Source organism: Rhizobium sp. CB2179, assembly GCF_057653455.1.
This window is the reverse complement of record NZ_CM172781.1, coordinates 4,143,388-4,575,000: the sequence shown is the minus strand read 5'-3', so window position 1 is coordinate 4,575,000 and position 431,613 is coordinate 4,143,388. Positions and strand designations below refer to the sequence as shown.

The window sequence follows — 431,613 nt, the reverse complement described above, 5'->3', positions numbered from 1 at the left end:
GTCGGTTACCGCATGCGCCTCGACAACAGGATATCGGCCGCGACACGCATCGAGGTGGTGACCGAAGGGGTTTTTGCCCGGATGATCCTCGACGATCCGGAACTGACCGGTGTCTCGGTGGTGATCTTCGACGAGTTCCACGAGCGTTCGCTGGACGCAGACTTCGGACTCGCTTTGGCACTCGACGTCCAGTCGGCGCTGCGCGAGGATCTGCGTATCCTCGTGATGTCTGCGACCCTCGACGTCGAACGCGTGGCCGCGCTGCTCGACCACCCACCTGTCATCGAAAGCCTGGGGCGCAGCTTTCCGATCGATATCCGTTACCAGGATCGGCCGGGCGGCGAACGCATCGAGGATGCGGTCACGCGGACGATACTCGATGCCCATGCCAATGAGACCGGCTCGATCCTCGCCTTCCTGCCCGGCCAGGCGGAAATCACCCGGACCGTGGAACGCTTGCAGGGGCGATTCGGAGCCGAGACGCTGATTGCGCCGCTCTACGGCAATCTCAGCCAGAAGGAGCAGGATGCGGCGATCCGGCCGGCATCCCAGGGGACGCGAAAAATTGTGCTTGCGACGTCGATCGCCGAAACGTCGATCACCATCGATGGCGTCAGGATCGTGATCGACAGCGGGCTGCAGCGTCTGCCGGTGTTCGAGGCGTCGACCGGCATCACACGGCTGGAGACGGTGCGCGTGTCGCGGGCTTCCGCCGATCAGCGGGCGGGCCGCGCCGCACGAACGGAGCCGGGCATCGCCGTCAGGCTGTGGCACCAGGGACAGACGGCGGCATTGCCGGCCTTCACACCGCCGCAGATCCTTTCCAGCGATCTCTCCGGGCTGGTGCTCGACCTCGCGCATTGGGGCGTTCAAGATCCGGCATCGCTTGCCTTCGTCGATCAACCACCGGAAACGACGCTGAAGGAGGCGCGGGTTCTGCTTGGCCAGCTCGGCGCCCTCGACAAGGACGGAGCGCTGACAGCCCGCGGCAAGGTGATGCGCGATCTCGCCTTGCCGCCGCGGCTTGCCGCCATGGTCGTCTCGGCGGGAGAAGCGGGACACGCTCGGGATGCGGCGATGATCGCCGTGCTTCTCACCGAACAGGGGCTTGGCGGAACGAGTGTCGATATCGAGGAGCGGCTGCGACGCTTCAAGGCCGAGCGGGCCGAGAGAGCGCAGGCCTCGCGGCGGCTGGCGGGACGGCTGGCGAGCGGCCTCGACAACGTTGCCTCAGCGGCGCCGGCGCTTGCCGGCCAACTGCTGCTGCATGCGTTCCCGGATCGAATCGCGCTTCAGCGTGGCGGGCGCGGTCGATTCGTGATGGCGAACGGCCGCGGAGCGGAGCTGCCGGAAACCGAGAGGCTGGCCGGCAGCCAGATGTTGGTGATTGCCGACCTGACCGGACGGGCGGCGCAGGCGCGGGTTCTGGCGGCAGCAGAGGTGACGCGCGGCGACATCGAAGCTGAGTTGCCCGGTGAGATCAAAACCGGCGACCAGATATTCTTCGACCGGCAGAGCCGACAAATCCGGGCGCGGCGGGCAACCCGGCTCGGTGCGATTGTCTTCGAAGAGACGCCTTTGCCGCGCCCGTCCGGGGCAGCAGTCACCCAGGCGCTGGTGGACGGGGTACGCGAACTCGGGCTCGATCAGCTTGCCTTCTCGAAGGAGGCCATGCAGCTTCGCGAGCGGATTGGATTCCTTCACCGGACGATCGGCGAGCCCTGGCCCGATGTCGGCGATGATGCCCTGCTTTCCCGGTTGGACGAGTGGTTCGCACCCTTTCAGACCGAGGCCCGCGGCCTTTCCGAGATTTCCGCAGCCGGGCTTTCGAACGGGCTGATGTCTCTGGTGCCGCATGAGCTGCAACGCGACCTTAGCCGGCTTGCGCCAACCCATTTCGAAGCGCCGACCGGCCAAAGGCATCCGATCCAGTATGAGGGCGAGGAGCCGGTGCTGACGATCCGCGTACAGGAGCTGTTTGGACTGAGGCAGCATCCTGCCATTGCCGGTGGCCGCCTGCCGCTGCTGCTCGAGCTCACCTCGCCGGCGCACCGGCCGATCCAGACGACACGCGACCTGCCGGGCTTCTGGGCCGGCTCGTGGAGGGATGTGCGTGCTGATATGCGCGGGCGCTATCCCCGGCATCCCTGGCCGGAGCGGCCGGAGGATGCGTTGCCGACGACACGGGCAAAACCGCGTGGTACATGAGGGCCGTTCAAGGAGCCCTCGGCATGATCGACAAGCCTGGCATGATCGACAACACGGAAGGCTATACACTGGAGGACCGGCACAACAGCCGCAGGCTGCGCCTGCAGACATTGGTGCGGCTGCGCTGGCTTGCCGTCGGCGGACAGGCGCTGACGGTTTTCATCGTTGCCTTCTGGCTGAACTTTCCCCTGCCGCTGATTGCCAGCTCTTCGCTGATCGCCGCCCTTGCCTGGGTGAATTTTTACCTGACGATCCGCTATCCACCGACGCATCGGCTGGAACCGCCAGCCGCCTTTGCCCTGCTCGGCTTCGACCTTTTGCAGCTCTGCGCGCTGCTGTTCATCACCGGCGGCCTTGCCAATCCTTTCGCAGCGCTCGTCTGCGTGCCCGTTATCATTTCCTTTGCCTCGCAGCCGATCCGCTACAGCACCGCGCTGATCGGCTTTGCGATGGTCTGCATCACGGTGCTTGCCTTTTCGCCCTTCCCGCTGCCCTGGTTCGACGGGGTCGAAATCAATGTCCACAACGTCATGCAGTTCGGTGTCTGGTGCTCGATCGCCTCGACCATGGCATTCGCCGCCTTCTATGCCTATCGGGTCTCGATGGAAGCGAGCCAGCTTGCCGATGCGCTGGCTGCGACCGAACTGGTGCTGCAGCGGGAAAAACATCTGTCGCAACTCGATGGGCTGGCGGCCGCGGCCGCCCATGAGCTCGGTACGCCGCTTGCGACGATCAGCGTCGTCGCCAAGGAAATGGAGCGGGAACTCAAGGATGACGATCGTTTCCGCGAGGACGTCATGCTGTTGCGCAGCCAGAGCGAACGCTGCCGCGACATCCTGCGGCGGCTGACGACGCTTTCCTCCGAAGGCGAGGCACATATGCGCCGGCTGCCGCTTTCGTCGATGATCGAGGAGATCGTCGCCCCGCACCGAGAATTCGGTATCGCTCTCGAGCTCATCGAAAAGAGCCCGCGCAAGGGTGAGCCGGTCACCGACCGCAATGCCGGCATCATGTACGGGCTCGGCAACCTGATCGAAAACGCCGTCGATTATGCGCGGGAGAAAGTGATCGTGACTGTCGAGCACGATCACGACAAAGTCCTGATCGTCATCGAGGACGATGGCAACGGTTATGCGCCTGACATTCTGACGCGGATCGGCGAGCCCTATGTGACGAAGCGGCAGAAAGAGGATACGGCCGGCGGCCTCGGGCTCGGGCTGTTCATCGCCAAGACGCTGCTGGAGCGCTCCGGCGCATCGCTGATTTTCGAGAACCGCGATCCGGAAAGTGCGGGCGCGCGCATCCGAATCGAATGGCCACGCATGCTGATCGACGCAAATTCGACAAAATGACTTTGTCGGCATAAACAGGATATAGCGGTTGACGCAGATCGGGCGTTCAACCGCCGGGGCCGAGACGATGACAGAACAGAATCATGACAATTTCACCGCGTCGGACGAGGATCATATCGGTCCCGACGCCAGCCTGCTGATCGTCGATGACGACGGGCCGTTCCTGCGCCGCCTGGCACGGGCGATGGAGACGCGCGGCTTCCAAGTGGAGACGGCCGAATCAGTAGCGGAGGGCGTTGCGAAATCGAGAGGCAGGCCGCCGAAATATGCGGTGGTCGACCTTCGGCTCGGCGACGGCAATGGGCTCGACGTCATCGAGGCGATCCGCCAGCGGCGCGACGACACCAGGATCATCGTGCTGACCGGCTACGGCAATATCGCAACGGCGGTCACGGCCGTGAAGCTCGGCGCCGTCGATTATCTTGCAAAACCTGCGGATGCCGACGATGTGTTTTCGGCGCTGACACAGCGGCCGGGTGAAAAGGCTGAGCTTCCCGAAAATCCGATGTCGGCCGACCGGGTGCGCTGGGAGCACATCCAGCGAGTCTATGAAATGTGCGAGCGCAATGTTTCCGAAACGGCGCGCCGGCTCAATATGCACCGGCGGACGCTGCAGCGTATCCTTGCCAAACGCGCGCCGAAATAGACGCGCACCTCGCGCGCTTATAATTAGACGTCGTCCACAGTGAACGGTTTTCCGTTCGCCCATTCGGCCATCATCAGCCTTTGCGCGGCAGCACGCGAGAAGTTGAGCGTGACGGATTTGCGCGTGGCCGGCGCCATGCGGTGTTCCGGCGCCTCGCGAATCATATGGGCGCCATAACCATCCGACAGGAACAGTCCGCATTCCTCGGGAAAGATCTCCAGCGGCACATCCTGGTGAGTCGCAAAGAACAGGCGGTCGCAATGCAGCCTGTATTCCGGCCATTTGCGATCCACCCTGAAATCCTCGATCGAGGTCTTGATTTCGATGATCCAGACCTCGCCTTTTTCCGAAAGAGTGATCAGATCGGCGCGGCGGCCGCTGGCCAGCGGCAGTTCGGGCAGCACGGCGTGGCGCATTTCATGCAGCAATATCTGCGTTCCACGCCGCACCATCATGGCCCTGTCCGATTGCCGGCCATCGATTAACGGATTGTTATTGTAAACGCTCAAAATCGTCATGGATAACCATCAGAGGGGCTGGCGTGTTGTTGCAAAAAAACCATGCGCTTCTAATTTGCGCGGCAGACGGATTTGTCGCGCTGCAGTAGCCTTGCAAAGCGCAAGTTAATCGAAAATAAACCATAATCAACGATGGTCGAAAGACCGTTCTCCTTGCCCCAAAACTTCAAGAGTCATCCATGCGCATCTGCAATGCATTCCCTGTATTTGGCCTGCTGGCGACGCTCGCTCTGGCCGGTTGCTCTACGACATCAGACAGCGCATCCGTCGACGACAAGGGCGCAGGCCCGACGGTACAGACAGCACAGATCTTCAATGACGCCTACGGCGTGACGAAGGATGCCGGATACTCCCTGCCGGCGATCCCGATCGACAGGGTCAAGCCGCAGTTCCGCCGTCAGGTCGTCAGCTACCAGACCACCGAGCGCCCCGGTACGATCATCGTCAACACGCGCGAGCGCTTCCTCTATTACATCCTGGCCAACGGCAAGGCGATGCGCTACGGCATCGGCGTCGGCAAGCAGGGCTTCGCATGGGCCGGCACCGCCTACGTCGCCTGGAAGCAGGAATGGCCGAACTGGCACCCGCCGAAGGAAATGGCCGTCCGCCGTCCTGATCTCGCCAAGTACGTCGAGGACGGCATGGGTCCGGGGCTGACCAATCCGCTCGGCGCGCGCGCCATGTATCTCTTCAACGAGGACGGTAAAGACACGCTCTTCCGCCTGCACGGCACGCCGGAATGGGCCTCCATCGGCACCGCCGCTTCCTCGGGCTGCATTCGCCTGATGAACCAGGACGTCATCGATCTCTACAGCCGCGTTCGTCCCGGCAAGGGCACGTCCAAGGTCGTCGTCATTCAATAAGCTAATTGCCGAATTCGGTATAAAAAAGGCCGCCGGAACTGTCGTTCCGGCGGCCTTTTCGCATTCTCCGGCAAGCGTCACGCGGCCTGTTTCGCCTTGAGCTCGCGGCGGCGGCGGTGAAGCACCGGCTCGGTGTAGCCGTTCGGCTGTTCCCTACCCTTGAGGACGAGATCGAGGGCAGCCTGGAAGGCGATCGAGTCGTCGAAATTGTCGGCCATCGGCTGATAGGCGGTATCCGACGCATTCTGACCGTCGACGACGGCGGCCATGCGTTTCATCGTCTCGACGATCTGAGCTTCGGTGACGACCTTGTGATGCAACCAGTTCGCCATATGCTGGGCCGAAATGCGCAGCGTCGCGCGATCTTCCATCAGGCCGACATTGTTGATGTCGGGCACCTTCGAGCAGCCGACGCCCTGATCAACCCAGCGCACGACGTAGCCGAGGATGCCTTGAGCATTGTTGTCGAGTTCGCGCTGGATTTCCTCCGGCGTCCAGTTCGGCCGCACCGCAACCGGCACGGAGAGAATGTCGGAGAGCTTGGCGCGAGCGCGATCCTTCAGCCCCTGCTGGACACGGGCGACATTGACGCGGTGGTAATGGGTGGCATGCAGGGTTGCGGCCGTCGGCGACGGCACCCAGGCGGTGTTGGCGCCGGCCTTCGGGTGGGTGATCTTCTGTTCGAGCATCGCCGCCATCAGATCCGGCATCGCCCACATGCCCTTGCCGATCTGGGCGTGGCCGGCAAGGCCGCATTCGAGGCCGATGTCGACGTTCCAGTTTTCATAGGCGGAAATCCACGCCGCCTGGCGCATGTCGCCCTTGCGAATCATCGGGCCGGCTTCCATCGACGTGTGGATCTCGTCGCCGGTGCGATCAAGGAAGCCGGTATTGATGAAGACGACGCGCTCACGGGCGGCACGGATGCATTCCTTGAGGTTGACGGTCGTGCGGCGCTCCTCGTCCATGATGCCCATCATGATGGCATTGCGCGGCAGGCCAAGCGCATCTTCGACCCGCGAGAAGATTTCGACGGCGAAGGCCACCTCTTCCGGCCCATGCATCTTCGGTTTGACCACATACATGGAGCCGGTGCGGGAATTCTTCCGCCGGCCGGAGGGGCCGATATCGTAAAGCGCGATCAGGCCGGTGATCACAGCATCCATGATGCCTTCAGGCACTTCGTTACCGTCGCGGTCGAGGATCGCCGGGTTGGTCATGAGGTGGCCGACATTGCGCACCAGCATCAGCGAGCGGCGGTGCACCTCGAAGGCGGCACCATCCGGGCCGGCATATTGCAGATCCGGGTTGAGCCTGCGGATGAAGCTCGTTCCGCCTTTTGCCACCTCTTCCTGCAGGTCGCCCTTCATCAGGCCGAGCCAGTTGCGATAGACCACGACCTTGTCCTCGGCATCGACAGCGGCAATCGAATCCTCGCAGTCCATGATCGTCGTAATTGCCGATTCCAGCCAGACATCGGAAATATCGGCCGGATCGGCTTTCCCGATCGTCGTCGTCGCATCGATGACGATTTCGATGTGAATGCCGTTGTTCTTCAGGAGAATATGCGTCGGGGCGGCGGGATCTCCGCGATAGCCGGCAAAATGCTTGCCATCCGTCAGCATGGCCTGCTCGCCATCGATCGATCTGACAGAGAGCGCTCCATCCCTGACGGCGAAGCCGCCAACGTCCTTCCACCGGCAGTCCTGCAGCGGCGCTGATGTATCGAGGAAATCGCGCACCCAGGCGATGACCTTCTCGCCGCGTTTCGGATTGTAGCCCTTGCCTTTTTCGGCGCCGTCGCTCTCGGGAATGGCGTCCGTGCCGTAGAGCGCATCATAGAGCGAACCCCAGCGGGCATTGGCGGCATTCAGGGCATAGCGAGCATTCATGACGGGAACGACGAGCTGCGGGCCGGCGATCGATGCGATCTCCGGATCGACATTTTCGGTCGAGACCTGGAAGTCCGATCCTTCCGGCAGGAGATAGCCGATGTCGCGGAGGAAGGACTGGTAATCGTCCATATCTGCCGGGGCGCCGTGCCGGCGGTACCAGTCGTCGATCTTTACTTGCAGCTCATCGCGTTTTGCCAGCAGCGCACGATTCTTCGGGGCGAGATCGTGGACTACAGCCGAAAAATCGGCAAAGAACTTGTCCGCATCGACCGCCAGGCCCGGCAGCACCTCCTTGACGAGGAAATCATGAAGGACGGTTTCGATGGCAAGACCGTTCTTATCAACGCGGCTCATGCGACATTCTCCCTGGCAACGACTTTTGAATGCTGCCACTTTGCCCGGCTTTCATTCATAGTCAATTCTGCAATAATTCGAAAGATTTATGCCTTCGTGGAAATTATGCGCGGGGTCACGCGCATCGGCAATCCGTTCTGTGGCTGCGTCGTCAGCTTCTGCACCGGCCAGGGGTTGGTCTGATCGGTGGAATCGAAGCGATAACGATGCATCAGGACAGCAAGCGCGATCACTGCCTCCTGAAGTGCAAAGGTTGCGCCGATGCAGACACGCGGGCCAGCGCCGAAAGGCAGGAACTGAAAGCGGCCGATAGAGCCGCGATTTTCCGGCAGGAAGCGTTCGGGCATATAGGCGCGCGGCCTGTCCCAGTGAAGTTCGTGGCGATGCAGCGTCCAGGGCATGACGAGCACCGTGACACCGGCCTCAAGCTCGACCCGCTCGCCCTTGGGGCTTGTCCAGGAATCATCCGATATAGCGGCGCGATTGATCGATGGCGCCGGCGGATAGAGGCGTAAAGCCTCTTCGAAGGCGGCGCGCGTCTGCGGCATCATATCCAGCCATTCCACAGGTTTGGCCCCAGTGGCGAGCACCGCGTCGATTTCTTCTTCCATCGCCTCGCGGATATGCGGGCTGTTCGAGACGCAATACAGCGTCCAGGCCAATGCCCGGGCTGTGGTCTCATGTCCCGCGCCGATGAAGGTCAGGATATTGTCTTCTATCTCTTCCCTGGTCAGCCCGTCGGGGCCGGCCTGCTCCAGGAGCAGGGTCAGGAAATCCTCGGGCGCGCTGCTGCGGTCTGCCTTCATCTTTGCAAGCCGCATATCCATCGTGTTGCGCACGATGGCTCGGAACTTCTCCAGCACTTTCTGACCGCCGATGCGTGTCACACGTGGAACCCAGGAGGGTGCGCGCATCAGATCCATCGGATCGACGCGGCCCATGCGATGCAGGAGTTCATTGACGTCGTCGGCGAAATGGCCGCTCGATGTGACGATTTCGCCGGAGAACAATGTGTCAGCCAGAATCGCGAAGGTCAGCTCGGTCATATCGGTGCTGATATCGAAAATTGCGCCTGCCTCGCCGGAGCCCTCATATTTGCGGGCATAGTCTTCGGACTGGCGCAGCATCTGCCCGGCGAAGCCTTGGGCATGGCGGGGCGTGAAAATAGGCGCCACCGCCTTGCGCGATCTTTTCCAGACGGGACCTTCGGCGGTCAGAAGGCCGTCGCGGAGGATCGGACGCAGGACGAGCTGGCGCACATCCGACATGCGGTAATTATTGGCATTATCAACAAGCACGTGCTTGATCAGGCCGGGATCATTGACGATCAGCGTCCTTTGGCCGAAGAAATTGGTGCGGATCCAGGGCAGCGTATAGGACGGCTCGCCCCATAGCTCGAGCGGATTGCGCAGGATGATGCGAATGATTTCCAGCCGGCTCGGCGGCACGGTACGCGGCAGCGGTGCTGGCGGGACGAAGGGGTCCGGACGCATGTCCATCGTAAAAGCCTTTCGGGGAAGATCTAGGCCTTCCCGGCAAGCTTGAAGCTAGAGCAGGCCCTTAAGTTCGTCCAGCTTGTCGTTGATCAGCCAGCCGTAATAATTCTCTTCCGGCCAGATGGTCGTACCGGCGCCGCGGTTCTTCGCAGCAAGGGCTGCGGCGCGCTGGCGCGAATTGCCGACATTATAAAGCGTTGCCGTCAGGCCGGGATTGCCCGAGATATCCATGCTGGCGATCTCCTTGTAATCGTCGATCGACCTGCGGACCGAGGCCGCGACGAAGGCGAGCGAGATATCGGGATCCATGATGGCCTTGTAGACGGCGCCGGCATTCTTCTCATTCAGCTTCGGATAACCCGACACGCGGGTCACGAGATCGGAGAGCATCAGCGCCGTCAGCGGATTGACCTGGCCGAGGCCGAAGGTCTGACCGGCATAGAAGGGCTGGAAGAAGACTGCGCTGAAGCGGTTGTTGGGGAAGCTCGTACCACCCACCGTCTTGCCGCGGAAATCGGTTTCCCAGACATCTTCGCGGCAGGACCAGAGCAAGTAGGAATCGCTCTTGCCTTTGCATTCGGCAAATTGCGGCCGCGCCACGAATTCGTCGACGTTTTCGCCGTCATAGGCGAAGCGGAAGCTTTCTCCGGCGTAGGAGGCAGCCTTGACATAATAGGCCTGCAGCCGGTCGTAGGCGTCGACATTATAGGTGTGTTCGCCGACGATCGCGCCGACGACATGGATGGGATTGATGCCGTAGGCGCTGGAGATCTTGCGGATCTTACTCATCAGCTCGCGATCGGTTGCCAGAAGCTCATGAACCTTTTCGTATTTCAGATCGAAGCTGCTCTTGGTGCCCTTGGTGCGCCTGATGGAAGCACCCGGAATATCGGGCTGCTCGGCGTGACGATTGCCGGCCGGCACCGTCTGCATTGCGAAGGCAGGCGCCGAATTCACCAGGGCAACGGCAATCATAAGGCTTGTCAAAAGGCGTCGCACGATCCGTTATCCCGTCCGTTCCATCGTCTTGTTTGTGATGCGGCTGCCTGGACCAGAATCTTGGCCGAATAAAGCCGAGCAGAAAACAAAACGGGCCTTCACTAGAAAGTAAAAGGCCCGTTGTCGAGAGTCGCGTTCGTTACAATCCGTCATTCATGCCGGGAAAGACATGAAGCGGTGCACCGATATCACAGAATGAAGCGCGAGAGATCGGTATTCTGCGCGAGATCTCCGACATGTTCGCGCACATAGGCGGCATCGATCGTTACGGCCGTCCCGCCCCGATCCGGTGCGTTGTAGGAAATTTCGTCGAGCACTCGCTCCATGACCGTCTGCAGACGGCGTGCGCCGATGTTTTCGACGGAGGAGTTCAAGTGCACGGCGACATCGGCAAGCGCGTCGATTGCGTCGTCGGTGAATTCGAGGCTCAGGCTTTCCGTCTCCATCAGAGCGCGATACTGGCGGATGAGGCTCGCTTCCGTCTCGGTCAGAATCCGGCGGAAATCATCCTTGTTCAGCGCACGCAATTCGACACGGATCGGCAGGCGGCCCTGCAGTTCCGGCAGAAGATCCGAGGGCTTGGAGACATGGAAGGCGCCGGAGGCGATGAACAGGATATGGTCCGTCTTGACCGGCCCGTATTTGGTCGAAACCGTCGTGCCTTCGACGAGCGGCAAGAGGTCGCGCTGGACGCCTTCGCGTGAAACCCCGGCGCCCATGCCACCGTCGCGGGCGGCGATCTTGTCGATTTCGTCGAGGAAGACGATACCGTCATTCTCGGTGGAGCGAACGGCTTCGCGCTGGATCACTTCGTTGTCGATCAGCTTGTCGGATTCGTCGAGGATCAAGTCGCCATAGGAGGCCTTGACTGTGGTGCGGACCTTCTTGGTGCGGCCGCCCATCGCCTTGCCGAACATTTCCGACAGGTTCAGCACGCCGATATTGGCGCCCGGCATGCCGGGAATTTCGAAGCCACCCATGCCGGAACCGGCATCGGCGACCTCGATATCGATTTCCTTGTCGTCGAGCTCGCCGTCCCGGAGCTTCTTTCGGAAGTTTTCGCGCGTGGCAGGCGATGCCGTGGTGCCGACCAGCGCATCGAGAACACGCTCCTCGGCGCTCACATGCGCCTTGGCCTGCACCTCGGCCCGCTTCTTCTCGCGCACCAGGCCGATGCCGACCTCGACCAGGTCACGGATGATCTGCTCGACATCGCGGCCGACATAGCCGACTTCGGTGAATTTGGTGGCTTCCACCTTGATGAAGGGCGCACCGGCGAGTTTTGCCAGGCGGCGGGAGATTTCCGTCTTGCCGACGCCGGTCGGGCCAATCATCAGGATGTTCTTCGGCATGACCTCGTCGCGCAGGCTCGGATCGAGCTGCTGGCGGCGCCAGCGATTGCGCAGCGCAATCGCAACGGCGCGCTTGGCATCATGCTGGCCGATGATGTAGCGATCGAGCTCGGAAACAATCTCGCGGGGGGAAAAAGTGGTCATTGTGTATCATTCTCCTGGCGGTCCAGGGCCATCAACAGCGCCCGGCCGTATTTCGTCGTTGTTTCGCCAAGTCCTTGAAAGCCCGCCTTGGTATAGGCTCTGATTGCGAATGCATTGTCAGGATGCGGATCGACCAGGATCCGCTGCGCGCCCTTTGCAAAGAGCATATCGCAGAACCCTATCACAAAGGCCGGTCCATGACCCTTGCCCGCGAGTTCCTCGATGCCGATGAACTGGTCGATGCCGTAGGTGCCCTTCGGCTGACCGGCGAGCGCTTCATCGTCCTCGTCGTCGAGATCGGCCGCCTGGATAAAGGCGAAGTCCTTTCCATTCAGCGTGACGATGAAACACGAGACGGAGACCGCATCGATATGCTTTTCCATCGAAGCCAGCGCCTTGGCCGGATCGCTCCACCAGCGCCTGACATGCCGGCTTTCCAGCCATTTGGCGAGGAGCGGCAGGTCAACCGCGGCAAGCGGCCGGAAGGCATAGGGTTCAGCCTTCAGCATCCAGCGATTCCACCACGACGTTGTGGTTCGTGTAGACGCAGATGTCGGCGGCGATATCGAGGGCGCGGCGGGCGATCTCCTCGGCTGATTTGTCGGTATCCATGAGTGCGAGGGCGGCCGCGAGGGCAAAATTGCCGCCGGAACCGATCGCCGTCGTGCCATGCTCCGGCTCCAGAACGTCACCATTGCCGGTGATCGCCAGCGTGATCGACTTGTCGGCGACGAGCATCATGGCTTCGAGACTGCGCAGGTATTTGTCGGTGCGCCAGTCCTTGGCGAGCTCGACGGCGGCGCGCATCAGCTGACCAGGATATTGCTCCAGCTTCTTTTCGAGCCTTTCGAGCAAGGTGAAGGCATCGGCGGTGGCGCCGGCAAAACCGGCGATGACTTCGCCCTTGCCGATGCGGCGCACCTTGCGGGCATTGCCCTTCATGACGGTCTGGCCGAGGCTCACTTGGCCGTCGCCCGCCATCACCACCTTGCCGCCTTTTCGAACTGTAATGATTGTTGTCATAAAACACCTGTCTGCCGGGCCGCATGCCGGCCCTGTTGAGCCCTATGTAAGTGGGCCGGAGCGGATTGCAAATGGGCCGGCTTTTCTCTTGCCCGGCTTCTGGATATTTCCCGATGCGCCTGATAAGGAACGGCCTTATTCCCGATGGAGGGCCATATGGCCGAGACCGCAGCAAGCCGCACGGGCAGCGTTTCCCGCAAGACCAACGAAACCTCGATTTCCGTTTCCGTCAATCTCGACGGCACCGGCAAATCGACGATCTCGACGGGCGTCGGCTTCTTCGACCACATGCTCGACCAGCTTTCGCGACATTCCCTCATCGACATGGAGATCGATGCCAAGGGCGACCTGCATATCGACGACCATCATACGGTCGAAGATACCGGCATCGCCATCGGCCAGGCGATCTCCAAGGCACTCGGCGACCGGCGTGGCATCACCCGCTACGCTTCGATCGATCTCGCCATGGACGAGACGATGACCAAGGCTGCGGTCGATCTTTCCGGCCGGCCGTTCCTCGTCTGGAATGTCGCCTTCAGCGCTCCGAAGATCGGCACTTTCGATACCGAGCTCGTTCGCGAGTTCTTCCATGCGCTCGCCCAGAATGCCGGCATAACCTTGCATATTCTCAACCATTATGGCGCCAACAATCACCATATTGCCGAGACATGCTTCAAGGCCGTTGCGCGTGCACTGCGCACGGCGACAGAGATCGATCCGAGACAGGCGGGCCGTGTTCCCTCGACCAAGGGCACGCTCGTCTGAGCCCTTCAAGGGAGCGGCGGCAATGACATCCAGCTATATCTTTCTGACAGCGCCCGGCAGCGCGAACGCGACGGCCGATGAGACGCGAACCATCCGTGATGGCTTCACGTTGCTCGGCTTCTTGTTTCCATGGGTCTGGCTGCTGGCGCATCGGCTTTGGCTGCATGCGGCCGCCGCCTTTCTGCTACAGGGGATTGGCGGTGCGCTGATGGACGAACCGGGCCTCGGGCCGGCGGGAACGGCAATCCTGCTGGGCGTGAATATTCTGGTCGGTCTCGAGGGCCAGAATTTCCGTGTCCGCAACCTTGCTGCCAAGGGCTGGAACGAAGACTCGCTCATTGCCGCGGATACGATCGGCGTTGCCGAGCAGATCTATTTTTCGGACCGGGCAGTCATCGCCGCTAGTGACGACGCCGCGGCACCGGACTGGCAGAACAAGGCCCGTCCGATGGGCCCGCACGGCGATGCAACATCGCTTGGTCTCTTTGGTTTTGATGGAGGACGCTGACGATGCGTGTCGCGATTATCGACTATGGCTCCGGTAACCTGCGCTCGGCGACCAAGGCTTTCGAGCGTGCCGCCCACGAAGCTGGCATCGATGCCCATATCGATCTTACCGACAGGGCGGAGGATGTTGCCGCGGCCGATCGTATCGTGCTTCCCGGTGTCGGCGCCTATGCCGATTGCCGGCGCGGCCTCGATACCGTGCCTGGGATGGCCGAGGTGTTGATCGAGGCTGTCGAGAAGAAGGCGCGGCCGTTCCTCGGCATCTGCGTCGGCATGCAGCTCATGTCCTCGCGCGGCCTCGAGAAGGCCGTGACGCACGGTTTCGGCTGGATTCCCGGCAACGTCGTCGAGATGACGCCGGATGATCCGACACTCAAGATCCCGCAGATCGGCTGGAACACGCTCGACCTGGAGCGCCAACATCCGCTCTTCGAAGGAATTCCAACGGGGTCGCACGGGCTGCATGCCTATTTCGTGCATTCCTACCATCTTGCCGCCGAAAACGCCGAGGATGTTATTGCGACGGCCGACTATGGCGGTCCGATGACCGCTTTCGTCGGGCGCGACAACATGGTCGGAGCACAGTTTCACCCGGAAAAGAGCCAGAAGCTCGGCCTGGCCTTGATCGCCAATTTCCTGCGCTGGAACCCGTAGAGCATTGTTCACCCAATTCCGGAGACAAAACCGCTACACAGTTTTGCTGGAATTGCTCCAAGGGCTGGCTTTTAATACAGCCGCCTTATTTCCCTTGTATGGAAATGGCGGAACAGGAGTGCGCTCGATGCCGGCTTCACGGAAATCAGCCAAGGTGTTCTACACGTTGCGGCCCTCCAGGGAAGGCTTGCCCCCCTTTACCGATATCAAGCTTCCCGGCGGCACGATCATCCGCCGCGTCGACGAAGCCATCCATAGGAAAGCGCTTTCCAACGCAGCCAAGGCGCTGAAAGAAAGGCTGGACCGATGATCCATGAATCTTTCCCCGCAAACGACGGTCCGAGCCGGCGGCAAAACGGCGTCAGCGCCGGCGACATCGCCGAGGCCGTGCTGGAATTCTATATCGAAGGTGAGGACGATCTGATCGGCCTGCTCGCCTACGCACTCTACGAGCGGCAAAAGCGCGATTTCGTTCTCAGCCATCGCAAGCGGAACGCCGGCCGTTCGCCCGATGAGGCCGAGCTTGCTGCCGTCAACAGCAATTATCTCTCGACCGACCTGCGCAATACGCTGCGCGACCGCGCCTCGCAGATCCTTTCGAGTTATGCCGAAACCTATGTCGAGGCGATGGAGCCGCAGATCCGGCTGAGCGCCGTCAACAGCGATGCGTTGCGCCAGGTGCGAAACATCGAGAAATCGATCAAGAGGCGCCTGGGCTTCTGGCGTCAGGTCCGGGCCGGCTTTGCCGTCACCCTGCTGCTGCTTCTACTCTTCGGCGCGGCTACCATTGCCGCTGTCTTTTTCCGCTCGGATATCGTAGATGCGTGGAATGCGCTGATGGTACCGACCAGTTTACGGACGTAAGACGACATGATCCTTTTTCCCGCGATCGACCTGAAAGGCGGCCAATGCGTCCGCCTGAAGCTCGGCGACATGCAGCAGGCGACGGTCTACAACACCGACCCGGCCGCCCAGGCGAGATCCTTCGAAGATCAGGGTTTCGAATGGCTGCATGTGGTCGATCTCGACGGCGCCTTTGCGGGACATTCGGCCAATGGCGATGCCGTCGAAGCGATCTTGAAGGCAACGGACAATCCGGTGCAGCTCGGTGGCGGCATTCGCACGCTCGATCATATCGAGGCCTGGCTGTCGCGCGGGCTGCGGCGCGTCATCCTCGGCACCGTCGCGGTCAGAAATCCGGCGCTGGTCATCGAGGCCTGCCGGAAATTTCCTGGTCATGTCGCCGTCGGCATCGATGCCAAGGGCGGCAAGGTGGCCGTCGAGGGTTGGGCGGAGGCCTCCGAACTCGGTATCATTGAACTCGCCAGGAAATTCGAGGGCGCCGGCGTCGCCGCGATCATCTACACCGATATCGACCGTGACGGCATCCTGGCCGGCATCAACTGGACGTCGACGCTGGAACTTGCCGACGCGGTTTCCATTCCCGTCATCGCCTCGGGCGGCCTTGCCTCTCTCGACGATATCCGCCGCATGCTGGAGCCCGTTGCCCGGAAGCTGGAAGGGGCGATTTCAGGCCGTGCGCTTTATGACGGCCGTATCGATCCCAAGGAAGCGCTGGCGCTGATCAAGGCGGCCCGGACCAAGGAGACCGCATAAATGACCCTCAAGGCCCGTGTCATTCCCTGCCTCGATGTCAAGGACGGCCGTGTCGTCAAGGGCGTCAACTTTCTCAATCTCGTCGATGCCGGCGATCCCGTCGAAGCCGCGAAGGCTTATGACGCGGCTGGCGCCGACGAACTCTGCTTCCTCGACATCACCGCTTCCTCGGACAATCGCGAGACGATCTTCGATGTCGTGTCGCGCACGGCAGACCAATGCTTCATGCCGCTGACGGTCGGCGGCGGGGTGCGCGCCATCGCCGATATCCGCAAGCTGTTGCTGTGCGGTGCCGACAAGGTCTCGATCAATTCGGCGGCGGTCAGCAATCCCGACTTTGTCACTGAGGCAGCCGACAAGTTCGGCGACCAGTGCATCGTTGTTTCGATCGATGCCAAACGCCGGCGCACGCAGGCAGTGGGCGGCGACAATCTCAGCGCCTGGGAGATCTATACCCATGGCGGCCGCAACGCGACCGGCATCGATGCCGTCGAATTCGCCCAGAAAATGGTGGCGCGCGGCGCCGGCGAGCTCTTGGTCACCTCGATGGACCGCGATGGCACCAAGGTCGGCTACGATCTGGAGCTGACGCGGGCGATCGCCGATGCGGTGCGTGTGCCGGTCATCGCGTCCGGCGGCGTCGGCGATCTCGACGATCTCGTCGCCGGGGTGAAGGAGGGGCATGCCAATGCCGTCCTCGCCGCATCGATCTTCCACTTCGGAACCTATTCCGTCGGCGAGGCGAAGCACTATATGTCGAAGTGCGGCATCAACATGCGTCTCGACTGAACCTTGAAAGCAGACCTATGAGCGGATTTTCCCTTTCCGATCTCGAGAGCATCGTCGAAGAACGATCGAAAGCCTCGCCGGAGCAATCCTGGACAGCCAAGCTCGTGGCTGCCGGCCAGCCGAAAGCGGCAAAGAAGCTCGGCGAAGAGGCGATCGAAGCCGTGATGGCGGCGGTGATCGGCGACCGCGACAACCTGACCTACGAGGCCGCCGATGTGCTCTATCACCTATTGGTCGTATTGAAGATTGCTGAAATACCGTTAGAGAATGTCATGGCCGAGCTCGAGCGCAGAACCGCGCAGTCCGGCCTCAAGGAAAAGGCCAGCCGGCAGAGTTCATGAGTATCGCGACTGAGATTATCGGGGTGCCGGAAACATTGGATCACTTCCAGTCGGAATCCTATTCGCCCTACCACTTCTTCTCTTCCGAACAATGGGCGAAATTCCGCGCCGATACGCCGTTGACGCTGACGAGCGACGAGGTCAAACGGCTGCGTTCGATGGGCGATCCGATTGATCTCGACGAGGTCCGGCGCATCTATCTTTCGCTGTCGCGGCTGCTCTCGGCACATGTCGAATCCTCGCAGATGCTGTTTGAACAGCGCAACCGCTTCCTCAGCCTGTCTGATGTGACGAAGACACCCTTCGTCATCGGCATCGCCGGCTCGGTCGCTGTGGGCAAATCGACCACCGCCCGTATCCTCAAGGAGCTCTTGGGGCGCTGGCCTTCCAGCCCGAAGGTCGATCTCGTCACCACCGACGGTTTCCTCCACCCCAACGCCGTGCTGCAGCGGGAAAAGCTGATGCAGCGCAAGGGTTTTCCGGAAAGCTACGACACGGCTGCGATCCTGCGTTTCCTCTCGGCGATCAAGGCCGGGCGGCCGGATGTGAAGGCGCCCAGCTATTCTCACCTCGTCTACGACGTGCTGCCGGACGAATACAAGATCGTCGACCGGCCCGACATCCTGATCTTCGAAGGCATCAACGTGCTGCAGTCGCGCGACTTGCCGGCCGGCGGCAGGATCGTGCCGATGGTCTCCGACTTCTTCGACTTCTCGATCTATATCGATGCCGCCGAAGACGAGATCCATAACTGGTATGTCACGCGCTTCATGCGGCTGCGCGAGACCGCCTTCCGCGATCCGAATTCCTATTTCCATCGCTATGCCTCGATCAGCGACGCGGAAGCGCTTGATATCGCCGAGGATCTTTGGGCAAACATCAACCTGAAGAACTTGCGCCAGAACATTCTGCCGACGCGTCCGCGCGCCGATCTCATCCTGAAAAAGGGCAAGGATCACCTGATCGAACAGGTTGCGCTGCGAAAACTATAGCAGGCTCTAGAGCCTTTCCTGGTTAGATTGAAGCATTCTGTTGGCTCAAACGGAGTCGGATGGTCGACCGGCCGGCGCGTGTCGTAGCCCGGCTCTACGGCCAAGCCGGCCGATCGATCAGCCGGCCCGTTTCAGCCAACCCGAAGGGCCGGGCATCTTTACGCCAGGACAAAGGCGATCGGCTCGGACGTACCAAGGGGTATGCCCCGTCGCCGATCGCCTTTGCCCTGACGAAAACCTGCTCCGGCAGAATGCTTCAATCTAACCCGGAAAGGCTCTAGGGATTGACGCGGCGGAGCGTCAGATTGATGCGGCCGCCATTTTTCAGCAGCGTCGAAGTCGCCGGATGGATACGGTCGACGCCGTGGAAACACAGCCTCCCCTCGCCGCCCAGCACGACCAGGTCACCGCTCGAAAGCTTGAAAGATAGCGTGCGATCATTGCGGCTGACACCGCCGACGCGAAAGAGGCAGCTGTTGCCCAGCGAGATCGAGACGACCGGGGCTTTGAGATCCTGTTCGTCCTTGTCCTGATGCAAGCCCATGCGCGCTTCGTCGGAGTAGAAATTGACGAGGCAGGCTTCCGGCGGCTTGTCATAACCCGAAACGTCATTCCAGATATCGAGCAATTGCTGCGGCATATCAGGCCAGGGTCTGCCGGTTGCCGGGGGTGTCGGCTGGTAGCGATAGCCGCGCTCTTTGTCCGTCACCCAGCCGAGCGGCCCGCAATTGGTCATGCGCACGGACATCGGCTTACCGGTGCCGGGCATGGCGGGCACATAAAGCGGCGCTTCGGCGACGACGGTACGGATCACCTCGACCAATGCTTCCTGACGCGCTCGGTCGAGGTAACCGGGGAGATGGCGGATGCCGCTCAAGAGCTCCTGCATATCACTCACCGCTGCCGCCGCCGGGGCGGCCGCGCATTTTCTTGACTTCCGAGCGACCGGACTTTTCCTTCAGGCGGCGTTCGACCGAACCCTTGGTCGGCCTGGTCTTCTTGCGTGGCGGCGGCGGCGGCTTGGCGGCCTCGAGGATCAATTCCTTCAGCCGGTCGCGCGCATCCTCGCGGTTGCGGTCCTGGCTGCGAAACCGGCTCGCCTCGATCATCAGCACGCCATCCTTCGACAACCGCCGACCGGCGAGCTTGATCGCATTGGTTTTGACACGATCATTGAGGGACGGCGAATTCGCGATGTTGAAGAACAGCTGGACAGCGGTCGAGACCTTGTTGACATTCTGCCCGCCGGGACCGCCCGCCAGAACGAACTGTTCCGTCAGTTCCCATCCGGCGATGGTGATCCTGTCATCGATATAGAGTGCGTCGCTGGCCATGCGGCGTTCTATCTCACATCGGGGGCGAATTGAAAATATCGGCTGTGACATGGAAAACCCGGCGATCTTGCGATGCCGGGTTTCACGTGAGTCAGAGGTTTGATCTACTTATTCGGCAGCGAGCTTTATGCCGGGGGCCGCATCACGGACGCCGCCGTCGACGTGGTCCTCGAACTTGGCGAAGTTCGCAATGAACATCGAGACCAGCTTTTCGGCCTGCGCGTCGTAGGCTGCCTTGTCGGCCCAGGTCGAGCGCGGATCGAGAATGCTGCCGTCGACGCCGTCGACGGAGACCGGCACGGCGAAGCCGAAGTTCGTGTCAGCACGGAATTCCGCCTGTCCAAGTTCACCGCTAAGGGCAGCAGCGAGAAGCGCACGCGTCGCCTTGATCGGCATGCGCTTGCCGGTGCCATAGGCGCCGCCGGTCCAGCCGGTATTGACAAGCCAGCATTGGACGTCATGACGACCAATCAGCTCCTTGAGCAGATTGCCATATTCGGCCGGGTGCCGCGGCATGAAAGGAGCGCCGAAGCAGGTGGAGAAGGTCGCTTCCGGCTCGACGACACCCTTTTCGGTGCCAGCCACCTTGGCGGTGTAGCCGGAGAGGAAGTGATACATCGCCTGATCCGGCGTCAATCGGGCGATCGGCGGCATGACGCCAAACGCATCGGCAGTCAGCATGATGATCGTTTTCGGATGCCCGGCGCGGCCTGTTTCCGAAGCGTTCGGGATGAAATCCATCGGATAGGCGCAACGGGTGTTCTCGGTCAGCGACCCGTCGTCGAAATCCGGCTCGCGGCTTTCGTTCAGCACGACGTTTTCCAGCACGGTGCCGAAACGCTGTGTCGTCGCATAGATTTCCGGCTCGGCTTCGGCCGAGAGGCGGATGGTCTTGGCGTAGCAGCCGCCTTCGAAGTTGAAGATGCCGTTTTCGCTCCAGCCGTGTTCGTCATCGCCGATCAGCGTCCGGGCCGGATCGGCCGAAAGCGTCGTCTTGCCGGTGCCGGAAAGGCCGAAGAAGACCGCCACGTCACCGTCCGGGCCGACATTGGCCGAGCAGTGCATCGGCATCACGCCCTTGGCCGGCAGCAGGTAGTTGAGCACGGTGAAGACCGATTTCTTCATTTCGCCGGCATAGGAGGTGCCGCCGATGAGGACGAGACCGTTGGTGAGATCGCAGGCGATCACCGTTTCCGAACGGCAGCCGTGGCGGGCCGGATCGGCCTTGAAGCTCGGCAGATCGATGATCGTCAGCTTCGGCACGAAGCTGGACAGCGCTGCGGTATCAGGGCGGATCAGCAGATTGCGGATGAACAGCGAATGCCAGGCGAATTCGGTCACGACGCGGGTCGGCAAGGCATGGCCTTCCTCGGCGCCGCCGACGAGATCCTGGACAAAAAGCTCCTTGCCCGCGGCATGCGCCAGCATATCGTCGCGCAGCACGGCGAAATGCTCCGGCGAGATCGGCTTGTTGTTGTCCCACCAGATTTCGCCATCGGTATTGATATCGCGAACGACGAACTTGTCGCGCGGCGAACGGCCAGTGTGCTGGCCGGTGAGAGCCCGCAGTGCGCCCTGAGCGGTCAGTTCGGCTTCGCCCCGGCGGATCGCTTCTTCATAGAGCGCGGCGGCGGAAAAGTTGTAGCGAACGCTGGATGCGCCGCCCAATCCAACCGTTGCCAGCTCTATTGCCGGGTTATGAACTCCGAACATTTCCATGGCTAGTTCCCTTCACTCAGGCTCGTTGCCGTTAAAACTAATCGCGAAAATACGGGCAGAAATTTTAAAACACAAGATGGAAAATCTGAGAAAATGCAGTGATATCAAACAATTAATCGATTTAAATTTATCGTTCCAATTTTAAATCGTTTGAATAGGTCGCGTTTAGACCATCGGAAGCACCACCTAAGATTGCCAGCGAATTTTACGGCAATCCTCCCCTTTATCTTTGCCACAATTTGTTCCACCTTTATCCTCCATAAGCGCATCCGGTCACTGAGACCGCCTGGGGAGAGCAAATCCGGGAGATTGCGCACTGATGACGGAGACCAACACCATGCCGACAATCGCGCTCGTTGATGACGACCGCAACATCCTCACCTCGGTGTCGATCGCACTGGAGGCTGAAGGATATAAGGTCGAGACGTATACGGACGGTGCTTCGGCGCTCGACGGCCTGCTGGCGCGACCGCCGCAGCTGGCGATCTTCGACATCAAGATGCCGCGCATGGACGGCATGGAACTGCTGCGCCGCCTGCGGCAGAAGTCGGACATTCCCGTCATCTTCCTCACCTCCAAGGATGAGGAGATCGATGAACTCTTCGGCCTGAAGATGGGCGCCGACGATTTCATCACCAAACCGTTTTCGCAGCGTCTGCTGGTGGAGCGCGTGCGCGCCGTCCTGCGCCGCGCGTCAAGCCGCGAAGCCGCTGCTGCCGGCACCAGCCCCACCGGCGCCCCGAAGACCGGCGCGGTCCAGCAGGCCCGCTCGCTGGAGCGCGGGCAGCTGGTCATGGACCAGGAACGCCACACCTGCACCTGGAAGGGTGAGGCAGTGACGCTGACGGTGACCGAATTCCTGATCCTGCATTCGCTGGCGCAGCGCCCCGGCGTCGTCAAAAGCCGCGACGCGCTGATGGACGCAGCCTATGACGAACAGGTCTATGTCGACGACCGGACCATCGACAGCCACATCAAGCGGCTGCGCAAGAAATTCAAGATGGTCGACAACGACTTTGATATGATTGAAACACTCTACGGAGTGGGATACCGCTTCCGCGAAGCAGCCTGAGCCCCGAGCGGCGCAGCGCGCTCCTGCATAATTTCCTAAATCGGCATCGATTTAAGGATTAAATTATGCAGCAGTTCAAAATGTCACAGCGTCCTTTGCGCGTCTGAAAAGACGCGCGGCGCTGTCGGAAATGTTGAGGGCTGCGGGCCGGTCCATCCGGCCCCGCCCTTCGAAAGGGCCTGTCATTGGCACAGTTGGTGCAGGAAAGGGATCTGGACGATGCGGAGGGCGTGAGCACCCGTCGCGTCCGAGGCCGCCGTTGGTCGCATCCCTTCACCCTGATCCGCCGGATCTTCGGCAATGCCGTCTTTTCGAGCCTGACACGGCGCATCCTGTTCTTCAATCTCGTTGCGCTGGTGGTGCTCGTCGGCGGCATCCTCTACCTTAACCAGTTCCGCGAGGGATTGATCGACGCCCGCGCCGAAAGCCTGTTGACGCAGGGTGAAATCATCGCCGGCGCCGTTTCGGCCTCCGCGTCGGTCGATACGAACTCGATTACCATCGATCCGCAGAAGCTGCTCGAGCTGCAGGCCGGCCAGAGCATCACCCCGGTGCCGAACGATGAGGACCTTGAATTCCCGATCGATCCCGAAAAGGTCGCGCCGGTCCTGCGCCGGCTGATCTCTCCGACGCGCACGCGCGCCCGTATCTTCGATGCCGATGCCAACCTGCTGCTCGATTCGCGCCATCTCTATTCGCGCGGCCAGGTGCTGCGCTTCGACCTGCCGCCGGTGGAGGAAGAGAAACAGACCTGGAGCGAGTGGTTCGCCACCCTGTTCAACAAGGCGCTGCAGCCCGGCAATCTGCCGCTCTATAAGGAAGCGCCGGGTGGCGACGGCTCGATCTATCCCGAAGTGATGAACGCGCTCACCGGCGTGCGCGGCGCGGTCGTGCGCACCACCGAAAAAGGTGAACTCATCGTTTCCGTCGCCGTGCCGATCCAGCGCTTCCGCGCCGTGCTCGGCGTTTTGCTACTATCGACGCAGGCGGGCGACATCGACAATATCGTCCATGCCGAACGGCTTGCCATCATGCGCGTCTTCGGCGTGGCGACACTCGTCAACGTGCTGCTTTCACTGGTGCTGTCATCGACCATCGCCAATCCGCTGCGCCGTCTTTCGGCAGCGGCCATCCGCGTCCGCCGCGGCGCCAAGACGCGCGAAGAGATCCCCGACTTCTCTGCCCGCCAGGATGAAATCGGCAACCTTTCCATCGCATTGCGCGAGATGACGACGGCGCTCTACGACCGCATCGATTCGATCGAGAGTTTCGCGGCCGATGTCAGCCACGAGCTGAAGAACCCGCTCACCTCGCTGCGCAGCGCCGTCGAAACGCTGCCGCTTGCCAAATCCGACGATTCCAAGAAGCGGCTGATGGACGTCATCCAGCACGATGTCCGCCGCCTCGACCGGCTGATCAGCGATATCTCCGACGCCTCCCGTCTCGACGCCGAACTCGCACGCGTCGATGCCGGCTCCGTCGACATGGAGGTGCTGCTGCGCGACCTCATCGAGGTTTCGCGCCAGGTCAGGAGCACCAAGAAGCAGGTGGAAATCGAATATGCGATCGAACGCAAGCCGAACGTCAAGACGCGCTTCGTCATCAACGGCCACGATCTACGCATCGGCCAGATCATCGCCAACCTGATCGAGAATGCCCGCTCTTTCGTGCCGGAAAAGGGCGGCAAGATTATCGTGCGGCTGGTGCGGACGCGTTCGCGCTGCGTCACCACGATCGAAGACAACGGCCCCGGCATCCAGGCGGAAAATATCGACCGCATCTTCGAGCGCTTCTATACGGACCGACCGGAGGCGGAAGGCTTCGGCCAAAATTCGGGGCTCGGCCTTTCGATCAGCCGGCAGATCGCCGAAGCGCATGGCGGGTCGCTGAGAGCCGAAAACATCACCAATGCCGAGAGCGGGCATGTGCTCGGCGCGCGCTTCATCCTCTCTTTGCCAGTCGGCGCCGCAGCATGACCGCGGCAGCCTTCAACATCCATGCGACGGCGATCGTCGTCGGCAAGACGGGACTGTTGTTCAGCGGCCCCTCCGGCTGGGGAAAATCGATGCTGGCCTTCACCTGCATGACCGAGGCGCGCCACCTCGGACTGTTCACGGCGCTGGTCGCCGACGACCAAGTTCTTCTCTCAGCGGAGGCCGGCGCGGTGATCGCCACGTGCCCGCCGTCGATCACCGGGCTGATCGAGCTTCGCGGCACCGGCATCGTTCATCAGGACCATATCCCCAAGGCGACCATGCATTATGCCGTGCTTCCAGGCAGCGCTACCGGTGAAAACCGGGTGCCTCCCGAGGGCGAAATGGTGAGCCTTGCCGCCGATTTTTCGCTTCCCGCATTGCGGTTGCTCACAGGCGTCTGCTCACCCCTTGCGATCCTGATGGCAAAAGTGCCGGATATCGGTCGCTGAGGCCTTCCGGATTGGTCAATCTGCCTTATATATTCGCATTTTTATCTTGCACTTCGGCTTTTCATAGCCAAGATGTGCCCCCACCGGTGGACGTAATTGCTGCATTGCGATATTGGGTCCACCGTTTGCGTCTATGGGAGCAGTAATATCATGATCGGACTTGTGCTTGTCACGCATGGCAAGCTGGCTGAAGAGTTTCGTCATGCTGTCGAGCACGTCGTCGGTCCTCAGAAATTCATCGAGACGGTCTGTATCGGCCCCGAAGACGACATGGACCAGAGACGGCAGGACATTCTGGAAGCGGTTTCCGGTGCCGATGACGGCCATGGCGTCGTCATCCTGACCGACATGTTCGGTGGCACGCCGTCCAATCTCGCCATATCAGTCATGAGCAGCGGCCATACCGAAGTCATTGCCGGCGTCAACCTGCCGATGTTGATCAAACTTGCCGGGGTGCGCGGCGAGAACAACATGGAGAAGGCGCTGGTGGAGGCCTCCGAAGCTGGGCGGAAATATATCAATGTCGCGAGCCGTGTGCTCAGCGGAAAATAACGGGCCTTCATGACATCGCTCTCCCGGGAACTCCTTATCATCAACAAGCGCGGTCTCCACGCGCGCGCTTCCGCCAAATTCGTGCAGATGGTCGAGACCTTCGATGCCGCCATCACCGTTTCCAAGGATGGAATGACGGTCGGCGGAACCTCCATCATGGGCTTGATGATGCTTGCGGCAAGCCCCGGCTCGAGCGTCGTCGTCTCGGCGAGCGGCAGCCAGGCCGAGGAAGCGCTGGAGGCCCTGGACCGGCTGATCCAGAATAGGTTTGGCGAAGAGATGTGAGCTCCGATCGAGCTCATATAAACATATAAAGACTTCTTTATATCCTTATTGCCATCACCGGGGAAGCCTGCTAAACGGCCAACATGCCGTGCGCTTGCACGCGGTTTATTTTCGCGCCTGCGCCAATTTTGAGACGTTTTCAGCCTGGAGGCCTCTATGAGCACTGAAAAAGATTATGTCGTCGCCGATATCGGGCTTGCGGATTTCGGCCGCAAGGAAATTACGATCGCCGAAACCGAAATGCCGGGCCTGATGTCCTGCCGCACCGAATTCGGCCAGACAAAGCCGTTGAAGGGCGCGCGCATCACCGGCTCGCTGCACATGACCATCCAGACGGCCGTGCTCATCGAAACGCTGGTCGCGCTCGGTGCCGAAGTCCGCTGGGCCTCGTGCAACATCTTCTCGACGCAGGATCATGCCGCTGCCGCGATCGCCGCTTCCGGTGTGCCTGTCTTCGCCATCAAGGGCGAATCGCTCGAGGATTATTGGGTCTACACCGACAAGATCTTCCAGTGGGCCGATGGCGGCCTTTCCAACATGATCCTCGATGACGGCGGCGACGCCACCATGTACATCCTGCTCGGCGCCCGCGCCGAAGCCGGCGAGGACGTGCTGTCTCATCCGCATTCCGAAGAAGAGGAAATCCTCTTCGCACAGATCAAGAAGCGCCTTGCCGCTTCGCCTGGCTGGTTCACCAAGCAGCGCGACGCGATCAAGGGCGTCACCGAGGAAACGACGACTGGCGTCAACCGCCTTTACCAGCTCAGCCAGAAGGGCCTGCTGCCCTTCCCGGCGATCAACGTCAACGACTCGGTGACCAAGTCGAAGTTCGACAACAAGTACGGCTGCAAGGAATCGCTGGTCGACGGCATTCGCCGCGGCACCGACGTCATGATGGCCGGCAAGGTTGCCGTCGTCTGCGGATACGGCGACGTCGGCAAGGGTTCTGCCGCTTCGCTCTCCGGCGCCGGCGCCCGCGTCAAGGTGACCGAAGCCGATCCGATCTGCGCATTGCAGGCTGCGATGGACGGTTATGAAGTCGTTCTGCTCGAGGACGTCGTTTCCTCGGCCGATATCTTCATCACCACCACCGGCAACAAGGACGTCATCCGCATCGACCATATGCGGGCGATGAAGGATATGGCGATTGTCGGCAATATCGGTCACTTCGACAACGAAATCGAAGTCGCCGCACTGCGCAATCTCAAGTGGACCAACGTCAAGCCGCAGGTCGACCTGATCGAATTCCCCAAGGGCAACCGCATCATCCTCCTTTCCGAAGGCCGTCTGCTCAACCTCGGCAACGCCACCGGCCATCCATCCTTCGTGATGTCGGCTTCGTTCACCAACCAGACGCTGGCGCAGATCGAACTCTTCACCAAGCCCGACCAGTATTCCAACCAGGTCTATATCCTGCCGAAGCATCTCGATGAAAAGGTCGCACGCCTGCATCTCGACAAGCTCGGCGTGAAGCTGACTGAGCTTTCTGCGGAACAGGCTGCCTATATCGGCGTCTCGCCGAAGGGCCCGTTCAAGTCCGACCACTACAGATATTGATCTGATCATTAATATCCACAAGATGTAGAAGCCGCGGCATTGACAAATGCCGCGGCTTATTTTTTGGACGCTCCCTTCCCGCCGATTCCCTTCCGAAGTATTGTTTTAAGACTTGATTCGTGGCGCCGGACCCTGTCCGGCCGCTGCGAAAATGGGATGTCTTGTCGTAATGCGGCACATTGAAGGACGGAGACATACCGCGGATGTCGGAAATAAAAAGCAGCCTGCCCGGTCAGGCGGATGATGGCGCACGCGCCCATCGCCGTCCGCTGATGGCAGGTCAAGGATATAAATCTGCAACGGCACACGAGGCCGCAAAGCAAGAACACGGACCATTGGCGCGCTTCCTGAAAAGCTGCGCGGCCGGCACGGCGCTCGCCGCGCTGGCGCGGCCGGCCCTGGCACAGGCGGAGCAGCAGGCAGCGGCCACGGCTCACCTCTTCACGTCCTCGCAAGTGATCGGTGTTTCCGTCGTCATCGGCGTCATATCGGCAGCACTGCTGTCGACGCTGTGGCTCGTGCGTCAGCGCGGCAACCTGGAAAACGAGAGCCGGGAAATCCGCTCGGCGCTCTCCGATGCCCAGCAGCGCATTTCGCAATACCAGGCTCTGATCGCCGACAAGAACCGGCGGATCGTCATCTGGGACGGCAATGCGCGCCCCGAGCTGCTCGGCCAGCTTCCGCCCGAGACCGGCGCGCCGCAGGACGGCGAATTCCTGGCCTTCGGCCTGTGGCTGAAATCACGTTCGGCTTCCGAGCTGGAAAAGGCGATCGACCGGCTGCGCGACGAGGCACAGAGCTTCGACATGGTGGTCGAAACCATCCGCGACGAAATCCTCGAGGCGCAGGGCCGGGTTTCCGGCGGGCGTGCCTTCGTGCGTTTCGTGGCGCTCAACAATCTGCGCGCCGAGCTCGCAGAACTCAGGATCGAGCGCGACCGGCTGATGACCTCGATCTCTGCCTTCCAGACCATGCTCGACGCGATCGATATGCCGGCCTGGCAGCGCGATCCGGTGGGCCGCCTCACCTGGGTCAACCAGGCTTATGGCGAGGCGGTGGAAGCGCGGTCGCCGCAGCAGGCGATCAATGAAGGCCGCGAGATGCTGACGACCGTGGCGCGCGAACGCATTCGCGCCACGACGACGCCGGAGTCGCCCTTCCACGACAAGATCTCGACGGTCGTGCACGGAAACCGCACATTCTTCGACGTCGTCGACGTCAGGGTTCCCGGCGGCTCGGCCGGCATCGCGATCGATGTGTCCGACATAGAGGCCGTGCGCGCCGAGCTGGAACGGACGCTGAAGAGCCATGCCGAAACGCTCGACCATCTCGCCACGCCCGTTGCCATCTTCGACGGCGAGCGCCGGCTGCAATTCTACAACCAGGCCTTCGTCGCGCTCTGGGAGCTGGATATCGCCTTCCTCGAGGGCCGGCCTGACAATAGTGAGCTGCTCGAGCGGCTGCGGGCGGCCAAGAAACTACCGGACCAGCTCAATTGGAAAAGCTGGAAGGAAGCCGCACTTTCCGTCTATCGCGCGCTCGACACGCAAACCGATCTCTGGCATCTGCCGAACGGGCAAACGTTGCGCGTCTTTGCGACCGCCCATCCGCAGGGCGGCGCCACCTGGGTGTTCGAAAACCTGACCGAACAGGTCGATCTTGAAACGCGCTACAACACGCTGGTCAAGGTGCAGGGCGAAACGATCGACCATCTTTCCGAAGGTGTGGCGGTGTTCGGTCCTGATGGACGCATCCGCCTTTCGAACCCGGCCTTCCGCGCGCTCTGGGGGATCACCGAAACCGAAGCCAAGCCCGGCACCCATATTCGTGCGCTGGGCGAGGCCTGCGCCCCGTCCTATGACCAGCCGGACGGCTGGAAGACCTTCGCCGAGCTGATCACCAGCTTCGACGACGAACGCCGCTCGGGCCAGGGAACGCTGGAACTCTTCTCCGGCCTGGTGCTCGACTACGCCGTCATCCCGCTGCCGAACGCGCAGACCATGCTGACCTTCGTCAACATGACGGACAGCGTGCGTGCCGAGCGCGCGCTGACCGAGAAAAACGAAGCGTTGCGCAAGGCCGACGAGCTGAAGAACGACTTCGTCCAGCACGTTTCCTATGAACTGCGTTCGCCACTGACCAACATCATCGGCTTCACCGATCTCCTGCGCACCCCGGGCGTCGGGCCGCTTACCGAACGGCAGGCCGAATATATCGACCACATTTCGACCTCGTCCTCGGTTCTGTTGACGCTCGTCAACGATATTCTCGACCTTGCGACCGTCGACGCCGGCATCATGCGCCTCAATTATGCGGATATCGATCTCAACGACCTGCTCGACGACGTCTCGATGCAGATCGCAGATCGCCTGCACGAAAGCGGTGTCGCGCTTGAAATCACCGCACCCGCCTATCTCGGCTCGATCGTGGCCGATCCGCAGCGGCTGAAGCAGATCCTTCTGAAGCTTCTGTCCAATGCGGCGAATTTCTCGCCCGAAGGTACCTCGATCTCGCTGGAATGCCATCGCGAAGGAACGGATTTCGTCTTCGCCGTCAGCGATCGCGGCCCCGGCATCTCACCTGACATGATCGCGACCGTCTTCGACCGGTTTGCCACGGGGGCGAAAAGCGGCAAACGCGGCGGCGCCGGCCTCGGCCTCTCGATCGTCGACAGCTTCGTCAGTCTGCATCATGGCGATGTGACGATCGACAGCGAGCCGGGCAAGGGCACGACCGTCGTCTGCCGTATCCCCTCGGTCGATGTCCCGCATTCCGCCGCCGCCGAATGACGACCAGCGATGCGATCTCGCTTTTCCTGAAAGACGAGGCGGCTACCATCCGCCTCGGTGAAGACCTGGCGCTGGCGCTGAAGGCCGGCGATTGCCTTGCCCTTTCAGGCGATCTCGGCGCCGGGAAATCCTCGCTCGCCCGGGCGATCCTGCGCGCCATGGCCGATGACGAGGGGCTCGAGGTCCCGAGCCCGACCTTCACGCTGGTGCAATCCTACGATCTGCGCATCGCCGTTTCGCATTTCGATCTCTACCGGCTCGGCGATCCTGCCGAACTGACGGAGCTTGGCTTCGACGAGGCCCTGCAGAACGGTATCTGCCTCGTCGAATGGCCTGAGATGGCGGAGAGCGAACTGCCCGCGGAGCGCATCACCCTGACGCTGGCGCATGAAGGCAGCGGCCGCCGGGCAACGATCGAAGCCGCTGGCGCGCAAAATACACGCATCCGCCGCGTCCTGGCGATCCGCGAGTTCCTTGATACCGCCGGTTACCCCACTGCGAAACGCCGATTTCTGACCGGTGATGCCTCGCTGCGCGCCTATGAGGCGATCTATCCGAAGGCCGGGAACCAGCGCATCATCCTGATGGACTGGCCGCCGCTTGCTGAAGGCCCGCCGGTTCTCGACGGCAAACCCTATCCCAAAGTCGCGCATCTTGCCGAAAACGCTTATCCGTTCGTTGCGATCGCCGATACGCTGCGCAAGGACGGTTTTGCGGCGCCCGAAGTCTACAAGGTGGATTATGATCAAGGTATCCTGCTGATCGAGGATCTCGGCAGCGACGGCGTGCTGGATGCCCACGGACAGCCGGTTATAGAACGCTATCGCGAAAGCGTTGCCTGCCTGGCCAGACTGCACGCCCTGAAATTTCCGCAGGACATCTCCGTTGGAAAGGGCCATGTCCACCATATTCCTGATTTCGGCCGCACGGCGATGAAGATGGAGGTGCGGCTGGTGCTCGACTGGCACCTGCCCTGGAAGCGCCAGGGTGCACCTGCAACGGACGCCGAACGCGCGGATTATCTAGCGATCTGGGATGCGCTCATCGACGAGCTCGCAACGGCCGAGAAGAACCTACTGCTGCGCGACTTCCACTCGCCAAATATCATCTGGAGACCGCATGCGAAGGGCGTCGAACGGATCGGCCTCATCGATTTCCAGGACGCGATGATCGGCCCGACGGCTTATGACCTCGCCTCGATCGTCCAGGATGCGCGCGTAACGATCGAGCCGGACCTCTTCCGGCAGCTGATGGATGATTATCTGGGGCTTCGCCGCGCGCAGGGCGGTTTCGACGAAGCCGGATTTATGAAGGCCTGGGCGATCATGTCGGCGCAGCGCAACTGCAAGCTTGCGGGTCTTTGGGTGCGCTTGTTGCAGCGCGACGGCAAGCCGGGCTATCTGAAACACATGCCGCGCACGCTCGCCTATCTGAACGTCGCGCTCGAGCATGAAACGCTTGCCCCCTTGCGCGATTGGTGCGCAAGGGCTGGAATAGGCCAGAGCGAATCATAAGTTCCGGATCAGAATGACCATCAGACAAGCCATGGTACTGGCCGCGGGTCTCGGAACCCGCATGCGCCCGATCACCGATACGATCCCGAAGCCGCTGGTGAAGATCGACGGCAAGCCGATGATCGACTACACGCTGGATTGCCTGGTCGCGGCCGGCATCGAACGCGCCGTCGTCAACGTTCACCACCACGCCGACCAGATGCTCGACCATCTCGGGAATTATCACGGCCTCGACATCGTCATATCGGACGAGCGGGACGCACTGATGAATTCCGGCGGCGGCCTGGCGAAGGGGCTGAGGCTGCTTAGCCGCGACAATATCTTCGTCATGAACGCCGATCTTTTCTGGATCGGCGAACAGCAGGGGAGGCCGACGAACCTAGAACGCTTAGCCGGATTCTTTGACGCCGAACGCATGGATATGGCGCTGCTTTGCGTTGGGATCGAGGATACGACGGGTCACAACGGCAAGAACGACTTCAGTCTCGCGGTCGATGGCCGGCTGACGCGTTATCGCGATGATCCCTCCAATCCCGTCGTCTATGCCGGGGCGATCGTCATGAACCCGTCGCTGCTCGACGATGCACCGAAGGATGCCTTCAACCTCAATATCTATTTCGACAAGGCGATCGCGCGCGGACGGCTTTTCGGCATGGTGCTCGAAGGCCATTGGCTAACGGTCGGCACGCCCGACGCGATCGGCGAGGCGGAGGAAACGATCCGGCGACTGCGGACGTTTGCGTAAGCCATGGCGGAGCGGCACCAGCCACGCATCGTGACGATCCCCGCAGGCCTCTCCTTCCTGAAAACGCTGGCGACGACACTTTGCGACGGCCGATTGACGCCGATTTTCCGGCACGACGCCGATGATCCGCTATCGCTTGCCAAAGTCACGATCTACCTGCCGACCCGGCGCGCCGTGCGTGTGCTGCGTTCCGAATTCGTCGACCTGCTCGGCGGCCGCTCGGCGATCCTCCCCATGATCCGCCCGCTCGGCGAAACCGATGACGATAGCGGCTATTTCGACGAGGCGCTGCCGGCAACGATCGATCTCGCCCAGCCACTGTCGAATACCGCCCGTCTGCTGGAGCTTGCGCGCCTGATCCTCGCCTGGCGAAACAAGCTGCCGGAGATCGTCCGCCACATCCACTCGGACTCGCCGCTCGTCGCGCCGGCAAGCCCGGCGGATGCGATCTGGCTCGCCCGCAATCTTGCGGAATTGATCGATTCCATCGAGACCGAGGATCTTGACTGGTCGGAGCTGTCGAAACTCGATACCGGCGATTATGCCGCCTGGTGGCAGTTGACGGCGGAGTTCCTGCAGATCGCCAGCGCCTTCTGGCCCGAGCGGCTGGCCGAACTCGGCAAATCCTCGCCGGCGCGGCACAGAAACGCCATTCTCCGGGCCGAAGCAAGCCGGCTTTCGGCGACGAAACCCGCCGGGCCGATCATCATCGCCGGTTCGACGGGTTCCGTTCCCGCCACCGCCGATCTCATTGCCGCCGTCGCCCATCTGCCGGAAGGCGTGATCGTGCTTCCAGGTCTCGATCTCTCCATGCCCGAAAGGCACTGGCAGATGGTCGCGCCGGAACCGGCGCCCGGCCAACATGCCAATCCGGCAAGCCGGAGCCATCCGCAGTATGGTCTGTCTTCGCTGCTCAAGCGGCTGAAGCTGACGCGGGCCGACCTCACGCTCCTCGACAGACCGGAGGCCGATCTTGAGCGGCGTGCCGAAATCCTGTCGCAGGCCCTTGCTCCGGCGGAGGCGACCAGTGACTGGGGAGCTTGGAAAAACGACCTGCCGGCAGGCGCGCTGTCTTCGGCCTTCTCTGATGTCTCGCTGATTGAAGCCGCCAATGAGCGCGAGGAAGCAACCGCGATTGCCATCGCGCTCCGGCTGGCGCTGGAAAGACCGGGACAGGACAGCGAGAGCCGGGCAGCACTCATAACCCCGGATCGCAATCTTGCGCGGCGGGTGATGGCCGAGCTTTCCCGCTTCGGCATCCTCGCCGACGATTCGGCCGGTACGCCGCTGTCGGCCATGCCGCAGGGCACCTTGCTGCAATTGCTGCTGGAGGCAGCGCTGCGGCCGGGCGATCCGGTGGCGATCATCTCGCTGCTCAAACATCCGCTTGCCCGCTTCGGCCTGGAACGCGGCGCATTGATTTCCGCTACCGAGGCGCTCGAGCTGCTGGCACTGCGCGGTGGCGTGGCAGAGGTGGATATCAGCACGCTGGAACCGCTGCTCGCTCACCAACTTGCCGAACAGGCCCTGGACAGGCACGCGCCGCAATGGCGAAAAGCGCTTTCGCCCGAGGCCGCCGACGCCGCATACGACCTTGCCCGGCGGGTGACACAAGCGACCGAGCCTCTGGCTTCGGCGCTGATGCGGGAGCGGCCGGAAGATCGTGGAAGAACAGCGCGCTTCACATTGTCGGAATGGGCGAAGCGCACCGGCCGTTCGCTTGAAGCGGTCGCGGTTGATCCGCACGGCAATCTCGCCGATCTCTGGTCGAACGAAGCGGGAGACGCCCTCGCCGCCCTGCTTGGTGAAGTGATCGACACGGACGGCCAGATGGAGGCCGACGGACCGCAATGGATCGACATCATGGCAGCCCTTGCCGCCGGTCATGCGGTGAAGCCACGGGCGCTCAGCCATCCGAGGCTCTTCATCTTCGGCACGCTGGAAGCCCGCCTGCAGAGCGTCGATACGTTGATCCTCGGCGGCCTGAACGAAGGCACGTGGCCGGGACAGACCGCCAATAATCCCTTCATTCCGCGCATGATGAAGACGGAGATCGGCCTCGAGCCGCCGGAGCGGCGCATCGGCCAGCTGGCGCATGATTTCGAGATGGCAAACGGTACGCGCCATCTGATCTATTCGCGCGCGCTGCGCCAGGGCTCAACGCCAACCGTCACCTCGCGTTGGCTGCAGCGGCTGCTGGCGCTCGGCGGAGAGGCGTTCGAAGCGGAATTGAAGGGACGCGGTAACCGGTTCCTCCAATGGGCCGCTCTCATCGATCGAGGAGATGCTCAGGCGCCGGCGCAGCGCCCCTCGCCGAAACCGCCGCTGGCGCTGCAGCCGAAATCCTATTCCTTCAGTGAAGTCGGCCGGCTGCGCCGAGATCCCTATGCCATCTATGCCCGCCGTGTGTTGCGGCTCGACCCGGTCGACCCGTTCAATCGCGATCCAGGGGCGGCCGAACGCGGAACGCTCTACCACAAGATCATCGACCGTTTCATCCGCGAAGCCCATATCGCCGGCACGCCGGATGCGGCAGCGGCGATGGAGCACGTCCTTTCCGAGCTTTTCGACATGGAAAAGCTGCCGCCGCATATCGATGCCGTGTGGCGGCCGCGCTTTCGCGCGGTGGCCCGCGCCTTCCTCGAATGGGAGGCTGGACGCCGGCATGGCATCCTGAAAACGCTGACGGAGGTGCGGGGCGGCATGGAGCTGGAGCCGATCAATATCCGGCTCACCGGCGTCGCAGACCGGATCGACGTCACGGGGCCACACTCGGCCGATATCATCGACTACAAGACCGGCTTCAATCCCTCGCCGGCGCAGGCACGCGTGCTTCTCGATCCACAGCTTGCGCTTGAAGCGGCGGCCTTGAGCGCCGGTGCTTTTCGCGATGCCGGCAGCCTCGTGCCGCAGGACCTTCTCTATGTGCGTCTGCGTCCGGGAAGCCGCTTTCAGGTCGATACCGTCAACAATGAGAGTTCTGCCCGCAGCGACAAGGCGAAATCGGCGATGGATCTCGCCGCCGAATCGATCGACCAGCTGGTCAAATTCGTGGGGTTGCTGCAATCCAGCGAAAGAGGCTTTACCTCGCGGCTGATCCCGGCCCAGCAATTCGATTTCGGCGGCGACTACGATCATCTCGCCCGCGTTTCCGAATGGTCGACGGCCGAAACCGAAGAGGGCGGCGGCGATGAGTGATGTGACCGCCATTCCCAACGACGACGATCCGGGCGCCTGGATCGGCTGGACGACGATCCAGCAGGCGATTGCCTCCGATCCGCTGCGTTCGGCATGGGTCTCGGCCAATGCCGGTTCCGGCAAGACGCATGTGCTGACACAGCGCGTCATCCGGCTGCTGCTATCAGGGGCGCGGCCTTCCGCCATTTTATGCCTGACCTACACCAAGGCCGCAGCGTCGGAAATGTCGAACCGCGTCTTCGAACGGCTGGCGGAATGGGTGGTGCTTGACGATGAAGACCTCGGACGGCGGATCACACAGATCGAAGGCATGGCTCCTGACGGACTGAAGCTTGCCGAGGCCCGCCGCCTGTTTGCCAAGGCGCTGGAGACACCCGGCGGACTGAAGATCCAGACGATCCATGCCTTTTGCGAGGCACTGCTGCATCAGTTCCCGTTGGAGGCCAACGTTGCCGGGCATTTCTCGGTTCTCGACGATCGCGCGGCGGTGGCGCTGCTTTCCGATGCGCGCCGGGCGCTGCTGACGGCAACGGCGCCTGACGAAGACAGCGCCCTTTCCGAGGCATTCGCCTACGTGCTCAATCTCGGCGATGAATCCGGACTGGAGAACCTGCTCGGCGACATCGTCGCCAACCGCAATGCCATTCGTCGTTTCACCGCGACGGCGGAACAGCAGGGCGGCGTCGAAGTGGTTCTGCGCAAAAGGCTCGGCCTTGCCGCCGGCGACACGGAAGACCGGATCGCGGCGCAATATTGGCCATTGCCCGCGCTTTCGGGCGGCACGCTGGAGCTTTATCTCTCGCTCGCCGACCAGAAGGGCGGTGCGAAGGCGCAAGAGGTTGCCTATGGCCTCAGGCTCACCGGGCGGGAGCGCGACGACGCAAGGCGCGCTGAGATCCTCGAAAAAATCTTTCTGACCGTGAAGGGCGAGCCCAAGGCGGACTCGCAATTCTTCGTCAAGGCCATGCTTGCCGAGGCACCGCAACTGGCGGAGGCTATCGCCATCGCCCGCGCGCATGTCGCAGCAAGCCGCGACCGGCTGAAGCTGATGCGGATGTACGGCGCCACGCATGCGGCGCTCGTGCTCGCCGATCGGCTGAATCACGACTATGAGGAGTTGAAGAAGCAGCGCAGCCAGCTCGATTTCGAGGACCTGATCACCCGCACCGCCGACCTCCTGACGAAAAGTGGCGTCGGCCCCTGGATCCACTACAAGCTCGATCGCGGCATCGATCATATCCTCGTCGACGAGGCCCAGGATACCAGCCCGATCCAGTGGAGCGTCATCCAGTCGCTCGCCGAAGATTTCTTCTCCGGCGAAAGCGCCCGGCCGATCGTGCGCACGCTATTTGCCGTCGGCGACGAAAAGCAGTCGATCTATTCCTTCCAGGGGGCGAGACCCGAGCGTTTTTCCGAGGAGAGCGACCGGACGCGGCGGCGCGTTTCCGACAGCGGGCAGAGTTTTTCCTCCGTGCGGCTGCCGCTGTCGTTCCGCTCGACCGCCGACGTGCTTGAGGCCGTCGACCACATTTTCAAGGCACCCGAGAACGCGCGCGGCCTCAGCGCGCTCGGCGAACCGGTCGTGCATCGCTCCAGCCGCATCGGCCATCCCGGCGCCGTCGACCTCTGGGAGATGGTCGCGCCGGAAGCGGTGATGAAGGAGGAGGACTGGACGGCGCCCTTCGACGCGACGCCGGAAAGCGCGCCGGCCGCGATCCTCGCACGGCGGATCGCCCATTCGATCGGCAGTCTCGTCGGCCGCGAAACGATCGTCGACAAAGGCAAGGAGCGCCCGATCGAGGCTGGCGACATCCTGGTGCTGGTGCGTAAGCGCGACGCCTTCGTCAATGCATTGACGCGCGCGTTGAAGCGGCGCGGCGATATTCCCGTCGCCGGTGCGGACAGGCTCGTGCTGACCAGCCATATCGCCGTGCAAGATCTGCTGGCGCTCGGCCGTTTCCTGCTTCTGCCGGAAGACGATCTTTCGCTCGCCGCCGTGCTCAAGAGCCCGCTTTTCGACCTTTCGGAGGACGACATCTTTGCGGTCGCCGCGTTGCGTGGCGACAATCAGAGCGTCTGGAGCCATCTCAAAAGCTTCGCCGCCGACGGCACCGAGCGTTTCCGCGCCGCCGTCGAGAGGCTGGAGCTGTTTCTCCGGCAGTCCAGGAGCCTTTCGGTTCACGATTTCTATGCGCGCGTGCTGGGCAGCTACGGCGGGCGGCGGCAATTCCTTGCCCGTCTCGGCACCGAGGTCAGCGATATCCTCGACGAATTCCTGACCTTCACGCTCGACCACGAGACCTCCGGCCTTCCCGGGCTGCAATCCTTCATCTCGACGCTGGAACTCGAAGCACCGGTGATGAAGCGCGAGCAGGACAAGGGGCGCAACGAGGTGCGGATCATGACGGTGCATGCCTCCAAGGGTCTTGAAGCACCGATCGTTTTCCTCGTCGACGGCGGTTCGAAGGCCTTCACCCATACCCATCTGCCGAAGCTTCGTCTGATCGAGACCGGCCCCGACGAACCGCCGATGCCCGTCTGGGTTCCTGTCTCCGATCTCGCCAATTCGCTGACCCAGGATGATGCCGCGCGTATCCAGATGCTGGCCGAAGAAGAATATCGTCGGTTGCTCTATGTCGCCATGACGCGTGCCGCCGACCGGCTGGTCGTCTGCGGCTATCGTGGCGTGCGTGTGAACAACGACACCTGGCACATGATGATTTCGACGGCACTGCGCGACGACCATCCGCATGTGGAGGCGACCACATTCTCCGGTCCCGATGGCGAATGGCCGGGCATCAAATGGCGCGTGCCGCGGGTGGAACGAAGCTTCGAGCGTATCGGCCGCAGCGAAGAGCGCGGCAGCGAGGAGACCTTGCCGGACGGCCTGTTGCGGCCGTTGCCGCCGCAGGCTGAGCTGCCCCGGCCGCTCAGTCCTTCCGGCGCCGGGACGATTATCGATGAAGACGCGGGTAACCTGCTGGTCGTTTCGCCGCTGTTCGGCGAGAAGGAGCGAAGCGATCGTTCACTGGAGAAAGGCAGGCTGATCCATCGCATGCTGCAGGCGCTTCCCGAAATTCCACTTGCGGAGCGACCTGATGCGGCCAGCCGTTATGCTGAACGGGCAGCTCGATTCTGGCCGGAAGCCGAACGGCGCAAGCTTGTCGATTCGGTTCTGAAACTATTGGACGAGGAAGGTCTGCAGGCCGTCCTCGGTGCGCAGGCCCAGCCAGAAGTTTCGATCATGGGAACATTGACGCTCGAAGATCGGCGCTATGCCGTCTCCGGCCGCATCGACCGTCTTGCCGTCCTTGCCGATCGCGTCGTCATTCTCGACTACAAGACCAATCGGGTGCCGCCGGCAACAGAGGAGGCTATCCCCTTCGCGCACCGGGCGCAGCTGGCGATCTATCGCGAGATCCTGACGCCACTCTATGCTGATAGGCGTATCGATTGCATGCTTGTCTATACCGAGAACGCCTCACTCTTCACGCTGAGCGAAAAAGCGCTCGGTTTGGCGCTTGCAGCGGTCAAGACAAAGTGAAATACCGGACATTGAAAATTCGGCACCGCACCATCACATGTGGTTCAACACCCAATTCCGTTAAAGGAGCAGCGCATGGCTACCGTGAAAGTCGATATCAATAACTTCCAGTCGGAAGTTCTGGAATCCGCAGAACCCGTCGTCGTCGATTTCTGGGCCGAATGGTGTGGCCCGTGCAAGATGATTGCTCCGAGTCTCGAAGAAATCGCCGTCGAGATGGAAGGCAAGGTCAAGGTCGCCAAGCTGAACATCGATGAGAACCCGGAACTCGCTGCACAGTTCGGTGTGCGCTCCATTCCGACCCTTGCAATCTTCAAGGGCGGCGAAGTTGCCGATATCTCTGTCGGCGCAAAGCCGAAGACGGCTCTGTCGAACTGGATTTCGAGCGCCGCCTGATTGATATCGGCCAACTTATATTACTTGACGAAAAAGCCCGGTTCGACCGGGCTTTTTCATTTCGCGGCCTTCATTTCGGGGGCGTGCCGTTGTCGGCAAGCACATCGCCAACAAGATAGAGAGAGCCGCCGACCAGGATGCGCGGCGGCAATGCCTCCGGATCGACGACGGCTTTTATCGCTTCCAGCGCATCCCCGACCGTCGACATCGGTTCGGCAACCAAGCCGGCATCATAGGCGGCATTCGACAAGATCACCGGGTCGATCATCGCTTCACTGCCGCGGATCGGCACGCAGAATATCTTCTCGACCAAGCCGGCAAAGGCCTTGAAATAGCCGACCGGATCCTTGGTGTTGATCATGCCGATAATCAGAAAAAGTGGCCGAGACTGGCGCTCCTCGAAATTGGCCATGGCTTCGGCGATCACTTCGCCGGCACCCGGATTATGCCCGCCATCGATCCAGATCTCGGCGCCGGCGGGCGCATGCGACAGCAGCCGGCCCTCGCTCAGACGCTGCAGCCGGCCCGGCCATTCGACCGAACCCATCGCCTTTTCCATCATCGTCTCGGTGACGGTAAAACCCGCCGCCTTGACGGCCCGAATGGCGGCAGCGGCATTGGCATATTGATGCCGGCCGGGAAGGCGCGGCAGCGGCAGGTCGGCAAGACCGAACTCGTCCTGGTAGACGAGCCGGCCATATTCCTCATGCGCCATGAAATCCTGCCCGAAGACGGCGCTCGGGCAATGCAGCCGTTCGGCCGTCGACATCAGCACGTCGAGAGCTGCGTCATATTCCTGATGACCGATGACAACGGGAAATCCCGGCTTCATGATGCCGGCCTTTTCGGCCGCGATCAGCTCGACCCTGTCGCCGAGATAGGGCTGGTGATCCAGCGAAATCGGCATGATCACTGAGACGGCCGGATCGGAAATGACATTGGTGGCGTCGAACCGGCCGCCGAGACCGACTTCGAGGATCGCGGCATCGGCCGGATGTTCGGAAAACAGGATGAAGGTGACCGCCGTCAGGATTTCGAAGACGGTGATGTGCTGTCCTGCATTGGCAGCGGCCACGCGACGCACGGCCTCGGCAAAGACGGCGTCATCGACAAGCTGCCCGCGTCCACCCTTGACACCAATGCGATAACGCTCGTGCCAATTGACCAGATGCGGTGAAGTGTGGACATGAGCGCTGTAGCCGCCGGCTTCGAGCAAAGCGCGGCAGAAGGCGGTGACGGACCCCTTGCCATTGGTGCCGGCGACATGGATCACCGGCGGCAGTTTCCTGTGCGGATTGCCGAGCACATCGAGAAGACGGGTGATGCGATCGAGAGACAGATCAAAACCCTTGGGATGCAATCCCATGAGCTTGTCGATCTCCTGTGCTGCCTCACTCACCGCGGTTTGGCCTCTGGGTATCAATTCGGCACCCCGCCTGCTTGTCGGTTATCAGGCGCTTGCCGCCAGAGCAATCGCGCCGCTATTCATATCGTTCGCCGCAGAAACCGGCTTCTTGGTCAGGATCTTCAAGAGGCGCGCCAGCGTTTCCGGAATATCGTGACGTTTGACGACCATATCGACCATACCATGCTCCAGCAGGTATTCGGAGGTCTGGAAGCCTTCGGGCAGTTTTTCACGCAGAGTCTGCTCGATCACGCGCTTGCCGGCAAAGCCGATTTCGGCGCCGGGTTCTGCCAGATGAATATCGCCAAGCATGGCATAGGAGGCCGTGACGCCACCCGTTGTCGGATTGGTCAGCACGACGATATAGGGCTGGCCGGATTCCTTCAGCATGTCGACGGCAACCGTCGTGCGCGGCAACTGCATCAACGACAGGATGCCTTCCTGCATGCGCGCGCCGCCGGAAGCGGGGAACATCACCAGCGGGCACTTTTCAGCCGTCGCACGCTCGAAAGCCTTGACGATCGCCTCGCCGGCGGCCATGCCGAGCGAACCGCCGATAAAGTTGAATTCGTGCACGACGGCCACGAGTTTCAGTCCCTGCACCTTTCCGACACCAGCGAGAATCGTATCCTCCTGTTCGGTCTTCAGGCGGCTGTCGCGCAGGCGATCGCTATATTTCTTCGAATCGCGGAACTTCAGCGGATCCTGCGCGACCTTCGGCTGCGGCAGCGATTCGAACTCGCCATTGTCGAAAAGATCGGCCAGGCGGGCCTTGGCCGGCATCTTCATGTGATAACCGGACGCCGGAATGACCCATTTGTTGCCTTCCAGGTCCTTGTGGAAGACCATCTCGCCCGTTTCCGGGCACTTGATCCAGAGGTTCTCCGGCACTTCGCGACGGCCCAGCATGGAATTGATCCGCGGGCGAACGTAGTTGGTGATCCAGTTCAACTCGAATACTCCTGATAGTCTAAAGCGCGTCGCGATCTGCCACGCTTTAGGTCCTAGTTTTCCGCATGTCGTTGCCGCAAAACGGCTGCACACTTTTGCGCGACATGCTTTTTTCCAATGTGGGCAAACTATTCGGCAGCAACAAGGCGCGCCGAACGTGTTCCCGTGGAAAGGCCACGCACCAGCGTGGAAACGGCCTGAACGGTGTCCGCCGTTGCCTTTCCGTCATGCGTCAAGCTGGTCGCGACCTGATTGACGATCGCGGTGCCGACGACGACGCCGTCGGCCGAACCGCCGATGACCTTTGCATGTTCCGCCGTCTTGACGCCGAAGCCGACGCAGACGGGCAGGCTGGTATGCTGCTTGATGCGCTCGACCGCGCCCGAAACCAGCGACGGATCGGGCAGCGCCGAACCGGTGATGCCGTTCATCGAGACGTAGTAGACGAAGCCGGAGGTGTTCTTCAATACCTTCGGCAGGCGCTTCTCATCGGTCGTCGGCGTCGCCAGGCGAATGAAATTAATGCCCTTGCGGATCGCCGGAATGCAGAGTTCGTCATCCATCTCGGGCGGCAGGTCGACGACGATCAGGCCGTCGATGCCGGCGGCGAGTGCGTCGTCGAGGAATTTCTCGACGCCGTAAATATAGATCGGGTTGTAGTAACCCATCATCACGATCGGCGTCGCATCGTTGGTCTTGCGGAAATCGGCCGCCAGCTGCAGCGTCTTCTTCAGCGTCTGGCCGCCTTTCAGCGCGCGCTGGCCGGCCAGCTGGATCGCCGGGCCGTCGGCCATCGGATCGGAAAAGGGCATGCCGAGCTCGATAATGTCTGAGCCCGCCTCCGGCAGCGCCTTCATGATGCCAAGCGAGGTGTCGTAGTCAGGATCGCCGCCCATGAAATAGGTCACAAGCGCCGGACGGCCCTCGGCCTTCAGCTCGGCAAAGCGTTTGTCCATGCGTGCGGTCATGTCTTATAGTCCCATTCCCAGAAGCTTGCCGACGGTGAAGATATCCTTGTCGCCGCGGCCGGAGAGGTTCATTAGGATGATCTCGTCCTTGCCCATCGTCGGTGCCCGCTTGATGACCTCGGCAATCGCATGCGAGGGCTCGAGCGCCGGGATGATGCCTTCGAGGCGGGTCAGGGTCTGGAAAGCCTCGAGCGCTTCGTGGTCCATGATCGGCACATAGTCGACGCGGCCGGTATCGTTCAGCCAGGAATGTTCGGGGCCGATGCCGGGATAATCGAGGCCGGCCGAAATCGAATGGCCTTCCTTGATCTGACCGTCACCATCCTGCAGCAGGTAGGTGCGGTTGCCGTGCAGCACGCCCGGCGAACCGGCGGTGATCGAGGCGCAATGTTCGTCGCCCTGCAGACCCTTGCCGCCGGCTTCGACGCCGACGATCTTGACAGAGGGATCATCCAGAAAAGGATGGAAAATGCCGATGGCGTTCGAGCCGCCGCCGACGGCAGCGATGACCAGATCCGGAAGACGGCCTTCGGCCGCCAGCATCTGCTCCTTCGCTTCGATACCGATCACCGACTGGAAATCGCGGACCATCTCCGGATAGGGATGCGGACCGGCGGCCGTTCCGATCAGGTAATAGGTATCTTCGACATTGGTGACCCAGTCGCGAAGCGCCTCGTTCATGGCGTCCTTGAGCGTGCCACTGCCTGCGGTGACCGGTTTGACTTCCGCGCCGAGCAGTTTCATGCGGAAAACGTTCGGCGCCTGACGCTCGACGTCGGTGGCGCCCATATAGACGACGCAGGGAAGGCCAAAGCGGGCGGCCACGGTCGCGGAGGCGACGCCGTGCTGGCCGGCCCCGGTTTCGGCGATGATGCGGGTCTTGCCCATGCGCTTGGCGAGCAGGATCTGGCCGATGCAGTTGTTGATCTTGTGCGAGCCGGTATGGTTCAGCTCCTCGCGCTTGAAATAGATCTTCGCGCCGCCGAGTTCGGCCGTCAGCCGCTCGGCGAAATAGAGCGGGCTCGGGCGGCCGATATAATGCGCGCCGAGATGCTTCAATTCGGCCTGGAATGCCGGATCGTTCTTCGCCCTGTTCCACTCGTCCTGCAGATCCAGGATCAGCGGCATGAGTGTTTCGGCGACGAAACGACCGCCATATATGCCGAAACGGCCATCTTCATCGGGGCCGGAACGGAAGGAATTCGGTTTAGGCGTCTCGTTCACTCTCAACTCCCTGAGGCCATCATCGGCGCATTCGCCTTTTCGACCGCGTCAAAAAATTCATCGATCTTCGCGACGCTCTTCACGCCAGGCGCAGTTTCGACACCCGAGGAGACGTCGATACCCGGTGCCTTGGTGACGAAAAGCGCCTCGGCGACATTGTCCTTGTTCAGCCCGCCGGAAAGCATGTAGTCGACGCTGCCGTCAAGCCAGCTGAGAAGGCTCCAATCGAAGGAAATACCGTTGCCGCCAGGCAGTTCCGAACCCTTCGGCGCTTTGGCGTCGAAGAGGAAACGGTCGGCGATGCCGATATAGGCCTCGACGCGCTTCAGGTCGTCTGCCGTGCGGACCGAAAAGACCTTCATCACAGGCAGACCATAGACCGCCTTTATGGTCAGCACATGTTCGGGGCTCTCGTTGCCGTGAAGCTGGAGCATATCCGGCTTCAATATCGACACGATCTCGTCGAGTTCGTCATTGGTCGGATCGACGACGACGGCGACGATTTTCGCCTTGCCACGCGCAGGTTCGGCCAGTTTTGCCGCCAGGTCCGGCTCGATATAGCGCGGGCTCTTTTCGAAGAAGATAAAACCGATATGGGTCGCGCCGCGTTTCAGCGCGCGATCGACAGCGTCGGGCGTCTTCAAGCCACAGATCTTGATATCCGGTCTCATGGCAGCGAAGTGACACGAAATGCAGAAAGAGTCGAGCCAATTTGCGACGGACGCTGAATTTAGCGCGGCTCTCGGCCAGAGCGCCGCGCGTCCAAAGGACGCCCTAGAGAAGCTCTATCACTTTAAATCTGCGCGTAATCCTTTCCGAAAAATCGATTCCGATATTCGAGTTTATGCGCTAGTCGAAATCGATCGCGTGCAACTGGCTGCCATGCCGCTTGAGCCAGGATTTCGCCTCGTCCATGCCGGGGCAAAGTTTGCCACAGAGGGCCCAGAAGTGCGGGCCGTGGTTCATTTCCTTGAGATGGGCGACCTCGTGGGCGGCGAGATAATCGATCACCGACGGCGGCGCCATGACGATGCGCCATGAAAAGCTCAGATTTCCCTCCGACGAACACGAGCCCCAGCGGCTGCGAGTATCCTTCATCGAGATCGAGCGGATCGGCGCCCGGATCGCTGCGGCGTGCATCGTCGCCAGTCTTGCGAGATCGGCACGCGCCTCTTTCTTGAGAAAGGCCGCAATGCGCCGTCCGACATGTTCCGGCATGCCGCTGACGCGCAGCACCGGCCTGCCGTCTATTGAAACCGCCTCCGTCAGCCCGCGCAAGCTGCCGCTATGCTGGATGCGATGGGAAACGCCGCGAAGGAGGATTTCGCCGCCGTCACGCAGGCCGGTATCGGTCGAAAACTTGGCAAGCTTGGTGAGCAGCCACCCCTGATGACGGTCGAGGAAGGCATTGACCTCGCGCGCGGCAAGGCCTTTCGGCACCGTCATCTTCAAGGCGCGGCCACCCGGCTCGATGCGCAGCGTGATTCGTGTCGCCCGGTCGTGCTGCTTGATCGTCAGCGGCATGAGCCGGCCGGCGACATCGAGCGTCCGCATTTCGGGCGGAGCCGGCTTTCGCGCCTTCGACATTGTTTTCAGAAGCGAGAACATGCGTGTTTTCTATACGATTCGCCGGCAAATCTAAATGATCGGCGGAAGGGCAGACATGGAAAAACCGGCATCGACAGATGCCGGTCATCATTTCATCGTTCAGGCGTTTACGGCGTCTGATATTCGGCGACCGGGCCGTTGTCATCGCGCTTGGCGTTCCTGCGGTCGCGCATGAAGCGGTCGAACTCTTCCTGATCCTTGGCCCGGCGGAGCTCGCGCAGATACGAGTCGAATTCCTCGCGCATTTCGTCAAGCTTGCGGCGCTCTTCCTCCATCCGGTCGAGTTCGGCCTTACGCCAGTCGTCGAAGGCGCCGTTGCCGGTCGAGAAGTGTGGGCGGTGACGGCCATGCGGGCGGCGGCAGGAGGCGAAGAAGCCATCGGTCGCCTGGTTGACGTCACGCTTGAAGCCGCGCAGACGGTCGCCGAAGATGATGTAGGCAAGCATGGCAAGACCCAGAGGCCAGAAAACCATGAAGCCGAGAATCATCAGGGCAATGGTAGCCGGAGTCCAATCCGGTCGAAGCAATGCTGACTGGTTCATCGTGCGGGTATCCCTCGCTTTCCGCGCCCGGCAGAATACCGAACGCTGAAATCGATGTGGTAACCGCAATAAGCGCCTTCAAGACGATTGCCCGCGAAATCGGACAAAGCCTTGAATTCGTTTTGCTAATTCAGCTGCCCCTGATTCAGCCCGTCCGGCCGCCCTTGATGACACGCGGGATCGGAGGCTTGACGGCGGAACGGGAATGCTTTCGGACGAAATCGATGATGCGCGGCGCGATCTCGCGGCGGAAACGCGAGCCGTTGAAAACACCATAATGGCCGACATCCGGCTGGAGATAGTGCATGCGCATATCTTCGGGAATGTTCACGCAGATAGTCTGCGCCGCCTTTGTCTGGCCGACACCTGAGATATCGTCATTCTCACCTTCGACGGTCAGCAGCGCCACGTTACGAATTGCCGCCGGATCGACGCGTTTGCCGCGATGCATCAGTTCGCCCTTCGGCAGCGAATGCTTGATGAAGACTTCCTCCACCGTCTGCAGATAGAATTCGGCGGTCAGATCCATGACAGCGAGATATTCATCGTAGAAATCGCGATGTCTTTCCGGCTCGCCGTCGTTCTTCACGAGATGCATGAAGAATTCCTTGTGCGCCACGAGGTGGCGATCAAGATTCATCGACATGAAGCCCGAAAGCTGCAGGAATCCCGGATAGACCGGGCGCATGAAGCCCGGCTGCGGCCAGGGCACGTTCATGATGACGTTGTCGGAGAACCACTGCAGCGACCGCTCCTGGGCGAGCTTATTGACCGCCGTCGGGTTGATGCGCGTGTCGATCGGGCCGCCCATCAGCGTCATCGACGCCGGCGAAAGCGGATCCCTGGCTTCCTCCATCACGGCAGCGGCTGCCAGCACCGGAACGGAAGGCTGACAGACGGCGATGACATGCGTGTCCTGACCGAGGAAATGCAGCATCTCGATGACGTAGTCGACGTAATCGTCGAAATCGAACGTGCCTTCCGTCATCGGCACCATGCGAGCGTCGATCCAGTCGGTGATGTAGATATCGGCACTCGGCAGCAGCGCCTCGACCGTGCCGCGCAGCAGCGTGGCATAGTGGCCGGACATCGGCGCGACGATCAGGATGCGTGGGTCATTGCCGCGGGCGGCTGGAATACCGCGGGCGAAATGCAGAAGATTGCAGAAGGGTCGCGACCAGACAACCTCTTCGCGGACGGAAACCGTCTTTTCACCGATCGTCGTCTGCTTCAATCCGAATTCCGGCTTGCCATAGCGGCGCGTCGTGCGTTCGAACATTTCGAGACTTGCCGCCATCGTCCGGCCGAACGGCGTATGGGAGAACGGATTCAGCGGATTGGCATAGGCAAATCGCATGATATCTGCCGCGGCGCGAAACGGCGCCATGGCGGCATGGTTCAATTCATAAAGCTGATAAAACATGGAAGGCGCCACCTTTCTCTATCGAAAAGATAACACCGATTGAAAGGCATCGACTCTTTTCGTAACGCGGGCACGTAGCGCAGACTAACAGTTTTTTGTTGCACAGCAACATTGACGAACCAGACCCACACAAAAAATGCCGGAGAATTGATCTCCGGCATCATAATCGACCTGAAAACTTAAGTTTCTCAGCAGGAAGCGTTATTAACGATCCGCTACGAAAGTCTGCTTCTGCGTGCCGAGACCTTCGATGCCGAGTTCGACCACGTCGCCGGCCTTGAGATAACGCGGCGGCTTGAGGCCCATGCCGACGCCCGGAGGCGTGCCGGTGGAGATCACGTCACCGGGATGCAGCGACATGAACTGGCTGAGGTAGGAGACGAGAAACGCAACCCCGTAAACCATCGTTTTCGACGAGCCGTTCTGCATCTTCTGGCCGTTGACCGTCAGCCACATGCCGAGGTTCTGCGGTTCGGCAATTTCGTCCTTGGTCACGAGCCAGGGGCCGATCGGGCCAAAGGTGTCGCAGGATTTGCCCTTGGTCCACTGACCAGACCGCTCGGTCTGGAAAGCGCGCTCGGAAACGTCATTGGAGACGCAATAACCGGCGACATAATCCAGCGCTTCGGCTTCCGTCACATATTTGGCGGTTTTGCCGATGACGACGCCGAGCTCAACTTCCCAATCGGTCTTTTCCGAACCGCGGGGAATGACGACATTGTCGTTCGGTCCAACGATTGCGGATGTCGCTTTCATGAAGATGATCGGCTCGGGCGGCACGGTCGCACCGGTTTCGGCAGCATGATCCGAATAATTCAAGCCGATGCAGATGAACTTGCCAGTGCCCGCGACGCAGGCGCCGATGCGGCCGGGTGCGATTTCCGGAAGGCTCTTCGGATCGATCGCCGCTATCTTTGCAAGGCCTGCCGGTCCGATCGCTTCACCGCCGATATCGGCGACATGACCGGAGAGATCGCGGATCTTGCCATCGGCATCGAGAAGTGCTGGTTTTTCACTGCCTGCTTCGCCAACACGCATCAGCTTCATGGAATTTCCTCCTCATCGAAAACGGATTTGCAGCCACCTATGAACGAATTATTCATCGGTGTCATTACGGCTTTGCCGGGAAGCGGTACGGCTTTGCCGCGATTCGGATGATTTTCTGCCGAAAACCGCCCGTATCTTTCGGCATCATGCTCTAAAAATTTCCGTCAGATCCGGGCCGGAGGGAATGATCTTCGTCGGATTGAGGCTTTCGATCGAATAGTAGCCGCGCTTGATATGATCGAGGTTCACCGTTTCACCGATGCCCGGCCAATCCAGCATGCGGCGGCAGAAAGCGCGCAGCTTGGCATAGTCGGAAAGCCGGCGCAGATTGCATTTGAAGATGCCGTGATAGGCGACGTCGAAGCGCACCAGCGTTACGAAAAGCCGGATATCGCTCTCGGTGGGATGATCGGCGAACAGAAAAGACCGGCCCTCGAATTGCCGCTCGACCCAGTCGAGGCAGGAAAAAACATCGGCAAAAGCCTCTTCATAGGCGATCTGCGTGGTGGCGAAACCGGCGCGGTAGACGCCGTTGTTGAGATCGGGATAGATGCGATCGTTGAAAGCATCGATCTCGGTGCGTCTCTCCGCCGGGTAAAGATCGATCGGATTTTTTGCCAGACCACCGAAGCCGCTGTTCAGCATACGCAGGATATCGGCGGATTCATTGTTGACGATGGCCTTTCTCTCTCTGTCCCAGAGAACCGGCACGGTCGCCCGGCCGGTGAAATCGGGTGCTGCCCCGGTATAGATTTCATGCATATAGGTTACGCCGTTGACGTGATCCTTCGTCGCGCCGGGATAATCGCCGAAGCGCCAGCCCTGCTTGCCCAGCAGCGGTTCAACGACCGAGACGGAGATGACGTCGTCCAGGCCCTTGAGCTTGCGGCCGATCAGGGTACGTGAGGCCCAGGGGCAGATATAGGCGACATAAAGATGGTAACGGCCGGCCCTGGCTGCAAAGCCGCCCTCGCCAGTCGGCCCGGCGCTGCCATCCGGGGTCACCCAATTGCGGAAACTTGAGGTCTGGCGGACGAAGCCGCCCTTTTCGTCCTTTGCCTGAACGGGCTGCCAGTCTTCCGTCCATTTTCCGTTCACCAGCATGCGCAACTCCCCCAATCGATTGACTAAACGGTTTATTATCCTGCTTCGGGGCCGGCGTGAGGCCGCTTTTATGGAGACAGTCTGTACACCCCAACTGCGACGATGCTGTGCTTGCCAAGCCGGTGAAGCAGGAAATATGTCTCTGCTATACAAAATGACGTGGAGTTCGAAATGCATCTCTCGAAGGCCGTCGTGCGGACCGAACATGCAAGCCGCTACCTGCAGCAGCTCTGCAAACACTGGAGCCACAAGTTCAGCGTCGATTTTGATCCTCTGAAGGGCCGGGTGCCGTTCAGCGATACGGCCGAGGTAACGTTTGCGGCCGACGATGCGGCGCTGACCTTGACACTTTCCGTCGTCGATTCCTCGCAACAGGAAAGGATGCAGCACGTCATCGGCGATCATCTAAAGCGCTTCGCCTTCCGCGAAGAACTCGACATCGTCTGGACGGACTAAGCCCAGCCCCCGATCCAAATTTTCTGCAAACCCTGGAACAAGCATGACGAAGAGCAATAGTCGCGAATCCGAATATCCGGTCGATCCGATGTTTCTTGACCGCTGGTCGCCGCGCGCCTTCACCGGCGAAATCATCGAGGAGGCGCAGCTACTCGGTCTGCTCGACGCCGCCCATTGGGCGCCGTCCTCGGCCAACCACCAGCCCTGGCGCTTCATCTATGGCCTCAAGGGTTCGGAGCATTGGGAGAAATTCGTCGCTTTGCTCAACGATTCCAACCAGGAATGGGCCAGGAATGCATCAGCGCTGATCTTCGTCGTGTCGCGCACCTTCACCGGGGCTGCCGGCTCGGCTGAGGAAAAGCCGAGCTACACCCATTCCTTCGATGCCGGTGCGGCATGGGGGCATCTGGCGATCCAGGCGCGCCTCTCCGGCCTTTATGCCCATGGCATGGGCGGCATCAAACATGAGGAGATCAGCCAGGCTTTCGCCATTCCCGAGGGATACCGGGTCGAAGCAGGTGTCGCCGTCGGCCGGCTGGCCGATAAGAGCGTTCTTTCCGAACGCAATCAGGCACGCGAATTCCCCAGCCAGCGCAAGCCGCTCTCCGAGGTCGCCTTCAACGGCCGCTTCGTCGCGAATTGAGCGAAGCCAAAGGCCAAGCAGATATCGGGCAAACGAAAGCCCCGCCATCCTAAAGATAGCGGGGCCATTTATTTTGAAATATCAATTAGATATCGAGGTTTGCAACGCTCAGCGCATTCTCCTGGATGAATTCGCGCCGCGGCTCGACTTCGTCACCCATCAGGCGGGCGAAGAGACCATCGGCGTCGGTGGCGTCGTTGACCCTGACCTGCAGCAGCGAGCGAACGTTCGGATCGAGCGTCGTTTCCCAGAGCTGCTCGGCATTCATCTCGCCAAGACCCTTGTAGCGCTGCATGGTGAGACCCTTGCGCCCGCTTGCGAAGATCGCGTCGAGCAGGGCACGCGGGCCGGAGATTTCGACGTCGCCTTCGCGGCGATGCAGCGACGGCGGCGTCTGATAGATTTCCTTGAGGCGTGCCGTCAGCTGGTCGATGTGACGGGCATCCGAGGAACCGATCAGCGCCATATCGAGCACGACGAGTTCCCTGACGCCGCGGACCATGCGCTCGAGGCGCAGACCGCCATCGGTTGTCACATCGCCCCGCCAGCCGCGCTCGGTTTCCTCGGCGATGATGTCGAGGCGCCCAGCCACTTCGTTTGCCAGCGCCAGCGCTCTGGCCGGGTCGCTGGCGAGCTCGGCATTGAGGGCGCCGGCAATCGCCGCTTGTTCGACGGCGGAACGATTGTAGCGCGAATGGAGATTGTCGAGCAGCGCGCGCATACGCAGAGCATCGAGGATGACCTCGCGCAGATCCTGGCCGGCGCGAACTTCGCCGCTACCGAGCCTCAGCGAAGCATCTTCCAGGCCCTGGCTGATGAGATATTCTTCCAGCGCCTTCTCGTCCTTCAGATACTGCACCGACTTGCCGCGCGAGACCTTATAGAGCGGCGGCTGGGCGATATAGAGATGACCGCGCTCGATCAGTTGCGGCATCTGGCGGAAGAAGAAGGTCAGCAGCAGGGTGCGGATATGGGCGCCGTCGACATCGGCGTCGGTCATGATGATGATCTTGTGGTAGCGCAGCTTTTCGACATTGAACTCGTCCTTGCCGATGCCGGTACCAAGCGCGGTGATCAATGTGCCGATTTCCTGGCTCGACAGCATCTTGTCGAAACGGGCGCGTTCGACGTTCAGGATCTTGCCGCGCAGCGGCAGGATCGCCTGGTTCTCGCGCGAGCGGCCCTGCTTGGCCGAGCCGCCGGCAGAATCGCCCTCGACGAGGAAGACTTCGGATTTTGTCGGATCACGCTCGGAGCAGTCAGCAAGCTTGCCCGGCAGCGAAGCGATATCGAGTGCGCCCTTGCGGCGGGTCAACTCGCGGGCCTTGCGGGCCGCTTCGCGTGCGGCGGCGGCCTCGACGACCTTGCCGACGAGGATTTTGGCTTCGCTCGGATGTTCTTCGAACCAGGTGCTCAGCGCCTCGTTGACGAGACTTTCGACAACAGGACGGACTTCCGAGGAAACGAGCTTATCCTTGGTCTGCGAGGAGAATTTTGGATCCGGCACCTTGACCGACAGAACCGCAGTCAGGCCTTCGCGGCAATCTTCGCCCTGCAGCGTTACCTTTTCCCTTTTGGTGATGCCGGAACTGTCGGCATAGGAAACGACCTGGCGCGTCAGCGCCGCGCGGAAGCCGGCCATATGCGTGCCGCCGTCGCGTTGAGGGATGTTGTTGGTGAAGCAGAGCACGTTCTCATGATAGCTGTCGTTCCACCACATCGCGACTTCAACGGTGATGCCGTCCTTTTCGCCGTGGATGGCAACCGGCTTGTCGACGAGCGACTTCTTGGCGCGGTCCAAATAGGCGACGAAAGCCTCGAGGCCACCGTCATAACGCAGCTCTTCCTGCTTGATGTCGGAATGGCGCTTGTCGGTCAGCAGGATGCGGACGCCTGAATTCAGGAAGGCGAGCTCGCGAAGGCGATGCTCCAGCGTGCCGTAGTCGAACTCCGTCATGGTGAAGGTGCCGGTGCTCGGCATGAAGCTCACTTCCGTGCCGGTCTCATTCGGCGCGTCGCCCGTAACCTTCAGTGGAGCATCGGCCACGCCATGGGTGAAGCTCATTTCATGGATCTTGTCGTGACGGCGGATCTTCAGCTTCAACCAGACGGACAGCGCGTTGACGACGGAGACGCCGACGCCGTGCAGGCCGCCGGAAACCTTGTAGGAATTCTGGTCGAACTTACCGCCGGCATGAAGCTGCGTCATGATGACTTCGGCAGCCGACACGCCTTCGCCGGTGTGGATGTCCGTCGGGATGCCGCGACCATTGTCGGTGACGGTTACCGAGCCATCCGGATTGAGGGTCACCGTGACGATGTCGGCATGGCCGGCAAGCGCTTCGTCGATCGCGTTGTCGACGACTTCATAGACCATGTGATGCAGGCCGGAGCCGTCGTCGGTATCGCCGATATACATGCCGGGGCGTTTGCGCACGGCATCGAGGCCCTTCAGAACCTTGATGGAATCTGCGCCATATTCGGTGCTTACGCCGTTTTCCGTCGCGGATGTATCGCTCATTCTGTCGAGATTTTCCCTGTTGTCGTAAAGCTGCGGCGCGCCTTGCGAATCACCGGCTTTCTTCACTCTCGTATATAGGTTTTTTGAACCCACTTCCCAATGGCAAGCCCCTAAAACAAGGCATAAAACAGGGGATTATGACGCTTTTCCGTCGCCTTTGCCGCCATTTTCGAGAAGAGCCGATAGCCGGCCTATCTCTGCACTGTCAAGGTTGCGAATCCGCCGGGCCAGCCGGTTGGCAAATTCGGTATATTCGGGGGGCAGTCCGGAGGTGTCGATCACGACGCGCGGGTCGGACGAGCGGGCGAGCAGGAACAGTTCCTCAGCCTCATCCCAGATGATGTTGAAATAGCCGGCGATGCGCTGCAGCAGATCGAATGTCGGCAAACCACGCTTTCCATGTTCGAGCGCCGAGAGATAGGCGGGGGAGACATTCAGTGCCTCCGCCATCTCCTTCTGCGAGACGCCCTTGCGCGCTCTCAGCCTGCGAACCGCCTCTCCGAAGGGTGTCATGGCCTTTCCCCATGCCGCCGCGACAGGCGAATGTAGAGCGCGCCCTCACCGCCATGATGCTGTGCGGCCGACTCATAGGAGGAGATCAGGTAACGGAATTCCGGCTTCGAGAACCAGAGAGGCACCGCCCGCTTCAGCGCACCCTCGCTGCCCATGGAGCTGCCCTTGCCCGTAATGACCAGCACATGGCGCATGCCGCGCTCATGGGCGCGGATCAGGAAATCGAGAAGGATGGCATGAGCCTGGCTCTGCACCAACCCGTGCAGGTCGATCCGCGCTTCGAGCGCCAGCCGGCCCTTGGCGATCTTCCGCTTGACCGGCTTTTCCAGCGGATGATGCACCCCGGCCGATGGCTTCGCCGTTGACGGTGCTGTCGCCTGCAGCGGCGTGGGTGTGGCTGGCGTCTGCTTTTCCTGTTCCCGTTCGGCCGCCGCCTCGGCCTCGGCAAGAAAGGCGTCGAGTTCGGTCAACGCCCCCGCCTTGCCGGGCATCGGCCGGGTGCTGCGGGCAACCTTGCCCCAGAGGATCCTCTCATCCGCGCTCAGCTTGCGATCCCTGGCCATCAGTCGAATCTTCCGGCGGCGGCATTGGGAATGAGGATGGTGAAATCGGCCTCGTTGCGGACGGTGCCGGCACTTTCCCCGGCCATGTCCCCCGAGCCGGTGAAGATATCACCCCGCGCCGGCCCGATAATCGCCGAGCCGGTATCGAGCGCCAGCATCAGCCGGTGGAACGGGCGGCCTTGGTCGAGATGGGTGAGACTTTCGGCGCGAAGGAAAAAAGGAAAGCCGAAGGTATGGATCATCCGGTCGACCGCAAGCGCGCGCCCGGCGAGAAGCGGCACCTTGGCGGCCGCGATCGGGCCTGCCTGTGGATCGGCAACCGGCGCTTCGCGGAAAAAAATATAAGAGCGGTTATGCCATAATACTTCGTCGACGCTCTCGGGATTGCGCGCCAGCCAGGCACGGATCGCCTGCATCGAAATCTCCGTCCGATTGATCTCCCCGCGCCCGATGAGCAGCTTGCCGATCGCCGAGAAAGCATGGCCGGCCTTCGCCGCATAGGTGATGCGGCCGATACGACCATCCGTATAACGCAGACGGGCAGCACCCTGCACATGCACGAAGAAGACATCGACCTTCGACTTCGCCCAGGCAATTTCGAGGCCGCGGCCTTCGAGAAAACCCTGATCGATGGCGCGGCGGTCCGGATAGGCAGCGACGCGGCCCTCATGCAGACGGCCGAAAACATAGGCCTTGTCGAGCTCGGCGGGGCGATTGGCGTCGTCGAGATCGATCAGATCGCCCGGACGCCGGTAGAAAGGAAAACGGAAAATTTCGTCCGGCCGCTCGGCCACGTCGATATCGGGTTCGTAGAAGGCGGTGACGAAGCCGGAATTGCCATCCTTGCGGCGAATCAGAAAGGGCCGACAGTGCGTCTCGAAAAAAGCGCGCGCCGACGCCGGAGATGGCGGAGTGAAATCTTCGGCAGCGGCGAGAAGCGGAAGCAGGTCTTCCGAGCTCAGGCCCAGCGATCCGGTACGGTACGATTTGACATCGGTGATTTGCCGGCGGCAGCTTCGCATCACTTCAAAAAGGCCGGAGGGATCATCATCCTTCCAGCCTTCCAGAGAGTCGAAGCTTATGGCCTGCAGGACGAAGTCCGATGCGTGGTCACTCATGTTCCGATTCGGTCGCCACGAGTTTCCAGTTCGGATCGCGCGAGCGGGTGTCGCGGGCGAAGGTCCAGACGTCGTTGACCTCGGCGACGTTTTCGGCGTCGCCTTCAATCAGCACATCCGCCTTGTCGTAGGTGGCCGATATCAGCTGGCTGGCGATGCGCACGGTGATCTGCGCTTCGCTGCCCTTTGTTTCCGCATGGGTGATTTCGGCCTTGTCGATGCCGACGAAGGTGGACTTCACCTTCTCGCCCCGGGCTTCGCGCTCGCCGATCGCCGCATCGAACCCGTCATAGACTTCGCGGGACAGCAAGTTCTTCAGCGTTTTCCGGTCGCCATCGGCGTAGGCCATGACGATCATCTCGTAAGCCATGCGGGCGCCGTTCAGAAACTCCTTCGGGGTGAAGGCGGGATCGGCCTTGTTCAGCGCGCGCAGCGATTCGTTGAGCGGCGTTCCGGGTGCCGCGAAAGCATCGATGGCGGCGAAGCGATCCTCGTCCTCCGTCGTCGCATCACGCCGCGGCAGCGTCACTACCTTGCCGGCATCGGCGGCTTCGGCCGGAGCCGCATCCCGCGGCGTATAGAGATCGCGCGGCGGCTTCTCATTTCCTGTACGGCGCCCGAGCACGGAGCGGAGCTGAAAGAAAATCAGCACAGCCGCCACCAGGAAAAATAATGTGATGAAGTCGTTCGAACTCATATCGTATCGCAGCCGCCCGTTAACATCTCTGATTTGTACTCCCATATAGTCTGCCTATACAGATGATTCAAATGATGGCTGGCATCTTCGCCGGCGCCAAGAGGAGACCGGCGAGCCCGGGACATGACCGACATGCGTTTTTCGATCCTGCCAGCCTTCATTCTGCTGCTGCCGCTCGCCGAAATTGCCGGTTTCGTCGTCGTCGGCCGGGCTATCGGATTGTGGCTGACGCTGGCGCTCGTCATGCTCGGTTTCGTCCTCGGCGTGATTCTGCTGCGCCGGCAGGGCATCGGTATTTTGCGCCGCATGTCGAGCGAAGGACGAAACGGGGTGATGCCGGGCCGCGACCTGCTGCGGCCGGCGATGAACGTCATCGCCTCGCTGCTGCTGATCATTCCCGGCTTCCTGTCCGATATCATCGCGATCCTCATTCTTATTCCGCCGGTGCGCGATCTCGTCTGGCGGGCGATCGCCAAACGCTTCGTCGTCGTCAATGCTAAGGGCGCCTCTTCCTCGGGCCCGCAAGCCGATTTCCGCGACCGCAAGCCGAACTCGAAGGTGGTCGATCTCGACGAAGAGGACTATCATAGAGAGCCGGATCGCAACTCACCGTGGTCCGGCAAACATCTCGGCGATTGAGGCACTGCGGCTGATCAACCGCGCCAAGCGCCCAGGGTTGTAAGCCCTTCCCTGAAATGTTAGATGGCGGCACCATTCCCATGCCCCTCGAGGAAAAGCCAATGGCAGACGATAACAACAGCAACGGTGCGGCCAACCCCACCCTTTCGATCCTTGCGCAATATACCAAGGATCTGTCCTTCGAAAATCCGGGTGCGCCGCGTTCGCTGCAGGCCCGCGACAAGGCGCCGACGATCAACATCAATGTGAACGTCAACGCCAACCCGCTTTCCGATACGGATTTCGATGTCGTGCTGTCGCTGAATGCCGAGGCCAAGGACGGCGACAAGACGGTTTTCCATACCGAACTCACCTATGGCGGCGTCTTCCGCGTTGCCGGTTTCCCGCAGGAACACATGCTGCCGGTTCTCTTCATCGAGTGCCCGCGCATGCTCTTCCCCTTCGCCCGTCAGATCATCGCCGACGTCACCCGCAACGGTGGTTTCCCGCCGCTGATGATCGACCCGATCGACTTCACGCAGATGTTCGCTCAGCGTGTTGCCGAGGAACAGGCCCGCGCCAAGGTTCAGGCCGTTCCGAACTGACCGGCTCTTTCTTGTCTGAAATGCGGATGCCCCGGCTGGTCCCGGGCATTTTCAATTGAGGACCGGTTCAATCGAGGTTTGCGTATTTCGCCCAGACGCTTTTTTCACCGAGCTTGGCGACGAGCGCCTCATGTGCCTGCTCCTCGATATCGCTGACGCGCGGGGCTAGCGGCCGGGGCCGCTCGAGCACTGCGGCAATCACCACGTCGTCTTCCATCCCCATGTCACCGCGGGCTGCCTGGTTGGACCTGCCGACCATGCCGAGCCCGAGCGCTGCCTGTCTGCCACCGATCATCTCGATATAGACTTCGGCGAGCAATTCGGAGTCGAGCAGCGCGCCGTGTTTGGTGCGGTGCGAATTGTCGATGCCGTAGCGCCGGCAGAGCGCATCGAGCGAATTCGGTCCCATCGGGTGTTTGCGACGCGCCATCGACAGGGTATCGAGCACCCTTTCCGGCAGGATTGGCGGCAAACCGATCCGTGCTAATTCCGCGTTGATGAAGCCCATATCGAAGGTGGCGTTATGGGCAATCCACTTCGCATCGCCGAAGAAGGTAAGGATTTGTTCGGCAACCTCCCCAAAAGGCTGCTTGTCCTTCAGGAATTCATCGGTGATGCCGTGCACGGCGAGCGCATCCGGATGAACCTTCTGATCTCCAGGATTGATGAAGATATGGATCGTATTGCCCGTGGGGAAATGATTGAAGAGCTCGATGCCGCCGATTTCGATGATGCGGTCGGCGCGGTTGTCGAGGCCGGTTGTTTCCGTATCGAAGATGATCTCACGCATTCCGGAAATCTCCCTTGGCAATCCGCGTTTTCAGGTCGGCGACGATCTCGAGTACACGTTCTCTCGTCGTCGCGATACTGTGACTGGTGTCGATTACATAATCGGCCCGCCGCCGTTTTTCCGTGTCCGGCGTCTGGCGTGAGAGAATCATGTCGAATTTTTCCTCGGTCATGCCTTCGCGCGCAAGCACCCTTTGGCGCTGAAGCTGTGGATCAGTGCTGACCACGACGATGACGTCCACTCTTGCCTCGGCGCTGGTTTCGAAAAGTAGTGGGATATCGAGCAATACCATGTCGGCGCCGGCGGCGCGCTGTCGCTCCAGAAATTCCGTCTCGCGTTTGCGAACCAGCGGATGGACTATCGCTTCCAGGCGTTTGAAGCCACCGGGATGAAAAGCGAGCTGGCGGCCGAGTTCATGCCGGTCGACGGCCCCATCCTTCATCGTACCGGGGAAGGCGGCATTCACCAGTGATGCAGCCTCGCCGGCATAGAGATCGTGGACCACGGCATCCGAATCGTTCACCGGGATTCCGGCATCGGCGAAGAGCTTTGCCGCCGTCGATTTTCCCATTCCGATGGAGCCGGTGAGACCGATCTTCAGCATCAGTGTGCTTCCATATCCGCGATGACGAGCGCGCGCAGCGCCGCGTCGACGATGGGACGCCGGCCGAACCATTGCTCAAATCCAGGCACGGCCTGGTGCAAGAGCATGCCGAGACCATCGACGATGGGAAATCCTTGCTCTTCCGCCTGTGCCAGGATCGGCGTCTTCAAGGGCACATAAACGATATCGGTGACGACCGCATCGGCTGCAAGTGGCGAGAAATCGAGTTGCGGCGCCGCCTCGCCGTCCATGCCGAGCGAGGTGGTGTTGATGAAGAGGCCAGCACCCTTCATCACTTCGGCAAGCGCTCCGGCCGGATGGGCCTGGACACGCGGGCCAAAACGATCCGCGAGTTCACGCGCGCGTTCGACGGTACGGTTGACGACATGGATCTCCTTGAAACCGCGATCACGGACCGCCTGGATGATCGCCCGGCTGGCGCCGCCGGCGCCAAAGACGACGGCCGTGCCATGCCGGTCCCAGCCCGGATGACGTTCGTCGAGATTGGCAATGAAGCCTCGACCGTCGGTATTCGTCGCATGCAGAGCGCCATCCTCCAGCCAGAGCGTGTTCGCGGCGCCGAGCTCGCGCGACAGCGCGTCCGGTTCGTCGGCGAGCCGGAACGCCAATTCCTTATGGGGAATGGTGACATTGCCTCCGGTAAAGCCGGAACTGCCGTCCTTCAACGAGTGAATGAAATCGGCAAAGGCCTCGGGTGCCACTTCATGAGCGCGGTAGCTGCCTGGCAGGCCAAGCGTCTTGAGCCAATATCCGTGGATCAGCGGCGAGCGCGAATGCTTGATGGGAAAGCCCGTGACAAACGCTTTCGGCCCCAATGTTTCACGTGAATCACCCATCGACTGCTCCGAGTTCTCGCAATTTTTTTAGAAGCGGCAGCATCGGCAGGCCGAGAATGGTGAAATAATCACCCACGATCTTTTCGAAGAGCTGGATGCCCTCCCCCTCCAATTGATAGGCGCCGACGCTGAAAAGCGCCCGTTCGCCAACCCGCGCCAGATGTCTGGCGATGAACTCCACCGTTAGCGGCCGCATCGTCAGTTCGGCATGCGCGAGATGTTCCCATAAGACCACGCCATTGCTGACGATCGCAACGGCGCTGTTCAATCGATGGGTGACCCCCGAAAGGGCTTGAAGATGGCTAGCCGCGTCGGTCATGTCCTTCGGCTTGTGGAAGACGCTGTCGCCGAGCGACATCGTTTGATCCGAACCGATGACCAGGCTATCCGGAAAACGGCTGCTGACTTCTTCGGCCTTGGCCCTGGCCAGGACGAGGGCCACGGCATCAGGCTTGGTGCCGGCTTTTTCCAGCGGCGCTTCGACGGCCCGTTCATCGATCCTTGCGGCATGCGCCTCGAAGGACAGACCGGCATTTTCCATCAGCATCCGGCGATAGGGGCTCGACGATGCAAGGATGAGTTTCGGCGTCATGGGTTCCTCGGCGTGCCAGCTTTTCGCCAGCGCTTAGCGCAGCTTCGGCCGCAGGGCAACGATCGCCGCTGCTGTTTCCTCGATTGAGCGGCGGGTGACGTCGATCAGCGGCCAGTTATGACGGGCGCAAAGCGAGCGGGCATATTTCAGTTCCTCCGAAATCGCGGCGCGATCGGTGTAGTGTTCGCGATCGAATCCCTGCGTCACCCCGAGCACACGATTTTCCCGCACCTGGGAAATGCGGTCGGTGGTGGCGATCAAGCAGACGATCAGCGGTTTACTCGCGACGAAGAGGCTCTCCGGCAATGGCACGCCATAGACGATCGGAATGTTCGCCGTCTTGATACCTCGGTTGGCGAGGTAGATGCTGGTGGGTGTTTTCGATGTACGACTGATACCGATGATGACGACATCGGCGTCGTTGTAATCGTCGGGCATCTGGCCGTCATCGTGATCCATGGTGAAATTCAGCGCTTCGATGCGGGCGAAGTAGCCGGCATTCATCACATGCTGAGCTCCGACCCGACGGCGCGATGGAGCGCCGAGATAGATCTGGAAGGCATTCATCACTGGCTCCAGCACATTCACCGAGGCGACACCCATCTCGATGCAGCGCTCATCGATCAGGCTCGCAAGCTCCCGGTCGACAATGGTGTAGAGTACGATGCCGGGGGCGTCATCGATCGCCTGCAGAACCGGCAGCAGCTGCTTGCGATTGCGGATCAGCGGATAGACATGTTCAATCGGCTGCGCTGATCTGAACTGCGCCGACGCGGCGCGCCCGGCGGAGATCAGAGTCTCTCCCGTTGAGTCAGAAATCAGATGCAGATGAAAGAAGTTCGTTCTGTTCTCCACGCTATTTTCCGCTGCCTGTTGAAAACACTGGATGAAACAGAGCTACGGCGGCGAGGCAGTCTCCGGCAAGGGAAAACATGCCTGCTTATCCACATTTCGGATTTTGCCGAACGGTTTCGGTTGGCCCTGTGGACGATGGGGAAGGGGTGGGCTTCTTGAAAGCTCGTCCACAGCCTGTCCACAGCTATGAGAAAAATTGCCGATCCGGAAGGATTTGGAATCATTTCCGGATTCGGCTTCTCCCCGAAATTTGGACGAGATCGACAAATCTTTCCGATGTTGTTTTGCGGGCGCGCGACAAATGGCATCGGCGGTGGATGGATTTTAATCCTTGATAGTCACCGACTCTAAGAAATAGAAACCTTTTAAAATATCTTTGTTTTATTATAGGGAAGAAGCGCTTGAGCGATACGCGCCGAAAGATCATGAGGGTTTTGAGTGGCGAAAGTCTCTCCCCTCCTCCTCTCTGGCTGATGAGACAGGCAGGACGTTATCTCCCGGAATATCGGGAGACGCGGGCAAAGGCAGGGAGTTTTCTCGATCTCTGCTACACGCCTGACCATGCCGTCGAAGTGACATTGCAGCCGATCCGCCGCTATGGCTTCGATGCGGCCATTCTGTTTTCCGATATTCTGGTCATTCCCGATGCAATGAAGCGGAACGTCCGGTTCACCGAGGGTCATGGTCCGGAGATGGATCCGATCGATGAAGCTGGTATCGGCAGATTGAATGGCGAAGAGGTTGTCGATTATCTCAGGCCGGTTCTGGAAACGGTGCGGCGGCTGCGCGAGGAGTTGCCAGTCGAGACGACGCTGCTCGGCTTCTGCGGCGCGCCATGGACGGTTGCGACCTACATGATCGCCGGTCACGGCACGCCGGATCAGGCCCCTGCCCGTCTCTTCGCCTACAGGCATCCCCGCGCTTTCGAGCATCTGCTGATGCTGCTTGCCGACGTATCGGCCGATTATCTCGTCGCCCAGATCGATGCCGGCGCCGATGCCGTGCAGATCTTCGATTCCTGGGCTGGTGTTCTTGGCGAGAAGGAGTTTGAAGCGTTTGCGGTCAGGCCGGTTGCGCGGATGATCGCTTCCGTCAAGTCGCAACGGCCACATGCTCGCATCATCGCTTTTGCCAAGGGCGCCGGCTACCAGCTGAAAACCTATCGCCAGAAGACGGGCGCAGATGCAATCGGCCTCGACTGGTCGGTCCCGCTGGCTTTTGCCGCCGAACTTCAAAAGGATGGACCGGTTCAGGGCAACCTCGATCCGATGCGCGTCGTTGCCGGCGGTCGGGCGCTGGAAGACGGCATCGACGATATTCTGCAGCATCTCGGCAATGGACCGCTGATCTTCAATCTCGGTCACGGCATTACACCGCAGGCCGACCCCGAGCATGTGCGTCTGCTGGTGGATCGTGTACGAGGCGGTGCGTGACGATGGAAAAACAGACCGATCGGAGATCTGGCGCTTACGCCCGGCGCCGGGCTCATTTTGCGCTGGCCTCCTTTTCGCTGATGGCGATCGGGCTTTTTGCTTGGAACCCCGATAATCTCTACCTCTGGATCAAGGCGCTGCACATCATCGCGGTCATTTCGTGGATGGCCGGGCTGTTCTATATGCCGCGGCTGTTCATCTATCACACCGATGCGGAGCCGGGTTCGGTGCAGTCGGAAACCTTCAAAGCGATGGAGCGCCGGCTGCTTCGAATCATCATGACGCCGGCGATGATGTTGACGTGGATTTTCGGCCTCTATCTCGCCTGGTCGGTTTATGGATTCCAGGGCGGCTGGCTGCATGCCAAGATCGGTCTCGTCATATTGCTGACCGCTGTTCATATGTTCTTCAGCCGCGCCGTCGGAGCGTTCGAGCGGGATGAAAATCGCCGCTCGGCGCGTTACTGGCGGTTCATGAACGAGGCCCCGACAGTGCTGATGATCCTGATCGTCATCCTCGTCGTGGTGAAGCCGTTCTGAGGAAAATCGTCCTCAGGTTAAATTTGCTTCATTTTAAGCAGCCCTCTTGCGGCAGCGATTGCGAGTCGCTATTTTCCGCGCATCTCATCTACGTGGCATGTGTGTAGAGTTCAGTCGTCTGCGAGCCCTTTCGCGGTACCGAATACGACCCAACATCGCCTTTCCCCTTTGAAATTAAAAAGAGTATTGGTCACTTCATGGCTGAAATGAAGCTTCAGGAACTTAAGAGTAAATCCCCGACGGATCTGCTGGCATTTGCCGAATCGCTCGAGGTCGAGAACGCAAGCACGATGCGCAAGCAGGAGCTGATGTTTGCGATCCTCAAGATGCTTGCCAGCCAGGATGTCGAAATCATCGGCGAAGGCGTCGTCGAAGTGCTGCAGGACGGTTTCGGCTTCCTGCGGTCGCCCAATGCGAACTACCTGCCGGGCCCGGATGATATTTATATCTCCCCGTCGCAGATCCGCCGTTTCTCGCTGAAAACCGGCGATACGGTCGAAGGCCCGATCCGTGGACCGAAGGAGGGTGAGCGCTATTTCGCGCTGCTCAAGGTCAACACCATCAATTTCGACGATCCGGAACAGATCCGGCACAAGGTCCATTTCGACAATCTGACGCCGCTCTATCCGAACGAGCGCTTCAAGATGGAACTCGATATTCCGACCACCAAGGATCTGTCGCCACGTGTAATCGACCTGGTGGCGCCGCTTGGCAAGGGCCAGCGTGGATTGATCGTCGCGCCGCCGCGTACCGGCAAAACCGTGTTGTTGCAGAACATCGCGCATTCGATCACCGCCAACCATCCGGAGTGCTATCTGATCGTCCTGCTGATCGATGAACGCCCCGAAGAAGTGACCGACATGCAGCGCTCGGTTCGCGGCGAGGTTATCTCCTCGACCTTCGACGAACCAGCCGTCCGTCACGTGCAGGTGGCCGAGATGGTCATCGAGAAAGCCAAGCGCCTTGTCGAACACGGACGCGACGTTGTCATCCTGCTCGATTCGATCACGCGCTTGGGCCGTGCCTATAACACGGTCGTTCCCTCTTCAGGCAAGGTCCTTACCGGCGGTGTGGACGCCAACGCTCTGCAGCGGCCGAAGCGCTTCTTCGGCGCGGCCCGTAACATCGAGGAAGGCGGCTCTTTGACGATCATCGCGACCGCGCTGATCGATACCGGCAGCCGCATGGACGAAGTGATCTTCGAAGAATTCAAGGGCACGGGCAACTCGGAAATCGTCCTCGATCGCAAGGTCGCCGATAAGCGTATCTTCCCGGCAATGGACATCCTGAAGTCCGGAACGCGCAAGGAGGACCTTCTGGTTCCGCGCCAGGATCTGCAGAAGATCTTCGTGCTCCGCCGCATCCTTGCTCCGATGGGCACGACCGATGCGGTCGAGTTCCTGATCGACAAGCTCAAGCAGACAAAGAACAATTCCGACTTCTTCGAATCGATGAACACATAATCCTTAGCCGGATTCAACCCCTGAAGCTGGAGGCATTGTCACGATGCCTCCAGCTTTTCTATTTGATAGGAATCGATTTCGATTCCAACCGATGAACCAGGCGATATGGCCATGTTGAATGATACCATATATGCGCTATCGAGCGGTGCCCTGCCGTCGGGTGTTTCGGTCGTTCGAATCAGCGGGCCGCTGACCAGAGACATATTGGTAAGCCTCGCCGGATCCGTCTCGGCAGCCCGGCATGCATCTCACCGAACGATTCGGAGTCGTAACAATCAGCCGATCGATAGCGGCTTGGTGCTGTTTTTCCCTGCTCCGAATTCGTTTACCGGCGAGGATGTTGCCGAGCTGCAGATCCACGGCAGCAAAGCCGTACTTGCGGCGCTGTTTCACGCACTTGGCGATATTCCGGGTGTTCGGATGGCGGTCGAGGGCGAATTCTCCCGCCGAGCTTTCGAGAACGGCAAACTTGATCTTGTAGAGGTTGAGGGCCTGGCCGACCTTATCGGCGCCGAGACCGAGATGCAGAGACGCCTTGCGGTCGAACATAGCGCAGGCGGACTCTCCAGAATTTACGATTCGTGGGCGGAACGATTAACGCGCGCCCGGGCGCTGATCGAGGCGGAGCTTGATTTCCCCGATGAGGATGATGTTCCAGGCTCGGTATCGGATATGGTCTGGGCCGATATGGCGAAGCTTCGCAGTGATATCGAGAATCACCTGGCGACAGCTTCTGCCGGGGAGATTATCAGAGACGGCTTCAAGGTGGTCATCGCCGGCGCTCCGAATGCTGGAAAATCGAGCCTGTTGAACACTTTGGCGCGTCGAGACGTGGCAATCGTGACAGAGATCGCCGGAACCACCCGTGATGTCCTGCAGGTTGATCTCGATATTGATGGTTACCTGATCAAGCTCTATGACACCGCGGGCCTTCGCGAGGCGGACGACAGGGTCGAGATGGAAGGAGTGCGGCGCGCGCGCGCGGCGCTTCGTGATGCCGATCTTGTCCTGCTGCTGGTTGACATGACTAATCCTCTGGTTCCCGACGAGTTGGAGCAAGCCTCGCCACATGTTATTGTCGGGACGAAGAAGGATCTCATCGGCATTGCCGAGGATCGGTACGACTTGCAGATTTCGACAACGACCGGTGACGGCCTGCCGGAATTGCGCCGATTGATCGGCGACATCATCGACAAACGTTTTGCTGGTCTGTCTATGGCAATTCCCAGCCGACAACGGCATAAGGATTCTCTGGCGAAATGTTTAGCGGCACTCGATGCGGCGATATCGCAGACAGATGTGAATCTCGAACTGCGGACTGAGCAGCTGCGAATTGCCGCTGAGTATTTGGGCAGAATTACTGGACGAGTCGATGTTGAGCAGCTGCTCGGCGTGATCTTCTCAGAATTTTGTATCGGCAAATGATTCACGTGAAACCTTGGCGCCAAAACGCCCTAAATGGTTTCACGTGAAACGTCCGCCGCATGTGGAGTGCCTGAATGACGGATAATGTTTTCGATGTAATTGTGATCGGTGGCGGCCATGCGGGCTCGGAGGCTGCCAGCGCAGCTGCGCGCCTCGGGGCAAAAACCGCCCTCATTACGCATAGGCGGGACACGATCGGGGTCATGTCCTGTAATCCGGCGATTGGCGGCCTAGGCAAGGGCCATCTTGTTCGGGAGATCGATGCGATGGATGGCCTGATGGGTCGCGTCGCCGATGTTGCAGGCATTCAATTCAGGATACTCAACAAGAAGAAAGGTGCGGCTGTCCGAGGACCGCGGACGCAAGCCGATCGAAAGCTTTATCGCCTAGCAATGTTGGCGGCGATCGAAGCGACGCCGGACCTGGATATCATCGAGGGCGACGCGTTTGATCTGGAGGTCGTCGATGGCTGTGTCGCCGGCGTGATTATGAAGGACGGTCGAACCCTGAAAGCGCCGGCCGTGGTTTTGACCACTGGGACCTTTCTGCGCGGTCTTATTCATATAGGGTCGGAAAAGACGCCGGCCGGGCGCGTCGGCGAAGCGCCGTCAATCGGATTGTCCGCCACCCTTGCCCGGCTGGGACTGCGGCTGGGACGTCTGAAGACCGGCACTCCCGCCCGGCTGGACGGAAAAACAATCGACTGGCAATCCGTCGGTCGACAGGGGGCTGACGAGGAGCTTGTCCCCTTCTCCTTCATGACAGACACGATTACCACGCCACAGATTGAATGCGGGGTCACCAGGACGACCGAAGCGACCCACCGTATCATTGTTGACAACATTATGCGCTCGGCCATGTATTCCGGGCAGATCGAAGGGGTCGGGCCTCGTTATTGCCCGTCGATCGAAGACAAGCTGGTGAAATTCGGAGAGCGGGATGGACATCAGGTCTTTCTCGAGCCTGAGGGACTGGACGACGACACGGTTTATCCGAACGGGATTTCCACCTCCCTGCCGGCGGAGGTGCAGGCAGCCTTCATCAAAACGATTCCCGGCCTGGAAACGGCAAGAATACTGCAACCGGGCTATGCGATCGAATATGATCATGTCGATCCGAGAGAGCTGACTCTATCACTGGAGGTCAAACGGCTAAGAGGGCTATTTCTCGCAGGCCAAATCAATGGCACCACCGGCTACGAAGAGGCGGCCGCGCAGGGGCTGGCAGCCGGGTTGAATGCTGCATTGCGAAGCAGCGACTCGCATCCGTTCCATTTTAGCCGGACGAATTCTTATATTGGCGTCATGATCGACGATCTCACGTCACGCGGCGTTACGGAACCGTATCGAATGTTTACATCGCGTGCGGAGTATCGGCTGACGTTGCGGGCTGATAACGCCGATATGCGCTTGACGCCGCTGGCCATGCGGCTCGGGTGCGTCAGTGACGCGCGAGTGCAGCGATTCACATCCTATCGGGCGGAGATCGACACCAGTCGGGCGCTGTTGCAGTCGCTGGCGCTTACACCGAATGAGGCGCGCCGCGCTGGCTTGAATATCAATCTCGATGGCCAGCGCCGAACCGCGTATGATTTGCTGTCCTATCCGAATTATGATTTCGTCGCGCTCCGGCATGTTTGGCCGGAGAAGCTCGGCGTGATTGGACCGAAGATCGCCGAAGCGTTGGAAATTGAGGCCGGTTATTCGGTTTATCTGGATCGACAAGCCGCGGCGATTGTCGACCAGCAACGCGACGAGCAGCGGCAGATTCCGCCTGATTTCAACTATGACGCACTGTCCGGTCTCTCAAACGAGCTAAAGCTAAAACTTAGCGCTGCTCGCCCTTTCAGCATTGCTCAGGCCGCTATCGTTGAAGGAATGACGCCGGCAGCGGTGGCATTGCTGCTTGTGCATTTGCGTCGCCTATCCTCTGCCGAGCGTCATAGCGCTTGATTGCAAGATTTGAGAGTCTTTCAGAATGGAATTAAACGGTTTGCGTGTTTCACGTGAAACACAGGAACGGCTGCAACACTTTGCAGTGCTGTTTCAGAAGTGGGCAAAAGCAATTAATCTGGTGGCGCCGTCGACACTCGATGATCTATGGCATCGACACATCGCCGATAGCAGCCAAGTTTTCCAGATTAATCCTCAAGCGATAAGCTGGGTCGACCTCGGCAGTGGCGGCGGTTTTCCCGGTGTTATCACGGCGATTTTTCTGGCCGAGCTGAAGGACGGATGGGTCCATCTGGTTGAAAGCAACCATAAAAAGGCGGCGTTTCTGCGGACAGCGTTGCGGGAGACAAATGCGCGCGGCAGCGTTCATATCCTGCGAATCGAAGACGCTTATGCGGAGGTTGGCGAATGTGATGCGATTTCAGCGCGCGCCCTTGCCGATCTTGATGGGCTTATCGAGTATTCAGCCCCCTGGATGCTTGGCAAGGAAAATTGTCGAGGCTTTTTTCACAAAGGCCGGGATTACCTGAGAGAAGTCAACAAAGCACGTGGTCGGTGGGAATTCGATCTGTTAGAACATAAGAGCGCCGTCGAGCAGGAATCTGTTATTTTGGAAGTATCAAATCTCCGGCGCTTGGTTTAACAGATCGGATATTGCGGCAATGGCTGGCGAACGACATCGGATTATCACCATCGCAAATCAGAAGGGTGGCGTTGGCAAGACGACCACAGCAATCAACCTGGCAACGGCGCTTGCTGCAATCGGCGAGCGCGTCTTGATTGTCGATCTCGACCCGCAAGGCAATGCCAGCACCGGCCTGGGTATTGATCGTCGTGATCGCAAGCTGTCCTCCTACGATCTGATGATTGGTGATCGTGGAATCCCCGAGGTGACTCTCGAAACAGCGGTTCCTAATCTGTTTATTGTCCCGTCGACAATGGATCTTCTTGGCATCGAGATGGAAATCTCGCAGCAGAGCGATCGGGTGTTCAAGTTGCGGAAAGCGCTGTCTTCGCCCGAAGCGATGGCGTTTTCTTATATTCTTCTGGATTGCCCGCCATCGTTCAATCTGCTGACGATGAATGCCATGGCAGCGGCCCATTCGGTCCTCGTTCCGCTGCAATGCGAATTCTTTGCGCTTGAGGGATTGAGTCAGTTGCTTGAGACCGTCAGCCAGGTTCGGCGGACTGTTAACCCGCGTCTGGATATTCAGGGTATCGTCTTGACGATGTTCGATGCGCGCAACAATCTTGCCCAACAGGTTGTCAATGACGTGCGCACGCATCTCGGCGACAAGGTTTATCACACGTTAATTCCGCGCAACGTCCGGGTTTCCGAGGCTCCGTCCTACGGTAAGCCGGCTATTCTCTATGACTTGAAGTGCGCGGGCAGCCAGGCCTATCTGCAGCTGGCCTCTGAGGTCATCCAGCGAGAGCGCCAAAGATTGGCCGCGTGATATCATTTTAGGGGTGTAGGTGAGTGTAGATCATGAATGACGATGTATCAAAGAGGCGATTGGGCCGCGGCCTTGCGGCGCTGATTGGTGAAATGGATCAGCCCGTCCCGGTCGAAGCCGAGCGGGTTATCAGCGCCGACAGAATGATCCCGATCGAGTTCGTCAGCCGCAATCCCCGCAATCCTCGTCGGTTCTTCGATGACTCGGAACTGCACGATCTCGCAAGTTCCATTCGTCAACACGGCATCGTTCAGCCCATCGTTGTGCGGACGATGTCGCGGGATCGATATGAGATCATCGCCGGCGAACGACGTTGGCGCGCGGCTCAGCTTGCCGGGTTGATCGAGATTGCTGTCATTGTCCGTGATGTGGATGACAAGACGGCGCTGGAAATCGCCATTGTCGAGAACGTGCAACGCGCGGATCTCAATGCCCTCGAAGAGGCGTTGGGCTACGAGCAGCTTATCGCTGAATATGGTTACACCCAGAACGACCTCGGCGAAATCATCGGCAAAAGCCGCAGCCACGTTGCCAACTCGTTGCGCCTGTTGAAGCTGCCTGATCCGGTTCGCGATCTGCTTGCCTCCGGCAGCCTATCAGCTGGGCACGCACGCGCCCTGGTTTCGACATCCGACCCGGCAAGTCTTGCCCGCACGATCGTTGCCAAGGGCATGTCGGTGCGTGATGCCGAGAAGCTGGCGCAAAACAATATCAAGGCCCAATCGGAGCCACTGCAGGCGACGTTGCAGCGAGATCAGAAAGATTCCGACACGCTGGCGCTGGAACGGACACTTTCCGATGCACTCGGCCTTGATGTTGCGATCAATCACAAGGCAAGCGGCGGCCAGATCAAAATTTCCTATAAGTCGTTAGAGCAGCTCGAGGAAATCTGCCGTTTGCTTGAGAGGCGCTAGAGCGTTTTCGTTTTTCTCCGAATCACGGAAATATTCTATCTCTTTGTTTTCACGCAATTCCGGATGAAAAACCGCTCCGCACTTTTGCCGGAATTGCTCTAGAACGCCGTAGGACGTCTAATCCCTTGCATCTTTGCTTTCCGAAGATCGGTTCTGATTTTGGACCGATGCGCTGATCAGCCGGATTTCCGGCCGGATTGAAGGGTGGTGGAGAGAAGCGTTTGCATCGCAACGCTGTCCTCCAGCACCTGTCGCCGTCGGCTTTGCAGAATAGCGGCCTGCAGCCGATTGCATTCACGGGCGATGCTTTCCGCGGTCCATTGGCGTAGCGCCTGTTCGATGATCGGCTTGCGCCGGAAATGCAGATGCCGCCCCATCGTCTGCATAATCTGAGGTGTCTGCAGCCGCTTTTCATCCATTTCGGCGCGCATCGAATCGAGAAGCTGGAATTGTTTCAGGCATGCCTGCAGAACGAGAAAGATCGCGGTTTTCGAGCTGCTGATTTTTTGCATGGCGTGCAGAAAGGCGTTTAGATCGCCCCCGAGGATAGCGTCGACCGCGTCGTCAACCGAGATGGCGCTGGCGTCACCGATTATTTCGGTAACGTGATGTTCTTCGACGGTATCGAAACCCCGGCAGTAAAGAGCGAGCTTGCGCACCTCGTTGCGGGAAGCGATCCTGTCACCGCCGATCAAGGCGATCAGTGCTTGGCGCGCGGCCGGCGTAATGCCGAGCTTCTCTGCACCGAGCTCCGTATCGATCAAGCCATTCAGGGCGCGGCTGTCATCGGCGTAGGACGGGATCGTCATGACAGAACGGGCGGATTCCGCAGTCTTGCGCAGCAGGGAACCCTTCTTCAGGTCGCCGGCCTCGACGATCAGATAGGCTGCTTCGAGTGGTTTTTCGGCCAGCAGCGCCAGGGAATCAACGAGGTATTTCTCGTTGGCGGCGCCGCGGATCCAAATCAGTTTCTCACCGCCGAACAGCCCGATGGATTGGACCTCGTCGACCAATCGACCCGGGTCTTTCTGGAGGTCGCCAATATCGAGTTTCGTCAGCGAGAAGGGATCATCGAGAGCAACACCGCTCTTACCGGCAAGCTGGCTTGCCCGTTCGGAAACAAGGCCGCGATCCGGCCCGTAGATGACGAAAATCCGATAGTTCCGCGTCGATTTCTGCAGAAAACTCTCGAATTCGTGGGATTTTATCTCTGCCACATCTCCGCCCTCAGCGGCTGAGGGCGGCGGCGATATCGGCTCCCACGAATTCCGCCGTCTGATCGGCCGCGCGGTTCTGAGCATCGCGGATCGCCCGCTGCTTGGCAAATTCCTGCTCGGAGAAATCCACCAGCGCCGTGGCCTGGCGGCTGCCGGCCTTGATGACATGATTGTCGGCCGTGGCACGCAGCGTGTAACTGACGTTGACGGTCACACGGCCGGCTTTCGACGTGTCAGAGGATTCGGCCAGCAGCGTATCGGCTACAGCCGACGTGGCGTGTATTTCGACCAGATATTGCGGGTTTACCGCTTCGCCTGCACCGCGTGACGCAAGGAAGATCAGGCGATTGCGAACCTGCTGCTCGACCCGGCTGCCTGCCTCGGAAAAGCCGACCGAAGAAAGTTTTTCAACCACACCTGAACTCTCTGAATAGAGCGGACGGACCTGGCAGGCCGAGAGAAAAGCCGCGGAGGCAAGGATCATGGCGATGCCGGCATTGCGGGCCAGCTTGCAAGCGATATCAGACGACAATGTTTACAATCCTTTGGGGAACCACGATGATCTTCTTCGGTGCCTGTCCGTTCAACGCGTTCTTCACCGCATCCAGATTCAGCACGGCGTCGGTGACGGCATTCTGATCTGCATCGCGAGAAATTGTCAATTCAGCGCGTTTCTTGCCGTTGATCTGTACCGGCAGGACCACATCGTTTTCGATGACGAGTGTTTCGTCGTACCGCGGCCAGTTTGTCCGGGCAAGCAGGCCTTCATTGCCGAGCGCAGCCCAGCATTCCTCAGCCAGATGCGGTGTCATCGGAGAGACGAGTTGGATCAGGATCTCGGCGGCATCGCGCACCGCCGCGCGATAGGTGGCATTACCCTCGCCTGCGGCAACCCTCGTCATCGGTGCGGCCAGCGCGTTCACGAGTTCATAAATTCGGGCAACGGCCTTGTTGAACCAGAGTTTGTCATAGTCGTTCTCGACAGCCTTCAGCGTCTTGTGGGCGGCCTGCGAGATTGGCAACGCTTCCCCATCGGCAGCCGGCGCAGGTGCGACGGCGGAGAGCGCGTCCGCGGCTTCGGAAATCAGGCGCCACAGCCGCTGGGTAAAGCGATGGGCGCCCTCGACGCCTGCCTCGGACCAGATGACGTCACGCTCGGGCGGAGAGTCGGACAGAACGAAGAAACGGGCGGTATCTGCGCCGTAGGAGGCGATGATATCGTCGGGATCGACGACATTCTTTTTCGATTTCGACATCTTCTCGATCGAGCCGATCGCGACTTCCTCGCCCGACGTCAGCAGGAAAGCCCGTCGTTTGCCGTCGAGTTCGTCGATGCGGATATCGGCGGGTGCCACCCATTCGCGGCTGGCGCCGGCGCTGCGGCTATAGGTTTCGTGGACCACCATGCCCTGGGTGAAGAGACCCTTGAAAGGTTCGGTGGCCGCGACGTGACCGGTCTCGCGCATGGCGCGGGTAAAGAAGCGCGAATAGAGCAGGTGTAGGATCGCGTGCTCGATGCCGCCGATATACTGGTCGACCGGCAGCCAGCGGTTCGCCGCCTCCGGATCGGTCGGCCTTTCTTCCCAGGGCGCGGTAAAGCGGGTGAAATACCAGCTCGAATCGACGAAGGTGTCCATCGTATCCGTCTCGCGGCGAGCATCCTTGCCGCAATTCGGGCAGGAGACATGACGCCATGTCGGATGGCGGTCGAGCGGATTGCCGGGCTGGTCGAAGGTGACGTCGTCGGGCAGCTTGACCGGCAGGTCCGCCTTCGGCACCGGCACGACACCGCAATCATCGCAATGGATGACCGGGATCGGGCAGCCCCAATAACGCTGGCGGGAAATGCCCCAGTCGCGCAGGCGGAAATTGACCTTGCGCTCGCCCTGCGGCGCATTGCCGAGCGAAGCGGCAGATAGCCGATCGGCAACGATGTTGAAGGCTTCGTCGGTGGTCTTGCCGTCGAGGAAGCGTGAGTTGATCATCACGCCATCACCGTCATAGGCGGTGTCGCCGACGGAGAAGCTTGCGGCATCGCCATCCCTGGGCATGACGACGGCCACGACCGGAAGGCCATATTTGCGAGCAAAATCAAGGTCACGCTGGTCACCCGAGGGGCAGCCGAAGATCGCGCCCGTGCCATAATCCATCAGGACGAAATTGGCGATATAAACCGGCAGCTCCCAGGAAGGATCGAGCGGGTGCCTGACGCGGATACCGGTATCCATGCCCTTCTTTTCAGCGGTCTCGAGTGCTGCGAGCGAGGTCCCGGCGCGGCGGCATTCGTCGCAGAAGGCCTCGATATCAGGGTTCTTTGCAGCGGCATCCTTCGCCAGCGGATGATCGGCGGCGATTGCCAGGAAGGAAGCGCCGAACAGCGTGTCCGGCCGGGTAGTATAGACCGTCACTTCGCTCTCACCGGCAGGCGCCGATTCCGGTACGATCTCCCAGCGGATCGTCAGGCCTTCCGAACGGCCGATCCAGTTCTTCTGCATCAGCCGCACTTTTTCCGGCCACTGGTCGAGCGTATCCAGCGCGTCCAGCAGATCCTGGCTGAAGTCGGTGATCTTGAAGAACCATTGCGTCAGTTCGCGCTGTTCGACGAGCGCACCGGAACGCCAGCCGCGGCCATCGATCACCTGCTCGTTGGCCAGCACAGTGTTATCGACAGGATCCCAGTTGACCTTCGACTGCTTGCGATAGACCAGGCCCTTCTCCAGGAAATCCACGAAGAGATGCTGCTGGTGCTGGTAATATTCGACGTCGCAGGTGGCGAATTCGCGGCTCCAGTCCAACGAAAGCCCCATGGCCTTCAGCTGCGCCTTCATCGAGCCGATATTCTGATAGGTCCAGGAGGCGGGATGCACGCCGCGCTCCATCGCGGCATTCTCCGCCGGCATGCCGAAAGCATCCCAACCCATCGGATGCAGGACGTTGTAGCCGCGGGCGCGTTTGTAGCGAGCCACGACATCGCCCATGGCGTAATTGCGGACATGACCCATATGGATGCGCCCCGACGGATAGGGGAACATTTCGAGGACGTAATATTTTTCGCGCGGATCGGCATTGTCGGTCTCGAAGACCTTGTCTTCATTCCATTTCTGCTGCCAGCGGGGCTCGGCATCGCGCGGATTATAACGTTCGGTGGCCATGGTATTCGTATTTCCGGAACATCAGGGGAGGTTGGTCGAGACCTTCACCATGAAACCACCGTAGCGTCAAGTTTTGCAGGCGCTGCAAGCGTCCGATCTTGATCGTGACAAGGCGATTTCGCCAAGGCGGGACTTGGCAAGCACAGATTGGCTCGTTAGGCATTGCCGATCCTTTCATGCGGATATGCCGAGGCAGATAGATGGAACTTCAAGAGCGCTTAGACGACGTGCGGTCGCGGATCGCCGCTGCGGAACGCGAAGCAGGTCGTCCGGCGGGTTCCGTTCAGCTCGTCGCGGTGTCGAAGACCTTCGAGGCGGACGCGATCCGCCCGGCCATCGAAGCCGGACAGCGTGTCTTCGGTGAGAACCGGGTGCAGGAAAGCCAGGGCAAGTGGCCGGCGCTGAAGGCCGAGCATCAGGATATCGCGCTGCATCTGATCGGACCGCTGCAATCAAACAAGGCGGCGGATGCGGTGGTGCTTTTCGACGTCATCGAGACGGTGGATCGGGAAAAGATCGCCCGCGCACTTGCCGAGGAGATGAGGCGGCAAGGCAAGGCGCTGCGGCTCTATGTCCAGGTCAATACCGGGCTCGAACCGCAGAAGGCCGGCATCGCTCCTGACGACACGCCAGCCTTCGTCGCTCTCTGCCGCGACGAACTCGGCCTTTCCATCGAAGGGTTGATGTGCATTCCGCCGGCCGAGGAAAATCCTGGGCCGCATTTCGCCCTGCTGGCAAAGCTTGCGCTCAAATGCGGCGTCGAAAAACTTTCCATGGGCATGTCGGGCGACTACGGGACGGCGATCGCCTTTGGCGCCACCAGCGTGCGTGTAGGGTCAGCGATTTTCGGCACGCGCTGAAACGCTGCTTTGGTCGGGCTTCCTGTTCCCCTTAATGCCGCCTAGATTGATATCGAGGTTTGCATGTCCTGGGGAGGAGCAGATGCGGAACGGCTATCATCAGGTCTATGCGGCCTGGAAACGCGATCCCGAAGCCTTCTGGCGCGAAGCGGCCAGTGACATCGACTGGTTCAAGCCGCCAGAGCGGATTTTTTCACCCAATGAGGGCGTCTATGGCCGTTGGTTCTCAGACGCGGAAACCAATACATGCCACAATTGCCTGGACCGGCATGTGGCTGCCGGCCGCGGCGGCGAGACGGCGGTCATCTTCGACAGCGCAATGAACGGCGAGAAGCGCCGTTTCACCTATGATGAGGTACTTCGGGAGGTGATGGCCATTGCAGCAGCGCTGGTCGAGCGCGGCATCGGCAAAGGCGATCGCGTGATCCTTTATATGCCGATGGTGCCGCAGGCGGTCTTTTCGATGCTCGCCTGCGCTCGCATCGGTGCGGTTCACTCCGTCGTTTTCGGCGGATTTGCCGCCAGCGAACTTGCAGCGCGCATCGACGATTGCGGTGCGAAGCTGGTGATCGCCGCGAGCTGCGGGCTCGAGCCTAGTCGCATCGTCGTCTACAAGCCCCTGGTCGACCAAGCGATTGCGATCGCGCGTTCGAAGCCGGAGCGCTGTCTGGTGTTGCAGCGGCCCGAGCTTCAGGCAGATCTCGTCAGCGGCCGCGATCAGGATTTCGAGATCGCGGTGGCGCAGCATCGTGGCGCTGAGATCGCCTGTGTCTCCGTCAAGGCGACCGATCCGCTCTATATCCTCTACACCTCGGGCACGACGGGCCAACCAAAGGGCGTCGTGCGCGACAATGGCGGCCATATGGTCGCGCTCAACTGGTCGATGCGGAATATCTACGGCTTGAGGCCCGGCGAGGTCTTCTGGACGGCTTCGGATATCGGCTGGGTCGTCGGACACTCCTATATCGTCTATGCCCCGCTGCTATCAGGCGTAACCACGCTGATCTTCGAGGGAAAACCGATCGGCACTCCGGATGCCGGCACATTCTGGCGCATCGTTTCAGAGTATCAGGTGCGGGCACTGTTCACGGCGCCGACAGCATTCCGCGCCATCCGGCGGGAGGACGGTGACGGTGAACTGATGCGCCAATATCCCATGCCGGATCTGCGGGCGCTGTTTCTGGCCGGCGAAAGAGCGGATCCGGAGACGTTGAAATGGGCCGAGCGCATGCTTGGCATACCCGTCATCGATCACTGGTGGCAGACGGAGACCGGCTGGCCGATCGCCGCAAATCCGCTCGGTCTCGGCGCCCTGCCCATCAAGCACGGTTCGCCGACACTGCCGATGCCCGGCTATGATATTGCGGTGCTTGACGATGCCGGTCATCCGATCGAGGCGGGAACGCTCGGCAATATCGTCGTCAAGCTGCCCTTGCCGCCCGGCTGCCTGCCGACCCTCTGGAATGCGGACGACCGTTTTCGCTCGGCCTATCTCGATGAGTTTCCCGGTTACTATAAGACGGCCGATGCCGGCTATGTCGACGAAGACGGCTATCTCTTCATCATGTCGCGCACCGACGACATCATCAATTGCGCCGGGCATCGGCTCTCGACCGGGGCGATGGAGGAGGTCTGTGCGCGTCATCCCGATGTCGCCGAATGTGCTGTTATCGGCGTGATCGATGTGCTGAAGGGTCAGGCTCCCTGCGGTTTCCTGGTGCTGAAACGACATGTTTCCCGTGACGCGACGGTGATCGAATCAGAGGTCGTGGCGATGATTCGTGATTCGATTGGACCTGTCGCCGCCTTCAAGACCGCCATCACCGTTAACCGGTTGCCGAAGACACGCTCCGGCAAAATCCTGCGCGGTACGATGCAGAAAATCGCCGACGGCATACCCTGGAAAATGCCTGCAACCATTGATGATCCAACGATTTTAGAGGAAATTGCCGAGGTGCTGCGTGGGCGCGGTTTAGGCTCCTTGCCGATGTGAATTAAACTTTCGGTAAGCCTAATTGAGGAATTGTTAACCATGTTGATGCAAGCATTTGTTAACGGCAATGGCTTGCATAGCAGGCTTTGCATGACGCGGTCGCCGTTACCGGCCTACTGCATAATTCCTTAAATCGGAATCGATTTAAGGGGCAAAATTATGCAGCAGTAGAAGTGCTACAGCGTCCTTTGCGCGTCTGAAAGACGCGCGGCGCTGTAGTCCGGATTGCCCCTTTCTCAACGATTGTGGAACGGATCATGACAAGCATCCTTACCAACAACGCTGCGATGGCAGCGCTGCAGACTTTGCGCGGCGTAAACGATAGCCTCAAGGACACCCAGGGTCGCGTTTCATCGGGTTATCGTGTCGAAAAGGCGGCTGACAATGCCGCTTACTGGTCGATTGCTACGACCATGCGTTCTGACAACAAGGCGCTTTCGGCCGTCTCCGACGCGCTCGGTCTCGGCGCGGCCAAGGTCGACACGGCCTATTCGGCTATGGACAGCGCGCTCGATGTCGTCAGCGACATCAAGGCCAAGATTGTCGCCGCCACCGAAAAGGGCGTCGACAAGACGAAGATCCAGCAAGAACTCGACCAGCTGCAGGAGCAGCTGCTCAGCATCGCTCAATCGGCGTCCTTCTCCGGCGAAAACTGGGTTGCCGGCGCCTCCGGCACGAAGAGCGTCGTCTCGTCTTTCGTCCGCGACGGCAGCAATGCCGTCTCCGTCAAGATGACGGATTATGTGCTCGATTCGGGCTCGCTTGGAAACGTGCTTTTCGGCATGACGAGCACCGGTGCGATCGAGACATCAAGCGGTATCATCGGCACGGCCTTCAACGGAACCTATGGCAGCACCGTCATCGTCATGGCGTCAATATATGATCTCGACATCACCGGTTTCACCCAGGGTCAGCTTGACGCAGCCCTGACAGGCGTCGAACTGGTTCTCGGCGCTATGACCGCCGCCGGCTCGGCATTGGGCTCGATCTCGACCCGTATCCAGTTGCAGGAAACTTTCGTCAGCGGTCTTCACGATTCGATCGACTCCGGCGTCGGACGCCTGGTCGATGCCGATATGGAAGAGGAATCGAGCAGGCTCTCTGCGTTGCAGACGCAGCAGCAGCTCGCCATCCAGTCGCTCTCGATCGCCAATAGCTCGGCGCAGAACATCCTCACCCTGTTCCGCAGCTAATCGGAAACAGGCCATCTGCAACAAAAAACCCCGCCGGTCAGCTCATACCGGCGGGGTTTTTCATGAGATCGCTGATATCTCAGTACTGATCGTCGTCCTCGTCCTTCGGGGCCGAGCGCAGCGAGCTCAACTTGCGGAAGACGGCATCGGCGTCGATTTCCTTTTCCTTTTCCTCCTCGCGCTCGTAGCTCGGGGTCAGGCGTTCGGTTTCCTGTGCCGATTGCAGCGTCGCGCCAAGCTCGGCAGCGGTCGGCAGCGGACGGCCCTTGGAGGCCTTTTCCACTTCCATGTCGAGATCGATCTGGCTGCAGAGGCCGAGCGTGACCGGATCCATCGGCGCCAGGTTGGCGGAGTTCCAGTGGGTGCGCTCGCGGATCTGCTCGATGGTCGATTTCGTCGTGCCGACGAGGCGGGAAATCTGCGCGTCCTTCAGTTCCGGATGGTTGCGAACGAGCCAGAGAATGGCGTTCGGGCGGTCCTGACGCTTGGAAACCGGCGTATAACGCGGACCGCGGCGCTTGGATTCCGGCACCCGCACCTTCGGTTCGGAAAGCTTCAGCTTGTGGTTCGGATTGGCCTCGGCGCGGGCAATCTCGTCGCGGGAAAGCTGTCCTGTCGAGATCGGGTCGAGGCCCTTGATGCCCTGCGCCGCTTCGCCGTCGGCGATCGCCTTGACTTCGAGCGGATGCAGTTTGCAGAACTGCGCGATCTGATCGAAAGACAGTGCCGTATTGTCGACGAGCCAAATGGCTGTCGCCTTCGGCATGAGCAGTGTTTGAGCCATGGATATAGTCCTTCTATCGTCCGCGCCGGTCGCGGTCCGTGGATTGTCACCACAATGTCCGGGAAATATGGCGCTATATAACCGCACTGTCGCAGAATTGCAATTCTTCCGAAATGAAATGACCTTTGTCTAATTGCCGTGGCGATGCGAACTGCTATGAATTGCCGTGATTTCAAGTCCGGGCCCTTCCTAGCTCACGCGGCCCGTCGCATGTCCCATGAGGAGGAGTTGCATGTCGGAGAAGATCTATCCGGTCACGAAGCCGGTGAAGGCGCGCGCCCTGATCGATAAGGAAAAGTACCTGAAATGGTATGAGGAAAGCGTCGAGAACCCGGACAAGTTCTGGGGCAAGCACGGCAAGCGGATCGACTGGTTCAAGCCCTATACCAAGGTCAAGAACACATCCTTTACCGGCAAGGTTTCGATCAAGTGGTTCGAGGACGGTCAGACAAACGTCTCCTACAACTGCATCGACCGTCATCTGAAAACGAATGGCGACCAAGTGGCGATCATTTGGGAAGGCGACAACCCCTATATCGACAAGAAGGTCACCTATAACGAACTCTACGAGCACGTCTGCCGGATGGCGAATGTGTTGAAGAAGCACGGCGTCAAGAAGGGCGATCGCGTCACCATCTATATGCCGATGATCCCGGAAGCGGCTTATGCGATGCTCGCCTGCGCCCGCATCGGCGCGGTGCATTCGGTCGTCTTCGGCGGTTTCTCGCCCGAGGCGCTGGCCGGGCGCATCGTCGACTGCGAATCCACCTTCGTCATCACCTGCGACGAAGGCCTGCGCGGTGGCAAGCCGGTGCCGTTGAAGGACAATACCGATACCGCAATTGATATTGCGGCACGCCAGCACGTGATCGTGGAGAAGGTTCTGGTCGTTCGCCGCACCGGTGGCAAGACCGGCTGGGCGCCGGGTCGCGATCTCTGGCATCACCAGGAGATCGCCACCGTGAAGGCGGAATGCCCGCCGGTGAAGATGAAGGCGGAAGATCCGCTCTTCATTCTTTATACGTCCGGCTCGACCGGCAAGCCAAAGGGCGTGCTGCACACGACGGGGGGTTATCTCGTCTATGCAGCGATGACGCATGAGTATGTCTTCGATTATCACCACGGCGACGTCTACTGGTGTACAGCCGATGTCGGCTGGGTGACCGGCCATTCCTATATCCTCTATGGGCCGCTTGCGAACTGCGCAACGACGCTGATGTTCGAGGGCGTGCCGAACTTCCCGGATCAGGGTCGTTTCTGGGAAGTCATCGACAAGCACAAGGTCAACATCTTCTATACGGCGCCGACGGCGATCCGCTCGTTGATGGGTGCCGGCGACGACTTCGTCACGCGCTCCTCGCGTTCTTCGCTGCGCCTGCTCGGCACGGTCGGCGAGCCGATCAATCCCGAGGCCTGGGAGTGGTATTACAATGTCGTCGGCGACAAGCGATGCCCTGTCATCGATACGTGGTGGCAGACGGAAACCGGCGGTCACATGATCACGCCGCTGCCCGGCGCCACCGACCTGAAGCCCGGCTCGGCGACGACGCCGTTCTTCGGCGTCAAGCCGCAGCTGGTCGACAATGAGGGCAAGGTGCTGGAAGGTCCGGCCGACGGCAATCTTTGCATCACCGACAGCTGGCCGGGCCAGATGCGCACGGTCTATGGCGATCACGAGCGCTTCATCCAGACCTATTTTTCTACCTACAAGGGCAAGTATTTCACCGGCGATGGCTGCCGGCGCGATGCGGACGGTTATTACTGGATCACCGGCCGGGTCGACGACGTGCTGAACGTCTCCGGCCACCGGCTCGGTACAGCGGAGGTGGAATCCGCTCTCGTCTCGCATAATCTGGTTTCGGAAGCCGCGGTCGTCGGTTATCCGCATCCGATCAAGGGCCAGGGCATCTATTGCTACGTGACGCTGATGGCCGGTCATGAGGGATCGGATACGCTTCGCCAGGAACTGGTAAAACATGTGCGGGGTGAAATCGGCCCGATTGCTGCGCCTGACAAGATCCAGTTTGCGCCCGGCCTGCCGAAGACACGCTCCGGCAAGATCATGCGCCGCATCCTGCGCAAGATTGCCGAAGACGATTTCGGCGCTCTCGGCGACACTTCGACGCTTGCCGATCCGGCAGTCGTCGACGATCTGATCGCCAACCGGCAGAACAAGGCGACCGCTTGATTTATCGAGCCGCTCCGGCCCGCGTCCGAGGGCGGCTCACTTCACTTCTACGCATTGATGCGTGGCTTGCGGCCCCCGTTCACGGTCGAAGCCACGAGAAAGATCACGTCCGTCTGTCAGAGTAACATTCGCCGGATGCGGCCAAATATTTGTCGCCAGAAATGTTCATTAGCCGGATTCTCGGCGAGCGGGCTGTTATATCCTCCAGCGCATGGCGCACATCCGGGTTCCGACCAGAGAAAATTGCTTAGAAATCAATCGCCCTGCCATTGATCTCGTAGTCGCCGAAGCGCGCCGGCTCGGCTCCGCCGCGGCCGCCGATCTCCGGCGGCAGCTCCAGCGGCTTCTGCTTCTGTCGCCGCTCCTCGGCTTCGGCAAGGGCGCGTCTGGCAGCCGGGGACAGCATCTTGCGCGGCGGCTCCGTTCCCTCGGCCATCGGCGTTTCGCTATTGTCGTTATCGGCGTCCTGCATGGCCGTCTCCTGCCGGAAATATTGAAAATGGCTGGTTAATAACCAAATCATAATGCGCCGGTGTCGGGATTGAAAGCTTGTGACGCCGAAATCGGAGATGGAGATCCGCCATGAACCTCGTTCGCACTGCCATGTTGCTTGCCTTCATGACGGCGCTTTTCATGTTTGTCGGCTTCCTGATCGGCGGCCGGGCCGGCATGATGATCGCATTCGTCATTGCCGCCGGCATGAATTTCTTCTCCTACTGGAATTCCGACCGCATGGTGCTTTCGGCCTATCGCGCGCAGGAGGTCGACGAGCGCAACGCGCCGGAATTCTTCCGGATCGTGCGCGATCTCGCCCGCAATGCCGGCCTGCCGATGCCGAAGGTCTATCTCTACGACAGCCCTCAGCCGAATGCCTTCGCCACCGGCCGCAATCCCGACAATGCCGCCGTCGCTGCCTCGACCGGCCTGCTCAGCGCCTTGTCTGCCGAGGAGGTCGCAGGCGTGATGGCGCATGAACTGGCCCACATTCAGAACCGCGACACGCTGACGATGACGATTACGGCAACGCTTGCCGGTGCGATCTCTATGCTCGGCAACTTCGCCTTCTTCTTCGGCGGCAACCGTGAGAACAACAGCAATCCCCTTGGCTTCGTCGGCGTCATCGTCGCGATGATCGTGGCGCCGCTTGCCGCCATGCTGGTGCAGATGGCGATCAGCCGCACGCGCGAATATTCGGCCGACCGCCGCGGCGCCGAGATCTGCGGCAATCCGCTCTGGCTCGCTTCGGCGCTCGGCAAGATCGCGCGCGGCGCTGCCCACGTGCCGAACGAAGACGCCGAGCGCAATCCGGCAACGGCGCATATGTTCATCATCAATCCGCTCTCCGGCGAGCGCATGGACAATCTGTTTTCCACACATCCGAATACGGAAAACCGCATCGCGGCGCTGCACGACATGGCGCAACGCGGCATGAATGTCTCGACGTCGCCGGCTGGTGCTGCTAATCCGTCGCGCAAATCGCGCTCTGTTCCGGATACGGGTCTTGGTCGCGGTGGTTCGCAACCGCCAAAAGGTCCGTGGTCTTGAATTCAAACGGCACGAAGAAGCCATTCCGCAAGCATAAGCCCTCTACTGAGCGACCTGCGCCTGATAAGCCTGGCCTGCAGGCCCGGGCCGCGGCGGCAAAAATTCTTGCTGCCGTCGTCGACCGCAAGCTGCCGCTCGATGGCGCTCTCGATCATGAACACGGCAATCCGGCCTATAGGGCGCTCGGCGAAAGCGACAGGGCGCTCGTTCGCGCCATCCTGAACACGACGCTGCGCCACCTGCCGCGCATCGATGCCGCGATTGCAGGGCTGCTGGATTCGCCGCTGCCGGAGGGCGCAAGGGCGCTGCATCACGTGCTCGCAATCGGGGCGGCGCAGATCCTCTATCTCGACGTGCCGGATCATTCGGCTGTCGATCTTGCCGTCGAGCAGGCCAATCTGGATCCACGCAACCGCCGTTTCGCCAAGCTGGTCAATGCCATACTCCGCCGGCTCGGCCGCGAGAAGGAGCAGGTGCTTGATCAAATCGGCAAGGTCGCGCCGATGCCGGCCTGGTTCATCGCCAGGCTGGAAAAGGCCTATGGCCGGGACGCGGCGCTGGCGATTTCGGAATCCCAGCTCGAACCGGCGGCAATCGATCTGACCGTCAAGTCCGACCCTGAAGATTGGGCGAAGCGGCTGAATGGTGTCGTCCTGCCCACGGGCAGTGTGCGGCTCGCCGCCTTCGACGGCAGCATTCCTTCGGTCGAAGGCTTCGATGAGGGCGCGTGGTGGGTGCAGGATGCAGCGGCAAGCATCCCGGCGAAGCTTTTTGGCGATCTCTTGGGCAAACGTACCGCCGATCTCTGTGCTGCGCCCGGCGGCAAGACGGCGCAGCTCATCCTTGCCGGCGGCGCAGTCACCGCACTCGACCAGTCGGAAAGCCGGCTGAGACGGCTGCGCTCGAATCTCGACCGGCTCGGCCTCAAGGCGGAGACGATTGCCGCAGATCTGACGACATTCGAGCCGGCGGAACGTTTCGATGCGATCCTGCTCGATGCTCCCTGCTCTTCCACCGGCACGACACGCCGGCACCCTGACGTGTTGTGGACCAAGGGACCTGAGGATATCGCCAGGCTGGCGGCGCTGCAGGAACGGCTGCTGCGTCATGCGCTGACATTGCTGAAGCCGGGTGGTACACTGGTTTTTTCGAATTGTTCGCTCGATCCTGTCGAGGGTGAGGACGTCGTCGCCCGCGTTCTTTCCGATACGGATGCGGTCGAGCGCGTTCCGATCGGCGCCAGTGACTGGCCCGGCCTTGAGGCGGCGATCACGCCGCTCGGCGAATTCCGCACGCTTCCCACTATGCTGAAAATGCCCGAAGGCATTGCCTCCGGCCTCGACGGCTTCTATGCGGCTGTGCTGCGGCGCGTGGCCTGATTGCAAGGTTTTAGCGCTCGCGGCGATCTGGCCTATACGAGGTGCTGCATAGCCTCGTATCACGCATGCCGTTCTCTCCAAAACCGCCCGCATGACTTCAGGTAAAACACGCTAATTTGCGTATATTCGAACCTTGTCACGAATTAATTCATTGCGGGCGATGAAATCGGCCGCTTTTCACCTATTCTTAACCACGAGGGTCAATAGACAATAGAATATGCAGTCCGGTCGGCGTTTTGCGAGCATGTATGTTCGGGAGGCTTGGCGGCGCGCCTTGCGCCGCGTCGCGTTGCTGCGCCTGAAGCTCTTTCGCCATTCGATCAAGGTGCCCGAGCGTCTGATCGTGGCGCCGACCGATCTCCGTAGCATCGATCCGCATGTGGCCGACGAAATCCTCAACGGACGGTTTCTCCTGGCCGGGCGCATGCTGGAAACGAACGGAAAGTCGCCCTTCACCTTCACCCTGCCCTCACGGCCCTTTGCGACCCGTCTTCACAGCTTCGGCTGGCTGCGTCACATGCGGGCGAACAAGACGGAGCGTAGTTCGGCTGCCGCCCGCGCGATCGTCGACAGCTGGCTTTCCATCCATGCCGGTCGCATGGAGGGGATTGCCTGGGAGACCGACGTCACCGCGCAACGCGTTATCGCCTGGCTGTCGCATTCGCCGGTGGTGCTGCAGAATGCCGACCGCGGCTTCTATCGTCGCTTCATGAAGTCGCTGGCGTTCCAGGTGAGGTTCCTGCGCCGCATGGCGCCGTTTACCCTCGGCGGCTTGGAGCTGTTTCGGTTGCGTATCGCGCTCGCCATGGCTTCCGTCGCCATGCCGACCCGCGCCTCTACGCTCAGAAGGGCGGCGCAGGCGCTCGACCGCGAATTCGATAGCCAGATTCTGCCGGATGGCGGCCATGTGTCGCGCAATCCGCGCGTCGGGCTGGAATTGCTGCTCGATCTGCTGCCGCTCCGGCAGACCTATGTCAATCTCGGCCATGACCTGCCGCAGAAGCTGATCTCCGGCATAGACCGCATCTATCCGGCATTGCGGTTCTTTCGCCATCAGGACGGGGACCTGGCGCTCTTCAACGGGGCGACCTCGACGCTCGCAAACGAGCTGATGTCGGTGCTGCGATATGACGAGACCGCCGGCCAGCCGTTCAAGGCTTTGCCGCATTCGCGCTATCAGCGGCTTTCCGGGGGAAAGACGGTGATCATTGCCGATACCGGCACGCCGCCTTCTGGAGGCGCGCTTCGGACCGTCCATGCCGGCAGCCTCTCCTTCGAGATGTCGTCCGGACGCCATCGCTTCATCGTCAATTCCGGTTCGCCGAAATTTGCCGGGCACCGTTATGTCCAGATGGCGCGCACGACGGCGGCGCATTCGACCGTTATCCTCAATGACACGTCGTCCAGCCGTTTTTCGCCCTCGCCCTTCCTTAACCACGCAATCACCGAACCGGTGAGGACAATCACCGTTGAGCGTGCCGAAACGGAGGACGGACGCGACGGCATCAAGCTCAGCCATGACGGTTATGTCAGGGTGTTCGGGGTGCTGCACGAGCGTGAGCTGACACTCAATGCCGCAGGCTCGATCGTGACCGGCCGCGACCGGCTTGTCGTCCGCGAAGGATATGAGCATGACGAACTGTTGAAGGCGGTCGCCCGTTTTCATATCCATCCTTCGATCGTCCTGCATCAGAGTGATGGCGAGTCCGTGCTGCTGACGGCGCCTGATGGCGAAAGCTGGCTGTTTTCCGCCCCTGGCAATGAAGTGCTGATCGCCGAGGACATCTTTTTTGCCGACAGCTCCGGCATCTGCGGTTCGGACCAGATCGAGATCGATTTCGATCTTGCCGAGAAGACGGAAATCCGCTGGTTTTTGTCCCGCAAAACCTAAAGGCGAATGGTTTTGGGCGAGTGGCCCGAGAATGGGATCGCATCCACATCAAGGGAGTAGAGTACGATGCCGTCCAAAAAAGGCTCGTGCTTTCGACATCTGCTCTGAGGCCTGTTTGCGCGGCGGCAAACCTGTGCTAACGCGACGCCAGCATGCGAACATCCCTTGCGGATGTCCTCCCGAAGCCCGAACGGAGAAGGTTTCATGGCCGTCATTTCCAAGAAGATCCCCGCCCCCGACAAGGTCGAAATCAAGACCGCGCTCATCTCCGTCTTCAACAAGACCGGGATCGTCGACCTCGCCCACGCCTTGTCTGCCAGAGGTGTGCGCCTGCTCTCGACCGGCGGCACCTATAAAGCGATCGCTGCGGCCGGTCTTGCCGTCACCGATGTCTCCGAAATCACCGGTTTTCCGGAGATCATGGACGGGCGTGTGAAGACGTTGCATCCGACGGTGCATGGCGGCCTGCTGGCGATCCGTGACGACAGCGAACACCAGGAAGCGATGAAAACGCATGGCATCGAGGGCATCGACCTCGCAGTCATCAACCTCTATCCCTTCGAGCAGGTGCGCGCAGCCGGCGGCGATTATCCGACGACCGTCGAGAATATCGACATTGGCGGCCCGGCGATGATCCGCGCATCGGCCAAGAACCATGCCTATGTGACAACCTTGACCGATCCGGCCGATTATGCCGAGCTGCTGGAGCAGCTTTCCGCAGATGACGGCAAGACCGCCTATGCCTTCCGCCAGCGTATGGCTGCCAAAGCCTATGCCCGCACCGCCGCCTATGATGCAATGATCTCCAATTGGTTTGCTGAGGCGCTGTCGATCGACACGCCGCGCCACCGGGTCATCGGCGGCGCGCTGAAGGAAGAGATGCGCTACGGCGAAAACCCGCACCAGAAGGCCGCCTTCTACGTAACCGGCGAGAAGCGTCCGGGTGTTTCGACGGCCGCTCTTCTCCAGGGCAAGCAGCTCTCCTACAACAATATCAACGATACGGATGCGGCCTACGAGCTGGTCGCCGAGTTCCTGCCTGAGAGGGCGCCGGCCTGCGCGATCATCAAGCATGCCAATCCCTGCGGCGTCGCCACCGGATCGAGCCTGGTCGAGGCCTATCGGCGGGCGCTCGCCTGCGATTCCGTTTCCGCCTTCGGCGGTATCATCGCGCTCAACCAAACGCTGGATGCCGAAACGGCCGAAGAGATCGTCAAGCTGTTCACCGAAGTGATCATCGCGCCGGATGTCACGGAGGAGGCGAAGGCGATCGTCGCCCGCAAACCGAACCTGCGACTATTGTCTGCCGGTGGCCTGCCCGATCCGCGTGCCGCGGGCCTGACGGCAAAGACCGTTTCCGGGGGCCTGCTCGTCCAGAGCCGCGACAACGGCATGGTCGAGGATCTGGAACTCAAGGTCGTCACCAGGCGTGCGCCGACGGCGCAGGAACTTGATGACATGAAGTTCGCCTTCAAGGTCGGCAAACATGTGAAGTCGAACGCCGTGGTCTATGCCAAGGACGGCCAGACCGCTGGCATCGGCGCCGGCCAGATGAGCCGGGTCGATTCCGCCCGCATTGCCGCGCTGAAGGCCGAAGAGGCTGCCAAGGCGCTCGGCCTCGCAGTGCCGATGACGCATGGCTCGGCGGTCGCCTCCGAAGCCTTCCTGCCTTTTGCCGACGGTCTTCTGTCGATGATCGCCGCGGGGGCGACGGCGGTTATCCAGCCGGGCGGTTCGATGCGCGACCAGGAGGTCATCGATGCAGCCAATGAACACGGCGTTGCGATGGTCTTTACCGGCATGCGCCATTTCCGGCACTGAATGAGGGTTGGGCGCGGTCACGCGCTCATCTCCGGCTTGATCGGGCTCGTTCCTATGCCCGGTCGGCTGGATAGGGTGTACGGAACAGGAGCACCAGTCCGCCGGCAAGAAAGAGGATCAGCGTTGCCATCCCGAGCCGCGGTGATCCGCTCATATAGGTCACCAGAGAGAAGAGCAGCGTCGCCATGAAACTGGTGGCGCGGCCCGAAAGCGCGTAGATGCCGAAGTAGCGGCCGGCTTCCTCCGGGCTGACGCTGCGGGCGAGATAGGAGCGCGACGAGGCCTGCACCGGCCCGAAGGCGAGCCCGATCAGCAAACCATAGAGGATATAGGCCTTTTCCGCGGCAGTACCGAAAAGGCCGCCGGAATCGGCCGTCGGCAGTGGCATCAGTCCGAATAGGGTGTAACCCGGTCCTGTCGAGATGATGCCGATGGTGGCGAGAAGCAGCATGGTGAGGCTGATGACGACGGTCACCTTCGAACCGACGCTCTTGTCGACGCGGCCGGCGATCAGGCAGCCGAAGATCGCGACAACATTCAGGATGATGCCGTAGATACCGATCTCGATCGTCGCCCAGCCGAACATGCCGGCCGCGAAGATACCGCCAAGGATCAGCAGGCCGTTGACGCCGTCCTGATAAATCATGCGGGCGATGAGGAATGTCAGGATGCCGCGGCGTTCTCTGAGTTCGCCAAGCGTGTTTCTGAGTTCCCGCAAGCCGGAGCGGACGGCGGTGCCGAAGGGAAGACCCCTGCCGACATCCGGCGTAAAGAAGAACATCGGCAGGATGAAGATCAGATACCAGACGGCCGAGATCGGCCCGGTGATGCGTGCATCCTGACCGGTCTGAGGATCGAGGCCGAATAGCGGATCGAGACCGAGGATGGTCTTGCCGGTCTCGGGGCTCGCCGCCAAAAGCGTCACGACGGCAATGAGCACAATGATGCCGCCGAGGTAACCGAGCCCCCAGGCGGTGTTGGAAAGCTTGCCGACTTCGTGCTTGCTGACCAGGCGCGGCATCATCGAATCATTGAAGACGATCGAAAACTCGGCCGAGATCGAGGCGAGGATCATGAAAATGACGGGATAGACAATAGGCGAACCGGGTGCGGCAAACCACAGGCAGGAGAGGCTGGCGATCTTGATGATCGCGAAGAAGCCGATCCAAGGTTTGCGTGCGCCGGACTGGTCGGCGATCGAACCGAGAACGGGTGAGAGCAGGGCGATGATCACAGAGGAGATCGTCGCCATGTTGCTCCACGTCGTCTGCGCGGAAACCGGGTCATCGGTCAGGCGGGAAACGAAATAGGGGCCGAAGATAAAGGTTGTGACCACGGTAAAGAAGGGCTGTGCTGCCCAGTCGAAGAACATCCACCCCCAGATGCCCTTCTCCGTGGCCTTCGGCGGTTGCGTTCCTGTCCAGTCAATGCGATTCAACATCCGCTCCTTGTTTTGACGCGGACTGTCTCACCTCGCCCGGTCGCGCGCAAGATCGGTCAGGATACCTGCAGCAACGGTAATACGCGCGAGATTGGGATCGCCGCCGTCGCTGAGGCTTGAAAGCTCCTCGAGGATGCGGTTGATGCGGATGCGATCCTGCGCATGCCAGGCTTGAACGGGAAGCTTCTCCTTGCCGTGATCGGAAAGGGCCGAGATGACGATGTCGCGCCTTGCGCTGGCGATTTGGTCGATGCTGCGGGCAAGCGCCAGATTCTCGTAATGGTCTGAGGTGAGGATCCGCCCGCCCGCCGCCAGCAGCCTGCCGATACGGAAGGTCTGCGACACGGCGATGTAGTTCTCGGCGGCGCGCACCAGCGGTTCACCAGTGCGTTCTGCGATCTGCATGATCTCCGGCACCAGTGCGAAGATCGGGAGGCTGGCGATCTCGGCCGCAAGTTTTTCGGGCAGGCCCGCCTGGCTGTACTCCGCCTGGCGCACGGCGACCTCGCCGGCCACCTGTCCGGCGAAGGCGGTTTTCAGCTTCTTCAGGGCCGCCTGCAGCCGGCTAATCACTTCCGCCATATCGGCCTTGGTCATGCCCGTCTTCAGCAGCAGGCGCGTCAGCACGACAAAGCTGTGGCCGATCTCCTCGTAGATGCGGTTCTGCATCTCGCCTGCTATCTTGCCGTCCAGGGCGTCCGTCTCGGCCCAGAGGCGGGTCAGGTCGAAACCGTCGCGGGCAACGATTGCGGCGCGCACCACTTCCGGTGCCGAAGCTGCCGTCGCGTCCATCATGGCGACGGTGAAGCTTGGTCCGCCACGGTTGATCGCTTCGTTGGCAAGCACGGTCGCGACGATTTCGCGCTTCAGGCGGTGGCTGGTGATATCGCCGGCATTCGACTTCTGCATCTTCACAGGGAAATAATTCAAAAGCGTGGCGATGAAGTAGGGATCGTCCGGCAGATCGCTTGCGGCCAGCGCGTCGAAGAGTACGATCTTGGCATAGGATACCAGCACGCCGATTTCCGGCCGCGTCAGCGGCTTGCCGGCTGTATAGCGTTCGGCCAGGGTCTGGTCGTCCGGCAGCGTCTCGACTTTGCGGTTCAGCTGGCCGGCGCCCTCAAGCACAGTCATGAAGCGGCCAAGCTGCAGACCGTTTGCTGTGCCCTTGCGTTCTGTCAGTGAGATCGCCAGCGACTGCAGGTAGTTGTTGCGCAGCACCAAGGTCGCCACTTCGCCGGTCATCGAAGAAAGAAGCTGGTCGCGCTTCGCACGCGTCAGGCGTCCGTCATGCATGGCGGCTGCCAACGCGATCTTGATATTGACCTCGACGTCCGAGGTGTTGACGCCGGCCGAGTTGTCGATGGCGTCGGAATTGCAGCGCCCGCCCTTGAGACCATAGGCGATGCGGCCCTTCTGGGTGACGCCGAGGTTTGCGCCCTCGCCGATCACCTTGGCGCGCACCTCTGTCGCCGCGACGCGAATCGGGTCGTTGGCGCGGTCGCCGACTTCGGCATCGGTTTCGGACGGCGCTTTCACATAGGTGCCGATGCCGCCGAACCAGAGCAGATCGACCGGGCTCTTCAGGATCGCCGTCATGATCTCGAAGGGGGTGGCCACGGCCTTGTCGATGCCGATCGCGGCAACCGCTTCCGGCGTCAGCGTCACCGATTTCGCTGCGCGCGAAATGATCATTGCACCCTTCGACAGTACGCTCTTGTCGAAATCCTGCCAGCTTGAACGCGGCAGGTCGAAGAGCCGCTGGCGCTCAGTCAGTGTCTTTTCCATATCGGGGTCGGGATCGATGATAATGTCGCGGTGATCGAAGGCGGCAATGAGCCGGATCTTCGGAGAGAGCAGCATGCCGTTGCCGAAGACGTCGCCGGACATGTCGCCGACGCCGGCGACAGTGAAGGGCGTCGTCTGGATATCGATGTCCATCTCGCGGAAATGGCGTTTTGCGGTTTCCCAGGCGCCGCGGGCAGTGATGCCCATCTTCTTGTGGTCGTAACCGGCCGAGCCGCCGGAGGCAAAGGCGTCGTCCAGCCAGAAGCCGGCTTCCTGCGCCAGTGCATTGGCGGTGTCGGAGAAGGTCGCAGTGCCCTTGTCGGCCGCGACGACGAAATAAGGGTCATCACCGTCGAGCCTGACCGTATCCTTCGGCGGCACGATATCGGCGCCTGATATATTGTCGGTGATCGAAAGCAGCGTGCGGATGTAGGTCTTGTAGGCCTCGCGGCCGGCGTTGAAGATCTCGTCACGGCTGCCGCCGACAGGGAGCTTCTTCGGATAGAAACCGCCCTTGGCGCCGACCGGCACGATGACAGCGTTCTTGACCTGCTGCGCCTTGACGAGGCCGAGCACCTCGGTGCGGTAATCCTCGGCGCGATCCGACCAGCGCAGGCCGCCGCGCGCCACTTTGCCGAAGCGCAGGTGCACGCCTTCCACCTCGACGCCGTAGACGAACATCTCGCGGAAGGGTTTCGGCTGCGGCAGCCCGTCGACCAGATGCGGATCAAGCTTGAAGGCCAGCATCGGTTTCGGCGAACCATCCGGGTGCTTCTGGAAATAATTGGTGCGCAGCGTCGCATCGACGATGTTGACGTAGCGGCGCAGGATACGGTCGTCGTCGAGGCTCGGCACGTTGGCAAGCTCGGCCTCGATCGCCTGGTGCAGTTCGGCAAGCTTCTTGACGCGGATCTTCTCCGAAAGCCTGGTGTCGAGCGTGTCATGGAAGAGACGAAAGATAGCGGCGGCGACACCGGGATATTTGTCGAGCGTCGTCGCGATATAATCCTGCGAATAGGCGATGCCGGCCTGGCGGAGATAACGCGCGTAGGCGCGCAGCACGTTCGTCTCGCGCGCCGAGAGCCCGGCCGAAAGGATCAGCCGGTTGAAGCTGTCATTGTCGATCGTGCCGGCGAAGGCGGCGACGAAGCCTTCCTCGAGGGCGGCGCCGTAACGCTGCAGATCGATCTCACCGCCATTGCGGGCCTCGAGCTCCATGTCGTGCAGCACGACGAGTTTCTTTTCTCCATCGGCGGCCGGCACCCCGATGTCGAAAGTGCGTTCACTGACGACGTTGAAGCCGAGATTCTCGAGAAGCGGCACGCGGCGCGACAGCGCCAGCTGGCCGCCGGCGTGGAAGATCTTCAAGGAAAGGGTGCGGCCCTGTTCTTCCTGACGATGGTAGAACTGGATGCGCAGTGGTTCGCCGGCGGCGCAGGCACCGATATCGGCGAGGTCAGCCACGGTTTCCTCCGGAGTGAAGGAATCCTGGAAGGCTTGGTCGACGGATATCTTCGGCGCCTTGGCGCCTGCCAGCGCCTCGAAACGGTCGTCCCAGCGGGCGGTGATTTCGCGGATCACCTGCTCGAGCTTTGCCTGCGGAATGCGTGGCGTCTTGCCGCCCGAGCGGCCGATAATGAAATGCACGCGGGCCACGCCGCCTTCCGGGAAAGCCGGATAATAGGCCGAGACACGGCCGTCATAGACAGTCTTCAGATAGGTGCCGATCCGTTCGCGGACGATCGAGTCATACTCCTCGCGCGGCACGTAGGTGATCACCGAGACGAAGCGGTCGAAATGGTCGATGCGCGGCAGGACGCGGACGCGCGGCCGATCGGCCAAGTCGTTGATCTGTTCAGCAAAACTTGCAAGCAGCGTCTTGTCGATCTGGAAAAGATCGTCGCGCGGATAGGATTCCAGCGTGTTGTCGAGCATGCGGCCGGAATGGCTCATCGGGTCGAAGCCGAAATGTTCCTTCACCTTCTCGATCTTGGAACGCAGCAGCGGGATTTCCGAGGCGAGCGAGGTATAGGCGGTCGAGGTGAAAAGGCCGACGATGCGCAGTTCGCCGGTGACGTTGCCCTCCGCGTCGAAGCGCTTGACGCCGACATAATCCATATAGGCCCGGCGATGGACGATCGATTTCACGTTCGCCTTGGTGACGATCAGGAAGTCCGGGCCGTCGAGGAAGGCAAGGATTTCAGGTGTCGTCGTCACGGCGTCCTTGCCGGTGCGCAGCACCAGTACATCGGGATTGGAAAGGATGCCGAGGCCAGCACCCTTGTCGCGTTCGACCCTGGCATCGGTCCCCTTGCCGGAATAGACGTATTCTCGCATGCCGAGGAACGTGAAATTCTCATCGCGCAGCCAGGTCAGGAAAGCGACGGCCTCGTCCCGATCGGCCTTCTTCCGGCTGGCGCCATTGGCCGCAAGCTCGGCGATCACGCCGTCGATCTTGGAAAGCATCGGCTTCCAGTCGGAAACCGACAGGCGGACCTGTTCGAGGACTTTTTCGATGCGTTTGGCGAGATCAGCGGCCTGGGTGGAATTGAGGGGAGCAATGTGAAGCTGGATATGGCTGACGCGGTTGGCCGGATCGCTCGAGTGATCGGCGGAATAAGTCGCCGGCGCCTTGCCCTTTTCCATGACCAGGATGGGATGCACGGCCATGAACAGGTCACGATAGGTGCTCGTCACTTCGCCCATGACCGATTCAAACAGAAAAGGCATGTTCCGGTCGGTGACTGAAAGCACCGAGACGGCGATGCCACCGGGCGTCACATCGGCAATGGTGTCGATGCTGACGCGGGGCGCCTTGCCGTTCCATGCGTCGAGTTCCTTTGCCGAATGCACCGCGGAGAGCGCCAGCATTTCCGGCGTATAGAGTTCGAGATCGTCATTGCTTGCCCGGCCGAAGAGAATTTCCGGATCGAGATGCGCCTCGCCTGTCGCTTTGGCGATCTTGCGCGCGCTTTCGATCTGCTTTTCCCGTTTCGGATTGTTTCTGGCAGCCATGGATCGCCTCCCTCAATGGTCTGATTTTCCGCAAGCTAGCAGAAGATTCTTCGAAAAAATCTCTAAAAGAGCGGTCCGAAGGATTGCTTTGACGCTTTTTGGCGCTGGAAACGAGAAATTGTAAGAGATTTTCCGCTTTCTTCGCCAAACGAAAGCGAAAGTCCCGTCTTCCAGTTTTTCGTTCCGGCGAACATTTCCACGCTCAGATGAAGAATGGTTGACAGCGTGGCGTCAAAAAGATCATCAAACCCGGTCATCATTCGGATTTTGTATATCATGTCGGAAAATGCAGCGGGCGCAGTCATCGTCATCTCCAGCCATGTGGTGCGTGGCTCGGTCGGAAACCGGGCAGCCGTCTTTGCGCTGGAGACGCTCGGTCATCCGGTCTGGGCCCTGCCGACCATAGTGCTGCCCTGGCATCCCGGCCACGGCCGCTCGACGCGGCTGACTTTTGCGGAAACGGATTTCGACGCGGCGATCGACGATCTGATCCGCGCACCCTGGATCGGCGAAGTCAAGGCGGTGCTTTCGGGCTATTTCGGCAATGCTGCCCAGGCGCGCTCCGTCGCCCGGTTGATCGCTGCGCTAAGGCAAAACAATCCCGATCTGCTCTATGTCTGCGATCCCGTGATGGGCGATCTCGGCGGCCTTTACGTGCCGGAAGCGACCGCAGAGGCCATTCGTGATCATCTCATTCCGCTCGCCTCGCTCGCGACGCCGAACCGCTACGAGCTCGCATGGCTTTCGGGGGCAGCCCTTGAAGACAACAGCGCGATCATGGAGGCGGCGCTCGCGCTCGGACCAGCGCGCATGCTCGTCACTTCGGCGGTGCCGATGATGGCGGGCGGTACCGGCAATCTCTATCTTTCCGGCCGTCACGCCCTTCTTGCCGAGCATCGCGTCGTCGAAAACCCGCCGAATGGTCTCGGCGACCTCATCGCCGCCGTTTTCCTGTCGCGCCTGCTTTCCGGGATCGAGGACGAAAAGGCGCTGCAGCTTGCCACCGCCAGCGTCTTCGAGGTGCTTGCGCGTGCCGTTAAGCGCGGCAGCAACGAGTTGATGCTGGCCAGCGATGCTTCCAGCCTTTCGACGCCGATGGCCATGGTGCAGATGCGCCGCCTCGTGCACCCGGCGCAGCGGCGGAAAAAATGATGCATCTGCCAATATGTTCATTTTGCGGTGCAGCAGTTGATCTTGTCTTCGGCGCGCGCTAATCCAGAAGCATGCAGCGTTTTCCAAATCCCCTTCTGGACGGCTATCGCAACTTTATGAACGGGCGTTATGCCGACGCCCGCGACAGGTATCGGCAGCTGGCCGAAAACGGTCAGAGTCCCCATACGCTTGTCATTGCCTGTTCGGATTCTCGCGCGGCACCGGAGCTGATCTTCGATGCCGGCCCGGGTGAGCTCTTCGTCATCCGCAACGTCGCCAACATGGTGCCGCCCTACGAGCCGGACGGTCATTTTCATTCGACCTCGGCCGCACTCGAATTTGCCGTGCAGGTGCTGAAGGTCTCGGATATCGTCGTGATGGGCCATGGCCGCTGCGGCGGCATCCGCTCTGCACTCGATCCGAATGCCGAGCCATTGTCGCCCGGCGATTTCATCGGCCGCTGGATGTCGCTGGTCAAACCCGCGGCCGAGCAGATCCAGAGCAACGACGTGATGACGGCCGCCGAGCGGCAGACGGCGCTGGAGCGTGTCTCCATCCGCAATTCAATCAACAATCTCAGAAGCTTCCCAGACATCAAGGCGCTCGAGGAAGCGGGAAAACTTCATCTCCACGGCGCCTGGTTCGACATTTCGACCGGCGAACTCTGGGTCATGGACGCCGAGACACGCGACTTCATTCGTCCCGAAATCTAGGGGCATGCCGGTTTATCAATTTTTTAAGGATTGTTGTTAAGCTCGCCGTCAATTGGTCGCGCACGACCGACGTTTTGATCACCGTGGCGATTGGCGATGAAGTTCGAAACCATCAAGAAGGTTATTCTGGCCGCCATTCTGCTGCCCTTCGTCTTCATGCTCATTGAAGGCGTCGTCGTCATACGTTCTTCGGTCAATCAATACTGGAACCTCGAAAAGGACCGGCAGTTCGCCGATGTGCTTGCCCGTGGCGGGTCGATCGCCGCCACGGAGATTCTGACTGAAATTGGCGCCACCCGCCGCTACCTCGCAGATCCCAGCAGCAGGACTGCCATCGATATGCAGCAAAGCCGGGTGACGCTCGATCGCGAACGCCGCGCTTTTTATGCCAGCCTGCCCTCCCGCGATGCGCTCGACGAGGGGCTCGTCGGCGAATTATCGATTCTCAGCCTTGCCTACAGCCGCATCGTCGCGGCGCGCAGCGCCGTCGACCAGGGCCGTTATGCCGGCAGCGATCCCGGTTCCATCTACTGGTATGCGGCTCTCAAGCAGCTTGCCGTCGTCGATACGCTTTCACCGCTGATCAGCGATCCGGTGCTGCTTGAGAAATCCAACCAGCTGATGGGCATCCTGCTGACCTATTACGGCGAAAGGCTGATCACCGGGATCGGCACCCGTTATCTCAACCAAGGGGTTTCCGCCAGATTGCCGGTGGAGCTCTTCGTGCAGGGCAAGGTCATGCTCGGCGAGGGCATGGATCACATGGTTTTCCATTCCTCCGCGCCGGTCGTGCGCAACATCGTTGCTTATCTCGGCCGCAGCAGCCAGGTAAAGGCGAATGCGATCACCGATGCCATTCTCGCCGGATCGCGGCCGACACGCGCCGTGCATGACGTCTGGGCCGCCGCGCAGAGCGAGCGCATGAGCTTCCTGCAGCAGAAGATGATCGAGGCCGCACAGGATATTCACGAGACCGGCGAAAACCTTTCGACGCGCTCGCACATACACCTGACGCGGATTCTGGCGCTGTGTGCCGGCCTGCTGATACTCGCCACATTGGTGCTGCTGCTGGCGGCAAGGGGCCTGCGCCTGATCGACCGGCTGACCCAGGATCGGGAGACGCTGGTCGGCGAGTTGCGCAGCGCCGCCCAGACCGATCTTCTGACCGGTCTTTACAACAGGCGCGGCTTCGAGGTCGCCGCATCCGCACTTCTCACACAGGCCGAGCACGGATCGCGCTGGATTTCCGTCGTGCTGTTCGACCTCGATCATTTCAAGAAGATCAACGACGTTCACGGGCATGATGCCGGCGATGCCGTGCTCCGGCATGTCGCGGGCGTCGCGCGTGAGAATTTTCGTTCCTTCGATCTCTTGGTGCGCCATGGCGGCGAGGAGTTCCTGGCGCTTCTGCCGGATTCGACGCCTGACGATGCTGCAATCGTTGCCGAGCGTGTGCGGCTGGCGATCGAGGCGGCGGAAATCCCCCTGCCGAGCGGCGATGTTCTCAAGGTGACGGCAAGTTTCGGATGCGCCGGCCGGACAAATGAAGCCACCAACCGGAACTTCGAGGATCTGGTCAAACGCGCCGACCTGGCGCTTTACGCCGCCAAGGCCTCCGGCCGCAACTGCGTCGTCTCGGGACCGACCCTGCCGGCCCCGGCCCAGGAGGAGCGACGCAAGGCGGTGTCGGGCGGCGGCTTTGATTTCCGCAAATGAAAAACGCCGCATATCGCAGCGGCGTTTCGGGATTGGTCGATGATGGCTTATCTGCCGTGAAGGCCTATCTGCCGTCGATCTGTTGGCCGATATAGGCGATCGCCTGCTGGTAGACGCTGGCGGCGTTCCAGCCCTGAATGGCGACGAAATTCGGCTCTCCCGGCTGATAGCCGGCGCCGGCGCGCCAGCCGTGGCCCTTGAGGAAATTCGCCGTCGAGGCCAGTGCATCGGCGCGGGAACCGACCATGTCGACGCGGCCGTCGCCGTCGCCGTCGGCGCCGAAGCGCACGACATTGCGCGGCAGAAACTGCGTCTGGCCGATTTCCCCATGGGCAGCGCCCTTGGCCTGTGGGCTCAGATAACCCTCCGAGACGAGCTGGAGTGCTGCATAGAGCTGGTCGGTGAAATAGTCCGAACGACGGCAGTCATAGGCAAGGGTCGAAACGGCCGACAGCGTATGCTGGTTGCCCATATAGCTGCCGAAACCGGTCTCCATGCCCCAGATGGCAACCAGCGGGCCGGCCGGAACGCCGAAACGGCGCTCGATCGAGGCAAAAAGCGCCTTATTGGCTGCCTTCATGCTGCGGCCGCGGGAGATGACCGTGGCACCGCCGCGCTTCTGCATGAAAGCGTCGAAGGAGAGCTTGAAGCTCTTCTGGCCTCGGTCGGCGGCGATCGTCGGTTTGTTGTAATTGACGTTGGCGAAGGCGCGGTCGAGGACCGAGCGGCTGACGCCGTTTGCCACCGCTTCCTGCTTGAAGTCGGCGACCCATGCACCGAAACCGCTACTATTATTGCCGCATTGAGCGCCCTGGGCCGCTGCCGGCAACGCGTGGAGGACGCCCGCCGCCGTAAACGCCGCCAGAAAAAATGTTGTCATGCGCATGAGAAACCCCGCTCCGGTCTGCTGAAGCGCGCCGCGGCCGATCGGGCCATGCGACGCGCTCAAAGTCTTCATTCTGTTCATGTCGCTGTCCCGAACCGCTGCACGGTTTTGGACGGCATGCTTTGGCTTGATGCCGGGCAGAATGCCAGCCGAAGGCGATCTTGTCACGGTCACCTTTTTCAGCAAGCGCTTATGGACAAGAAGCGTCCATAATTCGGCAAAAGCCCTGCCTTCATCATCAGCAGGGCTTTAGCATATTATGGTTTACAAATGGTATCAGGCAGCCTGCTTGCGCGGCTTGACGAGACCACGATTGACGAGCAGCTCGGCGATCTGGATGGCGTTCAACGCAGCGCCCTTGCGCAGATTGTCGGAGACCACCCAGATGTTGAGGCCGTTTTCGACCGTCGCATCCTCGCGGATGCGCGAGATGTAGGTCGCATCCTCGCCGGCGGATTCATATGGCGTGATGTAGCCGCCATCCTCGCGCTTGTCGATGACGAGGCAGCCCGGTGCATCGCGCAGGATGTCGCGGGCCTGGTCGGCGGTGATCTCGTTTTCGAATTCGATGTTGACCGATTCCGAATGACCGATGAAAACCGGCACGCGCACCGCGGTGCAGGTCACCTTGATCTTCGGGTCGAGCATCTTCTTCGTCTCGGCCAGCACCTTCCACTCTTCCTTGGTGTAGCCGTCCTCCATGAAGACGTCGATGTGCGGGATGACATTAAAGGCAATACGCTTGGTGAACTTCTTGTTCTCGATCGGATCGGCGACGAAGACGGCGCGCGTCTGATTGAAGAGCTCGTCCATACCGTCCTTGCCGGCGCCGGAGACCGACTGGTAGGTCGAGATGACGACGCGCTTGATCTTGGCAAAGTCGTGCAGCGGCTTCAACGCCACCACCAGCTGGGCGGTCGAGCAATTCGGATTGGCGATGATGTTGCGCTTGGTGAACTGGCTGATAGCATCCGGGTTCACTTCCGGCACGATCAGCGGCACGTCGGCGTCGTAGCGCCAGGCCGAGGAATTGTCGATGACGATGCAGCCCTGCTGGCCGATCTTCGGCGAGAACTTCTTGGAGACCTCGCCGCCGGCCGACATCAGGCAGATGTCGGTATCGGAGAAATCGTAATTCTCCAGATTGGAAACCTTCAGCGTCCGGTCACCGTAGGAAACCTCGGTGCCCTGCGAACGCGAGGAGGCGAGTGCCACGACCTCATCGGCGGGGAAGCCTCGCTCGGAGAGGATATTGAGCATCTCCCGGCCAACATTTCCGGTCGCTCCCGCAACTGCTACTTTGAAACCCATTTCTCAAGCTCTCTTTCTCTTCTCTCCTCTTGTCCGGTGAGGGGAAAGGCGCGATTAATCGCGTCTTCCTGTCCCCAGCCGAGCCGGGGAGAGAGCGGCAGGCCAGAGACGTCAGACGGTTTTCGTCGTCGTTTTGGCCTTGGTTTTGGCAGAAACCGGAACGGCAATGTCCACCCCGGCAACCGGTGCCCGGTCATTGCATTCGGCAATGGCGTGTTCGTCGCGAACCATGGAGATTCCTTTTCCGAAGTTGCTCTTAGAAGGTTTTCCACAGGAGTCAAGGTTTTTGCGCTCAGAGCCGGCAGGCGAAAGCGGCGGCCGCAATGCTGCGACGTTTTGTCATGCCGCTGTCATCCTCGGGGGGTATCCCGGCGCGGTTGTTAATGTCTGCAACGAAAACGGGGGTTTTCCATGCGTACGCTTCTTGCCGTCTTTGCGGCCACCATCATCCTTGCGGGCGCCGCTCAGGCGACGACGGTCTATCCGCTTGATCGCGCGACGATCCTTGCCGGTTCGCCGTTCGATTTCAAGGTCGAGCTCAACAAGCAGGTCAAGCCCGAAGACGTGAAGATCACGGTCAATGGCCAGGACTACAAGACCGTGCTTGGGGGCGAGGCGCAGTTCGTCGAACTGGAAAAGGGCAAGGACGACAAGGCTCTCGGCTCCGCTATCCTGCTGCGCGGCCTGAAGATTTCGGCTCCGGGCGACTACAAGATCGAAGTCGCTGCCGGCGACGAAACGAAGTCCGTCACCTGGAAAGTTTACGAAACAGCCGCCCAGCCGAAGGCCAAGAACATCATCTTCCTGCTGGGTGACGGGCTTTCCGTTGCGCATCGCACCGCTGCCCGCATCATGTCCAAGGGCATGACCGAAGGTAAGGCGAATGGCCGCCTGAATATGGACGATCTCGAGCGTATGGCTTTTATCGGCACGTCGGCGACGAATGCCGTCGATACGGACTCAGCCAACACCATGTCGGCCTACATGACGGGTCACAAGACGGCCGTCAACGCGATCGGCGTTTACGCGGACCGTACGCCGGCCTCCCTCGATGATCCGCGTGTTGAAACCTTCGCAGAAGCCGTTCGCCGCCTGACCAAGAAGTCGATCGGTATCGTTGCAACGGCCGAGGTCGAAGACGCCACGCCGGCTGCGGTCGTTGCTCACACCCGCAACCGCAACGACAAGGCCGACGTCGTCGGCATGCTGCTCGACGTCAAGCCGGAAGTCCTCCTTGGCGGCGGCTCGGCCTATTTCCTCGGCAAGGAAGTCGCCGGTTCCAAGCGCAAGGACAATCAGGACTACATCAAGCAGTTTCAGGATGCCGGCTATAAGCTTGCCACCGACAAGAACGAGCTCGCAGCCGATGCATCGGCTGAAGGCAATCTCCTCGGTCTCTTCCACACCGGCAATATGGACGTCACGCTTGATCGCGAGTTCCTGAAGAAGGGCACCGTCGACAAGTTCCCGAACCAGCCGGGCCTCGTCGCCATGACCAAGGTTGCGCTCGACCGCCTCTCGAAGAATCCTGATGGCTTCTTCTTGATGGTCGAAGGCTCCTCGATCGACAAAATGTCCCATCCGCTCGATTGGGATCGTGCCGTCTACGAAACCATCGAATTCGACCAGGCCATCGGCGTTGCCCGCGAATTCCAGAAGGCCCATCCGGAGACGCTGATCGTCGTCACCGGCGACCATACGCACGGCGTATCCATCATCGGTACTGTCGATGATGAAAAGCCGGGCACGGACATGCGCGAAAAGGTCGGGACCTATGCCGAAGCCGGCTTCCCGAACTACAAGGACGAAAACGGCGACGGCTATCCCGATAAGGTCGACGTCAGCCGCCGCCTGTTCCTGAGTGCCAACAATGGCCCCGATCACTACGAGACCTTCCGTCCGAAGCTCGATGGTCCGTTCGTTCCGGCTGTCCAGAACGAAAAGAAGGAATATGTCGCCAACGAGCAGTATAAGGATGTTCCCGGCGCGGTCTTCGTTCAGGGCAATATTCCGAAGAGCGGCGATAGTGGCGTCCACGCCGTCGATGACGTCGTTCTGCAATCGGCTGGGCCGGGCGCCGAAGGCTTCCATGGTTACATGGAACAGAGCGACGTCTATCGCGTGCTCGCCGACACCTTCGCTCTCGGCGCCGAGCAGACGAACTGATCTGCGGATCCGGCCAGGCCTGTTGCCGGCCTGGCCTCTTTTATCGATCAAGTCCCGGCCGTTCAGCGGCCGGGATTTCATTCTTGGAGATCGCCATGGAAAAGCTCCCTTCGCTGTATCTCAGCCGCCGCGGCCTGATCGGCACCATCGGCACGCTGGCCTTGGCCGCTGTTGCGCGCCCGAGTTCTGCTGCGGATTCCTTGATCAGCTTCGATGAACTTTACGGCAAGTTCGGCGTGCTCGGCCTCGAATTCTCCGACAAGGTGAAGCGCCTTGCCGGCGAAGGGATCAGCATGGAAGGTTTCATGGCGCCGCCATTGAAAGCCGAGGCCCAGTTCTTCGTGCTCACCGAGGTGCCGATGTCGCTCTGCCCCTTCTGTTCCTCGGATGCGGACTGGCCGGACAATATCGTCGTCGTCTATCTCGGCGAGAAGCAGACCTTCGTGCAGTCGCGCCAGACGATCGAAGTGCGTGGGACGCTTGAATACGGTTCGTGGACGGATCCGGAGACAGGCTTCGTCAGCCTGCTGCGGATCCGCCAGGCCGAATATTCCGTCGTCTGAACCGATATGCTCGCTCTCGATATCGAAAACCTGACCGTTGCCTTCCCGGGCCTGTCCTCGCCGGCACTGGCGATCGGCCGCCTGTCGATCGATGCCGGCAGCAGGGTCGCCATTACAGGCGCTTCCGGCTCCGGAAAGAGCACCTTCGTCAATATTGTTGCCGGGCTGGAGCGGACACGGCAAGGCCGCATCCGCTGGAACGGCGAGGATATCGCGGGTTTTTCAGAAAGCCGGCGCGACCGGTTCCGTGCCGCCAATATCGGCCTGGTCATGCAGGAGTTTCATCTCTTTGCCGGCCTGTCGGCGCTGGAGAACGTACTCCTGCCGGCGCGGCTTGCCGGCGCTGCCACGGCTGATGTCATCGAGCGGGCGCATGCGCTTTTGAGCACGGTCGGTCTTTCCCGCCCCGGCCAGAAAATCGAAACCATGTCGCGCGGCGAGATGCAGCGCGTGGCGATCGGCCGAGCACTGCTGCGCAAGCCCGGCGTCATCATCGCCGACGAGCCGACCGCAAGCCTCGATGCCCAAAGCGGCGAGGCGGTCGGCGATCTCATCCTCGATCTGGCCATTGCCGAAGGCAGCACGCTGATCGTCATTTCACACGACCACCGCTTGGCCAGCCGCCTCGACCGGCGCATCACCTTCGGTTCCGGCCGGATCCGCGAAGATTCCGCGGCAACGGCGGGAGAAGCTGCATGATCTGCTTCATCCTTTCCGATCTTCGTCGCCTCTGGGTGGGATCGCTGGTGGTCGTGCTGCTGGTGGCGCTTGCGACCGCGCTTGGCGTTTCTGTCGTCCTGCAGGAGCGGGCGCTTCGTCTCGGCAGCGCACGCGCTGCCGACAAGTTCGATCTTGTCATCGGCGCCGGCGGCAGCGAGACGCAGCTCGTGCTGTCCTCCGTCTTCCTGCAGCCCTCGCCTTTGCCGCTGATGCCAGGCGAAGTGCTGGGCAAGCTTGCCGCGGATCCACGGGTCGATTGGGCAGCTCCGATCGGCTTTGGCGATTCCTTCTCCGGCTATCCGATCGTCGGCACGACGACCATGCTGGCGCAGAACCTGTCCGGCGGCTTGGCCGAAGGCGAGATTTTCTCACACGAGGGCGAAGCCGTGATCGGCGCGGCCGTCAAGCTGTCGCTCGGCGGCGAGATCAAGCCGATGCACGGGTCGCTGGAAGAGGGCGGAGAGACCCATACAGAGCTTGTCTATCATATCGCCGGCCGCTTGCGGCCGACCGGCACCGCCTGGGACCGGGCGATTCTCGTTCCCATCCAGGCCGTCTGGCACATCCATGGCATGGAGGCGGAGGAACATGCGGAAGACGGTGAGCACGAGCATGAAGCGGCGTCCGGAACGGATAACGCTGAACCTGCTCATGCGCCTGAGAAAGCCGGCGCTGACCACGATGGGCATGAGCATCACGGCGAGGCCGATCCGGATGCCGCGCTTGATGAGAGCTGGACTGCGGGCGCTCCAGGCCTTCCCGCCATTCTGGTCAAGCCGAAGACGATTGCCGATGCCTACAAGCTGCGGCAGGACTATCGTAGCGGCAATACCGTCGCCGTTTTTCCCGGCGAGGTGCTGACCAATCTCTACGCCACGCTCGGCGACGCCAAACAGATCCTCGTCGCGGTCGCCTCCGGCGCGCAGGCTCTCGTCGCAGCCTCGCTGGTGCTGGTCACGGTCATCCATATCGGCCAGCGCCGTCGGCAGATCGGCGCGCTGAGGGCCTTCGGCGCCCCGCGCGGGGCGATTTTCGGCATCGTCTGGCTGGAATTCTTCTTCCTGATGGCGGTCGGCATCGCCCTCGGATTCGTACTCGGTTATGCCGCGGCTCTCATCTTGTCCGGCATGTTTTCGCAAACGAGCGGGGTCGCGATGCCGGTCGGCTTCGCCCGTGAAGACGCCTGGCTTGCGGCAGTGCTGCTTGCCTTTGCCACAATTCTCGCTGCGCTGCCGGCAGTGCTCGCCTATCGGCAATCGCCGGCGCAGGCGCTGAGAGCGTAACGGGTCCACATCACAAACCGCGTGAAACCTGCTTCGAAAGCTCCGGCAGCGCAATCCTCGCGGGCGGCGGCGGGCCTGATACGCATGAGAACCGCGCGTCATTCTTAGACTAAAGTCATAATCCGAAAGCCTCTCTCTTTTTGATCTGTCGTTTCTGGCACACTCCCGTCAGGCGTGTCGCGGCCAGGGGTATGCTTTGAGGAGAGTAGGTCGCGCGCGTGATCATCACTCTGTGGAGGACAGACAATGGCAAATGTCGCAAGCATCGACGGCGCAAAGGCCGGTCCGATGACCGGTGAGGAGAAGAAGGTCATCTTCGCCTCTTCGCTCGGCACCGTTTTCGAATGGTACGATTTCTATCTCTATGGTTCGCTCGCCACCTATATCGGCGCGACCTATTTCACCCAATATCCCGAGGCAACGCGTAACATCTTCACGTTGCTCGCCTTTGCCGCCGGCTTCCTGGTGCGCCCCTTCGGCGCGCTGGTGTTCGGCCGTCTCGGCGATCTCGTCGGCCGTAAATACACCTTCCTGATGACGATCATGATCATGGGTCTGTCGACCTTCCTCGTCGGCATCCTGCCGGGTGCCGCCACGATCGGTATCGCAGCCCCGATCATCCTGATCGCGCTCCGTCTGCTCCAGGGTCTGGCGCTGGGCGGTGAATATGGCGGCGCGGCCACCTATGTCGCCGAACATGCGCCGAACGGGCGCCGCGGCTACTTCACCTCGTGGATCCAGACGACGGCAACGCTCGGCCTGTTCCTGTCGCTGATCGTCATCGTCCTGGTTCAATATCTGATGGGTGCGGCTCAGTTTGCCGCCTGGGGCTGGCGCATTCCGTTCCTGGTCTCGGTCGTCCTGCTCGGCATTTCCGTCTGGATCCGCCTGAGGATGAACGAATCGCCGGCGTTCCAGCGGATGAAGGCAGAAGGCAAAGGCTCCAAGGCGCCGCTGACCGAGGCCTTCGGGACGTGGAAAAATGCCAAGATCGCGATCATCGCGCTGCTCGGCGCCACCATGGGCCAGGCGGTCGTCTGGTACGGCGGCCAGTTCTATGCGCTGTTCTTCCTGCAGAACGTGCTGAAGGTGGACCTGTTTTCGGCCAATGTCATGGTGGCCATCGCACTTCTCCTCGGCACGCCCTTCTTCGTCATCTTCGGCGGTCTCTCCGACAAGATTGGCCGCAAGCCGATCATCATGGCAGGCCTTTTCATTGCGGCGGTGACCTATAATCCGCTGTTCAAGGCGATGACCTGGACGGCGAACCCGGCGCTTGCCGAAGCGCAGGCTTCGATTCGGGCAACGGTGACGGCCGATCCGGCTGATTGCAGGTTCCAGTTCAACCCGACCGGGACGACGAAGTTCACCAGTTCCTGCGACGTGGCAACGGCGTTCCTGACCAGGAACTCGGTGCCTTACGACGTTGTGCCCGGTACCGCCGGACAGCCGGCAACGGTGAAGGTCGGCAACGCGACGATCCCAAGCTTCGACGTCGTCGCTGCCGGCGACAAGGCGAAGGGGATGACCGCCGCCTTCGAAAAGAGCGTCAACATCGCGCTCCACGATGCCGGCTATCCGCTGAACCGCGGCGCCGTCAAGGTGCCGGATGCCAAGCTCGACGCCTTCATCGCAGCCAATCCCGAGCTGTCGCTCAACGCCGATGCCGTGCGCGCCGGCGAGAAGGAAACCGTGCCTGCGGCCAAGCTGGTCGAGACCAAGCTGCTGACCGCGGATGAGGCCAATGGCGTCACCGACATGACGGTCTACAATATCGCCAATGGCGGCACCTTCGCCATGGTCGCCGATCCGGCTCGCGTTAACTGGATCGGCACGATCGCCGTGCTGTTCGTCCTTGTCTTCTATGTGACGATGGTCTACGGCCCGATCGCCGCTCTGCTGGTCGAGCTTTTCCCGACCCGCATCCGCTATACCGGCATGTCGCTGCCCTATCACATTGGCAACGGCTGGTTCGGTGGCCTGCTTCCGGCGACGGCCTTCGCGATGAGCGCTGCCGCGGGCGATATCTACTACGGTCTCTGGTACCCGATCGTCTTTGCGACGATCACGCTGGTGATCGGCTTGATCTTCCTGCCGGAAACGAAGAACAGGGATATCCACGCCATGGATTGAGCGGCGGATTGAGCCAATCCTTGCTTAGAAAAAGCCCGGCGCACAAGGCGCCGGGCTTTTGCATATTACAGCGCCGCGCGTCTTTTCGGACGCAAAGGACGCTGTAACATTTTGAATCATGCAGTGCGAAACAGCCGCTTCGAGAGCGGCCAGCCATCCGGCGCCAGCTTGAAGAGCAAGCCGCAGCGGGCAAAGACGATCGCCGTCAGCAGCGAGAACCAGGCGCCGAAGGCAAGGCCGGCGATGACGTCGCTCGGATAATGGGCGCCGACCATGACACGCGTCATGGCGAGCCAGATGGCGCAGGCTATGAAGGCAACACGGTAGCGTGGAAACAGCAGGGCGAAGGCGGCGAAGAAGGCGCCGACCGTGGTGGAATGGCCGGACGGGAAACTTTCGAAAGCGGAATGGCCCGAAAAGGGCGTGAAGGAAAACATACCGTAGTCATGGAAATGATCGGGACGTGCCCTGCCGATCGCCCGCTTCAGCAGATTGGCGAGAAGCCCGGAGAAGACGACTGTGATGAAGAGATAAGCGCCGATCCAGCTGACATAGAGCGCCTGCGCCTTGGAGCGCGCTGTCTTCACAAGCTTGTAGCCTGCCCGGCCCTGAAAGAACAGCAGGATGCTGGTGTAGATCAGCCAGGCGGAATCGCCGAAACCGGTCAGCATTTCGCCGAGGTGCTTCACCGGTGCAGGAGCCTTGCTGGCGCCGATCGGTGCATCGAAGAGCAGCATGGAAAGGATCACGGCATTCAGCGTGATGAAAAGGCAGGTCTGCCAGCGCAAAGGCGGCATGCCGGCATTGCTCCGGTGCCAGCGCCTGTTTAGGGAAGCCCAAAATGCCCGCATTCCGTCGTCCGTTCGAATTTTGCTCTAGAGCGCCGCGCGTCCAACAGGATGCACTAAGGACGCTCTATCACTTTGAATTGGCGCACAATGCTTTCCGAACATCGATTCCGATTTCGAGGTTATGCACTGGTTAAAATCCGGCGCAAAAATACACGAGATTGTGGCCGAGGATAGTCTGCTTGGGATAATTCGACCGAGCCGATAGGGCTCGCGGTCTTGAGAAAAAAGCCCTCCGCAAGAATCCTGCGAAGGGCCGGAACTGTTTCACGTGAAATATCAGGCGGAAAGCGTCTTGAACTCGGCGAGGATCGCGTCGCCCATCTCGATGGTGCCGACCTGCCTTGCACCATCGGCCATGATGTCACCGGTGCGGATGCCCTTGTCGAGCACGTTGGCGATCGCCTTTTCCAGATCGTCGGCTTCCTTCACCAGATTGAAGGAGTAGCGCAGGCACATGGCGAAGGAGGCGATCATGGCGATCGGATTGGCGATACCCTTGCCGGCGATGTCAGGGGCCGAGCCGTGCACCGGCTCGTAAAGCGCCTTGCGCTTGCCGGTCTTGCCGTCAGGCGCGCCGAGCGAGGCCGATGGCAACATGCCGAGCGAACCGGTCAGCATGGCGGCGACGTCGGAGAGCATGTCGCCGAAGAGATTGTCGGTGACGATCACGTCGAACTGTTTGGGCTGGCGCACCAGTTGCATGCCGCCGGCATCGGCCAGCATGTGTTCGAGCTGGACGTCGGAATATTTCGCCTTATGCGTTTCGGTCACCACCTGGTTCCAGAGCACGCCCGACTTCATGACGTTGCGCTTTTCCATGGAGCAGACGCGATTCTGCCGCGTGCGGGCCATTTCGAAGGCGACGCCGGCGATGCGCTCGATCTCGTAGGTATCGTAGACTTGCGTGTCGATGCCGCGCTTCTGGCCGTTGCCGAGGTCGATGATCTCCTTCGGCTCGCCGAAATAGACGCCGCCCGTCAGCTCGCGGATGATGAGGATATCGAGGCCTTCGACCAGCTCCGGCTTCAGCGACGATGCCGCAGCAAGGGCCGGATAGCAAATGGCGGGGCGCAGGTTTGCGAAGAGCTGCAGATCCTTGCGCAGGCGCAGCAGGCCGGCTTCCGGGCGCACTTCATAAGGCACGCTATCCCATTTCGGGCCGCCGACGGCGCCGAACAGAACGGCATCGGCGGCAATCGCCTTCTGCATGTCGGCTTCCGAGATCGCAGCGCCATGCGCATCATAGGCGCAACCGCCGACAAGGCCTTCGTCGGTGACAAAACCGGCATTCATCGCCTCGTTCATATAGGCGATGATCTTGCGGACCTCGCCCATGGCCTCGGGACCGATGCCGTCACCCGGCAGCAGGAAAAGATTGCGCGCTGTCATGAAACCCTCCTGGGAAAAACAAGTTGCGGTTTCTTAGACCCCGGAATTGGGCATTTCAAGCGACAGAAGCGGTGAATCGGTACGCTTCGCTCTGAGCAGTGACGGTTGCTCCTGCGTCCGCAAACGGATTAAACGGTTACCCTATCTTTATCCTGGATGGTTCCCATGCCTTTCGTACCTCTCCATCTCGACACGCCCTTGGTTCAGACGGCACCTGGCTATAGCGCCAGCGGCAAACCTCTCTGGCTGAAGCTCGATGCTCTGCAGCCTTCCGGCAGCTTCAAGCTGCGCGGCGTCGGCCGGCTTTGCCAGCACGAGGTGGAAAATGGGGCGCGCGAGATCTTCTGCGCTTCCGGCGGCAATGCCGGCATTGCCGCGGCTTATGCCGGCCGGGCGCTCGGTGTGCCGGTCACGATCGTCGTGCCGGAGACGACGGCGGCCGATGTCCGGCAGACGATTGCCGCAACGGGTGCGAATGTCCTCGTTCATGGTTCGGTTTTCGATGAGGCCAATGCTCATGCAGTCGAACTCGCCCGGAGCCGCAAGGCAACCTATGTTCACCCCTTCGACCATCCGCTTCTGTGGGATGGCCATGCCACGCTGATCGACGAGGTGGTGGCGAAGGGGGCAAAATTCGATTGCGTCATCACCAGCGTCGGTGGCGGCGGGCTGCTTGCCGGCATTGTCGAGGGATTGAAGCGCAACGGGCTTTCCGATGTGCCTGTTATCGCCGTCGAAACGGAGGGGGCGGCCTCGCTGAACGCCAGCCTCAAGGCGAATGAGCGTATCACCCTTCCCGCCATTACTTCGATTGCCAATTCGCTCGGGGCGCGGCAGGTGGCGCAGCATGTCTTCGACTTGCCGAAGCAGCATCCGATCGAAAGTGTTGTCGTCAGCGACGCCGATGCCGTTGCCGCCTGCCTGAAATTTGCCGATGCGCAGCGCATTCTGGTCGAGCCGGCTTGCGGTGCGGCCCTTGCGGTTGCCGATGTACATGCCGGGCTGCTTCAGCGCTTCGATAATCCGCTTATCGAAGTCTGCGGCGGCATCGGCGTGTCGCTCGAAAAACTCAGGGGCTGGAAAGAAAAATTTCTTTGACCCAACCAAAGAAAAAGCCGGGCGAAAGGCCCGGCTTGATCGGTAACCGATTGGATAGGTTCAGGCTGCCCAGGGGTGCGAAGCAGCGTTCTTCTTTTCGAAGCTGTCGATCGCCTTGCCCTTTTCCAGCGTCAGGCCGATGTCATCGAGGCCGTTCAGCAGGCAGTGACGCTTGAACTCGTCGAGATCGAACTTGATCAAACCACCATCGGGGCCGGTGATCTCAAGATTCTCAAGATCGACGGTCAGGACGGCGTTGGAGCCGCGCGAGGCGTCGTCCATCAGCTTGTCGAGATCTTCCTGGCTGACCTTGATCGGCAGGATGCCGTTCTTGAAACAGTTGTTGTAGAAAATATCGGCAAAGCTGGTCGAGATGACGCAGCGGATGCCGAAATCGAGAAGCGCCCAGGGCGCGTGCTCGCGCGAGGAGCCGCAGCCGAAATTGTCGCCGGCAACGAGGATCTTGGCATCACGATAGGCCGGCTTGTTCAGCACGAAATCCGGGTTTTCTGAGCCGTCTTCGTTATAACGAGCCTCCGCGAAGAGGCCGGTGCCGAGGCCGGTGCGCTTGATCGTCTTCAGATAATCCTTCGGAATGATCATGTCGGTGTCGACGTTGACAACCGGCAGCGGCGCTGCAACGCCCGTGAGCTTCACGAATTTATCCATGACCTATGCTCCATTTCAGCAAATCTACTCTCTGAATTTGCATCTAGTCCAGTTTTTCGCCGAAATGAAGGAGAATCTTTCACAGATGGCGGCCACGCGACGTTTCGCGCGGTCCGCCGATTGCGGCCTGTCCCTTATTTGGACGGTGCGTTCAACCCCCAGAGGACGCCGAACGGATCACGAAGCTGGCCATAGCGATCGCCCCAGAACATCAGTTCGACCGGCATGACGACTTCGGCGCCGGCGGCAACCGCGCGATCCCACCAGAAATCGATATCATCGATCACCAGTTGGATGGCGAAGCCTTCATGGCCTTTGAAGGCATGGCCGTATTCGGGATAGGCGTCCGACAACATCAGGGAACTGCCGTTGATGTAGAGATGCACATGCATCGTTCTGCCGCTCTCGTCGACCGGCACAAGATATGCCTCTTCGGCGCCGAAAGCCTTCTTGTAGAATTCCGCAGCTTTCACCGCGCCATCGACCGTCAGATAGGGCAGCAGGCCATTCTTGACCGGCGGCATCTTGGTCGAGTTGCTCTCTGTCGTCGTATCCATGCTCGTCCTCCATACGTTTTTCACGAGCCGGCGGAATGCCTGGCTGTTTCAAGGACGCATGATGGAATCTGGAGCCGACAGTGTCGGTCAAAATTTTTGGAAAATCCGGTGATCAGAGATCGATGATCGTGCCGCGGCCGTCGTTCCACACGCGCATCTCACGCTTACCGTTGTTTGCCTTGGCGCGGACCGGAACGGGCTTCATCTTCATCGAAAGCGCACGTCCGACCATGAGCACGGTCAGGATGCCGCCGACGGCGAGCGTCACCGAAAAGGTGAAAAGCAGCATGGCCACGAAAACGGTGGCGCCGGCAAGCATGAGGAAGATGGAGCGAATGTTCTGCATGGTTAGAGACCTTTCTTCGGAAAGGAATGTGGTCCTTCTCCTTCCTCTCTGCAAGGCAAGCATGGCTTTTTGTTGTTCTGCTAGATGTTCTGGGGTGGGCTGCTTGCTTCGGCTTTCAAAGCTTGGCACTAATTCGCCATGAGCCGAAACCCCACGACCCGCTCCATGCGCCTGCGCCGTTCGGTGCTGAGCGTGCCTGCCATCAATCCCCGCGCCCTCAAAAAAACCCATGCGGTCGATTGCGATGCGGTGATCTTCGATCTCGAGGATTCCGTGGCGCCGGAAAAGAAGGCGGAAGCGCGGGAAAACCTGAGGAATTTCTTTTCGGCTCGACCGCTCGAAGGCAAGGAGCGGATCATCCGTATCAACAGCCTGTCCACCGATTTCGGCCTGGCGGACATGGAGCTGGTGACGGCGCTTGCTCCTGATGCCGTGCTGCTGCCGAAGGTCGACGAACCGCAGGATGTCATGGCGCTCAGTGACTTTCTCTCCGAGGCGGATGCGCCGGAAGATCTGCGCATCTGGGCGATGATCGAGACGCCGCGCGGCATCCTCAATGCGGCTGTTATCACCGAAGCCGGGCGCACGCCGGGCTCGCGGCTCGATTGCCTGGTCGTCGGGCTCAACGACCTGCGCAAGGAAACCGGCGTGCTTCCACAGCCAGGGAGGAACTATCTCGTGCCGTGGCTGATGCAGGTCGTCCTTGCTGTCAGCGCCTACGGGCTCGATGCGATCGACAGCGTCTTCAACGATTTCAGGGACGAACAGGGTTTTGATGCCGAATGTCTGCAGGGCCGGGCCATGGGCTTTGCCGGCAAGATGCTGATCCATCCGGCGCAGATCGAGCCCGCCAACCGCCATTTCGGTCCGGATCCGGCAGCGATTGCGGAAGCGGAGGCGATCATGTCAGCCTTTGCCGACCCCGCTTCCGATGGGCTGAACGTCATCAATGCAGGCGGGCGGATGGTCGAGCGGCTGCATCTTGTCCAGGCGGAAAGTCTGGTCCATAAAGCCCGCCTGATCGCAGCCCGCCAGGCTGCAGCACGAAAGACGATGTGATGAAACTCTACCGCTTCCTGACCGGTCCTGACGATGCTTCCTTCTGCCATAAGGTCACCGCCGCCCTCAACAAGGGCTGGTCGCTGGAGGGCTCCCCGACCTATGCCTTCAATGCCGCAATCGGCGCGATGCAGTGCGGCCAGGCCGTCGTCAAACATGTCGAAGGCAAGGATTACGATCCTGAGATGAAACTCTCCGAGCAGTGAGGTTTTAGCGCATAACCCCGAAAATCGTAATCGATTTTCGGAAAGGATTATGCGTGATTGAAAGTGATAGAGCGTCCTTAGCGCGTCCTTGGACGCGCGGCGCTCTATCGCTCGGCTGCTTCCTCGGCGCTTGCCTCGATCCGCTCCATGTCATCGTCGCTCAGCCCGAAATGGTGGCCGATTTCGTGGATCAGGACGTGGGTGATGATATCGCCGAGCGTCTCGTCGTTCTCAGCCCAGTAATCGAGGATGGGGCGGCGGTAGAGGCGGATGCGGTTCGGCATCTCGCCGGTTTCCACCGTGAAACGTTCGGAAATGCCCCTGCCCTCGAAAAGGCCAAGCAGATCGAAAGGGGTTTCCAGCGCCATGTCCTCGAAAACGTCGTCATCGGGGAAATCTTCGATCTCGATCGTGAGGTTGGTCGTCAGCTGGCGGAATTCATCCGGCAGATGGCTATAGGCCTCCATCGCCAGCGACTCGAAGGCGCTGATCGTCGGCGCATGGCGGTCCCGCCAATCATCGCTCTGGTCTATGCGGGCCATGAATATTCCTTCCTTTGCGGGCCCATATAGAACCTTTATCGCCGATTTTCGAGTGCGGAATCAAAGGCAGGAATATTTTCATAGAAAATGGCCGTTGACTCTTCATTAGCTCTCTGGAATCTATAAGAACATAACAGGAACAAGACGGATCGGAGAACGCCATGGCGCAGCACGCCCTGGCGCGCGAGCGGCTTTTTGCGCTCCGCGAAACCATCGCCAGACTGGAGGGAAGACTCGCGCCGGCACTTGCCGCAGCGGAGCGGGAAGCCCTGGCAGAAGGACGTAAGACCCGCCAGGAGCGCATTCTGCCGCCCCTGGCGTTTGGGGTGGAGTTTCTCGACGGCGCCCTGGAAGGCGGCTTGCCGCTCGATGCGATCACCGAATTCCGTTCCGCTCTGTCTCGCGATGCCGGTGCTGCAAGCGGGCTGGCGATGGCTGTTGCCGCGCGGCTGCAAAAACAGGAGGCGGATGCCGGCCGCCTTCTGCCGTTGCTCTGGATCGGCGATGCCGTCGGCACGCTGGAGGCCGGCCGTCCCTATGCTCCCGGGCTTCGGGATTTCGGGCTGAGCCCGGAGCGGTTTCTCCATGCCGCGCCGCGCAAGCTGGACGAGGCGCTCTGGCTGGCGGAGGTGGCGGTGGAAAGTGCTGCCTTCTCGGCCGTCATCTTTGAAGTCCGGGGCAATCCCGCCCATTTCGGCCTGACCGAAAGCCGCAGGCTCAGTCTCAGGGCGCATGCTGCCCGCCGTCCGCTCTTTCTTGTCCGTCAGGCCGGGGCGGAGGAGGCAAGCAGTGCGGCCTTCCGTCTGCATGTCGAACCGGCCCCGTCCGCTCTGCGGTCGTTGCCGGATGGATCGACACTTTCCGGCAGCATCGGCAATCCGATTTTCCGTCTGACGCTGGAGAAGAGCCGAAATCCGGCCCCGCTCTCCTTTCTTCTGGAGTGGAATCCCCATGAACGCGAATTTCTCCCTGTCGCCGAACCAAACCTCGTTCGTCCTCCAGGCGAACAGTCAGCGCATTCTGGCGCTCAGCTTCCCGCATCTGCCAACGGACCGCATCGCCCGCAAGCGATGGGGGCTCTCCTGGCGTTCGAAAGGGCGTCCTGAGACGCCGCCTATCGTCTGTTCCGGCAAGCTCAACAATGCCATGCGGCTAACGGCACTGGACGAGTTGGCCGAGAGGCTGGGGTTGAGGAAGGAGCTCGGCGTTGCCGAAGCGCGCGCCATGTACCCCATGCTCGAGGTCGCGGAAGAGGATCCGGCGGCCGACCGCCGGTTGCTGGAGGCAATTGCCGACTGGTGCGACCGTTATACGCCGCTGGTGGCGTTCGACGGCAAGGACGGCCTGTTTCTCGACATTAGCGGCTGCGCCCATCTTTTCGGCGGTGAAAAGGCGCTTCTTCGGGATGTGCTGTCGCGGCTTTTTCATATGGGGTTCGATGCCCGCGGCGCGATCTCATCGTCACCCGGCCTTTCCTGGGCCGCGTCCCGCTTCGGGCAAGGCGGCGTGATCGAGGACGAAGAGACGGAACATGTGCTGGTGTCCTTGCCGGTTGCAGCCTTGCGGCTGGAAGGACGGACCGTCGATGCTCTGAAGAAGCTCGGTCTGAAATATATCGGCGACGTCATCGATGCGCCGCGAGCGCCATTGACCCGCCGGTTCGGCCCGGAGCTGCTTCTGCGTCTCGACCAGGCGCTGGGACGTGAAGAGGAGCCGGTCTCGCCCCGGCGTCCTGTTGCCAGCCTCTCGGCCGAAAGCCGGCTGATCGAGCCCATCGGGACGGAAGAACAGATCCTTGCCGTCACCAGGCAGGTCGCCTTATCGCTGCAGCCGTCGCTGGAGGCGCGGGGTGCTGGCGGGCGGGTGTTCGAACTGGTCTTGTTCCGCGTCGACGGCAGGGTCTTTCGTATCTCCGTCGGCGCTTCGCAGCCGCTTCGCGAACCAAAGTTCATCGCCGGACTTTTTTCCGAGCGATTGCAGGCGGTCTATGACGATCTCGATGCCGGCTATGGTTTCGAGATCCTGCGGTTGAATGTGTTGCGGCACGATCCCTTCAACGAGGCGCAGGGTGATTTCGAGGGCGACCGTCAGGGAGAGGTCTCGCTTTCGGCCTTCGTCGACCGGGTCTCGGCCCGACTTGGTGCGGATTGCCTGCAAAGCTTCCAGCTCCGCGAGAGCCATGTTCCGGAACGCGCCGTCATCACGGTTCCTGTGATGGAGAGCCTTCCCAGGCGGAAGGCAGAGCAGGACATCCAGCTTCCTTTCCGCGAAGAGCGCCCGCTGCGGCTCTTTGCAACGCCAGAGCCCGTCGAGCCCATCCTTGCCGAAGTGCCCGATGGTCCGCCGCAGATCTTCCGCTGGCGGCGCATGCAGCATCAGGTGGCAAGAAGTGAAGGGCCGGAACGGATTGCCATGGAGTGGTGGATCGATGGGGATGACGCCGAGGCGCGTGATTATTTTCGCATCGAGGACGAGACCGGGCATCGTTTCTGGATCTATCGTCGCGGTTTCTATGGTCAGGAATTCCATCCTCGCTGGTTCATGCACGGTGTGTTTGCATGAAGAGCGAGCCCGTATTTTTCGAGATCGGTGCGCGAACGAATTTCTCGTTTCTCGAAGGAGCCTCCGGCCCGGAAGAGATGGTCGTACAGGCCGCTCATCTCAGGCTCGGCGGCCTCGGGATTGCGGACCGGAATTCGGTTGCTGGCGTGGTGCGGGCGCATGCACAGGCGGAGCAGCTTGAGGAGAGATACAGGAACAAGGATGCGATTTTAGCCGAGGCGAAGAAGAAAGGAAAAACGGAGGTCATTCTCGATCCTATCCGGATTCAGCCGGGTGCCCGTCTCGTTTTCTCCGACGGAACTCCCGATATCCTCGCTTATCCCAGCAACAGGCGGGGCTGGGCGAACCTTTGCCGTCTTCTCACCGCCGGCAATCTGAAGAAAGAAGCGGTCAAGGGAAGCTGCATTCTCACGGAAGCGGAGCTTATGGAATGGGGGGACGAGATGATGCTTGCCCTCGTTCCGGATCGCACCCTTGTCGATCATCAGGCAGCTCAGTCGACGCTGGAAGATTATCTGGAACGGTTTCGCAGACGCTTCCGCAAGGCTTTTTTTATGGCGCTGGCGCCAGCCTATGACGGTCGCGACAGGCAGGTCTTTGCGGTGTTTTCCATGCTCGCCGCCCGAAACCGCGTGCCGCTGATTGCAACCAACCAGCCGCTTTATCATCATCCCGAACGTCGGCCGCTTTCGGATGTCGTGATCGCGATCCGGGAGCATGTACAGATAGCGCAAGCCGGATTCCTGCTGGCGCCGAATGCCGAACGCTATCTCAAGGATTCACGTGAAATGGCCCGGATCTTCCGGGACTATCCTAATGCGATCGAGAATACGCAGGTATTTTTCGACAGGCTGACCTTTTCGCTGAAGGAGCTGGAGCATAATTATCCGCCTGAAAACGATCCTGGTGAAACGCCGCAGGAGACACTCGAAAGGCTGACGAGAGCGGGAGCAGCAAGACGCTATCCCCAGGGTATTCCGCCGAAGGTGGCGCCGCAGATCGAGTATGAACTCGATCTGATTGGAAGGAAGAAATATGCTTCCTATTTCCTGACGGTTCACAGGATTATCCAGCACGCCCGCTATGAACTTAAGGTCTTGTGCCAGGGGCGCGGATCGGCGGCAAATTCGGTCATCTGCTATTGCCTCGAGATAACGGAAGTCAATCCTGAAAAGAGTACGCTTCTCTTCGATCGCTTCATTTCGATGGACCGGGACGAGCCGCCGGATATCGATGTCGATTTCGAGCATGACCGGCGTGAAGAGGTCATCCAGTTCATCTATAAAAGATACGGCATAGAACATGCTGGGCTGACGGCGGGGGTGACCACCTACCGTACGCGCTCGGCGGGCCGCGAGGTCTCCAAGGCCTTTGGGCTGTCGGAGGATGTCCAGTCGGCGATCAGCAGCCTCGTCTGGGGCTGGTCGGAGGATAATCTCTCGGAGCGGGACGCGAAGGCGGCGGGTCTCGACATCAAGGATCCGGTGACCCGAAACGTTCTTCAGTATGCGTCCGAACTTCTCGGCTTCCCGCGCCACCTCACCCAGCATGTCGGCGGCTTCGTCATCACGCGCGATAGGCTCGACGAGGTGGTACCGATCATGAAGACGGCGATGCCGGATCGCTACATGATTGAGTGGGACAAGGACGACCTCGATAACGTCAAGATCCTCAAGGTGGATGTGCTGGCGCTCGGCATGCTGACCTGCCTGCGGAAGGCCTTCTCGCTGCTTGAATTGCATTACGACGTGAAGAAGACGCTCGCAGACCTTGGTAACAAGGAGCATGGGGATGAAGGCGAGCCGGTTTACGAGATGATGGGCCGGGCCGATACGCTCGGCGTCTTCCAGATCGAAAGCCGGGCGCAGATGAGCATGCTGCCGCGTCTTAAGCCGAAGGTGTTCTACGATCTCGTCATCGAGGTGGCGATCGTGCGGCCAGGACCGATCCAGGGCGACATGGTGCATCCCTATCTGAAGCGCCGGGAGCAGCGGGCCAAGAACATTCCGATCAAATATCCGAGCAAGGAGCTGGAAACGGTTCTGGAAAGAACCCTCGGCGTGCCCTTGTTCCAGGAACAGGCCATGCAGATCGCCATTACCGCCGCAGGCTTCAAACCGGCGGAAGCCGACAAGCTTCGCAGAGCGATGGCGACATTCAAGAGAACGGGTACGATCGGCAACTTCGAAAAGCGGTTTATCGAAGGAATGGTCTCAAAGGACTATGATCCGGAGTTCGCGAAGCAATGTTTCAACCAGATCAAAGGCTTCGGCGAATACGGTTTCCCGGAAAGCCATGCCGCCTCCTTCGCACTGCTCGTCTATGCCTCCTCATGGCTCAAGGCCTATTATCCCGACGTCTTCTGCACGGCGATGCTGAATTCCCAGCCGATGGGCTTTTATGCGCCGGCGCAGCTGGTGCGGGATGCACGCGAGCACGGGGTAGCGATCCTGCCGGTCGATATCAATGACTCGAACTGGGATTGCGGTCTGGAAGAGGCCGCTTTCGATCGGAATGCTATCGATTTTCGGCATCATGAGATGCGCGAGATCATCAAGACCCGGCATGCGGTGCGGCTCGGCTTCCGGCAGATCAAGGGCCTTTCGACAGACGATATGGAACGGCTCGTCAGCCATCGCGGCGAAGGCTACAGCTCGGTGCGTGATCTCTGGCTGCGGTCCGGTCTGCAGAAATCGGTCATCGAGCGACTGGCGGATGCCGATGCGTTCCGATCCCTCAAACTGTCACGACGCGACGCGCTCTGGGCAGTGCGGGCGCTGGATGTGAGGAGTGCGACCGAGGAGCTGCCGCTTTTCGAGCAGGTTCGTCATGTCGACCTCCAGGCCGAGCCTGCGGCAAAGTTGCCGGAAATGCTGCCCGGAGAGCAGGTTATCGAGGACTATCGTTATCTCTCACTGTCGCTGAAGGCGCACCCCGTCTCCTTCCTGCGTGAGGAATTGCGCAAGGCCGGCATCACACGCAATGTCGATCTGTTGAAGGTCGCGAACGGAAAGAGGGTGACGATCGCGGGCCTCGTGCTGGTGCGCCAACGGCCTGGTTCGGCCAAAGGCGTGATCTTCATGACGCTGGAAGACGAGACCGGCGTGGCCAATGCGATCGTCTGGTCGAAAATGTTCGACAAATACCGCTCGGTCGTGATGGGCGCTCGGCTGGTGAAAATCCGCGGCAGGCTGCAATGCCAGAGCGGGGTGATCCATACCGTCGTCGAGCATATCGAGGACATGACGCCGGCACTCGGTATCCTGCAACGCGAGGCCCGGCGTTTCGGCGTCTGCGAGCGAGCAGACGAGGTGCTGAGGCCGGGTGCCGATCAGCGGCAGAAAAAGCTTGTAAATGCGCAGGAAACGGCGGACCCGGAAAAACGCATGGTTGCCACAGGCCGCCATGCGGGCGCGGCGGAAACCGCTGAGGTGATGCCGCGCGGACGCAACTTTCATTAAAAATGCATCGCACCGATCGAGACCATGCGGCGCACCTTCATTTGGCTTATGGCGTCATCATCCTGAAACCGCTGCATAATCCCGAACGACATGCATGGAGGCCTCACCGTACATCGCTGTTTGACGCTGTGGGACTCGAATTTTTTCTTGACAGCCACCATCTTCTTTAGCAGAAAACACGATAGTCAGTGTCATGTTTGGAATGAAGACGTGCTTGTCTGCAGCTGCAATTATATAACCGATAAGGAAATCCGGGAGGTTATCACCAACCTTCTCGATGAAGACTGTTGGCAGCTCATCGTGCCTGCGAAAGTCTACCACGCCATGGAAAAACGCGGCCGCTGCTGCGGCTGTTTCCCCAACGTCGTCGACATCATTATCCAGACAACCGAGGAATATCACGCCCGTCGCCACTCGACGGAGACCGAAATATTTGATTTCATGTCCCGCTTGAAACAATTCCATGAGGAAAACAGGAGAGCGGACATTGAAAGGCGACAAAAAGGTCATCGAGCGGCTTAACGAGGCATTGTTCCTCGAACTCGGTGCGGTCAACCAATACTGGGTTCATTATCGTCTTCTTGAGGACTGGGGCTATACCAAGCTCGCCAAGAAGGAGCGCGCCGAATCCATCGAAGAGATGCACCATGCCGACCGGCTTGTTGCACGCATCATCTTCCTCGAAGGCCATCCCAATCTGCAGACCCTTGCACCTCTGCGCATCGGCCAGAACGTCAAGGAAGTTCTGGAAGCCGATCTTGCCGGCGAGTACGACGCTCGCGCGGCCTACAAAAAGTCGCGCGATATCTGTCATGACGCCGGCGACTACGTTTCCATGAAACTTTTCGAGGAGCTGCTGGCGGACGAGGAAGGTCATATCGACTTCCTCGAAACACAGATCGACCTGCTCGGGAAAATCGGCGAGAGCAAATACGGCCAGCTCAACGCCGATTCCGCCAACGAAGCCGAATAATATTCGAACGAGATGCCGGCCGCCGATGGCGGCCGGTGTTAGCTATCGAATTATCAGCTGCCGTCCACCGCGATCGGCTGCATCAAACCGGATCGAAACCGGTGTCCCTCATTTCCATCTGCTGAAATCAAAACGGACCTGATCAATCGCGATCATACAGTATCGATCAGTCTTCCGATTGTAGTGCTGCCAGATGCTGGAACTCGGCCACCACCTGGTCATAGACGGCGCGCTTGAAGGGCACGATCAGCCCCGGCAGTTGCTGCATCGGCTTCCATTCCCAGGCATCGAATTCCGGCTCATGGCCGCCAGGGGGCGGATTGATGGCGATCTCGCTGTCGTCGCCGTCGAAGCGGAAGGCGAACCAGCGTTGCGTCTGGCCGCGAAATTTCCCCCTGAGCCCGATGCCGATCAGTGCCGGCGGCAAATCATAGTTGATCCAGTCTCTCGCTTCGGCAAGCAGGGTCACCGTCTTCATACCGGTCTCCTCGTAAAGCTCGCGGTAGGCAGCGTCCAATGGATCCTCGCCCTTGTCGATGCCCCCCTGCGGCATCTGCCAGAGCTGCGGCGAGCCGTCATATTCGGAATTGCCGACGGAGATGCGCCGTCCTGCCCAGACGAGGCCATCGCGGTTCAGGATCATCACGCCAACGCAGGGGCGGTAGGGCAGATCCTCGGCTTTCACAGTCGCCTGGCTCATCATCTTCTCCGTTCAGGAATTCTTCTCAGGGATATCTCTCAAGGATCCATCTCAAGGATACTTTCAAGGATTCCGGGGGTCGTTGGAAAGGGCGGCAACGCCGACGATCTCGATGCCGCGCATCGCGGCCTCCTCGCTCCATTTGGCGATGGCGTCAACGCTCTCATCGAAAGCCGAGGCGACGCCGATTGCCTGGCCGTTCTTGCGGGCGATGCGCTCAAGCTCGTCGAGCTTCTTCAGGACAGCATTGACATCAAGCTGGCCGTCGAGCTGCAGGTCGGCGAAGGCATAGGGCAGTTCGGTTCCCTTGGCGATCGCCGCCGTCTTCGACTGCGCCGAAGTGCCGTCGTCGAGAAACAGCAACCCGCGTTTGCCGATGTCGCGCATGACAGGTTCCATGGCGGCGGGATCGGACAGGAAACGGCCGCCGAGATAATTCATGACGCCGGTATAGTTGGTGATCTCGCCCATCGCCTTGTGCAGGTTCTCGATGTTGCGGGCGGCGGGTTTCGTGGTCAGTAGCGTTTCGGGGCCTGGATCGTTCGCCGGGTAATCAAAGGGTTCGAGCGGCACCTGGAGAAGGATCTCGTGACCGCCGCGGCGGGCTTCCTGCATCCAGCGCTGCAGGCTGTTGCCGCTTGCGGCAAAAGCGAAGGTGATCTCTTCCGGAAGCTCCGCGATGGCGCGCTGCGTTCCGGTCTGGCTGAGCCCGAGGCCGCTGACGACGATGGCGATGCGGACGCCGCGCGCGCCGGATGAGGGACGCGCATATTGATCCATCGGCCGTCGGCCATCCGGGCCGACGATCGGTAGCCTGCCAAAAGGCGTCTCTTCGAGCAGCGCATCATTGGGTTGGGCTGCCATGCGCGGATCCTGGCCGATCTGCATGGCGTCGACCAGCACCGGCCCGCCGCCGTCACGCGGGCGGGGACTGTATTTGGTGACGACCGAGCCGTCGCCGGTGACCATCTGCTCGACATTGGCGCCCGAGCGCGGGTCGGCGCGGGGCATGCCGTCAGCAGCTTGGCCGGTGGTGGCCGTCGGCTGAGGCGTATTGGCAGGGGGGGTTGCGGCTTGTTCGGCCGCCGGCGGTTTGGTGCGTTCGAGCCCATCACCGCGAAACGCCGTATAGAGGGAAAAGCCGCCTATGGCGAAAAGGCAAAGACTGGCGGCGATGCGGCCAAGGCGCAGAAAACCCGGACGCTTGCGGCCGGTTTTGCGGTTGCGGCCCAGAGGCGTATGCAGGTCCGTTCCCAATTTTTCGCCCGCTCCAAAACCGGGAAACAGCAGAAGGGTCAAGGCCGGGCGAGGTGCCCGGCCTTGACGTGATCGATTACTTGGCGACGACGGCCTTGTCAGGATTCGGCGGGAAGGCCGGATCGGTCTTCTTGCCGCGCAGAAGGTCGAGCGCGTAATTCAGCTGAACGTCGTCCTTCGGGTCCGGCGGGACGTAGGCAACGGAGCCCGAACCTTCGTCCGTCTCGCTCTGGCCCTTGATGTGACCGCGCAGGCTGGATTCGCCTTCGGTCACCATCTTGCCCTGCAGTTCCTGCGGCAGCGGCTCCTCGACCTTGATGTCGGGGGTGATGCCGGTGCCCTGGATCGAGCGGCCCGACGGCGTGTAGTAGAGCGCTGTGGTCAGGCGCAGCGCGCCGTTTTCGCCGAGCGGGATGATCGTCTGGACGGAGCCCTTGCCGAAGGAGCGCGTACCGAGGACGGTGGCACGGCGCAGATCCTGAAGAGCGCCGGCGACGATTTCCGATGCGGAAGCCGAACCGCCGTTGATCAGCACGATCACCGGCTTGCCATCCGTCAGGTCGCCCGGGCCGGCATTGAAGCGGCGGGTTTCATCCGGATTGCGGCCGCGGGTCGAAACGACTTCGCCACGCTGCAGCAGGGCATCGGAGACGTTGATCGCCTGGTCGAGCAGACCGCCCGGATTGAGGCGCAGATCGAGCACGTAACCCTTCAGCTTGTCGGCCGGAACGGTGTCCTTGATCTTCTTGATCGCCTTTTCCATGTCAGGATAGGTCTTCTCGGTGAAGGAGATGATGCGGAGATAACCGACATCGTCCTCGACACGTGACTTGACTGCCTGGACGGCGACGACGTCACGGACGATCGTCAGCTCGATCGGCTTGTCGGCACCCTTGCGGATCAGCGTCAGTTTGATCGGCGTGTTGACGGCGCCACGCATCTTCTCGACTGCGTCTTCCAGCTTCAGGCCGCGCACGGATTGGCCGTCGATCTCGGAGATGTAGTCGCCGGCGAGAACACCGGCCTTGGCGGCGGGCGTATCGTCGATCGGGGTGATGACCTTGACGAGTTCGTCTTCCATCGTGACTTCGATGCCGAGGCCGCCGAATTCACCCTTGGTCTGGGTGCGCATGTCCTCGGCGTCCTTCGCATTCATGTAGCTCGAATGCGGATCGAGCGAGGAGAGCATACCGTTGATGGCGTTCTCGATCAGCTTGTCTTCCGCAGGCGGTGTCACATATTGCGCACGCACACGCTCGAAGACATCTCCGAAAACCGAAAGTTCCTTGTAGGTCGAGGATCCGGCCGCTTCTGCCGGCACACCCGCCGAGTAAATGACGCTCATTGCGGTCGCACCCATCAATGCGCCGACCAGAACAAGAGAAGCCCTACGAATCATTGCGTGCCTTTCCAGTGTCTTTGGCGGTCCACCACGGCCGGGAATCGACCGGTTTACCGTCCTTTCGAAATTCAATGTAAAGCGTTGGCCGGTTCGTTTCCAGCGCCAATGCAGTTGCGCTTGCCACTCTTTTCGCGCCCATCACGGCAAGCGGCTCGCCGGAGAAAACGAATTTTCCCTGACGGGTATTGATCGTATCCATTCCCGAGAGAACCAGGTGGTATCCATCACCCGTGTCGAGGATGATCATCTGGCCGTAACTGCGGAATGCGCCGGCGAAAACCACCAGACCATCCGCAGGCGCCGTCACCACTGTCTCTGGATTGGTGGCGACCGTCATTCCCATGGCCTCGTGCCCGGTGCCGTCGGCATCGCCGAACTGGCGCAGGATATCACCCGTAACGGGCACCTCCAATTTCGCCTTCAATTCTCCGAAGGGATATGCGGGCGCAATGCGGTTTTTATCGGGCACGCCGCTGTCGGCAAGCGCCTTGGCCTGGGCGCGCTGCTCGTCCGTCATAAGCTTGCGGTTCTCCTCCGCCAGGCGGGCGGCAGCGGCGGCATCCCGCACCGAAGCGATCTCGGATTCCATTGAGGCGACCAGACCTTCAAGGCTGGTCGCCTTGCCTGCCAGTTCCTCGGAACGTTTCCTTTCGGCCCCGAGTTCGGTGGCGTTGCTGCGGCTGAGCTTGTCGTTTTCGGCAAGCAGCAGGTCCATGCGCCGCTCTTCCTCGAAACCGTTGGTCATCGTCCCGGTCAGCGAGGCCTTCTCGGCAGCACTTGCGGTCTGCAATGCGGCAAGGCTTGCGAGGTCTGCGGCAAGCTTATCGGTCTCCTTGCGGATACCGGGCACGACGGCGCCGAGCAGAATGGCGCTGCGCACGGAGCCGAGCGCGTCATCGGGGGTGACGAGCAAAGCGGGTGGCGGGTTGCGGCCCATCCGCTGGAGTGCTGCCAGCACCTCGGCCAGCAGGCCGCGGCGCTCGTGCAGGGAACGGCGGATGCCATCCTCCTTGACGCCGAGATCGGCAAGCTTCTTCTCGCTTTCGAGGATCTGCTTTTCGAGCGCCTTGCGGCGGGCAGCGGAATCGATCAGTGCCTGGCGGACGCTTTCCGTGCTCTTTTCCAGATCGGCGATGCTCTGCTGAAGCGCGCTCACCTTGTCGGTGGAGAGGCTGATCGTCTTCGACAGGGTTTCGAGTTCGGCACGGGTCTGATCACGCTTGGCGGCAAGTTCGGCCGCCGGATCGGGCGGCGGCGGCGGCTCGGCTGCCGGCTGCGGTGCGGATTGTGCCGCCTCGGGCGCGGCATCCTGCGCCCGGACGATGAACGGATTTGCCGACACGACAATCACCGCCACACCGACGCCGGCCGCGATAGCCGGCAGGATCATGCGGTGTCGCCTGGTGGATGCTCTCGACATGCGTGTTGGGGCACTTTCTCAAATCGCGCGGAGACTAAGCTGATTTGGTGCACTTTGCCATAAGGTTTGCAGGAGAACGGGTGGCCAAGCAAACACGGCTGCGTGACATTGCGACGCATTGCCGGGGTATCGGGCCGACGCATCAGGCCGATGCGGCATCAGACGCGGTGATAGGGGTGACCGGACAGGATGGTGACGGCACGATAGAGCTGCTCGGCGATCAGCGTGCGCACGAGTTGGTGCGGCCAAGTCATCTTACCCAGGCACAGCGTCGCGTCGGCACGGTCGTAAAGCGAGGGATCGAGGCCGTCGGCGCCGCCGATCGCGATGGTCAGCTCGCGTTTGCCCTGGTCGCGATAGGAGCCGAGCAGGTTTGCAAAGGATTCGCTGTCGAGCGCCTTGCCGCGTTCATCGAGAAGAATGAGGATGCTGCCATCGGCAAGCGATTTCAGAAGCATCGCCGCCTCTTCGCGCTTGCGGGTCTCCGCATTGGAGGCCCGGCTTTCGGCAACTTCGGCAACGCGGGTCAATTCGAGGCCGACGGCAGGGCCGGCCTTGGCGAAACGGTCGAAATAACGGGCGGCAAGATTCTTTTCTGGGCCGGACTTCAGCCGTCCCACCGCAAAAAGACCTATTCGCATTCATCCGCTCCCGCTCATGCAGCACATCGGGCGCACGTTACGCCACCGGCCGGCTTGTGATGTTTGCCGGCCAGCCAATGCCACGTCTCAGGCGCCGGACAAAATGCCGGCCCGCCTGTCAGTGCCGTGTTTCTTCATCCATATCCGGAGCCGCCCACATCTTTTCGATGTTGTAGAACTCGCGGATTTCGGGACGGAACACATGCACGATAATGTCACCGGTGTCGATCAGGACCCAATCGCCGCCTTCCTGACCTTCGACGCGGGCCGTACCGAGGCCGTCGTCCTTGAGGTCGGTGAGCAGGTGATCCGAGATCGCCATGACATGCCTGTTCGAGCGGCCGGAGACGACGATCATGTAGTCTCCCAGCGCCGATTTTCCGGCAATGTCGATGGTGACGATATCTTCAGCTTTGGAGTCCTCGAGGCTGGCGAGGACGGTTTCTAGGGCACGGGCGGCGGCATCGGCGCCACGTTCCGCACTCTTCGGGATAACGGCGAACGTTTTTCCCTTGGCGTGTACTGTTGTCAGTGCTTTCCCTTTCCTGGAATGACAAACTATGCACAACACAGATCCGATCGCGACCGGATCATGGTTAAGATAGGCATCAAACCATTAATGTTTCAAGACATGCTAAGGTACAGAACGGCCGAAAATCCGATCTGCCGTTCGAATTGAAGTATTTGACTGCTCGGGGCGGCCTCGTGCGGGCGGTGTACAGTTTCCATGCCGCAGCGTAAAGTGCGGCAAATTCCACGATCTCCAGATTCAATGACCGACTCAGCTGCAAAAACACTCGTGCCCGTCCTGCGAATCAGCTTCCCGGACGAGGATCGTCTCGGCCATGGCAAAATGGAACTGCTGGAGCATATCCGCCAGACCGGATCGATCTCGGCGGCCGGGCGGGCGATGGACATGTCCTATCGGCGGGCATGGCTGCTGGTCAGCGAGATGAACCGGATGTTCAACGAACAGGTGGTGGAATCGCAGCGCGGCGGGCAGAAGGGCGGCGGCGCGGCGCTGACGCCGTTCGGCGAGGAATTGCTCGAGCGTTTCCGCCGGATGGAAAGGACGATGCGCACGAGCCTTGCTGAAGATCTCGCCTGGCTCGAGGGCAAGCGCAACCTGCAGCAGGGCGAGCGCGGCTGATCAGGCCTCCAGGGCAACTGTCTTGATGACGGCGAAGACCGCCCTTCCCGGTCGAAGATCGAGACGCTCGCAGGACAATGTGGTGATCCGGGAAAGAATGATATCGCCGCCGCAATCGAGCCGGATTTCCACCGTTCCGTCCTCGGTCGAGGACATCCCGTCTATCCTTGCTTCCAGGATATTCAGCGCGCTCAGCCCCTCGGGCCTTGCGGTCGCCAGCATGACATCGCGGGAGGGAATGCGGATGCGGACCGATTTGCCGGGCGCAAGGGTCGCGCCCGGAATATGGAGCTGGCACGATTTCAGCGCGACCGTCGATAGACGGTGTCGCGCATCGAAGCTTTCCACCGTGCCTTCCAGCAGTGCGCCTGCCTCGCGCCGGTCGGAGGCGGTGGAGGGGCGGCTCAATATGTCGACGGCGGGGCCTGTCGCTTCCACCTTGCCGTCACGCATGACGACGACCTGGTTTGCCAGCCGCGCCACCTCGGCGATCGAGTGGCTGACATAGACGATCGGTATGTCGGTTTCGTCGCGCAATCGCTCGAGATAAGGCAGAATCTCGGCCTTACGCGCCTCATCGAGGGCGGCGAGCGGCTCGTCCATCAACAGCAGGCGGGGGGAGGAGAGAAGCGCGCGGCCGATGGCGACGCGCTGCTTCTCGCCGCCGGAAAGTTTCGAGGGGCTGCGCTCCAGCAGCGTCTCGATGCCGAGCAGGTCGACGATGCGGTCGAAGCTCTCGCCGTGTGCCGGTCTTGCTGCGAACCAGCGGCCATAGGAGAGATTGGCGCGAATGCTCAGATGCGGGAAAAGCCGGGCCTCCTGGAAGACGTAACCGAAGCGGCGGCGATGTTTCGGGACGAAGATACCGGTTGCGGTTTCGGTCAGGGGCTCGCCGTCGAGGACGACGCGGCCTTCGTCCGGGCGGGCGAGGCCGGCGATGATGCGGATCATCGAGGTCTTGCCGGAGCCGGAGCGGCCGAACAGCGCGGTGACGCCACGCTCGGAGATGAAGGCGGCATCGAGCGAAAAGGCGCCGAGCCTCTGTTTTGCCTCGACGATCAGCGTCATTCGGGATCGATCCTCCGGCCGGCGAGACGGGCGAGGAATTCGGAGGCAAGCAGGGCGGCCATCGAAATGACGACGGCGACAAGCGTCAGGCGGAGCGCGCCGGCATCGCCGCCCGGCACCTGGGTGAAGGTGTAGATCGCCGCCGACAGCGTCTGGGTTTCGCCGGGAATGTTGGAGACGAAGGTGATCGTCGCGCCGAATTCGCCCATCGCCTTGGCAAAAGAAAGGATCATGCCGGCGATGATGCCGGGCAGGGTCAGCGGCAGGGTGATCGTCAGGAAAACCCAGGCAGGGCCGGCGCCCAGCGTTCCGGCCGCCTCTTCCAGCTTGCGGTCGACCGCCTCGATCGACAGGCGGATGCTGCGCACCATCAGCGGAAAGGCCATGATGGCGCAGGCCAGTGCAGCACCCGTCCAGCGGAAAGACAAGACGATGCCAAAATACTGGTCGAGCAGGCTACCGATCGGACCGCGGCGGCCAAACAGGATGAGGAGAAGGAAACCGGTGACGACCGGAGGCAGGATCAACGGCAGATGAACGACGCCATTCAGCACCGACTTGCCCCAGAAGCGGCCGCGGGCTAGCAGGAGGGCGACGAGGATGCCGAAGGGCAGGCTCGCCAACATGGCGACAATCGAGACGCGCAGGCTGAGCAGGATCGCCGTCCATTCCTCATTGCTCAAGCCCAGAGCGTCCAACAAGCGCTTCTATTCCTCTCAAAATGAAGGCTCGCACATGCAAGCCGTTTGTTGCCAAATCTCGCTCTTTACTCGGCGTCATCCTCGGCCTTGTGCCGAGGATCTGCTGCCTATCCAAAATCGACCGGATGCAGATGCTCGGGACAAGCCCGAGCATGACGATAGAGTAGTTAGCGGTCTTCGTCAGCAGACTGAAGCATCGTGATGTGAGCCTCAAGTGAGGCCCTCATGTGCAAATCCGTAGTCATTTCAGGATGGTGAAACCCTGCGCCGTGAAGAAAGCGGCGCCCTTGTCGGACTTCAGGAAGTCGAGATAGGCTGATGCATCCGGGTTCTTGCTCTCGGCGAGGATTGCAATTGGATAGATGATCGGGGGATGGGACTCGGCGGGGAAAGTGCCGACGATGGCGACACCCTTATCGGCTGCGGCATCCGTCTGGTAGACGATACCAAAGGGCGCTTCGCCGCGGGAGACGAGGGCCAGGGCGGCGCGCACGCTTTCGGCGCCGGCGACCTTGGTTTCGACCGATTTCCAGACGCCGAGCTTTTCGAGCGCCGCCATGCCGTATTTGCCGGCCGGAACGGATTTCGGCTCGCCCATGGCAAGCTTGCCGTCACCGAGGAGTCCGGCAAGATCGAAGCCCTGTTTGATCTCAACCGGCTTTGCCTTGTCCTTTTCGGCAACGAGCACAATCTTGTTGCCGAGCAGGTTGGAGCGGGTATCGGCCTTGATCAGGTTCTTCTTGGCGACATAGTCCATCCAGTCGAGGTCGGCCGAGATGAAGACATCGGCGGGTGCGGCACTTTCGATCTGCTTGGCCAGCGCGCCGCTCGCCGCATAGGAGGCGACGGCTTCCTTGCCGCTTTCCTTTGCCCAGGCGGCATTGGCGGCGTCGAGCGCATTCTTGAGGCTCGCCGCCGCAAAGACGGTGAGCTTTTCGGCTGCGGCGGCAGGCGCCGGCAGCGCTGTCGCGCCAAGCCAGAGGCCGGCGATCGCAGCGGTTGCCAGTTTCATCCATTGGCGGCGGTTTTGCATGACTTATTCCCCAGGGTTCGAAATATTGCGACGAATATAACGGGCGAGGCATCTTGGCTAGGGATATATCCAGGAAAATATAACCGTATCGGGTGCTCGCGTTCGCAGCGGCGCAATGTTCACGCATTCGTGAGGTGCATGGCTTCCGGCGAAAGTCAGATCAGCATGGCGAAAATACCCAGAGTCAGTTTGCCAACCGCAAGGACTCCGGGCAGCGGGGGATGTTTCCTTAATTTTTGCTAATAAAAGCGGCAATGATGAAGCCAAATCCGCCTCAAGATTTGCGCACAATGCATTGCTGCAATGCACCAATCGATGTTCATCTTCCTGCGAAATATGGTACAACATACTCATCGAACGGCTTCTCCTCCTCCCATAGCCGTTCGATAGGGTCGACAACACTCCTCCTCCCAGTTGTCGATCGAGTTTATAAGCCCGACGGATCCTCCCCCGTCGGGCTTTCTCGTTTTCGGGATCTTCTGAAATCAGGCCGGCGCATGCGTCTTGCTGGGCGGCGGCGCTCTATTCGACGTCGCCGTGCGACGAGCCGTTGCGGATTGCCGTCGAGCTCAGGCCGGAGCGTGGTCCGTGGATGAAGGTCCAGGCCGGTGCACGTTTCTTCCAGAGAACACGGGCATCATCCTCGTCGACACGGGCGAAATCGAAGGTCCTGGCCATTTTCGAGGACAGGAAGGACAGCGTCGCGCCCGGCCGATCGATCACTGCGATCGGGAAGGTGCGGGCAATTTCCTGCCATTTCTGCCATTTGTGAAAGGTCTGCAGGCTGTCTGCGCCCATGATCCAGATGAAATGCACATGTGGATTACGCGCCTTGACGCGGGCAAGCGTGTTGGCGGTGTAGCTGGTGCCGAACGCCTGTTCGAAGGCGGTGACCTTGATGCGGGGATCGGCGGCAACACGTTCGCTTTCGGCGAGGCGCTCGGCGAGTGGTGCGAGCTGGTTGCGGCTCTTTAGCGGATTGCCCGGGGTGACCATCCACCAGAGCTGGTCGAGGCCGAGCCGCTTGAGAGCGATTTCGGCGACGAGCGCGTGGCCCTGATGCGGCGGATTGAACGAGCCGCCGAACAGACCGACGACCATGCCGCGCTCGCTGTGCGGCATGCGGAGATAGTGCCGGTCCACATTCTCGATCGCTACGTCAGGCTCGGTCGTCACGTCAGGGCCGCGTCTGTCCGGCACCGTGCACCCGATATTTGAAAGAGGTGAGCTGTTCGACGCCGACGGGGCCACGGGCATGCATCTTGCCGGTGGCGATGCCGATTTCCGCACCCATGCCGAACTCGCCGCCATCGGCAAACTGTGTCGAGGCATTGTGGAGCAGGATCGCCGAATCGACTTCGGTGAAGAAACGCGCCACGACGTCGGGGTCCTCGGCGATGACGGCCTCGGTGTGGTTCGAGGAATATGTCTGGATATGGGCGATAGCGCCCGATATGCCGTCGACGACGGCAACTGAAATGATCGCGTCGAGATATTCGGTCGACCAGTCCTCCTCGGTCGCGGGCTTCAAACCCGGTGCGACCTTCAGCACTGTTGGCGAAGCGCGGATCTCGCAGCCGGCCTCCGTCAGAACCTCGAGCAGCGGCGTCAAATGCGTACCGATCGCGGCGCCATCGACAAGCAGGGTTTCGGCTGCGCCGCAGATGCCGGTGCGGCGCATCTTGGCATTGACGATGATCCTCTTCGCCATCTCGATATCGGCCGAGGCATCGACATAGATATGGCAAAGGCCTTCGAGATGGGCGAATACAGGCACGCGGGCCTCGCTCTGCACGCGGGCAACCAGGCTTTTGCCGCCGCGGGGCACGATGACGTCGATCGCCCCGTCGAGGCCGCGCAGCATAGCGCCGACGGCAGCGCGGTCGGTGACCGGCACAAGCTGGATAGCATGCTCTGGAAGTTCCGCCGCCTTCAATCCTTCGACAAGGCAGGCATGGATAGCCTGCGATGAACGGCGCGAGTCCGAGCCGCAGCGTAGGATGACGGCATTGCCCGCCTTGAGGCAGAGGGCGCCGGCATCCGCGGTGACGTTCGGGCGGCTTTCGAAGATCACGCCGATGACGCCGAGCGGGGTGCGGACGCGCTCGATTTTCAGCCCGTTCGGCCGGTCCCAGGCAGCGATGACTTCGCCGACCGGATCTGCAAGGGCGGCGATGGCGCGGATTCCCTCGGCCATCTCGGCGACGCGCTTGTCGTTCAGCGTCAGCCGGTCGACGAAGGAAGCGAGCGTCTCGGTGCCTTCGATATCCTTCAGGTCCCTGGCGTTCTCGGCAAGAATATGCGCCTTGTTCGCTAGGATCGCATCGGCCATGGAATTCAGCGCGCTGTTCTTCGCCTCAGTGGACGCAAAGCTCAGCGGTCGCGCGGCAGCCTTTGCCTTGCGGCCGATGTCGTTCATCAGCACATCAATGTCAGGGCTTGGCGCAACGGTATCAAGCATAGCTCGCGTCCTTCTTCTGCCTTTCCGATTTCGAACCGATCTGCGCGGTCATCACCATGTCGTCGCGATGGACCATGGCGGCGCGCCCGGCATAACCGAGGATGGCCTCGATCTCCGCCGACTTGCGGCCGGCAATCCGACGGGCGTCGTCGGCATCGTAGCTAACAAGGCCGCGGGCGATCTCGCGGCCGGCCGGGCCGATGACCGCCACCGTATCGCCGCGGCTGAAGAGGCCGGAAACGCTGCGCACGCCGGCGGGAAGCAGGCTCTTGCCGGCGCCGAGGGCTGTGACGGCGCCGTCATCGACATGCAGTTCGCCGGCCGGCTGCAACTGGCCGGCAATCCAGGTCTTGCGGGCGGTAACGGGTGTGCCCGACGGCGCGAACCACGAGGAACGCGCGCCGTTTTCGATTGCCGACAGAGGATTGTCGGTCTTGCCGGAGGCGATGATCATGGCGCAGCCTGATGCCGTCGCAATCTTGCCGGCATCGATCTTGGTGCGCATGCCGCCGCGCGAAAGCTCGGAGGCCGCACCGCCGGCCATCGCCTCGATCTCGGGGGTGATTTCGGCAATCGTTTCCAGGAACGTCGCGTTCGGATCGAGATGCGGCGGCGCGGTGTAGAGGCCGTCGATGTCGGAGAGAAGGATGAGCAGATCGGCGCCGGTCATCGTCGCGACGCGGGCGGCGAGGCGATCATTGTCACCATAGCGGATCTCGCTGGTGGCGACGGTGTCGTTTTCATTGATGATCGGCACGGCGCCGATCTTCAAAAGCTGATTGATGGTGGCGCGCGCATTGAGATAGCGGCGGCGCTCCTCGGTATCGCCGAGCGTCAGCAGGATCTGACCGGCGACGATCTCGTCGCGTGACAGGCTCTCCGACCAGGCACGAGCCAGCGCGATCTGGCCGACGGCGGCGGCCGCCTGGCTTTCCTCCAGCTTCAGCGCGCCCGAGGGCAGGTCGAGCACCGAGCGGCCGAGCGCGATTGCCCCCGAGGAGACGACGAGCACATCGATGCCTTTAGCCTTCAGGCCTGAGATATCGGCGCACATGGCATCGAGCCAGGCTTTCTTCAGCCCGGCCTTGCGGTCGACCAGAAGCGCAGAGCCGATCTTGATGACGATGCGGCGGTAGCGGCCAAGCGGCTTACGGCTGGTCATCGTCCTCGTCCTTGTCCTCGCCCTCATCGGTGACGACCATGTCGCGATGGCGCAGCTTCGGCACCTTGGCCGGCTTCTCCTCGGTATTGGCTTCGACGATGATGTCGCGGAGTGCGCGCAGCACCTCGGTCATGCCCTTGCCGGTGACGGCCGAAATCTGGAACGGCGTCTTGCCGCAGGCTTTAGCCAATTCCTTGGTCTTCTTCTTCAATTCGGCATCATCGAGCACGTCGATCTGTGACAGTGCCACGATTTCAGCCTTGTCGGTCAGATCGTTTCCATAGGCTTCGAGCTCGTGCTTGACCGTCTTATACGCCTTGCCGACCTTTTCCTCTTGGGCGGAGATGAGGTGGAGCAGCACGCGGGTGCGCTCGACATGGCCGAGGAAACGGTCGCCGATGCCGACACCTTCATGGGCGCCTTCAATCAGGCCCGGAATGTCGGCAAGGATGAATTCGCGCTCGTCGATGGTGGCGACGCCGAGATTGGGATGCAGCGTCGTGAAGGGATAGTTGGCGATCTTCGGCCGGGCCCGGGTGACTGATGCCAGGAAGGTCGACTTGCCGGCATTCGGCATGCCGACGAGGCCGGCATCGGCGATCAGCTTCAGGCGCAGCCAGATGGTCTTTTCCTCGCCAGGCAGACCGGGATTGGCCCAATCCGGCGCCTGGTTGGTCGAGGTTTTGAAATGGGCGTTGCCGAAGCCGCCATTGCCGCCATGGGCAAGACAGTAACGCTGGCCTTCGACAGTCAGGTCGCAGATCAGCGTTTCCTGGTCTTCCTCGAAGATCTGGGTGCCGACCGGAACCTTCAGCGTCACGTCGCTTCCGTTGGCGCCTGTGCGGTTCCGGCCCATGCCATGGGTGCCGATCGTCGCCTTGAAATGCTGCTGAAAGCGAAAATCGATCAGCGTGTTGAGGCCGTTGACGGCCTCGACCCAGACGTCGCCGCCGCGTCCGCCGTCGCCTCCGTCAGGGCCGCCGAACTCGATGAATTTCTCGCGTCGGAAGGAAACGCTGCCGCCGCCGCCGTCCCCGGACTTGATATAGACCTTTGCTTCGTCGAGAAATTTCATTTTACTTCCAATATTCAGTGGCAGTTGGACGGCCGTCTTGGCCCATTCGATATAGGCGGTTCCGACGGAGGTCAAAGATTATCGTGAATTTTGCGAGCTATAACATACAGTACGGCTTCGGTCTCGACGGCAGATACGATCTGGCGCGCATTGCCCGAAGTCTCGAGGGAGCCGATGTCATCGCGCTGCAGGAGGTGACTCGCGGCTTCTCGCGCAACGGTTTTGCCGACATGGCAGCCGATGTTGCAGCCTTCTTTCCCGACTATTTCTGGGTGTATGGGCCGGCCTGCGACATGCATGTCGACGCGGCCGAAGGCAGGTTCCAGCCGGTGCGCGGGACCCGTTTCCAGTTCGGTAACATGGTGCTGTCGCACTGGCCGATACTCTCGACCCGGACTTTGCTTCTGCCGCGCAGCCGGACGATCGGCAAGATCAACCTGCAGCGTGGCGCAACCGAGGCGGTGATCGCCGCACCCGGCGGCGCGATCCGCGTCTACTCCGTGCATCTCGACCATGTCTCCGCCGACGAGCGCATCCGCCAGCTGCAATTTTTGAACGCGCATATCAATGCCTTCGTCCAGGAGGGTGGGTCGCTGACCGGGGGTGGTGAATTTGATCTGCCGGAGCCGCCGCTGCCGGAGGATTATGTCATCATGGGTGATTTCAACATGGAGCCGGAATCGCCGGAATATTGCGCGTTTGCCGGTGCTGGCGGCGGATATTATGGCCGTGTCGCCAGGATCGGCACGCCGATGGACGCCTTTGCGGCGCTCGAAGCCTATCGCCCGGGGAGCTACAGCTGGATGGATCCTGAGGATCGCGGCAAACGCATGCATCTCGATTATTGCTTCGTCAGTTGCGGCCTGCAGAGCCGGTTGAAATCCGCCCGGATCGATACGCAATCCGTCGGTTCCGATCACTTCCCTCTATGGGTCGAGATCGGCGTTTGATGGAGACGCCGCCAGTACGGCGAAGTCTCCTTTCTAGTTCTGGAGCATGATGTTGTCCGAAAACCGCGTACACTTTTCGGCACCATGCTCTATCAGGCGACCTTTCGCGGCTGCAGCATGCCCGGCTGCAGCACGGTTTCGATGTGCGACACCATGGTGTTGCGGGCGAAACAATAGATTTCGCCGCAGCCCGTCATGCGGAAACCGAGCTTCTCCTGCAGTCGCAGCGAAGCCGGGTTGTCGGCGAAAACGCCGGAATGAACCGGCGTCTCCGGCATGCGGCGCGAGAAGCGCTCGATGATCGCCGCCACCGCCTCGCTCATATAGCCGCGCCGCCAGTAATAGCGGTTGAGCCAGTAGCCGAGGTGCCAGCGACCGTGGCGCAGCTCGATCGAGACGTTGCCGATATGGACGTCGTCCTTATCGGTGATCGCCAGCGGCCAGTCGGGCAGGGTGCCCGAGGTGACCGGGATCAGCCAGTCCAGCGCATCCTGCCGGTCGAACGGCGCGGGTACGCGGGACAACATGCGCGTGACCGCGAAATCCGAGAGCGATTCCGCGATCGCAGGCGCATCGCTCAGCCTGTGGGGGCGGAGCGTCAGCCGGGCGGTCGAGATAACCGGCGCGGGGCCGGGCATCATCGGCCTGGCCTCCGGCCTTTGCAGCGCAGTCGTGCTCATGCGATGTTCCCCCAGCTTCGGAGGGACATCCAGGTCTTGCGGTCGAGCCTGTACCATTCGACCGGCACGTTGCTGCCGAGCGCCAGCGAGGCTGCGAGCCCCGAACCCTGGAACTGAAAGCCGCACTTCTGGATGACGCGGCGCGAGGCGACGTTCATGACCCGGCAACGGGCATCGATCTGATCGACGTCCTGACGGGTTCTGAACACCATATCGACCAGGGCATGGCAGGCCTCGGTCGTATAACCCTTGTTCCAATAGGGCTCGCCCAGCCAGTAGCCGATCTCGACGGTCTTGCAGTCTGTCTGCGGCTCCACACCGCAGCAGCCGATAAAGGCGCCGTTTTCGGCCTTGGTGATCGCATAGACGCACTTGCCAATCTCGCCATTTTTCGTGCGACGCACGAAGTCAGCAGCATCATCGGCGGTATAAGGGTGCGGCATACGCGATACCATGGTGGCGACTTTGGCGTTATTGGCGAGATGGGCAAGGGCGTCGATGTCTTCTTCGTGGGGCGCGCGCATGACGAGCCTTTCCGATAACAAGACAGGGCAATCGGTCCTTAACCGTTCCGGCCTCAGCCGCTCCGTGGAAGACCGCTGGTCTTCCTGGGGAGACCGTGATTGGTCTACCCTTAACAATTCGCCTTGCATGGTTCAGTCCTCCTTGAGGGGTAAAGAAAAAGGGGAGATGGCGCCCCATCTCCCCTGTTTTCTAGACTGAACCTGATACGGCCAGCCGGGTCGATGAGACGCCGGCTGTTTTTGAGCGCTACCGGCTTATTCCGCTGCTTCCGCTTTCGGCATGACAGACACGTAGACGCGACCGTTGGCCTTGGTTCGGTAGTTCACATTGCCGGCGGTAAGCGCAAAAATCGTGTGATCCTTGCCGAGGCCGACGTTGGAACCCGGATGCCACTCAGTACCGCGCTGACGCACGATGATGTTGCCTGCGATGACGGCTTCGCCGCCGAACTTCTTCACGCCAAGGCGCTTGGACTGAGAATCGCGACCGTTGCGCGATGAACCGCCAGCTTTTTTGTGTGCCATTGGAGTTCTCCTTTAAAACCTTGTCTCGTTGATCTTACTTGGCAGCCACGATGTCCGTGATACGGACGACCGTGTGATGCTGACGATGGCCGCGCGTACGCTTCGAATTCTGACGGCGGCGCTTCTTGAAGGCGATGACCTTCTTGCCGCGGTTCTGTTCGACGACTTCTGCCTTGACAGAGGCGCCGGTAACGAAGGGCGCACCGATCGCAGCGTCGGCGCCTTCGCCGATCACGAGCACTTCGGTGAATTCAATGGAGTCGCCAGCGGTGGCTTCCAGCTTTTCGATGGTCAGCACGTCGTTGGCTGCCACACGGTACTGTTTACCGCCGGTCTTGATGACTGCGAACATTTTTTATCCTTTCATGTTCGTTCCAGCGCTCCCCGCTAACCAGCAGGTGGCTGTCTTTTTATCAGTCGAAGTTAAGCAGGGATTTCAGAGGTCTAATCCTCGAACTCCTCCTGCCGGTGAAGCCCTGCGCGAGCGCGGGACTGCCAAGGCGCGGATTTCTCCAAACCTATTGCGCAGCCGAGATACGCGAGTGACAAAAAGGTGTCAAGGCAAAAGGATGGAATGCTTCGACTTTTCGGCTTGCCAGCCTGTCATTTGCCCGTTATGAGAACGCCCGCGCCGAACAAGCGCCGACCAGACCGCGGAGAGGTGGCAGAGTGGTCGAATGCACCGCACTCGAAATGCGGCATACCTGCAAGGGTATCGTGGGTTCAAATCCCACCCTCTCCGCCATTGGATCCTTTCAGACCTAGGGCTTTCCAGCAAAACGCTGGCCTCTCTGAGAATTTCCGTCACTGCTGAAATCGTGCGGGGGCACACTGCCGGCACGAGCACTCAAATTGCCGTGTTGATCGTTTACAACCGAGGGCGCTCTGTGCCACAGATTGGCAACTTCTTGGAGCAACCTCAAATGCCGCATCTCGACCGCGAGGCACTGCTTTGGAGCCTCGAACACATTACAGCGCACGGTGATACAGACATTTTTCCCTATCCCTTCGAATTCGACTTTCTGCGAGAGAGGAAGGAGGAAATTGCCGACGCTCTCGCTGCGGAGAACACTGCGACCTTTAGACCTCTCAGTTCGCTAGACTCGCTTGTTCCGAAAAGCCGTCACGGATTTCGTGTGGCCCATCAGCTTTACCCAACCGACGCAATATTCTTGCTGGCCGCGACTTTTTCTATCGGACCGCAGATCGAAGCAGCGCGGGGCGGACTGGATAGGCCGGGCTTTTCCTATAAATTTGAACCTAGCGACGAATTTGCAATGTTTGCGCCGAACTGCAGGTTTGGGAACTGGCTGATGAATCAATATGGCCATGCCATGTTCGGCGAAGGCCAGTATACGCATGTGGTCGAAGCCGACATCGCCGATTTCTATAGCGAATTTATCACCATCGCCTCGAGAATAGTTTGCTGGATGCTGCTGGCGACATCACCGAGACCCGGCTTATCCGCTCTTTTCTGAGGGATATTCGAGTTAGGCAGTCTTTCGGTATTCCTGTCGGAGGCAACGCGACGAGACTTTTGGCTGAACTCTCTCTCGTAGATATCGATCGTGCGCTGCTGGGGGAAGGCTATGAATTCACGCGCTATGTGGACGATTTCAGGATATTTATTAAGCCAAATCAGGACCCCTATAACGCGTTAGCTTTTCTTGCAGATAACTTGTGGTCCAGCGAAGGGCTTTCGTTATCTTCGGCTAAAACGCGAGTAATGCCATTCGAGCAATATCGCGAGCAGCTAGAGCTTTCTAGCGGTGAAGACGCCAGCCAAGCGGACGCATCAGCGGCCGAGCGTTTGTTATATGCACTCTACGATGCAGAAGAAGGGGATTCCCCCCCAGAAGACTTAGTGAATCTCGACTTGGTTGGGGAGATACATACAGAAATAGAAAAGGAGTTTTGGGATCTCGGTAAGATAAGGGTTCTCCTGCGGTGTATGAAGTTGACCAGAGATGCTAACGCAGCAAATTTCCTCAGAGAGAACTACGCCATTCTGATGCCGTTTGCGAAGGAGCTTGTGCTTTTGATGGAGGAACTAGCGTCAGGAGGCGATATCTCCTTCCAGGATATGCAAGCGCCCATTGTTGACCTCATTTTGACTCCGGCGATCCGGCATTTGCATGTCACGCGCGCGTGGTTGCTGGAGTTATTCGTTCGTGGCGTGATATCCATCAGCGCCGCTCAAGCTAGAAGGCTTGATACATTGAGCGATACTCTGGATCAAAGAGCACTTTTTCAGATTCGGGCTCGGTTGGGAGAGGTCCACTATTTTCGTCAGCGAAAAGCCCGAATTCACGAACTAACACCGTGGCTACAGCCTGCGTTCATATTTTCCGCAGCCTGCTTGCCAGCGGAAGAATATCGAACCTGGCTTGGAAACATCCGATTGAACTTAAATTTTCCATTGTCTCCATTATTTGCCGATTGGGCTCGTGCACGCCGTTAAGTGGTCGGGTGCAACTTGCAACCTTCTGTCTAGGGCGACTGCGCGCGATTCTGTCAGCGGTCAAGCGGACTCGATATTATCATCTGCTTTGTTGTATTATCGCGCAGCATCGATTCCATTGTTGAAATATGCCCATCGAACTTAGCGATCTCATGGATTTAGCCATGCGAAGACGACCCCATCTTTATGTGGGAGAGCTTCCGCGTCCAGTCGCGACTTATCTAGGCGTCAATCCCGGGCTCGTATACCTGGGTCGAGAAGAATTTCATCATATCGCCAACAAGCACACTGAGGTCAGGCAGGAGGAAATTCAGCACCTATTTCTGATGATCAGGCACGGATTCTATTACAAGGATCCAAACCGCAGAAACTGCACCACGGTCTTCTGGACGATGCCCGAAACCGAAAAGCCGTTTTTTGTTGGGCTGAAAGCCGCCAATTCTGGAGAAGCGTGGGTTCAGACGATGTATCGGACCACCGCTAGAAAAGCTCAACGAAAAACCCGTCCAGAGCTGTCTCTTCCAAAAGACGAGCACCCCCTGGCAAGGGGGTGCTAATCATTTCCCGAAGTGGTGAGGCCTGCCTGGAACCTCACATTGCACACTCTTCCGCCAAGAAGAGGTTACGGCTAGCAGATTTACACCGTGTCGCACTTAGAGCAACCAATGCTTACTCGACGTTGGCAACGCGAATCATAGCAAATTTGGATTCTGCTGTGAATCCTCCTTCCTACTGTGGTTAAGCATGTATAACCTGTGAATATCCTGGGGATTGCGATCGAAAAGTTTGCGGCTATCCTCTTTCCGCAAAGCCCTGTTCCGCGGTGGGACGGTCTGCCGGGCGCGTCAACTACCCCTCACCTTGCTCACCCAGACTCCAACCTCATCGCCGCTGCTCATGTCGGCCTGCACCAGCCCGTCGATCATGAAGGTTGGCGAGACGTGGATGCCGTTCTGCCGGGCATATTTGCAGTGCCACTTGATCTCCCGGTCGAGATCCGGGGTGGCGAAGGCCTCTTTCAGCTTGACGCCGCTGTAGCCTTCCAGGCGCTCGATGGTCTGGTTCGGCGTCGCATCCATATTTGGGCCGCCGGCATGGCGTTCAAACTCGAACTCCTCGCGATGGGCGGCGATGGCTGATATCACCTTCTTTGCTGTCTGCTTGCCGCCTTCCAACGTTGAGGCTGCGATGATGCAGCGGACGAGGACGCCCGAATACATGTGCCAAGGTTGCGACTGCAGGCGGATCTTCACGGTGATCTTGTCTTCGCCGGCCTGGCTCAGCAGGTCATCGAGCTTGTTGAACGTTTTGACCGAATAGGGGCAAGTCGGCTCCAGAAAGGCTTCGAAGATGCGGGGTCCAGTGCCCCATGTCAGCGGATCTGCATGCCAGGAAGTGGTCGTCATGGAATTCCTCCGAAGGTGAGATATCTGAAGCGACTTAGGTCACCAGGCTCCAGAAGCCATGCTTCTTGCCGTGCCGACGCACAAGTTCCGCGACATAGATGTCATGGGGTCTTGTGTCGCCGAAGTCATTGATATGAGGCGCAAGCGATGCGCAGTCCGCAAGATGCCTCGCAGCATGCTTATAGCGGCTGGACCGGCCGCTATCGAGCGCGAAATCTATCATGGAGCGCAAGAGGATGGTTGCCGCAAGCGGATGTTTCTCCGCCAGAGCTTCGGCCGCCGGCGGCATCAGCTCATAGAGATTGCCATCCAGCTCCGCCTTCCGCCTCATCACGAGTTTCGCTGCCTCGGCGGGTGCCGGCCAATTCAGGAAAAATGTGAGCGCCTGGTGGACCTCCGGGAAAGCCTGGGCATAAGCGAATGCCTTCTCCTCGGCCTCAAGATCGTCGAAGTCCGGCAGTCGCTTGAGGAAGGCGCGGAGATGCTGATCGTGCAGCGACTGCTCGAAGCACGTCCATCTATAGGTCTGCGCCTCCTCTCGTCGCCCCAGGGCCTCGAGCGTCTCGACGCGGGCGCGCTGCCATTCGAATGGCATGCCGGCCCGGCCTGTCGCATCGACCTCATTCAGCACCTCAAGGGCTTCCTTCGCCCGGCCGGCCGAGACCAGGCGATTGGCGATGTCGGCCGCAATCATCGGCATCTTGCGCGTTTTCTCGGGTTGCTGAGCGATGTAGGCATCAACATCGCCCTGGGCGTCGGCAATTTCCTGCAAGGCTATGCGCACCGTCAGATCTCGCTGAGTGCCGTAGATCTCATCTCCGTAAAGGGGCCTCGCGCTGCCCCAGCCGATGATCTCGCGCTTGTCATTAGCCGGCTTGTCTTTCGGCTCCTTTGACCATTGGACGAAGAGGGTTTTCAGGCAATCGAGACCATCCTTGCCGAGGGCCGGCACCATCGCCGCAATCAGGTTGCCGTACTGGCCGTAACCATCGTCTTGCACGGCTTTGAACACCTTGTCGGCCAGGACATAGGTGTCGATCCTGGCGGAGGCGGCGATCGCGGCAGCATCCTCGCAAGCCTGATGAAAACATTGGATGAGAGAATCGCTGCTGTCACTGGATCTTTCAAAGATCGGATTCGCCAATGCGAGGAACTGCCATATCAGTTCGAAAGCTTCCTGGGGATCATCGGCGGCAACCGTCTCTGCGATCGTCTTGCGCTGCGTTTCCAGATCGCTCTTCAGCGCTTTTACTTTACGCCAGTTTATGACGGTGCGGGCGCGGGCAATGCTGGCAAGCCGCTTTCGCACCTCACGCGCCACCTCGGCGCCGCCGTGATTGCCGGCAAGCTCCATTCTAAGCCGCCGCTTGTGGGCGGCACTGCCCATGCTGACCTCGATCAGCAGTTCGGCAAGGCGCTGCGCACCAAGGGATTCGAGATTCTTCGCATTGAGTGTCGTCTTGGCTGTCATCGGTCATCGCTGTCGTTTCTACGGGTGACCCTACCCTGCAGGCGGTACGAGGCCAAGGTCCCGGAATGTGTGCACGGGATAATCCCTCGGGCACATTGGATTAGCTAAAAACTAACGCTGCCTCGTAACGACTCCTAAAGCCGGTTTTGGCACCTTGTTGCTTGTCAAATATTGCTTCCAAATTTCTCGCTGGGGTTGATTATGAGTCATAATAAAGACGCCTGGGTCAGCCAGCGCGCTTATTCACTATGGGAATCGGAAGGCAGGCCGGATGGGCGTGGGGAAAGCCATTGGGCGCAGGCGATGAGGGAGTTCGTGCAGCTGGAGTTGACGAAGGCCTCGCCCGATGGAAACGATCTCATCGAGAAGCTGAAGGCAGCCGGGCGGCTGATGCGGGTCTATGACGAGGCGGCTCCCACCTTGGAGAACGACCGGCAGATCAAGGCGGCCCGCTAAGCCATATTATCAATCACTGGGTTGCCGAAATATTCAGCGGCATTCCAGGCGAACGACCGGTCTTGCCGGCAGGCGTCTTGCCACTTCGGTGAAACCGGCATCCAGAAACATCGAGAGCGTTCCCGGATAAAGCTCGGCTCCGTTCGAAGCGCGGGCTGCTTGGTCGACGGGATAGGCCTCGAGACATTCGGCGCCGTTTGCCGTCGCAAATTCGACGGCATTTTTCAGCAATAGTTGCGATAATCCCTGCCGCCGGAACGGCTTGCGGACGATGAAGCAATTGATCGACCAGACCGGCCTGTCATCGACCGGCGCAAAGGGTTTTGAACGGCGCAGCCGGTCGAAAACGATGCGCGGCGCGACACCGCACCATCCGGCCGGCTCGTTCTCATGATAGCCGAGAATGCCGGGCGGGCGCGGTCCGGCGACAAGGCTTAGGAACCAGTTGCGATTTCCTTCGCCCCATCCTGCCTTGTAGTCGGCATTCGGAAGATACCAATAGGCGCAGCGACAATTCCGGCCGTCGGCGCAATCGTCGAAGACCGCTTCTATGTCGGTCAGGCGGGCGGCGGTGGCGGGAAAGAAAGTGAAGCGATCCGGCATCCGGGCAAATTATGGCTCGGGCGGACGATCGGCAAGCGGTCGCCCGCGTGCGGCTCGTCCCGACGTTACTGGCGCGCGGCCCAGCTCAGGCCACGGCGCAGGATGAGGGGCATGTAGGGATGGTGGAATTCGGCCGCGACATGGCCGAGGGCGGAATAGAAGATGCGGCCGGCGCCGAAATGGCGCTTGAAGACGACGGGCATCACCACATTGCGGGCCGCCGGATCGTAGGCGCCGGTGAAGGTGGTGGTCGCGAGGATTTCAACCGTCGGATCGTGATGGAGATAATATTGCTCCGAACGATAGTCGAAATCGGGAATGCCCTCCATGACGGGATCGTCCTGGCGGGTGACGGCAACGCGGAAGTCGATGATGTTGCCGGGATGGGCGACCCAGGTGACGCCGGAGACATAGCGGAAAGGCGCGCTTTCCTTGAAGGACGTGGCGAGCGCGCCGTGATGGCCGGCAAGCCCGAGCCCGCCGCGCACGGCTTCGACGAGGCCAGCGGCATGCTCTTTCTCAAGTTTTTCGCCGGTGATGATCGGCACCAGCAGATCGGCTTTCGCCAGCGTCGAAGATCCGAACACGCCGAGATCGCCGGTCACCTCGACGGTAAAATCGTCCTCGCGCAGGAGATCGGCGACGATACCGGCGCATTGCTCCGGTTCATGACCTTGCCAGCCGCCCCAAACGACCAATGCCTTCCTCATTCGCGCGCTCCCTGCCTGATGGCTACAGACCGTTGATCATCACATGGTGATGCAAGGGCCTTAGATCGGGCCGCTATGCAAATCACGCGAATAATTCATGTTTCTTCCTGATCCGGCACATATTGCGCAGGCGGCGGATCGCACCCGGTCGAGGGTGGCTTCGGCATTTGACGTATTGCCCGTTGACGCCGATCGCAGTTCCTTCTTTTTATTGACGTCTATCTCGTCTAGGTTTCTCCCATCTCTCAATTAAAAATAAGGGTGGTGCATGGCAGGTGAAACGGTTCTTGTCGTCGGCGGCGCCGGCTATATCGGCTCGCATACGTGCCTCGACCTGGCGAACAAGGGCTATACGCCTGTCGTCTTCGACAATTTTTCGAACGGCCATCGCGAGTTCGTCAGATGGGGGCCGGCCGAGGAAGGCGATATTCGCGATCGCGCCCGGCTGGACGAGGTGCTGGCCAAACACAAGCCGGCGGCGATCCTGCATTTCGCGGCGCTGATCGAGGTCGGCGAATCGGTCAAGGATCCGGTTTCGTTCTACGAAAACAATGTGATCGGCACCTTGACGCTGCTTTCGGCGGCACAGGCGGCCGGCATCAATGCCTTCGTCTTCTCCTCCACCTGCGCCACCTATGGCCTGCCGCAGAGCGTGCCGCTCGACGAGACGCACCGGCAGGTGCCGATCAATCCCTATGGGCGGACGAAATATATCGTCGAACAGGCGCTTGCCGATTACGACCAGTACAGGAGCCTGCGCTCGGTGGTACTGCGCTATTTCAATGCGGCCGGCGCCGATTTCGAGGGCCGGATCGGCGAATGGCATCAACCGGAAACGCATGCAATACCGTTGGCGATCGACGCGGCACTCGGCCGCCGTCAGGGTTTCAAGGTGTTCGGCAGCGATTACGAAACACGCGACGGCACCTGTGTGCGCGACTATATCCATGTGCTGGATCTTGCCGATGCGCATGTGCGCGCCGTCGAATATCTGTTGAAGGGCGGCGATTCCGTTGCGCTCAACCTTGGCACCGGCACCGGCACGACAGTCAAGGAATTGCTCGGCGCCATCGAGGATGTGTCGAACCGGCCTTTCCCGGTCGAATATATCGGCCGTCGCGAAGGCGATTCGCATACGCTGGTCGCCAATAACGACAAGGCGCGCGACGTGCTCGGCTGGGTGCCGCAATATGATCTGTCCGAGATCATCCGCTCCGCCTGGGACTGGCATGCAAAATCCAACCAGCATTGAGCCAACCAGCATCAAGAAAGCGCGCCGGCCGAACATCCTGCTGATCACGGCGGATCAGTGGCGCGGCGATTGCCTGTCGGCTGTCGGTCATGCTTGCGTAAAGACGCCGGGTGTCGATGCGCTGGCGCGGGAAGGCACGCTGTTCCGGCGGCATTATGCCGGCGCGGCACCCTGCTCGCCGGCGCGGGCCACACTCTATACCGGCCTTTACCAGATGAACCACCGGGTCTGCCGCAACGGTTCGCCGCTCGATGCTCGCTTCGACAATCTGGCGCTGGCCGCCCGGCGGGCGGGATACGACCCGACGCTGTTCGGCTACACGGATACGGCGCCCGATCCGCGCGGGATGGATGGCGGCGATCCGCATCTAACGAGTTATGAAGGCGTGCTGCCGGGCTTTACGGCCCGCCAGCTTCTGCCCGAGCACGAAAGACAGTGGCTCTCCTGGCTGAGGTCCCGTGGCCATGCCGATGCCGTCAGCCGCGATATCCATATTCCTGTTGGTGCTGGAGCCGGAGAAATTTCAAATGCGGCGCCGGCCTATTCGCGCGACGAGACCCAAACGGCTTTCCTGGCCGGCGAGTTCATCCGCTGGATGGGCGAACAGGACAGGCCGTGGTTTGCGCATGTCTCTTTCTTACGTCCGCATCCGCCGTTCTCCGTGCCGGAGCCGTTCAACCGCATGTTCAAGCCGGGCGACGGACCGGTTTTTGCACGCGCGGCAAACCGCGAAGCCGAACAGGACAGTCATCCCTATCTCGCCTATGCCATGCCACGCTCTGACAAGGGCAACTTTATCCACGGTGCAACAGGGCCGCTCAGCGGCTGGAACGGTGAGGACTTCGCCGCGATCCGGGCGATCTATTACGGCATGATATCAGAGGTCGATGCGCAGCTTGGCCGTATCTGGCAGGCCCTCAAGGATGCGGGCGCCTGGGACGATACGCTTGTTGTCTTCACCTCTGATCACGCCGAGATGGCGGGCGATCACTGGATGCTCGGCAAGGGCGGTTTCTTCGACGGCAGCTATCATATTCCTCTGGTGATCCGCGATCCCGCAAGCGGTGCTGCGGGTGGGGTCGTCGACAAATTCACCAGCGCTGCGGATATTTTTCCGACACTTTGCCAAAGGCTCGGCATCGACGCGAAGAACGGGCTTGATGGCCGGTCGCTCATGCCGTTTGTTAGGGGTGGGAGCGGACACGGCTGGCGGGATGCGGCATTCTGGGAATTCGATTTCCGCGACATTGCGCATGGCGAGGCCGAGCGGCATTTCCGGCTGCGGCCCAACGAATGCAATCTCGCGGTCATCCGCGACGCGCGGTTCAAATATGTGCATTTTACCGCCTTGCCGCCGCTGCTCTTCAATCTTGCCGACGATCCGATGGAGCTCGACAATGTCGCGGCGGATCCGGCCTATGCGGCGATACGGCTCGACTATGCCGAGAAGCTGCTGTCGCTCCGAGCACGCCATCTCGATCAGACTCTCGCCTATACTGAGCTGACGGAAAGAGGGCCGGTGACGCACCGGCCCTGATATTATAGCGCCGCGTGTCTTTTTAAGATCCACAAAGGACGCTGTAACACTTTGAATTGCTGCATAATTTTATCCTTAAATCGATTCCGATTTAAGGAATTATGCAGTGGTCTAGCCGAGCCGAACTAGCGTTCAGCCGAGATAATCGCGCTTGCCGATTGGCGCACCCTGGTTGCGCAGGATGGCGTGGGCGGTCGCGACGTGGAAGTAGAAATTCGGCAGGGCGAAGGTGGCGATATAGTCGTCACCCGGCAGCACGATACCACTCTTTCCCGGCAGGGTGATCTGGCGGCTTTGCGTGCCTTCCAAGGCTTCCGCCGAGAAGCCGGCGAGATAGGCTTCGGTCTTTGCCAGGCGCTCGCGCAAGTCGTCGAACGTCTTTTCGTTGTCCTCGAACTTCGGGGCGTCGGTTGCCGTCAGGCGGGCGAGCGCAAATTTGGCGCTGTCGCTGGCGCGCTGATACTGGCCGGAGAGCGGCAGCATGTCGGGCGCCAGGCGAGCGGCGACCAATATGGCAGGATCGATATTCTTTTCCTTCGCATAGGCTTCGGTCTTGTCGAGGTAGGTTTTCAGGCTGGCGAGGCCGCGCTGGAACATCGGAACGGTGAGGCGATACATCGAAATGGACATTTGTCCTGTCTCCAAAATCTTCAAATGATTGGGTCGCGGCGAGAGGTCGAAGGCGCCTGCGGCCGTGAGCCTGCCTTCGATCCTCCCATAGATGGATGCTCGCTTGGTCTTTCACAACACGAGGAATGTGGGCGTCGGTCGTGAGGCCCCGCGGCATTTCGCTCTCATCTATATCTCGTCGCCGCTAAAGATACTTGACGCCGTTCCCAGAAAATGGAATGAATATTCCGCAGAACAGATTTAACGGTTTGTTTGTTCCGTTTTGCGGAGCGCCGCGGGAGAGGTGGCGCAGGGGAATTGCGGCTTCAGAGCAAATGCCTGGAGCTCCGGCGTGAGGAGGGTGCAGCCGGGCACCGCTTTGTGGAGGAAGTAAAATGAAAAAGTTTATCCTGGGCACTGCGTTGGCGCTCGTCATGTCGACGGCCGCTCACGCAGAAACTGTCGGCGTCTCGATGGCGAAATTCGACGACAATTTCCTGACGGTTCTGCGCAACGGCATGACCGATTATGCAAAGACACTGAGCGGTGTGACGCTGCAGGTCGAAGACGCACAGAACGACGTTTCCAAGCAGCAGAGCCAGATCCAGAATTTCATCGCCTCCAAGGTCGATGCAATCATCGTCAACCCTGTCGATACCGATGCGACTACGGCAATGTCGAAGCTCGCGGCCGATGCCGGCATCCCGCTGGTTTACGTCAACCGTCAGCCGGTCAACGTCGACACGCTGCCGGACAAGCAGGCCTTCGTCGCATCCAACGAACAGGAATCCGGCACGCTGGAAACCAAGGAAATCTGCCGCATTCTCGGCGGCAAGGGCAAGGCCGTCGTCATCATGGGCGAGCTCTCCAACCAGGCTGCGCGCATGCGCACCCAGGACATCCACGACGTCATCAAGACGGATGAATGCAAGGGCCTGGAGATCGTCGAAGAGCAGACGGCTAACTGGGACCGCACCCAGGGCGCCGACCTGATGACCAACTGGCTCTCCAGCGGCATCGAATTCGACGCCGTGATCGCCAACAACGACGAAATGGCGATCGGCGCCATTCAGGCGCTGAAGGCGGCCGGCAAGGATATGACCAAGGTCGTCGTCGGCGGCGTCGACGCCACGCAGGATGCGCTTGCCGCCATGCAGGCGGGCGATCTCGACGTCACGGTGTTCCAGGATGCCGCCGGCCAGGGCAAGGGCTCGCTCGATGCAGCGCTCAAGCTCGCCAAGGGCGAAAAGATCGAGAAGAAGGTCTACATTCCCTTCCAGCTCGTCACACCTGCCAACGTCAAGGACTTCGTCACCAAGAACTGAGGCGAACGCTAAGAGGATGCGGGCTTTGTCCGCATCCTTTTCGCCTACCCGTATCCGGAGGAGATGATATGGCCGTCAGCCCGACAACCATGGCCGCCGTGCGCGCGAGCGGCGCGGTCCCGAATGCGGAATATCTCTTGAGCGCTGAGGGTGTCCGCAAGGAATTTCCTGGGGTCGTCGCACTCGACGACGTGCAGTTCCGGCTGAAGCGTGCCTCCGTGCATGCGCTGATGGGCGAAAACGGCGCCGGCAAATCGACGTTGATGAAGATCCTCGCCGGCATCTACACGCCCGATAAGGGCGATATTCGGCTGAAAGGGATCGAGATCCAGCTGAAATCTCCGCTCGACGCGTTGGAGAACGGCATTGCCATGATCCATCAGGAACTGAACCTGATGCCGTTCATGACGGTTGCCGAAAATATCTGGATTCGCCGCGAACCGAAGAACCGCCTCGGCTTCATCGATCACGGCGTGATGCATCGCATGACCGAGGAACTGTTTACTCGGCTCAATATCGCCATCGATCCCGATATCGAGGTCCGCCACCTCTCGGTCGCCAATCGGCAGATGGTCGAAATCGCCAAGGCGGTTTCCTATAATTCCGACGTGTTGATCATGGACGAGCCAACTTCGGCGCTGACGGAGCGCGAGGTCGAGCATCTTTTCCGTATTATCCGCGACCTCAGGGCCCAAGGCATCGGCATCGTCTACATCACCCACAAGATGAACGAGCTTTTCGAGATCGCCGACGAATTCTCCGTCTTCCGCGACGGCCGATATATCGGCACGCATGCCTCGACCGACGTCACCCGCGACGACATCATCCGCATGATGGTCGGGCGCGAGATCACCCAGATGTTTCCCAAGGAAGAGGTGCCGATCGGCGAGGTCGTGCTCTCCGTCAAGGATCTTTGTCTCAAGGGCGTCTTCAACAATGTCTCCTTCGAGGTCAGGGCCGGCGAAATCCTCGGCGTGGCCGGCCTGGTCGGCTCCGGCCGGTCGAATGTTGCCGAAACGCTGTTTGGGGTGACGCCGGCAAGCTCCGGCTCGATCGAGCTCTACGGCAAGCCGGTGACCATTTCTTCGCCCACACAGGCCATCCGCAATCGGATGGCGTTCCTGACCGAAGACCGGAAAGATACCGGCTGTCTGCTGATCCTCGATATTCTCGAGAACATGCAGATCGCCGTTCTGCAGGACAGATACGTCAAGGGCGGCTTCGTGCAGCAGGGCGCAGTCGAGGCAACCTGCGAAGACATGGCAAAAAAGCTGCGGGTGAAAACGCCCAACCTCTACGAGCGGGTAGAAAATCTTTCGGGCGGCAATCAGCAGAAGGTGCTGATCGGGCGCTGGCTGCTCACCAATCCGCGCATCCTCATCCTCGACGAGCCGACGCGCGGCATCGATGTCGGCGCCAAGGCGGAAATCCACCGGCTGGTCACGGAGATGGCGCGAGATGGCGTGGCGGTGGTGATGATCTCGTCCGAGATGCCCGAAGTTCTCGGGATGAGCGATCGCATCATGGTCATGCACGAAGGACGCGTGACCGGTTTCCTCAATCGCGACGAAGCAACGCAGATCAAGGTGATGGAGCTGGCTGCGCAGTGATGCGTTGACGGCGATTGCCCAAGGGAGGTTTGACATGACTACCAAGGCAGCAGAGGGCGCGGCTCCGCTCGCAACCCGGCAAAGGCGGCGGCGCATACCGACGGAGCTCAGCATTTTCCTCGTGCTCGTCGGCATCGCGCTCATCTACGAAGTTCTCGGCTGGATGTTCATCGGCCAAAGCTTCCTGATGAATTCGCAGCGTCTGACGATCATGATCCTGCAGGTCTCCGTCATCGGCATCATCGCCGTCGGCGTCACGCAGGTCATTATCACTGGCGGCATCGACCTTTCGTCGGGTTCGGTCGTCGGCATGACGGCGATGATCGCAACAAGCTTCGCTCAGTCCTCGACCTGGGGACGGGCCGTCTTTCCCTCGCTGACCGACCTGCCGGCTTTCGTGCCTATCGTCGTTGGTCTGCTGATCGGGGCGGCCGCCGGCTTCGCGAACGGCGCGCTCATCGCCTACACGAAGATCCCGCCGTTCATTGCCACGCTTGGTATGTTCGTTTCGGCCAGAGGTGTGGCGAAGTGGTATACGAAGGGACAGCCGGTTTCCGGTATCACCGAGCAGTTTCATTTCATCGGAACCAAAGCCTGGCCCGTTGTCGTCTTCCTGGTCGTCGCGCTGATCTTTCATATTGCGCTGCGCTATACCCGTTACGGAAAATTCACCTATGCTATCGGCGCGAATCCGCAGGCTGCGCGTGTTTCCGGCATCAACATCGAGGCCCATCTCGTCAAGGTCTATGTGATTGCGGGATTGCTTGCCGGCCTTGCCGGTATCGTCACGGCGGCACGTGCTGAAACCGCACAGGCCAGCATGGGCGTCGGATATGAACTCGACGCGATCGCCGCGACCGTCATCGGCGGCACCTCGCTCACCGGCGGTGTCGGGCGCATCACCGGCACCGTCATCGGCACGATCATTCTCGGCGTCATGACCTCGGGCTTCACGTTCCTCAGGATCGACGCCTATTACCAGGAGATCGTCAAGGGCCTCATTATCATCGCGGCTGTCGTCATCGACGTCTACAGACAGAAGAAACGCCGCAAGCACTGATTTCTGGCATGCAATGATTTTTTACGGGAGCTTCGGCTCCCGTTTCATTTCAGCATCGACGGATTTCTGAAAAAAGAGGTGGCGAATTCCGTCAGCTTTTCTATTCTGCCGCTTCATTCGCCCGCCCGGGCAGCGCAGGAAGACAGATGCAATTCGTATTTGACGGTCACAACGACGTTCTCCTTCGACTCTGGACACATTCAAAAGACGGCAGCGACCCGATCGCGGAATTCGCAGACGGCACGACGGTCGGCCATATCGATGCGCATAGGGCTAGAGAGGGCGGTCTTTCAGGCGGTCTCTGCGCCATCTACATTCCCTCAGGCGATCTCGTTTTCGCCGATCCGGATGCCGATGGCCGCTATATGACGCCGATGGCGGCCCCTCTCGATCCGCTGCCTTCGCTTGCCATCGCCAATGAAATGGCGGCGATTGCGCTGCGGCTCGACCAGGCCGGCGCCTGGCGGCTCTGCCGGACGGTGAAGGATATCCGCGGCGCCATGGCGGACGACATTTTCGCCGCCGTCATGCATATGGAAGGCTGCGAGGCGATCGGCGCCGATCTCTCGGCGCTCGAGGTGTTCTACGCGGCAGGGCTGCGGTCGCTCGGGCCGGTCTGGAGCCGGCACAATGTCTTCGGTCACGGCGTGCCCTTCGCCTTCCCGATGTCGCCGGACACGGCGCCGGGCCTTACCGATGCCGGCTTCGCGCTGGTCAGGGAATGCAATCGCCTCGGCATCCTGATCGACCTTGCCCATATCACCGAGAAGGGTTTCTGGGACGTGGCGAAGAAGACGGACCAGCCGCTGGTCGCCAGCCATTCCAATGCCCACGCCCTGACGCCGGTCGCGCGCAACCTGACGGACAGGCAGCTCGATGCGATCCGCGAAAGCCGCGGGCTCGTCGGCATCAACTATGCCACCGCCATGTTGCGTGCCGACGGCCGCTCAGACAGCGACACGCCGCTTGCCGACATGATCCGCCATATCGACTATCTTGTGAATCGCATCGGCATCGACTGCGTGGCGCTCGGATCGGACTTCGACGGGGCCACCATTCCGGAGGAAATCGGTGATGCAGCCGGTAATCAGAAGCTGATTGCCGCTCTCAGAGAGGTTGGCTATGCTGACGCCGACCTGGCAAAACTTGCCCGTGAAAACTGGCTTCGCATTCTGGCCCAGGCTTGGCGGGAGGACCACGCCTAAGCCTTTCGTATTCAATCAAAAAACAGGGGAACAGACCATGATGATGACCAAACTCAGCCGCAATTTTCGCCTGCTTTCCGCGGGAGCCGCTCTTTCGCTCCTGATGATGGCGGCACCCTCGGCCTTTGCCGAGACACCGAAGGATACGCTGGTCGAAGGTTTCGCCATCGACGATATCATCACGATGGATCCGGGTGAGGCTTTCGAGCTTTCGACCGCCGAAATCACCACCAACAGCTACAGCCTGCTCGTCCGTCTCGACATGGACGACACGTCCAAGGTGAAGGGCGATCTGGCCGAGAGCTGGAGCGTTTCCGATGACGGCCTTACCTATACGTTCAAGCTGAAGTCAGGCCTGAAATTCGCCTCCGGCAACCCGATCACCGCCGAAGACGTCGCCTGGTCGTTCGAGCGCGCCGTCAAGCTCGACAAGAGCCCGGCCTTCATCCTCACCCAATTCGGCCTGACCGGCGACAACGTCACGGAAAAGGCCAAGGCGGCCGATGCCGGCACCTTCGTCTTCACGGTCGACAAGGCCTATGCGCCGAGCTTCGTGCTCAACTGCCTGACGGCAACGGTCGCTTCCGTCGTCGACAAGAAGCTGGTGCTGGAGCATGTGAAGGCGGTGACGCCCGATGCCGAGCACAAATACGACAGCGACTTCGGCAATGAGTGGCTGAAGACCGGCTATGCCGGCTCCGGCGCCTATAAGATGCGCGAATGGCGCGCCAACGAAGTCGTCGTGCTGGAGCGCAACGACAATTATTATGGCGACAAGGCAAAGCTCAACCGCGTCATCTATCGCTATATGAAGGAAAGCGCTGCCCAGCGGCTGGCGCTCGAAGCCGGCGACATCGATATTGCCCGCAACCTCGAGCCGGGCGACATCGACGCCGTGTCGAAGAATGCGGATCTGGCGACAACCAGTGCGCCGAAGGGCACGATCTATTATGTCAGCCTGAACAACAAGAACGAAAATCTGAAGAAGCCGGAAGTCCAGGAAGCCTTCAAATATCTGGTCGATTACGATGCGATCGGCGCAACGCTGATCAAGGGAATCGGCGAGATCCATCAGACCTTCCTGCCGAAGGGTCAGCTCGGCGCACTCGATGAGAACCCCTACAAGCTCGATGTCGCCAAGGCCAAGGAACTGCTGGCCAAGGCCGGCGTACCCGACGGTTTCTCGATCACCATGGACGTGCGCAACAGCCAGCCGGTGACCGGTATCGCTGAATCGATGCAGCAGACGCTGGCGCAGGCCGGCGTGAAGATGGAAATCATCCCCGGCGACGGCAAGCAGACGCTGACCAAGTACCGTGCCCGTACGCACGACATGTATATCGGCCAGTGGGGTTCGGACTATTTCGACCCGAATTCCAATGCCGACACCTTTACCGGCAATCCTGACAATTCTGATGCCGGCACGGTGAAGACGCTCGCATGGCGCAACACCTGGGAAGCGCCGGAGCTCGACAAGCAAGCCAAGGCAGCACTTCTGGAACGCGACGCCGCCAAGCGCGCTGCCATATATCAGGACATCCAGAAGAAGTACCTGGCAAACAGCCCCTTCGTCTTCATCTTCCAGCAGACCGAGGTGGCCGGCTACCGCAAGAGCGTGACGGACTTCAAGCTGGGTCCGAGCTTTGACACTAATTTCGTCGGTCCGATCGCCAAGGAATAGTCCAGCAGGATTAATCGCTTGAGCACCGTCGAAACAACACAGGCGGCGCGGCCCCGAAAGGGCCGTGCTAGGGTCTTTGCAAAGGCGCTAGGGCGGTTTCTGTTTGCCGCCGTCACCACCTATCTCGGCCTTCTGGCCGTGACCTTCTTCATCGGCCGCGTCGTGCCGATCGATCCCGTGCTCGCCATCCTCGGCGACCGCGCGCCCAACCATGTCGTCGAGCGTGTACGCCAGGAAATGGGCTTCAACCTGCCGCTCTATCAGCAGTTTTTCATCTATATCAAAGGCATCCTGTCCGGCGATTTCGGCAATTCGGTGCTGACAACCAATCCTGTCATGGTCGACATCCGCCGGGTGCTGCCGGCGACAATCGAGCTCGCAACCTTCGGAACGCTCATCGGCGCCTTCGTCGGCGTACCGCTCGGCGTTCTCGCCGCAGTGCGCCGCGGCAGCATCGCCGACCAGGTGGTGCGCGTCGTCGGCCTCGTCGGCTATTCGGTGCCGATCTTCTGGCTGGCGCTGATCTCGCTCGTCATCTTCTATGCGCGGCTGCGCTGGGTGGCCTTTCCCGGCCGCATCGACATCGTCTTCGAATATACGTTCACGCCGATCACCGGCCTCTACCTGCTCGACAGCGCCTGGCAGGGGCAATGGGACGTCTTCTATGATGTCTTCCGCCACATCATCCTGCCTGCCTCGCTACTCGGCTATTTCTCGCTCGCCTATATCAGCCGCATGACGCGCAGCTTCATGCTGAACGAGCTTTCCCAGGAATATATCGTTGCCGCGCGCGCCAAGGGGCTTTCGGAAACGCGGGTGATCTGGGGCCATGCGCTGCGCAATGCCGCCGTGCCGCTCGTCACCGTGATTGCGCTCTCCTATGCCGGCCTGCTCGAAGGATCGGTGCTGACGGAGACCGTCTTTTCCTGGCCGGGCATCGGGCTCTACATCACCAATTCGCTGCAGAACGCCGACATGAACGCCGTGCTCGGCGGCACGATCGTCATCGGTACGGTCTTTATCGGCATCAACCTTCTGTCCGATCTTCTCTACCGGACGCTCGATCCGAGGACGCGAAACCGATGACGGTTCCCGCCAGCCTATCCCAACCAATGAGCCGCCGCGAATGGCTGCTTTCCGACCGGCCTCAATCGCGCCTGCAGGCCCGCCTCGGCCGCACCTACGTCACCTGGCGTCAGTTCACGGCCAACAGGCTCGCCGTTGTCGGCCTGCTGATCATCGTGGCGCTGCTTTTTATCGCTGCCTTTGCCGATGTGCTCGCCACGCATAACCCCGTCGTCGGCGATCTTCGCAATGCCCGCCTGCTGCCGCCCGGCACGGGCGAATTCTGGCTCGGTTCGGACGATCAGGGCCGCGATATCTATTCGCGGCTGATCTACGGATCGCGGTTGACGCTGCTCGTCGTCGTGCTCGTCGCCGTCATCTCGACGCCGGTCGGACTGATCGTCGGTACCGTCTCCGGTTATGCCGGAGGCTGGGTGGATGCGACGCTGATGCGCATCACCGATATCTTCCTCGCCTTTCCGAAGCTGGTGCTGGCGCTCGCATTCGTCGCAGCCCTCGGTCCTGGCATCCAGAACGCGATCATCGCCATCGCCATCACCTCCTGGCCGCCCTATGCCCGCATCGCGCGCGCCGAGACGCTGACGGTTCGGCGTTCCGACTATATTTCGGCGGTGAGGCTGATGGGCGCCTCGCCGCTTCGCATTATTGTGCGTCATGTCATGCCGCTCTGCATTTCCTCGCTGATCGTGCGGGTGACGCTTGACATGGCGGGCATCATCCTGACGGCAGCCGGTCTCGGTTTCCTCGGTCTGGGGGCGCAGCCGCCGCTGCCGGAATGGGGTGCGATGATCGCCTCGGGACGGCGCTTCATCCTCGATCAATGGTGGGTCGCAGCGATGCCCGGCATCGCCATCCTCATCGTCAGCCTCGGTTTCAATCTCCTCGGCGACGGCTTGCGCGACGCGCTCGATCCAAAGGAGAGCGGCCAATGACGACGCTTCTGACGGTCGATAACCTCAAAGTCAGCTACCCCACGCGCACCGGCGTGATCGAGGCCGTGCGCGGCGTCTCCTTCACGCTCGGCAAGGAAAGGCTCGGAATCGTCGGCGAATCCGGTTCCGGCAAGTCTCAAACCGGACGGGCAATCATGGGCCTGACGCCGAAACACGGTATCGTCACGGCCGACAGGCTTAATTTCAACGGCATCGATCTCATCAATGCGTCTGCCGGCGAAAGGCGCAGGCTGCGCGGCAAGCGCATCGCCATGATCCTGCAGGATCCGAAATATTCGCTCGATCCCGTCATGTCGATCGGACGGCAGATCTGCGAAACGCTGCGCACGCATGAGAAGGTCGGCAAGGCGGAGGCGCGCGAGCGCGCGCTCGCCATGCTGGAAGCAGTGCAGATCCGCGATCCGAAACGTGTCTTCGACCTGCATCCGCACGAGGTCTCGGGCGGCATGGGGCAGCGGGCGATGATCGCCATGATGCTGATTGCCGGGCCTGAACTGCTGATTGCCGACGAGCCGACCTCGGCGCTTGACGTGACGGTGCAACTCGACGTGCTGCGGATCATGGACAGGCTGGTGTCCGAGCGCGGCATGGGGCTGATTTTCGTCTCCCATGATCTGAGGCTGGTCTCGTCCTTCTGCGACCGCGTCATCGTCATGTATGCCGGCAAGGTCGTCGAGGAGCTGGCGGCGGCCGATCTCAAACATGCGCAGCATCCCTATACGCAGGGGCTCCTGAACTGCATGCCCGAGATCGGTGCAAACCGCCATCCGCTGCCGGTGCTCGACCGCAAGCCGGAGTGGGCGGCATGAGCGCAGCTCTCGATATCGACGATCTCAGCGTCGTCTACGACCATTTTCATGCGCTGAAGGATGTCAGTATCGCCATCGAAAGCGGCGAATCCTTTGGTCTTGTCGGCGAGTCCGGCTCGGGAAAATCGACCTTGCTGCGAGCCGTTGCCGGACTTGCACCGATCAGCGGCGGGGCGATCAACATCGATGGTGAGCCGCTGAAAGGTTCGAAGCGCAGCAAGGCCTTCTACCGGCGCGTGCAAATGGTCTTTCAGGATCCTTACGGGTCGCTACATCCGCGCCAGACGATCGATCGGCTTCTGCTCGAACCGCTTGCAATCCACGGCATCGCCGACAGCGAGAAGCGCATCGCCCGAGCGCTCGACGAGGTCGGCCTCGGCAATGGTTTCCGTTTCCGCTACCCGCACCAGCTCTCCGGCGGCCAGCGCCAGCGCGTGGCGATCGCCCGGGCGCTGATCGTGGAACCGTCGATCCTGCTGCTCGACGAGCCGACATCGGCGCTCGACGCCTCGGTGCAGGCCGAGGTGCTGAACCTGCTGGAAGAGATCCGACGCGACCGCAAGCTTACCTTTGTGATGGTGAGCCATGATCTCGGTGTCGTCACCCATATGTGTGAAAGGCTCGCCGTGATGCGCAACGGCGCCGTCGTCGAGCGGCTGAGCTCGCAGGCACTGGCAGAAGGCGCGGTTCACGAGGACTATACGAGAAATTTGATGATCGCGAGCAAGGGTTTCGTCAAAGCGTGAAAGCCAATCTTTTCAAACCTTTGAAAAGAAAAGACCGGCGGCGGTGTTAAGGATAATGTTTTCCTAAAAGACGACCATTCAACTAGACTATTGACAGCTGCCTTGCTTCTGTCATGATCTTGTTAACGTTTGTTAGCTTTCGTGATCGATGGAGGTTGATTGCATGTTCTTTCTCGGTGGGATGACCATGGGTTACCTCGATCCTCCTGTTAAAGCCGATTGCCGGGAACAGATTTCGGCATCCATTCCTGCGGAAAAGGACCGTCGGCTGATCGAGACTTCCTCCAACTCGCCCCAGACCGAGAACGCTGTCGAGCGCTCGTTGATCTGGGCGTGGCGCACGCTCTGCTAAAAGGTCTGGTTGAATTTTCTCTTTCGTTCGCCCTGGACGGAAATTTATCTCTACCTACTTGATAGACAAAATACGAATATAAGCGCGAGCCGCACAACCGGCCGAACGAGAACAACGGAGGCGACATATGGCAGATCTGGGTATTTCGCATGCTCACGTGAACCAATATGGTTCCGTACCGACCAAGAAGCCGCTCACCACGCGCCACAGGCTTCAGACGATGCTCCATGGCGCGATCTTCACCGCAGCATTCCTGTTCGTCGTAGCCATGGTTTGCGGCGTCGTCGGGTAATCCGGCGGATGACTAGCGTCGGCAGGTGCCGGCGCTGCGTCGGTTTCCGCCTTTATTGAATTCCGGAACATTAATTTGTCTCGGCTTTCCGAGACTCTTCATCATCATTCTTCTGTACTTTTTCACGCCATCCAAAGCGCGCCACGGCGAACTTGCTCATGCGTGGCGCGCAAGCCGGCCCAATTCGCCGGCAGGCGCATGATCCGGCGATTCTTCTTTCCTTTTTCTGAAATCGAAGCCGTTGATCGCCGGGACCAGGTGCCGGCACTTTCGTCATTCCGACCGCCCACACTAGCCCGCCGGACGAGTGGCGAACGCCTCTTGACTTGAATTATCCCGATAGTGTCCAAATTTCCGACATAGCTTTCGCGGAGAGGGTATCGATGGTCTCGATCCCCTCGGGCCACGTCCTGAACCAGGGCTTGGCCCGTTTGCATCGCTTGGCCCGAGTGTCGTTCACCCCGGCTTCATCGATCTTTGAAGAATAGGGCTCCGTTCATGTAGCAGTCATGATAAGCAGTGCAAAAGGCTGAGCAAAACAGCCATAACTTCGTTTGGATCCAGAACCGAACCCATGTCTATTTCTCATCTTTCTCCGAGCCTTCCGCGCGAACCCGATATGAAGCAGATCGATCACAATGGTTCGATCCGTTCGACCTATCTGTCGATCGAAGACATCAAGGCGATGGGCGATGCGGTCGCCCGCAACGGCGTCGACCAGCTGCCGGCTTTCGCCCCCTTCGATTTCTTCGCGCGCCATAAGGAAAACGAGAAGGAAATCCTGCGCGTCTACCGGACAACGGCGACCGACGTCGAGGCCGGCGAGACGATCACGCCGGCGGCAGAATGGCTGCTGGACAATCACTATATCGTCGAAGAGGCGATCCAGGAGGTGCGGCGCGACTTCCCCCGCCGCTTCTACCGCGAATTGCCGACCATGGTCGTCGGTGGCGTCGAGGTACCGCGCACCCTCGTGCTTGCCTGGCTCTATGTCGCCCATACCCACAGCACGATCTCGCAGGAAAGTTTGACGGCGCTGGTCGATGGCTTCCAGGCCAGCGAGACGCTCAGGATCGGCGAACTCTGGGCGTTGCCCTCTCTGGTGCGCTACGTGCTCGTCGAAAACCTTCGCCGCATTTCGAGCCGTGTCGAAGCCAGCCGCCGGCTGCGCCGCCGCGCCAACGAGGCAGCCGACGAATTGGTGCGCCTGACCGACCCGGCCGGGGCGGCCGCCTATCTAAAGACGCTGGAACCGCTTGCCGAGGACAATACCTTCTCGACGCAGTTCCTCTATCGCCTGCGCGACGGCTCGCAGACGTCGAGCCTGGCGATCACCTGGCTCGACGAGCGGCTGGAAGAGCTCGGCCGCAACACCGAAGAGGCGACGACGGCCGAACACAGCCGGCTCTCGTCCGGCAATGTGACGATGGGCAACATCATCCGCAGCCTTCGCGAGATCGATGATGCCGAATGGTCGGTCTGGGTCGAGCAGGTCAGCCATGTCGACAAGCTGCTCTGGGAGCATTCGGATTACGGCATCCTCGATTCCGGCTCGCGCAACAAATATCGCAAGCAGATCGAGAAGCTGGCCAAGCGCTCGCCGCTGTCGGAAATGGAAATCGCCCAGCTGGCGCTCGACATGACCGATGCCGCCAAGGCCTCCGACGAGCCGCAGCCGCATGAACCGAATGTCGGCGGCTTCCTGTCGGGCGCGCAGCGGCCGAAGCTCGAGGCGCGGGCGAACTATCGTCCGACGGTCACCCAGCATTTCGTGCGCGCCGTTCGCCGGTTCAACTGGCTGGCGATTGCCGTGCCCGTCATGCTGCTGACGGTCATCGCCATGGCAATCGTCGGCAAGTTCATGGCGAATGCCGGCATGGGGGCGGTCGAAATCGCCCTGCTGCTGATCATGTTCTCGGTGCCGGCGTCGGAGGGGGCGACAGGTCTCTTCAACACCTTGCTTTCCTTCTTCGTGACACCGGCGCGCCTCGTCGGCTACGAGTTCAAGGACGGCATTCCGGAAGATGCGCGCACGCTGCTCGTCGTGCCCTGCCTGATCTCGAACCGCGACAGCGTCGACGACCACGTGCGCAATCTCGAGGTCCATTATCTCGCCAATCCGCGCGGCGAGATCTATTTCGCGATGCTCAGCGACTGGCCGGACAGCGAGGTCGAGGAAACGCCTGCCGATCTCGAGGTTCTCGATTATGCCAGGCGCGAGATCGCCAATCTCTCCGCCCGTTATGCCTATGACGGCAAGACGCGTTTCTATCTGCTGCATCGCCGCCGCCTCTATAATCCCTCGGAAGGCGTCTGGATGGGCTGGGAGCGCAAGCGCGGCAAGCTGCACGAGCTGAACATGCTTCTGCGTGGCGACCGCGACACGACCTATCTGCCGGGTGCCAATACCGTGCCGGCCAATTTACAATATGTCATGACGCTCGATGCCGATACACGCCTGATGCGCGATGCCGTCACCAAGCTCGTCGGCAAGCTCTATCATCCGATCAACCGCCCGGTGATCAATCCGAAAACCGGCCGTGTCGAAAGTGGCTACGGCGTGCTGCAGCCGCGCGTCACCCCGTCGCTGACGACGGGCAAGGACGCGTCGGTCTTCCAGCGCGTCTTTTCGATCAACCGCGGCCTCGATCCTTACGTTTTCACCGTATCCGACGTCTATCAGGATCTCGCCGGCGAAGGCACCTTCACCGGCAAGGGCCTTTACCATGTCGATGCCTTCGAAGCGTCGCTGAAGGGCCGGATTGACGAGAACTCCGTGCTCAGCCACGATCTTCTCGAAGGCTCGATGGCGCGTTGCGCGCTCGTTACCGATCTCGAACTGGTGGAGGATTTCCCGATCCGCTACGAGGTGGAAACCTCGCGCCAGCATCGCTGGGCGCGCGGCGACTGGCAGCTTCTCCCCTACATGTTCAATCCAAAATATGGCGTCACGGCACTCGGCCGCTGGAAGATGTTCGACAATCTGCGCCGCTCGCTGACGCCGATCGCCTGGTTCTTCGCCTCCGTGCTCGGCTGGTATTTCATGGGTCCGCTCGGCGCGCTCATCTGGCAGATTCTGCTGATCTTCTGCCTCTTCGTCGCGCCGACGCTATCGCTCATCAACGGCATCATCCCGCGCACCAGCGATATCATCGCCCGCGCCCATCTCTATACGGTCTGGGCCGATATCACGGCTGCCAATGCGCAGGTTGCGCTGCGCATCGTCTTCATCGCCGATTCGGCTTGCATGATGGCGGATGCGATCGGCCGGTCGCTCTACCGCCTGTTCGTCAGCCGCAAGCTGATGCTGCAGTGGCGGACCGCCGCCAGCGTTCAGGCCGGCGGCCAGGGCACGCTGATTTCCTATTACAAGGCGATGTGGCATGCACCGGCGCTGGCGCTGCTGGCGCTCGGTTTTGCCGCTCTTCCCGGCGACAACGCCTTCCTCGTCGGCATTCCCTTCGCGCTGCTGTGGATCCTGTCGCCTGTTGTCGCCTGGTATGTCAGCCAGTCGGCGGAGACCGAGGACCGGCTCGAGGTCGCCGATTCCGTGTCGAGCGAACTGCGCAAGATCGCCCGGCGCACTTGGCGTTATTTCGAAACTTTCACGACCGCCGAGCAGAACTATCTGCCGCCTGACAATATCCAGGAAACGCCGCATGTGATCGTCGCGGCGCGCACCTCGCCGACCAATATCGGCGTCTATCTGCTTTCCGTCGTTTCCGGCCGGCATTTCGGCTGGTTCTCCTTCGAGGAGACGCTCGAGCGGCTGGAGCAGACGATCGCGACGATCGACAAAATGGAGAAATTCCGCGGTCACCTGTTCAACTGGTACCACACCGATACGCTGCAGACGCTTGGGCCCCGTTACGTCTCTGCCGTCGACAGCGGCAATCTCGCCGGCCATCTGATCGCCATTTCGTCGGCCTGCCGCAACTGGGCCGAGGCGCCGTCCGCTCATATGCAGGGCAATCTCGACGGCGTCGGCGACACGGCCGGCATTCTCCGCGAAGTGCTGGCGGACCTGCCCGATGACCGCAAGACCGTGCGCCCGCTGCGCCGCCGCCTGGAGGAGCGCATCGTTGGCTTCCAGAACGCGCTTGCCGCCGTCAAACGCGAGCACGAATTTGCCTCGATCCGCATCATCAACCTTGCGGTTCTCGCGCGCGACATCGAGAAGCTCGCCGCCAATCTCGACCATGAGGTCAAGTCGAAGCAGAGCGAAGAGGTCACCCAATGGGCGGCATCGCTGGTGAAGGTCTGCGAGGCGCATATTTCCGACAGCACCTTCGACCTTTCCAAAGTCGATGCGCTGAGGCCGCGCCTGGTGGCGTTGCGCGACAAGGCGCGCGATCTCGCCTTCTCGATGGATTTCGGCTTCCTGTTCCGGCCGGAGCGGCGTCTGCTGTCGATCGGCTATCGCGTCGAAAGCGGTGAACTCGATCAGGCCTGCTATGACCTTCTCGCCTCGGAATGCCGCCTGACCAGCCTCTTCGGCATCGCCAAGGGCGACCTGCCGACGGAACACTGGTACCGCCTCGGCCGCCAGGTCGTGCCCGTCGGCTCGCGCGGTGCGCTGGTGTCCTGGTCCGGCTCGATGTTCGAATATCTGATGCCGCCGCTCGTCATGCAGGAGCGCGGCGGGGGTATTCTCAACCAGACCAACAATCTGGTCGTCGTCGAGCAGATGAATTACGCCCGCAAGCTCGGTATTCCCTGGGGCATTTCGGAAGCCGCCTTCAATGCCCGCGACCATAACCTCAATTATCAGTACACGAATTTCGGCGTGCCGACGCTCGGCCTGAAGCGCGGTCTCGGCCACAATGCCGTTATCGCGCCCTATGCCTCGCTGCTTGCCAGCCAATACGATCCGCCGGCTGCGCTGGAAAACCTGCAGAGGCTGCGCAAGCTCGGCGCACTCGGCAAGTTCGGCTTCCACGACGCCGTCGACTTCACGCCGACGCGCGTGCCGGAAGGCAAGAAATGCGCGGTGGTCTACAATTATTATGCCCACCATCACGGCATGTCGATCGCGGCGGTTGCCAATGTCGCCTTCAACGGTCATCTGCGCGAACTCTTCCACGCCGATCCTGTCATCGAGGCGGCGGAACTGCTGCTGCAGGAAAAGGCGCCGCGCGACATTCCCGTCATGAGCGGCAAGCACGAATCCGATACGCCCGCCAGCATCCAGGACGATCTCCTGCGGCCGGAACTCAGGAAGATCAGCGATCCGGCTTCGCGCGACCGCGAACTCGTCTTCCTGTCGAACGGCCATTATTCGGTGATGCTGACGGCGACGGGCGCCGGTTATTCCCGCTGGAACAATCTTTCCGTTTCCCGTTGGAAGCCTGATCCGACTGAAGACCGCTGGGGCAGTTTCATCTTCCTGCGTGATACCGCCACCAACGAATGGTGGTCGGCGACATCAGAGCCGAAGGGCGTCGAAGGCGAAAAGACCATGGTCGAATTCGCCGACGAGAAGGCGCAGTTCACCAAGATTGTCGGCGACCTCACAAGCGAGGTGGAGTGCATCGTCGCCACCGAGCATGATGCCGAGGCCCGTCGTGTTACGCTGCTCAACATGGGCACGGAAGACCGTTTCATCGAGGTCACCTCCTATCTCGAGCCGGTGATCACCTCCGACGATACCGACAATGCGCATCCGGCATTTGCCCGCATGTTCGTCAAGACAGAGATCGGCAAGCGCGGCGACGTCATCCGTGCCGAACGCAACAAGCGCGATCCGAACGAGCCGAACATCAGCATCGCACATCTGATCGTCGACAATGCCGGCGACACCCGCCATACCGAATTCGAGACCGACCGGCGCAAGTTCATCGGCCGTGGCCGCAGTCTTGCCGATGCGGCCGCCTTCGACCCGGGCGCTACGCTTTCCGGCAGCGACGGCTTCATGCTCGATGCCGTGATGTCGCTGCGTCGCACCGTCCGCGTACCGGCCGGCAAGAAAGTCAGCGTGATCTTCTGGACGATTGCGGCGCCAAGCCGCGAGGAAGTCGACAAGGCGGTCAATCGCTACCGTCATCCCGACGCCTTCACCCACGAGCTCGTCCAGGCCTGGACACGCACGCAGGTGCAGATGCGCCATGTCGGCGTCACCTCCCAGCAGGCGGCGGCCTTCCAGCATCTTGGACGCTATCTCGTCTATCCTGATATGCAACTGCGCAAGGACGAGGCGACCGTCGAGGCCGGCCTGCAGTCGCAATCGGCGCTCTGGCCGCTGGCAATCTCCGGCGACTTCCCGATCTTCACGCTGCGCATTAACGACGACATGGATCTCGACATCGCCCGCGAGGCGCTGCTGGCGCAGGAATATCTGCGCTCGCGGGGCGTCACCGCCGATCTCGTCATCATGAACGAACGCGCTTCGTCCTATGCGCAGGACATGCAGCATGCGCTCGACGCCATGTGCGAAAACGTGCGCCGCATGGGCCAGGCCGACGGATTACGCCAGCATATCTTTGCGGTTCGCAAGGACCTGATGGAGGAAAGCACCTACCATGCGCTGATCGCGGCTTCCCGCGTCACGCTGCATACCAAGAACGGCAAGGTGGTCGACCAGATCAACCGCGCCGTGGCGCTGTTTGCACCCTCGAAGGAGGAACTGCAGGAGATGGAACGGGCCGAGCGCGCCAAAGCCCCCGTCAAGCGTATTGCGCCGGTGCCGCCACCTGTCGTGCCCGCCGTCGTCATCGAGGAGGAAGGCGATCTCGACTTCTGGAACGGCATCGGCGGCTTTGCCCGCGACGGACGCGAATATGTCGTTCGGCTGCCTGGAGGTCATGCGACGCCGCAGCCCTGGATCAATGTCATTTCCAACGACAGCTTCGGCTTCCACGTGTCGGCCGAGGGCTCGGGCTTCACCTGGAGCGTCAATTCGCGCGACTATCAGCTGACCTCCTGGTCGAACGATGCAGTGGTCAACCGTTCGGGCGAGGCGTTCTATCTCACCGATCTCGACAGCGGTGCTGTCATGACGCCGTTCGCAGCGCTTTCCCGCCGGCCGGACATCCGCTTCGAAGCCCGCCACGGGCTCGGTTATTCCGTCTTCTCCAGCGTTCAGCACGATATCGCGCTCGAGCTGACGCAGACGATCGACCGCGAAAAGCCGGTGAAACTGCAACGCCTGCGCCTGCGCAACACCGGTTCGACCAGCCGCAAGCTGCGTCTCTACGGCTATGTCGAATGGATCCTCGGCAGCAATCCGGGACGCACGGTGCCTTTCATCCTGTCGAGCCATGATGAGGAGACGGGGGCGCTATTTGCCACCAATCCCTACAGCATCGATTTTTCCAACCGTACTGCCTTCTTCGCGGCGAGCGAGACGCTTTCGAGTTTCTCGGCAAGCCGGCGCGAATTCATCGGCAAGGCGGGGACGATCCAGGCACCGCAGGCCGTCATTTCCGCCGCCGCCCTTTCCGGCGCGACCGAACTCGACGGTGATCCGGCCGCGGCGCTTGCTATCGACATCGAGCTCGGCGCCGGCGAGGAGCGCGACTTCACCTTCTTCCTCGGCGATACCCCGACGGAAGAAGAAGCGCGGACTGTTATCGCCGATATCCGCAAGGCTTCGTTCGACGAGACCGTCGAGGCAAACCGCGCCTTCTGGCGGGATTTCACCGGCAGGCTGCAGATATCGACTCCGGATCGCGGGATGAACAATCTCGTCAACACCTGGCTGCCGTATCAGAGCCTCGGCTGCCGCATCATGGCCCGCACCGCCTTCTACCAGGCAAGCGGCGCCTTCGGCTTCCGCGACCAGCTGCAGGACACGCTGGCCTTCGTGCTGCACGAACCCTCGCTTGCCCGCCGGCAGATCCTGAATGCCGCTTCGCGGCAATTCCGTGAAGGCGACGTACAGCATTGGTGGTTGCCGGGAACGGGTGCGGGCGTGCGCACGCTGATCTCCGACGACGTCGTCTGGCTCGCTTACGCGATCCATCACTATTGCAGCGTCACCGGCGACAAAAACGTCCTCGATGAGGAGATCGCCTTCCTGGAAGGGCCAGCACTGCTCGAAGGCCAGCACGACTCGTTCTACAAGCCGGAAATTTCCGAGGACAAGGCGAGCGTCTACGAACACGCGGCGCTGGCGCTCGATCTTGCCATCGCTCGCAAGGGGGCAAACGGCCTGCCGCTGTTCCTCGGCGGCGACTGGAACGACGGGATGAACCGCGTCGGCATCGGCGGGCGCGGCACCAGCGTCTGGCTCGGCTGGTTTCTGGCGGGCGCATTGCGCTCCTTCATTCCCTATGCCGAAGAGCGTGGCGACACGGCCCGCACGGAGCGCTGGGCGGCGCATCTTACCGAGCTCAAGAAGGCGCTCGAAACTGCGGCTTGGGACGGCGGCTACTATCGCCGCGGGACGTTCGACGACGGTGCACTGCTCGGCTCCAGGGAAAGCCCGGAATGCAGGATCGATTCGATCGCGCAGTCCTGGAGCGTGCTGTCGGGCGAGGGCGATCCGGACCGCGCCGTCACGGCGATGGAGGCTGTGCTCGACCAACTGGTCGACGAGGATGCCCGCATCATCCGGCTGTTCACGCCGCCTTTCGTCAATTCCGCCAGGGATCCCGGCTATATCAAGGCCTATCCGCCGGGTGTGCGCGAAAATGGCGGGCAATATACCCATGCCGCGACCTGGGTGGTGATGGCGCTGGCGGAGCTGAAGCGGGGCGACGATGCCTTCCGCTGCTTCCAGATCCTCAATCCGATCACCCATGCGCTCGACAAGGCTTCAGCGGAGCAATACCGCGTCGAACCCTATGTCGTGGGGGCCGACGTCTACGGAAACGAGCCTTATACGTCACGCGGCGGCTGGACCTGGTATACCGGGTCAGCCGGCTGGCTCTACCGCGCCGCCGTCGAGGGCATCCTCGGTATCCGGCTGAAGGATGGTCGGCTCTATGTGCGCCCGTCGCTCCCGTCGGAATGGGACGGTTTTGCGGCAGAGGTGGAGCAAGGCGGCGGGAAATACCGCATTTCGGTCTCAAAAGCGTCCAATGACAGCGGCTACACTCTGGCAATCAACGGCTGCGAAGTCACCGATCCCGAAGAGGGATATCCGCTCGGATAACAGCGTTCTCCACGCTGAAAAACACGGCGATTCGCGACGGCCAAAAGGGAACCCTTTTGGCCGTCGTCGCGTTTGCAAATCGGATAATAAGGAGAAACCCATGGCAAGCACGCCGACCCAAGCCATCGTCACGGGGCGCAGTTCCCTATCCGCAGCTGCGCCGGTGCGTGACACGAGGCTCGACGTCTTGCGCGGCGTGGCGCTGATCATGATCTTCATCAATCATGTTCCCGGACAGATCTTCGAATATGTGACGACGAAGAATTTTGGTTTCTCCGATGCCGCCGAAGCCTTCGTGCTGATCTCGGGCATTGCCGTCGGCCTTGCCTATGGGTCCCGCTTCCAGCCGGGCAACCGGCTGACGGTGGCGATCAAGGCGGTAAAGCGCGCCTTCACGCTCTATCTCGCCCATATGATCACCACCTTCATGACGCTGGCGCTCTTCATCTGCGGTGCCTGGCTGTTCCATCGGCCGGGCTTGCTGGTCGAGATTAATATCCTGGCGGTTCTGATGAACCTGAAGGAAGGCATTCCGGCGCTGCTCCTGCTCGGCCACCAGATCGGCTACAACAATATCCTGCCGATGTACGGGGCGCTGATGCTGATGGTGCCGATTATCCTGCTGTTGAATGCGCGCAGCCCTTGGCTGGCGCTCGGCGTCTCGGCTACGGTCTGGCTGCTTGCGGGCATCTATGAAGTGGCGCCGCACAACATGCTGATCGAGAGCTACTGGTTCCTCAATCCGCTCTCCTGGCAGTTCCTGTTTTCGATCGGTATCGTCTCGATGCTGCATATCAAGCGCGGCGGCACGATCCCGCAGCACCCGCTGCTGCTGACGGTCGCTGCCGGTTACGTCGTGCTGTCCTTCATCTGGGTGACCGGCCATCTCTGGATTTTCGGCAACTCGCTGGCAGCACTCGGCCTGCCGACTGTCATCACCGGTTTCGACAAGACCTTCCTGTCGCTGCCGCGGCTGCTGCACGTTCTGGCGCTGACCTACCTCGTTATCAGCATTCCCGCGCTCTCGCGTATCCTGCGCCGTCCTGTGGACCATCCGCTGACGATCCTCGGCCGCCATTCGCTGAACATCTTCGTCGCCGGCACGATCCTCGCCATGATCGGCCAGGTGGTGCTCTACATCACCAACAAGGACCAACTGGTCGGTCCGCTCTTCGTGATTGCAGGGATCGCGATACAATTCGCCTATGCCTATTATCTCGAGCGCAAACGTCAGCAGGGCAAGGTTAAGGGGAAACTCGTCACCGATACCGCCACCATCCCCGTTCCCGTCCGCATTGGCGGAACGGCAAATGCCTATCGCCAGAATGATCGGAAATAGGGCTGGGATTTTGCTCGACATGAAGGAGCCGGTGGCCGATGGCCGCCGGCTCAATTTTTATGCATGAGGATGTTCACCAACTTGCCGAAGGGATCTCGGACATAAAAGCGTCTGACGCCCCAAGGCTCATCGGCCGGGCCGTACTCGATCGGGAAGCCTGAAGCCGACATCGCCTCGAAAGCGTCATCGAGGTCATCAACCTCGATCGAGAGGTCCGGCACCTCCGTTCCGGAACCGCCTTCACTGGCGATGCTGAGCTGAATATTCATTGAGCGTGCGGCGCCGAACGTCGTGATCCAGCCGTGGTCCATGATGACGTCAAGACCGAGGATATCCTGATAGAAGCGCCGGGCCGGGGTGATATCCGCTGCCTGGATATTGGCAACGATGCGCAGGACCTTCATGGGTTTTCTCCCTATGCTCCGTTGACTGGCGAAGGATAGGGAAGATCGGCGGGGTGATCAATCATGTGGGTTGGAGCGGAGATGTTGTGCCGTGCACTACCCCCTCTGCCCTGCCGGGCATTTCCCCCGACAGGTGTACGGTCTTGATGCATACGTGACAGATGTTCGGAGACATGCCTGACACTTCCGCGATGATTTGTCGGGAGGTTCGGCATGGTTTGGCGGAGAGATGCGCGGCAGGGCGCGACGCCCGTCTCTCGGTTTTTCGAGAACGGTCTGAGGCTATGACTGCCTCGGCTTCCATCTTTGCGATCGTTGCGCGCAAGGCATTGCTGTCATAGGCTTTATCGCCCAGATGGCTTGAGCTGTCTGGTTATTGAGCTTGCGTGATGTCGCGACCTGGCCGGCCATCGTGATGAAGAGCAGGGGCGCTCGAGCGTATCGACCGGCATATGGGCCTTGGGCCGTCAGTCCACCTCTGGAACGCCCCAGCGCCTGATCCTTGGCCCCCCTTTTCCGCTCGCCGCCTGTTGATGGGCACCCACGATGGTGCTGTCGATCATTAAGTACTGATTGTCCCGGTCAGCAGTGAGGGCATCAAAGACCCGCTCCCATACGCCGGCATGGCACCAGCGACTGAACCGGCGATGGACCGTCTTCCACTTGCCATAGCGCTCCGGCAGGTCCCGCCAGTGCGCGCCTGAGCGCAGCACCCACAAACACCCGTTCACAAACAGCCGGTTATCTACCCCCGTCCGACCTGGATCGCTGGCCTTGCCTGGCAACAAAGGCGCAATTCTCGACCATTGCGCCTCGTTCAACTCGTATCGCTTCACGCCCCTCAAAGGCCTCCGTGCTGCACACGGTACCTTATGAATCAGTGATCAACCGATTTGGGAATCCTGAATGTCGATCGGTCCTCAGCCCCAGAGCAAACGAAAAGGCCAGAAGGAGTTACCCTTCCGGCCTTTATCTCGAACCCAAACCGATCAGGCGGCTTCGGTGGTATGGGCCTTGCGGACCTCTTCGTCCGTCAGGATGCCGCTGGCGCGCAGCAGGGCGGCGAAGCGGCCGTTGCTGTGGCTGAGTTCGTCGAAGCTGCCCTGTTCGACGACACGGCCGTCATCCAGGAAGAGCACCATATCGGCTTCGCGGACCGTCGACAGGCGGTGGGCGATGATGAAGGTGGTGCGGTTCTGGCGCAGATTGTCGATTGCGGCCTTGACGCGGTTTTCGGTTTCGACGTCGAGCGCCGAGGTCGCCTCGTCGAGCACCAGGATCGGCGCGTCCTTGAGGATGGCGCGGGCAATCGCGATGCGCTGGCGCTCGCCGCCGGAGAGCTTGTTGCCGCGTTCACCGACATGCGTATCGTAGCGATCCTCGCGGGTCTCGATGAAGTCGGCAGCGGCGGCGGCTTCGGCCGCACGGCGCATTTCCTCTTCACTGGCGCCCTCGCGGCCAAGGCGGATATTGTCACTGATCGAACGGTTCAGCAGGCCCGCATCCTGGAAGACGGTGGCGATGTGGCGACGCAGCGACTTGCGGGTCACCTTGGTAATATCGGTTCCGTCGACGAGAATCTTGCCGCCCTGGGCATCGTAGACACGCTGCAGCAGGTTGACGAGCGTCGTTTTGCCGGCGCCGGTCGGGCCGACGATCGCGACCGTCTGGCCTGCCTTCACCGAGAAGGAGACGTTGTGCAGGCCCTGTGAGCTGTTGCCGAAGCCGAAGGAGACGTCGCGGAATTCGATCGCACCCTTGACGTCCTTGATCTCGCCGTTGCCGGCCGGCTCTTCACGTTCACGTACCGAGTCTTCCAGCGCATAGAATTCCTCAAGCTTGGAACGGGCCTCGAAAATCTGCGTAGCGAACTGGCGCATCAGGTCGAGACGGCCGATCAACAGGTTGGCAAAGCCGATGAAGGCGATGACTTCGCCGACGCGCAGCTGGCCGGCCTGGACGAGCATGGTGCCGATGATCAGAACCACCATCATCGCGATGGTCGACGCCATGCGGTTCAGTGCGCCGGCGATCGCCCACCAGTCGAGCACCGGATACTGGGCTTCGAGCAGACGGTCGGCGAAGGATTTCAGCGCCCTGGTTTCGGCCTCGATGCGGTTGTAGCTGTGCAGGACAGAAACGTTGCTAATCGAGTCGCTGACATGCGAGAAGACGGTGTGATAATGGTTCTCGACCGAAGCCTGGCCGTCCTTGGTGCGGCTCATGACGACGCGGCCGATCAGCCAATAGGCGATGGCGAGCACCATGAGTACTGCGGAAAGGCGCAGATCCATCGACATTGCGGTCGGTATCAGAAGGGCAAGCGCGATGACCGTCGACAAGTGGTTGCGCATGAATTCCAGCCAGAGGCCGAACAGTGTCTCGCAGGCGCGCAGCAACGTATGCAGCGCGTTAGAGGTGCCGCGCTGATGATGCCAGCCGAGCGGCATGGAAATGATGCGGCCGAAGGCTTCCGTCAACAGCGTCGCTCGCCGGCCATGGGCCAGCCTGTCGGCCTCGCGGGCCACCAGAACGAAGGCAATGGTGTTGAAGACGGCGAAAGTCGCCCACATGAAGAGGATGGGCTTGACCTCACCCTTGCCCGAAATCGCATCGATGATGCGACCGAACAGGATCGGCTCCGCGATGGTGATCGTCGCAAGAACAATGTTTGCGACAACGACTAGGGATACGCGCAGCTTGTAGGCGCCAAGATAGCGCAGAGCCCTTGCATAGACCTTGAATAGCGTCACGTCGAACCTCTTGTGCATCTGCGAAAACGGGATGATGCGATGCTACAAAAGGCTACCTGAACGGGCGATTAACGGAGTATTCAGGGTTCGATCGATGTGATGATTGCCGCGATCATATTATGGCAGGATCCGACGAGTGGCCATGACGCCGAAATTGCCGCCTGACTATATCTCGCAACAATTTGCGCTTGCATTTTATTAAATGTTTAGCGCAGCATTAAATTACAGACTGCATTTATTGAATAAGACCGTTTCGCGACCAGTTTGACCAGCCGCCAGCGGCCTCATGCGGGCATCAGGTCCGGGCAAGGGGCATTTTTGTGAATATTAATTCGTTAATTCAATTGCTTGTAATTCTGGAAGAATGCTCAAATCCTGAAGCTGTCATCACCGAACTGGAGCAGATCCTCCGCGGTTGCGGCTTCGAATATTACGGCTTGCCGCACCATTTGCCGCAGAGCCCGCTGCAGCAGAATCCAGAGCCTTGGGCTGCGGCGCTTGCCGGCCGCTGGCCGGAACAATGGCCGCAAATATATGCCGCGAAAAAATATGCGCTGATCGATCCGATGGTGCGCTATCTCGCCCATGCGCAGCGGCCTTTCCGCTGGCGAGAGGCGATGGCGGCCTTCCGCAAGGACGCCTATCATCGGCGCATGGAGCAGATGATGGTCGATGCCTTCGGGCACGGGTTGGAGGACGGCTACATCTTTCCCATCCACGGACGCAGCGGCATTCTCGCCAGCCTTAGTCTCGCCGGCAAGCCGATTGAGCTGTCGCCGGTGGAAATCGCATTGCTGGAGGCGGTGGCGCGCAAGGCCTTCTGGCGGTTGCTCGATCTGAAAGGTGAGGCGCAGGCACTGGAAACCGTGCTGCCGGCCGATACGCCGCTGACACGGCGCGAGATGGAAATCCTGCATTATCTCGCCGAAGGCATGACTTCGATGGAGATTAGCAAGATGCTGAAGATCTCAAACCACACCGTCGACTGGTATATGAACGGCCTACAGGACAAGCTGAAGGCGAAAAACAGGCAGCATGCGGTGGCGCTTGCCTTCCGTCATGGCCTGATAAGGTAGAGAAACTCCGCTTCTCATCGAAGCGGAATTGCTCTGGTTTTTTATTTTTGCGCAACTCCGAACGGAAAACCGCTTCGCACTTTTCGCGGAGTTGCTCCAGCATGTCGAAAAATTGCATTTCGCAGTCGCAAGATAAATTGAACTTTCTGTGACAAGAAGTTAAGAATTTCCTTCGCGGGTGCAGCAATCCCGCGTCTGAACGTCTGAGGAGACCGTTTTGCCCATTTCCAAGATTCTCGTTGCCAATCGCTCTGAAATTGCCATCCGCGTGTTCCGCGCGGCCAACGAGCTTGGAATAAAAACCGTGGCGATCTGGGCGGAAGAGGACAAGCTGGCGCTGCACCGCTTCAAGGCGGACGAGAGCTACCAGGTCGGCCGCGGCCCGCATCTGTCCAAGGACATGGGCCCGATCGAGAGCTATCTGTCGATCGAGGAGGTGATCCGCGTTGCGAAACTCTCCGGCGCCGATGCCATCCATCCCGGCTACGGCCTGCTGTCGGAAAGCCCCGAATTCGTCGATGCCTGCAACAAGGCCGGCATCATCTTCATCGGCCCGAGGGCCGATACGATGCGCCAGCTTGGCAATAAGGTTGCGGCGCGCAACCTGGCGATCTCGGTCGGCGTTCCCGTGGTGCCGGCCACAGGGCCGCTGCCGGAGGACATGGCCGAAGTGGCGAAGATGGCGGAGGGGATCGGCTACCCCGTCATGCTGAAGGCCTCCTGGGGCGGCGGCGGGCGCGGCATGCGCGCGATCCGCGATCCAAAGGATCTCGCCCGCGAGGTGACGGAAGCCAAACGCGAGGCGATGGCGGCCTTCGGCAAGGACGAGGTCTATCTGGAAAAGCTCGTCGAGCGCGCCCGCCATGTCGAAAGCCAGGTTCTCGGCGATACGCACGGCAATGTCGTGCATCTCTTCGAGCGTGACTGCTCGATCCAGCGTCGCAACCAGAAGGTCGTCGAGCGCGCGCCAGCGCCCTATCTCTCGGAGGCGCAACGCCAGGAGCTCGCCGCCTATTCGCTGAAGATCGCGGCCGCGACCAATTATGTCGGCGCCGGTACCGTCGAGTATCTGATGGATGCCGATACCGGCAAATTTTACTTCATCGAAGTCAATCCGCGTATCCAGGTCGAGCATACGGTGACCGAAGTCGTCACCGGCATCGACATCGTCAAGGCGCAGATCCACATCCTCGACGGTTTTGCGATCGGCACGCCGGAATCGGGCGTGCCGCGCCAGGAGGATATCCGTCTCAACGGCCATGCGCTGCAGTGCCGCATCACCACGGAAGATCCGGAGCATAATTTCATTCCGGATTACGGCCGCATCACCGCCTATCGCTCGGCGTCCGGTTTCGGCATCCGCCTCGATGGCGGCACCTCCTATTCGGGTGCAATCATCACCCGCTTTTACGATCCGCTTCTCGTCAAGGTCACGGCATGGGCGCCCAATCCATCCGAAGCGATCGCCCGCATGGACCGGGCGCTGCGCGAATTCCGTATTCGCGGCGTGGCAACCAACCTGACCTTCCTCGAAGCGATCATCGGCCATCCGAAATTCCGGGATAACAGCTACACGACACGCTTCATCGACACGACGCCGGAACTCTTCCAGCAGGTCAAGCGCCAGGATCGCGCCACGAAGCTCCTGACCTATCTCGCCGATGTCACCGTCAATGGCCATCCCGAGGCCAAGGATAGGCCGAGGCCGCTGGAAAACGCTGCCGAGCCGGTGGTTCCCTACGCCAACGGCAATGCGGTCAAGGATGGTACAAAGCAGCTCCTCGACACGCTCGGCCCGAAGAAATTCGGCGAATGGATGCGCAACGAGAAGCGCGTGCTTTTGACCGACACGACGATGCGCGACGGCCACCAGTCGCTGCTCGCCACCCGCATGCGCACCTATGACATCGCCCGTATTGCCGACACCTATGCGCATGCGCTGCCGAACCTTCTGTCGCTCGAATGCTGGGGCGGCGCGACCTTTGACGTCTCCATGCGCTTTCTGACCGAGGATCCGTGGGAACGCCTGGCGCTGATCCGTGAGGGCGCCCCGAACCTTCTGCTGCAGATGCTGCTGCGCGGCGCCAACGGCGTCGGCTACACCAATTATCCCGATAATGTCGTCAAATATTTCGTCCGCCAGGCAGCCAGAGGCGGCATCGATCTGTTCCGCGTGTTCGATTGCCTGAACTGGGTGGAGAACATGCGCGTCTCGATGGATGCCATTGCCGAGGAGAACAAGCTCTGCGAGGCGGCAATCTGCTATACCGGCGATATCCTCAACTCGGCGCGTCCGAAATACGATCTGAAATACTACACCGATCTTGCAGTCGAGCTCGAGAAGGCAGGCGCGCATATCATCGCGCTCAAGGATATGGCGGGTCTTCTCAAACCTGCGGCTGCGAAGGTTCTGTTCAAGGCGCTGCGTGAGGCGACCAGCCTGCCGATCCATTTCCACACGCATGATACATCGGGTATTGCGGCCGCGACCGTTCTTGCCGCCGTCGATGCCGGCGTCGATGCCGTCGATGCGGCCATGGACGCACTTTCCGGCAATACCTCGCAGCCCTGTCTCGGTTCGATCGTCGAGGCGTTGCGCGGTACGGAGCGTGATCCGGGCCTCGATCCGGAATGGATCCGCCGTATCTCCTTCTATTGGGAAGCGGCGCGTAACCAATATGCCGCCTTCGAAAGCGATCTGAAGGGGCCGGCATCCGAAGTCTATCTGCACGAAATGCCGGGCGGCCAGTTCACCAACCTCAAGGAACAGGCCCGCTCGCTCGGCCTCGAGACCCGCTGGCATCGGGTGGCGCAGGCCTATGCCGACGCCAACCAGATGTTCGGCGATATCGTCAAGGTGACGCCGTCTTCCAAGGTCGTCGGCGACATGGCGCTGATGATGGTGTCCCAGGACCTGACGGTCGCCGACGTCGTCAGCCCCGACAAGGAAGTCTCCTTCCCAGAATCGGTGGTCTCGATGCTGAAGGGCGATCTCGGCCAGCCGCCGTCGGGATGGCCCGAAGCGCTGCAGAAGAAGGCGCTGAAGGGCGACAAGCCCTATACCGTGCGCCCCGGCTCGCTGCTCAAGGAGGCTAATCTCGATGCGGAGCGCAAAGTTATCGAGACGAAACTCGAGCGCGAGGTCAGCGACTTCGAATTTGCCTCCTACCTGATGTATCCGAAGGTCTTCACCGACTTCGCGCTCGCCTCCGATACCTACGGCCCGGTCTCGGTGCTGCCGACGCCCGCCTATTTCTACGGTCTCAAGGACGGCGAGGAACTGTTTGCCGATATCGAGCGCGGCAAGACGCTCGTCATCGTCAACCAGGCGATGAGCGCCACCGACAGCCAGGGCATGGTGACCATCTTCTTCGAGCTCAATGGCCAGCCGCGCCGCATCAAGGTGCCGGACCGGGCCCATGGGGCGACGGGTGCGGCCGTCCGCCGCAAGGCCGAACCGGGCAATGCCGTTCATGTCGGCGCGCCGATGCCGGGTGTCATCAGCCGTGTCTTCGTCTCGCCCGGCCAGGCCGTCAATGCCGGCGACGTGCTCGTCTCGATCGAGGCGATGAAGATGGAAACGGCGCTGCATGCGGAAAAGGATGGCACGATTTCCGAAGTGCTGGTACGGGCCGGCGATCAGATCGATGCCAAGGACCTGCTCGTCGTCTACGCAGGCTGAAGCGCTGCCATCCTTGGCAAAGGCGCCCATCGGCCGGCTTTTCGAGCGGGCTCCATTCACTCGATTGTGTACGATCGGCCTGTCAAAAAGCTGATTTTTCGAAGCCTTCGCGCCTTGCCCGGCGCGGAGGCTTTCTCATAAGCTTGCGCTCCCACCATCCGCCCCCAAGACCAATCAGGAAATGATATCAATGAGCAAGTTGAAGATTGCCGTTATCGTCGGCAGCACGCGTATTGGCCGTTTTTCCGAGCATCCGGCCAAGTGGATTGCCGCTATCGCCGCCGAACGGCAGGACATTGAGGTCGAGGTTCTCGACCTGCTCGACTACCCCATGCATTTTTTCGGTGAGCAGCGTGCCACGACCGCTGAAAGCGAAACGGCAGAGCGCTGGAAAAAGAAGCTGCGTGAATTCGATGGCTTCATTTTCACAGTTGCCGAGTACAATCACGCGCCGACTGCGGTTTTGAAGAACGCCATCGACCTCGGCGAGTTCATCCACAAGCCGGTCGGTTTCGTCGGTTACGGCGGCGTTGGCGGCGCACGTGCGGTCGAGCATCTTCGCCTGATCTTCGTGGAAATGGGGGCGGCTTCGGTGAAAACGGGCGTGCATATCGCGCTTGGCGAATATCTCGGCGTCCTCAAGGAAGGCAAGAGCCTCAGCGATTACGCCCATCTCAACGAAGCGGCGAAGAACCAGCTCGATCAGCTCATCTGGTGGGGTAATGCGCTGAAGGCGGCGCGTGCCGTCGTCACGGCCTCCTGATTGGAGTTCCAGCCATGCCGGGATCTTCGCATCCCGGCATTAGATCCGGATGATTTTAGGCCAGGTCGGCCTAAAAATCTGCATCCGGATCTAAATCAAAGAAATAGAGCATGATGTCGTCCGAAAACCGCTCACACTTTTCGGCATCATCTCTAGCTCAGATATCGTAAGTATGGGCGGCGTTGATCGTCGAGATGAAACGTTTGGTGCGTTCGCGCTCCGGCGCGCTGAAGATCGCTCTGGCGCTGCCCGTTTCCACGACGCTCCCGGCTTCCAGGAAAACCACGTCATTGGCGATCTTCGAGGCGAGCCGGAGATCGTGGGTCGCCATCACCATCGTCGTGCCTTCGCTGGCCAGCTTGCCGAGTACATCGACCACTTCGGCCGAAAGCTCGGGATCGAGGGCGGATGTCGGCTCGTCACAGAGAAGCACGCGCGGCGACGGCGCCAGCGCGCGGGCGATCGCGACGCGCTGCTGCTGGCCGCCCGACAGCGTCGAAGGCCATGCATCGGCCTTGTGGGTCATGCCGACCTTTGTCAGCAATTCCATCGCACGCTCGCGGGCCTTTTCCCTCGGCCATCGCAGTACCGTCACCAGGCCTTCCATGACATTCTCGATCGCGGTCTGATGCGGGAAGAGCTGGAAATTCTGGAAGACCATGCCGGTCTGGCGGCGGATCTTCTGGATCGCCGGCCAGCTCGTTCGTTTGCCCGGTGCAAAGGCCAGCTTCTCCTCTCCGAGGCGGATGGAGCCGGCGGTCGGAATTTCGAGTAGGTTGATGCAGCGCAGCAGTGTGCTCTTGCCGCCGCCCGAAGGCCCGACCAGCGCGGTGACGCTGCTTTCGGGAATACGGATGCTGATATCCTTGAGGATGACGGCGTCGCCGAAGCGCTTTTCGATGTTGGAAAGCTCGATCATGCATTTGCCTCCAGCATGCCGCCATAACGCGCGAAGCGGCGTTCCAGCCGCACCTGCAACTGCGAGAGGACGGAGCTCAGGACGAGATAGATCAGCGCCGCCTCGATATAGAGGATCAACGGCTCGTAGGTGGTGGCGACGATGCGCTGCGCCGCCTGGAAGAGCTCGGGCACGGTGATGGCGGCGGCAAGCGAGGTGTCTTTGACCAGCGAGATGAAGGTGTTCGACAAAGGCGGCACGGCGACGCGGGCGGCCTGCGGCAGGATGGTGCGGCTCATCGCCTGGCGCCAGCTCATGCCGATCGAATAGGCGGCTTCCCATTGGCCCTTCGGCACCGAAGAAATGACGGCGCGGATGATCTCGGAGCTGTAGGCGCCGATATTCAGCGTGAAGCCGATGAGGGCGGCCGGAAAGGCATCGAGCAGGATGCCGAGGCTCGGCAGGCCGTAGAAGATCACGAAGAGCTGCACCAGCAGCGGCGTGCCGCGGATGACCCAGACATAGAAGCGCGCGACGGCCGAAAGCGGCATCGGCCCGAAGAGCCGGGCGATTGCGGTGGCGAGCCCGAGGGCCAGGCCAAAGACGAAGGATAGCAGGGTCAGCGGAATGGTGAAGATCAGCCCCGCCCACAGGAGCGAGGGTAGCGATTCCGCCATCAGTTGGAGCCAGTGCGCCAAGGGAGTTGCCTCTCGTCAGTTGGGTCGTGATATCCGAAATACCCCTCCCCCACCCCTCCCCACAAGGGGGAGGGACTTATCCAGGTGCCGGCTCACACGAAATAGCGACCGAGCGGCAGGCCGAAACGTTTATTTGAAGATGAGACGGCCCGCCGGCTAAGCCCCTCCCCCTTGTGGGGAGGAGTTTGGGAAGGGACTTTTCTTCAGTTGAACTTACTTGGAAACATCCTGGCCGAAATACTTGTCGGCGATCTTCTTATAGGTGCCGTCGGCCTTGATATCGGCAAGCGCCTTGTTGATTTCGGCGAGAAGCTCCGGCTCGTTCTTGCGGATGATGACGCCGGAGTAATCGGCGTTTTCCTGCTCGGCCACGATCTTCACCGGCGCGTCCGGCTTGTGCTTCTTGAAATCGAGGAAGGAGAGGCTGTCGTTGATCGTGGCGTCGGCGCGCTTGGTCAGCACCAGCTGGATCGACTGATCGAAACCGTCGGTGCCGACGAGCTCGGCACCGGCTTCGGTTGCGAGCTTGCCGAAGTTGCTGGTCAGCGACTGGGCGGCCTTCTTGCCCTTCAGGTCGGCGAAAGACTTGATGCTGTCGTCGCCGTCGCGGGCGATCAGTACGGCCTTGGAGGCGATATAAGGCTCGGAGAAATCGTATTTCTGCTTGCGGGTTTCGGTGATGCCGACCTGGTTGATGACGGTATCGTAGCGCTTGGCATCGAGGCCGGCGATCAGGCCATCCCACTTGCCTTCGACGAACTCGGCTTTGACACCGAGCTTGGCGGCGATCGCTTCGCCGATCTCGACATCGAAGCCAACGAGCTTGCCGCTTTCGTCATGATAGGTGAAGGGCGCATAAGTGCCTTCGGTGCCGATCTTGAAGACGCCGGCCGATTTGATGGCGGCGAGGTTTTCACCGGCATGGGCAGGCAGGAGGGCCGCGGCTTGAATGAGGGCGGCGGCGGCGACGGTTTTCAACCAGTTCATTGTTTCATCCATCCTTGGGAGGTTGTTATCGGATGGGGATAGTTGGCAGAAAATTACGGCGCCGGAAGCGTAGAAAACTGCGAATAAAAGCAGCAACTGCAAATATTTTTCTCAAACGGCCGCTCGAACCATGAATCCCGCAGAATCAGGCATCAGGCGGTGATGCGCCGGCGCAGTTTTTCGCTGACGATGATGATCAATCCGGCGCCGAGGATCATCGCCGCGCCGACGACCACATTGTGCGTGGGGATGTCGGCCCAGATCAGATAGCCCAAGAGGAAGGCCCAGATGAGAGAGCTGTATTCGAATGGCGCAAGCACGGAGACGGGCGCCTGACGCATGCCCTCGAAAAGGGCGAACTGGGCGCAGCCGGCAACGATGCCGGTGGCGATGAGGAGCGCGAGCTGCGTCATATCGGGGGTCTGCCATGTCCAGATCACCGCAACGCCGGTCAGGGCAAGGAAAAAGACGTTGGAAACGGTGAGCTGGATAATCGTCTTCTCATGCAGCGAGGTCTTGCGCAGCAGCACCATGGCAGAGGCCCAGAGCACGGCCGCCTGCAGCGCCAGATAGACCGGCCAGGAGATGGTGAGGCCGACCGGATTGCAGGCGATGAGGACGCCGACGAAGCCGACGCCGACCGCCAGCCAACGCGCCGGCGTGACCTTCTCCTTCAGGATGAACCAGGCAAGCAAGGTGCCGACAACAGGTGCGGCGTAATAGAGCGTGGTCACTTCGGCAAGCTGCAGGCGGCTTGCGGCGGAATAGTAGGAAAGCCAGGCGCAGAGAAGAAGGATGCTGCGGGCAATCATCGGCTTGATGATCGGCGATGTCATCGTCTGGTGGACGAGCTTGCCGCGACCATAGGCGAGACAACCGACGAGGATGGTGAGACTGCGGAAAAACAGGATCTGCCAGACGGGAATGCTTGAAGCCAGGATCTTGATGATCGCGTCATGGAAGGTGAACGCCATATAGGCGAGGCTCGTGAGCAGGATGCCCAGGCTGACGGAGTTTTTCACGGGGAGAACGGACCAGGTGGCGGATATGCCGGCGGGAATCGGGAATGACCAATCGATATTCCCGCCTCCCGGGCCGGTCAATAGGGCATATTCGCTCTGGTGGTGGAGCTTTATTTCCGAACGTCAGAAAACGTGTGACCGTGCATATTGCCTGCATGATCGTAAGCGTTTATGCACGTTTTCGGTTTGTGAGGTCTCGATCCGGTAGGAACATGCAGGATTTTCTGTTGCGAGAGCGCCAAGGCGTGATTTCCGAGAGGCTGCGGCTGAATGGCCGCGTGCTGGCGACGGAGCTTGCGCTCGAATTCGGCGTCTCCGAGGATACGGTGCGGCGGGATCTGCGGGAGATGGCGGCGGCAGGGCTCTGTGAGCGGGTCTACGGCGGCGCATTGCCGGTCTCGCCGGCGCACGGAAGCCTGACGCAGCGCATCGGCTTTGCCGCTGACCGAAAACAGGCGCTGGCGCGCGCTGCGACAAAGCAGATTGCCGGCGGTTCGACTGTGTTCTTCGATGCCGGCAGCACCAATCTGGCGATTGCCCACGCATTACCGGTCGAACTTGTACTGACGGCTGCGACCAATGCGCCGGCGATTGCCGCAGCTCTGATCGACAAGCCTGCCGTCAACGTCATTCTGATCGGCGGGATGGTGGATCGGCAGACGGGCGGCTCGCTCGGCGCCAAGGCCTTGCGGGATATGGAGCAGATTTCGCCCGATCTCTGCATTCTCGGCGCCTGCGGCGTCGATCTCGAGGCCGGCATCACGGTGTTCGGCTTCGAGGATGCGGAGTTCAAGCGGTTTGCGACATCCAGGAGCAAAAGGGTGTTGGTGGCTGCAACCTCGGAGAAATTCGGCACCGCTGCCCCCCATAGCATCCTGCCGGTTGCGCATTGCGAATGCCTGGTCGTCGAGCACGATGCCGATCCGGCCATTCTCGCCCGTTACCGCGAGCGCGGATGCAGGACTGTTCTCGCCGAGAAAACGAACTGAGGCGACGTCATAGAGTTTAGGGAAACCGGGCCAAGCAAGCCCGGCAATGAGGAAAGACCGGAAATGGATAGTCATGTGAGTACGCCGGGAGCCCGGAGCGGCTTCATTACCAGAAGCAGAGCGGCGGTTTCCCTGCTCTTTCTCATGAACGGTTTTGTCGTCGGCTGCTGGGCGCCGAAGATCCCTGATTTTGCCGAGCGTCTGGCGCTGACCAAGTTCGAGCTTGGGCTGATGATCCTGGTTTTCGGCGTCGGCTCGCTGGTCATGATGCCGATCGCCGGTGCACAGATCGCCAAACACGGTTCGCGTATCGTCGTTCAGATACTGGCCGTCTGCGTGCTACCGTTGCTGTTGGCATTGACGCTGGCGCCAAATGTGCTGACTGGAGCGATCACGCTCTTCCTGTTCGGCGGCTTCATCGGTGCAATGGATGTGGCGATGAATGCCAATGCGGTCTCGGTCGAGAAATCCATGCGCCGCGCCATCATGTCGTCCTGCCACGCTTTCTGGAGCCTTGGCGGACTGATCGGCTCAGGTCTCGGCGGCATCGTGATCTCCAAGCTCGGTATTCTCGGCCATGCGCAACTGGCGACGGTGCTGGCGGCGATCTTCCTTGCCGTCGCCTGGCCGATGATCCTTGCGGATCCGCCGCATCCCGACGCCAAGAAGGAAAAGACGAAGCTGCCGATGGTGCCGCTGCCGTGGCTGCTCGGATTGATGGCGCTGTTCAGCATGGTGCCTGAAGGCGCTGTTCTCGACTGGGGCGCGCTCTATCTCCGGCAGGAAATGGGTGCATCCGTGGCGCTTTCCGGCCTTGGTTTCGCAGCCTTTTCGGCCACCATGGCAATCATGCGCTTTGCCGGCGACCTGGTGCGCGACCGCCTGGGCGGCGTCAAGACGCTACGCATCTGCACTTTGTTTGCCATTGTCGGCATGCTGCTTGCCGGCCTGGCGCCCAATGCCGAGCTTGCCATCCTGGGCTTTGCGTTTTGCGGTATCGGCATTTCCAACATGGTGCCGATCGCTTTCTCGGCGGCGGGCAATATTCCCGGACTCAAGCCCGGCATCGGCATCTCGGTGGTCACGACCATGGGCTATTCCGGCATGCTGGTTGCGCCATCGTTGATCGGCTTCGTCGCCGAGCATATCGGTTTTGCCGTCGTTTTCATGGCGCTGCCGGTGCTGCTCATCGTCGTTCTGCTGCTCTCCAACCTGGCCCATTATGCCGATGAGACCTCCGGAGGCGGTCACTGAGCCGCCTCCCAACAAAAGTGATATCAGGGGCGGTTGACAAGCAGCCGGCCTTGATCTACCTGAAAAGCACCGTTTCTAAAGCGCGTCGCAATCTTTCAGATTTGCTCCTCACGCTTTAGGTTTTTATTTTTCGCATGTCGTTATCGCAAAACCGCTGCACACTTTTGCGCGACATGCTTTAGGGGTGCAAGAACTCTCCATGTTGTCAGCCGCCGATTTTGATCCGAAACCGCGCCGCGCTTCCGTTGCCGTCGATGTCGGCGGCGTCATCGTCGGCGGCGGGGCGCCGGTCGTCGTGCAGTCCATGACGAACACCGATACGGCCGATATCGATTCCACCGTCGCGCAGGTCGCCGCTCTCCACCGGGCGGGCTCGGAACTGGTGCGCATTACCGTCGACCGCGACGAGAGTGCAGCCGCCGTGCCGAAGATCCGCGAGCGGCTTCTGCGCCTCGGCATGGACGTGCCCTTGATCGGCGACTTCCACTATATCGGCCACAAGCTGCTCGCCGATCATCCGGATTGCGCCGAAGCGCTGGCGAAATACCGCATCAACCCCGGCAATGTCGGCTTCAAGGACAAGAAGGACAAGCAGTTCGCCGAGATCATCGAGATGGCGATCCGCTATGACAAGCCGGTGCGCATCGGCGTCAACTGGGGCTCGCTCGATCAGGATCTGCTGACGGCGCTGATGGACCGGAACGCCGAAGCCGGATCGCCGCTTTCGGCCCGGCAGGTGACGCGCGAGGCGATCGTGCAGTCGGCGCTGCTTTCGGCAGCCCTTGCCGAAGAGATCGGCCTGCCGCGCAACCGCATCATCCTGTCGGCCAAGGTCAGCCAGGTGCAGGACCTGATCGCCGTCAATTCCATGCTTGCCGAACGCTCCAATCATGCGCTGCATCTCGGCCTGACCGAAGCCGGCATGGGCACCAAGGGCATCGTCGCCTCGTCTGCGGCGATGGGCTTCGTGCTGCAGCACGGCATCGGCGATACGATCCGCGTGTCGCTGACGCCGGAGCCGAACGGCGACCGCACGCGCGAAGTCCAGGTGGCGCAGGAAATCCTGCAGGTCATGGGCTTTCGCCAGTTCATACCCGTCGTTGCGGCCTGTCCGGGCTGTGGACGCACGACGTCGACGGTGTTCCAGGAACTTGCCCAGAATATCCAGAACGACATCCGCAAGAACATGCCTGTCTGGCGCGAGAAATATCCTGGGGTCGAGGCGCTGAACGTCGCCGTCATGGGCTGCATCGTCAACGGGCCGGGCGAAAGCAAACATGCCGATATCGGCATTTCGCTTCCGGGCACTGGCGAAACGCCGGCCGCCCCCGTCTTCATCGACGGCCGGAAGGCGCTGACTCTGCGCGGTGCCAATATCGCCGCCGATTTCGAGGCGCTGGTTGTCGACTATATCGAGAAGCGTTTCGGCCAACGGACGGCGGCGGAATGAGCGCCCGCAAGTTCGGATGAGCCGGTACTGGTCGCCTATCGTCAGTAAGCTTCGGCCCTATGTCGCGGGCGAGCAGCCCCGTATCGCGAACATGGTCAAGCTCAATATTAACGAGAGCCCTTACGGTCCGTCCCCGAAGGCGCTTGAGGCGATCCGGGATGCGGCGGACGATCGTCTGCGGCTCTATCCCGATCCGACTGCTGCGGAATTGCGCGAGACGATCGCGGCCCATTTCGGCCTGACCGCAGAAGAAATATTCGTCGGCAACGGCTCCGACGAGGTTCTCGCGCATACGTTCCAGGCGCTGCTGAAACACGAGCGGCCGCTTCTCTACCCCGATGTGACCTACGCCTTCTATTCGACCTATAGCCTGCTATACGGCGTCGAAGCGATCGAGGTGCCTGTTGACGATGGGTTTCGGATCGGGCTGGAAGATTACGACAGGCCCTGCGGCGCGATCATCATCCCCAATCCGAATGCGCCGACCGGCATCGGCTTGCCACTTGCCAGTATCGAAGCACTTCTTGCCGCCCATCCGGATGCGGTCGTTGTCATAGACGAGGCCTATATCGATTTCGGCGGCGAGAGCGCTGCCGGGCTCGTTTCAACCTATCCCAACCTACTGGTGATCCAGACCCTGTCGAAGTCCCGTTCGCTTGCCGGTCTGCGCATCGGCTTCGCGCTGGGGCAGCGGCCGCTGATTGAGGCGCTGGAGCGGGTCAAGGACAGTTTCAATTCCTATCCGCTCGATCGTCTGGCGCAGCTTGCCGCGACGGCGGCGATCAAGGACGAGGCGTGGTTTGAGACATGCCGGAGGAACATCATCGCCAGCCGCGAAAGCCTCGACTCTGAACTTGAAGTTTTGGGTTTCGAGGTCTTGCCGTCCCAGGCGAACTTCGTTTTCGCGAGGCACCAAAGCCGTTCCGGGGCAGCGCTTCAAGCCGCTCTGCGGGAGCGCGGCATTCTCGTCCGGCATTTCGCCAAACCGCGTATTTCGGACTTCCTGCGGATCAGCATCGGCACGGGCGAGGAGTGTGCCCGTCTGGTTTCCGCCTTCAAAGAAATACTGACAGCCTGACCTGCCGCTTCAGCTCTTCCGGTCGGCGATGAAATGCGCCGCAGCAATGAGGGTCGAGGCACGGGGGCCGTAGGGGGCAAGCAACGCCTCTGCATCGCGGACATGCTCGCGGAGCTGGGCTTCGGCCCATTCCATGCCGCGCAGGGCCACAAGCGTTCCCTTGCCGCGGGCCGCATCCTTGCCGGTCGCCTTGCCCATGGTCGCCGCATCCGAGGTCAGGTCGAGAATGTCGTCGGCCAGTTGGAAGGCAAGGCCGATCTTTTCGCCGAAGGCGCGCAGGCGACGGCGATCCTCCGGCCGGCTTGCCGCGATGACGGCGCCGGCTTCACAGGCGAAGCGGATCAGCGCGCCTGTTTTCATCGCCTGCAGGCGGATGATGCCGGCCTCGTCGGGGGCCTGCTTTTCCGCCGCGAGGTCGAGCGCCTGGCCGCCGGCCATGCCGCCGAGACCGGCTGCGCGGGCAAGGGCCAGCACCAGCGATGCCTTGCTCGTATCGGCAAGGGTCGTTTCCGGCGCGGCGATGATGTCGAAGGCGTAGGTCAGCAGGCTGTCGCCGGCGAGGATCGCCGTCGCTTCGTCGAACTTGATATGTACCGTTGGTTTGCCGCGGCGCAGGTCGTCATCGTCCATGGCCGGCAGATCGTCATGCACGAGGGAATAGCAGTGGACGCATTCGAGGGCGGCGCCGACGCGAAGTGCCGCCTCGGCGTCGCCGCCGAGCAGGGCTGCACTTTCGACGACGAGAAACGGGCGCAGCCGCTTGCCGCCGTTCAGCACGGCATAATGCATGGCATCGCGCAGCGTCTCGGGCCTGGCGATTTCATCGGAAAGGGCACTCGGTGAAAGCAATGCGTCGAGCAGCGCCTCGATGTCGCGGGCGTTGTTCTTCAGCCTCGTCTCGAAAGTGTCCCGGTTCGCGTCCATGGGCGCTGTTTGGCATGAGCGCCCCCGGGCTTGCAACGGAATTGTCGATGGCGGCAGCAAGATTCGCCGCGCACTCTGGCATAAGCTCTGCGCAGGCGTTATGAGAACGACAGGAGCGAAATCGGACTGGGGACATTGGATATAGCGCCGGAGAGAGAGGACAGCGTCGACATGCCGGCTCGTCGGCGATGGTTCGGAGACGGACGTGTGTTGAAACGCATTATTCTGGCCGTGCTGGTCTTGCTGATTCTTCCCTATGCGCTGATCTTTTTCTATCTGCTGCCTTTCATTCATCCCGTCTCGACGCTGATGCTGCGCGATCTCGTGCTGCTGCGGGGTTACGACAGGCAATGGGTGTCGCTTGATAACATTGCCCCGGTTGTGGTGCAGTCGGTGATGATGTCGGAGGACGGGCAATATTGCTTTCACGGCGGTGTCGACTGGGCGGAAATGCGCATGCTGGTCGAGGATACGCTGAAAGGTCAGGCGACACGTGGCGGCAGCACCATTCCGATGCAGACGGCGAAAAACCTCTTCCTCTGGAACGGCCGCTCCTTCGTGCGCAAGGCGCTGGAACTTCCGCTCGCGGTGAGCACGGATTTTGTCCTGTCGAAACGGCGGCTGATGGAAATCTATCTCAATATCGCCGAATGGGGTCCCGGCATCTACGGCATCGAGGCGGCGGCCCAGCATCATTTCAAGGTGCCGGCCTCGAAGCTGACGCGGCGCCAGGCATCGCTGCTGGCCGTCTCGCTGCCGAACCCCATCGACCGCAATGCCGGCAAGCCCGGACGAGGTCTTCGCCGGCTCGCCGGCGTGATCGAGAGACGCGCACAAGGTTCGGGCGATTACATCAGGTGCATCTATGATTGAGATCAGAACTTATCGTTAGAACAGGATCTCGTCCGAAAACCGCTCACACTTTTCGGTATCGTGCTCGAGACGTGGCAAGTGTCATCTGGCATTCTTGGTTCTGTCATATGGGCGAATGCAGTCCAACCAGAGCCCCCGAGTCGCCCATGACCATCACGACATTTTCGCCCGAGCTTCTCTTTTATTCGAAGAGGCACAATCCAACCCCGCCCGCCCATCTCGGCAGCCGTTATCGCAAGGTCGGCGGCTTTCTGCCGGAAGCCGGCAACACCATCGTTTGCCATATCGAGAAGGGTTCGCAAACGCAGGCGGTGCTGATCGAGGCGCGTGAGAAATATCTGGCGATGCCCGAAGCCCCGCAGTTCCTCTTCACGCCGATATCAAGCATTCACATGACACTTTTCGAAGGTGTCATCGAGACCAGGCGCCGCCAGGATTGCTGGCCGGGCGATCTACCTCTCGATACGCCGATCGACGACATGATAGCGCTGATGGCGGCCCTGCTCGAAGGTTTCTCGATGGCCGATCCCTTCAAGGTCGCCATCGTCGAAGCTCGCCCGTCGGGCCTGCTCGTCGACGGGGCGACGGAGAGAGACCGCAAGGTCATGCGCGCCTGGCGCAATGCGCTGGCCGAGCTTCTGGGCTATCGCCAGCCGAACCATGAGGACTATAAGTTCCACATGACCTTCGCCTATGCGATCGAACGGTTGGAAGACGAAGCCTTGCCGCGCTGGCAGGCAATGCTCGACAACGTCGCCGACGATGTCCGCCGCAAGGCCCCTGTTTTCGAGCTGACCCCGCCGGCATTCTGCGTGTTCGAGGACATGAACCATTTCCACGAATTGTTGATCTTCGATTTCGAGGCATGAACGGGAGAAGCCCATGGATAGACCGACGCTCTACATCGCCAACAAGAACTATTCTTCCTGGTCGTTCCGGCCGTGGATGGCGCTGACGGGCGCCGGCGTCGATTTCGAGGAAGTCCTGATCCCCTTCGACTATCCTGGTGGCAATCCCGATATAAAGGCGGTCTCACCGACCGGGCGAGTACCACTTCTGCAGCAAGGTGCATTGAAGATCTGGGAATCGCTGGCGATCATCGAATATGTCGCTGAGCTTTATCCGGACGCCGGCCTTCTGCCGAGGGATCGCGCCGAGCGGGCGCTCGCCCGTTCGGTTTCGATGGAAATGCTTTCGGGCTTCCGGGCGCTGCGCGGTGCCTGCCCGATGAATATCCGCCGGCAGAAGGGCAAGATCGCGTTGCCGGATGGTGTCGACGCCGATATCAGCCGCATCGAGACGATCTGGCGCGACCTCCTGCAGCAATCCGGCGGACCGTTTCTGTTTGGCGCGTTCAGCGGGGCGGATGCGATGTTTGCGCCTGTCGTCAACCGGTTCGAAATCTATGATCTCGTCAGCCAAAATGATACGCTGGCCTATATGGAGACCATGAAGGCGCATCCGGCCTGGCGGAAATGGGAAGAGGCGGCCCGCGCCGAGCCTTGGATCGTGCCGGAAGACGAAGTCTGAGCCTGGAATCATTGGCTTTGCAAAAAATACGCATGGGGACTGGTCAAGGTCACCCCTTGCATGTATAAGCGCGCCAAATTCCGAAATCGCGACATGTCCGTTTCGGCCGCCCGTGTGGCCGTGGGAATGTTTTGCCCGCAAGTGGAGTAAGAGAAATGGCTGTACCGAAGAGAAAAACAAGCCCGTCCAAGCGCGGTATGCGCCGTTCGGCAGACGCCCTGAAGGCTCCGACCTACGTCGAAGACAAGAATTCCGGCGAACTGCGCCGCCCGCATCATATCGATCTGAAGACTGGTATGTATCGCGGCCGCCAGGTTCTGACGCCGAAGGAAAGCGCATAATTTCCCGATCCGGCTTGTCCGATCGAAGTTTCAAGGCCGGCGTCACGCCGGCCTTTTGCATTTCGGCAATATAATATTTGCAATGACTTGCAGTGGGGCAGCGACTTACGGCAGTATTCTTTCGGCGCCGAGGAGATTTGCCGATGATAAATGCCATGCCCCTGATGATTATTCCGTTTATTCTCTACAATCTGGCGATGCTGGGCCTGATGGGCGATGGCGGCATTCCGGCACTGCAGCATGATATCATCGTGCTGTCGATGATCTCGGGCGCGATCTGGAGCATGGCGCTCGGCGACCTTTTTATCGTCATCGCACTTGTCGTGCTGTTCTTCGAAATCCTCAAAGCGACCAGAACCGGTCCCGGCAATCTCGTCAACCACATGCTGTCAATGCTGGTGTTCATCGCTTTCCTGGTCGAGTTTCTGCTCGTCCGGGATGCTGCGACGCAGGTCTTCTTCATTTTGATGACGATCGCTCTGATCGATGTCATCGGCGGTTTTGCCGTGTCGATCCGAAGCGCCGGGCGGGATGTCTCGATCGGACTATAGGTTGTCGAGTTTGTTCTGAAGGGCGCGGAGCTGTTCCTTCAGCTCGTCGATATCCTTGGCCTCGGCCTTGCGGCTTTCCTTGGCAGGCGGCGTCATGAAGGGCGAGAACATCTGCATCGCCTGCTGAAACAGTTCAGTGTTGCGGCGAACATGGTCCTCGACCATCTGCATCGGCAACTGCAGGTTCTTGCCGAGCGGCGTTTCGCCGAAGGCGCGGTTTACTTGCTCGCGCATCTGGACCTGTTGTTCCGTGAAGGAGCGCATCGAATGTTCGAGAAAGCTCGGCACGACCATCTGCATCTGATCGCCGTAATAGGTAATGAGCTGGCGCAGGAAGGAGATCGGAAGCAATGTGTTGCCGGTCTTCGATTCCTGTTCGAAGATGATCTGGGTCAGCACCGAATGGGTGATGTCATCTCCGCTTTTTGCATCTTGTACGTTAAATTCTTCGCCCTTCTTCACCATCTCCGCCAGGTCTTCCAGCGTCACGTAGGTGCTGGTGCCTGTGTTGTATAGGCGGCGATTGGCGTATTTCTTGATAACGATCTGACCCTCATGCTTCGCCATATCAGTCTCCTGAACCCCCGTCTGATTTATGGATATTCCTCCACTTGAGACTGTAAACGCAAAAGAAGGCCGGTGACAATCTCTTTGTGCGATGCGGCAAACCTTTAACAGAGCAGATGAATCGGGCTTCGACGGGCTTTACCTAAAATGACGGCGGCCGGTCTTCGCGTTTGACTTGTGCTCCAAGCTTTGCCAGTTTCCACTTATGTAAGTGAGACGAAAACGAGGAGCGTCCCCATGAGCAATCCATCCATCGTCATCGCCAGTGCAGGGCGAACAGCAGTCGGCGCCTTCAACGGTGCTTTCGCGACGGTCCTCGCGCATGAGCTCGGGGCGGCCGTCATCAAGGGCGCGCTTGAGCGTGCCGGCGTCGATGCCGGGGAGGTGGATGAGGTGATCCTTGGTCAGGTGCTTGCCGCCGGCGAGGGCCAGAACCCGGCCCGCCAGGCGGCGATGAAGGCCGGCATTCCGCAGGAAGCGACAGCCTGGGGCGTCAACCAGCTTTGCGGCTCGGGCTTGCGCGCGGTCGCGCTCGGCATGCAGCAGATCGCCACTGGCGATGCCAAGATCATCGTTGCCGGCGGCCAGGAGTCCATGTCGATGGCTCCGCATGCCGCGCATCTGCGCGGCGGCGTCAAGATGGGCGACATGAAGATGATCGACACGATGATCAAGGACGGCTTGACCGACGCTTTCCACGGCTACCACATGGGCATCACCGCCGAGAATGTTGCGCGCCAGTGGCAGCTTTCGCGCGACGACCAGGATCAGTTCGCGGTCAACTCGCAGAACAAGGCAGAGGCAGCGCAGAAGGCCGGTCGCTTTGTCGATGAGATCATCCCCTACGTCATCAAGACACGTAAGGGCGACGTTACGGTCGATGCCGACGAATATATCCGTCACGGCGCGACGATAGAGGCGATGGGGAAGCTGCGCCCGGCCTTCGACAAGGACGGCACGGTGACCGCCGCGAACGCATCCGGCCTCAACGACGGTGCCGCCGTGGCGGTGCTGATGAGCGAGGCGGAGGCAGTCCGGCGCGGCATCCAGCCGCTCGCTCGCATCGTTTCCTGGGCAACGGCGGGTGTCGATCCTCAGATCATGGGCACCGGACCGATCCCGGCTTCGCGCAAGGCGCTCGAGAAGGCCGGCTGGTCGGTGAACGATCTTGATCTCGTCGAAGCCAACGAGGCCTTCGCGGCGCAAGCCTGCGCCGTCACCAAGGATCTTGGATGGGATCCGTCGATCGTCAACGTCAACGGCGGGGCAATCGCGATCGGCCATCCGATTGGCGCCTCCGGCGCGCGCGTTCTCAACACCCTGTTGTTCGAAATGAAGCGCCGCGGCGCGAAGAAAGGTCTTGCCACGCTCTGCATCGGGGGTGGCATGGGTGTGGCCATGTGCTTTGAAGCGCTTTAAATAGCATACGATCCATGATTGAAGATCCCGCCACGCGGCGGGGCGAAAAACAAAAGGGGAGCGGAGCATGAGCAGAGTGGCTGTGGTCACTGGGGGTACACGCGGCATCGGCGCGGCAATATCCATGGCACTGAAAAATGCCGGATACAGGGTCGCGGCCAGCTATGCCGGCAACGACGAGAAGGCCAAAGCCTTCCATGATGTCACCGGCGTTCCGGTGTTCAAATGGGATGTTTCGGATTACCTCGCCTGCGGCGAGGGAATTGCCAGGATCGAAAGCGAGATCGGGCCTGTCGAAATCCTCGTCAACAATGCCGGCATCACGCGCGACGCGATGTTCCACAAGATGACGCAGCAGCAGTGGCACGAGGTGATCAATACCAACCTCACCGGCCTGTTCAACATGACGCATCAGGTCTGGACCGGTATGCGCGACCGCAGCTTCGGTCGTATCGTCAATATCTCGTCGATCAACGGGCAAAAGGGCCAGATGGGCCAGGTGAATTATTCGGCGGCCAAGGCGGGCGATCTCGGTTTTACCAAGGCGCTGGCTCAGGAGGGGGCGAACAAGAACATCACCGTCAACGCCATTTGCCCCGGTTACATCGGAACGGAAATGGTGCTTGCCGTGCCGGAGAAGGTGCTGAACGAACGTATCATTCCGCAGATCCCCGTCGGTCGGCTCGGCGAACCGGAAGAGATCGCGCGCTGCGTCACCTTCCTCGTCTCCGACGATGCCGGCTTCATCACCGGTTCGACGCTGACGGCCAATGGCGGACAGTTCTTCGCCTAGGCATTTCTGTTTTCACATCGACAGTAGGAATTTAGATTCAAAGCGATGGCGCGTCCGGCAGGATCGCGCCATCGCTGTTTATGGCGTGTCTTCTCTGTGTGATGCTGGCGCGATCTTGTGGCCGGTTTAGTGGCGCTGTTTCGGGAAGATCAAGAGCGACGGTCTGTGTTCGGACGTCGCTGTGGCCGAACTCTGGCCGGCACTTTGCGCGGCGAAAGAGCATCGGTGCTGAGGGCTGATATTGCGGTCGTCAGGAAAGCCGACACGATGAGAACGGCGACGAAGGAATTCAGCAAAATCTGGATCATGGAAGCGTTCCTTTTCCGGTGCGCCGGGCGGCTCGGCCTGCTCATTGCGCTCGTGAAGGAAATATGTGCCTGCCTGTTGGGCGGCGCTAGACTTGACTTTAGCAACCGATTGTCAACGTCTCGTTGACGGATACGACCGGCAAAGAAAACGGGCGCCGAAGCGCCCGTTGGGAGTCCGATATGCTTGTGCCGATTAGCGGCAACGAGCCTCGTAGCGGCGGCCGTAGCGGTCGCGATAGACGCAGTAGCCGCGGCGTTCGACCGACTGGCCGATCAGAGCGCCGGTCAGGCCGCCGGCAACGGCGCCGACGGCGGCACCACCCCAGCTGTTGGTGACGACACCGCCGATAACCGCGCCGGTGCCGGCGCCGATCGCCGTGCCTTGCTCGGTCGCTGTGCAGGATGCGAGCGCGCCGACGAGCGCACCAATAAGAACAATCTTCTTCATCATGTCGTAACTCCCCAGGTTAGTTGGCCTTTAGACGCGGCCCATTAGTACAAGGATAATGATAATCACGAGAACTAGCCCCAAACCGCCAGAAGGTCCATAGCCCCAGCCACGGCTATAACCCCAATTCGGCAAGGCTCCGATCAAGAGCAGAATGAGGATAACAAGTAGTATCGTGCCAAGCATGGTGTGTTTCCTTCATTTCATCCGCAATTTGGATGGACTAGAAACACGTATTGGCGATTTTTGTTCCCGGTTAAGCTCTGGAAATGTGACGAAGCCTGATTCACGGTTTAATTTCCGTCATTTCCGAAAATTGCCGCTATGGTTAAAAAGACATTTAAATACAATATGTTGCGGTGAACAAAGCGGGAAAATCGCGATGTCGCCGATTCGTCAGCGATTCGTTCCGTTTTTGATCGGCGCGCCACAATTGGCCGTCCCCGACTTAACGCCGTCTGAATCCGGCTCCCAAAAAGATTAATTTTGGTGCGGCGGAGCGGGACGAAGGGCTCTGCCGCTGATCCGCGTCTAGTGCCGGGGCCTGATAGCGCTACCAGATGTGGCCGTGAACGAAAGGCGAAAACGATGGAGTGAGCGATTCGTCTCCGATTCGTTCAGGCTTTGGTCGAGAGGTTAATTTCGGGCGGATTTTTGCCTGTTCAAAATCGGGCGAAGATTGTCGCTCACGACGGCGAAAGTGCGAACAGGAGAGAGTCTCGCGATTCAGCATCTAGTGGGAAAAAGTGATTCAAAATCAATACTTAGCCGTGAACAAAAGCTGAATCAGCGAGAGTCATCGATTCGTCGCTGATTCGTTCTTGCGCTGTTCCGAATCGGAAATTCGGGCGTTCCGCAGGACTCGCAAAGGTCGTAATCCCCGAGGCATTTTGAAATCTGCCCTTGCGTTTGCGACGGCAGCTGTCCATGTGTTGTCCAGCTTCCATCGAGGAGTCGAGATTTTCTGGGGCCACCCCGCCTCATTTGCATGGACTCATGACTCTGATTTCGCAGCCGATGATTCTGAGTGGGCGCGGTGTGACCGCGGTGCTCGGACCGACCAATACCGGCAAGACCCATTATGCCATCGAGCGCATGGTTGCGCACGGGACGGGCGTGATCGGCCTGCCGCTCCGGCTGCTGGCGCGCGAGGTCTATACGCGGGTGGTGGAGAAGGTCGGCGCACAGAATGTGGCGCTGGTCACCGGCGAGGAAAAGATTTCGCCGCCCAATGCGCGTTTTTCCGTCTGCACTGTCGAAGCGATGCCGCGCGAGACCAGGGCCGCCTTCGTCGCGATCGACGAGGTGCAGCTCGCCGGCGATCTCGAGCGTGGCCATATCTTCACCGACCGTATCCTGCATCTGCGCGGCCGCGAGGAAACGCTGCTGCTCGGCGCGGCGACGATGCGGCCGATCCTGCAGCAGCTCCTGCCCGGCATCACTATCGTCGAGCGGCCGCGGCTTTCGCATCTTTTCTATGCCGGGCAGAAGAAGATCACCCGGCTGCCGCAGCGCTCGGCCATCGTCGCCTTCTCTGCCGACGAGGTCTATGCCATCGCCGAGCTCATCCGCCGGCAGCGCGGCGGCGCGGCGGTGGTGCTCGGCGCGCTCAGCCCGCGCACCCGCAATGCGCAGGTGGCGCTTTATCAGGCGGGCGACGTCGAATATCTGGTGGCGACCGATGCGATCGGCATGGGCCTCAACCTCGATGTCGATCACGTCGCCTTTGCCCAGGACCGGAAGTTCGACGGTTACCAGTTCCGCAATCTCAATCCAGGCGAACTCGGCCAGGTCGCCGGGCGCGCCGGGCGGCATGTGCGGGACGGGACCTTCGGCGTCACCGGACAGGTCTCGCCCTTCGACGACGAACTGGTGCAGCGCATCGAGGGGCACGAATTCGACAACGTCAAGGTTTTGCAGTGGCGGACGACGGAGATGGACTTCTCCTCAATCGCATCGCTGCGCGCCAGCCTTGAGGTGGGACCGCGCGTGCCGGGGCTGACGCGGGCGCTGCCTGCGGTCGACCAGCAGGCGCTGGAACAGCTTTCGCGCTATCCCGAGGTCATCGATCTCGCCGACAGGCCGGCGCGCGTCGAAAAACTCTGGGAGGCTTGCGCGCTTCCCGATTATCGGCGTATCACCCCAGCACAACATGCCGATCTTATCGCGACCCTCTTTTCCGATCTTGTCCGCTATGGCACGGTGAATGAGCAGTTTCTTGCGGAGCAGGTTCATCGCTCCGATCGAACAGATGGGGAAATTGACACGCTTTCGGCGCGAATCGCGCAGATAAGGACCTGGACCTACGTTTCGAATCGGCCCGGTTGGCTTGCCGATCCGACACACTGGCAGGAAAAGACGCGGGAAATCGAAGATCGATTGTCCGACGCGTTACATGAAAGGTTGACGAAACGCTTTGTTGATCGCAGGACATCTGTGCTCATGAAGCGCCTGAGAGAGAATGCGATGCTGGAAGCTGAAATCAGTGTGAATGGTGATGTCTTCGTTGAAGGACATCATGTAGGGCAATTGAGCGGGTTCCGTTTCACGCCGGTGGCGGGAACGGACGGACCGGATGCCAAGGCGGTTCAGGCTGCGTCGCAGAAGGCGCTCGGGCTCGAGTTCGAAGCCCGCGCGGCCCGGATGCATGCCGCCGGCAACAGCGATCTTGTGATCGGTTCGGATGGGTTGATCCGTTGGCTGGGCGACCCGGTGGCGCGGCTTTCGGGCAGCGATCACATCATGCGTCCGCGCGTGATCCTGCTGGCCGACGAACAATTGACGGGCAATGCCCGCGATCACGTTGCTGCCCGCATCGAGCGCTTCGTCAATCATCATATCAGCACGGTGCTGAAGCCGCTCGATGATCTGTCGCGCGCCGAAGATCTGCAGGGTCTCGCCAAGGGGCTTGCCTTCCAGCTCGTCGAGAATCTCGGGGTGCTGTTCCGCCGCGAGGTGACCGAGGAGGTGAAGTCGCTGGACCAGGAGGCCCGTGCCTCCATGCGCCGCTACGGCGTGCGTTTCGGCGCCTATCACATCTTCGTTCCCGCACTTCTGAAGCCGGCGCCGGCCGAGCTCATCACGCTGCTCTGGGCGCTGAAGAACGACGGTCTCGACAAGCCCGGCTACGGCGATCTCATTCCGGTGCTTGCCGCCGGCCGCACCTCCGTCGTCACGGATCCGACCTTCGAGCGGATGTTCTACAAGCTCGCCGGCTTCCGTTTCCTCGGCAAACGTGCCGTACGCATCGACATCCTGGAACGGCTGGCCGATATCATCCGTCCGCTGCTGCAATGGAAGCCCGGTCAAAACAACCGTCCGGAGGGCGCCTATGACGGCCGCCGCTTCACGACGACGACGGCGATGCTGTCGATCCTCGGTGCGACGCTCGAGGACATGGAAGAAATCCTCAAGGGTCTCGGCTATCGCGCCGATGCCGTGAAGGCGGAAGAGGCATCAGTACATCTTGCGACGCAGGATGCGGCCTCAGTGCCTGCTGCCACTGCGGAAATGCCTGCGGAAGAGACAGCCGAAAAGGCCGACCACGACGATGCCGACGGTGCGGCGGAAGAGACTGCTGCCGAAGCGTCTGCAACCGAGGCGGCTCCGGCAGTTGCTGACGCGCCCGTGGCCGAAGCGGTCCAACCCCCCGCTCCGGTCGAAGCGATCGAGACATCGGCTCCGGTCGAAGCGTCTGGGGAAGCGGTGCACGCTCCCGAGGAAGCAGCACCTGCTCCTGGGGAAGCCGGCGAGCCGGTGGAACCGAAGCCAGTTCTTCTGTGGCGTCTCGGCGGCCGCAACGACAATCAACGCCAGGCGCGCGGCGGTCATGGCGAACGCCGTGGCGGCCAGGGCGAGCAGCGCGGTCAGAACCAGGAACGCGGCGACCGCAATCGCCGGCCGGGCGGCGGTGAAGGCGGCGAGGGCAATCGCAATGGCGACGGCCGCGACAACAATCGCCAGAACCGCGGCAAGGAAGGCGGCGGTCGCGATGGCGGCCGGCCGCAGCAGGCAAGAGGCGACCGCAACAACCAACCACGGGGCGACCAGCCGCGTGGCGACCGGCAGGACCGTGGCGATCGCAAGGATCGCGGTGACCGCAACGATCGCAACGACCGCAACAACAATCGCGGCGGCTCGCAGCCGCTGCGCTTCGAGGCCAAGCCGCCGCGTAAGGAGAAGCCGATCGATCCGGATTCGCCTTTCGCCAAGCTCGCAGCCCTCAAGGAGCAGATGAAGAAGTAGTCATGAGCGGGGAGACACAGCCGACCAGCGGTTCGCGCCAGCGCATCGACAAGTGGCTGTTCTTCGCGCGCATGGCGAAGTCACGCTCGGTGGCGCAGAGCCATATCCAATCAGGCCATGTGCGCATCAACGGCGAGCGCTGCAGCCAGCCGAGCCAGATGGTCAAGCCGGGTGACCGTATCGAGCTGACGCTGGAGCGGCGCGATGTCGTTCTCGTCGTGCGCCTTGCCGGCGAGCGGCGGGGGCCTTACGAGCAGGCGCGCCTGCTTTACGACGACCAATCCCCGCCGCCCGATGAGGCAAAACGTCTCACGCCCTACGAGCAGGCAATCCGGGCGACCGGCACCGGCCGTCCGACCAAAAAGGAAAGACGTGCAATCGACAGGCTGATGTCGGACGAGGATTAGAAAACTCTGTCTGCGGCGTCGGCTTTTGCAGATCGTTTATCCTTGAAATCCGGCGATAAAGCCGATACGTCACTGACAACCTGCCGGAAGCGTGCTTGCCTCCCAAGCGTGCTCACGCTTTTCCTCCGGCACGGGGATAGGCGCGACGTTCCAGGTTGCCCGGCCCCATCCGCATGGAAATCCTGGAGTTCTTCATGACCTATGTCGTGACCGACAATTGCATCAAGTGCAAATACACCGATTGCGTGGAAGTCTGCCCTGTCGACTGCTTCTATGAGGGCGAGAATTTCCTCGTCATCCATCCCGACGAATGCATCGATTGCGGCGTCTGCGAACCGGAATGTCCCGCCGAGGCGATCAAGCCCGATACCGAGCCTGGCCTCGACAAATGGCTGAAGATCAACACCGAATACGCAACGATCTGGCCGAATATTACGGTCAAGAAGGAGCCGTTGCCTGAGGCCAAGGACATGGATGGCGAGACCGGAAAATTCGAGAAGTATTTTTCCGAAAAGCCCGGTTCCGGCGATTGAGACAGCGCCTACATTCGGTCACCGGGTTCGGGCGAACGTAGGGCAAAACGTTTTAAAAGCTGCGTGAGGCATATGGGTGACATGTGTTGCCCGCATGACTCAAGCGAAGCAAATTATTGATTTCCTCATATTTTTATGATAGGTTTCGTCTACTGTTCCATTTGTGGCATGACGCATGCCCAAAACCATCACGAAAGCAAAACAAATCCGTACACGGTTTCCGTGACATATCAACGCTTTGAGCGCCGGGTCCCAAGATCGTGCGCAAGAAGTCTTTGCTTTTGCCCGATGGGACCAGAGTGAAGTCACCCGACGGATACTACCGTCTCACCCGGGCCTGACTGACCCGGCTCCGGCCGCCGCCGGAAGCGTAACAGGGAGTTTTTGAATAGAATGACGACTCAGCAGAAAAAACCTTCTACAGCACGTCACGGCTTCAAGACCGGTGAATCGATCGTCTACCCCGCTCATGGCGTCGGTACCATCACCGCTATCGAAGAGCAAGAAGTTGCCGGCATGAAGCTCGAACTTTTCGTTATTGATTTCGAGAAGGACAAGATGCGTCTGAAGGTTCCGGTCGCGAAGGCGATGAGCATTGGTATGCGCAAGCTTTCGGAAACGGATTTCGTCGAGCGTGCTTTGAAGGTCGTGCAGGGCAAGGCGCGCGTCAAGCGCACCATGTGGTCCCGCCGCGCCCAGGAATATGATGCCAAGATCAATTCCGGCGACCTGATTTCCATCGCTGAAGTCGTGCGCGATCTCTATCGTGCCGAGAACCAGCCCGAGCAGTCCTATTCCGAGCGCCAGCTTTATGAGGCTGCGCTCGACCGCATGGCGCGCGAAATCGCCGCGGTCAACAAGATGTCGGAAACCGAAGCCGTCCGCCTCGTCGAGACCAATCTCAACAAGGGTCCGAAGCGTGGCAAGGCCATCGAAGAAGACGATTCACAGGACGAAGCCGCATAAAGCGACCCTGTTTTTCTGTCAAAAAACCCGGCCTTCGAGCCGGGTTTTTTTATTGGAACTTTTTGCCGACTGCCGCGTTTATCACACGTAATTGCGGACTGCTCGTCGGGCAATGGCCTCACGGGCGAACTGCTATTCCGTCAATGTTCGATGAGGAGCGGATCATGCCTTTTCTATATTGCCCATCCGGCAAGGTGAAAAAACAGGTCCTGCCCAGCCGTCTTACCGGCACATGATGAAAAGTAGGGCCTCCCCCTGAAAAGTCCAGGGGCGGGGCTTTTATGCATTCAGAACTCCATTCAATCCGGACAGCGATGTTCCGGGAGAAGAGTTTTATTGTTCATTTCAGGGCGAGAGGCCTGTTTCGGGAGATCGAAATGAAGAACATGTCTGCAGATCGGCGCATGATCAAAATCGCGATGGCCGCGCCTTATCTCGCCCGTCAGGAAGAGCACGATCTCGCCACCCGCTGGAAGGATCATGACGACCGCGGCGCGCGCAACCAGATTGCCATGGCCCATATGCGCCTCGTCATATCCATGGCCGGCAAGTTCCGCAATTTCGGCCTGCCGATGAGCGATCTGGTGCAGGAGGGCTATGTCGGTCTGCTCGAGGCCGCCGCCCGCTTCGAGCCGGAACGCGACGTGCGCTTTTCCACCTATGCAAGTTGGTGGATCAGGGCATCTATCCAGGATTATATCCTGCGCAACTGGTCGATCGTGCGCGGCGGTACGAGTTCGGCGCAAAAAGCGCTGTTCTTCAATCTGCGCCGTCTGCGCGCCAAGCTCGCCAAGGGAGACACGCAGCTGACGCTGCAATCCATTCACCAGGAAATCGCCGCGGCCCTCGGCGTCAGCCTCTCGGATGTACAGACGATGGATGCTAGGCTTTCCGGCAACGACGCCTCGCTGCAGGCGCCTTCGGTCTCCGGCGATGCCGAGAGCGCGGAAAAGATGGACTTCCTCGTCAGCGACGATCCCCTGCCGGACGAGCAGGTGTCCAACATGATCGACGGCGAGCGCCGCCGCGTCTGGCTCGCCTCGGCGCTGAAACATCTCAACGAACGCGAGATGAAGATCATCAGCGCCCGGCGTCTGGCGGAAGACGGTGCCACGCTCGAAGAGCTCGGTGCCGATCTCGGTATTTCCAAGGAGCGCGTGCGTCAGATCGAAAGCCGAGCGATGGAGAAGCTTCGCAGCGCGCTCGTCAGCGCCGATCCGCATATGGCGGCCTACGCCTGAACCGAAAGCGCGTCGCCGATTTAGCTCGTTGTCGCAAAACCGCCGCACAATTTTGCGCGAGATGTTTTATCCCTTCCAGCAGCACAGACTGGCCCGGCGCTAGCCGGGCCTTTTTTATTCGGCGATGATCTTGACGCGATCGCCTATAGAAACGGCTGCACCCGTGGGCAGGGCATTGATGAGCTTGAAGAGATCGAGCTTGCGGTCTGTGCCCATCATGCGGGCGGCGAGCGTCGAGATGTTCTCACCCGGCCGGACGGTGACGACGCGGATGCGCAGCGGTTTCAGCGAGGCGGCCTCTGCCGGCGTCATGCGGCGGAAACTCGCGCGCAGCACATTCGCCGTTGGCTCAAGGGCGCCGCTGCCTTTCGGCACGGCGGTCAGGAAACGGAAGATCTGCGAATTGTTGCGGATCACGGTGACATCGAAATCCCAGCGGTCGGCGCTGGCGCGCGCGGTGGCTGCTTCCATGCCGTTGATGGTGATCGGTTGGATGGTCGACGGGTCGAGGCCGGTTACCCAGCCGCTGGAGATATAGTTGGTGAGGCTCTGGTTCTGATTGTCGGCGACGCCGTCGAAGCGGACGGCGATGTCGTTCGGACCGGTGGCCATCACCGCCTCGACCTTGTTGTCGATGTGGAAATCCGGCGGCACGTCGAAGCGGATGCCGAGGCCGCCATGCAGGAAGGTCTGGCCGCGCACATAGCCTTCTTCCGGGCTGTCGCCGTAGAGCAGTCCGTCTATGCCGTCGAGATAATAATCGCGGCCCTTGTCGCCGACCGAGCCTTCCTGGCCGAAGGCGCGGGCGTGGGTGCGGGCGAGCTCTATGCGCTGAGCCGAATTCGGATGGCTCGACAGGAAGTCGAGGCTCTGGTCGGCTTCGGGATCAACCGACATGAAGCGACTGTAAGCCGCCATCGAATCGAGGAAACGGGCAGCGGCATAGGGATCATAGCCAGCTTCACCGAGCATGCGCACACCGATGACATCGGCCTGCAGCTCCTGCTGGCGGGAGAAGGCGGCGAGCCGCAGCTTGCCGCGGGCAAGCGCCTGCTTGCCGGCGATGTCGCTGGAAAGGACTTCGGCGACGACGCGGCTGGCGATAACCTCAGCCTCTTCGCGCTTCTGCCGCTCGATGCCGTGGTTCGCCGTCACATGGCCCATTTCGTGCGACAGCACGGCGGCAACTTCCGAAGCGTCGTTGGCAAGGGCGAGCAGGCCGCGGGTGACGTAGAGATAACCGCCCGGCAGCGCAAAGGCGTTGATCGCCGGCGAATTCAGGATGGTGATGCGGTAGGACTGGCTCGGATTTTCCGACACCGCCGTCAGCGCGCCGGCGATGCGGGCGACGAGGCGCTCGGTTTTGGCGTCCTTGTATTCGCCGCCGTAGCTTGCCACGATGCGCGGATGCTCGCGGGCGCCCATCGCCGCGCGCGGGTCGTTTTTCTGCACCTCGTCGACGATCTGTGGATTGGAAGACGGCGAAACACTCGGCTGATAGGATTGGTCGATCAGCGTTTGGCAGCCATTCAGCGCCATTGCGACGGCCGAAAGCAGCATCATGCGACGCGCGAAGCGCCGCGGCGCGGAAATGGCATCACTGGAAAGCGCGGGGGATTTCCACGTCGTCAAGCTGTCCAGTCTGTTTCTCCGCATCATGTCGCTGTTTTGCCGGTTTGCCGCAGATTCGGACCGACCGTGGCAAGGGGAATTCAACAGGTGCGCACCCCTGATCTCGCGCTGCACAATCGGCCAATACAAGTCGTTGCTGTAGCTGATTTACGCATCGGTTGCATAGCGAGACTCTGTTTAAATGTGGCGCCGTTGCATTTTAGCAAGCCTCAGGCATTAAGGCTTCCCTTCGCTCGGATGAAATTATGGCGAAAGTTCCGTCACAAAGCCGAGATTCGTCGGCGGTGCGGAAAAAGAACGGCCCGATTGAAGCAACCGGCTCGATAGCGACAGTCTTGCGAGAAAATCGCAACCTTTGATGTATGCACGTCGAGAGAGAACGCCTCCTGATAAAGCATTCTCTCGCGTGACGATTCCACTATTCGGCAGCTTCCGCCGTCGCCGGTTGCGGCTTTATCGTCTCGCCGGCACGGGGCAGTTGCACGGGTTTCAGCATGATGGCGGCGGCAAGGCCGATCAGCGCAATGGCGCAGGAGGTCATGAAGAGCGGCGAGAATGCGGCGGCATAGGTATCGGCGACCGCTTGGCGGCTCGCTTCGGGAAGGGCGGCCATCATTTTCGGCGTCAGCTGCTTGATATCGGCGACGCCAGGAATGGAGACGCCGACCTTGCCGAGCTCAGAGGCGATGATGGCGCCATAGATGGAAATGGCGATCGAGGCGCCGCCCATGCGCGACAGCGTCACCGAGCCGGTGGCGGCGCCGACGTCGCGGGCGGGTGCTGCATTCTGTACGCCGATGACGGGAACCTGCTGGGCAAGGCCGATGCCGATGCCGTGCAGCATCATGACCGCGCCGATGAAGGCGATCGGCGTTCCGGCGTGGATCTGCGACATCAGCGCAAAGGCGATGGCGCTGCAGGTGAGGCTGGCGATGGCGAAGGGCTTGTAGCGCCCCGTCTTCGAGATGATGCGGCCTGCGGAAAGCGACCCGCAGACGAGGCCGCCGGTCAGAAGGATGAAGAGCAGGCCGGCGGCAGACGGCGAAAGGCCGGTCGTTGTCTGCAGAAAGAGGGCGAGATAATTGACCATGCCGATGGCGATCGCGCCGCCCATGATCGAGATCACCAGGAGCAGGCTGAAGGTCGAATTGCGAAACAGCTGCAGGGGAACGATCGGTTCCGGCGCGCGGCGCTCGACGAACACCCAGGTGACGGCGCAGACGACGCCGAAGGCGACGATGCCGATACTCTCCGGCGAGATCAATGCGCCGAACAATTCGCTGCTGTCGGTGGCAAGCACGATGCTTGTCGTCGTCATGGCAAGCAGGAGCGCACCGGCATAATCGATCTTGGGGCGACGATGCGGTTTGCGGTACGGCAGCATGAAGGCAAGGCCGGTGAGCACGATGAAGCCGATCGGCACGTTGACGAGGAAGATCGAGCGCCAGCCGAAGAGATCGCTCATCGTACCGCCGAGCACCGGGCCGATCGCGCCCGATGCCATCAGCACAAGGCTGGAATAGCTTTGGTAGCGCGCCCGCTCGCGCGGCTCGAACAGGTCGGCGTTGACGGCGAAGATCGACACCATGATGCCGCCGCCGCCAAGACCCTGCAGCACGCGGGCGGCGATCAGCGTATTCATCGAGACCGCAAGGCCGCAGACTGTCGATCCGACGGTGAAGATCATGATCGCCGTCATCATCACGTATTTTCGGCCGAACAGGTCGCCGAGCTTGCCGTAGACCGGCATGACGGCGCTCAGCGACAGGAGATAGGCCGAGCCGATCCAGCCGAAGCGCTCGAGATGGCCGAATTCGCCGATGATCGTCGGCAGCGCCGTGGAGACGATCTGATTATCAAGCGTCGCCATGAACATGGCGGTCATCAGGAAGAAGAAGAGGATAAGCCGACGACGAGGATCCGTCACGAGCGGCGCAGGCGCGAGTTGCATGTCCATGGGAGGCATCGTTCCGGGTTGATGTGCTTTTATGTGCTAACAGCATATAGTTGTCAATGGCACATTAATGACATCGGCATATTCAATTTTTGAATCGGCTCTGTTATGGTCCTGTGATGAGCGACGTTCTGACCAAGACCCCTTCTGTGGAGCCGGCCGAGCCGGATCGTGAAAACGTGCCGCGTATCGGCCGGAGCATGGCGCGCATGCGGCTGATGACCGGGCGGCGGCTGATCGGCCGCCTGGCGATCCAGAGTGCTGCACCGGGCCTCGAGCTTTCGCATCTCGACGTGCTCGATGCCGTGCGCAGGGCGCAGCCTGCCGGCGAGGTCACGGTCGGCATGATCGCGGAGATGCTGCGCATCGATCCGTCACGGGCAAGCCGGGTGGTGGCCGACATGGTCGGGCGCAACGTGCTGCGCCGCGAGGCCTCGCAGGCCGATGCGCGGCGGATCGTCGTCGTCATGACCGAGGTTGGCCAGGACCTGCTTGCCGAGATCGTCGCGCAGAAGCTTGCGATCATTTCCGAGATCGTTTCCGACTGGCGACAGGAGGATGTCGAGCGCTTCGCAGCGCTTTTCGAGCGCTTCATCGGCGGCTACGAGGCGGTTTTCCTGTCGCGCGACAAGGATATGCCGGGCTGAGGCAGACGCCGGCGTTCGCCGGCCCTTCCCCTCGACCCCTCGTTTGCGCTAAGGGCAATGCCCATGAGCCAATCCACCTTCACCATTCTCCTTGGCGGCGAACTCAGCCTGACGGAGCGCCTGCGCGATGCCATCGAAAACAGCCGCTTTATTGCGGCCGATGGCGGCATGCGGCATGCGGCAGCACTCGGTATTACGCCGGAGCTCTGGGTCGGCGATTTCGATTCGACGCCTGATGATCTCGCGGGTGCATTTCCCGATGTGCCGAAACAGCCTTATCCGGCCGCGAAGGCGGCGACGGACGGCGAAATCGCCGTGGCGGAAGCAATCGCGCGGGGCGCGCGGCGGCTCATCCTGGCCGGTGCGCTCGGCGGTGAACGCTCCGACCACGCGCTTCAACACCTGTTGTCGGCCGTCAGCCTGGCGGAAGAGGGTTTCGACCTGCTGCTGACCTCGGGCAAGGAAGAGGCCGTGCCGCTGGTTGCCGGTACGATCGAACTGGACCTTCCCAAAGGCAGCCTGTTTTCCGTGCCCGGATTCAGCGAGCTGAGAGGGCTTTCCCTCGAAAATGCGCGTTATCCGCTCACGGATTTCCATCTGCCTTTCGGCTCGTCGCGCACCATTTCCAATGTTGCGGAAGGCAAGGTTCGCTTTTCGCTCCGCAGCGGCCGGGCAATCGTGCTCGCCCGGCCCTATGATCTTTCCGGAGTCTGATTTTTGGCCCCTCCCATTCTGAAACTCGACGATATCTTCCTGAGCTTTGGCGGCGCACCGCTTCTGGCCGGTGCTGGCCTGCAGATCGAGCCCGGTGACAAAATCTGTCTCGTCGGGCGTAACGGCTCGGGGAAATCGACGCTGCTGAAGATTGCCGCCGGCCTGGTCGAGGCGCAGTCCGGCGAGCTCTTCCGCCATCCGTCCTCGACGGTGCGTTATCTCGAACAGGCGCCGGATTTTGCCGGCTTCAACACGGTGCAGGCCTATGCCGAGGCCGGCCTCGGGCCAGGCGATGACCCCTATCGTGTCACCTATCTGCTGTCGCATCTCGGGCTGAGCGGCGATGAAGACCCCAAAATGCTGTCCGGTGGCGAATCACGGCGCGCAGCCCTTGCCCGGGTTATGGCACCGGAACCGGACATTCTTCTGCTCGACGAACCGACCAACCATCTTGACCTGCCGACCATCGAATGGCTGGAAGGCGAGCTGCAAAAGACGCGCAGCGCCTTGGTGCTGATCTCGCACGACCGGCGTTTCCTCGAAAAGGTCTCGACGGCAACCGTCTGGCTCGACCGCGGCACCTCGCGCCGGCTCGAGAGAGGCTTTGCGCATTTCGAAGCCTGGCGCGACCGGGTGCTGGAGGCCGAGGAACTGGAACAGCACAAGCTCGGCAAGTCGATCGAGCGCGAGGAGCACTGGCTGCGCTACGGCGTCACGGCGCGGCGCAAGCGTAACATGCGCCGTCTCGGCGAGTTGCAGACGATGCGCTCGAACTATCGCGGCCACAAGGGACCGCAGGGCACGGTGCAGGCGACGGTTTCGGACGCGCAGGAATCCGGCAAGCTGGTGATCGAGGCCGACAAGATCACCAAGAGCTTCGGTGAGCGGGCTATCGTCACGCCGTTTTCGATACGCGTGCATCGCGGCGACTGCATTGGTCTCGTCGGACCGAACGGCGCCGGCAAGACGACGCTGCTGAAGATGCTGACCGGGCAGCTTTCACCCGATAGCGGCATCGTCAAGCTCGGCACCAATCTGGAGATCGCGACGCTCGACCAGAAACGCGAGGATCTCGACCCCGAGGATACGCTTGCCAACTATCTGACGGATGGGCGCGGCGAAAACCTGCTCGTAAACGGCGAGCAGCGCCATGTCACCGGCTACATGAAGGAATTTCTGTTCCAGCCGGAACAAGCGCGTACGCCGATCAGAAACCTCTCCGGCGGCGAACGCGCCCGGCTGATGCTGGCGCGCATCCTTTCGCGCCCGACGAACCTCTTGATCCTCGACGAGCCGACCAACGATCTCGATATCGAAACGCTCGATCTCCTGCAGGAGATTGTCGCCGGCTTTCCCGGCACCGTCATTCTCGTCAGCCACGACCGCGATTTCCTCGACCGCACCGTGACCTCGACGATCGCACCCGCTGTGCCGGATGCGCCTGATGGTCGCTGGATCGAATATGCCGGCGGCTACTCGGACATGCTTGTACAGCGCAAGGGCGCGCTCGAGGAGCGTAAGAGGGCCGAGAAGGCGGCGGAGAAGCCGAAGACCCAGCAAGCAACAGCTTCAAGCAGCTCGAAGGTCAAGCTCTCCTTCAAGCAGAAATTCGCACTGGAAAACCTGCCAAAGGAAATGGCGAAGGCCGAAGCGGAAATCGCAAAGCGCGAACAGGTGATGGCAGATCCCAATCTTTTCACGCGCGATCCCGCAGCTTTCAACCGGCTTGCCGGCGAGATGGAAAAACTGCGCGGCAGCCTGACTGACATGGAAGAGGAGTGGCTGGCGCTCGAAATGCTGCGGGAAGAGCTGGAAGGGTGAGATTTTCTCGAGGCTGGAGGCTCACTTTTCCTTGATTCGTCAGTGTGTCGCCCGGCGGCATAAGGTGCCGTCCGGCAGCCGGGGATATTGCCGATCGCAATGGCGACAAGGAAAAGTCATATGTCTCGCAAGCCTTATTCCGGAATTCTCACGGCGTTTGTCGCCGGCAGCCTCATGGCGCTTGCCCTGTCGCAAGCTGCACAGGCGCAGGATGCCCAGCGCATTCGTGTTCGCGGCGCCATAGAAAGCCTCAGCGGCGATACGCTCGTCGTCAAGACGCGCGAAGGCAGCGATGCGACGGTCGCGCTGAAACCCGGCTGGAAGGTCGGCGGCATCAAAAAAGCTTCGGTCGAGGATATCAAACCCGGCGATTTCGTCGGCGTCGCTTCGCTTCCGAAGGGCACGGGCCCGGACGGGGCGATCGAGGTGCTGATCTTTCCGGCGTCGATGAAGGGAACCGGTGAGGGCAACCGTCCCTGGGATGCGCAGCCGAACAGCCAGATGACCAACGCGACTGTCAGCAACGCCGTCAAGTCCGTCGACGGCCACACGATCACGCTGACCTATCAGGGCAAGGAAAAGACCATCACGATTGCCGATGGCACGCCGATCGTGACGTTGGCGCCTGCGACCAAGGATGATATGAAGGCCGGTGCCGGCGTCGTCGTCACCGGCGAGAAGGCGGCGGATGGCAGCATCTCGGCCAGCCAGATCGCCGTCGGCCTCAACGGCGTCATACCGCCGATGTGACCAGCGGCTCAAATCCTCGTCTTATGCATGCCGACATCCCAAAACCGCTCCACATTTTTGGACGGCATGCATTAAAGCGCCGGCGCGGGCACGGCGGCAGCGCCCGCACTGGCGCTGGCGCCGGTCTGGACGGCAGGCGGCTCCTCGGATGCTGACGGCAGCGCCTGCAGATGCAGCACGCGCGGCTTCAGCGCCTCGAGATAGGCCTCGGAGCGGCCGATATAGATCATGCCGCTTTCGGGCATCGAGGTGAGCAGTTTGGCCATTGTTTCCTGCAATTCCGGCTCCATGCCTTCCAGCACTTCGTCGAAGATGATCCAGCGCGGGCGCACGAGAAGCAGCCGGGCAAATCCGATCGCTTTCTGCTGGTCGCTGTCGAGCAGCTTGTCCCAGCGGGCGCGGGTTTCGAGCCTTGCGATCAGCGAATGCAGACCAACCTTGTCGAGGGCCGCCTCGACGTCGGCTTTCTCGTAGGCTTCGGGACGTTCGGGAAAGGCCAGCGCCTCGCGCAGTGAGCCACCGGGGACATAGGCGAGCTGGGGAACGAAGAGCATGTCGTCGATCGGCGGCAGGCCTATCGTGCCGCTGCCGCACGGCCAGAGGCCGGCCATCGCCTGGAAGAGCAGCTTGCGATTGACGCTGTGATCGCCGTTGATCATGATTTTTTCGCCGGCTTTGATCACGACATTGGTTTCACGCAGACGGAAACCGCCGCATTCCTCGATGTCTTCACCGATCTTGGCGACGATCACCACGTCCTTCAGCGTCAGCGTGTCGGGCGCGGCGTTTTCATAGGCGATGCTGTCCTTCAGGTCGAAGTCCTCTTCCATCTCGACCAGCGCCTGGCGGAAATCGGTGACGCGCATCAGCGTGGCGCGCCATTCGGCGATCGGGCCGAAATTGGACACATACCAGCGCAGCGCCGTGTTGACCTGGTTGAAGGCACCGACGGACATCATCAGCTGGCCGAGGGTGAGTCCGCCGGAGAAATAGGCGGGGGCGGCAACGATGATCGGAATGACGATCACCAGCCAGCCATAGCCGGCCGAAACCCAGGTGAGATTGGTATTGGCCATAGCAAGCCGCTTGACGACTGTCAGGACCGAGCTGATATCGGTGTTGATGCGCCGACGCTCGTTCTCCTCGCCGCGGGCAACGGTAATTGCCGGCATGTTCTCATTGGCATGCATCAGCGTGAAGCGAAGCTCGGCTTCTTTCGAAAAACGGTCGGCATTGAGCTTCACCAGCTTGCGGCCGACCACCTGGCTCAGCACCGAGGCGGAAGCGGCATAGAAAATCGCTGCCCAGACCATGTAGCCTGGAATGGAGAAGCTATGGCCGCTGATGCGGAAGATGAAGCCGCTCGAAAGCTCCCAGAGCACGCCGATGAAGCTCACCAGAAGAATGGTAGACTGCAGCAGGCCGAGAACCAATCCCGTCGTGCTTTCGGCAAGGTTGCGGGAATCCTCGTGCAGACGCTGGTCCGGATTGACGCCGATCAGGCCGCTGGAGGCGAGCCGCAGCGCTCGCTTGCGCTTCAGCCACTGGTCGACCAGGTCGCGCGACAAACCTTCGCGCATATAGAGCGCCGTCATCTGATTCAGCCAGGCCTGCAGCACGTTGAGCAGCAGCAGCGTGCCGGCGATCATCGCGAAGATTTCGAGCTGGTGGAAGAATTCGCCGAGGTCGCGGCGCTCCAGCGAGTCGTAGAAAGGAGCATTCCACTCGTTCAGGATGACCTGGCCGTAGGACGTCGCCAGGATGACGAGGATCAGCACGGTGGCCAGAAACAGCACCTTGCCACGCACTTCCGAATTCCAGAATGCTGAGAACATGACGCCGAGGCGATATGTCAGGCTTAAATCATACCCTACCCTATCCTGCCTTCCGATGCCCGGCTTCCTCTCGATCTTATCTGCCATTACGCTTTTCCAAATCGCCCATGCCCCTATAAATAACATGGTGGCGTTACCGGTCTATCAACAGATTCTATCAGTCATTAAAGTGTGATGATGCTTGCATGAGTTTCTCCTGCATGTTTTCGCCAGTTGATTCGCAATCAGACTGGGTCTAATTAAGGCCTCCGTGGTGATTTGGCCGGCCGGCTTGCAGCCACGTTAAAAAAGTCGCTAAAGGGCCGCGTGCGGACCGGTAGCGATTTTTGTCGCCGCCGGTTTTTTGTTTTTGATCGAGTGACCGCAATGCCCATCAAGATCCCCGATACGCTGCCCGCCTTCGAAACCCTGGTTCAGGAGGGTGTGCGGGTGATGACCGAGACGTTGGCGATCCGTCAGGATATCCGACCGTTGCAGATCGGGCTGCTCAATCTCATGCCGAACAAGATCAAGACCGAACTGCAGATGGCCCGCCTCGTCGGCGCCTCGCCGCTGCAGGTGGAGCTGTCGCTTGTCCGTATCGGCGGCCACAAGGCGAAGAATACGTCCGAGGACCATCTGCTTGCCTTCTACCAGACCTGGGAAGAAGTAAAGCACCGCAAGTTCGACGGCTTCATCATCACCGGGGCACCGATCGAGCTTTTGCCCTATGAGGACGTCACCTATTGGGCGGAGATGCGGGAGATTCTCGACTGGACGGAAACGAATGTCCATTCGACGATGAACGTCTGCTGGGGCGCGATGGCGGCGGTCTATCATTTTCACGGCGTTCCGAAATACGAGCTGAAAGAGAAGGCCTTCGGCGTCTACCGCCACCGGAATCTGAAACCTTCCTCGATCTATCTCAACGGCTTTTCCGACAATTTCGAAGTGCCGGTGTCGCGCTGGACCGAAGTGCGCCGCGCCGATATCGAGAAATCCGAAAGCCTGGAGATCCTGATGGAGTCGAGCGAAATGGGCGTCTGCCTCGTGCACGAGAAGAGAGGCCGGCGGCTCTACATGTTCAACCATGTCGAATATGATTCCACCTCGCTTTCCGACGAGTATTTCCGCGACGTCAATGCCGGGGTGCCGATCAAGATGCCGCACAATTACTTTCCGCATAACGATCCGGCGCTTGCGCCGCAGAACCGCTGGCGCAGCCATGCGCATCTTTTGTTCGGCAACTGGATCAACGAAATCTACCAGACGACACCCTTTGATGTGGAAGAGATCGGCACCGACCTCTGACCGTTGCCGAGCGCGCCGCGAGCTGGTTCCGCCGCATTGCTGCTGCGGCTTTTCTTTCTGATCCGCCGGTTGCGGATCGAAGCAAATCCGGGCAGGTTCCTGTCCTGAACCCTACCACGCCGCGCGTCTTCGTCGGACGTGCAATGCACACTTTGAATCGCTGCAAATTCCCCAAATCGATTCCGAATTGCGGAATTTGCAGCAGAGATAGAATGGACGGACGATCATGTCGGATAAGTTGGAGCGGGACGTTTTCGGGCAGACGAAGGCGGGTGAGACCGTCTATCGGGTCGAGATCAAGGGGGGCGGGCTGACGGCCAAGATCCTGAGCTGGGGCGCGGTCATCCAGGATCTGCGTCTCGAGGGACATGACGCGCCGCTGCAGCTCGGCTTCGACGATTTCGACAGCTACCCCCTCTATTCATCCTATTTCGGCGCGACGCCCGGCCGCTGCGCCAACCGCGTCGGCGGCGGCAGGTTCACGCTTGACGACAAGGACTATCAGCTCGAACTGAATGAAAACGGCGTGACGCATCTGCATGGCGGCAGCGACAATATCGCCAAACGCAACTGGACGATCGTCGAGCATGACGTCGACCGCGTAGTACTGAAGATCGTCGATCCCGATGGCCGCGCCGGCTATCCCGGCAATTGCACCATCCAGGCGACTTTCCGGGTGCATGGCAATGGTGAACTGTCGATCACCTACGAATCGACCAGCGACCAGCCGACGCTCGCCAATGTCTGCCAGCACGCCTATTTCAATCTCGACGGCCGCGAAGATGCGCTTGGCCATGACATCATGATAGCCGCCGATCACTATCTGCCGACCGATGAGAAGCAGGTGCCGACCGGTGAAATCCGTCCCGTCGAGGGCACGGAATTCGATTTCCGCGAGATGGCGCCGATGAAGCGTTTCGTCGGCAGCGAACAAGTGTCCTACGATCATAATTTCTGCCTGTCCGCCGAGCGCACCGCCAAGCGGAGCGTCGCGCTTGCCCGCAGCCTCTATTCCGGCGTGTCGCTGGAAGTGCGCAGCACCGAGCCAGGCGTGCAGTTCTATGCCGGCTTCAAGCTTGACACCGGGGCTCCGGGCATCGGCGGGCGCAAATACGGTCCGTTCGCCGGCTTCTGCCTGGAGACGCAGGTCTGGCCGGATGCCATCAACCACCAAGGTTTTCCGAATGCGGTTCTGCGCCCCGGCGAAGTGCTGCGTCAGGAGACGGATTATATCTTCACCAAGAACTGAGCATCCTCCAGCGCCGGCGCGTTTCTAAACGCGCGGCGCTGCGGACGCACGACTGTCAAATTTGAGCGCTATGAAACCCTTGCCGGTCCGCCCGGCGAGGGTTTTTTGATTCCATGCTCGATTCCGACTTGCCGATTGGTTCTATATAGGTTCTATTGTGTGCCCATGGATAGAACCAGTCTGATAGCGGAACTGAACAGCCGCGGCCTGCGTGACGAGGCACTGACCGGGCCGCTTTACAAGCGGCTGGCGCAGACGCTGACTGGCCTCATTCAGGAAGGGCTACTGAAGCCCGGCACGGCGCTGCCGGGCGAGCGCGACCTTGCCGAGGCTCTGAAGCTCGGCCGTGTCACCGTGCGCACCGCCTATCGCGATCTGATGGCATCCGGTGCACTGGAATCGCGCCATGGAAGCGGTACTTTCGTATCGAGCAGGGTGGAGCGCATGGAACAGTCGCTGTGGCGGCTTTCCTCCTTCTCCGCCGACATGCGCTCGCGCGGGCGTCTGCCGGCCGCACGGATATTGTCGCGGGCGGTCAATACGCCGTCGCCGGAGGAATCCTTCCTGCTCGGCCTCGGCGGTGACGAGCCGGTGCTGAGACTCGACCGCTTGCGCCTTGCCGATGGCCTGCCGCTGGCGATCGAACGCGCCGTGGTGCCGATCAAGTTCCTGGGGCACGATGCCGGCGGCGAGGGATCGCTTTACGATGCGTTGACGGCCAGCGGTCACAGGCCCGTCCGCGCGCTGCAGCGGCTGACGGCGGTCACGCTCGACCCGTCCTCCGCGGCGATCCTGAACGTCAAATCAGGCGCGCCGGCGCTTCTGATCGAACGTGTCTCGCGCCTGGAAGACCAGCGCGTCGTCGAATACACCCGCTCGCATTATCGCGGCGACGCCTATGATTTCGTTGCCGAATTGAGAATCGGAGATGACCTATGAATGACAACCAGTCACTGATGCTGCAGGAAGCCGGCCAATCGCCCGAGGTGGTGGCCATGCTGCTCGAAAAGGAAAAACCGGTCTTTGCCGAGATCGCCCGGCTGTTTTCGTCCGCCCGCCCGAGCGTGGTGACGACGGCGGCGCGCGGCTCCTCGGACCACGCTGCCACTTTTTTCAAATATCTCTTCGAGATCACCTGCGGCGTTCCGGTCGCCTCGGTCGGCCCGTCGATCGCTTCCGTCTATGGTGCGGCGCTGCATCTGAAGGGCGGTGTCCATTTCACCGTCTCGCAGTCGGGTGCCAGCCCCGACATCGTCGCGCTGCAGGATGCGGCGAAGAAGGGCGGAGCGACGACGATCGCCGTCGTCAACGTCACCGACAGCCCACTTGCGAAGCAGGCCGATATTGTTCTCGGTCTCAATGCCGGCGCGGAAAAGAGTGTCGCGGCGACAAAATCCTTCATCGCCTCGGTTGCAGCCCTTTCCGGGGTAACGGCTGCGATCGGCAGTGCGTCCGATTTGGCGGCTGCGCTCGGCAAGCTGCCGGAGGCACTGTCGGCGACCGCCGGGATCGACACGGCGGCAGCCGAGGAGGTGCTCTTCAACGCGACCTCGCTTTATACGGCCGGCCGCGGCCCGGCTTTCGCGATCGCGCTCGAAGCGGCGTTGAAGGCCAAGGAAACCTCCGGCCTGCATGCCGAGGCCTTCTCGCTGGCGGAACTGATGCATGGTCCGATGCGTCTGGTGCAGCCGGGCTTCCCGATCGTCGCCTTTGCGCCCGACGATGCGGCCTTCGCCAACAATGTCCAAGCGCTGGAACGCCTGCAGAAACTCGGCGCCACCACCGTCGGCTTCTCGACGCAGCCGCTCTCCGGTGTCCATCTGCGCGCGCCGACGACGGGCAACGGCCTCGTCGATCCGCTGGTGTCGCTGCTCGTCTATTACCGGCTGATCGAGTCGGTGACGCGCCGCAAAGGCTTTGATCCCGACAAGCCGGCAAACCTGCTCAAGGTGACGGAGACGGTCTGATGGTCCGCAAGATCTTCCTCGGCGCCCGCATCTTCGACGGCGAGCACTTCCATGACGACAAAGCCCTCATCGTTGCCGGCGGCCGCGTCGAAGCGATCGTCGCGAGAAACGATCTGCCGGACGGCGAAGTGGTGACGCTTGCCGGTGGTGTTCTGTCGGCCGGCTTCATCGATGCGCAGGTCAATGGCGGCGCCGGGCGGATGCTGAACGACGAGCCTTCCGCCGCCTCGATGGACATTATCGCCGGCGGGCACCGGCCCTATGGTACGACGTCGCTGCTGCCAACGCTGATCACCGATACATCAGAGGCCTCCATTGCCGCGATCGAGGCGGCCAAGGAGGCAGTGAAAATGAACCGCGGCGTCGCCGGTCTGCATCTCGAAGGTCCGCACTTGGCGCCTGCGAGGAAGGGCGCGCATCTGGCCGAACTGATGCGGCCGGTGGAGGACCGCGACGTCAAGGCTTTCATCCGGGCGCGCGAGGCGATCGGCACGCTGCTGGTCACCATGGCCGCCGAGCAGGTGACGGTTGCCCAGGTGCGCGAACTTGCGGAAGCCGGCGTCACCGTCAGCATCGGCCATTCCGATTGTTCGAGCGAGGCGGCGGAAGACCGTTTCGATGCCGGCGCGCGGGGCGTCACGCATCTCTTCAACGCCATGAGCCAGCTGGGACACCGTGCGCCCGGTCTTGTCGGCGCGGCAATCGATCATCCCTCAACCTGGTGCGGCATCATCGCCGATGGCCATCACGTAGATCCGAAGGCCTTGCGCACAGCGCTCCGCGCCAAACGCGGCGAAGGCAAGCTGTTCTTCGTCACCGACGCGATGTCGCTCGTCGGGTCGGAGAAGGATTCGTTCACGCTGAACGGGCGCACCGTCCGGCGTGAAAGGGGCGGCTTTTGCTCGAAGCTGGTGCTGTCCGACGGCACGCTGGCCGGTTCCGATGTCGACATGATCTCGACGATCCGTTACGGCGTCACCTATCTCGACCTGACGCTCGCCGAGGCCTTGCGCATGGCGACCCTTTATCCCGCGCGGTTTCTCAGGCTTGCCGATCGCGGCCATCTCTCGCCGGGCGCGCGTGCCGATCTCGTGCATCTCACCGATGCGCTTGCCGTCACCGCCACCTGGCTCAGCGGCGAAGCGGCCTAAAATCAAGGAGAAGTGGGATGACCGACATTACCGATGCCTATTTCTCCAACCTCATCGGCCGGCTGGAGGAACTGAAGCAGACGCTTGCCCAGCCGATGGCGCAGGCAGCAGCCGTCATCCTCGATGCTGCCCGAGGCGACAAGCGTGTCTATGTCTTCGGCACCGGCCATTCGCATATGCTGGCGGAAGAGGTGCACTATCGTGCCGGCGGGCTCGCCTTCACCGTGCCGGTGCTCGTCGGCTCGGCCATGTTGCATGAGGGCGCGGTCATCAGTTCGGTTTATGAGCGCACGCAAGGCCTGGTGCGGCCGATGCTGGAGCGTTACGGGATGCAGCCGGGCGATGTCATCATCATCGCCTCCAATTCGGGCGTGAACGCCGCGCCGATCGAGGCCGCCGACTATGCGCGCGAAATCGGCGCAAAGGTGATTGCCATCACGTCGATCGCCTATTCCTCAGCGATCGCCAATGGCCGCCGGCGGCTTGCCGACGTGGCCGATGTGGTGCTCGACAACGGGCTGCCGCCGGGTGACGCCGTTGTCGATCTCGAAGGCACGGGGCTCCGGGTTGGGCCAGTCTCGACGGCCGTCGGGGTGACCGTCATCAATGCGATCTTCGCCGAAGTCGCCTCGGAGCTTTCGAAATCGGGCGATGCGCCAATTTATCTCAGCGCCAACATGCCGGGTGCCGCCGAGATCAACCAGAAGCTCGTCAAGAAATACCGTCCGCGCAACCCGCATCTCTAGAGCACGATGCCGAATAGTGTGGCGGCGGATACAAAAAAGGCCGGCGCGAGCCGGCCTCTTCGATAGGCTGAAACTAGGATCAGTCCTTGGCGCGTTCGACGTAGGAATTGTCTTCCGTGGCGATGACGACGCGGGTGCCGGCATTGATGTGCGGCGGCACCATGGCGCGCACGCCGTTCGACAAAATCGCCGGCTTGTAGGAGGACGATGCCGTCTGGCCCTTGACGACCGGTTCCGTCTCCATGATTTCGAGCGTGACGTGGCGCGGCAGTTGGAGCGCCAGCGCAATACCTTCATGCATCGAGAGGATGCAGGACATGCCTTCCTGCAGATAAGCCTTGTCGTCACCCATTGTGGCGACATCGACGACGACCTGATCGTAGCTCGCCGGGTTCATGAAGTGGAAGCCTTCGCCGTCTTCATAGAGAAACTGGAAGGAGACGTCTTCGACGAAGGCGCGCTCGACCTGTTCGGTGGTGCGCCAACGCTCGGAAACCTTCACGCCGTCGACGATGCGGCGCATGTCGACCTGGGTGACCGGCGTGCCCTTGCCCGGATGAAAGTTCTGGGCGGTGAGAACGACGTAGAGCTTGCCGTCGACATCGAGAACGTTGCCCTTGCGGACCGAAGAGGCGATGACCTTGACCATAAGACTTCCTTGTAACTCGGCTTTCGGCGTCGTAGATGACTGTCGAGACGCCCCGAAGACGCAAATGTTTTTCTTTGGGGCGCAACTAACCTAAAATCCGGGAAATAGCCACCCCCCAATACCGGCTTCTCCGGCCAAGAAAGCTTGGAATGAACTCTTCGGCGAAAGCGTCCCCCTGGTGGACCCCGTCCGTGCATGCCGACCGCCGTCCGTTCCTGATCGGACGCAATGCGATCCAGGCGGCGTTGCGCGGGTTTTTCGCGCGCGAGGATTTCATCGAGGTGGATACGGCGGTGCTGCAGGTCTCTCCCGGCAATGAGGCGCATCTGCATGCCTTCGCCACGGAAGCACTGACGACGGATGGGCAAAAGGCGCCGTTCTACCTGCACACCTCGCCGGAATTTGCCTGCAAGAAGCTGCTTACGGCGGGCGAGGAGCGCATCTCGTGTTTCGCCCATGTCTATCGCAACCGCGAGCGCGGGCCGCTGCATCATCCTGAGTTCACCATGCTCGAATGGTATCGGGCCGGCGAAAGCTACGAGAGTCTGATGATGGATTGCGTGCGGATCCTGGCGCTGGCGGCGGAAACGGTGAAGACCGGGAAGCTTGCCTATCGCGGCGGCGAGAGCGATCCCTTCGCCGGGCCGGAGCGGATCAGCGTTGCCGAAGCGTTCGAGCGTCATGCCGGCATCGATCTTCTCGCCTCGGTCGCCGCCGACGGTTCGACTGACCGCGACCATCTGGCGGCCGAGACGAAGCGCGTCGGCATGCGTGTTGCCGATGACGACGGCTGGGCCGATCTCTTCAGCCGGGTGCTGGTCGAAAAGATCGAGCCGCATCTCGGTTTCGGCCGCATCACCATTCTCGACGAATATCCGGTCTCGGAGGCGGCCCTTGCCCGTCCCTCGGCACGCGACGCGAGGGTTGCCGAGCGTTTCGAGCTCTATGCCTGCGGCGTCGAGCTTGCGAACGGCTTCGGCGAACTCACCAATGCTGCCGAACAGCGGCGACGGTTCGAGATCGAGATGGCCGAGAAGGCGCGGGTCTACGGCGAGACCTATCCTATCGACGAGGATTTCCTCGCCGCGCTATCGCTGATGCCCGAGGCAAGCGGTATCGCGCTCGGCTTCGACCGGCTGGTGATGCTGGCGACGGGAGCATCACACATCGACCAGGTGCTTTGGGCGCCGGTGGCGGAGTACGGACGATGAATGTCGTCAAACCGATCAAGAGCGTCGACGATCTTGTGAAAGCAGGGCTGGTCGCGCCTGCCGATCGCGTAGCGCTCGAGGAGGTGGCGGCGCGTTACGCGGTTGCGCTGACGCCTGCGATCAGCAAGCTCATCGATCGAGCCGACCCCGATGATCCGATCGCTCGGCAATTCGTGCCCGATGCGGCCGAACTCACGATCGCCCCGGAAGAACGCGCCGATCCGATCGGCGATCATGCCCACAGCCCCGTCGAAGGCATCGTTCACCGCTATCCCGATCGTGTCTTGCTCAAGGCCGTGCATGTCTGCCCGGTCTATTGCCGCTTCTGCTTCCGGCGCGAAATGGTGGGGCCGCAGGGCCTCGGCACGCTCGATGCGGCGGCGATGCGGGCAGCTTTCGATTATATCCGCGGTCACGAGGAGATCTGGGAGGTCATCCTCACCGGCGGCGATCCGCTGGTGCTTTCTCCGCGCCGGCTCGGCGAGATCATGGAGGCGCTTGCCGGGATCGCGCATGTGAAGATCATCAGGTTCCACACGCGTGTTCCGGTCGTCGACCCCGAGAAGATCGATGCGGCGCTGATTGGCGCGCTGAAGGCGAGCGGCAAGACGGTCTATGTCGCGCTGCATGCCAACCATGTCCGCGAACTGACGCCGGAAGCGCGGGCCGCTTGCGCCCGTCTCGTTGATGCCGGCATCGCCATGGTCAGCCAGTCGGTGCTGCTTAAGGGTGTCAATGACGATCCCGACGTGCTGGCGAAGCTGATGAAGGCCTTCGTCGAAATCCGCGTCAAACCCTATTATCTGCATCATCCGGATCTGGCGCCCGGCACCAGTCATTTCAGAGTGACGATCGAGGAGGGGCAGGAGATCGTCGAGGCGCTGCGCGGGCGGATTTCCGGTCTCTGCCAGCCGGCCTACATCCTCGATATCCCCGGCGGTCACGGCAAGGCCGTCATCAGTGGAAGCGCGATGCGGGCGACAGGCGACGGATGTTATTCCGTCACCGATTATCGTGGCGGCGAGCATTCCTATCCGCCGGCCGATTGAGACAAACGCGGCGTTTGCGTGTCATTTCTGTACTCTCCACGCCAGAAACCAGACTGTGTCGCAGTATCGAAATTATCTTAAGTCATTGATATAATGTGGTTGTTTACGACAATCCGGGAATGATCGCTAAAATCGTAACTATGAGCATCAGTCATATTTAACTCAATAAATTAGCGGAATGTTCTGTTTTCCGCACTAAAAGAACGCTCATGACAAGGCGATGAACGCCGGTTCGGGATCATGAGAATCTTGGAGTGATGGGATGAATAAGGCAATCCGCGACCTCGTAGCCAAATTCGGCAAGCTTCCTGGGTCGATCGACCAGGTCGCCGACGACGCCGATCTTTATGCGGCAGGTTTGACGTCCTTTGCTTCTGTGCAGTTAATGCTTGGCATCGAAGAGGCCTTCGACATCGAATTTCCCGACAATCTCCTCAACCGCAAATCCTTCGCGAGCATCTCGGCCATCGCCAGGACCGTCGATCTCATCCGGGACAGCCGGAAGGTCGCCTGATGAATTTCCCCGTCAAGATCATGCAGGACGGTCTTGTTGCAAGGGTGGCCCGCGTTGCTGAAATCGCGGCGAAACACGCCGATGCCGTCGACGCCGAAGCCCGTTTCCCCAGGGAAGCCGTGGACGCGATGAAGGCCGAAAGGCTGCTCGGCATCCAGGTGCCGCGCCATTTCGGCGGCGAATCCGCCTCGATCACCGAGATCGCCGAATTGTGCTCGATGCTCGGCCAGGCCTGCGCCGCGAGCGCCATGGTCTTCGCCATGCACCATATCAAGCTGTCGAGCCTCGTTGAACACGGCGCCGACAGCGAATGGCATCGCAGCTTCATGCGCCGCATCGCCGCCGAACAGCTGCTGATCGCATCCGCCACCACCGAAGGCGGTATCGGCGGAAATCTGCGCAACAGCATCTGCGCGGTCGAGGTCGATGGCGACACGTGCCGCCTCGAAAAGGATGCGACTGTCATTTCCTATGGCTCGCACGCCGACGCCATCCTTATCACCTCGCGTGCCCACGCGCAGGCGGCTTCCTCCGATCAGGTGCTGACGGCCTTCCTCAAGGACCAGTACACGCTCGAGAAAACGCATGTCTGGAATACGCTCGGCATGCGCGGCACTTGCTCCGACGGCTTCCTGTTCAAGGGCGAAGCGCCGGCTTGCCAGATCCTGCCGAAGCCTTTCGCGGAGATCGCGGCGCAATCCATGCTTGCCTCCTCGCACCTCTTATGGAGCGGCGTCTGGTACGGCATCGCCGTCGACGCCGTTGTGCGCGCCCAGGCTTTCGTGCGTGCTGCCGCCCGCAAGGCGCCGGATGCCCAGCCGCCGGGCGCGCTGCGCCTCGCCGAGGTTTCGAACCTGCTGCAGATGGTGAAATCCAACGTGGTTGCCGGCCTCAAGGCCTATGAGGATGCCAAGGCCGATGCCGACAGGCTGTCTTCGATGGGATTTGCGGTGGCGATGAACAACGTCAAGATCGCCTCGTCCGAGATGATCCTGGAAATCGTCAACCATGCCATGCTGATCTGCGGCATCATGGGCTACAAGAACGGCACGCCCTTCAGCCTCGGACGCCATCTGCGCGACGCGCATTCCGCACAGCTCATGATTTCGAATGACCGCATCCTCGGCAACACGTCGAGCATGCTTCTTGTCCATAAGCAGGACACTAGCCTACTGGGGTGACAGTCATGGATATGCAGACCTCGTTTCTGGACCGGCTTTTCGAATCCGGTCTGCTGATCGATACCGGCATCGACGGGCTCTACGGCCGCAGCGGCCAGTTCGAAGACGTGATCGCTGCCTTCGAGCGCCTGATCGACACGTTCGGCGGCGCCGATGGTGCCGAAGCCATGCGCTTTCCGCCCGGCATGAACCGCGCTTTCTTCGAGAAGAGCGGCTACATGAAGAGCTTTCCGCAGCTCGCCGGCACGGTGCACAGCTTCTGCGGCAGCGAGCTCGATCATGTCAGCCTGCTGCAATGCATGGAAGTCGGCGAAGACTGGACCAAGGGGCAGGAGGCGACCGACATCGTGCTGACGCCGGCTGCCTGCTATCCGCTTTATCCGACGATCGCCAAGCGCGGCAACCTGCCGAAGACCGGCGGCCTCTTCGACCTGCAATCCTATTGCTTCCGCCATGAGCCGTCGAAAGATCCTGCCCGCCAGCAGCTGTTCCGCATGCGCGAATATGTGTGCATGGGCACAGAGCTGCACGTTACCGACTTCCGCCAGCGCTGGATGGATCGCGGCGTCGAGATGATGAAGGCCGTGGGCCTCGAGGTGACGATCGACGTTGCCAATGATCCGTTCTTCGGCCGCGCCGGCAAGATGCTCGCCAATAATCAGCGCGACCAGAACCTGAAGTTCGAGCTTCTGATCCCGATCACCTCGACTGCCAACCCGACCGCCTGCATGAGCTTCAACTACCATCAGGATGCCTTCGGCACGAAATGGGGTCTCAATCTCGAAGACGGCAGTGTCGCGCACACCGCCTGCGTCGGCTTCGGACTGGAGCGCATCGCCCTTGCCCTCTTCCATCATCACGGGCTCGATGTGAAGCAATGGCCGGCCAGCGTACGGAAAGCGCTGTGGGGCTGAGCAAATCGATGACGTCGTTATTTTCGGGGGTATTTTCGGGAATCGACCCGGAAACCTACCGGGCGCATGCGCTGCATTCCGGCGAGCGCGCCTGGCCGGAAACCAATTGTTATGTCGATCTCTGGATCGAGGTTCTGGCGACATCAGGCGTTGCGCCAGAGGCGATGCTGGGTTTTACCCTGACGCAGGATTTCGAGGGCGACCAGTTCACCTTCTTCAAGGTGCCGCTCGAGGATCTCGAAGCGCTCTACGGCATTCGTGCGACTGAGCTTGCCATCTACGACCGTGTCGAACGCCATGTCGAGGTTCAGATCGCGCGTGCCCGCCTTTGCCTGATCGAAATGGATTCTTTCTACATGCCGGATACGCGCGGCACCGCCTACCGGCAGGAGCACGGCAAGACGACGGTTGCGATCAACCGGCTGGATGTTGCGGCCAAGCGCGTCGATTATTTCCACAATGCCGGTTATTTCCGTCTCGAAGGCGAGGATTTCGACGGGCTGTTTCAGCTGCATCTGACGGAAAACGACGCGCCGTTTCTGCCCTATACGGAATTTGCACGATTCCCGGAAAGGCCGGCAGACGACGCGCATCTGCGCGCGACCGCGCGGCGACTTGCCGGTTTTCATTTTGCCCGGCGTCCCCGCGAAAACCCGATCCGCGCCTTTGCCAGCGTCTTTCCGCAACAGGTCGAAGCGGTGGCGGAACGGCCGTTCGGCTTCTTCCATAAATACGCCTTCAACACGCTTCGCCAGGTGGGCGCCAATTTCGAGCTGGCGGCCGATTACCTCGCCTGGCTTTCCCCTGGTGAATTCGCGGCTGCCGCCGAGCATGCCGGGCGTATTTCGGAGGTGGCGAAATCGGTGCAGTTCCAGCTTGCCCGCGCCGTCACCCGCAGGAAGTTCGAGCCGTTGCGGGCAGCACTTGATCCGGCCGCCGATGCATGGGATTCCATGATGGCGTCGCTTGCGGGGCGAATCTGAGGCCGGAGATCTGACCATGCGGGGGCGTTTGGCGAGCATCGGTGCCGAGGAAAGTCTACTTTCCGAAGGCTGGAACCTGATCCTGACGGAGCCGGGCGCCTGCGCCGTGCCGCACGACATCCCGCTCTCCGCACAATTCATTCCAGCACCCGTTCCCGGCACCGTCGCCGCCGCGCTCGAAAAAGCCGGGCTCTTCGACCGGGAAAATCCCGAGCCGCTGAACACGCGGGATGCCTGGTATCTCTGCCGGCTTTTCGATGCCGAGCCCGGCGACGCGATCCTGCGTTTCGCAGGGCTGGCAACGCTCTGCCATGTCTTCCTGAACGGCCAGGAAATCCTGTTTTCCGAGAGCATGTTCACGGCGCACGAGATTCCGGTGACGCTTTCGGGCGGCGACGAACTGGCGCTGTGCTTCCGGGCGCTTGGGCCCCGCCTGTCGGAGCCAGGCCCCCGCGCGCGCTGGCGGCCGCAGATGATCACGCCGGCGGGCTTGAAGAATTTCCGCACGACGCTGCTCGGCCATATGCCGGGCTGGTGCCCCGATATCCATGCCGTCGGGCCATGGCGGCCGATTTCGATGGTGCGGCGTCATCCCGTCTCGATCGACAATGTCTCCATCCGCGCCGTATTGGAGGAGAGTGGCGTCGGCCGTCTCAGCGTGTCCCTGCATAGCAATGCCGAGGATCCGGCGATGCTGCTGCGCTGCGGCGGGATGGAGCAGCCCTTCGAGAAGGTCGGCGACAGTCATTACTCGGCTATCCTCAAGCTTTCCGACATCGAGGCCTGGTGGCCGCATACGCATGGTGCTCCGCGTCTCTACGCGCTGACACTGGTTTCGGACGGGGTGGAATATCCGCTCGGCAGGACCGGCTTTCGACGTATCGACGTCGACCGTGGTGCCGATGGCGACGACTTCGCGCTTCTCGTCAACGGCGAACGCATCTTCTGCCGTGGTGCCGTGTGGACGACGGCCGATATCGTGCGATTGCCGGGCGGGCGGGCGGATTATGAGCCGTTCCTGCGGCTTGCCGCTGCAGGCGGCATGAACATGATCCGCATCGGCGGCACCATGGCCTACGAAACGCCTGATTTCTTCGCACTCTGCGACGAGCTCGGTCTGCTCGTCTGGCAGGACTTCATGTTCGCCAATTTTGATTATCCACGCAACGACAAGGCTTTTCTTGGTCACGTGCATGCGGAGGTCGAGGAATTCCTCCACGGCGTGCAGGCGTCGCCTTCGTTGGCCGTGCTCTGCGGCGGCAGCGAAGTCCACCAGCAGGCGGCAATGCTCGGCCTGCCGGCGGAATTCTGGAGCGGGCCGGTCACCGATGAAATCATCCCGGCGGTCGTCGCGCGCATGCGCCCCGATGTGCCCTATGTGCCGAACTCGCCCTATGGCGGAGCGATGCCCTTTTCGCCGAATGCCGGTATTGCCCATTATTACGGCGTCGGCGCCTATATGCGGCCAATTGCCGATGCGCGCCGCGCCGATGTGCGTTTTGCCTCCGAAAGCCTCGCCTTCGCGCATGTGCCGCAGCAAAGGACGCTGCAGCGTCATCTCGATGTGCCCGCCGTCCACAGTCCGCTGTGGAAGGCCCGCGTGCCCCGCGACCGCAGCGCATCGTGGGATTTCGAGGATGTTCGCGATTTCTACCTGCAGCTTCTCTACGGTTTCGATCCGGCTGAGCTGCGCCGCGAAGATCCGGAACGCTATCTCGATCTCTCCCGCGCCGTTACCGGCGAGGTGATCGAGGAGACTTTTGCCGAATGGCGGCGCAAGGGCTCCGCCTGCAACGGCGCACTCGTCTGGACGCTGCAGGACCTGTTGCCCGGTCCCGGCTGGGGAGTGATCGATTCCACCGGAGAGCCGAAGCCTGTCTGGTATGCGATGCGCCGTGCATTCCGGCCGGTGCAAGTGGTCTTCACCGACGAGGGAACGAACGGTCTCGACGTGCATGTCGTCAACGAGACGGATGCCGCGCTTGACATGGAGCTCGAGGTCGTCTGCCTGCGCGGCGGAAAACAGCAGGTCGTCAGCGGCAGCAGGGCCTTCAAGCTGGCGGCAAGAGACACGGAGCGTCTTGCCTGCACCGCGCTGTTCGGCGCCTTCTTCGATACGACCTATGCCTTCCGTTTCGGGCCGCCGGCGCATGATGCCAGTGTGGCGCGCCTGCGCTCGCTGGCAGACGGCGCCATTCTCGCCGAGAGCTTCCACTTCCCGTGCGGACGGGGGAAGGCGCTGCATGACGCAGGGATCGAAGCATCATTCACCAGAGACGGCGACGACTGGTTCGTCGATCTCAGGACCGACCGGCTGGCGCAATCGGTGCATATCGACGTCGAAGGCTATCGGGCCGACGACGACTGGTTCCACCTTGCCCCCGGCGCGATGCGGCGTGTGCAGCTCCACGCGCTGTCCGGCGTGGAAAGCGATATTCCGCCTGCGGGCGAGATCAGAAGTCTAGGCAGTTCGCATCGTGTCGCAATCGAGGGCTGACGCCCCTGCGAAGGATGATGCCGATCCATTGGGAAAGAGCGTGATTTGAGAACGATATACCGCTTTCTGCGCGCCCATGTTCTGCAGCGGCTGATCCCGCGGTCGCGTCTTGCCTTCAATCCGCGCAGGCCGGTGGAAATCGTCGGCTATCTCTCGATGGCGGTCGGCGTTGGCGAATCGGCAAGGCTCTGCGCCGGCGCATTGACGGAAGCTGGGCGGGCGATTTCGCTCTCCGACGTCAGCACGCATCCTGACGAGAATTCCTTCGCCGGATGGACACCGTCGCATCTCTCCACCGAACCTGCGGGGAGCCGGATCTGGCATCTCAATCCGCCGATGCTGCCGCGCGCCATCCTGAAGAAGGGCGTTGCGAATTTCACCCGCGCCTTCAACATCGGCTATTTCGCCTGGGAGCTCGAAGTCGTGCCGGCCGAGTGGCGCAATGCGATGCATTACATGAATGCCGTCTTCGTGCCGTCGGAATTCACCAGGCGGGCGATTGCACCCCTCACTGCGGCACCGGTCATCGTCGTTCCGCATCCCGTCACCGAGAAGCCGGCGACCGAAGGCATGCGCCAGAAATTCGGCATCGAGGAAGACGCGTTTCTCGTCAGCTTCATCTTCAGCGCCGGGTCCTCGATCAACCGGAAGAATCCGCAGGCCGTCATCGAGGCCTTCAGGATATTTGCCGCCGAATGCCCCAGCGCCTTCCTGTTGATGAAGGCCAGCGGCAATATCGACAAGGATGAAGGCCTGCGAGAACTGATCGGCTCGGTCGCTGGCGACAGCCAGATCAGGATCGTCACCGACAGGCTGTCGGACTCCGAGATCAACGGCCTGATCCGCTGTTCCGACGCCTATCTTTCGCTGCATCGTTCCGAGGGTTTCGGACTGACGGTGGCCGAGGCGATCATGCAGCGTACGCCGGTCGTTTCCACGGCCTGGTCGGGCACGGTGGATTTCTGCGATCCCGACAATAGCTGGCTGGTTGCCTCTCCCCTCATTCCGGTGGTCGATACCCATCCCGAATTTGCCGGGCTCGAAGGCGCGGTCTGGGCCGATCCCTCACCCGAGGCAGCAGCCGGGCATCTGAAGGATATCTTCCTCGCGCCTGAGCGAGCGCGCGAGAAGGCCGAGAAGGCGCGGGAGTTCCTGCTGCGCTACCTCGCCGAGAACAGCTATGACAAGGCGCTCAAGGCGCTGGAGGCGATGCAGACCGCCTAAGGTGACGTCGTCACTCCGCTTTATTTTAACATTTTCGCATTAGAGATGGCAGGTATGCGGCGGTAGGCCGATCCTGACGGATGGACAGATGTCGAAGGGTATTATCGCAAACTCGGTGATGAACGGGGCGGCAGGCATGCTGCTGCTTCTGACGGGCTTCGTTTCCTCGATCATAACCGCACGGTTGCTCGGGCCGGAAGCCAACGGCATCGTCGCCTTTTCGCTCTGGCTGGTGGTGACCGGCGCCTCGATCGCCGAACTCGGCTCCAGCATCACGCTGCTGAAGACATTGCCGCAACTTTCGGCGGAAGGCTTCGACGCGCGCCGCCGGCGAGGTTTTGCCGCCATCCTCGTCAGCTTCATGATGTTCTCGACCGTCGTGCTGCTGGCGCTCTACGCGCTGTTCTTCCTGACCTCCGAAAAGATGCACTGGGCCGACACGGCGCCATCCGTCGCTCTGGTCACGGGCGTGCTGTTCTTCGTCCAAGCGATCGGTTCCTTCGTCAAATTCTACCTGATCGGCGAAAAGAAGCTGGGCGCCTTCTTTAAGCTGACGGTCGCCGTCTCGATCGTGCAGCTTGCCGGCGTTGCCGTCGGCGCCGTTTTCTACGGCGTCGAAGGCGTACTCGTCGGCTATGCGCTCGGCCAGCTGGTGCTGTTTTTCGCCACGCTGCCGATCCTTCTGGCGCGGCGCGACTGGTGCGGGGTCTCGCTGAAATATCTCGCCTCCTCCTCCGTCATCCTGTCGATCCAGTTCATCATCGATTCCATTTTCCTCAACCGGCTCGAGCTGCTCTTCCTGCAGCAGTTCTGGTCGGTGGAGATGGTCGGCTATTATGCCGTCGGCCTGTCGATCGCCAATATCGCGCTGCAACTGCCGATCCAGATGACCGGCAGCCTGCTGCCCTATTATTCCGAGCGACGGCACAGCAGCGACGATTCGACATTGCCGGTCGAGGTCTTTACCGCCGTTACCCGCAGCATGGCCTATATCGTGCTGCCGATGAGCCTCGGGCTTGCCGCGATCTCTAGCGAACTGGTGCTCGTGGTGTTCGGCGAAGCGTTCCGCCGCAGCGGGACGGTGGTGGCGCTGCTTGCGCTTGTTGCTCCCGCCTATACCTTCATGCAGATCCTCAGCCTCTACCTGCTGTCGATGGACAGGGCCCGCTCCCGCCTGAACATCAGTGTGATAGGTGGCCTACTGATGGTAGCGGGTTGTTTACTGATCGTACCTAGGCTTGCGGCCGAGGGTGCCGCACTCGTGCGCATCCTCGTATTCGTAGCGATGTCGGTGATGATGATCAGACAGACAGGATTCGGATCCCAGCTTTCGGGTCTCTACGCAAGCTTGACGAAGGTGACGCTCGCCTCCGTGCTGTGTGCTTGCGGAGCGATTTCCGTGCTGGAATTCGTCCATGGTCCGGCCGGATTGGTCGGCGCGATCATCGCCGGCGCATTCGCCTATTTTGCAGCACTCCGGGTGCTGCGCGCCGTGCCAGGCGAGGATGTCGAAGTCATGCGCTCCATTCTCGAGAAGATGCCATCCCTGCTGCGGCGACCGGTCGGCCAGGCGATCAATTTCATCGCGCCACGGCTTCCCGGCGATCCCGATCGCGCCAAGGTCGCGCCCGGCGAATTCTCGCTGGAACCGGCCGAGGGCGCGGGACGCAGCGCCGCCCTGCCTGTGGTGTTCGAGGGCACGATCGGGCTGTTCATGCCTGAAAATCCTCTCGCCAAGAAACGTTCGGCCGCCGTGCTTTTCGTCAGCCCCTGGGGCTTCGAGGAGATGTGCAGCCGCAAATTCTTCCGCGTCGCGGCCGAGCACTTCTCGGATATCGGCGTGCCGAGCCTGCGCTTCGACTATCGTGGCACGGGCGATGCGCTTAATTTCGACGCACTGCCGGCGAGGCTGGAAACCTGGGAAGATTCGATCCGCGCGGCCGCCGACAAGTTGAAGTCGCTGAGCGGCTGCGACCGTATCATCCTCATCGCACAGGGCCTCGGCGCGACGCTTGCCCATCGCGTCGGTTCCTCGATCGAAGGCGTCGACAGCCTCGTCATGCTGGCGCCGGTACTGAGCGGCCGGGCCTATCTGCGCGAACTCAACATGTGGTCCAAGATCATCGATGCCGATCTCGGCCTCGGCAAGGAGCATGTCCAGACCACCAAGGTGCAGATCGCCGGGCTCGTCATGCCCGAGGAAATCGCTGCCGAGCTCGGCAAGCTCAACATCGCCTCGCCGCAGGGGCTCGCGACCTCCCGCTATCTGATCCTCGAACGCCCTGCCAAGGCCGACGATACCGGCTTTGCCGATGCGCTGAAGGCGCTTGGCGCCGATGTCGAGCAGACGGCCTTCGAAGGCTATGACGAGCTCGCCACCAATCCGCTGTTTGCCAAGACGCCGATGGCTGTCGTCGGGCTGCTGACGACATGGCTGGAGACAACGACGACGCAGACATCCGCCGCCCATTCGCCGGCGGCGATCGACAACCCGCTGCTTGCCGGCGATGATTTTGCGGAAACGCCGGTCCGTTTCGGAAGCCACAATCATCTCGTCGGCGTCGTCAGCCGGCCGCTCGGCGAGATCAAGGGTAACGCCGTGCTCTTCCTGTCGACAGCCTATGACCGGCATGCCGGCTGGGGACGGACGACGGTAGACATGGCGCGCGAGCTCGCCCGCCAAGGCGTCGTTTCGCTGCGCTTTGATTCCGCCAATGTCGGCGACAGCCCGCCGCGGCCGGATGCGCCGGAACAGGTGCTTTATTCGGATACCCAGACCGGGGACGCGGTCGCCGCGCTCGACCTGCTCGAAAGCGTCGTCGCCGGCCCCGTCATGGTCGCCGGCCGATGCAGCGGCGGCTATGTCGCCTTCCGCGCCGGCGTTGCCGACGAGCGCTTGAAGGCTGTCGTGTCGATCAATCCGTTCGTCTATTACTGGGATCCTGACATGCCGGTGCGCAGGGAGCATGTCGTCTCCGTTCCCCGCAGCCTCGATGATTACAGCCAGCGCCTGGCGCGGCTCGACACGCTGAAGCGGCTGCTGCGCGGCCAGGTGGATGTCGTCTCGGCGTTGCAGAACATCGTCATCGCCGCCGGCCGCCGGCTGTCGCCGTGGATCGCGCCGGTGCTCGAGCTGCTTCCCGACCGGCGCCATATCGCCCGCGAGGTCCGGCACTCCTTCGCGCTGTTCGGCAAGCGCAAGGTGCCGCTGACGCTGATCTACAGCGAGGGCGATGTCGGGCTCGACCATGTCTACTTCCACTTCGGGCCGCGCGGCGCCAGGCTTGCCCGCTATCCGAACGTGCGCCTGCTGATGCTGCCGGATGCCGACCACAATCTGACGCCGCCGCAATCGCGCAAATTCGTGCTCGACGAGATCATTCGTCTCGCCAGAGCATGACCGGATTTCAGCTAAAGCATGTTGCGCAAAAGTGGGCAGCGGTTTTGCGCCGAAGACATGCGGCAAACAAAGACCTGAATTCCGGCAAGCGAATCTGAAAGATCGCGGCGCGCTTTAGGCGGGATCAGCTGCTTTCCGCGGCAACGACATCAAGCGATCTGTAGAGATCGATATAACGTCCGGCGACGATATCCCAGGAATAGCCGCGGGCGGCGTCGAGAAGCTCGGTGCGAACGGTCTCCGGCTGGCGCGAAAGGCCTTCATAGGCCGCTTCGATCGCCGTGGCGGCGCTCTCAGGATTGGTGAAATCGGCAAGCATGATTGCGGGATGCCGGGCGGCAAGGGTCGCAAAGGCATCGTTGGCGTTCAGCACCGGCAGGAGGCCGGCGCTCATCGCCTCCAGCGCCACCAGGCCGAAACCTTCATATTCCGAGGCGGAGGCGAAGAGCGAGGCTTCTGCGATGATGCGCCGGATGGTGTCGTTCTCGGGCGACACATGCAAGGTGACGCGGCCGGAAAGATGACGGCTTTCGATTGCGCCTTCGACATCCGCCCGGTTCAGGTCGGATTCGGCGCCGACAATGTCGAGATGCCATTCCGGGTCGCGGGTCTTCAGCTTGGCCATCGCATCGAGCAGGTGATCCAGCCGTTTGTTTACCGAAAACCGGCCGATCGTGACGATGCGGCGCTTTGCCCGACGCGAAGCGGTGTCGGCGAATTTGCCGATATCAGCGCCATTTTCGATCAGAAGGCTGTCGGGCACGATCTCGGAAAACTGCTTGAGGTCGGAGGCGCTGCAGCAGACGACGCGGCGGTAAGCCATCGCCGAAGCGCGGGTCAGCGTCCGGAACCAGATCTTCTTGATCGTCGCGTATTTCCGCGTGTGGAAGAAGCCGCCATGAGTGGTGACGATCATCGGCTTGCCGTGCAGCAGCCGGCCCCAGGCGAGCGCATCGAAGAAGAAGTCGATGGCATGGACATGGACGAGATCGGCATCGGCGAGATGGCGGAAAACCTCAGGCGCCAGCGGATAACGGCTGGTGCCGAACCAGGGAATGCGCACCACCTCGATACCGTCGATACCTTCGCGAGGCGGCAGCTTATCCTCTGGGGCGGTGAAGAGCGAATCCAGCGTGACGACGCGCACGCGATAACCGCGGCGTACCGTCTGGCGGGCGAGATTGGCGACCACGTCTTCGAGGCCGCCGCGGTTGGGCAGGAACTGGCGCACGACATGGACGATCAGCGGGGCTGTTTCCAACTGCGGCTTCGCGCGCGCCCAATCTGCCTCGACGATCGACATTTTCCACCTATCGCTGCACGTGCCGGCCTGCGCTGACGCGGGCCCGTGATAGCAACGACCAGACATGCCCGGCGTTAAGGCGCGGTTTAGGCGACGTCCTGCCAAGGCGATTCTTCGCGAAAAAGGTTAACCGTGTCTGACGGGGATTCAGAGCGTTTCCGTTTTTCTCGAATCACGGAAACGCTCTATCTCTTTTGTTTCACGCAATTCCGGACGCAAAACCGCTGCGCACTTTTGCTGGAATTGCTCTAGAACGCCTTGAAGGTTAGCGTCGTCAGCGAGCGGATGATGCCGGGAATATTGGCGATGTTGTCGTTGATGAATTTGCCGATATCCTGGCCTTCCTCGATATAGACCTTCAGCAGCAGATCGTAGTCGCCGCTGGTCGAATAGAGCTCCGAGACCAGTTCGGTCTGGTAGATGGCGTCGGCGACATCATAGGTCTTGCCGGGTGCGCATTGGAGCTGGACGAAGATCGGCTTCATGGAGATTTCCTGCAAAGTTGTTTGGATCGCATAATGGTCGAAAGCGCCATGCCGATGCAAGCCGTTCGTCACGCAGTCAGATTGGCGGCCGCTTCGGCGACGATCCAGTCGCGAAAGGCGGCAAGTGGCGCATAATCGGCACGCTCGGGCGGAAAGGCGAGATAATAGCGCTCGCGGCTCTCCATTTCACGGTCGACAGCGGCGACGAGATCGCCGCGCCTGATCTCCTCCTGCATCAGGAATGTCGGCAGCAGGGCGACGCCGAGGCCGGCGATCGCCGCCTGCGCGGCGGTGGCGAACTGATCGAAGAGCATGCCGTGCACATTTTCGAAGGAAACGCCGTTGCCGGCGAACCATTGCTCCCAGGCGTCAGGGCGCGTCGTCAGGTGCAAAAGCGGAGCAGCGAGCAGATCCTCTGGCGCTTTGATCGCATATCGCTTCAGAAAATCCGGACTGCAGGCCGGCACCGTGCGCTCCGACATCAGAAGCGCGAGTTCGGCGCCCGGCCAGTGCGGGTGGCCGAAATGGATGGCGGCGTCGATCGAATCGAGGCGAAAGTCGAAAGGCGAAAGCCGGGTCACCAGATTGATGGTCACGCCGGGATTGGCGACGAGAAAGCGTCCCAGGCGCGGCGCCAGCCAGCGCGTGCCGAAGGTCGGCAGGATGGCGAGATTGAGCGTGCCGCCATGCGGATTGGCGCGCAGGTTCAGCGAGGCGCTCGATATCCGCCGCAGCGCTTCGCGAATCTCGCGGGCATATCCGTCACCGGCAAGCGTCAGCCGCATGGTCTGGCGTTCGCGCAGGAAGAGCTCGACGCCAAGCTGCTCCTCCAGCGCGCTGACCTGGCGGCTGACGGCGCTCTGCGTCAGATCGAGTTCGCGCGCCGCTGCCGTCACGCTGCCGGTGCGGGCAACCGCCTCGAAGGCGGCGAGATGCGAGATCGATGGCAGAAAACGTCTAGACGTCAGCATGGTCATTCCGTTTCAGAATGGGCTATTTCCGAAATAGCGATATTTGCCGCTTTCTGGCGCGTGTAAAGAGGTTCATCCTGCAAAAACGGAATGAGCCGGAGTTTCCCAATGCCGCAAGCCTTCGTTTCCCCAGACCGCATCCGATCACTGTTTACCGAGTCGATGTCGCAGATGTACCGGGCGGAGGTGCCGCAATACGGCACGCTGATCGAACTGGTGGCGGATGTGAATGCCGGCTGCCTCGAAAACGATCCTGACCTGCGCGATCGCCTGGCCCGCGCCGGCGAGCTGGAGCGCATCGATGTCGAGCGTCACGGCGCTATAAGGCTCGGTACGGCCGACGAGCTTTTCACCATCCGCCGGCTGTTTGCGGTCATGGGCATGCAGCCGGTCGGCTACTACGATCTTTCGGTCGCCGGCGTGCCGGTTCATTCCACCAGCTTCCGGCCGATCGACGAGGCAGCACTCAACGTCAATCCATTCCGCGTCTTCACCTCGCTGCTGCGACTGGAACTGATCGAGGACGAAGGGCTGCGCGGCGAAGCCGAAGCCATTCTGGCGAAACGGCGGATCTACACGCCGCGCGCCGTCGCGCTGATCGAGCGCCACGAGCAGAACCGCGGCCTGACCGAGGCGGAAGCGACGGAATTCGTCGCCGAGGCGTTGGAAACCTTCCGCTGGCATGGCGAAGCGACAGTCAGCGCCGACACCTACAAGCGCCTGCACGACGCCCATCGGCTGATCGCCGACGTCGTCAGCTTCAAGGGACCGCACATCAACCATCTGACGCCGCGCACGCTCGATATCGACGCCGTCCAGGCCCGCATGCCGGAACGCGGCATCACGCCGAAGGCTGTCATCGAAGGGCCGCCGCGCCGTCATTGCGATATCCTGCTGCGACAGACGAGCTTCAAGGCGCTGGAAGAAACGATCGCCTTTTCCGATGATGACGGTGCGATTCAAGGGACACATACCGCCCGCTTCGGGGAGATCGAACAGCGCGGCGTGGCGTTGACGGCGAAGGGCCGGGTGCTCTACGACCAACTGCTCGCCTCGGTTCGCGGCGAGGTGCAGGTGGGCGCCGGCGGCGCCAAGGCCGGCGCCTACGATCACGAACTCGCTGCGCGTTTCAAGGCACTGCCGGATAGTTGGGACGAGCTGCGCAGGGCGGGTCTGGCCTTCTTCCGCTATTCCGCGACGCCTGCGGGCATTGTCGCCGCGGCCGGCAGCACGCTGCCCGGCGATCCGGAGGCGCTGATCGCCAAGGGTTATCTCGCCTTCACCCCGATCGTCTACGAAGACTTCCTGCCCGTCAGCGCGGCCGGCATCTTCCAGTCGAACCTCGGTACTGACCAGCAGCAGAACTATGCGACCCGCTCGAACCGTGACGCCTTCGAGGCAGCACTCGGTGCTACCGTTCAGGACGAGCTGGCGCTTTACGCCGAACGCCAGGCCGCATCGCTGGATTCGGCGCTGGCCGCGCTCGGCCTTGCGGGCCTGCCGTTGAAGACCGTTGCGTGAAATGGCAGGTTCAACACTTTCTTTTTTGCATTAGAGTATCCGCGATTTCGCTCTGATCGGACTGAGCCATGCTGAATGATCCGCGCTCCCACGGCCTCTGGGAAAAGACAGCGCCCGAAGCGCCGACGACCTCGCCTCTCGACGGCGCGGTATCGGCCGACGTCGTCATCGTCGGCGGCGGTTACACCGGCCTCTCTTCCGCCCTGCATCTTGCCGAAGCCGGGTCGAAGGTGGTGTTGCTGGAGGCGAAGGAGATCGGCTTCGGCGGTGCCGGGCGCAATGTCGGGCTGATCAATGCCGGCATGTGGGTGATGCCGAACGATCTGCCCGGCGTGCTCGGCCCGGTGCATGGCGAACGTCTGCTCGATCTGCTCGGCAATGCGCCGAAGCTGGTCATGGAGCTGATCGACAAACATCAGATTGCCTGCGAACTCGAACGGAACGGCACGCTGCATTGCGCGGTCGGCGCGGGCGGTCTGAAGGAGATCGAGGATCGCGCGGCGCAATGGTCTGCCCGCGGCGCAGCCGTGACGCTGCTCGACGCGGCGGAGACGGCAAAACGCATCGGCAGCGATGCCTATTCGGGTTCGCTGCTCGACAAACGCGCCGGCACGCTGCAGCCGCTTGCCTATGCGCGCGGCCTTGCCCATGCCGCCGTCAAGGCCGGCGTCGCCATTCACACATCCAGCCCGGTCATCGCGACGGAGCGCAATGGCAGCCGCTGGACCGTGAAGACGGCAAGCGGCGAGGTCAGCGCGGAGTGGATCATCGTTGCAACGGATGCCTACAGCACCGGCCCGTGGGAACAGGTGCGCAGCGAACAGGTGCATCTGCCCTATTTCAATTTCGCCACCGTGCCGCTGGGCCACAATCTGCGCCAGTCGATCCTGCCTGGGCGGGAAGGCGCATGGGATACCAAGGAAATCCTCTCCTCCTTCCGCATGGACCAGGCCGGCCGTCTCGTTTTCGGCAGTGTCGGGGCGCTGCGCAATACCGGACTGGCCGTACACAAGGGCTGGGCCAAACGCGCATTGAAGCGGCTCTTCCCTGTAATCGGCGACGTCGAATTCGAGTGTGAATGGTATGGCCAGATCGGCATGACCGACAATGCGCTGCCGCGCTTCCACAAGTTCGCACCTGGTGTCGTCGGCTTTTCGGGCTACAATGGCCGCGGCATTGCCCCCGGTACGGTCTTCGGCCGTACGCTGGCGGAGCATATCCTCGGCCGGCTTCCGGAAGCCGATCTGCCGTTGCCGCTGACTTCGCCCACCGAGCCAAGCTTCCGTGCACTCAAGGAAATATGGTACGAAGCCGGCGCTCAGGTCGCCCATTTCGCCGATGCCCGCTTCTGAGAAGCGATGCACGCTTCTGAGAATAATAAGATTGGAAACACGACAATGACCATCGCCGTCCTCGATCTCGCCACCGAAACCGCCAAGCTGCTTGCCGAACTCGGCGTCGATGCCGGCCGCTATCACGGCGGCACGCTTGCCGTCACCTCGCCGGTCACCGGCAAGGAAATCGGCAAACTCAGGGAACATTCCGTTTCCGAGACGAAGGCGGCGATCGAAGCGGCGCATCAGGCCTTCCTCGAATGGCGTGCCGTGCCGGCGCCGAAGCGCGGCGAACTGGTCCGCCTGCTGGGCGAGGAACTGCGCGCCTCCAAGGCGGCGCTCGGCCGTCTCGTTTCGATCGAGGTTGGCAAGATCACTTCGGAAGGTCTGGGCGAAGTGCAGGAGATGATCGACATCTGCGATTTCGCGGTCGGCCTTTCCCGTCAGCTTTACGGCCTGACGATCGCCACTGAGCGATCCGAGCACCGGATGATGGAAAGCTGGCATCCGCTCGGCGTGATCGGCATCATCTCCGCCTTCAACTTCCCTGTTGCCGTCTGGTCGTGGAATGCCGCACTTGCGATGGTCTGCGGCAATTCCACCGTCTGGAAGCCCTCGGAAAAGACGCCGTTGACGGCGCTTGCCGTGCAGGCGCTGTTCGAAAAGGCGCTGAAGCGTTTCGTCGCCGAGGGCGGTAGCGCACCGGCCAATCTGTCGACGCTGATCATCGGCGGCCGCGAGGTCGGCGAAGTGCTGGTCGATCATCCGAAGATCCCGCTGGTTTCCGCCACCGGCTCGACGGCCATGGGCCGCGCCGTCGGTCCGCGCCTGTCGCAGCGTTTTGCCCGCGCCATTTTCGAACTCGGCGGCAACAATGCGGCGATCGTCTGCCCGTCGGCCGATCTCGACCTGACGCTGCGCGGCGTTGCCTTCTCCGCCATGGGTACGGCCGGCCAGCGCTGCACGACGCTGCGCCGTCTCTTCGTCCACGAGAGCGTCTACGATCAGCTGGTGCCTAGACTGCAGAAGGCCTACGGCTCCGTCACCATCGGCAATCCGCTCGAAACCGGCACGCTTGTAGGACCGTTGATCGACGGCCAGGCTTTTAAAAACATGCAGGCAGCGCTTGGCGAGGCGAAGTCGGCCGGCGGCACGGTGACCGGAGGCGACCGCGTCGAAAGCGGTTCGACCGAGGCTTTCTACGTTCGCCCGGCGCTCGTGGAAATGCCTGATCAGACCGGACCGGTGGAGCACGAGACCTTCGCGCCGATCCTCTATGTGATGAAATACAGCGATTTCGACGAGGTGCTGGCGCTGCACAATGCCGTGCCGCAGGGGCTGTCGTCGTCGATCTTCACCAACGACATGCGCGAGGCCGAAACCTTCGTCTCCGCCCGCGGTTCGGATTGCGGCATCGCCAACGTCAACCTCGGGCCATCGGGCGCCGAGATCGGCGGCGCCTTTGGCGGCGAGAAGGAGACCGGCGGCGGCCGTGAATCCGGCTCGGATGCCTGGAAGGCCTATATGCGCCGCTCCACCAACACGATCAATTACGGCAGGACGCTGCCGCTGGCGCAGGGCGTCAAGTTTGACGTCGAATAAGCTGGCGGCAAAAGGCTGCAAAAGAGAGGCGGCGCTCGGGAAGCGCCGCCTTTTTTGCCAAATCGAGATTTATTCCCCTGTAATATGAAATATTTAGTCAAGATATTGTGATGGCTTTTCCGACCAAGCCAAACTTGAAATCGGCAGTCAGGAAAAATATACGCCTCTCATCGCCCTTGGAGAGCTCGGGTGACATCGTCACGGAGGCCATCATGAAAATTGCTCTTAACCGTTTTTCGCTCGCGCTTGCCGCTTCGCTTCTCTCCGCCACCGCGCTCGCAGGCAGCGCCCAAGCGCAGGACGAAGGTCTCGTCGTTTACAATGCCCAGCACGAAAGCCTCGGCCGCGAATGGATCGACGCCTTCTCCAAGGAGACCGGCATCAAGGTCACCATGCGCCAGGGCAGCGACATGCAGTTCGCCAACCAGATCATCCAGGAAGGCGACGCCTCCCCGGCGGATGTCTTCCTGACCGAAAATTCGCCGGCAATGACGCTGGTCGATGGCGCGGGCCTCTTCGCCCCCATCGAAAAGGAAACGCTGGATCAGGTTCCGGATCAGTATCGCCCGGCTGACGGCATGTGGACCGGCATTGCCGCCCGTACCACCGTTTTTGCCTATGACAAGACCAAGCTCACCGAAGACAAGCTGCCGAAGTCGATGCTCGATCTGGCAGATCCCGCCTGGAAGGGCCGCTGGGGTGCAGCACCTGCCGGTGCAGACTTCCAGGCCATCGTCGCTGCCCTGCTGCAGCTCAAGGGCGAAGATGCCACCAAGGCATGGCTGAAGGGCCTGAAAGACAATGCCACGCCCTACAAGGGCAACAGCGTCGCGATGAAGGCCGTCAATTCAGGCGAAGTCGAAGGCGCTGTTATCTATCACTATTATTGGTTCGGCGATCAGGCCAAAACAGGCGAGAACAGCAAGAATGTTGGTCTGCACTACTTCAAGAACCAGGATCCGGGCGCTTTCGTCAGCGTTTCGGGTGGCGGCATCCTGAAGTCCACGCAGCACATGAAGGAAGCCCAGGCTTTCCTGAAGTTCCTGACAAGCAAGGCCGGCCAGGCAGTCCTCAAGGACGGCGATTCCTATGAATATGCCATCGGCAAGGATGCGCCCTCCAACGACAAGCTCACTCCGCTTGCCGATCTCAATGCCCCGAAGGTCGAAGCTTCGACCCTCGACAGCAAGAAAGTCGTGGAGCTGATGACGGCTGCCGGCCTGATCTAAAGCGTGGCGCGCCACACTTTAGATCTTTCGTTTTCCGCATGTCGTCGTCGCAAAACCGCGGCACACTTTTGCGCGACATGCTTAGACCTTTCTGCCGCAGGCGTCTTCCGGCCAAAACTATTGCATTTGGCTCAAGAAAACCTTAGGGCATGACGATATCCGGCAACCGCCTTTCAAAGGCGGTTGCCTTCCTTTTTCAGCGTGTAAAGGCATCGGCCTTGCTGCAGGACAACAGATTGCTCGCATCCGGCAACCAGGCGCCGGTCGCGCCGAGGGCCACGCGAATGGCTTTGCCGCGCGGACGCATGCCGCACGCTTCGGTGATCCTCCTCGCAACCGTCGTCGCGATCTTCAGTCTCGTGCCGCTCGGCTTCATCGGCTGGGTAACCTACGATGTCGGCTGGGAAACGGTGAAGGCCCTGGTCTTCCGGCCACGCGTCGGCGAACTTCTCGTCAATACGGTCCTTCTGGAATCGATCACCATCCCGGTGTCGATCGCGCTTGCGGTGACGCTCGCCTGGCTGACCGAGCGGACGGACATTCCTTTCGGCCGGCTCTGGGCCTGGCTGGCGATCGCTCCGCTCGCCGTGCCTGCCTTCGTGCACAGCTATGCCTGGGTCAGCCTCGTTCCCGGCATGCGCGGCCCGCAGAGCGGTGTCTTCGTCTCGGTCATCGCCTATTATCCGTTCCTCTACCTGCCGGTCGCCGCAGCGCTGCGCCGTCTCGATCCGGCTATCGAGGATGCCGCGGCCTCGCTGGGCCTCAATCCCTGGCGCGTCTTCTTCCGCGCCGTGCTGCCGCAGCTCAGGCTCGCCATCTGCGGCGGTTCTCTGCTGATCGCGCTGCATCTGCTTTCGGAGTACGGCCTGTTCGTGATGATCCGGTTCGACACGTTCGCGACGGCGATCGTCGACCAGTTCCAGTCCTCCTACAACAGCCCGGCCTCCAACATGCTCGGCGGCGTGCTCGTCGCCTGCTGTCTTTTTCTGCTCGGATTCGAGGTGTTGGTGCGCGGCAACGAACGTTATGCCCGCGTCGGCGCGGGTTCGCCACGCCCGACGGACCGCCGCCGCCTGGGCTGGTTGGTGGTGCCCGCCGTTTTGCTGCCTGTCCTCCTGGCGGTTCTGACGCTCGGCGTCCCGTTGGTGACGCTTGGCCGCTGGCTCTATCTCGGCGGCACCGATATCTGGCGCATCGAGGTCGGCAGCGCCTTCCTGCAGACGATCGTGCTTGCCGTCGTCGGCGGCGTGCTGGCGACGATTGCGGCAGCACCGATGGCCTGGCTTTCCGTGCGGGCGCCCGGCCGCCTCCAGCGCGTGCTCGAAGCCTGCCACTATTATGTCGGCTCGCTGCCGGGCGTCGTCGTGGCGCTGGCGCTGGTGACCATCACCGTGCGTCTCGTGCTGCCGCTCTATCAGACCTTCGCAACGCTGCTCGTCGCCTATGTGATGCTTTTCCTGCCGCGCGCCATGGTCGGGCTGCGTGCCAGCATCGCCCAAGCGCCGGTGGAACTGGAGCGCGCCGCGATGGGTCTCGGCCGCACCCCGGGCCAGGCGGTGCGGCAGATCACCATGCGGCTTGCCGCACCCGGAGCGGCTGCCAGCGTCGCGCTGGCCGCACTCGGCATCACCAATGAACTCACGGCGACACTGATGCTGTCGCCCAACGGCGTCGACACGCTGGCGACGAAATTCTGGTCGCTGACCAGCGAGATCGATTATGTCTCGGCCGCCCCCTACGCCTTCATGATGGTCGTGCTGTCACTGCCGCTCACCCTGATGCTCTATACCCAATCGAAACGGACCGCCGGCCAATGACGCTGCTCACGATCGAAAACATCAGCAAGCGCTATGGCCCCGTCCAGGCGCTGAAGGATATTTCGCTCGAAGTCTCGGCCGGAAGCCGCACGGCCGTCGTCGGCCCGTCCGGTTCAGGCAAGACGACGCTGTTGCGCATCATTGCCGGCTTCGAGCAACCCGATGTCGGCAGGGTGACGCTGGACGGCGACCTGCTCGCGGACGGTCCGGCGACAGTACCGGCGCATAAACGCGGCATCGGCATCGTCTCGCAGGACGGCGCGCTGTTTCCGCACTTAAGCGTTGCAGAAAATATCGGCTTCGGCTTCGAACGAAGGGCAGCCGATCGCGAGAAGCGCATCGTCGAGTTGCTCGATATGGTCGAACTCGACCGCGGCATGCTGGCGCGGCGTCCGCATCAGCTTTCCGGCGGGCAGCAGCAGCGCGTGGCGCTCGCCCGCGCGCTCGGCCGTAAGCCGCGGCTGATGCTGCTCGACGAACCTTTCTCGGCACTCGATACCGGCCTGCGTGAAAATATGCGCAAGGCGGTTGCGCGCGTGCTGCAGGCGGCCGGCATCACCACCATTCTCGTCACCCATGATCAGGAAGAGGCTCTGACCTTTGCCGATCAGGTCGCGGTTCTGAGGGAGGGACGGCTGATCCAGGCCGGGTCGCCGCAATCCTTGTACCTGCATCCGCGCGATCGCGAGACGGCACTGTTTCTCGGCGATGCCGTGCTGCTTCCCGCCATCATCCGCAACGGCTTGGCAGACTGCGCCCTTGGCCATGTCGCCGTCGAAGGCAGCCGTCAGGGCAAGGCGGAGATCATGCTGCGTCCCGAGCAGATTCGCGTCGTTGCCGATGAAGGCGATCGCAACTATGGCGGGCGTGTCGTCGAAGTGGAATTCGGCGGCGCAGTCTGCACCGTCGCCGTCTCGCTCGAAGGTGTGGCGTTGCCGCCGATCCTTATCAAGACCTCGAGCGTCGCTCTTCCGGCGCGGGGAGACCTCGTTCGCCTCGATATCGCCGGCAAGGCGCATGTCTTCGAGAACTGATACCATGCGACAGCTCTAAAGCGCGTCACGATCTTTCAGATTCGCTCCTCGCACTTTAGGCCTTTGTTTTTACGCATGTCGTTGTCGCAAAACCGCTGTACACTTTTGCGCGGCATGCTCTGGACCTAGCCGACCTTGCGTACCACTTCTTCGGGCTCGATGCCTTCGAGCCAGCCACCGGTAAAGCCGGCGCGCTCGAGCCCGAGGCGGATGACCGGCGATTGCCGCATCAGTTTCCAGATGAAATCCGAACGGTCGTTCTCGATGGTCATGACGACAAGGCCCTGGTCGATGCCGACGGTGCGGTCGTCGACCCAGCCTTCCGGCCGCTTGGTCTTGACCGTCGGATTGAAGCCGCCGGGAAAACCGCCTTCCAAGAGCAGGTTCGGATAGGTGGTCAGAAGCGCCTTGGTGCCGTCGAGAGCCGCCTGCTTGTCGTAGGGCAGGCAGGCAAGGGCTGCCCAGGGTGCGATCGTGCCGTCATCCGGGCCGAGCGGCGCTCCGCGGGCGGCGTAACCCAGAACCTTCGGCTGGCGGCCGCCACGCATGCGCCGTGTCGGCGGCGGGCCGTCACAGGCAGAGAAACCCCAGATATTCCTGTTGTAGCCGACGAACTGGCCGGGATTGCGTTCGGCATAGTCACGCTGGACGTTGATCATCACCTGCGTGTTGCGGAAATAGTCCCAGTTTCGCTCCGCCATCGGCTTGTCCTGAATGGTGCGGAAATCGATCCAGGCATGCGAGAACAGGTGGATGAACAGCGGCCCGGCATAGAGATAGGACTGCTCGCCATGCAGCATCCAGGAATAGCTTGACGTAAAGGCGTCGTAGCTCGATTGCGGTATCGGGTGCGTCGGCGAAGCGAGCGCCAGCGTATAGAGGATGATCGCCTCGTCGAAGCCATGGTAGCGCCAGCGCAAGAAGCCGGAAGAGGGCTTCCAACCCATGGCAATGGTGTCGCCCTTGTTCAGCGCCCAGCGCCAGTCGACGCGCTCGTAGATGAAGGTCGCGAGTTCCCGGATTTCGGTTTCCGTCTCGTCGTCTTCCCGATTGAAATATTGCGCAGCCGTCAGGATGCCGGCGACGAGCAGCGCCGTGTCGATGGTCGAAAGCTCGCTGTTCCAGGCGCGATGGCCGGTATCCATGTGCAGGAAATGGTAGAAGAAACCGCGGTGGCCGGTCGCGTGGCGTTCCTCGCCCTGGCGCGCCTCGGCAAAGAACCGCAGCGTGTTGACCGTGCGTTCGGCTGCCTCCTCGCGGCTGATCCATAAACGCTCGACACCAACAGGATAAGAGGAAAGCGCAAAGCCGACGGCTGCGATGCTGCACGGAACCCCGCCGATCGACGTATCCGCCACCAGGCCATTTTCGGGATTGGTATATTTCAGGAAGTACTTGAACGCCGAATGCTGCAGCCTGTCGACGAGTGCTGCATCAATGTCTTCAATCCGTTGCAGCATAGGCTCCTACCCAACTGTTGCATCGCCCCATGCTTCAACATGGGGGCCGTCCCCGGGCAAATCAAACCTTTTTGATTCGCAAGGATAAGAGAACACAAAAGGGTGGAATCGGTCGTTAATAATTATCGGCAAAATAATATCTAGCAGAAGTCATATAAGCGGTGCAGCAAAAAAGACGGTCCGCGCGCCACCGGCGCGGGTTATTTTCCCGCAATACTTGTTATCCTGATGCTTTGGAGAGTGGTTTTTTCGCGTTCAGGCGGCTTCATCGACCCTCACCAGATGGCCTGCCGTCACTTCCCGGTATCGGCGTGGCGGCGCGACGTAGCCGACCGGGCGGACAGGGCTCTTGAGCTCGTCGGTTCCGAGGTTGCGCTTGATGCCGCGCCGTGAGGGGTCGGGAACCGGCACAGCTGCCATCAGCTTCTTCGTGTAGGCATGCTGCGGGTTGCTGAACAATTCCGCACGTGGACCGATCTCGACGATCTCGCCGAGATACATCACCGCGACGCGGTGGCTGACGCGCTCGACCACCGCCATATCGTGAGAAATGAACAGGAAGGCGAGGTTGAGGCTTTGCTGCAGGTCCATCAGCAGATTGCAGACCTGTGCCTTGATCGAGACATCGAGGGCTGAAACGCTTTCGTCGGCGACGATCACCTTCGGATCGAGTGCGAGCGCGCGGGCGATGCAGATGCGCTGGCGCTGACCGCCGGAAAATTCATGCGGATAGCGTTTCATCATATCGGGTTTCAGCCCGACGCGTTCGAGAAGATCGGCCGCCTTGTCGCGGGCCTGGGCGCCGGTGCCGAGGCCGTGTTCGGTGATGGGTTCGGCGACGGCCGCGCCGACGGTCATGCGCGGGTTGAGGCTGGCGAAGGGATCCTGAAAGATCATCTGGATGCTGCGGCGCATCCGTCTGAGACTGGCCGCGTCAAGGCTCAGCACATCATAACCGTCGAGGCTGACACTGCCGCCGTTCGGCTGGACGAGGCGGGTAATCGAGCGACCGGTGGTCGACTTGCCGCAGCCGGATTCGCCCACGAGCGACAGCGTCTCGCCCTGGAGGAGATCGAAGGAGACATCCTCGACCGCATGGATCGCGCCGGTCTTGCGGCCGAGCAGGCCGCCGCGGATGTCGAAACGGGTAACGAGGTTCTTGACTTCGAGGATCGGTGTTCGCCGGCGGTCGACGGTATCGGCCACCTCGATCGGCTCGCGGCGTTCGCCGGTCGTGGTATCGACGACTGGGAAACGCAGCGGCCATTTCCGGTCGGCCATCGAGCCGAGGCGCGGCACGGCCGAGAGCAAAGCGCGGGTATAGGGATGCCTGCCGCGATGGAAGATGTCGTCGGTCGTGCCGGTTTCCACCGCCTCGCCGCGATACATGACGATGGTGCGGTCGGCGATTTCGGCGACGACACCCATGTCGTGGGTGATGAAGAGAACGGACATGCCCTCTTCTTCCTGCAGCATCTTGATCAGGTCGAGGATCTGGCCCTGGATCGTCACGTCGAGTGCTGTCGTCGGCTCATCGGCGATCAGCAATTTCGGCCGGCTGGCGAGCGCCATGGCGATCATCACGCGCTGGCGCATGCCGCCTGAGAACTGGTGCGGATATTCGTCGAAGCGCGAGGCGGCGTTGGGGATGCGGACCTTTTCCAGCAGGCGCACGGTTTCGGCCCGCGCCTCGGCCTTGCCGATATCGCCGTGGCAGGTCAGCGCTTCGGAGATCTGGCGGCCGATGGTGAAGATCGGATTGAGGGAGGTCATCGGCTCCTGGAAGATCATGGCGGCGTCGTTGCCGCGCACCCGGCGCATCTCCTTTTCCGAAAGGGTGAGAACATCCTTGCCGTTCAAGGTGATGGCGCCATCGATGCGGCTCGATCCCTTGGCGAGAAGCCGCATGATCGAAAGGGAGGTGACGCTCTTGCCCGAGCCGCTTTCGCCGACGATAGCCACCGTCTCGCCTGGCATGACGTCGAAGGAGACGTCGCGCACCACCGGCTTCCAGTCGCCATCGACGAGGAAGGAGGTCGTCAGGTTCCTGACCGAGAGAACCGGGGAGGCGGGGGCTGAAGAAACATCAAGCATGTCGTTGCCTTGTTCTATCTGGTTCACGTCTTCAAAGGCGTGGCGAAGGAGGCCGAAGGCCTGCCTTCAGCAATGCGGGCCGCTTCCAGCGCCGCGATCTTTTCATCGATCTCGCGCCTGTCCGTCATGCCGTTCGGATTTTGCCGCGTCGCCATCGTCTCGGCGACATGCAGGTAACGTTCACCCGCCACCGCGTGCAGGCGAACAAGTTCGGCGAGCGGATCGGGATGATCGTCGGCGCGGAGGCTGAGCCACGGATAATCCTGGTCGCGATGGATGATGAGGGCGGCGGACTGCCTGCCGCGCTTGTCGCCGCCGGCATCCTCGCCTACCTGCATCGCCAGCAGCAGGCGTTCGGCCAGCGGCTTGTCCATTGCCTTGTTGTAGGTGGCAAGTGTTTCGGCGACGACGTCGGGACCCGCGAGCATGTTGCCGGCGACCGAGACGTTTTCGTCGATCAGATGCCCCGCCCAGTCGATGCATGCGGGACCGGTGAAGGCGGCGTTGCGCCCCTTCGCATCGATGAGGTGCAACTGCCGCTGATTGCGGCCGGCGTCACGCCCAGTGAGCTGGGTGATGATCTCCTCCGGCGCCTTGCCTGCAGCCAGCAGCGACAGGCCGTCGACGCCGTAAAGCGGGCTGACGAAGGCCTGGGTAGCAACGGCGCCGATGCCGCCGCGAATATGCGGCACCAGGGCGCCGACGGCAAAGAAGCGGCTCGCGACGGCAATGCCGAGATGACCGGTCGAGGGATCACGGGCGACGATAGACCAGGTCATGACTATCTCCCGATCGCATAGGCCTGCATCAGGCGCGGGGTGGCTGCAGCGCGCAACAGTCCGTCGGCATCGCGTCTCGCGGCGGTCAGCCGGCCGATCGTCCAGGGATCGGCGACCGTCAGCTTGTGACCCTTGCGACGCAGGGCATCAAGGACATCAGGGCCGAAATTCGCTTCCGCCATCAGGCTGCCGGGTTCGCGGGTGCGCGGATAGAAAGAGCCCGGAAAATGCGAGGTGTGGAACAGCGGCTGGTCGATCGCCGCCTGCAGGTTCAGCTTGTGATTGATATAACGCAGGAAGAAGGAAAGCTGCCACTGCTCCTGCTGATCGCCGCCGGGTGTGCCGAAGGCCAGTGTCGGGCGGCCCTCATAGAGGCCGAGCGACGGTGTCAGCGTCGTGCGCGGCCGCTTGCCGGGCGCAAGCGACGTCGGCAACCCTGGTTTCAGCCAGAACATCTGGGCGCGGGAATTGAGGCAGAAGCCGAGGCCGGGCACGGTCGGCGAGGATTGCAGCCAGCCGCCTGATGGCGTGACGGAGACTATGTTGCCGTGGCGGTCGATGACGTCGATATGCACGGTGTCGCCGCGCTTTTCGGAAAGATGCGCCATGGTCGGCTCGTAGACGGCGCCGGTCTTGGAATCCGCGCCGAGCATCTTCATCGTCAGATCATGCTGCGCTTCGAAGCCAGGCACGATGCCGGGGCGAAGATCGAAGGAGGCGTCTGTGCCGACCAGCTTGCGGCGCTCGGCGGCATAGGTCTCCGACAGCAGATGCGCGATGGGAATCTCCGAAAAGTCAGGATCGCCGTAATAGACTTCGCGGTCGGCGAAGGCGAGCTTCATCGCCTCGACGACGGTGTGGACGAAATCGGCGCCAGCGGGATCCATCGCGGCGAGATCGAAGCCTTTGAGGATCGACAGGGTCTGCAGGAAGACCGGACCCTGGCCCCAGGGGCCGATCTTGGCGATCGTCCAGTCATGATAATCATAGGTCAGCGGCTCCTCGATCGTCGCCGACCAGTTCGCCATGTCGGCGGCAGTCAGGACGCCCTTGTGGCGGCTGCCGCTTGCATCCATCACCTCGGCGGTCTTCAGATAATCGTCGATCTTCTCGGCAACGAAGCCGCGATAGAAGGCGTCGCGGGCCGCCTGCACTTGCGCTTCCCGGCCGCTTTTCACTTCCGCCTCGGCGATGACGCGCTTCCAGGTTTCGGCAAGCACCGGATTCCTGAAATTCGCATGCGCTTCGGGCGCGCTGCCGCCTGGCAGCCACGTCTCGTAGGAGGTCGGCCATTCCTTCTCGAAGAAGGCGGCGAGCCCCTTGATGGTGGCGGAGACGCGCGGCAGCATCGGATGGCCGTGCTCGGCGTAATAGATCGCCGGTTCCAGCACATCGCGCACGCTCATCGAGCCATAGTCGCGCAGCATCAGCATCCAGCCATCGAAGGAGCCGGGGATGACGGTCGCAAGCAGCCCGTCGCCGGGGATCAGGCTCAGGCCCTCTGCCGTATAGTGTTCGATCGTCGCACCGGCGGGGGCAGGGCCTTGCGCGCAGATGACCTCGACCTTGTCCTTCTTCTTCGAATAGATCACCGCCGGCATATCGCCGCCCGGACCGCAAAGATGCGGCTCGACGATCTGCAGCACGAAGCCCGTCGCCACTGCCGCGTCGAAGGCATTGCCGCCCTTTTCGAGAATGCTCATGCCGACGGCCGAGGCGATCCAGTGCGTCGAGGTGACGACACCGAAGGTGCCGAGGATCTCGGGACGGGTGGTGAATGCGGTCATGTCAAATGTCCTTTCGAGAAATCATGCTTCGCGCGGATCGAGCGCATCGCGCAGGCCGTCGCCTAAAAGATTGAAACCGATGACGACGAGGAAGATCGCGGCACCCGGCCACATCGCCATCCATGGCGCCTGGGAGAGGAAATTCTTGGCGACGTTCAGCATCGAGCCCCAGCTCGGCGCCGGCGGTTGTTGCCCGAGACCGAGAAAGGAGAGGCTTGCCTCGGCGATGATCGCGGTGGCGATGGTCAACGTCGCTTGCACGAGGATCGGTGCAAAGACGTTCGGCAGGATGTAGCGGGTGATGATGCTCGAGGACCGGAGGCCGATCGAGCGGGCACCCTCGACATATTCTTCGATCTTGACCGAAAGCACCTGGCCGCGCGTCAGCCGCACGAAGACGGGCATGGCGGAAAGGCCGATCGCAATCATCGCATTGGTCAGGCTCGGGCCGAGAAAGGCTGCGAGCGCGATCGCGGTGATGAGGAAAGGCATGGCCAGAAAGGCTTCGGTGATGCGCGAGATCACCATGTCGATCCAGCCGCCGAAATAACCGGAGATAAGGCCGAAGGGCACGCCGATGACAACGGCGATCGCCACCGAGAAGACGCCGGCCATCAGCGAAGCCTGCGCGCCCCAGATCATTCGGGAAAGAATGTCGCGGCCGATGTCGTCGGTGCCAAGCCAATGGGCGGCGGACGGGGCCTTGCGGATCGCCGACCAGCTTGTGGCGTTCGGATCGGGAATCGGAAGGAGGGGGGCGGCAATGGCGAGGATTGCGAAGAAGGCGATGATCGCAAGGCCGACGAGCGCACCCTTGTTGGCCTTCAGCTTGCGCCAGGCACGGCTCGGCGAGCGGTCGATCGCAGAGGGAATGACGGTCTCTCCGATCGCGGTCATAGGGCGGCCCTCATGCGTGGATTGAGCAGGACGTAGAGAATGTCGGCCAAGAGGTTCATCAGGATGAAGCCGATCGCGGTGCAGATCACCACACCCTGGACGACGGCGTAGTCGCGGTTGAAGACGGCGTCGACGATGAGCTTTCCGAAACCCGGAATGGTGAAGATCTGCTCGGTCAGCACGGCACCGGCAAGCAGTTCGCCGAAGAGCAAGGCAGTCAGCGTCACGATCGGCAGCATGGCATTGCGGAAGCCGTGTTCGAGCACGACCGAGCTTTCAGCCAGCCCCTTGGCGCGGGCGGTGCGGATGTAATCGGTGCTGAGGACGCTCAGCATCGCCGAGCGTGTATGCCGCATTAGGGTCGCGGCCAGCGCATTGCCGAGCACGAAGGAGGGCATCAGCATGGTTTCCAGCGAACGCAGCGGATTGCTGAAGAAGGGTTCGTAACCTGATGCCGGCAACCAACCGAGATTGACCGAAACCAGCAGGATCAGCATGATGCCGAGCCAGAAATTCGGGATCGACAGACCGGTCAGCGCGATGATGTTGGCGAGATAGTCGATCATCGTGTTCTTCTTGACGGCCGCCAGGATGCCCATCGGCACGCCGATGACAAAGGCGAAGATCATCGACATGATGGCGAGCTGGATGGTGACCGGCAGCTTTTCGGCGATGAGCTGCAGAACCGGCTGGTTGGTGCGCAGCGAAATGCCGAGATCGCCTTGCAGGGCCGCACCCAGCCAGCGGACATATTGATAGGGCACGGGATCGTTCAGCCGGTATTTCTCGCGCAGGAATTCGAGAACCTGCGGGTCGCGTTCCTCGCCGGCCATGGCGAGGATCGGATCGCCGGGCAGCAGCTTCTGCAGCGAGAAGACGAAGACCGAAATGATCAAAAGCGTCGGTATGGCGACCAAGAGCCGTTTGGCGATGTAGGTGTACATGGGCGATCCTGACACGACTGGGGTCATGCGGCGGAGGGTTTCCGCCGCATGATTTGCTGGATCAAAAAGTAGAGCATGATGTCGTCCGAAAGCCGCTCACACTTTTCGGCATCATGCTCTAGGGATCAGCCGGCTTTCTTGACGCCGACGAGGCGGATCATGCCATCCGGCGACGGAACGAAGCCGGTGATGTTCTTGTGCAGCGCCCAGATCCAGGACTGATGGCCGAGATAGATGATCGGCAGATCGTCGTTGAGGATGACGGCGGCGGCATCGTATTTCTGCTTGCGCACGGCATCGTCGGTCGAAGCACGAGCTTCGTTCAGCAGCTTGTCCACCTCGGCGTTGCAGTATTTCGTGTCGTTGATGCCGCCCTTGCAGGTGATGAACTGATGGATATTGCCGTCGGGATCGACGCGGCCGGACCAGTCGGAACGGCTGAGCTGATAGTTGCCGGCGGTCTGCTCGCTCAGCAGCGTGGCGAATTCCGTCGACTTCAGGCTGACGTCGAAGCCGGCTTCGCCGACCATCGACTGGATGATCTGCATCATCTGCATGGCAACGGGATTGTTCGGGATCTGCAGCTCGATCGGCACGCGGTCGAAGCCGGCTTCCTTGATCAGCGCCTTGGCCTTGTCGAGATCGCGGGCGGGGACGGGAATATCCTTGTCGAACCACGGGCTGCTCGGCGGGAAGGGCTGGTTGCCGGAGACGGCCGTGCCTTCATAGACGATCTGGTTGACGGCATCGCGGTCGATCGCCAGCGAGAAAGCCTGGCGCAGGCGTTTGTCCTTGCCGAAAGGATTGTCGGCACGCGCGCCGTTGCCGATATTGGTATAGAGCGCCATGTAGCCGGTGCCGACGGCGTCGGCATAGACCAGGCTCGAATCCGCCTTCACGGCTTCAGCATCGGTCGCGGCCAGGCGCTCGATCATGTCGAGATCGCCGGAACGCAGATTGGCGAGGCGCACCGTCGTATCCGGGATCGGCAGATAGGTGAGCTTGTCGATGAAGATCTTGTCCTTGTTCCAGTAGTCCTGGAACTTTTCGAGCACGATGCGATCCTGCTGGATGCGTTCGACGAACTTGAACGGACCGGCGCAGACCGGGTGATCGCCGAACTTGGCGCCGAGCTCCTTGGCGGCCTTCGGCGAGACGATCATGCCGGCGCGGTCGGAAAGCTGGGCAAGAAGGGTGACGTCAGGCGCCTTGAGGGTGAACTTGACCTCGTATTCGCTTGTCGCCTCGACCTTTGCGACCGAGGTCAGCTCGCTCTTGCGGCGTGATTCCGGCAAGGTGATGTTGCGCTCGATGGTGGCGACGACGGCTTCGGCGTTGAACGGGGTCTCGTCATGGAACTTGACGCCTTGGCGCAGCTTCATGGTGAGCTCTTTGCCGTCGGCCGACCAGCTCCATTCGGTGGCAAGCTGCGGCACGATCTTCAGATCCGGCGAGACGTCGACCAGCTTGTCGCACATTGCAGTATAGACGATGCGGCCGACGAAGGTGCGTGACTGCGCGGGATCGAGCACGTCGGCATCGTCCTGCAATCCGATCTTCAGGTCGACGGCGAAGGCAGGAAGCGCAAACAGCGCGCCGGCAACGGTGGCGGTCAGCAATTTGGCGATCTTCATTCCATTCTCCTCTGTTCTGTTTGTTTGGTTTTGGCTTCCATTCCGGCGGTTATGGCCCGCCCGTCTCTCTTCTCCCTGCTCACCTCGCTGTTCAGGCGAGGGTCTTGTCGACCTCCGTTTCGCTATGATCGAGCGAGGTGATGCGGATGAGGCTTTCCTGCAGCGTCAGCAGATGCTGGCGCATCGCTTCGCCCGCCCTGGCAGGATCACGAGCGGCGATCGCATCGACGATCGCCGTGTGCTGACCGAAGGTGACGGGCCGCGTCCGGCTGGCGCTGCGGGCGCGCTCGCGGATCGTCTGCCAGGCCTCGTCCTGGCGCACCCGGTTGATGACGTCGAAGATGGTGAGGAAGAAGCCGTTGCCGGCGCATTGGGCGATCTGGCGGTGCAGCGCCCCGTCCCAGAGTTCGCGGCCGTCGGCATCGGTGCTTTCGTAGATCTTCTTCACCAGATCATACATGCGCTCGATATCGGCGGCCTTGGCGCGCATGGCGGCAAGCTGGGCGAGCTGCGGTTCGATGCGCAGGCGCACTTCCATGACTTCCATGAGATCGGTGCCGGCAACGATCGAGCCGACATGATCGCTCCAGCCGTCGGGGCGCGGGCCGGCATAGGTGCCGGAGCCTTGGCGGCGCCAGATGCGGCCCTCAGCCTCCAGCACTTCGAGGGCACGGCGGACGGCACGGCGGCCGACGCCAAGCATTTCCGAAAGGGTGCGCTCGGTCGGCAGCTTGCCGTCGGCGTCGAGACTGTCGGACCGCAGCAGAGCCCTCAGCCTCTCCAGCGCATAATTCGAATTGCCCTGCGTCTCATCCATCGGCATTCGCTTAAATGGTCCGTACCAATTTTCTATTGGTTCAGTCCAAACCAAATAGCGCCGACCGTCAAGCGCTTTTTTGTGCAAATCCAAATCTGCCCGTTTTTTGCTCAAATCCCGCTATTGCCGCGATACGGGAAAGCAGTCGATCGCGGCGACAGGGCGGCGCCGCGATCGACAATGTCATCCAGAAAATGCAATTGGTTCAGCTGAAGCTCAGGCCAGCGTCGAGCGTGCGGAGAGAAAAACCTGCGGCTCGAAGGCAAAATCCTTGTCGAAAGGATAGGTCGGACGCTGCTTGCGCAGCCGCGGCAGGCGCTCGACGAACTGATCGACGACCCCTGTTGATAGCGCCATCAGGTTCGGATTGGCGATCGGCGCCAGTTCCGGCGAGAGATAGCCCGATTTGACGACGATGATGCTGGCCTTGTGTGGGTCGAGGCCGAGCCGGGTGAAGTCGACGATGTTGTGATAGGGCCGACGCTTGGCGGAGAGCACGAGATCGATACCACTGACCGAAACTACCGCCTGGCGGTCTGTGGGATCTGATGTCTCATGCAGGAACTTGACCGTGAAGCGGCCGTGAACGGGCTTGCTACCCTGGGTGTCGAGCGAGGCGCCGACACTGAGCTCCAGTTCCGCACCGATGCCAGCGGCATAACAGGCCTCGGTCGCCGCCTTGTCGGCGATGCCGGCAAAGACGACGCCGGTGGCGCCCCTGGCAATCAGCTCTGCCAGCACATCAGCCCGGTCCCCAACGCCGCCGCCGGTCGGGTTGTCGCCGGATTCGGCAAGCACCACAGGAGCGGTCGGGCTTGCGATCGCCCTTTCGACACATTCCTCGAGCGTGCCGGTCTTGCAGCCGAAGACAAAGTCTTCGCGCGCATCCCAATAAGCCCTCGCGAGGCGTTTGGCCTCGCGCTCCAGCACGGTGCGGTCGGTGCCGGTCATGATCGCGGCGGCGGTGGCGCGCGGTTCGTCGGCCCAGACATAGCCGACCATCAGCGATGCATCCCAGACGCCGTCGATCGCATCGATCCCAGGCAGCATGTCATAGAGCCTCTTTGCCGGCTCATCGACGGTGCTGGTGCGCTCGCCGGGCAGCACGACCGGGATCGGCACCCAGAGCACGACCGGCCTCTCGCCGGTTTTCAGGCTCTTTACCAGCATGGAAACGGAGCGGCGCATCGTCTCTTCGACATCGATATGCGGCGCAGTGCGGTAGGTGGAATAGATATCGAGCGCATCGATGATGCGTTGCGTGACGTTGCCGTGCAGATCGTAGCTTGCCGAGACCGTGCAATCCTTGCCGACCAGCGCACGGGCCGCGCTGATCCAGTCGCCTTCCGCATCCTCCATGCCCTCGACATACATGGCGCCGTGCATGGCGAGATAGAGACCGTCAAGCGGCAGCATCGGCTTCAGCCGCTCGAGGAATTCACCCTTGAAGGCCTCGTAGGTGGCACGCGAAACCGGGCCGCCGGCGATGGCGCGGGCATGGATCGTCGGCAGAAATTCGGCAGCGTAATCCCTGAGGAAGGCGAAATACGGCGCTTCCAGCAGCGCCGCGCCGCGCAGCACGCGGAAATCCTTCTCCTCGTTCAGGACGGGGTTGTATGTGCTGCATTCGATATGAATGCCACCGACGGCGATGCGCATGGGAAACCTCAGTTTATGTTGGGAGCAGTCAGAAAGTTATGGGCGATGCTGGCAACCCGGCTCCGGCGCCGGTATCGACGCGCCGGGTGCGGATCTGTGTCGGTCGACTGAGTTGTGCTGCGATAAACTGAACATTCGGGATCCGATCCGCAGACGCGTCCTTTTGCCTCGACAATAAGTTTACAAACGAACCAATCAACCAAAATAAATTACAATCTTGATCTTCTAAGCCGGCGTCGAGGTCGAAAGTGCCGTAATCGGTGAGCCTCCGACCGGCTCGGTTTCTTCCGTCGGATGCCGCGGGCCGATTGTTGCCGACAAACGCGGCCGCATCGCCATAAAGAAAAAATCCCACTTCGGGATCCCGAAATTTCCCCGCTTCGGGATCCCGAAATTCGTCGCGTTTTGGGTGGTGTCGCCGCGAGGAAACATCCAATGATTTCAACACCGCAACCAATTTCGGGATTCCGAAGTGCTATATAGATTATGGTGGGGGTCTGGCTGGCCGATGAATTCAGCGCAGCGCCTCGACAGGTTCGCCGAACAGTAAGTCGATGCGCCCACCCACTCAGAGGCTATCCGTCGTATTCTTCGAGAATGGTTATCCAGCTCATGGATTCCTGCCAAAATGAGCTCGGAGCAGCGCAAGGCGTCAAATCTGCTCTTGCCGTGCGTTGGCGCAAGGGCGTCTATCCCGGCGCTAAGCAGACATTTAATTTTATTTGAGAAACTGGAGCGGGCGAAGGGATTCGAACCCTCGACCCCAACCTTGGCAAGGTTGTGCTCTACCCCTGAGCTACACCCGCTCAATCCACATCGGTCCGGGGTAGTTGTTGGACCGTGGGCGCCGCCTCGCGGCGACCGGCGCTATATGGCCTAACGGGTTTTCAAATGCAACAGGGAAATGACGGAGAGGCGAAGAAAAATTCTGGTGTTCGCTGACGCCCGGCGGAAAGGCCGCAAATGCGGGGCAAAGCGTCGGTCGCAAAGATTGCCAAACGATGTGGACCGCCTTAATCAGGACGCCTCGCTTTTTTCCCTTCCTGTCCAATGGATTGCCCGATGTCCGAAAATGCCCCGAAGACAAGAGAAGAATTGTTTGCCTTCCTCGACGGGCTCGGCATCGCCCATAAGACGGTCGACCATGCGCCGGTTTTCACCGTGGCGGAATCGGTGGCCCTGCGCGATGAAATCCCCGGCGGCCACACCAAGAACCTGTTCGTCAAAGACAAGAAGGACAGATATTTTCTGCTGACCGTGGAGGAAAATGCTGCCGTCGACCTCAAGCAAGTGCATAATGCCATCGGCGGCTCCGGCCGGGTCTCCTTCGGCAGGCCGGAGAAGCTGATGGAGTATCTCGGCGTTGCTCCGGGCTCGGTCACGGCCTTCGGTGCGATCAACGATACCGCTGAGAATGTCACCTTCGTGCTCGATGCCGAGCTGATGGCGCACGAGATCGTCAACTGCCATCCGCTATCCAATGATGCGACGACCTCGATTGCGAGCAGCGATCTCATCCGTTTCATGGAAGCGACGGGACATAAGCCACTTGTCTTGAAAGTGACGTCCTGACATACGATTTTAGCGCTAAAGCGCGTCTCGATCTTTTAGATTCGCCTGCCGCGCTTTAGTCTTTGGTTTTGCGCATGCCTTTATCGCAAAACCGCCACACAGTTTTGCGCGACATGCTTTAGCAAAGACGCCGGCAGGATCGGCGCGGCGGGAGATACCTATGAGCGGCAGCGACAACCCCTATAATGCTTCCTTCGGAAATCAGATGACGGCGACGACAAACTTCGGTGCTGCGCCGGAACCCGCGGCTGCGGCCAGCAGCTACATCACGGAGACGACGACCGCGAATTTCGCCAAGGACGTCATCGAGGAATCGCGCAAGCAGCCGGTACTGGTCGATTTCTGGGCACCCTGGTGCGGCCCGTGCAAGCAGCTGACGCCGGTCTTGGAAAAGGTCATCAACGAAGCCAAGGGCCGCGTTCGGCTGGTCAAGATGAACATCGACGACCATCCCTCGATCGCCGGTCAGCTCGGCATCCAGTCGATCCCCGCCGTCATCGCCTTCGTCAACGGCCGTCCCGCCGACGGTTTCATGGGCGCGGTGCCGGAAAGCCAGATCCAGCAGTTCATCGACCGGATCGCCGGTCCGGCCGGCGCCGACGAGGCGGCCGAAATCGAAGCGGTGGTTGCTGAAGCGGCGGAACTGCTTGCCGCCGGCAATATCAACGAGGCCGCTCAGCTCTACGGCGCCGTGATGCAGGCCGATCCCGAGAATGCCAAGGCGCTTGCCGGCATGGCCGAATGCATGATCGCCGCCAACCAGCATCAGCGGGCGCGCGAAATTCTGACGGAATTGCCGGAAGAGCTGGCGAAAGACGCCGGCATCCAGGCCGTGCTGATGAAGCTCGAGCAGATCGAGGAGGCCCGCAAGCTCGGTGATCCCGTTGCGCTCGAGCGTGAACTGGCCGCCAATCCCGATGACCACGAAGCGCGGATCAAGCTTGCCAAGATCCGCAATGTCGAAGGCCGGCGCGACGAAGCGGCCGACCATCTGCTGCTGATCATGCGCAAGGACCGTGCCTTCGACGATGACGGCGCCCGCCGCCAGCTGCTGCAGTTCTTCGAGGTCTGGGGCTTCAAGGATCCAGCGACAGTTGCAGCGCGGCGCAAGCTTTCGGCGATGCTGTTTTCGTAGGGCGCCGCGCATCCCGCAGCACGCGCCACGGTCGGTCTATCGCATTGAATCGGTGCAGGATCTCTTCCGAGAACCGATTCCGATTTTCGGCGTACGAGTTAAGTTTCGAGCATCTGCCCTTGCGTTTTCGGACGAGGGCACCACATTCTCGTCAGGACGGGCAAGCCCGTTACAAGAATGCGGGACGGTTTCATGCAAGTCGGGAATGCCAGATACCTGAAGCCGGGCGATCTGCCTGATGCGATCGCTGTCTTCCCCCTGACCGGCGCCCTCCTGCTGCCGGCCGGGCAGCTTCCCCTTAACATTTTCGAGCCGCGCTATCTGGCGATGCTGGATGCAGCACTGACCGGAAACCGGCTGATCGGCATGGTGCAGCCGGCATTCGGCGAACACGAGGACAAGGGCGGCGAGCCCAACCTTGCCGCCGTCGGTTGCCTCGGCCGCATCACCTCTTTCGCGGAGACCGGCGACGGGCGCTATATCGTATCGCTGACCGGCGTCTGCCGCTTCCGGCTGCTGGAGGAGAAAGCGACCAGCGATCCTTTCCGCATCTTCCGTATCGCCCCTTTTATCGCCGACCTCTCGGCCGCGAACGAGGAGGAGGCGGTCGATCGCGCAGCGCTTCTGACCGCCTTCAAGGCCTATCTCGATGCCAACAAGCTCGAGGCCGACTGGGAGAGCGTTGAACGCGCGAGCAATCTGACGCTGGTCAATTCGCTGGCGATGATGTCGCCCTTCGGGCCGGCGGAAAAGCAAGCGCTGCTGGAGGCGCCCGACCTGAAGACGCGAGCCGAGACGCTGATCGCCATTACCGAAATCGTGCTGGCGCGCGTCTTTGGTGACTCCGACACGGTTCTGCAGTAGACTTCAGCCATGGACGAAAAACTCAGCCGCGTCGATCCAAAGTTGCTCGATCTCCTGGTCTGCCCGCTCTCCAAGGGCCGGCTTTCCTATGATCGCGAGCAGAATGAACTTGTCTCGGAAAAGGCGCGGCTTGCCTATCCGATCCGCGACGGCATTCCGATCATGCTGGTGTCAGAGGCTCGCCGTCTTGATGAATAGAGCGTCCTTAGCGTTTCCGATTTCGAGTTATGCGCAAGCGCCTCTTTAAATCGTCTCTCCGGCAAGCAGCCGCGGATTGTCCTTTGCCGTCGTTCCGGCCGCCTGGCCGATGAAGAAGGATTTGAGGCGTGGCAGCCGGTCGACGATGCCGAGCCCGACGTCGCGGGCGATGCGGATCGGCGTTGCGTCGTTGGAGAAGAGCCGGTTCAAGACGTCGGTCGTCACCCCCATGCGGAAAGTGTCGAAGCGGCGCCAGGTTTGGTAGCGCTCGAGGATATTGATCGAGCCGATATCGAGGCCGAGGCGATCGGCATCCACGATGGTTTCGGCAAGTGCCGCCACATCCTTGAAGCCGAGATTGAGGCCCTGCCCCGAAATCGGGTGGATACCATGGGCGGCGTCGCCAGCCAGCGCGAAACGCGGCGCGACGAAGGAGCGGGCGAGCGTCAGGCCGAGCGGGAAGGCACGCTTGTCGCCGATCACTTTCAGGCTCCCAAGCTTGTGGCCGAAGCGGCGTTCGAGCTCTTCCTCGAAGATCAGGTCGTCGGCGGCGACCAGCCGGTTAGCATCCGGCGTCCGCTCCGTCCAGACGAGCGAGGAGCGGTTGTTCTTGAGCGGCAGGATGGCGAAGGGGCCGGCCGGCAAAAAGTGTTCCTCGGCGCAGCCGTCATGCGGCCGCTCGTGTTCGACGGTTGCAACGATGCCGGACTGGCCGTAGTCCCAGGTGACGGTCCTGATGCCGGCGAGATCGCGCAGTTTCGAGCGCACGCCGTCGCAGGCAACCAATAGCTTGGTTTCCAGCGTACCACCGTCCGAAAGCGTGACGGTGACATGAGTGTCGTGGGTTTTCAGCTCCGTGGCGCCGAGCCCATGGCGGATATCGATGCCGAGCCGCTCGCAGGCGCCGCGCAGGGCTGCGACCATGGCAACATTCGGGATCATGTGGGCGAAGGGCCGGCCTTCGGAGACTTGGCCGTCGAAGGTCAGAAAAACCGGACGCACCGGATCGGAGGTCTTGGAGTCGGTGACGATCATCTTGGTGATCGGCTGGGCTTCCGGCTCGATCTCGTTCCAGATGCCGAAGACCTCGAGCATCTTTGCCGCCGCCGCGATGACGGCGGAAGCGCGCGTATCGTTTTTCCAGACATGCTCGGGGGCCGCCTCGACGACGGCGACATTCAGATGGGGTGCTGCCTGTTTGACCGCTACAGCGGCGGAAAGGCCGACATAACCCCCGCCCACAACCAGCATGTCCAGCATCGCGCCGCTCCCGTACCTTGTGCCTCAGATGTGCTCTATATAGATCATCGCAACTTCACTTCCTACCGCCGGGAGACATAGAAATGACGCGCGAGACATCAGAGCCTTCGGCGATGGAGACGCTGCTTTCTACGCTCGACCTCGAGCCGATCGAGGTCGATATCTTCCGCGGCCGCAGCCCGAAGGTCGGCTGGCAGCGGGTCTTCGGCGGCCAGGTGATCGGCCAGGCGCTGATGGCGGCGCAGCGCACCATCGAGGGCGAGCGTTTCGTCCATTCGCTGCATGCCTATTTCATGCGTCCCGGCGATCCCTCGGTGCCGATCATCTACCAGGCGGAACGCATCCGCGACGGATCGAGCTTCAATACGAGGCGCGTCGTCGCCATCCAGCACGGCAAGGCGATCTTCGCGCTGTCGGCCTCCTTCCAGGTGGAGGAGCCGGGCTTCGAACATCAGATTACGATGCCCGATGTCGAGATGCCGGAGGCGCTGCTCGGCGAGCAGCAGATCAAGGAACAGTATCTCGCGCACGCGCCGGAGGCGATCCGAAAATACTGGCAGCGCGAGCGGCCGATCGAGATCCGTCCCGTCTCGCTGACGCATTATTTTTCCGACAGGAAGCTCGATCCGAAGCAGGATGTCTGGGTGCGCGCTACCGGCCCGGTTCCCGACAACAGGCTCTATCAGGCGGCCGTGCTTGCCTATCTTTCGGACATGACGCTGCTCGATACGTCGCTCTATGCGCACGGAACGTCCATCTTCGACCAGAGCCTGCAGGTGGCGAGCCTCGATCACTCCATGTGGTTCCACAGACCCTGCAAGCTCGACGACTGGCTGCTTTACACGCAGGACAGTCCGTCGGCTTCTGGCGCCAGAGGATTAACCCGGGGTAGCCTATTTACGCGATCGGGTGAGCTGATTGCCTCTGTCGCGCAGGAAGGTCTGATTCGGAAAAAGGCAAATGAATAAATAATGTGCATCTTTTCGAATTTGCGCGTTATTTGTGCGCTTATCGGCCGGTCATTTGCCTGTTTATTGGCATTATTTATTATAACCTTTACTTTTCAATAACTTACGATCTGCCTTGAATCTGGCACGCCCCTTGAATGTATATCGCCGGTCGCTGTTCAGGAACGTCAGCGGCAAGGAGAGTCGGCTCCGTGCCGAGGATAACGAAGGATGGGAAACCAGATGAAAATTGTGATGGCCATTATCAAGCCGTTCAAGCTCGATGAGGTCCGCGAAGCCCTTACGGCGATCGGTATTCAGGGGCTGACCGTTACCGAGGTGAAGGGCTACGGGCGCCAGAAGGGGCACACCGAAATCTATCGCGGCACCGAATATGCAGTCAGCTTCCTGCCGAAGCTCAAGATCGAAATCGCTGTTGCATCGGAACTCGTCGACAGGGCGGTCGAGGCCATTGCGGCATCGGCCAAGACCGGCCAGATCGGCGACGGCAAGATCTTCGTCTATTCGATCGACCATGCCGTGCGCATCCGTACGGGCGAAACCGATTCAGAAGCGCTGTAAGAACGGCAGATCAAGGAGCTTTTTCCAATGTCAATTTCGAAGTTTTCTTCCACCTTTGCGCGGCTTTGCGCAGCTTCGGCCGCCCTTCTGGCGCCGGCCGTTGCTTTTGCGCAGGAGGCTGCACCAGCTGCTGCCACCGCTGCTGCTCCTGCTTTCACCATGGACAAGGGTGACAATGCCTGGATGCTCGTCTCCTCGGCGCTCGTCCTTTTGATGACCATCCCCGGCCTTGCGCTTTTCTACGGCGGTCTCGTGCGCGCCAAGAACATGCTCTCGGTGCTGATGCAGGTCTTCATGATCACCGCCGTCGTGGCGCTGATCTGGGTGACTTACGGCTATTCGCTCGCCTTCACCGACGGCGGCTCGCTGAACAGCTTCGTCGGCGGCTTCTCCAAGGCCTTCCTCGCCGGCGTCAACACGTCGTCGCTCGCCGAGACCTTCTCGAAGGGCGTCGCCATTCCGGAATACACCTTCATCGTATTCCAGATGACGTTTGCCTGCATCACCCCCGGCCTGATCGTCGGCGCATTCGCCGAACGCATCAAATTCTCGGCCGTCATGCTCTTCGTCGTGCTCTGGGTCACCTTCATCTACTTCCCGATGGCACACATGGTCTGGTTCTGGGGCGGTCCGAGCTCCTACACCTCGCCGGCCGGACTGATCTTCTCCTATGGCGCAATCGACTTCGCCGGCGGCACGGTCGTTCACATCAATGCCGGTATTGCGGGCCTCGTCGGCGCCATCATGCTCGGCAAGCGCACGGGCTATAAGAAGGAAATCATGGCTCCGCACTCGATGACGCTGACCATGGTCGGCGCCTCGCTGCTCTGGGTCGGTTGGTTCGGCTTCAATGCCGGCTCCAACCTCGAAGCCAATTCCTACGCCTCGCTTGCCTTCATCAACACCTTCGTCGCCACGGCTGCCGCCGCTGTGTCCTGGTGCATCGTCGAAACCCTCACCCGCGGCAAGGCTTCCATGCTGGGTGGCGCTTCCGGCGCGGTTGCCGGTCTCGTCGCCATTACCCCGGCGGCAGGCTTTGCCGGCCCGATGGGCTCGATCGTTCTCGGCCTCATCGTCTCGCCGGTCTGCTACTTCTTCGTTGACGTCGTGAAGAACAAGTTCAACTACGACGACAGCCTTGATGTCTTTGGCGTCCATTGCGTCGGCGGCATCATCGGCGCTCTCGGCACCGGTATCCTCGTCAACCCGGCGCTCGGCGGTGCAGGCATCGTCGATTATTCGACCGCCGATTTCGCAGCCTCCTATGCCGGCACGGCAACCCAGGTCTGGGCTCAGGCCAAGGGCGTGCTGACGACGTTGCTGTGGTCGGGTATCGGCTCGGCGATCCTCTACAAGATCGTCGACGTCGTCATCGGCCTGCGTGTCACCGTCGAAGCCGAGCGCGAAGGTCTCGACCTCTCGACCCACGGCGAAGCCGCTTACCACTCTTCCTGATCACAGGGTTTGCGGCGCCCGGCAGAAGGGCGCCGCTTCACGGCCCGTCGCGGCCTATCTAACCATAGACCGCATTTGGCCCGGACCTTCCAAGGTTCGGGCTTTTTTCATTTCCCGGTCTGGAATTGTCGTCCAGCCATGCATGGTTAACATCGCTTTAACCCGGCTCTGATTAGGTAGAGTGGACGCATTTTGGCACGGCGAAGCTTCAGCGATTCGCGTGTCCTCAGGCATTGGACGGGTTAGACACATGGCAAGAAGCACGTCGCCGGCAATGGATGGCCGTCCGGATCGGTTCTCCTTCTCGGCATTCATGCTGCGGCAGATCCAGGCGCTCATCGGCTTTGCGATCTTTCTGCTGCTGGCGTTCTGCGTCGCGGCGCTGGCGACATGGAATGTTGCGGATCCGAGCTATTCCTATGCGACCGCCAACCTGCCGACGAATATTCTCGGTTACAGCGGGGCTGCCTTTGCCGATATCGTCATGCAGTTCCTCGGGCTTGCCAGCGTCGTTTCGATGCTGCCGATCGTCGCCTGGGCGCTGACGCTGATCTCGGGTCGCCGCTTCAGCCGTATTCCGGCCCGTGGCGGCGCCTGGTTGGCCGGTTCGGTGCTTTCCTGCGCCATCATCGGCTGCTTTCCGCCGCCGCTCACCTGGCCGATTCCGAACGGCATCGGCGGCGTCGTCGGCGACATGATCCTGCGTTTTCCCGCACTCTTCGTCGGCGCTTATCCCACAGGCACCTTCGCCATGGTCGTCGGCTGCATCTTTGCCGCGCCGACCGCCTGGATGATGCTCTTTGCCTCCGGCCTGGTCGGCCGCAGCGACGCCGACGAGGAGGTCGAGGAGGAGTACGTCGATACGCGCAGTAGCAAGGCCCGCGTCGTCGGAGACGAGGACGAGGAGGAGGACGAATCCCGCTGGGTCGCTCTCAGCGGTGCCGTGACGCATGCCTGGTATATGAGCCAGGGCCGACTGCGCCGGCTCTTCGGCATGGGGCCGCGCAAGCGGCGCCAGGGCGATTACGAATCCCCTTATGATTTCAACGATGACGAGTTCGGCACGCTGAACGAACCCGTGCGCGCCAAGGCGCCGACCGCTCGCGGCGAGCGCATGGAACCGTCGATGGAGCCATCGATGGGAGCAAGGACGGCTTCGCCGCGGCGCGTCGTTTCCGCGCCGTCGCTGTCCATCGATGACGACGACGATAATGACGACGACCTGCCCTTCGATACCGATATGCCGCCGCGTCCGGCCGATATCCTGCCCGACGACGATGACGAGGACTGGATGATCCGCGCGCCGGCAAAGGCCGCCGGCAAGCCGGAACCGCGCGTCATCCCCGTGGTCGCACGTCCGAAGCCCAGCGCCCGCATCGAGCGGGAGGCGCAAGGCTCGTTCATCCGTCCCGAGGGTTTCCAGCTTCCGTCGATGCATCTGCTCGCCGAACCAAAGAATGTCGTGCGCGACTCCACGCTTTCGGCCGATGCGCTGGAGCAGAACGCCCGCATGCTCGAAGGCGTGCTCGAAGATTTCGGCGTCAAGGGCGAGATCATCCATGTCCGCCCCGGCCCGGTCGTCACGCTCTACGAACTGGAGCCGGCACCCGGGATCAAGTCGTCGCGCGTCATCGGCCTTGCCGACGATATCGCCCGCTCGATGAGCGCCATTGCCGCCCGCGTCGCCGTCGTGCCCGGCCGCAACGCGATCGGCATCGAATTACCGAACCAGACGCGCGAGACCGTCTATCTGCGTGAACTCATCGCCTCGAGGGATTTCGAGGGCAGCAAGGCGAAGCTCGCCATGGCGCTCGGCAAGACGATCGGCGGCGAAGCCGTCATCGCCGACCTCGCCAAGATGCCGCATCTGCTCGTCGCCGGCACCACCGGCTCCGGCAAGTCGGTCGCGATCAACACGATGATCCTGTCGCTGCTCTACCGCATGACGCCGGAACAGTGCCGGCTGATCATGATCGATCCGAAGATGCTCGAACTCTCCGTCTATGACGGCATCCCGCACCTGCTTTCGCCCGTCGTCACCGATCCGAAGAAGGCCGTCGTCGCGCTCAAATGGACCGTGCGCGAGATGGAAGAGCGCTACAAGAAGATGTCGAAGATCGGCGTGCGCAACATCGACGGCTTCAACACCCGCGTCGAGCAGGCGCTGTCGAAGGGCGAGGCGATCTCGCGTACGGTGCAGACCGGATTCGACCGCCACACCGGCGAAGCGATGTACGAGACCGAAGAATTCGATCTGCGGCCGATGCCCTATATCGTCGTGATCATCGACGAGATGGCCGACCTGATGATGGTCGCCGGCAAGGATATCGAAGGCGCCGTCCAGCGTTTGGCGCAGATGGCCCGTGCCGCCGGCATACATGTGATCATGGCGACACAGCGTCCGTCGGTCGACGTCATCACCGGCACGATCAAGGCGAACTTCCCGACCCGCATCTCCTTCCAGGTGACCTCGAAGATCGACAGCCGCACCATCCTTGGCGAACAGGGCGCCGAGCAGCTGCTGGGCATGGGTGACATGCTCTACATGGCGGGCGGCGGGCGTATCCAGCGCGTGCACGGCCCGTTCGTTTCGGATGTCGAGGTGGAAGAGATCGTCTCCTACCTGAAGACCCAGGGCTCGCCGCAATATCTCGACGCGATCACCGCCGATGATGACGAGGATGGCGATTACGGCGGCGGCGGCGGCCCGGCCGGCACGTCCAATCTTTCCGAATCGGAAGATCCCTACGACCAGGCGGTCGCCATCGTGCTGCGCGACGGCAAGGCATCGACATCCTACGTCCAGCGCCGCCTCGGCATCGGCTACAACCGCGCTGCCTCGCTCGTCGAGCGCATGGAGAAGGAGGGCATCATAGGACCGGCCAACCATGCCGGCAAACGCGAGATCCTCGTTCCCACAGAAGGCGACATCCTCGACCGCTGACAGAACAGGCATATATTTCCAATACAGCCGCTTTTGCGGAAACCTGATAGCGCCGAAGCCGTTACCTCTCGCAGGCCGATCGCAACGCCTTGAAGACGCCGCCTTTCGGCAGCATGCAGATCGCATAAAGGAGATTTAGATGAGTCACTCCGATACCTTCCTCTCCGGCCTGACGGTAACGCGCCGCGACCTTCTCGGCGCCCTTGCCGTCGCTGCGATAGCGAGCGCCATTCCCCTTGGTGCTTATGCGCAGGCGGCAGCTCCCGCCTCCGGCACGGCGCAGGCGATCGCCGATCATTTTTCCGGCGTCACGACGATGCAGGGCGAATTCGTGCAGTTCGGCCCGCGCGGCGAACAGACCGGCGGCAAGTTCTTCATCCAGCGCCCCGGCAAGCTGCGCTTCAACTATGACGATCCGTCGCCGATGCGGGTGATCGCCGACGGCAAGAACGTCGCCATCGGCAATATGAAGCTCAAAACCTGGGATCTCTATCCGCTGTCCAAGACCCCGCTCAGCCTGCTCCTCGCGCAGCATATCGATCTGTCGGCGGGCATGGTGAAGGGCGTGAAGGAAGAGTCTGACCTGACGACGATCGCGCTCGGCAACAATACGGTGTTTGGAAACTCCACCATTACCATGATGTTCGACCCGAAGACTTACGACTTGCGTCAGTGGACGATCACCGACAATCAGGGCAAGGACACCTCGGTGATGATCTTCAATGTCAAAACCGGCATGCAGTTCGAGGATCGCGTCTTCCGCGTGCCCTATGAGACCATTCCAGGCACGCCGCAGTCGCGCGACTGAGAGCTTTTCGGTTGATCGCCGGCCGCTTTTACCAGATCCGGATGTTTTCAGGCCGATTGGCTTGAAAACATCCGGATCTCAATCAACGATTTGAGCATGATGTCGTCCGAAAACCGCTCACACTTTTCGGCATCATGCTCGTGGCTGGTTCCCTCGCGTCCGCCTTTGTTTTAAAGCCCTTCATGAAAGCGCGTCGCGTCGAGCTGCGGTTCGGCCGGCATGCAGGCATTGGACGCGAGAGGGTATGGGGCATGGGTTTTTCGATCACCACCTGGAACATCAATTCGGTGCGGCTGCGCATGCCGATCGTCGAGCAGCTCGTTCTCAAGCACAGGCCCGATATTCTCTGCCTGCAGGAAACCAAGGTGACGAACGACCTGTTTCCGGCGGCACCGCTCAGGGCTTTGGGCTACAATCACATCATCATCCATGGCCAGAAGGGTTATCATGGCGTGGCGATCGCCTCGCGCATTCCGTTGACCGAGGATCACCGGCAGGATTATTGCGGCATCGGCGATGCGCGTCACATCTCGGCGATCTTCGAGCGCGGCAATCGTCGGGTTCGGCTGCATAATTTCTATGTCCCGGCCGGCGGCGACGAGCCGGATCGCACGATCAATCCGAAATTCGGCCACAAGCTCGATTTCATCGAAGAGATGAAGCTGCTGAAAGCCAATGGCGAGGCCAACACTTCAGCCATCCTCGTCGGTGACCTCAACATCGCGCCGCTGGAGCATGACGTCTGGTCGCACAAGCAGCTTCTGAAGATCGTCAGCCATACGCCTGTCGAAACCGAGGGGCTGCTCGAGGTGATGAAGCGCGGCGCCTGGCTCGATCTCATGCGTCAGCATGTGCCTGAAAACGAGAAACTCTACACCTGGTGGAGCTACCGCGCCAAGGATTGGGAGGCCGCCGACCGCGGCCGCCGTCTCGACCATATCTGGTCGTCGTCGGATCTCGGGCCGCATCTCAAGCGAATCGAAATCCTGAAAGAGGCGCGCGGCTGGGACCGGCCCTCCGACCACGTACCGGTGACGGCGCATTTCGATTTCTAGGGCGATTCGGTCCAGCTTTTTGTAAAGGGCAGAAGCGCTCTAACTGGGGTCAGTTGAAGCGATAGAATTGACTTGCGGCCTTTGCCGCGAGTTCGGCGAGATTGTCGCGGATGCGGTTCTCGATCAGCCGGGCTGCGTCCGGATATTCTTCGATCAGCCGGTGGAAGAGGGCGCGGGTGATGCGGATGATGCTGGTGTCCTCGCGCGCTACCGCGGTGAACTTGCGCTCCACCAGGGTTACCAGCGCCAGCTCGGAAACCAGGGTTCCGGGACCGGCGATCCCCTCTGTCCTCTGCATGCCGTCGCTGCTCGTCGCGCTCAGCTCCAGGCTGCCGCTGAGGATGACATAGGCACTCTCGGCGGGTGAGCCCTGGCGAAACAGCATCTGGCCGGCAGCGATCATGCGCCGGTCGGCGCCAAAGGCGATCAACCGCAGCTGATCCTCGTTCATGTCCTTGAACAGAGGAAGCTGCGCGAGCATGTGGATGTCGTCGGTCAGCGCCATGCGGGCTTTTCGCCTTAGAGCAATTCCAGCAGAAGTGCGTCGCAGTCTGCGTTCGGAATTGCATGAAAACAAAGAGATAGGCATTTCCGTGATTCGGAGAAAAACGGAACTGCTCTAGGGTATGATCTTGTAGCCGCCGTTTTCCGTGACGAGGATTTCGGCATTGGAGGGATCTCGCTCGATCTTCTGGCGCAGGCGATAAACGTGGGTTTCCAGCGTATGCGTCGTTACGCCGGAATTATAGCCCCAGACCTCTTCGAGCAGCACGTCGCGGGTGACGACCTTCTGTTCGGCGCGGTAGAGATAGCGGATGATCGCCGCTTCCTTTTCCGTCAGTCGGATCTTCTGGCCGTTATCGGTGGTCAGGAGCTTCTGGCTGGGCTTGAAGAGGTAAGGGCCGACGGTAAAGGTCGCGTCCTCGCTCTGCTCATGCTGGCGCAGCTGCACGCGGATGCGGGCGAGCAGCACGGCGAAGCGGAAGGGCTTGGTGACATAGTCGTTGGCGCCGGCTTCGAGGCCGAGGATCGTGTCGGAATCGGTATCGTGGCCAGTCAGCATGATGATCGGCGCCTTGAAACCGCCCTTGCGCAGCAGCTTCACTGCCTCGCGGCCGTCCATATCGGGCAGGCCGACATCCATGATCAGCAGATCGATCGGCGTCGCGCGGGCGGTCGCGACACCTTTGCCGGCGTTGGCTTCCTGCAGAACCGTGAATTCCTCATACAGCGACAATTGCTCCGTCAGCGTCTGCCGAAGGTCATCGTCGTCATCCACCAGAAGAATGGTGCGTGCGGTCATGCCGTTTGCGTCCTCATGTTAAGTCCCCTAGTCCTACGCCAAATTCCTGGTTTGGCAAGGATCGGGCAGCGGGCTGTTGCCGGGTCGGTTTCGATATGATTTCAATCGAAGCCCCAGACAAGGCACGACATGCGAGAAAAATGGAAAAAGCAAGGCAGAGGCGGGGTATGACGCTGTCGACGATGGTGGTGCGTGCTGCGCCGGGGCGCAAGAATCGGGCGATCGTCCGGCTCGGCGCCATCACCGTGCCCGCTGCGATCGGCCGCTCCGGCCGCACAGTGATGAAACGCGAGGGCGACGGCGCCACGCCGATCGCCTCGATGAGGCTGATATCAGGCTTCCGGCGCGGTGAGCGGAATGGCCGGCTCGTCACTCCGCTTTCCATCCGCCGCATCCGCCCCGACATGCTCTGGTGCGATCAGTCCGACAGTGCCAGCTACAACCGCCTCGTCCGGGCGCCGTTTTGCGCAAGTCATGAGGAAATGCGGCGCAGCGACGGGCTCTACGATATCTGCCTGGTGATGGACTGGAACATCTCCTCGCGTGCGCGCAATCGCGGCTCGGCGATCTTCTTCCATCTCATCAGGCCAGACTACGAGCCGACGGCGGGGTGCGTGGCGGTGAGCCTGCGCGACATGCGCCGCCTGCTGCCTCACCTTCGAAAGGGAACGATTGTCCGCATCGTCTGATTGTCTTCCGGATGCGGTCGCCTATATGCTGTCGGTGACCGAACGCTCCGGCTGAAATGCGTTCAGGGACGTCCGCAAGCGCGGGCGCAATTCATGCCTCGTCCAATTCTTCAAACTCCCGGAGATATATTGTGACCGCTCAACCCATCATCACTTTCCATGACGGACATTCCATTCCGCAAGTCGGCCTCGGCGTCTGGCAGACGCCGCAGGATATTGCCGCTCCCACCGTGCGCACGGCGATCGCCGCCGGCTATCGTCATATCGATACGGCTTCCGGCTACGACAACGAAGAGGGTGTCGGCGAAGGCATCCGCTCTTCCGGCCTCGACCGCAAAGACATCTTCGTCACCACCAAACTCAGGAATACCGATCAAGGTTATGACAATACGCTGCGTGCATTCGAGGGCAGCCTGAAGAAGCTCGGTTCCGAGTACGTCGACCTCTACCTCATTCACTGGCCGTCGCCGCATCGCGGCCTCTATACAGAGACCTGGAAGGCTTTCGCCCGAATCCGGGAAGAGGGTCGTGCCCGTTCGATCGGCGTGTCGAATTTCAATCCCGAACATCTCGAGCGTATCATCGGCGAGACCGGCGTCGTTCCCGTCATCAACCAGATCGAGCTGCATCCCGATTTCCAGCAGAAGGTGGCGCAGGAGGCTCATCAGAAGCTGAATATCGCCACCGAATCCTGGAGCCCGCTCGGCCAAGGTAAGTTCATCTCGAACGCCGATATCGGTCAGATCGCCAAAAAACATCAGAAGACGCCGGCTCAGGTGATCATTCGCTGGCACATCGATACCGGCCTCGTCGTCATCCCGAAATCGGTGACGCCGTCGCGCATCGAGGAGAACTTCCAGGTGTTCGACTTCAAGCTCGATGCCGACGACATGGCCGCGATCGCCAAACTCGACAGCGCCGGTGCCCGCATGGGACCGGATCCGATAACGGCGACCTTCTGATCGTCGTCTCAATCATTGCCAAGGCAATCAACGGCCGCCTCGGGAGAGATTACCCGCGGCGGCCTTTGTATGACGGGCCTGCCGCTTCAATAGTTACATTTGGACGAGCCGTTGGTCGGGGTAAAACCGAAGTTGCAGGCATTGTTCAGGCGCTGCGGACGCCCGATCGAACCGGTATAATCGTCCGAAGCGAAGGCGCGCGAGGGATACCAATAGCCATTCGAGCTCTTGATATAGCCGGGCCGGGCGCTGCTATAGCCACGATAGCCATTGAGAGACGGTGCCTTGTTTTGCGCGACCTGTTGCCACAAGCCGGAAGAGACCGTGATCGGCGGTGCTGCCGGATGGATCGGCGCAGCCGCGGCGGCATCGATCGATGCCAGCGATACGAACAGGCCCAGGATGGTTTGCGGCAGGCGTCCTGCCATTTTCTGTCTCATGGCTATTCTCCCAGATCACACAACGCGGAACTTTGCTCCTGCATGATTCCTCAAATCGGAATCGATTTAAGGATGAAATTATGCAGCAATCCAAAGTGTTACAGCGTCCTTTGCGCGTCTGAAAAGACGCGCGCGCTGTAGCGCCGCCAGGCCAATGATCGCCGAAACCGGCAATGGACGCCCGAAAGCGTGTCTGTCGAAAGTCGCGCGAGATGCGTCTGAAAGCGCCATCTCGATGAAGCCACAGGCACCCTCCGATGTCGATTGCCCGAACGGGTGAAATCGAGAACGCGGGTCATTCACTGACGAGCCCATGGGAGCATTATCCACCAGGTGCCGAAGGCACGGGGTGCCATAAATGCGAAGCCCACCGATGCGCAGGGGCATCGGTGGGCTTTTGATTGTTATCCGTTTCGACGGATCAGTTCCACTCGCGGATATCGACGAAGTGCCCGGCGATCGCGGCTGCAGCGGCCATTGCCGGCGAGACGAGGTGCGTGCGGCCCTTGAAGCCCTGACGGCCCTCGAAGTTGCGGTTTGAGGTCGAAGCGCAGCGTTCGCCCGGCTTCAGACGGTCGTCGTTCATCGCAAGGCACATGGAGCAGCCCGGTTCGCGCCAGTCGAAACCGGCGGCCTTGAAGATCTTGTCGAGGCCTTCGGCTTCCGCCTGTTCCTTGACGAGGCCGGAACCCGGCACGATCATCGCGTCGACGGTTGAGGCAACCGTCTTGCCTTCGACGACCTTGGCGACTTCGCGCAGATCTTCGATGCGGCCGTTGGTGCAGGAGCCGATGAAGACGCGGTCAAGCGTGATGTCGGTCATCTTCGTGCCCGGCTTCAGGCCCATATAGTCGAGCGCGCGCCACTTGGAGGTGCGCTTGGTTTCATCCTGGATGTCATCCGGGTTCGGAACGATGCCCTGGACGGAGATGACATCCTCGGGCGAGGAGCCCCAGGAAACGATCGGCGGCAGGCTGGCGGCGTCGAGGACGACGACGCGGTCGTAATGAGCGCCCTCGTCGGTCTGCAGCGTCTTCCAGTAGGCGATCGCCTGTTCCAGCGCCTCGCCCTTCGGCGCGCGCGGCTTGCCCTTGATGTATTCGAAGGTCTTTTCGTCCGGGGCGATCAGGCCGGCGCGGGCGCCGCCCTCGATCGTCATGTTGCAGACGGTCATGCGGCCTTCCATCGACAGCGCGCGGATCGCTTCACCGGCAAATTCGATGACGTGGCCGGTGCCGCCGGCCGTGCCGATCTCGCCGATGATGGCAAGGATGATGTCCTTGGCGGTGACGTGCGGCGGAAGCAGGCCGTCGACCCGCACCAGCATGTTCTTGGCCTTCTTCTGGATCAGCGTCTGGGTCGCCAGCACATGCTCGACCTCGGAGGTGCCGATGCCGTGCGCCAGCGCCCCGAAGGCGCCATGCGTCGAGGTGTGGCTGTCGCCGCAGACGATGGTCATGCCAGGCAGGGTGAAGCCCTGTTCCGGACCGACGATGTGGACGATGCCCTGGCGCTTGTCGCTTGCCGAATAATATTCGACGCCGAATTCGGCGGCGTTGGTGGCCAGCGCTTCCACCTGGATGCGGCTTTCCTCGTTCTTGATGCCGAGATGGCGGTCGGGCGAGGTCGGAACGTTGTGGTCGACGACGGCGAGCGTCTTTTCCGGCGCGCGAACCTTGCGGCCGGTCATGCGCAGGCCTTCGAAAGCCTGCGGCGAGGTGACTTCGTGGACCAAGTGGCGGTCGATGTAGAGAAGACAGGTGCCGTCCGGCTGTTCGTCGACCAGATGATCGTCCCAGATCTTGTCGTAGAGGGTACGCGGTGCGCTCATGGCGTTAAGTCCGTTTTTCTGAAGCTTTTGGAAAATCGAGAATGGCAGATCAGGCTCCGCCGGCCGTCATTCGATCAACGAAGTCGGCTGTTGAGCGCACCAGACACACACGCAAAAAACCGCGCCGGCAGGCGATAGTGATCCTGCAGCACGAAAATATGCGCACCAATGCATCTGAACTTGGATTCCATGGCCTGCATATACCAACTTTCCGCCGCCTGGGCAATGTTCTGCCAAAAGCCCTATGGGGTCAGCAAAAAGCGGTTATAAGGTCGAATATCCCTTGGGTGAAGCCGCTGCTCAATTCCAGCTACAGCTCAGTTCGTCTTGAAAGCAACTATGGCCGACATTGCCCGCCAAGCAGCGTAGGAGTGATCGATAAGATCCCGGGCCTAAGGTACGGCAGTAGCCAAATGATTTTTCTGAGACGATCGCCCAGTGCTCAGCGAGCTTCTTCTTTGCGTCAGCTTCATCCTGAAGGCACTTGTTAGTCTCGACATTCTTTTCATCGGCGTTCAGCATCTTTGAGGTTAGCCGGACACAGAACGAGCCGTCATATTCAGGCAACTCTGCTGCTTGCAGAGAATTCGATGTTGCAACAACGGGTACCAAAAGAAGCGACGCGACCGAAAATTCCAAGAGTGATATTCTCATAGCGTTTTTCCGCGACAGGTCAGCTTTCCCGAATAGCATTTTTCGCCGACAGCCAGCGAAAGACAGCCCATAAGCTGCTGATATGATTTCGTTTCGTTCTTGGTTCCCTTGTATTTCATACAGATTTTCATGTCATCGTCGGTGACCAGGAACCAATGTTTCTGCAATTGCTCCTTGAAGCGATTTTCGAAATTATTGCATTGCATATAGGCAAGGAAACGCTGGGCGGGCTTGATCGGATGTTGCGATACTTCTTCGCAGTAACCCTGGAAGACGGGCAGTTCGGCAGCCTTGGTCGAAAATGATATCGTGCTGATAAGAACAAAGACCGCCAAGAAAAGGGAGATGGGCGCTGTCATTCAAAAATGCTCCAAGATTTTTGCAACCTAAAAATTGCTCTTGGGGAAATGCAAGTAAAAAGTTGATGCATTCACCGCGACTTCATCCATTTCTCCGTCCGCCGGAGCGCCAGCGACAGGCCGATCGTCAGGATCAGATAGATATAGGTGACGATCGAATAGGTCTCGAAGAAGCGAAAAGAGCCGGCGGCATAGACCTTGCCCATCTGGGTGATGTCGGCGACGCCGAGCACGGAGACGAGCGAGCTGTCCTTCACCATCGAGACGAAATCGTTGGAGAGCGGCGGGAAGATCACCCGGATCGCCTGCGGGAAGACGACGGAGCGAAAGCGCCGGTAGCGCGACAGGCCAAGCGCCTTGGCCGCCTCGATCTGGCCGAGATCGACCGACTGGAAACCGGCCCGGAAGATTTCGGCGATGAAGGAGGAATAACCGACCGTCAGCGCGATGATCGCTCGCCACATCAGCGACAGGTCGCGCACCAGGATGGGCTCGGCCATGCCGGATGTCACCAGCGGCGAAATCAGGAAATTATAGGCTGCGACCAGAGCCGGCGCGCCGACGAAGGCGACGTAGAACAGCAGCACGAGGATCGGTATGCCGCGGATGATCTCGATGTAGAATCGCGCAATCTGACGCAGCACCTGGCTGTCGGCCATGCCGAGCAGGCAGATGCCGAGGCCGAGCACGGTGGCGAGCACGAAGGCGACCAGCGTGACGAAGACGGTGACGCCGACACCGTTGACGACGGTGCGGAAGACCTGGGCGTATATATCGTTGGCGACGATGACGACGGCAAGGACGATGCCGATCGTGACGAGGGCGACCAGCCACCAGGGATAGTCGTCCTTGACGTGTCTGTCGGGCGATGGTCGCAAGGCCATCAGCGGCTGCTCGGCGTCATTCGCCCATCTTGTAGTCGAGGAACCACTTCTTGTTCAGCCCATCCAGCGTGCCGTCGGCCTTGAGTGCGGCGATGGCGGCATTGACAGGGGCGACGAGGTCGGACCCTTTCGGGAAAATGAAGCCGAAATCTTCGGTGCCGAGCGGTTCGCCGATCAGCTTCAGGGCGCCGTTCGAGGCATCGACATAACCCTTGCCGGCGGTGCCGTCGGTCAGCACGACGTCGACATCGCCGGCCTTCAAGGCCTGGACGGTGGCGCCGAAGGTTTCGAAGAGCTTGATACGCGGGTTCTGCTCGTTGCCATCAAGCACTTCATAAACGGCGGTGTAGAAGGGCGTGGTGCCGGGCTGCGCGCCGACCAGGCCGTCCTTGAATTCGCCGAAGGACTTGGCATCGGTGAAGCGCTTCTCGTCGCCACGCACCAGCATGAACTGCTGCGAGCGCATATAGGGATCGGAGAAATCCACCTTTTGCTTGCGGTCTTCCTTGATGGTGATGCCGGTCATGCCGATGTTGTACTGGCCGTCGGAAACTGCCTGGATCATCGCGTCCCAGCTGGTGTTCTGGTATTCGACCTTGAAATTCAGCCGCTTGGCGATCTCGTTCATCGCATCATATTCCCAGCCGATCGCCTTGCCGGATTTCGGATCGACGAATTGCAGCGGCGGATAGGCATTCTCGGTGACGACGACGACGCTCTTGCCGCCGAGATCGGGCAGCTCGGCCGCCGATGCGGCGAGGGGTAGAAGAGCAAGGGCGGCGAAGCTCGCAAGAACGGTACGACGAAACAACATTGGACGGTTCCCCAAATTGAACGGCAAAAACTGTCACGGAAGATAGGCCCGAGGCAAGGCCGCCCACTGCGTGCCCGCGCAAAAAATAGAAAAGGCGACCCGAAGGCCGCCTTTCCAAGCAAAGAATTTTGCGTGGCGCAGATCTTATTCTGCTGCCGGTTCCGCTGCAGCGGCGGCTGCTTCTGCGGCGGCCTTTTCAGCAGCGGCCTTGGCTTCCGCAGCTTCTGCTGCTGCCCTCTCGGCGGCGAGCGCCTGGGCTGCTGCAACCTTTTCAGCTTCGATGCGTGCCTTTTCCTCGGCAATGGCGGCGCGCTCGGCGTCGTTGAGCTTGCGGGCGCGGACGCCGGTGTCTTCAACAATACGGGCAGACTTGCCGCGACGGTCGCGCAGGTAATAGAGCTTGGCGCGACGGACCTTACCGCGGCGAACGACGTCGACGCTCTCGATCATCGGCGAGTAGATCGGGAATACGCGCTCGACGCCTTCGCCGTAGGAGATCTTGCGGACCGTGAAGTTTTCCTGCAGGCCGCCGCCGGAGCGGGCGATGCAGACGCCTTCATAGGCCTGAACGCGGGTACGGGTGCCTTCCGTGACCTTAACGTTGACGCGGACGGTGTCGCCCGGGGAAAATTCGGGGAGCGTGCGCTTGGCTTCGATCTTGGCGGCCTGTTCGGCCTCAAGCTGCTGAATGATGTTCATCGTCTTAACCTTTGGTTCTTCTGAAACAGCCAGAGCGCTCGACACTGATCCTTCGGAACTGGCCTCGGGACTTTGCCCGTCAGGGCGGGAGCGGATTCGCCATTCTTTGTTTGCTGGCAGACGGGGATAAACCCCATTTCCGCGTGCGCCAATACACGAAAGGCCAGGGCTTGTCATCCCTTGGACGGCATTTTTGTGAAAAGGGCTGCAAAATCAGCCGTTTTTCTCACTTTACAGCGCCGATCGTCTTTTCAGACGCACAAAGGACGCTGTAGCATTTGAATCTACGCATCGCGCTTTCCGATATTCGATCCCGATTTCGGGGCCGATGCGCCAGCCTTTTCCAGCAGATCCGGCCGCCGCTCCCGCGTCAGCCGCACCGCTTCCTGATGCCGCCATTTTTCGATGGCGCCGTGGTTGCCCGAGGTGAGGATCGCGGGGATCTCCCGCCCTTCCCATTCCTGCGGCCGGGTATAATGCGGATGTTCCAGCAGTCCGCCTTCGAAGCTTTCGTGCAGGCCGGAAAGATCGTTGCCCATGACACCGGGCAGGATGCGGATAATCGCATCGAGCACGATCAGCGCCGCCGGCTCGCCGCCTGATAGGACGTAGTCGCCGATCGAGACCTCTTGCAGTCCGCGCGCCTCGATCACCCGCTGGTCGACGCCCTCGAAGCGGCCGCAGACGATGATGACGCCGTCACCCGCCGCGAGCTCGCGCACACGCTCCTGCGTCAGCGGCCGGCCGCGCGGGCTCATCAGCAGCCGCGGGCGGGTATCGTTTTCTGAGGCGCTGTCGATCGCACGCGCAAGAACGTCGGCCTTCAGCACCATGCCGGCGCCGCCGCCGGCCGGGGTGTCGTCGACGGTGCGGTGTCTGTCGGTGGCGAAGTCGCGGATCTGCACCGTGTCCAGCGACCATTTGCCCCGCTCCATCGCCTTGCCGGCCAGCGAGAAGCCCAGATGCCCCGGAAACATTTCCGGATAAAGTGTCAGCACGCTCGCCCGGAAAGCCATTACTTCTTCTTTTTCGGCTTGTCGGGAGTGAATTTCGAAAGCTCTTCGGGATCTTCGACCAGCCCCGCCGCCAGCGGATCGATCAGTAGCGTGCCGGCCTCGAGGTCGATCTCCAGCACCGAGGCTTCCGAGAAGGGGATCAGCACCGGGCGTTTGCCCGGACCTTTGAGTTCCAGCAGGTCGCCGGCGCCGAAATCGAAGACGCCGGTGACGGTGCCATAGCTGACACCCTTATCGTCGCGCGCCTCTAGCCCCTCGAGGTCGGCATAGTAGAACTCGTCGTCCTCCAGCTCCTCGTCCGGCAGGTTGTCCCGCTCGATATAGAGTTCAAGCCCGTTCAGAGCCTCGGCGGCATTGCGGTCGTTGACGCCGCGGAAACGGACGACGACGACATTCTTCATCTCGCGGATTTCGAGAATTTCGAAGCTGCGGCCATCCATGCTGTGCAGATGGCCGTAATCGCCAAGCGCGCCGGGATCGGCCGTATAGGCCTTGGCGCGCACCTCGCCCCGGAGGCCTTGCGCGCCACCGATCGTCGCCATCAGAACGGGGTTTTCAAGCTTGGTCATGGGTTCCTTCATGTGAAGCCGAAAGACAGGTTTCTCATAAACGAAGTGCGTGCGATTGGAAACGAAAACGGGCGGCATGTCGCCATGCCGCCCGCTCGAAGGGAATGTCGCGATTATTCCGCGGCGTCTGCAGCAGCAGCGGCGGCGTCGGTGACCTTCTGAGCCTTTTCGGCGGCGCGTTCCTGGGCGCGCTTGCCGGGCTTTGCCTTGACCGGGTTGTTCTTGACTTCGCGCTTGGCAACGCCGGCCTCGTCGAGGAAGCGCAGAACGCGGTCGGTCGGCTGGGCGCCGTGTTCGATCCAGTGCTTGATGCGCTCGGCGTTCAGCTGAACGCGCTTCTCATCGTCCTTGGCAAGCATCGGGTTCCAGGAACCGAGGTTTTCGAGGAAGCGGCCGTCACGCGGGCTGCGCGCATCGGCGAGAACGACGTGGTAATACGGGCGCTTCTTGGAACCACCGCGGGCGAGACGAATTTTCAGTGCCATGTTCTTTACTCCTTGGGCTTTTCTTGACCGCTTTCTTGAGCGGTACGGGTTATCGGGCTGCAGCACTCTGTTCAGCGTGATCCGCAGCGATCTGCTCATGATGCCGGATGACTTCCTTGATGACGAAGTTCAGGAACTTCTCAGCGAAATCCGGGTCCAGATTGGCGGCTTTCGCCAGCTGGCGAAGGCGTTCGATCTGGTATTCCTCGCGCGCCGGGTCGGCCGGCGGCAAATTGTATTTGGCCTTCAGCACGCCGACCTCTTTGGTGCAGCGGAAGCGTTCGGCCAGCATGTGCACGAGAGCGGCATCGATATTGTCGATCGACTGCCGATAGCTCGCGAGCTGGGCTTTGACGTTTGGATCAATCATGGGGCAAGCGATCCTTTCACTTCTTCTTCGGCAATCCGGGCAATCCCGGGAAACCACCGCCAAGGCCCGGCAGCTTGGCGCCGCCGAGGCCCGACAAACCACCCGGCATACCGCCGAGACCGGGCATGCCCCCACCCGGTTTTCCAAGCCCCGCCGCTTCCGCCTGCTTCTGCAAGGCCTCGAGCTGCCGGGGATCGATATTCGAGAGATCGGGCATGCCGCCACCCATACCGCCGCCGAGCCCCATCTTGCCGGCAAGGCCGCCCATCATCTGCTTCATCATGCCGCCTTTGCCCTTGCCGCCCATCATCTTCATCATGTCCGCCATCTGGCGGTGCATCTTCAGAAGCTTGTTGATGGCGGCGGCATCGGTGCCGGAACCGGCGGCGATGCGCTTCTTGCGCGAATGCTTGAGCAGGTCGGGATTGGTGCGCTCGGCCTTGGTCATCGACTGGATGATGGCGATCTGGCGGCCGAAAAGCTTGTCGTCGAGGCCGGCTGCGGCCATCTTGTCCTTCATGCCGGCCATGCCGGGCATCATGCCCATGATGCCGCCCATGCCGCCCATCTTCTGCATCTGGCGCAGCTGGTCGGCGAGGTCGTCGAGATCGAACTTGCCCTTGGCCATCTTGGCGGCCATGGCGGCCGCCTTCTCGGCGTCGATGTTTTCCGCTGCGCGCTCGACGAGCGAGACGATGTCGCCCATGCCGAGAATACGGTCGGCGATGCGGCGGGGATGGAATTCCTCCAGCTCGCTCATCTTCTCGCCGACGCCGATCAGCTTGATCGGCTTGCCGGTGACGGCGCGCATCGAAAGGGCGGCACCGCCGCGGCCATCGCCGTCCATGCGGGTCAGCACCAGACCGGTGATGCCGACGCGTTCGTCGAAACTGCGGGCGAGGTTGACGGCGTCCTGGCCGGTGAGGCTGTCGGCGACCAGCAGGATTTCATGCGGGTTCGAGCGCTTCTTGATGTCGGCCATCTCGATCATCAAGGGCTCGTCGATATGGGTACGGCCGGCGGTGTCGAGGATGACGACATCATGGCCGCCGAGCCTGGCCGCCTGCACGGCGCGGGCGGCGATATCCGTCGGCGACTGGCCTGATATGATCGGCAGCGTGTCGATATTGGCCTGGGCGCCGAGCTGGCGAAGCTGCTCCTGGGCTGCCGGACGGCGCGTGTCGAGCGATGCCATCAGCACCTTCTTCTTCTCGCGCGTCGACAGGCGATGGGCGATCTTCGCCGATGTCGTCGTCTTGCCGGAACCCTGCAGGCCGACCATCATGACGACGACGGGGGCCGCTGCATGCAGGTCGATGCCGACCCCTTCGCCGCCCAGCATCTCGATCAGTTCGTCATGCACGATCTTGACGACCATCTGGCCGGGCTTGATCGACTTCAGGATCTCGGCGCCGACAGCCTTTTCACGCACGCGGTCGGTGAAGGAACGCACGACGTCGAGCGCGACGTCGGCCTCCAGCAACGCACGGCGAACCTCGCGCAGCGCTGCGGAAACATCGGCTTCCGAAAGCGCGCCACGGCCTGTCAGTCCATTCAGAATGGATCCAAGACGGTCCTGGAGGTTTTCAAACATCGGCTCTTCCTTGATACGTTTCGGGCGGGTTTTTATGTGCCCGGAAACGTCGTGCTTTTCCTTGACGAAAACAAGACGCAAAGCCAAAAAGCACCCGAGGGCGCATCGCGCTGTCGGGTGTTGACCTCCGGGATCTCAGGTCCCGGTCGGCGGCTCGGAGTCATGCGGCTCGTCGCGGATTGGGCGCGATAAACAGGAAAGCCGCGCGAAAGTCAAGGCGATGCGGACAAATGACCGCATGACCGACTTCTTAGAAGCCGTGTGACGAGAGGCCGATGGCGCCTCATCCAACGGTTGCAGCAAAAGTACATACGCAAACAAAGCGACGTATTGGCTTGCGCAATCCGCCAGGGTTTCAGGTTTTGCCGATAAATATTGCCACTCCGGCGGCCGAATTCGCTGTCAACGCCAGTTGCAAATTATTCTGCTTATGATTCTACTTTCTACTTAAGTGCGTCCTGTAAAATGATTCGTGAATATCCTTGATGCCGAATGAATCGGCGGAGATATCGAATGTTAAATGCTGATATTGAGAGCTGGGCGCTGGCGCGGGCCCATCATATTGTCCTGAACGAAGGCCTGAATCTTGCAAAGGCGGCACAGGATCTGGATCGCAAGCGGTCCCGCTCGCTGGTCTACGAGCTGAGAAAAGTCATCACCGCAGCGATTGTTGAAGCCCATGCTGCGTCCTTCGATCCCGACGGGGCACAGCGGTAAAAGCCGAACTGCTGCCTCGATGGGTCAGCGGGCTGCAACGCCTGCCCGGCACTCACCCACTGGTAATTCCTTCGCATTTCCGCCATATACACCGGAAAGACAGACGGAATGGTACCATGAGCGCAACGGTCGAATTCGCGAGGATGAACGGGCTTGGCAACAAGATCCTGGTTGTCGACATGCGCGGCCGGCCGGACAAGGTGACGCCGGCGGCGGCGGTGGCGCTCAATGCCGATCCGCAGACTGAGTTCGATCAGATCATGGCGATCCATGATCCGAAGGCCGAAGGCACCGATGCCTTCATCGATATCCTGAATTCCGATGGCTCGAAGGCGCAGGCCTGCGGCAACGGCACGCGCTGCGTCGTGCAGGCGCTTGCCGCCGAGACCGGCAGGAAGGTCTTTACCTTCCAGACGGTCGCCAGCATCCTCAACGCCGTCGAGCACGAGGACGGGACGATTTCGGTCGATATGGGCCGGCCGGTGTTCGATTGGGACAGGATCCCGCTGGCGGAAGAATTCCACGACACCAGCCGTATCGAGTTGCAGATCGGCCCGATCGACAAGCCGGTGCTGCATTCGCCTTCGGCAATGTCGATGGGCAATCCGCATGCGATCTTCTGGGTGGACAGGGACGTGATGTCCTATGATCTCGCCCGCTTCGGACCGTTGCTCGAAAACCATCCGATGTTTCCCGAGCGCGCCAATATCACGCTGGCGCAAGTGACCTCGCCGACATCGGTGACGACGCGCACCTGGGAACGCGGCGCGGGGCTGACGCTTGCCTGCGGCTCGGCTGCCTGTTCTGCTGCCGTCAGTGCTGCGCGCATCGGCCGCACCGGCCGCAAGGTGACGATCAATGTGGCAAGCGCCAAGCCGCCGGCCACGCTTTCCATCGAATGGCGCGAGCGCGACGATCATGTCATCATGACCGGCCCGGCCGAATGGGAATGGTCGGGCAGGGTCGATCCTTCGACAGGTCTCTGGTCGCGCGAGGGTACCCGAGAGGCGGAGGCGCAGTGAGCGGCATCGAGGTCATTACCTTCGGCTGCCGCCTCAACACATATGAATCCGAAGTGATGAAGGCGCAGGCTGAGAAGGCCGGGCTCAACAACGCCATCCTGGTCAACACCTGTGCCGTGACCGGCGAGGCCGTGCGCCAGGCCCGTCAGGCGATCCGCCGGGCACGGCGCGACAATCCGCATGCCCGCATCATCGTCACCGGCTGCGCCGCGCAGACGGAAAAGCAGACCTTCGCCGAAATGGCGGAGGTCGATGCCGTGCTCGGCAACGAGGAGAAGCTGACCAGCGCCTCCTATCGCAGCCTGCCGGATTTCGGCGTTTCGGCCGAAGAGAAGCTCCGGGTCAACGACATCATGAGCGTCAAGGCGACGGCGCCGCAGATGGTCAGGCATATTGACGGCCATGTGCGCGCCTTCATCCAGGTGCAGAATGGCTGCGATCACCGCTGCACCTTCTGCATTATCCCCTATGGCCGCGGCAATTCCCGCTCGGTGCCGATGGGAGCCGTCGTCGATCAAGCCCGCAAACTGGTCGACGGCGGTTATCGCGAGATCGTGCTGACCGGGGTCGATGCCACCAGCTATGGCTGCGATCTGCCCGGTGCCCCGACGCTCGGGCTTTTGGCCAAGACGCTGCTGAAACAGATCCCTGATATCCGCCGCCTGCGGCTTTCCTCGATCGACAGCATCGAAGCCGATGCCCACCTGATGGATCTCATCGCCGACGAGCCACGCTTCATGCCGCATCTGCATCTGTCGCTGCAGCATGGCGACGACATGATCCTGAAGCGCATGAAGCGCCGGCATTTGCGCGCCGATGCGCTGCGTTTCATCGAGGATGCGCGCCGCCTCCGCCCCGAGATGAGCTTCGGTGCCGATATGATCGCCGGCTTTCCCACAGAAACCGAAGAGATGTTCGAGAATGCCGTGCGGTTGGCCGAAGAGGCTGGTATCGCCCATCTGCACGTCTTCCCCTACAGTCCGCGTCCCGGCACGCCGGCAGCGCGCATGCCGCAGCTCGACCGGTCGCTGGTCAAGGATCGCGCCGCAAGGCTGCGCGCCACTGGACATAGGCTGCATCAATCCCATCTCGATGGGATGATCGGAACCCGGCAATGGCTGCTTGTTGAAAACAACGGCCTGGCGCATACGGAGAACTTCACGCTGGTCGCCGCGCCCGGCCTTCGTCCCGGCGAACTTGTGCCGGTCACGATCACCGGCCACAATGGCAAGCATCTCGACATGCAATTGACGGCCGCAGCAGCGGCCTGACTTTCACGGAATTCCCATGGCGCTCAGTTTCATCAAAAAGGTCTTTACCTTCGGCAAGCCGGCTGAAGAACCTGTGCCTGCGGCCGTGGAAAGGGAGCTGGAGCCGCGTTCGCGCGACGAAGATCTGCCGGTTGCTGACGATCCGGTGCTGGCCGAGGAAATGGATACGGCCGGCGGGCCGGCTGCCGATATTGACGAGGGCGGGGTCGAAGCAACTGTTTCCGAAGATGATGTCGAATCCGCAATCCTGCCCGCCGCCGACCAGCTGAGCGACATGGGTGTCGTGCCGCTCTCATTGCTGGAAGCCGAGGCAGCAGCGGAGGCGGAGGCTGAAAGCCAGACGGTCGCCGAAACCGTTGCGGAACAACCCGCTTCTGTCCCTCTGGGACATCTCCCCCACGAGGCGGCAGATCCTGTGGAGACCGGAGCGCTAGAAGAGCCGGCTGAGCTCGAAGAGATCGTCGAAAAGCTTCCGGAAGAGATTCCAACTGAACGGGAAGAGATTCCGACTGAGGATGATGCGGGACTGGATTCGCCCTCCCAGCCAATCTCCCCATCTGTGGGGGAGATGCCCGGCAGGGCAGAGGGTGGTAGCCCCGAGGTAGAACCGGAGACCGGCTCTCCCATCCTCCCCAGAGGCTTTGCCACCGGCCCGAAGGTCGTCGAGCCGGAGCCCGTTGTCCTGCAGCCAAAACTCAGCTGGTTCCAGCGCCTGCGTAATGGCCTTGCACGCACCTCTTCGCAGCTGACCGGCCAGATCACCGCGCTCTTCACCAAGCGCAAGCTCGATGACGAGACGCTGCAGGATCTCGAGGACCTGCTGATCCAGGCCGATCTCGGTGTCGAGACCGCCATGCGTGTCACCGATACGCTTGCTTCCGAACGTTATGGCAAGGATGTCACCGGCGAGGATGTCAGTCGGATCATGGCGTCGGAAATCGCCAAGGTCCTGAAGCCGGTCGCCAAGCCGCTGCAGCTCGACCTCTCGCACAAGCCGCATGTCATCCTCGTCGTCGGCGTCAACGGCACCGGCAAGACCACGACCATCGGCAAGCTTGCAGCAAAGCTTTCCGGCGCCGGGCTGAAGGTGATGCTGGCTGCCGGCGATACTTTCCGTGCGGCGGCGATCGAACAGCTGAAAATCTGGGCCGACCGGACGAAATCCGAATTCATCGGCACCAAGCTCGGCGCCGATGCCGCCGGCCTTGCCTATGATGCCTTCGAACAGGCGAAGGCGAAAAAATGCGACGTGCTGATCGTCGATACCGCTGGCCGCCTGCAGAACAAGGCGGAGCTGATGGCCGAGCTCGAGAAGATCGTGCGCGTGCTCGGCAAACTCGATCCCGATGCGCCGCATACCGTGCTGCAGACGCTCGATGCCACGACCGGGCAGAACGCGCTCAGCCAGGTCGAGATCTTCCGCAACGTCGCCGGCGTCAACGGATTGATCATGACCAAGCTCGACGGCACGGCGCGCGGCGGCATACTCGTTGCCATCTCCGCCAAGCACAAGCTGCCGGTCTATTTCATCGGCGTCGGCGAGGGCGTCGAGGATCTGGAGCCGTTCGAGGCCGAGGATTTTGCCCATGCCATTGCCGGACTTGGGCAATGATGCCACAGATATGCCGCCGAAAGCCTGCAAGGCACGGCCGGAAACAGTTTCCAGGAAAACAGGTTTGAAGAACGCATGAGCACCGAAAGCGATATCACCCCGTCTGCTGCCGACCGGCACCATCCGCTGCTGAAACTGGCGCTGGAACTCGGGCCGCTGATGATCTTCTTCTTCGCCAATCTGCGCGGCCAGTGGCTGGTGGAGACGTTTCCTGCTCTTTCCGAATTGGGCGGACCGCTGTTCGTTGCGACCGGGCTGTTCATGGCGGCGACGATCATCTCGCTGATCGTATCGAAGATCGTGCTCGGCCATCTGCCGATCATGCCTTTTGTATCCGGCATCGTCGTCGTTATCTTCGGGTCGCTGTCGATCTGGCTGCAGAACGAAACCTTCATCAAGATGAAGCCGACCATCGTCAACGCGCTGTTCGGAGTGGCGCTGCTCGGCGGGCTGGCCTTCGGCAAGTCGCTGCTCGGCTATGTCTTCAACGCCGCCTTCCAGCTCGATGCCGAAGGCTGGCGCAAGCTCACCATTCGCTGGGGCATCTTCTTTCTCTTCCTCGCCGTGCTAAACGAAGTCGTCTGGCGCAATTTTTCCGACGGTACCTGGGTCGCCTTCAAGGTCTGGGGCACGATGCCGATCACGATCATCTTCACGCTGGCGCAGATGCCGCTGGTGCTGAAGCATAGCATCAACCTGGAAACGGATGGCGAGAAGTGAGCGCTGCAGAGGCCGAATACCGCGCAAGACACCAGACCTTTTGGTTCGCCGCCTGCCTTGCGGTTCTGATCATCCAGATTGCCGCCGAATATATGATGGGCCGCGTGCCGATCTGCGCCTGCGGCACTGTCAAGCTGTGGGAGGGCGGGGTCAATACCAGCGGCAATTCGCAGCATCTGTCGGATTGGTATACGCCCTCGCACATCATCCACGGCTTCCTGTTCTACGGGCTCGCGCATCTCATCCTGCGCGGCAAGCCGTTGGCGGCAAGGCTGCTGCTGGCGCTCGCCATCGAATCCGGCTGGGAGCTGCTCGAGAATTCGCCGCTCATCATCGACCGCTACCGCACGGCAACGATCGCGCTCGATTATTACGGCGACAGCATCCTGAATTCGGCGATGGACACCGTCTTCATGTGCGTCGGCTTCTTCTTCGCGCGGCGCGCGCCGGTGGCGCTCACGGTGGCGATCGCCATCTTCTTCGAGATTTTCACCGGCTACACAATCCGCGACAACCTGACGCTCAATGTTGTGATGCTGATCTGGCCGGTAGAGGCGATCAAAGTCTGGCAGGGCGGGGGTTAGGGCTTCTTTGTCCTGATAAGACGCCTCATTAGGAGACCGGCTTGCCGAGCGCCTTTTCCATCGCAGGAAAAAGCCCTTCCTTCAGGCTGATATCGTCGAAGGGGCCGACGCGCTTGTAGAGGATCGTGCCGTCTGGACCGACCAGATAGCTCTCCGGAATGCCGTAGACACCCCAGTCGATCGCTGCCTTGCCGTTCGGATCGACGCCGATCGCCCGAAAAGGGTTGCCGAGCTCGCCGAGGAAACGCAGGGCGTTGGCGCTCTGGTCCTTGTAATTGATGGCGACGATATTCAGCCGTCCGTCCTTTGCCAGTTCTTTCAAGACCGGATGTTCGTCGCGGCAGGGGAGGCACCATGAGGCGAAGACGTTGACGAGGGTCAGTTTGCCCTTGATTGCCGCATCGGTCAGCGCCGGCAGGTTGGCGCCGTCGAGAGGCGGCAGGTTCAGCGCCGGTGCCTTGGTGCCGATCAGGGCGGAGGGAATTTCTGCGATGTTCTTGCCATGGAAATCCTGGTCGTAGAGCATCTTTGCGGCCGTGGCAGCGATGCCGCCGAAGACGATGAGCGGCAGCAGCGCCAATGCGTAACGGCTCAGCCCGCGCGGCTTGGCGGCGGTGTTTTCCGGCGTGTCGTTCATTCGCCATCCCCCACGCTGTCCTTGGGGCGCGCCGAACGGCGGCGGATGCCGGCAGCCTCAAGGGCTGCAAGTTCCCTGCGGCGGGCGCGGCCGTCGGCCCAGGTCCAGGCCGTGACGGCAATCGTCACCAGGGCTGCAAAGCCATAGGAAGCGTAGACGTAGAAGGCATGCGTCACGGCTATTCCTCCCGGCTCGCCATGCGGGCAGCAAGACGGCGCTGGGCGGCAATGCGGCGGCGCCAGATCTCGTTCCTCATCGCCATGATGTGCAGCGTGAAGAAGAGCAGGGTGAAGGCGATCGCCATGACGAAGAGCGGCCGCAGGAATTCCGGATCGATCGCCGGGCCGTCGAGGCGCAGCACGCTTGCCGACTGATGCAGCGTGTTCCACCACTCGACCGAGAATTTGATGATCGGGATGTTGACGAAGCCGACGAGGATGAGCACGGCGCTGACGCGCGCGGCCTTCGACGGATCGTCGATGGCGCGGCCGAGCGCAATCAGCCCGAGATACATCAGGAAGAGAACGAAGACGGAGGTCAGCCGTGCATCCCAGACCCACCAGGTGCCCCACATCGGCTTGCCCCAGAGCGAACCGGTGACGAGTGCAAGCAGGGTAAAGGCGGCGCCGAGCGGGGCTGCGGCTTTGGCGGAGACATCGGCCAGCGGATGGCGCCAGACCAGCGTGCCGATCGCCGAGACGCTCATGATCGTATAACACATCATCGAAAGCCAGGCCGAGGGCACATGCACATACATGATGCGCACGGTCTCGCCCTGCTGGTAATCGCCTTCGGTGGCGAAGCTTAGATAGAGGCCGACCGCGAAACAGAGTGCGGTGATGCCGGCCAGCCACGGAATGGCGCGCGCCGCCAGCGCCAGAAACCGCGTCGGGTTGGCGAGGTCACTGAATTTGCTAATGGCAAGGCTCGTTTCGCTCATGTCCGCTTCCTTACCTTGAACCGGCTTTTCCCGCAATCGAACGGCCCATCAATCCGCTGTGTTTCGTAGCGCCAGGGCGGCGGCTGCCGGGCCGATGACCGCGAAGAAGAGCGTCAGGGCAATGAGGATCAGGAAGGGTGGCAGGAAGGGGGCGGGATCCTCGACTGCGGCATAGGTGGCGCTGACGCCGAAGATCAGCACCGGAATGGTCAGCGGCAGCACGAGGATCGAGACCAGCAGGCCGCCGCGGGGCAGCGCCACGGCAACGGCAGCACCCACGGCGCCGATGAAGGTGATGGCGGGCGAGCCGACCAGCAGCGTCAGCATGGTCGCGCCGATCGCCGTCTCGTCCATGTTCATGAAGAGGCCGAGCAACGGCGAGGCGATAACGAGCGGCAGGCTGGTGGCCGTCCAATGGGCAAGGCATTTGACCAGCACGGTCAGGACCAGGGGCGTTTCCTGAATCAGCATCAGGTCGAGCGATCCGTCGTCGCGTTCGGCCTGGAACAGGCGGTCGAGGCCGAGAAGGGCGGCGAGCAGCGCGCCGATCCAGACGATGGCGGGGCCGATACGCGACAGCAGCTTGAGATCGGGACCAACGCCGAAGGGAATGACGGCGACGATGGTCAGGAAGAACAGCACGCCGATCAGCGCACCGCCGCCAGCGCGAATCGAGAGCTTCAGGTCGCGGAGAAAGAGGGCGGTCATGCGCGGCGGCTCTCTGCATGTGCGGTGGACGGGGTAGCTACGTCGAAAAGCATCAACCCCATACCCCATGATCCACACCGGCAAAGCCCGTCATCTTCAATTCCTGCGAATTCCTCAGCCCCAGCGGCTGATGCGTTGCCGCCAGCACGATGCCGCCCCTTGCCAGATACGCCGTGATCAAATCGGCAAGCAGCCCGTCGGCGTTGGCATCGAGTGCCGCGGTCGGCTCGTCGAGGATCCAGACGGGACGGTGGGCGACGAGCAGTTTGGCGAAGGCTATCCGGCGCTGCTGGCCGGCGGAGAGATAACCGAAGGGAAGGTGGGTGATGCCGGAAAGGCCGACGGCGTCAGCGGCGTCCTCGACGGAAAGGGCGGCAGCGGAGCCTGTATTGCCGAGAAAGCTGCGCCAGAAATCGAGGTTTTCTGCAACCGTAAGTTCGTTCTTCATCGCATTTCTATGACCGAGGTAGTGGCTTACTTCGCCGGCATGTCTGTCTGCCCCGCTCTCTCCATCGTGAAATTTGACGGTGCCTTTTTCCGGCCTGAGGAGGCCGGCCACGACACGCAACAAAGTGGACTTTCCCGATCCATTTCTACCGGTCAGGACAAGCGCCTCGCCGGCTGCCAAGTGAAAGGAAATGTTAACGAAAATGAGATCCTCACCGCGCCTTGCAGCCAGATTTTCGGCGGTGAGATGCATGCGTCGGCTCTTTCTTGGTTTCGGCTCGCGGAGGGGTCAAAAAATGTCCGATTTTGACTGTGCTCGGGTATGGCAAGTTTTTAGGAAATTATCTATAAGACCTGCAACCACGCCAGCGGTCGGCGTGAATTTCATCCTTGCGCCGAACTTGGAGCGTCTGTTCCACGTGCGGACAGCGGAAATGGCCGTACCCGCATCCTGATGTGCATTAAGTGCATAGGCGTTCGCACGACTGTGTTGGCTATCAGAAACGGGGTATCTCGTGTCTAAATCTCTTGACAGTTTCAATTGTCGTTCCACGCTTTCCGTCAACGGGAAGGACTATGTCTATTACAGCCTGCCCAAGGCTGAGGCAAACGGTCTGGCCGGCGTGTCGAAGCTTCCCTATTCGATGAAGGTGCTGCTCGAAAACCTGCTGCGCTTCGAAGACGGCCAGTCGGTCACCAAGGAGCACATCCTGGCTGTCGCCGAATGGCTGAACAACAAGGGTGCGGTCGAAAACGAAATCGCCTATCGCCCGGCGCGTGTGCTGATGCAGGACTTCACCGGCGTTCCCGCCGTCGTCGATCTTGCCGCGATGCGCGACGCGATGGTGTCGCTCGGCGGCGATCCCGAGAAGATCAACCCGCTCGTTCCCGTCGATCTCGTCATCGACCACTCCGTCATCGTCGACGAATTCGGCACGCCGCAGGCCTTCGCCCGCAACGTCGAGCTGGAATACCAGCGCAACGGCGAGCGCTACCGTTTCCTGAAGTGGGGCCAGCAGGCCTTCAAGAATTTCCGCGTCGTGCCTCCCGGCACCGGCATCTGTCATCAGGTCAATCTCGAATATCTCGGCCAGACCGTCTGGACCAAGGAAGAGGACGGCGAGACGATCGCCTATCCGGATACTTGCGTCGGCACCGACAGCCACACGACGATGATCAACGGTCTCGGCGTTCTCGGCTGGGGTGTGGGCGGTATCGAAGCGGAAGCTGCGATGCTCGGCCAGCCGGTCTCGATGCTGCTGCCCGAAGTCATCGGCTTCAAGCTGACCGGCAAACTCAAGGAAGGCGTCACGGCGACCGACCTCGTTCTCACCGTCGTGCAGATGCTGCGCAAGAAGGGCGTCGTTTCGAAGTTCGTCGAATTTTTCGGCCCCGGCATGGACAACATGCCGCTCGCCGACCGCGCGACGATCGGCAACATGGGCCCGGAATACGGCGCGACCTGCGGCTTCTTCCCGGTCGACGGCGAAACCATCAACTACCTCACCATGTCCGGCCGCACGCATGACCGGATCGCCCTCGTCGAAGCCTATTCGAAGGCCCAGGGCATGTGGCGTGAGGGCGACGGTTCCGAGCTCGTCTTCACCGATACGCTGGAACTCGATCTGAACGATGTCGTGCCGTCGATGGCCGGCCCGAAGCGTCCGGAAGGCCGCATTTCGCTTGAGAACATCGCGACCGGTTTTGCCGGCTCGATGGATGCCGACTACAAGAAGCCCGGCCAGTTGAACAACCGCTATGCCGTCGAAGGCACCGACTTCGATCTCGGCCATGGCGATGTGGCGATCGCCGCCATCACGTCGTGCACCAACACCTCCAACCCGTCAGTGCTGATCGCCGCCGGCCTTCTTGCCCGCAACGCCGTTGCCAAGGGACTGAAGACGAAGCCGTGGGTGAAGACCTCGCTGGCACCGGGAAGCCAAGTCGTCGGCGAATATCTCGCCAAGTCGGGCCTGCAGGCCGACCTCGACAAGCTTGGCTTCAACCTCGTCGGTTTCGGCTGCACCACCTGCATCGGTAATTCCGGCCCGCTGCCGGCACCGATCTCGAAGACGATCAACGACAAGGGCCTTATCGTTTCCGGCGTTCTGTCCGGCAACCGCAACTTCGAAGGCCGCATCTCGCCCGACGTGCAGGCGAACTATCTCGCATCCCCGCCGCTGGTCGTCGCTTATGCGCTTGCCGGCACGGTGCAGACGGATCTGACCAAGGAGCCGATCGGCGAGGACCAGAGCGGCAACCCGGTTTATCTCAAGGACATCTGGCCGACCTCGAAGGAAGTTCAGGAATTCATCCTGAAATACGTGACCCGCGAGCTTTACGAAAGCAAGTATGCCGACGTCTTCAAGGGCGACGTCAACTGGCAGGCCGTTCAGATCCCGCCGGGCCAGACCTATGCCTGGGACGACAATTCGACCTATGTGCAGAACCCGCCCTACTTCGTCGGCATGGGCAAGAAGGGCAGCGGCGTTTCCGACATCAAGGGCGCCCGCGTCCTCGGCCTGTTCGGCGACAAGATCACCACCGACCACATCTCGCCCGCCGGTTCGATCAAGGCGGCATCGCCGGCCGGCGCCTACCTCATCGACCACGACGTCGCCGTTGCCGACTTCAACCAGTACGGCACGCGCCGCGGCAACCATGAAGTGATGATGCGCGGCACCTTCGCCAATATCCGCATCCGCAACCACATCCTCGGCCCGAACGGCAAGGAAGGTGGCTACACCATCCATTACCCGTCGAAGGAAGAGACCTCGATCTACGACGCCGCGATGCAGTACAAGCAGGAAGGCGTGCCGCTCGTCATCTTCGCCGGTGTCGAATATGGCAATGGCTCCTCCCGCGACTGGGCTGCCAAGGGCACCAACCTGCTCGGCGTCAAGGCGGTGGTCGCCCAATCCTTCGAGCGCATCCATCGCTCGAACCTGGTCGGCATGGGCATCATCCCCTTCGTCTTCGAAGAGGGCACGACCTGGCAGAGCCTCGGCCTCAAGGGCGACGAACTCGTCACCATCGAAGGTCTGGAAAAGATCAAGCCACGCGAGAAGAAGATCGCCAGGATCACCTATGGCGACGGCACCGTGAAGGAGGTTCCGCTGCTGTCGCGCGTCGATACGCTCGACGAGGTAGTCTACCTCAACAATGGCGGCATCCTGCAGACGGTTCTGCGCGACCTCGCTGCCTGATTTTTAAGACACTCACATGACAATGGCCGCCGGAGAGCAGTTTCCGGCGGTTTTTCTTTGCGGCGACAGTCTTTAAACGGGGCTCACGATGATTTGTTTTACGCAAGTTCCCGTCTAGCTACGTCTCACCCGTTCGTGACTTTTCGTTTGAACCCGGAAGGATTATTCGTACGTTCATATGTCAGGGCCTCCGGTTCCAACATGCCGTCGGCGCTGAAAAAGAGGTGCAGGTGAATGTCCCCCCGTTTTTTGATTCCGCTGATCGCCGGCGTTGTTCTCTCGGGCCCGTTGCAGGCCGAAGACGGCACACCGAAAGGTGTCGTCGAACTCTTCACGGCGCAGGGCTGCTCCTCCTGTCCTCCTGCTGATGCCGCTTTCCGCAAGCTGGTGAACCAGGGCGATGTCATCGCGCTCGCCTATCATGTCGATTACTGGAACTATCTCGGTTGGGCCGATACGCTGAGTTCCAAGGAAAATACCGAGCGGCAGTATGGCTATGCCAAGACAATGGGCCGCAGCAACGTCTACACGCCGCAGGCGATCGTCAATGGACGCGGCCATCTGGCCGGCGCCGATCTCAATGGCATCAACAGCCAGATCGACACCTATAGCAGCGAAGGCAATGGGCTGACCGTTCCGATCAGTGCCGCGATGCGCGGCGATGAGCTGGAGATCAAGATCGGCGCGGGACAGGGCAAAGCCAATGTCGTGATGGTCTATTTCGACAAGGAAAAGACCATCGACGTCGAAAAGGGCGAGAACAGCGGCCAGAAGATCTCCTATCTCCACAGCGTCACCAATGTCGAAACCGTCGGCATGTGGGACGGCAAGGCGACCAGTCTGACGCTGCCGGCCAGCGTGCTGCAGCGGCCGCAGCTCGAGGGCTGCGCGATTCTGCTTCAATCGGCAACCGCAGACGGCGATCCGGCTGCGATCCTTGGCGCGACCGTGGTGATGGCTGGCAAAAATATCTGAAATTTCATCCGGCTGCGGATGAAATGCTGGGGCGGCCCGGCCGAGCGTATTCGGGGCTGGGGTTAAGGTCGATACGCTCCGCCGGGCCCTTTGGCGCGCTGGCGCCAAACTGGAGCTCATAAATCTCCTGCAAATGAGGCGCTGTTTTGACTGAAATGCGGCGCTGCGGAGAAAGCGTTGGCCTGCCCAGCGCCCTTGCCCGAGAGACGCGCGGCGCTGTAGTGCGGCTGAATGTGACAGCCGGCACTCTTGCAATTTGCGGCAGCTCGGGCAAACTGTCACTCTCCTGTCATATGTGGAGGCCTTGTGAGACTGATGACAGATCAGCCGGATTTGCGACACGGCGAAAGCCGTTCCGTCGACCACAGTTCCTCAGTCGTCGTCGATCTCAGGGAATACAAGCAAAGCAAGGACCCGCTTCCGGTGACCTTCCACCGGCGCGAACTGGACGCGATCCTCTGGATCTACGGTCGGATGGTCGGTGATGGTGAATGGCGCGACTACGCCATCGATCACCTGAAGGACAGGGCGGTCTTTTCCGTTTTCAAGCGTTCCGGTGAAATGCCGCTCTTCCGCATCGAGAAAAACCCGAAGCTCGCCGCCAAGCAGGGCGCCTATTGCGTGATCAGCGTCAACGGCACGATCCTGAAGCGCGGTCACGAGCTGAACCAGGTGCTGAAGGTCTTCGACAAGGCCCTGAAGCTCGTCGACAAGTAAACCATATCAGCCGTTAAACAGCGTGCCGGGATAGGTCGACGGGTCCGGATCTGCGCTCATACCCTCACCGAGGGCGCGCTGCATGAACATCGTATCCAGCCAGCGGCCGTGTTTGTAGCCGGTGCCCTTCATCAGGCCAACCTCCTCGAAGCCGGCCGTGCGATGAAGCGCGATCGAGGCGGGGCTGGCGCCGCCGATGACGGCTGCCATCTGACGAAAGCCGAGGGTGGTGCAACGGATGATCAGTTCGGCGAGCAGCGCCTTGCCGATGCCGCGGCCGCGGGCTTGCGGCGCCAGATAAATCGAATCCTCGACCAGCCAGCGATAGGCAGGACGCGTGCGGAAGGCCGAGGCGTAGGCGTAGCCGAGCAAGGCCCCGTCCGTGCCGATGGCTGCGATATAGGGATATTGCTGGCCGACGATGGCCGCAAAACGTTGCGCCATCTCGGCCTCGGAGGGCGGGACGATCTCATAGCTCGCGACGCCGTTCAGGACCGATTCGCGATAGATATCGGCAATGGCGGGAATATCGGCGTTCGAAGCATCGCGCAGGAGGAAGGACATTTCAGCAGCATATCCATAAGGGCGGCAGGGGCTTTCTAAAACCATTCCGTGAAAGCCTGCGCAACAAAAAAGGCGGCCGAAGCCGCCTTTTCGATCTCAGTCTGCCCTGCTTATTTACGGTTGCCCATGAACTGCAGCAGGAACATGAAGAGGTTGATGAAGTCGAGATAGAGCGTCAGCGCACCCATGATCGCCTTGCGGCCGGCCACGGCGACGTCATCGGCTTCCAGGTACAATTCCTTGATCCGCTGCGTATCGTAGGCCGTGAGGCCTGCGAAGATCAGTACGCCGAGTACCGAGATCGCGAACTGCACGGCGGACGACGCCAGGAAGATGTTGACGATCGAGGCGATGATCAGGCCGAAAAGACCCATCATCAGGAACGAGCCCATCGCCGACAGATTACGCTTTGTCGTGTAGCCGTAAAGCGACAGCGCGCCGAACGAGGCGGCGGTGACGAAGAAGGTCTGAACGACGCTCTGACCCGTGTAGATCAGGAAGATCGACGAGAGCGACAGGCCGACGAGCGCGGCGTAGACCGCAAAGGTCGTCTGGGCGGCGGCCACCGTCATCGTATTGATCCGGAAGCTCAGGAAGAACACCAGAGCCAGCGGCGCCAGAATGACAACCCACTTCAGCGGGCTTACATAGATCGCCTGACCGAAAGCGGTCAGCTCACCATTGGCGAAGGCGAATTGGAACGACAGATATGCGGCCACACCGGTGATCGCCAGACCCAGCGCCATCAGGTTGTAGACCTTGAGCATATAAGCGCGCAGGCCTTGATCAATCATCTCGCCGGTCTGAGCGCGGCTTTGATAGTTACGAAGATCAGCCATAGTTTCCTCTTACAAGCTCCGATGGAAATACGGTGTCGGGGTTTTCGACCCGGGCGCCGCTGCGGAGCTCCAGCATGCCTGCGGATAATATGAGGCTTTCGCCCTTTGCAAACAAGAGGCTTGCAAAGGCTCGATCGGTTAAATCGCCGTAAGGTGAAGGGTTTGGGTGCCGCTGCCCGGTCAAAGCTCGCGCAAGACGGGTGCCGCCTTCTGCCCGAGGATGCGCCAGGTGCCGATCAGGCCGATGCCGACGGTCAGGACGAGCGCGGTGACAAGCGTCAGTCCCGCGACGTCGGGCAGAAAGGTCGAGGGCAGACGCATGATGCGGGCGACGATGAACCAGGCGGCGACGCTGCCGGCGATCAGCGCGAAGATCGCAGTCGCGAGGCCGAGGATTAGATATTCGTAGCTGAAGGCGCGGATCAGCATGGCGCGCGTGGCGCCGAGCGTCTTCAGCACCACCGCGTCGTGGGTGCGCGCCCGGTTTCCGGCGGCAAGCGCGCCGGCAAGGACGAGGATGGAAGCGAAAAGGGCGACGGAGGCCGCAGCGCGGATCGCGGTCGCGAGCTGTGCGACCAGCTGGTTGACGATATCGATCGCGTCCTTGACGCGCACACTGGTGATCGTCGGATAGGTGTTGGTGACGGTTTTCAGGATCGCCGCATCTTCGGCCGGTGTCGAAGAGGGATCGGTCAGGGTCGCCAGCCACGCATGCGGGGCGCCGCGGAAGGTATTCGGCGAGAAGACCATGACGAAATTGATCGAAAGCGATTCCCACTCGACGCGGCGCAGATTAGCGATTTTCGCCGTGATGTTGCGGCCGAGCACGTTGACGGTGACTTTATCGCCGATCTTGAGGCCGAGCTCATGTGCCTCTTCCGAGGAGAAAGAGACGAGTGGCTCGCCGCTGTAATCCTTGTCCCACCATTTGCCTTCGGTGAGGGCGGCGTTGTCAGGCAGGGTTTCGGCATAGGTGATGCCGCGATCGCCGTTCAGCACCCAGCGGCCGGCGGCCGGCACGTTCATCTTGGTGACGTCCTCGCCGTTGAAGGCGATGATCCGGCCGCGCAGCATCGGCACTTCGACGAGCTTGCCCTGCGGCGCCTGGCCCTGGACGAGATCGCGGAAGGCGCCGACCTCGGCGCTCTGGATATCGACGAAGAAGAAGTTCGGCGCACCCTCGTTCATGCGGCCGGTCAGCTGCCGGCGCAGGTTCCCGTCGATCAGGGTCAGGGTCACCAGCAATGCCAGGCCAAGGCCGAGCGAGAGCACGACTGAGGGCGTCAGTGCGCCGGGGCGGTGGATATTGCCGATCGCAAGCCGCAGTGCCGGCGAATTGACGCGCGGGCTGCGGCGCGCGAGCCAGGCGATCAGCGCGGCGACGAGGCGCAGGACGACGAAGGCGAAGACGATCGCGCCAACGAAGACGACAGCGATGAAGCGGTCATAGGCGGTGAGGATGGCAAGCCCGGCAAGGGCGGCCATGAATAGGGCGGCAAGCAGGATGTAGGGCCAGGAGGGCAGGTGGCGGGCCTCGAAGCCCTGCTCGCGGAACAGTGCGGTCGCCGGCACTTCGCGGGCGTGGCCGAGCGGCAGGATGGCGAAGGCGAGCGTCGTCAGGATGCCGAAGAACGTGGCGAGCAGCAGGGCGCCGGGGTAGAGGGTCGGCGCGGTCGAGACCGGCAGGAATTGCGCCAGGAACTGCGCGGCCAGCATCGGCGACAGGGCGCCGATGACGAGGCCGATCAGGATGCCGCCGAGAGCGATGATGGCGATCTGGAAGAGATAGATCAGAACGACGACCTGCGCCGGGGCGCCGAGGCATTTGAAGGTGGCGATGGTGGTGCGTTTGGAATCGAGGAAGGCGCGCACCGCATTGGCGACACCGACGCCACCGACGATCAGTGCGGTGAGGCCGACCAGCGTCAGGAACTGCGAGAAGCGGGTGATGTTTTCGGTGAGCGAGGGCGCGGCACGGTCGCTGGTGCGGATCGCCCAGCCGGCGGAGGGGAATTCCTTCGAGGCGCGCGCCTGGATGCCCGACATCGCGCCCTTGTCATCCAGCCGGATCTTGTAGGCATGTTCGACCAGGCTTCCGGTCTGGATCAGCCCGGAGGCTTGGAGCGCCTGGCGGCTGACAAGCAGACGCGGCGCAAAGCCGAAACCTTCCGATAGTGCATCCGGCTCGGTTTTCACGGTGCCGGTGATGCTGAGCTTGACGTTGCCGAGCAGCAATTCGTCGCCGACCGCAAGCCCGAGCCGATCGAGAAGCAGTGGCGCTGCGACCGCACCATAGGTGCCGCCTTGGCCCGAAAGCAGGGCTGCAAGCGGATAGTCCGGCTCGGCGACGAACTTGCCATAAAGCGGGTAGGCGTCGTCGACAGCCTTGACCTCGACCAGCGCCTGATCGGAACCGTCGGGCTTGCGGGCCATCGAGCGCAGGCCTGTCGACACTGAAACGGTGCCGAGGCCTTCGAGGGAACCCAACTCCTCAGGCGTGGCTTCGCGGTTGTTGAGTTCGAAGCGGACGTCGCCTGCCAACAGTTCCTGCCCCTGCGAGGCGATCGTGTCGGTGATCGACTGCGAAACGGAGTTGACGGCGGCAATGGCGCCGGTGCCGAGCGCGATGCAGGCAAGGAAGATGTAGAAGCCGCGGATGCCGCCGCGCAGCTCACGCAGCGCCAGGCGAAAAGCGAGCGAGACGCGTGGGGTGATTATCCTCATGCGATCGCCGCTTCGCTGCGGCGGGCGGCGCTGTCGCCTTCGATCCTGCCGGAGCGGACGCGAATCTGGCGCGAGCATCGGTTTGCGAGCGAGACGTCGTGGGTGACGAGAAGCAGGGTCGTGCCGCGTTCGGCCTGCTTGGAGAACAGAAGGTCGGCGATCTGGCGGCCTGTCTCGGTATCGAGATTGCCGGTCGGCTCGTCGGCGATCAGCAGGGCAGGCGAGGGGGCGAGCGCCCTGGCGATCGCCACGCGCTGCTGTTCGCCGCCGGAAAGCTGGCCGGGATAGTGGTTCAGCCGTTCGCCGAGGCCGACCGACTTCAGCTCGCGATGAGCGATCTCAAAGGCGTTGCTGACATTGGCGAGTTCGAGCGGCACGGCGACGTTTTCCAGCGCCGTCATGTTGGCGATCAGATGAAAGGACTGGAAGACGATGCCGATGTTGCGGCCGCGGAAATCGGCGACCTGGTCCTCGCTGAGGCTGTGGAGGGGCGTATCGTTGATGTTGATCTCGCCGCTGTCGAGTTTCTCCAGCCCGGCAAGCACCATCAGCAGGGTGGATTTGCCGGAACCGGAAGGGCCGACGATGCCGACGGATTCGCCGGCCGCGATATCGAGATCGATGCCCTTCAGCACATGGACGGAGGCGGCTGCGCTGCCGAGGGTCAGATCGGCGCCCTTCAACTCGATAATGGTTTTTGCCAACAGAAATCGCCCTATATAAGTCCGTAATCGAATGGCCGCATAACGGCACTTCGCCAATCTAGGGAAGCCAGCATGAGATTTAAAGTTGCCGCCCTTCAATTCACCGTCATCGCCGTCTCGCTGATCCTTGCCACTGGAGCCAATGCCCGGACAATCAATCTCGTCGGTTTCGGGGACAGTTTGATGGCGGGCTATCAGTTGCCGCCCGGCGACGGCTTTCCGGAAAAGCTGCAGGCGGCCCTGAAAGCGAAGGGGCTCGATGTCACCATCGCCAATGCCGGGGTCTCCGGCGACACGACGACAGGGGGCCTTGCGCGCATCGACTGGTCGGTACCCGACGGCACCGATGGGGTCATTCTCGAGCTTGGCGCCAATGATGCGTTGCGCGGCATCCCGCCAGAGGAGAGCGCGAAGAATCTCGATCAGATGATTATCCGGCTAAAGGAGCGAGGGATTGCCGTGCTGCTCGCCGGTATCATAGCGCCGCCGAACATGGGAGCGGATTATGCCGCACGATTCAACCCGATCTACCAGAAGCTCTCGGAAAAACATGGGCTTGCACTCTATGCCTTCTTCCTCGACGGCGTCGCGCTGGAGGCTGGGTTGAAGCTTGACGACGGCATGCATCCAAATACGAAAGGTGTCGACGTCATGGTCGAAAAGATGGAGCCTGCTGTCACAAATTTCGTCGAAACGATTTCTTCTGTGAAGAAATAGGGGCTTGCGCGGTTATTGATTGCATGATTCCGTGTGAGCACCTGCAAAAGATTCGGGGAGTGCTCGTGATGCCGAGACTGTTTACCGCCCTCGAAATTCCGCGCAATGCGGCGATGAGTCTTTCATTGCTGCGCGGTGGCCTCCCCGGAGCACGATGGATCGATGTGGAGAATTACCACATCACCCTGCGCTTCATCGGTGATGTCGACGGCCGCACGGCCGATGAAATCGTTGAACGCCTCGACCGGATCGACCGGCCGGAATTCCAGTTCCGGCTGGAAGGCATCGGTTCCTTCGGCTCGAAGAAACCGCATTCGGTCTGGGCCGGCGTCTCGCAATCGCCTGAAATGTATGCCCTGCAGGGCGAGATCGAGCGGATCTGCCAGCGCATCGGGCTGCCGCCGGATCCCCGCAAATTCATGCCGCATGTGACGCTGGCGCGGCTGAAATCCTCGCGGCTCGACGATGTCGTGCAATATCTGGCCGGACGCGGCAACTTCCACACAACAACCTTCACCGCACCGCGCTTCGTGCTGCTTTCGTCGCGCGAATCGGTCGGTGGAGGGCCTTACCTCACCGAGGAAGTGTTCCCGTTGCACGAGGCACGCTCGACGCCCAGCGTTTCGAGCAGCCTGCAGCAGCCGGTCAAGAGCCTGGTGTAGACCAGCTCGAAACCTTCAGGGCCGCCATAATAGGGATCGGGAATATCCTCTCCCGTTCCCAGCGCGGTATCACCGAAAAGGCGGATATTCGCCCCATGCGGCGCGCTCTTTTCGAGTGCCGCCAGGTTGTCACGGTCCATGGCGAGGATCAGATCGAAATCCCTGAAATCCCTCGGCTGAATGCGCCGGGCGCGCTGCCCCGATATGTCGATGCCGTGATTTTTCGCGGTGGCGATCGAACGCCGGTCGGGCGGATCGCCTTCATGCCAGCCGCCGGTGCCGGCGGAAGCGATCGTAAAATCGCCGGTCAAGCCGGCCTCGGCGACGAGGTGGCCAAAAATTCCCTCCGCGAGTGGAGAACGGCATATATTGCCCATGCAAACGAAAAGGATGCTGATGCGTTTCATCGGTGAACCTGTCGGACAGAGAAGAGGAGCATGGCATGAAAATGGAAAAACTGGAACGGACGGCGGTTGAGGCTGAGCTGACCGAGCTTTCGGGCTGGGCGCTCAATGATGCGGGTTCGTCAATATCGAAGACGTTCAAGTTCGCAAATTTCGTCGAGGCTTTCGGTTTCATGACGCAGGCAGCACTTGCGGCCGAGAAGCTCAACCACCATCCCGAATGGTTCAACGTCTATTCAAGGGTGGATGTGACGCTGAACACGCATGATGCCGGCGGACTGACGGAGCTGGATTTCAAGCTCGCCAAAGCCATGGAGAAGGCGGCGGCGCGACGTGTTGCTTGAAAGCGGGGCCGATTGAAGGGGCCGATTGAAAGACTGGGCGCCGTCACCATATGTTCGCATGGACAAAAGGGATGCAGGGATGGACGAGGTCAAATTCGGGGAAATCCTGTTGCCGGGCGACGAGGACACCCAGAGCCGGCGCGAGAAGACCGTCAGGCAGAAATTCTGGCCGACATTCCGGCGGGCCGTGCGGCAGATCCCGTTCTCGCGCGATGTCGTTGCCGGTTTCTATTGCGCGCTCGATCCGCAGACGCCGACGAAGGTGCGCGGCGTACTGCTTGCAGCACTCGCCTATTTCGTCATGCCGATCGACATGATCCCGGATATTTTCGCCGTCATCGGCTTTTCCGACGACATCGCCGTGCTCTCGGCTGCCTTCGCCATGGTGCGCGGCCACATCCGGCCGGGCCACTACGAAGCGGCCGACCGCGTTCTCGCCGACCGGCCGGAAGAAGCGATGAAGACGATCTAAAGCGCGTCGCGATCTTTCGTCCTTCCAAAACCGCTGCCCACTTTGGGCGACATTCGTCAGGCGATTTCGCGTTCCAGCACCTTGCGGAGCTTGCCGAAGGCAAGCCGGATACGCGACTTCACCGTGCCGAGCGGCAGTCCGGTCGCTTCGGCGATCTCCGAATGCGATTGACCGAGGAAGAAGGCGGCTCGCAGCATGTCGCGCTGTTCCTCCGGCAATTGGCCGACGGCGGCGCGTATCTTGGCGTCGCGATCGTCATTGGCGATGATTTCTTCCGCGCCGATATCGGCCGGCGGCTGCAGGGCCGGATCGGTCTCATCGAAGATGCGGGTGTTGGCGCGCCGCTGCATGTCGATGCGGCGGTTACGGGCAATACGGAAAAGCCAGGTCGAGAGGGAAGATCGCGTGGCATCGTAGAGCTCTGCCTTGTGCCAGAGCACGATCATGATCTCCTGGACCAGTTCCTCGGCCTCGCCTGATGTCATCCTCTGGCGCATCAGCCAGGCTTTCAGGCGGGGTGCGAAATAGTCGAACAGGATGGAAAAGGCCTGCTGGTCGCGATCGTTCGCGACGGCCTTCGCGAGGGCAGCGAAACGCTGTCTTTCCTCGGCATCCATATCCCCTCACCAGCCCCCTGCGGCAATAATTTCGTCTCGGATTTCCAAGTCTTACTGAGGTACAACGGATTTGGGAAAGGTCAAACTCTTGCCTGAATCTTTGTGTCTTAAATTCAGCCGAACGGACGGCCAGTGCCATTGGGGCACGGTGTCGCGGTCGATACCGTCAAAGGGGCGAAAATTGACACTCGAGCTGAAATGACACAGGCACATACAAATCGCAGCTATCGTTGACCATTTGGTAACCTGAATTAAGTCAAAATAAAGCAGATCGTGATTATGCGGCGCCCGCTATGATCGCTTCGGGCCTTGAATCGCAAGAACCGGCAGGAATCCATGTTTGTAAAAAGTATCGTATCCGCTCTCGCACTCACCCTTGTTATGGCCGGAGTTGCGACAGCGCAGCAGGCCGCGCCGAACCGCATCCAGCAGTTCCAGGCATGGGGCGCTTACTCCTACAAGTCGGGCAGCAGCACCGTCTGCTACGTGCTGTCCGTTCCGACGGCAAAGCAGCCGGCAAGCGTCGACCACGGCGACAATTTCTTCATCGTCTCCCAGCGTCCGGGCCAGAATATCTCCTACGAGCCGCAGGCGATGATGGGCTACACGGTCAAGGAAAATTCGAAGATCAACGTCGTCATCGACAACAAGACCTTCGTAATGTTCACCAAGGACAAGGCCGGCTGGGTCGAGAACGCTGCCCAGGAGCCGGCCCTCGTCGCTGCGATGAAGACCGGTCATTCGATGACGGTCAATGCCGTTTCGCGCAAGGGCACCGGCACCTCCTACAGCTATTCGCTTTCGGGTATCTCGGCTGCGCTGAAGCAGATCGAAACCTGCAAGTAAGCTTTTTTGTTGTCAGAGCTTCGAGGGCCGGCCTTGCGCCGGCTCTTGTCGTTTCCATCTATAGTGACGCGCGGGCAAAATGATGCTAAAGGCCGCGCAACAGCGGACAGATCGCGATATCAGTCGCCGTTCCGCCATTCAATTTCTGCCAATGTGCCGTCATGCACCCGCCAGTCTTCCGGCTCAGCCCTGAAGTTCGCAGGGTTTGCGGGGCGGTTACGTGTTCGAATTCGGGATGAAAGACTATGTCCGTCATGGATGCGATTGATGTCATCACGCCTCAGGCGCCTCGTGCCGCTTCCGGCTTCGAGAAGCCGTCCCTGATCGGGCTGTCACGCGAGGAGATGGGGGCGGCACTCCGGGAAAAGGGTGTGGCCGAGAAGCAGATCAAGATGCGCGTCTCGCAGCTCTGGAACTGGATCTATGTGCGCGGGGTCTCTGACTTCGACCATATGACGAATGTCGCCAAGGACATGCGGGAGATGCTGAAGCAGCATTTCACCATCGAACGTCCCGAGATCGTCGAGGAGCAGGTCTCCAACGACGGCACGCGTAAATGGCTGCTGCGCTTTCCCGCCCGCGGCGCCGGGCGTCCAGTCGAGATCGAGGCCGTCTACATTCCGGAAGAGGGCCGCGGTACGCTCTGTCTTTCCAGCCAGGTCGGCTGCACGCTCACCTGTTCCTTCTGTCATACCGGGACGCAGCGTCTGGTGCGCAACCTGACGGCGGAGGAAATTCTTTCGCAGCTGCTGCTTGCCCGCGACCGGCTTGGGGATTTCCCGGACCGTGAAGCGCCGCAGGGCACGATCATGCCTGCCGAGGGCCGCAAGGTCAGCAACATCGTCATGATGGGCATGGGTGAGCCGCTTTATAACTTCGATGCCGTCAAACAGGCATTGCTGATCGCCACGGATGGTGACGGCCTGTCGCTGTCCAGGCGCCGCGTGACGCTTTCTACTTCTGGCGTTGTGCCGGAGATCTTCCGCACCGGCGAGGAAATCGGCGTCATGCTGGCGATTTCGCTGCATGCGGTGCGCGACGATCTGCGCGACCTTCTGGTGCCGATCAACAAGAAGTATCCGCTGAAGGAGCTGATCGAAGCCTGCCGGACCTATCCTGGCCTTTCGAACGCACGGCGCATCACCTTCGAGTATGTGATGCTGAAGGATGTCAACGACAGCCTGGAAGACGCCAAGGGGCTGATCAAGCTCCTGAAGGGCGTGCCGGCAAAGATCAACCTCATTCCGTTCAATCCGTGGCCCGGCACCAATTACCAGTGTTCGGACTGGGAGCAGATCGAGAAGTTCGCCGATTTCATCAATTCGGCAGGCTATGCCTCGCCGATCCGCACACCCCGCGGTCGCGACATTCTTGCCGCCTGCGGCCAGCTGAAATCGGAGTCGGAACGCATGCGCAAGACCGATCGTTTGGCCTTCGAGGCGATGATGATCGCCAATCATGGCGCCGACGACTGATCAGCAAGTTTGATCCTCGCTACAATTCTCCGCGATTGATTTCAGGGGGCACTTTTCCTAAAAGTGCCCCCAAAATCATTCAGGAGGATACCCATGCGCCCGATTTTGCTCGCTCTTGCCGCCACTTTGGCCCTTTCCCTGCCCGCAAAGGCCGATGATGTCACCGTCGCCGTGACGGCGATCGTCGAACATCCGGCGCTGGATGCGGCGCGCAAGGGCGTTCTCGATGCGCTGACGGCCGCCGGCTACAAGGAAGGCGAGAACCTGAAATTCGTGTTCGAATCGGCGCAGGGCAATCCGGCGACGGCGGCCCAGATCGCCCGCCAGTTCGCCGGCGACGAGCCCAATGTCATCGTGCCGATCTCGACACCCTCGGCCCAGGCCGTCGTCTCCTCGACGCGCGACATTCCTGTCGTCTTCACGGCCGTGTCCGATCCGCTCGGCGCCCAGCTCGTCAAGAACATGGACAAGCCCGGCGGCAATGTCACCGGCCTTTCCGATATGTCGCCGGTCGCCGAGCACCTGGCGCTGATCAAGGAAATCCTGCCCGATGCGAAAACCATCGGCTATCTCTACAATTCCGGCGAGGCGAATTCCGTTTCGCTGCTCGCCGTGTTGAAAGCTGAAGCCGAAAAGGCTGGCCTGAAGGTAGTCGAATCGGCTGCCACCAAATCGGCCGAGGTCCAGGGTGCGACACGCGCGCTCGTCGGCCGCGCCGATGTGATCTACATTCCGACCGACAACACGATCATCTCCGCGCTCGAAGGCGCTGTCGCGGTGGCCGAGGAGAGCAAGCTGCCGCTCTTTACCGCCGATACGGATTCGGTTTCGCGTGGCTCGATCGCCGCCCTCGGCTTCAACTATTATGATGTCGGCAAGCAGACCGGCGAGATCGTCGTGCGCGTGCTGAAGGGCGAGAACCCGGGCGACATCGCGGTCAAGACTGCCGCCGGCAGCGACCTCGTCGTCAACAAGGCTGCGGCCGAGAAGATGGGCGTCACCCTGCCGCAGAGCGTGCTTTCCCGCGCTACCAAAGTCATCGAATAACAAGGCGACTGCCGTCGCTGATCGAGTTTGCAGCCGCTCCCGTTCCACACGGGGGCGGCTGATGGTATTAAAAGCCTGATGTTTCGCGCAGGGCGCGGAGCGGAAACGGACAGAAGAGGGGCGGAAGCCTTGAGCCAAATCGCATTCTGGGGGGCCGTCGAACTCGGACTGGTCTATTCCTTCGTCGCTCTCGGCGTCTATCTCGCCTTCCGTGTTCTGGATTTCCCCGACTTGACGGTCGATGGCTCCTTTCCGCTTGGCGCGGCGGTGACGGCCGTGCTGATCATTGCCGGCGTCAATGCCTGGCTTGCGGCTCTGATCGCCATGGCAGCCGGCGCCGCTGCCGGCATGGTGACGGCGCTGCTCAACGTGCGCTTCAAGATCCTCAACCTGCTCGCCTCGATCCTGACGATGATCGCACTGTTTTCCGTCAATCTGCGCGTGATGGGCAAACCCAATGTCGCCCTCATCAATGCCGACACGATGATCAGCCCGTTCTTCGGCCACGGCCTTCGCGATTTCTACGTCCGGCCGCTCTTCGTCGGTGTTCTGGTCGTCATCGCGCTCATCCTGGTCTGGCGTTTCCTGGAGAGTGATGCGGGGCTGGCAATGCGGGCGACCGGCGCCAATGCAAGGATGGCGCGGGCCCAGGGCGTCGATACCAGCCGGCAGATCTATCTCGGCATGGCGATCTCCAATGCGCTGGTGGCGCTCGGCGGTGCGCTGTTTGCCCAAACGAACGGCTTTGCCGACGTCACCTCGGGCGTCGGCACGATCGTCGTTGGTCTGGCTGCCGTCATCATCGGCGAGACGCTGCTCGGGCGGCGCGGTCTGCTGATCGCGTTGATCGGCTGCGTGCTCGGCTCGATCCTCTATCGCATCGCGATCCAGCTGGCGCTTTCGAGCGACGTCATCGGCCTGCAGGCGTCCGACCTCAATTTCGTCACGGCCGTGCTGGTGACCGTGGCGCTCATCCTTCCCCGTTTGCGCGGAGGTGCCGCGTCGTGATCAACCTCAAGAACATCAAGGTCGTCTTCGGGCGCGGCACGCCGCTGCAGAAGCAGGCGCTCTCGGGTGTCAGCCTGACGATCGAGGAAGGCTCCTTCGTCACCGTCATCGGCTCGAACGGCGCCGGCAAATCGACGCTGCTCGGCGTGCTCGCCGGCGATGTGCTGGCAAGCGAAGGGCAGGTGCTGATCGGCAATAGCGACGTGACGCGCAAGACGACGGCGGCGCGCGCCGGACTTGTCGCCCGTGTCTTCCAGGACCCGCTGACCGGAAGCTGCGGTGCCTTGTCGATCGAGGAGAACCTGGCCCTTGCGGCGCGTCGCGGCGAACGGCGCGGGCTCGTTTCGGCGCTTGGCGCAAAACGGCGCGACCATTTTCGCGAGAGGATCGCCGAGCTCAATCTCGGGCTGGAGAACCGCATGAAGGACCGCATGGACCTGCTTTCCGGCGGCCAGCGCCAAGCGGTCTCGCTCGTCATGGCGACGCTGGCGGGCTCGGAGGTGCTGCTGCTCGACGAACATACGGCGGCGCTTGACCCCGGCATGGCGGAATTCATCATGGGCCTGACCCAGAAGATCGTTTCCGAGCGCAAGCTGACGACGCTGATGGTGACGCATTCGATGCGCCAGGCGCTCGACTACGGCCACCGGACGGTGATGCTGCATGGCGGAGAGATCGTGCTCGATGTCGCCGGCGACAGCCGCAAGACATTGCAGGTCGAGGACCTGATCGCGATGTTCCGCAAGATGCGCGGCCAGACGTTGGATGATGACGCGTTGCTGATCGGCTAGGCCGACAGCGGGCTGATCGGTTAGCGGGCAGCTGATCGTTTCACGACCGCGGGGGCGGATCGGCCAACCGACCGCGAGCGGATCGATCAACCGACCGCGGCGGATTGTCCTCAGAGGCCAGGGGGACCGTCATCAAGAGCAGACTTCCACCAGCACGCGATGGCCGTACTGGTTGAGCCATTCCGGCTGGCACTGTTCCGGGTCATAGTCGTCATCGCCGAAGAACAGACGATTTCTATCGTGGAAGGCGAAACGGCCGTCGCGATGTCCGCCAAAATGGCCGGCTCCGCCGAAATGATGCGCTCCGAAGCCGCGATCGGCGAAATTGCCGCCGCCCATATGCGCACCACCGTCGAAGTGGCCGCCGTCGCGCGAGAAGCCGCCATGGCCTCTGCCGCCGTGAGCCAAGGCAGGCGTTGTCGCTGTAAGGGACGTGGCGGCAAACGTCAGCGCAACAACTCCTGCCGTTATGATATTGCGTAACGTAATCAAGGACTTATCCTTTCAAGCTAGCTCTTCGTGAGCCGTAAAGGATATGTGGGCAGCGAAGGTGGCGTGGCCTAGCCACAATTGCCGACTTACGATCATATGTTGATCACAAGTAATCGCGCGAAAGGCATGGAATAAATTTGGAAGATGACGAAATTCGCGGTCACAGCCTGCTCCGGCGTGGCGTCTCGCGAATATTGGTGTAGCTGGCGGCGGATCGTTTCACGACCTCGGGCGGATCGATCAACCGACCGCGGGCGGATCGATAAGCCGACCGCGGGCTATTTCGCCTGGGTGAGCAGGATCTTCGCAGCGAAGACCGAGAAGACGCCGGCGAAGGTATAGTCCATGCCGCGCAGCACTTTCTTGTTGTTCTGCAGCCAGGAGGCCAGCCAGTCGGCGGCAAAGACGACGCTGGCATTGACCGGCATGCCGATCAGGATGAAGCAGAAGCCGAGAAAGAGTAGCTTTTGGGTGACGGCCGGATCGCCGGCGCTGACGAATTGCGGCAGGAAGGTCATGAAGAAGATGATGACCTTGGGGTTCAGAAGATTGACCCAGAAGCCCGACGAGATGTTGGAAAGTGGCGTGCCCTTCTGCTCCTCGACCTTGGCGACGGTGAGCTTCGAACCGAAACGGATCGCCTGTACCGCCAGCCAGAGCAGATAGGCGGCACCGCCGGTCTTCAGGATCAGGAAGGCGGTCGGCGAGGCGGTGATCAGCGCCGAAATGCCGAAAGCGACCAGCATGGTGTGGACGACGATGCCGAGGCTGGTGCCGACGACAACGAAGAGCGCCGCCTTCTTGCCCTGGGCGAGCGCGCGGCTGATCGACAGCGTCATGTCGGGGCCAGGAGTCGCCGCAAGCAGCAGCGTCGCGGCGGCAAAGGCCAGAAGAGTCGGCAGGTTGGGCAGAAAATCCATGACACACTCTGAAAGCCGGAAAGGATCTGGGGATCTCCTACCCGGCTTTCAGAAAATTACCAATCAAACCTTCTGATGGTACCGATTACTTCTGTTCGAGGAAGGCCTTGAACTTGTCGGCGTAGTCCTTGTGCCAGCGTGACAGCGGCGGACGATTCTCAATGATATCGCCGGCCGCCCAGAGCATGCGGCGCTCGTCGACCGGACGCGCCACATCATTGTCGGGGCAGAGAATATAGAAATCGCCGCGTTCGAGGCTTTCGACCATGAAATCGACGGTCTGTTCCGGCGTCCAGGCGGCGGCCGGTTTTTCCGCGCGGTCGCCCTTGGTGAGGCCGGTGAACACGAAGCCGGGGATCAGAAGATGGGCGGAGATCTTTCCGCCTTCGGTATTGCGAAGCTCATGCTGCAATGCTTCGGTGAAGACTTTCACACCAGCCTTGGAGATGTTGTAGGCGGGGTTGCCGGGCGGCGTGGTGATGCCCTGCTTGGAGCCGGTGTTGATGATCAGGCCCGGCTCGCCATGCGACAGCATCTTCGGGCCGAAGGTGCGCGTGCCGTTGATCACGCCCATCAGGTTGACGGCGAAGATATTGTCCCAGTTCGCCTGCGGGCTGAAGATCGAGGTTTCCGGGCCGATACCAGCATTGTTCATCAGCACGTGCACACGGCCGAAACGCTGGAGCACGGCGCGCTCGAGCGCTTCCAGCGAGTCTCTGCTGGCGACGTCGGTCTCGACCGCCATCACATTTTCCTCGCCGGCGATGGCCTTGAGTTCGTTGGCGGCGTCGGCCAGCCGATCGCCGCCGAGATCGGCAATGGCGACGCTCATGCCGCGTCCGGCGAAATATCTCGCTGCGGCAAGACCGATGCCGGAGGCGCCGCCGGTGATGACGGCAACATTGGGCTTCTTGAAAATGTCTTGAATATTCGTCACGGGGGCAGCCTCTCCTCGAGCATTTGCGGACGCTGGCGAATATGGGCTCCGCTTTCGCCCTGTCAAACGCTATCGGCACCATCACCGTCGCACTTGGCCTTGCGTCACGCGCCAATCTCGCTAAAAGTGCCGCGACACCGGGTTTTCGCCGGCCTTTTATGCAACGGACCTCATCATCATGGCATCATACAAAGACGTGAAGAAAGTCGTTCTCGCCTATTCCGGCGGTCTCGACACCTCGATCATCCTGAAGTGGCTGCAGACGGAGCTCGGCGCCGAAGTCGTCACCTTCACCGCCGATCTCGGCCAGGGCGAAGAGCTGGAGCCGGCGCGCAAGAAGGCCGAGATGCTCGGCATCAAGGAGATCTATATCGAGGATGTGCGCGAGGAATTCGTGCGCGATTTCGTCTTCCCGATGTTCCGTGCCAATGCCGTCTACGAGGGCGTCTACCTGCTCGGCACGTCGATCGCCCGTCCGTTGATTTCCAAACATCTGATCGATATCGCCAAGAAGACCGGCGCCGATGCGATCGCCCACGGCGCGACCGGCAAGGGCAACGACCAGGTCCGTTTCGAACTCTCCGCCTATGCCCTGAACCCCGACATCAAGATCATCGCGCCGTGGCGCGACTGGGCGTTCAAGAGCCGCACGGATCTGCTGGCCTTTGCCGAACAGCATCAGATCCCGGTTGCCAAGGACAAGATGGGCGAGGCGCCATTCTCGGTCGATGCCAACCTTCTGCATTCCTCGTCCGAAGGCAAGGTTCTCGAGGACCCCTCCCAGGAGGCGCCTGAATATGTGCATATGCGCACCATTTCGCCTGAGGCAGCCCCCGATAAGGCAACGACCATCAAGGTCGGCTTCGAAAAGGGTGATGCGGTCTCGATCAACGGCGTGCGCATGAGCCCGGCGACGCTGCTGGCTGCGCTCAACAATTATGGCCGCGACAACGGTATCGGCCGTCTCGACCTCGTCGAAAACCGTTTTGTCGGCATGAAGTCGCGCGGCGTCTACGAGACGCCAGGCGGCACGATCCTGCTTACGGCGCACCGCGCCATTGAATCGATCACGCTTGACCGTGGTGCCGCCCATCTCAAGGACGACATCATGCCGCGTTACGCCGAGCTGATCTATTACGGCTTCTGGTTCTCGCCGGAGCGCGAGATGCTGCAGGCGCTGATCGACAAGAGCCAGGAGCATGTCGAAGGCGAAGTGACGCTGAAGCTCTACAAGGGCAATGTCATGGTCATCGGCCGTGAAAGCGACAAGTCGCTCTATTCCGACAAGCTCGTCACTTTCGAGGATGATCAGGGCGCCTACGACCAGAAGGATGCGGCCGGCTTCATCAAGCTCAATGCGTTGCGCCTGCGCACGCTCGCCAAGCGCAACCTCGTGAAATAATCACGGTTCACCTTCGAACCGGATATCAGCCCGCCGGCATTGCCGCGCGGGCTTTTTCGTGGAGTGAGGTGGCAAACGCCACCAAACTCTTAGAGCGTTCTGGATGGTCGGATTGCATCAACAACGGACATCGGCTCGGCTTGGATAGACGACCGCTACGGGGCCGACACCGGTCTGGCAGGTTTGGGACGCGATAGCGAATTTGCCGTCATTCGTCGGCCGACGCTGTTGTCGGCGGCTTGTGACTAATTCAAGCCATGCCGCGGTCGGGCATGGACGTCTGCTCTTATCAGATGCGCCGCGCGCAGCTCGTTCGACGGCTTCTAAGTTGGATCGGGCGCAAGCACATCGTCGACAGCTCCAAGTCCCCGTATGCTCATGAAAATAGGCCCGGTCTGACAACCGCGACTACACACATGAAGCTATTGCAGGGCAAGCAGGTTGTAGATAGCTTAACGCGGGACGAGGGGCAATCATGAAGTCGATGAACAAGGCCGCTACACTTGAGTGATGGCGGATCAAGCGGAAAGAAGATGACGTCTCCGCGGATAGAGGAGACCCGAAGCAACGACCCCGGCGATCAAACCGAACGGAATTTCCGGTACCAGCATCAATATGGTGTGGTTTTGCTTCTGGCAGTGCGTCGCGGATCGCTTGGGTATATCTCGCTTTATTGCGAACATCATGAAGATTTCCTCGCTGAACGGTCTGACGGCCTGTTCGACGGCTATCAGGTGAAGACATCCAAGCCCGAAAACGGTGCCTGGACATTAACGTCGACGGCGTTGGTTCGGTCAATCGGGCGTTTTGTTGACCTGCTTGAATCTTATCCCCAGCAGATTGGCGACTTCTTTTTCGTATCGAATTCAGAGATCGACAGCATCACAGCGGAAAGCACCGATTTTGTCCGGCGCGGAAGATGCCCGCGTATCATGGTCGCGCATGTAAAGGGTTGCGCGTTTGTGGGTGACATCAAGGAGCCCTATCGCACGGCATTCGACAAATTGGCTGCTGGACTGGGCGCCGCGCCGCCGCGCTTGCTCGATGTGTTGAAGCGCCTGTCGTTTATCAAGGCGCCGTCCCGGGAAGAATTTGACGCGTCCCTTGCACATGAGCATCTCGGCACGCTCGCTGAATGCGCCGCGCTGACCACGTCCGAACTGACCGACCTTCGCGATGGGCTTGTCTCAATGTTTCATAAAGCGGCTTCGATCCACGTTACGGATCCTGATCGTCATGTGAGGGACTTTCTGTCCGGTGGCAGCGCCGACCCCTTCCTGCTGTCCAAGCGGATCGTGTGCGCCGATGTCGTCATCGCGGCTCCGGCAGTCACCACTCAGGCGGTCGCCTATCAGGGAAAACCGGTCATCAGCCTCGACGGGTCGCGCCCGAAAGGCGTGCTGGAACAGAAGCTCGCACAAGGGGGCATCGGCGACACTGTCGAATATATGAAGGCGCGCGAGCAAGCCGCAGAATATCATTTTCTAGAGGAGCAGGCGAAAAACCCCCGGGCTGCTGGCCACCAACTGCGGCAAGTGGAGGAGGCCGTCCACGGCGAGTGCCTTGAAGCCTATATGAGTACGAAAACGCCAGGCCAGCCGTTTGGGCAGAAGATGTTCAACGAGGTCACCCTTCGCCTTCGCAAACTCGAGGTCGACCGCAAAGAGCTGCTCGGCGGACAGCCCTATGAGGTCTTGATGGGCACCGCCGCCCTGCTGACGAGTGAGTGCCGGATCTGGTGGAGCGAGCGCTTCCCAGTGCAGGGCGGACGGACATGAGCCTATCCGTCCTCAAAGCGGCGGCCGACGCCGAAAACGCCGACAGCCTCCATCTGGCCCGTCTACTTATCTTGCTGCGAAGCGCCGACAAGCGCGGCAAGAGTCACGGGAAGCCGGTCGAAGGCATTACCAAGCTCGCGAAACTCGACTTTCTGCTGCGTTATCCGCTGTATCTGGAGCGCGCCTTGCTGAGCCTTGGAAAGCCGCCGGAGAGCGCAGCGGTCCTGCCGCGCGAACGCACTACGGTAGAGACGAAGATGATCCGCTTCCGCTATGGCCCTTGGGATGGTCGTTACCGGCGTTGGCTTAGCCTGTTGTCGGCGCGCGGCCTGATTTCGCTCTCGATGAGCGGGCGAAGGATCGAGATCGGCCTCACCGACACTGGCCGTGCGCTGGCCGACGGCCTATCCGAACGCCCTGATTTTCAGGATTTAGCTGCGCGCGGGACCGTCATCATGAAGGCGGTCGGGGCAATGCCCGCGACCAAGCTCAAGGACTTTGTCTACCAGATCGTCCCGGAGATCACCGGCATGAAATGGGGTGAGGAAATAGCTTCAGGCGCCGACACCGCGCCGAGCGACGGGGAAGCCACACAATGAAATTCAACCTCGTCTCCCTGGATCTAAACCTTCGCAAAGCCAACGAAAGGATCAGCTTTTCGGACGTTACATATTTCTGGGGCCAGATGGGTGCCGGTAAGTCGAGCATCGCGCGACTGGTCGATTATTGCCTCGGTGGCACGATCCAGCTTTCCCCAGCGCTCCAGGCGGAGTTCCTTTCCGCGAAACTGACCGTCGAGCTCGAGCAGTCGACGCTGACCGTGGAGCGCCAGCGCGATGCCAGCAATGTCTTTGTGACCTGGCAGACTCAGGATAGCCCCTATTCGGCGGTGCTTCCGGCGCGGGTCGCGGCGGGCGAGGCCGTTCCCGAAACAGGCGTCGAAACGCTTTCAGACCTCATCTTCTGGCTTTCGGGGGTCAGTCCTCCCCGCGTTCGTAAAAGCAAGATTAAGGAGGACAGCAAAGCAGTGCGGCTGACGGTCCGCGATCTCCTTTGGTATTGCTATCTTGATCAGGATCACATCGACAGCTCGTTCTTCCATCTCGAGGAGGCTGCGGAATTCTACCTCCGCCTGAAGAGTCGCGACGTGATTCGCTATGTGATCGGTTACCATGACGAGCGGGTCGCAGACCTCGAAGCGGAGCTTGACCAGCTTCGCGCCAATCGAACAGCGCGGGCCGCATCGATCGAAAGTCTGAACCGTGCCCTGGTCGAGGTAGGGATCGGATCAGAGCAGCAGATTAACGAGCGTGAAACCGTGCTGCGCGCGGCGATAGCCGCTGCCAACGCGGAGATAGCCGCGTTGAGAGTTGCGCTTCGTGATACGCAAACCACCCATGCCGTCGATCAACTGTCGGCCCAGGCGCGGCTCTTGGGTTCGCAGGTTGCGTCGCTCGAGGAGAATGCGGATGAACTGCGGGCCACGCGGGACCGTCACCTTCGACACCGCAATGAAATCGAGATGCTCGCTCTAAAATTCAGGCGATCGGCGGTGGCTAGGGAAATCCTCGGCGATGTGAAGTTCACCGAATGCCCGCGGTGCGCCCAGCAATTGCCGCACCATCCGCAAGGTTGCTGCGAGGTCTGCGGGCAGGATGACTTGGCAGAACTGGCCGATCCCGCAGAAGTCGACGCCCTTGATGTCGACATTGCAAGTCGACAGGCGGAACTTACCGACGCCATTAAAGCGATTGATGTTAATCTGAAGGCGATCGGCGTGCTGCAGAATGCGCAGCTTGAGGCAAAGCAACGGATTGAAGCCGCGCTCAACCGGGTCATGGCTGAGCGTGACACCGCCTTTCTATCGATGGCGTTACTTAAGGAGCGCGAACGCGCGGCGCTCGAGGCTGAGCTGAACAGCATTAAGTGGCTGCTCCGGCTGCCGCAGATGCTTCAGGAGCAGCGCGAGGCGCTTGCAGTGATTGTAGCGCTGGAGCAATCGACCCGTGAAGCGCTCAAGGAAGCGCGGACACAGGCGGAATCGGACAGGTCGAGCTTGGACCGGTTCGCCGGCTATTTCATCGATTGTCTTGTCCTCGCCGGCGTTCCCGGGATCCAGCGCAACGATCGGGTCATGTTGGAGCCCCCCACATTTTATCCATCGATCTACAGCAACGATCCTGCCGACTTGACGGCCTCGACTTTCACATCGCTTAGCAGTGGCGGCAAGAAGACGCTGTTCAAATGCTGTTTCGCAGTCGCGCTGCATCGTATCGCATCGCACCTCCACGCTCCACTGCCTGAACTACTGATCCTTGATTCGCCAATGAAGAATATCAGTGAACGGGAAAATCGGGCCCAGTTCGAAGGCTTCTATCGGATGCTCTACGGGTTGAAGAGTGGCGAGTTGGCTCAAACCCAGATGGTGCTGATCGATAAGGAGTTTCTCGCGCCTCCGACCAACCTTGAAATCGATATACTAAGCCGTCACATGCAGCCCGACAGCGCCGAGCACCAACCGCTGATCCGCTACTACCGGGGAAAGTAGCCACAGGTGGCCTCTCGAAGAAATGGATGACTTCAGCCGCTGCATGCTTGGCCGAGAGCAAGCCGTGTCCCTGCACTTGATTGCAATGGAGGGTTCAGGACCAGAATGTAGAGACTTCTACGACCAAAAATGAGGCGCAAAGCAGCCGCATCCTTCAACAACGAACAGTGTTCACTTCAGGCCCGAAAGCTGCCCCGGTAGCGTTTGCTACCTGATCCCACTCTTCGTGGCAGCGCACCACCCTTGACGGATGGCCGTGATCGCTTAGTCTGCTGTCATCATCCTCCGGAGCATTTCCATGACGCAGTCTTTGCTCTTCGGCGCCTTTCTGGCGGCGCTCTTTTACGTGCTCATTCCGGGACCCGCCTTTCTGCAGCTGCTCGGCATCGGCGCCGGGCAGGGGCGCAAGGCCGGCGCCTTCTTCATGATGGGGCATCTGGTCGGGGATCTCATCTGGTCGTCGCTGGCGCTGATCGCGATCGTCGGCGCAAAGACGATAGGAACCTTGGTCTTCGACCTGCTCGGCCTTGCCTGCGGCTTCTACCTCGCCTGGATCGGCTGGAGCGCCGTCAATGCCAAGCCGAAAGCGGAGGGGCAGGCGCTTGTTGTGGTCGAGCGGCCGTTTCGCCGCGGTCTTATCTTCGGCGTTACCAATCCGAAGGGTTATCCGGTGGCGCTTGCCACCTTCACCGCACTCGTTGCAGGCTCGGCCGGTGCGCTCGATTTCGAGGCGTTGCCGGTGCTGCTCGTCGTGTCGTTCGTCGGTTTCGTGACGGCCGACATCATCCTGATCGGCATCATCGGCGCCGGTACGGTGCGGCGCTTCTATCGTGCCCATGAGCGGCTGATCGTGCGCTGCTCCGGCGTGCTTTTCATGGGATTTGCCGCTCAGGCGCTCTGGCACGCAACGCCCGGCCTGCTCGGCTGGCGCAAGGCCTGACCTAGATTTTCGGCATCATGCCCCGATCAGCCATCCAGGAAATTGACGATCGATTTCAGCGTCTGGACCTCGTCGGCATCGCCGATCGACATGGCGACCTGCAGCTGGTTCTTGTAATAATCGAGGAAATTGAAGCTGGTGCCGTCGGTCACGCTGGAGAGATCGACGATGTTGCCGAGCGGATCGATAGCATGCATCGGCAGCGGTTCGGAGATCGCGGCGTAAGTGTTCTGATCGATCAGGCCGCTGTCGAAACTCTGGCGTGCGTAATTGCGTAGTTCTCCAGGGCTGACCGCGGTGAAATCCGGGCCTTCGCCAACATCGTCTTCGATCTGGAACGAGGCCGGGGCGGGAGCTCTGGTCTCGATTTGAATATCAGAGGTCTTCGAACTTTTTGCGTTATTAGGATTGTTTTTAAAAAGCAAACTCTGAGAAGACCGCACAGAAAAAATTTCCATGGCGCATGTCCCCTTACAAGAAGAACATCGGAAAACTAGCGTCTGTGCGTGATTCGCGTCAATCGTTAACGATTGGTTAATTTTCACGTATCAATTGTTGTCCACCGGATTTGGCAGGCGCCCGCCGGATTTGCGAGGCGAGGCAAAAGGTCCTTCCCGGCAACATACCAATTCTACGACGGCTCTCCTATATTGCCGATTCACTTGCATGCCAAAAAGGAATTCCCCGATGTCCTCTTTCCATGATTTCAATCCAGCGCTGGTGACCTGGGACGGTCTTCACGGTCTGCCGCGTTTCGATGCCTTGAACGACGGCGATTTCGCCGCGGCCTTCGAAGCCGCACTTGCCGCGCATGAAAGGGAGATCGACGAGATTGCCGGAAACGGCGATGCGCCGACATTCGACAATACGGTCGTGGCGCTGGAGATTGCCGGAGACGCACTGTCGCGCGTTTCGTCGCTATTCTGGAACAAGGCGGGCGCGCATACCAATGATGTGATCCAGGCGCTGGAGCGGGAGATCTCGCCGAAGATGTCGCGCCACTATTCGAAGATCGGGATGAATGCAGCGCTTTTTGCCCGCATCGACACGCTCTGGGAGAGCCGCGACAGCCTGGGCCTGACGCTCGAACAGACACGGGTGCTGGAACGCCACTGGAAAGGCTTCGTCAAATCGGGCGCCAAGCTTGAGAAGGCCGAGCAGGAAAAACTCGCCACGATCAATGAAAAGCTTGCCGGCCTCGGGACGCAATTCGGCCAGAACGTGCTGGCCGACGAAAAGGCCTGGGCACTTGTGCTTTCCGATGGCGCCGAGCTCGAGGGCCTGCCGGAATTCCTGCGCGACGCGATGGCGGGGGCAGCGCGCGAACGCGGCGAGGAGGGCAAATATGCGGTGACGCTGTCACGCTCGATCATCGAGCCGTTCCTCACCTTTTCGGAGCGCCGTGATCTACGCGAGCAGGCTTTCAAGGCGTGGGTGGCGCGCGGTGAAAATGATGGTGAGACGGACAATCGCGCCGTCATCAGGGAAACGCTGGCGCTGCGCCATCAGGTGGCGACGCTGCTGGGCTACGGCAATTTCGCCGAGCTGAAGCTCGACAATACGATGGCGAAGACGGCGGAGGCCGTAAACGGCTTGTTGCGGGCTGTCTGGGCGCGAGCGGTGAAACGCGCCGGCGAGGAGGAGATCGATATCGCGGCACTGATTGCCGAGGAAGGCCGGAACCACGAGGTGATGCCCTGGGACTGGCGCCACTATGCCGAAAAGATCCGGGCGCGGAAGTTCGATTTCTCCGAGACCGAGCTCAAGCCTTATCTGCAGCTCGAGAAGATCATCGAAGCCTGCTTCGACGTGGCCGGCCGGCTGTTCGGCGTCCGGGCCGTCGAGAAGAAGGGCGTGGCCGCCTATCACCCTGACGTCAGGGTGTTCGAAATCAGGGACCGCGAGGACAAGCTCGTCGCCCTCTTCCTCGGCGATTATTTCGCCCGCAGTTCGAAACGATCAGGCGCCTGGATGAGCTCGCTGCAATCGCAGCACAGGCTGGAACTGAAGAACGGCCGCCACGGCGAATTGCCGATCATCTATAATGTCTGCAACTTCGCCAAGCCTGCGGAAGGCAAGCCGGCGCTGCTGTCGCTCGACGATGCTCGCACGCTGTTTCACGAATTCGGCCATGCGCTGCACGGCATGCTTTCGAACGTCACCTATCCCTCGGTTGCGGGCACCGGCGTTTCGCGCGATTTCGTCGAGCTGCCGTCGCAGCTCTATGAGCATTGGCTGACGGTGCCCGCTATCCTGAAGCGTTACGCCGTGCATGTCGAAACCGGCGAGCCGATGCCGCAGGCCCTGCTCGACAAGGTGCTTGCCGCCCGGACCTTCAATGCCGGCTTCAATACCGTCGAGTTCACCTCGTCGGCGCTGGTCGACATGGCGTTTCATACGAGAACGGCCGTCGAGGACCCGATGGCGGTGCAGGCCGAGGTGCTGGCCGAAATCGGCATGCCGAAGTCGATCGTCATGCGCCATGCGACGCCGCACTTCCAGCACATCTTCTCCGGCGGCTATTCGGCCGGCTATTACTCCTACATGTGGTCGGAAGTGCTCGACGCCGACGCCTTTGCCGCCTTCGAGGAGACGGGAGACGCCTTCAACGGCGAGATGGCGCGCAAGCTCAAGGACAATATCTATTCCGTCGGCGGTTCGGTCGATCCGGAAGACGCATACAAGGCCTTCCGCGGCAAGCTGCCGAGCCCGGATGCGATGCTTGTCAAAAAGGGACTTTCGACCTTCGAGGAATTGACAGGCAGCGACGCCTAAGACAATTTGATGACACGCTATCATGCGGCGGGGCGACAGCCTTGCCGCAGCTTTTGCGCGTTCCCCCCTTTCGCAAACGCAAAAAAAACTGTATGGACGCCCCAAACTAATAGGCGCGTCCTCTAGAGCGTGCGCCCCAGCCTCAGAGATTTCACATATGTCACTTCGCAATATCGCGATCATCGCGCACGTTGACCATGGCAAAACGACCCTGGTGGATGAGCTTCTCAAGCAGTCCGGCTCGTTCCGCGAAAATCAGCGTGTCGCTGAACGCGTGATGGACTCGAACGATCTCGAAAAAGAACGCGGCATCACCATTCTCGCCAAGGCGACCTCGGTGGAATGGAAGGGTGTCCGCATCAACATCGTCGACACCCCCGGCCACGCCGACTTTGGCGGTGAGGTCGAGCGCATTCTCTCGATGGTGGATGGCGCGATCGTTCTCGTCGACTCCTCTGAAGGCCCGATGCCGCAGACGAAGTTCGTTGTCTCCAAGGCGTTGAAGGTCGGTCTTCGTCCGATCGTCGCGATCAACAAGATCGACCGTCCGGATGGCCGCCACGAAGAAGTCATCAACGAAGTCTTCGATCTTTTCGCCAATCTCGACGCGACCGACGAGCAGCTCGACTTCCCGATCCTCTACGGTTCCGGCCGCGACGGCTGGATGAACGTCAATCCGGAAGGTCCGAAGGATCAGGGTCTTACGCCGCTTCTCGACCTGGTGCTCAAGCATGTTCCGGAGCCGACCGTCCACGAAGGTCCGTTCACGATGATCGGCACGATCCTCGAAGCCAACCCCTTCCTCGGCCGCATCATCACCGGTCGTATCAATTCCGGTTCCATCAAGCCGAACCAGGCCGTGAAGGTTCTCCACGCCGACGGCAAGACGATCGAAACCGGCCGTATTTCCAAGATCCTCGCTTTCCGCGGCATCGAGCGCACGGCAATCGACGAAGCGCATCAGGGCGACATTATCGCGATCGCCGGTCTTTCCAAGGGCACGGTCGCCGACACCTTCTGCGATCCTTCGATCACAATACCTTTGCCGGCGCAGCCGATCGATCCGCCGACCGTCACCATGTCCTTCATCGTCAACGATAGCCCGCTGGCCGGCACCGAAGGCGACAAGGTGACTTCACGCGTCATCCGCGACCGTCTCTTCAAGGAAGCAGAAGGCAACGTCGCCCTGAAGATCGAAGAAGCCGAAGGCAAGGATTCGTTCTACGTGTCCGGCCGCGGCGAACTTCAGCTCGCCGTTCTCATCGAAACCATGCGTCGCGAAGGCTTCGAGCTTGCCGTGTCGCGTCCGCGCGTCGTGATGCACAAGGATGAAAACGGCCAGCTTCTTGAGCCGGTTGAAGAAGTCGTCGTCGACGTCGACGAAGAACATTCCGGTGTCGTCGTGCAGAAGATGTCCGAGCGCAAGGCTGAAATGGTCGAGCTGCGTCCGTCGGGCGGCAACCGCCTTCGCCTGCGTTTCTACGCACCGACCCGTGGCCTGATCGGCTACCAGTCGGAGCTGCTGACGGATACGCGCGGCACGGCGATCATGAACCGCCTGTTCCACGACTATCAGCCCTACAAGGGTGTGATCGGTGGCCGCGTCAACGGCGTGCTGCTCGCAAACGCTCCCGGCGAAGCCGTCGCCTATGCGATGTTCAACTTGGAGGATCGCGGCCCGATGATCATCGAGCCGGGCGAAAAGGTCTATGCCGGCATGATCATCGGCATCCATTCGCGCGACAACGACCTTGAAGTCAACGTCCTGAAGGGCAAGCAGCTCACCAACATCCGCGCCGCCGGCAAGGACGAAGCGGTGAAGCTGACGCCGCCGATCCGCATGACGCTTGATCGCGCGCTCTCCTGGATCCAGGATGACGAGCTGATGGAAGTGACACCGAAGAATATTCGTCTGCGCAAGATGTATCTCGACGCAAACGATCGCAAGCGTTTCGAAAAGACGAAGGCGGCGCTCTGAGCGCCATTCAAAGTGCTGCAGCGTCTTGGGTCTCTCGAAAAGAGGCGCGGCGCTGGAGAGAAATCCTTCAAAACCCCGGCCGTCACGCCGGGGTTTTTTATTGTGCGCCGCGTCGATTCCGTCTTGTGACAATCGTTAAAAAAGCGTTAACTTTTGATCGTCGTCCACATATCAAGTCTGTGGGCAATCGATCACAATGCCTCTGTGCATATGGTTAGTTGCCTTCGGCGGGACCAGAGTAAACGTTATGAAGACGTTGTCGATCGATGTCCGGCGGGCCGAGCCGCAAGATGCCCGAGCCATATCGGAAACACATAGGCTTGCCTGGCAACACACCTATGCAGGCATCATTCCCCATCGCGCACTGACGCAGATGATCGAGCGGCGCGGCGAAAGCTGGTGGCGCAAGGCAACGCGCGGACCGGCGACGCTGCTGGTTCTCGATGTTGCCGGGACAGTCGCGGGCTACGCGACGCTCGGCCTCAACCGGGCCCGCGCTCTGCCGCAGGAAGGCGAGATTTACGAGCTCTATCTTCGGCCAGAGTATCAGGGCATCGGTCTTGGCAGGATGCTGTTCGGCGAGGCGCGCCGTCTCTTGAAGTCGCTCGGCTGCAACGGGCTGGTCGTCTGGTGCCTCGAGGATAACGAAACCGCCAGCCACTTCTACCGCAATCACGGCGGCGTCGATTTCTGCGAAGGCATGGAAAGTTTCGACCACAGGCAATTGAAGAAGATCGGCTTCATCTGGAGCTGAACGGCGATTCAAAGTGCCACAGTGCCCTTCGGCGTCTGAAAAGACGCGCGGCGCCGGAGTCGGCGGTCGCCTATCTCCTATTAGAAACTTTTGATGTGAATGTGGCCCGGTGCAGTCAAGCATTGGTGCTGTGCGATGTTGCGTTGCCACATGAAACTGATTATCTGGCTGCCAGCACATTCAACCTCGCGGGAGCTTCTTATGCGCATCGACGCCATTGCAATCGGTAATAATCCACCTGAGGACGTCAACGTTATCGTCGAGGTTCCGGTCGGCGGTCATCCCATCAAGTATGAGATGGACAAGGAAGCCGGCACGCTGGTGGTCGATCGTTTCCTCTATACGCCGATGACCTATCCGGGCAATTATGGTTTCGTGCCGCACACGCTGTCGGAAGACGGCGACCCGATCGACGTCCTGATCGCCAGCACTCGCCCGCTGGTTCCCGGCTGCGTCATCAATGTGCGCCCGATCGGCGTCCTGAAGATGGAAGACAATTCCGGCAAGGACGAGAAGATCATCGCCGTGCCGTCGCCGAAGCTGACGCTGCGCTATGAGAAGGTGAAGGACTACACCGATCTTCCCGAGATCACGCTGAAGCAGATCGAGCACTTCTTCGAGCACTACAAGGATCTGGAACCCGGCAAGTGGGTGAAGATCTTCGGCTGGGGCGACTCCAAGGAAGCAGGCGAACTCATCCTCGAAGCCGTCGAGCGCGCCAAGAAGAAAGGCTGATCGTTCAGCCTAAAAATATCTCAAGCTTTTTTACCAAATCCTCCGGATCGCCGTCGATCCGGAGGATTTTTTTGCGGGCCGTGTCGCCGGAGATAAGGCTGACGCTGGATTTGGGGATGCGGAGCGACTGGGCGATCAGCAGGATGAGGGCCTTGTTGGCCTTGCCTTTCTCGGGCACGGCAGTGACGCGTGCCTTCAGGAAAGCTTCACCCTCGCCGTCGGCCTCAATGCCGTCGAGAGCGTCACGCCCGCCATTCGGTGTCAGCCGGACGGCGAGGCGAAGATGGTCATCGAAAAGGCTCCAGGGACGGCTCAAGCGACCAGCGGGTACAGCGTGGTCCAAAGCAGGGTGCGCAGGAAGAAGATGATCAGCAGCAGGATGATCGGCGAAATGTCGATGCCGCCAAGGTTCGGCAGCAGGCGGCGGATCGGCTTCAGCACCGGTTCGGTGACATTATAGAGGAATGTGCCGACCGAATTGACGAACTGATTGCTGGAATTGATAACATTGAAGGCATAGAGCCAGGAAAAAATGGCACTGCCAATCAGGATCCAGGTGTAAATATTCAAAGCCAAATCAATGGTTTGAAACAGCGCAAACATCATCGTCTCCAATTCGTTGTTGACAGACATGTAGACATTGGCGACTAAACGAGCAAGTGCCGTGTGGAAACGCACGGTGAATCATGTTTAACGGGCGGCTTTGCCGCTATTCCGGCGCCCGTCTCCTCGGAAAACCTCCATGTCGTTTTCGCCCACCGGAGACCGTTTTGCCGCGTTCCGGCACTCGTCCTATACGCGGTTCTTCTTCGCGCGCTTCCTGCTTTCCTTCTCGCAGCAGATCGTCAGCGTCGCCGTCGGCTGGCAGATGTACGACCAGACGGGCAGCGCGATCTATCTCGGTTTGATCGGTCTCGTGCAGTTCCTGCCGTCGCTGCTGCTCATCCTCGTCACCGGTTCGGTGGCCGACCGGTACAATCGCCGGGCGATCGCCGCACTCTGCTCGCTTGTGAGCGCGCTCTGCACGCTGGCACTGCTGGTCATGACTTTGATGGGAAGCTTTACGCCGCTGCCTGTCTTCGCGGTGCTTTTGATCTTCGGCATCGAGCGCGCCTTCATGTCGCCGGCAGTGCAGTCGCTGGCCCCCAATCTCGTGCCGGAGGAGGCGCTCTCCAATGCGATCGCCTGGAATTCGTCGTCCTGGCAGCTCGCGGCAATCACCGGGCCGGTGCTCGGCGGTCTGCTTTACGGTGTCAGCGCGCCGACCGCCTATACGGTGGCGGTGATCTTTTCCGTGCTCGGTGCGGCCCTTCTCTACATGATCCCGAAGCCGGTGCAGAAGACGACGGGCGAGACCAAGAGCTGGGCGATGATCCTCGGCGGCTTCAGTTTCATCCGCGCCGAAAAGGTGGTGCTCGGGGCGATCTCGCTCGATCTCTTTGCCGTGCTGCTCGGCGGGGCCACGGCGCTGATGCCGATTTTTGCACGTGATATCCTCACCCTCGGGCCCTGGGGGCTCGGACTGCTACGCGCCGCACCCGGACTTGGCGCCATCGTCATGGCGATCTTCCTGGCCGCCTATCCGCTCAGACATCGCGCCGGCATCTACATGTTCATCGGTGTCGCCCTGTTCGGCGTCGGAACGATCATCTTCGGCATATCGACCAATACCGAGGTCTCGATCGCGGCGCTGGCGCTGATGGGGGCGGCCGACATGGTGTCGGTCTATGTGCGCGAGAGCCTGATTGCGCTCTGGACGCCGGATCAGCTGCGCGGCCGCGTCAATGCGGTCAACATGGTCTTCGTCGGCGCTTCGAACGAGCTTGGGGAATTCAGGGCGGGCACGATGGCGGCGCTCTTCGGTGCGGTGCCGGCGGTCGTCATCGGCGGGATCGGAACGCTTGTCGTGGCGGCGATCTGGGCGTCGAGTTTCCCCAAACTGCGTGGGATCGATACGCTCGACGCGCCCAGCGCATCGTCGGAATCGATTTGAGGAAGGTTACGCGCGAAGAGCGATAGAAGACGTCGCCTTCGCCGCCTTTCCCTCGAAAACGATGTCGAGGAATTCGGTCAGCCAGGCTTTTAGCGGTGCGTCGAACAGCATGCGGCCTTCGAGATGTTCGCGGCCTTGCTGGGCGTTCGGCAGGATGAAGCGATGGGCGCCATGCACGACCCAGCGATGCATCATCACCCGAGTCAGTTCGGCATGGAACTGCAGGCCCCAGGCGTTGCCGTCGTAGCGGAAGGCCTGGTTCGGATAGGCATCGCCTTCGGCCAAGAGGTCGGCGCCACGTGGCAGCTCGAAGCCCTCGCGGTGGAAATGATAGACCATCTTCGGCCAGTGCATCAGCAGGCGACCCTTCTCGGTCGGGTGCAGCGGATACCAGCCGATTTCCGTCGAGCCGTCGGCATTCGACTGCACCTTGCCGCCGAGATGATGCACCAGCATCTGCGCGCCGAGGCAGATACCGAGATAGGGGCGCTTTTCCCGCAGCGGAACATCGATCCAGTCGATCTCCTTCTTGACGAAGTCATCGGGATCATTGGCGCTCATCGGCCCGCCGAAGACGACGGCGCCGGCATGGTCTTCAAGTGTTGTCGGAAGCGGCTGGCCGAGAACCGGGCGACGGATATCGAGGCGGTAGCCCTTTTCGACGAGCAATTGGCCGACACGGCCAGGGCTCGACCGCTCCTGATGCAGGACGATGAGGATCGGGCGCCCGTCGCGGTTCAGGTTTTGCTCAGTCGGTATCATCTTGCGCAACCTGGACATCTGTCACCCTGGCGGCGGCCTCCTGCCGCTTCTGGATGCGCTCGCGCGAGGAGACGCCGAGCAGATCGGCGATACGCCAGATCACATGGTCTTCCATCTCGCTGCGCTCGCCATCGGCATAGACGATGTCCCAGAGGACGCCGATCAGCTCGAGGCGTTGCTCGGTATTGAGATGGCGTTTCAGGTCGGCGGTGAAGCGATAATAGTCGACGGCGGAGCTTTCGGCCTCAAGGCCGGCGGCTATCAGAGCATCGAGCTGCTTGCCGTCGAGTGCATACTGCTCCTTCAGAAGCTTGCGCAGCCGCTTCTTTTCGCTGGCTTTGATCTGACCGTCGGCCTCCATGACCTGCATGCAGAGCGCTGCCACTGCGATGCGGGGATCATCAGGGGCAAAACCTTTCTTCGGGTGGTCGGCGGTGAGATTCTGGAAGAATGCCTGAAAGCGTTCGAACATGCGGTTTTCGTTCCATTTCAAAAAAGGCGGAGCCGTGTCTTGGGTTCCGGTTCCACCCTGGGATCGCGAACGCCGGGATCATCCGGCAGTCCGCCAAAGAAAGGTTTTGCCTCGCTCGGTGCGGGCGCCTTATCGCTTACGGCCGGTTCGACGGGTTTCGGTTTTGCCGATGTCGGTGCTGGTGCTGGTGCCGGTGCTGGTGTGGGGCGCACAGCCTCGGCAATCGTCGCGGCGCGTTCCAGCTCAATGATGCGATGGTCGTTAACCGGGCTTTCCGGCCTGACGTCACGCAGCGGCGGCAACGTCTTCAAAGCCGTTTCGATCGCGGCCGGCGCCGAACCGTCTTCGAGCGCACCCTCGATCTGGCCGAAGGGCGCCTTCCACTCGAAGGCATCGAGACGGCCGGTCACCGGCGATACCGGCAGCCACTTGTCGGACACGAAGCCGTCTGCAACCCAGGCCGGATCGCGCGGCGCCTTGAGCGCCTGGGCCAGCCAATGGCGCACGCGACCCTGGTCTCCGGTTTCGGCTTCTTCGATGTCGGCCAGCAGCAGGTAGGCGGCTTCACGCGGCTGCATGCGGGCTGCCGCTTCCGCCTTGGCGCGCGCCTTGGCGAATTCCTGCGCGTCGAGGGCTGCCTGGGCGACGACGAGAAGGGATTCGACGTTGTTCGGGCGCTGCCCTTCCAGCCGCTCGGCGCGCTTCAGCCGGTCGAGCGTGGAATCGCCGCTGCGGGCCCTGACATAGGCTTGGCCGATCTCAGGATGAGGTGCGGATTTCCATGCCTGTTCGAGGATCGAGGCGGCCTTGCGCACGCCGCCTTCGCGAAACAGCGCTTTTGCGGCAATGAGGGCTGCCGGAATGAAATCGGCGGCAAGCTTCAGCGCCTGCAGCGCATCGTCGCGGGCACCCGTCGGGTTGCTTTCCAGCTTCTCGCCGGCGCGCGCCGTCAGAAGGACGGCGTGCAGACGGTTGGCTTCGGACTTCTCGACGACGCGGGCAGCCTTTTGCTGTTCGAGCAGGCGGATCGCATCGTCCCAGCGGCCGGCTTGGCTGCGATATTCGAGCGTCGCCTGTGCGGCCCAGGGAAGATATGGCGCGTTGTCGGCAGCCTTTTCGGCATATTGGCGGGCGGCCTCGTTGGCCCCGAGACGGCGGGCTTCCAGATAGAGGCCGCGCAGACCGAGTTCGCGTGTCTCGGGATCGTTGGCCATGGCCTCGAACTTGGCGCGTGCCTCATCATGGCGGCCTTCGATCAAGGCGGCCTGAGCCTCGAGCAGGTTGATCAGCGGTTCCTGATCGGCGCGGATCAGGCCGCGCGAGCGGGCAGCCATCTTGCGGGCGAGCAGCGCATTGCCGGCGCCGGCAGCGATCAGGCCGGTCGACAGCGCCTGATAACCGCGGTCCCGCTTGCGGGCGCGGAAATAACGCGTCACCGAATGCGGCGAGGTCCAGACGAGACGGACGAACCACCAGGCGATCATGACGGCGGCGACGAGGGCGATGATCGCGCTGGCGGCGACGATCAGCTTCGTCTGGTAGATCTGGCCTTCCCAGATCAGCGAGAGGTCGCCGGGACGATCGGCGAGCCAGGAGAAGCCATAGGCAAGAAGCAGCACGAAGAGGGCGAAGACGACAAGGCGGATCAGCATGGCCTCATCCCTCCTTGCCGGTGCCGGAGACCGCTTTCGACAGCGCCCCGCCGACCAGTTCCTCGACGCGGATGCGCGCTTCGAGCGATTGCTTGAAGGCGGCGGAGGCCTGCTTGCCGAGAGCCGGCAGGTTGTTCCATTCGGCGGAAGCACCGGGCAGGTCGCCGTTCTTCACCTTCTCCTCCATGCGGGCGGCAATGGCTTCGACGCTTTCGCCCTCGATATTGCCGACGGGACGGACGCTCACCAGCGACTTGGCACTCGACATCAGCCGGTCCGACCAGGTTTGATTGGGGTCCGGCTGGTTGACGGCTTCGACGATCGCGGTGGCGACATCGGGAACCTCGCCCACCAGCTCGGTGCGTGAGGGAATGCCGGTTTCGGCAAAGGCTCTAAGGTCGGCGACGGCTGGATCGTCGGGTGCGACACCGGCGAAAGTGTCGAGTTCGGCCAGGAACGGGCCACCGCGATCGATCGCCGCCTTCAGGGCGGCAGCCGCGATCGCCCGGGCAACGGCGACGTCCTCGCGCGGCTCGTTCAGCTTCTTTTCGGCCTCTTCGAGGCGCTTGGCGATATCGGCGCCGTTCGTCGTCTGCTGCTCGGATGACTGGGTAAGCGTAGAGCGCAGCTGGTCGACCTGACCGGTCAGCTCCGCAATCTTCTGGTTGAGTGCCTCGACATTTGCGGAATCGGCCGGTGCGCCGGCTGCGGGAGCTTTTGCAGCCGTTTCCAGCGCAGCGACGCGTTTCGCAAGCTCGCCGTCATCTGTGCTCGCCGGATTGGCGGCAAGGTTGGCGACGGACTGCTTCAGGCCGTCGATCTCACCGGCAAGATTGGCCGTCTCCGGCGAGGTCGTCTGCGGTGCGGAGGAGCCTGGGAGGTAACCGGCATACTGGATGGCGCCGGCGCCAAGCAGCGCCACGAGGCCGCCGAAGATGCCCGCGGCAATGAGACCGGAGGTGCCGGCGCTCTTTGGCGCAGGCTGTTCGGGAGGAGGGGTAAAGGACGGTTCTGGGGCTGCCGGTTCCTCCTCCGGGGCCTCCATCACAGGCTTCTCTTCATCTTCGGCATGCGACGCAGTCTCGGTTTCGGGCGGCAGGCCGACATCGGCGGCAGCGGTGCTGTCGGCGTCGGCAGTTTCATTGTTCACCGGTTTTTCGGTATCGGCCGCAGCGGCGAATTCCTGTGCATCGAGGTCGATCGTGACCGGTTCGTCGGCGCTCTTCGAATGGCGTGGCGGGTTTCCCGATACCATGAGGTCCTCTTTATCCTGCATTGCAACGAAACTAGACAGTGATGCCAGTTAAGGGAAGAGGTTAGATCAAATTTGGGCGGTTAGAGCATTCAAAGCAGCGACAGAAGACTTTTCTCATCCGCCATCGGTGAAATCTCGACGCTTTTTTTCAAAGCCGCTGGAATGGCCTCCGCAACGGCCTCGCTAAGGCAGAGAATGCGGATTCCGCTGTGTTCCGGCACGGCTGATCGCAGTTCCGGCACGCGAAAGAAATCCTCGGCCGTCTGCCGGGAATAGAAGAGAATGGCCTCAGGACGAGACCTTGAGAAAATCGCTTCGATCTCGGGCTGGCCGGGAACGATCGGCTGCATGCGATAGCATTCGGCGATAGAAAAGCGGATGCCGAGTTCGCGCAATCCTGCTTCGAAAGTTTCGGCGCGCGGCATGCCGGCAAGATAAAGCAACCCGTCCGCTCCCTGCGTCGCGACGAGATCGGCGAGATCGCGGCCATTGCCTTGGGATGAGGCGACCGATCGGAAGCCGAGGCTGCGCGCTTCTTCCGCCGTCGTTTCGCCGACCGCAAAAAGCGGACGGGCGAGATGCGGGTGAAGTTGCTCGCCGAGCGCGGAGAGGACCCTGATGGCTTCGGCACTGGTCACCGCGATTGCGCTGCCGGTGGCTGCAAGCGCGCCTGCGGCTGCGGCGCTGTCGTGCAGCGGCTGACGCAGCGGCAGCAGCAAGGGCTCATGGCCCAAATCGCGCAAACGTTGTGCTGTTCGCTCGGCCGAATGCGCGGGGCGGGTGACGAGCACACGCATGGCCGCTTCAGTGCCAGTCGTCGAAAAAGGCGCTGCCGGCCCTGGCGCGCACGTCCTGGCCGGCGCGGGTGCCGAGTGCCGCCGCATCGCGGCGGTGGCCGTCAGTCGTCACCGCATGCTGGTCACGGCCGTCGGGGGTGATGATGAGGCCGGAGAACCGGATCAGGTCGCCTTCGCAGACGGCATAACCGCCGATCGGCGTGCGGCAGGAGCCGTCGAGCGCGGCGAGGAAGGCACGTTCGCAGGAGACGGTGTCGAAAGTCGGGCCATCGTTAACTGGCGCCAGCAGATCGTCGACCCTCGCATCGCCGATGCGGCTTTCGATGCAGATCGCTCCCTGCGCCGGCGCCGGCGGGAAGGTATCGGGATCGAGGATATCGGTCAGCACGTCGACCTTGCCGAGACGCTTCAGGCCGGCAAGCGCCAGCAGGGTGGCATCAACCTCGCCCTCTTCGAGCTTGCGCAGGCGGGTTTCGACCAGGCCGCGGAAGGTGATGACGTTGATGTCAGGCCGCATGCGGCGGATCAGCGCCTGGCGGCGGAGCGAGGATGAACCGACGGTGGCGCCATGCGGCAGGTCGATCAGTTTGCGCGCGGTGCGGCCGATGACGGCGTCGCGGATATCCTCGCGCGGCAGATAGGCGGACAGATAAAGCCCCTCAGGCAACTTCGTCGCCATATCCTTGGCGGAATGCACGGCGAAATCGAGCTCGCCGGCGGCAAGCTTCTGTTCGAGCTCTTCGGTGAACAGCCCCTTGCCGCCGATCTCGGCCAGCGACCGGTCGGTGATGCGGTCGCCCTTGGTCGTCAGCACGACGATCTCGAACATGTCCTCGGGCAGATGATGCGCCGCCATCAGCCTGTCGCGGGCCTCATGCGCCTGGGCAAGCGCCAGCGGGCTGCCCCGCGTGCCGATCCGGAAAGGTTTTGTTTGCATCCGTTCTATTCCGTTGTTACCGGAGTTCTCGTAAACGGGTTTCCATCCCATCGCAATCAACGAACAGGCTTCATGGTTCCCTTTCTGCGCATCCTTGGCATCGAAACGAGCTGCGACGAGACCGCCGCGGCGGTCGTCGAGCGCGATGCTGAGGGGCATTCCAACGTGCTGTCGGACGTGGTGCTTTCCCAACTCGACGAACATAGCGCCTATGGCGGCGTGGTGCCCGAGATCGCCGCACGCGCCCATGTCGAAGCGCTGGACGAGCTGATCGAGGAGGCGCTGAACCGCGCCAATGTGTCGCTCGATGATGTCGACGCCATAGCCGCCACGTCGGGGCCGGGGCTGATCGGCGGGCTGCTGGTGGGGTTGATGACCGGCAAGGCGATCGCCAGAGCTGCCGGCAAGCCGCTCTATGCGATCAACCATCTCGAAGGTCATGCGCTGACGGCGCGGCTGACGGACGGGCTTTCCTTTCCCTATCTGATGCTGCTCGTCTCCGGCGGCCATACCCAGCTCATCCTGGTGCGCGGTGTCGGGCAATACGAACGCTGGGGCACGACGATCGACGATGCGCTGGGCGAAGCCTTCGACAAGACGGCAAAGCTGCTCGGCCTGCCCTATCCCGGCGGCCCGGCGGTGGAGCGGATGGCGCGGGACGGCAATCCCGATCGCTTCGATTTTCCGCGGCCGCTGGTCGGCGAGGCAAGGCTCGACTTCTCCTTCTCCGGCCTGAAGACGGCAGTGCGGCAGGCGGCGCAGGATATCGCGCCGCTCAGCGATCAGGACGTGGCGGATATCTGCGCCTCGTTCCAGAAGGCGGTTTCGCGGACGCTGAAGGACCGTATCGGCCGTGGCCTGCAGCGGTTCAAGACGGAAATTCCCGCGACATTCCCTGCCACTGGCCCAGCGACTGGCGAAAAGCCGGCGCTCGTCGTTGCCGGCGGCGTCGCCGCCAATCTCGAACTGCGCGGCACACTGCAGGCACTGTGCGACAAGAACGGCTTCCGCTTCGTCGCGCCACCGCTGCACCTCTGCACCGACAACGCCGTGATGATCGCCTGGGCAGGACTGGAACGGATGGCGACCGGTGCCGCACCGGATACGCTCGACGTGCAGCCGCGTTCGCGATGGCCGCTCGATTCCAATGCGGAAACGCTGATCGGCTTTGGAAAACGAGGGGCCAAGGCATGAGGGAAAACATCGCCGTCGTCGGATCGGGGGCTTTCGGCACGGCGCTTGCCGCCGTCATCGCGCTTGCCGGCCGCAGCGCCGTGACACTCGTCGGGCGTAATCCGGCGCTGATTGCCGATCTGAAGAGCGAACGGCTGCATGATGCGGTGCTGCCCGGCATTCTCCTGCCCGATACGCTGGAATTTTCCGCCGAGGCGGATGCGATCGCTGGTGCCTCCATCGTGCTTTTTGCGATGCCGTCGCAGGCGCAGGCCGATGCGGCACGGCAATACGGCCCTTATCTAACCAAGGATGCTGTCGTCGTTACCTGTGCCAAGGGTATTGAACGGGCGACCGGCAATCTTTTGACCGACATGCTGCAACGGGAACTGCCGGACCATTCGGTCGCCGTGCTCTCCGGCCCGGGTTTTGCCGCCGATATCGCCAAGGGCTTGCCGACGGCGATGGCGATTGCGGCAGCCGACATGGAGATCGCGGAGCGGCTGGCTCAGGCCATATCAGGCCGGACCTTCCGGCTCTATGCCTCCAACGACCGGATCGGCGTGCAGCTTGGCGGCGCGCTGAAGAATGTGCTGGCGATCGCCTGCGGCATCGTTGAAGGCCGTGGCATCGGTGATTCGGCGCGTGCGGCGCTGATTGCGCGCGGGCTTGCCGAGATGTCGCGTTTCGTCGTCGCCAAGGGTGGCCAGGCGGATACGGTGCGCGGGCTTTCCGGCCTCGGCGATCTGGTGCTGACGGCAACAAGCCATCAATCGCGAAACTTGCGCTTCGGCATCGCGCTCGGGCGCGGCGAAAAGACCGATCCCCTGCAGGGTGCGCTGGTGGAAGGCGCGTTTGCCGCCTCCGTCGCCTCGCGGCTTGCGGCGGAATTGAAGGTCAGCATGCCGATCACCGATGCCATTTCCGCCATCATTGACGGCAAGCTCGATATATCAGAGGCGATAGAGCAGCTGATGACGCGTCCGATCACCACCGAATAGGAGACAGACATGCTTTTCGCCCTTCTCTGCAAGGACAAACCGGGACACCTGAACGTGCGCATGGATACGCGTCCGACGCATATCGAGCATCTGAACAAGCTGAATGCCGAGGGTAAGCTGAAGATCGCCGGCCCGTTTCTCGATGACGACGGCAAGCCCTGCGGCAGCCTGATCATCGTCGAAGCGGAATCGAAAGAGGCGGCGCGTGCGCTTGCCGATGCCGATCCCTATGCCAAGGCCGGACTATTCGAAAGCGTCGACGTCAAGGCCTATAACTGGGTCTTCAACAAACCGGAGGCGTGAGCATGGCGCACTGGCTCTATAAATCCGAACCCGCCTCCTGGTCCTGGGAGCAGCAGAAGGCTGCCGGCGAAAAGGGCACGGAATGGACCGGCGTCCGCAACTATCTGGCGCGCAACAACATGCGGGCGATGCAGATCGGCGACAAAGGGTTCTTTTATCATTCCAATGATGGACTGGAGATCGTCGGCATCGTCGAAGTCTGCGCCCTGTCGCATCCCGATTCTTCCGCCAAGGGCGATCCGAAGTGGGATTGCGTCGACATCCGCGCCGTCATGGACGTGCCGAAGCCGGTGACGCTGAAGGATGTCAAGGCGAGCGAGAAGCTCGCCAAGATGGCGCTCGTCACCTCGATGCGGCTTTCGGTACAGCCGGTCACCGAGGAAGAATATCTCGAAGTCTGCCGCATGGGCGGACTGGACAACCCGCCGCGTTGAAGACTGATCCGCAAGCTTTTATCCGCGCCAACACCAGCCTGATGCCGCCACCGCATGTGCCGGAGATTTCGCTCTATCTGGCGAGTGAGGCGCATGAACTCTGGCTGAAGACGGAGGAGGAGCTGGAGGCGATCGGCCTGCCGCCGCCCTTCTGGGCTTTTGCCTGGGCGGGCGGCCAGGGACTGGCGCGCTACGTTCTCGATCATCCGGAAGCGGTGCGCGGCAAGCGCGTGCTTGATTTCGCCAGCGGTTCCGGCCTTGTCGGCATTGCGGCTGTGATGGCCGGTGCCCGGGAGGTCATGGCTAGCGATATCGATCCCTGGGCGGAGACGGCAGTCCGGCTGAATGCCGAGGCCAATCACGTTTCACTCGGATTTACCGGCGCCGATCTGATCGGGCAGGCCGTCGATACGGATATCGTGCTTGCCGGCGACGTCTTCTACGACCGCGCTTTCGCCGATGCGCTCGTTCCCTGGTTCGCAAAGCTGGCAGCTGACGGCAAGTGGGTGCTGGTAGGCGATCCCGGACGCAGTTACCTGCCGCGGGATCGGCTGGAATTCTGCGCGGTTTATGAGGTGCCGGTAACGCGGGCGCTGGAGGACAGCGAAATCAAGAAGACGACGGTGTGGCGCTTCGCTCGGCACGAGATATCCAAAATGTTCCCGACGAACTTAGCCTGACATCACCGAGCTGGCTTATGACGGGATAGCGTGCATATTCACACGGGCTATCCGCAGAGCGTTGATCAACGGGGGAACTTATGACGATCTACGACGAGCTTCGCAAAGCGCCGTTCAACCTCGACGACGCTGCGATATCCTGGATCCGCGATGTCTATGCCTCGCTCGATCTTGATGACAAGATCGGCCAACTCTTCACCTTGATCATGATCGGGACGGATGAGGAGGATTTCAAACGCATTGCTTCACTAAGGCCGGGCGGCGTAACCCGCTTCTTCACGGCTGACCTCGAGTTCGAGCGGCGGGTCATCTCTGACCTCGTGGCCAAGAGCAAAGTCCCGCCCATCATCAGCGCAGACCTCGAAGGCAGCCGTCATTCCTTCGCTTTCGGCACTCCGGTGCTGGGCCAACTTGGCCTTGCCGCCGTCGACGACGTTCAGGCGACCGAGAAAAGCTCGGAAATCCTGGCACGCGAGGGCCGCGCGATGGGCGTGCGCTGGTCCTTCACGCCAGTCATCGATATAAATAACGCGTTCCGATCGCCGATTGTCGGTACGCGCTCATACGGCTCCGATGTCAACAAGATTGAGCGGCACGCGGTTGCCCATGTTCACGGTCTCCAACGAAATGGCGTTGCCGCCACCGCAAAGCACTGGCCGGGCGAGGGATATGACGACCGCGATCAGCACCTCGTTACGACGACCAATCCGCTTTCCATGGACGAGTGGAAGGAAACCTTCGGTCGGCTCTATGGAACGTTGATCGCCGAAGGCGTGTTGGCAATCATGAGCGGGCACATTTCCCTTCCGGCCTATGTTCGATCGAAGATGCCAGATGCCGGGCTTGAAGCCTTCCGACCGGCCTCGGTTTCCCGGTTGCTGAACGTTGATCTTCTCCGAGACGAACTCGGCTTCAATGGCATCATCGTCTCTGACGCGACACCCATGGGAGGGCTGTCCGCCTGGGGCCACCACCTCGATACGCTGCCTGATATCATCGCAAATGGCTGCGACATGATCCTCTTCAGCGATGAACCTGAGCAGGATATGGCGGCGGTCAAGGGTGCCATCGAAGATGGGCGAATTACTCCGGAACGACTTGAGGAAGCGGTTCTTCGCGTGCTGGCGCTCAAGGCCCATCTCAAACTTTTTCAACCGTCAGACGTCCTCCCCGATGCGGCGGAAGCGCGCCACCTGCTTGCGCATCCAGACAATGTCGCAGCATCAAGGGAATACATCGGCCGCTCGCCTACGCTTGTGAAGGACGTCAATGGTATCTTTCCGCTCGATCCGGCGAAAACAAAGCGCGTGCTGCTGGTCGACGGCGGCATCATTCATCCGCTCATGCCGCAGCCACTGGAATTCTTGCTACCCGCGCTGTTGCGGAAGGAAGGTTTCGAAGTCACGATCGACCGACCGGACATCGTGCCGACCCCCGACGACTTCGACCTCGTCCTCTACGCGCTAGGCGACGAGTCGCTACTCGTGCGAGGTCGGATATTCGTCGACTGGCATAGGATGGGTGGTGGAGGCCTCTTCAAGGCCATGTACCGACCCTGGACGAATATTCCCTCCGTAATGATCTCCTTTGGGCATCCCTATCACCTTTACGATGCGCCGCGCGTACCGGCCTATATCAATGCGTACTCCACCATGGACAGCGTCCAGGAAGCCGTCGTTGATTGTATGCTCGGTCGCAAGCCCTTCCTCGGTACCAACCCGGTAGACCCTTTCTGTGGCCTTGAAGATGCGCGCTATTGAAGTCGTCGGGAGCAGAGGCTGCCGGCCTATTGGAACGGGGCAACAGGCGCGTTCCGATCATTCGCGATCGCCCCGACCAGAAGATGTCAGCCGGCGATCAAAGGCGGCTTCATACACCATCGTGGCGGCAAGATCAGCCAACGCCGTTCCGACTGCCTTGTAGCGAGTGATCTCATCGTTGGACGTCCGCGCGCGTCGGCGTGTTCGCATCATGGCCAGCGCTTTACTCACTTGAGGAAAGGGAGAATGATATCTGCAGTCCGGCGGTCTTTTGGTGAAGCTCGCTTAGTCGGAACGATCAGATCGCCGCACGTCCCACAGCGAGTTCCAAGGTTCAAAATGCAGCACTTCGACACAGATGCGCTCGCGACCTTCGTGGCAGTGGCCGACGCCGGTGGCTTTACTGCAGCAGGGACGAGGATCGGCAAGTCGCAAGCGACCGTCAGTCTCATCATCGCCCGTTTTGAAGAACAGATCGGGCGGAAGCTGTTTGACCGGACAAGACGCGGCGTGCACCTGACTGAAACAGGCGAGATCCTGATTGGCTATGCCCGCCGTATCATTGCGATCGAGGACGAGGCGCTGGCAGCGCTCGATCCAGGTGCCATGCGCGGCTATGTCCGTCTTGGAATGCCGGACGACTACATCGAGCTGTTTGGCAAGCCTTTGATCGAAGAGTTTTCGCGCGCCAATCCCCGTATCCAAGTCGAGATCCAGTGCGACTTCTCCCGCTCCCTCGAGGCGATGGTCGAACACGGCACTATCAATCTCGCTATCATCACTCGTGCACCGGATTCGATCGTCGGCGAGTTGCTGCGTCGCGAGCCGCTGGTCTGGTGCGGACCTCCAGATGGGCAGATTGAGCGGCAGCGGCCTCTCCCTCTTGCCTTGTTTCCAGAGAAAGATTGTCGGGCACGGCCCCATATCGTCCACGCTCTCACCCAGGCCGGCATCGGATGGCGAGCAGCATGGACATCCTCACATCTGCCGTCGATTCAGGCGGCGCTGGATGCGGGTGCCGCGGTTACAGCTTTGCCGGCCTCGGTTGTCGCGTCGCGACACCGCCGTCTGACCGCGGAAGACGACGGCCTGCCGTTGCTGAAACCGCTTGAGATCGCCCTTCTCGTTCCACATGGCGCGCGCGCCGCTGTTCGCACGGTCGCCAGCTTCGTCCGCTCGCATTTTCAGCAGCTTTGACACTATCTACTGTCGCCGTGATCAGGGTCGCGATCCGGTAAACGGCCAGTTGCAAGGCATATGGTTTTCAGGATCCCAAAACAGCAAATTGGCTAAGCCGCCATGTCTCTTGCGGCGTCTTCAAAAATAGCGATCATGTCGTCGATAACGCCATCGGTGTGGGCATCGGAAAGATAGAGACGACCGAAGGCAAACGGCATGATCAACAGCCCGCGGCGGCGCAGCGCCTCATGAAGTTTGAGGGTCATGACGGCATTTGCCCTGTCCAGCGTCTCTGCGTAGTTCGAGGGCGGGCTATCGGCAAACCAGATTGTGAACACAGACCCCTCCCCAGAGGTTGTAACCGCCCTGCCATGACTAGCAAAAGCTGAATTTATGCCATGCCTTAACCGCTCGCCGCGCGCCAGCAAGGCAGCGTAATCGAGGTCTCTCAGAAGCTGAAACGTTGCGGTGACGGCGGCTGTGGCCACAGGATTGCCGCTGTAAGTCCCGGCGCGGTTGACTGTACCCTCTTCTGCAAGCGCCATGAGGTCGGGTCGACCGACGACAGCGGCCACGGCGACGCCACTGCCGATGGCTTTGCCGACGGTGGCCAGATCTGCTTCCACCTCCATGCTATGCCCCGTCAGCCCGAAACGCGTGCGAAATCCCATCAGCACTTCGTCGAGAATGACAAGCGCGCCATGGCGCCGCGCCGTCGCTTCCACATGAGCAAGATACCCGGGCGCTGCCGGGATGCATCCCGCATTGGCCAGCATCGGTTCCAGGATGACGGCAGCGATGCCACTGTTTTCCGCGAACAGTTGATCGACGTCATCGAAGTCGTTGAAGCGCAGCAGCGTGGTTCGCTCGTGCACCGGCCTTGCATTTGTGAGCATTGCCGCATCGGCGGATCCCGCCTGGCCCAGCGTGACGTCGTCATACCAGCCATCATAGCCGGCAGCCATTTTTGCGATATAGGAGCGGCCGGTGGCAGCGCGAGCGAGCCGGCAAGCGAGATGAACAGCCTCACTACCGGTATTGGTGAAGATCGCCCGCGAGAGGTGTCGTGTCGCAGCGGTCAGCACGCTGGCAGCTTCCTCCTCTCCAGCATGGGCAAAGGCCGGCATCGGCCCGTTGCGCAGGGCGGCAGTGACGGCCTCGACAACCAGCGGATTCGCATGGCCAATCACCGTCGCCCCAAATCCGAGCGCCGTATCGATATATTGGCGCTGTCTGTCGTCCCAGATATAGGCTCCTTGCGATCGTTCGGTAATAAATGGCTTGCCGTCCAAGGGTGGCAGGGCTCGCCCGGCGCTGGAAATACCCCCAACCAGATGTGTCGTCATAATGTTTGTCCATTCGTAACGGCCGGCACCTGGCCTAGAACCCGAAGTAACGCGGCAGCCATTCCGTCGTCTCCGGAATGAAGGCGACGAGCAGGAGGCAGATGTTGCTGGTAATGAAGAACGGGATAAGCCTGCGCGTAACCGCGTTCACGCCGACCTTGGCGACGTTGCAGACGACGAAGATGTTGGTGCCCACCGGTGGCGTGAACAATCCGATACCCAGTGCCATGGTGAAGATCAGACCAAGTTGATAGGGCTGAAGCCCGGCTTCGATGCCGATCGGATGTAATATCGGTGCGAGGATGATCAATGAAGGCCCAAGGTCCGCCCAGGTGCCGACGAAGGTCAGAAGCGCCAGAATCAGTAGGATGGTGATTGTCGGACCGGCTCCCCAAGCATGAAGGAGCCCGGCGGTCCATTGCGGTATCTGTTCGACGGTCAATATCCAGGAGAATGGAACCGAGACAGCCATGATGATCATAATTGCGCCGGTCATGCGCACCGTCTCCACCCCGATCTTCCAAAGGCCAGCCAAGGTAATTTCGCGGTAGAGGACGCCTCCGACCAGAAGAGCCCAGACCACTGCCACGAAAGCAGCCTCCGTCGTTGTCGCAAGCCCGCTCAGCATGGAACTGAGAACCGCAATTGGCATCATTAACGCAGGCAGTGCCCGCAAAAGGTGCTTGCTGAAGCTTGTTACGGTCGGACGGGTCTCCGACTTTGGAAAGTTCTCCTTCACCCCGACCCACCAGGCCGTGAGCATGAATGTGACCGCCAACATAAGACCCGGAATGATGCCTGCTGCAAATAGCCCACCAATCGATGTATCCGTTATGACCCCGTACATGATCATCACAACGCTCGGCGGCAGGATGATGCCGAGCGTGCCGGCCGCGGCCGTAACTGCTGCAGCGAAGTCTCTTGGATAGCCCCGTTCGGCCATCGCCGGGATCATGATGGCGCCGACAGCACCCGTGTCGGCCGTGGCCGATCCGGTGATACCACCATAAATCATGCAGGTCGCGACATTGACGACACCCAATCCTCCTCGCACCCATCCGACCATGTCATTGGCAAGGTCGATGATCCGGCGTGTCAGGCCACCCTCATTCATGATGCCGCCGGCGACGAGAAACAGCGGGATGGACGCCAATGAAATGGAATCGGCTCCCATATAGACCTGTTGCGCAAACCAGGAGGGTGGGAGCGGAACCAGGCCGAAATAAATGACGACAAGGGTGGAAAACGCGATCGACCATGCGACCGGCACACCAGTGTAGAGCGTGATGGCAAAGACGCCGAAGAGAACCAGAAGTGTCATTGCCTACGCTCCCGGAATGCCGAAACAATACGAGCAATGGCGATGACGGCGAGAGTGGCGCCCATGAAGACGATGATGCTCTGAACGGTCCAACTCGGCGCGCGCATAACGGGGGTCGGAACAAATCCCGTGCGCGCAAGCATGGCCTTGCCGCTCCTCAGAAAGGCGGCGGCAACGGTGAGCAGGATGAGATTGTGATAGATGCGAAACCAGCGGTTCCGGCCACTGGTGGACGTGTTGCCGTCGATGGAAACGTTTTCGCCGGCGACCTCCGACAGAACAGCACCGATCGCGGTCGTCCACAAGAACAGGATACCGACCATTTCAAATGACCAAGTGATTCCGGAAAGACCGAGATACCGGCCTACGGCACCAAGCCCGGTAGAAAGGATTAGGGCGACGACAACGAGGACACCAACGATCGTCATCACGAAGACCGCTGAAGAAGCGAGGCGTTTCATGGGGCTTTCCATCAAAGGAGGACGTGGCTGCACAGGCAACGAATGCGGCAAGGACACGTCAGGGGACCGATCGAATCCTCGCCGCAGGCATTGCCTATTTTCCGGCTGCTGCCGAGCGCACGGACGACACCAGATCGTCGCCCCATTCCGCCCCGAATTTCACATAGACAGGATCAACCATCGCACGGAAGGGTGTCGTGTCCACCGTCGTTACGGTGACGCCCTTCGACTTGAGGTCCTCAATGACCTGGGCATAGACCTCGTCGAGTTTTCCGCGGTACCAGATCGTCGTCTCTTCGACTGCTTTGGTCACCGCAGCCTGGTTTTCCGGGCTCAGAGCGTCAAAGCGCTCCTTATTCATGAACCAGTAATTCGGCGTCCAGATATAGTTCGAAACAGACAGGAACTTCGCGCTCTCATACCATTTCTGATCCGCGAAATCGCGTATTTCCGGCTCCACGCCGTCGACCACATGCGATTGCAGCGAGGTATAGACTTCCCCGAAAGGAATCGATTGCGGCAGGGCACCCAACTGTTCGATGGTTGCAAGAATGACGGGGTTCGGCGGCGTCCGCAGCTTCAGACCCTTGATATCCTCCGGCGTGGCGATTGATTTGCTGACGGTTGCAAATTGACGGAAACCGGAATCAAGCGCGCCGAGCATCTTGAAGCCGTTGTCGGCACCCGTATCGAAGACCTTTTTCCCGATTGGTCCGTCGAGAAAGGCGTGCGCCGCTTTTGCATCGGAAAACAAGAACGGCAAGGTGACGACGTTGAGCTTCGGATCGATCGCATCCGCAACGCCGCCTAGCCCGATATCGATGGAGCCGGAACCGACACCATCGGCGATCGGTCCCTCATCGCCCAACTGACCATCTGGAAAAATCTGGACGGTAAGGCCGCCCTTGGTTTCGCCGGCGAGCTTGTCGGCGAACATGACGACGGCCTCCTGAATGAGGCTCTTCGAGCTTGACGCGTGGGCGAGCCGAAGAGTTTCGGCATTCGCTTGGCCGGTGCAAAGCAACAGGATGCCGGCGATGGTGGACATGGAAAGGCGACCGGCGTGAGCCCGCATGATATTGAATTCTAACATGTTACCCTCTGTGTCATTGTTATGACCAAGAGTATGTGCGGCCTTTCTCAGGGGTACAATCGGTAAAGCAACGTCTTCGATCAGGAAACGTTATGTTGCTATATCAGATCGTTATGCTGCGCCGCTTGTCACGCAACTGTCCCAAATTAACCCATTAATTAGCATTCGCTTGCATGCGCGGACTGCGATGCTACCGTCGCCGGCATCGTGGGGGATCGCGTATGACAATTGAAGAGCTGATCGATTTACAGGAAGCAGGCTCAAGAGCGCGGGTGCTCGGCCTGAAGGCTCATGAAAACCCATACCTCGCCGCCCATAGGATGCCGACTGGTGATACCGGTGCTCTCGGGGATTGGCTTGCGCGCCACGACGCGTGGAAGTTCGGTTGGGAAGCGGAGGACGCTAGCCGCGAAGGTAGGATTGCTGCGCACTTCAAGGAGTTGATCTCGACTGCCAAACAACGTGCGCTCGATGCCTAACGTTATTGATGGTGTTCGCTAGCGACAAGTTAGGTTTTCTTGCCCCGTCACGGCGAAGGATCGGCACCTCAGCGTTCAGGCCTTTTCGAAGAGCGGCGAGATCACCATTTCCGGCACCCGCACCAGGCCCTTGTCGGTTATCCGGATTTCCGGGATGACCGACAGCGGGATAAGGTTGAAGCCCATATAGGCGATGGTGCAGCCTGCCTTTTCCCATTCGAGCTTCAAGGCCTTTACCTCGTCGGCGACCTGGTGCACGCGCTTGTCGGACAAAAGCCCGGCGATCGGGAGTGGCACCATGGCCGTCACCTTGCCGTCCATGACGACACAGACGCCACCCTGCTTTTCCTCGATCGCGTCGAGCGCCACCTGCATGTCCGCCGCATTCGTGCCGGCGACGATGATGTTGTGGCTGTCGTGGCCGACCGAGGATGCGACAGCGCCTTGTCTGAGCCCGAAGCCGTTGAGCAGTCCGTGGGCGACATTGCCGGCAGACTTGCCGTGACGTTCCACCACCGTCACGAAGCAGAGGTCGTGCTTGTCGAAATGGGCTTGCCAGTCATTGGCCGGTTCCAGCGTGACGGTGACATGGCCGAGAGTAATGCCAGGCAGCTCCGTCTTGATCGTATGAGCGACGACCGTCTCCGTCGGCAGGTACGGTGTCAGCTTGAGATTTTTTGGCAGCTTGACCGTGTGGTAGGCGGCATCCGGATAGCGGTACGGTTTCGACAGGGCTTCGTCGAGGATCGGCGTGATCTTCTTGCCGTCGACGACGAGCTCGCCGCCATACCAGGTGCTAACAGGCGTAAGGTCGTCGCTGAGAAGCACCAGGTCTGCGCGGCGGCCGCCGCCCAGACCGCCGATTTCGCCTTCCATGCCGAACCGCGTTGCGCCGTGCAGCGAACCCATTGCCCAGGCCTGTTCCGGCCTCATGCCGTACTTCACGGCTTCGCGCGTTACCCAGTCCAGGCCGAAGGCGAGCAGATCTTCGGCATCACGGTCGTCGGTGCAGACGGCGACGCGCTTGTGGGAGGCGCCGAGCTCGGTGATCGTCTTGATCGCCTGCGGCAGCGAATGCCAGGGTGTCGTCGGCGGGCCGCCGCGCAGGAAGATCCACACGCCGGCTTCCAGCAGGTCGTCGGCAATGTCGCGGTCGATGGCTTCATGCGTGTCGGTAACGCCGGATGCGGCATAGGCGGCAACGAACTCCCGTCCGTAAACATGGCCCGATACCGGCTTGCCGCGCCCAAGTGCTGCAGCTAGGATCGCATGGCTGCGCTCGTCGCCCATGACAACGGGGACGAAATCCATCTTCTCACCGAGAGCCACGGCTTCCGGCCATTTGTCGAACAGGGCGGCGATCTTGTCCGGCGTCAGGTCGCCGCCGGCTGTTTCCAGATCAGGCGTCGTCGCCGGCACGGTGCTCGGCACGGTCAGGAAGATCGACAGCGGCGCCTGCCGTGCATCCTCGAGCATGGCCTCGACGCCGGCGACGTCCATGACATTGCCGATCTCGTGGCTGTCACAGAAGATCGTCGTCGTGCCGTTGAGGAGCGCCGCTTCGGCATAGGCGCAGGCCGTCACCATCGAGGATTCGATATGGATATGCGGATCGACCAGACCGGGCGCGATGATGCCGCCCCTGGCGTCGTAGAGCTTGGCGCTCGCGCCCCTGTAGCTGCCGGCCGGCTTCACGGCTGCAATGCGGCCCCCCGAAATCCAGACTTCGCGTCCGTCGAGAAAGCGCTCCGAATAGGTGGACAAAACGCGTGCGCCCTGGATGACCAGGTCGGGTTCGCGACGAGCGGAGGCGACATCGGCAAGACGGCGGGTCATGGTCGAGAGCGGCTGAACGGAGAAGCGGGTAAGCGTGCTCATGTAAACCTCATTTCCAGGGCTCGGGGGAGGACTGGCGAGATTGTAAGGAACGCCGTCGGCGGAAGGAAGCACGAATAGTTCTTGTCTCTGGCCTCAAACGGATGCCGATCAAAGTTTCCCGCGAACTGCCAGAACCGCTTCCGCAAAGGTGTCGATCTGGCTGGCCTGCAACCCGGCGATATTGATGCGTCCGTCCTCGACGATGTAGATGGCGTGGCGCTCGCGCAGCATCACGGCTTCTCCGGGTGTCAGACCGATCAGCGAAAACATGCCTTTGTTCCTGGCGAGGAAATCGTAATCGCTGCCATTGGTGAAACGCCGGAACGAGGCAGCAAGCCCCTGGCGCAGCGACAGAATGCTGGAGCGCATATCGTCCAGTTCGGCGCGCCAGTCGGCCGAAAGCGCCGGGTCTTCCAGGACGGTGCGAACGATAGCCGCGCCATGATCCGGCGGCATCGAATAGACGAGACGGGCTCGCACTGTGAGTTGCGCCTTGGCTGCATCCGCCCGATCCGCGTTCGCGGCGAGAATGAATGCGGCACCCGTACGCTCGCGATAGATTCCGAAATTCTTCGAGCATGACGAGGAGACGAGCATTTCCGGAACCATGCCGGTGAGCAGCCGTACCACGAAGGCATCGTCCTCGAGACCCTCGCCAAACCCCTGATAAGCGATATCGACCAGCGGAACGAGCCCGCGCTCGGCGATGATCTCTGCCAGCGCCTGCCATTGCGAACGGCTCGGGTCGGCGCCGGTCGGATTGTGGCAGCAGCCGTGCAGCAACACGATGTCGCCCCGCTCCGACCGTGAGAAATGATCGAGCAGGGCGTCGAAATCCACCTCGCCTGTTCGGCGATCGAGGTAAGGGTAAGTGACGACCCGAAGCCGGTTGTCTTCGAGGATCGACACATGGTTCACCCAGGTCGGGTCGGGCACATGGACCGCAGCACCCGGGCGCGCCAGGGAGATCAGGCCGGCGAGCACCGTCAAGGCGCCTGCTCCGCCCGGCGTCTGGATGCCGCGAATTCGCTCCCACGGCGCGGCTTCGCCGAAGACAAGCCTGCCGATGAGATCGCAGAAAACAGGATCTCCGGCCGGGCCGACATAGGCTTTGGTCGTCTGCGCGGTATGGATTCGCTTTTCTGCCTCCCTCACCGCCCGCGGGATCGGCGTCGTACCGGAGGCGTCCCGGTAGACTCCGACGCCGAGATCGATCTTGTTCGAACGACTGTCCTGCCGGAAAATCGGCATCAACGACAGGATCTTGTCGGCTGGCGGCATTATCAGATCATCGAACATGGTTCTCTCCGGTCAGGGGAATTGCGGGCGGCGATGAAATGCCGGCGCTTCATGATGCGGCCGCAGCGCAAATCAGCCGGCCCGCCTATTTCAGGGCGCCGATCTTGTTCTCGATGGTCTCGAGAAATGCGCCGGACCGCACGATCTCGAGAGCCGGTGTGGTCTGCTTGGGCATGTAGCTGTCCTCCTGCTGGAACGGGATCGCGTCGCGAAGCGCGTCATAGAGCGCCTGGCTGCCGGTCCCGAGCTTGTAGCCGCCGAGTGCCTCTTCGGTCAGGAAGATGGCGCGGGCCGCAAGCAGGCATTCGACACCAAGGATCTTCGGCATGTTGTCGACCACCTGACGCGTCTTGCGGCATGCCCATGTCGCCATCGAAACATGGTCTTCCTGGCTGCTCTTGGTCGGGATGGTATCGGCAACGGCGGGGAAAGCCAGCGTCTTGTTTTCCGATGCGACGGACGCCGCAGCCGTCGAGATGATGCCATAGCCGTAATTCAGGCCGATCGGCTTGCCGGCAAGGTTCGGCGGCAGGCCGTAGTTCAATGTCGTGTCGCAGAGCGAGAACAGGCGGCGCTCGGAAATATTGCCGATTTCCACCAAAGCGATGGTCAGCAAGTCCATGGCAAAAGCGATGGGTTCGCAATGAAAGTTGCCGCCGGACAGAAATTCCAGCGCGCCGAGTTCGTTCCAGAAGACGAGCGGATTATCGGTCGCGGCGTTGAGCTCGCGCGTGATCAGCTCCTTGGCGTGCTCCAGCTGGTCGCGGCAGCTTCCATGCACCTGCGGCAGGCAACGGAAGGAATACTGATCCTGGATTCGAGCGGTGTGTTTCGGATGCAGGATATCGTCCTCGAGGCGCACCGCACGCGCCGCCTCGGTCGTGCGACGGCTGCCCTCGATAATGCGACGGATATTTTCCGCAGTTGCGATCTGCCCGGGCTGCTTGCGCACAAGATGAATGCGGGGATCGAACGCCGCCTGCTCGCCGCGGATCGCCTCCAGACTGAGCGCGCCGGCCGCATCGGCTGTCTTCATCAGCATCTCGGCGTCGTGGAGGTTGAGAACCGCCATGGCCGCGCAGAGGCTGTTGCCATTGATGAGGGCAAGGCAGTCCTTCGCCTTGAGATCGAAAGCAATTGGGAAAATGCCGGCTTTTTCCAGCGCCTGCGGCGCCGGCATGCGTTCGCCCTGGTAATAGGCTTCCGCCTCCTCATAGCCGATCAGCACCGAAACCATGTGCGCGAGCGGCGCCAGATCGCCAGACGCGCCGACCGACCCCTGGATCGGCACCACAGGGTGAACGCCGCGGTTCAACATCTCAACAAGACGATCAACCACCTCGATCCGCAGGCCGGAAACTCCGAGGCAGAAGGCGTTGATGCGGACGGCCATCATGGCGCGGACGATTTCTTCCGACGCCGGCTCTCCGATGCCGGAGCAATGAGAGAGCACGATATTGCGCTGGAAGCGGTCGTTATCGGCCTGGTTGATGGCATAATCCTTGAGCTTGCCGACGCCGGTATTGAAACCGTAGGTCGGCGGCGCGTTTTCGGTCAGCCAGTTTTCCTCGATATAGTTTCTCACCTTGATGATTTCGGCGCGGGCTGCATCGGCGAGCGCGACCTTGGCGCCCTGGCGCGCGATGCGAACGGTATCTTTGATCGTCAGGCTGTCACCGTCTAGAATTATGGCGTTCATCTCGATGTCCTTGAAGCTCGATAGGTGTGAGAAAGTAAGTGCCGAAATCGAACACGCGCGCCGGGAGCGCAGCCTGTCTCGATCGCAGCGGTAATGCCGCCAGTCACGGCGACGTAGTTTTCCGCGACGCCTTCTTCGGTGGCGATGGTTCCTGTCATGACGGCGTCGAAATCGCTCATGATGTCTTCAGATCCTCAGTGCGCATGATGGGGAAGCCGTGGCACACGGCTTTGGTGGCGTCCCGAAGCCGCTCGACCAATTCCGCTGCTTCGGGTTCCGGCATGGAAATCGTTTCGAGATAACGGGCTGCCAGCCCGCCCGGCCCTTCGAGCGGGAGAAAGTCGTCGGCCAGACGCCGGACCTGCAACCGTTCCGCCTCCAGCTCGGCTGCCTTGATCTTCTCGTAAAATTCAATCTCTGCCGTGTTCCTGCGGCCTTGACGCAGGGTTAGCCGAAGATGTCGCAACGGCAGGACGAAATGCGAGCGCCATTCGCCGGCACGTTCCAGAAGCCGCTGCATCTCGCCGTCATCCGTGCCGTGTCCGTCACTATCCGCGAGAGCGAAGAACAGCAGTAACGGCACGTCCACCGCATGACGTGTCTGGGCTTCGAGGCACCAGGACGCGATGCCGGGCTCGCCGTAGAGCCGGACAATGACATCGAAGACATTGGCACAGAAAGCAGCGCGCCTCGCAGCTCCGCTATCCTGTCCTGAGCGCGCGTTGCCGCTTGCCAGCGTTTTTTCTGCCAATGCATCAGGGGCTTTTTCCATCACGCTTGTTCCGCCGTCTTCATTCCGGGCGCCGGTTCGTCGTGAGGGAAATGACAGGCCGCGAATTGGCCGTGGGGCATCGATGCAAGCTTCGGTTCCTGTTCCGCACAAACCGCCTGAGCGCGTGGGCAACGCAGGCGGAACCGGCATCCGGACGGCGGCGCGCTCCGCGACAAGGCCTGCGTCGGCGTTGTGCTCGGCACGATCTTCCGGCTGGCATCGGGAACCGGGACTGCTTCCAGCAGCATGCGGGTATAGGGATGCGCCGGACGCTGATAGATGGCATCGCCGGTTCCGATCTCGACGATCCTGCCCATGTAGAGGACCGCGACCCTGTCGCTGACATTGCGCACGACGGCGAGATCGTGGGAAATGAAGATCAGCGCCAGGTTTCGCTTCTGGCGGATATCCTGCAGAAGATTGATCACATGCGCCTGCACCGAGACGTCGAGAGATGCAACCGGCTCGTCGCAGACGATCAGCTCCGGCCCAACGGCAAGCGCCCGCGCGATCGCAATACGCTGGCACTGGCCGCCGGAAAACTGATGCGGCCTGCGGCCCTCCACCATCGTCCGGCTCATGCCGACATCGTTGAGCGCACGATCGACCCTTTCCAGTCTTTCCGCTTTGTGGATGCCCTGGATCTCGAGGCCTTCTCCGACGATATCCTGCACCTTGCGGCGCGGATTGAAGGAAGAAATCGGATCCTGGAAGATCATCTGCAGCTTGCTGCGGATGGCGCGAAGATCGGAAGCAGACAGATCGGCAACATTCAGGCCGTCATATTCGACGTGGCCGTCGACACGCGTGTCCGCCTTCGGCAGAAGCTTCAGAAGGGCACGGCCGATGGTCGTCTTGCCGCTGCCCGACTCTCCGACGAGACCGAGTGTTTCCCCAGGAGCCACGTCGAAGGAGACGCCGTCGACCGCAACAAAGATCTTGCCGCCGCGCCGGTATCTGACTGAGAGATCGCGTACCTTCAAAAGCGCGTCGTCGCGCAGGAAAGCAGCGAAGGCATGCGTTGCGGCACCTGTATCGACGGCTTGGCCGGAAGCCTCGTCATTCATGACAATGCCCTCCTTTCGACCGCGGTGTCGGCTGCATCGCCGGTTTGAACAGGCACATAGCAGGCGAAGCGGTGCTTGCCGTCCGCACTGGTCGTCATCGGCGGCATCGAGACATGGCAGCGGGCCTCGGCGGCGGGACAGCGCGGTGCGAACGGGCATCCCGGCGCGGGGTTGGCAAGATCGGGCGGACGACCCGGGATCGTGCGCAGTTTCGTGTGAGCCGGCTGGTCCATGCGCGGCATCGCCGAAAGCAGAGCTTCGGTATAGCGATGGCGCGGATGGGAAAAGACGGTGTCCGTCGGGCCGTATTCCACGACATGCCCGCCATAGAGCACGAGGATGTCGTCGGTGCGTCCCGCGACGATGCCCAGATTGTGCGTGACCAGGATCATCGACATCTGCCGCTGCTGCTGGATAAGCTGCAGCAGATCGAGAATTTCCTTCTGAACCGTCACGTCGAGCGCGGTTGTCGCCTCGTCGGCGATCAGCAGATCCGGCTGGCAGGCAAGTGCCGTGGCGATCATGATCCTCTGCTTCATGCCGCCCGAAAACTGATGCGGATAATGCCCGTAACATTCCGCGGCATCGGGAATGCCGACGCTTGCCAGCAGTTCGATCGCGAGCGCCTTCGCCTGCGCCTTTCCGAGCCGCAGATGGAAGCGGCTCGCCTCCTCGATCTGCCGCCCCACCCGCACGAACGGGTTGAGGGATGTCATCGGGTTCTGGAAAACCATCCCGAACTTGCGGCCGAGAAAGGCACGGCGTTTCGCCTCGTTGAGCGTCGACAGATCGGTCCCATCGGCAAGGATACGGCCGCTGGTTTTCATGCCCTCCGGCGCAATCCCCATGATCGTCTTGACCAGCATGGATTTGCCCGCGCCGGATTCTCCGACGATGCCGAGCGTCGTGCGCGGCGGGATGCTGAAGCTGACGTCGTGCAGTACGCGGATCGGCCCGAACGGCGACCTGAAATGACAGGAGAGCTCGTGACAATCGAGGACCGGGGTGGTGTTCGCTGCCTCGTTCATGTCAGAGTTCCCTGCCGCGATGGTTCATGCGACGGGCCAGACAATCCCCGACCGTGTTGAGCGAGTAAACTGTTAGAACGATGGCGACGATCGGTCCGAAGATCAGCAGTGGAAAGCGGCTGAGCAGGTCGGTCGAGCTGGCGATCATCCCGCCCCAGCTCGGCGCCGGCGCCGGAATGCCGTAGCCGAGAAAGCTCAGCGATCCCTCCGTGATGATCAGCCCCGCCATCAGCGGCGGAACGATGGCCGTCAGCGCCGGAACGAGATTGGGGAGGATCTCGCGCAACAGAAGCCGGATGTCCGATGCGCCCATGGCGCGTGCCGCCAGCACGTAATCACGGTCGTTCTGGGCAATCACGCCGCCTTTGGCGATGCGTGCATAGGTTCCGATGTCGAGCAGGCCAAGTGCCAGCATCATCGTGAAAACCGAATTTCCGGTCACCGATATCAGCGCCAGGATGACGAGGATCGGCGGAAGGGACGCCATGGAATTGGCATAGAGATCGACGATCCGCTCGACCGGGCCGCGATAGAAGCCGGCCAGCATTCCGAGGGTCATGCCGATCACCAGCGAGATCAGCGTCGCGACCGAGACGATGGCGAGCGTCGTTCGCGCACCGTAGAGTACCCGGGACAGGATGCTGCGCCCGAGCGCATCGGTTCCGAACAGGCCGTTCAGGCTCCATTCCGGACCTTGCGAGAAATCGCCATAGGGGAAGCTTGCCCGAACGAGACCCGGAATGAACTCCACGAAAACCGAGGAGATGATCAGGACCGTCAGGAACACGAAGGCGAACCATTCCATCGGATGGCCGCTCGGCATGCGGAAACGCGCGGTCTTCGGCATCGCGGCATTCAACGTCTCCGCCAATGCGACCGCTTCGCCGGGCACGAGGTCCGTTTGTGTTGGCTGGAGGCGGCTCATGACACGTCCACCCGCGGATCGATAAGCGCGTAACCGAGATCGACCAGGATGAAGATGACGACGAAGATCACCACCGTTAGCGACAGAATGGCCTGCATGACGGGCAGGTCGTGGCTGCTCACGGCGTTGAGAACGGTCCAGCCGATGCCGGGCACCGCGAAATAGCTCTCGACGATGAAGGAACCGCCGAGCAGATAGGTCATCGACAGGCCCATCACCGTCAGCACCTGGGGAGAGGCTGGGCGCAGCACGTGGCGCATCAGGATATAGCGCGTCGGCAGGCCCTTGGCCCTGGCAACGAGGACATAGTCCTCCTGGAGGACCGCGACGAACTCGCTGCGGCTCACCCTGTAGAAGTAGGCTGCCTGGTGCACGCTGAGGCACATCACCGGCAAGGCTACATAGTAGAGATTGCCGACAGGATCGTCGCCGAAGGTGACCCAGCCGGTCGCCGGCAGCCAGCGCAGCACGATTGCGAAGACGAAGCCGAGCAGAACCACGATGACGAAAGTCGGGATCGACAGCATGACCGAGGAGACCGCCCGCAGCACCGTATCGACGATGCCGCCCGGCCGGCTGGCGGTGTACATGGCGAGCGGCACGCCGATCAGGAGCGAGACGAACATCGCAAGCAGCGCAATCTCGAACGTCACCGCCGCCCGGTCGACCAGGAGTTTTGCCACGGATTGCTGGCTGAACATCGTCTGCCCGAGATCTCCCTGAAGAAGCCGCCCGAGCCAGCCGAGATAACGTTCCCAGACCGGCAGATCGTAGCCGTAGCGGCTGTTCAGCGCATCGATCTGGGCCTGCGTCGCGTTCTCTCCAAGGATCAGCTGCGCCGCCGACCCCGGCATCAGGCTCGACAGCGCCGTCGCCGAGAACGTCACCAGCAGGAAGACCGGAATGCCGGCCAGAAGCCGCACGCCAACCGCTTTCAGATAGGAGAGCTTGGCAATTCGCAACGATCGGACTCCGATTGTTAGGTGGAACATCCAATGCCGGACTGGACCGGCATCCGGATTTCGCAAAACGAGACGGCAGAGCGGCCAGCCTCCGGGATCAGAGCGCCTTCCATCTGTCCTCGGCATCGAGCCAGCCGCTGTCCCGCTCCAGCGAGGCTTTCTGCTCGGCAGGCGTCATGCCGCCCATGCTATGCTCGTCCGCGTAACGCGTGCTGCGGTCCTTGAAGACATGCCGACCGTAATCCATCATTCCATACATCGATCCCTTCTCGAGATAGTGCATGGTCACCAGGTTGAAGCCGAGCGCCTCGATTTCCTCGAGCCGCACGAAGGGCACGCCGTTGACGGTCGCGACATCGCCGAACATCTTCCAGCCGGGTAATTCCTTGGCCACCTTCCGGCATTCCTCCAACGTGCGCAGGCCATGCACATAGGTCATTTCAGCGCCGAGTGCTGCGGCGCGCACGCAGCGTTCGATAGCGTCGTCCAGCCCCTTTTCGAGCTTGGATTCAGTGCGTGCGATAACCACGCAATCGGTGCCTTGACAGGCTTCGATCGAGGCCTTGATCTTGGCGAGCCAGAGCTCCTGCGAGACGACCTCGTGCGGCACGTTGCCATCGACCTTGCCGGCCAGCGTCGCCGCCTCCATGGCGCGGCCGAACCGCGCATAGCCGCGTTCATTGGGCGTATCCTCGATCAGGATCGCTCCGGCGCCGGCTTTGGCGAGACGATAACAGGTGCGGAAGGTCTGGACGACATCGCCAAAGCCGTCATCGGCATCGATGACCAGCGGCAAAGGCGAGTACTCGGCGATGCGGTCGGTCGCGTAGACCAGTTCCTCCTGATTGTGCAGGCCAAGATCCGGCACGCCGGACATGCTGAATCCCAGCGAGGCGCCGCTGAGCAGGATCGCCTCGAAGCCGGCCATTTCCGCCGCCTTTGCGGAGTAGCAATCCCAGACGCAGGGCGTGAACACCTGCTTGCGGGAAACCAGATCCCGAAACTTCACCTTCTCGCGATTGCCGATCATCGTCATCCACCTTTTCCGATCGCCCCGCATCGCAGGGCCCATTCTGTCGTCTTAACGTCTCTGGCGTGTTCAGTCGTCCAGCCCGTCGACCGATCCTGCCTTGCCCGCCCGGACTTTCCGGGCGAGCCTGCGCGTCGTGATCTGGGACCTGCTATTTCTGGCAGGCATCCGTGCAGACGTAGAGGAACTGCTTTTGCAGGATGCCGCCGTTCGAGGGAACGACGCCGCCGGTATTGTCGCGCAGCAGCAGCGAGCGCGTCTGTTCCCCGAAGATGTAAAGCGGCATTTCGGTTGCAACGAGCTTCTGAACCTTGACATAGGCGGCTTTGACAGCGGCAGGGTCGAGGGTGGAGCTGGCCTCCTTCAATGCAGCGTCCATCTCGGCGCTCTTGTACTGTCCCCAGTTGAAAGCACCGCCGGAACTCAGCAGGTTGGAAATGTTCGGCTCGGCACCGTTCGACACCAGCACCCCGCCTTCGACGCAGATGTCGAAGTCGAGCTGCGTCTTGCACCGCTGGATCAGCGAGGCCTGGTCGACCTCGACGATCTCAGCCAAGGCGCCTTCATAGCCGGTCAGCACCTGCTGGATGTAGGCGGCAAGACGCTTCAGGTCCGAGTTGGTATAGGTGACGATCTTGATCGAGAACGGCTTGCCGTCCGCCTTCAGAGCATCGAACAGTTCCTGCGCCTTCTTCGGATCATAGGCCGGAAGAGATGAAGCGCTGTCGAAATAGGGCGAATTCTCTCCAAAGTAATTGCTGGGTGCCTTGTATCCGGGCATCTGCGTGAAGGCCTGCATCAGCCGCGCGCGGTCGATGGCGGAATAGAAGGCCTCGCGGGCGCGAACATCCGTGAATACACCCTTGGCCTGGTTGAGATAGGCGCGGTTGATGCCGCGGATCGGGATCTCGCGGGTCGCAACCCCCGGCGCCGTTGCGTTCGAGCCGAACTGATAGGGATAACCGGCCATCATCGTTGCACCACCCTGCACGACGGTGGCGATGCGGCTGTTGGTTTCGGGAATGATCGCGAACTTGATCGTCTCCAGATAGGGGCGCGGCTGATCCCAATAACCGGGATTGCGGGCCATGGTCATCGATATGCCCTGGTTCCATTCGGTCAGCGTAAAGGCGCCGGCGCCCACCGGCTTGATGTCGGTCTTTTCCTTAGCGGCCTTCAATGCTGCCGGCGAGGCGATGAAGGGGCACAGCTCGGCGACCTGGGCTGCGAAATTGGCGTTCGGGGAGGACAGCTTGATAGTCAGCGTCTGCGGATCGACGACGGTGATCGCCTTGTTCCATGAGGATATGAACGGCTGCGCCGGTGTAAGCGTGGCCGAATCGGCGGCGCGGTCCCAATTGTATTTGACGGCTTCCGCATCATAGGGCGTACCGTCCGTGAACTTCATGTCCTTGCGAAGCTTCAAGGTCCAGGTCACCGCGTCTGTGCTGGTCAGGCTTTCGGCCATGCCGCCGGTCACGACGCCCTTGTCGTTGACGTAGACGATAAAGCCGTAGACGGCGTCGAGCACATCCATCGGGCCGCCGGGATAGGTGCCGGCGGTGATCGCCGGATCCCAGCTCTTGATGTCCGAACCGTTGATGATGGTCATCGTGCCGCCGCTGACGGGTTTTTCCGTCTGCGCGGCGGCTTGAGACGCGGCGAGCATCACGGGTGCGGCCGCCATCAGCGACAACAGCAACACGGCGGCGCCGCGCATGAACAGGCTCTGCAACCTTCTGGAACGATTGTCTGACAACATCACTCTATCTCCTTTTTTTTGAGTTCCCCTGGGGGAGTGATTGTGCGTCGTTGTTTTGCATGCGGTTGACATGATGGCCCGGCAGCTTTCAGCGCTGCTCTTCATGGCTCAGTCGTTATGATCCTCCGTCCAGCGCCGGACCGTCGGATGATGAAGCCCGAATTGATCCAGCGCACGCCCCACGGTCTGGTCGACCATTTCGGCGATTGATTTCGGCAGCGTGTAAAAGCTCGGCACCGGCGGCATGATGACGGCGCCGTTGCGTGTTGCCTGGTCCATCAGCGCGATATGGCCCGCATGCAACGGCGTTTCCCGCACCATCAGCACCAGCCGGCGGCGTTCCTTCAGGCAGACATCGGCGGCGCGCACGATCAGATCGTCCGCATAACAATGCGCGATCCCGCTCAGCGTCTTGATCGAGCATGGCGCAACCAGCATGCCGTCGCACCGGAAGGAACCGGAGGCGATCGAAGCGCCGATATCCCCGTGGCTGTAGACCCGGTCGGCGAGGCCACGGATTTCGTCCGCGGTCTTTCCCGTCCCTTCGGCCAGTGCCGTGCGGATCGCCGAGGGCGATATGACGAGATGCGTCTCGACATCGTCGAAGTCCCGCAGCATCTCCAGCGCACGCAGTCCGTAGATTGCGCCGGAAGCCCCTGATATGCCGATGATCAATCGCCTCAAATCAGCATCTCCGGCTTGACGCGCAACAGCAGCTGGCGCATCCGTTCGTAGGAATCCGGCGGCGGAAGCGCCTTGTCGAACCCTTCCCTTCGGTCACCCGCCTTCATCGTGGCGTCGTAACCGACCTTGGTGATCACGCCGCCGTCTTCCTGAGGCTCGGACCGGTCTGCCGGAAGGTCCGTGACGATGAGAATGTCGCGCTCCGCGCGCATGCGCGTCATCTTTGCCAATTCGACGGCATCGAGATCCCAAGGGTCGACATCGCTGTCGACGATCGTGATGTTCTTGACGATGCTGACCGCACCCCAGCAGATCGACATGATGCGGCGTGCCTGTCCCGGGCGGGGCGCATCGATCTGCACGACCACGTTGTTCCGTCCGCTGCCTGATGCGGTGACGGCAACCTCGCCGACATTGAGAACGGACCGCCGGATGACGGCCTTGAGGCTGGCAGCGATCGGCACCGCGCCGAGATAGAGGTGCTCCATGTGGTAACCGGGCTCGATCACCTGCAACATCGCGTCGGAGCGGCAAGTCATGCATTCAAATCTGACGCGCACCCCGGAACCGTAATCCTCGTACATGCCGTGATATTCTGAGACCAACCCTTCGAGGATCGGCTCGTCGATATGAATATGACCTTCGAGCACGATCTCCGCCTCTGCAGGCACGGCAAGATCGATCGACTTGCAGCGGACAAGCCGCACCGGCTCGCCGAGCAGCGATCCGGCGCAGTGCATTTCATCGTCACCAAGCCCCAGATAGAAGCAGGCGGCAAGCTGAATGGCTGGATGCGCGCCGAGAACGACGGCGAAGGGGAGCGGCTCGCCTTTGGCGCCCGCCTTGCGGGCCATGATGGCGAGATGATGGTTCGGTGCAATTCCGATCATCGCCTCGTTCGGACCAAGCACCTTGATGCGGGCATAGGACGCGTTGCCCAAGCCCGTTTCAGGGTCGCGCGCCACGATCAGACCCGCGGTAATGTAAGGACCGGTCTCCTTGGAAAAGAAGGTCGGGACTGGAAGCCGGGTCAGGATGTCGTCCTGGAAGAGCTGTTGCTGTACCGGCGCATCGTCCACGAAGACTGGCGGCACCGGAGAGGCGATCGAGGACAGCAGCTTTTCCTGGATATCGCTTTTCGCGACGTCAAGCGCCAGGGCGACACGATCGAGATCCGACAGGATGTTGCCGAAGATCGGCATGTCGTGACCTTTGATGCAGTCGAGCCGCACCGCCGCCTTTTCATCGACGATGGAAAGAATGGCCGATACGTCGTGGATCGGGTCGACCTCCTCCGAAATCACCAGCAGCTGACCGCGACGGTCGAGCTCCTGAAGAATGCCCCGACACGACTGATCGCTTTCGCTGCGTGGCATTGCAGCGCCGGCCGTCCCGGATGTCATGGCCGGGTTTTCAAGCGGATCAGGGTGATCATTCATCCGGCAATCCTGTGAAAGTCATTTCCGAGGGCTGTTTTGATGCGGCAAGTATCAGCCGCAGGCCGGAGGCTGGGTAGCTCGAAAATCATGAATTGGAGGATAGGAAAATCAGAATGCTCGGTGCATGAGCGCGATTCGACACGATATGTTTTTTAGATCACGCCTGTCGGCCGAAGACGGCAACGAGCGACTGGATCATCGTCCGTTCGGCCTCGGACAGCGTCCTTTCGCCGGAGAAAATCACCGAGAGGTTTCCGGCGATGACGTCTTCCGTAATCGGCGCCGCGGTGAGGCGCCCGCTGTCGATATCCTGCTGGACCGAGGACACCGGCAGGACCGTACAGACCGGCAAACGGCGGACCATGGCGATGGCCAATGGCAGGGAACCGACGTCCATGACCGGTTCGACACGCAGATGACGCGCACTGGCGGCTGCCATGAACGCCTGATGGATGCTGAGATGCTTGATTCCGAGAACCAACGGAAATCCGCAAACTTCGGCCAGTGGAATCTCCGTGCGACCGGCAAGGTCCAAGGCCGGATTGGCAACGACCGACAGGCGCTCGCTCGGCCCGAGATGGATCCGGGTCATCTGCGTCTGGACGGCACCGACAATGGCAAGATTGAGCTCTCCCGCACGTACCTGGTCGTGAAGCGCAGCGTTGGAACCTTCGATGATTCTCAGCCGGTATTCGGGATGGCCAAGGCGGGTTGCCGTCAGTGCCTGCGCCACCTTGTCCGTCATGACGCTGTCATGCCCCGAACTCGGCAGCATGCCGATCGAGATGGTCGCCTGTGTGTGGGCGGCAATATCCAGACTGGCCCGAAGGAGGTTATCGATGCGCTCCTCGATCTCCAGGGTGAAGGGAAGCAATGCCTTGCCGGCCTTCGTGCTCTCGGCACCGTTGCGCCGCCGTTCGAACAGGGGTTGCCCGACAACTGCCTCGATCTTCTGAATCTGCGTCGAAACGGAAGGTTGCGTGATATGCGCCGCGCGCGCCGCCGCCGAAATACCTCCGCTGAGATGCGCAAGGTTGAAGTAGTGCAATTGACGTGCCGTCAACTGCGGCCGGAAGACGATATTGGCCTCCGTTGCCTGCAGATTTTTCTTGAGGTTACAAAGCAGGGCGGACACGACCTCCTGGTCCGGCCCGTTTGCGCGCACGCCCAAGGTGCTCGACAACGGCGGATCGAGGGGCTCCAGATGCAGGCGCGCAAGTCCGAGCCGGTCGGCGACCATACTGCGGGGCATCAGGAAACGCATTTGCGGAAACTCGTTGAGCAGTCGATGAAGGTCTGCCGGCTCCTCGTCCATCAGGATCATGCGGTCGCGGATGCCGTGCTCGTCCGCATATCGGGTGACGGCATCGCGAAGTGCCTGACGCATTTTCAAAACGACAAATTTCTGATTGGGGGAGCGAAGATCAACCGCGGCCTCCGCCGTTCCGACGGAAAACCAGACCTCATCGTAAAAGGGCGTCATCGCAGGCAGCTTCGCAGATGGCACGCCGGTCATATAGCCGACTTCGATCTCCATCGAACCCGCGTTGTCCGGGATTTCCGCGGCCCCGTCATCAACAAGGGATTTTTCTCGCCCGTCTGCAAACATCACGTCGATCAGCAGGTCGGGCCGCTCGCGTTCCATATCTTCGACGGTACGTCCGATCGCCTTCGAAAACCGGCCGATGGAGAAACTGAGATCAAGACGAATATCGATGCGAAGAGGCCCCGTGCCCCCGTTCCGCATCCGACGCACGAACCTTTCGCGATGAAGGATGGCCGTTGCCTGCTGAAACAGCCAGAAGGCTGCCGGTAAAGGGCTGAGGTGACCGCTTTTCCGAATGAAGAGCTTGAGTTGAAGTTCATTTTCCAAAGTACGCAGACTTGATGTCAGCGCCGAAGGAGCAATTCCAAGCTCGCGCGCGGTCTCTGCCAGCGTCGGGCTCTGACAGGCCAGCACGAAATGGGCCAGTTGCTGGATTTCGATGCGCGGCGGATTTGTAATCACTGCGGGTCTATATCGGATTGCACAAGGGGCTTCCCCGACTATGGCATACAAAGCGTTATACCGCACGAATATCAGCGCCGGCCCGTTGCTTCCCCTTCGGCCCAAAGACATCAGCCTGCGATCAAGACTACCTCATATACCATTGTCGCGGCGGCAAGATCGGCCAACGCCGTTCCGACGGCCTTGTAGAGAGTGATCTCATCGTTGGACGTCCGCGCTGGAACATCCCGGCGACACAGCTCGTCAAGTGTCGCACGCACCGCGTCAGCGGAAATGACGCCGGCCCTGATCGGCTGAACCAGATCGCCCGCTTCGTGAAGGGCTTCGTGCGTGTCGATATAGACCGAGGAGCGGCGAAGCGCCTCGTCATCGGCCTCGCGCATCGCCGGGTTGAAGCCGCCGATCAGATCGACGTGGGTGCCCGGCCGCAGCCATTCGCCGCGGATAAGCGGCGCTGTCGCCAGCGTCGCCGCGCTGACGATATCGGCCTGCCGCACTGCTGCTTCCAGATCCGTGACCGCAGTGGCCTGAAGTCCCTGTTGCTGGAGGCTCTGCGCCAGCCGTTCGGCGCTGGCGGGATCGATATCCCAGATATCGACATCTGCGATCGGCCGGACGGCGCGATAGGCATCGGGTATGAGGCTCGCAACGCGGCCTGCGCCGATCACCAGCAGACGGCGGGCGTCCTTTCGAGCAAGATAATCCGCGGCAAGGGCCGATGCTGCTACCGTGCGGCGCGTGGTGATCGTGTTTCCGTCAAGTAGCGCAAGCTGCATCCCGGTCCGGCCATCATAGAGCATGTAAGTCGAGGTCAAACCGGGAATGCCGCGCAGCGTGTTGCCGGGAAAGACGGTGACGATCTTGATCCCAAGGTAACGCTCCGACCGGTGCGTTTCATGCCAGGCCGGCATCAGAAGCAGCGTCGCATCCGGTTCGCCGCTATTGGCTATCGCGTGGTGATGCCGTACCGGCACGACACAGCCTTCGGCAAATGCTTGCCGCAGGGTCGCAACCAGCGGGCCGAAAGGGAGAAGCTCGCCCGTTGTCCGGGCATCGAGAATACGGATTTGTGTGTCGGTCATTGAAGCGATCTCCCGGTAAATTCTGACTGCTGGATAAAGCGAATTCTCTGTGATTGAACGAGCCGCGTCGCCGCTGCGCGGCGTACCAGCATTCAACCGCCATCGGCCCTTTGGACACTTTGTTGCGATCGGAATGCGGAGCAACTCGGCACCGCTCAGCCAAACGCCGCTTTCTTCTCCAGCATTCTGGCGTATTGCGTCAGCGGATAGCACAGGGCGAAGAAGATCAGCGCGACGAGACCGTAGACTTTGAAAGGTTCGAAGGTCGCGTTGTTGATGGCGTTTGCGGTTTTCAGCAGTTCGTCGAAGCCGAGGATCGAGGCCAGTGCGGTGCTCTTGATCAACTGGACCAAGAACCCGACGGTCGGCGCGCGCGTGATCCGGAAAGCCTGCGGCAGGATGACAAGGCGAAGTTCGAGGAGACGATGCAAGCCCAGGCTGGCTGCGGCGTCCCATTGCCCGCGCGGCACCGCCTCGACGCCGCTCCGCCAGATTTCGGCAAGATAAGCGCTGGCGTAGAACGTCAGGCCGCAGACGGCGGCGGTCCATGACTCGATCCGGAAGCCGAGCATCGGCAGGCCGAAGAACATCAAAAACAGCTGCATCAGGAGCGGCGTTCCCTGAAACAGGGCAATGTAGCCGGACGCGAAGCTGCGCGGCCAGCGTGTTTTCGATATCCGTGCAGACAGGATCGCCAGGCCAACGATGGCGCCGCCGGCAAAGGCTGCGAGCGAAAGCAGCAGGGTCCAGCGTGTCGCGAAGACAAGATTGCGCAGAATGTCCCAGAAGGTGAACTCAATCATGCCAGACCGGCTCCCAGAAAACGGCGTTTCCCGGCGAAAAGGAGCCGGCGAAGTGCGGCGGACATTGAAAGGTAGATCAATGTCGCCACCAGATAGGTCTCGAAGGAGCGGAAGGTGCGCGATTGAAGCAGATCGGCCTCCTGCGCCAGCTCGCGGACGGATATTTGCGAAACCACCGCCGATTCCAGCATCATGATGATGATCTGGCTCGTCAGCGCCGGAAAAATGATGGCGATCGCCTGCGGCAGGATGATCTTGAAGAACACCAGCCGAGGCCTGAGGCCGAGTGCCTGCGCCGCCTCTTTCTGGCCTCTCGGTATGGCATCGAGCCCGGCCCCGACCACCTCGATCGTGTAGGCGGCCATGTTGAGGGTCATGGCAAGGACGGCGGCAGTGATCGGATCGAGGCGAATGCCGAGGCTAGGCAAGCCAAAGAAGATGAAGAACAGCTGCACCAGAAATGGCGTGTTGCGCATGATTTCCACATACAGGCCGACGACCTTGCGCAACCATGGATAAGGTCCCCGGCGCGCAGCCGCGCCGAGAATGCTGAGAACGATCCCGAGGACCGATGTGGAGACCGTCAGTGCAAGCGTCGTGCATGCGCCATAAGCCAGAGCTCCCATTCCGTCCCAAAGCCAATTGAAATCGAGGCTGTATCTCATCGCTTGTCCTTTGGAGCCGGATGATCCGGGCCGGGTCGGCCCGAAATCCCGATCCGCCTCTCAACCAAAGAATTGGAGCATGATGCCACCGCAATCGCTTGCAGTTTTCGGCATCATACTCTGGTGAGTGGGAGGCCGCCCTCGTCAGTCCTTCAGGTTTTCAGGGTTGAGCGGCGCTTTCAGCCAGCTCTTCGAGCTTGCGTCGAGCGAACCATCGGAGATCATTGCGGCGACGCTGTCATTGACGACTTTCTTCAGGCCTTCCTCGCCCTTGCGGAGCGCGATGTGTGAGGGGGAGCTGAGGAGCTGGAATTTCTGCTCCGGCTTCAGTTCGTCCTGTCGTGCCAGAACCTGCGCACCGACATCGTTGCCGACGACCATCAGCTGGGTCTGGCCGGATATGAAGGCCTGGATGACCGAATTATAGTTCTCGAAACGCTGGATCGCAGCCGAGCCGGGGGCGACGGCCGTCAGCGACGTGTCTTCGAGCGTCCCACGATTGACGGCAACGGTCTTGTCGGCGAGGTCTTCCTTGCCGCTCACCTTCAGCGCAGCCGGACCGATGACGGCGATATAGTAGGGGGCGTACGGGGCGGCAAAATCGATAACCTCGGCACGCTCCTTCGAATAGCCGACGCTCATCAGCAGGTCGACGCGGTCGTCGTTCAGGTAGGCGATCCTGTTCTGGCCGGTAACGCTGACGAGATTGAGTTTCACGCCGAGCCCGTCGGCGATCTTCTGGGCGACGTCGACGTCATAGCCCTTGATGCTCATATCGGCGCTTGCCGAAGAGAAGGGCGGGAAATCGGAGAAGATGCCGATGTTGATTTCGCCTGCGGCCTTGATATCGGCAAGTTCGTCGGCCTGCGCGGCCCCTGCCAGGATGCCGAAAACGGCAATTGCCGCGGTGGCGGTGTAATGCAACTTCATAAGAGCAGTCATGTCGTTCCCCTTTTTGAGACGTGTTGTGCGACAGGTGATGGATGGCAGCGGGCACGAGGCACGCTGCCGTTGTGGAGCTGGTTCTCAGGTCAGCTTTGTCCTGACCGCGGGACTGAACATCGCGAGGCACAGGAGTTCGAACAGGACCTGCGCGGCGATCTGCGCGGTGTTGGTGGTGTTGTCGTATTGCGGCGCGATTTCCACGACGTCGCCGCCGATGAGGTTGATGCCTTTGAAGCCGCGCAGCAGGGTCAGGGCCTCCCTCGGCTGAAGCCCGCCGACTTCTGGCGTGCCGGTTCCCGGAGCGAAGGCCGGATCGAGGCTGTCGACGTCGAAACTGAGATAGGTCGGACCCGCGCCGACAACCTCTAGAGCCTTTGCGATCACAGCCTTGAGCCCCATCTCCGCCACCTCTTCGGCGTGGATGACGGTCATGCCGGAGGCAAAGGAGAACTCCCAGAGATATTCGCCGCCGCCGCGGATGCCGATCTGGATCGTACGCTTCGGATCGAGCACACCCGCCAGAACCGCCTCGCGGAAAGGCGCGCCGTGGTGGAACTTGGAGCCCTCATAGGGACCGGCGGTGTCGCAATGAGCGTCGATGTGGATCATGCCGACCGGCTGGCCGGCCGCCAGGCCTTTGAGGATGGCGCCGGAGATCGAATGGTCGCCGCCGACCGACAGCGGGATAACCCCGGTTGCCGCGATCATCCGGTAGCAGGCCTCGATGTCGGCATGGCATTCGGCGAGGCCGAACCGGCTGCGCATCGGCACGTCGCCGACATCGGCGACCTTTAGCCCTCCCATCGGCGCGACACGCAGAACATGCTCGTAGGGACCGATACGCTCGATCGCCCGGACGGCCCGCGGCCCCAGCCGCGCGCCGGCGCGATTGGTGACGCCGAGGTCCATCGGCACGCCGATCAGAGCCACGTCAAGCGCCTCAAGCACCTCGGGCCGCAAGCCGTTCTCGATGAAACGGGCATCCAGAAAGGTCGCAGGATCGGCGAAGGGCCATTTGCGGCTGTCGCCGTCCTTGAATACGCTCGCCGCCACGGCGCGGAAGTGCGGATCTTCCATCTCTCCGCCTGCAGCGCTGCCGAAGCGCTTTCTCAAGTCTTCCAGAAAATCCCGGTCAATGGTCAAGGCAGGCTCCCACCGTATTGATGCTGCCATCATCATCGGCGCCGCCCACTTCTCTTGGAACCGCGAAAATTCGAGAGGGGATATAACGATTCTTGATAGCTCGGATCCGCCGAGGCTTAGCGATGCGGGTCGCGCGTTCATCGGGGTGTTCAGAAAACTTTATAACCCGGCGAGAATTTTCCCACTACCGCGGCTGGCAACCTCCAAGCAGTCTCCGATGCGAACGGCCCGGCAGAGGGCCGACAGCAAAGGGAACCTACCATGTTGCACGATATGACACGCCGCCGCTTCCTCGGATCCGCCGCCGCCGCGGGGATTGCCAGCACGATGACCGGGTTTGCAAGATCCGCCGCAGCCGGCAGCGGCAATCTCACCGCCGTCGAATGGGGCGGCGATGTCGTCGAAGCGATGAAGCAGATTGCCGCCGACCAGAATGCGGCGACATTCAACTGGGTTCTTCACCAGGGCGGCGCGGGCGCCATCCTGCCGAAGATCAAGGCCGTCTGGCCGAATGTCGACTACGACTATGTCGCCGGCTGGGAAGGCTCGTTCAACAGCATGGTGAAGGAGGATTGGCTCGAAACCATCAATCCTGCCGATATTCCCAACCTCGCGAATATTCCCGAGAAAATCATCATTCGTGACGGCAAGGGCAACATCAAAGCGGTCCCGCGCGCAGTTGGCGGCATGTATTTCGGCGCCCGAACCGACACGGCTCCGATCGCCGTGAAGACCATCGATGATCTGCTGAGCCCCGATCTTAAGGGTGCGATCTGCTGGCCAGGCCCGACACAGAGCATGATGCTCCAGATCGTCGCGCTCGCCCTTCACGCCGGCGGCAGTGAAACGAATATGGAGCCCGGGTGGAAGCTCATGACGGAATTGGCGAAATCCGGCAATATCGGCCGCGTTGCCGTCACCGATATCGATTTCACCAATTCGCTGACGTCGGGCGAGACCTCCGTCGGCTTCTTCGCTGAGCCCGGCTGGGCGGCGGTGGCCAAAAACTTCCCGGTTACGCGTTTCACCAAGGACAGCAACTTCAAGGCCTTCCTCTACCAGAGCGGTTTCGGCGTCCTCAAGAATAGACCAAACACCAAGGCAACGCTCGATTTCGTCAACTTCGCGATCACCCCGGACATGAACTCGCTCTACGCCAAGGTGGCTGGCGAAGCGCCGTTGAACAGCAAGGCGGTCACACCCGACAATCTCAAGCATCTGTCCTTCACGTCGGACGAGTTTTCGAGCTTCGTCTATGTGCCCGACTACAATGTCGTTCTCGAACAGCAGGATGCCTGGTCCAAGCGCTGGGAGCAGGATATCGCCCCGTTGCTCTAAGACACCTCGCGGAAGGTTGTCGTAGGCGCGGACTTCGACAACCTCCCTTTCTCATGGCCCGCAAGGGCGAGGAAAAGGCTGTTCCATCATGACCAAGGTAAGGCGGCAACCCGTTGCCATTTCAATTCCGGATCGCCGAGATGCTGCCCTGACGCTCGGGCCAGCCCTGCTGGTGTTCGCATTCGGGTTTGTGTCACCGCTCATCAACCTGGCAATCGAAAGCTTGAAGGAGTTTACGCCGGGGCGCGTCGGCTCCGTGGAAAATGCCGCGGCAACGGTTCAAAACTACTACGAGCTTGCAAACCAGGCGTTTGCAAGCGTCCTGCTGACGACCTTCTGGATTGGCGGAGTTGCCGCGATCATCGGCCAGCTTGTGGCATTCCCGCTGGCCTATTTCATCGTGCGGCGCATTTCGCCGCAGATGCGCACGCTCACCCTCGGCTTCTTGATTACGCTTGTTCTTTCCAGCGTCCTGATCAAGACGTATGCGATCGAACTGACCTTTGGGTCGGTCGGCATCTTCCGACCCTTCCTCTTGACACTGGGCCTTTCGCCCAACAGCCGCGAATATATTAATATCGTCGTTATTGCGGGTCTGGTTCACTCGATCATACCGGTCGCAACGCTAACGCTGATTGGCGCGATGCAATCGATCGATCCGCGTCTGCTTGATGCGGCCCAGTCGCTCGGCGCGCCGGGATGGAAAGCCCATCTGTCGATCACGCTTCCCCTGAGCTTCCCGGCTCTGATCTCAAGCACGCTCGTATCGCTGACTTTCGCGATCAGCGCCTTCGTCATTCCCATGGTGCTCGGGAGGGGCCGGGTGCTTTTCATGTCGAATGTCATCTACACCCGGTTCAGCGATATCGCCAACTACCCGAGCGGTGCGGCGATCTCGCTCGTCATGCTTGCCGCGGCCTTGGCGGTCGTCGCTGCCATAACGTTTGCGCAGGCGCGGAGGGTTTCCCGATGAGCATGCAGTCTCTTGCCGCGAGAACCGGAGACCGGATCGCCGGTTCCCTTGCCTACGGTGTCATCGGCCTTGGATTGGCGTTCCTCGCCATCCCGCTGGTGATAACATGCGTCATGGCTTTCGACGCCAGGACCTACCTCGGCCCGATGCCGCCACCTGCCTTGTCGCTTCACTGGTTCGAACGGCTCGTCTCCCAGGCGGATATCCTTGCCAGCCTGCGCACCAGCCTCATCTTGGCGGTACTCACGACGGTTCTGTCCGTCACGATTGGAACTGCGGCGGCTGTCGGTCTTGCCCGGGGCAATTTTCCAGGAAAGGCAGCGCTGACTTCGGCCTTTCTCTCGCCGCTCATCGTCCCGCCGGTTGTCATTGGATTCGGCCTGCTGCTTTTCCTTTCCAAGGCCGGCATCACAAATGGTATGGCGCGCCTGCTCCTCGGCCACGTGATCGTGACGTTGCCCTATTGCATAAGGACCAGTCTCGCCAGCCTTCTCGGCAGCGACCAACGATTGACGGAAGCCGCAATGGTTCTCGGCGCCACCGAGCGCCAGGCCTTCTGGACCATAACCCTGCCGCTCATGCGGACGGGCGTCGTCACCGGCGCGATCTTCGCCTTCGCAATTTCGATGGATGACGTATCGATCAGTCTGTTTCTGAGCGATCCGTCCGCAACGACCTTGCCTGTTACGCTGGTCAGCAACATGCGCGCGGCTTTCGATCTGACGATCGCTGCGGCGGCCGTGGTCCTGATTGCCGTCACTGCGTTGCTGATCGTCGTGCTGGACCGTGTCGTCGGCTTTGACACTGTCGTGGGCCAAGGTTTGTTTCGTTCATGAGGACAATACGATGATTTCTGCCGTGGAATTTCAAGGGGTCAGCAAGCGCTTCGGCGAAACTGTCGCCCTCGGTGATATCTCCTTCTCTGTGAACCCAGGTGAAACAATCGCACTGCTTGGACCGAGCGGCTGCGGCAAGACCACCATTCTTCGGCTCATTGCCGGATTCGAGCGGCCCGACAAAGGCTCGATCCTGATCGACGGCGAGCCGATGGCCGGATTGAAACCCTATGAGCGCAATGTCGGGCTGCTGTTCCAGCACTACGCTCTTTTCCCGCATATGACAGTCGAACAGAACATCGGTTACGGACTTCGCCATCGCAACCATCCGCCGGGGCAAATACCGCGCCGCATTGCCGAGATGCTTGAGCTCGTCCGGCTCGTCGGTTTCGGACAGCGGCGGCCGCACCAGTTGAGCGGCGGACAGCAGCAGCGTGTTGCGCTTGCGCGGGCGCTCGCCACCCATCCGAGCCTCGTTCTTCTGGATGAACCTCTGTCGGCCCTCGACGCCAAGCTTCGGCATGAGCTGCGCACCGAATTGGAGGATGTGCTCGCCGCGGTCGGCTCGACCGCAATCGTGGTAACCCACGACCAGGAGGAGGCGATGAGCCTGGGAGAGCGTATCTTCGTGATGAACCGCGGGGCAATCATGCAATCCGGCAAGCCGGATGATGTGTATTGGCGTCCAGACTCACGTTTCGTCGCGGATTTCATGGGTCGGACGAATTGGATTCATGGCTCGATTTCGGCCGCGGGCGGAACGGCCCGCAAATTTCGCTCCGAATCCGGCTGGGAGTTTCCGGTCGCGTCCACGGCAAATCTTTCAGGTGCCGCCGAGATTTGCGTGAGGCCGGAAAGCGTCGAGATATCGTCCGGCGCTCCGGCTGCCGGAGCCATGACCGGACGCGTTGCCGACGTCGTGACACTCGGTGCCTTCAGGCATGTCGTTCTGGACCTCGTCAGTGGCGACCGGATAATCTCGGCTTGCCCGAACCGTCCAGACATAGCCTTCGCTCGGGGGCAGGAGATCAGCGTTTCCATTCCGCCCGAGGCATGCGTCCTCTTCGCGCGATAAGCTGGCATTGATGGGGCGCAGCTTGTGCTGCGCCCGGGGGCTAAGGGTCACCAGTTGCCGGAAGAACATGGTTCGTCCAATATCCGCTTATAGGCGGAGGGGCCCTCGGCTATCGAGCGCCACAAAGTATGGAATGCGGCTTCTGATGCTTGATCTTGATTCCTATCTGCTTCGTGCATTTCTGACCGTCGCGGAGATCGGCACCGTCAATGGAGCAGCCGTCAAGCTGAACAGAACGCAGGCCGCCGTGAGCATGCAGATCCGCAAGCTGGAGGAGCTTGTCGGCGTTACGCTGTTTTCGCGTTCGTCAAAGGGCCTCGAGCTGACGAGCCATGGGCAGATCATGCTGGCTTATGCCCGCGAAATGGTCGCCCTCAGCGACGAGGTCGGGAAAAGGCTGACAGGCAAGATGATCGAGGACCGCATTCGCCTCGGCGTCGTCGAGGACTTCGCAGCTGGCCACCTGATCGACATTCTTAGTGCCTTCAGAGCCCAGAACCCGAAGGTCGAGATCGACATCATTGTCGAGCCGAATCGCCGCCTCGCCAGCCTGTTTGAAGACAGGAAGCTGGATCTCGTGGTTTGCGACATCACCTGCCTCTCGCGAAAACCGACCCTGATCTGGACCGAATATTTGATGTGGACGGTGAGATCCGACTTTGTGGCGGATACGGAAAAACCGCTTCCGATCATCATGTTCGAGGAGGAGTGTCCCTGGACGCTTCCGACGATTGCGGCTCTGTCCCAGCGAAACATCAAGTGGAAGACGGCGTGCGTCGCATCGACGCTGGTGGCCATGGCGACCGCGGTTCGCGTCGGTATCGGTATCGCGCCAATGATGCTCACGACGAAACCGGAGGGCTGCCGGACGCTTGACCGATCGGCGGATCTGCCCGGTCCGGTGCGCATCGAGATCGGTCTGTATGCTCAATCCGAGTCGGCCGAAGGCGCGCGCTATCTTGTGGACTTCATTTCGCGGCATACCGCCATATTGTCCAGCTAGAGCCTTTCCTGGTCAGATTGCAGCATTCTGCCGGAGCAGGTTTTCGTCAGGGCAGAGGCGATTGGCGACGGGCATACCCCAGGGTACGTCCGAGCCGATCGCCTTTGTCCTGGCGGAAAGATGCCCGGCCCTTCGGGTTGGCTGAAACGGGCCGGCTGATCGACCGGCCGGCTTGGCCGTAGAGCCGGGCTACGACGCGCGCCGGCCGGTCGACCATCCGACTCCGTTTGAGCCAACAGAATGCTTCAAGCTGACCAGGAAAGGCTCTAGGAGCGTTCAGCTTCCATTATATCGGCTCAAATTAATTCCCTCTACCGAAGTGGCGGGCGAAGCCCCACAGTGATCGGATGAAGGGTCGACGACCCAATATCAAGCATTGGAAGTCTGCGAATACGATGATGGGGCAAGCCAAAGTTGACGAAACTCTCCTCGCAGATGCCGCCTATCTGCCCGGCCAGGTCGCAAACCTGACGAGGGGAGCGAGCGTGACGGCGCAGACCAACGAAATACTGGAACGCATCAATGACATGCTGCTGCGCGAAGGTACCGACAAGTCAGAGATCATTCTCGCCAACATCTGGCTCAGGGACCTTGCCTCATTCGAGGAAATGAACAGAGCCTGGGATGCTTGGATGCCGGATAGCGGAACGCCACGGCGGGCGACGTTTGAGGACAAGAATCTCCCGCCGATGTGCGCCATCCGTATCGACGTAGCCGCGTCGCGAAAGAGTGGGGACGGGCAAATTTGAGCCGCCTGCATTCGTCATCCTGCTCTAAAGCGCGTCCCGACCTTTCAGATTCGCTCCTCGCGCTTTAGGTCTTTGTTTTAGGCGTGTCGTTGTCGCAAAACCGCGGCATACTCTTGCGCGACAGGCTCTAAGGCCGGATGACGCAGACATTGGCCTCATAGGAGCAGGGATCGTCCCGCACTGCGATATCGATGACCTTTGCTTTCGGGGCCAGCAGCTCCGGCCGTGCTGTAGGATAGCCATAGCCGTTGCCGCCGACATAGGTCCCGCCATCGACCTGATAGACATAGGAAGAGCCGGCATAAGTGCCGCCGCCGTCACCACCCTGCGTTTGGGGCAGGACGACGATGAGATTGTTGCGGGCTATGCGATTTGTCGCCGGCGATGAAAACTGTTTCAGGAACGGCATCCGTTCTTTGCGGTTCCGATATCGATAGGCATTGTCGAAACGGATGCCGCGATCGCGCCAGATGGCACGTTCGCCGAGGAGTAATCCGCCGTGGAAAGCGTGACGATGGCCGGGAAAGCGATGATCGTTGCGGCGGTCGCCGGCTTCGGCGGGAAGTGCAGCAAGCACGGACAGGGCAAGCAGGGCGACTGCGGACAGACTGCGAAACATGGGTGGCCGGCCTCCGGAATTCCGATCCCTAACAAATCGTTAACGCCAGATTGCGCCAAAAGCCGGAGCTTGTCCATTCAGGTCGGACAACCGGCACAAAATTTGAGCGGAAGAGACCAGTTTTGTTAGCCTGCAAACTTCCCGGTAACGCGAATCGATTAAATTAAAAGCAGACAGCGATTGTGCTTGTCGTCGGCGTTCCCGGTGATTAAACGTCGCAATTGATGCAACGCACACAGAGAATTTTGTCATTCGTGTGGTTGACTGAGCATGCTCCGAAATCCGGGAGCGCAGAGAAGCCGCCGCGAGGTTCTGATGGCGAACGTGACAAATAACCGGCCCCTATCGCCGCATCTGCAAATCTACAAGCCTATTCCCACTATGGTCATGTCCATCGTCCACCGCATTACCGGTGGCGCGCTCTACGTCGGCACGCTGCTCGTCGCCTGGTGGCTGATCGCGGCGGCAAGCGGCCAGGGCTCCTATGACTGGGCCAACTGGGTGCTCGGCAGCCTTCTCGGCAAGCTCGTGCTTCTCGGCTATACTTGGGCGCTGCTGCACCACATGCTCGGCGGCTTCCGCCACTTCATGTGGGATCTCGGTTATGGCTTCGGGAAAGAGTTCTCGACCAAGCTCGCCATCGCCAACATCATCGGGTCGCTCTGTCTGACCGTGCTGGTCTGGGTGATCGGCTTCCTCATTCGCTTCTGAAGGTCCTCTCATGGATATGCGCACCCCCCTCGGCAAGGTTCGCGGGCTCGGCTCCGCCAAGGACGGAACGGATCATTTCTGGCGCCAGCGGCTGACGGCCGTCGCCAATGTTCCGCTGATCCTCTTCTTCGTCTTCTTCATGCTCGCCTATGCCGGCGCGCCCTATGCGGATGTGGTTCGCGCGCTATCGAACCCCTTCGTCGCCGTGGTCATGGGGCTGATGGTAATCTCCGGTGTCATCCACATGAAGCTCGGCATGCAGGTCATCATCGAGGATTACGTGCACGGCGAATTCGGCAAGATCGTTCTCCTGATGCTGAACACGTTCTTTGCGATCCTGATCGCCGGCCTCTGTCTCTTCGCCATTCTGAAAATCGCATTCGTAGGATAAGCTGATATGGCACCGACTTCACCCGCCCAGAACGGCAAAGCCTACAAGTATGTCGATCACTCCTACGACGTGATCGTCGTCGGCGCCGGCGGCGCCGGGCTGCGCGCCACGCTCGGCATGGCCGAGCAGGGTTTCCGCACGGCCTGCATCACCAAGGTATTCCCGACCCGCTCCCACACGGTCGCGGCCCAGGGCGGTATCGCCGCTTCGCTGCGCAACATGACGCCGGATAGCTGGCAGTGGCACCTCTACGACACCGTCAAGGGCTCCGACTGGCTCGGCGACGTCGACGCCATGCAGTATCTCACCATGGAAGCGCCGAAGGCGGTCTATGAGCTCGAGCACTACGGCGTGCCGTTCTCGCGCAACGAGGAAGGCAAGATCTATCAGCGCCCGTTCGGCGGCCACATGCAGAATTACGGCGAAGGCCCGCCGGTACAACGCACCTGCGCCGTTGCCGACCGTACCGGCCACGCCATCCTGCATACGCTCTACGGCCAGTCGCTGCGCAACAATGCCGAGTTCTTCATCGAGTATTTCGCGCTCGACCTGATCATGTCGGAAGACGGCAGCCGCTGCACCGGCGTCATCGCCTGGTGCCTCGATGACGGTACGATCCATCGCTTCGCCGCCAAGATGGTGGTGCTGGCGACCGGCGGCTACGGCCGCGCCTATTTCTCGGCAACGTCGGCCCATACCTGCACCGGCGACGGCGGCGGCATGGTGGCGCGTGCCGGCCTGCCGCTGCAGGACATGGAATTCGTTCAGTTCCACCCGACCGGCATCTATGGTTCGGGCTGTCTGATCACCGAAGGCGCGCGCGGCGAAGGCGGTTATCTCGTCAACTCCGAGGGCGAGCGCTTCATGGAGCGTTACGCGCCTTCGGCCAAGGACCTTGCCTCGCGCGACGTCGTTTCGCGCTGCATGACACTGGAAATCCGCGAAGGCCGCGGTGTCGGCAAGGCGAAGGACCACATCTTCCTGCATCTCGATCATCTCGATCCAGCCGTTCTTCATGAACGCCTGCCGGGGATTTCCGAGAGCGCCAAAATCTTCGCCGGTGTCGACGTTACACGCGAACCGATCCCGGTTCTGCCGACCGTTCACTACAATATGGGCGGCATTCCCACGAATTATTGGGGCGAAGTGCTGAACGCCGACGGTGCCAATCCGGAACGGATCATCCCCGGCCTGATGGCTGTGGGCGAGGCCGGCTGTGCCTCGGTGCACGGCGCCAACCGTCTCGGCTCCAACTCGCTGATCGACCTCGTGGTCTTCGGCCGCGCCGCTGCGATCCGCGCCGGCGAGGTGATCGACCGCGCAGCGCCGATCCCGCATCTCAACGTCGCCGCCTGCGACAAGATCATGGACCGCTTCGACGGTCTGCGTCACGCCAGCGGCGGCACACCGACGGCGGAACTGCGCGAGAAGATGCAGCGCGCCATGCAGGAAGACGCCGCGGTGTTCCGCACGCAGGAATCGCTGGAGTCGGGCTGCCAGCGCATCTCGGCAATCTGGGGCGAGATGAAGGACATCAAGGTCACCGACCGCTCGATGATCTGGAACTCGGATCTGGTCGAGACGCTGGAGCTGCAGAACCTGATGGCCAACGCCATCACGACGATCTACGGAGCCGAGGCCCGCAAGGAGAGCCGCGGTTCGCATGCCCGCGAAGATTATACCGAGGGTGCATTCGCCGGCCGCGACGACGTCAACTGGCGAAAACACACGCTCGCCTGGGTGAACGAGGCAGGCGATGTGAAACTCGACTATCGTCCTGTTCACACCGAGCTCATTGCCGAAGGCATCGATCCGCACAAGATCGAGCCGAAGGCTCGCGTGTACTGATCTCAAGAGGAACCGGACATGGTTGAACTCGCTCTCCCCAAGAATTCTCAGATGCGCGAAGGCAAGGTCTGGCCGAAGCCGGCGGGTGCCAAAAACACCCGCGAGTTCCGCGTCTACCGCTGGAGCCCGGACGACGGTCAGAACCCGTCTATCGACACCTTCTATATCGATGTCGACGATTGCGGGCCGATGGTGCTCGACGGTCTGCTCTACATCAAGAACAAGATCGACCCGACGCTGACGCTGCGCCGTTCCTGTCGCGAGGGCATCTGCGGCTCCTGCGCGATGAATATCGACGGCACGAACACGCTTGCCTGCACCAAGGGCCTCGACGATATCAAGGGCGCGGTGAAGATCTATCCGCTGCCGCATCTGCCCGTCGTCAAGGATTTGGTACCCGACCTCACCAACTTCTATGCCCAGCATCGTTCGATCGAGCCATGGCTGAAGACGGTGTCGCCGGCGCCGGCCAAGGAGTGGAAGCAGAGCCATGAGGACCGGCAGAAGCTCGACGGCCTCTATGAATGCATCCTCTGCGCCTGCTGCTCGACCTCCTGTCCGAGCTATTGGTGGAATGGCGACCGCTATCTCGGTCCGGCCGTTCTGCTGCAGGCCTATCGCTGGCTGATCGATTCCAGAGATGAGGCGACCGGCGAGCGTCTCGACAATCTCGAGGATCCGTTCCGCCTCTATCGCTGCCACACGATCATGAACTGTGCGCAAACCTGCCCCAAGGGCCTCAACCCGGCCAAGGCGATCGCCGAAATCAAGAAGATGATGGTCGAGCGCCGGGTTTGATCAACCTCGGTACCGATGGCGGAATAGACGGCTTCGATTCCGAAGCCGTCACCGAGATTCGGTCGCGGTGCACGAACAGGGCATCCGCATCGATCCCGGTGCAATCCTTCTGCAAGATGCGGTGAGACACTATTCCAGGACATTGCGCGAGTTCGACAGGGATCCTGACTGAGATGAACGCGCTCAACACCTTGCTGACAAATTCTATGTGCAGGAAGTTTTGCAGCAGGACAGTTGAACTGTATCGTTTTTCGGTTAGTTGTTGTCACGGGCAATTTATGCAGCACGACTTGATTAACCAAATCGAATTACGATAATCGGACTTGTCTCACGCCCGTTTCTCTACGGCGACAGCCGAATTCAGGAGTATGATGATGCAGTTGCGATATGCGATGACAGGTCTGGTGGTGGTTCTGTCGCTAGCCGGTTGTCAGCGTACGGCATATGATTACAGCTCCAACGCCAGTGCCGGCCCGGCGCCGTTGACGGCGCAGCCGGTGCCCTCGGTGCAGGGCGGGCAGCTTCCGCCGCCGACCGGCGGCTCACAGTTTCCGGCCGCGCCGACGACGACGGCGCCGATGCCGGGCGCTGAGCCTGGTGCAATGGCCGCGAATGCGCTCGATATCACCAAGGAATCGATGGTCGGGAGCTGGCGCGTCAACGGTAGCTGCGACATGTTCCTAACGCTCACCAATCTCGGCAGCGGTTCGCGCGGCGGAACGCGTGGCTGTGTCGGCGAGCTGACGGCGATGGGCTCCTGGGAGGTCGCCGGCAAGCAGGTGCTGCTCAAGGACCGCTCGGGCAACCAGCTCGGCAGCGTCTACAAGACGGCCGACAACCGCTTCCAGGGACAGACGAGCACAGGCCAGTCGATCAGTCTCAGCCGGTAAATGTTCCGGCGGGTTCTCCGCCGTTGACTGACAGGCGGATATGCCCTCATGCAACCAATGCCGGATTATGCGCTCAGCGTCTGCGAACAGCTTAAAGCGCTGACCGCATCGGGCGCCCTTCAGGCCGATTCTGCCCAATTGGACGTGGCAAAGAGCCTCGACCGGGTGCTCGCCGGTCTGAAGCAGCGGCGGCCGGCGGCAAAGTCGAGCGCGCTCGGCTGGCTGTTTGCCGCCAAGAAGAAATCGGCCGACGGCATCAAGGGGCTTTATATCCACGGCAGCGTCGGGCGCGGCAAGACCATGCTGATGGACATGTTCTTCGCGATGGCGCCGTGCAGGAAGAAACGGCGGGCGCATTTCCACGAATTCATGGCGGATGTGCACAACCGCATCGCCGCGCACCGGCTGAAGCTCAAGAACGGTGAGACGAGGCAGGCCGATCCGATGCCGCCGGTCGCCGCAGCGCTTTACGACGAGGCAGAACTGCTTTGCTTCGACGAGTTCACGGTCACCGACATCGCCGATGCGATGATCTTGTCGCGGCTGTTCTCCGAGCTTTTCGCGCGCGGATGCGTGCTGGTCGCGACCTCGAACGTCGAGCCCGACAATCTCTACGCGGATGGTCTCAATCGCGGCCTCTTCCTGCCCTTCGTTGCCTTGCTCAAGCAGTATGTCGATGTCGTTACCCTGGATTCGTCGACCGACTACCGGATGGAGAAGCTGAGCAGCCAGCCGGTCTACCTGGTGCCGATCAACGAGCATAACGACATGGCGATGGATGCGTCCTGGACCCAGGCGCTGCATGGGCGCAAGGCGCAGCCGCTGGATATTCCGATGAAGGGGCGCCACATCCATGTGCCGCTCGCCGTCGACCGCATGGCGCGTTTCTCTTTCGCCGATCTTTGCGACAAACCGCTCGGGGCGGTCGACTTCCTGGCCATCGCCGAGCGCTACGATACGGTCTTCGTCGATCACATTCCCTTGCTCGGGCCGGAAAAGCGGAACCAGATCAAGCGGTTCATCATTATGGTCGATACGTTTTACGATCATGCCGTGCGGCTTTACATTTCCGCGGCGGCGATGCCGGAGGAACTGCTGCTACAACGTCGGGGCACCGAGGGCTTCGAATTTGACCGCACGGCTTCGCGCCTGTTCGAGATGCGCAGTGCGGAATATCTTGCGCTGCACCATCAGAAACGCGCCGCAGAGTAACAATCTGGTGACAGAATGTATTACGTTTACGTAAGAATTTTTGGATCTAAACGATTGAAAACGCTGCATCAAAAATAATGCATTGCCATTTTTAGGCTTTGGGTCTATGCGATTGCGTCATTGGGCGGTGCCTTGCGCGTCCGTTCGACGAATTTGATCGCAAAGGAAACAGCGAAATGGCGCGTAACAAGATCGCACTCATTGGTTCTGGCATGATTGGTGGCACGCTGGCGCACCTCGCCGGCCTGAAGGAACTGGGCGACATCGTTCTCTTCGACATCGCGGACGGCATTCCCCAGGGCAAAGGTCTCGATATCTCCCAGTCGTCGCCGGTCGAAGGCTTCGACGTCAATCTGACGGGTGCCAGCGACTATTCCGCGATCGAAGGCGCTGACGTCTGCATCGTCACGGCAGGCGTCGCCCGCAAGCCCGGCATGAGCCGCGATGACCTTCTCGGCATCAACCTCAAGGTCATGGAGCAGGTCGGCGCCGGCATCAAGAAATATGCCCCGAACGCCTTCGTGATCTGCATCACCAACCCGCTCGACGCCATGGTCTGGGCGCTGCAGAAGTTTTCCGGTCTTCCGGCCAACAAGGTCGTCGGCATGGCTGGCGTTCTCGACTCCTCGCGCTTCCGTCTTTTCCTCGCCAAGGAATTCAACGTGTCCGTCCAGGATGTCACGGCCTTCGTTCTCGGCGGCCACGGCGACACGATGGTGCCGCTCGCCCGCTACTCGACGGTCGGCGGCATTCCGCTCACCGATCTCGTCACCATGGGCTGGGTCACCAAGGAGCGCCTCGAAGAGATCATCCAGCGCACCCGTGACGGCGGTGCCGAAATCGTCGGCCTGCTGAAGACCGGCTCGGCCTATTACGCGCCGGCCGCCTCGGCAATCGAGATGGCCGAATCCTACCTCAAGGACAAGAAGCGTGTTCTGCCTTGTGCTGCCCACCTCTCCGGCCAGTACGGCGTCAAGGACATGTATGTCGGCGTTCCTACCGTCATCGGCGCCGGCGGCGTCGAGCGCATCATCGAGATTGATCTCAACAAGACCGAGAAGGAAGCCTTCGACAAGTCCGTCGGCGCAGTCGCCGGTCTCTGCGAAGCCTGCATCAACATCGCGCCTGCCCTGAAGTGATTGGCGCTGAAGTAATCGAAATAGGGATAGACCCATGAACATTCATGAATATCAGGCCAAAGCTCTGCTGAAGGGCTATGGCGCCCCGGTTGCCGAGGGTGTGGCTATTCTCAAGGTTGAAGAAGCCGAAGCTGCCGCCAAGTCGCTTCCCGGTCCGCTTTACGTGGTCAAGAGCCAGATCCATGCCGGCGGCCGCGGCAAGGGCAAGTTCAAGGAACTCGGTCCTGACGCCAAGGGTGGCGTTCGCCTCGCCAAGTCGATCGACGAAGTAGTCGCCCACGCCAAGGAAATGCTCGGCAACACGCTGGTGACCGCCCAGACGGGCGACGCCGGGAAGCAGGTCAACCGTCTGTATATCGAAGACGGCGCCGACATTGCTCGCGAACTCTATTGCTCGATCCTTGTCGACCGCTCGGTCGGTCGCGTGGCCTTCGTCGTATCGACCGAAGGCGGCATGGACATCGAGGCCGTCGCCCACGACACGCCCGAGAAGATCCACACGATCGCCATCGATCCGGAAGCCGGCGTGACGGCTGCCGACGTTGTTGCGATCTCTAAGGCACTTCAGCTCGATGGTGCTGCCGCCGAAGACGCCAAGACGCTTTTCCCGACGCTCTACAAGGCCTTCGGCGAAAAGGACATGGCTCTGCTGGAGGTCAATCCGCTGATCGTCATGAAGGATGGCCATCTGCGCGTCCTCGATGCCAAGATGTCTTTCGATGGCAATGCGCTTTTCCGTCACGACGACGTCAAGATGTTGCGCGACGAGACCGAAGAAGACGCCAAGGAAATCGAGGCCTCGAAGTGGGACCTCGCCTATGTCGCGCTCGACGGCAATATCGGCTGCATGGTCAACGGCGCAGGCCTCGCCATGGCGACGATGGACATCATCAAGCTCTACGGCAAGGAGCCGGCCAACTTCTGCGACGTCGGCGGCGGCGCCGGCAAGGAGAAGGTTGCTGCGGCTTTCAAGATCATCACCGCAGACCCCAAGGTCGAAGGCATTCTCGTCAACATCTTCGGCGGCATCATGAAGTGCGATGTCATTGCCGAGGGCGTCATTGCCGCGGTCAAGGAAGTCGGCCTCAAGGTTCCGCTCGTCGTGCGCCTTGAAGGCACCAATGTCGAGCTCGGCAAGAAGATCCTGAACGAGTCTGGTCTGGCGATCACGGCGGCTGACGACTTGGACGATGCGGCCAAGAAGATCGTTGCGGCGATCAACGGCTGAGAACGATCATGGCCTTCCAGTCCACGCCCTCCGCTGCTCATTTCCGCCTCCACGCCTTCGCCGGCGTGTGGGAAGGGGACGAGCGTGTCGCGGCGTCGGCGTGGACGAGTGAAGGCAAGGCCAGTGCGGAGTTTTCCGGCGAGGCGTTGTTCGGCGGGTTCTTCCTCGAGCAGCGCTATCGCCAGACGCGCGATGGTGCTGTTTCGTTCGAGGCGCGAAATGTTTTCGGCTTCGATGCTTCGGACAAGGCCTACAAACTCTACCAGTTCGACACCGCAGGTTTTGCGCCGCCCGTGCCGGCGTCCGGCGAGTGGAACGGCAATGAGCTTGTGCTGATGAAGACTTCGCCGCGCGGCAGCCAGCGCACCATATTCACATTTGAAAATGAAGACTGCTACCGGATGGGCGTCAGCTTTTCGCCTGCAGGCAGCGATACTTGGCAGGAGGTCGTCAGCGGCGTCTATCGTCGTGCGTCCCCCACGTCTTCCAACCTCTCCTAAACAAAGGCCTCGCATGTCCATTCTCGTCAACAAAGACACCAAGGTTCTCGTTCAGGGCCTAACCGGCAAGACCGGAACCTTCCACACCGAACAGGCGCTTGCTTACTACGGCACCCAGATGGTCGGCGGTATCCATCCGAAGAAGGGTGGCGAAACCTGGACCGGCGCGAAGGGCGAAAGCCTGCCGATCTTTGCAACCGTTGCCGAAGGCAAGGAAAAGACTGGCGCCAACGCGTCTGTCATCTATGTTCCGCCGGCCGGAGCCGCCGACGCGATCATCGAGGCGATCGACGCCGAGATCCCGTTCATCACCTGCATCACCGAAGGCATTCCGGTCATGGACATGGTGCGCGTCAAGGCTCGCCTCGACCGCTCCAAGTCGCGCCTGCTCGGCCCAAACTGCCCGGGTATCCTGACGCCGGAAGAATGCAAGATCGGCATCATGCCGGGCTCGATCTTCCGCAAGGGTTCGGTCGGTATCGTTTCCCGCTCGGGCACGCTAACCTATGAAGCCGTGTTCCAGACCTCCAATGAAGGTCTCGGCCAGACGACGGCCGTCGGTATCGGCGGCGACCCGGTCAAGGGCACCGAGTTCATCGACGTCCTGGAAATGTTCCTGGCCGACGAAGCCACCCAGTCGATCATCATGATCGGCGAAATCGGAGGTGCGGCTGAAGAAGACGCAGCCCAGTTCCTCAAGGACGAAGCCAAGAAGGGCCGCAAGAAGCCGATGGCCGGCTTCATTGCCGGCCGTACGGCGCCGAAGGGCCGCACCATGGGCCATGCCGGCGCCGTGGTTTCCGGCGGCAAGGGCGATGCGGAATCGAAGATCGCGGCGATGGAATCGGCAGGCATCAAGGTATCGCCCTCTCCGGCCCGCCTCGGCAAGACGCTGGTTGAAGTCCTCAAGGGCTAAGCCACCTATATAGACCGGGCGGAGGAACGGCATCTGCGCCCTCCGCCCGGCCTCGACAACACGAAACCAGCAGATGCGCCGCGGACAGGCGGCAATCGAATGCGGCAGCCGGCCATCAAGCCGGCAAATTCATCAAAGTCAGGAGGCGGACGGAAGCGTCCGCATATCACCATGGCACGGCAAGAAGCCAACGAGCAGTTTCAGATCACCTCGTTTCTGGATGGCGCCAACGCTGCCTATATCGAGCAGCTCTACGCGCGGTATGAAGAGGACCCAGCATCGGTCGACGATCAGTGGCGGTCTTTCTTCAAGGCGCTGGAGGAGGATCCCAGCGATGTGAAGAGGGCGGCCAAAGGGGCTTCCTGGCGCAAGAAGAACTGGCCGCTTCAGGCCAGCGGCGATCTGGTGTCGGCTCTCGATGGCGACTGGGGCATCGTCGAGAAGGTGATCGAGACCAAGGTCAAGGCCAAGGCCGAAGCTCAGGGCAAGCCTGCCGACAGCACCGAGGTGCTGCAGGCGACGCGCGATTCCGTGCGCGCCATCATGATGATCCGCGCCTACCGCATGCGCGGTCACCTGCATGCCAAGCTCGACCCGCTCGGCATCGCCGCTCCCGTCGACGACTATCATGAACTGTCGGCGGAGAATTACGGTTTCACGGCCGCCGATTACGATCGCAAGATCTTCATCGACAACGTGCTCGGCTTGGAATACGCGACCATCCGCGAGATGATCGAAATCCTCGAGCGCACCTATTGCTCGACGCTCGGCGTCGAATTCATGCATATCTCCAATCCGGAAGAGAAGGCGTGGATTCAGGAGCGCATCGAAGGACCGGACAAGGGTGTGGCCTTCACGCCGGAAGGCAAGAAGGCGATCCTTGCCAAGCTGGTCGAAGCCGAAGGCTACGAGCAGTTCCTCGACGTCAAGTTCAAAGGCACGAAGCGTTTCGGTCTCGACGGCGGCGAATCGCTGATCCCGGCGCTGGAGCAGATCCTCAAGCGCGGCGGTCATCTCGGCCTCAAGGAAGCCGTGTTCGGCATGGCCCATCGCGGCCGTCTGAACGTGCTCTCCCAGGTCATGGGCAAGCCGCACCGGGCGATCTTCCATGAGTTCAAGGGCGGCTCGGCCGCTCCCGATGAGGTCGAGGGCTCGGGTGACGTCAAGTACCATCTCGGCGCCTCCTCCGACCGCGAATTCGACGGCAACAAGATCCACGTTTCGCTGACGGCGAACCCGTCGCATCTCGAAATCGTCGACCCCGTCGTCATGGGCAAGGCCCGCGCCAAGCAGGATATGAACGCCACCGTCTGGGACGGCGACATCATCCCGCTTTCCGAACGCGCCAAGGTTCTGCCGCTGCTGATCCATGGCGACGCGGCCTTTGCCGGCCAGGGTGTCATTGCCGAAATCCTCGGCCTTTCCGGTCTGCGCGGCCATCGCGTCGCCGGCACCATGCATGTGATCATCAACAACCAGATCGGCTTCACCACAAACCCGGCCTTCTCGCGCTCGTCGCCTTATCCGTCTGACGTCGCCAAGATGATCGAGGCGCCGATCCTGCACGTCAACGGCGACGATCCGGAAGCCGTGGTTTATGGGGCGAAGATCGCCACCGAATTCCGCATGAAGTTCCACAAGCCTGTTGTGCTCGACCTGTTCTGCTACCGCCGCTACGGCCACAATGAAGGCGACGAACCGTCCTTCACGCAGCCGAAGATGTACAAGGTGATCCGCGCCCACAAGACCGTGCTGCAGCTCTATGCGGCCCGTCTCGTCGCCGAGGGCCTGCTCACCGACGGTGAAGTCGAGAAGATGAAGGCCGACTGGCGCGCCCATCTCGAGCAGGAGTTCGAGGCCGGCCAGCACTACAAGCCGAACAAGGCCGACTGGCTTGATGGTGAGTGGTCGGGACTGCGCACGGCCGACAATGCCGACGAGCAGCGCCGCGGCAAGACCGCCGTGCCGATGAAGACGCTGAAGGAGATCGGCCGCAAGCTCTCTGAGATCCCGGCGGGCTTCAACGCACACCGGACGATCCAGCGCTTCATGGAAAACCGGGCCAACATGATCGCCACCGGCGAGGGTATCGACTGGGCGATGGCCGAAGCGCTCTCCTTCGGCGCGCTCTGCGTCGAAGGCAGCAAGATCCGCCTCTCCGGCCAGGATTGTGAACGCGGCACCTTCTCGCAGCGTCACTCGGTTCTCTACGATCAGGAAACCGAAGAGCGCTACATCCCGCTCGCCAATCTTTCGCCGACGCAGGGTCGCTACGAAGTCATCAATTCGATGCTTTCGGAAGAGGCCGTGCTCGGTTTCGAATATGGCTATTCGCTCGCCCGCCCGAATGCGCTGACGCTCTGGGAAGCCCAGTTCGGCGATTTCGCCAACGGCGCGCAGGTGGTCTTCGACCAGTTCATCTCGTCGGGCGAACGCAAGTGGCTGCGCATGTCGGGCCTCGTCTGCCTGCTGCCTCACGGTTATGAAGGTCAGGGTCCCGAACACTCCTCGGCCCGCCTCGAACGTTTCCTGCAGCTTTGCGCGGAAGACAACATGCAGGTCGCCAACGTCACGACGCCGGCAAACTATTTCCACATCCTGCGCCGGCAGCTGAAGCGCGACTTCCGCAAGCCGCTGGTCCTGATGACGCCGAAGTCGCTGCTGCGCCACAAGCGGGCGGTCTCGACGCTTGCCGAAATGGCCGGCGAATCCGCCTTCCATCGTCTGCTCTGGGACGATGCCGAGGTGATCAAGGACGGCCCGATCAAGCTGCAGAAGGACAACAAGATCCGCCGCGTCGTCATGTGCTCCGGCAAGGTCTATTACGATCTTCTCGAAGAGCGTGAAAAGCGCGGCATCGACGACATCTATCTCTTGCGCGTCGAGCAGCTCTATCCGTTCCCGGCGAAGGCGCTGATCAACGAGCTGTCGCGCTTCCGCAATGCCGAGATGGTCTGGTGCCAGGAAGAGCCGAAGAACATGGGCGCATGGTCGTTCATCGACCCCTTCCTCGAATGGGTGCTCGCCCATATCGATGCGAAGTACCAGCGCGTCCGCTATACCGGCCGTCCGGCCGCCGCCTCGCCGGCGACGGGCCTGATGTCCAAGCATCTGTCGCAGCTCGCCGCATTCCTCGAGGATGCATTGGGCGGTTAAAACAAGGGGGCGCGCAATGGCTTATTTCTTTCTGAGACTGCAGCCGCCGCGCCCCACTTTCCCGCATGACGGGACCGGGGAGGAAATGGCGGCGATGAAACGCCATGCTGAATACTGGCATCGGATCGCCCTTGCGGGATCGGCTATCGTCGTCGGACCCGTCTTCGAGGGTGAAGGCGCCTGGGGCATGGCGATCGTCGAGGTCGAGGATCAGGCGGCGGCGCAGCTTCTTGCCGACGGCGATCCGATCATCGCTTCCGGTTTCGGTTTCCGCTTCGATATCCTGCCGATGCCCTCGATCATCTCGCGGCCGCCCGCCGTCTGAAACGCATAAACGAAAACACACGAAATCAGGATCTGAACAATGGCCACAGAAATCCGCGTTCCAACTCTCGGTGAATCCGTCAGCGAGGCAACCGTCGGCACCTGGTTCAAGAAGGTCGGCGACGCCATCAAGGCCGACGAGCCGATTCTCGAGCTTGAAACCGACAAGGTGACCATCGAAGTTCCAGCACCCGCCTCCGGCACGCTTTCGGAAATCGTCGTTGCCGCCGGCGAGACCGTCGGTCTCGGCGCGCTGCTCGGCCAGATCGCCGAAGGTGCTGCCGCTGCTGCCGCGCCGGCTGCTGCTGCACCGGCCGCCGCGCCCGCCCAGCCGGCCCCGGCTGCTGCTGCCCAGCCAGCGCCAGTTGCCGCTGCTGCATCGTCGTCATCGAGCGCTTCCGTCTCCACCATGCCGCCGGCACCGGCGGCTTCGAAGATGCTTGCCGAAAACAACCTTTCTGCCGATCAGGTCGACGGTAGCGGCAAGCGCGGCCAGGTGCTGAAGGGCGATGTCATCGCCGCCGTCGCCAAGGGCATTTCCGCTCCGGCGGCCGCGCCCGCAGCAACGCCTGCCGCCGCGCGGGGCCCGTCGACGGTCGAGGATGCTTCGCGCGAAGAGCGCGTGAAGATGACGCGCCTGCGCCAGACGATCGCCAAGCGCCTCAAGGATGCGCAGAACACCGCCGCCATGCTGACCACCTACAACGAGGTGGACATGAAGGCGGTCATGGATCTGCGTAACAAGTACAAGGACATTTTCGAGAAGAAGCACGGCGTCAAGCTCGGCTTCATGGGCTTCTTCACCAAGGCGGTGACGCATGCGCTGAAGGAACTGCCGGCCGTCAACGCCGAAATCGACGGCACCGACGTCATCTACAAGAACTACTGCCATGTCGGCATGGCCGTCGGTACGGACAAAGGCCTCGTCGTTCCCGTCATCCGCGACGCCGACCAGATGTCGATCGCCGAAATCGAGAAGGAACTCGGCCGTCTTGCCAAGGCAGCTCGTGATGGCTCGCTCTCCATGGCCGACATGCAGGGCGGCACCTTCACCATCACCAATGGCGGCGTCTACGGTTCGCTGATGTCTTCGCCGATCCTCAACGCGCCGCAGTCCGGCATTCTCGGCATGCACAAGATCCAGGAGCGGCCGGTTGCGATCGGCGGCCAGGTGGTCATCCGTCCGATGATGTATCTGGCGCTGTCCTACGATCACCGCATCGTCGACGGCAAGGAAGCGGTCACCTTCCTCGTGCGCGTCAAGGAAAGCCTGGAAGATCCGGAACGTCTGGTTCTCGATCTCTGAGGGAGCGCTTTCGATGCGGAACCGGATCATGCGAGCGGCGCGCCTTCTTCTTTGCGCTGCCGCCGCGCATATTCCGGTCGCCGCATCGGCTGCCGGCTGGGATATCGGCAAGGCAAGCAGCAATTTCGACCTGGTGGCGCTCAGCGATGCCGAGCTTTCCGGCCGGTCGATCGGCGTCATCCATATGGGCAATGTCGAGCTGACATCGGGGCGCATCGTTGCGGCCGATCCGCTCGCCCAGCCCGACCGTCCGGCACTCGCAAGAACGGTTGCGCCTGGCGAGTATCCGGTAACGCTCTACCAGGCCTTCGGGCGCGTCGCGGCCGCCAGCATGCGGTTTGCCGAGGGTAAGCCGGATCGTTGGGAGCTTGCGGTCCTGCCCGGGCAGGACCCGGCGACGCTGAAGGACGGCGAGATCTTCGGTTATCCTGTCGATGCCGGCCTCGGCTGTTACATGGACGCCGATACGCTTGATCTGATCGGAGAGCGCGAAAAGCAGGTGCAGGCGCAGAAACCGGATTCCGACGTCAACTATTACGACGACGTGCTGGCGTCGGACCTGGAAGCCAACAAGGACATCTATGGGCTGCACCGGCCGGTCGCCGGTAAGAAGGGCAATGTCGCGGTGTTCTGGAGCGGCTGGGGCGACGGTTTCTATCCAGCCTTCTGGGGGCTCGACAGGGATGGCCGTGCGCTGGTGCTGTTGACGGATTTCAGCGTTGTCGAGAACGCCGACGGGCGGAGGGAGCCGAAGCTGCAATGAGCGGAAGGATCAGGATCACGGCGAGACGGAAAGGCGTGGCTGCAATCGCAGCCGCCGCGTTTTTCGTCGTTCCGGCCTCCACCTTCGGTGCCGCATGCAAGCAGGAGCAGGCTGTCTATGTCGATCGCGATGGTGCCTATGAATTGCGCTTTGCACCGCTGAATTCTCCATCGGCGGCCGCCAGCAACCAGTTCAAGGTCAGCGCGCTGAAGACACCTGTCGTGATGGAAGGTTATGTCATGCCGTCGGAAGATCCGGTGCGCGCCATCGGCATCCTGATGTTCAACTGCCCCGAGGGTGATGCGACCGGCGCCGATCTCAATGCCTGCACGGTCTGGCAGGGCGCCGTCTATGGCATGGATGCCGAGGGCGAGATGGACAATCTGCAACCCGAAGGCGCTGAAGCGGCTGAAAAGCTCGTGCTTCCCGGCCTTGGTCCCGCCATCCGCGAATCCAGCGCCTGGGGCGAGGGCAAGGCCGTGGTGGCACCGTGGGACGTGCTGACATTCAAGGAGTGTGCGACATGAGCGATACACCTGTTGTTCTCATTACCGGCGGAAGCCGGGGTATCGGCGCCGCGGCTGCACGGCTCGCGGCACGCCAGGGCTGGCGTGTCGCGGTGAACTACGCCGCCAACCGTCAAGCCGCGGATGCCGTCGTGGCTGCGATTGTCGAGGATGGCGGCGAGGCCGTGGCGATCCAGGGGGATGTCGGCAAGGCTGCGGATATCGTCTCGATGTTTACGACGGTCGACCGGCATTTCGGCCGGCTCGACGGGCTCGTCAACAATGCCGGCATCGTCGATTATCCCCAGCGCGTCGACGAGATGTCGGCGGAGCGGATCGAGCGCATGCTGCGCGTCAATGTGACAGGCTCGATACTCTGCGCCGCAGAGGCCATACGTCGCATGTCGAGCCGGCATGGCGGGCAGGGCGGGGCGATCGTCAACATCTCGTCGATGGCGGCGATCCTCGGTTCGGCGACGCAGTATGTCGATTATGCCGCCTCGAAGGCGGCGATCGACACGTTCACCGTCGGGCTGGCGCGCGAGGTCGCAGCCGAGGGTATCCGTGTGAATGCGATAAGGCCCGGCGTCATCGAAACCGACCTTCATGCCTCCGGCGGCCTGCCGGATCGGCCGCGGGAACTGGCGCCGTCGATCCCGATGCAGCGCGCGGGCACGCCCACGGAGGTGGCGGATGCGATCCTCTATCTTCTGTCACCTTCGGCTTCCTATATCACCGGCGCGATCCTCAATGTGAGCGGCGGCCGCTAGAACGACAGGGCGAAAAACAGCCTGCAATATATTCTCGAATTCTACGGCCAGATATCGCGCGCGGCCGATTAAACGAAAAATCCAAAGGGAAAGAAGCAATGTCCTACGATGTGATCATTATCGGAACCGGCCCGGGCGGCTATGTCTGCGCCGTCAAGGCGGCCCAGCTTGGCCTCAAGGTCGCCGTCATTGAAAAGCGGGCGACCTATGGCGGCACCTGCCTGAACGTCGGCTGCATTCCGTCGAAGGCGCTGCTGCATGCCTCCGAAATGTTCCATCAGGCCGGCCACGGGATGAGCGCGCTCGGTATCGATGTCGCGGCGCCGACGCTCAATCTCGGCAATATGATGGCCCACAAGGATGCGACGGTGAAGTCGAATGTCGACGGCGTCGCCTTCCTCTTCAAGAAGAACAAGATCGATACCTTCCAGGGCACCGGCAAGATCGTCTCGGCCGGCAAGGTCTCCGTCACCGCCGAAGATGGCAAGGTGCAGGAGATCGAAGGCAAGAACATCGTCATCGCCACCGGCTCCGATGTCGCCGGCATTCCCGGCGTCCAGGTCGAAATCGATGAAAAGACCATCATCTCGTCCACCGGCGGCATCGCGCTGGAGAAGGTGCCGGAAACGCTGATCGTCGTCGGCGGCGGCGTCATCGGGCTCGAGCTCGGTTCCGTCTGGTCGCGCCTCGGCGCCAAAGTCACCGTCGTCGAATATCTCGACACCATCCTTGGCGGCATGGACGGCGAAGTCTCCAAGCAATTCCAGCGCATGCTGGCCAAGCAGGGCATCGATTTCAATCTCAGCGCCAAGGTCACCGGCGTTGAAAAGGCCGACAAGGGCGCCAAGGTCACTTTCGAGCCGGTCAAGGGCGGCGACAAGGTGACGCTCGACGCCGAGGTCGTGCTGATTGCCACCGGACGCAAGCCATACACGGCGGGCCTCGGCCTCGAAGAGGCCGGTGTTACGCTCGACAATCGCGGCCGTGTCGAGATCGACGGTCACTACAAGACCAATGTCGCCGGCATCTATGCGATCGGCGATGTGGTCAAGGGTCCGATGCTGGCGCACAAGGCGGAAGACGAGGGCGTGGCGCTTGCCGAAATCCTCGCCGGACAGCATGGCCATGTGAACTACGAGGTCATTCCGAGCGTCGTCTACACCCAGCCGGAAATCGCTTCGGTCGGCAAGACCGAGGAAGAGCTGAAGGCGGCAGGCGTCGCCTACAAGGTCGGCAAGTTCCCGTTCACGGCGAACGGCCGGGCGCGTGCGATGCTGGCGACCGACGGCTTCGTCAAGATCCTTGCCGACAAGGAAACCGACCGGGTGCTCGGCGGCCATATCGTCGGCTTCGGCGCCGGCGAGATGATCCACGAGATCACCGTGCTGATGGAGTTCGGCGGTTCGTCGGAAGATCTCGGCCGTACCTGCCACGCGCATCCCACAATGTCGGAAGCGGTGAAAGAGGCTGCGCTCGCAACCTTCTTCAAGCCGATCCATATGTAATCTTACATATTCGTAACAAAGCATACAGCCGCTTGCCGGAAGGCAGGCGGCTGTTTTAGTTTTTGCGTATCGTTGGGTTCTGCATTCGTAAAGGTCCAGAAATGCAACAGCCGTCCATCGTGAGTTACAGCCTGAGCCAGCGTTTTCTTCACTGGGCCGTGGCGCTGCTGATCTTCTTCAACCTGCTGTTTCCCGACGGCATGAATATCTGGCATCGGCTGATGCGCAGAGGCCAGGTACCGACGCCGGAGCAGATTTCGTCGGCGAATATCCATGCCTATGTCGGCATCGCCATCCTGCTGCTTGCCGTCCTCAGGCTCGGGCTGCGTTTTACCAAGGGCGTTCCGGATGAGATCGCGCAGGAGCCGGCGATCTTCCGTCTTGCAGCGAGGCTTGCCCATGCCGGCCTCTACATCCTGATCTTCGCGATGCCGCTTTCGGGCATCGCCGCCTACTATTTCGGTATCAATCCCGCCGGTTCGTTCCACGCGGATGTCCTGAAGATCATTCTCTGGGCGCTGATCGCGGCGCATGTCGCCGGCGCCCTCGTCCATCAGTTCTATTGGAAAAGCAATGTTCTGCGCCGCATGACGCTCGGCTGACCGGCGGCATAAGCGATCACATGCGCCTGGGCCCGTTAATCGAAGAGGTGGCACAAATGGGAGTTTGATTTAGCTTATAGTTGGTTCGCAACGCATCCCGTTCCATGGAAAAGACGCCTTCCCTCCGTCACTCCAGTTTCCTTGGAATTCGGAGAAATCCGATGTGAAGGTTATAACCAGATTCCCGTGGCCATACTTGTCTTGCCAAACGAGATTGCGCGTTAAATCATTTCCATCACCGTCGTCGCTCGGCTCAGCCAGCAAGCCCGTGACAGTCTGCCCCTCCTCGAAGAATACGTAGCTTCCCCTTATCTTGCCGTCTGTGACACTCGGACCGAACGTTGTCTGCGCCTCTGCCATGATGCCGTTCGACAGGAGTTCCCCGCAATATTTTCCCAGCGGAAATCGATTACTCTGGGTGGCGGTGGCGATGCATGGGATAGCGGAAGCGGCAAGAATCGCGACCATTCGTAAACTGCGAATAGCTTTCAATTTGTGCTTCCGCGGTGGCGGCAAAAAGTTGGGCCGATTTATAGTTTCCATCTCCGGCGAAATTAATTCGCTTCCCGAACCAGAGCTTGTTTTCACGCCGCCCATCCGGTGCACAAGGCCGACTTTGCCAAGCATGTCCGCTCCGTCAATCTTGGCACTGAAGGCTTAATTTACAGCTGTTACGGTGAAGCCCTGCTGGCGCAGCAGTTCGATGACGCCGTCCTTGCCGGGCAGATGCAGGGCACCGACGGCCATGAAGACGTTGCCGCTGTCGAGGATGGGCGCTGCGCGCTCGGCCATCACCTTGTTGCGGTCAAGGATGACGCGCTGCTCGAAGGCGGCATAATCGCTGTTTTCACCTTCCTCCTCCGGTGTCACGGTTTTCAGCATCGGCATGGTCATGCCGATATCACCCGAGAGGTAGAGGTCGGTCATCGTCTCGACGACATCGCTCATCTTGTCGCCGAGTTCCAGCGTCTCGATCAGCGATTTCAGATGGAATTCGACCGGCAGATCGGCCATGGCCTGGATCTGCTCGGCAAGGGTTTCCAGCCCCTTGACCTGTTTGCCCTGAGCAATGGCATCGGTGGCGATCTTCTGGTCGAGGAACTGCGCGCCTTTTGCCTTGCGGGCGATTTCGCAGGCCGGCAGGGCGACGGCGCTGGAAATCATCCAGGGCCGCATCCGGGAAACGGCGCTGATCGGGATACCGCGCTGCTTGAGGCCGGTTTCGAGACGCTTGTAGTCCTCGGGAGAAAGCAGCTTGTCGATCGTCGTGCCGTCGGTGAACATCGTCAGTTCCGGCTTTGCAAGCAGGGCGGCGGTCGCCTTCCGCTCATCGAGGATCTCGTCGGATTCGATGATGATCGTGTCGGCGGCATCGTGGGCTGCCTGGGCGCGCGGCGGCAGGGCCAGCACGCGCGGATCGGTGACATGCATGCTGCCGAGCAGCCACGAGGGTGCCAATCCCGGCTTCTCGATCTTCCAGAAGATACCCTTGCCGTTCGGCGTGGCGTCGGCTTCCTTCAGCGCCTCTGCGTAGCGGGCAGGGTCGTTCTGCTGCAGCTCGACCATCAGATTGCGGCCGGTGCAGGCGACGTCTTCGGCCGCTGCCGGCCTTGCCGTCAGGAAGGCGGCAAACAGGGCGGCAAGAAGCAGCATGTGAAAGGCTGCGATCAGCCAGAGCAACAGATTGGCCGGCACTGCGAGGTAAGACGTCCGGCGGCCGATTGATGTCGTCATGATGGGTGTTCCGATCACATGCTATAGGCTTCATGCTCTACGCCCGGCTTGCGCATATTCCTTTAAGAGAATGCCTTAACGAGAGCTTAAAGCGCCTCACATTCAATCGCATCCATGCGATGCGCTTTAAGCCTATCGTTTATGCATGTCGTTGCCCCAAAACCGCTGCGCACTTTTGGGCGACATCCATTACGCTCGCGGATGCGCCCGATCATACACCTCGAGCAGCCGCGATGCATCGACGCCGGTATAGACCTGCGTTGTGGAAAGGCTGGCATGGCCGAGCAATTCCTGGATGGTGCGCAGATCGCCGCCGCCGGCAAGCAGATGGGTGGCGAAGGAGTGGCGCAGTGCATGCGGTGTCGCCGTCTCCGGCAGGCCGAAGGCGCTGCGCATCTTCTGCATGGTGCGCTGGATGATCGCCGCTTGCAGCTTGCCGCCGCGGGCGCCGCGAAACAGCGGCTCGCCAGCCTCGAGATGGTATGGGCAGAGCGTGCGGTATTTCTCGACCGCGTCGAAGACCACGGAGAGCAGCGGCACCAGCCGCGTCTTGTTGCCCTTGCCGGTGATGCGGAGTACCGTCGCGCCCTTCTGCAGGTCGGCGGGAGTAAGATCCAGCGCTTCGGAGATGCGCAGGCCGCAGCCGTAGAGCAGCGTCATAACCGCCGCATCGCGCGCCGCAATCCAGGGTTCGTCATGGAGCTGGGCGTCGTCGCTGACGACGGTGATCGCCTGGGTGTCCGACAGCGGCTTGGGCAGCGATTTCGGCTGTTTCGGCGAGCGCACCGCGGCAGCACCGGCGGCGTTGACCAAGCCCTTCTTTTCGAGATGGCGCAGCAGCGAGCGAAGACCGGCGAGATTGCGACCGAGCGATCGGGCGCCGGAGCCCTGCTTTCGCCGGGCCGCCAGGAAGGCGCGGAAATCGGCGGAGCGCAACTCCCTGATATCGCCAAGCGTCACCGGGCCGGCGAGATGGCCGGTCAGAAAGGTCAGAAACTGGCGGGTATCGCGCTCGTAAGCGTCGAGCGTGTGCTCGGAAAGACGGCGCTCACTGGCGAGGTTTTCGAGCCAGGCGGCCCGTTCCGTCATCAGGCGCGGATCGGCGATAACAAGCAGTTCGTTCACGTTGCGGGCCTTGATTTTGCCTTCAAGTCCGCCAATTTGGAGCAGGAACAGTTATGGAATTGCTAATGCCGGCCAAGCCTTTGTCATCCTTCGATCATATTCTATTGCGATAGCTTATACCCCATAGACAGGATCTTTCATGGCACGGCGCGATTCCATGACGGCTTTCGGACAGCTCGCGGAAGCGATCGCTCTCGTTTCACAGGGAAAGCCCGGTCATATCGTCGATACGCTGATTGCCGAACGCGGCCAGAGGATCGTGAAAAATCCGCTCTGGCCGGTTATGCGGCCGTTCCTCTACACGCTGCTGCGCTATAACAAGGCGCTCGAATTCGCCAATGCGGTCGCCAAAATGCCGGGCTTCCAGTCGTTCGAATATCTGAGCGATGTGCTGAGGCTCGACATCGGCATCACCAATGGTGAACGCATTCCCGATACCGGCGGCTTCATCCTCGTCAGCAACCATCCGACCGGAATTGCCGACGGCGTTGCCGTGTTCGATCTCTTGAAAACGCGCCGGCCGGACATGATGTTCTTTGCCAATCGCGATGCCATCCGCGTCAATCCGCGCTTTGCCGAGATGATCATTCCCGTCGAATGGCGGGAGGAGCATAAGAGCAAGCTGAAAGCGCGCGAAACGCTGCAGCTGACCAACCATGCGGTGAAGGAAGGCAAGGCGACAGTGCTCTTTCCCTCAGGCCGTATCGCCTATTGGGCGAACGGCCGGCTGAATGAACGTCCGTGGAAGACCTCGGCCGTCGGGTTGGCGCGCAAATACAATCTGCCGATCCTTCCCGTTCATATGACGGCACGCAATTCCGGCCTGTTCTACTGGCTGGCGAAATGGTCTACCGAGCTTCGCGACATGACCGTGTTCCACGAATTGTTGAACAAACGCGGCGACCGCTTCGATTTCGTCATCGGCAATCTCATTCCGGCCGAACAGCTGGACGGCGACCTCAATGAAGTGACCAAGGCGCTGGAGAAACATACGGTGCAGGACATGGCTAGAGATGGTGACGCGAGTTTCGCGCCGGTCGGTCTGCCGGTTGCGGCGATGCGCCGCGAGATTCCGGTTCCTGCAATCTAACCACCGGCATTGCCATGACAATTGATATCCTGAGGCTCCGCGATCGATTGCCGCAGGAGATCGCAGATCTTGAAAGCGAGGCCCGGTGGGAGGGCCATCGCCATGTCGCCCGCCTTATCGACGAATGGTCGGCCGGCGCCGTCAGGTTCGAACGTGACGGCGAAAGGTTGCTTGGCGCCTATGTCGACGACGCGCTCGTCGGCATCGGCGGCATGACTGTCGACACCGCCATGTCAGGAGCGTTGCGGATGCGGCGTTTCTACATTCGTCCGGCAATGCGCGGGCGCGGCATCGGCCGGATGCTTGCCCTGGCTCTGGTCGATCATGCGCGTTCCTTCTGCACTGTCGTCACCGTTCATGCGGGAAACGATGGTGCAGCGAAGTTCTGGGAGTCGCTCGGGTTTCAACCCCACGGACGAGATGGATATACGCATCTGCTCGCGCTGCAGCGCCATAGCGATGATCCAGCGGCTTTGCATTTGCGCCGGTGTGCTACGCCCCGATCTCCTTGAGGCGGATGGCCTGGCGCGCCAGCAGCCGCTCGACATCGGCAATATCAAGCGCCGAGAGCTTGGCGCCCGGCTTGCGCAGGGTGGCGGACTTGATCACACCGCGCTTGGCAAGCACATATTTGCGCGAGGCAAGACCGATGCCCTGCTGCTGTTCGTAGCGGGCGAGCGGGAGATAGGCATCGAAGATCGCATGGGCGCGATCGGGATTTCCGGCGGCATAGGCCTCGACGACACCAACCATCATCTCGGGATAACAAAAGCCGGTCATGGCGCCATCGGCGCCGCGGCCCATTTCTTCGGGCAGGAAAAGCCCGCCATTGCCGCACAGGATGGAGATACGCCGCATGGCGCCCTTGTCGCTGGCGGCGCGAAGTGCCGAGATTTTCGAAAGACCCGGCCAATCCTCATGCTTGAGCATGACGCAGTTTGGCACCTCGTTGACGATGCGCTCGATGACCTTGGGCGCAATCGTCACATTGGTGGTGAGCGGATAATCCTGCAGCACGAAGGGCGTATCGCCCAGGGCCTCGCCGACCGACTGGTAGAAGGCGAAAGCCTGATCGTCGGTCTTGACGGTCCAGGGTGGCGCGACCATGACACCGGCGGCACCCTCACCCATGACGGCTTCGGCGAGCTCGCTCATCGGCGCAAGCCCTGGCGCCGAAACGCCGACGACGACGGGGAGGCGGCCATCGAGTCGCTTCAGCACCCTTTCGACGACTATCCGCGATTCCTCGGCAGTCAGCTTCGGGGCCTCGCCGAGCTGACCAAGCACCGTCAGGCCGGTGACACCGGCACCTTCGTAGAAATCGACCATGCTGTCGATGCTGGCGAGATCGAGCGCGCCGTCATCGGTGAAGGGGGTTACGGCGATCACATAGACGCCCTTGGCATCTTCAGTCAGTCTGGCCATTGGTGCTCTCCAATTCAGCGGCCGAAGAACAGCGCTTCGGCATTTCGAACAAAAATCTTTTCAGCAACCGCGGGGTCGTCGATGGTGGCCTGCATGGTCTCTACTAGCTCAGTGTCATCGGGCATGCCGTCCCACAATTCGGTGTGCGGCCAATCGCTGCCCCAGAGCAGCCTTTCCGCATGGCTGGTGGCAAGGGCGCGGCCGACCTCGGCAAAACCGTCGTAATTCACGTCCTTCGTCAGACGATAGGGCGCGGTTACTTTGACGTAGGCCTCGGCTCTGTCCATCAGTCTTTTCAGCGCATCGACATGCAATGATCTCGTCTCTCTGGCAAGCGGAATGAAGCCGAGATGATCGATGACGATGGGCAGGCGGATGCCGGACAGCGTTGCTGCAATATCGGAAAGTTGTTCGGGATTGATCTGCAATTGCAGCGACCAGCCGAGAGGGGCAATACTCTCCGCCAGTGTCCTGGCGGCGGCGAGCGGGAGGCCGCCCTTGTTGCGCGTATTGATCCGCACGCCGCGCACGCCGAGCCGGTCGAGCCGCTCTATCTCGGTTTCTGTAGTTTCGGGATCGATGACGACGACGCCGCGCAGACGATCTGGATAGGCGGCAAGCGCCTCCAGCAACACCCTGTTGTCGCGGCCATAGACGCTTGGCTGCACCAATATGCCTCTGACAATGCCAAGGCTGCCGGAGAATTCGATCCAGTCGGAAATCGTCGCGATGTCAGGCGTGTAGCTGCGTGGGGTGTTGAGCGGAGCGCCGGTGCGAAAGACGTGGAAATGCGTGTCGACCGTGCCTTGCGGCAGTGCCGCCCGAGGCAGCCGCGTCAGCGGCCGGTGGGGCAGGCAAAGCGGTGCCTCGATATCAGCGGCGCTCATCGCGCGTCGAACTCCTCGCTTTGCAGGAAGTCGAAGTCGGCGCCTTCGTCAGCCTGGAGCACGCGCTCCTGATAGAGCCTGGCATAGCCGCGCGCCGGGGCCGGGGAGGGCCGGTTGACGACATCAAGCATGCGGCGATCGAATTCCGTCTGGTCGATGTCAAGGTCGATGCGCCTGCCCTCGACGTCGAGGCGAATGCGATCGCCGGTGCGGACGATCGCCAGAGGGCCGCCATCGGCGGCTTCAGGCGCGATATGGAGGATGATCGTGCCGAAGGCCGTGCCGCTCATGCGGGCATCGGAAATCCGCACCATGTCCTTCACGCCCTGCCGCGCGAGCTTGCGCGGGATGGGTAGATAGCCGGCTTCCGGCATGCCGGGCGCACCTTTTGGCCCGGCATTGCGCAGAACCAGGATGTCATCGGCATGGACGTCGAGATCGTCGCTGTCGATGCGCAGCGTCATATCCTCGACGGAATCGAAGACCACGGCGCGGCCGATATGCTGGAGCAGATCCTTGGAGGCTGCGGATTGTTTGATGACGGCGCCACGCGGCGCAAGATTGCCGTGCAGGACGGCGATCGTTCCGATCGGCTTCAACGGTTTCTCGACGGTGCGGATGATGGTCTGGCCCGGCTCGTCGACGACAGCGTCGATGATTTCGCCGATCGTTTTGCCGTAGACCGTCGGGGCGCTGCCGTCGATTTCATGGCGCACCGCCTTCAACAGAGCCGGGACGCCGCCAGCCTCGTGGAACTGCTCCATATAATGCTGGCCGGAGGGCTGCAGGTCGACGAGCAGGGGAATGCTCCGGCCCAGCCGGTCCAGCTCGGCCATGTCGAGGCGCAGGCCGAGGCGGCCGGTGATTGCGGCAAGGTGGACGACGGCATTGGTCGAGCCGCCCATCGCCTGAAGCGCGACGAGGCCGTTGCGGACTGCCTGCGGCGTCAGGATATCGCGCACCGTCGGCGCGGCCTCATCCATGGCGAGACCCGCAGCGACACGGCCCGTCTCCTCGGCAAGGCGAACCCGTTCGGATTCGACGGCGGGCGCCGAACCGGCGCGGGGAAGGCAGAGACCCATGACTTCGGTCAGGTTCGCCATGGTGCTCGCCGTGCCCATCACCGTGCAGGTGCCGATCGAGCTGGCCAGCTTGTTGTTAACCTCGGCGATCTCGGCCTCGTCGATCTCTCCGGCGCGGTAGCGCCCCCAGAAACGGCGACAATCCGTACAGGCGCCAAGCCGTTCGCCCTTGTGGTGGCCGACGGCCATCGGGCCGGTGGGCAGGAAGATCGCCGGTATCTCGCTGCTTGCGGCGGCCATGATCTGGGCCGGCAGGGTCTTGTCGCAGCCGCCGATCAGGACGACGGCATCCATCGGCTGGGCGCGGATCATCTCTTCCGTTTCCATCGCCATCAGATTGCGCAGATACATCGAGGTCGGCGAGGCAAAGCTCTCGTGGATCGAGATCGTCGGAAACACCATGGGCAATGCACCCGTCAGCATCACGCCGCGCTTGGTTGCCTCGATGAGTTGCGGCACATTGCCGTGACAGGGATTGAAATCACTGTAGGTATTGGCGATGCCGACGATCGGACGGTTGAGCGCATCGTCCGAATAACCCATGGCCTTGATGAATGCTTTGCGCAGGAAAAGGGAGAATCCCTGATCGCCATAACTCGTCAGCTTGCGGCGAAGACCGTTGGACAAAGCTGTTCCTCCCTCGCCAAATTGATCCATGGCCGTGGCGTCAGGGTAGAGGGATACGGAGGATTGTCAATAAATAAGATGGTGTCACTGTATCGTATTTTTGGATTTCTGCGGCGATCACCATAAAATACAATGGGAATCTCCGCAATTCGCGCTTTCGTTCAGCAATCAGATGATTGGCTTTTGTGAGGAAGCAGGATAGATTATTGATAAAATAGGATTGAATGCAGAGGAAGCGCGATGATGGGAACGGAACGACGGCGTATCGGCATTATCGGTGCCGGCTGGGTCAGTGCCTACCATCTGCCTGCATGGATGCGGCAATCGAAAAGAGCCGAGGTCGTGGCGATTGCCGACCCGTCGCTGAGCGCCGTTGAAGCCCGGCTTGCCGCCTTCGATATCGCGCGCAGCTATGCGAGCGCGCAGGCGATGCTGGATGCCGAGCAGCTCGATGCCGTTGATATCTGCGCGCCGCGGGAGTTCCATGTCGAACTGGTTCGGCTGGCGGCAGCAAAGGGCCTCGACATCATCTGCCAGAAGCCGCTCGCGCCCTCTTACGGCGAGGCGATCGACCTGCTGGAAGGCCTTTCCGGCAGGGGCAGGCTGATGATCCACGAGAACTGGCGGTTCCGCGCCTATTATCGGCGGCTGAAGGCGTGGATTGACGAGGAGCTTGCCGGCGAGATCCGGCAGGTGCAGTTCGAATTCCTGTCCAGCGGCATGATCGCGGATGCGGAGGGAAAGCGACCGGCGCTGGTGCGCCAGCCGTTCTTCCGGACCCAGCAGCGATTGCTGGTCATGGAGGTCATGATCCATCATCTCGATGCGCTGAGATATCTTCTGGGCGAGTTGGAGGTGGTCAGTGCACGGCTTGAGAGGAGCAATCGCGATATCGTCGCGGAGGATGTCGCAAGCGTCGTCCTGCGCCGGACGAGCGATGGCGTTCTCGTCACCGTCAACGCCAATCTCGCCGTGCATGGCGCGCCGCCGTCGCCGCGCGATCACCTACGCATCTTCGGGTCGCGCGGCACGCTCGAACTGAACGGCAATCTGCTCTCGGCCGAGGGTGCGCAGCAGCGCCGGGAAAGCTTCGATCCTGACGAGACCTACCAGGGCGCCTATGACGCGACCATTGCGCATTTCCTCGACAGCCTCAATGGAAAGGTGGCGATGGAGACATCGCCGGACGACAACATCAAGACGCTTGCCCTTGTCGAGGATATCTATCGCCTGAGCCGGTTCGACCCGGAACGCAATCCACTGTAACATGGCCCGCCGTTAGAGCGCCGCGCGTCCGACAGGACGCGCTAAGGACGCTCTATCACATTAAATTGGCGCATAATCCTTTTCCGAAAATCGACTTCGATTTTCGGGGTTATGCTTCAGAGGAGATGACATTTGCAGACGCTCAACGAAAGCCGCGAAGACGGCATCGAGCATGATGATTTAAGTATTGCCCGCGCGCTGGAGGAAGACATCATTTTCGGGCGGCTTGCGCCCGGAACCCGCCTGACCGAAGACACGCTCCTTGCCCGCTTTCATGTCACGCGCCATTTCGCCCGGCAGGCGATCGTGCAGCTCGAGACGATGGGCATCGTCGTTCGGGAGCGCAACAAGGGGGCGACGGTCCGTTCGCTGACGGCTCGCCAGGTCCAGGAAATCTACGACGTTCGGGAATTGCTGCAACGGCAGGCAGCGCTGTGGATAAGGCTGCCGGCCCCAGAGGCGTTGATCGAGGAGCTTCTGGCGCTGCACGAGGAGCATGGCCGCCACATCGAATCCGGCTATCTCAGGGGTGTGCACGAGGCCAATGACAAATTCCACCTGACGCTCTTTAGCGCCTGCGGCAATGCGCATCTGGTGCAATCGATCGAGCTCTATATGCGGCTCAGCCTGCCGGTGCGTGCCAATTCGATGTCGAGCAAGGAATCGTTGCGCATCTCGCATGAGCATCACCGGCTGATGATCGAGATGCTGCGTGGCGGGGATAACTGGGTTCTCGCCCAGCTCTGCGTCGACCATCTGCAGCCGAGCAAGAAACGTTATCTTGCCTATGTCAGCGAGAATTGACCGGGCCGTTTAATGGGAGCGCAATCTTTCGATTGCGCTCCCTTCGCCTACCGGCTCACCAATCGAGACGCAGGAGAGACACGCCTTGACGCGGTAGGGAGACCTTGAGCCCGATCTTACCGTCGTCGACCTTGACCGATGCCTGACCGTCGATCTCGGCGAGTTTTCCCGAGGCTTCCAGCCTGGCATAGTCTTCGCCGGTCGGATTCTGCGGCTTGCCCATCGCCTTCCAGACGCCGAAAGCGTTGGAATGCTCCTCGTCCATCCTGAAATGCTTGAGCGAGGCGGACTTGCCGTCCCAGCCGTCGAGATTGACCGTGATATTGGCGGACGGCCCGGCTTCATCATCGTCGTGGTAGTGCCAGACGAGAATGGAAACGCCCTTGTCGTCGCGGGTTGCCACGACGTTGACATCGGGCTTGCCGCGAACGCCATGGCTCATGATATCTTCGATGTCGCGGCGATAATCGCTTTCCGATTCCAGCCATTCACCGCCGAGTTTGCCGAGCATGCGGAAGCTGTTGAGAACAGCCTTATCGACGCCATTGGTGGCAAGATCGCGGAAGCCGTCGAAATAGGGCTGGTCGTCGAAGAGGAAGGCCCAGGTCACCGCGCCTTCGATGTGGATGTTGGCGCGTCTTGCAAGCTCGTAAGTGCGGATCATACTCTCGACCACATAGACGCCGTAAAGCGGACCGTTGCGATAGCCGTTCTGGGGATGGACGCGTGCGGAGCAGGCCGCACAGCCTTCCGGATCGGATTCGCCGATCACCACAGGCAGGTGCCGGAGTTCCGGAAACTCATTGATGATGGCAAGGTTCGTCTCGATGTCGCGGAGCTGCTTGTGCAGGCCCATCCGCACGTGACCCTCGTAGATCACAGGATTGCCCTTGGCGTGGAAGGCGAGGAAATCGATCGGCGACTTGTTCTCGACCACGTGCCTGAGGAAGGCGCGCAGAAAGGTCTGGGCCTTTTCATTGGCAAAGGCGCCGCAGGTGTGCGGGCCGCCGACGCGGGCATTGGGCAAGGCACGCTTCAGGGCCTTGGCGCTGACATCATACATTTCGCAGAATTGCGGGATGGTGCCGGTCCAGTAGTGGCCGTCCGGCTCGTTCCACACTTCCCACGGCCAGCTTGAAACGACGTCCTCGCCATATCTCTCGGCAAGATGCCGTGCCCATGCTTCGATCAGGTCGCCCCATTTCTTCAGGTCCGTCGGCGGGGCCGTCCAGCCGGTGGTGATCGTCGCGTATTTGTCGGCCGGCTCCCATTGGTGGCGATAAGGGCCGTCGAAATCGGAGAGCGTCTCCGGCGTGAAGCCGATCTGGATGAGCGGAATGTTGCCGGCTTCGACATAGGTGTCGAAGATCTTGTCGATGATCGTCCAATCATAGACCGGATTGCCGTTCGCATCCTCGGTATAGGCATTGGTCGAACCCCATTTGAGGGCAGGCAGGCCGTCGCCGCTGGTCAGAAGATTGTGCGCACGGATGCGGGGCGGCTCCGGGCTCAGCTCGGTGAGTTCCTTCAGCAGCTTCCTGCCGTGCGGGGAGTAGGTGTAGTTCGGCTCGTCGTAGCCGAACCAGTTCCACAAAGGTTGGTATTTGCCGGTTGGCCGGTTGGCGTGAACGGAGATTGTCACGTCATAGGGGCTGCTCATTCTGGTGTCCTCTTGAACGGTCATGCCAAAGCCTCCTCCCGAAAGCAGCCGACCTGTCTGGTGATGAAGTGCGGCCTCTTGGGAGGGCGCCGCGCTCGCCGCAAAAGCTAAGCCAAACGCTCACTTTGTCAATAATATAAAAAAGCACATCGCTGCCCTGCGCCAAAAATGCCTGAAAATGCGCTATTTTTTATGACAAGCAAAATTATTAGTTGCCGTTTCTCAAAAAATTGTCGATAACTACGGCGTGAGTTCACCCGCCGCCGAGGAGTGCATGTGCCCTACGGCACGCGCAGGCAGGGGTTCGCTGGACGCCATCGTCAATTGATTACGGGAAGCGCTCGCCGCGGCGAGTTGAGGAGGAGGAACATCCGATGAAGTTCCGTAAATATGCAGCCTTTGCCTTATTGTCGCTCATGGCCCTTCCGGCATTTGCGCAGGATTTCATTGCCGGCATACCGCGCAACGAAACGCTGATCATCCAGGGCACGCCGCAGCAGAATGCCGACTGGTTCAACGTCTGGGCTCCGGGCGGCGGGGCGGCGGCAAACCTCAACGGCCTGCAGCAGCTGACCACCGATACGCTGTGGTTCATCAATCCCGAGGGCGGCAAGGATGCCTGGCAGAATGCGCTTGCCAGCGAACCGCCGAGCTACAACGCCGATTTCACCGAGATGACGGTAAAGCTGCGCAAGGGGATCTTCTGGAGCGACGGTGTCGAATTTACCAGCGACGACGTGGTCTATACCGTGCAGACGCAGATCGACCATCCCGGCATGGCCTGGAGCGCGCCCTTCACCGTCAATGTCGCGAGTATCGAAAATCCTGATCCGCAGACCGTCGTCTTTCATCTGAAGAAGCCGAACTCGCGCTTCCACACGCTGTTCACGGTGCGTTGGAATGCCGCCTGGATCATGCCGAAGCACGTCTTCGAGAAGGCCGCCGATCCGCTGTCCTTCAATAATAATCCGCCGGTTTCGCTCGGGCCCTACCAGCTGCAGAGCTATGACAAGGGCGGCAACTGGACGATCTGGAAGCTGCGTGATGACTGGCAGCGCACGTCGATCGGCCTGGCTGCGGCACAACCGCCTGAGGTCAAATACGTCGTCTATCGGGCCGCCGGCAATCCGGAAGCGCGCGTCATCGAACAGCGCAACCACAATCTCGACGTCATCAACGACATGGCGCCAGAGGGCATGTTCTCGATCATGCGCGACAGCAAGAGCACGGCCTCCTGGCTGAAGGGCTTTCCTTTCGCACATCCGGACCCGACGCTGCCTTCCGTTCTCTTCAATACGAAGAAGGCGCCCTTCGACAATAAAGACGTGCGCTGGGCTCTCGCTCTACTGATCGATATCCGCGAAGTGGCGCTCGGCTCCTACCGCGGCGCGGCCAATATCGCCGCCCTTGCCACGCCGCCGACGGGTTCCGCCCCGGACGACTATTACGCACCGATGCAGGACTGGCTGACGAATTTCGAGCTCGACACCGGATCCCGCAAGATCAAGCCCTACGATCCCAACATCTCGGCGCAGATCGCCAATATGGTGCGCAGCCAATGGGCCGATCAGATCCCGACCGATCCGGCCAAGCTGCAGCGTACATTCGGCTTCGGCTGGTGGAAGAAGGACGTTCAGGCTGCAACCGAGCTGCTGCAGAAGGCTGGTTTCAAGAAAAGCGGCCGCCAGTGGGTGAAGCCTGACGGCACGCCCTTTACGATCCGCCTGCAGGTGGAAGGCGATGCCATCCCGACGCTTGCCCGCGCCGGCACGGTGATCGCCCAGCAATGGTCGCAAGCCGGCATCGCCACCAAGGTCGATGTCGCCGGCCCGACCAATGGCCAGCGCCTCAGCACCGGCGATTTCGAGACGGCGATCTACTGGAGCATCGAGACCTGGGGCGGTCATCCCGACCTCTCCTTCTTCCTCGACAGCTATCATTCGGAGTTCATCAAGCCGGTCGGGCAGATCCAGCCGCCGCGCAATCTGCAGCGCTGGCAGGATCCGCGTCTCGACCAGTTGATCGAGCGCAATCGGTCGATCGCCTTCGATTCGCCCGATGTCGCCAAGCTCGGCCAGGACTTCCTGAAGCTTGCCGTCGAGGAAATGCCGATGATCCCGCTGATGGCCTACAACAAGTTCGCACCGCTCGATACGACCTACTGGACCAACTATCCGAGCGCTGACAATCCCTATTCGGCCTCGGGTCCGAACTGGTCGAACATTCGCTACATGGTGGTCGGGCTGAAGGCCAATCCGGATGCGCCGAAGCCTTGATCGAGGCACAACAAAGGAAACAGCCGGCCGCCGGCTGTTTCCGTTCTGCTATTGAAGGGTCGATGTCATGAACGGCTTTCTGATCTATGCGGCAAAACGCTTTCTGCAATTTCTCTTCGTGGTCTTCACCGGCATCACGCTGGCCTTCCTGATCGCGCATTTTTCGCCGGTCGATCCGATCGAGCAGACCGTATCGCTGTTGACGAGCTTCGGTTCCACCGATCCGCAGGCCGTCGAAATCCTCCGCGAATCGCTGCGCGAGCTCTACGGCACCGGCGGCCCGCTGCTGGAGCAGTATTTCACCTTCTGGGGCCGTGTCCTGACCGGCGATTTCGGCCCGTCGCTTTCGTCTTTCCCGACTCCGGTGATGACCGTTATCGGCCGGGCACTGCCCTGGACCGTCGGGCTTCTGACGCTCGCAACGATAATTTCCTGGATCATCGGCAATTTTCTCGGCGCGCTTGCCGGCTATTTCCGCAGCAGCAAGCTGCTGAAGGTCGCCGGCATCGTCATCATGGCGCTGCAGCCGATCCCGACCTACATCATCGGTCTCAGCCTGGTGATCCTCTTCGGTTTCATCTGGCCGATCCTGCCGATCAGCGACGGCGCGCAGGTCAATCTCGCGCCGGCCTTCAACTGGGCCTTCATCAGCTCGGTGATCGAACACGGCATCCTGCCGGCCCTGACCCTCGTGCTCGTCGGCATCGGCGGCTGGTTCATCTCGATGCGCTCGCTGGTTTCCAACATCGTCACCGACGACCACGTCGTCTATGCCGAACTTGGCGGCGTGCGCTCGCGCAGCATCTTTTCGCAATATGTGGCGCGCAACGCCATGCTGCCGCAGGTCACCGGCCTGGCGCTCAGTCTCGGCAATGTCTTCGGCGGCGCCGTCATCGTCGAGTTCGTCTTCAATTATCCCGGGATCGGCAAGCTTCTGATCTCCGGCATCTATTCCGGCGATTACAGCCTCGTGCTCGGTGTCACCACCATCGCCATCATCGCGGTTGCCGCCGCGGTCTTCGTGATCGACATCATCTATCCGCTGATCGATCCACGCGTGAAACTGGGGTAATCCGCGATGTTCAAAGTCCTCAGAGACCTGCTGCGCTACAACAAGGAGTTCCTGCTCGGAACCATCCTGATTTCTATCATCCTGGCGCTGATCGTGGCGTCGTTCTTCTCGCCCTATGACGAGAATGCCATCTATGTCGTTGCGCCCGACATGCCGCCTTCGGCCGAATTCTGGCTCGGCACCACCTCGCGCGGCCAGGAGGTTTTCTGGCAGATCGCCGCCTCGATGCGAAATACGCTGTTCTTCGGTATCATCGTCGCCTTCGTCAGCCGCATCATCGCCATCGCCGTCGGGCTGATCTCCGGCTATATCGGCGGCCGAACCGACCAGATCATCATGGCGGTCAACGATACGCTCGGCGCACTGCCGAACATTCCGATCCTGCTGCTTCTGGTCTTCGTGCTCCGCGACCAGATGACGTGGTTCATGCTGGCGATCACCGCAGCGCTGCTCGGATGGACACATGACAGCCGGCTGATCCGGTCCGTCGCCCTGTCTCTCCGTCAGCGGGAATTCACCCGGCACGCGGTCTTTTCGGGCATGCGCACACCGCAGATCCTCATCCGCGAACATCTGCCCTATGTCATGCCGATCGTCTTCTTCACGACGATGAACAACATGATCTGGGCGATCGGCCTCGAAGTGACGCTCTCGGTGCTCGGATTTTCCGACATCAACCGGCCGACGATCGGCGGCATGATCTACTGGGCCAATGCGCATTCCGCGATGGTATCGGGCATATGGTGGTGGGTCGCCTTTCCGATGCTCTTCGTCGTCATCCTCTTCCTCGGCCTGTTCATGCTCGCCATGTCGGTGAACGAATATATCGACCCGCGCTCGCGGCTCGCCCGCATGGGAGCTTGAGGAGATGCAGAACCTGATGAGGACGCAGCCTTTGACCCTTGCCGAAAACACCATGGACGCACTGACGATCGACGGGCTGAAATGCTACTACGTCAACGACTATTTCGGTGTGCGGCGGGAAATCCGCGCAGTCGACGATATCAGCCTGACCATCCGCAAGAACGAGATCTACGGCATTGCCGGCGAATCCTCGAGCGGCAAGACATCGCTGATCAAGACGCTTGCCGGCGCCATCCGCCCGCCGATGCGCGTCGTCGGCGGAACGGTGAAATTCAATTTTGCCGACGGGCCGATCGATGTCTACGGCGAACCGGCGAAGATGAAGGCGGCACGCTGGCGTCACCTCTCCTACATCATGCAGGGTTCGATGAACGTGCTGAACCCGGTCAGAAGGGTCAAACACGCCTTCACCGATTTCGCCTCCCGCCATATGAACCTCGATCCCGCCGCCTTCCGCGCGCGCGTCGAGGCGCATCTTGCCAGGCTGCATCTCGATCCTCATGTGCTCGAAGCCTTTCCGCATCAGCTTTCGGGCGGCATGCGCCAGCGTCTGACGATCGCCCTTGCCACCGTCTGCGAGCCGGAATTCATCATCGCCGACGAGCCGACGACGGCGCTCGACGTGCTTGTCCAGCAGGACGTGCTGGCGCTGATCAAGGAAGTGCAGACCCGCCTGCAGTCCTCGGTCATCTTCGTGACCCACGACATGTCTGTGCATGCCGCCATCACCGACCGGCTGGCCATCATGTATGCGGGACGGCTGGCGGAGGAGGGGCCGACGCAGGCGATCTTCGACAATCCCCAGCATCCCTACACCGTCCACCTGATCGGCAGCCTGCCGCGCATTGGCGACGTCTCGACGCGGAAAAGCCTCAAGGGCAAGCCGCCGGCACTTTCGGATCCGCCTTCGGGATGCCGTTTCCATCCACGCTGTCCGATCGCGATCGACAAATGCGCACGTGAAGTGCCGGCGATGCTGCCGAGCGCGACGGGAGGGCGGGTCGCGTGCTTCCGTGCCGGGGAGTACCAGATCCAATGAGCAGCAATCTCCTCGAACTCGACCATGTGACCAAGCTCTTTCCGATCGGCGGCTTCTTCTCGCGCGAAAAGATGAAGGCGGTCGACGATGTCAGCTTTGCGCTTGCCGCCGACAAACCCGAGATATTCACGATCGTCGGCGAATCCGGCTCCGGAAAATCGACGCTGGCGAAGATGATCCTCGGCAGCGAAAAGGCCGATCGGGGCAGCATTCATTTCGACGGCACGGATGTGAAGGCGGTGCGGTCCCGCAGGGATCGCGAGGCTTTCATGGCCAAGGTCCAGCCGGTCTTCCAAAATCCATTCGAGGCCTTCAATCCGCTGACCCGGATCGACGAGTATCTGCTGGCCACCGCGCATCGCTTCAAGGGGGCAAAGAGCCGCACCGAGAAAGAGGCGCTTGCCGACGTTGCCCTCCAACGCGTCGGCCTGTCGATGGCGGAGATAAAGGGCCGCTTCTCGCACGAGCTTTCAGGCGGCCAATTGCAGCGCATCGCTGTCGCCCGTGCGCTGATACCCGAGCCGAAGCTGATCGTGGCGGACGAGCCGGTCTCGATGGTCGACGCATCGCTTCGCATGTCGATCGTCAATCTCTTCCGCGATCTGCGTGATGCGCTCAACGTCTCGATCGTCTACATCACCCATGATCTTGCGACCGCCTATTATATTTCCGACCGCGTGGTGATCATGCGCAAGGGCGTGGTGGTGGAGAGCGGCGATGCCAGGGACGTGCTGGAACATCCGAAACACGCCTATTCGATCGCGTTGAAGAACGCCGTTCTGCCGCCCGATCCTCGCGAGGCATCGGCGATCCTGCGTCTGCGGCAGCGCAATGCCGAGACAAATGAAGCCACTTCCGGCAGTGGCGACCGACTTGCCAGGTGAAGCGCAATTCTGAGCTTCACTGTTTAAATCGTTGCGACCAGCCGGAACGCGTCGCTGCGTCTTTGCGGTTCCAATTCCATCGATTTGCGGGCATGGTCTCGCGCGATGAGCACAGATTCGTCCGATCTCTTTGGCGCGCTTTTCGAGGCACCGCCCGCGAACCGAACGGTTCCCGTGCTGGTGCCGATGCCGGCGCCGAAACCCTATTCCTATTCGGTGCCGGATGGCATGGCGGTCGAGCCCGGCTCGGTCGTGCAGGTGCCGCTCGGGCCGCGGCAGGTGATCGGCGTCGTCTGGGACGGCGGCGAGGACGGCGTCGATCCGAAGAAGCTTCGGCCGATCAGCCATGTCTTCGATTGCCCGCCGCTTGCCAGGGAGATGCGGGATTTCATCGATTGGGTGGCGACCTATACGCTCTCGCCGCCCGGCCTCGTCGCCCGTATGGCGCTGCGGGCGCCGAACGCCTTCGAGCCGGAACCGATGGTGGAGGGGCTGAAGCTCGTCGGCGGCGAACCGGAGCGGATGACGCCGGCGCGCGCCCGGGTGCTCGATACGGCCTCCGACGGCTTTTCCTGGACACGCAGCGGCCTTGCGCATGCGGCGGGTGTCTCGACGAGTGTCGTCGACGGCCTGATCACGCTCGGTATTTTTGAGGCGATATTCCTGGCGCCGCCGCCGGTGGTGGCGATGCCGGATCCGGATTTTGCCGCCGCACGTCTCGAAGGACCGCAGAAGCAGGCGGCCGAAGAGATCGTTGCCGATGTCCGCAAGGGCGAATTTTCGGTGTCACTGATCGACGGGGTGACCGGCTCCGGCAAGACCGAGGTCTATTTCGAGGCGATTGCCGAGACACTGAAACGTGGCAAGCAGGTGCTGATCCTGCTGCCGGAGATCGCCCTGACGGCCAGTTTCATGGAGCGCTTCCAGGACCGCTTCGGGGCAAAGCCGGCCGAATGGCATTCCGATCTTGCGCCGCGCATGCGCGAAAAGGTCTGGCGCCAGGCGGTGACCGGCGAAGTGCGGGTGGTGGCTGGCGCCCGCTCGGCGCTCTTCCTGCCCTTCGAGGATCTCGGCCTGATCATCGTCGACGAGGAGCACGATCCCGCTTATAAGCAGGAGGATCGCGTCTTCTACAATGCTCGCGACATGGCCGTCGTGCGCGGCCGCATCGGTGATTTTCCCGTCATTCTGGTGTCGGCGACACCGTCGGTCGAAAGCCAGGTCAATGGCCAGAGCGGGCGCTACAGCACCGTCCACCTGCCGACGCGTTTCGGCGATGCGGCGATGCCGGACCTCCATCTGGTCGATATGCGCAGGCACGCGCCGGAGCGGGGCGGCTTCCTGTCGCCAGTGCTGATCCGGGCGATTGGCAAGACGGTGGACAAGCGCGAACAGGCACTGCTGTTTCTCAACCGGCGCGGTTATGCGCCGCTGACGCTCTGCCGGGTCTGCGGCCATCGGTTCCAATGCCCGCAATGTTCGAGCTGGCTGGTGGAGCATCGTTTCCGCAAGCAGCTGCAATGCCATCAATGCGGCCATGCCGAGCGCACGCCCGAGGCCTGCCCGGAATGCGGCACGCTCGACCATCTCGTCGCCTGCGGGCCAGGCGTCGAGCGCATCGCCGAGGAGGTGGAACGGCATTTTCCGGAGGCGCGGACGATCGTTCTCTCCTCGGATATCATGGGTGGGGTGAAGCGGCTGCGGCTGGAGCTGGAAGCGATCGCCAAGGGCGAGGCCGATATCGTTATCGGCACCCAGCTTGTGGCAAAGGGGCACAATTTTCCGCTGATGACGCTGGTCGGCATCGTCGATGCCGATCTCGGCCTTGCCAATGGCGACCCGCGCGCGGCCGAACGCACCTTCCAGCTCTTGTCGCAGGTGACGGGCCGGGCCGGGCGCACCGGCCTCAAGAGCCATGGGTTGCTGCAGACCTATCAGCCGCAGCATCCTGTCATGCAGGCAATTGTCTCCGGCGATTCCGACGCCTTCTACGAGCGCGAGATCACCGAACGCGAACGCGCCATATTGCCGCCCTTCGGCAGGCTGGCGTCGATCATCGTTTCGGCCGAAACCCGCCACGACGCCGAAAACCATGCGCGCGGCATGCGCAACGCCGCACCGCAGGTGTCAGGCATCTCGGTGCTCGGTCCGGCCGAAGCGCCGCTCGCGCTGGTGCGCGGCCGCCACCGCTTCCGTCTTTTGGTCCACGGCCGGCGGAACTCGGACATGCAGGGCTTTCTGCGGGCGATGCTCTCACAATCGCCCAAAGAGCGTGGATCGGTGCAGGTGCAGCTGGATATCGATCCGCAGAGTTTTCTCTAAATCAAATGAAGTCGCCATTTCCTCCTTTTTCGGCCCATGCCATAAAACACTGATTCATCCGGGTGATTTGGGGCTGATGCATGGAGTTTTACTTTCCGACCGAGCTTGGCGAGCAGCTTGCCTTTTGCTCCGCGGCTTTCACGGCGCTTGCCGGCTTCATCATGATGTTCGCGCCGGGCCATACTTTCCGTCTTCTCGGTCTGCAGGCGCAGGAGGGGCGGCCGGAAGGCTTCGGCGAGGGACGCTCGATGGGCGGTTTCTATCTCGGTTTCGGGCTGTCGGCGATCATGCTCGCCCAGGACTGGATCTACATGGCGCTCGGCGCCTCCTTCGCGATGGCGGCCTTTGCCCGTGTCATCTCGATTCTGTCCGATAAGGGGAGTAATCTCGTCAACTATTTACTCCTGGTTGTGCAGATCGCTTTGGCCGCGCTACCGCTGCTCTACGTTTTCGGCTTCACCCAGACGTGACTCTTACTGCCGGCAGACGGCTTCTTCGGCCTGCTTTCAGGCCATTGCGCGATTTTGCAGACAGAAATTCATGCGAAAGGCGTATTCGGGCATTACGCGTGTTGCGAGTCCGAACATCCTATGTTAGACGGACCCCGAATTTCGGAAGAAGCAAGAGGCTTCTCTTGTGATTTCTGGGGGAAATCAAAACGAATTCAAGATCATAGGTTCGGCGCCCGCCGAGAGCCGGATTTTGGGTTGAAATCAGGGAAATTTGTGCCAGTGGCAGACACGTCCCAGCTTACTTCTGGTGTTGCCGAACGCTATGCCTCGTCGCTTTTCGAACTGGCGCTCGAGCAGGGCGCCGTCGACAGCGTCACCGCCGATCTTGATCATTTCCAGGCTATGCTGGATGAGAGCGCCGATCTGAAGCGCTTCGTCGCAAGCCCGGTTTTTTCCGCTGAAGACCAGCTGAAGGCGATCGTCGCCATCAGCGAGAAGGCCGGTATCAGCGGTTTCTTCGCCAATTTTCTGAAGGTCGTGGCGCGCAACCGCCGCCTGTTCACCCTGCCGGGCATGATCAAGGCCTTCCGCATCATCGCCGCGAACCATCGCGGTGAAATCTCCGCCGAGGTCACCTCGGCGCATGCGCTTTCGCAAGCGCAGGAAACCGAATTGAAGGTGGCACTCAAGAGCGTTACCGGCAAAGACGTGACGATTGCCGTCACGGTTGATCCGTCAATTCTTGGTGGTCTGATCGTGAAGGTCGGGTCCCGTCAGATTGATACGTCTCTTCGTACCAAACTCTCTACCCTTAAGCTCGCATTGAAAGAGGTTGGCTGATGGATATCCGCGCCGCGGAAATTTCCGCAATTCTCAAAGACCAGATTAAAAATTTCGGCAAAGAGGCAGAAGTCTCGGAAGTCGGCCAGGTTCTCTCCGTCGGTGACGGTATCGCTCGTGTCTACGGTCTGGACAATGTCCAGGCCGGTGAAATGGTCGAGTTCCCGGGCGGCATCCGCGGCATGGCCCTGAACCTCGAATCCGACAATGTCGGCGTCGTCATCTTCGGCTCCGACCGTAACATCAAGGAAGGCGACACCGTCAAGCGGACCGGCGCCATCGTTGACGTTCCAGTTGGTCCGGAACTGCTCGGCCGCGTCGTCGACGCGCTCGGCAATCCGATCGACGGCAAGGGCCCGATCAACGCGACGCGCCGTTCGCGCGTCGACGTCAAGGCTCCCGGCATCATTCCGCGCAAGTCGGTTCATGAGCCGATGTCGACCGGCCTCAAGGCCATCGACGCGCTGATCCCGGTCGGCCGCGGCCAGCGCGAGCTGGTCATCGGCGACCGCCAGACCGGCAAGACTGCGATCCTTCTCGATGCCTTCCTCAACCAGAAGGCCATTCACGACAACGGTCCGGAAGGCGAAAAGCTTTACTGCGTCTACGTCGCCGTCGGCCAGAAGCGTTCGACCGTCGCCCAGTTCGTCAAGGTGCTCGAAGAGCGCGGCGCACTGAAGTATTCGATCATCGTTGCCGCCACCGCTTCCGATCCGGCGCCGATGCAGTTTCTGGCGCCGTTTGCCGGCTGCGCCATGGGCGAATATTTCCGTGACAACGGCATGCATGCGCTGATCGGCTACGACGACCTGTCCAAGCAGGCCGTGTCCTACCGCCAGATGTCGCTGCTGCTGCGCCGCCCGCCGGGCCGCGAAGCCTATCCGGGCGACGTTTTCTATCTGCACTCGCGCCTGCTCGAGCGCGCTGCGAAGATGAACGACGACAAGGGCGCCGGTTCGCTCACCGCTCTGCCGGTCATCGAAACGCAGGGCAACGACGTGTCGGCCTTCATTCCGACCAACGTGATCTCGATCACCGACGGCCAGATCTTCCTTGAAACCGACCTGTTCTACCAGGGTATCCGCCCGGCTGTGAACGTCGGTCTGTCGGTTTCCCGCGTCGGTTCGTCGGCGCAGATCAAGGCGATGAAGCAGGTTGCCGGCTCGATCAAGGGCGAACTCGCCCAGTATCGCGAAATGGCCGCCTTCGCCCAGTTCGGTTCGGACCTCGACGCTGCGACGCAGCGCCTGCTGAACCGCGGTGCACGCCTGACCGAACTCCTGAAGCAGCCGCAGTTCTCGCCGCTGAAGACGGAAGAGCAGGTCGCCGTGATCTTTGCTGGCGTCAACGGCTATCTCGATAAGCTGCCGGTCGCTTCGGTCGGCAAGTTCGAGCAGGGCTTCCTCTCATATCTGCGTTCGGAAGGCTCCGCCATCCTCGACGCGATCCGCACGGAAAAGGCAATCAGCGACGATACCAAGGGCAAGCTCAATGCTGCTCTGGATAGCTTCGCAAAGTCTTTCTCGTAATCAGGCCCTAAGTTAGGACGGATCACGGATGCCTTCACTTAAGGATCTGAAAAACCGGATCGCCTCCGTCAAGGCGACGCAGAAGATCACCAAGGCGATGAAAATGGTCGCCGCGGCGAAGCTTCGGCGTGCGCAGGAGGCGGCCGAGGCCGCCCGGCCTTATTCGCAGCGCATGGGTGTGGTTTTGGCGAACATCGCCAAGGCCGTCACCGATGCCGACGGCGCACCGACGCTGATGACCGGCACTGGCCAGGACAAGGTCCATCTGCTGGTGGTCTGCACGGCCGAACGCGGTCTTTGCGGCGGTTTCAACTCGCAGATCGCACGCTTTGCACGCGAACATGTCCGCAAGCTGCTTGCCGAAGGCAAGACGGTGAAGATCTTCACCGTCGGCAAGAAGGGTCACGATATCCTTCGCCGCGAATTCGCCTCTCTGATCATCGAGCGCAAGGAATTGCGCGACGTCAAGCGGGTCGGCTTCGAGAATGCGGATCAGATCGGCAAGCGTATCATCGAGATGTATGCTGCCGGCGAGTTCGACGTCTGCACGCTGTTCTATTCCGAGTTCAAGTCGGTGATCAGTCAGATTCCGACGGCGCAGCAGCTCATCCCGGCTTCAACGGGAGCTGTGCAGGCCGAAGATGCCGCACATGCAGGCGCCGTCTACGAATACGAGCCGGATCCGGCATCGATCCTCGAAGATCTGATCCCGCGCAACATCTCCGTCCAGATCTTCCGCGCGCTCCTTGAGAACGTCGCAGGCGAGATGGGCGCCAAGATGAGCGCTATGGACAATGCGACGCGTAATGCCGGTGAGATGATCAACAAGCTGACGCTGAGCTACAACCGCCAGCGTCAGGCGCAGATCACCAAGGAACTCATTGAAATCATTTCGGGCGCGGAAGCGCTCTGAGGCTAGGAAAAGAGGGTCAGAAAATGGCTGAGGCAGCTACCCCCAAGATCGGCTCTGTCGGCAGAGTCACCCAGGTTATCGGCGCCGTCGTCGACGTTGCTTTCGAAGGCGAACTGCCGAAGATCCTGAACGCGCTGGAAACCAGCAACAACGGCAACCGCCTGGTTCTCGAAGTTGCGCAGCACCTTGGCGAAAACGTCGTCCGTACCATCGCGATGGACTCGAGCGAAGGTCTCGTCCGCGGTCAGGAAGTCGCCGATACCGGCGCTCCGATCATGGTCCCGGTCGGCAACGAGACGCTCGGCCGCATCATGAACGTCATCGGTGAGCCGGTCGACGAAGCCGGTCCGCTGGTTACCGCTCATAAGCGCTCCATCCACCAGGAGGCGCCGTCCTATGTCGAGCAGTCGACGGAATCGCAGATTCTGGTGACCGGCATCAAGGTCGTCGATCTTCTGGCTCCCTATGCACGCGGCGGCAAGATCGGCCTCTTCGGCGGCGCCGGCGTCGGCAAGACCGTTCTGATCATGGAATTGATCAACAACGTCGCCAAGGCGCATGGTGGTTATTCGGTTTTCGCAGGCGTCGGTGAACGCACCCGCGAAGGCAACGACCTCTACCATGAAATGATCGAATCGAACGTCAACAAGCATGGTGGCGGCGAAGGCTCGAAGGCCGCGCTGGTTTACGGTCAGATGAACGAACCCCCGGGCGCCCGCGCCCGCGTCGCCCTGACCGGCCTGACTGTCGCCGAACACTTCCGCGACCAGGGCCAGGACGTTCTGTTCTTCGTCGACAACATCTTCCGCTTCACGCAGGCAGGTTCCGAAGTGTCGGCTCTGCTCGGCCGTATCCCGTCGGCGGTCGGTTATCAGCCGACGCTCGCAACCGACATGGGCCAGATGCAGGAGCGCATCACCACGACGACGACCGGCTCGATCACCTCGGTTCAGGCCATTTACGTTCCGGCCGACGACTTGACCGACCCGGCGCCGGCAACCTCGTTTGCTCACCTTGACGCAACGACGGTTCTGTCGCGCTCGATCGCTGAAAAGGGCATCTACCCGGCGGTCGATCCGCTCGACTCCACGTCGCGCATGCTCGACCCGATGGTCGTCGGCGAAGAACATTACGACGTCGCCCGTAAGGTCCAGTCGACGCTGCAGCGTTACAAGGCCCTGCAGGACATCATCGCGATCCTTGGCATGGACGAATTGTCCGAAGAGGACAAGATTGCTGTCGCCCGCGCCCGCAAGATCGAGCGTTTCCTGTCGCAGCCGTTCTTCGTCGCCGAAGTCTTCACCGGTTCGCCGGGCAAGCTGGTTGCTCTCGAAGACACGATCAAGGGCTTCAAGGGCCTCGTCAACGGCGAATATGATCACCTGCCGGAAGCTGCCTTCTACATGGTCGGCTCGATGGAAGAAGCGGTCGAAAAGGCCAAGAAGCTCGCAGCTGCTTAATGAGCGATGCGCTAGACGAGATATTCTGCTGCGACTCCCTGAAAGGGGTCGTGGCGGATCTTCCGGAACCGGCAGCGCCGACCGTCTATCGCGCCGATAATGGCGTGCTGATGATGGTGGTGGGGCTGGTCCAGAGCGAGGAAGGCCTCGGTTATCTCGACCAAGCGATAATGCACTGCCCGTTCTGCGGGACTAAATTGCAAGATGCGAACGCCATAGCCGAGAAGGTAAGTCACTGATGGCTGACAATTTCAACTTTGAGCTCGTTTCGCCGGAGCGTCTGCTGCTGTCGGAGATGGTGACCGAGGTCGTCATCCCCGCGACTGAAGGCGAGATGACGGTCATGGCAAACCATGCGCCGACGATGACGACGATCAAACCGGGTGTCGTGAGCGTGCGTTCGGCCTCCGGCAAGAAGCAGGACTACGTCGTGTTCGGCGGTTTTGCCGATATCCTGCCGACCGGCTGCACATTGCTGGCCGAATCCGCGGTTCCGGTCGAGGAACTCCACAAGGACGAACTGACGCGCCGCATCGAGGCCGCCCGCAAGGAACTCGAACATGCCGAGTTGCACGAGCACAAGTCGAAGCTCGAGCACTTCATCATGGAACTGACGCACCTGCGCGGCGTCGTTCAACAGGATTGATTACAATCGGTAAGATCCATGAAAAGCGGCCGCGATGGCCGCTTTTTTGTTTCTGCCTTTATCTGTCGATGTATGGAAAACAGCACTATCGGCCGAGTTGAAATTAAGCGGCGGCCGCAACAATTCAAAGGGCTAATGCGACCTTTGCGCGTCTGATAAGACGCGTGACGCTGCAGGGCGGCCTACCTCTGGTAGTGATGCCGGCTTCGTCTCAGAAGCCGGTTCCACCGCGCAGCTCGATGACGACCGTCTTGAACAGGATCTTCAGGTCGAGTAGCAGGCTGAAATTCCTGACATAATAGATATCGCAGGCGATGCGAGCGCGGGCTGCCAGGGGCCGCGCCGTCGGGCCGCGCCAGCCGCGCGTCTGCGCAAGGCCGGTGATGCCGGGGCGCATGATGTGGCGGTGGTGGTAGTCCGGCACCAGTTCCTCGTAGAGCCGACCGGCTGCCCGCATATTGATGGCGTGGCAGCGCGGGCCGACCAACGACATCTCACCCCTGAGAACGTTGAAAAGCTGCGGCAGCTCGTCGATATTGGTCTTGCGGAGCACCGAGCCGATGCCTGTCACCCGGCTGTCGCCCTTGACGGTCTGTTGAATGCCGCTCGGATCGCAAGCTTCCGCACGCATCGACCGGAACTTGAAGACCATGATCTTCCGGCCGTTCAGCCCCCAGCGGATCTGGCGGAAAAACACCGGACCGCCATCGTCGAGTTTGATGAAAAGAGCGATTACCAGAAAAAGCGGCGCCAGCACGATGAGGGCGCTGACTGAGGCGACGATGTCGATCAACCGCTTCACGCCCAGCCGCACAGCCATCTTTCTTTCGATAAGGGAAAAGCTATCCGGCTGGCGAATGTTGGAGTTCGCTATAACCAGGGTCTTGGTTTTGTCCTGACGCTGAGACGGATCGAAGCGTGGATTCGTCTTCGAAGTAAAAGCATTCATTACGCAAGGTCCACAAGTTTAGATGCGATACTGAACAGCAGGGAGACAAATACATGGTCACGTATCGTTTGTCATCGGGATAAATAAGAATTTGATAACCCTAAAGACGCCAAAAATGGGAGTATTCCGCGTTAACCTTAACGCCTGTAGTTGCGTTTACGGGAAATTTATACTTTGAAAGGAGTAGCCCGATTGGGTTGACGAGATGTCAGCCGGCTTCCGAAATGGATCGCCGGCTTTTCCAGCAGCGCGTAGCTGAGGGTTGCGACCAGAAGGATGAGCGCTGCCGCCAATCCGCAAGACTGCAGCCAGCCAGTGACGACATTTTCCGAGGAAACGCCGAACGAACCCGGGTCGAGCCTCTGGATCAATATCAGGATGATCTCCTGCCAGATATAGATGCCGAAGGAGATCCTTGCGATGTAGCGGACAGGAGCGTTGTCAAGCAGCACGCCTAGGCGTTGTGAATGGCTGAGCGAGACGAGCGCCGTTGCGACTGCCAGTGGAAAGACCGGAAAACCGTAGGGGATTTCGAGCCAGCCGTAGGCTTCGGCGGAGCCGCCGGGCGATATGACGAGGCGGTAGGCGGCAATGGCGAGGGCGAGGAGCGCTGCGGCATCGAACCAGGAGGAGCGCCTTCTTGGCAGCATGACCTCGACGCCGGCGGCAAGCGCGCCGAGCGCGAAGACGGCGAAGAAGCCGATCGGGTTATATCTCGGCATCCACTCCTTAGCCCCGCCCTGCAGGCCATACTGCCAGCCGCGTCCGATGTCGTCGAGCGCAAGGAAGGTCAGGATCAGCACATGGGCGAGGAGTACGCCGGTGATGACGCAAAGCCAGGCGAAGCGGGCAAGCAACGGGCGCTGCCTCAGGAAAGGCAAACGAAACAGCACGAGAAAGCAGACCGGCAGGAGCACATAGCTGGTGACCTCGAAGGGAATGGACCAGAGCGGCCCGTCGGCTTCGACAGGAAACAAGGTGCGCCAATGCCATTGGCTCATGAACAGCAGCCCGGAGACGTAGCGGAGCACAAGCTCAGGCGTCAGCGGCAGAGCCAGCAGCGTCAGGCTGAGGGCGAAGCCGACGGTGGCGGCGAACCAGAAGCCCGGAGCGATGCGCGCCATCCTGCGTATCGTGTAATGCCGCAGGCTCGGCATGTCGCTGGCCGCGTCGAGCGCGCGCCAGAAGGGATGGGCAAGAAGAAAGCCGCTGAGCACGAAGAAGATGGCGACGCCGAAATTGCCGAAGCGGAGGATATTTGCGGCCGGTCCGAGTTCCTCGGGGATTCTGCGCATATCCAGCCGCAGCGCGAAGTGGTGGGCGAGCACCAGCAGACAGGCCGTCGCGCGCAGAAAGTCCGCTCCGGCCAGTCTCTCCTGTTGTCGCATCTTATCCCCCGCCCTGCCCAGAGCATGATGCCGAAAAGTGTGAGCGGTTTTCGGACGACATCATGCTCCGGGGTCTCGGACTTTGCAGCGGAAAGTCACGACGGGCAAGGCAGGCGTTGCGCTCAGTCGAGAAGTTCGTTGGTATAATAGGTGGAAAAGTCCGGCTTCTCCTTGAGTGCGGCGCCATTCGCATCGACCAGAATACCATTCTCGATCAGGAAGCCACCCAGGGCCTCGGCCTTTGCCGGGTCGAGCTTACCGATCACACCGGCCTCGGATTTCAGGAAGTGGCCCTCGATCAATGCCTTCTGAGAAGCCTTTACCAGTTCCGTATTCATCAGTGCGCCGTTGCTTCCAGAGATCAACAGGTCGCAGGCTTCGTCGGGATGGTCGACGGAGTAGGCATAACCCTTTCGTGTCGCCTGGATGAAGGCGCGGGCGTGGTCCCGACTTGCGGAGAGATAGGCGTCGCTGGAGACGATGACCGTCGTCTGCTCGTCGGGAATGCCATAATCGGAATAGTGGAAGCGGCCGATCTTGCGGTTTTCCAGTTCGGCAGCGATGCCTTCCCAGGTGTAGATCTCCAGCGTGAAATCGATCGAGCCATTGTCCAGCGCCTCGTAAGCGGAGGTGCCGAGGGTGACGGTCTTGACGTCGCCTTTGCCGCCGTCATTGCGGATCATCGCCGAGATCAGCGCGCTCTCCCAGGTGCCACCAAAGCCGCCATAGGTCTTGCCGTCGAGGTCTTTCGGGCTCTTGATGTCGTCGCGTCCGCCCTTGAAGATCAGGCGTGCGGTTTCCGTCTGGACGACGCCGTAGACCATCTTCACGTCACCGCCGCCAGCGCGTTGCGTCAGCGTCTCGATCTCGCTGCTGATGCCGAAATCGGCAACGCCGTTCGACACCAGCGTTCCGGCGCTGGTATCGGTGAAGGGAAGAATCTCGACATCGAGCCCGGCATCGGCATAGAAGCCCTTCGCCTTGGCGACATAGATGCCGATATGGTTGGTGTTGGGCGTCCAGTCGAGCGCGATGCGAACCTTTGCGGGCGCCGATTGGGCAAAGGCAGTGCGGCCGGCGACGCTTGCCGCGATGGCGGCGAAGATCGTCTGGCGACGGGTGAGAAGCAGCATGGTGACCTCCTCAGGTCTCTAGAGCATGATGCCGAAAAGTGTGAGCGTTTTCGGACGACATCATGCTCTAACTCTTTAAATTAGAACAGGATTCAGATTTTAGGCCGACCGACCTAAAATCATCCTGTTCTAGCGGATGAAGCAGGGTTTGCAGGATTTCGGTTTCGATCGCCTGGGCCGCCGGCGAGCCGAGATCGGCGATGCTTCTCGGACGGGGCAGGGGAACGCGGAATTCACGGATGATACGCGCTGGACGGGCCGAAAGCACGTAGATCCGGTCGGAGAGGAACACGGCCTCGCGAACATCATGGGTGATCAGCAGCGCCGTCCAGCGGTGCTCGGTCCACATGCCCTGCAGCCATTCCTGGATCTGCGTACGCGTCAGCGCGTCGAGGGCGCCGAAAGGCTCGTCGAGCAGCAGCATGTCCTGGGTCTGGACGACGGTGCGCAGCAGCGCGGCGCGCTGGCGCATGCCGCCTGACAGCGCGGAGGGATAGTGTTGCTCGAAGCCTGCAAGGCCGAAGCTCTCGAACAGCGGCGCGACGGCGGCGCGGGCCGCGCGACGGCTCATGCCTTTCACTTCGAGACCGAGTGCTGCATTGTCGATGATCCGGCGCCAGGGCATCAGCGCATCGCGTTGCGGCATGAAGGCGAAGGAATGCGGCGCCTGTTCCAGCGGCGCGCCTTTGAAAAGCATGGTGCCGGAATCGGGCCGAAGCGCCTGGGTCAGCAGTCGCAGCACCGTCGATTTTCCGGAGCCGGATGGGCCAACGATCGAAACGAACTCGCCGTTTGCGACAGCGAGTGAAATGTCGTCCAGCACCTTCATGCCATCGAAGGACTTCGAGATGTTGCTGAGTTCAACCATTGCATCGCTCATCGGCGCTGCTCCCCGGATGGCTGCCAGGGCATAACGAGGCGCTGGATCATCAGCGTCAACCCGAAGAGGCAGAGTGTCAGCACGGCGCTGACGATGACGGCGGCGAGCACGAGATCGGGTCGGAAGTTGTTCTTGGCGTTGAGGATATAGATGCCGAGGCCGCGGGCGGCACCGGCATATTCGGCAAAGATCGCGCCGACGACGGCATAGGTGATCGAGATCCGCAGGCCGGCGAAGAAATAGGGCAGCGAGGAGGGAAGCCGTGCCAGACGGAAAATGCGCCAGCGGCTCGCCTTCATCGAATTCAGCAATTCGGCGATGTCGCGGTCAGTCGATTCATAGCCCTGCAGCAAGGCGACGAGCAGCGGGAAGAAGGTGACGAGCGCCACCAGCAGGATCTTCGGCAATAGGCCGAAGCCGAACCAGAGGACGACGAGGGGGGCGATCGCCACCAGCGGCAGGGTCTGGCTGGCGATGAAGATCGGAAGCAATGCCCGGCGCATGAAGGGCACGAAATCCATGAGGATCGAGGCGGCGAAGGCGAAGGCAAGCGACAGGGCGAAACCTCCGAGTGTCGCGCCGAGCGTCGGCCAGGTGTTTGATATCAGCGCCTCGCGGTTCAGCCAACCCTGGATGACGATACGCGACGGCGCCGGCAGGATGGACGGTTTGATGCCGGAGAGATCGACATAGAGTTCCCATGCCGCCAAGAAGGCGCAGCCGGCGAGCAAGGCGGGTATGCCCCGGTAGAGAGCGGCGCGGAGCGCGGCAAGGCGCGATTCCGATGGTTTTGACGGTGTCATCAGCGTTCTAATTCAGGCCTTCGTCGGGCTGTTGGCGGAAACCGTGACATCTAGGGTCACATGTCCTTCGGGGTCGCCGAAGCGATAGAAGGCCTCGCGAATGGTGGCGAAGACCGCGCCGGCATCGCCAGAGAGCCTGGTACAGAAATTCTTGGCGCGGTCGAAGGTGCCGGAGCGCTTCAGGAAGTCGATGCAGCCGTAGATCTCGTCCATATGGGTACCGGTTCCCATGACGTAGAGCGAGAATTGCGCAGCGGTCGGCTGTCCGGTCTCGGCGGTGGTTTCAACCGCGGCAAGTGCGGCTGTTATACGCTCGGCAAGCGGCTCCGCCTGACCGAGGGAGGGGTTGACGCCGCAGATGGCGTCGTCGGGCTCGCCGGGGCAGCCGCGTGAAATCGCAGCGGACAGCACGCAATGCTCGCCGGTCTTTGCGGCAGAGACGAAAAGGTCGTGCATGGCGGCGAAGAGGATGTCAGGCGGGCCGACCAGCAGTGTGGAAATGTCATCGGTCTCGATGCGCAGCCGGTCGCGATAGGGATCGAGCACCTTGACGGCATCGAGAATGATGCCGACGAAATTGTCGGACATCGGATAGAGTGACACTTGTGCGCCTGAGAACATCTGAACCTCGCTCCGCTGGCATTACCCAGATCAGCTTTGAAGGGTCCAGAGGCTTGCGCCTCACATCTCAGCCCCGGCAATACGGAGCCCCCCTGTTATTTGCGCGGAAACTATCACCGGGGTTTTCTCCCCGCAACCGCAAAATTGCGAACCCGTCCGTGCGGTCGGAATGAACCGGATGTGACGGAAAACACCCGGGCGGAGGATCTGCCCGGGTGTTCCCAATGGTTCCGTACCTGCCGGGAACGGAACCGGAGCTTTCTGGCTCAGGCGGCTAGCGCATAACCCCGAAAATCGGAATCTATTTTCGGAAAGGATTATGAGCAGATTCAAAGTGATAGAGCGTCCTTAGCGTGTCTGAAAAGACGCGCGGCGCTCTATTTCGGCATAGGGACGATTGCTGCGGGCGGTGACGAGCGCCTGCGTCCACCATTCCAGCCTCGCCATCATCCGATCGAGCAAACGCATTCCATCGGCGGGATTATCGAGTCGTCCGTCTGGATCGAAGCGGTTCCAAGGTGCGGCAAAGCTGACCGAATCGCGGATGGTGACGGCGTGGAGTTCGGCAAAGACCAGCCGCAGCTGTTCGACGGCGCGCAGGCCGCCGGATATGCCGCCATAGGAAACGAAGGCGACCGGCTTGCCCTGCCAGGGCTCGAAGAAGAAATCGATGATCGACTTCAACGAGGCGGTGAAGCTGTGATTATATTCCGGCGTGACGATGATGAAGGCGTCGGCCATGCCAAGCCGGCCGGCGAGCCTGCCGATTTCGGGGTGCGCCATGTCACGGTTAGACGGCAGCGCGAAATTCAATGGATCGATGATATCGATATCGAATTGCGGGAAGCGGACGAGTTCCTGCGTCAGCCATTTGACCACCCGGTCGCAGATGCGGCCCTCTCTCGTGCTTCCATAGATGACAACCAGCCTGGTGGGTGTTTGCATGCGTGCTCCTTATTGCGATTGGACTTTACGATTGCAGGAGCAAGGGTTATAAAACCTCAACTAATATTGAGGTCAAGAGGCAATGGATACAATTCCGGCAGCGCCGCTCGGCAAGCTCCTGACGGTCGGCGAAGTGGCGGAGCGCAGCGGCCTGGCCGTCTCGGCACTGCATTTTTACGAGACCAAGGGGCTGATCTCGAGCATCCGCTCCCGTGGCAATCAGCGGCGCTATGGGCGCGATGTGCTTCGCCGGCTCGGCATCATCAAGGTGGCGCAGCGTGTCGGCATTCCGCTTTCGGAAATCCAAGCGGCGTTCACGTCCCTGCCGCAGGGACGCACGCCGACCGTCGCCGACTGGCAGACGCTGTCGGCGCTGTGGAAGGATGATCTCGACGCGCGAATCAGGCGGCTTAGCCTGCTGCGCGACCGTCTGACCGGCTGCATCGGCTGCGGCTGCCTGTCGATCGAAAGCTGTCCGTTGCGCAATCCCTGTGACCGGCTCGGCAAGGAAGGGCCGGGCGCGCGACTTCTGGAGGCCGAAAACTAGTCTTCCGCAGGAACGTGCATCTTTCCGGAAAGATCGATGCGCGCCTTCCTTTCGGTCGGCGCGCTCATATGTTAAGGGCGAATGACACAACCGGCGGCACTGTCCGCGAGGAGGACGGCTTCGTGTTCCATCCCAGACTGTTCGAAAATCGCAATGTTGTGGTGACCGGCGCCGGCCGCGGCATCGGCCTTGAAGTGGCCCGGCAGTTCCTGGACTGCGGCGCGAAGGTGATCGTCCATACCGGGCGCAAGCCGGGACGCGACCTGCCGGATTTCCTGCTGACGGCTGAATCCGAAAGACGGGCGCTGCTGCTTAATGCCGATTTCTCTGCAGTCGGTGGCGCAGCGCAATTTGCCGAGGATACTCTCGCCTTCTTCGATAAGGTCGATGTGCTCGTCAACAATGCCGGCACCATGCTTGGTCGTTTTCCCGCCGCCACACTCACCGACGCAGAATATGAGGCGGTCGTGCGGCTCAACCAGACATCGGTGGTGGCGCTGACGCGGGCGCTGCTGCCGGCATTGAAGGCGGCTGGTGGCGCTGCCATCGTCAACACGGTTTCGATTTCGGCGCTGACCGGCGGCAGCCCCGGTTCCTCGATCTATTCCGCCTCGAAAGCCTTCGTTGCAACCTATTCCAAGGCGCTTGCCCGTGAGCTTGCACCGGACGGCATCCGCGTCAATTGCGTGTCGCCGGGAACGATCGAGACGGATTTCCATGAGCGCTATTCCTCGCGCGAAAAGCTGGAGCAGACGAGAAAATCCATCCCCCTGCAGCGGCTCGGCACGGCGGAGGATTGTGCTCCCGCCTATCTGTTCCTGGCGGCTCCCTCGCTCTCGGGCTACATCACCGGACAGGTGATCGAGATCAATGGAGGTCAGCTTATCTGCTGATTTGTTTGGACTTTTTTTGACACTTCATCACTTTTGACCAATTCGCTTGTGCGAATATGCTATTGTGCTGATCTACCTCATTGCCTACCTTCCGAGATACCGAATGCCGCTGCCCAAACCCGAGCCGGGGATGACCGGCCAGGAATTGCACACACTCGCTGGAAAAGCCCACGAAGTGAGCAATCTGCTGAAAGCGCTAGCACACCAGACCCGACTTCTGATCCTCTGCATACTGGCGAACGAGGAACGGACGGTGGGTGAAATCGAAAATATCCTCGGCATACAGCAGGCAATGGTCTCGCAGCAGCTGGCGCGGTTAAGGCTAGAAGGCCTGGTCCATACGCGCCGCCAGGGCAGGCTGGTCTATTACAGCATCGGCAATGTCAGCGTGCTTGCCTTCCTCGAATCGCTGTTCGATCTTTTCCCGGCTGCAGAAAACAGTTAGAGCATGATGCCGAAAAGTGTGCGCGGTTTTCGGACGACATCATGCTCTATTTCTTTGATTTAGATCAGGATTCAGATTTTAGGCCGATCGGGCCTAAAATCATCCTGATCTAGAGATCGCCCTTGCGGAGCACGGCTGCTGCGTCAAAGATGAACTGACCCGGATGATGTCACGCCGGATCGGGAGACCGGATGATCGACAAGCTGGAATTCTTCATCGCCCTTGCCAATGAAAAGCATTTTGGCCGTGCCGCGGAGGAGTGCGGGATCTCGCAGCCGACGCTTTCGGCCGCCATCCGGCAACTCGAGGATCAACTCGGCGTCATGCTGGTGCAACGCGGTTCGCGGTTCCAGGGGCTGACGCCGGAGGGACAGCGCGTGCTCGAATGGGCCCGGCGCATCGTCGGCGATGCCCGCACCATGCGCGAGGAGATGCGCGCTGCGCGCCGTGGCCTTTCCGGCCACATCCGCCTCGCCGCCATTCCGACCGCGCTCGCCATGCTGTCGCGCATCACCACGCCCTTTCAGGAGCGGCATCCCGGCGTGACCTTCTCGATCGTCTCGCGGAATTCGCTGCAGGTGCTGAGCATGCTCGAAAATCTCGAAATCGATGCCGGCATCACCTATCTCGAAAACGAGCCGCTCGGCCGCGTCACGACCGTTCCCCTCTATGCCGAGCGCTATAATCTGATCACGGCTGCCGGCAGCCCGCTATCTGATCGCGACAACGTGACCTGGCGGGAGATCGGCGATCTTCGGCTTTGTCTATTGACTGCCGACATGCAGAACCGCCGCATCATCAACCGCCACTTGACGGAAGCAGGCGCCACCGCGCATCCGACGCTCGAATCGAACTCGATGATCGTGCTGTTTTCGCATGTCCGGACCGGACGCTGGGCGAGCATCATGCCGCGCAACGTCGCCAAATCCTTCGGATTTCCAGTGGAAATCCGCATGATCCCGATCGTCGAGCCGGAGGCGCATCATCTGGTCGGCCTTGTTGCGCCGTATCGCGAGCCCTTCACGCCGCTTGTCTCGGCTTTGCTGCATGAAGCAAGAGTGCTCGTGCAAGATGAAGAACTTTGATAGAAAAAACCTATCAAGCAACGAGATAGCTTTATTGATCGCCGGCTGCTTCCCTGAGATGGTGGTGACGGAATAGCACTCGGCTGGGGGAGGCCCGCTATTTCGCAACGAGCAAGCCGCCGGGAGGGCTGCATTATGACCATTCATATCGCCGAAGGCGATATTGCAGCACGCACCCGAGCCATCATCGCCGATCTTCGCTTTCTCGAAGGGCCGCTGCTTCCCATTCTGCACGAGGTTCAGCAAGAATTCGGCTATGTGCCGCAGGAGGCCATGCCTGTTATTGCGGAGGAATTGAACCTCTCCCGCGCCGAGGTGCATGGCGTGGTGACCTTCTATCACGATTATCGCGACCATCCCGCCGGCCGGCATGTGCTGAAGCTCTGTCGCGCTGAAGCCTGTCAGTCGATGGGCGGCGATGCGCTGGCCGAACGTGTCAAGGCGCTGCTCGGCATCGATTTTCATCAGACGACGCTCGATGGCGGCGTGACGCTGGAGCCGGTCTACTGTCTCGGGCTCTGCGCCTGTGCGCCGGCGGCGATGCTCGACGGCGAGGTTTATGGCCGGGTCGACGATCAGACGGCGGCGGAACTCGTCGCGGAGGCACGTCGATGACGGTCAGGATATATGTTCCGCGCGATGCCGCAGCGCTGGCGCTCGGGGCCGAAAAGGTGGCAAAGGCGATTGCCCAGGAGATCGCCGCCCGCGGCTTCGATGCCGAGATCGTGCGCAACGGCTCGCGCGGAATGTTCTGGCTGGAGCCGTTGGTCGAGGTCGAGGTTGCCGGCAAGCGCATCGGCTACGGGTCGGTGAAGGCGAAGGATGTGCCTGATCTGTTCGATGCCGGGATGATTGATGGAGGCGAGCATCGGCTCTGTCTCGGGGAGGTTGAAGACCTCCCGTTCCTCAAGGAACAGACCCGCCTGACCTTCGCCCGCTGCGGCGTCACCGATCCGCTTTCGCTGGGCGATTACGAGGCGCATGGCGGTCTTGCCGGCCTTCGCCGCGCCGTTTCGATGACACCCGTTGAAGTCGTCAAGGAAGTCACCGATTCCGGCCTGCGCGGACGCGGCGGCGCCGGCTTTCCCACAGGCATCAAGTGGAAGACCGTTCTCGATGCCGCCGGCGAACGCAAATATATCGTCTGCAATGCCGATGAGGGCGACAGCGGCACCTTTGCCGACCGGATGATCATGGAGGGCGATCCCTTCGTGTTGATCGAGGGCATGGCGATATCAGGGCTGGCGACCGGGGCGACTAAAGGCTTCGTCTATACGCGTTCAGAATATCCGCATGCGATCGCTGTCATGACCGAGGCCGTCGGCCTCGCGCGCCAGGCCGGTATCCTCGGACCATCGGTGCTCGGGTCCGGCCGCGCCTTCGATATCGAGGTGCGCACCGGCGCCGGCGCCTATGTCTGCGGCGAGGAGACGGCGCTGCTCAACAGTCTCGAAGGCAAGCGCGGCGTCGTGCGTGCCAAGCCGCCGCTGCCGGCACATAAGGGGCTGTTTAACTGTCCGACCGTCATCAACAACGTGATCTCGCTGGCCTCGGTGCCCGTCATCATGGAAAAGGGTGCGGCCTTCTACCGCAATTTCGGCATGGGCCGCTCACGCGGCACCATCCCGCTGCAGATCGCCGGCAATGTCAGATATGGCGGCCTCTTTGAGACGGCCTTCGGTCTTTCGCTCGGAGATATCGTCGACAGGATCGGTGGCGGGACGGCGACGGGACGGCCGGTCAAGGCCGTGCAGGTCGGCGGACCGCTCGGCGCCTATTTCCCGAGGGCGCTGTTCGACACGCCATTCGATTACGAATCCTTCGCCGCCAGGGACGGGCTGATCGGCCATGCCGGTATCGTCGTCTTCGACGACACGGCCGATATGCTGAAGCAGGCGCGTTTCGCCATGGAATTCTGCGCCGTCGAAAGCTGCGGCAAGTGCACGCCCTGCCGCATCGGCTCGACGCGCGGCGTGGAGACGGCCGACAAGATCGCCCGCGGTATCGAGCCGGAGAAGAACCGGGCGCTGCTTGCCGATCTCTGCAACACAATGAAGTTCGGCTCGCTCTGTGCGCTGGGTGGGTTCACGCCCTATCCTGTGATGAGCGCCATGACGCATTTCCCGGAGGATTTTTCGCCGGCACCTCTGGTGGAGGCGGCGGAATGACGCGTTTTTCATGGAACGCCTGCGCTGACCTCACCATCTCAAGCAAGGAGGCCAATCATGTCTCTCATCCATGAAATCGACTACGGCACTCCTGCTTCGAAATCCGAGGTCATGGTGAAGCTCACCATCGACGGACAGCAGATCAGCGTGCCGGAGGGCACCTCGATCATGCGCGCCTCGATGGAGGCCGGCATCAAGGTGCCGAAGCTCTGCGCCACCGATATGGTCGACGCTTTCGGCTCCTGCCGGCTCTGCCTCGTCGAGATCGAGGGCCGCAACGGCACACCCTCCTCCTGCACGACGCCGGTGGCGGCAAACATGGTGGTGCACACGCAGACGGGGCGATTGAAGGATATCCGCCGCGGCGTGATGGAACTCTATATTTCCGACCATCCGCTCGACTGTCTCACCTGCGCGGCTAACGGCGATTGCGAATTGCAGGACATGGCGGGCGCCGTCGGCCTGCGCGACGTACGTTACGGCTATGAGGGCGACAACCACGTCAAGGCGCGCAGCAATGGCGACATCAATCTGAAATGGATGCCGAAGGACGAGTCCAATCCCTATTTCACCTATGATCCCTCGAAATGCATCGTCTGTTCGCGCTGCGTGCGCGCCTGCGAGGAAGTGCAGGGCACCTTCGCGCTGACGATCGAGGGCCGCGGCTTCGGCTCGCGCGTTTCGCCCGGCATGCACGAGCATTTCATCGATTCCGAATGCGTCTCCTGCGGTGCCTGCGTCCAGGCCTGCCCGACGGCAACGCTGACGGAGAAATCGGTGATCCAGATCGGCCAGCCGGAGCATTCGGCTGTGACGACCTGCGCCTACTGCGGCGTCGGCTGTTCCTTCAAGGCGGAGATGCGCGGCGAGGAACTGGTGCGCATGGTGCCGTGGAAGGACGGCCAAGCCAATCGCGGCCATTCCTGCGTCAAGGGACGCTTCGCCTACGGCTATTCCACCCACAAGGACCGCATCCTCAATCCGATGATCCGCGAAAAGGTCAGCGATCCCTGGCGGGAAGTGAGCTGGGACGAGGCCTTCGCGCATGTGGCGCTGGAGTTCCGCCGCATCCAGTATCAATACGGCCGCGAGGCAATTGGCGGCATCACCTCGTCGCGCTGCACCAATGAGGAAACGTATCTGGTGCAGAAGCTGATCCGCGCCGGCTTCGGCAACAACAATGTCGACACCTGCGCCCGCGTCTGCCATTCGCCGACCGGTTACGGCCTCGGCCAGACCTTCGGCACGTCGGCGGGCACACAGGATTTCGACAGCGTCGAGCATTCCGACGTCGTCATCGTCATCGGCGCCAATCCAACCGATGGGCATCCGGTGTTCGGCTCGCGGCTGAAGAAGCGGCTGCGCCAGGGCGCCAAGCTCATCGTCATCGATCCGCGCCGCACCGATATCGTCCGCTCGCCGCATATCGAGGCCTCCTATCACCTGCCGCTGAAGCCCGGCACCAATGTCGCGGTCATGACGGCGCTGGCGCATGTGATCGTCACCGAAGGGCTCTTTGACGAGGCGTTCATCCGCGAGCGCTGCGACTGGTCGGAGTTCGAGGACTGGGCCGCCTTCGTCGCCGAACCGCAGCACAGTCCCGAACAGACCGAGATCTTCACCGGCGTGACGGCGGCGGATCTGCGCGGCGCGGCAAGGCTCTATGCCAAGGGCGGCAATGGCGCAATCTATTATGGCCTCGGCGTCACCGAACACAGCCAGGGCTCGACCACGGTCATCGCGATCGCCAACCTGGCGATGGCGACCGGCAATATCGGCCGTCCCGGCGTCGGCGTGAACCCGCTGCGCGGCCAGAACAATGTGCAGGGCTCCTGCGACATGGGCTCGTTCCCGCACGAATTGCCGGGTTACCGGCACATTTCCGACGATGCGACGCGCGATATCTTCGAAAAGCTCTGGGGCGTGAAGCTCAACAACGAGCCGGGCCTGCGTATTCCGAACATGCTGGATGCAGCAGTCGACGGCTCGTTCAAGGGCATCTACATCCAGGGCGAAGACATCCTCCAGTCCGATCCCGATACCAAACATGTCGCGGCCGGGCTTGCGGCGATGGAATGCGTCGTCGTGCAGGATCTGTTCCTCAACGAGACCGCCAATTACGCCCATGTCTTTCTACCGGGCTCGACCTTCCTCGAGAAGGACGGCACCTTCACCAATGCCGAGCGCCGCATCAATCGTGTGCGCAAGGTGATGTCGCCGCGCAACGGCTATGGCGACTGGGAAGTGACGCAGAAGCTTGCCCAGGCGATGGGGCTCGACTGGAATTACACCCATCCGTCGGAGATCATGGACGAGATCGCCGCGACGACGCCGAGTTTCGCGATGGTCTCCTACGACTATCTCGACAAAATGGGCTCGGTGCAGTGGCCCTGCAACGAGAAGACCCCGCTCGGCTCGCCGATCATGCATGTCAATGGCTTCGTGCGCGGCAAGGGCAAGTTCATCCGCACCGAATATGTGGCGACCGACGAGCGCACCGGTCCGCGCTTCCCGCTGCTGCTGACAACCGGCCGCACCCTCAGCCAGTACAATGTCGGGGCGCAGACACGGCGAACCGAGAATGTCGTATGGCATGCGGAAGACCGGCTGGAAATCCATTCGCACGATGCCGAGCAGCGCGGCGTTCGCGACGGCGACTGGGTGAAGCTCGGCAGCCGCTCCGGCGACACGACGCTCAGGGCGCTGATCACCGATCGCGTCGCGCCGGGTGTCGTCTACACGACCTTCCATCATCCCACGACGCAGGCGAACGTCATCACCACCGATTTCTCCGACTGGGCGACGAACTGCCCGGAATACAAGGTGACGGCGGTGCAGGTCTCGCCCTCCAACGGGCCGAGCGAATGGCAACTCGAATATGACGAGCAGGCGCGTCAATCGCGCCGCATCGCCGGCAAGCTCGAGGCAGCGGAGTGACGATGCGGGGGCGGCTCTGTAAGCAGGAACGTGGATCATGACCTTCACCGTCACTGCCCATGCCCCCGAAACCGCCCGCCGCAACGGCATCCTCCAGACCGGTTCGCGCATCGTGCCGGAAGAGGTGCCGATCGCCTTTTCCTACGGCGGCAGTTCGCATGCGGTGATGATGGCAACACCTGCGGATATCGAGGATTTTGCCGTCGGTTTCAGCCTGACCGAAGGGATCATTGCCGGGCCGGCGGAGATATCGGGCATCGAGGTCGTCGAGGGTGAGCAGGGGATCGATGTGCAGGTGAGCCTGGTCGATGATGTCGCCGATCGGTTGCGGGCACGACGCCGCAGCATGGCGGGACCGGTCGGCTGCGGGCTCTGCGGCATCGAATCGATCGAACAGGCGGTACGGCCGGTGCCTGACGTTTCGACATCGCCGCTGGCGCTGTCGCATGCGGATATCGTCCGCGCCGTTTCGCTTCTGAACGAGGCGCAGCCGCTGCATCGTGAGACGCGGGCGGTGCATGGCGCCGGGTTCTATCTTCCCGGCAGGGGGCTGATTGCCGTGCGCGAAGATGTCGGTCGGCACAATGCGCTGGACAAGCTCTGCGGCGCCGTCATCGGCGCCAGTGAAAGAGGCGGGGACGGCGCCGTCGTCGTCACCAGCAGGCTTTCCGTCGAGATGGTGCAGAAGGCGGCGATCCTCGGCAGCCCGGTGCTCATCGCCATATCGGCGCCGACGGCTCTCGCCATCCGCACGGCCGAAGAAGCCGGCATGACGCTCGTCGCGCTGGTGCGCGGCGAGGATTTCGAGATTTTCACCCACCCGCACCGCATCTCGCCCGGAAGCATTGCCGATGTCGCATGATACCAAGACCAAGCTCGTCTATATGGCAAACCAGATCGCCACCTTCTTCAAGAGCCAGCCGCAAAGCGAGGCCGCGCAGGGGGTCGCCACCCATATCAATAAATTCTGGGACCCGCGCATGCGGCGGCAATTGTTCGAAATTCTGGAGAATGAGGAGAACGGCCTGGACGCGCTCGTGCTTCAGGCCGTTCCTCTGATTAGAAAGCCAGAGCCGGTGACACACCAGGTCCCATAGTCTGGATCGGCCCATACGCGAAGGGGAGGCGGGAGCAACCTGCCTGCGCATATGTCGGTGACAGTAAAATCTGAGAAAAACCAAGTCTGAGCCAGGAGGAGTTGTTCATGACTGCAGCGGAAACACGTACAGACGGGGCGTTGGCGGGGGTAGGCCTGCTCGATCGTGAAAGGATCGTCGCAAGGCCCGGGTTCAATCGGTGGCTGGTGCCGCCGGCAGCGCTCGCCATCCATCTCTGCATCGGCATGGCCTATGGTTTCAGCGTGTTCTGGCTGCCGCTTTCCAAGTCGCTCGGGATCACGGCCTCGACGGCCTGCCCTGATCTGACACTCGCCTCGGCGCTGTTCACCACGACCTGCGACTGGCGCGTTGCCGACCTCGGCTGGATCTATACGTTGTTCTTCGTTCTACTTGGCTCATCGGCCGCCATCTGGGGCGGCTGGCTTGAGCGCGCCGGTCCGCGCAAGGCGGGCGTCGTTTCCGCTTGCTGCTGGTGCGGCGGCATCATTCTTGCGGCGATCGGCGTCATTACTCATCAGCTCTGGATGATGTGGCTCGGTGCCGGCGTCATCGGCGGCATCGGTCTCGGCCTCGGTTACATCTCACCGGTCTCGACACTGATCAAATGGTTTCCCGACCGGCGCGGCATGGCGACCGGTATGGCGATCATGGGCTTCGGCGGCGGTGCGATGATCGGCGCCCCATTGGCCAACCTGCTGATGAATGCCTTCAAGACCGACAGTTCGGTCGGCGTCTGGCAGACCTTCATCGTCATGGCGGTGATCTATTTCGTCTTCATGATGGGCGGCGCCTTCGGCTATCGCATTCCGCCGGCCGGCTGGCGTCCCGAGGGTTGGACGCCGCCTGCAGCCAAGAGCACGATGATCACCACCAAACATGTGCACCTCAGCAATGCCCACAGGACAAAACAGTTCTGGCTGATCTGGGCGGTGCTTTGCCTCAACGTTTCGGCCGGTATCGGCGTTATCGGCATGGCCTCGCCGATGCTGCAGGAAATCTTCGCCGGTTCGCTGATCGGCCTGCCGGATGTCGGCTTCGCCCAGCTCGACGCCGGGCAGAAGGCATCGATCGCCACGATCGCCGCCGGTTTCGCCGGCTTGCTGTCGCTCTTCAACATCGGCGGACGGTTCTTCTGGGCGTCGCTGTCCGACAAGATCGGCCGCAAGAATACCTATTATTGCTTCTTCGTCCTCGGCATCGTGCTCTATGCACTGGCGCCCACTTTCGCAGGCATGGGCAACAAGGCGCTGTTCGTTCTCTCCTTCGGCATCATCCTGTCGATGTACGGCGGCGGCTTTGCGACGATCCCGGCCTATCTTGCCGATATTTTCGGTACGCAGTTCGTCGGCGCCATCCACGGCCGGCTGCTGACGGCCTGGGCAACGGCCGGCATCGTCGGGCCCGTTGTCGTCAACTATATCCGCGAAGCGCAGATCGCCGCCGGCGTTGCGCCCGGGCCAACCCTCTATACCGGCACCATGTATATCCTCGCCGGCATGCTGGCGCTCGGGCTCATCGCCAATGCGCTGATCAGGCCGCTTTCGGACAAATGGTTCATGTCCGATGACGAGGTCGCCGCGTTGCAGGCGAAGTCGGCCGCCGTCAATGCCGGGCCGACGGGTTCCTTCGGCATCGGCACAGGCGGGCTGGACGCCAAGGCGATGCTTGCCTGGGCCGTCGTCGGCATTCCGCTGCTGTGGGGTGTCTGGGTGACGCTGAGGGCAACCTTCGCGCTGTTCGGCTAAGCCATCAAAGCGCGTCGCATGGGCTTCATGCGGCGGCGCTTTATCGTCGTATACGGCGCAATCCGGTCAAGGTGCCGCCTTGCACCGG

At 61.1% G+C, this 431,613-nt stretch carries 398 protein-coding genes, 2 tRNA genes and 2 riboswitches (1 of these 402 only partly in view); of the genes, 226 read left to right on the top strand and 174 right to left on the bottom strand.

Annotated elements, in window-relative coordinates; all coding sequences use genetic code 11:
* From hrpB to AC244Q_RS22415, 3 genes are all read left to right on the top strand, one after another.
* Positions 1–2,208, top strand: partial view of an ATP-dependent helicase HrpB gene (gene hrpB / locus AC244Q_RS22425; protein WP_113548353.1) — the 3' portion only. The gene continues 258 nt to the left of window position 1, outside the view; 2,208 of the gene's 2,466 nt are visible here — the last part of the coding sequence; the start codon falls outside the window, past its left edge; its stop codon occupies positions 2,206–2,208.
* 23 nt (positions 2,209–2,231) lie between these two features.
* Positions 2,232–3,560, top strand: coding sequence for an ActS/PrrB/RegB family redox-sensitive histidine kinase (locus AC244Q_RS22420; protein ID WP_012759591.1), 1,329 nt, complete (start codon positions 2,232–2,234; stop codon positions 3,558–3,560).
* Between the two features lie 67 nt (positions 3,561–3,627).
* Positions 3,628–4,206, top strand: a complete 579-nt coding sequence (locus tag AC244Q_RS22415) for an ActR/PrrA/RegA family redox response regulator transcription factor (RefSeq protein WP_012759590.1) — start codon at positions 3,628–3,630, stop codon at positions 4,204–4,206.
* 23 nt (positions 4,207–4,229) lie between these two features.
* On the opposite strand, the gene AC244Q_RS22410 is transcribed toward AC244Q_RS22415, so the two are convergent.
* Positions 4,230–4,724 (bottom strand): MmcB family DNA repair protein, encoded by a 495-nt coding sequence (locus AC244Q_RS22410; protein WP_012759589.1) that lies wholly within the window; start codon positions 4,722–4,724, stop codon positions 4,230–4,232.
* A gap of 179 nt (positions 4,725–4,903) precedes the next feature.
* Between AC244Q_RS22410 and AC244Q_RS22405 the strand changes: the two genes are divergently transcribed.
* Positions 4,904–5,587 carry a L,D-transpeptidase gene (locus AC244Q_RS22405; protein WP_012759588.1) on the top strand — a complete coding sequence of 228 codons (684 nt, stop codon included), beginning with the start codon at positions 4,904–4,906 and terminating at the stop codon, positions 5,585–5,587.
* Between the two features lie 77 nt (positions 5,588–5,664).
* Here the strand turns inward: AC244Q_RS22405 and AC244Q_RS22400 are convergent, their stop codons facing one another.
* From AC244Q_RS22400 to hslV, 6 genes are all read right to left on the bottom strand, one after another.
* Entirely contained in the window at positions 5,665–7,836 is a 2,172-nt protein-coding gene (locus tag AC244Q_RS22400; protein ID WP_128405972.1) for a malate synthase G, read from the bottom strand.
* 86 nt (positions 7,837–7,922) lie between these two features.
* Positions 7,923–9,335, bottom strand: coding sequence for a cytochrome P450 (locus tag AC244Q_RS22395; protein ID WP_128405973.1), 1,413 nt, complete (start codon positions 9,333–9,335; stop codon positions 7,923–7,925).
* Positions 9,336–9,383: 48 nt separating this feature from the next.
* Entirely contained in the window at positions 9,384–10,331 is a 948-nt protein-coding gene (locus tag AC244Q_RS22390; protein ID WP_128405974.1) for a DUF1402 family protein, read from the bottom strand.
* A 188-nt stretch (positions 10,332–10,519) separates the two neighbouring features.
* Positions 10,520–11,827: an ATP-dependent protease ATPase subunit HslU gene (hslU, locus tag AC244Q_RS22385; RefSeq protein WP_017995611.1), complete on the bottom strand. Its 1,308-nt coding sequence runs from the start codon at positions 11,825–11,827 to the stop codon at positions 10,520–10,522.
* Positions 11,824–12,336: a GNAT family N-acetyltransferase gene (locus AC244Q_RS22380; protein WP_128405975.1), complete on the bottom strand. Its 513-nt coding sequence runs from the start codon at positions 12,334–12,336 to the stop codon at positions 11,824–11,826. Before AC244Q_RS22380 ends, hslU begins: the two co-directional genes overlap by 4 nt.
* Positions 12,323–12,850, bottom strand: a complete 528-nt coding sequence (hslV, locus tag AC244Q_RS22375) for an ATP-dependent protease subunit HslV (protein ID WP_113548348.1) — start codon at positions 12,848–12,850, stop codon at positions 12,323–12,325. The genes AC244Q_RS22380 and hslV overlap by 14 nt, the downstream gene beginning before the upstream one ends.
* Positions 12,851–13,006: 156 nt before the next feature.
* Here hslV and hisB point away from each other — a divergent pair, with 156 nt between their 5' ends.
* The 9 genes from hisB (at position 13,007) to coaA (ending at position 18,515) form a co-directional block, all read left to right on the top strand.
* Positions 13,007–13,615: an imidazoleglycerol-phosphate dehydratase HisB gene (hisB, locus tag AC244Q_RS22370; RefSeq protein ID WP_003544176.1), complete on the top strand. Its 609-nt coding sequence runs from the start codon at positions 13,007–13,009 to the stop codon at positions 13,613–13,615.
* Positions 13,616–13,637: 22 nt separating this feature from the next.
* A complete protein-coding gene (locus AC244Q_RS22365) occupies positions 13,638–14,123 on the top strand; it encodes a DUF2628 domain-containing protein (RefSeq protein ID WP_012759581.1) in 486 nt (161 codons plus the stop codon).
* 2 nt (positions 14,124–14,125) lie between these two features.
* Positions 14,126–14,776, top strand: a complete 651-nt coding sequence (hisH, locus tag AC244Q_RS22360) for an imidazole glycerol phosphate synthase subunit HisH (protein WP_128405976.1) — start codon at positions 14,126–14,128, stop codon at positions 14,774–14,776.
* Positions 14,777–14,903: 127 nt separating this feature from the next.
* On the top strand, positions 14,904–15,086 hold the full coding sequence (locus AC244Q_RS22355; RefSeq protein WP_012759579.1) for a hypothetical protein: 183 nt from the start codon (positions 14,904–14,906) through the stop codon (positions 15,084–15,086).
* Positions 15,083–15,640: a hypothetical protein gene (locus tag AC244Q_RS22350; RefSeq protein ID WP_128405977.1), complete on the top strand. Its 558-nt coding sequence runs from the start codon at positions 15,083–15,085 to the stop codon at positions 15,638–15,640. The genes AC244Q_RS22355 and AC244Q_RS22350 overlap by 4 nt, the downstream gene beginning before the upstream one ends.
* A 6-nt stretch (positions 15,641–15,646) precedes the next feature.
* Entirely contained in the window at positions 15,647–16,393 is a 747-nt protein-coding gene (gene hisA / locus AC244Q_RS22345; protein WP_128405978.1) for a 1-(5-phosphoribosyl)-5-[(5-phosphoribosylamino)methylideneamino]imidazole-4-carboxamide isomerase, read from the top strand.
* A complete protein-coding gene (hisF, locus tag AC244Q_RS22340) occupies positions 16,394–17,182 on the top strand; it encodes an imidazole glycerol phosphate synthase subunit HisF (RefSeq protein ID WP_128405979.1) in 789 nt (262 codons plus the stop codon).
* Between the two features lie 17 nt (positions 17,183–17,199).
* A complete protein-coding gene (locus tag AC244Q_RS22335) occupies positions 17,200–17,523 on the top strand; it encodes a phosphoribosyl-ATP diphosphatase (RefSeq protein ID WP_113548345.1) in 324 nt (107 codons plus the stop codon).
* On the top strand, positions 17,520–18,515 hold the full coding sequence (coaA, locus tag AC244Q_RS22330; protein ID WP_012759574.1) for a type I pantothenate kinase: 996 nt from the start codon (positions 17,520–17,522) through the stop codon (positions 18,513–18,515). Before AC244Q_RS22335 ends, coaA begins: the two co-directional genes overlap by 4 nt.
* A gap of 277 nt (positions 18,516–18,792) precedes the next feature.
* On the opposite strand, the gene AC244Q_RS22325 is transcribed toward coaA, so the two are convergent.
* The 3 genes from AC244Q_RS22325 to AC244Q_RS22315 form a co-directional block, all read right to left on the bottom strand.
* Positions 18,793–19,404 carry an alpha-ketoglutarate-dependent dioxygenase AlkB gene (locus AC244Q_RS22325; protein WP_128405984.1) on the bottom strand — a complete coding sequence of 204 codons (612 nt, stop codon included), beginning with the start codon at positions 19,402–19,404 and terminating at the stop codon, positions 18,793–18,795.
* A 1-nt stretch (position 19,405) separates the two neighbouring features.
* Entirely contained in the window at positions 19,406–19,849 is a 444-nt protein-coding gene (gene arfB / locus AC244Q_RS22320) for an alternative ribosome rescue aminoacyl-tRNA hydrolase ArfB (protein ID WP_011649864.1), read from the bottom strand.
* A 108-nt stretch (positions 19,850–19,957) separates the two neighbouring features.
* Entirely contained in the window at positions 19,958–21,568 is a 1,611-nt protein-coding gene (locus AC244Q_RS22315; RefSeq protein WP_012759572.1) for a phosphoenolpyruvate carboxykinase, read from the bottom strand.
* A gap of 337 nt (positions 21,569–21,905) precedes the next feature.
* Here AC244Q_RS22315 and AC244Q_RS22310 point away from each other — a divergent pair, with 337 nt between their 5' ends.
* The 12 genes from AC244Q_RS22310 (at position 21,906) to trxA (AC244Q_RS22255) (ending at position 39,645) form a co-directional block, all read left to right on the top strand.
* On the top strand, positions 21,906–22,640 hold the full coding sequence (locus tag AC244Q_RS22310; RefSeq protein WP_197725694.1) for a response regulator transcription factor: 735 nt from the start codon (positions 21,906–21,908) through the stop codon (positions 22,638–22,640).
* 185 nt (positions 22,641–22,825) lie between these two features.
* A complete protein-coding gene (locus tag AC244Q_RS22305) occupies positions 22,826–24,616 on the top strand; it encodes a sensor histidine kinase (protein WP_113546661.1) in 1,791 nt (596 codons plus the stop codon).
* Positions 24,613–25,065, top strand: coding sequence for an HPr kinase/phosphorylase (locus AC244Q_RS22300; protein WP_113546662.1), 453 nt, complete (start codon positions 24,613–24,615; stop codon positions 25,063–25,065). Before AC244Q_RS22305 ends, AC244Q_RS22300 begins: the two co-directional genes overlap by 4 nt.
* Positions 25,066–25,215: 150 nt before the next feature.
* Positions 25,216–25,617: a PTS sugar transporter subunit IIA gene (locus tag AC244Q_RS22295; protein ID WP_003544139.1), complete on the top strand. Its 402-nt coding sequence runs from the start codon at positions 25,216–25,218 to the stop codon at positions 25,615–25,617.
* A 9-nt stretch (positions 25,618–25,626) separates the two neighbouring features.
* Complete coding sequence (locus AC244Q_RS22290; protein ID WP_113546663.1) at positions 25,627–25,902, top strand: HPr family phosphocarrier protein; 276 nt, start codon at positions 25,627–25,629, stop codon at positions 25,900–25,902.
* Positions 25,903–26,058: 156 nt separating this feature from the next.
* Positions 26,059–27,459 (top strand): adenosylhomocysteinase, encoded by a 1,401-nt coding sequence (ahcY, locus tag AC244Q_RS22285; RefSeq protein ID WP_003544127.1) that lies wholly within the window; start codon positions 26,059–26,061, stop codon positions 27,457–27,459.
* Positions 27,460–27,662: 203 nt separating this feature from the next.
* A complete protein-coding gene (locus AC244Q_RS22280) occupies positions 27,663–30,248 on the top strand; it encodes a sensor histidine kinase (RefSeq protein WP_128405981.1) in 2,586 nt (861 codons plus the stop codon).
* Positions 30,245–31,762, top strand: a complete 1,518-nt coding sequence (locus AC244Q_RS22275; RefSeq protein ID WP_017995604.1) for a bifunctional tRNA (adenosine(37)-N6)-threonylcarbamoyltransferase complex ATPase subunit type 1 TsaE/phosphotransferase — start codon at positions 30,245–30,247, stop codon at positions 31,760–31,762. The genes AC244Q_RS22280 and AC244Q_RS22275 overlap by 4 nt, the downstream gene beginning before the upstream one ends.
* A gap of 13 nt (positions 31,763–31,775) precedes the next feature.
* A complete protein-coding gene (locus AC244Q_RS22270; RefSeq protein WP_012759565.1) occupies positions 31,776–32,507 on the top strand; it encodes a nucleotidyltransferase family protein in 732 nt (243 codons plus the stop codon).
* A gap of 3 nt (positions 32,508–32,510) precedes the next feature.
* Entirely contained in the window at positions 32,511–35,705 is a 3,195-nt protein-coding gene (gene addB, locus AC244Q_RS22265) for a double-strand break repair protein AddB (RefSeq protein WP_128405982.1), read from the top strand.
* Positions 35,698–39,249, top strand: coding sequence for a double-strand break repair helicase AddA (gene addA, locus AC244Q_RS22260; RefSeq protein ID WP_113546666.1), 3,552 nt, complete (start codon positions 35,698–35,700; stop codon positions 39,247–39,249). The genes addB and addA overlap by 8 nt, the downstream gene beginning before the upstream one ends.
* A gap of 75 nt (positions 39,250–39,324) precedes the next feature.
* Complete coding sequence (gene trxA, locus AC244Q_RS22255; RefSeq protein ID WP_003544118.1) at positions 39,325–39,645, top strand: thioredoxin; 321 nt, start codon at positions 39,325–39,327, stop codon at positions 39,643–39,645.
* A gap of 70 nt (positions 39,646–39,715) precedes the next feature.
* Here the strand turns inward: trxA (AC244Q_RS22255) and AC244Q_RS22250 are convergent, their stop codons facing one another.
* From AC244Q_RS22250 to AC244Q_RS22205, 10 genes are all read right to left on the bottom strand, one after another.
* Entirely contained in the window at positions 39,716–41,068 is a 1,353-nt protein-coding gene (locus AC244Q_RS22250) for a bifunctional folylpolyglutamate synthase/dihydrofolate synthase (protein ID WP_017995601.1), read from the bottom strand.
* A 27-nt stretch (positions 41,069–41,095) separates the two neighbouring features.
* Complete coding sequence (gene accD, locus AC244Q_RS22245; RefSeq protein WP_012759561.1) at positions 41,096–42,001, bottom strand: acetyl-CoA carboxylase, carboxyltransferase subunit beta; 906 nt, start codon at positions 41,999–42,001, stop codon at positions 41,096–41,098.
* Positions 42,002–42,129: 128 nt separating this feature from the next.
* The gene (gene trpA / locus AC244Q_RS22240) at positions 42,130–42,969 is read right to left on the bottom strand and encodes a tryptophan synthase subunit alpha (protein WP_113546667.1); all 840 of its coding nucleotides are present in this window, start codon (positions 42,967–42,969) and stop codon (positions 42,130–42,132) included.
* A gap of 3 nt (positions 42,970–42,972) precedes the next feature.
* Entirely contained in the window at positions 42,973–44,193 is a 1,221-nt protein-coding gene (trpB, locus tag AC244Q_RS22235) for a tryptophan synthase subunit beta (RefSeq protein ID WP_113546668.1), read from the bottom strand.
* A gap of 2 nt (positions 44,194–44,195) precedes the next feature.
* Positions 44,196–44,864 carry a phosphoribosylanthranilate isomerase gene (locus AC244Q_RS22230; protein ID WP_012759558.1) on the bottom strand — a complete coding sequence of 223 codons (669 nt, stop codon included), beginning with the start codon at positions 44,862–44,864 and terminating at the stop codon, positions 44,196–44,198.
* A gap of 178 nt (positions 44,865–45,042) precedes the next feature.
* Entirely contained in the window at positions 45,043–45,801 is a 759-nt protein-coding gene (locus AC244Q_RS22225; RefSeq protein ID WP_012759557.1) for a M48 family metallopeptidase, read from the bottom strand.
* Positions 45,802–45,908: 107 nt separating this feature from the next.
* Positions 45,909–46,343: a DUF2852 domain-containing protein gene (locus AC244Q_RS22220; RefSeq protein WP_012759556.1), complete on the bottom strand. Its 435-nt coding sequence runs from the start codon at positions 46,341–46,343 to the stop codon at positions 45,909–45,911.
* A 145-nt stretch (positions 46,344–46,488) separates the two neighbouring features.
* On the bottom strand, positions 46,489–47,766 hold the full coding sequence (locus AC244Q_RS22215; protein ID WP_012759555.1) for a polyhydroxyalkanoate depolymerase: 1,278 nt from the start codon (positions 47,764–47,766) through the stop codon (positions 46,489–46,491).
* 204 nt (positions 47,767–47,970) lie between these two features.
* Positions 47,971–48,813, bottom strand: coding sequence for a fumarylacetoacetate hydrolase family protein (locus AC244Q_RS22210; protein WP_012759554.1), 843 nt, complete (start codon positions 48,811–48,813; stop codon positions 47,971–47,973).
* A 144-nt stretch (positions 48,814–48,957) separates the two neighbouring features.
* Positions 48,958–49,917, bottom strand: a complete 960-nt coding sequence (locus tag AC244Q_RS22205) for a glutathione S-transferase family protein (RefSeq protein WP_113546669.1) — start codon at positions 49,915–49,917, stop codon at positions 48,958–48,960.
* Between the two features lie 171 nt (positions 49,918–50,088).
* Between AC244Q_RS22205 and AC244Q_RS22200 the strand changes: the two genes are divergently transcribed.
* Both AC244Q_RS22200 and AC244Q_RS22195 read left to right on the top strand, forming a co-directional pair.
* Positions 50,089–50,373: a DUF2218 domain-containing protein gene (locus tag AC244Q_RS22200; RefSeq protein ID WP_113546779.1), complete on the top strand. Its 285-nt coding sequence runs from the start codon at positions 50,089–50,091 to the stop codon at positions 50,371–50,373.
* A gap of 43 nt (positions 50,374–50,416) precedes the next feature.
* Positions 50,417–51,016 (top strand): nitroreductase family protein, encoded by a 600-nt coding sequence (locus AC244Q_RS22195; protein ID WP_113546670.1) that lies wholly within the window; start codon positions 50,417–50,419, stop codon positions 51,014–51,016.
* A gap of 85 nt (positions 51,017–51,101) precedes the next feature.
* Here the strand turns inward: AC244Q_RS22195 and gyrB are convergent, their stop codons facing one another.
* From gyrB to AC244Q_RS22170, 5 genes are all read right to left on the bottom strand, one after another.
* Positions 51,102–53,537, bottom strand: coding sequence for a DNA topoisomerase (ATP-hydrolyzing) subunit B (gene gyrB, locus AC244Q_RS22190; RefSeq protein WP_113546780.1), 2,436 nt, complete (start codon positions 53,535–53,537; stop codon positions 51,102–51,104).
* A gap of 135 nt (positions 53,538–53,672) precedes the next feature.
* On the bottom strand, positions 53,673–54,050 hold the full coding sequence (locus tag AC244Q_RS22185; RefSeq protein ID WP_003544097.1) for a helix-turn-helix domain-containing protein: 378 nt from the start codon (positions 54,048–54,050) through the stop codon (positions 53,673–53,675).
* Positions 54,047–54,613, bottom strand: a complete 567-nt coding sequence (locus tag AC244Q_RS22180; RefSeq protein WP_012759549.1) for a Smr/MutS family protein — start codon at positions 54,611–54,613, stop codon at positions 54,047–54,049. The genes AC244Q_RS22185 and AC244Q_RS22180 overlap by 4 nt, the downstream gene beginning before the upstream one ends.
* On the bottom strand, positions 54,613–55,731 hold the full coding sequence (gene mltA / locus AC244Q_RS22175; RefSeq protein WP_113546671.1) for a murein transglycosylase A: 1,119 nt from the start codon (positions 55,729–55,731) through the stop codon (positions 54,613–54,615). The genes AC244Q_RS22180 and mltA overlap by 1 nt, the downstream gene beginning before the upstream one ends.
* Positions 55,724–56,428: a Tim44/TimA family putative adaptor protein gene (locus AC244Q_RS22170; RefSeq protein WP_012759547.1), complete on the bottom strand. Its 705-nt coding sequence runs from the start codon at positions 56,426–56,428 to the stop codon at positions 55,724–55,726. Before AC244Q_RS22170 ends, mltA begins: the two co-directional genes overlap by 8 nt.
* 132 nt (positions 56,429–56,560) lie before the next feature.
* Between AC244Q_RS22170 and AC244Q_RS22165 the strand changes: the two genes are divergently transcribed.
* Both AC244Q_RS22165 and secB read left to right on the top strand, forming a co-directional pair.
* Positions 56,561–57,067: an FxsA family protein gene (locus AC244Q_RS22165; RefSeq protein WP_032996743.1), complete on the top strand. Its 507-nt coding sequence runs from the start codon at positions 56,561–56,563 to the stop codon at positions 57,065–57,067.
* 101 nt (positions 57,068–57,168) lie between these two features.
* Positions 57,169–57,651, top strand: coding sequence for a protein-export chaperone SecB (gene secB, locus AC244Q_RS22160; RefSeq protein WP_012759545.1), 483 nt, complete (start codon positions 57,169–57,171; stop codon positions 57,649–57,651).
* A 67-nt stretch (positions 57,652–57,718) separates the two neighbouring features.
* On the opposite strand, the gene dnaQ is transcribed toward secB, so the two are convergent.
* The 5 genes from dnaQ to AC244Q_RS22135 are packed head-to-tail and all read right to left on the bottom strand — an operon-like array spanning position 57,719 to position 61,349.
* Complete coding sequence (gene dnaQ, locus AC244Q_RS22155; RefSeq protein ID WP_012759544.1) at positions 57,719–58,441, bottom strand: DNA polymerase III subunit epsilon; 723 nt, start codon at positions 58,439–58,441, stop codon at positions 57,719–57,721.
* Entirely contained in the window at positions 58,434–59,045 is a 612-nt protein-coding gene (gene coaE, locus AC244Q_RS22150; RefSeq protein ID WP_012759543.1) for a dephospho-CoA kinase, read from the bottom strand. Before coaE ends, dnaQ begins: the two co-directional genes overlap by 8 nt.
* Entirely contained in the window at positions 59,045–59,902 is an 858-nt protein-coding gene (locus AC244Q_RS22145; RefSeq protein ID WP_012759542.1) for a shikimate dehydrogenase, read from the bottom strand. Before AC244Q_RS22145 ends, coaE begins: the two co-directional genes overlap by 1 nt.
* Positions 59,895–60,494, bottom strand: coding sequence for a Maf-like protein (locus tag AC244Q_RS22140; protein ID WP_012759541.1), 600 nt, complete (start codon positions 60,492–60,494; stop codon positions 59,895–59,897). Before AC244Q_RS22140 ends, AC244Q_RS22145 begins: the two co-directional genes overlap by 8 nt.
* 33 nt (positions 60,495–60,527) lie before the next feature.
* Complete coding sequence (locus AC244Q_RS22135) at positions 60,528–61,349, bottom strand: pyruvate, water dikinase regulatory protein (RefSeq protein WP_011649834.1); 822 nt, start codon at positions 61,347–61,349, stop codon at positions 60,528–60,530.
* 401 nt (positions 61,350–61,750) lie between these two features.
* Here AC244Q_RS22135 and hemE point away from each other — a divergent pair, with 401 nt between their 5' ends.
* The 8 genes from hemE to AC244Q_RS22095 all read left to right on the top strand — a co-directional run bounded on the left by hemE (position 61,751) and on the right by AC244Q_RS22095 (position 70,532).
* Positions 61,751–62,782: a uroporphyrinogen decarboxylase gene (hemE, locus tag AC244Q_RS22130; protein WP_017995585.1), complete on the top strand. Its 1,032-nt coding sequence runs from the start codon at positions 61,751–61,753 to the stop codon at positions 62,780–62,782.
* A 2-nt stretch (positions 62,783–62,784) separates the two neighbouring features.
* Positions 62,785–63,321 carry a protoporphyrinogen oxidase HemJ gene (gene hemJ / locus AC244Q_RS22125; protein ID WP_012759539.1) on the top strand — a complete coding sequence of 179 codons (537 nt, stop codon included), beginning with the start codon at positions 62,785–62,787 and terminating at the stop codon, positions 63,319–63,321.
* A gap of 197 nt (positions 63,322–63,518) precedes the next feature.
* Positions 63,519–64,784: a transcription termination factor Rho gene (rho, locus tag AC244Q_RS22120; RefSeq protein ID WP_012759538.1), complete on the top strand. Its 1,266-nt coding sequence runs from the start codon at positions 63,519–63,521 to the stop codon at positions 64,782–64,784.
* A gap of 105 nt (positions 64,785–64,889) precedes the next feature.
* Positions 64,890–66,209: a tRNA uridine-5-carboxymethylaminomethyl(34) synthesis GTPase MnmE gene (mnmE, locus tag AC244Q_RS22115; RefSeq protein WP_041935603.1), complete on the top strand. Its 1,320-nt coding sequence runs from the start codon at positions 64,890–64,892 to the stop codon at positions 66,207–66,209.
* 74 nt (positions 66,210–66,283) lie between these two features.
* Entirely contained in the window at positions 66,284–68,161 is a 1,878-nt protein-coding gene (mnmG, locus tag AC244Q_RS22110; RefSeq protein ID WP_113546672.1) for a tRNA uridine-5-carboxymethylaminomethyl(34) synthesis enzyme MnmG, read from the top strand.
* Positions 68,162–68,186: 25 nt separating this feature from the next.
* A complete protein-coding gene (gene rsmG, locus AC244Q_RS22105; RefSeq protein WP_017995581.1) occupies positions 68,187–68,804 on the top strand; it encodes a 16S rRNA (guanine(527)-N(7))-methyltransferase RsmG in 618 nt (205 codons plus the stop codon).
* 19 nt (positions 68,805–68,823) lie between these two features.
* Positions 68,824–69,618 carry a ParA family protein gene (locus AC244Q_RS22100; RefSeq protein WP_012759534.1) on the top strand — a complete coding sequence of 265 codons (795 nt, stop codon included), beginning with the start codon at positions 68,824–68,826 and terminating at the stop codon, positions 69,616–69,618.
* A gap of 32 nt (positions 69,619–69,650) precedes the next feature.
* A complete protein-coding gene (locus tag AC244Q_RS22095) occupies positions 69,651–70,532 on the top strand; it encodes a ParB/RepB/Spo0J family partition protein (protein ID WP_012759533.1) in 882 nt (293 codons plus the stop codon).
* Between the two features lie 176 nt (positions 70,533–70,708).
* On the opposite strand, the gene holA is transcribed toward AC244Q_RS22095, so the two are convergent.
* The 3 genes from holA to leuS are packed head-to-tail and all read right to left on the bottom strand — an operon-like array spanning position 70,709 to position 74,901.
* Positions 70,709–71,749 carry a DNA polymerase III subunit delta gene (holA, locus tag AC244Q_RS22090; protein WP_113546673.1) on the bottom strand — a complete coding sequence of 347 codons (1,041 nt, stop codon included), beginning with the start codon at positions 71,747–71,749 and terminating at the stop codon, positions 70,709–70,711.
* A 10-nt stretch (positions 71,750–71,759) separates the two neighbouring features.
* Positions 71,760–72,281, bottom strand: a complete 522-nt coding sequence (lptE, locus tag AC244Q_RS22085; RefSeq protein ID WP_012759531.1) for an LPS assembly lipoprotein LptE — start codon at positions 72,279–72,281, stop codon at positions 71,760–71,762.
* Positions 72,271–74,901 (bottom strand): leucine--tRNA ligase, encoded by a 2,631-nt coding sequence (leuS, locus tag AC244Q_RS22080; protein WP_012759530.1) that lies wholly within the window; start codon positions 74,899–74,901, stop codon positions 72,271–72,273. The genes lptE and leuS overlap by 11 nt, the downstream gene beginning before the upstream one ends.
* Before the next feature lie 200 nt (positions 74,902–75,101).
* Between leuS and AC244Q_RS22075 the strand changes: the two genes are divergently transcribed.
* From AC244Q_RS22075 to AC244Q_RS22065, 3 genes are all read left to right on the top strand, one after another.
* Positions 75,102–75,761 (top strand): YggS family pyridoxal phosphate-dependent enzyme, encoded by a 660-nt coding sequence (locus AC244Q_RS22075; RefSeq protein ID WP_012759529.1) that lies wholly within the window; start codon positions 75,102–75,104, stop codon positions 75,759–75,761.
* Between the two features lie 82 nt (positions 75,762–75,843).
* Positions 75,844–77,754, top strand: a complete 1,911-nt coding sequence (locus AC244Q_RS22070; protein WP_012759528.1) for a propionyl-CoA synthetase — start codon at positions 75,844–75,846, stop codon at positions 77,752–77,754.
* 257 nt (positions 77,755–78,011) lie between these two features.
* Positions 78,012–78,947, top strand: a complete 936-nt coding sequence (locus tag AC244Q_RS22065) for a flagellin N-terminal helical domain-containing protein (RefSeq protein ID WP_012759527.1) — start codon at positions 78,012–78,014, stop codon at positions 78,945–78,947.
* A gap of 79 nt (positions 78,948–79,026) precedes the next feature.
* Here AC244Q_RS22065 and AC244Q_RS22060 read toward each other — a convergent pair whose 3' ends face one another.
* Positions 79,027–79,731 carry a DUF1013 domain-containing protein gene (locus AC244Q_RS22060; RefSeq protein ID WP_007632151.1) on the bottom strand — a complete coding sequence of 235 codons (705 nt, stop codon included), beginning with the start codon at positions 79,729–79,731 and terminating at the stop codon, positions 79,027–79,029.
* Positions 79,732–79,963: 232 nt separating this feature from the next.
* On the opposite strand from AC244Q_RS22060, the gene acs reads away from it, so the two are divergent.
* Entirely contained in the window at positions 79,964–81,919 is a 1,956-nt protein-coding gene (gene acs / locus AC244Q_RS22055) for an acetate--CoA ligase (RefSeq protein ID WP_113546674.1), read from the top strand.
* 247 nt (positions 81,920–82,166) lie between these two features.
* Here acs and AC244Q_RS22050 read toward each other — a convergent pair whose 3' ends face one another.
* Entirely contained in the window at positions 82,167–82,391 is a 225-nt protein-coding gene (locus tag AC244Q_RS22050) for a DUF1674 domain-containing protein (protein WP_012759525.1), read from the bottom strand.
* 110 nt (positions 82,392–82,501) lie between these two features.
* Here AC244Q_RS22050 and htpX point away from each other — a divergent pair, with 110 nt between their 5' ends.
* The 4 genes from htpX (at position 82,502) to purH (ending at position 88,555) form a co-directional block, all read left to right on the top strand.
* Complete coding sequence (gene htpX, locus AC244Q_RS22045) at positions 82,502–83,464, top strand: zinc metalloprotease HtpX (RefSeq protein ID WP_113546675.1); 963 nt, start codon at positions 82,502–82,504, stop codon at positions 83,462–83,464.
* Positions 83,455–84,843, top strand: coding sequence for an RsmB/NOP family class I SAM-dependent RNA methyltransferase (locus tag AC244Q_RS22040; RefSeq protein ID WP_041935602.1), 1,389 nt, complete (start codon positions 83,455–83,457; stop codon positions 84,841–84,843). Before htpX ends, AC244Q_RS22040 begins: the two co-directional genes overlap by 10 nt.
* Before the next feature lie 217 nt (positions 84,844–85,060).
* Positions 85,061–86,734 (top strand): heparinase II/III family protein, encoded by a 1,674-nt coding sequence (locus AC244Q_RS22035; protein WP_113546676.1) that lies wholly within the window; start codon positions 85,061–85,063, stop codon positions 86,732–86,734.
* A 204-nt stretch (positions 86,735–86,938) separates the two neighbouring features.
* Entirely contained in the window at positions 86,939–88,555 is a 1,617-nt protein-coding gene (gene purH, locus AC244Q_RS22030) for a bifunctional phosphoribosylaminoimidazolecarboxamide formyltransferase/IMP cyclohydrolase (protein ID WP_113546677.1), read from the top strand.
* Positions 88,556–88,607: 52 nt separating this feature from the next.
* Here purH and AC244Q_RS22025 read toward each other — a convergent pair whose 3' ends face one another.
* From AC244Q_RS22025 to AC244Q_RS22015, 3 genes are all read right to left on the bottom strand, one after another.
* Positions 88,608–89,996, bottom strand: coding sequence for an MFS transporter (locus AC244Q_RS22025; RefSeq protein WP_113546678.1), 1,389 nt, complete (start codon positions 89,994–89,996; stop codon positions 88,608–88,610).
* Between the two features lie 27 nt (positions 89,997–90,023).
* Positions 90,024–94,799 (bottom strand): NAD-glutamate dehydrogenase, encoded by a 4,776-nt coding sequence (locus AC244Q_RS22020; RefSeq protein WP_128405983.1) that lies wholly within the window; start codon positions 94,797–94,799, stop codon positions 90,024–90,026.
* A gap of 62 nt (positions 94,800–94,861) precedes the next feature.
* A complete protein-coding gene (locus AC244Q_RS22015; RefSeq protein WP_206641044.1) occupies positions 94,862–95,104 on the bottom strand; it encodes a hypothetical protein in 243 nt (80 codons plus the stop codon).
* On the opposite strand from AC244Q_RS22015, the gene pdxY reads away from it, so the two are divergent.
* The 3 genes from pdxY to AC244Q_RS22000 all read left to right on the top strand — a co-directional run bounded on the left by pdxY (position 95,076) and on the right by AC244Q_RS22000 (position 98,380).
* Complete coding sequence (gene pdxY / locus AC244Q_RS22010; protein WP_113546680.1) at positions 95,076–95,951, top strand: pyridoxal kinase PdxY; 876 nt, start codon at positions 95,076–95,078, stop codon at positions 95,949–95,951. The genes AC244Q_RS22015 and pdxY overlap by 29 nt on opposite strands.
* A 71-nt stretch (positions 95,952–96,022) precedes the next feature.
* Positions 96,023–96,664, top strand: a complete 642-nt coding sequence (locus AC244Q_RS22005; RefSeq protein ID WP_113546681.1) for a carbonic anhydrase — start codon at positions 96,023–96,025, stop codon at positions 96,662–96,664.
* A 96-nt stretch (positions 96,665–96,760) separates the two neighbouring features.
* Positions 96,761–98,380 (top strand): GGDEF domain-containing protein, encoded by a 1,620-nt coding sequence (locus tag AC244Q_RS22000; protein WP_113546682.1) that lies wholly within the window; start codon positions 96,761–96,763, stop codon positions 98,378–98,380.
* A 64-nt stretch (positions 98,381–98,444) separates the two neighbouring features.
* Here the strand turns inward: AC244Q_RS22000 and AC244Q_RS21995 are convergent, their stop codons facing one another.
* The 3 genes from AC244Q_RS21995 to AC244Q_RS21985 all read right to left on the bottom strand — a co-directional run bounded on the left by AC244Q_RS21995 (position 98,445) and on the right by AC244Q_RS21985 (position 100,901).
* Positions 98,445–99,266 (bottom strand): lytic murein transglycosylase, encoded by an 822-nt coding sequence (locus AC244Q_RS21995; protein ID WP_113546781.1) that lies wholly within the window; start codon positions 99,264–99,266, stop codon positions 98,445–98,447.
* Positions 99,267–99,542: 276 nt separating this feature from the next.
* A complete protein-coding gene (locus AC244Q_RS21990) occupies positions 99,543–100,577 on the bottom strand; it encodes an aspartate-semialdehyde dehydrogenase (protein WP_012759513.1) in 1,035 nt (344 codons plus the stop codon).
* Between the two features lie 111 nt (positions 100,578–100,688).
* Positions 100,689–100,901, bottom strand: a complete 213-nt coding sequence (locus tag AC244Q_RS21985; protein WP_113546683.1) for a hypothetical protein — start codon at positions 100,899–100,901, stop codon at positions 100,689–100,691.
* 87 nt (positions 100,902–100,988) lie between these two features.
* Here AC244Q_RS21985 and AC244Q_RS21980 point away from each other — a divergent pair, with 87 nt between their 5' ends.
* The 5 genes from AC244Q_RS21980 (at position 100,989) to AC244Q_RS21960 (ending at position 107,442) form a co-directional block, all read left to right on the top strand.
* Complete coding sequence (locus AC244Q_RS21980; protein ID WP_128407779.1) at positions 100,989–102,743, top strand: alkaline phosphatase; 1,755 nt, start codon at positions 100,989–100,991, stop codon at positions 102,741–102,743.
* Between the two features lie 95 nt (positions 102,744–102,838).
* Entirely contained in the window at positions 102,839–103,306 is a 468-nt protein-coding gene (locus AC244Q_RS21975; RefSeq protein WP_012759510.1) for a hypothetical protein, read from the top strand.
* A gap of 6 nt (positions 103,307–103,312) precedes the next feature.
* Positions 103,313–104,005 (top strand): ABC transporter ATP-binding protein, encoded by a 693-nt coding sequence (locus AC244Q_RS21970; RefSeq protein WP_012759509.1) that lies wholly within the window; start codon positions 103,313–103,315, stop codon positions 104,003–104,005.
* Positions 104,002–105,309, top strand: coding sequence for an ABC transporter permease (locus AC244Q_RS21965; RefSeq protein WP_113546686.1), 1,308 nt, complete (start codon positions 104,002–104,004; stop codon positions 105,307–105,309). The genes AC244Q_RS21970 and AC244Q_RS21965 overlap by 4 nt, the downstream gene beginning before the upstream one ends.
* Before the next feature lie 246 nt (positions 105,310–105,555).
* Positions 105,556–107,442, top strand: a complete 1,887-nt coding sequence (locus AC244Q_RS21960) for an MFS transporter (RefSeq protein ID WP_012759507.1) — start codon at positions 105,556–105,558, stop codon at positions 107,440–107,442.
* Positions 107,443–107,558: 116 nt separating this feature from the next.
* Here AC244Q_RS21960 and lpxE read toward each other — a convergent pair whose 3' ends face one another.
* Complete coding sequence (gene lpxE / locus AC244Q_RS21955; protein ID WP_080518565.1) at positions 107,559–108,293, bottom strand: lipid A 1-phosphatase LpxE; 735 nt, start codon at positions 108,291–108,293, stop codon at positions 107,559–107,561.
* 276 nt (positions 108,294–108,569) lie between these two features.
* Positions 108,570–109,682 (bottom strand): 3-isopropylmalate dehydrogenase, encoded by a 1,113-nt coding sequence (gene leuB / locus AC244Q_RS21950; RefSeq protein WP_012759505.1) that lies wholly within the window; start codon positions 109,680–109,682, stop codon positions 108,570–108,572.
* Between the two features lie 165 nt (positions 109,683–109,847).
* Here leuB and AC244Q_RS21945 point away from each other — a divergent pair, with 165 nt between their 5' ends.
* On the top strand, positions 109,848–110,780 hold the full coding sequence (locus AC244Q_RS21945; protein WP_012759504.1) for a pyridoxal-phosphate dependent enzyme: 933 nt from the start codon (positions 109,848–109,850) through the stop codon (positions 110,778–110,780).
* A gap of 60 nt (positions 110,781–110,840) precedes the next feature.
* On the opposite strand, the gene leuD is transcribed toward AC244Q_RS21945, so the two are convergent.
* The 3 genes from leuD to AC244Q_RS21930 form a co-directional block, all read right to left on the bottom strand.
* A complete protein-coding gene (gene leuD, locus AC244Q_RS21940) occupies positions 110,841–111,449 on the bottom strand; it encodes a 3-isopropylmalate dehydratase small subunit (protein WP_012759503.1) in 609 nt (202 codons plus the stop codon).
* Between the two features lie 134 nt (positions 111,450–111,583).
* Positions 111,584–112,006, bottom strand: coding sequence for a VOC family protein (locus tag AC244Q_RS21935; RefSeq protein ID WP_012759502.1), 423 nt, complete (start codon positions 112,004–112,006; stop codon positions 111,584–111,586).
* Positions 112,007–112,118: 112 nt separating this feature from the next.
* Positions 112,119–112,352 (bottom strand): hypothetical protein, encoded by a 234-nt coding sequence (locus AC244Q_RS21930; protein WP_012759501.1) that lies wholly within the window; start codon positions 112,350–112,352, stop codon positions 112,119–112,121.
* A 138-nt stretch (positions 112,353–112,490) separates the two neighbouring features.
* Between AC244Q_RS21930 and AC244Q_RS21925 the strand changes: the two genes are divergently transcribed.
* Positions 112,491–113,411, top strand: a complete 921-nt coding sequence (locus AC244Q_RS21925) for an HpcH/HpaI aldolase/citrate lyase family protein (RefSeq protein ID WP_128407778.1) — start codon at positions 112,491–112,493, stop codon at positions 113,409–113,411.
* Complete coding sequence (locus AC244Q_RS21920) at positions 113,411–113,617, top strand: DUF1737 domain-containing protein (RefSeq protein ID WP_012759499.1); 207 nt, start codon at positions 113,411–113,413, stop codon at positions 113,615–113,617. Before AC244Q_RS21925 ends, AC244Q_RS21920 begins: the two co-directional genes overlap by 1 nt.
* 104 nt (positions 113,618–113,721) lie before the next feature.
* Here AC244Q_RS21920 and AC244Q_RS21915 read toward each other — a convergent pair whose 3' ends face one another.
* Positions 113,722–114,159, bottom strand: coding sequence for a metallopeptidase family protein (locus AC244Q_RS21915; RefSeq protein ID WP_003543974.1), 438 nt, complete (start codon positions 114,157–114,159; stop codon positions 113,722–113,724).
* 161 nt (positions 114,160–114,320) lie between these two features.
* Here AC244Q_RS21915 and AC244Q_RS21910 point away from each other — a divergent pair, with 161 nt between their 5' ends.
* From AC244Q_RS21910 to bfr, 5 genes are all read left to right on the top strand, one after another.
* On the top strand, positions 114,321–115,265 hold the full coding sequence (locus AC244Q_RS21910; protein ID WP_245460659.1) for an ImuA family protein: 945 nt from the start codon (positions 114,321–114,323) through the stop codon (positions 115,263–115,265).
* Between the two features lie 40 nt (positions 115,266–115,305).
* The gene (locus AC244Q_RS21905) at positions 115,306–116,721 is read left to right on the top strand and encodes a Y-family DNA polymerase (protein WP_245460661.1); all 1,416 of its coding nucleotides are present in this window, start codon (positions 115,306–115,308) and stop codon (positions 116,719–116,721) included.
* Positions 116,718–120,182 (top strand): error-prone DNA polymerase, encoded by a 3,465-nt coding sequence (locus tag AC244Q_RS21900; protein ID WP_128407776.1) that lies wholly within the window; start codon positions 116,718–116,720, stop codon positions 120,180–120,182. The genes AC244Q_RS21905 and AC244Q_RS21900 overlap by 4 nt, the downstream gene beginning before the upstream one ends.
* A gap of 90 nt (positions 120,183–120,272) precedes the next feature.
* Positions 120,273–120,704: a (2Fe-2S)-binding protein gene (locus AC244Q_RS21895; protein WP_113546691.1), complete on the top strand. Its 432-nt coding sequence runs from the start codon at positions 120,273–120,275 to the stop codon at positions 120,702–120,704.
* The gene (bfr, locus tag AC244Q_RS21890; RefSeq protein ID WP_012759495.1) at positions 120,670–121,155 is read left to right on the top strand and encodes a bacterioferritin; all 486 of its coding nucleotides are present in this window, start codon (positions 120,670–120,672) and stop codon (positions 121,153–121,155) included. Before AC244Q_RS21895 ends, bfr begins: the two co-directional genes overlap by 35 nt.
* A 166-nt stretch (positions 121,156–121,321) precedes the next feature.
* Here the strand turns inward: bfr and AC244Q_RS21885 are convergent, their stop codons facing one another.
* The 6 genes from AC244Q_RS21885 to rsfS all read right to left on the bottom strand — a co-directional run bounded on the left by AC244Q_RS21885 (position 121,322) and on the right by rsfS (position 127,137).
* On the bottom strand, positions 121,322–121,855 hold the full coding sequence (locus AC244Q_RS21885) for an RNA pyrophosphohydrolase (RefSeq protein WP_017995551.1): 534 nt from the start codon (positions 121,853–121,855) through the stop codon (positions 121,322–121,324).
* A gap of 63 nt (positions 121,856–121,918) precedes the next feature.
* The gene (locus tag AC244Q_RS21880) at positions 121,919–123,112 is read right to left on the bottom strand and encodes a divergent polysaccharide deacetylase family protein (protein ID WP_128407775.1); all 1,194 of its coding nucleotides are present in this window, start codon (positions 123,110–123,112) and stop codon (positions 121,919–121,921) included.
* Between the two features lie 76 nt (positions 123,113–123,188).
* On the bottom strand, positions 123,189–124,511 hold the full coding sequence (locus AC244Q_RS21875) for a S41 family peptidase (protein ID WP_017995549.1): 1,323 nt from the start codon (positions 124,509–124,511) through the stop codon (positions 123,189–123,191).
* Positions 124,501–125,904, bottom strand: a complete 1,404-nt coding sequence (locus tag AC244Q_RS21870; protein ID WP_128407774.1) for a murein hydrolase activator EnvC family protein — start codon at positions 125,902–125,904, stop codon at positions 124,501–124,503. Before AC244Q_RS21870 ends, AC244Q_RS21875 begins: the two co-directional genes overlap by 11 nt.
* A gap of 188 nt (positions 125,905–126,092) precedes the next feature.
* Positions 126,093–126,575 carry a 23S rRNA (pseudouridine(1915)-N(3))-methyltransferase RlmH gene (rlmH, locus tag AC244Q_RS21865; RefSeq protein ID WP_113546695.1) on the bottom strand — a complete coding sequence of 161 codons (483 nt, stop codon included), beginning with the start codon at positions 126,573–126,575 and terminating at the stop codon, positions 126,093–126,095.
* Between the two features lie 118 nt (positions 126,576–126,693).
* Positions 126,694–127,137 carry a ribosome silencing factor gene (gene rsfS / locus AC244Q_RS21860; RefSeq protein WP_003589592.1) on the bottom strand — a complete coding sequence of 148 codons (444 nt, stop codon included), beginning with the start codon at positions 127,135–127,137 and terminating at the stop codon, positions 126,694–126,696.
* A gap of 210 nt (positions 127,138–127,347) precedes the next feature.
* On the opposite strand from rsfS, the gene AC244Q_RS21855 reads away from it, so the two are divergent.
* Positions 127,348–127,725 carry a winged helix-turn-helix domain-containing protein gene (locus tag AC244Q_RS21855; protein WP_128407773.1) on the top strand — a complete coding sequence of 126 codons (378 nt, stop codon included), beginning with the start codon at positions 127,348–127,350 and terminating at the stop codon, positions 127,723–127,725.
* On the opposite strand, the gene modC is transcribed toward AC244Q_RS21855, so the two are convergent.
* From modC to obgE, 7 genes are all read right to left on the bottom strand, one after another.
* Complete coding sequence (gene modC / locus AC244Q_RS21850; RefSeq protein ID WP_128407772.1) at positions 127,726–128,793, bottom strand: molybdenum ABC transporter ATP-binding protein; 1,068 nt, start codon at positions 128,791–128,793, stop codon at positions 127,726–127,728. It abuts the gene before it with no gap.
* Positions 128,790–129,491, bottom strand: coding sequence for a molybdate ABC transporter permease subunit (gene modB / locus AC244Q_RS21845; RefSeq protein WP_128407780.1), 702 nt, complete (start codon positions 129,489–129,491; stop codon positions 128,790–128,792). The genes modC and modB overlap by 4 nt, the downstream gene beginning before the upstream one ends.
* A gap of 244 nt (positions 129,492–129,735) precedes the next feature.
* Positions 129,736–130,527 (bottom strand): molybdate ABC transporter substrate-binding protein, encoded by a 792-nt coding sequence (modA, locus tag AC244Q_RS21840; RefSeq protein WP_128407771.1) that lies wholly within the window; start codon positions 130,525–130,527, stop codon positions 129,736–129,738.
* A 522-nt stretch (positions 130,528–131,049) separates the two neighbouring features.
* A complete protein-coding gene (locus AC244Q_RS21835; RefSeq protein WP_050563532.1) occupies positions 131,050–131,784 on the bottom strand; it encodes a nicotinate-nucleotide adenylyltransferase in 735 nt (244 codons plus the stop codon).
* Positions 131,705–132,988, bottom strand: coding sequence for a glutamate-5-semialdehyde dehydrogenase (locus tag AC244Q_RS21830; RefSeq protein ID WP_012759483.1), 1,284 nt, complete (start codon positions 132,986–132,988; stop codon positions 131,705–131,707). The genes AC244Q_RS21835 and AC244Q_RS21830 overlap by 80 nt, the downstream gene beginning before the upstream one ends.
* Entirely contained in the window at positions 132,981–134,150 is a 1,170-nt protein-coding gene (gene proB, locus AC244Q_RS21825) for a glutamate 5-kinase (RefSeq protein WP_012759482.1), read from the bottom strand. Before proB ends, AC244Q_RS21830 begins: the two co-directional genes overlap by 8 nt.
* On the bottom strand, positions 134,137–135,225 hold the full coding sequence (gene obgE, locus AC244Q_RS21820; RefSeq protein WP_128407770.1) for a GTPase ObgE: 1,089 nt from the start codon (positions 135,223–135,225) through the stop codon (positions 134,137–134,139). The genes proB and obgE overlap by 14 nt, the downstream gene beginning before the upstream one ends.
* An 83-nt stretch (positions 135,226–135,308) precedes the next feature.
* On the opposite strand from obgE, the gene AC244Q_RS21815 reads away from it, so the two are divergent.
* Entirely contained in the window at positions 135,309–136,175 is an 867-nt protein-coding gene (locus AC244Q_RS21815) for an endonuclease/exonuclease/phosphatase family protein (RefSeq protein WP_128407769.1), read from the top strand.
* A gap of 92 nt (positions 136,176–136,267) precedes the next feature.
* Here the strand turns inward: AC244Q_RS21815 and AC244Q_RS21810 are convergent, their stop codons facing one another.
* The 4 genes from AC244Q_RS21810 to rplU all read right to left on the bottom strand — a co-directional run bounded on the left by AC244Q_RS21810 (position 136,268) and on the right by rplU (position 138,256).
* Positions 136,268–136,855, bottom strand: a complete 588-nt coding sequence (locus AC244Q_RS21810) for a GNAT family N-acetyltransferase (RefSeq protein WP_033181983.1) — start codon at positions 136,853–136,855, stop codon at positions 136,268–136,270.
* Complete coding sequence (locus AC244Q_RS21805) at positions 136,852–137,508, bottom strand: GNAT family N-acetyltransferase (protein ID WP_128407768.1); 657 nt, start codon at positions 137,506–137,508, stop codon at positions 136,852–136,854. The genes AC244Q_RS21810 and AC244Q_RS21805 overlap by 4 nt, the downstream gene beginning before the upstream one ends.
* Before the next feature lie 126 nt (positions 137,509–137,634).
* The gene (rpmA, locus tag AC244Q_RS21800; RefSeq protein ID WP_003543909.1) at positions 137,635–137,904 is read right to left on the bottom strand and encodes a 50S ribosomal protein L27; all 270 of its coding nucleotides are present in this window, start codon (positions 137,902–137,904) and stop codon (positions 137,635–137,637) included.
* Positions 137,905–137,938: 34 nt separating this feature from the next.
* Positions 137,939–138,256 carry a 50S ribosomal protein L21 gene (gene rplU, locus AC244Q_RS21795; protein ID WP_007632241.1) on the bottom strand — a complete coding sequence of 106 codons (318 nt, stop codon included), beginning with the start codon at positions 138,254–138,256 and terminating at the stop codon, positions 137,939–137,941.
* 303 nt (positions 138,257–138,559) lie between these two features.
* On the opposite strand from rplU, the gene AC244Q_RS21790 reads away from it, so the two are divergent.
* From AC244Q_RS21790 to AC244Q_RS21780, 3 genes are all read left to right on the top strand, one after another.
* Positions 138,560–138,649: transfer RNA gene (locus tag AC244Q_RS21790), tRNA-Ser, on the top strand.
* Positions 138,650–138,827: 178 nt separating this feature from the next.
* Entirely contained in the window at positions 138,828–139,382 is a 555-nt protein-coding gene (locus tag AC244Q_RS21785; RefSeq protein WP_128407767.1) for a hypothetical protein, read from the top strand.
* Positions 139,328–140,365 carry an RNA-directed DNA polymerase gene (locus tag AC244Q_RS21780; protein WP_128407766.1) on the top strand — a complete coding sequence of 346 codons (1,038 nt, stop codon included), beginning with the start codon at positions 139,328–139,330 and terminating at the stop codon, positions 140,363–140,365. Before AC244Q_RS21785 ends, AC244Q_RS21780 begins: the two co-directional genes overlap by 55 nt.
* Positions 140,366–141,210: 845 nt before the next feature.
* On the opposite strand, the gene AC244Q_RS21775 is transcribed toward AC244Q_RS21780, so the two are convergent.
* Positions 141,211–141,771 carry a DsbA family protein gene (locus AC244Q_RS21775; RefSeq protein ID WP_128407765.1) on the bottom strand — a complete coding sequence of 187 codons (561 nt, stop codon included), beginning with the start codon at positions 141,769–141,771 and terminating at the stop codon, positions 141,211–141,213.
* Between the two features lie 34 nt (positions 141,772–141,805).
* Positions 141,806–143,242 (bottom strand): DUF6880 family protein, encoded by a 1,437-nt coding sequence (locus AC244Q_RS21770; protein WP_128407764.1) that lies wholly within the window; start codon positions 143,240–143,242, stop codon positions 141,806–141,808.
* Positions 143,243–143,443: 201 nt separating this feature from the next.
* Between AC244Q_RS21770 and AC244Q_RS21765 the strand changes: the two genes are divergently transcribed.
* Complete coding sequence (locus AC244Q_RS21765; RefSeq protein WP_033181979.1) at positions 143,444–143,698, top strand: DUF2934 domain-containing protein; 255 nt, start codon at positions 143,444–143,446, stop codon at positions 143,696–143,698.
* 33 nt (positions 143,699–143,731) lie between these two features.
* Here AC244Q_RS21765 and AC244Q_RS21760 read toward each other — a convergent pair whose 3' ends face one another.
* Positions 143,732–144,301 (bottom strand): GNAT family N-acetyltransferase, encoded by a 570-nt coding sequence (locus tag AC244Q_RS21760; protein WP_128407763.1) that lies wholly within the window; start codon positions 144,299–144,301, stop codon positions 143,732–143,734.
* Between the two features lie 65 nt (positions 144,302–144,366).
* Positions 144,367–145,011: a ThuA domain-containing protein gene (locus tag AC244Q_RS21755; protein WP_128407762.1), complete on the bottom strand. Its 645-nt coding sequence runs from the start codon at positions 145,009–145,011 to the stop codon at positions 144,367–144,369.
* Between the two features lie 268 nt (positions 145,012–145,279).
* On the opposite strand from AC244Q_RS21755, the gene galE reads away from it, so the two are divergent.
* Entirely contained in the window at positions 145,280–146,263 is a 984-nt protein-coding gene (galE, locus tag AC244Q_RS21750; protein ID WP_029874668.1) for a UDP-glucose 4-epimerase GalE, read from the top strand.
* The gene (locus AC244Q_RS21745) at positions 146,241–147,800 is read left to right on the top strand and encodes an alkaline phosphatase family protein (protein WP_128407761.1); all 1,560 of its coding nucleotides are present in this window, start codon (positions 146,241–146,243) and stop codon (positions 147,798–147,800) included. Before galE ends, AC244Q_RS21745 begins: the two co-directional genes overlap by 23 nt.
* Before the next feature lie 132 nt (positions 147,801–147,932).
* On the opposite strand, the gene AC244Q_RS21740 is transcribed toward AC244Q_RS21745, so the two are convergent.
* Positions 147,933–148,430 (bottom strand): DUF1993 domain-containing protein, encoded by a 498-nt coding sequence (locus AC244Q_RS21740; RefSeq protein ID WP_128407760.1) that lies wholly within the window; start codon positions 148,428–148,430, stop codon positions 147,933–147,935.
* 374 nt (positions 148,431–148,804) lie between these two features.
* On the opposite strand from AC244Q_RS21740, the gene AC244Q_RS21735 reads away from it, so the two are divergent.
* The 13 genes from AC244Q_RS21735 (at position 148,805) to AC244Q_RS21675 (ending at position 169,961) form a co-directional block, all read left to right on the top strand.
* Positions 148,805–149,734 carry a sugar ABC transporter substrate-binding protein gene (locus tag AC244Q_RS21735; RefSeq protein ID WP_128407759.1) on the top strand — a complete coding sequence of 310 codons (930 nt, stop codon included), beginning with the start codon at positions 148,805–148,807 and terminating at the stop codon, positions 149,732–149,734.
* A 68-nt stretch (positions 149,735–149,802) separates the two neighbouring features.
* Positions 149,803–151,344: a sugar ABC transporter ATP-binding protein gene (locus tag AC244Q_RS21730; protein ID WP_017995528.1), complete on the top strand. Its 1,542-nt coding sequence runs from the start codon at positions 149,803–149,805 to the stop codon at positions 151,342–151,344.
* 34 nt (positions 151,345–151,378) lie between these two features.
* Positions 151,379–152,404, top strand: coding sequence for an ABC transporter permease (locus tag AC244Q_RS21725; protein ID WP_017995527.1), 1,026 nt, complete (start codon positions 151,379–151,381; stop codon positions 152,402–152,404).
* Between the two features lie 146 nt (positions 152,405–152,550).
* Positions 152,551–153,609, top strand: coding sequence for a dipeptidase (locus tag AC244Q_RS21720; protein ID WP_029874673.1), 1,059 nt, complete (start codon positions 152,551–152,553; stop codon positions 153,607–153,609).
* A gap of 37 nt (positions 153,610–153,646) precedes the next feature.
* Positions 153,647–155,290, top strand: a complete 1,644-nt coding sequence (locus tag AC244Q_RS21715) for an ABC transporter substrate-binding protein (protein ID WP_128407311.1) — start codon at positions 153,647–153,649, stop codon at positions 155,288–155,290.
* Positions 155,291–155,308: 18 nt separating this feature from the next.
* A complete protein-coding gene (locus AC244Q_RS21710; RefSeq protein ID WP_128407310.1) occupies positions 155,309–156,376 on the top strand; it encodes an ABC transporter permease in 1,068 nt (355 codons plus the stop codon).
* Complete coding sequence (locus AC244Q_RS21705) at positions 156,373–157,308, top strand: ABC transporter permease (RefSeq protein ID WP_128407309.1); 936 nt, start codon at positions 156,373–156,375, stop codon at positions 157,306–157,308. Before AC244Q_RS21710 ends, AC244Q_RS21705 begins: the two co-directional genes overlap by 4 nt.
* Entirely contained in the window at positions 157,305–158,138 is an 834-nt protein-coding gene (locus AC244Q_RS21700; RefSeq protein ID WP_012759462.1) for an ABC transporter ATP-binding protein, read from the top strand. The genes AC244Q_RS21705 and AC244Q_RS21700 overlap by 4 nt, the downstream gene beginning before the upstream one ends.
* Positions 158,135–158,884 (top strand): ABC transporter ATP-binding protein, encoded by a 750-nt coding sequence (locus AC244Q_RS21695; RefSeq protein WP_012759461.1) that lies wholly within the window; start codon positions 158,135–158,137, stop codon positions 158,882–158,884. The genes AC244Q_RS21700 and AC244Q_RS21695 overlap by 4 nt, the downstream gene beginning before the upstream one ends.
* 163 nt (positions 158,885–159,047) lie before the next feature.
* Positions 159,048–159,236: a hypothetical protein gene (locus tag AC244Q_RS21690; RefSeq protein WP_128407308.1), complete on the top strand. Its 189-nt coding sequence runs from the start codon at positions 159,048–159,050 to the stop codon at positions 159,234–159,236.
* Positions 159,237–159,363: 127 nt separating this feature from the next.
* Positions 159,364–159,528 (top strand): hypothetical protein, encoded by a 165-nt coding sequence (locus AC244Q_RS21685; RefSeq protein ID WP_003543858.1) that lies wholly within the window; start codon positions 159,364–159,366, stop codon positions 159,526–159,528.
* 574 nt (positions 159,529–160,102) lie between these two features.
* Positions 160,103–168,622: a glycoside hydrolase family 94 protein gene (locus tag AC244Q_RS21680; RefSeq protein WP_128407307.1), complete on the top strand. Its 8,520-nt coding sequence runs from the start codon at positions 160,103–160,105 to the stop codon at positions 168,620–168,622.
* 100 nt (positions 168,623–168,722) lie between these two features.
* Entirely contained in the window at positions 168,723–169,961 is a 1,239-nt protein-coding gene (locus tag AC244Q_RS21675; RefSeq protein ID WP_113546714.1) for an OpgC family protein, read from the top strand.
* Positions 169,962–170,011: 50 nt separating this feature from the next.
* Here AC244Q_RS21675 and AC244Q_RS21670 read toward each other — a convergent pair whose 3' ends face one another.
* From AC244Q_RS21670 to AC244Q_RS21660, 3 genes are all read right to left on the bottom strand, one after another.
* Entirely contained in the window at positions 170,012–170,365 is a 354-nt protein-coding gene (locus tag AC244Q_RS21670) for a VOC family protein (RefSeq protein ID WP_012759457.1), read from the bottom strand.
* 467 nt (positions 170,366–170,832) lie between these two features.
* Complete coding sequence (locus AC244Q_RS21665; RefSeq protein ID WP_162770428.1) at positions 170,833–171,201, bottom strand: IS5 family transposase; 369 nt, start codon at positions 171,199–171,201, stop codon at positions 170,833–170,835.
* Between the two features lie 153 nt (positions 171,202–171,354).
* Entirely contained in the window at positions 171,355–173,118 is a 1,764-nt protein-coding gene (locus tag AC244Q_RS21660) for a glucan ABC transporter ATP-binding protein/ permease (protein ID WP_012759455.1), read from the bottom strand.
* Between the two features lie 320 nt (positions 173,119–173,438).
* On the opposite strand from AC244Q_RS21660, the gene AC244Q_RS21655 reads away from it, so the two are divergent.
* From AC244Q_RS21655 to AC244Q_RS21645, 3 genes are all read left to right on the top strand, one after another.
* On the top strand, positions 173,439–174,194 hold the full coding sequence (locus AC244Q_RS21655; protein WP_017995520.1) for a helix-turn-helix transcriptional regulator: 756 nt from the start codon (positions 173,439–173,441) through the stop codon (positions 174,192–174,194).
* A gap of 217 nt (positions 174,195–174,411) precedes the next feature.
* On the top strand, positions 174,412–177,876 hold the full coding sequence (gene pyc, locus AC244Q_RS21650; protein WP_017995519.1) for a pyruvate carboxylase: 3,465 nt from the start codon (positions 174,412–174,414) through the stop codon (positions 177,874–177,876).
* A 190-nt stretch (positions 177,877–178,066) separates the two neighbouring features.
* Positions 178,067–178,639: an NADPH-dependent FMN reductase gene (locus tag AC244Q_RS21645; protein ID WP_012759452.1), complete on the top strand. Its 573-nt coding sequence runs from the start codon at positions 178,067–178,069 to the stop codon at positions 178,637–178,639.
* Positions 178,640–178,796: 157 nt separating this feature from the next.
* Here the strand turns inward: AC244Q_RS21645 and AC244Q_RS21640 are convergent, their stop codons facing one another.
* The 4 genes from AC244Q_RS21640 to AC244Q_RS21625 form a co-directional block, all read right to left on the bottom strand.
* Positions 178,797–179,558: an amino acid ABC transporter ATP-binding protein gene (locus tag AC244Q_RS21640; RefSeq protein ID WP_017995517.1), complete on the bottom strand. Its 762-nt coding sequence runs from the start codon at positions 179,556–179,558 to the stop codon at positions 178,797–178,799.
* On the bottom strand, positions 179,555–180,235 hold the full coding sequence (locus tag AC244Q_RS21635; protein WP_012759450.1) for an amino acid ABC transporter permease: 681 nt from the start codon (positions 180,233–180,235) through the stop codon (positions 179,555–179,557). The genes AC244Q_RS21640 and AC244Q_RS21635 overlap by 4 nt, the downstream gene beginning before the upstream one ends.
* A gap of 213 nt (positions 180,236–180,448) precedes the next feature.
* Entirely contained in the window at positions 180,449–181,222 is a 774-nt protein-coding gene (locus tag AC244Q_RS21630) for an amino acid ABC transporter substrate-binding protein (protein ID WP_017995516.1), read from the bottom strand.
* Positions 181,223–181,374: 152 nt separating this feature from the next.
* Positions 181,375–182,325: a DMT family transporter gene (locus AC244Q_RS21625; protein ID WP_206641107.1), complete on the bottom strand. Its 951-nt coding sequence runs from the start codon at positions 182,323–182,325 to the stop codon at positions 181,375–181,377.
* A 131-nt stretch (positions 182,326–182,456) separates the two neighbouring features.
* Between AC244Q_RS21625 and AC244Q_RS21620 the strand changes: the two genes are divergently transcribed.
* The 4 genes from AC244Q_RS21620 (at position 182,457) to hisC (ending at position 187,015) form a co-directional block, all read left to right on the top strand.
* Positions 182,457–183,233: a DeoR/GlpR family DNA-binding transcription regulator gene (locus AC244Q_RS21620; protein WP_128407305.1), complete on the top strand. Its 777-nt coding sequence runs from the start codon at positions 182,457–182,459 to the stop codon at positions 183,231–183,233.
* A gap of 63 nt (positions 183,234–183,296) precedes the next feature.
* The gene (locus tag AC244Q_RS21615; protein ID WP_017995513.1) at positions 183,297–184,487 is read left to right on the top strand and encodes an MFS transporter; all 1,191 of its coding nucleotides are present in this window, start codon (positions 183,297–183,299) and stop codon (positions 184,485–184,487) included.
* Positions 184,488–184,686: 199 nt separating this feature from the next.
* Positions 184,687–185,937, top strand: a complete 1,251-nt coding sequence (gene ispG / locus AC244Q_RS21610) for a flavodoxin-dependent (E)-4-hydroxy-3-methylbut-2-enyl-diphosphate synthase (RefSeq protein ID WP_012759445.1) — start codon at positions 184,687–184,689, stop codon at positions 185,935–185,937.
* A gap of 16 nt (positions 185,938–185,953) precedes the next feature.
* A complete protein-coding gene (gene hisC / locus AC244Q_RS21605; protein WP_128407304.1) occupies positions 185,954–187,015 on the top strand; it encodes a histidinol-phosphate transaminase in 1,062 nt (353 codons plus the stop codon).
* Between the two features lie 9 nt (positions 187,016–187,024).
* Here hisC and AC244Q_RS21600 read toward each other — a convergent pair whose 3' ends face one another.
* Entirely contained in the window at positions 187,025–187,939 is a 915-nt protein-coding gene (locus tag AC244Q_RS21600; RefSeq protein ID WP_012759443.1) for a polyprenyl synthetase family protein, read from the bottom strand.
* Between the two features lie 135 nt (positions 187,940–188,074).
* On the opposite strand from AC244Q_RS21600, the gene mtgA reads away from it, so the two are divergent.
* From mtgA to AC244Q_RS21575, 5 genes are all read left to right on the top strand, one after another.
* Positions 188,075–188,812 carry a monofunctional biosynthetic peptidoglycan transglycosylase gene (mtgA, locus tag AC244Q_RS21595; RefSeq protein ID WP_033181950.1) on the top strand — a complete coding sequence of 246 codons (738 nt, stop codon included), beginning with the start codon at positions 188,075–188,077 and terminating at the stop codon, positions 188,810–188,812.
* Positions 188,813–188,958: 146 nt separating this feature from the next.
* Positions 188,959–189,681, top strand: coding sequence for a DUF1868 domain-containing protein (locus tag AC244Q_RS21590; protein WP_017995508.1), 723 nt, complete (start codon positions 188,959–188,961; stop codon positions 189,679–189,681).
* A 13-nt stretch (positions 189,682–189,694) separates the two neighbouring features.
* Positions 189,695–190,342 (top strand): glutathione S-transferase family protein, encoded by a 648-nt coding sequence (locus AC244Q_RS21585; protein ID WP_128407303.1) that lies wholly within the window; start codon positions 189,695–189,697, stop codon positions 190,340–190,342.
* Positions 190,343–190,497: 155 nt separating this feature from the next.
* Positions 190,498–190,683 (top strand): 50S ribosomal protein L32, encoded by a 186-nt coding sequence (rpmF, locus tag AC244Q_RS21580; RefSeq protein ID WP_003543812.1) that lies wholly within the window; start codon positions 190,498–190,500, stop codon positions 190,681–190,683.
* A gap of 143 nt (positions 190,684–190,826) precedes the next feature.
* Positions 190,827–191,234: a hypothetical protein gene (locus tag AC244Q_RS21575; protein WP_026157508.1), complete on the top strand. Its 408-nt coding sequence runs from the start codon at positions 190,827–190,829 to the stop codon at positions 191,232–191,234.
* Here the strand turns inward: AC244Q_RS21575 and phaR are convergent.
* Entirely contained in the window at positions 191,229–191,801 is a 573-nt protein-coding gene (gene phaR / locus AC244Q_RS21570) for a polyhydroxyalkanoate synthesis repressor PhaR (protein WP_033181948.1), read from the bottom strand. The two genes, AC244Q_RS21575 and phaR, sit on opposite strands and share 6 nt — an antisense overlap.
* Positions 191,802–192,038: 237 nt before the next feature.
* Between phaR and AC244Q_RS21565 the strand changes: the two genes are divergently transcribed.
* A complete protein-coding gene (locus AC244Q_RS21565; protein ID WP_128407302.1) occupies positions 192,039–193,220 on the top strand; it encodes an acetyl-CoA C-acetyltransferase in 1,182 nt (393 codons plus the stop codon).
* A gap of 67 nt (positions 193,221–193,287) precedes the next feature.
* Complete coding sequence (gene phbB / locus AC244Q_RS21560; RefSeq protein WP_128407301.1) at positions 193,288–194,013, top strand: beta-ketoacyl-ACP reductase; 726 nt, start codon at positions 193,288–193,290, stop codon at positions 194,011–194,013.
* A gap of 149 nt (positions 194,014–194,162) precedes the next feature.
* On the opposite strand, the gene AC244Q_RS21555 is transcribed toward phbB, so the two are convergent.
* The 3 genes from AC244Q_RS21555 to AC244Q_RS21545 form a co-directional block, all read right to left on the bottom strand.
* A complete protein-coding gene (locus tag AC244Q_RS21555; RefSeq protein WP_017995504.1) occupies positions 194,163–194,321 on the bottom strand; it encodes a hypothetical protein in 159 nt (52 codons plus the stop codon).
* 193 nt (positions 194,322–194,514) lie between these two features.
* Positions 194,515–194,772, bottom strand: a complete 258-nt coding sequence (locus AC244Q_RS21550) for a YMGG-like glycine zipper-containing protein (RefSeq protein WP_003589657.1) — start codon at positions 194,770–194,772, stop codon at positions 194,515–194,517.
* Between the two features lie 27 nt (positions 194,773–194,799).
* Positions 194,800–194,955 (bottom strand): DUF3309 family protein, encoded by a 156-nt coding sequence (locus AC244Q_RS21545; RefSeq protein ID WP_007632343.1) that lies wholly within the window; start codon positions 194,953–194,955, stop codon positions 194,800–194,802.
* Between the two features lie 810 nt (positions 194,956–195,765).
* Here AC244Q_RS21545 and AC244Q_RS21540 point away from each other — a divergent pair.
* The 5 genes from AC244Q_RS21540 (at position 195,766) to AC244Q_RS21520 (ending at position 202,161) form a co-directional block, all read left to right on the top strand.
* Positions 195,766–199,014, top strand: a complete 3,249-nt coding sequence (locus AC244Q_RS21540) for a helicase-related protein (RefSeq protein ID WP_128407300.1) — start codon at positions 195,766–195,768, stop codon at positions 199,012–199,014.
* Between the two features lie 2 nt (positions 199,015–199,016).
* A complete protein-coding gene (locus AC244Q_RS21535) occupies positions 199,017–199,421 on the top strand; it encodes an RNA-binding S4 domain-containing protein (protein ID WP_012759434.1) in 405 nt (134 codons plus the stop codon).
* Between the two features lie 194 nt (positions 199,422–199,615).
* Positions 199,616–199,954 carry a ferredoxin FdxA gene (gene fdxA / locus AC244Q_RS21530; RefSeq protein WP_012759433.1) on the top strand — a complete coding sequence of 113 codons (339 nt, stop codon included), beginning with the start codon at positions 199,616–199,618 and terminating at the stop codon, positions 199,952–199,954.
* A 393-nt stretch (positions 199,955–200,347) separates the two neighbouring features.
* A complete protein-coding gene (locus tag AC244Q_RS21525; protein WP_003543775.1) occupies positions 200,348–200,920 on the top strand; it encodes a CarD family transcriptional regulator in 573 nt (190 codons plus the stop codon).
* 377 nt (positions 200,921–201,297) lie between these two features.
* Positions 201,298–202,161 (top strand): RNA polymerase factor sigma-32, encoded by an 864-nt coding sequence (locus AC244Q_RS21520; protein ID WP_012759432.1) that lies wholly within the window; start codon positions 201,298–201,300, stop codon positions 202,159–202,161.
* A gap of 114 nt (positions 202,162–202,275) precedes the next feature.
* Here AC244Q_RS21520 and AC244Q_RS21515 read toward each other — a convergent pair whose 3' ends face one another.
* Both AC244Q_RS21515 and AC244Q_RS21510 read right to left on the bottom strand, forming a co-directional pair.
* Entirely contained in the window at positions 202,276–203,820 is a 1,545-nt protein-coding gene (locus AC244Q_RS21515; protein WP_041935596.1) for a M48 family metalloprotease, read from the bottom strand.
* Positions 203,821–204,211: 391 nt separating this feature from the next.
* A complete protein-coding gene (locus AC244Q_RS21510; RefSeq protein WP_113546723.1) occupies positions 204,212–205,750 on the bottom strand; it encodes an MDR family MFS transporter in 1,539 nt (512 codons plus the stop codon).
* Between the two features lie 116 nt (positions 205,751–205,866).
* On the opposite strand from AC244Q_RS21510, the gene AC244Q_RS21505 reads away from it, so the two are divergent.
* The 4 genes from AC244Q_RS21505 (at position 205,867) to AC244Q_RS21490 (ending at position 209,679) form a co-directional block, all read left to right on the top strand.
* Entirely contained in the window at positions 205,867–206,394 is a 528-nt protein-coding gene (locus AC244Q_RS21505) for a MarR family winged helix-turn-helix transcriptional regulator (protein WP_012759429.1), read from the top strand.
* Positions 206,395–206,451: 57 nt separating this feature from the next.
* The gene (locus AC244Q_RS21500) at positions 206,452–207,108 is read left to right on the top strand and encodes a thiamine diphosphokinase (RefSeq protein ID WP_017995497.1); all 657 of its coding nucleotides are present in this window, start codon (positions 206,452–206,454) and stop codon (positions 207,106–207,108) included.
* A gap of 3 nt (positions 207,109–207,111) precedes the next feature.
* On the top strand, positions 207,112–208,929 hold the full coding sequence (locus AC244Q_RS21495) for an ABC-F family ATP-binding cassette domain-containing protein (RefSeq protein ID WP_113546724.1): 1,818 nt from the start codon (positions 207,112–207,114) through the stop codon (positions 208,927–208,929).
* Between the two features lie 120 nt (positions 208,930–209,049).
* Positions 209,050–209,679, top strand: a complete 630-nt coding sequence (locus AC244Q_RS21490) for a hypothetical protein (RefSeq protein WP_032996483.1) — start codon at positions 209,050–209,052, stop codon at positions 209,677–209,679.
* A 71-nt stretch (positions 209,680–209,750) separates the two neighbouring features.
* Here AC244Q_RS21490 and AC244Q_RS21485 read toward each other — a convergent pair whose 3' ends face one another.
* Complete coding sequence (locus AC244Q_RS21485) at positions 209,751–211,640, bottom strand: ABC transporter ATP-binding protein/permease (protein ID WP_206641106.1); 1,890 nt, start codon at positions 211,638–211,640, stop codon at positions 209,751–209,753.
* A gap of 114 nt (positions 211,641–211,754) precedes the next feature.
* Positions 211,755–211,832: riboswitch (SAM riboswitch) on the top strand.
* 48 nt (positions 211,833–211,880) lie between these two features.
* Between AC244Q_RS21485 and metA the strand changes: the two genes are divergently transcribed.
* The 6 genes from metA to AC244Q_RS21455 all read left to right on the top strand — a co-directional run bounded on the left by metA (position 211,881) and on the right by AC244Q_RS21455 (position 217,917).
* Entirely contained in the window at positions 211,881–212,804 is a 924-nt protein-coding gene (gene metA, locus AC244Q_RS21480; RefSeq protein WP_017995493.1) for a homoserine O-acetyltransferase MetA, read from the top strand.
* Positions 212,805–213,030: 226 nt separating this feature from the next.
* Positions 213,031–214,053: an aldose epimerase family protein gene (locus AC244Q_RS21475; protein WP_113546726.1), complete on the top strand. Its 1,023-nt coding sequence runs from the start codon at positions 213,031–213,033 to the stop codon at positions 214,051–214,053.
* A 165-nt stretch (positions 214,054–214,218) separates the two neighbouring features.
* Positions 214,219–214,992: a GntR family transcriptional regulator gene (locus AC244Q_RS21470; protein ID WP_003543751.1), complete on the top strand. Its 774-nt coding sequence runs from the start codon at positions 214,219–214,221 to the stop codon at positions 214,990–214,992.
* Positions 214,989–216,020, top strand: a complete 1,032-nt coding sequence (locus AC244Q_RS21465) for an SIS domain-containing protein (RefSeq protein ID WP_012759423.1) — start codon at positions 214,989–214,991, stop codon at positions 216,018–216,020. The genes AC244Q_RS21470 and AC244Q_RS21465 overlap by 4 nt, the downstream gene beginning before the upstream one ends.
* On the top strand, positions 216,020–217,171 hold the full coding sequence (nagA, locus tag AC244Q_RS21460; RefSeq protein ID WP_012759422.1) for an N-acetylglucosamine-6-phosphate deacetylase: 1,152 nt from the start codon (positions 216,020–216,022) through the stop codon (positions 217,169–217,171). Before AC244Q_RS21465 ends, nagA begins: the two co-directional genes overlap by 1 nt.
* A gap of 17 nt (positions 217,172–217,188) precedes the next feature.
* A complete protein-coding gene (locus AC244Q_RS21455) occupies positions 217,189–217,917 on the top strand; it encodes an SIS domain-containing protein (RefSeq protein ID WP_012759421.1) in 729 nt (242 codons plus the stop codon).
* Positions 217,918–217,996: 79 nt separating this feature from the next.
* Here the strand turns inward: AC244Q_RS21455 and efp are convergent, their stop codons facing one another.
* Entirely contained in the window at positions 217,997–218,566 is a 570-nt protein-coding gene (efp, locus tag AC244Q_RS21450; protein WP_012759420.1) for an elongation factor P, read from the bottom strand.
* Positions 218,567–218,715: 149 nt separating this feature from the next.
* Between efp and epmA the strand changes: the two genes are divergently transcribed.
* The 9 genes from epmA to AC244Q_RS21405 all read left to right on the top strand — a co-directional run bounded on the left by epmA (position 218,716) and on the right by AC244Q_RS21405 (position 231,539).
* Positions 218,716–219,777 (top strand): EF-P lysine aminoacylase EpmA, encoded by a 1,062-nt coding sequence (gene epmA / locus AC244Q_RS21445; protein WP_113546729.1) that lies wholly within the window; start codon positions 218,716–218,718, stop codon positions 219,775–219,777.
* A complete protein-coding gene (locus AC244Q_RS21440) occupies positions 219,774–220,826 on the top strand; it encodes a lysine-2,3-aminomutase-like protein (RefSeq protein ID WP_012759418.1) in 1,053 nt (350 codons plus the stop codon). The genes epmA and AC244Q_RS21440 overlap by 4 nt, the downstream gene beginning before the upstream one ends.
* 262 nt (positions 220,827–221,088) lie before the next feature.
* Entirely contained in the window at positions 221,089–221,340 is a 252-nt protein-coding gene (locus tag AC244Q_RS21435; protein ID WP_012759417.1) for an acyl carrier protein, read from the top strand.
* Positions 221,340–222,521, top strand: coding sequence for an acyl-CoA dehydrogenase family protein (locus AC244Q_RS21430; protein ID WP_012759416.1), 1,182 nt, complete (start codon positions 221,340–221,342; stop codon positions 222,519–222,521). Before AC244Q_RS21435 ends, AC244Q_RS21430 begins: the two co-directional genes overlap by 1 nt.
* A 5-nt stretch (positions 222,522–222,526) precedes the next feature.
* Positions 222,527–223,435: an amino acid--[acyl-carrier-protein] ligase gene (locus AC244Q_RS21425; protein WP_026157505.1), complete on the top strand. Its 909-nt coding sequence runs from the start codon at positions 222,527–222,529 to the stop codon at positions 223,433–223,435.
* Positions 223,426–224,418, top strand: coding sequence for a DUF1839 family protein (locus AC244Q_RS21420; RefSeq protein WP_206641105.1), 993 nt, complete (start codon positions 223,426–223,428; stop codon positions 224,416–224,418). The genes AC244Q_RS21425 and AC244Q_RS21420 overlap by 10 nt, the downstream gene beginning before the upstream one ends.
* Positions 224,419–224,434: 16 nt before the next feature.
* A complete protein-coding gene (locus AC244Q_RS21415) occupies positions 224,435–226,915 on the top strand; it encodes a glycoside hydrolase family 2 protein (RefSeq protein WP_113546730.1) in 2,481 nt (826 codons plus the stop codon).
* A 45-nt stretch (positions 226,916–226,960) separates the two neighbouring features.
* Positions 226,961–228,139, top strand: a complete 1,179-nt coding sequence (locus tag AC244Q_RS21410; RefSeq protein WP_113546731.1) for a glycosyltransferase family 4 protein — start codon at positions 226,961–226,963, stop codon at positions 228,137–228,139.
* An 88-nt stretch (positions 228,140–228,227) separates the two neighbouring features.
* Positions 228,228–231,539, top strand: coding sequence for an oligosaccharide flippase family protein (locus AC244Q_RS21405; protein WP_128407298.1), 3,312 nt, complete (start codon positions 228,228–228,230; stop codon positions 231,537–231,539).
* Between the two features lie 124 nt (positions 231,540–231,663).
* Here the strand turns inward: AC244Q_RS21405 and AC244Q_RS21400 are convergent, their stop codons facing one another.
* The 3 genes from AC244Q_RS21400 to AC244Q_RS21390 all read right to left on the bottom strand — a co-directional run bounded on the left by AC244Q_RS21400 (position 231,664) and on the right by AC244Q_RS21390 (position 234,304).
* Complete coding sequence (locus AC244Q_RS21400; RefSeq protein ID WP_017995478.1) at positions 231,664–232,842, bottom strand: glycosyltransferase family 4 protein; 1,179 nt, start codon at positions 232,840–232,842, stop codon at positions 231,664–231,666.
* Positions 232,843–233,090: 248 nt separating this feature from the next.
* Entirely contained in the window at positions 233,091–233,327 is a 237-nt protein-coding gene (locus tag AC244Q_RS21395) for an Lrp/AsnC ligand binding domain-containing protein (RefSeq protein ID WP_012759409.1), read from the bottom strand.
* 68 nt (positions 233,328–233,395) lie between these two features.
* Positions 233,396–234,304 carry a LysR family transcriptional regulator gene (locus AC244Q_RS21390; protein WP_017995476.1) on the bottom strand — a complete coding sequence of 303 codons (909 nt, stop codon included), beginning with the start codon at positions 234,302–234,304 and terminating at the stop codon, positions 233,396–233,398.
* 84 nt (positions 234,305–234,388) lie between these two features.
* On the opposite strand from AC244Q_RS21390, the gene hglS reads away from it, so the two are divergent.
* The 6 genes from hglS (at position 234,389) to AC244Q_RS21360 (ending at position 242,835) form a co-directional block, all read left to right on the top strand.
* Positions 234,389–235,819, top strand: coding sequence for a 2-oxoadipate dioxygenase/decarboxylase HglS (gene hglS / locus AC244Q_RS21385; RefSeq protein WP_113546732.1), 1,431 nt, complete (start codon positions 234,389–234,391; stop codon positions 235,817–235,819).
* A 68-nt stretch (positions 235,820–235,887) separates the two neighbouring features.
* Complete coding sequence (locus tag AC244Q_RS21380) at positions 235,888–237,171, top strand: NAD(P)/FAD-dependent oxidoreductase (protein WP_012759406.1); 1,284 nt, start codon at positions 235,888–235,890, stop codon at positions 237,169–237,171.
* A gap of 45 nt (positions 237,172–237,216) precedes the next feature.
* On the top strand, positions 237,217–238,755 hold the full coding sequence (gene amaB, locus AC244Q_RS21375; protein WP_128407297.1) for an L-piperidine-6-carboxylate dehydrogenase: 1,539 nt from the start codon (positions 237,217–237,219) through the stop codon (positions 238,753–238,755).
* Positions 238,756–238,967: 212 nt separating this feature from the next.
* On the top strand, positions 238,968–239,984 hold the full coding sequence (locus AC244Q_RS21370) for an iron ABC transporter substrate-binding protein (protein WP_026157504.1): 1,017 nt from the start codon (positions 238,968–238,970) through the stop codon (positions 239,982–239,984).
* A 149-nt stretch (positions 239,985–240,133) separates the two neighbouring features.
* Positions 240,134–241,801, top strand: a complete 1,668-nt coding sequence (locus AC244Q_RS21365; protein ID WP_113546733.1) for an ABC transporter permease — start codon at positions 240,134–240,136, stop codon at positions 241,799–241,801.
* Positions 241,798–242,835, top strand: coding sequence for an ABC transporter ATP-binding protein (locus tag AC244Q_RS21360; protein ID WP_012759402.1), 1,038 nt, complete (start codon positions 241,798–241,800; stop codon positions 242,833–242,835). The genes AC244Q_RS21365 and AC244Q_RS21360 overlap by 4 nt, the downstream gene beginning before the upstream one ends.
* Positions 242,836–242,960: 125 nt before the next feature.
* On the opposite strand, the gene AC244Q_RS21355 is transcribed toward AC244Q_RS21360, so the two are convergent.
* The 11 genes from AC244Q_RS21355 to AC244Q_RS21305 all read right to left on the bottom strand — a co-directional run bounded on the left by AC244Q_RS21355 (position 242,961) and on the right by AC244Q_RS21305 (position 255,712).
* Entirely contained in the window at positions 242,961–244,295 is a 1,335-nt protein-coding gene (locus AC244Q_RS21355; RefSeq protein ID WP_012759401.1) for a glucoamylase family protein, read from the bottom strand.
* Positions 244,296–244,550: 255 nt separating this feature from the next.
* Positions 244,551–246,389: an ABC transporter ATP-binding protein gene (locus AC244Q_RS21350; RefSeq protein ID WP_128406546.1), complete on the bottom strand. Its 1,839-nt coding sequence runs from the start codon at positions 246,387–246,389 to the stop codon at positions 244,551–244,553.
* A gap of 23 nt (positions 246,390–246,412) precedes the next feature.
* Positions 246,413–247,168 carry a DUF1028 domain-containing protein gene (locus tag AC244Q_RS21345; RefSeq protein ID WP_012759399.1) on the bottom strand — a complete coding sequence of 252 codons (756 nt, stop codon included), beginning with the start codon at positions 247,166–247,168 and terminating at the stop codon, positions 246,413–246,415.
* A 2-nt stretch (positions 247,169–247,170) separates the two neighbouring features.
* Positions 247,171–248,955 carry a gamma-glutamyltransferase family protein gene (locus AC244Q_RS21340; RefSeq protein WP_128406547.1) on the bottom strand — a complete coding sequence of 595 codons (1,785 nt, stop codon included), beginning with the start codon at positions 248,953–248,955 and terminating at the stop codon, positions 247,171–247,173.
* Positions 248,956–248,976: 21 nt separating this feature from the next.
* Entirely contained in the window at positions 248,977–249,852 is an 876-nt protein-coding gene (locus tag AC244Q_RS21335; protein WP_012759397.1) for an ABC transporter permease, read from the bottom strand.
* The gene (locus AC244Q_RS21330; protein WP_012759396.1) at positions 249,849–250,796 is read right to left on the bottom strand and encodes an ABC transporter permease; all 948 of its coding nucleotides are present in this window, start codon (positions 250,794–250,796) and stop codon (positions 249,849–249,851) included. Before AC244Q_RS21330 ends, AC244Q_RS21335 begins: the two co-directional genes overlap by 4 nt.
* Before the next feature lie 125 nt (positions 250,797–250,921).
* Complete coding sequence (locus AC244Q_RS21325) at positions 250,922–252,430, bottom strand: ABC transporter substrate-binding protein (protein ID WP_012759395.1); 1,509 nt, start codon at positions 252,428–252,430, stop codon at positions 250,922–250,924.
* Positions 252,431–252,521: 91 nt separating this feature from the next.
* The gene (locus AC244Q_RS21320; RefSeq protein WP_012759394.1) at positions 252,522–253,253 is read right to left on the bottom strand and encodes a FadR/GntR family transcriptional regulator; all 732 of its coding nucleotides are present in this window, start codon (positions 253,251–253,253) and stop codon (positions 252,522–252,524) included.
* Between the two features lie 210 nt (positions 253,254–253,463).
* Entirely contained in the window at positions 253,464–254,906 is a 1,443-nt protein-coding gene (locus tag AC244Q_RS21315; RefSeq protein ID WP_128406548.1) for a M81 family metallopeptidase, read from the bottom strand.
* A gap of 28 nt (positions 254,907–254,934) precedes the next feature.
* Complete coding sequence (locus AC244Q_RS21310) at positions 254,935–255,363, bottom strand: hypothetical protein (protein ID WP_164902313.1); 429 nt, start codon at positions 255,361–255,363, stop codon at positions 254,935–254,937.
* Positions 255,364–255,637: 274 nt separating this feature from the next.
* Positions 255,638–255,712: transfer RNA gene (locus tag AC244Q_RS21305), tRNA-Gly, on the bottom strand.
* Between the two features lie 256 nt (positions 255,713–255,968).
* Here AC244Q_RS21305 and AC244Q_RS21300 point away from each other — a divergent pair.
* The 4 genes from AC244Q_RS21300 to AC244Q_RS21285 all read left to right on the top strand — a co-directional run bounded on the left by AC244Q_RS21300 (position 255,969) and on the right by AC244Q_RS21285 (position 258,675).
* Positions 255,969–256,478: a prolyl-tRNA synthetase associated domain-containing protein gene (locus AC244Q_RS21300; protein WP_128406549.1), complete on the top strand. Its 510-nt coding sequence runs from the start codon at positions 255,969–255,971 to the stop codon at positions 256,476–256,478.
* 160 nt (positions 256,479–256,638) lie between these two features.
* Positions 256,639–257,613 carry a thioredoxin gene (trxA, locus tag AC244Q_RS21295; RefSeq protein ID WP_128406550.1) on the top strand — a complete coding sequence of 325 codons (975 nt, stop codon included), beginning with the start codon at positions 256,639–256,641 and terminating at the stop codon, positions 257,611–257,613.
* Between the two features lie 177 nt (positions 257,614–257,790).
* Positions 257,791–258,477 (top strand): LON peptidase substrate-binding domain-containing protein, encoded by a 687-nt coding sequence (locus AC244Q_RS21290; protein WP_017995461.1) that lies wholly within the window; start codon positions 257,791–257,793, stop codon positions 258,475–258,477.
* 9 nt (positions 258,478–258,486) lie between these two features.
* Positions 258,487–258,675 (top strand): Trm112 family protein, encoded by a 189-nt coding sequence (locus tag AC244Q_RS21285; RefSeq protein ID WP_012759389.1) that lies wholly within the window; start codon positions 258,487–258,489, stop codon positions 258,673–258,675.
* 45 nt (positions 258,676–258,720) lie between these two features.
* Here the strand turns inward: AC244Q_RS21285 and AC244Q_RS21280 are convergent, their stop codons facing one another.
* Positions 258,721–259,935: a ubiquinone biosynthesis hydroxylase gene (locus tag AC244Q_RS21280; RefSeq protein ID WP_012759388.1), complete on the bottom strand. Its 1,215-nt coding sequence runs from the start codon at positions 259,933–259,935 to the stop codon at positions 258,721–258,723.
* Between the two features lie 83 nt (positions 259,936–260,018).
* Here AC244Q_RS21280 and tesB point away from each other — a divergent pair, with 83 nt between their 5' ends.
* The 6 genes from tesB to AC244Q_RS21250 all read left to right on the top strand — a co-directional run bounded on the left by tesB (position 260,019) and on the right by AC244Q_RS21250 (position 267,726).
* A complete protein-coding gene (gene tesB, locus AC244Q_RS21275; RefSeq protein ID WP_012759387.1) occupies positions 260,019–260,903 on the top strand; it encodes an acyl-CoA thioesterase II in 885 nt (294 codons plus the stop codon).
* A 210-nt stretch (positions 260,904–261,113) separates the two neighbouring features.
* Positions 261,114–261,464, top strand: coding sequence for a P-II family nitrogen regulator (locus AC244Q_RS21270; RefSeq protein ID WP_003543684.1), 351 nt, complete (start codon positions 261,114–261,116; stop codon positions 261,462–261,464).
* A gap of 27 nt (positions 261,465–261,491) precedes the next feature.
* Positions 261,492–262,919, top strand: a complete 1,428-nt coding sequence (locus AC244Q_RS21265; protein ID WP_128406551.1) for an ammonium transporter — start codon at positions 261,492–261,494, stop codon at positions 262,917–262,919.
* 250 nt (positions 262,920–263,169) lie between these two features.
* The gene (locus AC244Q_RS21260) at positions 263,170–265,863 is read left to right on the top strand and encodes an FtsK/SpoIIIE family DNA translocase (RefSeq protein ID WP_017995458.1); all 2,694 of its coding nucleotides are present in this window, start codon (positions 263,170–263,172) and stop codon (positions 265,861–265,863) included.
* Between the two features lie 139 nt (positions 265,864–266,002).
* A complete protein-coding gene (locus AC244Q_RS21255; protein WP_128406552.1) occupies positions 266,003–266,671 on the top strand; it encodes an outer membrane lipoprotein carrier protein LolA in 669 nt (222 codons plus the stop codon).
* A gap of 251 nt (positions 266,672–266,922) precedes the next feature.
* Positions 266,923–267,726: an exodeoxyribonuclease III gene (locus tag AC244Q_RS21250; RefSeq protein WP_026157502.1), complete on the top strand. Its 804-nt coding sequence runs from the start codon at positions 266,923–266,925 to the stop codon at positions 267,724–267,726.
* Between the two features lie 49 nt (positions 267,727–267,775).
* Here the strand turns inward: AC244Q_RS21250 and AC244Q_RS21245 are convergent, their stop codons facing one another.
* Both AC244Q_RS21245 and AC244Q_RS21240 read right to left on the bottom strand, forming a co-directional pair.
* A complete protein-coding gene (locus AC244Q_RS21245) occupies positions 267,776–268,231 on the bottom strand; it encodes a cyclic nucleotide-binding domain-containing protein (protein WP_017995456.1) in 456 nt (151 codons plus the stop codon).
* A gap of 114 nt (positions 268,232–268,345) precedes the next feature.
* A complete protein-coding gene (locus AC244Q_RS21240) occupies positions 268,346–269,029 on the bottom strand; it encodes a response regulator transcription factor (protein ID WP_017995455.1) in 684 nt (227 codons plus the stop codon).
* A gap of 167 nt (positions 269,030–269,196) precedes the next feature.
* Between AC244Q_RS21240 and AC244Q_RS21235 the strand changes: the two genes are divergently transcribed.
* Both AC244Q_RS21235 and AC244Q_RS21230 read left to right on the top strand, forming a co-directional pair.
* Entirely contained in the window at positions 269,197–269,718 is a 522-nt protein-coding gene (locus AC244Q_RS21235) for a L,D-transpeptidase family protein (RefSeq protein ID WP_017995454.1), read from the top strand.
* A gap of 131 nt (positions 269,719–269,849) precedes the next feature.
* Positions 269,850–270,680, top strand: coding sequence for an aldo/keto reductase (locus tag AC244Q_RS21230; RefSeq protein WP_017995453.1), 831 nt, complete (start codon positions 269,850–269,852; stop codon positions 270,678–270,680).
* An 86-nt stretch (positions 270,681–270,766) separates the two neighbouring features.
* Here AC244Q_RS21230 and AC244Q_RS21225 read toward each other — a convergent pair whose 3' ends face one another.
* Both AC244Q_RS21225 and leuC read right to left on the bottom strand, forming a co-directional pair.
* Positions 270,767–271,120, bottom strand: coding sequence for a hypothetical protein (locus tag AC244Q_RS21225; protein ID WP_017995452.1), 354 nt, complete (start codon positions 271,118–271,120; stop codon positions 270,767–270,769).
* Between the two features lie 421 nt (positions 271,121–271,541).
* On the bottom strand, positions 271,542–272,951 hold the full coding sequence (gene leuC / locus AC244Q_RS21220) for a 3-isopropylmalate dehydratase large subunit (RefSeq protein ID WP_003543674.1): 1,410 nt from the start codon (positions 272,949–272,951) through the stop codon (positions 271,542–271,544).
* Between the two features lie 41 nt (positions 272,952–272,992).
* Here leuC and AC244Q_RS21215 point away from each other — a divergent pair, with 41 nt between their 5' ends.
* Positions 272,993–273,442 carry a hypothetical protein gene (locus AC244Q_RS21215; RefSeq protein WP_162770426.1) on the top strand — a complete coding sequence of 150 codons (450 nt, stop codon included), beginning with the start codon at positions 272,993–272,995 and terminating at the stop codon, positions 273,440–273,442.
* Positions 273,443–273,601: 159 nt separating this feature from the next.
* Here AC244Q_RS21215 and AC244Q_RS21210 read toward each other — a convergent pair whose 3' ends face one another.
* From AC244Q_RS21210 to ffh, 9 genes are all read right to left on the bottom strand, one after another.
* The gene (locus AC244Q_RS21210) at positions 273,602–273,964 is read right to left on the bottom strand and encodes a hypothetical protein (protein ID WP_113546737.1); all 363 of its coding nucleotides are present in this window, start codon (positions 273,962–273,964) and stop codon (positions 273,602–273,604) included.
* 71 nt (positions 273,965–274,035) lie between these two features.
* On the bottom strand, positions 274,036–274,848 hold the full coding sequence (locus AC244Q_RS21205; RefSeq protein WP_012759375.1) for an amino acid ABC transporter permease: 813 nt from the start codon (positions 274,846–274,848) through the stop codon (positions 274,036–274,038).
* A 16-nt stretch (positions 274,849–274,864) separates the two neighbouring features.
* Positions 274,865–275,662, bottom strand: a complete 798-nt coding sequence (locus AC244Q_RS21200; RefSeq protein ID WP_011653909.1) for a basic amino acid ABC transporter substrate-binding protein — start codon at positions 275,660–275,662, stop codon at positions 274,865–274,867.
* Positions 275,663–275,806: 144 nt separating this feature from the next.
* Entirely contained in the window at positions 275,807–276,361 is a 555-nt protein-coding gene (rplS, locus tag AC244Q_RS21195) for a 50S ribosomal protein L19 (RefSeq protein WP_012759374.1), read from the bottom strand.
* Positions 276,362–276,645: 284 nt separating this feature from the next.
* Positions 276,646–277,377: a tRNA (guanosine(37)-N1)-methyltransferase TrmD gene (gene trmD, locus AC244Q_RS21190; RefSeq protein WP_012759373.1), complete on the bottom strand. Its 732-nt coding sequence runs from the start codon at positions 277,375–277,377 to the stop codon at positions 276,646–276,648.
* Positions 277,377–277,946: a ribosome maturation factor RimM gene (gene rimM / locus AC244Q_RS21185; RefSeq protein ID WP_113546786.1), complete on the bottom strand. Its 570-nt coding sequence runs from the start codon at positions 277,944–277,946 to the stop codon at positions 277,377–277,379. Before rimM ends, trmD begins: the two co-directional genes overlap by 1 nt.
* Positions 277,947–278,059: 113 nt before the next feature.
* The gene (rpsP, locus tag AC244Q_RS21180; RefSeq protein WP_012759371.1) at positions 278,060–278,431 is read right to left on the bottom strand and encodes a 30S ribosomal protein S16; all 372 of its coding nucleotides are present in this window, start codon (positions 278,429–278,431) and stop codon (positions 278,060–278,062) included.
* Between the two features lie 49 nt (positions 278,432–278,480).
* Positions 278,481–278,801, bottom strand: coding sequence for a chorismate mutase (locus AC244Q_RS21175; RefSeq protein ID WP_003543666.1), 321 nt, complete (start codon positions 278,799–278,801; stop codon positions 278,481–278,483).
* A gap of 16 nt (positions 278,802–278,817) precedes the next feature.
* The gene (gene ffh, locus AC244Q_RS21170; RefSeq protein ID WP_113546738.1) at positions 278,818–280,395 is read right to left on the bottom strand and encodes a signal recognition particle protein; all 1,578 of its coding nucleotides are present in this window, start codon (positions 280,393–280,395) and stop codon (positions 278,818–278,820) included.
* A 492-nt stretch (positions 280,396–280,887) separates the two neighbouring features.
* On the opposite strand from ffh, the gene AC244Q_RS21165 reads away from it, so the two are divergent.
* The 6 genes from AC244Q_RS21165 (at position 280,888) to AC244Q_RS21140 (ending at position 286,321) form a co-directional block, all read left to right on the top strand.
* The gene (locus AC244Q_RS21165) at positions 280,888–281,112 is read left to right on the top strand and encodes a hypothetical protein (protein WP_017962453.1); all 225 of its coding nucleotides are present in this window, start codon (positions 280,888–280,890) and stop codon (positions 281,110–281,112) included.
* Between the two features lie 116 nt (positions 281,113–281,228).
* Positions 281,229–282,134: a diaminopimelate epimerase gene (gene dapF / locus AC244Q_RS21160; RefSeq protein ID WP_113546739.1), complete on the top strand. Its 906-nt coding sequence runs from the start codon at positions 281,229–281,231 to the stop codon at positions 282,132–282,134.
* Positions 282,131–283,405 carry a tRNA (N(6)-L-threonylcarbamoyladenosine(37)-C(2))-methylthiotransferase MtaB gene (mtaB, locus tag AC244Q_RS21155; RefSeq protein WP_113546740.1) on the top strand — a complete coding sequence of 425 codons (1,275 nt, stop codon included), beginning with the start codon at positions 282,131–282,133 and terminating at the stop codon, positions 283,403–283,405. The genes dapF and mtaB overlap by 4 nt, the downstream gene beginning before the upstream one ends.
* Before the next feature lie 16 nt (positions 283,406–283,421).
* A complete protein-coding gene (ftsY, locus tag AC244Q_RS21150) occupies positions 283,422–285,017 on the top strand; it encodes a signal recognition particle-docking protein FtsY (RefSeq protein ID WP_113546741.1) in 1,596 nt (531 codons plus the stop codon).
* Between the two features lie 75 nt (positions 285,018–285,092).
* On the top strand, positions 285,093–285,737 hold the full coding sequence (locus AC244Q_RS21145; RefSeq protein ID WP_033181889.1) for a septation protein A: 645 nt from the start codon (positions 285,093–285,095) through the stop codon (positions 285,735–285,737).
* On the top strand, positions 285,734–286,321 hold the full coding sequence (locus tag AC244Q_RS21140; RefSeq protein WP_113546742.1) for a DUF2585 domain-containing protein: 588 nt from the start codon (positions 285,734–285,736) through the stop codon (positions 286,319–286,321). The genes AC244Q_RS21145 and AC244Q_RS21140 overlap by 4 nt, the downstream gene beginning before the upstream one ends.
* A gap of 28 nt (positions 286,322–286,349) precedes the next feature.
* Here the strand turns inward: AC244Q_RS21140 and AC244Q_RS21135 are convergent, their stop codons facing one another.
* From AC244Q_RS21135 to ccmA, 5 genes are read right to left on the bottom strand one after another with little or no spacing between them, the layout of a single operon-like run.
* Positions 286,350–286,958, bottom strand: coding sequence for a DsbE family thiol:disulfide interchange protein (locus AC244Q_RS21135; protein WP_105007638.1), 609 nt, complete (start codon positions 286,956–286,958; stop codon positions 286,350–286,352).
* Entirely contained in the window at positions 286,955–287,134 is a 180-nt protein-coding gene (gene ccmD, locus AC244Q_RS21130; protein WP_012759361.1) for a heme exporter protein CcmD, read from the bottom strand. The genes AC244Q_RS21135 and ccmD overlap by 4 nt, the downstream gene beginning before the upstream one ends.
* Positions 287,135–287,136: 2 nt before the next feature.
* Positions 287,137–287,898: a heme ABC transporter permease gene (locus AC244Q_RS21125; RefSeq protein WP_012759360.1), complete on the bottom strand. Its 762-nt coding sequence runs from the start codon at positions 287,896–287,898 to the stop codon at positions 287,137–287,139.
* A 48-nt stretch (positions 287,899–287,946) separates the two neighbouring features.
* The gene (ccmB, locus tag AC244Q_RS21120) at positions 287,947–288,606 is read right to left on the bottom strand and encodes a heme exporter protein CcmB (RefSeq protein ID WP_012759359.1); all 660 of its coding nucleotides are present in this window, start codon (positions 288,604–288,606) and stop codon (positions 287,947–287,949) included.
* A gap of 52 nt (positions 288,607–288,658) precedes the next feature.
* Entirely contained in the window at positions 288,659–289,306 is a 648-nt protein-coding gene (gene ccmA / locus AC244Q_RS21115) for a heme ABC exporter ATP-binding protein CcmA (protein WP_012759358.1), read from the bottom strand.
* A gap of 262 nt (positions 289,307–289,568) precedes the next feature.
* Between ccmA and acnA the strand changes: the two genes are divergently transcribed.
* The 3 genes from acnA to AC244Q_RS21100 all read left to right on the top strand — a co-directional run bounded on the left by acnA (position 289,569) and on the right by AC244Q_RS21100 (position 293,951).
* The gene (acnA, locus tag AC244Q_RS21110) at positions 289,569–292,259 is read left to right on the top strand and encodes an aconitate hydratase AcnA (protein ID WP_113546743.1); all 2,691 of its coding nucleotides are present in this window, start codon (positions 289,569–289,571) and stop codon (positions 292,257–292,259) included.
* Between the two features lie 234 nt (positions 292,260–292,493).
* Positions 292,494–293,234 carry a DUF1223 domain-containing protein gene (locus AC244Q_RS21105; RefSeq protein WP_012759356.1) on the top strand — a complete coding sequence of 247 codons (741 nt, stop codon included), beginning with the start codon at positions 292,494–292,496 and terminating at the stop codon, positions 293,232–293,234.
* Between the two features lie 315 nt (positions 293,235–293,549).
* Positions 293,550–293,951, top strand: coding sequence for a DUF2794 domain-containing protein (locus AC244Q_RS21100; protein WP_041935591.1), 402 nt, complete (start codon positions 293,550–293,552; stop codon positions 293,949–293,951).
* Between the two features lie 6 nt (positions 293,952–293,957).
* On the opposite strand, the gene AC244Q_RS21095 is transcribed toward AC244Q_RS21100, so the two are convergent.
* From AC244Q_RS21095 to AC244Q_RS21080, 4 genes are all read right to left on the bottom strand, one after another.
* The gene (locus tag AC244Q_RS21095; RefSeq protein WP_041935590.1) at positions 293,958–294,515 is read right to left on the bottom strand and encodes a GNAT family N-acetyltransferase; all 558 of its coding nucleotides are present in this window, start codon (positions 294,513–294,515) and stop codon (positions 293,958–293,960) included.
* 110 nt (positions 294,516–294,625) lie between these two features.
* A complete protein-coding gene (locus AC244Q_RS21090; protein ID WP_012759353.1) occupies positions 294,626–295,354 on the bottom strand; it encodes a Bax inhibitor-1/YccA family protein in 729 nt (242 codons plus the stop codon).
* 180 nt (positions 295,355–295,534) lie between these two features.
* Positions 295,535–298,078, bottom strand: coding sequence for an ABC transporter permease (locus tag AC244Q_RS21085; RefSeq protein ID WP_128406555.1), 2,544 nt, complete (start codon positions 298,076–298,078; stop codon positions 295,535–295,537).
* Positions 298,075–298,782 (bottom strand): ABC transporter ATP-binding protein, encoded by a 708-nt coding sequence (locus tag AC244Q_RS21080; protein WP_033181881.1) that lies wholly within the window; start codon positions 298,780–298,782, stop codon positions 298,075–298,077. Before AC244Q_RS21080 ends, AC244Q_RS21085 begins: the two co-directional genes overlap by 4 nt.
* A gap of 72 nt (positions 298,783–298,854) precedes the next feature.
* Here AC244Q_RS21080 and AC244Q_RS21075 point away from each other — a divergent pair, with 72 nt between their 5' ends.
* Together AC244Q_RS21075 and thpR are read left to right on the top strand one after the other, a co-directional pair.
* Positions 298,855–299,499, top strand: a complete 645-nt coding sequence (locus tag AC244Q_RS21075) for an arylesterase (protein WP_113546745.1) — start codon at positions 298,855–298,857, stop codon at positions 299,497–299,499.
* A 68-nt stretch (positions 299,500–299,567) separates the two neighbouring features.
* Positions 299,568–300,161: an RNA 2',3'-cyclic phosphodiesterase gene (gene thpR, locus AC244Q_RS21070; RefSeq protein WP_029870906.1), complete on the top strand. Its 594-nt coding sequence runs from the start codon at positions 299,568–299,570 to the stop codon at positions 300,159–300,161.
* Here thpR and AC244Q_RS21065 read toward each other — a convergent pair.
* Positions 300,068–300,568, bottom strand: coding sequence for a low molecular weight protein-tyrosine-phosphatase (locus tag AC244Q_RS21065; protein WP_113546746.1), 501 nt, complete (start codon positions 300,566–300,568; stop codon positions 300,068–300,070). The two genes, thpR and AC244Q_RS21065, sit on opposite strands and share 94 nt — an antisense overlap.
* A gap of 35 nt (positions 300,569–300,603) precedes the next feature.
* Here AC244Q_RS21065 and AC244Q_RS21060 point away from each other — a divergent pair, with 35 nt between their 5' ends.
* A complete protein-coding gene (locus AC244Q_RS21060; protein ID WP_012759348.1) occupies positions 300,604–300,909 on the top strand; it encodes a 4a-hydroxytetrahydrobiopterin dehydratase in 306 nt (101 codons plus the stop codon).
* Between the two features lie 79 nt (positions 300,910–300,988).
* A complete protein-coding gene (locus tag AC244Q_RS21055) occupies positions 300,989–301,381 on the top strand; it encodes a YkvA family protein (protein WP_012759347.1) in 393 nt (130 codons plus the stop codon).
* A 56-nt stretch (positions 301,382–301,437) separates the two neighbouring features.
* On the opposite strand, the gene AC244Q_RS21050 is transcribed toward AC244Q_RS21055, so the two are convergent.
* Positions 301,438–301,998: a sigma-70 family RNA polymerase sigma factor gene (locus AC244Q_RS21050; protein ID WP_012759346.1), complete on the bottom strand. Its 561-nt coding sequence runs from the start codon at positions 301,996–301,998 to the stop codon at positions 301,438–301,440.
* A gap of 336 nt (positions 301,999–302,334) precedes the next feature.
* Between AC244Q_RS21050 and AC244Q_RS21045 the strand changes: the two genes are divergently transcribed.
* The 5 genes from AC244Q_RS21045 to AC244Q_RS21025 all read left to right on the top strand — a co-directional run bounded on the left by AC244Q_RS21045 (position 302,335) and on the right by AC244Q_RS21025 (position 307,165).
* Positions 302,335–302,844 (top strand): invasion associated locus B family protein, encoded by a 510-nt coding sequence (locus tag AC244Q_RS21045; protein WP_003543638.1) that lies wholly within the window; start codon positions 302,335–302,337, stop codon positions 302,842–302,844.
* A gap of 245 nt (positions 302,845–303,089) precedes the next feature.
* Positions 303,090–304,319 (top strand): dual-specificity RNA methyltransferase RlmN, encoded by a 1,230-nt coding sequence (rlmN, locus tag AC244Q_RS21040; protein WP_128406556.1) that lies wholly within the window; start codon positions 303,090–303,092, stop codon positions 304,317–304,319.
* Between the two features lie 93 nt (positions 304,320–304,412).
* The gene (locus AC244Q_RS21035) at positions 304,413–305,366 is read left to right on the top strand and encodes an ABC transporter substrate-binding protein (protein ID WP_128406557.1); all 954 of its coding nucleotides are present in this window, start codon (positions 304,413–304,415) and stop codon (positions 305,364–305,366) included.
* Between the two features lie 129 nt (positions 305,367–305,495).
* Entirely contained in the window at positions 305,496–306,374 is an 879-nt protein-coding gene (locus AC244Q_RS21030) for an ABC transporter permease (protein WP_011653881.1), read from the top strand.
* The gene (locus AC244Q_RS21025) at positions 306,371–307,165 is read left to right on the top strand and encodes an ABC transporter ATP-binding protein (RefSeq protein WP_105007624.1); all 795 of its coding nucleotides are present in this window, start codon (positions 306,371–306,373) and stop codon (positions 307,163–307,165) included. Before AC244Q_RS21030 ends, AC244Q_RS21025 begins: the two co-directional genes overlap by 4 nt.
* 132 nt (positions 307,166–307,297) lie before the next feature.
* Here AC244Q_RS21025 and AC244Q_RS21020 read toward each other — a convergent pair whose 3' ends face one another.
* The 3 genes from AC244Q_RS21020 to AC244Q_RS21010 all read right to left on the bottom strand — a co-directional run bounded on the left by AC244Q_RS21020 (position 307,298) and on the right by AC244Q_RS21010 (position 309,514).
* Complete coding sequence (locus AC244Q_RS21020; RefSeq protein ID WP_128406558.1) at positions 307,298–307,657, bottom strand: hypothetical protein; 360 nt, start codon at positions 307,655–307,657, stop codon at positions 307,298–307,300.
* 278 nt (positions 307,658–307,935) lie between these two features.
* Positions 307,936–308,577 (bottom strand): LysE family translocator, encoded by a 642-nt coding sequence (locus tag AC244Q_RS21015; protein ID WP_128406559.1) that lies wholly within the window; start codon positions 308,575–308,577, stop codon positions 307,936–307,938.
* 85 nt (positions 308,578–308,662) lie between these two features.
* Positions 308,663–309,514: an SDR family NAD(P)-dependent oxidoreductase gene (locus tag AC244Q_RS21010; RefSeq protein ID WP_128406560.1), complete on the bottom strand. Its 852-nt coding sequence runs from the start codon at positions 309,512–309,514 to the stop codon at positions 308,663–308,665.
* A 178-nt stretch (positions 309,515–309,692) separates the two neighbouring features.
* On the opposite strand from AC244Q_RS21010, the gene AC244Q_RS21005 reads away from it, so the two are divergent.
* The 5 genes from AC244Q_RS21005 to AC244Q_RS20985 all read left to right on the top strand — a co-directional run bounded on the left by AC244Q_RS21005 (position 309,693) and on the right by AC244Q_RS20985 (position 316,182).
* Positions 309,693–310,916, top strand: a complete 1,224-nt coding sequence (locus tag AC244Q_RS21005) for an argininosuccinate synthase (protein ID WP_011653876.1) — start codon at positions 309,693–309,695, stop codon at positions 310,914–310,916.
* A gap of 533 nt (positions 310,917–311,449) precedes the next feature.
* Entirely contained in the window at positions 311,450–312,694 is a 1,245-nt protein-coding gene (locus tag AC244Q_RS21000; RefSeq protein WP_128406561.1) for a dsDNA nuclease domain-containing protein, read from the top strand.
* Positions 312,691–313,293, top strand: coding sequence for a hypothetical protein (locus AC244Q_RS20995; protein WP_128406562.1), 603 nt, complete (start codon positions 312,691–312,693; stop codon positions 313,291–313,293). The genes AC244Q_RS21000 and AC244Q_RS20995 overlap by 4 nt, the downstream gene beginning before the upstream one ends.
* Entirely contained in the window at positions 313,290–315,242 is a 1,953-nt protein-coding gene (locus AC244Q_RS20990) for an ATP-binding protein (protein WP_128406563.1), read from the top strand. The genes AC244Q_RS20995 and AC244Q_RS20990 overlap by 4 nt, the downstream gene beginning before the upstream one ends.
* Before the next feature lie 298 nt (positions 315,243–315,540).
* Positions 315,541–316,182, top strand: a complete 642-nt coding sequence (locus AC244Q_RS20985) for a LysE family translocator (protein WP_003543626.1) — start codon at positions 315,541–315,543, stop codon at positions 316,180–316,182.
* 26 nt (positions 316,183–316,208) lie between these two features.
* Here AC244Q_RS20985 and AC244Q_RS20980 read toward each other — a convergent pair whose 3' ends face one another.
* Positions 316,209–316,640 carry a hypothetical protein gene (locus AC244Q_RS20980; RefSeq protein ID WP_012759333.1) on the bottom strand — a complete coding sequence of 144 codons (432 nt, stop codon included), beginning with the start codon at positions 316,638–316,640 and terminating at the stop codon, positions 316,209–316,211.
* A gap of 229 nt (positions 316,641–316,869) precedes the next feature.
* On the opposite strand from AC244Q_RS20980, the gene AC244Q_RS20975 reads away from it, so the two are divergent.
* The 4 genes from AC244Q_RS20975 to ppa all read left to right on the top strand — a co-directional run bounded on the left by AC244Q_RS20975 (position 316,870) and on the right by ppa (position 322,424).
* Positions 316,870–318,957, top strand: a complete 2,088-nt coding sequence (locus AC244Q_RS20975; protein WP_113546754.1) for a M3 family metallopeptidase — start codon at positions 316,870–316,872, stop codon at positions 318,955–318,957.
* Positions 318,958–319,114: 157 nt separating this feature from the next.
* The gene (gene typA / locus AC244Q_RS20970; RefSeq protein WP_012759331.1) at positions 319,115–320,935 is read left to right on the top strand and encodes a translational GTPase TypA; all 1,821 of its coding nucleotides are present in this window, start codon (positions 319,115–319,117) and stop codon (positions 320,933–320,935) included.
* Between the two features lie 247 nt (positions 320,936–321,182).
* Positions 321,183–321,689 (top strand): GNAT family N-acetyltransferase, encoded by a 507-nt coding sequence (locus tag AC244Q_RS20965; protein ID WP_003543622.1) that lies wholly within the window; start codon positions 321,183–321,185, stop codon positions 321,687–321,689.
* 201 nt (positions 321,690–321,890) lie between these two features.
* A complete protein-coding gene (gene ppa, locus AC244Q_RS20960) occupies positions 321,891–322,424 on the top strand; it encodes an inorganic diphosphatase (protein ID WP_012759330.1) in 534 nt (177 codons plus the stop codon).
* A gap of 4 nt (positions 322,425–322,428) precedes the next feature.
* On the opposite strand, the gene AC244Q_RS20955 is transcribed toward ppa, so the two are convergent.
* Positions 322,429–322,740: a DUF167 domain-containing protein gene (locus tag AC244Q_RS20955; protein WP_012759329.1), complete on the bottom strand. Its 312-nt coding sequence runs from the start codon at positions 322,738–322,740 to the stop codon at positions 322,429–322,431.
* Positions 322,737–323,027, bottom strand: a complete 291-nt coding sequence (locus AC244Q_RS20950) for a YggT family protein (RefSeq protein WP_012759328.1) — start codon at positions 323,025–323,027, stop codon at positions 322,737–322,739. Before AC244Q_RS20950 ends, AC244Q_RS20955 begins: the two co-directional genes overlap by 4 nt.
* 139 nt (positions 323,028–323,166) lie before the next feature.
* On the opposite strand from AC244Q_RS20950, the gene AC244Q_RS20945 reads away from it, so the two are divergent.
* The gene (locus AC244Q_RS20945; RefSeq protein ID WP_017995418.1) at positions 323,167–324,417 is read left to right on the top strand and encodes an MFS transporter; all 1,251 of its coding nucleotides are present in this window, start codon (positions 323,167–323,169) and stop codon (positions 324,415–324,417) included.
* A 6-nt stretch (positions 324,418–324,423) separates the two neighbouring features.
* Here the strand turns inward: AC244Q_RS20945 and AC244Q_RS20940 are convergent, their stop codons facing one another.
* The 6 genes from AC244Q_RS20940 to hemC form a co-directional block, all read right to left on the bottom strand.
* Positions 324,424–325,197, bottom strand: a complete 774-nt coding sequence (locus AC244Q_RS20940; RefSeq protein ID WP_032996475.1) for a glutamine amidotransferase — start codon at positions 325,195–325,197, stop codon at positions 324,424–324,426.
* Positions 325,166–325,651, bottom strand: a complete 486-nt coding sequence (locus tag AC244Q_RS20935) for a tellurite resistance TerB family protein (RefSeq protein WP_012759325.1) — start codon at positions 325,649–325,651, stop codon at positions 325,166–325,168. The genes AC244Q_RS20940 and AC244Q_RS20935 overlap by 32 nt, the downstream gene beginning before the upstream one ends.
* Before the next feature lie 17 nt (positions 325,652–325,668).
* Positions 325,669–327,303: a heme biosynthesis protein HemY gene (locus tag AC244Q_RS20930; protein WP_128406564.1), complete on the bottom strand. Its 1,635-nt coding sequence runs from the start codon at positions 327,301–327,303 to the stop codon at positions 325,669–325,671.
* 4 nt (positions 327,304–327,307) lie between these two features.
* Complete coding sequence (locus AC244Q_RS20925; RefSeq protein ID WP_206641078.1) at positions 327,308–328,579, bottom strand: COG4223 family protein; 1,272 nt, start codon at positions 328,577–328,579, stop codon at positions 327,308–327,310.
* A 68-nt stretch (positions 328,580–328,647) separates the two neighbouring features.
* The gene (locus AC244Q_RS20920) at positions 328,648–329,355 is read right to left on the bottom strand and encodes a uroporphyrinogen-III synthase (protein ID WP_017995414.1); all 708 of its coding nucleotides are present in this window, start codon (positions 329,353–329,355) and stop codon (positions 328,648–328,650) included.
* Between the two features lie 7 nt (positions 329,356–329,362).
* Positions 329,363–330,292, bottom strand: coding sequence for a hydroxymethylbilane synthase (gene hemC, locus AC244Q_RS20915; protein WP_113546760.1), 930 nt, complete (start codon positions 330,290–330,292; stop codon positions 329,363–329,365).
* Positions 330,293–330,364: 72 nt separating this feature from the next.
* Between hemC and tsaD the strand changes: the two genes are divergently transcribed.
* The 7 genes from tsaD (at position 330,365) to AC244Q_RS20880 (ending at position 336,840) form a co-directional block, all read left to right on the top strand.
* Entirely contained in the window at positions 330,365–331,486 is a 1,122-nt protein-coding gene (tsaD, locus tag AC244Q_RS20910; protein WP_012759320.1) for a tRNA (adenosine(37)-N6)-threonylcarbamoyltransferase complex transferase subunit TsaD, read from the top strand.
* Positions 331,483–332,466, top strand: a complete 984-nt coding sequence (locus AC244Q_RS20905; protein WP_012759319.1) for an NAD(P)H-dependent glycerol-3-phosphate dehydrogenase — start codon at positions 331,483–331,485, stop codon at positions 332,464–332,466. The genes tsaD and AC244Q_RS20905 overlap by 4 nt, the downstream gene beginning before the upstream one ends.
* A gap of 9 nt (positions 332,467–332,475) precedes the next feature.
* Positions 332,476–332,769 (top strand): YciI-like protein, encoded by a 294-nt coding sequence (locus AC244Q_RS20900; RefSeq protein WP_012759318.1) that lies wholly within the window; start codon positions 332,476–332,478, stop codon positions 332,767–332,769.
* Positions 332,770–332,771: 2 nt separating this feature from the next.
* Positions 332,772–333,203 (top strand): EVE domain-containing protein, encoded by a 432-nt coding sequence (locus AC244Q_RS20895; protein ID WP_003543603.1) that lies wholly within the window; start codon positions 332,772–332,774, stop codon positions 333,201–333,203.
* On the top strand, positions 333,200–333,883 hold the full coding sequence (locus AC244Q_RS20890) for a class I SAM-dependent methyltransferase (protein ID WP_113546761.1): 684 nt from the start codon (positions 333,200–333,202) through the stop codon (positions 333,881–333,883). The genes AC244Q_RS20895 and AC244Q_RS20890 overlap by 4 nt, the downstream gene beginning before the upstream one ends.
* Positions 333,884–333,963: 80 nt before the next feature.
* Positions 333,964–335,643 (top strand): glycoside hydrolase family 3 protein, encoded by a 1,680-nt coding sequence (locus AC244Q_RS20885; protein WP_113546762.1) that lies wholly within the window; start codon positions 333,964–333,966, stop codon positions 335,641–335,643.
* Between the two features lie 339 nt (positions 335,644–335,982).
* Complete coding sequence (locus AC244Q_RS20880; RefSeq protein ID WP_128406566.1) at positions 335,983–336,840, top strand: LysR substrate-binding domain-containing protein; 858 nt, start codon at positions 335,983–335,985, stop codon at positions 336,838–336,840.
* 92 nt (positions 336,841–336,932) lie between these two features.
* Here AC244Q_RS20880 and AC244Q_RS20875 read toward each other — a convergent pair whose 3' ends face one another.
* From AC244Q_RS20875 to AC244Q_RS20860, 4 genes are all read right to left on the bottom strand, one after another.
* Positions 336,933–338,168 carry an aspartate aminotransferase family protein gene (locus AC244Q_RS20875; protein WP_113546763.1) on the bottom strand — a complete coding sequence of 412 codons (1,236 nt, stop codon included), beginning with the start codon at positions 338,166–338,168 and terminating at the stop codon, positions 336,933–336,935.
* Between the two features lie 34 nt (positions 338,169–338,202).
* Positions 338,203–339,489, bottom strand: a complete 1,287-nt coding sequence (locus AC244Q_RS20870) for a TRAP transporter large permease (RefSeq protein ID WP_113546764.1) — start codon at positions 339,487–339,489, stop codon at positions 338,203–338,205.
* Positions 339,486–339,950 (bottom strand): TRAP transporter small permease, encoded by a 465-nt coding sequence (locus AC244Q_RS20865; RefSeq protein ID WP_128406567.1) that lies wholly within the window; start codon positions 339,948–339,950, stop codon positions 339,486–339,488. The genes AC244Q_RS20870 and AC244Q_RS20865 overlap by 4 nt, the downstream gene beginning before the upstream one ends.
* 94 nt (positions 339,951–340,044) lie before the next feature.
* Positions 340,045–341,043: a TRAP transporter substrate-binding protein gene (locus AC244Q_RS20860; protein ID WP_113546766.1), complete on the bottom strand. Its 999-nt coding sequence runs from the start codon at positions 341,041–341,043 to the stop codon at positions 340,045–340,047.
* Positions 341,044–341,264: 221 nt separating this feature from the next.
* On the opposite strand from AC244Q_RS20860, the gene AC244Q_RS20855 reads away from it, so the two are divergent.
* On the top strand, positions 341,265–341,522 hold the full coding sequence (locus AC244Q_RS20855) for a CrpP-related protein (RefSeq protein ID WP_113546767.1): 258 nt from the start codon (positions 341,265–341,267) through the stop codon (positions 341,520–341,522).
* Positions 341,523–341,597: 75 nt separating this feature from the next.
* Here AC244Q_RS20855 and AC244Q_RS20850 read toward each other — a convergent pair whose 3' ends face one another.
* The 19 genes from AC244Q_RS20850 to speB form a co-directional block, all read right to left on the bottom strand.
* The gene (locus AC244Q_RS20850; protein WP_113546768.1) at positions 341,598–343,400 is read right to left on the bottom strand and encodes an adenine deaminase; all 1,803 of its coding nucleotides are present in this window, start codon (positions 343,398–343,400) and stop codon (positions 341,598–341,600) included.
* 108 nt (positions 343,401–343,508) lie between these two features.
* On the bottom strand, positions 343,509–344,699 hold the full coding sequence (locus tag AC244Q_RS20845) for an amino acid aminotransferase (protein WP_113546769.1): 1,191 nt from the start codon (positions 344,697–344,699) through the stop codon (positions 343,509–343,511).
* An 85-nt stretch (positions 344,700–344,784) separates the two neighbouring features.
* Positions 344,785–346,398 (bottom strand): HAL/PAL/TAL family ammonia-lyase, encoded by a 1,614-nt coding sequence (locus AC244Q_RS20840; protein ID WP_012759306.1) that lies wholly within the window; start codon positions 346,396–346,398, stop codon positions 344,785–344,787.
* Complete coding sequence (locus AC244Q_RS20835; protein ID WP_012759305.1) at positions 346,395–346,577, bottom strand: hypothetical protein; 183 nt, start codon at positions 346,575–346,577, stop codon at positions 346,395–346,397. The genes AC244Q_RS20840 and AC244Q_RS20835 overlap by 4 nt, the downstream gene beginning before the upstream one ends.
* On the bottom strand, positions 346,574–347,170 hold the full coding sequence (locus AC244Q_RS20830; RefSeq protein ID WP_113546770.1) for a TIGR02444 family protein: 597 nt from the start codon (positions 347,168–347,170) through the stop codon (positions 346,574–346,576). The genes AC244Q_RS20835 and AC244Q_RS20830 overlap by 4 nt, the downstream gene beginning before the upstream one ends.
* On the bottom strand, positions 347,170–348,237 hold the full coding sequence (locus AC244Q_RS20825) for an ABC transporter ATP-binding protein (RefSeq protein WP_012759303.1): 1,068 nt from the start codon (positions 348,235–348,237) through the stop codon (positions 347,170–347,172). The genes AC244Q_RS20830 and AC244Q_RS20825 overlap by 1 nt, the downstream gene beginning before the upstream one ends.
* A complete protein-coding gene (locus tag AC244Q_RS20820; protein ID WP_128406568.1) occupies positions 348,234–349,265 on the bottom strand; it encodes an ABC transporter ATP-binding protein in 1,032 nt (343 codons plus the stop codon). Before AC244Q_RS20820 ends, AC244Q_RS20825 begins: the two co-directional genes overlap by 4 nt.
* Before the next feature lies 1 nt (position 349,266).
* Positions 349,267–350,190 (bottom strand): ABC transporter permease, encoded by a 924-nt coding sequence (locus AC244Q_RS20815; RefSeq protein ID WP_128406569.1) that lies wholly within the window; start codon positions 350,188–350,190, stop codon positions 349,267–349,269.
* Positions 350,187–351,182 (bottom strand): ABC transporter permease, encoded by a 996-nt coding sequence (locus AC244Q_RS20810; protein ID WP_128406570.1) that lies wholly within the window; start codon positions 351,180–351,182, stop codon positions 350,187–350,189. Before AC244Q_RS20810 ends, AC244Q_RS20815 begins: the two co-directional genes overlap by 4 nt.
* Before the next feature lie 67 nt (positions 351,183–351,249).
* Entirely contained in the window at positions 351,250–352,188 is a 939-nt protein-coding gene (locus AC244Q_RS20805; RefSeq protein ID WP_128406571.1) for an isocitrate lyase/PEP mutase family protein, read from the bottom strand.
* A 145-nt stretch (positions 352,189–352,333) separates the two neighbouring features.
* Positions 352,334–353,944, bottom strand: coding sequence for an ABC transporter substrate-binding protein (locus tag AC244Q_RS20800; RefSeq protein ID WP_128406572.1), 1,611 nt, complete (start codon positions 353,942–353,944; stop codon positions 352,334–352,336).
* A gap of 108 nt (positions 353,945–354,052) precedes the next feature.
* Positions 354,053–354,628, bottom strand: a complete 576-nt coding sequence (locus tag AC244Q_RS20795) for a UbiX family flavin prenyltransferase (RefSeq protein ID WP_003543560.1) — start codon at positions 354,626–354,628, stop codon at positions 354,053–354,055.
* Positions 354,625–356,067 (bottom strand): UbiD family decarboxylase, encoded by a 1,443-nt coding sequence (locus tag AC244Q_RS20790; protein WP_017995394.1) that lies wholly within the window; start codon positions 356,065–356,067, stop codon positions 354,625–354,627. The genes AC244Q_RS20795 and AC244Q_RS20790 overlap by 4 nt, the downstream gene beginning before the upstream one ends.
* A 157-nt stretch (positions 356,068–356,224) precedes the next feature.
* Positions 356,225–358,075 (bottom strand): LysR family transcriptional regulator, encoded by a 1,851-nt coding sequence (locus AC244Q_RS20785; protein ID WP_128406573.1) that lies wholly within the window; start codon positions 358,073–358,075, stop codon positions 356,225–356,227.
* A gap of 110 nt (positions 358,076–358,185) precedes the next feature.
* Positions 358,186–359,157, bottom strand: coding sequence for a bifunctional Delta(1)-pyrroline-2-carboxylate/Delta(1)-piperideine-2-carboxylate reductase (gene lhpI / locus AC244Q_RS20780; RefSeq protein WP_128406574.1), 972 nt, complete (start codon positions 359,155–359,157; stop codon positions 358,186–358,188).
* A gap of 155 nt (positions 359,158–359,312) precedes the next feature.
* The gene (locus tag AC244Q_RS20775) at positions 359,313–359,960 is read right to left on the bottom strand and encodes an amino acid ABC transporter permease (protein WP_017995391.1); all 648 of its coding nucleotides are present in this window, start codon (positions 359,958–359,960) and stop codon (positions 359,313–359,315) included.
* Complete coding sequence (locus tag AC244Q_RS20770; protein WP_017995390.1) at positions 359,957–360,625, bottom strand: amino acid ABC transporter permease; 669 nt, start codon at positions 360,623–360,625, stop codon at positions 359,957–359,959. The genes AC244Q_RS20775 and AC244Q_RS20770 overlap by 4 nt, the downstream gene beginning before the upstream one ends.
* A gap of 144 nt (positions 360,626–360,769) precedes the next feature.
* Positions 360,770–361,567: a transporter substrate-binding domain-containing protein gene (locus AC244Q_RS20765; RefSeq protein ID WP_017995389.1), complete on the bottom strand. Its 798-nt coding sequence runs from the start codon at positions 361,565–361,567 to the stop codon at positions 360,770–360,772.
* A gap of 84 nt (positions 361,568–361,651) precedes the next feature.
* Entirely contained in the window at positions 361,652–362,713 is a 1,062-nt protein-coding gene (gene speB / locus AC244Q_RS20760) for an agmatinase (RefSeq protein WP_024320370.1), read from the bottom strand.
* 261 nt (positions 362,714–362,974) lie between these two features.
* Here speB and AC244Q_RS20755 point away from each other — a divergent pair, with 261 nt between their 5' ends.
* From AC244Q_RS20755 to AC244Q_RS20730, 6 genes are all read left to right on the top strand, one after another.
* Positions 362,975–364,051, top strand: coding sequence for an extracellular solute-binding protein (locus AC244Q_RS20755; protein WP_017995387.1), 1,077 nt, complete (start codon positions 362,975–362,977; stop codon positions 364,049–364,051).
* 88 nt (positions 364,052–364,139) lie between these two features.
* Positions 364,140–365,024 carry an ABC transporter permease gene (locus AC244Q_RS20750; protein ID WP_128406576.1) on the top strand — a complete coding sequence of 295 codons (885 nt, stop codon included), beginning with the start codon at positions 364,140–364,142 and terminating at the stop codon, positions 365,022–365,024.
* A complete protein-coding gene (locus tag AC244Q_RS20745; RefSeq protein ID WP_017995385.1) occupies positions 365,021–365,860 on the top strand; it encodes an ABC transporter permease in 840 nt (279 codons plus the stop codon). The genes AC244Q_RS20750 and AC244Q_RS20745 overlap by 4 nt, the downstream gene beginning before the upstream one ends.
* Before the next feature lie 10 nt (positions 365,861–365,870).
* Positions 365,871–366,935 (top strand): ABC transporter ATP-binding protein, encoded by a 1,065-nt coding sequence (locus AC244Q_RS20740; RefSeq protein WP_020487045.1) that lies wholly within the window; start codon positions 365,871–365,873, stop codon positions 366,933–366,935.
* Between the two features lie 133 nt (positions 366,936–367,068).
* Complete coding sequence (locus AC244Q_RS20735) at positions 367,069–367,938, top strand: LysR substrate-binding domain-containing protein (protein WP_017995383.1); 870 nt, start codon at positions 367,069–367,071, stop codon at positions 367,936–367,938.
* 395 nt (positions 367,939–368,333) lie between these two features.
* A complete protein-coding gene (locus AC244Q_RS20730; RefSeq protein WP_017995382.1) occupies positions 368,334–368,687 on the top strand; it encodes a RidA family protein in 354 nt (117 codons plus the stop codon).
* Positions 368,688–368,814: 127 nt separating this feature from the next.
* Here the strand turns inward: AC244Q_RS20730 and AC244Q_RS20725 are convergent, their stop codons facing one another.
* On the bottom strand, positions 368,815–369,306 hold the full coding sequence (locus AC244Q_RS20725) for a hypothetical protein (protein WP_012759283.1): 492 nt from the start codon (positions 369,304–369,306) through the stop codon (positions 368,815–368,817).
* 315 nt (positions 369,307–369,621) lie between these two features.
* Here AC244Q_RS20725 and sdhC point away from each other — a divergent pair, with 315 nt between their 5' ends.
* From sdhC to AC244Q_RS20635, 18 genes are all read left to right on the top strand, one after another.
* Positions 369,622–370,017 carry a succinate dehydrogenase, cytochrome b556 subunit gene (sdhC, locus tag AC244Q_RS20720; protein ID WP_012559217.1) on the top strand — a complete coding sequence of 132 codons (396 nt, stop codon included), beginning with the start codon at positions 369,622–369,624 and terminating at the stop codon, positions 370,015–370,017.
* 10 nt (positions 370,018–370,027) lie between these two features.
* Positions 370,028–370,408, top strand: a complete 381-nt coding sequence (gene sdhD, locus AC244Q_RS20715) for a succinate dehydrogenase, hydrophobic membrane anchor protein (protein ID WP_012759282.1) — start codon at positions 370,028–370,030, stop codon at positions 370,406–370,408.
* 6 nt (positions 370,409–370,414) lie between these two features.
* Positions 370,415–372,256: a succinate dehydrogenase flavoprotein subunit gene (sdhA, locus tag AC244Q_RS20710; RefSeq protein ID WP_012759281.1), complete on the top strand. Its 1,842-nt coding sequence runs from the start codon at positions 370,415–370,417 to the stop codon at positions 372,254–372,256.
* An 18-nt stretch (positions 372,257–372,274) separates the two neighbouring features.
* Complete coding sequence (locus tag AC244Q_RS20705) at positions 372,275–373,054, top strand: succinate dehydrogenase iron-sulfur subunit (RefSeq protein WP_003567268.1); 780 nt, start codon at positions 372,275–372,277, stop codon at positions 373,052–373,054.
* Between the two features lie 374 nt (positions 373,055–373,428).
* Entirely contained in the window at positions 373,429–373,944 is a 516-nt protein-coding gene (locus AC244Q_RS20700; RefSeq protein WP_011653815.1) for a protease inhibitor Inh/omp19 family protein, read from the top strand.
* A gap of 48 nt (positions 373,945–373,992) precedes the next feature.
* Complete coding sequence (gene zapE / locus AC244Q_RS20695) at positions 373,993–375,156, top strand: cell division protein ZapE (protein ID WP_017995379.1); 1,164 nt, start codon at positions 373,993–373,995, stop codon at positions 375,154–375,156.
* Positions 375,157–375,332: 176 nt separating this feature from the next.
* Positions 375,333–376,295 (top strand): malate dehydrogenase, encoded by a 963-nt coding sequence (gene mdh / locus AC244Q_RS20690; protein ID WP_003543522.1) that lies wholly within the window; start codon positions 375,333–375,335, stop codon positions 376,293–376,295.
* 34 nt (positions 376,296–376,329) lie between these two features.
* Positions 376,330–377,523 carry an ADP-forming succinate--CoA ligase subunit beta gene (gene sucC / locus AC244Q_RS20685; RefSeq protein ID WP_128406577.1) on the top strand — a complete coding sequence of 398 codons (1,194 nt, stop codon included), beginning with the start codon at positions 376,330–376,332 and terminating at the stop codon, positions 377,521–377,523.
* A gap of 8 nt (positions 377,524–377,531) precedes the next feature.
* The gene (locus AC244Q_RS20680; protein ID WP_012759278.1) at positions 377,532–378,023 is read left to right on the top strand and encodes a DUF1579 family protein; all 492 of its coding nucleotides are present in this window, start codon (positions 377,532–377,534) and stop codon (positions 378,021–378,023) included.
* A gap of 13 nt (positions 378,024–378,036) precedes the next feature.
* The gene (gene sucD / locus AC244Q_RS20675) at positions 378,037–378,939 is read left to right on the top strand and encodes a succinate--CoA ligase subunit alpha (RefSeq protein WP_012759277.1); all 903 of its coding nucleotides are present in this window, start codon (positions 378,037–378,039) and stop codon (positions 378,937–378,939) included.
* 171 nt (positions 378,940–379,110) lie between these two features.
* Positions 379,111–382,095: a 2-oxoglutarate dehydrogenase E1 component gene (locus AC244Q_RS20670; RefSeq protein WP_026157494.1), complete on the top strand. Its 2,985-nt coding sequence runs from the start codon at positions 379,111–379,113 to the stop codon at positions 382,093–382,095.
* A gap of 16 nt (positions 382,096–382,111) precedes the next feature.
* Entirely contained in the window at positions 382,112–382,420 is a 309-nt protein-coding gene (locus tag AC244Q_RS20665; RefSeq protein ID WP_113547572.1) for a YciI family protein, read from the top strand.
* 39 nt (positions 382,421–382,459) lie between these two features.
* Complete coding sequence (gene odhB / locus AC244Q_RS20660; RefSeq protein WP_113547571.1) at positions 382,460–383,725, top strand: 2-oxoglutarate dehydrogenase complex dihydrolipoyllysine-residue succinyltransferase; 1,266 nt, start codon at positions 382,460–382,462, stop codon at positions 383,723–383,725.
* Positions 383,726–383,738: 13 nt separating this feature from the next.
* Positions 383,739–384,488, top strand: a complete 750-nt coding sequence (locus tag AC244Q_RS20655) for a DUF4241 domain-containing protein (protein WP_113547570.1) — start codon at positions 383,739–383,741, stop codon at positions 384,486–384,488.
* Entirely contained in the window at positions 384,485–385,015 is a 531-nt protein-coding gene (locus AC244Q_RS20650) for a hypothetical protein (RefSeq protein WP_012759272.1), read from the top strand. Before AC244Q_RS20655 ends, AC244Q_RS20650 begins: the two co-directional genes overlap by 4 nt.
* A complete protein-coding gene (locus AC244Q_RS20645) occupies positions 385,012–385,764 on the top strand; it encodes an SDR family oxidoreductase (protein ID WP_113547569.1) in 753 nt (250 codons plus the stop codon). The genes AC244Q_RS20650 and AC244Q_RS20645 overlap by 4 nt, the downstream gene beginning before the upstream one ends.
* 98 nt (positions 385,765–385,862) lie before the next feature.
* Positions 385,863–387,269: a dihydrolipoyl dehydrogenase gene (gene lpdA / locus AC244Q_RS20640; RefSeq protein ID WP_113547568.1), complete on the top strand. Its 1,407-nt coding sequence runs from the start codon at positions 385,863–385,865 to the stop codon at positions 387,267–387,269.
* A 101-nt stretch (positions 387,270–387,370) separates the two neighbouring features.
* Positions 387,371–387,871, top strand: coding sequence for a cytochrome b (locus AC244Q_RS20635; protein ID WP_113547567.1), 501 nt, complete (start codon positions 387,371–387,373; stop codon positions 387,869–387,871).
* A 69-nt stretch (positions 387,872–387,940) separates the two neighbouring features.
* Here AC244Q_RS20635 and AC244Q_RS20630 read toward each other — a convergent pair whose 3' ends face one another.
* The 3 genes from AC244Q_RS20630 to AC244Q_RS20620 form a co-directional block, all read right to left on the bottom strand.
* A complete protein-coding gene (locus tag AC244Q_RS20630) occupies positions 387,941–388,498 on the bottom strand; it encodes a hypothetical protein (RefSeq protein WP_012759268.1) in 558 nt (185 codons plus the stop codon).
* A 30-nt stretch (positions 388,499–388,528) separates the two neighbouring features.
* Entirely contained in the window at positions 388,529–389,605 is a 1,077-nt protein-coding gene (locus AC244Q_RS20625) for a TraB/GumN family protein (RefSeq protein ID WP_017995369.1), read from the bottom strand.
* A 189-nt stretch (positions 389,606–389,794) separates the two neighbouring features.
* Complete coding sequence (locus AC244Q_RS20620; protein ID WP_017995368.1) at positions 389,795–390,730, bottom strand: tyrosine recombinase XerC; 936 nt, start codon at positions 390,728–390,730, stop codon at positions 389,795–389,797.
* Positions 390,731–390,869: 139 nt separating this feature from the next.
* Between AC244Q_RS20620 and AC244Q_RS20615 the strand changes: the two genes are divergently transcribed.
* Both AC244Q_RS20615 and AC244Q_RS20610 read left to right on the top strand, forming a co-directional pair.
* Positions 390,870–391,820 (top strand): GNAT family N-acetyltransferase, encoded by a 951-nt coding sequence (locus tag AC244Q_RS20615; protein ID WP_017995367.1) that lies wholly within the window; start codon positions 390,870–390,872, stop codon positions 391,818–391,820.
* 14 nt (positions 391,821–391,834) lie between these two features.
* Positions 391,835–392,332 carry a GNAT family N-acetyltransferase gene (locus AC244Q_RS20610; RefSeq protein WP_017995366.1) on the top strand — a complete coding sequence of 166 codons (498 nt, stop codon included), beginning with the start codon at positions 391,835–391,837 and terminating at the stop codon, positions 392,330–392,332.
* Here AC244Q_RS20610 and AC244Q_RS20605 read toward each other — a convergent pair.
* The 3 genes from AC244Q_RS20605 to AC244Q_RS20595 are packed head-to-tail and all read right to left on the bottom strand — an operon-like array spanning position 392,313 to position 395,841.
* Positions 392,313–393,245, bottom strand: a complete 933-nt coding sequence (locus AC244Q_RS20605; RefSeq protein WP_017995365.1) for a dihydrodipicolinate synthase family protein — start codon at positions 393,243–393,245, stop codon at positions 392,313–392,315. The two genes, AC244Q_RS20610 and AC244Q_RS20605, sit on opposite strands and share 20 nt — an antisense overlap.
* A gap of 14 nt (positions 393,246–393,259) precedes the next feature.
* Entirely contained in the window at positions 393,260–394,132 is an 873-nt protein-coding gene (locus AC244Q_RS20600) for an amidohydrolase family protein (RefSeq protein WP_012759262.1), read from the bottom strand.
* Complete coding sequence (locus AC244Q_RS20595) at positions 394,129–395,841, bottom strand: IlvD/Edd family dehydratase (RefSeq protein WP_128406578.1); 1,713 nt, start codon at positions 395,839–395,841, stop codon at positions 394,129–394,131. The genes AC244Q_RS20600 and AC244Q_RS20595 overlap by 4 nt, the downstream gene beginning before the upstream one ends.
* 240 nt (positions 395,842–396,081) lie before the next feature.
* Here AC244Q_RS20595 and AC244Q_RS20590 point away from each other — a divergent pair, with 240 nt between their 5' ends.
* Positions 396,082–397,107 (top strand): Gfo/Idh/MocA family protein, encoded by a 1,026-nt coding sequence (locus AC244Q_RS20590; RefSeq protein ID WP_113547564.1) that lies wholly within the window; start codon positions 396,082–396,084, stop codon positions 397,105–397,107.
* A 132-nt stretch (positions 397,108–397,239) separates the two neighbouring features.
* Complete coding sequence (locus AC244Q_RS20585; protein WP_113547563.1) at positions 397,240–397,911, top strand: GntR family transcriptional regulator; 672 nt, start codon at positions 397,240–397,242, stop codon at positions 397,909–397,911.
* Between the two features lie 55 nt (positions 397,912–397,966).
* Here the strand turns inward: AC244Q_RS20585 and AC244Q_RS20580 are convergent, their stop codons facing one another.
* On the bottom strand, positions 397,967–399,595 hold the full coding sequence (locus tag AC244Q_RS20580) for a GH39 family glycosyl hydrolase (protein WP_128406579.1): 1,629 nt from the start codon (positions 399,593–399,595) through the stop codon (positions 397,967–397,969).
* 350 nt (positions 399,596–399,945) lie between these two features.
* On the opposite strand from AC244Q_RS20580, the gene AC244Q_RS20575 reads away from it, so the two are divergent.
* The 13 genes from AC244Q_RS20575 to AC244Q_RS20515 all read left to right on the top strand — a co-directional run bounded on the left by AC244Q_RS20575 (position 399,946) and on the right by AC244Q_RS20515 (position 413,868).
* The gene (locus AC244Q_RS20575) at positions 399,946–401,847 is read left to right on the top strand and encodes an ABC transporter substrate-binding protein (protein WP_017995362.1); all 1,902 of its coding nucleotides are present in this window, start codon (positions 399,946–399,948) and stop codon (positions 401,845–401,847) included.
* A gap of 67 nt (positions 401,848–401,914) precedes the next feature.
* Positions 401,915–402,919 (top strand): ABC transporter permease, encoded by a 1,005-nt coding sequence (locus AC244Q_RS20570; protein WP_003543481.1) that lies wholly within the window; start codon positions 401,915–401,917, stop codon positions 402,917–402,919.
* A gap of 6 nt (positions 402,920–402,925) precedes the next feature.
* On the top strand, positions 402,926–403,783 hold the full coding sequence (locus tag AC244Q_RS20565) for an ABC transporter permease (RefSeq protein WP_017995361.1): 858 nt from the start codon (positions 402,926–402,928) through the stop codon (positions 403,781–403,783).
* A 4-nt stretch (positions 403,784–403,787) separates the two neighbouring features.
* On the top strand, positions 403,788–404,822 hold the full coding sequence (locus AC244Q_RS20560) for an ABC transporter ATP-binding protein (RefSeq protein ID WP_012759255.1): 1,035 nt from the start codon (positions 403,788–403,790) through the stop codon (positions 404,820–404,822).
* Positions 404,819–405,706 carry an ABC transporter ATP-binding protein gene (locus AC244Q_RS20555; RefSeq protein ID WP_012759254.1) on the top strand — a complete coding sequence of 296 codons (888 nt, stop codon included), beginning with the start codon at positions 404,819–404,821 and terminating at the stop codon, positions 405,704–405,706. The genes AC244Q_RS20560 and AC244Q_RS20555 overlap by 4 nt, the downstream gene beginning before the upstream one ends.
* A gap of 105 nt (positions 405,707–405,811) precedes the next feature.
* A complete protein-coding gene (locus tag AC244Q_RS20550; protein WP_128406580.1) occupies positions 405,812–408,028 on the top strand; it encodes a primosomal protein N' in 2,217 nt (738 codons plus the stop codon).
* 80 nt (positions 408,029–408,108) lie between these two features.
* Positions 408,109–408,498: an AGROH133_08824 family phage infection protein gene (locus AC244Q_RS20545; RefSeq protein ID WP_012759252.1), complete on the top strand. Its 390-nt coding sequence runs from the start codon at positions 408,109–408,111 to the stop codon at positions 408,496–408,498.
* A gap of 255 nt (positions 408,499–408,753) precedes the next feature.
* On the top strand, positions 408,754–409,320 hold the full coding sequence (locus AC244Q_RS20540; RefSeq protein WP_206641079.1) for a F0F1 ATP synthase subunit delta: 567 nt from the start codon (positions 408,754–408,756) through the stop codon (positions 409,318–409,320).
* On the top strand, positions 409,320–410,849 hold the full coding sequence (atpA, locus tag AC244Q_RS20535; protein WP_128406581.1) for a F0F1 ATP synthase subunit alpha: 1,530 nt from the start codon (positions 409,320–409,322) through the stop codon (positions 410,847–410,849). Before AC244Q_RS20540 ends, atpA begins: the two co-directional genes overlap by 1 nt.
* Before the next feature lie 28 nt (positions 410,850–410,877).
* Positions 410,878–411,762 carry a F0F1 ATP synthase subunit gamma gene (locus tag AC244Q_RS20530; protein ID WP_033179392.1) on the top strand — a complete coding sequence of 295 codons (885 nt, stop codon included), beginning with the start codon at positions 410,878–410,880 and terminating at the stop codon, positions 411,760–411,762.
* 23 nt (positions 411,763–411,785) lie between these two features.
* The gene (gene atpD / locus AC244Q_RS20525) at positions 411,786–413,222 is read left to right on the top strand and encodes a F0F1 ATP synthase subunit beta (RefSeq protein WP_012759248.1); all 1,437 of its coding nucleotides are present in this window, start codon (positions 411,786–411,788) and stop codon (positions 413,220–413,222) included.
* Positions 413,222–413,461, top strand: a complete 240-nt coding sequence (locus AC244Q_RS20520) for a hypothetical protein (protein ID WP_012759247.1) — start codon at positions 413,222–413,224, stop codon at positions 413,459–413,461. Before atpD ends, AC244Q_RS20520 begins: the two co-directional genes overlap by 1 nt.
* A complete protein-coding gene (locus tag AC244Q_RS20515) occupies positions 413,461–413,868 on the top strand; it encodes a F0F1 ATP synthase subunit epsilon (protein ID WP_012759246.1) in 408 nt (135 codons plus the stop codon). Before AC244Q_RS20520 ends, AC244Q_RS20515 begins: the two co-directional genes overlap by 1 nt.
* 211 nt (positions 413,869–414,079) lie before the next feature.
* Here the strand turns inward: AC244Q_RS20515 and AC244Q_RS20510 are convergent, their stop codons facing one another.
* From AC244Q_RS20510 to AC244Q_RS20480, 7 genes are all read right to left on the bottom strand, one after another.
* Entirely contained in the window at positions 414,080–414,817 is a 738-nt protein-coding gene (locus tag AC244Q_RS20510; protein WP_012759245.1) for a sugar transferase, read from the bottom strand.
* A gap of 167 nt (positions 414,818–414,984) precedes the next feature.
* Positions 414,985–416,205, bottom strand: a complete 1,221-nt coding sequence (locus AC244Q_RS20505) for an acyltransferase family protein (RefSeq protein WP_113547561.1) — start codon at positions 416,203–416,205, stop codon at positions 414,985–414,987.
* Positions 416,206–416,327: 122 nt separating this feature from the next.
* Positions 416,328–417,338, bottom strand: a complete 1,011-nt coding sequence (locus tag AC244Q_RS20500) for an ABC transporter substrate-binding protein (protein ID WP_012759243.1) — start codon at positions 417,336–417,338, stop codon at positions 416,328–416,330.
* 67 nt (positions 417,339–417,405) lie between these two features.
* Positions 417,406–418,218 carry an ABC transporter ATP-binding protein gene (locus tag AC244Q_RS20495; RefSeq protein ID WP_113547560.1) on the bottom strand — a complete coding sequence of 271 codons (813 nt, stop codon included), beginning with the start codon at positions 418,216–418,218 and terminating at the stop codon, positions 417,406–417,408.
* Positions 418,215–419,021, bottom strand: coding sequence for an ABC transporter permease (locus AC244Q_RS20490; protein ID WP_113547559.1), 807 nt, complete (start codon positions 419,019–419,021; stop codon positions 418,215–418,217). The genes AC244Q_RS20495 and AC244Q_RS20490 overlap by 4 nt, the downstream gene beginning before the upstream one ends.
* Before the next feature lie 12 nt (positions 419,022–419,033).
* Entirely contained in the window at positions 419,034–419,642 is a 609-nt protein-coding gene (locus AC244Q_RS20485; RefSeq protein WP_113547558.1) for a YkoF family thiamine/hydroxymethylpyrimidine-binding protein, read from the bottom strand.
* Positions 419,633–419,746, bottom strand: a riboswitch (TPP riboswitch). It overlaps the preceding gene by 10 nt.
* Positions 419,747–419,990: 244 nt before the next feature.
* On the bottom strand, positions 419,991–420,587 hold the full coding sequence (locus AC244Q_RS20480; RefSeq protein WP_113547557.1) for an NADPH-dependent FMN reductase: 597 nt from the start codon (positions 420,585–420,587) through the stop codon (positions 419,991–419,993).
* 82 nt (positions 420,588–420,669) lie between these two features.
* On the opposite strand from AC244Q_RS20480, the gene soxR reads away from it, so the two are divergent.
* The 10 genes from soxR (at position 420,670) to AC244Q_RS20430 (ending at position 431,525) form a co-directional block, all read left to right on the top strand.
* Positions 420,670–421,134: a redox-sensitive transcriptional activator SoxR gene (soxR, locus tag AC244Q_RS20475; protein ID WP_113547556.1), complete on the top strand. Its 465-nt coding sequence runs from the start codon at positions 420,670–420,672 to the stop codon at positions 421,132–421,134.
* Positions 421,135–421,256: 122 nt separating this feature from the next.
* On the top strand, positions 421,257–422,027 hold the full coding sequence (locus tag AC244Q_RS20470) for an SDR family NAD(P)-dependent oxidoreductase (RefSeq protein ID WP_028743625.1): 771 nt from the start codon (positions 421,257–421,259) through the stop codon (positions 422,025–422,027).
* A gap of 103 nt (positions 422,028–422,130) precedes the next feature.
* A complete protein-coding gene (locus AC244Q_RS20465) occupies positions 422,131–422,472 on the top strand; it encodes an ArsR/SmtB family transcription factor (protein ID WP_113547555.1) in 342 nt (113 codons plus the stop codon).
* Between the two features lie 191 nt (positions 422,473–422,663).
* Entirely contained in the window at positions 422,664–423,557 is an 894-nt protein-coding gene (locus tag AC244Q_RS20460; protein ID WP_003543441.1) for a LysR family transcriptional regulator, read from the top strand.
* A 135-nt stretch (positions 423,558–423,692) separates the two neighbouring features.
* Positions 423,693–424,172, top strand: coding sequence for a formate dehydrogenase subunit gamma (locus AC244Q_RS20455; RefSeq protein WP_017995348.1), 480 nt, complete (start codon positions 423,693–423,695; stop codon positions 424,170–424,172).
* Positions 424,169–425,725, top strand: coding sequence for a formate dehydrogenase beta subunit (locus AC244Q_RS20450; protein ID WP_128408070.1), 1,557 nt, complete (start codon positions 424,169–424,171; stop codon positions 425,723–425,725). The genes AC244Q_RS20455 and AC244Q_RS20450 overlap by 4 nt, the downstream gene beginning before the upstream one ends.
* A gap of 57 nt (positions 425,726–425,782) precedes the next feature.
* Positions 425,783–428,662 (top strand): formate dehydrogenase subunit alpha, encoded by a 2,880-nt coding sequence (gene fdhF / locus AC244Q_RS20445; protein ID WP_128408071.1) that lies wholly within the window; start codon positions 425,783–425,785, stop codon positions 428,660–428,662.
* 37 nt (positions 428,663–428,699) lie between these two features.
* Positions 428,700–429,524, top strand: coding sequence for a formate dehydrogenase accessory sulfurtransferase FdhD (gene fdhD / locus AC244Q_RS20440; RefSeq protein ID WP_017995345.1), 825 nt, complete (start codon positions 428,700–428,702; stop codon positions 429,522–429,524).
* The gene (locus tag AC244Q_RS20435; protein WP_012759231.1) at positions 429,514–429,759 is read left to right on the top strand and encodes a formate dehydrogenase subunit delta; all 246 of its coding nucleotides are present in this window, start codon (positions 429,514–429,516) and stop codon (positions 429,757–429,759) included. Before fdhD ends, AC244Q_RS20435 begins: the two co-directional genes overlap by 11 nt.
* A 107-nt stretch (positions 429,760–429,866) precedes the next feature.
* Positions 429,867–431,525 (top strand): OFA family MFS transporter, encoded by a 1,659-nt coding sequence (locus tag AC244Q_RS20430; protein ID WP_012759230.1) that lies wholly within the window; start codon positions 429,867–429,869, stop codon positions 431,523–431,525.
* The last annotated feature ends 88 nt before the right edge of the window (positions 431,526–431,613 follow it).

Coding starts and splice junctions, on each gene's coding strand:
- AC244Q_RS22420 (WP_012759591.1), top strand. CDS start 2,232: ATGATCGACAAGCCTGGCATGATCGACAACACGGAAGGCTATACACTG.
- AC244Q_RS22415 (WP_012759590.1), top strand. CDS start 3,628: ATGACAGAACAGAATCATGACAATTTCACCGCGTCGGACGAGGATCAT.
- AC244Q_RS22410 (WP_012759589.1), bottom strand. CDS start 4,724: ATGACGATTTTGAGCGTTTACAATAACAATCCGTTAATCGATGGCCGG.
- AC244Q_RS22405 (WP_012759588.1), top strand. CDS start 4,904: ATGCGCATCTGCAATGCATTCCCTGTATTTGGCCTGCTGGCGACGCTC.
- AC244Q_RS22400 (WP_128405972.1), bottom strand. CDS start 7,836: ATGAGCCGCGTTGATAAGAACGGTCTTGCCATCGAAACCGTCCTTCAT.
- AC244Q_RS22395 (WP_128405973.1), bottom strand. CDS start 9,335: ATGGACATGCGTCCGGACCCCTTCGTCCCGCCAGCACCGCTGCCGCGT.
- hslU (WP_017995611.1), bottom strand. CDS start 11,827: ATGACCACTTTTTCCCCCCGCGAGATTGTTTCCGAGCTCGATCGCTAC.
- AC244Q_RS22380 (WP_128405975.1), bottom strand. CDS start 12,336: ATGCTGAAGGCTGAACCCTATGCCTTCCGGCCGCTTGCCGCGGTTGAC.
- hslV (WP_113548348.1), bottom strand. CDS start 12,850: ATGACAACAATCATTACAGTTCGAAAAGGCGGCAAGGTGGTGATGGCG.
- hisB (WP_003544176.1), top strand. CDS start 13,007: ATGGCCGAGACCGCAGCAAGCCGCACGGGCAGCGTTTCCCGCAAGACC.
- AC244Q_RS22365 (WP_012759581.1), top strand. CDS start 13,638: ATGACATCCAGCTATATCTTTCTGACAGCGCCCGGCAGCGCGAACGCG.
- hisH (WP_128405976.1), top strand. CDS start 14,126: ATGCGTGTCGCGATTATCGACTATGGCTCCGGTAACCTGCGCTCGGCG.
- AC244Q_RS22355 (WP_012759579.1), top strand. CDS start 14,904: ATGCCGGCTTCACGGAAATCAGCCAAGGTGTTCTACACGTTGCGGCCC.
- AC244Q_RS22350 (WP_128405977.1), top strand. CDS start 15,083: ATGATCCATGAATCTTTCCCCGCAAACGACGGTCCGAGCCGGCGGCAA.
- hisA (WP_128405978.1), top strand. CDS start 15,647: ATGATCCTTTTTCCCGCGATCGACCTGAAAGGCGGCCAATGCGTCCGC.
- hisF (WP_128405979.1), top strand. CDS start 16,394: ATGACCCTCAAGGCCCGTGTCATTCCCTGCCTCGATGTCAAGGACGGC.
- AC244Q_RS22335 (WP_113548345.1), top strand. CDS start 17,200: ATGAGCGGATTTTCCCTTTCCGATCTCGAGAGCATCGTCGAAGAACGA.
- coaA (WP_012759574.1), top strand. CDS start 17,520: ATGAGTATCGCGACTGAGATTATCGGGGTGCCGGAAACATTGGATCAC.
- AC244Q_RS22325 (WP_128405984.1), bottom strand. CDS start 19,404: ATGCAGGAGCTCTTGAGCGGCATCCGCCATCTCCCCGGTTACCTCGAC.
- arfB (WP_011649864.1), bottom strand. CDS start 19,849: ATGGCCAGCGACGCACTCTATATCGATGACAGGATCACCATCGCCGGA.
- AC244Q_RS22315 (WP_012759572.1), bottom strand. CDS start 21,568: ATGGAAATGTTCGGAGTTCATAACCCGGCAATAGAGCTGGCAACGGTT.
- AC244Q_RS22310 (WP_197725694.1), top strand. CDS start 21,906: ATGCCGACAATCGCGCTCGTTGATGACGACCGCAACATCCTCACCTCG.
- AC244Q_RS22300 (WP_113546662.1), top strand. CDS start 24,613: ATGACCGCGGCAGCCTTCAACATCCATGCGACGGCGATCGTCGTCGGC.
- AC244Q_RS22295 (WP_003544139.1), top strand. CDS start 25,216: ATGATCGGACTTGTGCTTGTCACGCATGGCAAGCTGGCTGAAGAGTTT.
- AC244Q_RS22290 (WP_113546663.1), top strand. CDS start 25,627: ATGACATCGCTCTCCCGGGAACTCCTTATCATCAACAAGCGCGGTCTC.
- ahcY (WP_003544127.1), top strand. CDS start 26,059: ATGAGCACTGAAAAAGATTATGTCGTCGCCGATATCGGGCTTGCGGAT.
- AC244Q_RS22280 (WP_128405981.1), top strand. CDS start 27,663: ATGTCGGAAATAAAAAGCAGCCTGCCCGGTCAGGCGGATGATGGCGCA.
- AC244Q_RS22275 (WP_017995604.1), top strand. CDS start 30,245: ATGACGACCAGCGATGCGATCTCGCTTTTCCTGAAAGACGAGGCGGCT.
- AC244Q_RS22270 (WP_012759565.1), top strand. CDS start 31,776: ATGACCATCAGACAAGCCATGGTACTGGCCGCGGGTCTCGGAACCCGC.
- addB (WP_128405982.1), top strand. CDS start 32,511: ATGGCGGAGCGGCACCAGCCACGCATCGTGACGATCCCCGCAGGCCTC.
- addA (WP_113546666.1), top strand. CDS start 35,698: ATGAGTGATGTGACCGCCATTCCCAACGACGACGATCCGGGCGCCTGG.
- trxA (WP_003544118.1), top strand. CDS start 39,325: ATGGCTACCGTGAAAGTCGATATCAATAACTTCCAGTCGGAAGTTCTG.
- trpA (WP_113546667.1), bottom strand. CDS start 42,969: ATGACCGCACGCATGGACAAACGCTTTGCCGAGCTGAAGGCCGAGGGC.
- AC244Q_RS22230 (WP_012759558.1), bottom strand. CDS start 44,864: ATGAGACCGGATATCAAGATCTGTGGCTTGAAGACGCCCGACGCTGTC.
- AC244Q_RS22225 (WP_012759557.1), bottom strand. CDS start 45,801: ATGTTCTCGCTTCTGAAAACAATGTCGAAGGCGCGAAAGCCGGCTCCG.
- AC244Q_RS22220 (WP_012759556.1), bottom strand. CDS start 46,343: ATGAACCAGTCAGCATTGCTTCGACCGGATTGGACTCCGGCTACCATT.
- AC244Q_RS22215 (WP_012759555.1), bottom strand. CDS start 47,766: ATGTTTTATCAGCTTTATGAATTGAACCATGCCGCCATGGCGCCGTTT.
- AC244Q_RS22210 (WP_012759554.1), bottom strand. CDS start 48,813: ATGAAGCTGATGCGTGTTGGCGAAGCAGGCAGTGAAAAACCAGCACTT.
- AC244Q_RS22205 (WP_113546669.1), bottom strand. CDS start 49,917: ATGCTGGTGAACGGAAAATGGACGGAAGACTGGCAGCCCGTTCAGGCA.
- AC244Q_RS22200 (WP_113546779.1), top strand. CDS start 50,089: ATGCATCTCTCGAAGGCCGTCGTGCGGACCGAACATGCAAGCCGCTAC.
- AC244Q_RS22195 (WP_113546670.1), top strand. CDS start 50,417: ATGACGAAGAGCAATAGTCGCGAATCCGAATATCCGGTCGATCCGATG.
- gyrB (WP_113546780.1), bottom strand. CDS start 53,537: ATGAGCGATACATCCGCGACGGAAAACGGCGTAAGCACCGAATATGGC.
- AC244Q_RS22185 (WP_003544097.1), bottom strand. CDS start 54,050: ATGACACCCTTCGGAGAGGCGGTTCGCAGGCTGAGAGCGCGCAAGGGC.
- AC244Q_RS22180 (WP_012759549.1), bottom strand. CDS start 54,613: ATGGCCAGGGATCGCAAGCTGAGCGCGGATGAGAGGATCCTCTGGGGC.
- mltA (WP_113546671.1), bottom strand. CDS start 55,731: ATGAGTGACCACGCATCGGACTTCGTCCTGCAGGCCATAAGCTTCGAC.
- AC244Q_RS22170 (WP_012759547.1), bottom strand. CDS start 56,428: ATGAGTTCGAACGACTTCATCACATTATTTTTCCTGGTGGCGGCTGTG.
- AC244Q_RS22165 (WP_032996743.1), top strand. CDS start 56,561: ATGCGTTTTTCGATCCTGCCAGCCTTCATTCTGCTGCTGCCGCTCGCC.
- secB (WP_012759545.1), top strand. CDS start 57,169: ATGGCAGACGATAACAACAGCAACGGTGCGGCCAACCCCACCCTTTCG.
- dnaQ (WP_012759544.1), bottom strand. CDS start 58,441: ATGCGTGAGATCATCTTCGATACGGAAACAACCGGCCTCGACAACCGC.
- coaE (WP_012759543.1), bottom strand. CDS start 59,045: ATGCTGAAGATCGGTCTCACCGGCTCCATCGGAATGGGAAAATCGACG.
- AC244Q_RS22145 (WP_012759542.1), bottom strand. CDS start 59,902: ATGGGTGATTCACGTGAAACATTGGGGCCGAAAGCGTTTGTCACGGGC.
- AC244Q_RS22140 (WP_012759541.1), bottom strand. CDS start 60,494: ATGACGCCGAAACTCATCCTTGCATCGTCGAGCCCCTATCGCCGGATG.
- hemJ (WP_012759539.1), top strand. CDS start 62,785: ATGGAAAAACAGACCGATCGGAGATCTGGCGCTTACGCCCGGCGCCGG.
- rho (WP_012759538.1), top strand. CDS start 63,519: ATGGCTGAAATGAAGCTTCAGGAACTTAAGAGTAAATCCCCGACGGAT.
- mnmE (WP_041935603.1), top strand. CDS start 64,890: ATGGCCATGTTGAATGATACCATATATGCGCTATCGAGCGGTGCCCTG.
- mnmG (WP_113546672.1), top strand. CDS start 66,284: ATGACGGATAATGTTTTCGATGTAATTGTGATCGGTGGCGGCCATGCG.
- rsmG (WP_017995581.1), top strand. CDS start 68,187: ATGGAATTAAACGGTTTGCGTGTTTCACGTGAAACACAGGAACGGCTG.
- AC244Q_RS22100 (WP_012759534.1), top strand. CDS start 68,824: ATGGCTGGCGAACGACATCGGATTATCACCATCGCAAATCAGAAGGGT.
- AC244Q_RS22095 (WP_012759533.1), top strand. CDS start 69,651: ATGAATGACGATGTATCAAAGAGGCGATTGGGCCGCGGCCTTGCGGCG.
- leuS (WP_012759530.1), bottom strand. CDS start 74,901: ATGGCCACCGAACGTTATAATCCGCGCGATGCCGAGCCCCGCTGGCAG.
- AC244Q_RS22075 (WP_012759529.1), top strand. CDS start 75,102: ATGGAACTTCAAGAGCGCTTAGACGACGTGCGGTCGCGGATCGCCGCT.
- AC244Q_RS22070 (WP_012759528.1), top strand. CDS start 75,844: ATGCGGAACGGCTATCATCAGGTCTATGCGGCCTGGAAACGCGATCCC.
- AC244Q_RS22065 (WP_012759527.1), top strand. CDS start 78,012: ATGACAAGCATCCTTACCAACAACGCTGCGATGGCAGCGCTGCAGACT.
- AC244Q_RS22060 (WP_007632151.1), bottom strand. CDS start 79,731: ATGGCTCAAACACTGCTCATGCCGAAGGCGACAGCCATTTGGCTCGTC.
- acs (WP_113546674.1), top strand. CDS start 79,964: ATGTCGGAGAAGATCTATCCGGTCACGAAGCCGGTGAAGGCGCGCGCC.
- AC244Q_RS22050 (WP_012759525.1), bottom strand. CDS start 82,391: ATGCAGGACGCCGATAACGACAATAGCGAAACGCCGATGGCCGAGGGA.
- htpX (WP_113546675.1), top strand. CDS start 82,502: ATGAACCTCGTTCGCACTGCCATGTTGCTTGCCTTCATGACGGCGCTT.
- AC244Q_RS22035 (WP_113546676.1), top strand. CDS start 85,061: ATGCAGTCCGGTCGGCGTTTTGCGAGCATGTATGTTCGGGAGGCTTGG.
- purH (WP_113546677.1), top strand. CDS start 86,939: ATGGCCGTCATTTCCAAGAAGATCCCCGCCCCCGACAAGGTCGAAATC.
- AC244Q_RS22025 (WP_113546678.1), bottom strand. CDS start 89,996: ATGTTGAATCGCATTGACTGGACAGGAACGCAACCGCCGAAGGCCACG.
- AC244Q_RS22020 (WP_128405983.1), bottom strand. CDS start 94,799: ATGGCTGCCAGAAACAATCCGAAACGGGAAAAGCAGATCGAAAGCGCG.
- pdxY (WP_113546680.1), top strand. CDS start 95,076: ATGTCGGAAAATGCAGCGGGCGCAGTCATCGTCATCTCCAGCCATGTG.
- AC244Q_RS22015 (WP_206641044.1), bottom strand. CDS start 95,104: ATGACTGCGCCCGCTGCATTTTCCGACATGATATACAAAATCCGAATG.
- AC244Q_RS22005 (WP_113546681.1), top strand. CDS start 96,023: ATGCAGCGTTTTCCAAATCCCCTTCTGGACGGCTATCGCAACTTTATG.
- AC244Q_RS22000 (WP_113546682.1), top strand. CDS start 96,761: ATGAAGTTCGAAACCATCAAGAAGGTTATTCTGGCCGCCATTCTGCTG.
- AC244Q_RS21995 (WP_113546781.1), bottom strand. CDS start 99,266: ATGCGCATGACAACATTTTTTCTGGCGGCGTTTACGGCGGCGGGCGTC.
- AC244Q_RS21990 (WP_012759513.1), bottom strand. CDS start 100,577: ATGGGTTTCAAAGTAGCAGTTGCGGGAGCGACCGGAAATGTTGGCCGG.
- AC244Q_RS21980 (WP_128407779.1), top strand. CDS start 100,989: ATGCGTACGCTTCTTGCCGTCTTTGCGGCCACCATCATCCTTGCGGGC.
- AC244Q_RS21975 (WP_012759510.1), top strand. CDS start 102,839: ATGGAAAAGCTCCCTTCGCTGTATCTCAGCCGCCGCGGCCTGATCGGC.
- AC244Q_RS21970 (WP_012759509.1), top strand. CDS start 103,313: ATGCTCGCTCTCGATATCGAAAACCTGACCGTTGCCTTCCCGGGCCTG.
- AC244Q_RS21965 (WP_113546686.1), top strand. CDS start 104,002: ATGATCTGCTTCATCCTTTCCGATCTTCGTCGCCTCTGGGTGGGATCG.
- AC244Q_RS21960 (WP_012759507.1), top strand. CDS start 105,556: ATGGCAAATGTCGCAAGCATCGACGGCGCAAAGGCCGGTCCGATGACC.
- lpxE (WP_080518565.1), bottom strand. CDS start 108,293: ATGCGGGCATTTTGGGCTTCCCTAAACAGGCGCTGGCACCGGAGCAAT.
- leuB (WP_012759505.1), bottom strand. CDS start 109,682: ATGACAGCGCGCAATCTTTTCCTGCTGCCGGGTGACGGCATCGGTCCC.
- AC244Q_RS21945 (WP_012759504.1), top strand. CDS start 109,848: ATGCCTTTCGTACCTCTCCATCTCGACACGCCCTTGGTTCAGACGGCA.
- leuD (WP_012759503.1), bottom strand. CDS start 111,449: ATGGATAAATTCGTGAAGCTCACGGGCGTTGCAGCGCCGCTGCCGGTT.
- AC244Q_RS21935 (WP_012759502.1), bottom strand. CDS start 112,006: ATGGATACGACGACAGAGAGCAACTCGACCAAGATGCCGCCGGTCAAG.
- AC244Q_RS21930 (WP_012759501.1), bottom strand. CDS start 112,352: ATGCAGAACATTCGCTCCATCTTCCTCATGCTTGCCGGCGCCACCGTT.
- AC244Q_RS21925 (WP_128407778.1), top strand. CDS start 112,491: ATGAGCCGAAACCCCACGACCCGCTCCATGCGCCTGCGCCGTTCGGTG.
- AC244Q_RS21920 (WP_012759499.1), top strand. CDS start 113,411: ATGAAACTCTACCGCTTCCTGACCGGTCCTGACGATGCTTCCTTCTGC.
- AC244Q_RS21915 (WP_003543974.1), bottom strand. CDS start 114,159: ATGGCCCGCATAGACCAGAGCGATGATTGGCGGGACCGCCATGCGCCG.
- AC244Q_RS21910 (WP_245460659.1), top strand. CDS start 114,321: ATGGCGCAGCACGCCCTGGCGCGCGAGCGGCTTTTTGCGCTCCGCGAA.
- AC244Q_RS21905 (WP_245460661.1), top strand. CDS start 115,306: ATGCGGCTAACGGCACTGGACGAGTTGGCCGAGAGGCTGGGGTTGAGG.
- AC244Q_RS21900 (WP_128407776.1), top strand. CDS start 116,718: ATGAAGAGCGAGCCCGTATTTTTCGAGATCGGTGCGCGAACGAATTTC.
- AC244Q_RS21895 (WP_113546691.1), top strand. CDS start 120,273: ATGCATGGAGGCCTCACCGTACATCGCTGTTTGACGCTGTGGGACTCG.
- AC244Q_RS21885 (WP_017995551.1), bottom strand. CDS start 121,855: ATGAGCCAGGCGACTGTGAAAGCCGAGGATCTGCCCTACCGCCCCTGC.
- AC244Q_RS21875 (WP_017995549.1), bottom strand. CDS start 124,511: ATGATTCGTAGGGCTTCTCTTGTTCTGGTCGGCGCATTGATGGGTGCG.
- AC244Q_RS21870 (WP_128407774.1), bottom strand. CDS start 125,904: ATGATCCTGCCGGCTATCGCGGCCGGCGTCGGTGTGGCGGTGATTGTC.
- rlmH (WP_113546695.1), bottom strand. CDS start 126,575: ATGCGAATAGGTCTTTTTGCGGTGGGACGGCTGAAGTCCGGCCCAGAA.
- AC244Q_RS21855 (WP_128407773.1), top strand. CDS start 127,348: ATGACCGACTCAGCTGCAAAAACACTCGTGCCCGTCCTGCGAATCAGC.
- modC (WP_128407772.1), bottom strand. CDS start 128,793: ATGACGCTGATCGTCGAGGCAAAACAGAGGCTCGGCGCCTTTTCGCTC.
- modA (WP_128407771.1), bottom strand. CDS start 130,527: ATGCAAAACCGCCGCCAATGGATGAAACTGGCAACCGCTGCGATCGCC.
- AC244Q_RS21835 (WP_050563532.1), bottom strand. CDS start 131,784: ATGCCCGTGGCCCCGTCGGCGTCGAACAGCTCACCTCTTTCAAATATC.
- AC244Q_RS21830 (WP_012759483.1), bottom strand. CDS start 132,988: ATGCTTGATACCGTTGCGCCAAGCCCTGACATTGATGTGCTGATGAAC.
- proB (WP_012759482.1), bottom strand. CDS start 134,150: ATGACCAGCCGTAAGCCGCTTGGCCGCTACCGCCGCATCGTCATCAAG.
- obgE (WP_128407770.1), bottom strand. CDS start 135,225: ATGAAATTTCTCGACGAAGCAAAGGTCTATATCAAGTCCGGGGACGGC.
- AC244Q_RS21810 (WP_033181983.1), bottom strand. CDS start 136,855: ATGAGCACGACTGCGCTGCAAAGGCCGGAGGCCAGGCCGATGATGCCC.
- AC244Q_RS21805 (WP_128407768.1), bottom strand. CDS start 137,508: ATGCAAGGCGAATTGTTAAGGGTAGACCAATCACGGTCTCCCCAGGAA.
- rpmA (WP_003543909.1), bottom strand. CDS start 137,904: ATGGCACACAAAAAAGCTGGCGGTTCATCGCGCAACGGTCGCGATTCT.
- rplU (WP_007632241.1), bottom strand. CDS start 138,256: ATGTTCGCAGTCATCAAGACCGGCGGTAAACAGTACCGTGTGGCAGCC.
- AC244Q_RS21785 (WP_128407767.1), top strand. CDS start 138,828: ATGCCGCATCTCGACCGCGAGGCACTGCTTTGGAGCCTCGAACACATT.
- AC244Q_RS21775 (WP_128407765.1), bottom strand. CDS start 141,771: ATGACGACCACTTCCTGGCATGCAGATCCGCTGACATGGGGCACTGGA.
- AC244Q_RS21770 (WP_128407764.1), bottom strand. CDS start 143,242: ATGACAGCCAAGACGACACTCAATGCGAAGAATCTCGAATCCCTTGGT.
- AC244Q_RS21765 (WP_033181979.1), top strand. CDS start 143,444: ATGAGTCATAATAAAGACGCCTGGGTCAGCCAGCGCGCTTATTCACTA.
- AC244Q_RS21760 (WP_128407763.1), bottom strand. CDS start 144,301: ATGCCGGATCGCTTCACTTTCTTTCCCGCCACCGCCGCCCGCCTGACC.
- AC244Q_RS21755 (WP_128407762.1), bottom strand. CDS start 145,011: ATGAGGAAGGCATTGGTCGTTTGGGGCGGCTGGCAAGGTCATGAACCG.
- galE (WP_029874668.1), top strand. CDS start 145,280: ATGGCAGGTGAAACGGTTCTTGTCGTCGGCGGCGCCGGCTATATCGGC.
- AC244Q_RS21745 (WP_128407761.1), top strand. CDS start 146,241: ATGCAAAATCCAACCAGCATTGAGCCAACCAGCATCAAGAAAGCGCGC.
- AC244Q_RS21740 (WP_128407760.1), bottom strand. CDS start 148,430: ATGTCCATTTCGATGTATCGCCTCACCGTTCCGATGTTCCAGCGCGGC.
- AC244Q_RS21735 (WP_128407759.1), top strand. CDS start 148,805: ATGAAAAAGTTTATCCTGGGCACTGCGTTGGCGCTCGTCATGTCGACG.
- AC244Q_RS21730 (WP_017995528.1), top strand. CDS start 149,803: ATGGCCGTCAGCCCGACAACCATGGCCGCCGTGCGCGCGAGCGGCGCG.
- AC244Q_RS21725 (WP_017995527.1), top strand. CDS start 151,379: ATGACTACCAAGGCAGCAGAGGGCGCGGCTCCGCTCGCAACCCGGCAA.
- AC244Q_RS21720 (WP_029874673.1), top strand. CDS start 152,551: ATGCAATTCGTATTTGACGGTCACAACGACGTTCTCCTTCGACTCTGG.
- AC244Q_RS21715 (WP_128407311.1), top strand. CDS start 153,647: ATGATGATGACCAAACTCAGCCGCAATTTTCGCCTGCTTTCCGCGGGA.
- AC244Q_RS21705 (WP_128407309.1), top strand. CDS start 156,373: ATGACGGTTCCCGCCAGCCTATCCCAACCAATGAGCCGCCGCGAATGG.
- AC244Q_RS21700 (WP_012759462.1), top strand. CDS start 157,305: ATGACGACGCTTCTGACGGTCGATAACCTCAAAGTCAGCTACCCCACG.
- AC244Q_RS21695 (WP_012759461.1), top strand. CDS start 158,135: ATGAGCGCAGCTCTCGATATCGACGATCTCAGCGTCGTCTACGACCAT.
- AC244Q_RS21690 (WP_128407308.1), top strand. CDS start 159,048: ATGTTCTTTCTCGGTGGGATGACCATGGGTTACCTCGATCCTCCTGTT.
- AC244Q_RS21685 (WP_003543858.1), top strand. CDS start 159,364: ATGGCAGATCTGGGTATTTCGCATGCTCACGTGAACCAATATGGTTCC.
- AC244Q_RS21680 (WP_128407307.1), top strand. CDS start 160,103: ATGTCTATTTCTCATCTTTCTCCGAGCCTTCCGCGCGAACCCGATATG.
- AC244Q_RS21675 (WP_113546714.1), top strand. CDS start 168,723: ATGGCAAGCACGCCGACCCAAGCCATCGTCACGGGGCGCAGTTCCCTA.
- AC244Q_RS21670 (WP_012759457.1), bottom strand. CDS start 170,365: ATGAAGGTCCTGCGCATCGTTGCCAATATCCAGGCAGCGGATATCACC.
- AC244Q_RS21645 (WP_012759452.1), top strand. CDS start 178,067: ATGAGCAAGTTGAAGATTGCCGTTATCGTCGGCAGCACGCGTATTGGC.
- AC244Q_RS21640 (WP_017995517.1), bottom strand. CDS start 179,558: ATGATCGAGCTTTCCAACATCGAAAAGCGCTTCGGCGACGCCGTCATC.
- AC244Q_RS21630 (WP_017995516.1), bottom strand. CDS start 181,222: ATGAACTGGTTGAAAACCGTCGCCGCCGCCGCCCTCATTCAAGCCGCG.
- AC244Q_RS21620 (WP_128407305.1), top strand. CDS start 182,457: ATGCAGGATTTTCTGTTGCGAGAGCGCCAAGGCGTGATTTCCGAGAGG.
- AC244Q_RS21615 (WP_017995513.1), top strand. CDS start 183,297: ATGGATAGTCATGTGAGTACGCCGGGAGCCCGGAGCGGCTTCATTACC.
- ispG (WP_012759445.1), top strand. CDS start 184,687: ATGTTGTCAGCCGCCGATTTTGATCCGAAACCGCGCCGCGCTTCCGTT.
- hisC (WP_128407304.1), top strand. CDS start 185,954: ATGAGCCGGTACTGGTCGCCTATCGTCAGTAAGCTTCGGCCCTATGTC.
- AC244Q_RS21600 (WP_012759443.1), bottom strand. CDS start 187,939: ATGGACGCGAACCGGGACACTTTCGAGACGAGGCTGAAGAACAACGCC.
- AC244Q_RS21590 (WP_017995508.1), top strand. CDS start 188,959: ATGACCATCACGACATTTTCGCCCGAGCTTCTCTTTTATTCGAAGAGG.
- AC244Q_RS21585 (WP_128407303.1), top strand. CDS start 189,695: ATGGATAGACCGACGCTCTACATCGCCAACAAGAACTATTCTTCCTGG.
- rpmF (WP_003543812.1), top strand. CDS start 190,498: ATGGCTGTACCGAAGAGAAAAACAAGCCCGTCCAAGCGCGGTATGCGC.
- AC244Q_RS21575 (WP_026157508.1), top strand. CDS start 190,827: ATGATAAATGCCATGCCCCTGATGATTATTCCGTTTATTCTCTACAAT.
- phaR (WP_033181948.1), bottom strand. CDS start 191,801: ATGGCGAAGCATGAGGGTCAGATCGTTATCAAGAAATACGCCAATCGC.
- AC244Q_RS21565 (WP_128407302.1), top strand. CDS start 192,039: ATGAGCAATCCATCCATCGTCATCGCCAGTGCAGGGCGAACAGCAGTC.
- phbB (WP_128407301.1), top strand. CDS start 193,288: ATGAGCAGAGTGGCTGTGGTCACTGGGGGTACACGCGGCATCGGCGCG.
- AC244Q_RS21555 (WP_017995504.1), bottom strand. CDS start 194,321: ATGATCCAGATTTTGCTGAATTCCTTCGTCGCCGTTCTCATCGTGTCG.
- AC244Q_RS21550 (WP_003589657.1), bottom strand. CDS start 194,772: ATGATGAAGAAGATTGTTCTTATTGGTGCGCTCGTCGGCGCGCTCGCA.
- AC244Q_RS21545 (WP_007632343.1), bottom strand. CDS start 194,955: ATGCTTGGCACGATACTACTTGTTATCCTCATTCTGCTCTTGATCGGA.
- AC244Q_RS21540 (WP_128407300.1), top strand. CDS start 195,766: ATGACTCTGATTTCGCAGCCGATGATTCTGAGTGGGCGCGGTGTGACC.
- AC244Q_RS21535 (WP_012759434.1), top strand. CDS start 199,017: ATGAGCGGGGAGACACAGCCGACCAGCGGTTCGCGCCAGCGCATCGAC.
- fdxA (WP_012759433.1), top strand. CDS start 199,616: ATGACCTATGTCGTGACCGACAATTGCATCAAGTGCAAATACACCGAT.
- AC244Q_RS21525 (WP_003543775.1), top strand. CDS start 200,348: ATGACGACTCAGCAGAAAAAACCTTCTACAGCACGTCACGGCTTCAAG.
- AC244Q_RS21520 (WP_012759432.1), top strand. CDS start 201,298: ATGAAGAACATGTCTGCAGATCGGCGCATGATCAAAATCGCGATGGCC.
- AC244Q_RS21515 (WP_041935596.1), bottom strand. CDS start 203,820: ATGATGCGGAGAAACAGACTGGACAGCTTGACGACGTGGAAATCCCCC.
- AC244Q_RS21510 (WP_113546723.1), bottom strand. CDS start 205,750: ATGGACATGCAACTCGCGCCTGCGCCGCTCGTGACGGATCCTCGTCGT.
- AC244Q_RS21505 (WP_012759429.1), top strand. CDS start 205,867: ATGAGCGACGTTCTGACCAAGACCCCTTCTGTGGAGCCGGCCGAGCCG.
- AC244Q_RS21500 (WP_017995497.1), top strand. CDS start 206,452: ATGCCCATGAGCCAATCCACCTTCACCATTCTCCTTGGCGGCGAACTC.
- AC244Q_RS21490 (WP_032996483.1), top strand. CDS start 209,050: ATGTCTCGCAAGCCTTATTCCGGAATTCTCACGGCGTTTGTCGCCGGC.
- AC244Q_RS21485 (WP_206641106.1), bottom strand. CDS start 211,640: ATGTTATTTATAGGGGCATGGGCGATTTGGAAAAGCGTAATGGCAGAT.
- metA (WP_017995493.1), top strand. CDS start 211,881: ATGCCCATCAAGATCCCCGATACGCTGCCCGCCTTCGAAACCCTGGTT.
- AC244Q_RS21475 (WP_113546726.1), top strand. CDS start 213,031: ATGTCGGATAAGTTGGAGCGGGACGTTTTCGGGCAGACGAAGGCGGGT.
- AC244Q_RS21470 (WP_003543751.1), top strand. CDS start 214,219: ATGGATAGAACCAGTCTGATAGCGGAACTGAACAGCCGCGGCCTGCGT.
- AC244Q_RS21465 (WP_012759423.1), top strand. CDS start 214,989: ATGAATGACAACCAGTCACTGATGCTGCAGGAAGCCGGCCAATCGCCC.
- nagA (WP_012759422.1), top strand. CDS start 216,020: ATGGTCCGCAAGATCTTCCTCGGCGCCCGCATCTTCGACGGCGAGCAC.
- AC244Q_RS21455 (WP_012759421.1), top strand. CDS start 217,189: ATGACCGACATTACCGATGCCTATTTCTCCAACCTCATCGGCCGGCTG.
- efp (WP_012759420.1), bottom strand. CDS start 218,566: ATGGTCAAGGTCATCGCCTCTTCGGTCCGCAAGGGCAACGTTCTCGAT.
- epmA (WP_113546729.1), top strand. CDS start 218,716: ATGAACTCTTCGGCGAAAGCGTCCCCCTGGTGGACCCCGTCCGTGCAT.
- AC244Q_RS21440 (WP_012759418.1), top strand. CDS start 219,774: ATGAATGTCGTCAAACCGATCAAGAGCGTCGACGATCTTGTGAAAGCA.
- AC244Q_RS21435 (WP_012759417.1), top strand. CDS start 221,089: ATGAATAAGGCAATCCGCGACCTCGTAGCCAAATTCGGCAAGCTTCCT.
- AC244Q_RS21430 (WP_012759416.1), top strand. CDS start 221,340: ATGAATTTCCCCGTCAAGATCATGCAGGACGGTCTTGTTGCAAGGGTG.
- AC244Q_RS21425 (WP_026157505.1), top strand. CDS start 222,527: ATGGATATGCAGACCTCGTTTCTGGACCGGCTTTTCGAATCCGGTCTG.
- AC244Q_RS21415 (WP_113546730.1), top strand. CDS start 224,435: ATGCGGGGGCGTTTGGCGAGCATCGGTGCCGAGGAAAGTCTACTTTCC.
- AC244Q_RS21405 (WP_128407298.1), top strand. CDS start 228,228: ATGTCGAAGGGTATTATCGCAAACTCGGTGATGAACGGGGCGGCAGGC.
- AC244Q_RS21400 (WP_017995478.1), bottom strand. CDS start 232,842: ATGTCGATCGTCGAGGCAGATTGGGCGCGCGCGAAGCCGCAGTTGGAA.
- AC244Q_RS21395 (WP_012759409.1), bottom strand. CDS start 233,327: ATGAAGCCGATCTTCGTCCAGCTCCAATGCGCACCCGGCAAGACCTAT.
- AC244Q_RS21390 (WP_017995476.1), bottom strand. CDS start 234,304: ATGACCATGCTGACGTCTAGACGTTTTCTGCCATCGATCTCGCATCTC.
- hglS (WP_113546732.1), top strand. CDS start 234,389: ATGAGCCGGAGTTTCCCAATGCCGCAAGCCTTCGTTTCCCCAGACCGC.
- AC244Q_RS21380 (WP_012759406.1), top strand. CDS start 235,888: ATGCTGAATGATCCGCGCTCCCACGGCCTCTGGGAAAAGACAGCGCCC.
- amaB (WP_128407297.1), top strand. CDS start 237,217: ATGACCATCGCCGTCCTCGATCTCGCCACCGAAACCGCCAAGCTGCTT.
- AC244Q_RS21370 (WP_026157504.1), top strand. CDS start 238,968: ATGAAAATTGCTCTTAACCGTTTTTCGCTCGCGCTTGCCGCTTCGCTT.
- AC244Q_RS21365 (WP_113546733.1), top strand. CDS start 240,134: ATGACGATATCCGGCAACCGCCTTTCAAAGGCGGTTGCCTTCCTTTTT.
- AC244Q_RS21360 (WP_012759402.1), top strand. CDS start 241,798: ATGACGCTGCTCACGATCGAAAACATCAGCAAGCGCTATGGCCCCGTC.
- AC244Q_RS21355 (WP_012759401.1), bottom strand. CDS start 244,295: ATGCTGCAACGGATTGAAGACATTGATGCAGCACTCGTCGACAGGCTG.
- AC244Q_RS21350 (WP_128406546.1), bottom strand. CDS start 246,389: ATGCTTGATGTTTCTTCAGCCCCCGCCTCCCCGGTTCTCTCGGTCAGG.
- AC244Q_RS21345 (WP_012759399.1), bottom strand. CDS start 247,168: ATGACCTGGTCTATCGTCGCCCGTGATCCCTCGACCGGTCATCTCGGC.
- AC244Q_RS21340 (WP_128406547.1), bottom strand. CDS start 248,955: ATGACCGCATTCACCACCCGTCCCGAGATCCTCGGCACCTTCGGTGTC.
- AC244Q_RS21335 (WP_012759397.1), bottom strand. CDS start 249,852: ATGACCGCGATCGGAGAGACCGTCATTCCCTCTGCGATCGACCGCTCG.
- AC244Q_RS21330 (WP_012759396.1), bottom strand. CDS start 250,796: ATGTACACCTACATCGCCAAACGGCTCTTGGTCGCCATACCGACGCTT.
- AC244Q_RS21325 (WP_012759395.1), bottom strand. CDS start 252,430: ATGAAGATCGCCAAATTGCTGACCGCCACCGTTGCCGGCGCGCTGTTT.
- AC244Q_RS21320 (WP_012759394.1), bottom strand. CDS start 253,253: ATGCCGATGGATGAGACGCAGGGCAATTCGAATTATGCGCTGGAGAGG.
- AC244Q_RS21315 (WP_128406548.1), bottom strand. CDS start 254,906: ATGCGCATCGCCGTCGGTGGCATTCATATCGAATGCAGCACATACAAC.
- AC244Q_RS21300 (WP_128406549.1), top strand. CDS start 255,969: ATGTCCGAAAATGCCCCGAAGACAAGAGAAGAATTGTTTGCCTTCCTC.
- trxA (WP_128406550.1), top strand. CDS start 256,639: ATGAGCGGCAGCGACAACCCCTATAATGCTTCCTTCGGAAATCAGATG.
- AC244Q_RS21290 (WP_017995461.1), top strand. CDS start 257,791: ATGCGGGACGGTTTCATGCAAGTCGGGAATGCCAGATACCTGAAGCCG.
- AC244Q_RS21285 (WP_012759389.1), top strand. CDS start 258,487: ATGGACGAAAAACTCAGCCGCGTCGATCCAAAGTTGCTCGATCTCCTG.
- AC244Q_RS21280 (WP_012759388.1), bottom strand. CDS start 259,935: ATGCTGGACATGCTGGTTGTGGGCGGGGGTTATGTCGGCCTTTCCGCC.
- tesB (WP_012759387.1), top strand. CDS start 260,019: ATGACGCGCGAGACATCAGAGCCTTCGGCGATGGAGACGCTGCTTTCT.
- AC244Q_RS21270 (WP_003543684.1), top strand. CDS start 261,114: ATGGGAAACCAGATGAAAATTGTGATGGCCATTATCAAGCCGTTCAAG.
- AC244Q_RS21265 (WP_128406551.1), top strand. CDS start 261,492: ATGTCAATTTCGAAGTTTTCTTCCACCTTTGCGCGGCTTTGCGCAGCT.
- AC244Q_RS21260 (WP_017995458.1), top strand. CDS start 263,170: ATGGCAAGAAGCACGTCGCCGGCAATGGATGGCCGTCCGGATCGGTTC.
- AC244Q_RS21255 (WP_128406552.1), top strand. CDS start 266,003: ATGAGTCACTCCGATACCTTCCTCTCCGGCCTGACGGTAACGCGCCGC.
- AC244Q_RS21250 (WP_026157502.1), top strand. CDS start 266,923: ATGGGTTTTTCGATCACCACCTGGAACATCAATTCGGTGCGGCTGCGC.
- AC244Q_RS21245 (WP_017995456.1), bottom strand. CDS start 268,231: ATGGCGCTGACCGACGACATCCACATGCTCGCGCAGCTTCCTCTGTTC.
- AC244Q_RS21240 (WP_017995455.1), bottom strand. CDS start 269,029: ATGACCGCACGCACCATTCTTCTGGTGGATGACGACGATGACCTTCGG.
- AC244Q_RS21235 (WP_017995454.1), top strand. CDS start 269,197: ATGACGCTGTCGACGATGGTGGTGCGTGCTGCGCCGGGGCGCAAGAAT.
- AC244Q_RS21225 (WP_017995452.1), bottom strand. CDS start 271,120: ATGAGACAGAAAATGGCAGGACGCCTGCCGCAAACCATCCTGGGCCTG.
- leuC (WP_003543674.1), bottom strand. CDS start 272,951: ATGAGCGCACCGCGTACCCTCTACGACAAGATCTGGGACGATCATCTG.
- AC244Q_RS21215 (WP_162770426.1), top strand. CDS start 272,993: ATGGCAGATCAGGCTCCGCCGGCCGTCATTCGATCAACGAAGTCGGCT.
- AC244Q_RS21210 (WP_113546737.1), bottom strand. CDS start 273,964: ATGACAGCGCCCATCTCCCTTTTCTTGGCGGTCTTTGTTCTTATCAGC.
- AC244Q_RS21205 (WP_012759375.1), bottom strand. CDS start 274,848: ATGGCCTTGCGACCATCGCCCGACAGACACGTCAAGGACGACTATCCC.
- AC244Q_RS21200 (WP_011653909.1), bottom strand. CDS start 275,662: ATGTTGTTTCGTCGTACCGTTCTTGCGAGCTTCGCCGCCCTTGCTCTT.
- rplS (WP_012759374.1), bottom strand. CDS start 276,361: ATGAACATCATTCAGCAGCTTGAGGCCGAACAGGCCGCCAAGATCGAA.
- trmD (WP_012759373.1), bottom strand. CDS start 277,377: ATGGCTTTCCGGGCGAGCGTGCTGACACTTTATCCGGAAATGTTTCCG.
- rimM (WP_113546786.1), bottom strand. CDS start 277,946: ATGACCAAGCTTGAAAACCCCGTTCTGATGGCGACGATCGGTGGCGCG.
- rpsP (WP_012759371.1), bottom strand. CDS start 278,431: ATGGCACTGAAAATTCGTCTCGCCCGCGGTGGTTCCAAGAAGCGCCCG.
- AC244Q_RS21175 (WP_003543666.1), bottom strand. CDS start 278,801: ATGATTGATCCAAACGTCAAAGCCCAGCTCGCGAGCTATCGGCAGTCG.
- ffh (WP_113546738.1), bottom strand. CDS start 280,395: ATGTTTGAAAACCTCCAGGACCGTCTTGGATCCATTCTGAATGGACTG.
- AC244Q_RS21165 (WP_017962453.1), top strand. CDS start 280,888: ATGAATCGGCGGAGATATCGAATGTTAAATGCTGATATTGAGAGCTGG.
- dapF (WP_113546739.1), top strand. CDS start 281,229: ATGAGCGCAACGGTCGAATTCGCGAGGATGAACGGGCTTGGCAACAAG.
- ftsY (WP_113546741.1), top strand. CDS start 283,422: ATGGCGCTCAGTTTCATCAAAAAGGTCTTTACCTTCGGCAAGCCGGCT.
- AC244Q_RS21145 (WP_033181889.1), top strand. CDS start 285,093: ATGAGCACCGAAAGCGATATCACCCCGTCTGCTGCCGACCGGCACCAT.
- AC244Q_RS21135 (WP_105007638.1), bottom strand. CDS start 286,958: ATGAACGACACGCCGGAAAACACCGCCGCCAAGCCGCGCGGGCTGAGC.
- AC244Q_RS21125 (WP_012759360.1), bottom strand. CDS start 287,898: ATGAGCGAAACGAGCCTTGCCATTAGCAAATTCAGTGACCTCGCCAAC.
- ccmB (WP_012759359.1), bottom strand. CDS start 288,606: ATGACCGCCCTCTTTCTCCGCGACCTGAAGCTCTCGATTCGCGCTGGC.
- ccmA (WP_012759358.1), bottom strand. CDS start 289,306: ATGCATCTCACCGCCGAAAATCTGGCTGCAAGGCGCGGTGAGGATCTC.
- AC244Q_RS21105 (WP_012759356.1), top strand. CDS start 292,494: ATGTCCCCCCGTTTTTTGATTCCGCTGATCGCCGGCGTTGTTCTCTCG.
- AC244Q_RS21100 (WP_041935591.1), top strand. CDS start 293,550: ATGACAGATCAGCCGGATTTGCGACACGGCGAAAGCCGTTCCGTCGAC.
- AC244Q_RS21095 (WP_041935590.1), bottom strand. CDS start 294,515: ATGTCCTTCCTCCTGCGCGATGCTTCGAACGCCGATATTCCCGCCATT.
- AC244Q_RS21090 (WP_012759353.1), bottom strand. CDS start 295,354: ATGGCTGATCTTCGTAACTATCAAAGCCGCGCTCAGACCGGCGAGATG.
- AC244Q_RS21085 (WP_128406555.1), bottom strand. CDS start 298,078: ATGAGGATAATCACCCCACGCGTCTCGCTCGCTTTTCGCCTGGCGCTG.
- AC244Q_RS21075 (WP_113546745.1), top strand. CDS start 298,855: ATGAGATTTAAAGTTGCCGCCCTTCAATTCACCGTCATCGCCGTCTCG.
- thpR (WP_029870906.1), top strand. CDS start 299,568: ATGCCGAGACTGTTTACCGCCCTCGAAATTCCGCGCAATGCGGCGATG.
- AC244Q_RS21065 (WP_113546746.1), bottom strand. CDS start 300,568: ATGAAACGCATCAGCATCCTTTTCGTTTGCATGGGCAATATATGCCGT.
- AC244Q_RS21060 (WP_012759348.1), top strand. CDS start 300,604: ATGAAAATGGAAAAACTGGAACGGACGGCGGTTGAGGCTGAGCTGACC.
- AC244Q_RS21055 (WP_012759347.1), top strand. CDS start 300,989: ATGGACGAGGTCAAATTCGGGGAAATCCTGTTGCCGGGCGACGAGGAC.
- AC244Q_RS21050 (WP_012759346.1), bottom strand. CDS start 301,998: ATGGATGCCGAGGAAAGACAGCGTTTCGCTGCCCTCGCGAAGGCCGTC.
- AC244Q_RS21045 (WP_003543638.1), top strand. CDS start 302,335: ATGTTTGTAAAAAGTATCGTATCCGCTCTCGCACTCACCCTTGTTATG.
- rlmN (WP_128406556.1), top strand. CDS start 303,090: ATGTCCGTCATGGATGCGATTGATGTCATCACGCCTCAGGCGCCTCGT.
- AC244Q_RS21035 (WP_128406557.1), top strand. CDS start 304,413: ATGCGCCCGATTTTGCTCGCTCTTGCCGCCACTTTGGCCCTTTCCCTG.
- AC244Q_RS21015 (WP_128406559.1), bottom strand. CDS start 308,577: ATGGATTTTCTGCCCAACCTGCCGACTCTTCTGGCCTTTGCCGCCGCG.
- AC244Q_RS21005 (WP_011653876.1), top strand. CDS start 309,693: ATGGCATCATACAAAGACGTGAAGAAAGTCGTTCTCGCCTATTCCGGC.
- AC244Q_RS21000 (WP_128406561.1), top strand. CDS start 311,450: ATGACGTCTCCGCGGATAGAGGAGACCCGAAGCAACGACCCCGGCGAT.
- AC244Q_RS20995 (WP_128406562.1), top strand. CDS start 312,691: ATGAGCCTATCCGTCCTCAAAGCGGCGGCCGACGCCGAAAACGCCGAC.
- AC244Q_RS20990 (WP_128406563.1), top strand. CDS start 313,290: ATGAAATTCAACCTCGTCTCCCTGGATCTAAACCTTCGCAAAGCCAAC.
- AC244Q_RS20985 (WP_003543626.1), top strand. CDS start 315,541: ATGACGCAGTCTTTGCTCTTCGGCGCCTTTCTGGCGGCGCTCTTTTAC.
- AC244Q_RS20980 (WP_012759333.1), bottom strand. CDS start 316,640: ATGGAAATTTTTTCTGTGCGGTCTTCTCAGAGTTTGCTTTTTAAAAAC.
- AC244Q_RS20975 (WP_113546754.1), top strand. CDS start 316,870: ATGTCCTCTTTCCATGATTTCAATCCAGCGCTGGTGACCTGGGACGGT.
- typA (WP_012759331.1), top strand. CDS start 319,115: ATGTCACTTCGCAATATCGCGATCATCGCGCACGTTGACCATGGCAAA.
- AC244Q_RS20965 (WP_003543622.1), top strand. CDS start 321,183: ATGAAGACGTTGTCGATCGATGTCCGGCGGGCCGAGCCGCAAGATGCC.
- ppa (WP_012759330.1), top strand. CDS start 321,891: ATGCGCATCGACGCCATTGCAATCGGTAATAATCCACCTGAGGACGTC.
- AC244Q_RS20950 (WP_012759328.1), bottom strand. CDS start 323,027: ATGTTTGCGCTGTTTCAAACCATTGATTTGGCTTTGAATATTTACACC.
- AC244Q_RS20945 (WP_017995418.1), top strand. CDS start 323,167: ATGTCGTTTTCGCCCACCGGAGACCGTTTTGCCGCGTTCCGGCACTCG.
- AC244Q_RS20940 (WP_032996475.1), bottom strand. CDS start 325,197: ATGTCCAGGTTGCGCAAGATGATACCGACTGAGCAAAACCTGAACCGC.
- AC244Q_RS20935 (WP_012759325.1), bottom strand. CDS start 325,651: ATGTTCGAACGCTTTCAGGCATTCTTCCAGAATCTCACCGCCGACCAC.
- AC244Q_RS20930 (WP_128406564.1), bottom strand. CDS start 327,303: ATGCTGATCCGCCTTGTCGTCTTCGCCCTCTTCGTGCTGCTTCTTGCC.
- AC244Q_RS20925 (WP_206641078.1), bottom strand. CDS start 328,579: ATGCAGGATAAAGAGGACCTCATGGTATCGGGAAACCCGCCACGCCAT.
- AC244Q_RS20920 (WP_017995414.1), bottom strand. CDS start 329,355: ATGCGTGTGCTCGTCACCCGCCCCGCGCATTCGGCCGAGCGAACAGCA.
- hemC (WP_113546760.1), bottom strand. CDS start 330,292: ATGCAAACAAAACCTTTCCGGATCGGCACGCGGGGCAGCCCGCTGGCG.
- tsaD (WP_012759320.1), top strand. CDS start 330,365: ATGGTTCCCTTTCTGCGCATCCTTGGCATCGAAACGAGCTGCGACGAG.
- AC244Q_RS20905 (WP_012759319.1), top strand. CDS start 331,483: ATGAGGGAAAACATCGCCGTCGTCGGATCGGGGGCTTTCGGCACGGCG.
- AC244Q_RS20900 (WP_012759318.1), top strand. CDS start 332,476: ATGCTTTTCGCCCTTCTCTGCAAGGACAAACCGGGACACCTGAACGTG.
- AC244Q_RS20895 (WP_003543603.1), top strand. CDS start 332,772: ATGGCGCACTGGCTCTATAAATCCGAACCCGCCTCCTGGTCCTGGGAG.
- AC244Q_RS20885 (WP_113546762.1), top strand. CDS start 333,964: ATGACGATCTACGACGAGCTTCGCAAAGCGCCGTTCAACCTCGACGAC.
- AC244Q_RS20880 (WP_128406566.1), top strand. CDS start 335,983: ATGCAGCACTTCGACACAGATGCGCTCGCGACCTTCGTGGCAGTGGCC.
- AC244Q_RS20875 (WP_113546763.1), bottom strand. CDS start 338,168: ATGACGACACATCTGGTTGGGGGTATTTCCAGCGCCGGGCGAGCCCTG.
- AC244Q_RS20870 (WP_113546764.1), bottom strand. CDS start 339,489: ATGACACTTCTGGTTCTCTTCGGCGTCTTTGCCATCACGCTCTACACT.
- AC244Q_RS20865 (WP_128406567.1), bottom strand. CDS start 339,950: ATGAAACGCCTCGCTTCTTCAGCGGTCTTCGTGATGACGATCGTTGGT.
- AC244Q_RS20860 (WP_113546766.1), bottom strand. CDS start 341,043: ATGTTAGAATTCAATATCATGCGGGCTCACGCCGGTCGCCTTTCCATG.
- AC244Q_RS20855 (WP_113546767.1), top strand. CDS start 341,265: ATGACAATTGAAGAGCTGATCGATTTACAGGAAGCAGGCTCAAGAGCG.
- AC244Q_RS20850 (WP_113546768.1), bottom strand. CDS start 343,400: ATGAGCACGCTTACCCGCTTCTCCGTTCAGCCGCTCTCGACCATGACC.
- AC244Q_RS20845 (WP_113546769.1), bottom strand. CDS start 344,699: ATGTTCGATGATCTGATAATGCCGCCAGCCGACAAGATCCTGTCGTTG.
- AC244Q_RS20840 (WP_012759306.1), bottom strand. CDS start 346,398: ATGAACGCCATAATTCTAGACGGTGACAGCCTGACGATCAAAGATACC.
- AC244Q_RS20835 (WP_012759305.1), bottom strand. CDS start 346,577: ATGAGCGATTTCGACGCCGTCATGACAGGAACCATCGCCACCGAAGAA.
- AC244Q_RS20830 (WP_113546770.1), bottom strand. CDS start 347,170: ATGGAAAAAGCCCCTGATGCATTGGCAGAAAAAACGCTGGCAAGCGGC.
- AC244Q_RS20825 (WP_012759303.1), bottom strand. CDS start 348,237: ATGAATGACGAGGCTTCCGGCCAAGCCGTCGATACAGGTGCCGCAACG.
- AC244Q_RS20820 (WP_128406568.1), bottom strand. CDS start 349,265: ATGAACGAGGCAGCGAACACCACCCCGGTCCTCGATTGTCACGAGCTC.
- AC244Q_RS20815 (WP_128406569.1), bottom strand. CDS start 350,190: ATGAGCCGCCTCCAGCCAACACAAACGGACCTCGTGCCCGGCGAAGCG.
- AC244Q_RS20810 (WP_128406570.1), bottom strand. CDS start 351,182: ATGTTCCACCTAACAATCGGAGTCCGATCGTTGCGAATTGCCAAGCTC.
- AC244Q_RS20805 (WP_128406571.1), bottom strand. CDS start 352,188: ATGACGATGATCGGCAATCGCGAGAAGGTGAAGTTTCGGGATCTGGTT.
- AC244Q_RS20800 (WP_128406572.1), bottom strand. CDS start 353,944: ATGTTGTCAGACAATCGTTCCAGAAGGTTGCAGAGCCTGTTCATGCGC.
- AC244Q_RS20790 (WP_017995394.1), bottom strand. CDS start 356,067: ATGAATGATCACCCTGATCCGCTTGAAAACCCGGCCATGACATCCGGG.
- lhpI (WP_128406574.1), bottom strand. CDS start 359,157: ATGACCGACACACAAATCCGTATTCTCGATGCCCGGACAACGGGCGAG.
- AC244Q_RS20775 (WP_017995391.1), bottom strand. CDS start 359,960: ATGATTGAGTTCACCTTCTGGGACATTCTGCGCAATCTTGTCTTCGCG.
- AC244Q_RS20770 (WP_017995390.1), bottom strand. CDS start 360,625: ATGAGATACAGCCTCGATTTCAATTGGCTTTGGGACGGAATGGGAGCT.
- AC244Q_RS20765 (WP_017995389.1), bottom strand. CDS start 361,567: ATGACTGCTCTTATGAAGTTGCATTACACCGCCACCGCGGCAATTGCC.
- AC244Q_RS20755 (WP_017995387.1), top strand. CDS start 362,975: ATGTTGCACGATATGACACGCCGCCGCTTCCTCGGATCCGCCGCCGCC.
- AC244Q_RS20750 (WP_128406576.1), top strand. CDS start 364,140: ATGACCAAGGTAAGGCGGCAACCCGTTGCCATTTCAATTCCGGATCGC.
- AC244Q_RS20745 (WP_017995385.1), top strand. CDS start 365,021: ATGAGCATGCAGTCTCTTGCCGCGAGAACCGGAGACCGGATCGCCGGT.
- AC244Q_RS20740 (WP_020487045.1), top strand. CDS start 365,871: ATGATTTCTGCCGTGGAATTTCAAGGGGTCAGCAAGCGCTTCGGCGAA.
- AC244Q_RS20735 (WP_017995383.1), top strand. CDS start 367,069: ATGCGGCTTCTGATGCTTGATCTTGATTCCTATCTGCTTCGTGCATTT.
- AC244Q_RS20730 (WP_017995382.1), top strand. CDS start 368,334: ATGATGGGGCAAGCCAAAGTTGACGAAACTCTCCTCGCAGATGCCGCC.
- AC244Q_RS20725 (WP_012759283.1), bottom strand. CDS start 369,306: ATGTTTCGCAGTCTGTCCGCAGTCGCCCTGCTTGCCCTGTCCGTGCTT.
- sdhC (WP_012559217.1), top strand. CDS start 369,622: ATGGCGAACGTGACAAATAACCGGCCCCTATCGCCGCATCTGCAAATC.
- sdhD (WP_012759282.1), top strand. CDS start 370,028: ATGGATATGCGCACCCCCCTCGGCAAGGTTCGCGGGCTCGGCTCCGCC.
- sdhA (WP_012759281.1), top strand. CDS start 370,415: ATGGCACCGACTTCACCCGCCCAGAACGGCAAAGCCTACAAGTATGTC.
- AC244Q_RS20705 (WP_003567268.1), top strand. CDS start 372,275: ATGGTTGAACTCGCTCTCCCCAAGAATTCTCAGATGCGCGAAGGCAAG.
- AC244Q_RS20700 (WP_011653815.1), top strand. CDS start 373,429: ATGCAGTTGCGATATGCGATGACAGGTCTGGTGGTGGTTCTGTCGCTA.
- zapE (WP_017995379.1), top strand. CDS start 373,993: ATGCAACCAATGCCGGATTATGCGCTCAGCGTCTGCGAACAGCTTAAA.
- mdh (WP_003543522.1), top strand. CDS start 375,333: ATGGCGCGTAACAAGATCGCACTCATTGGTTCTGGCATGATTGGTGGC.
- sucC (WP_128406577.1), top strand. CDS start 376,330: ATGAACATTCATGAATATCAGGCCAAAGCTCTGCTGAAGGGCTATGGC.
- AC244Q_RS20680 (WP_012759278.1), top strand. CDS start 377,532: ATGGCCTTCCAGTCCACGCCCTCCGCTGCTCATTTCCGCCTCCACGCC.
- sucD (WP_012759277.1), top strand. CDS start 378,037: ATGTCCATTCTCGTCAACAAAGACACCAAGGTTCTCGTTCAGGGCCTA.
- AC244Q_RS20670 (WP_026157494.1), top strand. CDS start 379,111: ATGGCACGGCAAGAAGCCAACGAGCAGTTTCAGATCACCTCGTTTCTG.
- AC244Q_RS20665 (WP_113547572.1), top strand. CDS start 382,112: ATGGCTTATTTCTTTCTGAGACTGCAGCCGCCGCGCCCCACTTTCCCG.
- odhB (WP_113547571.1), top strand. CDS start 382,460: ATGGCCACAGAAATCCGCGTTCCAACTCTCGGTGAATCCGTCAGCGAG.
- AC244Q_RS20655 (WP_113547570.1), top strand. CDS start 383,739: ATGCGGAACCGGATCATGCGAGCGGCGCGCCTTCTTCTTTGCGCTGCC.
- AC244Q_RS20650 (WP_012759272.1), top strand. CDS start 384,485: ATGAGCGGAAGGATCAGGATCACGGCGAGACGGAAAGGCGTGGCTGCA.
- AC244Q_RS20645 (WP_113547569.1), top strand. CDS start 385,012: ATGAGCGATACACCTGTTGTTCTCATTACCGGCGGAAGCCGGGGTATC.
- lpdA (WP_113547568.1), top strand. CDS start 385,863: ATGTCCTACGATGTGATCATTATCGGAACCGGCCCGGGCGGCTATGTC.
- AC244Q_RS20635 (WP_113547567.1), top strand. CDS start 387,371: ATGCAACAGCCGTCCATCGTGAGTTACAGCCTGAGCCAGCGTTTTCTT.
- AC244Q_RS20630 (WP_012759268.1), bottom strand. CDS start 388,498: ATGCTTGGCAAAGTCGGCCTTGTGCACCGGATGGGCGGCGTGAAAACA.
- AC244Q_RS20625 (WP_017995369.1), bottom strand. CDS start 389,605: ATGACGACATCAATCGGCCGCCGGACGTCTTACCTCGCAGTGCCGGCC.
- AC244Q_RS20615 (WP_017995367.1), top strand. CDS start 390,870: ATGGCACGGCGCGATTCCATGACGGCTTTCGGACAGCTCGCGGAAGCG.
- AC244Q_RS20610 (WP_017995366.1), top strand. CDS start 391,835: ATGACAATTGATATCCTGAGGCTCCGCGATCGATTGCCGCAGGAGATC.
- AC244Q_RS20605 (WP_017995365.1), bottom strand. CDS start 393,245: ATGGCCAGACTGACTGAAGATGCCAAGGGCGTCTATGTGATCGCCGTA.
- AC244Q_RS20600 (WP_012759262.1), bottom strand. CDS start 394,132: ATGAGCGCCGCTGATATCGAGGCACCGCTTTGCCTGCCCCACCGGCCG.
- AC244Q_RS20590 (WP_113547564.1), top strand. CDS start 396,082: ATGATGGGAACGGAACGACGGCGTATCGGCATTATCGGTGCCGGCTGG.
- AC244Q_RS20580 (WP_128406579.1), bottom strand. CDS start 399,595: ATGACCGTTCAAGAGGACACCAGAATGAGCAGCCCCTATGACGTGACA.
- AC244Q_RS20575 (WP_017995362.1), top strand. CDS start 399,946: ATGAAGTTCCGTAAATATGCAGCCTTTGCCTTATTGTCGCTCATGGCC.
- AC244Q_RS20570 (WP_003543481.1), top strand. CDS start 401,915: ATGAACGGCTTTCTGATCTATGCGGCAAAACGCTTTCTGCAATTTCTC.
- AC244Q_RS20565 (WP_017995361.1), top strand. CDS start 402,926: ATGTTCAAAGTCCTCAGAGACCTGCTGCGCTACAACAAGGAGTTCCTG.
- AC244Q_RS20560 (WP_012759255.1), top strand. CDS start 403,788: ATGCAGAACCTGATGAGGACGCAGCCTTTGACCCTTGCCGAAAACACC.
- AC244Q_RS20555 (WP_012759254.1), top strand. CDS start 404,819: ATGAGCAGCAATCTCCTCGAACTCGACCATGTGACCAAGCTCTTTCCG.
- AC244Q_RS20550 (WP_128406580.1), top strand. CDS start 405,812: ATGAGCACAGATTCGTCCGATCTCTTTGGCGCGCTTTTCGAGGCACCG.
- AC244Q_RS20545 (WP_012759252.1), top strand. CDS start 408,109: ATGGAGTTTTACTTTCCGACCGAGCTTGGCGAGCAGCTTGCCTTTTGC.
- atpA (WP_128406581.1), top strand. CDS start 409,320: ATGGATATCCGCGCCGCGGAAATTTCCGCAATTCTCAAAGACCAGATT.
- AC244Q_RS20530 (WP_033179392.1), top strand. CDS start 410,878: ATGCCTTCACTTAAGGATCTGAAAAACCGGATCGCCTCCGTCAAGGCG.
- atpD (WP_012759248.1), top strand. CDS start 411,786: ATGGCTGAGGCAGCTACCCCCAAGATCGGCTCTGTCGGCAGAGTCACC.
- AC244Q_RS20520 (WP_012759247.1), top strand. CDS start 413,222: ATGAGCGATGCGCTAGACGAGATATTCTGCTGCGACTCCCTGAAAGGG.
- AC244Q_RS20515 (WP_012759246.1), top strand. CDS start 413,461: ATGGCTGACAATTTCAACTTTGAGCTCGTTTCGCCGGAGCGTCTGCTG.
- AC244Q_RS20510 (WP_012759245.1), bottom strand. CDS start 414,817: ATGAATGCTTTTACTTCGAAGACGAATCCACGCTTCGATCCGTCTCAG.
- AC244Q_RS20505 (WP_113547561.1), bottom strand. CDS start 416,205: ATGCGACAACAGGAGAGACTGGCCGGAGCGGACTTTCTGCGCGCGACG.
- AC244Q_RS20500 (WP_012759243.1), bottom strand. CDS start 417,338: ATGCTGCTTCTCACCCGTCGCCAGACGATCTTCGCCGCCATCGCGGCA.
- AC244Q_RS20495 (WP_113547560.1), bottom strand. CDS start 418,218: ATGAGCGATGCAATGGTTGAACTCAGCAACATCTCGAAGTCCTTCGAT.
- AC244Q_RS20490 (WP_113547559.1), bottom strand. CDS start 419,021: ATGACACCGTCAAAACCATCGGAATCGCGCCTTGCCGCGCTCCGCGCC.
- AC244Q_RS20485 (WP_113547558.1), bottom strand. CDS start 419,642: ATGTTCTCAGGCGCACAAGTGTCACTCTATCCGATGTCCGACAATTTC.
- AC244Q_RS20480 (WP_113547557.1), bottom strand. CDS start 420,587: ATGCAAACACCCACCAGGCTGGTTGTCATCTATGGAAGCACGAGAGAG.
- soxR (WP_113547556.1), top strand. CDS start 420,670: ATGGATACAATTCCGGCAGCGCCGCTCGGCAAGCTCCTGACGGTCGGC.
- AC244Q_RS20465 (WP_113547555.1), top strand. CDS start 422,131: ATGCCGCTGCCCAAACCCGAGCCGGGGATGACCGGCCAGGAATTGCAC.
- AC244Q_RS20460 (WP_003543441.1), top strand. CDS start 422,664: ATGATCGACAAGCTGGAATTCTTCATCGCCCTTGCCAATGAAAAGCAT.
- AC244Q_RS20455 (WP_017995348.1), top strand. CDS start 423,693: ATGACCATTCATATCGCCGAAGGCGATATTGCAGCACGCACCCGAGCC.
- AC244Q_RS20450 (WP_128408070.1), top strand. CDS start 424,169: ATGACGGTCAGGATATATGTTCCGCGCGATGCCGCAGCGCTGGCGCTC.
- fdhF (WP_128408071.1), top strand. CDS start 425,783: ATGTCTCTCATCCATGAAATCGACTACGGCACTCCTGCTTCGAAATCC.
- fdhD (WP_017995345.1), top strand. CDS start 428,700: ATGACCTTCACCGTCACTGCCCATGCCCCCGAAACCGCCCGCCGCAAC.
- AC244Q_RS20435 (WP_012759231.1), top strand. CDS start 429,514: ATGTCGCATGATACCAAGACCAAGCTCGTCTATATGGCAAACCAGATC.
- AC244Q_RS20430 (WP_012759230.1), top strand. CDS start 429,867: ATGACTGCAGCGGAAACACGTACAGACGGGGCGTTGGCGGGGGTAGGC.